The sequence below is a fragment of the Pontibacter arcticus genome (assembly GCF_003284895.1).
Taxonomy (GTDB): domain Bacteria; phylum Bacteroidota; class Bacteroidia; order Cytophagales; family Hymenobacteraceae; genus Pontibacter; species Pontibacter arcticus.
Window position 1 is genome coordinate 173,015 of record NZ_QMDV01000001.1, and the last position, 461,373, is coordinate 634,387.

Below are 461,373 nucleotides of genomic sequence, written 5' to 3' on the forward strand. Positions count from 1 at the left end.
CCCCAACAGGTTTAAACCGGAACAAGCCGCCGTAATAAGCTTCGCGCTGGCGCATGCCCCAAAAACCCGAAATAGCCGAAAGCAGCAGCAACACGTAGCCGTTTATGTAAAAGATATCAAACTCAACATAGCCCATGTGCCGCAGGTAAAGCAGCGCCAGGTTCAGCAAGTATAAAAAGCTGATAAGCAGGAATTGCCAGATACTGAAGCGTCGCTCTGCCGTTTTGGCTTGTGTGTTTATCCAGAGCAGCGCATTCACGTTTTCGTAGGCTACCCAAAGTATAAATAGCACGGTTGCCACCAGAAAACCGATGCTACTGTAATTAACAAGGTGCAGCGTTATAAGCGAAGCCGGGAATTCGGACTCGGTATAGATCAGCAGGCCAAGTAAAATCTCCACGCCAAGTATAGCTACCACACGCCACAGCAAACTGGTTGTTACCCAGAATGCCTGAAACCCGTAACTGGCTATCGCTAAAACGATGATGCTGATCACGAGCATGGTCTGGCCTGTTTCGCTGCCATAAACGCCCAGCGCATCCATGTTAAAGGTTGCCAGCAAAAGCATCAGCAGGGCCATCCCGCCAAAATAAGCAGACCGTTTCATGGCACTGATGGTGGCAATATAGAAAGCCAAACAGATAGCCAGAAACCCCAGCATAAAGGCGGCAGGCGTTGTTCTGAAAACGGGTTGGGCAATATCATACTGCTCCAGCAGCAGGTAGCCGTCGGCAGTCAGGGTGAAGGTTTCGAGGAGGTGTGTACTTTCGTGTACTGGCAATGGCACCACCTGCAGGTCCGAGATTTTATCCCAGGCAAAAGCCAGGTCGTTTCCGGTAATGTAATGATAGGCCCCCAGCAGCAATGCCGCTATACTCAGGCCCAGTATAAAAAGATAGGGATACTTCGTATGAGTATCCCAACTTTGCCAAAACTTAATTTTATTCATAAAGGGCTATAGATTACTCCAGCACTTTTGGCACCCGGAAGTAATCAGAGTCTTTTTTAGGTGCGTTTGCCAGTGCCTGTTCGTGTGATACGGTATTTTGCGCCATATCGTCGCGCAGCACGTTCACTTCTTCCGACATGTGTACCAGTGGCTCCACATTTTCGGTATCGAGTTCGCGCAGCTGGTCTACCCAGTTCAGGATCTTGTTCAGGTCCTGGAGCATGTCCTGCTCTTTTTCATCGTTAAACTCCAACCTGGCTAAGTGCGCTAATTTCCTGATAGTCTGAATATCTGTTGACATGGGTACTGGTATGTTTTGTTAATTCTGTTTGAATGATCTGAAATACTTTTTCTTTTAAAACCGGCAGGTCGTTTAGCGTCAGGCCGGTGGTGTCGATCGGCTCGTGCACGATCATCTTCAGCGGGTGCCAGCGTATCTTTAGTTTACCATCTAAGTCGGGCATAAAATGCTGGTTATACGGCATGGTAACAGGCACTAAAGGCAATTGCTTTTCGATGGCCAGTTTAAACGGACCATCCTTGAAAGGCAACATCTGTTCGCCGGCGGTAGTTGGTATGGTGCCCTCTGGAAAAATAACCAGGCTCCTGCCCTTCTCCAGCGACTGCACCGATTTTATGTAGCTTTTAGCACTGCTGATGGCACTTTTACGATCTACTGAAATATAGAGCTTATCGTATACTTTACCCCAGAGCGGAACTTTGGCCAGCGAGCTTTTGCCTACAAAGTTAAGAAACCCCGGGATAGCCCGCAGCATCATCGGGATATCGAGGTAAGAACTGTGGTTAGGTGTAAAAATATAGCGTTGCTTCGGGTTGAGTTTTGTACGCCACTCTACAATAAGCGGAGCCAGGAACATCCGCAGGAAAATATGTGACCACAACCGGTTTATGTTATGTACATGCTTGTACCACTGTGGCTTCCGGATTAAAAAAACCTGCAACGGATACGTTACAACAAACGGCACTACAAACCAGGTAATGCACCAGGTAGTATAAATGCGCTGCGACAGGTATTTTAAAATTTTCATTCGTTCAAATGTAATAATATTCGGGCATTGTTCAACTCTCCAAAAACCACCTGCGCTACAGGATAATTCAATTTAGAAAATGTTAGCCGGAAAATTTGCAGTCAGCCCGCTTAAACTGATTTTTTTCTGATGAATTATGAGATCGTTGCTAGTATAAGTTATACTTTCTGAAGTATGAATATTGATCAGATTTATACTTTGTTAACAGCAATGTAGCTACCGCAAGTATAGCTTACTTTACGCCCAATATAAAAGCGGCTTTCAGGATGCCGGCTACGCTGATGGCATCGGTTATTTTATTGGTGAGCGCCATTTCCAGCGCTTCTTTAAAAGGCAGCCGTTTAATGTGCAGTTCTTCGGTTTCTTCGAAAGCCGTTTCGCCGGCGGTCAGTTCCTCGGCCAGGAAAACAAAGCCTTCCTCGTCTGTTACCGAGTTGGAGGTATGTAGGCGGCAGATGTTGGTCCATTTGGCAGCGGTAAACCCGGTTTCTTCCTGCAACTCACGCTTCGCCGATTCCAGTATATCGTTCTCGATCAGGCCGCCGCCCATCGGTATTTCCCAGCTATATTCGTTTAACGCATAACGGTACTGGCCTACCAGGTAAGTATACCCTTCATCATCAATCGGGATAATGCCGATGGCCTTGTTTTTCATACTGACTACGCCGTAAATACCTTCGCCACCTTTGGGGTTCAGTACCTGGTCTTCGCGTACTGTTATCCACGGGTTCTGGTAAATCGCTTTTGTTGAAAGGGTGGTCCAGGGATTGTGCGTTTCGTCGATCATAGCCATACTTTGTTGCACTGCAAAGATAAAGAGATTGGCGGAAGCAAGACCGGTTTATACTTAGATTCCGTTTTGGAAAGTATACTTTATACTTGGTTTTGAGGATAAACTAAAGTATAAATCCTGGTTGTAAGTTAATTTCAGATACTGTCAAACCCACCCCTGCCCCTCCCAGGAGGGGAATTGTTCTGTAGGAGTAAATATACCCCTTCCCTCCTTCAAAGGTTAAGGTCGTTTCATTCTATAAAACAGAGCCTGAAAACTTTCTGTCATTCTGTTAAGAAACCTGCCAGAAATAGAGGGCCCCTTCCCCCGGGAGGTTAAACCATTGCTACTGGCTCACAAGATCCTTTAAGGATGACAAAAAAGGAGAATGAAACGATCCTAAACTTCAAAGGGGAGAATTTCAGGAGCAAGTATAAACTCCCCTCCCTGGAGGGGTTAGGGGTGGGTAAAATTTTTGAGCAGCGCCCAAGCGCAACGTAAAAACTAGCTTTTCCTGGCAATCAACTCCATTTCTACCTGCGCACCCAACGGCAGCGAAGCCACGCCAATGGTAGTACGTGCCGGGTATGGGGCCGTAAACTGAGTTTCATAGACGGCATTCATGGCAGCAAAATCGGCCATATCCGTCAGAAAAATATTTACTTTTACCACATCATCGGGCGTCAGGCCGGCTGCAGCGAGTACGGCAAACAGGTTCTTGAAACATTGCGCGGTCTGGGCGGTAATATCACCTTCCAGCAGTTTTCCGGTAGCAGCATCTATTGGCGTCTGGCCCGATAAGTACACCAACTCACCGGCCTCCACGGCATGCGAATAAGGACCAACAGCAACGGCATCCGGGGCAGTAAAAGCTTTTCTTCTGGACATAAGGTTTAGATTTTAATTAAGATTTAAGTGAAACACGTAATTCATTGTTCATTATCACTAATCTGGCTAAACTTTTCCTCGGTAACAGACTTTGTTTGTGCGAGTGCTGAAAATGAGGTTAAAACCAGATGATCAGCTTTATACTCCTAATGACCAGTTTTTTAGACCTGTCACCACACTATTGCATTATGTATATAGTAAATGTGCCATCAATTACATCCCTCAAAAGATTATTTTCATTTACTTTAGGTATTTCTCTCTCAAGAAAAACCTGCGAGGGAAAACACCTCCACAAACTAATATCCTGTTAAGTACTTGATAGCTGCCTCAACTTCCGAAGCTTTTCCAGATCTGATATCATGCAGGTTTGGCTCTACAAGTATTTCAGGCTTTATCCCAACTCCATGATAGGGGCTTCCGTCTCTTTTCATAACTTTCATACCTGTCCAGGTTGTCTGTTGCTTCCCAATACCCGAGAAGTTGATATTGCCGTTTGTAGAAGCGGTGTACCAGCCAATTGTTTTACCGAGTTTGTAGTGGTCAATTACTTCAGCACAGGTTTCGCCGTAGCTGAAAGTATGGTGCCCTATTAGAAAAACTTTGGCCGCATTTAAATATTTACCATTTGGTTTAATAACATATTTTCCGGTCGGCTTATACTTCACATTTACCTGGTCCGGGAACGTGTAATGCGGAATAAACCAGTTTCCTGTTTCTACTTCCGCTTTTATAAAGTATGGCAATACGCCTGTTAAAAAATTAGCAGAAGGCCGCGTTCTGAGATCTACAATAATACCTTTTGCCTGTTTCAACTCAGTTAGGTTTGTTTCTATTTCCTTTTCATTTAGAGTGGATGCATCAAGTAGGTAAATATTATTATCGAGCTTCCGGATGGTGGCAGGCTTTACCACTTTTTTTAACTTCGGATTCCTGCTCAGCATAGCATCTTTTCTGTTACCAGCACTGTCTGTAATCTTTAAACTAACTGTCTTCTGCCAACTCAAAACTCTTTCACCTGCTATCAAATCAAGATTATGCTCGTCGGCCGAAGAAGTATACTTTTTCAGATTCTCAACAGCTACATTCGCTTCGACTGAATCAATTTTTTCTAAAATATCTCCTTGTTGAATAGTGGTATCAGTCATATTTACTTTGGTAACAACTATTTGTCCTTCTATCCAGCCTGTTTCTATAGCTGGTAAAGTTGGTCTTTTATAGATACCGATGCTGTTTGAGTTTGCAATATTGGCATGTCCGTCTTTTAAGGAAGCGATAAGCGCATACTGTAGTTTTGCAAAGCTATTTTTGTCCATCGCAGGTGAGGCCTGCTTCATCGTCCGAAAGAAAACTTTATTCCAGCCTCCTGTATTTTCGAGATATGGATGAAAGTGTTGAAATATGTTCCAGAGAATAACCAAGTTGGCAATTCTGTCGTGGTGCAGGTTTAGGTTGGGCTTATACTTTTTGCGGTGGCGTTTGTAGGCTTGATTGTTTTCATAGTTCTTCTCCGTTAACACAAGTGGTAAAGAACAAAACAGATCTTCTCCGATCTGGGCAGAATAAAGGCTGTCTACAGGAAGGATAGTACCTGCTGTTACTAAATGAAAGTATGTCTGCTGGTCGGCTTCCAGCGTTTTGCTTTTATACAATGAGCTAGTTATAATTCTTGAAACAGGAGGCAAATCTTGTTTATCCTGCCCGAGCCCTTCATGATAATTGTAGTAATACCGACCGGAACTTTCTGTAGCATCCAATGTACTTTGCAAAGCTTTTTTACTTAATATTTCTGCTGCTTCCGGGTTGCTGCTGATTTTCAGCAACGGAGCAATAGGTCTGAAAAAGGCAGTTAGGGAATCTCGCAGTGCTACACTATTCTCTGCACTTATTATTTTCTGAGTACCGGCTGTGGCAACAAAATTCCAGTTTATATGCTCCTTGTCTTTTAATGGATAAAAGTATTTTACGTACCCATACACTTTGGCAAAAGCAAACAGGTTATCTACTTGCCTGTCTGTTAAGGTACTGTCTGGAGTATAATGATTTGAATTTTTAATTTTGGCAACGCGCTGTGCCAACGATGCAAAAGGACTATTGAGAAAGAAGATAAACAGAAGAACTGATACGAATGCAGATGTTAGTTTCATTTAGAATAAATTGTAACTGGAGGCTGGCTGTACTTTTCGTTCCTATACTTTCAGGTTGATAGTTGCTTTACTTAGGATTCCGGTTTACCCTGTCAGGTTGCAACAGGCATAAAATTAACTTCCTTTTTTTAATATGCTGTTCTATTCTTATTCTAATTACGTCCTAGTATAGTGCTGCCCCCTCAAAGAAAAAAACCCTGCCGCAAGGGCGGCAGGGTTTTCTAACAACTAAACTATATCTCTACAAAGCGCCTTCTTTAATTTCATCCACCACATCCGGATCGAGCAGCGTAGAAGTATCACCTAAATTAGAAGTATCGCCTTCGGCTATTTTGCGGAGGATGCGGCGCATGATCTTGCCGGAGCGGGTTTTGGGCAGGCCACTCACGATCTGAATCTTATCGGGCTTGGCAATTTTTCCGATCTTCTCCACAACCGTTTCGATGATTTCGGCGCGCAGCCAGTCTTCCCGCTCCGGTATGTCTTTACAAATCACGAAGGCGTAAATCCCCTGGCCTTTTACATCGTGCGGGTACCCCACCACAGCAGATTCTATCACGTGCTCGTTGTGGTTGATGGCCTCTTCAATTTCGGCGGTGCCGAAGCGGTGGCCGGATACGTTGATCACATCATCTACACGACCAATGATACGGTACAAACCATCCTTATCGCGCTTGGCACCATCGCCTGTAAAGTATAAATTTTTGTACGTGGAGAAGTAGCTGAGGCGCGCGCGCTCGTGGTCGCCATAGGTGGTGCGGATCATGCCCGGCCACGGAAATTTAATGCACAGGTGGCCTTCTACTTCGTTTTCGGTTATTTCGGAGCCGTCGCTGTTTACAAGTATGGGTTGTATGCCCGGAAGCGGCAGGGTGGCGTGGGCCGGTTTCATGGGTGTAACGCCCGCCAGCGTCGAGATCATGATGCCGCCGGTCTCAGTTTGCCACCAGGTATCTACCAGCGGACAGCGCTCCTTGCCTACGTGGGTGTGGTACCAATGCCAGGCTTCCTCGTTTATGGGTTCGCCCACCGAGCCCAGCACTTTCAATGAGTCTAAACTATACGAAAGTACATCGTCAATATCGCCGGCCATTAACGCCCGGATAGCCGTTGGCGCCGTGTAAAAAATTGTAACGCCAAACTTATCCACAACCTGCCAGAAACGCCCCATATCCGGGTACGTCGGCACACCCTCGAACATCAGCGTAGTAGCACCCGAAAGCAACGGACCATACAGCAAATACGTGTGGCCTGTTACCCAGCCAACATCGGCGGTACACCAGTAAATGTCGCTTTCCTGGTACTGGAACACGTTACTGAACGTGTACTGCGCCGATACCATATACCCGCCGCAGGTATGCACCACGCCCTTGGGTTTGCCTGTAGAGCCCGACGTATAGAGTATGAACAGCATGTCTTCGGCGTCCATTTCTTCGGCAGGACACTCTTTGGATACATCTTTTACTTCGTCGTGGTACCATACATCGCGGCCTTCCACCATGTTCACGGCCCAGCCCAGGCGCTCTACTACAATTACTTTTTCTACGGATGGGCAGTGCTCCAGCGCTTCGTCTACCACGCGTTTTACGGGTATCTGTTTCGAGCCACGGTTCAGGCCATCCGAGGTCAGGATCATTTTAGCGCCGGCATCGTTAATTCTATCGGCCATAGCAGAAGCAGAAAAGCCGGCAAAAATAACCGAGTGCACCGCTCCAATTCTAGCACAGGCCAGCACAGCAAATGCCAGCTCTGGAATCATTGGCATGTAAATACACACGCGGTCGCCTTTCTGTACGCCGTTCTTTTTAAGCACATTCGCAAACTGGCAAACGCGCTCGTATACTTCCTTGTAGGTAAACCGGATATACCGCTCTTTGGGGTCATTGGGCTCCCAGATAATGGCTAGTTTGTTACCACGCGTTTTCAGGTGGCGGTCCAGGCAGTTTTCTGTTATGTTAAGCTTTCCGCCCTGAAACCATTTTATACTTGGTTCTTCAAAATTCCACTCCAGTGTTTTGTCCCACTTTTTGCGCCAGGTAAAGGTATCGGCTATACTTTCCCAGAACGCTTCCGGGTTATCTACACTTTGCTGGTAGGCTTGCTGGTATTCTTCAAAGGTTTTGATCTGAAAGTTGTTGTCCATGCTGCTGTTGGTTTAGCTTAGAAAATGTCAGTTTATACTTTTGAGATGCTCTTTGGCGATAAGTTATTTTTATACTTTACAGGAAAGCGTTGCCGATCTTTCGTTCGCGCAGGCTGTCGTGTATTTCGGTCAGGATGGCCGGGTCGTCGATGGTAGACGGAATGGCGTAATGCTCGCCGTCGGCAATGTTGCGCATTATTTTCCGCAGGATCTTGCCGGAGCGTGTTTTGGGCAGCCGTTTAATAACCAGCGCACTTCTGAAGTAGGCCACCGCCCCTATTTTTTCGCGGATCAGCTGGATCAGTTCGCGTTCTATATCGCTTTCGCTGATGGTCTGGCCGTCTTTTAACACCACCAAACCGATAGGCCGCTGCCCGCGCAGTTCATCCGAAATGCCGATAACGGCACACTCGGCTACCGCCGGATGCGACGAAACCATTTCTTCCATCTCGCCGGTCGATAACCTGTGCCCCGATACGTTAATCACGTCATCGATCCGGCCCATGATGTACACATAGCCGTCTTCGTCAATGTACCCGCCATCGCCTGTCATGTAATACCCCGGAAAGCGCTCCAGGTACGATTTGCTGAACCGGTCATCGTCCTGCCAGAGCGTAGGCAAACAGCCCGGAGGCAGCGGCAGCTTAACAGCTACATAGCCTTCCTGCGCCGGAATAAGCGCCTGCCCTTCTTCGCCCAGAATCTCTACTTTATAGCCGCAAACCGGTTTTCCGGCAGAGCCCGGCCTTGGCTGTATCAACCCGTAGCCTACCATGTTCGCTACCATCGGCCACCCGGATTCTGTCTGCCACCAATGGTCTATTACGGGTACTTTCAGCATATCCTTGGCCCAGTAATAGGTAGCGCTGTCGCAGCGCTCGCCGGCCAGGAACAGGTACTTGAGCGAACTCAGGTTATACTTTGTTTTATACGTTCCTTCAGGGTCTTCTTTCTTGATGGCGCGGATGGCAGTGGGTGCAGTAAATAAAACCTTAACCTGGTGCTCCTGGATCACGCGCCAAAACGTACCAGCATCCGGCGTACGAACGGGTTTACCTTCAAATAAAACAGTGGTACACCCATGTATTAATGGCGCATACACCAGGTACGAGTGCCCTACGGCCCAGCCTACATCTGAAGCAGCCCAGAACACATCGCCGGGGTCAACGCCATACACGGCTTTCATGCTATACTTTAAAGCGACCGCGTGGCCGCCGTTATCGCGTACAATACCTTTGGGTTTGCCCGTAGTGCCGGACGTATAAAGTATGTAAAGCGGATCGTGGGCATCTACCGGAACGCAGTCTGCGGGCGTGGCATTTTGCAGCAGTTCGTTGTAATCGAGGTCGCGGCCCGGTTGCATGGTGGCTTCCACGTACGGGCGTTGCAGGATAATGGTATGGTTAGGTTTGTGGCGGCTTTTCTGAAGGGCTTCGTCGAGCAGCGGCTTGTACGGGATGTGCTTGTCAAACTCGATTCCGCAGGAAGCAGATATCACCACTTTCGGCTGCGCATCATCAATCCTGACGGTCAGTTCGTGTGGTGCAAACCCACCAAACACCACCGAGTGGATGGCTCCCAACCTAGCACAGGCCAGCATCGCGATCATTGCCTCCGGAATAACAGGCATGTAAATAACTACCGTATCGCCTTTGCCCACACCCAAACTGCTTAAACCGCCTGCAAATTTTGCGACCAGATCGCGTAGTTCTGTGTACGTATACTTCCGGATGGTATCGGTTACCGGGGAATCGTAAATGAGGGCAGTCTGGTTGGCGCGGCCGTTTTCCACGTGGTAATCCAGGGCAAGGTAAGCGGTGTTTAGCTGGCCGCCTTTAAACCAGCGGTAAAAGCCTTTTTCATCTTTGCTCAGGACCTGCTCGGGCTCCCGGAACCAGGCAATCTGCTTCGCTTGTTCTCCCCAGAAACCTTCGGGGTCGGTTATACTTTGCGCGTAAGCGGCGGCATACGTTTGGTGTATTTGCTTTTCTTTTTCCATCGCTCTGTTGCTTTAACTGTTCTCTTCGCTTTGCGTCAGCTCTTTTATTTTCTCCATCAGGAAGCGGGTAGAAAAAGGCTTTGGTATGTAGAGGTCTGCCCCTGCTTCGTAGCCTTTTTTAATGTCTGCTTCTTTTGTTTTGGCACTCAGGAAAATCACTTTAGCACCTTCCATTTTTGCTTGGCTCCGGATGTAGCGGCATACTTCATACCCATCCACATCAGGCATCATAATATCCAGCACAATTATCTGCGGCAGTTCGCGGTCCACGCTCTCGATCGCTTCGGTACCGTTGCGGGCAATGTATACTTGGTAGCCACTTTTGCGCATCAGAAACTCCAGCGGCATCAGTATACTGGGCTCATCATCCACTACCAGCACTTTCCATTTTTTGCCTTCCTTTTTCATGTTTATACTTTGGCTGCTTCTTCTTTTACGTGTACCGGTACTACAAAAGAGAACCTGGCGCCTTTGCCAACTTCACTCTCGACCCACATCTGCCCTTTATGCGATTCTATTATTTTTTTGCTGATGGCCAGGCCAAGCCCGCTGCCTTCGGGCTTGCGTATGTTCTGGTTCTGGGCCTGGTAAAACTTATCGAATACCTGTTTTTTAGCTTCTTCGTCGATGCCTTTTCCATTGTCTGATACATTGATCTTGATCATACCATCCAGGTAATACCCCGATACGGAAATCTGTCCGTTGTCCGGGTTGCAGAACTTGATAGCATTCGAAACCAGGTTTACCATTACCTGTATCAGGCGGTCGCGGTCGGCACGGATGGCAGGCATTTCGTGCTGCACATCTACCAGCAGTTCTATGTTTTTTTCCTGCACCAGGCTTTCCAGCGCGTCCAGCGATTCCTGCACGATTTCTTCGATCCGTACCTCCGACAGGTTTAATTCATACTTGCCGGATTCAAATTTTTCGAGGTCGAGCACGTGCGTGATCAGGCGGGTGAGGCGCTCGGATTCTTTTACAATAGTGTGCAGGAAATGCTCCTGGTCTTCTCTGTCCAGATCTGGGTTATCATATAGTATTTCGGACAAGGCGCGGATAGAGGTAAGCGGCGTGCGCAGCTCGTGCGTAACCGTAGACAGGAACTCGTCTTTCTGCTCATCCAGTAGCCTTAGTTGTTCGTTGGCACTGCTGAGTTGCTGGGTTGCTTTGCGCAGTTCCAGCGATTTGCGGCGCAGCTCGTTGTTAATAGAAATAAGCTGCTGCGACTCTCTGAGGATGTGCAGTACCTCGTCTATACTTATCTTTTCTTCTTTAGCCACGGATGCCACCATAATGCGCGCCGACGATGACCCGATCACACCGGCCAGCAACTTTTCGGCATACGTTACCAGTTTGGGATCTGCTTTGCCGGTTGCATCTTCGGGTTCGGGGTATTTTCGGCGGTATGTTTTAAGGGCACTCTCGGCTCTTTTCTCACCTAAAAAATTAACCAGCAACGATCTTATATCCGGGATGTAAGCAGTGCCTTTCCAGACGATGGACGTTTCGAAAACGGTGGAGTATTTAAAGATATCGACAAAAACTTCGGCCTGGTTACGCTCCTGGGAGGTTTGCCGGGTAAGTAACGACACCCCAATGTATAAACCGGTATTCAGGAACATGCTCCAGAACATAGCATGCGAAATGTAATCCATCCCTTCCAGTCCAAACAACTCAAAGGGTTTCAGCCACGAAATGCCCAAAGGCCCTTCGGCAAGTATAGTGGCAGGCAGTAAGCCCACCCCGACAATAGACGGAACCACCAAGGTATAAAACCAAAGTATGGCTCCAACCAATATCCCGGTCAGCGCTCCGTAGCGTGTGCCTTCTTTCCAGAAAATGCCTCCGATAATAGCCGGTGCAAACTGGGCCACTGCCGCAAACGAAACCAACCCGATCTCGAGCAGAGAATAATATTCGGCTACGCCCTTGTAGTATAAATAAGCGAGCAGCAACACCAACAAAATACAAAGCCGGCGGCTGTACAAAAGTATAACAGTCAGTTTGTGTTGATAGCGGTTTTTGAGCGCCGGAATGCCCACCAGCAGCGGCATGATCAGGTTGTTGCTCATCATCACACTTAAAGAGATAGTAGCGACAATAACCATACTGGTGGCTGCCGAATAACCGCCCAGGTATACCAGCAACGCCAGCAGGTCCTGGCCCTGGCTTAACGGAATGGCCAGCACAAACATATCCGCATCTACCGTACCGTTCCGGAAAAGCAGGTCGCCGCCAAAAGCAATCGGAAGCACGAAAATATTGATCGCAAATAAGTATAACGGAAAGAGCCACATGGCTTTATTCAGGTGTTCTTCGTTTACGTTCTCTACGACAGCCACCTGGAACTGGCGCGGCAGAAAAAGAATTGCCATCATAGACAATACGACCATCCAGAACCATTGTGCGTAGCCACCTTCGGTTTTAAACGACATCAATTGCTCAAAATCCGGGAGCGATCTTGCCTGCCGCATGATATCATCAAATCCTTTAAAAACGCCGTAGGTCACAAAAACGCCGGCCACCAGGAAAACCACCAGCTTTAATACCGATTCAAATGCAATGGCCGTCACCATCCCTTCGTGCCGCTCGGTTGCCTCTACATGCCGCGTACCATACACAATCGTAAAAAGGCCCAGCCCCAGCGTTATAAAAAAAGAAGTATCCGGAAACGCTTCTGTTGCGCCAGCCCTTCCGGTAAGTATAAACAAACTGCTGGCAATGGCTTTTAACTGGATAGAGATATAGGGCACAATACCCAGCACACAAATAATGGTAGCTATACTTCCCAATTTTACATCTTTGCCATACCGTGACGAAATAAAATCGGCGATGGTGGTGATGCGCTGTACTTTACAGATGCGGATGATCTTGCGTAGTACCACCCACCAGAGCGGCGCCATTAAGGTGGGGCCAACATAGATAGCCAGGTACTCCAGGCCACCCAATGCCGCCCGGCCTACGCTGCCGTAGTAGGTCCAGGCGGTGCAGTAAACGGCCAGCGAAAGGGCATAGATATACGGGTTCGCCACCAGGCTTCTGCCAGCTGCAGAGCGCCTTTCGGCCCACGAAGCCAGCCCGAAGAGCAGTGCCAGGTAACAAAACGAAACCGCAATAACCAGCCAGTAATTCATGTGTTATTTCTGTTTTGTTTTTTTGATGCGCTCCCTTTCCACGAACCACGCAATAGAACCAATACATGCCAGCCAGGCCAGCATCAGGTAGAAGTATAAAAGCGGCACGCCCATTATCACTTTACTCTTGTTAAAAATGGAAAGCACCGGATAATTGAGCAGCACCAGAAACAGCGCACTGATAAAGAATAATCGCCTGCCTTTCACTCTATCGCGCATAGGGTCGTTCTTTACTTAAAACAGAAATTAGTTGGGTTACTGCTGCTCACTTTGCTTAATAATTTTGCCTGAGTTTTATGTTGCTATTGTTAACTCACTCCTAACCCCTCTTCGGAAGTGATTTCTTGATAGAATCAGGATGCCAGCTCCTTATGGGGAGCAGTTATATGATGACTTAAGTTAGCGATACCAGGCGTAAATCACACCTGTTTTACAAGGAAATGGTTAACCGGCCATTTTTACCGATTAACCATTTTATACTTTTATCTGATCTATACTTCTGCTAATGATGCGATACGGCAGCGCCAGCACCACGCGGAACGCGGATGTCTTCGATCAGTTCCTGCACATGCAGTGGCGGTGGCGGCGTAAAGCGGGATATCACAAAAGATACAATAAAATTCAGGATCATCCCAACCGTACCAATCCCTTCCGGCGAAATACTAAAGAGCCAGTTATCCGGTGTGTTAAGCTCGGGGCTGATGAATTTAAAGTATGAAATGTAGGAGATCGTGAACACCAAACCTGTGATCATGCCCCAGATAGCGCCCTGTTTGTTCATGGTTTTAGAGAAGATGCCCATGATGATAACCGGGAAGAACGATGCCGCTGCCAGACCAAAGGCAAACGCCACTACTTCGGCTACAAAGCCCGGCGGGTTAATGCCAAAGTATCCGGCAATTACCACAGCTACGGCTGCTGCCACACGGGCTGCCAATAGCTCTTTCTTTTCGGTAATATCCGGCACAAACGATTTTTTGAGCAGGTCATGCGCAATGGATGTGGAAATTACCAGTAACAGACCAGCCGCCGTGGAAAGCGCTGCTGCCAGACCACCCGCCGCTACCAGTGCAATAACCCAGTTTGGCAGCTGAGCAATTTCCGGGTTGGCCAGCACCATGATATCCTTGTCAATGGTGAGCTCATTTACGGCAGGATCTTTTACATATTGCACCAGGCCATCGCCGTTTTTATCTTCGATGCCGATAAGCTTTGTTTTCTGCCAGTTGCCTACCCACTGCGGCATAGAATTGATCGGTTTATCGACAGTCGTGTTCAGCATATTATACATCCCAAAGGCGCCTACTGCAGGCGCAGCCGTGTAAAGTATGGCGATAAAAATCAAAGCATAACCAGCCGATAAACGTGCATCTTTTACTTTTGGTACGGTAAAAAAGCGCACGATTACGTGAGGCAAACCGGCCGTACCTACCATTAACGCGGCCGTGATAAAGAACACATCTATCGTAGATTTGCTGCCATCCGTGTAAGCCGTAAAGCCGAGTTCTGTGAGCATACCATCCAGTTTATCCAGCAGGTAGCCTCCTTCTTTCAGTTCGCTGCCTAAACCAAGTTGCGGAATAGGGTTGCCCGTTAAAAGGATGGAAATGAAAATAGCCGGCACCATGTATGCAAAGATCAGCACGCAGTATTGCGCTACCTGTGTATAAGTAATGCCTTTCATACCGCCTAGTACAGCATAAAAGAGTACGATGATCATCCCGATGATAACACCGGTCTCAATCTGTACTTCCAGGAAACGCGAGAACACAATACCCACGCCACGCATCTGCCCGGCCACATAGGTAAACGAGATAAAGATGGCGCACACAACAGCCACCAGGCGGGCAGTTTTGGAATAGTAACGGTCGCCTACAAAATCCGGAACGGTAAACTTACCGAACTTGCGCAGGTACGGTGCCAGCAACAAGGCCAGCAATACATACCCACCCGTCCAGCCCATCAGGTAAACAGAGCCGTCGTAGCCCATAAACGAGATCAGGCCGGCCATCGAAATAAAGGAAGCGGCACTCATCCAGTCGGCGGCGGTTGCCATACCATTGGCCAGCGGGCTTACGCCGCCACCGGCTACGTAGAATTCTTTTGTTGATCCGGCACGCGACCAGATCGCGATGCCAATGTAGAGGGCAAAACTAAGGCCCACAATCAAATATGTCCAGGCTAAAATGCTCATGGTTTTATACGTTTAAAGTGTGGATCAATTAGTCTTCGTGTACATCAAATTCCTGGTCGAGCCGGTTCATCATCCATACATAAATAAAGATAATGACCACGAAAAAGTAGATGGAACCCTGCTGTGCAAACCAGAAACCCAGTTTAAAACCACCCAGCCGGATCGTGTTCAGTTCATCGACGAAGACGATGCCGAACAAGTATGAAACCGCGAACCAAAGGCCCAGCAGCGTGAGCAGGATCCGGACGTTGCGTTGCCAGTATTCCTGCATTTTCTTTTTATGATTTTCCATATGTGTTAAGCGTTAAGTTCTGTGTGAGATGCTTATAAATAGATCATCGCCTGCAGGGTAATTTCGGGGCGGTACTTCAGGTTGTTGATATTGGTGTAATCGGGGCGGTTGCGGTAATTGAGCGTGAACTTGGCATGGTGCCCTTCCAGGTACACATTAGCACCTATATCCAGCACTTTGGCCGGTACTTTGTCGCCGCTGTTGTCGCGCAAGCCTTCAAAATTGTTGTAGCTGAAAGCGCCGTAAGGTTGCAGCCTGGCTTTCTCTCCGAGCAGATCTTTCGGAAGCAGGTAACCCACCTGGGTGTAGAGAATATTACCGGTACCAACAGTTGGGTAAGCATTGCCACGCAATGCGCCGCCCCCTGTAGCCGGATTCATAATCCCGATGCTGCGCACATAATCTCTTCCGAAATCATAGTTATAATACACGGTATAAGCTGTAAGTGCCGTACCCGATTCCTGGTTTAAAGGCAGATCCAGGAAGGCATCCACACCAAAAAGATCGATGTTGGTTTTAACGGTATCCTGGGTTAAACCGCGTTGCTCGGCGTGCCAGGCACCATCGCCGTGGTGCATAAAGCCAGCACCAATGTTAAACACTTTTTTAGTACCCAGGTAAGTGCCCACCATGTAAGGCAACAGGTTAGATTCCTGCTCCAGGAACTGGTAATTAAAATAGCCCTGGTATACTTTCTTATTGTTCTCAGGATTATAATTGGAGGCTGATGTTATCGTTCGGCCCAGCGTGGTAGAGAAGGCATCGTTTACCGCTACCCGGTAATCCAGCTTGCCCAGTTTACCTTTGGCATATACCCCGATCATGCGCGCAAACTGGTCGGTGGCATCGATGGTAGGCCAATTAAAGATAGGTGCATCGATGGCCATGAAATTAAGGGTACTGGTATTGGTCATACGGGAAATGCCGTTCCAGTAATGCAGCCCGGCCCCAACCGAGAGTGCGTTACCAAACACTTTATACTCGGTGTAGGCATCGTGCAGAAACAACTGGGGCTTTTTCCCGTCTGTAGCTGCCAGACCGCCGCTCACTGCATTCTGGTTGTTAATACCAAAGTGCGATACAATTAAAAAGCGTGGCGATATCTGGGCGTAAAGCAATACACGGGAACGGCGCAGGCCAAAGTCGAGGGTATTGTCCTGTTGCTCGTTGTTGCGGATAGAACCCGAGTTGTTTTCGTTGTACCGCGCCCAGACCTGGTGCCAGGTTATAAAACGGATATACTTGGAGCCATCATCGTTTAAAGGCACTTTTATACCTCCTCCGTAGAGCGTAGACCCCTGCGCTTTCGCGCTTCCACCTACACAGCAAAGCAATAGCCCTGCTGCTACCATTCGTAACAGTTTTTTCATTGGTATACAGGATGTTAAAAGGTGTAAGGAGAGGCAGCTGTTTCCCCGGTTAAGTAATCTATATTATGTAAAAAATTACAAGAAAGGTAAACGCGGGTATATATTTGGTAACTAACTATACTTTTTACCTAAAAGCGGATAGTCGCACCCCCCAGAAAAAAGAAGATTACCAGCGAAAGCTGAAAATTAAGAAGCGAAATAGTGGTTGTTGGTAATGTATAGAAACCGGTTACCTGAACCGCAAAGCAGGTTAATCCTTGAAACGTGTCCATTTGATCATCATGTATTTGTCGCCCAGCTCGGTTATCATCATGCCGGCTCCTTTCAGGTTGCTGCTGTTTTTGAGGTGCTCAACCAGCTCGGCGTGGTTCAGGATTTTGTAGGTTGGATGGTACTCGGTTTGCTCCGGCGCTTTGATTTTATACTTCTTCACCCAGTTCATGATCGATACATGGCTGATGCCGAGGATGCGTTCTATCTCGCGGTAACTGATGCCTTCGATGTAAAGCTGCAGGGCTTTGGTCACATAATAACTGTCGATGCCTTTGCCAATTTTATTTACCGTGAAGTAATAAGTGCACTTTTTACAACGATACCGCTGCCGATCATTGATGATACCACTTTTTACAACCTGAAGAGAATCGCATTTGGGACAGGCAGGATTTTTCATCTGTAACTGAAGTATAAACTAAATTGACACAATAGCTATATCAAATTAGCATAACTATAACAAATTAGCAAGAAAATAATCTATCTATATAATTGTAAATCAATGTATAAACACTGATAGCTATACTTTACACTTCTGCTACAGGAATTCGACTTTCTTCCAGAAATCAAAAAACCTGGCTGATACAGCCAGGTTTTTTGATTTTTATACTTTATAAGTTGAAGTTGTTCAGTGTTTTTTTTGATGAATCAATCTCCGCTTTCCTTACGGTGTGTTTTTACCAGCAAGCGCCTGCTGGTGAAAGTATAGTTGAGAGTAAAAACATCAGAATGGCAGGAAGTAAAAGGCCCAACTATTATAGCATTATAGTTGCGCAGGGAAAAGAATTCGTAATTCGTAATTCGTAATTCGTAATTCTATATCACATATCCCGTACAGAAAGCAACACCTCATTATACTTGTCTGTGTTTTGTAGAAAACGTGCGATCTTCTCTCCTACTTCGTCGGGGCTTGCCAGGTCGCCGTTGGCTTTGTATTCCCTGAACTTCTGCACCGTACTGAACTGGCCTGCATCGGCTTCCCGGATATTTTCCTGCATACCCGTATCTACCACACCCGGCGACAGAGAGAATATTTGCACATTGCTGCCACGCACCTCCTGCTCTTTCTGCATGGTCATGGACAACATATCCAGCGCCGCTTTAGAAGCGCAATAAGCTGCCCAGCCATCAATCGGGTATTTGCCGGCACCTGAGCTTATGTTAAGTATCACTTTTGGGCAATCCAGTACGCGGTATACTTCCAGGAAGGTGTTCATGAGCATGGCAGGCACGATCACGTTTACGTCAAACACAAACTCAAAACGCTCGTTCGCCATCCCCTCGCCTACATACCCGATGTCTCCGAGCACGCCGGCATTGTTTACCAGCACCAGTTTTTCAGCATCTTTGTAAGGCAGAAACACTTTTTGCAGGTTATGCTCCACTGCTGCAATATCCGAAAAATCGAGGGGCTGGTGGCGGTAGTTGGGGTGTTGTATGGTGCTGGTTCGGCAAACGCCCACCACATGGTTATTTTCGTCTTTCAGTAGTTCTTCGGCTAGTGCTTTGCCTATGCCTTTGCTGGCTCCGGTGATGATGTAGTAGTTCACAGTCTTATTAAGTTAGAAAGTTAGAAGGTCGAAAGTTAGAAAAGTATACATTCAGGAGTACGCAGGAAGGCTGGATCAGGGTTAAAAAGGGTTTGTGTTTTGATATGGAGTAAATGATTTTAGAAACTGCTGCAAGTATAAAAACTCACCAGTTAAACCCACTCCTAACCCCTCCCAGGAGGGGAATTTATACTTGTACTATCATTTACCTCATCTTAAGTAGATGGAGTAAAAGAGAAAGCCAAAAAAACACTAATTGTTGAAATGATTGCTGGTTCCCCTCCTCGGAGGGGTTAGGGGTGGGTTACTGCAACACACGATCAACCCTTAAAACAAAGCCAAAACAAAAGCCGGCACCTCTGCTTTCGCAAAAATGCCGGCTTTTATACTTTATTCGTAACTCGTAATTCTTAATTCGTAATTATAAAATATACTGGCTTAAATCCCTGTTTTTCACCATATCGGAGAGGCGTTCTTTTACCAGTTCGCGGGTGATCACGATTTTGGCATTGGCTCCGATGATGTCCGGCACATCAAAAAGTATGTCGTTCAGCAGGCGGCTCATGATGGTTTGCAAACGGCGTGCGCCAATATTTTCTACTTCGGCATTTACTTCGTAAGCCAGGCTTGCAATCTCGTCCAGCGCTTCGTCGTTAAAGGTAAGCTCCACATCCTCGGCAGCTAAAAGCGCTTCGTATTGCTTCGTTAGTGCGTTTTTCGGGAACTTCAGGATCTGGTAGAAATCGTCTTTTGTCAGGCTCTGCAACTCTACCCGGATCGGGAAGCGGCCCTGTAACTCCGGAATCAGATCTGATGGCTTGGCTACGTGGAACGCACCGGCTGCAATAAATAGAATATGGTCTGTATTGATAACGCCATACTTTGTATTGACAGAGCTTCCTTCCACAATCGGGAGCAGATCGCGCTGCACGCCTTCGCGGCTTACATCCGGGCCTCCGCCTTTCTTGCTCGAGCTGGCTACTTTATCAATCTCATCAATAAAAATAACGCCCGAATTTTCAGCTTTAAAGATCGCTTCTTCCTTTACTTCATCCATGTCGATGAGCTTGGCGGCTTCTTCATCTAAAAGTAATTTGCGGGCTTCCGCGATGGTTACTTTGCGCTTTTTGGTTTTCTTGGGCATCATGCCGCTGATCATCTCCTGGATGTTCATCATGGAAGCTTCATCCATGCCCGGCCCCATAATGCCTACGCCCGGCGCCCCGTTGTGCTGAATTCTGATTTCAATTTTGCGGTCTTCGAGTTCGCCGTTCTTTATCTTTTCCCGAAATTTATCGCGGGTGCGCTCGTTCAGTTCGTAATCAGAATCCGGAATGGCATCCGGGTGCGCAGCCATACTTATCGGTGTGGTAGAGCGGCCCTGAATGGGTGGAATCAACGCATCCAGTATAATTTCCTCTACCATTTCGGCGGCCTGCACTTTTACTTCTTCTTTTTTGCGCGTCTTTACCATGTTCACGGATTGCTCCACCAGGTCGCGTACCATACTTTCTACGTCGCGGCCTACGTAGCCAACTTCGGTAAATTTGGAGGCTTCTACTTTCGTGAAAGGTGCATCGGCAATTTTAGCCAGGCGGCGCGCAATTTCTGTTTTACCAACGCCGGTTGCCCCGATCATCAGAATGTTATTCGGAACAATTTCGCGGCGAATGTTTTCGTCTGCATTCATGCGGCGCCAGCGGTTACGGAGCGCGATGGCTACGTTGCGTTTGGCGTCTTTCTGCCCGATTATATATTTATCCAGCTCAGCTACAATCTGTGCCGGTGTCAGGTGTTCGATATTATCTAACATAGTTTAAGCTGTTACAAGTATAACGTTCCGTGCTTTTATACTTTTAACACGGAACGTTTCTAACTGTTTTCTATTGGCCTGGCCTATACTTTATTCTTTACTGCAAACCGTATTTTATACTTTACAAAGTATAGCCTGGGACCGAAACCATTATTCTGTTATTGCTGCTTTTGCATCTTCGGTTACCACCAGTTTTAGTGGGTTTTTCACCTGGTCTTTCAGCAACGCAATCTGCACTACTTCGTCTACGCGGTCCACGAAATGAATCTGGATGCCTTTGATGTAATGTGCCGGTATCTCGTTAATGTCTTTCCTGTTTTTCTGGCAAAGTATAACATCCGTAATGCCGGCGCGCTTGGCTGCCAGAATTTTTTCTTTGATGCCGCCTACAGGCAATACTTTTCCGCGCAGGGTAATTTCACCGGTCATGGCGAGGCGCGATTTAACTTTGCGCTGTGTAAACACGGATGCGATAGACGTAAAAATGGCAATACCCGCCGACGGGCCGTCTTTTGGAACAGCGCCCTCCGGGAAGTGAATATGCAGGTCATACTGGTCGAACAGGCGGTAATCAATATCCAGCAGTTCAGCATGCGCTTTCAGGTACGTGATTGCCGTCATAGCTGATTCTTTCATCACATCACCCAACTGCCCCGACAACGTTAATTTGCCTTTGCCTTTGCTCAGCAGCGATTCAATGAAAAGTATATCGCCACCTACCGAGGTCCAGGCAAGGCCGGTTACCACGCCTGCCGTATCAATATCCTGGTAAATTTCTTTGTCGAAGATCTCAGACCCCATGATCTTCACCACATCTTCGGGCTTAATGGTTTTGGCATACTCTTTATCCATTGCCTTTAGTTTGGCTGTGTTCCGGATGAGCTGGCCCAGCTTACGCTCCAGGTTACGCACACCCGACTCGCGGGTATAATCTTCGATCAGTTTCTGAATGGTGCCTTTCGCCAGTTTCACATCTTCATCCAGCAGGCCGTGGTCTGCTATCTGCTTGGGTAAAAGGTGGCGCTTGGCTATCTCCATTTTCTCTTCGATAGTATAACCTGTCAGTTCGATGATTTCCATACGGTCGCGGAGAGCAGGCTGTATGGTTTCGAGTGAGTTGGCTGTAGCAATGAACAAGACTTTGGAAAGGTCATACTCTACATCCAGGTAGTTATCCATAAACGTATGGTTCTGCTCCGGGTCCAGCACTTCGAGTAAGGCCGAAGACGGATCGCCGCGGAAATCAGAAGCCAGTTTATCGATCTCATCCAGTATGATTACGGGGTTAGATGAACCGGTCTTTTTTATCTGGCTGATGATCTTGCCGGGCATAGCGCCCACATACGTACGGCGGTGTCCGCGAATCTCTGCTTCGTCGCGCACGCCACCCAACGACATTCTGACATAAGTACGACCCAGCGCTTTGGCAACAGAGCGGCCCAATGATGTTTTACCAACGCCCGGAGGTCCGTACAAACAAAGTATAGGCGCTTTCATGTCGTTCTTCAGCTTCAGTACAGCCAAATATTCCAGGATGCGCTCCTTTACTTTCTCCAGGCCATAGTGGTCGGCATCCAGTATCTTTTTGGTCCGGTTCAGGTTGAAATTATCCTTGGTGTACTCGTTCCAGGGCAGATCCAGCAAAAACTCCAGGTAGTTGACAGACAGTGGATATTCGGCGGCCTGCGAGTTTAAGCGGGCCAGTTTTTCAATTTCTTTTTTGAAATGTTTCGCAACTGCTTCCGGCCATTTCTTTTTGGCAGCACGCTCCCGGAAACGCTCTATTTCCTGGTCCGGTCCTTCCTGGCCCAACTCATCCTGCAGCACTTTTATCTGCTGGCGCAGGAAATAGTCGCGTTGCTGCTGGTCGATGTCGGTGTGTACTTTGGTATGGATCTCCTGCTTCAGTTCGAGCAATTGTATCTCGCGTAACATCAGCTGCAGCAACATGGTACCGCGCTCTGTGCCGTCGTTTACTTCGAGGAGCTGCTGCTTCTGGGCAACTTCCACGTTCAGGTTACTCGATAAAAAGTGCATCAGGAAACTCGGGCTGTCGATGTTATCCAACGCTACCTGCGCCTCCTGCGGAATTTCAGGGTTCAGTTTCATCACTTTGGCCGCCGCATCTTTCAGCGATTGTACCAACGCTTTTACTTCTTTCACCTTTTTATCCATCGGTGTTTCCTTGCACAAACTCACTTTGGCAGCCAGGTAAGGATCTTCCTGGGTTACTTCTTCTACCTTAAAGCGATTCTGACCCTGAATGATAATCGTGGTATTGCCATCAGGCAGCACCAGCATTTTCAGGATCTTAGCAATTGTGCCAATTTCGTAGATATCTTCGGCAGTCGGGTCGTCGCTGTTGATGTTTTTCTGGGCAACTACGCCAATGATTTTATTTCCTTTATGGGCTTTGCGCACCAGCCTCACCGACTTTTTGCGGCTAACGGTAATGGGCAACACCACACCCGGAAATAAAACGGTATTACGAACCGCTAAGAGTGGCAGCTCGTCGGGCACATCTTCTGCCGCTATTTGTTCTTCCGCATCAGCCGTGATAATGGGAATCATGTCGTCTTCTTCTTCGTCGGCTATATTACTTAGTAGCAAATTATGCAAAAAATTCTTGAGTGTATAGTTCATATAGTAGTAGTGCCATTCTGGCAGAAAATTCAGCTGTGGTAAGCTGATTTCGATCGTGTGCTTATAATTTCAAGACTTGTGCCAAGCCTGTAAAATTGCCTGTTTTCTCTGACATACTTGTAACTTTTCTAGTTTAACTCACAAAAAGCGGCAGTACGCGGCAGGGGTATTGTGTAAATATAGCGTAAAATTTATATCTTTGATTTTCAGGTTGAAACTACTGAGGCTGATGAAACAATTATACCTGATAGCAATTTTTTGTTGCTTGTTTATACTTCCATTTCCGGGAAAAGGTCAGATTAACAAGCAAAAACAATCCGGCTTAACGGTGCAGAAAAAGGCACCTTCGCCCGAACTGCATCTCGACTTTCCGAATTTAAACAAATTAGCTTATTTCCGCGACGATAAAAAGCTTGCCGCCATCCGTAAGCTCGAAAAAAAGAAGCAATACGATAAAGTGCTTCCCATACTCGAAGCTTATGTAGGCCAGTTCGGGATCGAAAATTTTTACAAGGATACGTACCTGCTGTGGCGGTTGGGCCAGTTGTTAGAGAAACAGGGCAGCTCCGAAAAAGCAAAAGCGCTGTACCGGCTTGTACTAAAACACCACCGCACCGATGTACGCGAAGTAGCTTCTTATTACGACTCGCTCGAAGAAAATACCAAAGATTATTACGTGCCGCTCGATTATTACTACGAGCTGGTAGAGTACCGGAAATCGATCGCCACGTTTAAGCCGCCAAAAGGGGTATACTTAAACATGGGCAAGCCAATCAATTCGACCTATGCTGATTATGGCCCTACTATCCGGGGCGAAGACGATACTTTTATCTTTACATCAAAACGAAATACACTGGGCCTGAACGGGCGCGCTAACGAAGACCTTTTTTACTCGAGGCAGCACAACGGTTTCTGGGAAGAGGCAAAGTCTTTCGGTAAACCCATCAACAGCATTTACAACGAAGGATCAGCAACCCTGAGCCGCAACGGCAAGACGTTATACTTCGCCCGCTGCGAATCGCCGGACGGAATGGGTAACTGCGACTTATATGTGGCTACGTTGCAGGAAAACGGTTTGTGGGGCGATATCGAGAACCTGGGCAAAAATGTAAACTCGTCCGGCTGGGATTCGCAACCAACCCTTTCAGCTAAAGAAGACACCTTATACTTTGCCTCCGACAGGCTCGGCGGTTTTGGCCTTTCAGATATTTATTATACTTATAAAGATAAAAAAGGTGGCTGGGCTCCGGCCAAGAACATGGGCCCCGTCGTGAATACGCGCGAAAGCGAAGTGAGTCCGTTTTTCCATCCGCTTTACCAGGTTTTATACTTTAGCTCGCGGGGGCAGCTGTACAATTTCGGTGATTTCGATATCTACAAAACCTATAACGTGCAGGGCCACTGGCAGGAGCCGCGCAACATCGGCCCGCTGGTAAACGGCATGGGCAGCGAATATTATTTTGCGATTGATGCATCCTCTAAAAACCTGTACTACGCCCGCTCCGAAGCCAACGATATTCAGAACCTGGACCTGTACTCTTTCCCATTGCCGATGGAGGCGCACCCACTGGCTATTACCAAAGTAGAAGGCACACTTACTGATTCTGTAACGCTGCAACCGCTTTCAGGCATTGTGTCGGTGGTCGATCTGGAAAACGGTATTGAGATTTCGTCTAAGTATATCCGGCCGGATGGTTCTTTTGATTTTGAGCTGATCGATAATACCCGTTACATGCTGGTGATCCAGAGCCCGGACTTCTTCACGATTGAGCGCGAACTGGCCCTGAAAAATGATACGACCGTTAACATCATGACGCGCGTGATCGACTATAGTATACCTATGGTGTTCAGTAATATTGAGTTCGATCAGAACCAGTCCAACATTAAACCGGACATGCATGCCGTACTGAACCAGGTAGCGCTCTTCCTGTTAGACCACCCTTATTTCAGGCTCGAGATTGCAGGCCACACCGACGCTGCCGGCAACCCGGAATTCAACTTAAGCCTCTCCCAGGACCGCGCAGATGCTATCCGGAGTTACATCGAGAAAAAGATAAACATCCCGCAAGGCCGCATCGATGCCATGGGCTATGGCAGCTCCAAGCCTCTCCGCGAAGAAAAAACGCAGGAAGACCGCCAGGTTAACCGCCGCGTAGAGTTCAGGCTGATAAAGCCGGAAGATATGTAGGTTTATACTTTGGTGGTGGTGATTGGTGGATGTTTAGGTTTTATGTTAGTGAGGCTAATAATAGTATACAAGTGATCAAGATACTCATCAGATTTCTATTTCCTGTAGTGCTTTTTCTTACTGCTCACGTAGGCTTTGCTCAAAACTCAGGAGGCCCTAGAGCGCTAGCTGTTAAAGGGTCATATATCCATTCACAGACGAAAACGGAGTTCCCAAAAGACTTACTTGGTTATGAACGAAAAGGTATTTATTCCTTTAATAAAAAGAAATCTAATATAGGAGCCACTTATAAAAGTAAAAAGGGAGGTACCACTGTTTCAGTGTATCTCTACCCAAGTCGTGAAGCAAGTGAGGATCGGCTTAGAATTGAGTATGCATCCGCTTTAGGTGAGATTACAATGAATTCCAAAAAAGGTATTACTTCTAATCCAGGCCTTACATCATATGCCAGAGATGGATATAAAGTTAATGGAGTCAGAGCACAGGTTACCGATGTCAGAACAGGTTTAATGTCTCATTTATCAGTCTATGAATGTGGTAAGTGGTTTCTTAAACTCCGAATCTCCTCTAACTTGTTAGATTCTGTTGCTGTAAGTCACTTGGAATACAAAATTCTAGACCAATTTGTACCAACCGATCTCGTAAGACAAGACCCTTTTAAATCGGAATCTACAATTTATTTTGCTCCCGCTGCATTTGCAGATTCACTCCTATTGGTTTCAGCAATGGGTGGTGCGTTTAAAAAAGTGAAATGGGCGCTAGATAATGTTGATTCACTGGAAAGAGCAGCCGGCTTCCCTGGTTTGTATTTAGATCTTCATGCAGAATCGTTAACGGAACTTGCTCATCAAGGTCAAATTAAACAAGAGACAAAAAAGTGGACTAGACAACCAGAAACTTCAGCTTATTTGTCAGAATTGAATACGATCATTGAAAGTGGCTATCTAAGAGAATTTATAATGGATCAATACAATATGCTCTTAATTGTACCTAAAGATGTTAAGCTAGATTTTAAAGCTTATCAACAATGGAAACTGATACGCCCTACAAGGATCGACTTGAACGAGAGATTGTATGTCATATCTTACATAAATGAATGAAAGAATTATACATAGCAACGAAGCATATAAATTTGCCTTAGCAAAAACCACTAAACCTTCCTTCCTAAAACATATCCCATCTCTACGAGTTAAATAAACCTACAGAAAGGTTATTTATACTTAGGGTTACGCTATTGAAAATACTGCTTACAGGAGTTACCGGATACATTGCGCAGCGCTTGTTGCCAGCCTTGCTGCAAGAGGGCCACGAAGTGGTGTGTTGTGTGCGGGACAAAAGCAGGTACACAAACAAGTATGCTTCCGAAAATACCAGCGTCATAGAAGCCGATTTCCTGGATGAAGCCAGTTTACAGCAGATTCCGGATGACATTGACGTAGCGTATTACCTGATCCATTCAATGGCTACACAAGCGGGCAACTTCCAACGCATGGAAGAGATGTGTGCCATTAATTTCAAGAACAGAATAGAGCAGACGGCCGCCAGGCAGGTTATTTATTTAAGCGGCATTGTAAACGAAACAGCTTTATCCAAGCATCTGACGTCCCGGAAAAACGTAGAGGACATTTTAGCCAATGCTACGTTTGCCCTTACCACGTTAAGAGCCGGTATTATTGTAGGTTCGGGCAGCGCCTCGTTCGAGATCATCCGCGACCTGGTAGAAAAGCTGCCTGTGATGATAACGCCGCGTTGGCTCAAAACAAAGTGCCAGCCTATTGCCATCCGTAACGTGGTGCAGTTCCTGAGCGGCGTTATTGGCCGCGAAGAAACTTATCATAAAAGTTACGACATTGGCGGCCCCGACATTTTAACCTACAAAGAAATGCTGCTGCATTTTGCCCGGATCAGAGGACTTAACCGTCGCATCTTTGTCGTACCCGTCATGACGCCCAGGATCTCCTCTTACTGGTTATACTTTGTAACGGCTACCTCCTACCCGCTTGCCCGCAACCTGGTGAGCTCCATGAAAACCGAAGTGATCTGTAAGCCTAATAACCTGGCAGCCATGCTTGGTATTTCTTTACTTAACTACGATACCGCTATCAGGCTTGCCTTTGATAAGATCGAACAGAACCAGGTGTTATCAAGCTGGAAAGATGCGCAAACCAGCAGCATTTTCAGGAAAGGATTTTCGCATTACATCGAAGTGCCGGTAAACGGTTGTTTTAAAGATGTACGCACCCGGCAGATCAGTAACCCCGCTACTGCACTGGACAGAATCTGGCGGCTGGGCGGAAAAACGGGCTGGTATTACGGTAACTGGCTCTGGGAAATAAGAGGTTTCATGGATCAGTTGGTAGGTGGCGTAGGCATGCGGCGCGGCCGGCGAAGCGATTCTGAAATAGGACCAGGCGAAACGCTGGATTTCTGGCGGGTACTGATCGCGAACCGGGAAGAAAAGCGGTTGCTTTTGTATGCCGAAATGAAGTTACCCGGCGAGGCCTGGCTCGAATTCAAGATCGATGAAAATGATGTGCTCACACAAACTGCTACGTTCAGGCCTTTAGGTGTTTTAGGCCGGCTTTACTGGTATGCGGTACTGCCTTTCCACGGCTTCATTTTTAAGGGGATGATCGATAACATCAGCAAATCCTAGTTTTGAAAGTATAACCGGTATTGAGCTAAAAGATTTATACTTTCAAAATTGCATTGCTGATAATTCCGGAAAGTATAATCTACGCCTACCCCCATGCCGTCAATTTAAGAAAATTGGCTCATTCGGATTTGTAATCTGAATGTTGCTATAATCCGGATTTACAATCCGCTTTTGCGCCTCTACCCCTTTTACTGGAATTTGAAGTATAAAATCGGATTGCAAATCCGGAAGAGCAAAAGTAAGTTGTTGGTCAGAAGACACAACAACGGCGCATAAACTCTTAAATTGACACCATTGCCCCGAATTATCCAAGAAGGGAATTTTACAGTAGCATTAATTTATAATGATTCCCCTCCTTGGAGGAGCTAGGGGTGTGTTACCCAAGTATAAACAAGATATCATAATTGTTGGTGTTTTCATCAATAATCTATAAACGCAGAAGTAATAACCACCATCTCTGCAACTCTATACTTTGTTATAAGCCTAACCTACTTCATTCCTCCACCAGAAAAACACTTAAAACAAAGAAGCTGTTAGCAGATAAATCTGCTAACAGCTTCTTTAAATTTATACTTGCTCTTGCTGGTTTCTAAAAACTGATTTTCCTGGTTTCTTCGCCGCGCTGCAGCATCACGCTTTCGGTTTTGCTTTTGTAATTCACGTTCACAATGTTCATCTGGTCGCCGAATATCTCTGTAAAGATGGCGTTTTTTACGTACAGTTGCGCCAGTTGGGCTTGCTGAACAGGCACTTCCAGGTATATCCAGACGGCATCAGCTTCTTCTTCTGACCCTACAAATTTATACTTCAGCGGTTTTCCTTTGGTCAGTTCAAATGCCAGATTTGCCTGCAGGTAATTAGCTAAGTATAGGTTGGTCTTTTCTGAATTTGCCTGATACACTACCTTGCTTTTAGTACGCTGCGAAAGTGCATTTTCCAGGTCATCGGTAAACACCCGAACGGCAACTTCCAGGCTTTGGGTACGGCCGTTATACTTCACATCTGTTATGCTGGCGTGGTAATCGTGGGCAACCGCCGGAAAGCCAAGCAAGCAGCTAAAAAGCAATGCCAGCATTAAACCACTATACTTCATACTATCTTATTTACCGGCAGGCAGGTCAGCAAGTACGCGCTCGGCTACTTTGGGCATGTTCTCGCTTACAATGCGCTGCACATCGTTCATGTTAGAGTGATATGGCACTTTTACTTTGTTACCGGATATTAACTCACCTCGGCTGTCGTAGATCGAATAATGAACCAGAAAATTGCGTTCGTAGTTCATAGCGGCGCGGTCCAGGCAGTTTTCGTAATTCGTTTTTACTTCAAACTGATTTATAAAAACGTAATAGTCGATGTCGTACTGGTTGTTGAAATAACTGAAGAAATCGCCGTCTTTTACCTGCACGCCAAAATGCTTGGCGGGGTCTTTGGCAAGTGGCGTAACAGCAGGCGCATGCTGAATGTTGCGCTTTTCTTTCTGATCTTTCACCCAATTTAGTACGCCGCCTTTTTCATCGTTCTTCACAACAGGCTGTTGATTGTATCTGGATTGCTTATTATCCTGGTAAGTATAACTTAACGATCGGTACAGTTTACTCAGTTCATCTACACTATCGCGGTAAACGCCGCCCAATAAATGAATGGTTTCGTAGCCTTCCGGGGCCAGCAGCGCATTTAACCTTCCTCTGAAAACGTGGCGCACGTTCTGCCGAGGAATTTTAGACTGACGCGCAATTTCAAAATCAGCATCTGAAAAGTATAAATAGGGGTCAAAAGGAATAACCAGCAAACGTTGTTTGGCCTTCACTTTTGATACCTCTACACTCGAAGATTTTGCTGTGGTGCTGGGTGTGGTACGCACCGGATTAGTTGCTGTTGATGGCTTTGTAGCTGCCGGTATTGGAGTTGATGCTATGTTACGAACATCGGGTTGTTTGAGGTATAATACCTGGCCTATCTCCAGTTTAGGGCCGTTCCATTTCTGCAACGAATCGATGGGAAGGTTAAACCTGCGGCTGAGGCTGTAGTAAGTGTCGTTTTGCTTTACCTGGTACACACTATCGCCGGGAGCGGCGATAGTGGCAGAGGTTATGTTTAGGTGCGGTTCCGGCGAACCGGCAAACGCGTGAAAGGAGGCAAAAAATAAGAGGAAGGCTAACGTTGTTTTCAGGGCGTACATCACGGTGCTATCTTTTAGAACGCCCTTCTGTTAGAAGAACGTCTGGAATACATCGTTAAAGATAGCAAATCCCATTAAGCACAACAAAAGAACCATACCCACTTTTTGGGCATTCTCTAAAAAAGTATCGGAGGGCTTGCGTCCGCTGATCATCTCATACGTCAGGAACATCACGTGCCCGCCATCCAGCGCCGGGATCGGCAAAAAGTTCATAAAAGCCAGTACCATAGACAGCATACCGGTAAGCGACCAGAACTTGTACCAGTTAAACTCGCCACCGTAAATCTGTGCGATTTTGATAGGTCCGCCAATTGATTTGGTAGGGTCGGCCTCACCTCTGAAGATTTTTCCAAAACCTTTGATGTTTGCCGTAATCACACCAAACGCCTGCTCGGTACCCATCGGAATAGACTCCAGGAAAGTATAATCTTCGGTTGCAAAGTTAAGCAATGGCTTCGACTGGAAACCCAGCGTGCCATCTTCGCCAACCTGCGAACGCAGTTTGATTGGCGTACCTTCGCGCTCTACCTGCAACGTAATGGTTTTGCCGGCATTCTCTTTCAGAAGTTTCTGGAAAACATCAAAGAATTTAGCATCCTGTCCGTTTACAGTTAAAACAAAATCGCCTGCTTTTAAGCCAGCTTTTGCTGCATTGCTCCCTGCCATTACTTGGCCTATCTGGAAGGTCTGGCGCGGCTGCACAAACAGCATGCGGTCTTCTTTATCGGCCAGGCGGTCCATCAGGTCAACGGGCACTTTTACATCTACTGTTTTGCCCTCGCGTTCCACCGTATAATAAGCATTGCGGCCTAGTAAAGCATCCATCGAGTATACATCATCGAATTTCTCGAGTTTCTGACCATTTACCGCAATGATCTTGTCGCCGGTCTGGAAGCCGATTTCCTCACCAATTTCGTTTGCTACTACGCCATACTTTGCTTCGGATGCCGGTAAGTAACTTTCGCCATAATAAAAGGCCAGGGCTGCGTAAATCAGTATACCTGTAATCACGTTTACAATAATACCACCCATCATCACGATCAGGCGCTGCCAGGCTGGTTTAGAGCGGAACTCGTATGGCTTTGGCTCTTCTTTCATCGCTTCGGTATCCATGGATTCATCTACCATACCGGATATCTTTACAAAACCACCCAACGGAATCAGGCCCAGCATATATTCTGTTTCACCAAATTTCTTGCTTATCAGGGTTGGCGGAAAACCAATTGCATACTTCTCTACACGCATCCCAAACCACTTGGCAGTAAGCATGTGGCCGAGTTCGTGTAATCCAACTAAAATTGTAAGGCCCAGTATCAGCTGGCCTGCCATGATCAAAATATCCATCTAACTAAACTAAATTTAAAATCTGTTACAGTTGCCGAAGCCGCTGTATTTATACTTTGGATTGTATTTTATGTATTAATTCTGAGGCCTTTGCACGGGTTTCGCTGTCTGTAAGCACATAATCGTCGTACGAAGGATTGGCAATATACGTAACTTTTGCCATACAACTTTCGATGATCTCGGGCATCTGCAGGAAACCTACTTCGTCGCGCAGGAAAGCACTTACTGCTATTTCGTTGGCCGCATTTAAAATGCAGGGCATATTGCCGCCTTTGGCCATCGCATCAAAAGCCAGCTGCAAATTCCGGAACGTCTTCAGATCAGGTTGCTCGAAAGTCAGTTGCGGATAATCCATAAAATTAAATCGCGGGAAGTCGGACTTAAGCCTGTTCGGGTAGCCTAAGGCGTACTGTATCGGCAATTTCATATCGGGAAGCCCAAGCTGCGCTTTTAAAGAGCCATCTTCGAACTGCACCAGCGAATGGATGATAGATTGCGGGTGCACGACAACTTCAATCTGCTCGTTGGTTAATCCGAAAAGCCATTTTGCTTCAATCACTTCCAGGCCTTTGTTCATTAAAGAAGCAGAGTCGATTGTGATTTTAGCGCCCATGTCCCAGTTGGGGTGTTTAAGCGCCTGTGCTTTGGTAACAAGTATCAGTTCGTCTACAGTTCTTCCTCTGAACGGCCCACCGGAAGCGGTTAGTATAATTTTCTCGATCGGGTTATGGAACTCCCCAACCAGACACTGGAAAATAGCGCTGTGCTCCGAATCTACGGGGTAGATGTTGACGCCATACTCTTTTGCAAGCTCTGTGATAAGCTGACCGGCTACGACCAACGTTTCCTTGTTAGCCAGCGCGATCTGCTTTCCTGCTTTAATAGCCCGGATGGTGGGCTGCAAACCGGCATACCCCATCATGGCGGTCAGTACCATATCCACGGTTCCCATCTCCACTACAGCGCAAAGGGCGTTGGCTCCGGCGTATATTTTAATATCCTCCTGCTGAAGCGCCTCGCGCACCTGCTCATAATAAGCTTCGTTTGCAATAACAACAGCATTTGGCTTAAATTTCAGGGCCTGCGTAATCAACAGTTCAGCATTGTTATTGGCCGTGATCACTTCCAGCTCAAAACTTTCCGGGTTGGCTTCTATTACATCCAGGGCCTGCGTACCGATGGAACCAGTGGAACCAAGTATGGCGATTCTTTTCATATTGAGTTACGAGTTACGAGTATCGAATTCCGAGTTATTTTTACTCATTCCTTTACTCGTAAGTATTATGCTGTTCAAAATTTTTATTACCTCCTGGCAATCGGCGTGTATACTTTCGAAATGCTTTTTTTCCAGATACCCTGTATCATGCAATAATCTGAGCCAATATGAGGTTTCTCTAGCCTCTTTCCTGGCTATACTTAATTTATGTATAAAATCTGCCGTTGATTCGCCACCTATTGCTTCTTCAACATTTGCTCCAATGGAAGTACCACTCCTTAAAATCTGCTTTGACAAAACAAATTCTTTTTTCTCATTAGAAAGGTGCTGATACAGTTTAACTGCCCGAATCGCAAAAGCGTATGATTTTTCTGCTATTATGCTCTTGCTCATTTCCCTATCTATATTAACTCGTAACTCGAAACTAGGAACTCGTAATTGCCAACAGGCCATCGGCCAGTTGGCGGTCGTTGCTCAGGCGCGGTACTTTGTTTTGTCCGCCTAGTTTGCCCTGCGATTTCATGTAGCTCCGGAACGTACCCATAGGCAACACCGATATCTTCAGGTTCTGCAACACATTGCCGGTTATCAGGTCGTTGTAATAGGTATTGATCTGCTGCATCTGCATGTTCAGATCTTTTTCGAAATCACCTAAGTCGTGGGGTGGCCGCGAGAACTCTACCAGCCACTCGTGGTACGACTGGCCCTGGTCCTGGCTTACATAAGGTGCTACTGTAAACTCGATCAGTTCGGCAGACTGGTATTTGGCCATGGTTCTATCCATGGCTTGCTCTACTTCCTCCCCTATCACATGTTCGCCAAACGCTGAAATAAAATGCTTGATGCGCCCACTTACTAAAATTTTGTAAGGTTTGATAGACGTAAACCTGATCGTATCGCCGATAGAGTAAGCCCACAAACCTGCATTGCTGCTGATGATGAGCGCGTAATTTACGCCAATCTGTACTTCGCCAATTGTTAAGCGCGTCGGGTTTTCGTTAAAGTATTCGTCTACAGGTATAAATTCATAAAAAATACCGGTATCGAGTAAAAGGAGAAGACTTTTGTCCTGTTGTTCGTTCTGGTAAGCAAAGAAACCCTCAGAGGCCGGAAAAGTTTCGATGCTGGGTATACAACGCCCCATCGACTCGCGGAGACGCTTGCGGTACGGCTCAAAATTAACGCCTCCATACACAAACAGGGAGTAGTTCGGGAAAATATCCTTTATCGGTTTGCCCGTCTGCCGGATCAGTTTATCAAAATACATCTGCACCCACGGCGGTATGCCCGAAATGAGTGTCATGTTTTCGTCAATGGTTTCTTCGATGATCTGATCGAGCTTTACTTCCCAGTCTTCGATGCAGTTGGTTTCGTAGCTTGGCATCTGGTTGGTGCGCAGGTAACCCGGCACGTGGTGGTTCACGATTCCGGATAAACGCCCGGTTGGTATGCCACCCACTTCCTCCAGCTCCGGGCTCCCGGACAGGAAAATCAGTTTCCCATCCAGGAAACCAGCATTTCCCGTTTCGTGGATGTAGGCCAGAAGCGCATTTTTAGCGCCGTTTATATGGTTTGGGATAGAATCTTTTGTAATGGGAATATACTTGGCTCCTGAAGTTGTGCCAGACGTTTTTGCCAGGTAAATAGGCTTACCCGGCCATAAAACGTCTTTTACACCTTGCTGCACCAACTCAAAATAAGAGGCAAGCCCTTCGTAATCGCGTACGGGTACGGCTTTTACAAAATCAGCGTGTGTTTTTATTTTGTCGAAATGATGTTCGCGGCCAAATTTTGTACCTGCCGCTTTCCGTATAATTTTATCGAAGATTGCTTTTTGTGCTTCCACCGGATGCTGGATCCAGTGCTGTTGTTTTTTATGCACATATGCGGCGAGTGGTTTGCTCAACCATGCTTTTACACCCATACATTCTGTTTTGATGGCAAGGTAAATATAGCGAGATAAACCTGTTTTGCTATAATAGAGTAAAACTAAAATCTGGGCTGCTGCTGTATTTTATACTTCAGTAGTATCGGATTTCTCAATTTTTTCTGGAAAGTTACATTCATTTCAAGACAATAAAGTATAAATCCGGTTTAGTTATAGATAACGCCGCTTACTGGTTTTATACTTTGCATTTTATACTTTATAAATCAATTAACTACATAAAACATGAAACAACACACCGCACAGGCCCGATGGGAAAAAGGATTAAAAGACGGAAAAGGCAACTTAAGCACTGGCAACGGCCAGATAAAAGCCAGTTATAGTTTCGATACGCGTTTTGGCGAAGCAAAAGATGGCACCACACCCGAAGAACTGATCGGGGCAGCCCATGCCGGTTGCTTTTCGATGTTTCTGAGCGCTTTAGTTGGCAAACAGAACATTACACCGGCCTATATAGAAACAACTGCAAAAGTATACTTAGGCGAAAAAGATGGCGGCCCGCTTATTCAAAAAATAGAGCTTACCACCGAAGCAAGTATAGATGGCCTGGAGGATGCAGATTTTCAGAAACTTGTGCAGGAGGCAAAAGCTAATTGCCCTGTTTCGAAAGCGCTGGCTGCCGTACCTGAAGTTATGGTACAGGCTTCACTTAAAAAATAAAATTGCTATATTGCAGCAGTGCCGTATTTTTTGGCCGCGATGGTTCCATCTCAAAAGCCTTCTCTATGACAGCGACCGGAAGCAATGCCAGGTCTTCTTTAATTGTGCAGCTTAGCCCTACGCGCAGCGCGAAACTCTCTTTTGCCGTGCAACTCGGGCTTACCCTTTTATGGCTTGGCTGGGCTGTAATGCTCCTTGTGTTTAACAGAGAAGGAGAGCAGAACTTTTTATATTATATCTTTCTGGGGCTGGCAGTAGCTTTTCTGGGATATGTAGTGCTGCAGAACACATCCATTTTTGGCGTGCAGTCTTACATTGAGGTTACACCGCAGTACATTGTTTACAAGCGCGGCGTGTTCCGACCAAAGCATATTATTTCGATTCCTGAGATTGAGGCTTTACATATTTCTGCGCTGGCACTTCGTATTTCGGGAAGCAATGGCAGTAACACCTACCTCGACCTGAAGCAGGTACGCAAGAAAAAAGACCTCGAAAAGATCAAAAGCAAGATCCGGACAATTGCAACAGCCAATGCGCTGCCGCTAACCGAGCATCCAACTAAACGCTAAACAGCAAGTATAAAAAGAAAGAGGCCGCTATATGTAGATATATAGCGGCCTCTTTCTTTTTATACTTGCTGTACTTCTAAAGTATACTACTTACCCAGCTTTGGATTTAAACTTCTTCTGAAGCTCCTGAATGCTGGCTTTAAATTTCTTATCCGTATCGATCAGGTCTGAAACGGTTTGTACCGAGTGAATAACCGTACTGTGGTCGCGGCCGCCAAAATGGTAACCGATAGACTTAAGTGAATGGCTGGTAAACTCCTTGGCAAAGTACATCGCTACCTGGCGCGCTGTTACAATCTCCTTTTTACGGGTCTTGGCTTTCAGTGAGTCTAAACTTACCTGAAAATACTCGGCAACCGTTTTCTGAATAAAGTCCAGGTTTACTTCGGTTTCCACATCTTCGATAATGTGCTTGAGCGCCTGCTTTGCCAGTTCCAGATCAATTTCTTTTCTGTTCAGCGACGACTGTGCGATCAAAGAGATCAGTACGCCTTCCAGTTCACGCACGTTGGTATCTACGCTGTAAGCTAAATACTCTACCACGTTATCCGGAATATCAATGCCATCGCCCTGCATCTTTTTCTGGATGATGGCCATACGCGTTTCAAAATCCGGGCTTTGTAAGTCGGCAGTAAGGCCCCATTTAAAGCGGGAAAGCAAGCGCTCTTCCAGGCCTTTCAGGTCGCGGGGCGGGCAATCCGAGGTCATTACGATCTGCTTGCCGGATTGGTGCAGGTGGTTGAAGATATGGAAAAACATTTCCTGTGTCTTCTCTTTGCCGCTCAGAAACTGTACGTCATCAATAATGAGAATATCTACGAGCAGGTAAAAATTGGCAAAATCCTGTACGTTGTTGGTCTTAAGCGATTCTATGAACTGGTTCACGAACTTCTCAGACGAAACATAAAGTACAAACTTCTCAGGATAGCTGTTTTTAATGTGGTTACCAATGGCTTGCACCAGGTGCGTTTTGCCAAGCCCCACACCTCCGTATACCATCAGCGGGTTAAAAGAGGTAGTACCCGGTTTGTTGGCAACTGCATAACCAGCCGAGCGTGCCAGGCGGTTACAGTCTCCTTCAATGTAATTTTCAAAAGTATAGCTTCCGTTAAGCTGCGAGTTCAGGAAGTTGCGGTCGATTGTTTTCGACTCAAAAGGGCTTTTTATGAAATTCTGTTCCGGGCGGTACGAGTTAACTACTGCCTGCGGAATTTTTTTGGTCGGTATGTTAACCGTTTGCGGCTTATTCGACTCGTTTCCACGATCTACTATGATCGAATATTCGAGCCGGCCTTCACTTCCCAGTTCCTGGTAAATGACCTTTTTTAGCAGCTGCACATAGTGCTCCTCCAGCCATTCGTAAAAGAACTGGCTGGGCACTTGTATGGTCAGTACGCTATCACGCAGCGATATAGGTTTAATAGGCTCGAACCAGGTTTTAAAGCTCTGTTCGCCTATATTATCCTTAATCACCTGAAGACAGTTACTCCATACGGTTGAGCAGTCTTTGATCATCCAATTTTCCAAAACTTACACGATCCGTTTGGTGAAAAAAACCTCTCCTTATTTGGCAGGGGGGCACAAATTTGCTTAAATAATTCTAAACAAAAAATTATTTATTCACGAAGATAATACAGGGTTATCCACAGGCAGAACTGCTGCGGTTGTGGCTGCTTTTTCTTTTGTCTTTTTATTGAAGGTGAAGTCGATACGGCCCAGATTTATACCTGACCACCCTACCTGGTTCACTAATGTTTCGTGGCCGCTTTCGTGGATAACTTTTGTTGGCTCATCCAGGAAAGTATGGGTATGCCCACCAATAATCAGATCGATGCCAGCAACTTGTTTTGCCAGTTTCAGATCATCAATTTTAGCGGATTTATAGCTGTAGCCAAGGTGCGACAGACAAACGATTAAGTTACATTTCTGGTTATCGCGCAGCTCCTGCACCATATCGCGGGCTACCTGCACCGGGTCTAAGTATACGGTTCCGCCAAAATGATTTTTGCCAACTAAACCGGCCAGCTCGATACCTACACCAAACACGCCGATTTTAATGCCCTGCTTCTCGAATACCTTATAAGGCTGGAAGCGGTCTTTTAAAATCGTATTCTTGAAATCGTAGTTCGCCGTCAGGAACGGGAACTGGGCTATTGGCAATTGTTTCGCCAAACCTTCCAGGCCATTATCGAAATCGTGGTTACCAAGTGTGGCAGCATCATACTTCATCTGGCTCATCAACTTATACTCCAGCTCACCTTGGAAGAAGTTAAAGTAGGGTGTGCCCTGCCAGATATCGCCGGCATCAAAAAGCAACACGTTTTGCTCCTGCTTCCGGATCTGCTCTATGAAGCTGGCTCTGCGGGCCATGCCGCCCATGCCGCCGTTTCTGCGGCCGTCGTTTGGCAAAGGGTCTATGCGGGAATGCTGGTCGTTGGTGTGAAGTATGGTCAGTTTTATAGGCTGGCGTGCTGCCTCCGCTGAAAAGGGTAACCCTAACAGACTTACGCCTGCAGCGCCTACCACTGTCGTCTTCAGAAAATCTCTACGCTTCATGCTGTCGTCGGTTAGAATTAAGGAAGTATGGTTACGCGGGTCTTTGTATCCGGCTCGATTGGTTTACCGGCCGCCGTTAACTGGCGTATCTGCTGTAAAATGGCATCACGCAGTAAGAGTCCTACATTTTCGGTGCTGGTCGCTTTGCTCAGGAAACTGAGGTTATCGCCGCCGTTTGCCAGGTAATCGGAAGTAACCAGTGTATAGCTTTTTGCAGCATCGAATGGCTTCCCTCCAATGCTGATAGCTGTTGCCTGGCCATTTTTAACGGTATAAGTGGCGTTGCCAAGTATGGCAATTTTTGCTTTGGCAGCGAAATCAAACAACTCCTGTACCGTAGCGCCATCCAGTGTCAGCACAACTACCTCGTTTTCGAAAGGCATCAGCTCAAACACGTGGCCTACATTAATAGCGCCTTTCGGTAGCGGCGAGCGCATACCGCCGTTCGTCATCAAAGATAAATCGATTGGTTTGCCGTAAAGTGGCTGACTTTGCTCTTTCTGGAGGTCTACCATAAAGTTGCCGAGCGGCGACTGGTAATCCGCTTTGTTCAGTTCTATGGTGGCTGTGCCTACTACTTCAGACATTTTAGTAGTAACCTGCTGGCGGTAAGGTGCAACCAATGCTTCGGTTTGCGGACTCGGGGCAATGGTGCTGTCGATGGCTACATCGGTTTGAGTAAGTGTGGCCGAACTTTGCCAGGCGCGCGGCTGGCAGGCTGCTACTGCAAGCCCAAGCAGCAACAGGCATGTATTTTTAGAAAGTATGGTTGGCATTCGTCTGGCTTATGCTGAAAGTTATCCACAAAGGTAGCGAGTTAAATTCATCAGCACAACCAAAGAAGTTGATGCGCGGATTTAATTGATTTTATCACATCGAAATAACGTAGTCTATAACTTGATTTAATTCAACTACGCCGGGTTAATACAGGATATATATTTTTTCTATTCAAATTAACTCAAACCAGGCGAAAAATCATACTTTATGCATCCCGCCACTATCAATGCCAGGCAGCACCAAAAATAGAGACTCATTTTATTGTAACGAGCCGTATGAAATCAGTTATTCCAGTGAAGTATCTATCACTCAGGATGGAGATTCTAACTCAGCTATTCAATCACAGCAAAATGGCAGTTACAACATAGCAACCATCCAACAGCAAGGCAACTGCAACACAGCTACACAACACCAAACCGGAAATAACAATACAGCTACTGTAACGCAGGGAAATTAATTTATACTTTATTTATTAAATCAGTAACGGGCGGGCTGGTGCTATGATTACAACACCAGCCCGCCCGTTACTTTTCTGAAAAACAGTTCAGTTATTTACCCTTACTCTCCATGTAATTCAGGGTTAAATTTGTCAGTGCTTTTACGCCCAGCTTCAAGCCGGCCTCATCGATCCGGAAATCCGGGGTGTGGTGGGCTGGTGCGGTAGCCGGGTCCTGGCCTTTTTTCATGCCGCCTACAAACAGGAACAACCCCGGAATTTTTTCCTGATAGAAGGCAAAATCTTCGGCTCCGGTTACAGCTTTAGACAGTATAACATTATCGCGGCCAGCTAGAGTTTGTATTGTAGGCAGCATTTTAGCGGTTAAAGCTGGGTCGTTGTACGTAACCGGTGTTTGCGCCTGGAAGGTAACTTCGGCGGTGGCGCCTGCACTCTCAGCTATTTTAGTGGCGGTCAGTTTTATCTTTTCGTGTATCGTTTTCTGCATGTCGGTGTTCAGGGTGCGTATGGTTCCTTCCATCTTCACTTCTTCCGGAATGATATTGTTGCGCACGCCGCCGTGTATACTTCCAACTGTTACCACAGCCGCATCTTCGGCAAGCTCTGTCTGGCGGCTGATGATAGTTTGTAACCCATTTATGATCTGGGCAGAAACCACAATCGGGTCTACGCCTGCCCACGGGTACGCGCCGTGTACCTGCTTGCCCTTCACGGTTATCCTGAAAATATCGGCGCTGGCCATGGTACCGCCCGGCCTGTACTTTATTTGCCCTACTTCGGTTTGTGAGTTAATGTGTAAGCCGAAAATAACTTCTGGTTTTGGCCCTTTCGTCAGTACCCCTTCTTTCACCATCAGGTAAGCGCCGCCTTCCTCCCCTGCAGGAGCCCCTTCTTCGGCCGGCTGAAAAATAAACTTAACCGTACCCTTCAGATCCTTCTTCATACTTGATAAGATCTCAGCTGCACCCAATAACATGGCAATATGCGTATCGTGGCCACAGGCATGCATTACACCTACTTCCTGCCCGTTGTAAGTGCTTTTCTGCTTAGAGGCAAAGGCTATAGCAGCACGCTCGGTAACAGGCAGGCCATCTATATCGGCACGTAACGCAACCACGGGGCCGGGTTTTCCACCTTTCAAAATGCCCACCACGCCGGTATGAGCTACACCGGTTTCCACTTCAATGCCAAATTTCTTAAGCTGGGTAGCAATTTTTTCGGCTGTTTTTACCTCGCGGTTTCCAAGCTCCGGATACTGGTGAAAATCACGTCGCCATTCAATTACCTTTGGCTCAATTTTATCAGCCATGGTATTGGCTCTGGCTAATAATTTAGTGTCCTGAGCTGTAGCAGGGAGCGCCAGCAGGCCGGCGCCAAGTATGGTAAGTATAGTTTTAGCAGATCGCATGGTAAGGAGTTAATACTTCTGAAAATGATTGTAGGAATATAGTAATTTATACTTCAAAAAAAGCACGCTAACCTACTTCTGCAGTAAAAAAACAATTCTTACAGTTTATAACCCGTAAAAAGAAACCGCTTGCTGAGGTAAAAATGTAGGTTCGTAAAGTAAAAGAACACTTACTACCTCCTACCAGAATGCACGAGAATATATTCTGTCTCTAGTATAAGTTGTGTGAGTGCTTCAGCATCCTTCCTTCAAACCAATCATTCTTACTTATTTGTTAGTAAAGAACCAGTAAAAAGCGTGGCGAATATTTCAAAACCTATACCCGTTTCTTAGAGTTAAATTCTAACGTATAAAACTATATCTTTACAGGAAATTATACCTGAAAGCACGATGACAGACGAGCAGAAGTTATTTTCAGAATTCTCTCCCGCTACCAAAGCCGATTGGGAACAAAGAGCCCAGAAAGATTTGCGCGACACGCCACTCGATGACCTGAAGCAGCAAACCTATGAAGACATCCACATCAAGCCATACTTCGCCAAAGAAGATATCGCCGGCCTGGCGCAGGTAATCCAGCAGCCAGGACAGTTCCCCTACTTGCGTGGCTCTAAAATGGACAGCAATGCGTGGCAAAACATCCAGCAGATTTACGCAGACGGAAATGGCAAGCCAGCCATCGATAAAGCGGCAGATGCGTTGCAGCGCGGCGCAGACGGAATTCATTTTGTCATAGACCTGCCCGGCCTGTTCGATATCGTCTATTTGTTTGATAACATCGATCTGACAAAGTATACTATCAGCTATACTTTAAAAGAGAACCCGGCCGATTTCCTCGAGAAAATATATGCCCGGCTGGCCAAAAAACAGTTATCAGCGGGCAGCCTGAGAGGTTTCGTAGAGTTCGATAGCTATACAGCAACCGGTAAGCTGCAGCACAGCACCATCCGGGAGTTTGTACATATGGCCGAACTTACCAAAGAGAGCCCGGACTTTTATATCCTGCCCGTAAATGGTACCAGCTTCAGCAGCATCGGCGCATCGTTTACTCAGGAGATAGCTTATACTTTAAACGCAGCTGTCGGCTACCTGGATCAACTGACAGATGAAGGCATACCACTGGACTTATTGTTAAGCAAAACACAGTTTTATGTAGCATCCGGCACCAATTACTTTTTCGAGATCGCCAAGCTACGCGTGCTTCGTTTGTTGTGGGCAGCTGTTGTAGAAGCCTATGGGGCAAATCCTGAATTGGCTGCCAAACTGCGCATCCACAGCACAACCTCTACCTGGTTCCAGACCACGTTAGACCCTTATACCAATATGCTGCGCGTTACTACCGAGGCTATGTCTGCAGTTATAGCAGGCTGCGATTCGCTATCGGTAGCACCTTTCGATACCACTTTCAGGCAGTCTGATGAGTTTTCGGAACGGATTTCGCGCAACGTATCCATCATCCTGAAAGAAGAAGCTTACCTGGATAAAGCCATCGACCCGGCTGCCGGTTCTTATTACCTCGAAGCCTTAACAAACGAACTGGCCGACCACGCCTGGAAACTTTTTAAAGAAGTGGAAAGTGCAGGTGGCTTTGAGGCAGCCTACGAGGCCGGCTTTATACTTGGTTCGATCACGGAAATAAGCCGTCGTAAATTCAGGAATGTGGCAACGGGCAAAGATGTGATCGTGGGAACAAACAAATACCCGAACCCAACCGAGCAACTGGATTTTGACCCTGAACAACTCATCCAGAGTGCTGATTTTGATACCACACGTGCTGCATACCCAACTGAGGTAATGCGCATGGCTACAGAATTGCACCTCCGGAAACACAAACGCAAACCGAAAGCAGTTATAGCCACTGTAGGTTATGCCGATAAGCTGCATCTGAATGCGCTTATCGCGAAAGAGCTTTTTGCCTGCGCCGGCTTCGAGATCGAAACGCGCCAATTTGATAATGCTGAACAAGCCACCACCGAACTGCTGCAGGCTACTACTGTAGAAGTTGTAGTCGTGTCGGCTTTGGAGGCAACATTAGCGCGGGATTTCTGGCCGGTTTTAAGCAAGCATACTTCCAAGCCAACTATTATTATGGCCGAAGACCCGCAGCACATGAAAAATGAGATGATCGCACATGGATATGATGCATTTCTGTTTGATGGCTGCGATACTTCCGCTATTCTGGAGCTGGTACACAAGCGCCTGCACATGGATAACGAGGACTCGAACGGCGAAGTATAAAGCAGCAATCGTCCTTATGATGGGGACGCATCGTTGCAGCTCTGAAAAAAAGCAGAGGGACGTTGCATTATTACCTCAGAACACGCGAGTTAAATTAATGACTGAATTTTGAATAATTGAGTAACAGAATAAGAAACAACAATTCAGTTATTCAACCATTCAATAAATCAAAATTGAAAATGAAGCCGGATTTCTCTAAAACAAACATAAATAAATTAGCCTCCGCCACTCCTGCCGCTACTGCGCCAGCCGATGCCAACATATGGAAAACGGCAGAACGCATAAAAGTGAAAAGCTTTTATACTTCTGAGGATGTAGCCTCGTTCGAGCACATGGATTTTGCTGCCGGTTTGCCGCCATACTTGCGTGGCCCATACAGCACCATGTATGTACAAAAACCCTGGACTATCCGCCAGTACGCCGGGTTCTCTACAGCAGAAGAAAGTAACGCTTTTTACCGCCGTAACCTGGCTGGTGGCCAGAAAGGCCTTTCTGTAGCCTTCGATTTAGCAACCCACCGTGGTTACGACTCAGACCACCCGCGTGTGGTAGGTGATGTGGGTAAAGCCGGTGTAGCGATTGATTCGGTGGAGGATATGAAAATTCTCTTCGACCAGATTCCGCTGAACGAGATGTCGGTTTCCATGACGATGAACGGTGCGGTATTGCCGATCATGGCTTTTTATATTGTGGCAGCTGAAGAACAAGGCGTAAAACCGGAACTGCTGAGCGGCACGATTCAGAACGACATCCTGAAGGAGTTTATGGTGCGCAATACCTACATCTACCCACCAGAGCCAAGTATGAAAATCATTGCGGATATCTTTGATTATACTTCGAAGAACATGCCACGCTTCAACTCCATTTCCATTTCGGGTTACCACATGCAGGAAGCCGGCGCTACCGCAGACCTGGAACTGGCCTATACTTTAGCGGATGGCCTGGAATACGTGCGTACCGGCTTGAAAACCGGAATGGACATTGATGAGTTTGCGCCCCGCCTTTCTTTTTTCTGGGCGATCGGGATGAACCATTTCATGGAGATTGCCAAAATGCGCGCAGCCCGTATGCTATGGGCAAAACTGATCCAGCAATTCAACCCGAAAAACCCGAAATCGTTGGTACTGCGCACGCATTGCCAAACTTCCGGCTGGAGCTTAACCGAGCAAGACCCTTTTAATAACGTAACCCGCACCTGCGTAGAGGCACTTGCAGCTGTATTGGGCGGCACGCAAAGCCTGCACACCAACGCACTCGACGAAGCCATCGCCCTACCTACCGATTTTTCGGCCCGCATTGCGCGTAATACCCAGATCTACCTGCAGCAGGAAACAGCCGTTACCAAAGTGGTAGACCCGTGGGGAGGCTCTTATTACGTAGAAACCCTGACGCACGAACTGGCACACAAAGCCTGGGAACTGATACAGGAAGTAGAAGAACTGGGCGGCATGGCAAAAGCTATTGAAACCGGCCTGCCTAAAATGCGCATCGAAGAAGCCGCTGCCCGCAAGCAAGCCCGCATCGACTCCGGCAAAGATGTAATTGTAGGCGTTAACAAGTATAAACCAGACCAGATCCAGGAAATCGATATTCTGGATATTGATAACGCAACCGTACGCGAATCGCAGTTGCGCCGCTTAGCGCACGTAAAAGCTACCCGTAACAACGAAGCCGTACAAACTTCTCTGGTAGCGCTAACCAACGCAGCACAGACTGGCGAAGGTAATTTACTCGCTTTGGCCGTAGAAGCAGCCCGCCACCGTGCTACACTAGGCGAAATATCGGATGCATTAGAAAAAGTATTTGGCAGACATAAAGCTGTAATAAGAGCAATAGCAGGCGTGTACTCCGCAGAAATAACCGACGACGAAAACTTCGCGCAGGCAAAAGCCCTGGCCGATCAGTTTGAAACAATAGAAGGCCGCCGCCCCCGTATTATGGTAGCCAAAATGGGCCAGGACGGTCACGACCGTGGCTCTAAAGTAATTGCCACTTCCTTTGCCGATCTTGGTTTTGATGTGGACATAGGCCCGCTGTTCCAGACGCCGGCTGAAGTAGCCATGCAAGCCGCCGAAAATGATGTGCATATTGTGGGCGTATCTTCGCTGGCAGCTGGCCATAAAACACTGGTTCCGCAACTCATCGAAGAGCTCCGCAAGTTAGAGCGCGAGGATATTATGGTGATTGTGGGTGGCGTTATTCCGGCCCAGGATTACGATTTCCTGTTTAAAGCAGGCGCAGCAGGCGTGTTCGGACCAGGTACCATTATCGCGGTAGCTGCCCAAAACATCCTGCAGAAACTCCTGAAAGGATCGGTAAGCTAACATCTCAAAATTATACTTTCAATAAAAAGCCGCAGCTAGACTTCTAGCTGCGGCTTTTTGATTTATACTTGGTTTATACTTTACAGCAGTATAAGGTATAAGTATTATTTACACTCGTAAGTAAATCTGGTTTCTGTTTCATCGCCGTAGCTGTCTGTTTCCAGTACTTTTACAGGGAAGCCGTTGCTGTTATACTCATACTTGTATGTAACCTCATAAACGCTTTCCGGCTCCGGTACGCCATCCCCGTTTAAATCATACATGATATTTGTAATCATTTTGCCCGGGTTATTTTTGCTGACGGTTTCTTCTACCATAGGCTTTCCCTTTACAGCAACGTAAGGTGCAGGCTTATCATCGTAACCAGAATAAACTGTTCTGCTATCCAGATTGCCTTCATAAAAGCCTTCTTCCTTCTCAATGTTCCCGTTGCCATCATAGGTATACTTAGTCGTATACGTAATCCCATCCGATAACACACTTTTCTCTGCTATGCGTTTGTTGCCATCATACTTAAACGTAGTAACAGACTCGGAAACAGGCTGGCTGTACGTTCGCTTAACAGATTGTACATAGCCGTTCTGGTATGTATAAACTGCCGTATTAATCAGCTTGTCTTTTATGCGGAGCTCTGTTTTGGTTAACTGGTTTGCAGCGTTGTAAGTATAACTTTCGGTAGTTGTAACCGGGTTGCCGTCTTCATCTGTATCGGCAGCAGTTATTTTGGTGATAAAGCCATCTGCATTATACTCCAGCTTAGAGGCTTGCCCGTCTGCATTTATTTCGGTTACCTTACACGGAGCGTCCACTACGGCAGGCGCCGCTTCTTCGGAGTCATCTTTATCGCAGGCCGTTACAGCAAACGACATCGCAGCGATCACATAAAAAAAAGTTCTGTTTAAAAAGTTGCTCTTCATTTTGGCTGGAGAAATCATATACACGAATGCTTGGTTTAACACTTATTCATGGCGTTCCGAAACAGCTTTTGTTTTATAAACTGTTTCGCCGTTAACCGACCCTAATACGGAAACCAGATTTTAAAAGATGATTTCAGGTTAAAAATCGTTCTGACCCTGAATCTCCCGAAAGCATTTTAAATGCCGTACCTTTGCACCGGAAGTATACTTTCATCTTTAAAACTATTTTCTATGTCAGGCCAAAAACTGAAATATATACTAGCCGCCATTGCTGCGGTGCTCATCATCTGGTTTATCAGCGACTCGTTTTCGCAACCCGGCGTTAACGACCTGAACGGCGATTTTAAGGAAGTTGCCTTTTACCGTAACGAAAACAACACCGGTCCTATTATCCGGGTGTATGCCGTAACGGTAAACGATACCTTGTGGCAGGAGATGGAACAGTACGGAAATTTTATGCCGCACACCAAGTATGGCAACACGCAGGTATACTTTTTCTCGGATAAAAATCCGGCTCCAAAACAGGTAAACGGAACTGCCCCTTACTTCGAAGAGAGTTTTAAAACGCTTTGCCTGGCCAGGTACGAGAAAGACTCGATGGGTAAGATCTCATTTCTGAAAAAACCTTATTAAACAGCGCTAATACCCGAACTGCCGTATACGTACCCGTACAACAAACAAAATAAGCTATGAGAAAAAACAGCATCTCGATACTAGCGGCTGTACTGGTAAGTGCATCGCTTAGTTTAACGGCATGTGGTGGCAACAACGGCGATATGCCACCCGAAACAACAACCGGCGACACACAGGAAACCGGTGTGGAAGGCTCTGGCGATCTGCCTGGCACCGGCGCTGCAGACTCTGCCGAAGTAGACGAGACCGGAGCCGAAACAGGTGCACACGGCGCAACCACCGGTCAATAATTTTTTATACTTTGAAACTGATAAAAGACAGGCCCACGCTTGTCTTTTATTTTTTATAACCCATCCGGTAAATAATTATAGGTTGAACAAACAGAAAATGCCCCCGCACACGTTAAAAGCATAAAATCTAATTCTTAAAATAAACTGTTAAGTCTATTAGCTGGCATTCGATTTACAAATGCCACAAAAAGAGCCATCCCTTATGATCAGACTTAAAACTTTAGCAGCTGCCGTTACCCTACTTCTGGCCAGCCATACTTCTTTTGCACAAGGCGAAGCAGCCAACTGGTATTTCGGAAAAAATGCGGGCATCACGTTTAAAGCCGGAAAAGCCCACGCCCTGACCAATGGCCGCCTGATGACCGAAGAAGGCAGCGCCACTATTTCGGATGCGCAGGGCAACCTGCTTTTTTCTACAGATGGCATTACCGTCTGGAACCGCAACAACCGCGTAATGCCCAACGGCAATGGCCTGATGGGCATGAAATCTTCCACCCAATCGGCGCTTATACTTCCAAAGCCCGGCGCTGACAGTACGTATTATATTTTCACGACTGATATCCAGGCACAGGGCAACGGGCTGCGCTACAACGTGGTCGATCTTACCAAAGAGAAAGGGTTTGGCGATATCGTATCCAAGAATATTTTCATGATCGCGCCCTCCACTGAAAAACTGACAGCCGTACGCCACCAGAATGGCCGCGACTGGTGGGTAATTGCACACCGCTGGAACAGTGATGCGTACATTTCATATTTGGTTTCGGACGAAGGCGTTTCGGTGCAGCCGGTTATTAGTAACGTGGGCAGCGTGCATGGCGGCATGAACCGCAAAGCCATCGGTTACCTGGTACCTTCGCCGGATGGCAGAAGGCTGGCAGCGGCTTTGTTTGATGATAACGGCTCTTTTGAGTTGCTTTGGTTCAACCGGGCCACCGGCATAATTTCTGATCCAATTGTGCTGCAGGGCTACGAGGAAGCGTATGGCGTGGCTTTCTCGCCGGACGGCAGCAAATTGTATGGTACTACCAACGGCAAAGGCGGCAACAAAGCGCAAATCATTCAGTTCGATGTAGCCGGAGGTAGTGCCCAAGAAATAAAAGCATCCTCAGAAGTAATAGCCCAGTCCGGTAGCCCGCGTATTGGTGCGATGCAGCTTGGCCCGGACGGCAGAATATATGTGGCCCGCAAAGATAATGTTCATTTAGGCGTGATCAGCTTTCCAAATGCAAAAGGCAAGGCCTGTACCTATAACGATGATGGGTTCCATTTAGGAGGCCGTAAAAGTGATCTGGGCCTGCCAAATTTTCCGCAAGGCATAACCCAAGTGGCCATCAGAGCTACCACAGAACGTTAGCAGTTTTATACTTCAGGAACGGATGAGGGCAGTTTAATCTTAGCTGGCCTCGTCCGTTTTATACTTTATCAGCTTAAGAAAGTATGATTGTGCCTTTGAAACTGGCAGCGGTCGTAATTAATTTTAATTTTGTAAACAGACTCCACCTTTTATACTTCAATAGCCTTGGCCAAACGTTTCGCAGCAGATAAATATGTAGAGGGCATTTTAGCCGGAAACCGCGTACTGCTTAGTCAGGCCATCACGTTAGTGGAAAGCAGGCTGCCCTCGGACCAGGAACTGGCCCACGAAGTAATGGACAAAGTATTACCTCACACCGGCAACTCCATCCGGATCGGGATAACAGGTGTGCCAGGGGTTGGTAAAAGCACTTTCATCGAAACCTTCGGTACGTACCTCATTCAAGCTCAGCAAAAGAAACTGGCCGTACTTGCCATCGACCCAACCAGCCAGCGTTCCGGCGGAAGTATACTCGGCGATAAAACCCGCATGGAACTTCTCTCCATGAATCCACAGGCCTATATCCGGCCTTCTCCGGCAGGCAAATCGTTGGGTGGCGTTACGCGCAGTACCCGCGAAAGTATACTTTTATGCGAAGCAGCCGGCTTTGATGCCATCATTGTAGAAACAGTGGGCGTTGGGCAATCCGAAACGGCGGTGCACGAGATGGTAGATTTTTTCCTGTTGCTGATGCTGGCCGGTGCCGGCGATGAGCTACAGGGGATAAAACGCGGTATTATGGAGATGGCCGATGCCATTGCCATTACTAAAGCCGATGAACAGAATATCCTGAAAGCAAACGCTGCTAAAAGCGAATACCAGAATGCCCTGCATTTGTACCCGGTAGCCGCTTCGGGCTGGTTGCCAAAAGTGAGCGTTTGCTCTGCTTTGCAGAATACCGGCCTGGATCAGATCTGGGAAACGATCACAGAGTACTTACAGCTCACACAAAACAACGGCTTTTTCGAGAAGAAACGGCGCGACCAAAATTTACAGTGGATGTTTGAAGCGATCCGTCAGGGGCTGGAAGAAAAGTTTTACGCCAATCCGCAGGTTAAAATGCAGTTACCGGCTTTAAAGACCGTGGTGCAGGAAGGACAAAAATCAGCGTTTGCGGCAGCAGCAGAATTACTAAAGTTGCTTTAGAAACTCATTTCAAAGTATAAAAAAAAGCAGCTGGCTCTATTTAGGCCAGCTGCTTTTTTTTATACTTCAGTTTATACTTTATCTCGCTTCTTCGAGTGTAATTTTTGCCCATTTGCAGATGCCGCCTAACGGTGGGTTATACTTGCAAACGTTTACTTTTACGGATTGCACAAACGGGAAGTGCTCGTATACTTTGTCGATGATGCGGTGGCCGAGGTGTTCTAACAGGCGGGCCGGAATTTTCATTTCTTCCAGCGTCAGTTTGTACAGTACTTCGTAATTCACCGTTTCATGCAAATCATCGGATTCGGCGGCGCGGCGCAGGTCGGTTTCAATGTACAGGTCGATGCCATACTTGTTTCCGATCTTCTGTTCTTCGTCGTAGTACCCATGGAAGGCAAAAAACTCCATTCCTTCCAGTGCAATCTGCCCCATCTGCTAGCTTAAATCTCGTCGAAGAAAGAGCCTGCCGTTTGCTTTACGGGTGCCTGCGCAGCAAAACTATTGCGCGATGGCTCTGTCATAGGCGGTTGTATTTCCGGCTGGTCCGGCGTTACCGGCTGAATTTCAGGGACGGGCTGCTCGATGCTAGGCGCTGGAATGTGCCCCGGATAATCGGGTGCCGGCTGCTCAATTTCAGGAGATGGCACGTTTGGTACTGGCGTTGTCGGGCTCGGAATTTCAGGATGCGGCTGCGTTACGTCCGGTGCCGGATCGCCGAAAGGCTGAAACTGATCGTTACTGCTTACTGCCATCGGCGCGTTGGCCGCTGTAGAAGCTGGTAACTGAAATGTTTGTGTAGATGCTGTCATGTCGATGTCTTTCAGGGTTTGCAGCAGTTCCGCGTCCTGTACGTTTACACTTGCTGCTCTTGAAAGAATACTAGATGAAACACTTTTAGGTTTTGCTTTTGTCTTTTCTGCTTTCTCGAGCGCCTCATTTGCCAGGTTGCGCAGATCGCGCACCAGCGTATCGAGGTAACCTTCCAGGCGCAGGTGCTCCTGCTCCAGGCCACGTACTTCCTGTTGCATGGCAGCAATTACACTTTCAGCATCTTTCTTGGCTTCTTCCAGCATCTGGCGTGCCTGCGTGCGGGCATGCGAGATCAACTCATTTGCTTTCAGCTCCGATTCGCGGCCTTTTAGCTCTGCCGATTTGGTTGCCTGCTCCAGTATAGAGTTGCCGGTATCTTCCGCAGTCTTTAAAGTTTTGTAAAGTGATGACTCCACTTCACGCAGTTTCTGGGTTTCGCGGTGAGCGGTTTCCAGTTTCATGCGCAGGTCTTTGTTTTCATCCAGAAGTTTTTCCCATTGTTGCGAGAGCGTCAGCAAAAACGCGTTTACCTCATCCTTGTCTAATCCCCTGAACGCTTTCTCAAATGTTTTTTGCCTGATGTCTAATGGTGTAATCTTCATAACGCTAACCTAAAAATTTATATCCCAAACCGAAATGGTGCGGTCATCACTACACGAAACTAACTGATTATGATGACCCGACCAAAATAATTTATTAACCGATGTGCCGTGGCCGGCGCTTCGTACTTTGTCTATTACCTTCAATAATTTAAACGTGGCGGCATCCCATACCTTCACCGATTTATCCATACTGCAGGTAGCAAAATAATTTCCGTCGGGGCTGAAGGTGATGTGGTTGATGGTATACATGTGCGCAATGGTATAGCCGCGTTCTTTATACTCCTGCGTTGTTTCCCAAACCCGCAGGTGCGCATCGCGGCCACCTGTTAGCAGCAACTCGCCATCCGGGGTATATGCTACCGTAAAAACAGAATTGGTATGCGTGGTTAATTCATACTTTACTTCCATACTTTCGGCATCAAAAATCCGGACTACATTGTCGCTGTAGCCTGCTGCCAGTTCGTTGGTGTGTTTATTATAGGCCAGACAGCGCACGCTCTGGTCGGCTTTCCGGATCTGGGTCTGCAGCTCGAACGTGTCCAGCGCAAGTATGGCTATGCTGCCATTGCCCAGCGCTACGTATACTTTGTTCAGCTCCGGGATGGCCTGTATATCAAAAATGGCGGTTTTCGGCAGCGCGACCGATTTAAGAATACTTTTGTTTGCCAGATCGATTACCTGTATACCTTCCTGGTTCTGCCCGATCAGTAAAAGATTGCGCTCCTGCAAATAGTATAACGCGTAAACGGAGGTGGTTACTTTGGCTATCAGTTCGCCGTTTTCGGGGTTTGTAAGGTCCCAGGCGGCTACCATGCCATCGCCGGCAGCCGAAAAAATAATGTGCTCTTCCCCGGACTTTTCCAGGGCATAAACACAATCGCGGTGGCCGGTAAGGGTGGCCAGTTTTTGTACTTGTATTTTACTTGCCATAGCGGCTTTTGCTCTTACTTTTAAAATTTAGCTAAATTTACAATAATTCCGGCTAAACCGCAGGCCGTCCCTAGTTTACTAACCCTGATAAAGCGGCCTTATTGCCCATGCCCCTACTCCTCACCCGAAAAATAAACGACCATACCCTGCTCGGAATCTGGCAACTTTCTGAAACTGAAACCGAACTGCGCGCAGCTCTGCCCGCTTTTGTGGATATCAGTTACCTGAACGAACATGTGCACCAGCGCCGCGTATGCGAATGGCTGGCCAGCCGGGTGCTGCTTTATACTTTGTTAGCGGAGTTTACCGATGAGCAACTGCCGGTTTTACGGGCCGAAACAGGCCAGCCATACTTCAAAAATGCCAACTTCCATGTATCGATCACGCACTCGCCGGAACTGGCTGCGGTTATACTTTCAAGTAAGGCACAGGTTGGCATAGATATTGAATTGATCACTCCGAAAGCGCTGCGGGTAGCAGATAAGTTTTTAACTGAAAAAGAGAAGGTTTATACTTTAGCTTCAGAAAAAGAAACCTGCCTGTACTGGAGCGCCAAAGAGACGTTGTATAAGATGTATACCCGTAAAAAGTTGATTTTTAAAGATAATATTTTACTCTGCCCATCTTCGGAAAGTAATATTTTACAAGGCTGTGTGCAGACAGATAATTTTTATAAATTGTACCAGATTTACCACGAAACACTTTTAGGCCACATCCTTACGTATACTTCGGATAACGACGTGCAGCCTGTTTAAATAAACAAGAAACCATGAAACACTTTGCCTCACTTGCATTTGCACTTTTTTTATCGGCTCAGGTTTTTGGCCAAAGCTACAAGTTAGGCGATAAAGTTGCCGACTTCACTTTAAAAACCAGTACTGAACAAAGTGCTTCGCTCAGCGATTTTGCTAACGCCAAAGCGGTCGTGATCGTTTTTACAAACAACAACTGCCCTTACGCTAAACTATACGAAAACCGCCTGGTTGGCCTGGCCGGTAACTACAGCAGCAAAGGTGTCCAGTTTGTGTTCATCAACCCAAGTATAGGTTCTGGCGATGGCAGCGAAACATTGGCAGATATGGCTGTTAAAAAGTATAACTTCCCTTATCTGGCCGATGAAGGACAAAAGCTGAGCGGCAGATTTGGCGCTACCAAAACACCGGAAGCCTTCGTGCTCAAAAACAACAACGGCGAATTTATACTGAAGTACAAGGGAGCGGTGGATGATAACCCGCAACTGGAAAGCGGTGTAAAAAGCTTCTTCTTGAAAAATGTAATCGACGAAGTATTAAACGACAAAACCGTAACGGTACTGGATAAACGACCTACTGGTTGTTTGATAAAACGTTACTAACAAAGTATAACCTATAAAAAAGCGCCGCCCTGGATTTTCGGGGCGGCGCTTTTTTTATACTTGTTGGTTAAACTACCGGATCTTCGTCTGTGATGGCGGTAAGGAGTTTTGTTACTTCAGTGGCTTTTTCAGGATCGTTCATCTTTTCGAAAGAAAAAGCCAGGTTCCGTAAAGCGCGCCGAACGGTATCGAGGTTAGAGCAGGGCTCGTAAAAAATATCGATCGGGTTCAGGTTAAGCTGCAGAATGTAGTTATCGATATCGGCTTTGGAAAGTATAAGGCCTTTGTTGTACACGTTAATGTAAAACTGAATCCCCTCCATCTTATAAATAAGGATAAACAGGTTAGGCAGGTTAACGCCGTACACTGGCATGCCGAGGCGCTGCGCAATGGTCATATAAAGTACGCAAAGCGTAAGCGGGTTGCCGCGTTTAGTTTCGAGCACCAGGTGCAGCATCGAGTTGGCCGGCGAATGAAAGTTTTTGGTATTGGCAGCAAACTTCTTTTCCCGGAACATGACGTTGTTCAAGGCTTTTACCTGGTCGTAGGGGTGCATCTCGTCTTTCATGTGCGTCCAGGCATCAAAGTATAACTGGTCTACGGCTTTGTTGATAGCGCCCAGTTCTACATCCGGATACAAGTATGAATTAACGAGCCACATACCTTCCAGCAGGTTTTCGGCGCCGGCTTCTTTCCAGGCTTTCAGTCTGCGGAGCAAGCCATCGAACTGCAGGTTATGGATCAGGTCTTCGATTTTGGTTTGTAGGTCCGGGTTCAGCGATTCTTCCCATTCCTCCTCCAGAAAAGGAATTATGCCTTCTCCCAACGATACAATCTTTCTTTCTACATGCGCCATTACTTCGTGGTCGTTGTCATCGAGCAATGAGATGAGCGCTTTAATTTCCTTTTTCGTCACGGTATGTATAATTAGAAATTTAAAATCAGAAACCAGAAATTTTTAAGCCACCCTGGTTATTCTTTCCTATTACAGTAACCTTCATTTCTAATTTCTAATTCATAATTTTTAATTTTCTCACGTTTGTATAACACCTACGTTGTAAGGTTTTTCGATCGGCGCGTGGTTGGCCGCCTCAATTCCTACTGATATTACTTTGCGCGTTTCCAATGGGTCGATGATGCCATCTACCCATATTCTGGCCGCTGCATAGTATGGCGATAATTCTTCGTTATACTTGTCGGTGATGCGGTCCAGGAGTTCTTTTTCAGCTTCCGGCGTAATTTCTTCGCCTTTTGCCTTTAACGCTGATACCTGAATCTGCAGTAACGTTTTAGCTGCCGCAGCGCCGCTCATAACGGCCAGCTGCGCCGTTGGCCACGAGTAAATCAGGCGTGGGTCGTAAGCTTTTCCGCACATAGCATAATTGCCTGCGCCGTAGCTGTTCCCAATCAGGATGGTAAATTTAGGTACCACAGAATTAGCCATGGCACTTACCATTTTGGCGCCGTCTTTAATAATGCCGCCGTGTTCTGATTTGCTGCCTACCATAAACCCGGACACATCCTGCAGAAACACCAACGGAATTTTCTTCTGGTTGCAGTTCATGATAAAGCGGGCTGCCTTGTCAGCGGAGTCGGAGTAGATTACGCCACCCATCTGCATTTCGCCTTTTTTGCTTTTCACGATCTTGCGCTGGTTGGCCACAATACCAACTGCCCAGCCATCAATGCGGGCCAAACCGCAAATTAAAGACTGGCCGTACAATTCTTTGTAAGGCTCAAACTCCGAATTATCCACCATCCGAAGTATGATATCCATCATGTCGTAAGGCTTCACGCGGTCGGCTGGCAACAGGCCATAAATTTCTTTTTCGTCTAGTTTCGGAGCGGCAGGTGTTTCGCGGTTAAAGCCGGCTTTCGGGTTATCGCCCATCTTATCGAAGATGTTACGGATATGGTCGAGCGCCTCTTTATCGTCTTTGCACTTGTAATCGGTTACGCCGGAGATTTCGCAATGCGTAGTTGCACCGCCTAGCGTTTCGTTGTCTATACTTTCGCCGATAGCTGATTTTACCAGGTATGATCCTGCTAAAAAGACAGAACCGGTTCCTTCTACGATCAGGGCTTCGTCGCTCATGATAGGCAGGTAAGCACCACCGGCTACACAGCTTCCCATAATAGCGGCAATCTGCACAATGCCCATCGAGCTCATCACGGCGTTGTTGCGGAACATACGCCCGAAGTGTTCTTTATCCGGGAAAATCTCGTTCTGCATCGGCAGGAAAACGCCAGCGCTATCAACTAAGTAAACAATCGGCAATTTATTCTCCATCGAGATTTCCTGCGCGCGCATGTTTTTCTTGGCTGTAATCGGGAACCAGGCGCCAGCTTTAACAGTGGCATCGTTGGCAACGATTACGCACTGGCGACCTTTAATGTAGCCAATACCGGTTACTACGCCGCCGCTTGGGCAACCGCCTACCTCTGCATACATGCCTTCGCCGGCAAAAGCAGCTATTTCCAGGAACTCGCTTCCTTCATCGGTCAGGTAGGCAATGCGCTCACGGGCTGTCATTTTGCCCTTTTCATGCTCTTTCTGAATCCGCTTTTCGCCACCGCCTAAATATACTTTTGCAAGTTTGTTTTTTAGCTGGTAAACGAGCTGTTTCAGGGTGTCTTCGTTTTTGTTGAATTCGATATCCATCGGGGTTTTATAGATATAGGAGAAACGTGTAGGAATGAAAAATCCGCCCTAAACAGCGGATTCTACAAATATACAATTTTTATAAAGATGCCTTAATTAGATTTCACTCTGGAGGCTTCACCTACAGGTACATAAACCGTATCGGGCACGGCTTGTTTAAAAGCATCCGGATTTTCGTCCTGCATGTCTTTTACTTCGTCCAGGGTAATTACGCGGCCGGTTGCATCCACTTTATACTTGTCTTTGCGGCCCAGCACCGAGAAATGCACGTAGCGTTTCGGGTATGCCTGAATATCGCGCAGAAGCAGGTTAAGAGCTTCGGTAGAGCGGTTCATGTTTTGGTAGAGCCCATCATCGTTCATCAGTTTACCAATTGAGCTTTGATCTGAGTTGAGTTTTGTGATGGTGGTTTCGAGTTCTTTAACAGCGTTATTGGCATTGGAAACCAGGCTTTTAATTTCTACCTGCTTTAACGTATCTGTAATTTCGGTCATGTTAACAGCCAACTGGTGTATCTGGCCCTGCGTGTTTCGGAGTGAAGCCGTTAACAAACTGATGTTAGAGGTAATGTCGTTTATGTTCTTCTGATTAGCTCTTAGCAGTTCTGCCAGCGCAGCAGTGGTAGCCTGTGTATTGGCAAGTATAAGCTGTACATTACCTTTGGCTTCGCTATCGAGCAAGCGATTAACACGGGCAAGCGTAGTATCAACTTTATCAATGATCGGAACTGTTTTAGTCGAGATCAGGTCGGTAATGCTGCTTTCCTTGAATGCGATAAGGCGTTCGCCGCCATTATACTTTTTCACACTTTTACCCAGGTACAACACAACAGCTTTGCCTCCCAGGAAGTCGGAATTTGCTAAACTTGCGATGGTAGAGTCTCCTACCTGCAGGTCTTTGAGCACTTCAATATCAACTTTTATCTTATTTCCTTCTTTTGGCATCAGGTTAATAGCCTGCACCGAGCCTACCTGCACCCCGTTCAGCATAACCGGGTTAGAAACGCTAAGACCGTCTACATTATCGTAAATAATATGGTATTTCCTGCTGTCTGAGAAGAGGTTAGACCCCTTCAAAAACATGAACCCAAAGTACAGGAGTATTAATGCCACTACACCGAGCAGCGCAACTTTAATTTCTTTTGATATCTTCACGAAAGAGAGGTTTGACTTACAGAATTAATTCATTGCTTCCAGTTCTTGTTTGTATTCTTTGAAAGCACGATATATACCTGAAGCCATATACGTTTGGTTTGTCTTATCGTTAAGAAATTTTTCTTCTGTTGGGTTTGTCAGGAAGCCAGCCTCTATCAGCACACTTGGCATCGAAGATTTCCAGAGTACCAAAAAGCCGGCCTGCTTTACACCACGGCTGCTTCTGCCTACTTTATTTTTAAATTCACGCTCTACCTTTTCGGCAAAACGCAGGCTGTTGCCAATATATGCGCTCTGGTGAAGGGCAAATAAAATATGGCTCTGCGGTGAGTTGGGGTCAAAGCCGCCGTAGTTTTCCTTGTAGTTATCTTCCTGCAAAATTACAGCGTTCTCGCGCTTGGCCACTTTCAGGTTACCTTCCGAAGTATGAAGCCCCATGGTATAAGTTTCGGTACCGTGTGCGGCTGGCGGGCCTGCGTTCAGGTGGATGGAAATAAACAGATCGGCGTTGTTTTTATTAGCTATCCCTGCGCGGTCGATGAGCTCGACAAAGGTGTTTGTTTTGCGGGTATACACCACTTTCACATCAGGCAGGTTTTTCTCGATCAGGCTACCTACTTCCAGTGCCAGTTTAAGGGCTACATCAGCCTCTTTGGATACCTGGCCATTACAGCCCACATCTTTGCCGCCATGCCCGGCATCGATCACGATTGTTCTGATTTTATATTCTTTGTTATACTCTAACTTGCCTGAAGTAAGCAGGAAAAATACAAACGTAAGCAGGGTGACGGTAACAATATTTTTCACGTTGTTCGTTAGTTAAAAGTTAAAAAGAATAACTTTGTACAAAATAAATAAAACTTTAGGGAAGTCTGAAGAAGTTGCGCTACTATTTGATTTTTATGCTGCTACTGCAGCTTTTTATACTTTCTCTGCCCGGTGCCAACGCACAGGGCGTAACCAGGTTAAAACCTGTGGGCCAGCCGGATACCATCACCGGCGGCGCCCAGGATTCGCTGGCACTTTCTGCCCCTAAAGGCGACATCGAGACCACTATCAAATATTCCGCCAGAGATTCCATACTTTTTGAGGTTGGTTCCAAAATCGTACATCTTTACGGCGATGCCAAAATCAACTACGGCGAGATTACGCTGGAAGCTGCCTACATCCAGATCAACTACGAAACAGCCACGCTTAATGCTACCACCCTCCCCGACTCTACGGGCAAAGAAGTGGGAACCCCGATGTTTGTAAATGGCTCTGAAAAGTATGCTGCCAAGCGTATTGCCTACAATTACAAAACAAAAAAAGGCCATATTTCTGAAGTAGTAACGCAGCAAGGCGAAGGGTATATACACGGCGAAGTAGTAAAACGCAACAACGAGGAGCAAATTTCAGTGTACCATGCCCGTTATACAACCTGTAACCTGGAGCACCCGCACTTTTACATCAACGCCGACCGTATTATTGCGCAACCCGGCAAAAAAGTATTATCCGGGCCTTTTAACCTGGTAATTGGTGATATACCCACGCCGCTGGGCTTTTTATTTGGTTTGTTTCCACAGCCCAAAGCTAACCGGGCATCCGGTGTACTTATTCCTACTTTTGGAGAATCGCGGGCGCAGGGTTTTTACTTGCAGAACGGCGGCTACTACTTTGCCTGGAACGATTACATCGGTACCAGCTTAACAGGCGATATCTATTCGTTGGGCGGCTATAACATTCGTGCAAACAACTCCTACATTAAACGCTACGCTTACAGCGGCTCCCTAAGTATAGATTACCGTTATTTTAAGAACGATGAAGCTGATCTTTTTGGAGGTTCCCGCTCTACAAGCGATATCCGCAGGCAGTTGCCGCCAAGTTCGCGCTCTATCTGGTTTAACTGGGCACACTCACCTGTACAGAAACCCGGCCGTGGTCGCTTGTCGGCAAACGTGAATGCAGGTAGTACTATTCACCAACGCATAAACTATAACAGCTCGGCAAACTTTCTGGCACCTACGTTTAACTCTAACATCACCTACCAGAAAAATATCCAGAATACCCCCTTCAGTTATACAGCCAAGTTAAGCCAGGGGCAAACAAGCAGCCTGAGCGGCAAAGGCATTATGAACTTTGTATTGCCCGACCTTAACTTCAGTATGACGCCCATCAGCTTTTATGAGATCTTCTCTAAAAACACCCCAACCGGGCAATGGTACGAGAATTTCACGATCGGCTACAATGTAACAGCACGCAACGAGGTATCGAACCTGATACCTGCGACCGGCTCTATTAGTGGTGGTTTGGGCGGAAGTGTAGAAGTGCTGGGTGGCAACCGCCGTTCTGATACGCTGGACATCAGTACAAAAAATTTGGCTGCGCTCTGGAAAAACGGCCGTCGTTCGGCTAACCACAACTTCGCGCTGGGCTTAGGTAGCTTCAAAATTTTAAAGTATCTGAATCTTTCTCCTTCTGTAACTTACCAGGAAACATGGCTTGATAATAAATTTTCGTACACGTTCGATCCGGATTCGCAGAAGGTACGTGTAGATACAACCAACTTTGGCCGTGTATACGATTATAGTGCAGGCGCCTCGCTTAGTACCACTATCTACGGAACGGCTTATATCAAAGGGAAAAGGGTTGAGGCGATCCGCCACCTGATCCGGCCTAGTATTTCGTATAGCTACCGCCCGGATTTTGGGAACGAGCGCTATGGCTTTTACCAGAACACGCTGATCGGCGCCAATGAAACAACGCTGCGACCAGAATATGCTTTACTGCCCCGCTTTAACAGCAATGTGCCGGGTTATGGCCTGCAAAGTGCGCTTAGCTTTAATATAAACAACCAGATCGAAATGAAAGTGAAATCTAAAAGCGATTCTACTTCCAATAAATTCGAGAAAGTCAGTTTGATCGATAACCTGAGTCTGAACGGCTCTTACAACTTTGCAGCCGACTCTTTCCAGCTAAGCCAGATAAACGTGAACATGAGCACCCGTCTGTTCAAGATCATCAACCTGAGCTTTAACTCTACTTTTGATCCGTATAAGATCGGCTCCAGAGTAGTTACCAATAACGGTGTGGAAAGTATACTTTATACCCGCGTAAATGAGTATGAATTTGATTTCTCTAAACTCAAATTTGCCCGCCTTACCAACGCCAACCTGAACATCAGCGCCAACCTGAACCCGGCATCCAGAGAATCGAACCAGCGGACACCACCGCAAACAAATCTGCCTTCTATGCAGCCCGGCATGGACCCGCTTAACCCGTTGCAGCCAAGGTATGTAGACTTTAAAATTCCGTGGACGCTGAACCTGGACTTTACGCTATACTATGCAAAAGCCCTGAACCCGAACGACGAAGACAGGATCGATAAAACGCTTGGCGTAGATGGCTCCCTGAACCTAACTGACAAATGGAAATTTACCTACAATGCCAGTTACAATTTCCGGGATAATAATATTGCCAACGCCAACATCAACATACACCGGGATCTGCATTGCTGGGAAATGAGCATCGGTTGGGTGCCTTTCGGATTTATGCAAGGATACAATGTAACAATAAACGCACGCTCTGCCCTGCTCCGCGACTTACGCTTAACCAGAAACAGATCAGGATTTAACCGCTAACAAAAACAGCTACCGTAAAAGGTAGCTGTTTTTGTTAGCAAGTTTTATAGCTTTACAGCCTAAACCATCTACGCCTATGTCTATTCATAAAAGCGACCTTAAAAAAATAACCACGCACCAGTTACAGAACATGAAGGAGCGCGGCGAAAAAATATCCATGCTGACGGCCTACGATTATTCGATGGCTACTATTCTGGATGCTGCCGGCGTAGATGTGCTGCTGGTGGGCGATTCGGCTTCTAATGTAATGGCGGGCCACGAAACCACTTTGCCAATTACGTTAGATCAGATGATTTACCATGCGTCTTCGGTGATGCGTGGTGTGAACAGGGCGTTTGTGGTGGTGGATCTGCCGTTTGGTTCTTACCAGGGAAATTCGTCTGAAGCACTCCGTTCTACGATCCGCATCATGAAAGAATCGGGTGCGCATGGTATAAAACTGGAAGGCGGCGCCGAAATAAAGGATTCTATTGTTCGGATTTTGAGTGCTGGCGTACCTGTAATGGGCCATTTAGGTTTAACGCCGCAGTCCATCTATAAATTCGGGACTTATACGGTGCGCGCCAAAGAAGATGCCGAAGCTGAAAAGCTGGTTGAAGATGCGCTCTTGTTGCAGGAACTCGGCTGCTTTGCGATTGTGCTGGAGAAAATTCCGTCTGCGCTGGCTAAACGCGTTGCCGAAACTTTACATATCCCGATTATTGGCATTGGTGCCGGCCCTGATGTGGATGGGCAAGTATTGGTGGTGCATGATATGCTGGGCATCACCAAAGAATTTAAGCCGCGCTTTCTGCGCCGTTACGCCGAGCTGCACGATATTATGACCGATGCGGTACAAAACTATGTACAGGACGTCAAAAGCCGCAGTTTCCCGACAGATAAAGAAGCATATTAATTACGAATTTAGAATTACGAATTACGAATGGGTAGTTCGTAATTCTATTTTGAAAAGAGGAAGCTGTTTAGTGTTTTAAAATGAAATTGTTTTCGCTGCCCTTGCTGCGGGTTTTACCATTCCAAGGTAAAACGCTAAACAGCTTTTATACTTCCATTGCTTTGAAAGCATACTTCTAAGTGAATTCTCGTTTATACTTTCCGGAAGCAGTTTTACTCATTCGTAATTCTTAATTTGTAACTCGTAATTAAATGTTAGAGGTTCTGTTCGAAGATAACCACATACTGGCGGTAAATAAACCTGCGGGCTTGCTGGTACACGGCGACGAAACCGGCGACACCACACTGGCCGATCTGGCAAGGGAGTACATCCGTGAAAAGTATAACAAGCCCGGCAACGTGTTCGTCGGCGTAGTGCATCGCCTGGATAGGCCTGTGAGTGGCGTGGTGTTGCTGGCAAAAACATCTAAAGCACTTGCCCGCCTGAATGAGTTGTTCCGGAGCCGCAAAACACAAAAAACTTATTGGGCAGTGGTACAAAACAGGCCTCCTTCCGACCAACAAACGCTTGTGCACTGGCTCTTAAAAGACAGCTCCCGCAACGTAACCAAAGCTTTCAGCAAAGAAAACGCACAGGCACAGCGCTCCGAACTGAATTACAAACTGCTGCGCGAGCAACAAGGTAAATTTCTGCTGGAAGTAAACCCGATAACCGGCAGGCCCCACCAGATACGTGTACAGTTGGCCTCTATGCGTTGCCCTATTTTAGGAGATCTGAAGTATGGCGCACCCCAACCACTGCCGGATAAAAGTATAGCCCTGCACGCAAGGCAATTGCAATTCGAGCATCCTACGCTTAAAACACTCGTAACGATCAGTGCGCTTCCGCCTGCCACGCCGGCCTGGGCCCCGTTCAGGTAATTAACGCAACCCCTGCGTCTGGAAAGATGATTTTCGTCAGTTTCTGAACTTTTATAGTGTTACGGCTATTTAACATTCGATCTGTGTTGTAAATTTGCCAGGATAAAAGCCGGCCTTTTTATCAGCAGGCACTACCAAATTCAGCATTTATACTTTAAGTTGATGATTATTCTTATCTTTTTTGTGGTACACTGGTACCTGTCCCTGTTCGTTCAGACATTTTACCTGCACCGCTATGGCGCGCATAAGATGTTTACTATGAACCGCTTCTGGGAAAAAGCATTTTTCTTGTTAACCTATATGGCACAAGGCTCGTCGTTCCTGTCGCCGCGCGCTTATGCTGTTTTGCACCGCATGCACCACGCTTTTTCGGATACAGAGCGCGACCCGCATTCGCCGCATTTTTCGAGCAACGCCTTTACGATGATGTGGAAAACGAAAGAAATCTATAACAACGTATTGCATAACCGCACCGAAACCGAGCGCCGATTTGAAGGAAACTACCCGTTGTGGCCGGCTATCGAGAAGCTGGGCGACACGTATTATTCCCGTATTGGCTGGGGCGTAGTATATGCATTGTTCTACATCCAGTTTGCAACGTCGTGGTGGATGTATCTCTTGTTGCCCATTCACTTTTTAATGGGCCCGATACATGGCGCTATCGTTAACTGGAGCGGACACAAGTATGGCTACCAGAACTTTGATAACAACGATAAATCCAGAAACTCACTTTTCTTCGATTTCCTGACGGGTGGCGAGTTGTTCCAGAATAACCACCACAAACTGCCTAACCGCGTTAACTTTGGCGTAAAATGGTGGGAAGTTGATCCAACCTGGCCTGTTATCTGGACACTGAATAAACTCAACATCATCAAACTGAAAGAAGCTAAAGTAAAAGCATAAAACAAAAAAGCCTCCTGTATTTAGCAGGAGGCTTTTTTGTTTTATGCTAATTGCTGATTTATACTTTTAATAAGGCCAAGCTTAATGCTTCTTTCCTTTGCCATTATTTCCTTTACCCGGCATGCCTTTGCCTTTGTGCTTGGTGTGGCCCGGGTTGGTTGTGTGCAGGTGGTGCGGGTTATTGGGGTTCTTATACCAGCCTTTGTGGTTGCCGTTATCCTTTTTAATTACATTGTTTTTCTTGCTGATAACGATAACGCGTTCAGGTTTCTTTTTAGAAGTGGTGCATGCCGACACGCTGGTAATAACTGCCAGTACAAGCAAGAGGCGGGTAATCAGTAGTTTCATGAGTAATAAGTAAATTATAAACAAAGATAGCGCAATTAAAACCAGCAACCGGATTTATACTTTGCACCAAAATAAAACATTAAACAGCATCAGCTGAAATTTATTGTTTGTACTTATACTTTGCGCCGGGCTGCCTGCAAACAATCCAAAGAAAATCAGTTAGTTCAAGCGCTATATTTAAAATAATATTTCTCAATTCAAATCAAATTACTACCTTTGCGGTTCTAAAAAGACGGACGGGATCCGTCATAAAATTAAAAAAAATGGCAGTTAAAATCAGATTGGCCCGCAGAGGCCGCAAGAAGGCAGCTATCTATGATATCATAGTAGCTGATGCAAGAGCACCACGTGATGGTAAGTTCATTGAGAAATTAGGTGTTTACAACCCTAACACGAATCCTGCTACAATTAACTTCGACGAAGAAAAAGCTTTCCAGTGGATGATGAACGGTGCACAGCCGACTGACACTGTTAAAGCAATGCTTTCTTACAAAGGCATCCTTTACAGAAGACACCTTCAGATTGGTGTTATCAAAGGTGCTATCTCTCAGGAAACTGCTGACAGCCGTTTCACAGAGTGGAAAGAAACGAAAGAAGTGAAGATCGAAGAGAAACGCACAAGCTTAGGCAATGCGAAAGATGCTGCTAAGAAAGCTGCTTTCGATGCTGAAACTAAAGTTAAAGAGGCTCGCGCAGAAGCTATCCGTCAGCGTGAAGCTGATAAGTTAGCTGCAAACGCTCCGGCTCCTGCCGAAGAAGCTACTGAAGCTCCGGCTGAAGGTGGTGAGTCTACAGAAGAACAAGCATAATTTATTTACGCCATGAACATTGATGCCTGCTTTCTGCTGGGATATATTGTCAAAACACATGGCGTAAAAGGCCAGGTAGTTGCGTTTTTTGATGTAGACTATCCGGAAGATTATGAAGATCTGGAATCAGTTTTCCTTGAACAACAGGGAAGACTGGTTCCTTTTTTTATTGAGTCCATGGAACCGCAGCAGAAAGGCCGTTTTATTATTCGTTTTGAGGATATTAAAACAATTGAACAAGCCGAAAAACTGCGCAACACCAGCCTGTACCTTCCACTAAACGAGTTACCCGAACTGGAAGAAGATCAGTTTTACTTTCATGAAGTGATCGGGTACCAGGTAGTGGATGAGAACCACGGCAAACTTGGTTTGGTAAGAGAGTTTTACGACCTGCCACAACAGCAACTAATGGCCATGGATTATCAGGGCCAGGAAATGCTGATACCGGTAATGGACGAAATACTGCTCCGCGCTGACCATGACGCCAAAGTGCTGCATGTACGCCTGCCGGAAGGGTTGCTGGAAGTATACACAGAACCAGCCAGGCCAGACGAAGCCGACGACATGGACGACGAGCAGGAAGAAGAAAAAGCCTGATGCGTTTCGATATTATCAGTTGCCAGCCAGACCTGCTGGAAAGCCCTTTCAGCCATTCTATCTTGAAGCGGGCCCAGACCAAAGACCTCGTAGAAGTACATATCCACGACCTGCGCAAGTATGCCATTAACAAGCATGGCCAGATCGATGATTATGCTTTTGGAGGTGGTGCAGGCATGGTAATGATGATCGAACCCATTGACAAGTGCCTTTCCGAACTGAAAGCCCAGCGGGAATACGACGCCGTTATTTACATGACGCCGGACGGAGAAACGCTGAACCAGAACATTGCCAACCAGTTTTCGCTGCTGCAGAATGTAATTATACTTTGCGGCCATTACAAAGGCGTAGATGAGCGGGTAAGGCAGCAGTTTGTAACCCACGAGATCAGCATAGGTGACTATGTACTATCGGGTGGGGAGCTGGGTGCTGCAGTGCTGGCAGATGCTATTATCCGGATTATACCCGGTGTGTTGAATGATGAGTCTTCTGCGTTAACAGATTCTTTTCAGGATGGCTTACTGGCACCGCCGGTTTATACCCGCCCTGCCGAGTACAAAGGGCTTAAAGTACCAGACATTCTTTTATCCGGAGACGGACCTAAAATAGATGAATGGCGTTTTGAGCAGGCTATAGAGCGTACACGTTTGCGCAGACCTGACCTGCTGAAAGACACTGATTTTTAATAAAATTATACTTTGCAGTTGTTTTGCCAGTAAATAACTGGCTGACAAAGGCAAAAACCTATATTTTTTTTCTGCAAAGGTTACTATGTAATAAATATTTACATATCTTTGCAGTCCGAATTCTGAAGAAGATATTTTAAGAACATAGCCATTATCATGAGCGAACTAATTAAATTCATTGAGCAAGAATCTACCGAACAGCGCGCCTCTTTCCCAACTTTCGCGTCAGGTGATACTATAAACGTTCACGTTAAAATTCGTGAAGGTAACAAAGAGCGTGTACAGCAGTTTCAGGGTGTTGTTATTCAGCGCAAGAATGTAAATACAAACGGTGAAACTTTCACTGTAAGAAAAGTATCTAACCAGATCGGCCTGGAGCGTATTTTCCCTTTACTTTCTCCTTTCATCGAGAAAATCGAGCTTGTAAGAAGAGGTAAAGTAAGAAGAGCAAGACTGTACTACCTGAGAGGACTTCAGGGCAAAGCAGCTCGTATCAAAGAAAGAAGATAATATTACCTGTTTTCATACATTACTATTATCCCTTAAGAAGAGGAATTGCTACGGCGGTTCCTCTTTTTTTATGCCGGTTTCTGCAGCAATCGTCTGTCTTAAAAGTATCTTCATTTATACGTTGGTGTGCTTATCTTTACGTGTAACCTACAGCCACCCATGAACAAAATTTATACTTCCCTGCTTTTCGTTTTTACCTTGCTAACCTGCATGGGCTGCAAAACAGATTACGCCGGTTTGCCTACTTACAGCCCTGCCAAACAATTACAAGCGGTGATCGAAGTATCGGCTGGCAAAAGCCAGGTGCTCCATTACGACCATCAGACAAAAACTTTTGTACCAGACAAATTAGCAGGCCAGGACCGCGTTATCGAGTTTCTACCCTACCCTGCCAATTTTGGGTTTATACCTTCCACGGAAATAGACCATGCAGGCAAAGGGCTGGAGATACTTGTTATTTCTGAAAGTGCAGAGCCCGGTACGGTGATGGAGGTAATTCCGCTGGCAGTGCTGCAACTACAAACCAACGGCGAGTTGCAACATATTATCATAGCTATCCCTGCGCGGCCAAGCGAACAAACCGTTTCGGCTACGGATTATGCCAGCTTTTCAGAAAGATATCCGGCCATAAAAGAGATTCTTCAGAAATGGTTTACTAACAATACCCCTACTGCACGCACTACTTTTGTTGGCTGGAAAAACGAGCGGTTCGCAGACCAGGAAATACAGCGCTGGATGAAACTGTAAGCTAAGTATAAATATACTTTGGTATTCACTTAAAGTATAAAGCACAAGCCCGGTTACTGTACAGTAACCGGGCTTGTGCTTTATACTTTATACTTTTTATTTAATTGCCTGCAGCTTTATCCTGACAGCATCTACAGCCTTTTCCATTTCGGCAACCTGCTGCCTGCTGGCTTCCTGCTGTTTCAGGTTATTTTGTACGTTTTGCTCCAGTTGTTTCAGTTCTTCGGCATTACGCGCCAGTTCGGCTTGTAGCTCCTGCTTACGCTTTGCATTCTTCTCAATGGTTAATTGGATATCGTTTGCTTGTTTTACAACACGGTCCTGCTCCAGCTTGGTAGCTGCTAACACATCTTCTGCCTGGTTTATTTGCCGGAATACATCTTCCCGGTAAACTTTTTTAGCAAAATCGCGCATAAAATTCTCTGCTGCAGCATACTCTTTCGGGGTCGCATTTTTATCTACGTAGGCAGTACCCATATCCAGGTTCCACCAAACGTAGCTGCCCTGCGCATCGCTGCCTACCGTAGAAACCAGCCGCATCGGCGTTGCAGAAATTGTATCAAGTACAGCTTTTTCTGTGGTATACACTCCCTTGTTATACTTTAATTTGCCAGCTTTACTGGTCAGGTGTTCTTTCCAGGTCTTCTCTACTATTTTTGGGTCGAGTTGCACAGAAAGCTGCTGCCCACGTCTCAGAATGCCATTTATTGACTGTTCTTTCTCCTCTATCCGTACTGATTGGGCATGGCACAGGCCAGCCATCAGCAGAAACACACTAAGTAAAAATGCTTTCATGCAGCTGTTGTTTAATTGTACTCTTTAAATTTTGTTTGAAGCTACTAAAGTAGACAATCGACACGAAAAAGTATAAATAACAATTAATTTATTTCCCCTGAAATAGATTTGGCTTTCGGATAAGGTACCGTAACTTTACGGGCTTATACTAGTTATACCCTTGCCTTGTGTAACAAAAGCCTTTTAAAGCACGCAGGAGTTTGAGCTTATGAGAGTAACCGTTTGCCGGAAAGAGCATTTTAATGCGGCGCACCGCCTGTATAACCCAACCTGGAACGATGAGCAGAACGCTGAGATCTTTGGCCTTTGCAGTAACCCCAACTTCCATGGGCACAACTATGAGCTTATCGTAAAACTTACCGGTACTGTAGATCAGGAAACAGGGTATGTGTACGATATGAAAAAGCTGAGCGAGGTTATCAAAACAGAGATACTGAACAAGTTCGATCACAAAAACCTGAACCTTGATACCGAAGAATTCAGGTTGCTGAACCCGACAGCCGAAAACATTGCCATTGTTATCTGGCAAAAGCTACGCAGCAAGATAAGCACGGACTATACTATAGCCGTAACACTTTATGAAACTGAACGAAACTTTGTGGAATACAATGGATAACCACAACCTGCCCGACGAAGAGGAAACACTGCATGACCACATGCCGGGTTCCCTGGAAACACCTTTACGCCCGGATGCCTTTGCCATGCCAGACGAGGAGAAGATCAATATTATTGCCAGCCATTTCAGGGAAATAATGCATACGCTGGGCTTAGACCTGACCGACGACAGCCTGAAAGGTACGCCCAACCGCGTAGCCAAAATGTACGTGAAAGAAATTTTTCATGGGCTGAATCCTATACACAAACCGGTAGCGCGCCGCTTCGAAAACAAGTATAAGTATAACAAAATGCTGGTGGAGCGCGATATTACCCTTTACTCGTCGTGCGAGCATCATTTTGTACCGATCATCGGGAAAGCGCATGTAGCCTATATCCCGAACGAGCACGTGGTCGGTTTATCGAAGCTGAACCGGATTGTGCAGTATTATGCCCGCCGCCCGCAAGTGCAGGAGCGCATGACCATGCAGATTGCCAACGAACTGAAGGAAGCCCTTATGACCGATAATGTAGCCGTTGTAATCGAAGCAGACCATTTATGCGTGATGAGCCGTGGCGTGAACGATGTAAGCAGCAGCACCATTACAGCAGAATATTCCGGTTTATTTGAGCAGGACCAGTACCGTAACGAGTTCTTGAGCCATATCCGCAGCAAATAATACAGAGCCATTAAAGCGCTCGAAAACATACTTATTTGGTAATAAAGTAAATACAGGCAACTGTAACTTAAAGCGTATCCGTAGAACATTGTTATAAATTCTGATGCAAAAGAATTATGCCAGATAAGATACTTATTACAGGCGGTTCCGGGTTGGTTGGTACCCGGCTGTCCGAGATGCTGATCGATCAGGGTTACGAGGTGGCCCACCTTTCCCGGAAGGCGGACAAATTCTCAAAGTATAAAACATTTAAGTGGGACATAGAAAAGCAATACATTGACGATAACGCCATTAAGTATGCCGATTATGTGATACACCTGGCTGGCGCGGGCGTAGCCGAAGAAAAGTGGAGCGACGAACGCAAGCGCGAAATTTACAACAGCCGCATCGATAGCACCAACTTACTGCATCATTGCCTGGCACACACCAACCACCACGTAAAAGGTTTTATCTCCACATCAGCAATTGGTATTTACGGCAACTCCGGCGACCAATTGATGTCTGAAGAAAGTACCTATGCCAACGATTTCCTGGCGGAAGTAAGCAAAGCCTGGGAAGCAGCCGCCTGGAAAATGCGTGAGCTGGACATGCGCACCGTTATACTTCGCTTAGGCATCGTGTTAAGTGATAAGGGCGGTGCCTTGCCTCAGATTGCTAAACCGGTAAAGATGATGGCCGGTGCAGCCTTAGGTTCGGGCAAGCAATTTATGTCCTGGATACACATAGACGATGCCTGTCGCTTGTACATCAAAGCCATTGAAGATACCCAGTTTAAAGGGGTATACAATGCTGTAGCGCCGCACCCTGTTACCAACAAGGAGTTCACCATTGAGCTGGCCGAAACCATGAACAAGCCTTTAATGCTGCCTAATGTGCCGGCTTTTGCCATTAACCTGATGATGGGCGAAATGAGCGAAGTGGTATTGGGCGGCCAGCGCGTAAGTGCCAGTAAAGTGATGCGTACCGGCTTTACGTTTGAGTATACGTACCTGGAAGAAGCCCTCAGTTCTTTTTATGCCAAAGAAGTAGATTAAGACCCAATCCAAGTATAAAAGCAAAAGGCCAGCACTTACGTAGCTGGCCTTTTGCTTTTATACTTGCTTCTACTTTAAAGTATGCTGGTACCGTTCAGTTCTTCCAGAATGCTATCCGTATCGATGGCAGTTGAGTCGGCTTCCACCCTTCTAGGCATTACAGTAGTGCAGTTATACTTTTTGTTGATCTTAACAACCGGGCCAGGAAAACGGCCCATGGTATAACCAAGTTCTTTATCCTGGTAGATCTTCTCCATGTAGAGGCCAAATACAGGTAGTGCCGTTTTAGAACCCTCTCCCATACTCGAGGTCCGAAAGTGAATGCTGCGGTCTTCGCCACCTACCCAAACACCCGTTACCAGGTCTTTGGTAACGCCCATAAACCAGCCATCCGAGTGGTTAGAGGTGGTTCCGGTTTTGCCACCAATTTCATTTCCTTTCCAGAGGTCGTATTCCCAAAGCGCCTGCGATGTTCCGCCTGGCTCTTCTATCCCGCCTTTCAGCATGTGCATCATTAGGAAAGCCGTTTCTTCACTCAGCACTTTTTTCTGTTTCGGCACAAACTGGTGAATCAGGTTTCCGTTGCGGTCTTCGATGCGGGTAATAAACATCGGGTTGGTATGGAAACCCTGATTCGGGAATGTACTGTAAGCGCCTACCATTTCAAAAATTGAAACATCGCTTGGCCCTAAACCAATAGAAGGCACATTTTCAAGCGGACTCGTTATACCTAACCGATGCGCATACTTTACAACCGTTTCCCATCCGATTATTTCTGTTAACTGCGCTGTAACCGAGTTTACCGATTTACCCATGCCGCGTCGCAAGGTCATCGGGGCGCCTGTATATTGCCAGTCTGCATTCGTAGGCGACCACTCTTTACGTTCGCCTTTCTCTACATACTTTATTGTGATGCGCTTGTCTACAATTTTATCGCACGGCGAATACCCGTTATCAATAGCAGCCACATACACGAAAGGTTTAAAGGTAGAACCCGGCTGGCGGCGCGCCTGTTTCACGTGGTCATACTTAAAATACTTGAAGTTGATACCGCCCACCCACGCCTTGATCTGTCCGGAAAAAGGGTCCATGGTCATCATACCGCCATGCAGGAAATGCTTGTAATAAGCCAGCGAATCAAGGGGTGTCATGGTCACTTTTTTCTCCAGCGAGTCATTCTCCCAGGTAAACACCATCATTTCGCGTGGCGTGTTCAGCTCCCGGTTTATGGCAGCCATATCGTTGCCATGTTTCTTTTTAAGGCGCTTGTAAAAATCAGTACGCTTGATGGTCTCCTCAATAAAGCCAGGAATCTCGTTGTTCTGCTCATCTACCCACGGGTTCTTGCCTTTCCAGTGGTTATCGAAGCGGCGCTGCAGGGTGCGCATCTGGTTTTGCATGGCTTCTTCGGCGTGCCGCTGCATTCTGGAGTCGATTGTTGTATAGATTTTCAGGCCATCGCGGTACAGGTCGTAGCCGCTCTGCTTGCTCCACTCCTTCAGATAATCAGCCACGGCTCCTCTAAAGTAAGTAGCTGGTCCGTCGTAATGGCTTTCTACTTTATAATCCAGCACAATCGGCAGTTTACTCAGCGAGTCGGCAGTTGCTTTAGGCAGGTAATTATACTTTGCCATCTGGGCCAAAACCGTGTTGCGGCGGCGCGTGGAGTTCTGTGGGTTGGATTTCGGACTGTAATACGTCGGCGCTTTCAGCAAACCAACCAGCACGGCAGCTTCTTCTATTTTCAAACTATCCGGCGATACATTAAAAAATGTCTTAGCTGCCACTTTCACCCCAAACGAGTTCGAACCAAAATCTACTGTATTCAGGTACATGGCCAGAATTTCTTCTTTGGTATAGCGCTGTTCCAGTTTAATAGCCGTAAGCCACTCTTTGGTTTTGGAGATAACAATATTAGCTCCCGGAATATGCCCTAATACTCCTTTAGAGTCATCGGTACGGGTTTTATAGAGGTTCTTGGCTAACTGTTGCGTAATGGTACTGGCACCGCGGGCATCGCCTTTAAAAGCGCCATATACAGCAGACATGATCGCGGCCGGATCAATACCGGCGTGCTCGTAAAAGCGTACATCTTCCGTTGCAATCAGCGCTTCGATCAGTTTTGGAGAGATTTTTTTGTAAGGCACCGGGCTGCGGTTTTCCTGAAAATACTTCCCGATCAGTTTGCCATCGGCCGTGTAAAGTTCGGATGCCTGATCGGAACGCGGGTTTTCGAGTTTATCCAGGCTTGGCGAGGAGCCAAAAAGGTAAAGCAGATTGTTATCAACACTGAACAGGTAAAGCAGCACAGCAGCGAAACCCAGAAAGAAAAACTTCCAGATAAAGCCTGTAATACGCTTGTATATTGATTTTTTGGGTGCTTGTTCTATTTCTTGCTCTTGCAGCATTTTGCCTAAACAGAGGAGTCCTCTTTTAAATTCCGGTTTAACTTCTTTCAGAAGTAACTGCAAATATACCTTTTGTACTTCATTTCTTTATTTGATGGAGCATAAAACTTAACAGATAGAAAGACAAGACGCTATACTTTGGTTGCAGCTGCCTATATTTGCCTGCTAAACGCATTTTTCAGTTAGTTACGTATGCAAACTCCATCCGAACAGGCACTGTCGCACATCCTGAACCTGCCGCTTACCAAAACCACTCGAAACGAGCTGGTACAGTATTTCCATTTCGGCCATACCCATTACACCACGCCACAGGGTTTGATACTGGATGTAGGTGCTTATACATTGGCAGTGAATTGCCCGTGGCAACTGGCGCACCCGCAAGGTGATGCCATTAAGCACAGCGAAGTATTTATGCGGAAACGCGAAGCCGGCATGCCTGCTCTTAAATGGGACTGGAAAGTGCCCGGTGCCAACCTCCGCGATCAACGCCTGAAAGACCTTTTAAACGAAGGTGCAGCATTGGTGGTAGAGCGTGTGGAACAGACAGAAAATGGCGGATTTATACTTTATTTCGCCAACCATTACCAATTAGCCGTGTCCCCGGACCCCGAAAAAGCAGCTACAGAAGTATGGCAGCTATTCAGTAATCTAAACGATGGCTTCGCTTATAGTCCGACTCATTAATATTTTTTATTTGAAAACTGCTATATTGGCTTCATCAAAAGAACATATCCTTTATGAAGAAGTTAATAAGATCTGTAACCTTTACAGCTGCATTGTTGCTGTGTGCCACCCAGCTGGCATTTGCCCAGGCAACCGCTAAGCCTGCCCAGAAAGCCCCGGCACAACCCGCCCCTGCAAACACCGAACCTCCGCAGCAGCCTATCCAGACCAGAACATACTACATTGCTATCTTAAAAAACGGCCCTTACCAGCCTAAAGACGCAGCAGAAGAACAAACGATCCAGACTGCCCACATGAACCACATGCGTAAACTGGCAGAAACAGGCAAACTGGCTATGGCCGGTCAGATTCCGGAGAAAGACGGGTTGCACGCCATGTTTATTTTCAGCGTAGCAAGTATGGCCGAAGCTAAAGCCATTACTGATGCCGACCCGGCCATTAAAGCGGGAAGATTTACACTGGAACTGCACCCCTGGATCGGGCAGCGTGGTACAAGGTTGCCGTAACAAAACTTTTAAGGCGGTTGGCAAGTATGGAGTGGTAAACAACAACCCTTGAACTTCCGCCTCCACCTTTTCGAACTAGAAGACCAGCCTTGGTTTCCGCATGTGCTGCGCCAGGGAATGCTTGATTTTCTCCGGTTTATGATCAACAGGCTGCACGCCTACGAAGCTGCTATACCCTTACTTGCCAGCCTCCTCCGGAAAACCAATACCATCCATTTCACCGACCTGGGCTCGGGAGCAGGAGGCGGCATCGAAAGTATACAAAAGGCGCTCAGCCGGCAAGTGGGGCAACCTGTACAAGTCACGCTATCAGATCTGTACCCCAACCTGGCAGCTTATACTTACCTGAAGGAAAAATCAGGAGGTAAAATAGATTTTATACCTGCTTCGGTAAATGCAACTTCGGTACCCGAAAGTATAACCGGCGTGCGTACCATTTTTTCGTCTTTTCATCATTTCAGCCCAAAGCAAGCCAAAGCCATATTACAGGATGCAGCCGAAAAGAAACAAATAATTGGTGTGTTTGAAGGCGCATCAAAAAGCTGGCTGGAGTTACTGGTGTTGTGGTTTGGCTTTCCGATTGCTATATTTTTTATTACACCGTTCATCCGGCCCTTCAGATTCAGCAGATTGTTTTTCACGTATCTGGTTCCGCTTATTCCGTTGGGTATAATTTGGGATGGCACCGTATCGCTGTTCCGTATCTATACGCCTGCTATGCTACAGCAAATGGTAGCAAGTATACAGGTACCCGGTTATACCTGGCAAACCGGCAAAGTAGGCAACCGCTTCGGGAAGTATGTTATTTACGTGATCGGTTATCCGGATGAAACGATGGTTCAGGAATAAATACCTACATCTTTAATTAATAGTTTAATACCGTAATATTAAATCCAACAATACGTGGACAAAAGTTACCAGAACGCCCTGACATTAATGCGCATCCCATTTTCGGTGTACCTGATGCCGGTATTCTGGTTTGCATTAAGCGTCGTTTCGGGTTATGACGTATGGCGGGCAGTTGTTGTTTTTATTATTCTGCACTTATTGGTGTACCCGGCCAGCAACGGTTATAACTCTACGCAGGATAAAGATGAAGGCAGCATCGGCGGACTAAAAAAACCACCTAAAGTTACGCGGGAACTTACCCACCTAGTCTGGCTTTTTGATGTGCTGGCTGTTGTGGCAGGTTTTATACTTTCGACTTTATTTGCCGGTTTAGTAGCGCTTTACATGCTTATTTCCAAGGCATACAGTTACGAGGGCATCCGCATAAAAAAATACCCTATCCTGAGCACAGTGATTGTGACGATTTTCCAGGGGGCCTATACTTTTTTACTGGTGCAGGTTGGCTTAAATTATACTTTGCAGGAGCTTTTGCAGCTGCCCAATAGTGGTTTTGCGCTGGTGAGTACGCTGTTTCTATGTGGCTCCTATCCCCTCACCCAAATTTACCAGCACACCGAAGACAGCCGCCGTGGCGACAAAACCTTAAGCCTACTCCTGGGCATTAACGGTACGTTTATGTTTGCCGCTTTCAGTCTGTTGCTCGGAGCCGCCGTTTTGGTTTATTTATACTTTAGCTTAAATCAATGGCTGAACATTTTCCTTTTCCTAATCTGCACAGGGCCGGTTTTATACTTTTTTACAAACTGGGTTTTACGTGCCCAACGCGATCCGAAAGAAGTGAACTTTGAAAACACCATGCAAATGAACAAAATTTCCTCGCTTTGCATGAGTGCCGCCTTTATAAGTATGATCGTGGCAAAATCCTTTTTCTAAAGTATAAATGTCACCTCCCCCTGCCCCCTCCTAAAACAGGAGGGGGTTATTTAGATGAATTGTTTAATTGTCAAAGTGTTGCTCTCTCATTCCCATCATAATCCTTAGTTTGATAAACAGCAATTAACAAGTATATAACTTAAATCACCCCTCCTGTTTTAGGAGGGGGCAGGGGGAGGTAAAAACAAAGCGCCTGCCATACACGAAGTATAGCAGGCGCTTTTTATATAAAGCTAAAGTATAAAACTTAGCTGTTCATCGAAATCAGGAATTCTTCGTTGCTCTTCGTGCCAACCATTCTGTCTTTCAGGAACTCCATCGCTTCAATCGAATTCATATCAGACATAAACTTGCGCAGAATCCAGATACGGTTCAGTTCGTCTCTGTCCATTAACAGGTCTTCGCGGCGTGTACCGGAAGCAGGAACGTCGATAGCAGGGTAGGTTCTTCTGTTAGCCAGTTTACGATCCAGTTGAAGCTCCATGTTACCGGTACCTTTAAATTCTTCGAAGATAACCTCGTCCATTTTAGAACCAGTGTCGATCAGGGCAGTAGCGATGATAGTAAGCGAACCACCATTTTCAACGTTACGGGCAGCCCCGAAGAAACGCTTCGGTTTGTGCAACGCATTGGCATCCACACCACCCGATAAGATCTTACCCGACGACGGAACTACGGTGTTATAAGCACGCGCCAGACGCGTAATCGAATCTAAAAGTATAACCACATCGTGGCCACACTCTACCATGCGCTTGGCTTTATCCAGCACAATGCTCGATACTTTTACATGGCGCTCGGCGGTCTCATCAAACGTAGAGGCAATTACTTCTGCTTTTACGCTGCGGGCCATATCCGTAACTTCTTCCGGACGCTCATCAATCAGCAAAATCATCAGGTATACTTCCGGGTGGTTTTCAGAGATGGCGTTAGCAATCTCTTTCAGCAACACGGTTTTACCTGTTTTTGGCTGCGCCACAATCATACCACGCTGGCCTTTACCGATCGGGGCAAAAAGGTCTAATATACGCGTTGATAACTGGCTTGGCTTGGTCGTTAATTTAAGACGCTCTTCCGGGAAAAGCGGCGTTAAGTGCTGAAACGGGATACGGTCACGAATTTCTTCGGTAGTACGTCCGTTTATCAAATCTACTTTTAAAAGGGCAAAATACTTCTCGCCTTCTTTTGGCGGGCGGATCTGGCCTTTTACCGTGTCTCCTGTCTTCAAACCAAATAATTTGATCTGCGACGGAGAAACATAAATATCATCCGGGCTCGCTAAATAGTTATAGTGCGTGGAGCGCAGGAAGCCATACCCATCCTGCATTAGTTCCAGTACACCTTCATTTAGGATTATACCATCAAACTCTTTAAAGTTGTTGCTGCTTGCCGCATTCTGTTGTTGTGGGTTGTTACGGCGCTGGTTGTTATCGTTGTTCCGATTATCGTTGTTACGGTTATCGTTTCCGCGGTTTTCGTTATTTCCCCTGTTATCGTTGCCACGGTTGTCGTTGTTACGACCTTCCGGACGGTTTTCATTCCGGTTCTCGGTGCGCTCTGCAGGGCGGTTATTCTGTACTTCACGCTGCGGTTGCTCGCGCTCCGTTCTGTTCTCCGTTCTGTTCTCCGTTCGTTCTGGCTGGGCTTCTGAGCGTTCCGGGCGCGGCTCACGGTTTTCCGGTCTTGCCGGTCGGCTGTGGCCATTTTGTTCGCTTCTTACATCGGTCCGTTCGCGGCGTACACGGTCGCGTTGCGGGCCGTGGTCTTTTAAAGGAGCAGGTGCCGGCGCAATGGCAGCTGTTGACGCTTCGCCTCTTACGGCTTGTTCGCGTGCAGGCTTGGCTACAGGAGCGGCCGTTACCGGTGCTGGCTGTGGTGTTTGTACTTCAGTTATGTTTTCTATTAGTTCGGGTTCAGCAGGGGCGGCTGAGGTAGTGGTGGGGTTGTACTTTTTTGGCATTTTGCCGGGAGGAGTAACAGCTTGCTGATCAAGGATCTTGTAGATGATCTCTTGTTTGCTAAGCTTTTTAAAATTCTTAACACCCAGATCCTCAGCAATTTCCTTTAATTCTGAAAGAAGTCTATCCTTCAATTCATCAATAGTATACATAAATAATGGTATGGTAGTTTAGCTCGGCCTGACACATGCGGCAGCACGGACTTCAGCCAGAAGTTTTATTTTTTAATCAGGAAAAAAGAATAGGTCGTGATAGAGTTTGCGAGGCTCGGGAAAATGGCCTTCTGTAAATTGTATCGCAATGTTATCGCAATACCCGTTAATTAACAAATAATACGATACAATTTATCTAAAAAGTTTCAAAATTGAGTTAAAATATATTTGAAATGCCGCATACTACCCAAAAAACTCTATTTTTGTAGGTATATACCCTATAAACTATGCTACAGCTAACCGTTTTAAGAGAGCAGACCGACCACGTAATAGCTAGTCTCAACAAAAGAAACTACAAAAACGCCGCCGAAGAAGTGGCCACTCTGCTGGACCTGGACCAACAGCGCCGCCAGGTGCAGAGCGAGCACGACGAGTTACAGAGCCGCGCCAATTCCATTGCCAAAGAAATAGGCATGCTGATGAAAAGCGGCGAAAAAGAGAAAGCCGAATCACTGAAAGCAGAAACATCAGAACTGAAACAAAAAACAAAAGCGTTGCTGGAACAACTGGCCACGCTGGAAGATACCATCCAGAAAGCGCTGTATAAACTGCCTAACCTGCCGCACAGCAGCGTACCCGCAGGCCGCTCTGCTGAAGATAACGAAGTAGTGCTGGAACATGGCGAAATACCGCAACTGCACGAAGGCGCTCAACCGCATTGGGAGCTCATCCAGAAGTATGATATCATCGATTTTGAACTGGGCAACAAGATAACAGGCGCAGGTTTTCCGGTTTATAAAAAGCAGGGAGCCCGTTTGCAGCGTGCCTTGATCAACTTCTTTTTAGATGAAGCCATGAAAGCCGGTTACACGGAAGTGCAGCCACCTATCCTGGTAAACGAAGCTTCGGGTTACGGTACCGGCCAGCTACCGGATAAAGACGGCCAGATGTACCACGCCACCGCCGACGATCTATACTTGATACCAACGGCCGAAGTGCCGATTACGAACCTGTACCGCGATGTGATTGTGCCGGTAGCAGAGCTGCCTGTTAAGAATGCGGGCCATACGCCATGTTTCAGAAGAGAAGCTGGCTCGTGGGGAGCTGATGTACGCGGCCTGAACCGTTTACACCAGTTCGATAAAGTAGAGATCGTACAAATTACGCTTCCAGAAAAATCCTATGAAACGCTGGAGCAGATGAGCAGCTACATACAAGGTTTGTTACAGAAGCTGGAGTTGCCTTACCGCGTATTGCGCCTTTGCGGCGGCGATATGAGCTTTACCTCTGCCCTGACCTATGATATGGAAGTATACTCTGCCGCTCAAGGCCGCTGGTTAGAGGTTAGTTCTGCTTCCAACTTCGAAACGTACCAGGCCAACCGCCTGAAGCTGCGCTACAAGACAGAATCGGGTAAAACGCAGTTGCTGCATACGTTAAATGGTAGCGCCCTTGCCCTGCCCCGCATTGTAGCCGCCCTCCTCGAAAACAACCAGACACCGGATGGTATCAACATGCCAAAAGTGCTGCACCCTTACTTAGGGTTTGAGAAGATTGGGTAGAATTTGAAAAGTTGGAGATGTGGAGATTTGAAAATGATTCTCCGAAAGTATAAAACCAGAACAGCCGCTGAGAGTAATTTCGGCGGCTGTTCTGGTTTTATGAAATAGGTTATACTAGATTTTACTATTTGATCAACCCACCCCTAACCCCTCCGAAGAGGGGAATTGAATTTTATATTTTAGATTAATAAAGAGCATGAAAATGGTGAAGTTCATTCAGGACAGTTGGCTTCAAAACAGATTTGGAAAGAAAGCAAAATTCCCCTCCCCGGAGGGGTTAGGGGTGGGTTAAGTTGTCAGCTAATTATTTGCTAAGTCGACACACTAACTACCCATACTGCTCCATGTACTGCTGGTAATGGTTTTTGAGTTTATACTTTTTGAGGATATTCTCGCGTACGGCGGTTATACTTTCTTCGGTTAGCGTTTGCTGTTGCAGCAGCGTATCGAGTGGTTTTGTTTCTGAGTCTTCGCCTTCTGCTAAAGTTATTTCCTCATACTTTGTTAAAAAAGCAGCGGTGAGGCTAAACTTGTTTTTTTGCAGGCTGATAAAGCCAACGCTTAGCAGTTTTTCCAGCGCTTCTTCCAGCTCTTTCAGTTCGAAAACTTCGCCGTCCAGCGCATCGCCCATCAGCAGCACATCCTGCAGGGTTACGCCGCCTTCGCCGCCGGTTGCCAGCAGCAGCGCATCCAAAAACTTGGAATCCGTGGCTTGCCAGGTTAAATTATACTTGGGCATTTTAATTAAATTTCAGACTTTTACTTACGCATCTATACTTTACAAGCAGCAAATTCCTACTAATCACTTACAATAACAAGTCACCTACTTTTATTTTGATTTCCTTTCTTACCTCAACACCTTAAACATGACCTTTAAAAACAAATTTGCAGGGCTTTACCTGCTCCTGATCGCGTTCGTGCTGCAGCCTGCTTTAGTTGAAGCACAAAAAGTAAAAGAGCGTTCAGCCAAAAGTATAAAACCGAAAGCGGTAACAAAATCGCTGCTATGGGAAGTGAGCGGCAATGGCCTGAAAAATCCTTCTTACTTGTACGGCACCTACCATTTGCTGAATGACAGTTATCTGAACGATGTACCGGAAGTAAAACAGCGTTTTGAGGGCAGCAAAGGCGTGGTAGTGGAAACCGAATTAGACTCTGCTGTTATGATGCAAATGGGCGCTAAAATGATTATGCCGGATAAAAAAATATCGGGGTTGTTAAGTGCTGAAGATTATACATTGGTTAGCAAAGAAGTAAAGCAGACCATTGGTTACGACATGGCCATGCTCGACCAGATGAAACCGATGACCTTAATGGTAATGCTGTCCGTACTGGAATACCAGAAACTGGACGTGCTGAAACCTTACAAAGGAAAACCGCTGGATGCTTACTTTGCACAACAAGGCCGCTCAGATGGCAAAAAGATCACCAGCCTCGAAACAGTAGAGGAGCAAATCGATTTATTGTATAACCATTATCCTGTAGAGAAACAGGCAAAGCAACTGGTGGAGTATGTAAAGCAAAAAGAGGCTGCGCTTAAAGTGCAGGAACAACTCACTAATTTATACTTCGAAAAAGACCTGGCTGGCATGTGGGCCGCTTCCGAAACCTACAATAAACTCACAGGCGAGGAAGATATTTCGTACATGGTAGATGACCGCAACAAAAAATGGATGACCAAACTGCCAACGATCATGAAAGACCAACCCACTTTTGTAGCTGTTGGTGCCCTGCACCTGCCCGGCGAAAACGGCCTGATCAAGTTATTGCAAAAAGCTGGCTACACGGTTAAGCCGCTACAATAAACGTTATAAACAAAAAATGCCTGCACAGAAAGTATAAATCTGTGCAGGCATTTTTATTTTATAAATTATCATTTAATACAGTATGGCTAGTGCGAGCTTGCAGCTCGTACTTATTCCAAATGGCTACTGCAGCAAGTAATAGTTTTAATATACGGCACAAGCTACAAGCTCGCGCCAGCAATCAACCTTGTTGAAAATATCTCAAAAGATAAATGCAGCGTCAGCAACTGTATTAAAATCAATATCATTCATGCACTTGAAGTGACCTTTCGGGCATTTTTTGTAGCCGATCTTGGAGCAGGGGCGGCAGCTCAGTCCTTGTACTTCCAGCACCTTATACTTCGTCCGGAACGGATACATGCCAAATTCCGGAACCGTATTGCCCCACACGCTGATAATCTCTTTCTGGAAAGCGGCAGCAATATGCATCAGCCCTGTATCGTGACTCACCACTTGCGTTGCTTGCTTCACCAAAGATGCCGAACCGTTGAGGTTATACTTGCCGCAAGCGTTATAGATGATTGTTGATTGCTGATTGGTAATTGTTGTTCGTGATTCGAAAAAAGATGCTATTTCTTCTCCGGTAGCAGCATCCTCTTTTCCTCCTAAAAGTATAACGGGCTGGTTTAGCAAAGCGCAAAGCTCGATAATGCGTTCGGTGGGCAGGCGTTTGGTAAAGTGCTGCGCGCCAATGGCAAACGCTACGTAGCCATTCTGGAATCCGTCGGGCAATGTATCAACTTCCACCTCGTCCTGGGCAGGTATAAAATAATCTTGTCCAAGACCGTCGTCTTTTACGCCAAGCGGGGCAGCAGCATCCAGGTAACGGTTTACGATGTGGGTATCAGGCATGCGGTTGAGCTTAAAATTAACCAGCAGCCACTTTTCGTAGTTGAGTTTATTAAAGCTTTTGCCTGGTTTGCCCAATCGGGTTTTAATGATGCGCGTGCGCAAGTTGTTGTGCAGGTCTACTATAAAATCAAAGTTTTCGGCTTTCAGTTGCTGCACCAGTTCGCTTAAGCTATCGCCGAGCACATGCACCTTATCTACATAAGGGTTATTGGCAAGTATACTTCGGAAAGCAGGTTTGGTACAATAATGTACCTCCGCGCCCGGCACCTGCTGTTTTACGCAGCGGATAACCGGCGTTGTGAGTACGATATCGCCGATAGAGGAAAAACGAAGTATGAGAATTTTTGACATTTTATACTTTGATAATGGCGCGAAGGCCCACACTTATAGCTTGTAATAGCAAGGCCTTAGGTCTTCGTGGTACACTTACCCACCCCTAACCCCTCCGAGGAGGGGAGTCTTCGCAGGTGTAAACATCCCCCTACCCCCTTCAAAGGGGGACTTTTCGCAATTAACTAATTCCCCTCCTCGGAGGGGGCAGGGGTGGGTAAAATCGTTCAGGATTTCTACCCAATCTTCTCTTTCCGCTCCCTGAAATACTGCGCTACTTCCTCCATCGTTCTGGAGTTGAAAGTCATTTCTTTGGTGAGGCCCCCTTTACGGCCAACCAGCACGCCATACTTCATATCGTCGTAGCCACTGGTATGGTGCGCATCCGGGTTTATACTTAGCATCACGCCTTTTTCAAGCGCATACTGCACCCAGCGCCAGTCCAGATCCAAGCGCCACGGGTTTGAATTTATTTCGATGATCACGTTGTTAGCCGCGCAGGCATCAATTACAGCTTTGTGGTTGATCGGGTAACCTTCGCGGCGTAGCAGTAAACGGCCGGTCGGGTGGCCGAGCATGGTGGTATAAGGATTTTCGATAGCCGTGATTAACCTTGCAGTTGCTTTTTCCTCGCTCATGTTCAGGTTGCTGTGGATACTGGCCACTACAAAATCAAACGTCTTCAACATATCTTCTTCATAATCCAAGGAGCCATCCCCCAGAATATCAGACTCAATACCTTTAAATATTTTGAACGGAGCCAGTTTTTTGTTCAGTTCGTCGATCTCTTTTTGCTGGCGCAGCACATCGCCCTCACGGAGGCCGCCTGCATACGACGCTGTTTTGCTGTGATCCGAAATACCTAAATACCCGTAGCCCATGTCGCGGCAATAGGTAGCCATTTGCTCTAAGGTATGGGCGCCATCGGAGTAGGTACTATGGTTGTGCAGGATGCCTTTCAGGTCGGTGAGTTCGAGCAGTTTGGGCAGTTTGTTTTCCATGGCCAGTTGCAGCTCGTTGGTGCCTTCGCGCAGTTCAGGCGCTATATAGGCCATACCTGCCGAAGCATAGATTTCTTCTTCAGAAGTATGTTTTTCCTGGCGCGCGACAGAGAGCATACATTTGCCGGCTGCAAAAACCTGTGTTAAATGCGCCTCCGAAGAGGAACGGATAAACAGTTCGTTCGCAAAACAATCCGGCGCAACCAAACGGATTTCGGTAGCAAGTCCGCTTACCGTATGCCTTCCGCGCCATACATGCGGCCCCGATTTTTTTGTATCCTGCTCCAGTACTTCTAAGCCATCAAGTATAGTTTCTACTTCGGTTATTTTATCGGTGGAAAGTATAAACTCGAACTTCTCAACAATTTCTAAATAACGGCGCACTTCTCCGGCTATGGCAAGTTGTGCGTTGGGCAAAGCTTCCTGTAGTCTTTCTAACAGTTCGTTGGCAGCAGATTCGGCTTCGGCATACAATAATTTACCCCGGTTTTGCTGCGTGAACAGTAAAGCGTTTTTGATGTTTTCCTGCGTTTTGGCGCCAAAGCCTTTTACTTTGCTCAGTTTATCCTGCTCGCAGGCTTCCAGCAATTCTTCCACGGTTTCGGTGCCCAGTTCTTTCCAGATGGTGCGCACTTTTTTAGGGCCGATGCCTTTTATCTGCAGCATTTCTACTACGCCGGGCGGTGTGGCAGCCAGCATCTGGTCCAGTTCTGTAAACGAGCCAGTGGTATTGATCTCGATTATCTTAGCAGCAATGCCTTTGCCAACACCAGCTATACTTTCCAGGCTGGCCTGGTCTTTAGCGGCCAGCGGCTCCTCAATCAACTCCAGTGTACTTACTGCATTTACGTACGAGCGCACCTTAAACGGATTCTCGTCGTGCAGCTCCATCAGTTCGGCTGCCAGCTTAAATAGTTTGATGATCTTCTTATTTTCCACGGCTCAGGGTTGTATTGTACAAAGATAGAAAAACCCGCCAAACGAATTTTATATTCGGCAGCTTCTATACATAAGCAGAAATCCTTATCTTGTCTCTGCAAAAAATGCTGCCCGCGCAGCTATACTCTATGAAATACGCTTCACTTTTTGGCATACTCTGCCTTGTCCTGATGGCTGCCACCTGCAAACAACCCAGCAAACTAGAGGCACAGCTTACCGGTAAAACCTGGCTCCATTCTTTTGAGGACGACCAAAATGATCTTACTGTTTTCAGACCAAACACGTTTAATTTTCCGCCTTCGCGGGGCAGAACCGGTTTTGCGTTAGAGCCGGGTGGCGTTATTATCCGCTACGATATTGCCCCTACCGATGGCCTGGAAGAACATACCGGCAAATGGACCCTCAACGACGACAAAACCATACAGGTAACGCTGGACGAAGAAGATATAAACGACCGCCAGTACCGGCTCGAAATTGTTTCTCTGAAAGATGATGTGCTAAAAGTTCGTCAGCATTTCCAGAACAGGTAAACGTATGTTCAGTTACAGAAACCTGAGCAGCAGAACCCGCACTATTATACTTTTATCACTGCTGGGTTTGCTGATTATACTTATCGTAACCGACCCCAAAGGTGATTTCTTTAACTTCCTGAGAGGGTTTTTGAATGGAATGCTGATCGTGATGTTTTTAGGCGAAGTGGGTTTATACTTTATGAGCCGGAAAAAGTAACGTGGCGTTTTGATGGGCTTTTATTGTATCAGAACAAAGTATAACTAAGACAAAAGCACAAAGCGGCTAAGCACTTTTTATTTTTAACAAACAGAAATACACATGCATTATTGGTTGGTAAAATCAGAGCCGGAAACGTTTTCGTGGGCCGATTTAGTGAGAGACGGACACGTAGTATGGGATGGCGTGCGCAATTACCAGGCTCGAAATAATTTACAGCAAATGCTGCCCGGCGATATGGTATTGTTTTACCACAGCGTAACCGAAAAAGCCATTGTAGGCATTGCCAAAGTTACCAAAGCCGCTTACCCCGACCCTACCGATGATTCCGGCAAATGGGTTGTTGTGGACCTGGCCCCGTACCGCGATTTTAAAGACCCGGTTACGCTGGAGCAGATAAAGCAGGACGAACGCCTGGCACAAATTGCATTGCTGCGCCAGTCGCGGTTGTCTGTTATGCCACTTAAAGCCGAGGAGTTTGATGTGCTGTTAGCTTTAGGTAATTAGAGCGAAAGTGTACTTTCATACTCAGCCAACTAAACGTTAAAGCACTAAATCTTAAAAAGTTAATAGCCCTTACAACGAACACCAGGTAAAAACAGTAAACAGGTTACGCTTTATACTTTTCTTGTACTGAACTAGTATCCTCTCTTACTATGGGTAAAGTACGCTTTCTGTTCGCAGCTTTTCTGTTTTTTGTTGCCACCGTTCTGCAGGCTCAGATGCCAGCGCAGCCGGTGCGCCTAGAGTTGCCATTAAATGCAGCAGAAACGTGGGTAGAGGTAATTCCTGTACCGGACAGCAGCCTGCTTTTATATCACAAAACCAGCAACGCCTGGGGCTCAAAATCAACTTTCCATTTCACGAAGTATGACGCCAGGCTAGAGGAAACCTGGGCCGCCGTGGCAGACCTGCACGCCGATGCTGAATTTGTCCGCCACTACACCGAAGCACCTTATACGTACCTGGTATTCAGAGAAAACATCGAAAACGACTTCAGTTTTGTAAGGCTGCACCTTAAAACAGGCGACGTACAGCTACAAAAGTATAAACTAAGCGATATCAACGCCATTTATGAATTTAACGTACTGCAGGGCCGCTATTTCTTGATCGGGAGAAATCCTAAAAACGGCAAACCAATCCTGCTTTTCAAAAACCCGAACCAGGAAGAAACCAAGATCCTGCCTTCTGTTTACGGCGATGAATCCACTTTTTCTGACCTGCTGACGGACCACGCGAACGGACGCGTAGATGCGGTTATGTCAGAATCGAACGGGCGCGTATCGCGGTTGCAGCTCAAAAGTTTTGATGCCAATGGCAACCTGCTGCGGAGCAATTTTATACTTCCGCAAAATGAAAAAAGCCTGCTGAATGCTGAAGCTACTCCCGGCGACAGCACCACCCAATTATTACTAGGGAATTATGGCACCCGCGATATCCGGTACACGCAAGGTTTTTTTACAGCCGCCACTAACCTTACCAGCGAAGTATACTTTTACAACCTCCTGCAGCTAAAAAACTTTTTTAAATACCTGAAACCCCGCCGCGAAGAACGTACTCGGAAACGCGAAGCCGCCCGGTTAAAAGCCGGCCAGGAACCAACCAACAGATACCGCCTGCTGCTGCACGATTTGCTTATAACGCCAACCGGTTATGTACTGGCAGCCGAAGTATACTTTCCGAATTACTCGAATGGCAACAGCGGCCTTTCGCGCACCATTAATTACAAACGCGAAGCAAGTATTTACAAGCGCACACATGCTGTTGCTCTGGGCTTTGATAAAAACGGACTTCTGCTCTGGGATAACGCTTTCCCGATAAAAAATGTAGAGACAACAGAGCTGGTACACGCCGTGGAAGTAGGGTATAAGCCCGATGGAAAAGTCATTATCGCGTATCCGAAAGACAAAGTGATCCATTACCGCATTTTTGACCAGGACCAATATACCACCGAAGAAACTGAGGTCGAGCTTCTCCCCTACGCCAAAGACGAAAAAATAACCGAAACACAGGAATCCTACCTAGTAAACTGGTATGGCGGAAATTTTGCGGCTTACGGCTTCCAGCGCATCCGCACAGAAAACGGCCCGATGCGCAGCGTATTTTATATAAACAAACTGAACTTCTGAGCAAATAAAAGTATACTTTATACTTGCGCCAGCCATTACTCAAAACTCAAATTAAACCAGTAACAATTTAACAATTAACCTGAACTGTCTATATTTGCAGCACACACTTCAGGCCATGCAGAAAAGACTAATCGTAAACCACCAGCTGCTCGATATTATGGTGCTGCGCCTTTGCCACCAACTCATCGAAAATCACGGCGATTTTTCCGGTTCAGTTATACTTGGCTTGCAGCCGCGCGGTAAGTTTGTGGCCCAGCGCATCCAGCAAACGCTCGCTTCCATACTTGGCAAACAGGTACCCACCGGCTTCCTGGATACCACCTTTCACCGCGATGATTTCAGGCGACGCGAAGTTCCGTTGGCCGCCAACGCCACCAAAATAGATTTCCTGATCGAAGGCCGGAAAGTGATTCTGGTAGATGATGTGCTGTATACCGGCCGCTCGGTGCGGGCTGCACTGGATGCTATGATCTCGTTTGGCCGCCCGGCAAGCGTTGAGTTGCTTGTTCTGATCGATCGCCTGCACACCCGCCATTTGCCTGTGCAACCCAATTATGTGGGCTTAAGCGTGAACTCGCTGCAAAGCCAGCGGGTGCTGGTAGAATGGCAAAACGAGGAAACTGCACAAGATAATATCTGGCTAATTACCAAAACCGAAGTATAAACTATACCCATGCAAGAGCTCAGCGTACGGCACCTGTTAGGCATCAAAGATATTACCCCACAGGATATCCAGCTTATTTTCGAAACGGCGGATAACTTTAAAGATGTTCTGAACAGGCCGATCAAAAAAGTACCTTCGCTGCGCGATATTACCATTGCTAACGTTTTTTTCGAAAACTCTACCCGTACGCGCCTTTCGTTTGAGCTGGCCGAAAAACGCCTCTCCGCCGATGTCATTAACTTTAGCAGCAGCGGCAGTTCCGTTAAAAAAGGCGAATCCCTGCTCGATACGGTAAACAACATCCTGGCCATGAAGGTGGATATGATCGTGATGCGCCATGCCAGTCCCGGCGCGCCGCACTTCCTGAGCAGACACATTGAGGCCAACATCGTAAACGCCGGCGACGGCACACATGAGCACCCCACACAGGCGTTACTGGATGCATTCTCAATTCGGGAAAAGTATGGCGAAGTGGCTGGTAAAAAAGTCGTGATCATTGGGGATATACTGCACTCGCGGGTGGCGCTGTCCAATATTTTTGCCTTGCAGAAACTGGGTGCCAAAGTAATGGTGTGCGGACCTGTAACGCTGTTGCCCAAGCATATAAAAGAGCTGGGCGTTAAAGTGGAACTGAATGTACGCAAAGCGCTGGAATGGTGCGATGTGGCCAACGTGCTGCGCATTCAGCTGGAAAGGCAGCAAATGAAGTACTTCCCGTCGCTACGCGAGTATACGTTATACTATGGCATCGACAAGAAATTACTGGATAGCCTGAACAAGGAAATCACGATCATGCACCCGGGCCCGATTAACCGTGGCGTTGAGATCAGTTCGGATGCTGCAGACTCATCACAATCCATCATACTTAACCAGGTAGAAAATGGCGTTGCGATCCGGATGGCAGTGCTATACTTGCTGGCCTCCAAAAGATAATTCCCAAATTACTATATAGTATTTCCCATATTGGGATGATTTGATACCTGGCACACATACAAAACCGCTTTAAATGTATTTTAAAGCGGTTTTTGATTTTCTGGCACGTGGTTGGGAATAAGGTTTAGCACACAGACACAAACCAAGACCTAAAACTAAACCACGATATGAACCAGATCCTTACTTTCGTAGCTGCCCTTGCCCTGATCTTATCTGTAAACACTGCTTCTGCTGGAAGCAACACTAACAAAGCCGTAGCGCTTTTAAACAAGCAGGTAGACCGCGCCCTGATCAGCGAACTGAAGTTAAACGAGATGGAATACATCAAGTTAAAGGATCTGAATAAAAGCTACCAGCAGGAAGTAGAAGCATTGAGAGTGACTTGTGCCGGCAACACCGAGCTGACCGAGTCGAAACTGGAAGAAGTAAACACCCGTTTCCAGGCAGAACTTGCCAAAGTGCTTTCTGCTACCCAGATCAACAGTCTTAACCAGTACGGCACCATCGCCCTGAGCAAATAACACCAACACACTCCTATACAAAACAGGCCGCTTCCCCATAAAGGAAAGCGGCCTGTTTTCGTTTTATACTTCCCCTGCCTGTTTTTTATACTTTAGGATATGCTGCGGTCGGTTAAGCAACAATGTTTAACTTTATATTGTTGTCTATACAATAATAAGAACGAAGAAATGGCAGATAGAAAGATAAAACTAAGTGTGCTGGATCAATCGCCGGTACGGAAAAGCGGCAGTGCCATGCAGGCGCTGGAAGAAACGGTAACACTCGCTAAGAAAACAGACCAGCTGGGCTACACACGTTTCTGGGTATCCGAGCACCACAATACACGCGGGCTGGCTGGTTCGTCTCCGGAAGTGCTGATTGCGCACCTCGCCGGCGAAACATCCCGCATTCGGGTAGGTTCTGGCGGCGTTATGTTACCGCATTATAGTGCCCTGAAGGTAGCCGAAAACTTTAAACTACTGGAGAACCTTTTTCCTGGGCGCATAGACCTTGGTATTGGCCGCGCTCCCGGCTCCGACCGCTTAACAGCTGCTGCACTTAACCCTTTCAATAATTTTTCGGAGGAAGATTTTTTGCAACAGCTGCAAGAACTGGGGCACTACCTCCACGACACATTTGAGGGCGGTGACATCCCTGAAAAGGTGCGCGCCATACCAACTACCACCTCGGTGCCGCCCGTGTGGCTGTTAAGCTCCAGCGGACAAAGCGGTTTATTTGCGGCGCATTATGGCTTCGGGTTTTCGTTTGCACATTTTATAAACCCGGTGGGCGGCCCGCAAATGGTGCAGGCATACAGGCAGCAGTTTAAACCCTCTGAGTTCCTGAAGAAGCCAGAAGTAACGGTAGCTGTTTTTGTGATGTGTGCCGAAACAGAAGAAAAAGCGCAGGAACTACAGGAAACAATGGATTTGATGATGCTGCGGATTGAAAAGGGAATCAGCGCGGGTGTACCACCCTACGAAGATGTACAGCGAACCACATATTCAACTGCAGAACTGGAACGCATTGGCCTAAACCGCAACCGCATGATCAGTGGCACAGCGCCGCAGGTAAAAGAGAAACTCCAGAAACTGGCCGAGCTTTATGATACAGACGAACTAATACTTGTAACGATAACCCATCAATTTGAAGACCGGCTGCGCTCTTACGAGTTACTGGCAGAAGCATTTGAGTTAGACAAAGTATAAAGCATACCAAAAGAAAGTATAAACAAGCCATTTTAGACTAGGCCTAAAAGCAAAAAAGCGCCGCAGAAATCTGCGACGCTTTTTTTATGGTTACTTATCGTAAGTTATTCCATATTGAGTTTCATGTCCGGCGTGTTAAGCTCGAAACCAACTCGTCTGTTCTTAGATCGTGCAGTTGCAGTTCTTGATTTAGACTGACGCTCGTTCACTTTTACAAGTGGCTGCGTTTCGCCGTAACCTTTTACTACCAATCTGTTACCGTTCTGAATACCTCTTTCCAGTAAGTAATCTTTTACCGCCTGTGCTCTACGCTCAGATAGAATCTGGTTGTACTCAGCAGAACCGATGTGGTCAGCATGACCTTTGATCAATAATACGTGGTCAGGATATTTCTGCAGGGCTACTACGATGCTATCAAGTAATTGCTTGTAACCGTCCTGAACACGAGCCTGATCAAATTCGAAACGAACTTTTTCTTTCATCAACTCAAGTGTACGGGCATCCAGTTCAGGGCAACCACCTTTATCAGCTGGGCCGGCAGAGTTAGGGCAAAGGTCTTCGTTATCTGGAACACCATCACCATCAGAATCTACCGGGCAACCATCAGCACCAACCTGTACACCTGCTGGCGTATCCGGGCACTTATCAGCAGCATCTGCTACGCCATCACCGTCACCATCCGGGCAACCTTGTGTAGCTGCAGTACCAGCTTGGTCTGGGCACTGGTCATTTTTATCTGCTATACCATCACCGTCTTTATCAGGGCAACCACCTAAGTTAGCTACACCTGCTTCAGTAGGGCACTCATCCTGGTAGTCAGCAACACCATCGCCGTCAGTATCAACTGGGCAACCGTTTTTATCTACCGTTACACCAGTTGGAGTATCAGGGCATTTGTCTCTTCTATCCGGAACACCATCCATATCAGTATCTTTAGCTTTACCTAAGTTAAAGCCAAGGCCGATGTTGTGCTGCAGGAAGTTGTCGTTGTTACCAGTCTCATAGCCGTCAATTTTATCAGCACCAGAGATCAGGTAGTTTGTTTCTACGAAGGCACTAACGGCATCAGAGAAACGGAAACGAAGACCAGCACCACCTTTAGCGGCACCAGTAAAGAAGTTTTCATTATCTCCCATAGAGCCATCCTGACGCGTAGCATCAGTTTTACCCCACAAAGCACCACCTGCTATCTGCAGGTATGGTCCGATAAAGGCATCTTCTTTCAGGATTTTGCCGTTGTTAAGCTTTACACGCAGGGCCAGCATACCTGTACCTAACTGAGCATCAAACTTAGCACCTGCACGGTTGGCTTCTGCACTACCGTAAGTTAAGTGTAAACCACCATCAAACGACGGGCTGATATAGCGGTTCAGGTTTAAACCACCACCCCATTCCAGTTTTTCACTTTCCCAGAGCTGGTTTTCAACCTCGCCTCTATACTGTAAAGCACTTCCGTATATCTGAAGGTTTGTTTTTTGGTCAGCGCTTTGTGCTTGCGCAGTGTAACCTACTGTCAGCATGGCTGCCACGGTTAGCGCACTTGTACATAGTTTTGTTAGTTGTGTTCGCATGTTTCTTCGAAATATATTTTGATATGACAATACGTGCATGTTTGCAATCGGTTTTAAAATGCACGAAAATTAGATAAAGCAGTATGCCTGAAACAGGCCAAATGAGATCTCAAAAAGGCTAGGAAGTAAAGTTGCTGCATACATTACATTTTTTTAGTTTCGTTTATAAGAATCCCTAACTTTTTGATACTCATACCTTAGGAGATACTTAATTTGTATTTTAGCAAGTATGGATACTTATAACCCATACTTCTACTTACTTTCAAACTACTTACAGAAAACAAAGTTGTTTTCTGTAAAAAAAATTGTTGTAAGGTATAAAAATCACTTGTAAGCGCTATAAAAAGCAGGGCAAGCGGAACTTAAGCTATACTTTAACGAATAAAATAAAATACGCCTTAATTGCACTTTATTAATATATTTTATAATATAAAACCCTGCATTAAGTTAAATCCAAACCTGATTATTAAGCAAGCAATTGTAATCTGGTGAAAAGTAAGTAAACTGTTACTGCCATGTGGCTTCCTTTAGCACCGCCAGCAATTGCTCGTTCCGGATATCGTAGGCACATTTAAAGTGGCCTTCAGGACAGGCTCTGTGGCCGTGTAAGCCACATGGCCTGCAATGCAAGGGCTCTTCCCGCTCAACAACTCGTGCAAAATCTGCCAATGGTCCGAAACCGAACCCAGGAATTGTAGAGCAGTAAACCGCGCAAGTAGGCGCATTAAGGGCAGAAGCCAGGTGCATGGGCCCCGAATCGTTTACATAATTAAGCTCTGCATCACGCATCAGTGCCGCCGATTGCAGCAGACTCAGGTTACCGCACAGGTTGGTTACCTGCCTGTTTATACTTTGCGAAATGATTTCGTTGCAATATTCTTTATCGGCGGGCGAGCCCAGCAAGTATATTTTATACTTTGAATCTATAGTATTAATAAGTGTAACCCACTTTTCTTTCGGGAACTGCTTTGTAAACCATACCGAAGTAGGTGCCATACAAATAAAAGGCGCTTGTTTGTAAACCTCCACCTTAGCAAAATCAGCTTCGGAAGGGTACAGCTTTGGTTTGGCCGCAACAGCATCGGTTATACTTTGGATGAGCAGGTGGTTGCGTTCTACTTCGTGCGTACCCGAGTTAATATCGTGTTGGTAACGGCGCGTGAACAAGAGCGAGAAAGGATTTTTATCGAAACCCACCGTTTCTTTGGCCCCGGATAAAGCGGTAAGAATCCCTGTAGAGCCAAAGCGCTGTACATTTACTACCAGGTCATACTTTTGTTTGCGGATGTGCGCCAGTAACCGGAACAGGCTTTTATACTTACCTTGCTTTTTGTCCCAGATCAGGGTTTGGTTTAAAAGCGGATGATCTTTCAGTAATGATTCGTTGCCTTTCCGCACCAGGAAATCCAGCTGCGCCTGTGGGAAACGGGCGTGCAGTTTTTCGACCAGCCCAGTTGCCAGCACCACATCTCCTAAAAAAGCCGTCTGTATAATAAGAATCCGGTCCATACTTTATACTTGTGTGGCAAAGCTAGTGTTTATAGCGCTTAGTTAAAAATAACAGGCATTTACGCCCTCATTATACTTTAAAAAGGCTTTTGCCGCAGTATGATTCATACTTCAGAAACTACACTTCCGGACTGCAGCTCAATCCTTACTTTTAAATCAGAATCTCAAATAAAATATGGAAAATCCCTAATTGTGTCTTAATATTGATGCCCCATTGCAAAAGCTGTACGCCTGTTGCTCATACTTTTATATACTTAAAAGTATATATTAGCAGCTGAAGTTCTTGCAAAAAGAAGCTATCGTACCTTTAACCGTTTTCCAGCTGAGCGTAAGTATGATCCTCAGTGACTAATCGCTGCTTATGAAAAAGTCCGCTTTATTTTCTGCCCTATCGCTTGCCTTTTTGCTGTTGCTTTCGGGTTGCGTTTCTACGTATATGCCCAATGTGCCCAACGTACCCATGTTTACCCAGCAAGGCGAAATCAGCGCAGCCGCCCACATCACACCCAAAGGAAACATAACGTTTAACTCTGCCTATGCCGTTACCGATAAATTTGCCGTAATGCTGAACGGGTCTTACTTAAACAGCGAGCGTCGCAAGCGCGATTTCCAGCACCAGTTACTGGAAGCAGGCGGCGGTTACTTTACAACTTTTGGCCCTGGTGGCAACAGAGTGCTGGAAATATACGGCGGTATTGGCAGCGGCAGCAGCGAGCGTGTTGAAAAAGACGAAGACGAAAAAGGCCTGATGACCTACGACCGCCGCGAAGCCGATTTTATGAAATACTTTGTGCAGGTAAACTTCAGCTCGAAACGTAAAAAATCATTGCGCCTGTTAAAGCAGGAATTTCCGCTAAACTATGGCACAGCGCTGCGTGCCAGCTACGTAAACATGGGCGACCATTTTGTAAACGGTGCGGCCGGGCTCGAAGAAGACAACATTTTTCTGGAGCCTATTTTTTATACCCGCCTTGCCCTTTCGCCTACTGTGCAATTGCAGTATACCAGCGGCGCTAACGTAGGCCTCAGAAACCGCAAATATCTGACAGCCGGCTACTCGGTGTTTTCGCTGGGCTTTGTAGTAAATATAGGTGGCAAAAGATAACCTCCCCCTGCCCCCTCCTAAAAACAGGAGAGGGTAATTGTTCAATTGTTGAAACAATTAATCTTCACAATAGATTTTGATAAGGTTTACTAACAAAATAACAATTAATTAATTTTAATAACCCCCTCCTGTTTTTAGGAGGGGGCAGGGGGAGGTACTTTTAACTCCTAACTCTTTGGCGTACCTTTGCAGGCTAATTTAGACACTGAATGCTTGATTACCATATCCATACATTACCGAACGGTATCCGTATCGTTCATAAACAAGTAAGCCATACTAAAATTGCCCACAGCGGTTTTCTAATGGACATCGGCAGCCGCGACGAACTGCCACAACAACAAGGCCTTGCCCACTTCTGGGAGCACATGGCGTTTAAAGGCACCCAAAAACGTAAATCATTTCATATTATAAACAGCCTGGAGTCTGTAGGCGGCGAACTGAACGCGTACACAACCAAGGAGAAAGTATGTTTCTACAGCTCCGTGCTGGATAAGCATTTCGAGCGCTCGTTTGAGTTGCTAACCGATATTACATTTCGCTCTGTTTTTCCGGAGCGCGAAATAGAAAAAGAACGTGGCGTTATTCTGGAAGAAATGGCCATGTACCTGGATGCGCCCGAAGAAGCCATTGTAGACGAATTTGATGCTGTAGTATTTGAAGGGCATCCGCTTGGCAACAACATACTGGGCACCAAAGAAAGCGTATCCAGCTTCCTGAAGCCGGATTTCCAGGATTTCATCGGCCGCAACCTCAGCACCGATGCCCTCATCTTTTGCTCGGTTAGCAATCTGCCATTCGGGAAAGTAGTGAAGCTGGCCGAAAAATTTCTGAACGATATTCCGCGCATCTCAGCAAAACGGGATCGAGTTCCTTTTACAACTTATACCCCAAAACTGATCACGCTGGAGAAACCGATTTCGCAGGCGCACTGCGTACTGGGTTGCCCGGCTTACGCCCTGAACGACGACCGACGCATTCCACTTTTCATGCTGGTAAACATTTTAGGCGGCCCCGGCATGAACTCGCGCCTGAACCTGGCGGTGCGCGAAAAACATGGCCTGGTTTATACCATTGATGCCAATTATGCAACCTACGTAGACACCGGCATGCTGAACATCTACTTCGGCACAGAGAAAAAGCAACTGAAACGCACGACTTCGCTGGTATTAAAAGAACTAAAGAAGCTCCGCGAAAAACCGCTTGGCTCGTTGCAACTACATACGGCAAAAGAGCAGATGATGGGCCAGCTGGCTATGGCCGAAGAAAGCAACATGGGCCTGATGATGATGATGGGCAAAAGTATACTCGACCAGAACCACATCGATTCGCTGAACGAGATCTTCGACCAGATAAAGAAAATCACTTCGGGCGAACTGGTGGATATTGCCAACGATGTGTTGCGCGAAGACCAGCTTAGCTTCCTGAATTATGTACCGGCGTAGCGAAGCTATAATTACGAGTTACGAATTGTTGAGTTAGCACGTTATCACATTAAAAAATTAGCACATTAACCTATGGAATTTCTGGATGAGGACCTGCAACGTTACGCCGAAGACCATACATCTGCGGAAAGCGAGCTGCTGCACAAAGTAAACCGCCAAACTCATTTGCAGGTACTGAAGCCGCGCATGTTGTCGGGGCATTTGCAGGGGCGTTTGCTGGCTATGTTCTCGCAGATGATCCGCCCGAAACAGGTGCTGGAAGTAGGTACTTATACCGGCTACTCGGCTTTATGCCTGGCCGAAGGACTGCAACCCGGCGGCACCCTCCATACCATCGATAAGAACGACGAGCTCGAAAACCGGGTACGTGGCTATTTTGCTGATGCCGGCCTCACACAAAGTATAAAGTATTACCTCGGCAACGCACTGGATATAATCCCAAGTATAAACGCCACCTTTGACATCGTTTTCCTGGATGCCGATAAGATCAACTACCCTACTTACTATGATATGGTGTTTGACAAAGTAGCGCCGGGCGGTTATATTATTGCGGATAACGTGCTCTGGAGCGGCAAAGTACTGGAAAAGTATAGAAAGAAGCTCGACGAGGATACGCTGGCCGTTATCAACTTCAACAAAAAAATACACGAAGACTCCCGCGTAGAAAACATCCTGCTGCCCGTTCGGGATGGCTTACTGGTAGCACGGAAGTTGTAGCAAGTATAGATTTTATAAACCACTAGAGGAGCCTACGTACAGTAGGCTTTTTCTTTATGGCTGCTATGCCCCTGCCGGCTCCCAAAGCCTATCGCTGCAAATGTTGATAACTTGAGGATAACTACCTTCCCTAAAATTTCCTAGACAGCAGGTAATTAACTTAATTTTGCTTTCGTTAAAAAGGTGTCTGAACAGATTAGCTTTTAGCACTTTACCCGCTTCTTTTTCAACTGAAAGTAGAGGCTGCCCCTATTAAATTTTAGCTAAAGTATATTTTACAAGATTATCCATGAGAAAACAGCTTCCTCTTCTCGTTTTATTATTTCTACCGTTGCTGGCCTGGGCGCAGGCAGTAACTGTTCCTAAAAATGTTTATTTCGCTGATATCCATTTGAAAATTTCGGATGGCGCACAGCAGGAAATTCAGAAAAAAGTAGATGCCCTGCACCGCAACCAGACCTATTTCAGAATGAAAGTAGACCTGGCCGATGCTTACTTTCCGATCATCGAGCGCGTTTTTAAAGAAGAAGGCGTTCCGGATGATTATAAGTATCTGGCACTACAGGAAAGCGGTTTGGTAGGCGATGCTATTTCTACCTCGAATGCAGTAGGCTACTGGCAGTTCAAGAAAGAGGCCGCATCGGATTTTAACCTCCGGATGGATAATAAAGTTGACGAACGCCGCCATATTATTGAAGCCAGCCGCGGTGCTGCCAAATATTTTAAGCGTAGCAACGTGTACTACAACAACTGGTTCAACTCGTTGCTTTCATACTATTTAGGGCCAACAGGCGCAAAGTCTTACACCAACCTGGCAGACAAAGGCGCTAAAAAGATGGATGTAACGGAGAAGTCGCACCAGTATGTACTGACCTTTCTGGCGCACAAAATTGCCTATGATAACTTTGTTGGCAAAAACACCCCTCCTGCTATCTCACTCCGTGAAATGCGGGGCACACCCGGCCAGAGCCTGGGCGATATTGCCCTGGCTACCCGTACCGACTACGCCGAACTGGAACGCTACAACAAATGGCTTTTAGGCAATTCTATTCCTTCGGATAAGGATTATTATGTGATGGTGCCGATCAGAAGTGGTTCTACTACTCAGATCGTTGCTTCAAATACAACTACCCAACCAAGTGCTGTTGCCAAATCTGTTCCGGCAAGTATGGCTGCGGCTGCTATGGTAAAACGCAACAACCTGAACGCCCTGATTGCCCGCGAAGGCGATACCAAAGACAGACTGGCTTTACAGGCAGGCGTTTCGACACGCAAGTTTTTGAAGTATAACGACATGCGCAACTTCGATAAAATTGAAGCTGGTGCAGCGTATTATGTAGAACCTAAGCATAGCTCCGCGCAAACAGAGTTTCACGTGGTACAGCCCGGCGAAAACATGCAGCAGATATCACAGCATTATGGCATTAAACTGCAATACCTGCAGTTTAAGAACCGCATGGGGCGCAACGAGGTGCCGCTTCCGGGCCGTGTACTTTGGCTGCAGAAACGCAGGCCAGCCAGCACACCTGTTGAAGTACGCGACCTGAGCCAGAAACAAGCCGCATCCACCCAACCAACTACTACTACTGCCCCAACCACTGTAAAAAGCACACCGGCAAAAGTAGCAACCGCAAAGGCCGATGCCCCGAAAGAGAATTTCTTTACACGCTTTATCAATAGCTTTAAACGCAAAAAAGCAGCTCCTGCTGAGGCCGCTCCTGTACTGGAAACACCTGTTGCTGAAGCTCCGGTAACCGAAACGGAGCCGGTAGCACCGACAGAGGTTTTTGTTGAGCCTGCCATCGACCCGAATGCAAACAAATCGGCGATGTACCCGGGCCAGCGTACTTTGCCGGCCACTAACACAACGCCTGCTAACACTGCGTCAGCTCCAGTTGCATCAGGTGAAGCAGAAATTGAAGATATAACACCGGAAGATGAGGGTGCCTTTACAGAAACCGCAACTGCGCCAGCACCAAAGCCTGCCGTAGTACCTGTTAAAAAAGCAACTCCGGCTCCTGCTTCTAATAAAACAGTTGCTGTTACGCCAGCTAAAACAGACACAACGCCTGTAAGCAGGCCTGTTATGAAAGCGGCAAAACATGCAGTGCAAAAAGGCGAAACGCTATATGGCATTTCAAGAATTTATGCTGTAACAGTTGCTGATTTAGTTGCCTGGAATAACCTAACCGACCAGCCATTAAAACTTGGCCAGGAACTGATTATTGCAGAGCCATTAAATGTACCTGCGCAGCAACAGCAAACCACTTCAACTCCTGCTGCTGTAACCGGCACACACACTGTACTTGCAGGCGAAACGCTTTACCAGATTTCTAAAAAGTATAACGTATCGCTGCAGGACCTGAGTACCTGGAATAACCTGGTAGATAATGCCATAAAACCAGGTCAGGAATTACGTTTAACGGCACCTGCAGGCGAAGAAGAAGTTGAAGAAGAGACAAGTTCGCAGGCCGTAACTCCAATCCAAGGAGAAAGTATGTACCACACCGTGGCTTCCGGCGAAAGTATGTACCAGATATCGCGCAAGTATGGCGTAACGATTAAAGACCTGATGGAATGGAACAACAAGTCAGATTTTAATGTGAAGCCCGGCGACAAGTTATTGGTTAAACGTAAGTAGGACTAAGATTTTTTGGCTTAGAGGATTGTAAGATTCTTTCTACACCCAATGATAAACGCCTGCCGAAGTATATCCGGCAGGCGTTTTATTTATACTTTAAACTATCTCGAAATATTATTTGTCATAACTTCCTTTGTCGTTAAACTTATCTTTCTTCCGGTGGTGCTGTCAGGCTGGAAGCGGTTTGCAGGCCTGTTGCTATCTCGGGGAGGATACCCAGGCGCTGATAGATCGGATCAACTAATGCCCGGAGTTTGCTTAGGTTAAGCGCAAACGGAATGATACTGATCGCACATAAGAATCCGCAGCCGGCCAATGTATACGCTACGCCAATTTCTTCGGCAACCGTACCAGCCAGCATACTTCCGAAAGGCGCCATCCCCATAAAAGCCATACTATACAGGCTCATGACGCGGCCACGTTTGTTATCATCTACTATCGTTTGCAACAGTGTATTGCAGGAGGCCATGGTCACGATCATACCAAAACCACTGAACAGCATACACACCAAGGACACCAGTAAGATTTCTGAAAAGGAAAAAGCGATCAGCGCTACACCGAAAAGCGCCATGGTAAAAACCAGTACTTTACCCAGCCCGACTACCGTTTTACGTTGTGCCAGAAAAAGCGCACCTACCAACGCACCCACACCCGAGGCGCCCATCAGATAACCCAACGTGTTGGCACCGCCATGCAGAATATCGCGTGCAAAAACCGGCATCAGCACACTAAACGGCATCCCGAACAAACTAAGCAAGGCCACAATAAGTATGAGTGCACGGATCGGGGCAAAACCAAATGCGTAATTCACCCCTTCTTTTAAAGATTGCCATACTTTATGCTCCTGCTTTATACGCTCAAAAGGCTTCAGGCGCATCAGCAATAAAGAGCCCAGCACCGCCACGTAACTTACTGCGTTAATTAAAAAACACTGCCCCTCGCCTACCGTCGCAATTAAAACACCGGCCACCGATGGCCCAATCAAGCGCGCCATGTTAAACATCGAAGAATTAAGTGCAATAGCATTACTGACATCCTCACGCTTTTCGACCAGCTCAATTACAAATGCCTGACGCGTTGCAATATCGAAGGCATTAACTGTTCCTAAAAAAGCGCTTAAAGCCAGCACATGCCATACTTCCACGGTATTGGTCAGCACGAGTGTAGCCAGCAGCGAAGCCTGTAGCATAGACAGGAACTGGGTAAGCAAAAGTATGCGGTGGCGGTTAAACCTATCGGCGAGCACTCCTGCAAACGGCCCTAGTAAAAAAGAAGGTATCTGGCTGCAAAACGTAACGGCCCCTAACAGAAAAACAGAATCGGTGAGGCGGTACACGAGCCAGCTTAAAGCAATCTGCTGCATCCAGGTGCCGATAAGTGAGATGCCCTGCCCCATAAAAAAGAGCCGGTAGTTGCGGTATTTCAATGCCCTGAACATGCCACTTAATTTTCCCTCCGCCCCTATTGCCTGCGCCATATTAGTAAGTATTTCATTGTATGAAGTTCGCCTCTTGCTTACGTAGCAACCAGCTATACGTGTTATAACTAGCTGCCTGATACATTTACTTTTTGTACTTACTGCGTTACAAAAAGGCACCGAAAGAGTTTTTTAGCTAACTTGTTCGGGTCTCCATAAGGTTTTTTATACAAATTTAAAAGGTAACATTACCGGCAAGGCGGGGTATAAATAACCTGCTTTTTATTTATGATAGTATAACAGCATGAACGACCTACTTAACCGAATATACTTCCATAACACCATACAGGATTACCTGATCGCCCTGACCATCATCATTTTAGGCACCCTGATTATTAAGATTTTTAAGCGTTACGCCCTTACCAGATTAGAAAAATGGACAGAAAGCACCAAGACCAGCTTCGATAATTATATAGTAAAAAGTGTAGAGCGTTTTGGCATTCCGATTTTGTATGTTGGGGTTATTTATGCAGGTTTATTTTATTTAAACCTACCGGCCAGGTTAAATACGTTACTGGCATCTGCTACCACTGTTGCTGTTACAATACTGGTCATCCGGTTTATATCTTCTACTATTCTCCTGATCATACGGGCGTACCTGCGGCGAAAACATCCGGGTTCGGCTAATGTAAACGAGTTGGGCGCCATTCAGCTTGTGGTGAGTGGTGTTATCTGGTTTCTGGGGCTCGGCTTTTTGCTCGATAACCTGGGCTATGACCTTACAGCCATTATTGCTGGTTTAGGGATTGGCGGTATTGCCGTGGCGCTGGCTGCCCAGAATATCTTAGGCGACCTTTTCAATTACTTCGTTATCTTTTTAGATAAGCCATTTGAAGTTGGTGATTATATTGCAGTAGGGGATAAAAGCGGAACGATCGAGCACATCGGTGTAAAAACCACCCGCCTTAAAAGCCTGACCGGCGAGCAACTGATTATTGCCAACAGCGATCTAACCAGTTCACGCATCCATAACTTTAAGCGCATGGAAAAGCGGCGTATAGTTTTCAAAATCGGTGTCACTTACCAGACCTCACACGAGGATCTGCAGAAAATACCGGATCTCTTAAAATCTATTGTAGAATCTCAAAACCCGGTATTGTTCGATCGGGCGCACTTTGTTTCCTTCGGCGATTCCAGCCTTGATTTTGAAGTGGTGTATAATGTGCTCAGTTCAGAGTATAACAAGTACATGGATATTCAGCAAGCCATAAACCTAGGCATATTTAAAAAGTTTGAACAGCTGGGCATCGAAATGGCTTATCCTACCCGAACACTTTTTGTAGTTAACCAGGAGCAGGAAACAGAAGAAGCAACTAACCTCAGGTCTTTCGGATCCCGGACTATGTAAGTATAAAGTAAACGATCCGTTAAGTATGGCAGCTTTATAACAAAGGCTGCCATACTTATTTTAAGCCTAACCCTGCGACTAATTTCAAGTTGATTTTGTTCTCTCCGAAGCACTCGAATTGTTTGGGCAGCCGCCCGATTTTCCGTAATTTTAACATCCCGAAAACGACCGGCAAGTATAGATTTCAGCTAATACAAAGGTCATTCGTAATTCATACTTTTAAATACGTAATTCCTCCAGATGCCTGTATTTTCGCATTTACATACCCATACCCAGTATTCGCTTTTAGATGGCGCGGCCAGCATTGGTGCCCTCATGAAAAAAGCGCAGGCCGATGGCATGCCAGCCGTAGCCATGACCGACCACGGCAACATGTTCGGGGCGTTCAATTTTGTGGCCGAAGCAAACAAGTATAACATCAAACCGATTGTTGGCTGCGAGTTCTACCTGACTCTGGATCGCCACCAGAAAAACTTCACCAAAGAGCAGAAAGATGTGCGCCACCACCAGTTGCTGCTCGCCAAAGACCAGGACGGCTACAAAAACCTGTCGAAGCTTTGCTCGCTTTCTTACATTGAGGGCGTGTATAGTAAATGGCCCCGCATCGATAAAGAACTGCTGGTAAAGTATAGTAAAGGCTTAATTGCGACCAGTTGCTGTATTGGCGCCGAAGTGCCGCAAGCCATACTTTGGAAAACCGAGGAAGAAGCCGAAGAAATATTTAAGTGGTGGCTCGATCTTTTTGGCGAAGATTATTACATCGAAATACAGCGCCACGGGCTGCAGAACATAGATGGCACCGGCAAAAGCCAGGAGGACATCAACCAGGTTTTGCTGAAGTGGGCCAAAAAGTATAATGTAAAAGTTATCTGCACCAACGACTCGCACTACGTGAACCAGGACGACTGGAATGCGCATGACATTTTGCTGTGCGTAAACACTGGCGAAGATCAAAGCACACCAGTAGGAGATTTCCAGACGCGTTATTACCGTTTTTTGTCTGATGACCAAAAAGTAATCTATGATACGGTAGAGAATGTGCGGAACAAGTATGGCAACAGCCCAGGCATACGCCATATGCTGAACCGCATTGAGGAAGCAGGGCCACGGACACGCTTTGGTTTCCCGAACGACCAGTTCTACTTTAAAACACAGGCCGAAATGAACGTACTGTACAGCGATGTACCAGAGGCTGTAGACAATACAAACGAAATTGTAGATAAAATTACGCCTCCGGTGCTTAAGCGCGACATTCTACTGCCAAACTTCCCGATTCCGCCGGAGTTTGCCAATGCCGATGATTACCTGCGCCATTTAACGTTTAAGGGTGCTGCTAAGCGCTATTCGGAAGTAACCGCTGAGATTGAAGAACGCCTGGATTATGAGCTGCGCATTGTACAAACGATGGGCTTTGCCGGTTACTTCCTCATCGTGCAGGATTTTATCAACAAAGGCCGTGATATGGGTGTGGCTGTTGGTCCGGGCCGTGGTTCGGCGGCCGGTTCTGCAGTAGCGTATTGCATCGGTATTACTAACATCGACCCTATAAAGTATAGCCTGCTGTTCGAGCGATTCCTGAACCCGGAGCGTGTGTCTATGCCCGATATTGATATTGACTTTGACGACGTGAACCGGCAACGCGTGATCGATTACGTGGTAGATAAGTATGGCAAAAACCAGGTAGCGCAGATTATTACCTTCGGTACGATGGCTGCCAAATCATCTATCAAAGATGTGGCCCGCTCTACCTCATTGCCGCTTGCCGAGGCCAACGAACTGGCTAAAATGATACCAGACACCCCAGGCACGACGCTGGCGAAAGCCTTCATCGAAAACCTGGAACTGGCCGCCATCCGCGAAGGCGACGACCACCGCGGGCAAACCCTGCGCCTCGCCGAAAAACTGGAAGGTTCTATCCGCAACACAGGTATTCACGCGGCCGGCATCATCATCGCCCCGGACGATATCACCGAATACATTCCGGTTTCCACATCCAAAGAGTCTGAGTTGCTGATTACGCAGTTTGATGGGAAAGTAGTAGAAAGTGCCGGCATGCTGAAAATGGACTTTCTGGGCCTTAAAACCCTGACCATTATTAAAGATGCGATTGAGCTGATCGAAAAAAACCACGGTGTTAAGATAGACATTGATGAGATTCCGATAGACGACGAGAAAACGTACCAGCTTTACCAGCGCGGCGATACCATTGGCACGTTCCAGTTCGAGTCGGAAGGGATGCGCATGTACTTGAAAGACCTGCAGCCAACCAACATCGAAGATCTGATCGCCATGAACGCCTTGTACCGCCCGGGCCCGATGCAGTTCATCCCGAACTTTATCAACCGGAAGCATGGCAAAGAGGAAGTAGAATACCCGCATGAGCTGCTCGAACCTATCCTGAATTACTCGTACGGGATCATGGTGTACCAGGAGCAGATCATGCAGACGGCCCAGATTCTGGCCGGTTACTCGCTGGGTGGTGCCGATTTGCTGCGCCGCGCGATGGGTAAAAAGGACATGAAGAAGATGGCCGAAGAGCGCGAGAAGTTTATTGCCGGAGCCGCAGAAATGCATAAGATTCCCGCGAAAAAAGCCTCTGAGGTGTTTGACGTGATGGAGAAATTTGCCCAGTATGGCTTTAACCGCTCCCACTCTGCTGCTTACTCTGTTGTAGCCTACCAAACCGGTTACCTGAAAGCACATTACCCCGCTGAATACATGGCGGCGGTACTGACCAACAACATGAACGACATCAAGAAAGTAACCTTCTTTATTGAAGAAGCGCGCAAGCTTGGTGTTGCCGTTCTGGGTCCGGATGTAAACGAATCGTTGCTGAAATTTAATGTGAACGAACAAGGGCAGATCCGTTTCGGTCTGGCTGCCATAAAAGGAACCGGCGAAGCGGCTGTAGATGCCATTATTTCGGAGCGTGAAGCAAAAGGTCCTTACCAAGATCTGTTTGATTTCTCGAAGCGCATAAACCTGCGTGCTGTGAACAAGAAGACGTTTGAAAGTATGGCTTTGGCCGGTGCTTTTGATTCGTTTGGCTCGTACCACCGCGCGCAGTTTGTAGATATTCCGGTTGGCGAAAGTATAAGTTTACTGGAGAAAGCGGTGCGCTACGGCAACAGTTACCAGGCAGAGTTGCAGGCTGCGCAGCAATCGTTGTTCGGTGGCGGCGCTGCGGTGGCGGCACCATTGCCTAAAGTACCGGAAGTTGCGCCCTGGACGCAGGCCGAAATGCTTCGCCGAGAAAAAGAAGTGGTAGGCTTTTACATTTCCGGGCACCCGCTCGATCAGTTTAAGCTGGAGATAGACTCGTACTGTACCTGCGCTTTAAACAACCTCGAAGAGTATAAAAACCGCGATGTGAACGTGGCCGGTATGGTTGCCGAGGTCGTGATCAGAACAGCAAAAAATGGGAATCCATTCGCGCTTTTCTCGATAGAAGATTACGACACTACATTGCAAATGGCGCTTTTCGGTGAAGATTATGTAAAGTTCTCGCCTTACCTGAAACAGGGCTTATACTTGTTTATCCGGGGCAAAGTACAGCTGCGGTATAAAACCGAAGACCAATGGGAACTGAAACCTACCAACATCCAATTGTTAGGCGATGTGATGGATAAAATGGCACAGGGCGTTCATCTGCACATCAACATGAACACCTTTACACCGAACATGGCCGAAGCACTGGAAACCGCCATTGTCGCCAGCCCAGGCCAGAAACGCCTCGAAATGACACTGCACTTGCCCGAAGAAAAACTGGCCCTGCCTGCTTACTCCCGCAAGTATAGAATCGATCCGAAGTTATTTCTGGGTTCGATTAAAGAGATTGGTTTAGGCGAGTGTAAACTCATTTAAGTTGATTTGAAGATTTGAAGATGAGGAGATTTGAAGATAATTCTTCTCCTTGTAATAAGTATGAAAGAGGTATGCTGCTACGGCGGCGTGCTTCTTTTTAGTTTTCCCTCCTTTTTTCTTACTGCTCTTTCGGACATCCATGTCCGAAAGCACTCTGCTGGGGACATCCGTGTCCCCGTATTACAATAATCCTCATCACAGCGATTAATCCAGAAATTCTACTTGCAATTGCCCTCCCAAACCTGCATAGTTACCCGCAGAACTATAAAGGTAATGTTCAGGCTCTGCCACTATTTCGGTACGTACCGGGTTCTGATGGATATAATTTAGCTTTTGTTTTATAAACTCATTTGAAATTAGCTCTTTAGCTTCATTACCTTCCTGCCATAGTTTGTAATGTCTTACTTTTGAATTAAGCTTTGCATTGAACTCAAACCGGTGCAGCATCCACTGCTTACGACTCTCCGACTCAGCTTGTATGGCCTTTATAAGCTGGCGGCTCGTAAAACCTTTAAAGTCGCGGAGTATATCTGATAAGCTTTTACTTTCTTCTGCGGCGGCTATCCAATGAAGATGATTACTCATCAGGCACCATGCATATAGTTTCAGCCCTTTCTTTTCCTGACAGAATTTTAGTGCATCTACAATAATATGCTTGTACACAGGACGGATAAATACATCTACCCACTCTACCACCGTCATTGTCATAAAGTATAGGCCTCCGGGCACGATGCTATTTTTTATCCCCATATAATTTATACTTTGTTGCACTTGCTACTGTTACGGCTATTATACTGTTTGTGGTACGGGGACATGGATGTCCCAGACAGATTGCATCCGGACATGGATGTCCGAATGAGCGGTATTGTTTTGATCAACTAACAATCCCAAACATCAGTTGTAAACACTGCCAAACTTTTCCCGGATTCACTTGTTTATACAAATCAGATAGACATTCTATAATAGCGCTCGTAAGTATAACGTGTTGCACATGTAGCAACACATAACACGACAGCTTGTCAGATAGCCTGGATTTGGGTTAAAATTTGACAAGCTTATTATAGTTCTTATATTTATAACACAAAATCGAACACAACAAAACGTTAAAGTTATGGCTAACAAAGCATTAGAAATCACTGACGCTAATTTTGATGAAATCATCAATTCAGATAAACCAGTATTAGTAGACTTTTGGGCAGAATGGTGCGGACCTTGCCGCATGGTGGGCCCAATTGTAGAAGAGCTGGCCGGCGAGTACGAAGGCAAAGTAATTATTGGTAAAGTTGATGTAGATGCTAACCCGCAGGTTTCTGCTAAGTTTGGTATCCGCAGCATTCCAACTTTACTTGTTTTCAAGAACGGCGAAGTTGTAGACAAGCAGGTTGGTGCAGTTCCTAAAAACGCGCTGGCTTCTAAACTGGATGCGCAATTAGCATAAGTTAAAGTATAAATCATACTTAGAAAAAAGGCCTCTCCTGCTATTGCGGAAGAGGCCTTTTTATGTCTTTTAAAGTATACTTCTACTCTTTGCAGATAATACTGATATCGCCGTTACGCTCCAGGCAGGCGACAGCTATCGTACTAATATCGGGTTGATGACCAGCATGGCGCAAGGCTTCCAGTATGTCGTTTTCCGTTACGCTGTTGCTGCGCATAACATCCCATTGCAGTTGCCCGTCTTTTACCAGTTCCTGTGATTTGCCTTTGATCAGATTCCCAAAACCACTATTTGTTTTAAAAGCAAGTATGGCCAGCAGCTTATGCAACAAGACAAGGGTTAGTGCGGCAGCAATGGTAGGCCAGAAAGGAGAATTACCTGTAATAGCCCGGCTTAGTACAGAACCGTAAATAATACCAAGTACAATATCAAAAGCAGTATTCTTCCCAAAAATACGGTGGCTTCCCAGCCTTATCAAAGCAAGTGCAGCCATAAATACAACTACAGCCCGCATCGCCATATGCCACCAGGTAAGCGAATCCTGGCTTACTCCTATACCCAATAAGGAGTTGAATGTATCTACAACAGTCTCTACCATACTTTAACAAACGCACTGTTGGTAACAGAGTTTGCTTCAGCCTTCTTCCGGGCAATCGCAGAGGCTTTTATCCAGCGCTACAATCACCTGAAAATTGTCTTTTACTTCTTTTATCTGGTGTTGCAACCGGGCGTTGTATTCCTGCACAACTTGCGGGCCGGGGTTCTGTATCTCCAATTTGCTTAAATTATCGAGCGTTTTAATGGTATTGGCCAGGTCCTTGCTTTTTTCATGCAACCGGCTCAGGTACAGGTCTAGCCCTTCGTTAGCAGAGGCCACAGTCTGAAGGTTGCGCTCGATGCAACTTTGCTGTTTCAGGTGTTGCAGCACCGTTTTTTCGGCAGTTAGCTGCAGTTCTTCTTTCAGTTTAAGTGCCTGTTTCAGTTTATAACTTTCGTAACGTTTATTATAAGCTGTTACGGCCTCGCGCACATTATCCCGGCAGGTTTTACATTTACTGCTGTTGGCTTTATCCAGTAATTTGTTTCGCTGGTCTACTGTTTCGTCGGTGGCTGGCAGGTCTGATAGTTTCTTTACTTCCTGGTCAAACACATCTTTGTACTGCAGGTCTTCGAGCTTTGCGATCAGTTTCAGAACAGCTTCGCCTTCTACGGATGTAGCCAGAAACTCCTTTCGTGGTAACTCAATTGCATACAGTTTCGCTAAAGCTGCCTCGCGTTTATCCGGTGTGTTCCAGGTCTTGGGTTCGTTTTCCAGTTCGCGCATGGTGTTTACCAGTTCTTTTCCGCCTTTCAGGTTATGGTCCGCTTCCAGGTACAGATCGGCGTTGGCAAGTATGGCTTTGTACTCGTTCCGGAAGATATTCTGATACGTACTATTCTTACTGAACTCCGTTTCGCGGGCATCAAATGTAGCTTTCAGGCGCTTGTATTCCTGTACAATGCCGAACAGGTTTTTTGCGTTTATTTCGGAGCTGTTGTTGCGGTAGTTCAGGCGGTAGGTGTTCAGGTTCTGCTTCATTTCAGCAAAAACCCTTAAAAACTCCACGTATAACTTCTCCTGCCGAAACGTTTCGTCGTTTACCAGTTTCTGCTCGTAGGCGTTCTGTACTTTTTGCTTGCGTTTTTCGATCAGGTCCAGTGTTACTTCATCGCCGGTCAGCACATCCATCCTGTAAAGCGATTTGTAGTTGGCCACTACCATAAACGGATAATCTTTATACCCTGTCATTTCCTCAATCATCCGGCGGTCGAGTTTGTTCGGGTTTTTAGAGAGGTAATCTGTTAGTTTGATAGATTTGATGGTAACCGTTTTAACAGTGCCCGGCACAAACACATAAATGCGAACAGAGTGCAGGCGCGTATCAAAATCCTGGCCTTCGTAGAGGCGGATCGTGGAGTTGAATTTATACTCTTTCTTATTGTTGCGCGTGTTCAGCAGATTACCAAACTCACCCACCAAAGAGAGCATTGCCCCGGACGGGCTGGTCAGTTTCGAGATGTTTACAAGCTGGCTGGCCACCATCCCGAATATTTCGTCGCCCTGGCTATTGGTGATGGCTTTGGCATTTATAACAGCATCTATACTGCTTTGGGTAGAGGTAAGCGGCATTTTATCGATTACACGCACTACTTCCAAATGGTCGCTTACCTGGGTTTTATATTCTTTATTATCGGTGTTGATGTAGAAATTATAAAGCGGGTACACAATGCCATCGTTGCCGAACAGCTTCATGTTTTTGAGTTGCGCCGTTATAAAAAGATATTCCAGAGCGTTGCCATACTTTTTCTTGGGTTTTCGTACACCTTTTTCCAGCTCGTTGAGTACACGCGGAAAGCGGTTTCCATTAAAAAGGTAAATGTCCGTAGAAAGGTATTGCCATTCATCCGAAAACTTAAAATCGTCGTTATAACTATAGCCCAGGCGTGTTTCGATGTTGTTCTGGGCGCTAACCTGCTGGCCGAATAAAAGCAGCGAAAGTATAAAAACTATTTTTTTCATTATTTTGTTATAAACGCGAAATACCGGGCAAATAGGTTAAAGTCTGAACCTTAGCGCTTTCAGGCATACTGATTTAAATTACAAACTTAGTAAAACAACGGTTCATTTACAGTACCATTATATGTACAAGTTCTTATTATCCGTAATATTTCTGATGGCTGCGTTGCAACCAACCCAGGCCGTTACTACACTACCTTTTGCTGCAAATGCAGTTTATACTTTGCCGCTGGATGATAAAGCCGAGAGCGCAAAAATCATGCAACTTATCACTTACATTAAAACCCTGGAGGGTGCCTCGTTTATCCGGAATGGCAGCAAGTATAGCTGCGAAGAAGCCGCCAAGCACTTGCAATCGAAATGGGAGAAGCACAACGATAAAATAAAAACGGCAGAAGAATTTATTCAGAAACTGGCCTCACATTCAGGCATGTCCGGGGAAGAGTATCAGATACAGTTTGCTGATGGCACCACAAAACCTACTGCACAGGTTTTGCTGCAGGAACTGAATCGCTTGCAAGGCAAATAACATGTGCTATAACGCAGCAATTTTATACTTTGTAAGTATGGCCTGATGCCCGTTCGGAATAAATAAAAAGCCCTGTATCTTCTGATGCAGGGCTTTTTATTTAGCTACTCTCTATCTATACTTGCTTTGTAGTTTGCTTTCAGAAGTATAAAACTAGAATTAACATCTAAAAATAGAAATAACGCAATATAGCAGTTCATGTTTCGTTTAGGAGAAAGATGTTAACAGATCAGCGTTAATTTCTGATAGTTTGTAGGTAAAAGGCTAGTTATTTTATCATATTTGTAAATCTTAATCTATTTAATTTTTTAGTCCACAAATCAAGTAAAACATGAAATTCAACTTTGTTAAAGCCTCCTCTTCGTTGGTGCTGTGCGCTGCCCTGCTGGCATCTTGTGTATCTTCTAAAAAGTATGAAGATTTAAAAGCCAGTAAAGAAGCGCTGGAGCGCGAGCAGGCTGCATCCAAACAAAAAGCAGACGAACTGGCAACCAGCTTAAAAGACCGCGAGCAGAAACTGGCCGAAATGGAACGTGCCATGAACGAGCAGCAGAAAATACTGGATAACCTGCGCAACGAAGTAAACAATGCCCTGAAAGGCTTTAACCAAGGCGACCTGAGCGTATCTGTGCGCGATGGCAAAGTATATGTATCGTTATCTGACAAGCTGCTTTTTGCAACAGGCAGCACCAAGGTAAACACTGAAGGACAGCGCGCCCTGAACCAACTGGTAGATGTATTAAAGAAAAACCAGGAAGTTGGTATTATGGTAGAAGGCCACACAGATGATGTGCCGGTTGCCAAAGGTACAGCAGGCATGCAGGACAACTGGGACCTGAGCGTACTGCGCGCTACTGAAATTACACGTCTGATGGCTAACAAAGGTTTATCGCCGGACAGAGTTACTTCTGCAGGCCGTTCGTTCTATCAGCCAGTTGATACAGGCCGCACGGCAACTGCCAAAGCCAAGAACCGCCGTACCGAGATCATCCTGACACCGGATTTCTCTGAACTGTACAAGATCCTAGGTATCAAATCGTAAGTATAGTTTTTACATAAAACAAAAGCCGATGATCAGCAATGGTCATCGGCTTTTGTTTTATAGCTTGGGTAAACGGATTTTGTTTTAAGATAATAATTTTTTTAATGCATCATAGGTTTACTTGAAATTTTAAGAATTGTCTTATTTTTTTCTTTTGCAACTCTTCAGAATCAAATACATAACCAAAAAAATCCTGATAGCCATATCCTGTTGCATCTGCTATAATCACTGTCTTAATATTAAAGCTATTTAGATTTTTATCCCGTAATAACTTAGGATTCAGACTTTTGATAAAGTTATCAGCATTAAAACTTGTCATTTCTGCAGGAAGTTGTACCAGCCAATTACTATGAAGCACCTTCGCATCAGTTAATAAGTGCAAAGCATAATATGTAGGTTTTTCTTTTGAAAATTCGATTTTGAAGTTATTAAATGCTTTGCTTACTATATTATAGTTCGGTTTACTGATAAAGCTAAGATCTGCAGGAATGTTTTTGACAACGCTATAATAGGAATATGCATTTTTGTCTGCATCTCCAAGCGTTGTTAAGAGTTCATATTCTTCAAATATCTTTTCTGGATACATCAGGTGAGGAAGCGATGGTTTTTCAGCGGGTGGATAGAAAATATTAACCATTACTGTATGGTATATCTTTAAAGGATCCTGGTAAATGCCAGCTTTCTGATACCCGTCTAAATAAACCGAGTTAACTGTAAACTTCTCCGGCAAAATGAAATTATGCTTGGTGACATCCTTAGCTTCAGACTCCTCTACTCTCACATTGTCTGTAGTAACTTCTTTAAAAAAATATTTCCCTCGTTGAGGCAAAAGTAAATAGGTTAAGCTAGAAGGTAGCATTCTCTGATAGGTGATATCATAATTATCCGAGGAGTACGTTCCTCCAGAACCCGGATAATTAGTTGCTGAGAAGTAATGATCATAATAATTAAAATTCTTATTAAGCGTTGGAATATTATAGGTTATCTTACTTCTGGCTTGTGCAGTATGTGTGTAGGAAGCAGCACCATAAAAATTATCATAGGATTCGGTGATTTCCCATGTATCAGGATCAACCTGCATAAAAGTACTTATACCATAATAAGCTGGATCAATATCGGTGTACTTCGTTATTGTTGTGATGTTTAATTTAGCATCTTTAGAAGTTATTTTCAATGGGTGATCATACGCGGCATTTAAAAGCGTATCCAGTAATACCTTACCATCCTGCTGCGAGATAAGTACCTCAAATTCAGCAGTGGCCAAATACGGAGCTTTAAATGTGATGTTAAATTGATTAACCGGTTCAGGCGTAGGATCAGATTTTTTCTCGCAGCTAAATAAACAGAGAGTAGAAAGGGCTAATAGCAAAAGTTTGTGCTTCATTGCAATAACATAAAGGGTCCAGAATGAAACCTTAAGTTACCACGAATATTGAAATAACAGTATAAATTAATTTTCCTGGAGGCAGTAGGTGTTGTAAAATGTATCATACACGTACCGGAACCAGTAGGTATACTTTTCAGGATTTTCTTCTAAATCAGTTTTCAGGGAATCGAGGTTAACCCAAGCCCAGCTCTCTACTTCTTCGGGGTTTGGCGTTGGGTCTTGGTTATATCGGCCTACAAAAACGTGGTCCAGTTCGTGCTCGGTCAGGTTGTTATCGAAAGCGATTTTATACTTGAATTTAAACAACCAGATAAGCGGACAGGTAAAGCCCATTTCTTCCTGCAATCTTTTTTGTGCCGATGCCTGCAACTCTTCCCCGGGCGATGGGTGGCTGCAACAGGTATTGGTCCAGAGGCCCGGCGAATGGTACTTGCCGCTGGCACGCTGCTGCAACAGAAGTTCGCCTTTATCATTGAGAATAAAAACCGAAAAAGCCCGGTGCAACACCCCATCCAGGTGCGCTTTCAGCTTTTCTTCGCGCCCGATCTCGTTGTCCAGTTCATCTACCAATATAACTTCTTGTAAGGCCATGCAGGGGTAAAGGTGTTGATTTGTGAAATTAGCTTCGTCTTTTTGTTGCCGCATTTTTAACAGCCTGACGGTGCACAATGTTTTAGTAAAGTATCGCTATACTTGTTTCATACTTCTGGCTGCCCGTATCGCTTCAAATAATGCGTCTGGTTCCTGCGACCCGATGAGTAGCGCCGGGTGGTTGTAAAAGTATAGCAGCACGCCCTCGGTCCCAGACATGTTGTAGGCTTTGCCTTTAACGCCCCACCGGATGCCCCAGCCGCCATAATCCTGTATGGGGTTATACGTTTTGCGCTCAAAATCCCGTACCAGGTGCAAGGGTATTTTTACTGGCCGCCTATGGAAAGGGTAAAAACGCACCTGCAGCTCGCCGGGCCATACTTCCGTTCGCAGCGAAATATGGTAAAAAAAGTAGGGCAGCCCGATTCCTATTACTATTGTAATGATAGTCAGCATTACGTCTGGCACCGGTCTGTTCCCGAAGGTTTCGCCTAAAAGTACTTGGTATACAAACCCAACCCAGAAAAGTAAGGCCACACCAAGTATAACCGCCCAAAGCCATACTTGCGTAAAGTGCTGCTTCTCCCTGAAAAGGATATGTTGTTCGGCGGTCATGTGCTGCTTCTTGGTTTATACTTTAAAGTTAAACCTAATATAATACAAAAAGACCGTTTGCCCTAAAACAAACGGTCTTTAAAACTGATTTATACTTCGGAAAGCTTAGCCAATTGCCTGCTCCAGGTCAGCGATCAGGTCTTCCACGTCTTCAATGCCTACGCTTAAACGAATCAGCGAATCGCTGAGGCCGGCTTTCAGGCGTTCTGCACTTGGGATGCTGGCATGCGTCATGGTAGCCGGGTGGCCGCACAACGACTCTACTCCGCCCAACGACTCTGCCAAAGCAAAGTAATGCAGCTTTTCCAACACGGCTGTTGCATCTTCTATTTTATCGCCTTTCAGCACAAACGAAATCATGCCCCCGAAATCGCGCATCTGCTCTTTGGCAACCTGGTGGTTGTTGTGGTCTTCGAACCCAGGCCAGAATACTTTCTCTACTTTCGGATGATTTTTGAGGTACTCGGCTACTTTACGGCCGTTCTGGCAATGGCGCTCCATGCGAAGGTGCAATGTTTTTATGCCGCGCAACACCAAAAAGCAATCCTGTGGGCCAGGCGTGCCGCCACAAGCATTCTGGATAAAGCTCAGGCGCTCGTGCAGTTCATCGTCGTTTACAATAACAGCTCCCATCACCACATCCGAGTGGCCAGCCATATATTTAGTAAGCGAGTGCATCACAATATCAGCGCCCAGATCCAGCGGCGTTTGCAGGTATGGCGTTGCAAAGGTGTTATCGGCTACCAGCAGTACGTTGTGTTTTTTAGCAATAGCAGCGCAGCCTTTTATATCGATGATGTTCAGAAGCGGGTTTGTGGGCGTTTCTACCCAGATCATTTTGGTGTTTTCGTTTACCAGCGCTTCTACTTTACTCAGGTCGGCCATGTTGGTGAAATGGAACCGGATGCCGTAGTTCTGAAAGATCTTTGTAAAAATGCGGTAGCTTCCGCCGTACAGGTCGTTTGTTGAGATTACCTCATCGCCTGGCTTCAGCATTTTAATGATCGCATCGATAGCAGCCATTCCGGAAGCAAAGCAAAGGCCGTGCTTGCCGTTCTCTAAAGCAGCCAGCGAGTTTTGCAGGGCAGTGCGGGTTGGGTTGTGCGTACGCGAGTATTCGTAACCTTTGTGGTCGCCCGGCGATTTTTGTACGTAGGTGGATGTCTGGTAAATCGGCGTCATGATCGCGCCTGTGGTTGGGTCTGGTTCTACACCAGCATGTATAGCTTTTGTTCCGAATTTCATAGTGATGATTTAAAGTATAAACGAAGCGTGCAAGTTACTAAAAATACCTTTTACGAAAGCCCGCCTGCTGCGATGGAATAATACGGTTTTAAAAGCCGCTTAAATCTTTTGTACTTTGTACTTCGTCTATACGAGCTAACCTGTTATACTTTTTATGAAGCAAATTACCCTGCTGCGTAACCTCATCCGCGAAAATGCTTTTACGTTTGTATCGATGCTGCTGCTGGTAGTGGTACCGGTGGTGGTAAGTTCTACGCTGGCTTTTTTATTGTATGAGCACCAAGATCTGCTGCAGGACCTGAGCGCCGGGCAAATGTTTTTATACTTTGTGGTGGTCTCTTTTACCATGGCGCTGGCCCTTACGCCTACTACTTTTGTGGCGCTGGTAAGCGGTTTCTACCTGGGCTGGCCAGGTTTTCCGGGCGTGGTGGTTTCGTATGGCATTGCGGCGCTGGTTGGGTATACGTTGGCCAAGCTTGTAGACCACGGCAAAATGATGAGTTTCCTGAACCGCTTCGAAAAAGCCAGGAACCTGATGCAGGAATTGCGCAGCCAAAGCTGGAGCCTGATCTTTTTATGCCGCATCTCCCCTGTTCTGCCGTTCGCGCTCATGAACTTTGTACTGTCGTTGCTGCAGGTCACAAAGCAAAAATTCCTGATCGCAAGTGTGGTGGGCATGCTGCCCCGCACGCTTTTCTTCTTTTGGGTAGGCACACAGGCAAAAGATATCATTCAATTATTGCAGGACCCGGACAGCGGTAAAGGTGGGCAACTGCTCATGATCGCACTGATTATCATTTCGATAGGTGGTTTATACTTCGTTTTTGACCGTGCCCTGAAGAAAGCGCTCAAAAAATCGGTAGTAAAAAACAGTTAAAATTTTGCGCAGGCACTTGCGTATAATCAAAAAACGCCGTTACTTTGCATCACAATAACGGAAAACGGTCACGTAGCTCAACTGGATAGAGCATCTGACTACGAATCAGAAGGTTAGGGGTTCGACTCCCTTCGCGACCACTTGAAAATCAGCCACTTACAGATAAAACTGTTAAGTGGCTTTTTTTATTTGCATACATTTTGCATACAATGCAGCCAATAATGCCATTTCTCATTATTGGCTGCATTGTATATCATTCCATAGCCTCTCATTCTAATTACAGTAAAATTTAATTCAATCCAAGCATTAAACCTTCAAATTGATTAACTTGACTTTAGTATAATAGAGCTATACTTATTGATGTTTTTCTTCAGTCCAATTCCATCATATCTAAGCAAAATGTGGATAACTTATAATTGGCAAAAATAAGCATAGTGCAATTTAGTATAATTAGTTGATTATAAGATAGTTATACTAAAAAAAATGGCTACTTGAGAGCAACAAGATATTTTTTTAAGCAATATAAACAACTGATTATCAATAACTTATATTATGTCACCTTCATCCATGAGGGGAACATTTCAAGTTATCCACATAATTTTTCTTATGAGAGACTTAACTGTTTCAGCAATAGACCGTCAGAATATTCTTAATAATCTGAGTGCAGTCGCAGACATACAAGCCTATCTAGGCATAAGAGGTATGTTTTTTCAACATGAATATAGATTTACAAAAGCCCAAGTAGCTGAATTTTATGAGATAGATTATTCAACTATCGAAAGATATCTTTCACAGCATGAAGAAGAACTAAAACATAATGGATATGAGATTTTCAAAGGTAAAAGGCTAAAGGAGTTCAAAACTGAATTTGGCTGGTTATTAGGAGATGGTACAAAAGCTCCTCAACTAGGAGTTTTTAACTTTAGAGCATTTCTCAACTTAGGGATGGTTCTTTCTGAAAGCGAAAAAGCCAAAGCACTCCGTAGTGCTATGCTAAACATCGTAATCGATGGTTTAAATAAAAAACTTGGAGGAGCGACAAAATTTATCAATCAACGGGATGAAGAGTTTTTAGTATCTATAGCACGTGAACCTGTTTATAGGAAAGAGTTTACAAGTGCCCTAAATAATTATTTAGATATGGGCCTTTATAAATACTCAGTTTATACTGACGCTATATACAAAGCAATATTCAATGAGAACTCATCGGAGTATAAACAGATACTTCAGCTAGAGGATAAAGAGAACCCTCGCGATACTATGTATGCAGAAGTGTTAAAACTGATAGCTTCTTTTGAAATTGGCATTGCAGATGCGATGAAAGAGAAGTTTGAGGAACTAGGCAGAAAACTTACCCCCGGTGAACTTAACATATTAATAAAAAAATTCTCAGAACAACGTTTTTGGATTCCTCAGTTGGAGGATGCTAGAAGCAAAATGGCTAGTAGAGACTATGGGTTGAGAAACATTATTCATGATAGATTGAAACCTTATCTTAAATGCTTATCTGTTGAAGACTATCAAAGATTCTTGGGAGACAAAAGCAAAGGCCTGCAAGACCGAATAGATGAAAGCATAGAAGTATTCAAGAGACTAAAGGATAGATAGGTGGATTTGATTTATTTCGACATACAGCATGCCATCGAAGTACATGATGAAATAATCCGCAAATCAGGGGGAGTTATGGGCTTATTAAATATAGGTCTACTAGAGGCATCATTAGAGCACATTAAAAATGATGTTTACTACCCTACGATACAAGAAAAACTTACACACCTATTTTATTCAGTTAACAAGAATCACAGTTTCAATGATGGAAATAAAAGAGCATCTATTGCCCTTTCTGCATACTTTTTAGAAATCAATAATTTAGATTTTTTAGTCCTGAAGTTCATAAAGCGAATGGAAGATGTAACAGTTCATGTTGCTTCTAATCTTATATCTAAAGATTTACTATATGAGATCATTTCATCCATACTATATGAGGAAGACTATAACGAAGAGCTAAAACTTAAAATTTATTATGCTTTAAGTTGAAACCTATGTAATAATTAGTTTAAGGTAATGGCACCCTTAGATACCAGACAAAGAAGATTGCTTACTTTTCTTTACCTTCTCTTTCGCAAATAATCCGGTTGTGTAGCGCTCATATAGTTCAAATAAGTATTCTATGCGCTTTGCTTCGGAAATGAACGCCTGGGGTCTGTAACACAGGTCCACAGCTTTGTCTAGTTCTTGATGCGCTTTCACTAAAACTGAAGGCATCGTAAGCGGGTCGTAGAGATCAGCTAGTGAGCTTCCGGGATATTGTAGCCGTGCATCCAATACTTTTTGTGACGCTGTTTCTATAGCTTTTACCTGTTTATCTGTAGGGGCTTCCGGCCACGGGAAATTGTTATAAACAATAGTATTAGAGTAGCTATAACGACTTTCTAATCTACCACAAGTATACCGCATCCATGTCATATGCATTAATGATGTAAGAATGCCAAAATGAAACGGTGTAGTATTTGGGACTATAAATGTTTTATCTGATACGATATTATCTTTAGTTAAGTAGGCAATAGGAATATCCTATTCTTAAAAGCTTAAGCAGTTTGCAGGAAAGGTATCATAATAAGAAAAGTAGTGAGAGTAGTTGTAGTTACAGACTGATATGAACATCAATAACTTTGCTATTAGCATAATACACTTACTATAATTTAATTGCAGCTACCATAATTAGATGTAACACTTTTCCTGAATTATGTAACAAGATTAACTACTTACTTTATACTTTTGCCGTAGTATTACACAAGACATGAAATTTTTAAAGCAAATCATACTTCTTACCTTAACACTGCTGGTGCTTTTCTCTTCGACAGGCATTTCGGTAGGGATGCACTTGTGCGGAGGTGAGGTAGCAGATCTTGCTTTATTCGGTGAAGTGGCTGATTGCCCGATGGAGCAGCAGAAAGAACCACTACCTTCTTGCCACAAAGTTCCTGTTTCAGATAGTACAGCTGATTGCTGCGACGACCAGACCTTCGTTTTCGATCATTCGGATGCTACTTCAAGTTCTAAGGCACTTATACTTAGTAAAACTTCAGAAATCAAATTCATAGCTGCCATGAAGGTAGTTATACTTCAGCTTTTCGCTCCTGAGGCTGATCCTAAACCGACTTATGCTTTCTACGAGTCGCCTCCATTAGCACGAGACATTCCGGTGCTGGTGCAAGCCTTCCTGCTTTAACTTTACAGATTTCCTGATGCCTTTGGTTGGCTGGCGCAGCTGTGTCTTTATCTAAAGAGATCTGCTGCTCAGTTTTCCTTTTCATTTAGGCATCACCCCTGCTGGCCACTTTCCTGTGGCGCTTAAATTTCCTGTTAAGGTTAATCCTATACTTACATGATTGCGAAATTAATTTCTCTTTCGCTCCGTAACCGATACATCGTGCTGCTTATTGCGGCAGCGCTGTTTGGCTGGGGCTTATATGCTGTACAGACAAACAAGGTAGATGCCATCCCTGATCTGTCTGAAAACCAGGTTATCGTTTTTACTGAATGGATGGGACGCAGCCCCCAGATCATTGAAGACCAGGTGACCTACCCGCTTGTCACTAACCTGCAGGGCTTGCCTGAGGTGAAGTATGTACGCGGCAGCTCGATGTTTGGCATGAGCTTTATATACGTCATTTTCGAAGATCAAACGGATGTATACTGGGCCCGTGAGCGGGTGCTGGAACGCCTTAGCTCTGTTGGTAATATGTTACCCGAAGGCGTTACACCAACCCTTGGCCCGGACGGAACCGGTGTAGGCCATATCCTGTGGTATACTTTGGATGCACCCGGCATGGATCTGGGTGAGCAACGCGCGCTGCAGGACTGGTATGTAAAATTTGGCTTACAGAACGTGAAAGGCGTGAGCGAAGTAGCTTCTTTCGGCGGATTCCAGAAGCAATACCAGATCACGCTGGATCCTACCAAACTTACCTATTATAAGCTTTCTGTGCCGCAGGTTATCCAATCTATCCGGTCTAATAACAATGAAGCGGGCGGGCGCAAGTTCGAGCTTTCCGATATTGGCTATATCATCAAAACAACCGGCTACCTGCAATCAGCAGAAGAAATACAAAATATAGCCATTGCTACCAACAACAGCATTCCCGTGCGGGTGCGTGATGTAGGGTCCGTGCAGATGACGGGAGAAAGCCGCTTGGGTATATTTGATCTGAATGGAGAAGGTGAAGCGGTTGGAGGCATTGTAGTGATGCGCTATGGAGAAAATGCTGATGAGGTGATCGACAACGTGAAAGTAAAGATGGAAGAAGTTGCAAAGGGGCTTCCGAAAGGTGTGAAGTTCAACATCGTCTATGATCGCAGCGGTCTCATCAACGAGTCAGTAAATTCCATTAAATCCACGCTGATTGAAGAAATGCTCGTGGCTTCTGTAATCGTTTTCCTTTTCCTGTTTCACTGGCGCAGTGCTTTGGTGATCCTGATCCAACTGCCCCTTTCGATTGCCATCGGTTTTATCCTGCTCAACGCTTTTGGCATCTCTTCCAACATTATGTCCCTAACCGGTATTGCCCTTTCTATAGGCGTGATTGTGGATGATGCTATTGTGATGGTCGAGAACGCCTACCGTCATCTGGCAGATGCCACGAAAGGCAAACAGTGGATGGAGGAAGAATAGAGTTCTGAATAAACGGATTTTGAATAACTGAATAAGATGAACACAGAAAGAAAAGAATTTATTGAGCAGTTTCAGAATAGGACAAAAAAACTGGCTATTGATGTCATTCTCTTTTCAAAACTGCTCCCCAAAACGGAAGAAGCGACTATCATGAAGCGACAGTTGTTGCGCTCAGCTACTTCTGTCGCTGCCAACTATAGAGCAGCCTGCAGAGCCAGGTCATCTGCCGAGTTTCACTCCAAAATCAGCATTGTGATAGAGGAAGCCGACGAAACACTTTTTTGGCTGGAGCTGCTTGAAGAGTCAGGTACCACATCAAGAGAAACAGCAAGCCATCTGATGAAAGAAGCGACAGAAATACTATCTGTAATGGCAAAAGCCCGAAAGAATACGACCCGGTAGCACTCAGTTATTCAAAATTCAATTATTCAAAATTAGAATAGTATGAACTTATCACATGAAGATAGAATCCGGATCATCGAAAAGGCTGCCAAGCAGGTAGGCCCCAGCGTGTTCTGGAGTACCATAATCGTAATTACTTCCTTCCTTCCGGTGTTCCTACTTACAGGGCAGGAAGGAAAATTATTCGGTCCACTGGCCTGGACCAAGACGTTTATACTTATTGTAGATGCCATCGTGGCAATCACGCTGACACCTGTACTTATTTCTTTTTTACTTAAAGGCAAATTCAAAAATGAAAATGCCAACCCGATTAACCGGGCCTTGGAACGGGTTTACGGACCTGTATTACGTTGGTGCCTGAACTGGCGCAAAACTACGATTGGCGTAAACATCCTGGCTTTGCTGGTAGCTATACCTATGCTCTTTAGCTTGGGCACAGAGTTTATGCCGCCGCTTGATGAAGGCTCCATCCTGTTTATGCCGGTAACCTTGCCTGATATCTCCAATGCCGAAGCTAAGCGCATATTGCAGGTACAGGATAAAATCATCAAGTCGGTGCCCGAAGTAGAAAGTGTGTTGGGTAAAGCAGGCCGGGCTAGCACCGCCACTGACAACTCCCCTATCAGCATGATCGAGACCATTATCATGCTCAAGCCGCAGTCAGAGTGGCGGGAAGGTATAACCAAACAGGATATTATCCGGGAACTGGATACGAAGCTACAAATTCCAGGCGTAGTGAATGGCTGGACACAACCGATCATCAACCGGATTAATATGCTGGCCACCGGCATCCGAACTGATGTGGGCGTGAAAGTATACGGCCAGAATCTGGACTCTATCGCTTCTGTTTCTGAAAAAGTACGGACTGCCTTGCGCGATGTGCCAGGCGTGAATGATCTGTATGTAGAGCCGATAACAGGTGGTAAATACCTGGAGATAGACATTAACCGTGACGCGCTGAGCCGCTATGGTTTGACGGTAGATGATGTGAATCTGATTGTGGAGTCTGCCCTGGGCGGTACACCGATCGGTAATACCATTGAAGGCCGACAGCGCTTCTCTATCAACGTACGCCTGGCGCAGGAGTATCGCAATAGTGTAGAGCGAATACAGCGCATCCCGATTCAGACTGCTTCGGCAGGTACTATCCCGCTTTCTTCAGTTGCTGCTATACGCTTTACGGATGGCCCTCCTATGATCAACTCTGAAAATGCACAGCTGCGTGGTGCCGTGCTCTTTAACGTGCGCGACCGCGACCTGGGCAGTACCGTGGAGGAGGCGATGGAAAAGATTAACAGTGAAGTAACGGGCTTACCAAACGGCTATTACCTGGAATGGAGCGGGCAATGGGAAAACCAGGTACGTGCCACGCAAACCCTAAAGCTTATTATTCCGCTGGTAGTCCTCATTATTTTCCTGATTTTATACTTCTCTTTTAACTCTCTGAAAGAAGCATTCTTTAGTCTGATCACGATTCCATTTGCGCTGATTGGAGGAGTGTTTATCGTCTACTTCTATGGCGTGAACCTATCAGTGGCAGTGGCAGTGGGCTTTATTGCCTTGTTTGGTATGGCAGTAGAAACAGGCATGCTGATGGTTGTTTACCTGAATGAGGCTATGAAAGAACTGGTTGAACTGAAAGGGAATTCTTCTGAAACAATCACCAAGCAGGACATTCGTGACTTTGTATTTAAAGGAGCAGTAAAACGTCTGCGCCCTAAGATCATGACCGTATCGGTATCGCTGTTTGGCCTGATCCCGGTACTTTGGGCGACAGGAGTAGGTACAGATGTGATGCTACCTATCGTGCTTCCCTTGATAGGAGGCGTTTTTACTTCCTCTATCCACATCCTGCTGGTAACACCTGTTGTGTTTGAAATAATAAAAGAGTACGAACTTAAAAAACACGGTAAACTAGATCTATACCATGTCGAGCATTAAGAAAGTAAAGTGGTTGTTTGTATTTGTAATGTTACTGGCAGGCACTCCGGTACTGGCACAGCAGCAGCAAATTTTAACCCTGGATAGTGTACTGCAACGGATCAGTACCAGCAACCCCATGTTGCAAATGTATACTTCTAAGGCTGACGCAGCTAACACGTATGCGGAAGGCGCTAAAAGCTGGATGGCGCCTATGGTTGGTGGTGGCGTGTTTATGGCGCCCTATCCTGGAACTGAGGTAATGGAAGAGCGGGATAAAGGGGCCTGGATGATTTCTGCAGAGCAGGAGATTCCCAATCCCATCAAACTACGCACCCGCGAAAAATACATGAAATCAAGAGCAGGCATTGAGCAGGCTACCAAAGAGGTAACTTATAACCAGCTGCGTGCGCAGGCCAAAACTGCTTATTACAACTGGGTAGTGCTGGAGAAAAAACAGCAGGTACTCAAAGATAATGAGCGCATCATGGAGTTCATGCTCAAGCTGGCCCGTATCCGTTATCCCTATAGCCAGGGCAAACTAGGCAGTATTTATAAAGCAGAGGCGCGGCTGCATGAAGTAAAGAACATGCAGGAAATGACTGCCACACAGATCAGGCAGCAGAATGTGCAGCTTAACATCCTGATGAATATGCCCAAAGACTTGCAGTACCGAATTGATACTACTGTAGCCCTTATGGACCCAGCGCATCAGCACACAAACCTGGATACTACTTACCTTACCAGTGCCCGAAGCGACGTTCGCAGGCTTGACAAAACGATAGAATCCATGCGCCTGAACGTGGAATTGGAAAAACAGCAGCGTCTCCCGGATTTTAAATTGCGCTTTGACCATATGTACCCACGCGATAACATGATGCCGCAGCAGTTTACAGCAATGGGCATGGTTTCGATACCAATTGCTCCCTGGTCTTCCAGAATGTACAAAGCCAATACAAAGGCAATGAACCTGGAGATAGCGGCGATCCAGCAGGAACGGGAGGCTGTCCTGAACGAAGCCGAGGGCATGATGCAAAGTATGCTTCTTGAGCTAAGCGCCTTGCACCATCATGTAGAAAATTATAAAGCTAAAATTTTACCGGCCCTGCAAAAGAATTACGATGTAACCATGCTGTCTTATGAACAGAACAGCGCACAGCTTCCCGAGGTGATCGATGCATGGGAAGCGCTGAACATGGCGCAGATGGAATACCTGAATAACCTGCAGGAGCTTTACTTAATGGTGGTAAATTATGAGAAAGAAATTGAGAAATAATATCCTGCCGCTGTTGGCCTTGCTTATAATGATCACACTGGGGGCATGCAGGGATAATGAGCAAGAGCAGGCAGCAGGCAGCACCGCATATACCTGCCCTATGCACTCGCAAATTGTGCAGACCGAGCCAGGCTCCTGCCCTGTCTGCGGCATGGACCTGGTAGCCAAAGCTGCGCAAGGTAATGGCATTACTGTAACCGAAGATCTTGCTTTCCTGATAAGGCCGACAAATACTTCCGTTGTTGCTTCTATTGCCACTGTTTCCCCTATAAAGAAAAACGGGCAGGCAAGTATAAAAATGGATGGCATCATTACCTACGACCCGCGCCGTGTTTATGCCGTGCCTGCACGTGTGAGTGGGCGTATTGAGAAGCTGTTTGTGAAGTATAATTTCCAGCCGGTCCGAAAGGGTCAGAAACTGATGGAAGTATACAGCCCGGATCTGATCACCGCACAGAAAGAGCTTTTATACTTAGTAAAATCTGCTCCGGAAGATAAAAATCTGATCGCTGCTGCCAGGCAAAAGCTACAGTACCTGGGCGCAACAAGCGAGCAAATAAACCGCCTGCTCCGCAAGGGAGAAGAGACCTATACCTTCGCACTTTACAGTCCTTACAATGGTTATGTTATTGATTTAAACACTTCGGCACCGGCATCAACAGCAAGTATGGCTGCAGCTCCTATAGCAAGCGCAGGCACTATGGATGCCATGGGTAGCAGTAGTGCTACAACTACCCCAACTTCAGTACCAACAACCGCAACCGGGCAGCAGGGCATCCAACTCCGTGAAGGCATGTATCTGAATGCAGGGCAACAGCTTTTACGGGTAATTAATACAGCACAGCTTTGGGCCGAGTTTAACGCATCTGCTAGTGAAATTACTGCCCTTATTACCAAGGGTACTCCGTTGCAGATCACGTTTCCACAACTTCCTGAAGAAACACTGGCTGCAAAGATCGATTTCGTTCAGCCATACTTTGATGAAGGACAAAACTTCGCAAAAGTGCGGGCTTATATACCGGGTAGCCAGAAGCTAGCCATGATAGGGCAACTGGTAACAGCGGAAGCAACTTATAGCACTGCCCCTGCTCTCTGGGTACCAAAAGCTGCTGTACTAGATATTGGCAACAAATCAGTGGCCTTTAAAAAGATAAAAGGAGTTTTTGAGCCGGTTGCAGTTTCAACGGGTATAGTGTCAGGCAATATGATCGAGCTCGTAACGGGCCTGCAACAGGCTGATACAATTGCGGCCAACGCACAATTCTTGATCGACAGCGAAAGCTTTATTAAAGTTAAAAACTAGCAGGGCAGATTATGAAACGATACAAAAACATCCTTTTTCTGCTATTGGCCATACTTACAGTTGCCTGTTCCAGCGAAGAGAAAACACACGCAGCAGGAGAAACTACAAGCTATACGTGCCCGATGCACCCGCAAATAGTACAGGACAAGCCGGGCACCTGCCCCATCTGTTTTATGGATCTGGTATTGGTATCACAGTCAGGGAAAGAAAGCGGTGAACTTGTCCTTATGGAAAGCCAGGTAAAATTGGGCAACATCACCACAAAGCGAATCAAGTCTGGTTCTATTGGCAGCAACTCCATCCTGACGGGTAAGCTGGTACTGGATGAAACCCAGACGGACGTTGTGAGTAGCCGCGCTGCCGGACGTATCGAAAAACTGTACCTCAAAGAACCCGGACAAACAATACAGAAAGGCCAGCCACTTTATGAGCTATATTCCGAAGTGTTATTAACACTGCAGCGCGAATACCTGCTGGCTTTGGCGCAGCATAGGGAGTTAGGAAAGGAGAATCCACGTTTTGCATCCTTTCTGGAAGCAGCTGAAAAAAAGCTCCTGCTGTATGGCTTAACCCAGGGCCAGGTCCGCAACCTGGCTCTAAAGCAACAGTTAAGCTCCCGCATCACGTTTGTAGCGCCTGCCGGTGGTGTAGTAACTGAAGTTGCCGCAGTTGAAGGCCAGTATGTGGCGGAAGGCGCTGTATTGTACCGTTTAGGCAAGCTGGGCAAAATCTGGGTAGAAGCTGAGTTATACCCCCAGGAAGCAGCAAATGTTAAAGAAGGCGATGCCATCAATGTTTCGGTAGCAGGTTTTGGACAGGAGCTGGCTTCAGCAAAAGTTACTTTCATCAGCCCTGAGTTAAGAGCCGGTAGCCAGGTAGTAGTGCTGCGCGCTGAACTGCCAAACCCGAATGAGAAGTACCTGCCCGGCATGCAGGCCAATGTTATACTTCCCGGCTCAGGCAATGCGACTTTAACTTTACCCACAGATGCCGTGATACGTGATGAAAAAGGAAGCCATGTCTGGGTGCAGTCAGGGAAAGACACCTTTAAGGCGCAGATGGTTACGCTCGGCCCGGAAAGTGCTGAAAACGTGGCTATACTTTCCGGATTAAAAGAAAACGATAAAGTAGTGGTTACAGGTGCTTATCTACTTTATAGTGAATACATTCTTAAAAAAGGTTCTCATCCTGTGCCAGGCCATAACCATTAACTTATACTTTGCATGAAAGATTGTTGCAAAACCGGCGATGAAGAACCAGATACTAAATGGCGCAAATGGTTCATGCGGACTCTGGTTAGCATCTTAATAGTGCTGATTCTTTTAGTTCTTTATTTCCCAGTTGACTTTTAAATAAATCTTCTACACAATAACCTAATACCAATCATGAAAAAGACACTTCTAACCGCTGCCCTGGCAGTTTTCATTTTCACTTCCTGCTCAGAGAATAAGCAGGAAACAAGCACGACTGCTGAAACAGAAAACCACGAGCACCACGAAGGCATGGCACATGGCGATAACATGCCGGCAACAGGTAAAACTGTAGTCGAAACGCCTGATTATACTTCTGTGGAGGGTCCTGTGAAAGAACAATTAGCTGCTTTGCTGGATAGTTACCTCCAGCTAAAAGATGACCTGGTAGCCTCTGATGCCAAAAAAGTGCAAACTGATGCGCAGGCTGTTATGGCCACCGCAGATAAAATAGAATTTTCTGCTTTACAGGGAGAGCAAAAATCATTTGCTGAGGAAAAGCTTAACGAAGTAAAACAGAGCGCTGCTAACATGGGAGAGTCGGCAGATCTTGCTGCCCAGCGTGGCCAACTGGAATTGCTTTCTGAAGCAACATTTGCCTTATCAAAAGCCTTTGGCGCTGCCGGTCAGACGCTTTATTACCAGCACTGCCCTATGGCCAACAACGATAAGGGGGCTTACTGGCTGAGTTCGAATGAAGAGATCCGAAACCCATACTTTGGTGAAAAGATGCTTAAATGCGGCAGCAACGAAGAAGTACATAAAAACTAACAGTCCGCAGGTAATGTAGAAATAAGTACCCAGGGCTACCTACTTTAAAGTATCTCACAGGACAATAGTTTTATTATCCACAATCAAAGACTTAGTCAACCATCCGAACCCAGTTCTAATGATTAGCAAGGACTCATTACTGAGATTGGGGTAATGCCCTATCAGCCAAAAAAAAGCCTCTCATATTTCAAGGAGAGGCTTTTTTATTTTTAGCTTAATATGCTTCTACTTCTCTACGAATATCCAGGTGTCTGGTATAGTTACTTAGGGCATGGAGCATGGTTTCTGAAACACCAGCCTGCTGATGATCTTCTTCCAGTTCCTGCCACGAGAAAAACACTTTCCAGACAGGCGTTTTGCTGCCAGCAGTTAGTTCTGGTTCTGTTGCGTTGCGCTGGTAAAAACTTTCTAATTCGATGTCTTCTTCGCGGGTGGGTACCAGTATAAACCGTGACGGGTTGTTAATGATCATGATAATTTCAGCAGGCTTGCCCTGCCGCTCCGGCATAAAAAAGTAATCCACTTTTATGGATTGCGTTAATGAAAAGCTTTTCTTCATTGCACTAAGGGTGTGGTAGCCTGGGTAGCAATTCGCAAATGACGTGTTCAGCACAAGTTTGTTTGTAGGGATCATAGTGTCGTCATTGGGGCAAGTTAATGCACCGGCTAAGTAGGTATAAGTAGGTAGTAGTTTGCAGCGGTCCAATCAAAATAAAGGGGTTTAAAAAATTGTACCTTTTTTGTCTGACTTCAGAATTACGGTCTGGGAAAAAACTTCTTCCGGCATTGGCTGTTCTGTGCTACAAGCGGTGTTTACTGATTATGGAGTAACGGAGTTTTCCGAAATCAAAAGTTCATTAAACTGTACCACAAATTGTTTTTTAAGTCTACTTTGTGCGAAAAAGCAAAAACCAGAAGTATATTTTGACACCTTTTTATGCTATAATTTTGTTACTTTTGCAGCAACTAATTTTTTAATTTAAATTGATCTGTTATGGGAATGTATCCTGAATATATGGTAGCTCCGATTCGCGAAGATTTGACATCTGTCGGGTTTGAGCAACTGGCAACTGCCGAAGAAGTAGAGCAGGCGCTGAAAGGCGAAGGCACTGTGTTACTGGCTGTAAATTCTGTATGTGGTTGTGCGGCTTCTAAAGCGCGCCCTGCCCTTAAAATGGCGGTAGCCGCTTCTGATAAAAAGCCTGCAAAAATGGTAACCGTATTTGCTGGTATGGAGCAGGATGCTGTAGCCAAAGCCCGCGAGTTTATGCTGCCTTACCCGCCATCATCTCCATCTATCGCTTTATTTAAAGACGGTGAGCTGGTGCACATGATCGAGCGCTACCACATTGAAGGCAACGAACTGCAGCGCATTGTAGATAACCTGCAGGGTGCTTTCGAAGCTTATTGCTAGTACTTCATAAAGTATAAAACAGAAAAAGCCGGTACTGCTACCGGCTTTTTCTGTTTTATACTTTATATTATTTAACTGATACCTGTGTTAAATCGAAGCCTATGTCGTGGCGATAGTAGCGGCCTTTCCAGTTAATAGTTTCGGCGGCTTTATTAGCTTTAGCCAGTGCTTCTTCGATCGTATTGCCAAGTGCCGTAATGGCAATCACACGGCCTCCGTTATTTACTACTTTCCCGTTCAGTTCTTTTGTACCTGCATGGAAAACCAGCACATCACTTTCTACCTGGTCCAGGCCGGTAATTTCTTTGCCATTCTCATACCCTTCCGGATACCCGCCGGATACCAGGAAAATAGTAGTGGCTGCTCTCGGGTCAATTTCCAGTTTATAGTCGGCGAGCTTATGTTCGTGCAGTGCCCTGAATAACTCAAACAGGTCCGATGATATGCGTGGGATGATCGCTTCTGTTTCCGGATCGCCGAGGCGTACGTTATACTCTATTACATAAGGCTCACCGTTCACATTCATTAACCCGATAAACAGGAAGCCGCTGTAATCAAGGTTATCATTCTGCATGCCTTGCAGCGTAGGCATAATAACGCGTTCTTTCACTTTCTGCATAAATACGTCATCGGCAAAAGGCACCGGCGAAACCGCTCCCATACCGCCTGTATTTAAGCCAGTATCCCCTTCCCCGATGCGCTTGTAATCTTTCGCTTCGGGCAGCATCACGTATTCTTTGCTATCGGTAAGTATAAATACAGATACTTCGATGCCCTGCAAGAATTCTTCGATCACGACAGTACTGCCGGCATTTCCGAATTTCTTGTTACGCAGCATATCTTCCAGTGCATCCAATGCCTCTTCAAATGTCTGGGCTATGATTACGCCTTTCCCTGCTGCCAGCCCGTCGGCTTTCAGTACGGCAGGGTATGAATGCGTACGCAAGTAATCTACAGCTTCGCCATACTTAGCTTCTGTAAAAGTTTGGTAACGCGCCGTCGGGATGTTATTTTTCTGAAGGAAAGCTTTGCAGTATTCTTTGCTGCCTTCCAGCATAGCGCCGGCTTTTTTAGGACCAACTACCAGCACGTGCTTCAGAAACTCGGAGTTCTGGAAATAATCGTGGATGCCTTCCACCAACACGTTTTCCGGGCCTACCACTACCATCATAATATTAAAGTCGCAGACAAACTTGGCTACTTCCTCAAAGTTATAAATATCGATGGCTGCATTTGTATGGAACTCAGAAGTACCTGCATTGCCGGGCGCTACAAATACCTTGTCGCAATATTCACTTTGTTTCAGCTTCCAGGCGATGGCGTGCTCCCGGCCTCCGGATCCTATAATCAGTATATTCATAAGGTTAATGCTCTTACTGGTTGTTTGGTTGTGTTATACTTGGCTGTATGCCGCGAAGTTAAAAATTTATACTTGCGCTTGTGTCTTCCACTATAAATTATACGATTTTCTAAACTAGTAAAACAAAAAAAGCCGTCGCAATTCGGCAACGGCTTTTTATACTTTGGGTTTTATACTTGTACAGTGATCATCTGCTGCAGTTTATACTTAATTGGCATACTCCGATAAGAATTTGATACGCATCAGGCGCAGGTCTTCTTCGGTGTAGTTATCGGTTCCCAGTTCTTTTACAGCTTCGCCGATGTTATCGGTGCTGGCCTGCATAAAGTAATCGTAGATCTCGTCCTGCCGCTCATCATCCAAAATGCTATTGATGTAATAGTTCAGGTTAAGCTTGGTGCCGGAGTAGCAGATATGCTCGATCTCTTCGATCAGTTCGCGCATGGTCAGGTCTTTAGACGAGGCGATTTCTTCGAGGTCCACTTTTTTATCGATCTGCTGGATGATGTAGATCTTGATCTTTGATTTGTTGACCGTTGTTTTTACAACCACATCGGCTGCCGTTACAATATCATTCTCCTCAACATACTTTACGATCAGGTCCAGGAACGGCTTTCCGAACTTCTGTACTTTACCCATACCTACACCGCCAATGTGAGCCATGTCTTCTTTGGTGGTTGGGTAAACAGTAGCCATTTCTTTCAGAGACGGGTCCTGAAACAGCACGTAAGGCGGCAGGTTCTTTTCTTTGGCCAGTTTTTTACGCAAGTTCTTCAGTAGGTCGAACAGCACTTCATCGTGGCCAGCAGCAGCTTGCGTGCCTTCTTTCTCCTCGTCTTCTTTTACTTCCTGCTCAAAGTTATGATCCTTGGTGATTTTTATACTTTGCGGGTTCTGAATAAAATCAAGGCCCTTCTGTGTAAGCTTTACTACACCAAAGTTCTCGATATCTTTCTCTAAATACTCCGATAGTAATATCTGGCGCAGCAACGAGCTCCAGAACTGTACGTCGTGCTCTTTGCCTGCTCCAAATACTTCCAGCTTGTCGTGGTCGTAGCTGGTGGTGTACTGGTTTTTAAGGCCTGTAAGTACGGCTGTAATATGTTCTATGGTAAAGCGCTGGTTGGTTAGCTGCACTGCTCTCAGGCCAAGCTGTACTTCGTGCTGTGCTTCGAAACGCTCTTTCGGGTGCAGGCAGTTATCGCAGAAACCACAGTCTTTTTCGTAAGCCTCGCCAAAATAATGAAGTAATTGCTTCCGTCGGCATACAGCCGAATCAGCATAAGAGGCCATCTCCTGTAGCAACAGTTTGGAGTTATCGCGCTCTGTTACAGGTTTATCTTTGTTGAATTTCTCGAGCTTTACAATATCCTCGTAGCTATAAAACATCAGACAGTTGCCCTCCAGACCATCGCGGCCAGCACGACCGGTTTCCTGGTAATAGCCTTCAATGGATTTCGGCGTATCATAGTGGATAACGAAGCGCACATCCGGCTTATCAATTCCCATCCCGAAGGCAATGGTCGCCACAATCACATCCGCATCTTCGTTCAGGAACGCGTCCTGGTTTTTCATGCGTACGTTTGGCTCCAGACCTGCATGGTAAGGCAATGCTTTCACATCGTTTACCCGTAACAATTCGGCAATTTCTTCTACTTTTTTGCGGCTCAGGCAATATACAATACCGCTTTTGCCTTTGTGCTTTTTAACGTACTGGATCAGCTGCTTTTTGGTGTTATGCTTTGGCCGAACCTCATAGTATAAATTGGTGCGGTTAAACGATGATTTAAATACCGATGCTTCGTCCATCTGCAAATTTCGCTGGATATCGAGTTGTACTTTAGGCGTAGCTGTAGCGGTAAGCGCAATAATAGGCAGTTTCCCGATCTGGTCGATAATGCCCCGTATGCGGCGGTATTCTGGTCTGAAATCGTGGCCCCACTCCGAAATACAGTGTGCTTCATCTATGGCTACAAACGAGATATTAGCCCCGCGCAGAAATTCTACAGTTTCTTCTTTTGTAAGGGATTCCGGTGCTACATAAAGCAACTTTACTTCGCCAGCCATTATTTCCTTCTTCACTTTATTTATTTCTGATTTAGATAAAGTTGAGTTGAGGAAATGGGCATTCACGCCAAACGCATTCAGCTGGTCTACCTGGTTTTTCATCAGGGCGATGAGCGGCGAGATCACAATGGCGGTACCCGGTAATGATAAAGCAGGCAGTTGATAACACAACGACTTGCCCGCGCCTGTAGGCATAATCACAAAGGTGTTACGGTCGTTGATAATGTTATTTATTATCAGTTCCTGATTTCCTCTGAATTGATTATACCCAAAAACTTCCTTTAATTTGTTCTTGAGATTTATCTCTGGTTTGGCTGGCATGAAATTTTAAAGAAAAAGTAATCTTATTGTAACATATCCTTTTACGGGATGCTCTAACACAAATTTAATTTGAATATAGTTAATAATATAGTCCTTTCTGCAAAAAAAGTATTGCACGCGGAATCCGAAGCAATCGGCAGACTGGCAGATTTTATCGACGAAAGCTTTGTTGGCTGCGTCGAAGCCATTTTGAAGATTAAAGGTCGTGTAGTGGTAACCGGTATCGGCAAGAGCGCCAACATCGCCTCTAAAATTGTGGCTACGCTTAACTCGACCGGTACGCCTGCCTTGTTTATGCATGCCGCCGATGCCATCCATGGAGACCTGGGCATGATACAAGCCGAGGATTTTGTGATCTGTATTTCTAAAAGCGGCAATACTCCCGAAATAAAAGTGCTTGTACCATTGCTTAAGCGCAAAGGCTCTCAGTTAGCTGCCATGGTATCGAGCACGGATTCATATTTGGCTACCAGCGCCGATTTTATATTGAACGCCAACGTAGAGCGCGAAGCCTGCCCTAACAACCTTGCCCCTACTACCAGTACTACCGCAGCTTTAGCTTTAGGCGATGCGCTGGCCGTTTGTTTGTTGGAAGCACGTGGTTTCAGCAGCACTGATTTTGCCAAGCTGCACCCGGGTGGCTCTCTCGGAAAAAGACTATATTTGCAAGTGGGCGATATTTACCTCCAAAACCAGGCACCGGTTGTGGAAGAAAACGCCAGTTTAAAAGAAATTATTATAGAAATTTCCTCTAAACGCTTGGGCGCCACTGCCGTAGTAAAGGAAAATTCGAAAGAGCTGATAGGAATAATCACTGATGGCGACCTGCGCCGCATGCTTACTAATTTTGATTCTATTGAACGTATAAAGGCAGCCGATATCATGACTCCTTCCCCCCTGACGATAGAACCTGAGCAATATGCAGCCGAAGCACTCGCTATTATGCAGGAGAAAAGTATAACACAACTGATTGTAACTAAATCAGGAAACTTCGAAGGCTTTGTGCACCTTCACGATCTACTTAAGGAAGGATTAGTTTAATCACATGGAAAACAACACGTATGTGGTAATTATGGCAGGTGGCATCGGAAGCCGCTTCTGGCCTTTTAGCCGGACCAATTACCCAAAGCAGTTCCACGATGTGCTGGGCACAGGCGAAAGTATGCTACAAATGACCGTAAGGCGCTTTAAGGATATCTGTCCTCCTGAAAACATCTTTATTGTTACAAACAAGGATTACGAGCACCTGGTAAAAAAGCAACTTCCGCAGCTGAGCGATAACCAGATCCTGCTGGAGCCTGTTGGCCGTAATACGGCACCTTGTGTGGCTTATGCTTCCTACAAAATTGCACAGATCAACCCGAACGCTAACCTGGTAGTTACCCCATCAGACCACGTTGTTTTAAAAGAGCAGGTATTTACGGATGTGATAAAAGAAGCCGTAGCTGCTGCCGATAAAGATGATGTGCTGATAACACTGGGCATTACGCCCAGCCGCCCTGATACCGGTTATGGCTACATCCAGTACATCTCAGACGAGGCACAAAGTATAAAAAAGGTAAAAACCTTTACCGAGAAACCGAACCTGGAACTGGCCGAGATGTTCCTGAACAGCGGCGACTTTGTCTGGAACTCCGGCATCTTTATCTGGAATGTGAAAAGTATACTGAAGGCTTTCCGGCAGCATTTACCCGAGATCAGTGAGATCTTTGATGAAGGCACAACAGACTTTAACACCGAGACCGAAAAGAACTTTATCACGAGAGCCTACTCCCATTGCCGCAACGTATCCATCGATTATGGCATTATGGAGAAAGTGGACAACGTATTTGTATTACTCAGCGACATCGGCTGGTCGGACCTGGGCACCTGGAACTCGCTTTATACCATCGGCGAAAAAGACGAACATGACAACGTAGTAGACGGCGAAGTTATACTTTACGACACAAAAAACACGATCATCAAAACGCCGAAAGAGCGCTTGGTTGTAGTGCAGGGTCTGGAGGGCTACATTGTAGCAGAACACGACAATGTATTGATGATCTGCAAACTGGAAGAAGAGCAGAAAGTAAAAGAATTTATGGCCGACGCAAAAAACAGAAAAGGCCCAGACTTTATTTAAAGTATAAAATCCAAAGTATAAAAAGAAAAGGCGCCGTAGTTACAGCGCCTTTTCTTTTTATACTTTCTGAAATGATCTTCTTCCTGCAGAGTATAATACATCAGTTATACTTTGGCTTCGCGCAAACGCTGGCTCATGGCTTCGTAAAGTATGATACCGGTAGCTACCGAAACGTTTAAAGAACCAATCTGCCCCATTAACGGAATACGCAAACGGGCATCGGCACGCTTCAGGTACTCCGGTGAAATACCATCTTCTTCGCTACCCATTAAAATAGCGGTCGGCCCGGTCATGTCTACTTTGTTATCAGTTAGCGTATCGTCGGTTTTCTCGGTACAGGCCACGATCTGGAAGCCGTAATTTTGCAGGTAATCGATAGTTTCTTTCAGGTTCGCTTCGCGGCAAACAGGGACTAAGTGTAACGCACCGGCAGATGTTTTAATCGCATCCGGATTAATTTGCGCACCGCCACGGCTCGGAATTATAATGGCATCCACGCCCATACACTCTGCGTTACGGGCAATCGACCCGAAGTTACGCACATCGGTTATCCTATCCAGTATAAGTACGAGCGGGTTTTTCCCTTTTTCGAACAAAGACGTAATAATCTCATCTAAAGGCGAATAAGAGATAGCCGAAAGGTAAGCAACAGCGCCCTGGTGGTTTTTACGCGTCAGGTTATCGAGTTTCTCTACCGGCACCGTTGCGATAGGCACTTCGCGGTGGCGGGCCAGCGTTACTATTTCATCTACAGTCGGGTTTTTAGCTCCTTTTTGCAGAAATATTTTTTCCAATGTTTTTCCGGCCAGCATCGCTTCCAAGATGGGGCGCGACCCGAAAATCATTTCCATTCTATCTTCTTTTGGCTTTCTGGGGCTACCGTAGCGGTCGCCTACAAATTTGTTATTCCTGCTCTCCATTTTGCGACTGTGTTGTACCAACTCTCCTCGTATTCGCGGCGCCGTACCAACTCATAATTATTTTCGGTAAAGTTATCTTCTTTTTTGGTAAAAACGAACCGCATGTTTGGCGATGTCTCAGATTGGCGGTAGACCCACGTGGTGTTCGCGCCGGCGTAACTGATGTTGGCAGGCTTCCCGAAAATAATGTAGATCATGCCTTGGTCGGTGGCCCAGCCTGGCTTGTGCGAAGTATAAAGTCTGTTAGCAGCTTCTACGCGCAGATAAAACTCCCGGATCAGTTCACGTGCCTGTGCTTTATTTTCGCTTATCCCCAACCAGAATTCGTCTATCGCTTTTTTGGTATTGGTGGCTTGCAATAGTTTTTGCCGTTCTGCGCTGGTAGTTAAATAAATTAGCGGCTCCAGCATTTCTTTGGAGGTTGTTAATTGCGGGTAAGCAGCTGCTTTTACAAGTATGGCTTTTGAAAACCCGGAACCAGGTGCAAGCACGTATAAGCCTTCTTCCGAAAACTGGAGTGTGTCGTTTGTAGCTGCAAACAATGTATCCAAGGCGACTTTTTTAGGCAATGCTGCCGGCTGCTTTGCAGACATGGGTGGCAGGGCCGTGGCAAAATCAGAAGCAAACCGGTGTATCTGCATCGTATCCGTACTCTCTGAAAAACGTCGAACCTGTAATTTGTCTGTACTTCTGATGTAAGGCTTAAAAACCGGCTTGCCATCTTTTGCAAACGTGAGCAGGTAATTTTTCCGCAGCATAGCCACTTTTAACGCCACCTTCTGCTTCATGCCGAGTTGGTCTTGGGTGCCCTGCTTCTGCCAAAGCCTTACGTGCAATACGTTGGGCTCTTTTATATACTGTTTCTCTAAAGCAATTTGCACATAAAGCTGCCCTTCTGCGTCGGTAAGCTTTTTACCAAGTATAACCGAATCCTGAAACAAGAGCGGATCCCGTTCTGCCTGCCCGCTTCGCACATCAAACGTGAGCATCGCTGCTGATTTTGCTACCTCAACAGCCTGTTGTATATCCTCGAAACGAAGGAAGAAATGCAGACTATCCTGTGTGGCATAGAACTCGGGTTGCATCACAATCTCTGGTGTTCTTTGCTGTGCTGTGTAAGCAGTGGTTACGACCGGCTGTATCTGCCTCGAAGTGTTGTTTGGCTGCCCGCAAGCACTTACGAGCAACACAAGTATAAAGTACGCGATTGGGAATTGCCTCATCTGTAAAAAATTAAAGCTCATACAAAAAGTATAAAAGCCGGACTACATTCCTGATAGCCCGGCTTTTATTACTGTATACTATTGTTTTTTGTTTAGCGGCGCATGCGTTGCATGTACTGCATAAACTGTTCCTGCAGTTGGGCGGCACGCTGGTCTTTGCCTATTTGCTGTGCTACCCCGATCAGTTGCTGCAACATAACCATGTTCGTCTGGATCTCCATATCGAACAAAGGGCCTTTCGTAAAATAGTAATCCAGGGCCTCCTGCGAGTCTTTTGCCATTTTCTCGAGCATCTGATCTGCTTTCTGAGTTTCGCCCAGTTCAGCATAAATTGCTATAAAAGGAGGCGTAAAATAATCGTAAGGGATAGTAGACACAGGCATTACCTTAAAGCAATAATCTGCTATTTCCTTGGCGCGGGCTTTGTTGCCATCTTCTAAATAAGCTGCAGCCAGTATCGCATATTTTTCGCGCGCCTGGGCCGAGAAACGGTAATAATTCTCATCATAGAAGATGCCTTCTTTATCGAAGTTCCTGAATCTGAATTTCTTCATCAGGTTCTCATACATTACTTCTTTGTTGATGTTCTCGCTTTCCTCGCTCGCCTTAACAGGCACTATGCGGTAAGCCAGGCCTTCTAACTGGAAGTATTCTGATAAGCCCATAAAATCAGCTCTGTTTACCGTAGAGGCAAAGTATACCGGGCGCTCCCAATTATTCGTAGCCAGCAGATCAAGTATGATCAGGTGCTTTTTCTCGAGCATTGATTTATTAATCGTCCACTGCATGCGGTCTGTTATTTCCGTTTGCCTGTCTTTCGAAACGAAGCCCATATTCTGCACTTTCGCCTTATCCACATTCAGGAAATAATTTTTGGTTGGCATGGTAAGCAAGGTTGTTCCTGCACCATACTGTACCTTCAGTGCCGGATGGTCGTCTTTCACCAATTGTACAAACTGCTTCAGGTCGATGCCTGCCGTTACCTGTTCGCGCTCTACAAAAGGGAGGTAATCGTTTGTGCCCTGGCGGTAATCTTCGTTTTCAAGCGACAATGGCCACGGATCAGATTTATAGGCCTGGCGTTTCATCTGGTCGATGTACCAGTCGGTGTTCAGGTAACTCAACACAGATACACGCACATCGGTACGGTAACCTTCTACTTCCTGTGCATACCACAGCGGGAAAGTATCGTTATCGCCATTCGTGAAAAGTATACCATTCGGCGCAACAGAATCCAAGAGGTTTTTAGCGGAGTCTACAGACTGGTAACGCTCAGAGCGGTCATGGTCATCCCAACCTTCAGCAGCCATAATGCCTGGCACAGCCAAACATACAACAGTTGCGACAGCGGCTCTGGCTTGCTGGCTCTGGATAATTTTACCCAGCAACTCCGCAAGGCCGAGTACGCCCAATCCGATCCAGATACAGAACGAGTAGAACGAGCCTGCAAACGTATAATCGCGCTCGCGTGGTTCAATGGGTGGCTGGTTCAGGTAGAGTGCAATGGCAATACCTGTAAAGAAGAACAGCAACCCAATCACAAAAGCATCGCGCTCATTTTTACGCACCTGATAGATCAGGCCAAGTATACCCACCAGCAGCGGCAACAGGAAAAAAGAATTACGCGCTTTGCTGTTGGCAACACTTGGCGGTAAACTATCCTTGTTTCCGTCAAACCAAAGTACGCCGGATTGCTGCACATCGCTTTCGCGGCCTATAAAGTTCCAGCCGAAATAACGCCAGTACATATGGCCTAATTGGTAACGCAGCAAAAAGCTCATGTTCTGCCCAAAAGACGGTGTCTGGCCTTCTTTCAGATCAACCCACTTGCGGTACTCATCTAAATGCTGCGGTGCATCGCTGTAGATACGTGGCAGCAGCACTTTATCCTTGCTTTCGTAGATCGGCTCTATTTTAGGGCTGCTGGCTACATACTTGTCTTTACCTTTTACATAGCGCACTTCGCCTTCTTCCTGACCAATTGGTTGCGCGTTATACTGCGGACCATACAATAAAGGACGATCGCCGTACTGCTCACGTTTCAGGTAAGACACAAAGCTCAGGATATCGTCCGGGTCGTTTTCATCGATTGTAGGATCGTAAGAAGAGCGGATCGGAATCATCATATAAGAAGAATAACCAATCAGAACGAAGATAAAACTAAGTATAACGGTATTAAGAATGCGGTTATTTGTTTTGATAGAGTAGCGTAAACCGAACCCGATAGCTGCAATAACCAACGCTACAAAAACCAAGATACCCGAGCTGAATGGCAAACCGAGTGAGTTTACAAAGAACACCTCGAAGTTACCGGCAATGGTTGGCAAGCCCGGTATAACGCCCCAAAGTATGGAAACCACAATTACGGCACTGATCATAAACGCGATTACGCCACCCCAAAAACTTGGCTTGTATAAACGGAAATAATAGATAAACGCAATGGCCGGAATGGCAACCAGGTTCAGTAAGTGAGCACCGATGGAAAGGCCTACCAAATAAGCAATCAAAATGAGCCACTTATCAGAATACGCCTCGCCTGCTTTAGCTTCCCAGCGCAGTATAGCCCAGAAAACAATAGCGGTAAAGAAAGACGACATCGCGTATACTTCGGCTTCTACGGCAGAGAACCACGCAGAATCAGAGAAAGTATAAGCCAATGCACCAACCGCGCCACTGCCCATTATAAGCAAGGTATTTCCGGTTGTTGGAGCTTCGCCGGCTTTGGTCAGTAAACGGCGGGCAAGTATGGTGATCGTCCAGAAGAGGAATAACACGGTAAACGAGCTGCACAGCGCCGAAAGTAAGTTTACCCACCAGGCAACCTGCGTAGGGTCTGAGGCGAACATCGAGAACAGGCGGCCCATCAGCAAATAGAAAGGGGCCCCCGGCGGGTGCGGCACTAATAACTTATACGAACAGGCGATAAACTCTCCTGCATCCCAGAAACTGGCTGTTGGCTCTAAAGTAAGCACATAAACAATAGTCGCGATCAGGAACACGACCCAGCCAACGAGGTTATTGATCTTCCGATAATCTGTCATAGCGGTTGTTGATTCAGCCCCGAAAATACTAAATAATGTAAAGCGGCTGCTTAAAATTAGAACTTTATACTAAAAAAGCCGACCATTGGGCCGGCTTTATACTTTAGAACTGGTTTTAGCAGTTATTATTTCTGAAGAATCAGTCTTTTTGTTTCGATGGTCTTATCGTTTACCAACAGGCTGTAAAAGTAGATACCCGACGGCAAAGTGCTCAGGTCGAACTCATACATATTGGTAGCACCGGATGCCGGCAGATCAGCGCTTTGTACCACTTTACCGATCGTGTTTGAGATACGGATGCGGTAGTTATCCTGGCTGTTCTGGTTTAACGTAAAGCGCGTTACACCATGCGACGGATTTGGGTATGCATTGATCGTAGGGTTCTTAATATCACGGCCCGGCGCAAACGATGCCATTGCAACTGCTTTATACATGCTCTTATTGGCTTTCAGCTCCATCGTATGAAAGATATCGCTTACTGCTGATGCATAAATGGTAGAGCAGGTATGTTTCTCAGAAGTGAAAAAAGCATCTAGCTTCGCGTTGGTAGCCGACACGGTTAAGGTTGATTTTGGTTCCTGTTGCTGCAGTTTCCAGAGCGTAGCACCACCTTTGTAAGCGGGTGCAACCCCAGCAGCAGCTTCGTCTGCAATTGCATTGCAACGCGCATCCAGAGCAGTGCCCAGTAGTTGCGTGCTTAGCAGCGTGACCATTAAAAATATTTTTGTAGAAATTTTCATAGCATCTGGTTTCGGTTTCGAAGGCAATCCGCCTATATGGTAAACCTATTCAAAGGTAACCCAAAAAAGCAATTTTAAAATATAATTTTTAAAATATTTCGAAAGGATTTATACTTTTTGTCAGTATAGAAATTCAATATATACCTGTGCTGGCCTATTTCAACAACCGTGCCTGCAATTGTTACTTTTTAACCCGGTAGCAGCAAAGCAAGTATAAATTACAGTTCAAGGCTATCAGATAACAAACCCGATTTCCTTAAAAGCGAAATACTGCAGTTCATTTGCGATCTCTACGGCAAGGCGGCCATCTTCGTCCACTCCTACAATCTGGCCTTCTACCTGCTTGTTAGCTACCAAAAAATGGTGCGTTTCCTGGTAGCGGTACAATGCCTGCAGGTACTCATATTTCAGCCTGGCCGTTTTATTACTCCGGAGCTCCAAGTATCTTTTTTCAAGCAGTTCCAGCAGGCGGTTCTGCATTACTTCTACACTCATTTCCTGCCCAAGCAATAAGCTCACAGAAGTAGCCGTTGGAAACGTAAACTGTGTCTGGTTAATATTTAAACCAATTCCGATAATACTATGTTGAATAGCATAACTGTTTATCGTATTTTCTATTAGTATTCCGCCAAGTTTTTTATCTTTAAAGTATAAATCGTTTGGCCACTTTACCTGCGCCTCTGCCAAACCTTGCTCACGTAAGAGATCAAGCACTGCCAGCGATACGATGATATTCAGGTAAAACTGTTGCCTGACAGGCAGGAAAGTTGGTGAGAGCACAACAGACAAGGTTATATTACAGCCAGGCGCCGCCTCCCAAACATTGCCACGCTGGCCGCGGCCATGGGTTTGTTGGGCAGTGTAAACTACGCAGCCTTCTATGGCTTCATTTTTGATAAGAAGCTGTTGCGCCTCTGAGTTGGTAGATTCACAAACTGGCAGAAAAATCTGCTTTTGGCCAATAAACAGCGTATTAGGCAACATACTTTAACTCAGAATTTAATACTTTTGTACCTCAAATTTAAGTAGCACAAATGAAACAACCCAAGATTGAGGCTAATTCAGACAAATTGGCAGAACTGATCGTGCGAGGCATGCAGGAAAAGAAAGCCATAGATATTGTTGTAATTGACCTTAAATCACTCAAAAACGCCGTCTCTGATTACTTTGTAATAGCATCAGCAAGTTCCGACACCCAATTAGACGCCATCGCCACTTCTATTGAAGAAGAGGTTTTTAAGGCCGTTCGCCAAAACCCGTGGCAAAGCGAAGGCCGCCAAAACAAGGAGTGGGCCTTATTGGATTATGTAGATGTAGTAGCACACGTTTTCCTGAAAGATAAACGTGACTTCTACGCACTGGAAGAGCTCTGGGGCGATGCCGGCATTCAGCATATAGAATCTGTTTAAACAATTTAACACGGGTACCGTCTGTTTCTTAAACAAATAGCTGGCACCCGTGTTTTCCGTGTATCCGAAACAAACTATTCATGGCAGAAAATAATAATAAAGGGACTAAAAAGAAAAAACCCATCATCCCGACTACGCCTCCACGGCCTACAATGCAACTGTGGATGCTGGCCGCACTGATTCTTTTAATATTCGGACTTGCCTGGTTAAACAAAAGCAGTGCTTCCATCGAAACTACCCAACAGGATTTTGAAGAAATGCTGGTGAGTGGCGATGTAAACAAACTCGCTATTGTGAATGGCAAGGTGGTAGAAGTATACCTGAAAGAAGAAGCCCTGCAGAACGATAAGTATAAAGCAGAACTTCAGAACCGTGGCAACTGGGCAATGGATGCCGGGCCACAATACCATTTCCAGATCATCTCACCGGAGGTATTTAAAGAAGACCTGGAGAAATTACAGGCAAACGTGCCTAAAGAACAACAGATCGGCTACTCCTTGCAGGATAGAACCGGCCTGATGGACTTTTTTGCAACCTGGGGCTTTGTAATTCTGATGTTATTTGGTTTCTGGTTCCTGATGCGCCGCGTTACAGCTGGTGGTGCAGGTGGTCAGATCTTTAACATCGGCAAATCTAAGGCCGCTCTTTTTGATGCAGAGAACAAGGTAAAGATCACGTTTAAGGATGTGGCTGGCCTGGAAGAAGCCAAAGAAGAAGTACAGGAGATTGTAGAATTCCTGAAGACACCTTCTAAATTCACGATTTTAGGTGGTAAAATACCGAAAGGTGCGTTGTTGGTTGGCCCTCCGGGTACAGGTAAAACCTTATTGGCAAAAGCTGTTGCCGGCGAAGCAGATGTTCCGTTCTTCTCCCTTTCAGGTTCCGACTTTGTGGAGATGTTCGTGGGTGTGGGCGCTGCCCGTGTGCGCGACTTGTTTAAGCAGGCCAAAGCAAAAGCACCGTGTATTATCTTTATTGATGAGATTGATGCCATTGGCCGTCACCGTAGCCGTGGCACTTCTCCGGGCGGTAACGATGAGCGCGAAAACACACTGAACTCCCTGTTAGTGGAGATGGATGGTTTCGCTACCGATTCTGGTGTAATCATACTTGCAGCTACCAACCGACCTGATACTTTAGACTCCGCTTTACTTCGTCCGGGCCGTTTCGACCGCCAGATAAGTATAGATAAGCCGGATATCAACGGCCGTACCGAAATATTCCGCGTTCACCTGGGCCCTATTACCCTGGCACCAGATGTAGATGCCCGTAAACTTGCTGCTCAGACGCCAGGCTTTGCCGGTGCCGAGATTGCTAACGTTTGTAACGAAGCCGCCCTGATTGCTGCTCGCCGTAACAAGAAAGCAGTAGACCAGCAGGACTTTAACGATGCTGTTGACCGTGTGATTGGTGGCCTTGAAAAGAAAAACAAGATCATTTCTCCGGAAGAGAAAAAGATTGTTGCTTACCACGAAGCCGGCCACGCTATTGCAGGCTGGTTCCTGGAGCACGCTGACCCATTGGTAAAAGTAAGTATCGTGCCGCGTGGTGTTGCTGCGTTGGGTTATGCACAATATTTACCAAAAGAGCAGTTCCTCTATAATACAGAGCAGCTGATTGATGAAATGTGTATGGCGCTTGGTGGCCGTGCTGCAGAAGAGATCGTGTTTGGTAAGATATCAACAGGCGCTTTAAGCGATCTAGAACGCATCACTAAAATTGCTTACAGCATTGTAACCATGTATGGTATGAATGCCAAAATCGGTAATGTTTCGTTCTACGATTCGAAGCAGACAGAGATGACATTTAACAAACCATACTCGGAAGCAACTGCCGAAACAATCGATAACGAAGTAAGGGCTATCATTGACTCTGCTTACAGACGTACTATTCAGCTTTTAACCGATAAAGGCCGCGAACTGGAGTTGGTAGCACAAGAGTTGCTTGAGAAGGAGATACTGTTCCAGAATGATCTGGAGCGTATAGTGGGGCCACGCCCGTTTGATACACTGACTGCGTACCAGGCACACACTGCCGGTACAGACCGTAGCCAGACCAAAAGCGAAGTAGAAGGCTTGCATGTTCCGTTAGATCAGGAAAACTCAGAAGTTGCCGACCAGAACGGACAAGGCACTTTGCCGGGTATGCCGATTCAGAACAATGCCCCCGACCAACTGGACGACACCTTTAACTCGAGAACGGCTTGATCTTAAACAGGCATGTACGAAGCTAAAACAAAAGAAATAGTACTAAGAAGAGTAAGAGAGGCGCTGGCTATGTCGGCGCCTTTTCTGCCTCCTACCCCAGACTTCACCTCGCCGCTGCACGAACCCATTTCGGAAGACATGACGGTACAGTTTGCAGAAAACTTTATTCGCAACAGCGGCACCTTTGTGTATTGCGAAAACGAGGAGAGCTTCTTCGACCAGCTTTACGTTTTTAAGAAGGAACAGCAGATCGATCATCTTTTTGTCTGGAATAAAAACCTGCAGCACATCCTTTACCACGCCGGCATTGAGTACACCGGCGATGAAGAAAAATTCCTGACCAACGCGCAAGCTAGTCTTACTACCTGCGAATCTCTTGTAACACGTACTGGTAGTTTACTGGTTAGTTCTGCCAATGCAGGTGGCCGCCGCCTGAATATCTATCCGGAAGTAAGTCTGGTGGTTGCTAAAGCCAGTCAGTTGGTGCCCGATATTAAAGACGGATTACAAAAGCTGCGTGATAAGTATAAAACAGGGTTCCCGTCCATGGTTTCGTTGGTAAGCGGGCCAAGCCGTACAGCAGATATAGAAAAAACATTAGTAATGGGTGCCCACGGGCCTAAACAATTAGTTCTTTTTCTGATTGATGACCTTCCGCATTAACGAGCTACAGCCCGGCAAAAAAGTATACTTTGCTTCTGATTTCCATTTAGGTGTGCCCGATGCTGCCACCAGCCGTGCCCGCGAACAGAAAATTGTACGCTGGCTCGAAATGGCACAACAAGATGCAGCTGCCGTTTTTCTGGTAGGCGATATTTTCGATTTCTGGTTTGAGTACAAACACGCTATCCCCAAAGGTTTTATTCGCCTGCAAGGCAAACTTGCCGAACTGACAGATGCCGGCATTCCGGTTATGTTCTTCACCGGCAACCACGATATGTGGATGTTTGATTACTTTACCGAAGAACTTAATATCCCCATTTACCGCAAGCCAATTTCTACTTCCATCAATGGTCATACTTTTTACATTGGCCACGGCGATGGCTTAGGCCCCGGCGACCATACCTATAAACTGCTCAAAAAAGTATTCGATAATAAAGTATGCCAGTGGCTGTTTGCCAGGCTGCACCCTAATTTTGGTATAGGCATGGCTAATATGTGGTCGCGTAAAAGCCGCATCAGCAATGTTAAAAAAGACGAACAGTTTTTAGGCGACGACGAATGGCTGGTGCATTACAGCAAAGAAGTTGAAGCCAAACAACACCACGATTTTTACGTTTTCGGACACCGGCATTTGCCCCTCGATCTGCCCATCGGCGATAAAAGCCGTTATGTGAATTTAGGAGAATGGGTTAATTTTTGTACATATGCCGTATACGATGGCAAAACCCTTAACCTGGAAACTTTTGAAGGCTAATTTATACTTTATACTTGGCTTACTGCTGATTATAGTAACATTAACTGCAGCTGCACAGCCGCAGTTAACCTTCAGCCATAGTATACCTGTAAGCTCTGCCACTGCTATTTCAGAAGATCAGAACGGCAATATTTATTTGCTGGATACTAAACAAAACCTGCTCCGACTCGACTCGCTGGGCAAACCGCTCGATACCTTTTCGCCTCCTACCCGTGGCCGTATAACATCCATTTCGGCCTGGAACTCCATGAAGGTGCTGCTTTTTTACCAGGACCGGCAGGAGCTTTTATTACTTGACAGGTTTCTGCGACCCATCGGAACAACCCGCTTACTTGATCTGGATTACCTGAACACAGTACGTGCGGCAACGCTTGCTTCCGATGAAGGATTCTGGCTTTTTAACGAAACCAATTTTTCGCTTGATAAACTGGATTTGCGCTTAGGAAAGATCACATCAGAAACACCTTTAAATTTAATTTTAGAGCGCGAGCGATTTGATGTGCGTATGGTACGCGAGTATCAGAACATGATCTACCTGCTTGATTTCAACAATGGCATTTACGTGTTCGATAACCTGGGGAATTATAAAAGCAAGCTGCCTTTTACGGGGGTTAGTTACATAAACTTCCGGAAGAACGAGTTATACTTTGTAAAGCAGGACAAACTGATTTTCCATCAACTTTATACTTCGCAGCAAAGAGAAATACTGCTTCCAGCAGATAAAAAGTATACTTCCGGTTTGGTAAGCGATCGTAACATTTACCTCTTCTCGGCTAAAAAGCTGGACGTTTATACTTTGGAGTAAAGGTTTATACTTTGAAGCTGTTCAGCGTTTTTTAATAAATCAAAGGCCGCTGCCCTTGCTGTGTGTTTTCACCAGCAAGCTCCTATTGGTGAAAGTATAATTGTTGGTGGTTCCACCAACAACGGTGGGTTAAGGCGCTGTAATTGGAAACGCTAAACAGCTTCTTTGATTAAATAGTAATGCCAGCAAAAGTATAAATTTATACTTTGTAAGATGCGCTAAACAAGTGGCAGTAACATTTCATACTGGCTCAACACTTTCGAGAAATGCTTGCGCTCCAGAAACATCAGCATTTGTTCGGCTTTGGTATCAATATTAAGCAACATGAGCGCTTTATGGTCTGTATGTTCGCAAACCTGCCGCAGCAATGCCGTCCCGATTCCTTTGCAACGCGCATTGCTATCTACTGCCAGTTGCGCTATTGCCCCGTTATCCGGGAAAAAAACGGTGTACCCGATCAGATCCTGGTGTTCGTCATAAGCTTCAATAATTGTTTTCTTATTTGGGCTGCGCGTGATGGCCCACGAAGTATTCTGCCAGCCAGGCTTTACATCTCCAAAACAACCATACGATTTCCAATCCGGTTTAAGTACCGTTTTAAAACTAATAGCATACGGTGTCTTGCTTTGTACTAACAGCTCTTTCTTTAAACTCCTGAAGCAGTCGAACGTGCGGGTTATGCTAAAGCCGAGGCGTTTGTAAATTTTTATGGCGGCAGCGTTTTCAGTTATTACTTCCAGGAGGCATTGTTCAATTCCGGCTTCTTTAAATTTAGGCTGCATAAAGGTATAAAGCTGCTCTGTAATGCGGTTACCCCGGTACGTTGGTATTACGCCAGTTCCGGCATTGTATGCTGTTGGCTTGCCCTCCCACTCACCTAGGCCGGTTAGTATAAACCCTACCATCAGGTCGCCGCTGTAAGCTGCCGCGCTAAAACTAAGCTCCACTCCTTCCCGTTTCAGTTTGCTCCTGAACTGGTTTGTATCCAGTTGTATCGGCACCAGGTAATCCGAAAAAGCTTCCAGAAAGGTAGCATGCAGCTTCGGAATGTTTTTTTCAGTGAGAAAAGTGAAATGTAAATTTTCCATCTGTGCCGGGTAAGTATAAAGTATAACAATTGCGCCTTTTCTTATACGCCTGTTTCGTGTTTGTTTCTGTTGTAAATTAATACGTTGGATATTTTTCTACAACTCGTACTGCACTAAGCCGTTAGAGTTATGTACTATTCCGCTTCGGTTTCCGGAGCCACGATCATATTATATACCTACTAAAAACAAGCTATGAAAGCAGCAGTATTTCACAATCCAAAAGATATCCGAGTTGATACAGTTGAAGACCCGATAATTGAAGAATCGCGCGATGCCATACTTCGTGTAACTTCTACTGCTATTTGTGGGTCAGATCTTCACATATACAATGGTATGTTTCCGCAGCCCCGCAACATGGTATTAGGCCACGAGTTTATGGGCATTGTAGAAGAAGTAGGCAGAGGGGTTAAAAACCTGAAAGTAGGCGACCGCGTGGTAGTTCCGTTTCCGATTTCGTGCGGCACCTGCCACTTTTGCAACATGAGCCTGCCAACTCACTGCGAAAACTCCAATACCGAACATTATGGCCCGGAAGGCGGCTTATTAAAAGGTAAAGGGGCGGCCTTATTTGGTTATACTGATTTGTATGGTGGCTACAACGGCGGCCAGGCAGAACTAGTACGCGTACCTTATGCAGATTATGGCCCGCGCAAAGTGCCCGAAAATTTAACAGATGAACAGGTACTTTTTCTGACTGATATTTTCCCGACGGGCTGGGCCGGTATAGATTGGGCTGATATGAAAGGCGGTGAAACGGTTGTAGTATGGGGTTGCGGCCCGGTAGGTATTATGGCCATGAAATCGGCGTGGCTGCGTGGCGCAAAACGTGTCATTGGCGTTGATATCCAGCGTTACCGACTCGAAATAGCCCGCAAAAGTGCCAATGCAGAAACCATAAATGCCGGTGATGTGGATGCCGTAGAACTGATCAGGGAACTGACAGGCGGCTATGGTGCCGATGTTTGTGTGGATGCAGTAGGGATGGAAGCAGACCGAAATGCTTTGGAAAAAGCCATGAACGTGCTGCAAATGGAAAAAGGAAGTATGAAAGTGCTGGAGAAGTGCTTTGACTCGGTTCGTAGAGGCGGTACAGTGAGCGTATTAGGCGTTTATGGTACGCCTTATAACAACTTCCCGCTGCACCAGTGGTTCGATAAAGGCATTATCCTGAAAGGTGGCCAGGCTTGGGTACATAATTACATCGATCACCTGCTTGACCTTGTTAAAACCGGAAAAGTGGTGTTGGATGATATTATTACACACTCTGTTCCGTTAGCCGATGCAGCCAAGATGTATGATATCTTCAACAAAAAAGAAGACAACTGCCTGAAAGTAATTTTGAAACCGTAACCGTAACAGATTTATACTTTAAAAAGGAGGACTTTGGTTCTCCTTTTTTTATGCCTTCAACTTTTTATTGGCATACAGAAAACCCACTCCGGCTACCAAACCTATACCTGCCGTAAGCCATACTTTGCTACTAATCGCACTATCAGCCAGGCTGTAAACTAACAATAAACTTAGTACCGTTACCGATAGCCAGAACAATGGCCAGTAATTAACCTGCGTAATCTGCTTGTATTCTTTCAAAAGATAGCCCGAGTAGCCCATGTACATCAGTGCTGCAAATGTAGTAAACGCCGCCGCCTGAATCCCGAAAACAGGGACCAGCGCAAAATTAAGCACCAGATTCCCGACACCAGCCACGGTCGATACTTTCCAGAGCACTTTTGTATGTTCTTTGTAAACCAGTTGGTTAATAGCACCTAAATACATCGGCCTGAAGTTATACCCCATCAGCATAATAATCGCCAGCTGATAAGCTTGTTGCAGTTCATCGTTCCGGATCAGAAGTATAAATATCTCTTTCAGCCAAAGCCCGATCAGAAAAGTGATAACCAGGAAGAACGCCTGCATGGCAAAGGTCATGGCGCGGGCTTTAAGCGCTGCACTTCTATCAGCTGATTCCCTGGAATAATACTGCATGTAAAAAGGCGCAGAAGCTTGCACAACGGCATTGGAGGCTGCCATAAAATATAATCCAAAACTACTGGCCAGGTTGTAAAAACCAATGCGCGGCAGCGGCACATGCAGGATATCCAGCACCAGTTTATCAGAAGTATCCAGCAGAAAAAAAGAAAAATTATGCGGAACTACAGGCAAAGCCGTACGCAACGAACTTTTAATGCGGTGCCACTTAAACCGGAAAATCGGCCACATCTGCTCTTTCAGGAAATAGGAAGAGCCATAAAGTATAAACCCAAGCAAGGCACCGATAAAATTACTGTAGAACCAGCCCATATACCCCATTTTGAGGTAGGCGATGGTATAAATATTGAGCAACACGACAACGGTGCCAACTATAAACGAGCGTATGGCAATCCGGAATGGCTGTTGCTTCATTTGGTAAAAAAGCATGGCCTGCAGATCGGTGCTGTTAAAAAGTATGGCTGGCAATACGCAAAGCCAGATTATAGCCCAACGGTTTTGGGCAGCTTCTTGGGGTATGCCCAGGTATAAAGTTACGCCCAATATCAACCCGAACACCAACCCCCAGAGCAGTAAAAAACCATGCAGCTGCCGCCAGATCCACTTATAACGTGTTGGGAAGCGGGCAAAACTGTTTACCATAATGGTAGATAAGCCCAACGACTGCATAATGCCCAAACCCCAGGTATAAGCTCCCACAATGGCAGCAACTCCATAGTCGGCAGTGGTAACGTGCTGCGTTATAACAGGCAATGCCAACACACCCGCAAAACGGGGAATCTGGGCTGCCAATCCGTAAATGGCTGCATGAGAAAGTAATTTCCGGAGCATCACCCAAAATTATACTTTAATTTCCAGCAGATTGTCAGGTAACTAAATAATTCGTACACATGGCTTCGTGCACTAAAATGAGCAATGGCTTGTTAGGGAACAGGCACATTTCAGGGTTACAGCACAAAAAGCTCGAAAAATTAGTATATTTGTTACTGAGAGAATGTTGATAATTCATTTTTTTAGCTACAAATTGTTTAAAAGGCAACTTGGCTTCATACCGTTTTCGCTTGATTGTATTTGCTATTAAGCGTTAAAATTATTTTGTTAAGCTGCTTTATTCAGAACTTTTGCCTGCTAAAATGATACCTGACATGCTCAGATCATATTTTGAAAACAAGAATAGCCCAGGCTATATAAGGAGATATAAAAAGTGGGATGTAGTTCATGTTCTAGTGGCGGTTGCGGCACCAAAAAAACCAGTGCAGATGGCACAGAGGTGGTTGGTGGCTGCAAAAGCAACGGCGGTTGCAGCACGGGAGGCTGTAATCGTTTAAATGTATTTGATTGGCTTAGCGACATGGAAATTCCGGTGTCGTTTGAGGAATTTGATATTGTAGAAGTAAGATTTAAGGGTGGTCGTAAAGACTTTTTCCGAAACATAAACAGAATAGACCTGACTACGGGCGATGCCGTGGTGGTAGATGTGCCAAATGGCCATCACATCGGGTTTGTATCGCTTAAAGGTGAGCTGGTACGCTTGCAGATGCTGAAAAAGAAGGTGGATAACAACGAGGAGATCCGCACGATTTACCGTATCGCCAATGAGCGCGACATGGAGAAATTCAACGAAGTGCGCGACCTGGACAGCGGCACCATGTACCGTGGCCGTGAGATCATTCAGCAACTCGGCCTCCGTATGAAGCTTTCTGATGTGGAGTACCAGGCTGATAAATCGAAAGCTACGTTTTATTATTCTGCTGATGATCGCGTTGATTTTCGTGACCTGATCAAAAAACTGGCAGAAGAGTTTAAAGTACGCATTGAGATGCGCCAGATCAGCCTTCGCCACGAAGCAGGGCGTTTGGGTGGCATTGGCTCTTGCGGCCGTGAACTTTGCTGCTCTACCTGGCTCACCGATTTTAAAAGCGTATCTACTACAGCGGCCCGTTACCAGAATTTGTCGCTTAACCCAAGTAAACTTTCCGGACAGTGCGGCCGCTTAAAATGCTGCCTTAATTATGAGCTGGAAACTTACATGGATGCGCTCAAAGATATACCAACTGTAAACAGGCCATTACAGACCCGCCAAGGCGATGCCATACTTCAGAAAACGGATATCTTTAAGAAGATGATGTGGTTTGGCTACAAAGGCGATAATAACTGGTACCCGGTTCCGGTAGAGCGTGTGCACGAGATCATCCGTGAAAACCTGAAAGGTGTAGCGGTGGATAGCCTGATGCCGGTTGTGGTAGAAGAGCCGAAACAAAATGAGTTTGTAGCGCAGGTAGAGGGCAGTCTCGAACGCCTGGACGATAAATTCAAGAACAAGAAAAAGAAGAAAAAGAAGAAAAAGCCAGGCGAAGGCGGTACAGCAGCTCAATTTGAGCAGGCACTGGAAGCTGGTACGCAGGAAGCTGTAAGAACTACAGACGCACCTCGTACGGAACGGGAACAACGCCCGCGCAGGCCACGCCCTGAACGCAGCAATAACACGAACAATAACAGGAACAGAGAAGGCGCCGAACCAAGAGAACGCAGGCCGGACAGGCCACCGCGCGACCGACAGGAACGCCCGGAAAGAGTAGACAGGCCTGAAAGAGCTGAACGCACCGACCGTCCGGAAAGAGCGCCACGCCCTGAGCAAACTGCCAGACCGGAGCGCATTGAAAGACGTGAACGCCCGGAACGAAACGAGCGAAGAGAACGTGGTCCGCGCCCTGAAAGAGCCGATAATGCTGTACGTGCCGCCAATCCGCCGAAAGCTGCTGCGCCTGCAAACGGGCCGCAACCTACCGGCGACCAGCCTGCACAACCAGCCAACAGGCAGCGTTCCAGAAAACCGTTCAGAGGCAAAAAACCAGATCAGAATAAACCGCCACGTACCGATGCGTAAATCCGTTATTTTATTATCGGCTATACTTTTAATGCTGCTTACAGCCTGCGAGCCGGGCCGTATCTACGAGCAAAATGCAGACTTCGAATCTCAGAACTGGGAAATTGATAACGCCCCTGTTTTTAGCTTCGAAATTACGGATACTACCAAAGTATACGATGTATACTTTAATGTGCGTTACAACCTGCAGTATGAGTTTTATAACCTGTATGTGCGCCACCAGCTAACCGGCCCGGATAATACCATGCTATCTGCAGCACAACACGAATTGCTGCTGCTGGATGCCAAAACCGGGAAGCCCCTGGGCAAAGGCTCCAGCGATATTTATGATCTGCAGGTGCTGGCGTTAAAGGATGTAAAGTTCGAAAAAGTTGGAAAGCATACGTTAACATTAACGCAGTACATGCGCCGCGATCCGTTGCCTCATATACTGGCAGTAGGCATTAAAGTAACCGAAAAGTCTAATTAGCAGGCAGTCATACTTTTAATATTATAACCCCTCTTGCAGTAAATGCCTGCAAGAGGGGTTATTTTTTTGATATGCGAGCATCCCTATCTGCTTTACGTTAAATACGTAGTATAGCTATGTTTCCAGCTAACCGTATCGGAAATATTACGTTCCATACGTTCGCCCTTATTAAACTTATTCTTTTCTATGAAAGATACCTTATTAGTGCTGGGATGTATCCTGGCCCTTTTCTCTTTTTTGCCATTGATAAAAAGTCCGCTCTGGTGGATCAGAGTATTAGACTTTCCGAGGTTGCATGTGGCCATACTTCTTACAGCCGTACTCATTTTTTATGTAAGCAAGTATGATGTTACAAGCCTTTCAGAAATAAGTATGATCGTGCTGTGGGCAGCTGCTATTCTGAATGAGATAAGGTATATTATTCATTTTACGCCACTTGTAAAAGTAGAAGCACTCAAAACAGAAAAAGCCGTTCCGGAAAATGCTCTAACTGTCGTGATCTCTAATGTGCGCATGGTAAACCGTAAGTACCAGAAATTCCTGGATGTAGTGCTGGCCGAAGACCCGGACATTCTGATTATGAACGAACCCGACGAGAAATGGCATGAGCAGGTGCGCCCCAAACTGGAAAAGCGCTATCCTTATAGCATTAAAAAACCGCTTTCCAACACGTATGGCATGATGCTGTGGAGCAGGTTTAAACTACACGACAGCGAAGTGAGATACCTGGTGGAAGATGGAATTCCTTCTTTTTATACCTTGGTAGAGTTACCTAGCGGCCATAAGTTCAGCTTTTTTACGGTGCACCCGCAACCTCCGAGGTTACTTAAAAATACCGAAACCAGGGAGGCAGAACTACTATTGGTGGCAAAGATGGCAAAAGCATCACCTTACCCAAGTATAGTGGCCGGCGATATGAATGATGTGGCCTGGTCTAAAACTACGAAGTTGTTTAAGCAGATAAGCGGCCACATTGATCCGCGTGTGGGGCGTGGTTTTTACAACACGTACAATGCCTATATCCCTTTGTTCCGCTACCCCCTCGACCACGTTTTTTACGATCCCGTTTTCCGGTTGGTCGGCTTAAAGCGCCTTCCTAAATTTGGCTCTGACCACTTCCCTATTTCTATTACTTTAAACTACGAGCCGCAAAACCAACACGAGCAGGAACACCCGAAAGCCGACCAGGAAGACAAGCAGGAAGCAAACGAACTGATACAGGAAGGGCTGGAGAAAGGCGAAGAACGCAATAGCGAGAAGAAGCAGGAAAACACAAAAGAATAAAGTATAAAAAAACCCGCTCAGTTAAAACTGGACGGGTTTTTTTTAGACTAGTCTTGCCCGAAGGCATTATATGTCTACTTAGATTTTTTCTACGTTAATAGCGTTCAATCCTTTTTTGCCATCTTTCACTTCGAAAGATACACGGTCATTCTCACGAATTTCGTTGATCAAACCAGTCTGATGAACGAAGATGTCTTGGTTGGTATCATCAGCAACGATAAAACCGAAGCCTTTAGATACATTGTAAAACTTAACTTTACCTGTTTTCATTATAATAAATTTTAAATAATGGCTCAAAGTTAACTATTTCAACCGATATAACAGCAGGTAAGCTAAAATATTAGCAAAAATAGGAGTATCAGCTTCAGGCATCTGCAGTTAAATAAGTTACCGTTTATGGTTTTATACTTTTCTCCAATCTCCGAAATCCGAGCTGCAGCTTTTCATAAGCTTCAAAATCGGCCGGATCGTATATAAGTAAAGTCCTAAGGCAATAACCCTTGCACTTGCTGTTCGTATAGTTAAAGCGTTCTGTTACACTAAATAAAAAGGTGTGATCACCATTTCAAAAACAGTAACAGCAACAAAATACAAACCCCATTTGCTGCCTTCCTTATTTAAAAGCAGGTAGCTTTTGAAAACTAACTTATCTAAAATAACACAAGGAGAACAAACTATGAAAGACTCAGAAAAAAACCAGGATTCGAATCAGTCATCAAACTATTCGAGTGACAGTTCAAACAACGCATCTTCCTCATCAGGTAATACATCAGGTGGCCAGAGTTCATCAGGCTCTTCGTTAAGTTCAGGATCAGGCTCTACTTCTGCCTTATCAGGTTCGGGATCTTCCTCATCAGGTTCAGGCTCACAGGATAGCAACAGCTCATCTTCTATGTCTGGCTCAGGATCATCTATGTTATCATCCGGTTCCGGCTCCTCTACTTCGGGATCTGGTTCTAAATCATCAGGCACTAAAGCAAAATCGGACTCTTCTTCCTCAGCGAAAAAAATAACGAAAACACCTGATGCCAAAAGCTCAAAATCATCTGGTAGCTCAAGCAGTTCCTCTTCTAAGAAAAGTAGCAGCAATAGCAGTAACAGCAACAGTAACCAGGATTCTGACAATAGCTATGGCTCTATGAGCAGCAGCTCACAGCAAAACCAAGGCGATAACTATGGTAGCCAGGGTGGTTACGGTTCATCGTCTCAGGGTGGCAGCAATTCTGATTATTCGCAGGGTGGCTCTTCGCAAGGCTATGGCTCGCAGCAGCAAGGTAACCAAAGCGGATACGGCTCGCAGGGCGGCTATGGCTATGGTTCACAGAACAGCAACTACGGTGGCCAGAGTGGCTATGGTTATCAGGGCGATTATGGCTCATCACAACACCAGGGCGGCTACGGTTCGCAAGGCAGCAGCCAGCGCAGCTACGGAAGCCAGAGTGGCCAGAGCAGCAGCGGTTCTTCTAACTATGGCGGTAACCAGGGAGGCTATAATTATGGCAACCAGGGCGGCATGGAAGGAAACAGAATGCGTGCGCAGGATAACTATTCGCAAGGTTCTTACGGCGGCTATGGCGGCATGCAAGGCGGATACGCTGACAGAGAAGGCGATGAGCAAGGCAGCTACGGCGTAATGAACGACCAAGGCGGCATGGGCAGCTACAACCAGCAGAGTGGCTCACAAGGCAGCAATTATGGTAGCCAAGGTAATTATGGCTCACAAGGCAGTTCTGGCTCACAGTCTGGCTATAACTCCGGCAGAAGCAATTATGGCTCGCAAGGTGGTAACCAGGGTAATTATGGTTCTGGTTCGTCTTCACAAGGCAATTACCAGCAAAACTACGGACAAGGCGATTACGGCTCACGCAGTGGTAATTACCAGGGTGGCTACGAGCAAGGCAACTACGGCAGCCAGGGTTCGCAAGGCCGCTCTTCTTACGGATCATCTCAGCAGGGAGGTTACGGTTCTTCTTCGCAGGGTGGTTACGGATCGCAGTCTGGTTATGGCTCGCAAGGCACGCACAGCGGAAGCCACGGCGGTTATGGCTCTAATGTAAGCGGATCAGGAATGGGTAACTCCGGCAGATCATCTTCTAATTCTAACTATGGTGATTCTGATCGTTACAGTTCACAAGGTTCTTCATCCAGAGGCATGAGCGAATACGACAGAGATAACCGTGGTTCGCAGCGTGGCTGGGACTCTCAGAACTCGATGCAGGGCGGTTATGGCTCGCAAGGCGGATACGGCTCAAGAGGCGGTTCTTACAACGATGAGTACCGTTCGCAGAGCAGCAACAGAAACAGCAGCTACGGACAAGGCCAGGGTAACTATGGTTCCGGTTCGCAGGGTTCTGGCATGAGCGGTGGCTACAGCCAGGGCGGTTACGGCCAGGGTGGCCGGGGCGGCGACCAAAGCCAGTACGGTTCTATGGATAGCAGAACGTCTTTCTATAGCGATAATCAGGGCTCTAACTCCCGCGATAACTACCGTTACGGACAGGAAAACCAGGGTGGCCGTTCTTCATCATCACGTAACAACGATGATTACGAAACGCGCCGCAGCAACCGCTACCGCGATTTAGATAGCGAATAATTTAAAACAGACCTATAGCAAAAGCCACTCCCGCAAAGGAGTGGCTTTTCTTTTGGCAAAGCAGTAAGTTATACTTTAAAAGTACTTAGCAGAAAGCACTTTTGTGCGTTAAAGCAAAATCCCGGAAAGTGTTAGGTTTGTCGCCTGTTACTATTTCTATTGTATTATCTACAGTGCTTGCTTGTCCGGCTCTCTGCAAAGCATAAAGCTCGAGCATCGCATCAGCCATCCAGCCGGGCATTTGCTCCACCATAACCTGGCGTGCAGCATCTTCCGGTACATCAACAAAGCTCACTTCGTTGTTCGTTACCTCACTTAAGATCTGGGCAATTTCTGCGTTTGAGAGTGCTTCAGGGCCGGTTAAAGTATAAATTTTGTTTTCATGGCCTTCGGTTAACAGTACCTGCACAGCTACTTTGGCAATATCGTTCACATCGACATAACCAGCTTTGCCCTCGCCGGTGGGCTGGTAAAATTTGCCCTGCTGCTTTATACTTTCGCCACTGTAATTACTGAAATTCTGCATAAAAGAAGCTGGCCGCAGGAAAGTATACGGTATGCCGCTCTCCTCGATATATTGTTCCATTTCGCGGTGCCAGTTGCCTAATGTAATGCCTGGCTCCGATCCTGCACCCAACGCCGAAAGTTTCACGATGTGTTTTACGCCGGAGCTTTTGGCTTTATCTACCAGCGTTTTGCACCAGGCTACCTGGTTTTCGGTAAAGGGTGTTATCAGGAAAAGTTTATCGATGTGCGTAAAAGCGGCTTCAAGCGATTCGGGTTCGTCAAACTCCACCTCTACCAGTTCCACGCCCGGCAAGCGTTTCAGGTTTTCGCCTTTTACCACCGAGTGTACGCCTGCTCTTATTCTCACATCTTCGCCCAGCACCGAAAGTTCTTTTACCACTTCGCGGCCTACTGTACCTGTAGCTCCGGTAATTAATATAGTTGTCTGCATTTTAAGTCTGTTAAGTTTATACTTTTCTACGGTTTTAGCTCTGCCAAGGCTGATATGCTGTGTTGCTTTCTTTCCGTAGGTTGGAAGTATAAACCTTAATTTTTCGGCGAGATCGTTACCAAGTATAACTTGCCTCTTTCGTTTGTGATGAGCAGTGTGGTTGGGTTCAGGTAAAGCATGGCTTCGGCCTGACCGGTACGGCCAAGTGGCAGGCAATAGCGTTTGCCTGTTAAGTTTATGTTTTTAGCTTGATGATCGAAAATGTAAAGCCTGCCATAACCCAGCAAAGCAAACTGGTTTTGTGCCGGAGAGATAGCCGCCGCCGTGATCGGTGATTTTAAACGGAGACGATATTGGGGCGTTAACGTATAATTCCCTTGCCTTGCCGCCAATGTATAAAGTTGGGTTATAGGTTTGGCAGCGCGGCTTTTGGTAAAAAGGTAGAGACTATCGGCGTAGTAAAAAAATGCTTCCAGATCGTAATGGCGGTTACGGCGCGCCGGCGGAAATGCCAGCTGGTCAGCATAACGGAACCTGATCGTATCCTGTACCTGTGCCAAATTTTGCTGTAATTTGTAAATCCGGAGGTTTTGCCGTGTATTAAAGTTATTCCCAAAATCGCCAATAAAAAGCTGCCCGTTCTCGGCCTGAGCCAGGTCTTCCCAATCGTTATTTTTCAGGGGTAATTTTATTGTATGCAGGAGTCCGCCTCTCAGGTTAAACTCGTATAGTTCGTTCAGCGGCCCGCCGTCGGCATGTGTCCGGAAAGTTGTATCTGACGCAAAGGCCAGCCCCGAACTTTCGCTAATACGCTTGTCTAATTTTCCTATCCGTTCAATTTTTATGTTATACTCCGATCGCAGCGTTGCAAAATCGCTGTTGCGTTTATCCGGGCCACAGCCGCAAAGCAGGGTTTCGAGGTAGATATAAAGTGTGAAGAGTTTCAGCATAAAAGCAGCCGGATTTATACTTCGGATTTATACGTGGCAGCCATACGTTGCAAACTATCATAAAAAGCTTCCTTATCTTCCCAGAACTGGCGGCTGTATACTTTCCTGTAAGGCCAGTGGCGCTGCTGCAAGCGTACCGGCACATCGGCATGCGATTGGCGCACCGAAAGGTGGCTGTAGTACAGATCATCGTCCGTTAAAATCAGCCCGTTTATACTTTCACCCTGCGAAAGTGTAAGGTCTGCAAAAGGAACTTTCGGTGCAAAGTATGGCAACGCTTGTTCAATTTCGGATTTGAGCAAGGGCATGTGGCCGGGCAGTTGCGCTTGTTTAGGCATAAAACTGAAGTTGCCGGCACTAACCTGTTGCGCATATTGCAGATAGGCTTTTAATAGTTTAGGGCCTTCGTGCATCGTATTTTCTACCTGCAATAGTTCGGGGCGCAAACTGCAAAGTATAACAATCTCTTTTCGGGCGCGGGTAATGGCCACGTTCAGGCGGTTTTCGCCACCTGCCTGGTTCAGGCTGCCAAACTGCATGGCCAGTTTGCCCTTTGCATCCGGCGCATAGCCCACCGAAAGTATGATTACATCGCGTTCATCGCCCTGCATGTTCTCGATGTTCTTCACAAGTATGGCAGGCGGCAAAACTATACTTTGCTGTGCGGCTTTTTGCTCCAGTATATCCTGTACCAGTTGCTGCTGGTTATAGTTAAATGTGATGACGCCGATATCCTGCTGGCCTTTTTTTAGCAAGTCAAAAATTGTTTCAACTACTTTTTGGGCTTCTGTCGGGTTGGTGTTATCCTGCCAGGTGCCTTGTACGGGTATAAATCTGATGGCCGGTTTACGGTGTTGCAGGTGCTTGAGATCGGGAATTAACTCGAGTTTACCGTTGTAAAAATGTTTGTTCGAGAAATCGATCAGTTCCGGGTATAAGCTGCGGTAATGCTGCGTCAGCATGGTTTGCGGCAAGTATAACGTGCACAGCTGCAACAACGATTCTGCCAGTAACTCTTCGGCTTCGTCGTCTGCAGCGGTGCTCCAGCGGGTGCGGTACAAGTCGGATGGTTTTAGTTGCTGCGCATCGCCGGCTACTACTACCTGCTGCCCGCGCAAAATGCCGGGTATGCCCACTTCGGAAAAGCACTGCGATGCCTCATCAAAAATAACCAGGTCGAAGCATTGCTCGAGTGGCAGCACCGCCGAAACTGTTTCAGGAGAGGCCAGCCAGCACGGGATCAGGTCCAGCATCTCTTTCCGGAATAACGAGAACAATTTACGGATCGGATATAAACTGCGCTTTTTGCTGACCTGTGCCTGTAGTTTCCGGTAGGTAACGGGGTTGCCGAGGCGGTTGTGTTCCAGGTTCCGGTAGGTTTGCTCGCGCAGTTTAGATGTAACTATTTCCTGTGTCAGGATTTCTTTCTGAGCCAGCAACAGCTGCAATTCGCTTTCCAGCAGCTCCATTTCGCCGTTAGACGGGATGCGCAAAACCGGATGCTGGGCTTCCAGTTCGTGGAGCCAGGCCAGGTACAAACTGTTAATAAACAACTGCTCACTTTCTTCGGCTTTGATGCGTTGGTCAGCGAGTTGTGCAGCAATTTCCCGTTCCGGTTCGGTAAAGGAATTAGATAAGGTATCGAAAGCAACAAGCAACTCGAAGTGCTGGCGCAGGGCTGCTAACATTGCAGTAGCTTTTTCCTCTTCTTCCAGCAACTGCTGCATCTGCGGTTCAGTCAGCCACATTTCCCATTTGGCAGTGGCCGTAACGGCTGCATGTATACTTTGAATAAGCTCCTGTAACTGCTGCGTTAGGTCAGTGTTAAGCAGATGTTTTTCGTGGAACACTTGATTTCTATGCAGCTCTTTCAGCAACGTATAAGTAGCCATGGCCTGCTCGGTTACGGCCAGTTCGTGGGTTAACCTTTCCGGCGAAATGGTGTTATCTAGCTGTCTGTTTATACTTTTGCCGATACTTTGCAGCAGCTTTTCGGTTTCCTGTTGTTCTTTAAAATGTTGCCGCAGTTTCTGGATACCATCTTTGCTCAGCTCCAGCCCGTAGGTTTCTGCTACCAGCGTAAGCGCTTTCTTTTCTTCGGAAAAACTCCACTTCAGGCGTTTAAAAAAGTTGTTGTATTGCTGTTCGTAGTGTCTAACTGCTTTTTCTGCTTCCCGTATCTGATCTTCAGGTAACGTTATGGCAAAAGCTTGCCGGGCAAAGTATAAACTTCTTACTTTTCTGATGTTTTGCTGCAGCTCGCTGAGGTCTGTTTTCTGTTCAAAAAAGGCTTGTATCACGTTTAAAACTTCCTCCTCAGCTACTTCACTTTTCAGTTTCGCAAGATTCGGAATCGCAGCTTTATACTTTGCCAGCACATCGCGCGTAAATGTGAAGCCGCTAAGTTTATTTATACTTTGCTGCACCTGCCTGTACTGCTCCGGAAAATGCTGGATAGTACTTTCGAGTTCGTGGCGCTGCTGCCAGCTGAAGCCTTCCATACTTTTGCGGCCTGCCAACACCTGGTTTGCCTGCACCAACTTTTCGCTGAGCTGCAGATAATGCCGTAGGCGCGGCATAAAAGCGGCCACCGTATCAGCAGTTAAACTTTTAAAACTGGCCGGCAACATCACAAAAGGCTGTTTTAAACTGCTGCGCAAGTATAACTCCTTCGCCGACCACCCACACCGGCTGGTATCAAACAAGGCCTTTTTAAACGCTTCCAGCTTCTGAAGATGCTGGTTTATGCTTCGGCTTACCTCTAAAAAAGTACGGTCAGTGTAGATGCTGTTAAGCGCGAGGTTCTGTTTCTTATAAGCATCGAGGTGCGTGATCTGGTGCAATAACTGCGCGTAAACGGCTTTTTTATCTGTATTAAAATCATGCACCACGGCTGCAAAATGGCCAAGCCCTTTGGATGCCAAGCGTTGGTAAACCACATCCAGCGCTGCGCGTTTCTGGCTCACGACCAATACTTTTTTGCCACGCGCCGTGAAATCCGACACCAGGTTACAGATCAGCTGTGATTTGCCTGTACCGGGTGGCCCCTGCACCACAATCGACTTGCCTGCTTTTACTTCCTGCAAAGCCAGCTCCTGCGAGGCATCCAGCTCAAACATTGTAAACGTATGCTGCGCCTGTGTGGTGTTGGTTATACTTTGCTCCGGGGCCTGAAACAGTTCTTCCAGCTGCAGCAACTCGTCCTGAGCAAGCAACGCATCGTAATCTGCTACCAAAAAAGAAGATGCCTGCGGAAATAGACCTAGTACTGCTTCCTGCTCCAGGTATAGTTGCCCGGGTTTTACCAGCTCCTCGAAGTCAGCTTTTTTATAATCCCTGAATGATCTTAGCTTCTCTGCAAAAAAATCGGTACCGGCATTTATCGTAAGCTGATGCTCTTTTAACAGCTCATAAATCTGCGTCCGGAACTCCAGGGGATGATTGGAAAGTGTGCTTAGATCGAGTTCGGTGAGTGGCTCGGCCAGCGGCGTTTGCATGTAATGGGCATACGCCAGCAAAAAGCTTTGGTTAAACTGCGCTGTGCGGGCATCGTCTGGCCTTAATTCCCATTCCTGGGCTATGTTAATATGTAGCTGCACCGGGAAAAAAAGTAAAGGACAACGCACCGTGGTTCCATCCGGAAACTGCCCATGTACAAATGGCCACCCCACATACAACTCCTGGCTGCCGCGCTCTTCCAGCACCATTTCGGTTTTGCGCTTAATGGTACGCAGGCGCTGGCTCACAGGCGCAACGGGTGCAAAACGACTGTCGGCAAGCGGGCTGAGTACGATCTTTTTTTTGCCGATGATCAGTTTCTGAATTATAGAAAAAGCCGGCTCACTGATGAGATAATCCATCTCCTGCACATCCAGGTGCCACTCTTTAGAGAGGCGAAGCAACAGCAGCGCCCGGTTACTGGAGCTAAGGTTAAGAAGTCTGCGCTGGTAGTTTTTAAGGATATTTCTCATGAGGTAAAATAGATAAACGGGCTACCGCGTATCTTGTTGGGTTACCTGGCAGGCAAGTTAGCAGGTTTTATGTATACTTTTAAACTTACCGGAAAGGGCGCTGCAGGCAAACAATAAAGCAAAAGTAAGAAGCGTTCCTATAAAGGCAGCCCGCAGAAAATGTTTATTTTTCTTTGCTATCCGGTTCATCATCTCACTGCAAGTTCGCGTAGTATAATTCGTTCGGTTTCAGAAAAAGTATGGACGGAAATTCCCGTAAAAAAACTTTTCTTTCGGGAAGGTGTTTTGAAGCTATACAACTCCTGCGTAAGTTTAAACCCGATACCAGAATAATTATGCCCTATACGCTCAGACATACGAAAACAGGTACTTTCTTTTTCCTGGCGATGCTGTGTGTTTGGCTAACAGGCTGTACAAACCAGGAGGCAAACGGGCAAACCGAAACGTATCCGAAAACGGTGAGCCGCATGGACGAGTTCAGCACCACAAAGAAGTACACCAAATTCGGCGACGAAAGTATAAAAGTCTGGAACGAGAAAATCCCGGAAGTTGAACAGGTGGAGATCACCTCTACTTACGATGGCAAAAAAGAGCCTGCGCTTATTTACACTTCTAACACACCCAAAAAGAAGCCTTTACTTGTTATTTTACACAGCTGGAGCAGCGGGTATCTGCAGCAGGCCAGTATTCCGTATGCTTTGTGGGCCAAAAAGTATGACTGGGTTTTTCTGCAGCCAAACTATCGCGGCAAGTTCGATCATCCGGAGTCTACTGGTTCCGAAATGGCGATACAGGATATTGTGGATGCTGTAAATTTTGCCAAGGGAAATGCTGAAATAGATCCGTCACGCATTTACGTGGTTGGTTCGTCGGGAGGGGCTATGTCGGCTTTGCTGGTGGCGGCGCGGCACCCGAACATTTGGGCGGGCGTGGTGGCCTGGGTACCAATTTATGACTTAGCTGACTGGTATACTTTCAATAAACAATACCCGCACCGTAACTACAACAACCAATTGCTTTCGTCTATCTGCGGCGAACCCTTGCCGGGCACCAAAGCAGGCCGGGAAGCTATCCGCCGCAGCCCAAGCACCTATATGCATTTAGCTAAAGATGTACCGATATTTATAGCACAAGGCAACATCGATCCGTTGGTATCGCCGGCCCACGCGGTACGTGCCTACAACGCCCTGGCCGATACGGCAGACCAGATTTCCGGAGAGCAGATCATGCACCTGCTTGTGGAAAAAACAACTCCACCCGATTTGGTAACCGATAACCCGGACAGCACTTTTTTTGGCCCGAAAGACCCGAAGGTGATCTTTATGAAAGAATCCGGGAACGTACGGCTGGTGATGTTCGAAGGCGTACACGATATGGCCTATAACCCTACCTTGCTCTGGCTAAACCAGCAACGCAAAAAACTACAGGAAAATACGCAGTAAGTATAAATGCAGTAAAACAGCATAAACATAAATGCCCGGGGAACGCGAATTCTTCGGGCATTTATGTTTTCGGTAATATAGAGCAGCCTTTTAATTAACAATTTCATCTCATACAAAAGCCTGGTAAATTGCAAATTTTCAAGAGATTTGTTAAAACAGTTACCATACTAATACATATTCGAAACGCGTTATACTTCAAATTGCTAATGTATTGCTCAACACAAATGAGGTTTTTACAGCCTGCTACTAAAAATTCTAAGCAGCCTGTTCTCCTACCCGACTCCGCTTTATCCAAACTATGAAAACGATCATCTTCTTTATTTTATTGGTGATTTTGCTTTTTACAGCAGAAGCCATTTTATCTCTGGAAACCACCATACACCCAGAACAAGACAATGACAACCTGATACACGAGTTTATCGTGCTGGTGCTTTGCATGGGAGGCCTTCTTGTAACTGGCAAAAGTATATTCCGGAAGTATTCCCGGTAAAGGGTTTTATACTTTACAGCGCTAGGTAAGGCTCCAGTTTTGTGTACAATTCTGATGAGATCAGCTTTATGTTCCTGATTTCGGCCACCTGCTGATACGGGCCGTGCTGTTCGCGGTAAGCTACAATGGCGCGCGCCACATTAGACGAGATGTAAGGGTGCAGCCTGAGTTCTTCGGCTGTAGCTTTGTTCAGATCAATCTGAGTTACAGCATTTGCTTTTGGTACGAACGTATACTTTTGCAGGCTATCTACCACCTCCGGGCTAAGGCCGAAAACTTCCTGCACCTGTGCCATACTCCTGAAACCTCCTAAGCTATTGCGGTACTTAATAATGCGTGCCGAAAGTTTGCTACCGATGCCTCTTATCTGTTTTAGCTGTGTTGTATCGGCTGTATTAATGTTGAAAGGGGCCAGTACAAATCGTTCTTTTGGTTTGGATTCCCAGTTGGGTGTCGGCCTGGTGCGGGCATCATACTGGTTCCGGTTATACTTGCCGGGTCGCTCAACGGGTAGTTCTATATAAGGGTATAAGCGCTGAAAAACAGAATCGGGAAGGCCGTAGATCTTGCCCAGCTCTGCTTTATAGGTAAGGTCTCCTACTTTTTTGCGGTAGTTTAAGATACGTTGCGCCAGATATTTGGGCAACCCGAATGCCTGCCATTCTTCTGCACTCAGCTTATTGGGGTTAAATAGCCGCAGCGGTACAGTTGCCACGGCGTATCTGCTTTTGTAATCAGGTTTTTGTTTGGCTTCCAGCAAGGCAACCAGGCTATCCAGTTTTTGCTGGTCACTGGCACTTTTGGTGAAGCCGTTATCCGGTTTATAAAACAGGTTAAAAAGAAATGGTGCTGCCGTAAGCAGCACCATTAAGATGATCAGAAACAGAAAGGCGTTTACTTCGCGCTGCGAAAAGGCAAAATAACGTCTGATCCATTTCCTGAATTTATTCATACTTGCCTAGTGAGCTACATTCTGACGGGTTAGGTCATCATCGTTACCGAGGAAAGAATCCGGCTCAGGCTTAGGAGGCGTATTTAATACTCTGTAAAAAAAGTATAACATTAAGCCCGTTACCAGACTAAGCGTTGTAAGCATTACAACAAGTGCAGATGTATTCATAGCTTTTTATATTTTCCCTTCTCTAACTCTTTTTTTATACGCAATATATACCAGCAGGGCGATGCTCACGAACACACCAACCAGTAAAAGACGAGACGCATTCACGAAGAACAAGGTATCTTCCAGGTGCTTTATCTTTTCGGTATCCATAGCAGCTATGGCATTGGCCAGATCTTTTTTCAGGCTTACGTTTCTGATCTTGCTGATGATCGAACTATCGTCCAGTACCCAGTTGCCACTCAGGGCCGCTCCCCAGTCACCACCTTTTGGCGTAACCAACGAGCCGATAAATACCCAAAGTAAAAGTAACGGCGTTACAAACTTGATAATGAATTTGTAGATGCCCGGTACCTTGATATCGGCGCCGGACGTAATCTCGCGCCAGCCTTTTTTCATACCAAATACCCACGCAAACAGGATAGATTCGAAGAGTGCGAACACTACCAGCGATACGGTACCTGCCCAATAGTCATACTCATCAAATACACCGTAGTTAAAGAAGATTACGGTTGGCAAGCCCAGTACCAATACAATAAGGCCAAACGACCAGGCTGCTGATTTACGTTTCCAGTTAAATTCATCCTGCAGGAAGCCCATCCATGGTGTACCCATGGCAAGCGAAGACGTGATACCCGCAAAGAACAACAAGCCAAACCACATCATACCGGCAACAGCGCCCAATATTGGCCCCCACTGCAGGAACAGGTATGGCAATGTTTTAAAGCCAAGGCCCAGGCCACCAAACTGTACAAGTTCTGTTACACGATCGATGCCCAGGTATCCAATTGAGATCGGAATTAGGATAGCGCCACCCAGTACAACTTCCACAAACTCGTTCATCCAACCAGCCGACATGGCATTCAGGGCGATATCGTCTTTGCCACGCACATAAGAAGCGTAGCAATGCACCGTACCCATCCCTACCGAAAGTGTGAAGAAGATCTGACCGGCAGCTGCCAGCCATACAGAAGGAGACCATAGTTTGGTATAATCCGGTGTCCAGAGGAAGTTAAGGCCAACAGAGCTATCGTTGATAGCGCCATCTACACCAGCTGAAATTGTAAAGCCTTTGTAAGCCAGGAAAACACCGAAAAGAATAAGTAACGGCATACCGATTTTGGCAACACGCTCTACACCACCCGCTAAGCCTTTGGAAAGAATCCAGGTGTTCAGCAGCAAACAGATCAGGAAAAATACGATAGGCTCGTACGGAATTCCCATGGTAGAGGCGTCGAGGTTAACGTAATGGTTAAAGAACTCGGCTACACCGTTCTGGTCCATGCCATTAAAAGAGCCGAATGCAGAGTGCATCATGTAAGAAAGCGTCCAGGACTCGAGGTAGCAATAATAGGCTGCTACCGCAATGTTCGTCCAGATACCGAATACGCCAATGTATTTCCAGAAACGGCCTTTGTGCATCGTATCCAGGATAAACGGCGTTGAGTGGTGTCCGAATTTACCACCGAAACGGCCCATCGACCATTCGATCCACAGCAATGGGATACCCATTACTAAAAAGCAAACCAGATAAGGGATGATAAAGGCTCCGCCCCCGTTTTGTACTGCTTGCACCGGAAAACGGAGAAAGTTTCCGAGGCCCACTGCGTTTCCGGCCATAGCCAGAATCAGACCGACGCGCGAACCCCACGATTCTTTGTTAGCACTCATAAATAGAAGTAAAAGTGTTTAGTTTAGGTTGTAATTAAGGTGTCGTGAAATAGAATTAAAGGTACAATTTAGCCAATGGTTTTGATTAACCGAGTTAAAATTCAATATTTTTAATATCAGTTAATAAATGGATAAGAAAGTTGGCGAGGTGTTAGGGCCGTTTTTAAATCGATTAAAACCCTGAATTTATACTTTCATAAAAACCAAAAGCCTGAGCGGGTATGAATGTATACTTTGCTCAGGCTGAAGATGTAGGGGAAGTTAAGCTTCTGCCTGCTCGGCTACCATCCGGATACCTTCCGTGAACGTATGAGGCTTGTACCCCAGTTGGTTTTCTGCTTTGGTGATGATGAAACCGGTACGGGCGGGGCGTTTGGCAGGTTGTGTAAATGTAGAGCCGTCTGCTTCTTCGATCAGGGAGGTATCCAGTTTAAAATAATCCGCTACCAGCAGTGCCATATCATAAGGCGTCAGCATTTCTTTGCCGGATATGTTGTAAATGCCCTCCGCATCTTTTTCGGCGGCAAGCCAGCAGCCCATCGCTAAATCTTCGGCCAGCGTCGGCGTCCGGAACTGATCGGTTACGACTTTAATGGTTTTACCTGCACGCAGGCTGTCACGTACCCACAATACAATGTTGGAGCGGCCGTACTCGTGCGCTACGCCATATACCAGTACGGTTCTTAGTATGGCCCATTTGCAGGAAGCCTGTTTTACAATTTCCTCGGCCTGCAGTTTGGTTTTGCCATAAAAGTTAACCGGGTTTGCTTCGGCTTCTTCGGCGTAAGGGCCTGCTTCGCCATCAAAAATAAAGTCGGTGGATACGTGGATCAGGTGTACGTTATACTTTTCGCAGGCAGTTACCAGGTTTTGTACAGCATCGCGGTTTTGGGCTAAAGCGCCTTCGCGGTCCGTTTCGCATTGGTCTACGTTCGTCATAGCAGCCGTATGGATGATATGCGTCGGCTTGAAAGCGCTTACCACTTCATCAACCTGGGCTGGGTTGGTTACATCCATCGCCCTGAAAGCGAGGTTAGGGTATAAAGTTGCCAGTTTGTTTTCGCCTCGGCTGGTTGCCAGCAGCTCTACTTCTGTATTCGGTAATAATAATTTCGCTAGTTTTTGGCCCAGCAAGCCGTTAGAACCTGTAATTAATATCTTTTTCATACTTTCTATCGTGTCTGTGGCTGCTGGTTATAGTCGTATTTATACTTTTTGGCGATCTTCTTTTTCTTGACCTCCTCTACTTTTACCTTCATGGTGATGTTGGAAAGCGGGCGGTCGCGGCCATCTTTTGGTTGTTCTGCAATTTTATCTACCACATCCAGCCCATCCACTACCTGCCCGAAAACGGTATAAGCTTCATCGAGCATGGGGGTGCCGTCATGGTTCTCCACAATGTAAAACTGCGAACCGCTGGAGGCACGTGTCGGGTTCGCAAAATCACCCTGACGAGCGGCAGCCACAGCACCGCGCACGTGTTTGTGATACGGTTTTATTTCGGCCGGAACGGTATAACCCGGGTTTCCGGAACCATCGTTACGCGGGTCTTCGTCTTTGCTGTTAATGTCGCCGCCCTGTATCATAAAGCCATCTATCACGCGGTGAAACGTGGTGCCATCATAAAAGCCATCTTTCGCCAGTTTCAGAAAATTGTCTTTGTGCAGCGGGGTGTCGTCAAATAAAATCAGCTTTATCTCGCCCTGCGGCGTTTCGATTGTGACAAGTTTATCTTTTCCTTTCAGTTTCTGAGCGGAGGCAGCGATTGGCAAAAGTATGATGGCAACGAGCGCCAGCATTGTTCTGATAAGTGGTTTCATGGGTGCAAAAGTTTGTTTAATATTCAGGGTTATACCTGGCGCAGAAGGCCGGATGTTCAAATTTACTCTTTTTAGTTTTTGGTTTATACTTTCCGAGTGATTAACTGAATTTGCAATTACCCACCCCTTACCCCTCCAAGGAGGGGAATTATTCTGCACGAGTAATCCTACAGGTCTAAATATATAATAGATTCTTTATTCCCCTCCTTGGAGGGGTAAGGGGTGGGTTTATACTTTGAAGCTAATTAGGATTAACAACCAGCCATTGTTGGTGTTTTCACCGACAATCCAATCGCCAGCCTTTCTGCTTGCTGGTGAAAACACGCAGCAAGGGCGAAAGACATCTGCTTTTGGAATGAATGTAAAACAGATTGTTTACCGGTTAAACGAATCTCAACGTAGCATCAGCCTCTTCGCAGCACTTTTAAAAGTATAAATCCCTGCAACGTCCGGGTGAGAAGTTGCAGGGATTTATACTTTATCAGCGAATTTATACTTCGGTTCGTTGTGCTTTTATACTTCTGAGTATCTCATCGCCGCCTTGTGAAAGTATGGTTTTAGCCAGCTTTACACCAACTGCTTCGGCTTCTGTAACGGGTGCAGTAAAAGTTTCCTGCAGGTGTGTTTCGCCATCCAGACTTACAATACCGCCGGTTATACTTACGTTGCCATCTTCTGTTAGTGTAGCCAGGGCAAAAGACGGAATGCTGCAACCGCCTTCCATCGTCCTTAAAAATGCGCGTTCTGCTAAAAGGCGTGTGTGGGTTTCCGGGTGGTCGAGTGCTGCTTTCAGGCTTTGCTTGATTTCCGGGTCCAGATTGCGGGCACACTCTATGGCTACACTTCCCTGACCGGCGGCCGGTACAAACTCATCCAACGGAAAATGATGTACGATGAGGTTATCATACTCCATCCGGTATACGCCGGCATAAGCCAGCATCAGCACATCAAACTGGCCGTCTTCCAGCTTCTTCAGGCGTGTCTGCAGGTTACCTCTCGATTCGGCGGTGCTTACGTTTGGGTAATATTTCTTCAGCAAAGCGCGGCGGCGCGTAGACGAGCTTCCAATCAATACTTTGCTATCACGCTCCAGTTTAAAATCAGGGTTAAAAGAAAGGAGTACATCATGCGGTTGCTCGCGCTCCATAAACGCTACCAGTTCCAGATCATCCGGAATAGTAGATTGTACATCTTTAGCGCTATGCACGGCGATATCTATACTTCCTTCGCGCAGGCCAACTTCCAGTTCTTCCGTAAAAACACCCTTAGACCCCAGTTTAGCCAGCGATTTATCGAGAATTTGGTCGCCTTTGGTGCTGATGATCACGATCTCGGTTTTTAAGCCGGCAGCCTGCAGCTTTTCGGCTGTGTTTTCTGCCTGCCACAAGGCCAGCTTGCTACCGCGTGTGCCTATGCGGATCGTTTTAGTTTCTATATCGTTCTGCATGAAATCTCTCTTTAATGTGCTGATGTGTTAATGTATTAATGTGCTGATTATGGATTTGAGAAGCTGGAATTTTAAAGCTCTACCCTGTTCAGCAATCATTAATCTAACAAAGCAGCAATTTAACAATTAACAATCAATTTACCCTTTACGCAGGAAGCTGGCCAGTTGGATGGAGGTATCGACAAATACCATTTTTGGGTTGGCGTTCCGCTCGATGTGGTAATGTGCTTGGCTTAGTTCTTCGGTTAGCTGGCCTGCGTTAGCGCTGGTTATCACTTTCGAGAACTTCTGAACAAACTCCAGCTCGGCGGGCGGCAGGTAGGTAATCAGGCTACTATCCACGCCAAACAACATCACCTTCCGGAACAGGTTGAGTGCGTAGAGTAAAAAGTTTTTCTGGTTCTCGCGGCCTAATGTCTGGAATTTCTCACTCATCTCGATCACTTCCGCAAACTTATAACTGTAGCAGAAACGCATCCAATCTGTAAAAAAAGCAAAATAATCGCTGCTGATCTCGGTGGTTAGTTTTGCGGCTGCACTTAGATTCCCTTCTGACAGTTGCGCAATCTGGTAAGCCGTATTTTGGTCTACAGAAGTATAATGTTGCTGCAGGTAAGCGATCACTTCATCCTCAGTAAAATTACGGACCTGCACAATCTGCGTGCGCGACGTAATGGTAGCCAGCAACTTTTCCGGTGATTGTGCTACAAGTATAAACAGCGTTTTGGCAGGTGGCTCTTCCAGCAATTTCAGCAGGGCATTGGCGGCAGACGGGTGCATAAGTTCGGGCAGCCAGATCAGTACAATCTTATAATCGCCTTCAAAAGCTTTCAGCGAAACCAGTTTTACCAGTTGCCGGCTTTCTTCTTTTGTGATGAGGCCCTGCTTGTTTTCAGCACCGATAAACTGCATCCATTCGTTCAGGCTCTGGTACGGGCTGGCAAGTATAAACTCGCGCCACTCATTCAGGAACTTCTGGCTCAGGACATCCTTGGTAACAGATTTAGTACTGGTTACGGGCATCACAAAGTTAAAATCCGGATGCACCAGCTTGTTCATTTTTGTGCAGCTGCCACACGTTCCACATGAATCGTGGGGCAAACGGTTTTCGCAGTTAATGTAGGTGGCATACGCCAAAGCCAGCGCCAGATTCGCGCTCCCCTCCGGGCCCAGGAACAGCTGCGCATGCGCCACATGCTGCTGCTGCACCGAGTTTACCAGCAACTGCTTGGTTTCGTTATGGCCGATTATCTGTGAAAACTGCACTTTATTTAATTACGAATTAAGAATTACGAGTTAAGAATTGACTATTTGAAACAACAATCAACAATGTAACAATCAACAATTAAACTTTATCCCAGACCCTGTACTGCTGTGTCTGCTCGAACACGTAGGCAAGTATGGCCTGCTCTGTTTCGTCGAAGGGTTTGCTGCGGCGCTCCATTACTTTTTCGGCCACTTCGTAGGCTTTGCGCAACTGAAACGTCTCGAAACCCGAAGCACCGCCCCAGCTAAACGACGGCACAAAATTACGCGGGAAACCCGAGCCAAAAATATTCGCGCTTACACCTACTACCGTACCTGTATTAAACATGGTATTGATGCCGCACTTGCTGTGGTCGCCCATAATTAAGCCGCAAAACTGCAGACCGGTATTCTTGAAACCGCCTTTTGCGTAGTTCCAGAGCTTAACCGCTGCGTAGTTATTTTTCAGGTTGGAGTTGTTGGTATCGGCACCCAGGTTGCACCACTCGCCTATCACAGAGTTACCCAGGAAACCATCGTGCCCTTTGTTGGTATACCCGAAAATAACCGAATTGCTTATCTCACCGCCTACTTTGGAGTAGGGCCCCACGGTAATGTCGCCGCGCATTTTGGCACCCATGTTCACGTGGCTGCCTTCGCATAACGCAAACGGCCCTTTTATAAGAGAGCCTTCCTGCACCTGTGCGTTTTTGCCAATGTAAATTGGTCCGTCTTCGGCATTCAGTACAGCGGCTTTTATACTCGCACCTTCTTCTATAAAGATATTTTCTTCGCCGTAAACAGCCGTATACTTATCTGTGATGGGTTGGCTTGTGCGGCCATCGGTTATTAAGTTAAAGTCTGCGCGTATCTGTTTACCATTCAGGCTAAAGATTTCCCACACGTCTTTTATAAGCGTACAATTACTTGTTTCGCGGCTACCAACCGGGCTGTAATTCAACAACAACTCTACTTCATTCAGATTCAGGCTATCACCGTTCAAAGCGATCAGGGTGCCCTGCTGGTAAAGTGCCTCGCCTAGTTTCAGATCCAGAATCTCGTTTACAAGCGCATCATCCGGGCAAACAGCTCCATTTACATAGATGTTATTGGAGGCCATATGCAGGGTATACTTTTGCTGCAGATAAGGCTGCGTAAGGTACGATGCGGTTACGCCCATGTGCCTGCGCCATTTTTCTGCAATGGTCAGTATACCTATTCTGATTTCGGCCACCGGCCTTGTGAACGTGAGCGGCAACAGGTTTTGCCTGATCGTAGGGTCATCAAATAAGATAATGTTCATAGTTTGCCCGGGAGATTGGTGTTTACTGCACGAAAATAAAAAAGTCTTCCCGAATAATACGAGAAGACTTTCTTTTTAAAACGTTTTAACCGGTTATACCGCTTATTTTTTTGTATAACGTTTGTTGAATTTCTCAACACGACCGGCAGTATCAACGAAGATGTTTTTGCCTGTGTAGAATGGGTGTGAGGCAGAAGAAACTTCCACTTTAATTACAGGATACTCGTTTCCATCTTCCCAAGTTATTTTCTCATCCGAATTCATGGTTGAGCGAGTTAGGAATTTGAAATCACTTGTCATGTCCTGGAAAACAACCTTTCTGTATTCTGGGTGAATGCCTTTTCTCATTATTATAAACGTTAATTAACCTTAATTTCTATATCGGACTGCAAAATTAACAAGTTTTCCGGAAAGTAAAATGCTTATAGCTAAATTATTTTACACTTCCTTTAAAATATAGCCGCAGCAAAGAATATCTTCTTAAATTTGTTTACTGCCAAAGGCGCAGTATATCCTTTAAAAGCCTCTGAATCATGACACCAGCCACACTTCCCAACAATCTCATACTTGATAAGGCACAGATCGAGCAAAAGATCAAACGGATCGCCTACGAGATTTATGAGCGCAATTTTGAAGAAGAAGAACTGGTATTGGCCGGCATTTATCCAAACGGAAACACCCTTGCCGAAATGCTGGCAGCGCAACTACGTGCCATCTCGCCGTTAAAAGTACAGCTTTTAAAACTTACTTTAAATAAAACATCTCCTTTAGTTGATCCTGTTGAGATAGAGCCGCAATATTTCAGTTTAACTGATATGCCCGTTGTGCTGACGGATGATGTACTGAACACTGGCCGCACGCTGGCGTATGCACTCCATACTTTACTGCAGCATAATCCTAAGAAGATTGAAGTAGCCACGCTGGTAGACCGCCATCACCCGCAGTTTCCGGTGGCCGCGACCTATACCGGCTACTCGCTTGCTACCACGCTGCACGAGCATGTAGTAGTGGTTCTGAAAGAAAATGAAATAGCAGCTTACCTGCAGTAACAAGTTATACTTTAGATCATACTTATTTACCATGACCGAACTTTGCTTTGCCACCAATAACCGCAAGAAAACCGAAGAAGTAAGCCAGATGCTGGAAGGCAAGTATAAATTACTGACGCTGGAAGATATTGGCTGCCACGAAGAACTGGCCGAAGACCAGGATACCCTGGAAGGAAACTCGCGCCAGAAGGCAGAACAGGTATGGCAAAAGTATAACATCAGCTGCTTTGCCGATGATACCGGCCTGGAAGTGGAAGCTCTGAACGGAGCCCCCGGCGTGTACTCGGCGCGTTATGCCGGCCCACAGCGCCGCGACAGCGACAACATCCAACACCTGCTTAAAAATATGCAAGGCCAGCAAAACAGGAAAGCCCGCTTCCGTACCTCTATTACCTTGATTTTAAACGGAGAGCAGCAGCAATTCGAAGGCATCGTGAACGGGCATATTACAGAAGAGTTAAAAGGCGACAAAGGCTTTGGCTACGATCCGGTTTTTGTGCCCGAAGGATTCGATAAAACATTTGCCCAAATGAGCCCGGAAGAGAAAAATGCCATCAGCCACCGTGGCCGCGCCGTACAAAAACTGGTAGATTTTCTGAAGGCTGTTTAAATTTCCCCGGATTTATACTTTGCACTGCGTACCAGTAGGGTGCGAAGAAGAAAGAAGTATAAAAAAGTGGGAAAGTAGGCGGTTCGGATCAAATATTTATGGTCGGCTGCAGGCCTTTTCTGCTTAAAGTCTTACTTTTGTAACCTGAAACTAAAGCTTCCAATGCAAAAGCCATTTATCGTCGGGATTACGGGAGGTAGTGCTTCAGGCAAAACCACTTTCTTAAATAAATTACTTGCCTCATTTGCACCTGAGGATATCTGCCTGATATCGCAGGACAATTATTATAAATCACGGGAATTTCAGTTACAGGACCACAACGGCGTTACCAACTTCGATCTGCCTTCCTGCATAGACGACGAGGCCTACGCCCGCGACATTCTTAAAGTTAGCCAGGGCGAAACCGTACAGCGCACCGAGTATACCTTTAACAACCCCAATGTTATACCCAAGCAACTCGAATTTAAGCCTGCCCCGATCATTGTAGTAGAAGGCATCTTCGTTTTCTATTTCGAAGAGATTGCCCGCTTAATGGATCTCAAACTATACATCGACGCCAAAGAATACATTAAACTGCAGCGCCGCATTATCCGCGATAAAGTAGAGCGTGGCTATGACCTGGATGATGTACTTTACCGTTACACACACCATGTAGCCCCTACTTACGAAAAGTATATCAAGCCGTATAAAAACGATGCGGACATTATTATCCCGAACAATAACCATTTTGAAAAGGGCCTTGCCGTAGTTACCACTTTCCTGAATACGAAACTCAACGTATGAAACACAAATTCGCAGTAATCGGCCTTGGCATATTTGGTAATTCCATAGCCCGTACGCTGGCTGAGCGCGGCGCAGAAGTGCTAGCTATTGATAACTCGGAAGATCATGTGGAGGATATCAAGGACGACGTAGCCTATGCCGTTACCCTGGATGCCACCGACCTGCGTGCCCTGGAAGCTCAGAATATCCAGGATATGGATGCAGTGGTAGTGGCAATTGGAGAAGATTTCGAAGCCCTGCTTATTACGACAGCCAATCTCCAGGAGCTCAAAATAAAGCGTGTTATTACGCGGGCATCCAATAACCAGCAGCGCCGCATCCTCGAAAAAATGGGTGTGCAGGAAATCCTGTCACCGGAAGGTGAAGTAGGTAAAACAGTGGCAGAGCGCCTGCTGCAACCAAGCATGCGCACTTTTTTGCCCTTACCCGATAACTATGAGATCGTGGAGATCCATACGCCAAAAGGTGTGGCCAATAAAAGCCTGTCCCAGATATCGCTGCGCGAAAAGTATAACCTCAACCTGATCACGATCAAACGCTTTTTTGAGGAGATAAAAGACGGAAAACCAACGCAGGTCGAGCACATCATCGGTGTTCCGAAAGCTGACACCGTTATCTATCCTACTGATATCCTGCTCCTTATCGGAAAAAAACACGATATCAAGCGCTTTATCGAGATAAACAGCTAAGCCGTACTCTTTTTTAAGAAAAATAGTTACATTTGTAGCTATTCATGCTCAACACTAAAACCATAACCTCCCATTTCAGGCATCTTTTGATGTCAGTTACCTTGCTTTGGGCACTTGTGCTTAATGGGCAGGAAGTGGTGGCTTATGCCGGTTCGGTGCCTGGCACAACGCAGCAAACAAACTCAAAATTTGCTGTACCTTCCGAAGATTCCAAAACAGTTGTAAAACAGAAAGTATCGCTGGAGGCAACCACCTCTTTTGTGGCCCTCAACTTACAGCAAGCCTTAGAGCCGGTACCTTTTCCTGTTTTCGCTTCCACAGCTCATGACATTCTGCCTGCCCATACTTCGGTACCGCGTGGCGCCAGTTTTGTGCAGCAATTGTTTCCGGTTACCATACAACCAAACGCTCCCTAAACAGCTTTCGCAGCTTCTATTCTTTTCTTACTGCTAATGCCTCTCTTCTGAAACCGGCATTAGGGTAAGCATCCGCACAACTTATACTTTGTGCACCTTCAACTTTTTATCTTATTTATTATACTTTATCTATCTATCAACAATGCGGAATAAAACCTTTATTATTGTTCTGACAGTGATCGTATCGGTGCTTTGCCTGTACTACCTGTCGTTTTCGCTTATCTCGCGCAACGTGCAAAAGGACGCCGAAGCCTACGCGACGGATGCACAAGGCAATGTAGACATGGCCAGAAAGCAGACTTACCTGGATTCTATCTGGAAAGAGCCTGTGTTCATGAACTATACCTATCAGGAAATTAAAGACAACGAGCTTGGCCTGGGCCTTGACCTGAAAGGTGGTATGCACGTGGTACTGGAAGTTTCTCCGATCGAGATCATCAAATCACTTTCCAACAACAGCAAAGACCCTAACTTCCTGAAAGCGCTGGACCGCGCCAAAGAACTTCAGAAAAACAGCAACCAGAGCTTCACTACCCTTTTTGGCGAGGCTTACCGCGAAGTAGAACCAAACGGCCGCCTGAGCAGAATCTTCTCTACATCAGCTAACCGTGGCAAGATCAGCTTCGATTCTTCTAACGACGAAGTAATTAATGTGATCGACAAAGAAGTGGAAGATGCGATCGATCGCTCTTTTAACATCCTGCGTACCCGTATCGATAAATTTGGTGTAAACCAGCCAAACATCCAGCGCCTGAAAGGCAGTGGCCGTATCCAGATCGAGTTACCAGGTATTGACAACCCGGACCGTGTGCGTAACCTGTTACAAGGTATGGCTAACCTGGAGTTCTGGGAAGTATGGTCGCCGCAAGAGTATAGCCCATACTTTGCACAACTGAACGATTACTTAACAAAACAGCAGAGAGCCGGCAAAACAACTGCTGCTGCACCAAAAGCTGATGATGCGTTAGCCGCAGCCGCTGCTACAGATACTACCGCAGATGTACTGGCACAAGCTGCCGGCGACTCTACTGCCATTGCCAAAAATACGCCAGCTGCCAACGAAGCTTCTACGCTTGATTCGCTTGCTGACGCACAAGGTGGCGCTTTAGCTAATCTGTTCACACAGATGCCAGGTGGCTTAGGTGCCAACGTGCGCGATACTGCCCGAATCAACGAAATTTTCGCAAGACCGGAAGTACGCGCAATCTTCCCTCCTAACATGAAGTTCTTATGGGGTGTTAAGCCGGTTGAAGGTGATAACCGCCAGGCTTTTGTAGAGTTTTATGCCATCAAAAAAGGACGCGACGGCAAAGCACCAATGGGTGGCGACGGTATTAACGATGCCCGCCAGGATTTCGACCAGACAGGCCGTCCGGAAATTACCATGACCATGAACCCGACCGGCTCTAAGCGCTGGGCGCGTTTAACAGGCGAGAACGTAGGCCGCCAGGTTGCAATCGTGCTTGATAACTATGTATACTCTGCGCCGGTAGTGCAGGGCGAGATTACAGGTGGTAACTCTTCTATTTCTGGTAACTTCACCATCGAGGAAGCGCAGGATTTAGCAAACATCCTGAAAGCTGGTAAGATGCCGGCTCCAACCCGTATCGTGGAAGAAGCAGTTGTTGGTCCGTCATTGGGTCAGGAAGCTATCAACCAGGGCTTACTTTCTACTATCGCCGGTTTAATTGTAGTGGTTGTGTTTATGATCGCTTACTACCAGCGTGGTGGTTTTATTGCTGACTTAGCCCTTGTGTTCAACGTTTTCTTTATACTTGGTATCCTGGCACAGTTTAATGCTGCGCTAACATTGCCTGGTATTGCCGGTATCGTGCTCACGCTGGGTATGGCCGTAGATGCGAACGTACTTATTTTTGAGCGTATGCGCGAAGAGATGACCAAAGGGCTCGGTATCCGCAACGCAATTGATAAAGGATATGAAAAAGCATTCTCTACTATTTTGGATGCGAACGTTACTACCTTCCTGGTAGGTTTTATACTTTACTTCTTCGGCTCTGGTCCGGTAAAAGGCTTTGCCATTACGCTGATGTTAGGTATCGCTACTTCATTCTTCACATCAGTATTTATCTCCAGAATTCTTGTTGAGAATACATTCAGAAAAAGAGGAACGCTTAACTTCTCGTCTTCATTTGCAGACAAGCTTTTTAAGAACATTAAGTTTGATGCCATGAAGTTAAGCAGGCCTGCTTATATCCTATCGATTGGAGTTATTGCCTTTGGCTTTATTGCCATGTACATTAACGGTGGCCCTAACCTGGGTGTAGACTTTAAAGGTGGCCGTTCTTATGTGGTTAACTTCGATCAGGCTGTACCAGCTTCTGATGTGCGTACGGCGCTTTTAGATGAGTTTGGTGAAGCCGGCACAGAAGTTAAAACGTATGGCGCCTCTAACCGCCTGAAAATAACAACCAGCTTCCTGGCTGATAACGAAGATGTGCAAGCAGACAAGCAGGTAGAAACAGCCCTTCTGAAAGGTTTGGAGCAATACAGCAACCAGAACCCTGAAATCCTGAGCTCTGCTAAAGTTGGTGCTACGATGGCCGATGATATTCAGCGTACTTCGCTTATCTCTATGTTGCTTTCGCTGGTTGGTATCTTCCTTTATGTTATACTTCGTTTTGGTAAGTGGCAGTTCAGTTTGGGTGGTGTTGTAGCCTTGCTGCACGATGCACTCATGATCATTGCTGTATTCTCTATCCTTGATCTGTTCGGAATTTCTTATGAAATGGACCAGGTGTTTATTGCGGCCATCCTGACGATCATCGGTTTCTCTATTAACGATACGGTGGTAATCTTCGACCGTATCCGCGAAAACCTGAACGAGAACCCACGTGCTGCAGTAAAAGATATCATCAGCCCTGCCCTGATCTCTACGTTCAGCCGTACCATCATCACGTCTACTACCCTGTTATTCGTGGTGCTTGTGCTGTTCTTCTTCGGTGGCGAGGTGCTGCGTGGTTTCTCACTGGCCATGATCATCGGTATTATAGCAGGTACTTATTCTTCCCTGTTCATTGCAGCACCGCTTATCGTGGACACTACAAAAACATTGAAGCCGAATGCAGCTGTTACAGCTTAACATTCCCTGAAATACATGAAATAAAAAAGCGGCCGGAGTTTATACTTCGGCCGCTTTTTATTTTTTGTATAAAGTTTAAACCTACTGCCAGTTTATACTTCTATTAGTTGCTTTCTGGATTGCCTGTAAAACAAAACAGCCAGCCTATAAATAGGCTGGCTGTTTTGTTTTATACTTTATATACTTATACGGTTACGCCATCGGCAACAACTTCTGTTACTTCCGGTACCATACGCTTCAATAAGTTCTCGATGCCGGCTTTAAGCGTTACCGTAGCAGATGGGCAGCCGCTGCACGAGCCTTGCAAGTGTACCGTTACAACACCTTTATCATACGACTTAAACGATATGTTACCGCCATCCTGCTCTACCGCCGGGCGAACATAGTTGTTAAGCAGATCGATAATTTTCTTTGAGATCGCTTCGTCTTCTTCAGAAGCTACGCTGCCATCGGCGTTTGTAGTCTGAGGCCCTGCTTTAGCACTGAAACCTTCGTTAAAAACCGGTCCGCCTGCTTCTGTGTAAGATTTCAGGAACGTACGCAGTTCGGGGATCAGTTTTACCCACTCTATATCCGAGTTTTTGGTTACGGTTACAAAGTTGCTGGCAATAAATACACGCGATACATAATCAAAGTTGAAAAGCTCCTGCGCCAACGGCGATTCCATAGCGCTTTCAAGGTTTGGATAATCAACGCTCTGGCCTTCCGGCAACAAAACAGCGTTCATTACAAATTTCATCGATTCAGGGTTCGGGCTGGCTTCCGCGTAAACAGACACCATTTTTTCTTTATTATCTATCATGTTAATATCTCTTTAGATTAAAACTTTCGACTATGTCTTAAAGTTTCCAAAATTAAGTATTATTTCTGAGAAGTATATACGATCCCATACGTAAGCATCAATGTTGTAACGCGCAAAGCAGACCACTGCTAGCTATTTATACTCGAAAATGTATCTTTGCAGCGCGGTTAAATTTCTGACTTTCCTAACCCCACTCACTTAACATGCTAACTAATTTTATTTTACTGGCACAGGCTCAACATGAAGTTGCTGTTTACCTGATCATACCTTTCCTGCTGCTGATAGGCATGATCGCCAGTGGCCCTGTGTTGTTCGGCCATTTCTGGGAGCACAATTATAAGAAAGTTGCCGTAACGCTTGGCCTTACCGTGCTTGCCTATTACTTGTTCGTATTGCAGGACCAGCACATGCCGATTCATACTTTTTTTGAATATGCTTCCTTCGCTATACTTTTAAGTTCGCTATACATTGCAGCCGGCGGCATCTACATCAATATAAATGCCAGCGCTACACCTGCCATGAATGTGGCTTTAATGGCATTAGGCGCCGTGATGGCCAATATCATAGGCACGACCGGTGCTTCGCTGCTGCTGATCAGGCCTTTTATCCGGCTTAACATTCACCGTATCAAATCTTACCAGATCGTATTTTTTATCTTTATAGTAAGTAATGCCGGCGGCTTGCTGACACCACTCGGTGATCCTCCGCTTTTTATTGGCTTTCTGAAAGGCGTACCGTTTTTCTGGACATTGCAGCATTTGTTTGTCCCTTGGTTATTGGCCATTGCTGCCCTATGCCTGATCTTTTTTGTAGTGGATAGCCGCAATAAACTATCGAACTATGCACCACGCCCCGAAGTTATTGCGGCCAACGAAGCCAAAACAGAATTTTATATCAGTGGCAAGCGCAATCTGCTTTGGCTTGCCATTATTATTGGTGCCATTTTCCTGGACCCGAATGTGATCGATGGCCTGCCGCATATCTATTATGATGGCAATAAGTTCTCTTTTTTACGTGAGATCATTCAGCTAACAGCAGCTTTCCTGTGCTACCGCAATTCAGATAAAACAGCGCTTGCCGGTAACCATTTTACGTTCGGCCCTATTCTGGAAGTGGTGTTCCTGTTTTTTGGTATCTTCTTTACGATGATGCCGGCACTGCAACTATCAGCCAAAATCGCTTCGTCTCCTGAATATTCGCAGTATATCACGCCTAACTTTTTGTATTGGGCTACAGGCTCGCTTTCAGGCTTTTTAGATAACGCACCAACCTATGCCAACTTCTTGTCTTTAGCAATGGCAAAGTATGATATGGCACAGAACAATGTGATGGAAGTACGGCAGTTTGCCACTGGCACTGGTCTTGAACCGGGTACGATCATATTGCTGGAAGCCATCTCGCTGGCATCTGTTCTTTTCGGAGCGTTTACTTACATTGGTAACGGCCCTAACTTTATGGTGAAAGCCATTGCAGAAAGCGCTGGCATTAAGATGCCTTCTTTCTTTGCTTATGTATTTAAATACTCTATCCCGTTCCTGTTGCCTGTTCTTATCCTGATCTGGTACCTGGTAGTAGAGCTGAAGTTGTTTTAATAAAAGTATACGTATAGAAAAGCCGCTCCTGCTTACAGGGGCGGCTTTTTTTATTTAAACCGATTTCTGTTTATATTGAATAATACAAAGCTCCGCGATGCAATTACTCAGGTTACATTTTATGTTCTACAGAAGCCTCCTAAGCTTTATGCTTCCATTTACACTGTTGGTAAGTATACTAAGCCTGGCCTTTGCAGAGCATAGGATTATTGGTTTTATAAATGCTTTCAGTATCAGTCTGCTTACCGGTAGTTTTATACTTGCTTTATACTTTTACGAACAGCGTTACCAAAATCAATATTACTTTTATCATAACCAGGGCATCAGTAAGATGGGGCTTATAGTTGGTGCTTATCTTTTTAATGTAGCACTTGTGTTTGTGTTATTCATCCTCAAACTATACCTGTATGCCTGAAAACGAACTGCAGGCTGACAGCATTTTATACCGTATTAAAGAACGGCAGCTGCTTACGGATATTTACATTAGCTGCAAAACAGGGGAAATTGTAGGCTTATTGGGCCGGAACGGCTGTGGCAAATCGACATTGCTCAAAATCATTTTCGGAACATTACTCACAGATAACAAGCACATCCGAATAAACGGACAGGTATATCCAGCACCTTATAAACAGAAGAACCTGCTGGCGTATCTCCCCCAACAAGATTTCCTGCCTGCAACTATCAGGTTAAACAAAATTGTAGATCTATACTTTTATGAACCTGAAAAAAAGGAGGCGGTAAAACAAAACGAACGGGTACAAAAGCTCTTAAATAATTATCCAAACCAATTATCTAAAGGTGAGTTACGCTATTTTGAGTTACTCCTGTTACTGCAGCTGGATGTAAAATTCCTGTTATTGGATGAGCCTTTCTCTGGTGTAGAGCCGCTGTATGCCGAACGGATCGAAGAACTTTTAAATTCGCACCTCGGCACCAAAGGCTTTATTATTACAGACCATGATTACCGTTCTGTATGGCGTGTTAGCAACAGAATTATACTTTTAGCCAACGGCGCTTGCAGGCCAGTTACTCATGAGCAAGAACTGGCGGAATGGGGTTATATCCCGGCAAACGACTTCAGTTAAAATTCCGCATTTATACTTTACTCGCCTGCTGTCGCATTACGAAATCTGCCAGTACTAAAGCGGCCATGGCATCTACAATAGGCACGGCACGCGGCAGCACACAGGGGTCGTGGCGGCCTTTGCCAACCAGCATAATTTCTTCGCCGGCATCGTTAATGGTTTGCTGGGGCTGCAGAATGGTAGCTACAGATTTAAACGCGACATTAAAGTAAATATCCTGCCCGTTGCTGATGCCACCCTGTATGCCGCCGGAGTTATTGGTACGTGTTTTTATAGCGCCGTTTTCATCGGTAAAAAACTGATCGTTGTGCTCGGAACCGCGCATTTTTACGCCTTCAAAACCGCTGCCATATTCAAAGCCTTTCACGGCATTTATACTTAGCATCGCCTTGCCCAGTTCGGCGTGCAGCTTATCAAATACAGGTTCGCCTAAGCCGGCCGGCGTGCCGGTTATCACGCAGCTCACTACACCGCCTACCGTATCCAGGTTATCGCGCACTTCTTCGATCAGGCTGATCATACGGGCAGCTGTTTCGCTATCGGGGCAGCGCACGATGTTGCTGTCAATCTGATTCAGGTCGAGTTGGGTGTACGGTTTTTCCAGCTTTATACTTCCCACCTGCGCTACATACGACTTTATGCTGATGCCATACTTCTGCAACAACTTTGCAGCTAAAACACCCGCCGCTACCCGGGCAACGGTTTCGCGGGCAGAACTGCGGCCTCCTCCCCTGTAGTCGCGCAGGCCATACTTGGCGGTATAAGTATAATCGGCATGCGATGGCCGAAAAGCGTGCTCGATGTGGCTGTAATCGTGGCTTGCCTGGTCTTTATTATTTACAACAAGCGTAATAGGCGTGCCCAGCGTCTTTCCTTCAAAAATACCTGAAAGTATGGTGGCTTTATCTTCCTCTTTGCGCGGCGTAGTTATACTTGACTGGCCGGGCCTGCGACGATCCAGGGCGTGCTGTATTTCTTCCAGGCTGATGTCGAGGCCAGCCGGGCAACCATCTATAATAACACCAACTGCCGCCCCATGCGATTCGCCGAAGGTTGTGATCCGGAAAAGTTTTCCGTAGGAATTGCTCATACTTTATTTTTTTTCAGAAACACAAACGTACCTACCGCCAGCAACACTACCAACACGATGTTGGCATATCTTCTGATTTCGTTTGCCTGGTTAAGGCTTTGCAGTTTAGTGTCTTCGTTTTCGATGATGTTATAGAAATCTCCCAGGTCCCTGGAAAGCACCAGCGCGTCAGTATCCTGCAGGCCTGTTACCTGCACCTGCACCGTCGGCCGAAGTGTATCGTAGGCTGCCGTTTCCGGGTTAAAATAAATTAGTCCGAGGGCATCCGCCAGTTTAAAGGTACCCGGCTCGCGTGGCATAATGTTGTAAGCAAACGTTTTGGCACCTACTACTTGCCCGTTGCGCCGGGTAATATCCTGTCGCACATCCGGCGGGTAAAAGTCCAGCTCAATCGGGTTTGCTGGCACAGGTGGCATCAGGGCATCAAAATTACCTTCGCCTGTTACGGTAAACTGGTAATTAAAGCTTTTGCCAACCGGCACTTTGCGGGCAGATAATTTTTGCTGGATACTATACACGCCCACCGGCACTACGTCGCGCAATGGGTGCGGCGGCAACTGTTTTACGCCTACCACTTTTTCCCTCGAATAAAAGGTCTTAAAGCCTTCCTGCCGGTCTTCTTCCAGCAGATTCGGGTTTTTGGCCACTTTATACTTAATCATCCGCAGTTCTAAGGCCGGAAACCTAACAGGCTCCAGGTTAAGGGGGTATAATACGGCTTCGTAAAACTTAAACCGCAGGTAGGGTTCGCCTTTCACCAACACGTTTTCTGGCGTTATTTCCGTAAAATCAAAGGCTTCTTCCCAGGAATTAGGCTGCTTCAGTTGCCGGACGATGCCGGTTAATTGATTTGCAAAATCATGAAAATCGAGGAGTTGCTGGTCTTTTTCGGCCAGGTAAAAGTATAGCACCACATTTACACCTTCGCCTACAAATACCTCTTTTTTATTTGTATATATCGTCAGGAACGCATTGTCTTCTTTCGAGATAAATTCCGGTTCCTGTTCCACCACCGGGTCAGTGGTTTCGTTCAGCGCGTTCAGGTCGGGTAGATTTATACTTTGCGGGCCATTGGCAGGCGCAGGTACAATTTTTATACTTGCGCCGGGGCTTTGCACAGTTTGCCCGTTCACTTTCATGGTAAAGGGCCGAAGTGTAAAATCTCCTTCATCGAGGGCTGCGTAATTCTGCGTGATGGTCAGGATGGTAGTGGTTTCGCCGGCGGTGGTAATGGTTTTGGTAGTGCTGTAGCGGCTGCTTTTCTTAAAACCTTCTATCTCCGGAAACGGCGTATAGTCTTTTAAAGGCTGGTTCTGCAGCCTGATTGAGACGGTATAATACTGGTTAATGGGCAACGGGCTTTTGCCAAGTTCGATGCTGATCTGCTGCCCTTGCGCAGGTAGCACAAGCACTTGTACAAGTATAAACAGCAAAGTAAAAAAACGCATAAACGGGCTCCGGATTTGGTGCAACCTTCAACTAAGGTATAAAAAACTATTTTCGCAATTTTTCAGGCTGATTTATACTTCACATTTTCAGCAGCAGCAAGTATACCTGTCCGCTTTTATACTTTAGTGATCCCATTTATACTTCAAAAAACGCTTCCCAGCTTACTCTGTTTGGCTCATTTTTTCTTCTCAGACTGGCAGCAGTCAAATAAATTTAAAACTGCCTAAATCCGGTCTTTTAGCTGCAGCGTAGGTCAGCTACATTGCCAGTTATACAACAGCGGATTTTAAGCCCGATTCAGAACTGGTAAACGATACTATCCATCAACACTAAACTTTTACGATTATGGAGAAAATTAACCAGCCTGAAGAAAATGAAGGCGGCATTAGCAAAGCTTTAAAAGCCCAGATGCAACGACGTACCTTCTTCCGGTATGCAGGTGCTTCAGCTGCCGCTGCTACATTATTACTTACTACCTCTTGCGATGACGACGATGACCAGATAGATCCGCTGCCACCTGTTGGAGATGCCGTTGACCTGGGCTCCGGCGATGTGGGCATTCTGAACTACGCCTATGCGTTGGAACAACTCGAAGCGGCTTTCTACACGCAAGTTATCGCAACCAAGTATGCCGGCATGACGGCTGCAGAAACGCAGTTACTAACCGATATCCGCGACCATGAAATAGCCCACCGCGAGTTCTTTAAGGCCGCACTTGGAAACAATGCAATTCCGGGCCTGGAAGTAAACTTTACTAAGATCAATTTTAACGACAGAGCCAGCGTATTAGGCACCGCCAAAGCCTTTGAAGACCTGGGCGTATCGGCTTACAACGGCGCAGGCCAGTTATTTACAGATACCGGCGTTGGCTTAACTTACCTTACGCTGGCAGGTAAAATTGTATCTGTGGAAGCACGCCATGCAGCTGCCATCCGCGATCTGCTGAATCCATTATCGAAAGATTTTTCGGGTGATGATGTGGTAGATGCCAAAGGCCTGGACGTATCCCGGACGCCGATGGAAGTACTGACCATTGCCGCTGATTACATTAAAACAAAAATTAACGCGAACAACTTACCTAAATAACCGAACAGCACTATGAATATTCTTAAACTAATTCAGGACATTGAGAAAGCTGACCCGGAAGTATACGGTCGGTTGGATTCGCGCAGAGCGGCCTTTAAAAACATAAGTGGTTTCAGTAAAAAGATAGCTGTTGCTGCTGTGCCGTTGGCGCTAGGCTCCTTGTTTACAAAGGCTTACGGCCAATCGAACAACGCTATTGTGGATACGCTGCAATTTGCACTTACTTTAGAATACCTGGAAGATGAGTTTTACCGTTTAGGCCTGGCCTCTTCTACAGCAGTTGCTGCTGCCAACCGCCCAGTTATCGAGCAGATCAGCAAGCACGAAGCGGCACACGTAAAGTTTTTACAGGATACCCTCAGATCGCTTAACGCTACACCGGTACCTAAGCCTACTTTCGACTTCTCGGCCGGTGGCGCTTTTGCCGATTGGAACACAAACCCAGCTACTTTCCTGGCTCTAGCTCAGGCGTTTGAAGATACCGGCGTACGTGCTTATAAGGGGCAGGCTGGTAATTTAATAGCCAGCAGTGCGGTGTTAACAGCTGCCCTGCAAATACACTCCGTAGAAGCGCGCCACGCAGCTGAAATACGAAAAATACGTGGTTTAAAGAGCTGGATAACCGGGAATGAACGTGGAGCAGGAATGCCTGCTCCAACACAAGCAGTATATAATGGCGAAGAAGTAACTACCCAGGCTACGGTTAATATTGCTTCTGGCGGAATTTCTGTAGGAGCGGCCTCCGAAGCGTTTGATGAACCTTTGGAAAAACAAGCTGTTCTGGATATTGCCAACTTGTTTATTGTACAGCCACGCTAGTTATTGATACCTTATTTAGAAAAGAGGACCTGAAGATCAGGCCCTCTTTTCTGGTTTTGAGGGCTTGTATTATGGTAACAAAAAATATTTAATTTCTTTACCCGGAACCTGTCACTTTAGCGGATTATCTGCGTATTGCAAAGTATAATTTTTATTACTTAAACGAACCATGTTAGAATATATGAAGACCATTTTGCTGAAGGTTAGCTTCGACAAAATGCTGTTTGAAAAGGAACTTAGAAAATCTTTTAAATTTTTAGCGGCAGATGAGCTGACGCAATTTAAGCAGTGGTGTTATACCGAGTTCTCGGATGTATACCATCGCATTCTGAACAACGTATTTTCCAAGTGCCCAAGTATAGCTTAATCATTTTCAGGGGGTTGCTGCAAAAACTGAATGTTACGCAGCAGCCCTTTGTACCCTGTCCGCTTCACTGCTGATTTCTTGAAAAGCTGCGAAAACACTTCCTGCGTCAGCTCCTGCCAATCGTTTGTTTTCATGTTTTTAAGTTCGGGATGCGCGTTAAAGGCCGGCTCCTGGTGTGGCTTACTGAAACGGTTCCACGGACATACATCCTGGCAGATATCACAACCAAACACCCAGTTTCCGAATTTCCCGTTCATTTCCTGCGGCAGTTGGTCTTTCAGCTCGATGGTAAAGTATGAAATGCACTTGCTGCCATCCACCACATAAGGCGCTACTATCGCATCGGTCGGGCAGGCATCCAGGCAACGGGTACACGAGCCGCAATAATCTTTTATCGGCCCATCATATTCCAGTTCTAAATCAATAATCAGCTCCGCAATAAAGTAAAAGCTGCCTACTTGCGGTGTAATTAAGTTTGAGTTTTTGCCTATCCAACCCAGTCCGCTTTTTTTAGCCCAGGCCTTGTCCAGCACCGGCGCCGAATCCACGAAGCAGCGGCCACCCACCTCTCCTATTTCTTCATTGATAAGGTCCAGTAAGGTTTTCAGCTTGTCTTTTATCACAAAATGATAATCGGTGCCATACGCATACTTTGATATTTTAAGCGTATCGGTTTCGGGCTGCTTTTCTTCCGGATAGTAGTTGAGCAGCAAGGATACCACAGATTTGGCACCATCTACCAGCAGACGCGGATCCAGGCGCTTATCGAAATGGTTTTCCATGTAGTGCATCTGGCCGTGCATGTGCTGGTTCAGCCAGCTCTCCAGGCGCGGCGCTTCCTCCTCCAGAAAATCAGCCTTGGAAATGCCGCAATACATAAAGCCTAGCTCCTGTGCTTTTTGTTTGATGAAATGGGTGTATTGCGCTTTGTTCAAAATTTATACTTCAGAGCTCGGTTTATACTTTGAGGAAGAACAAAATTACAGAGAAATAAATCCGTTTCGTAGAATCACGCAGCAAAGGTTTATACTTACTAACTCAAGTTGCGATCTACTGTATTGTATAGGTGTAAACCCACCCCTGACCCCCAATGCCGTCAACTTAAGGTAAAGGATCTTCCGGACATCCATATCCCTGTATCAAAATTTTAACTATTAGGTATGAAACTGAAGCGGCCAGAGGCCGCAGGTAGCTCACACTCGCCAGAGGCGAGCGAGGGCAAAAATCTTAAGTTGACGACATTGCCCCTGACCGCTCCAAGGAGGGGAATTTTGATTTACGATTACAAAAAATAACTCAAAAATTACTCTTACAGAACAAATTCCCCTCCTCGGAGGGGTTGGGGTGGGTAAATCGCAACTAGAGTTTACTAGTAAAGTACTCAAATGCAAAAAGCAGGCTCCGGAAAGCCTGCTTTTATACGTTACTCCTCAGCAAACAAACCGCCGCCGGTAACATGCTGCGGCGGAATTTTACCTAAGTGACGGTAAGCAGCTTCGGTTGCTTCGCGGCCGCGGGCGGTGCGCTTAATATAACCTTCCTGAATCAGGAACGGCTCGTATACTTCTTCGATGGTTTCTGCTTCCTCGCCGCAGGCTGTTGCGATGGTTGAGATACCAACCGGGCCACCTTTATACTTATCGATGATGCAGGAGAGAATTCGTTTGTCCATATCATCCAAACCGTTGTGGTCTACATCCAGCGCATGCAGAGCAAACTTTGCAATTTCTACGGTGATGGTGCCATCGCCTTTTATCTGGGCAAAATCGCGGGTACGGCGCAGCAGGTTGTTCGCAATACGCGGTGTGCCACGGCTGCGGCGGGCAATCTCGAAAGCAGCATCATCGTGTATAGGTGCACCCAGCAGAGCCGACGAACGTTTTACAATGGAAGTTAACAACTCGGCATCGTAATACTCCAAACGGCTGTTAATACTGAAACGGGCACGCAACGGCGCTGTCAGCAAACCGGAACGTGTGGTTGCACCGATCAGGGTAAACGGATTCAAACTGATTTGTACAGAACGCGCATTAGGACCGGAATCGAGCATGATATCGATCTTGTAATCCTCCATCGCCGAGTACAGGTACTCTTCCACGATTGGGTTGAGGCGGTGGATCTCGTCAATGAACAGTACATCGTTTGCATCGAGGTTCGTGAGCAAACCCGCCAGGTCGCTGGGCTTATCCAGTACCGGCCCGGATGTCATTTTGATGCCTGCGTTCAGTTCAGAAGCAATAATATGCGATAGTGTGGTTTTACCCAGGCCCGGAGGTCCGTGCAATAATACGTGGTCCAGCGCTTCGCCACGGCGGCGGGCGGCGAGCACAAATATTTTCAGGTTCTCAACAATTTTGGCCTGCCCTGTAAAATCGCTGAAACTGAGCGGGCGCAGCGCTTTATCTATGTCCTTTTCGGCGGGCGACATGTAGTCGTTTTCGCCGGTCAGATAATCTTCTCTCATGGTATAAGTAATACTTTTTATAAACCGGAAGCGTGTGCAGGTATAATAGATTTATACTTTGTTTCGCTCCATTTACAGCTTCGAATTTACGTAATTTTGCTAATTATTTTATACTTTTATTATACAAATCTAACCTTATTAGCAAAGCATTTGCCATAGCTTTACTTTAAGAGAACCAAGAGTAACTTACGGCGGCTAAAATAAGAAATACATGCACCCAAGTCATCAAAAAATTACCAGTCATGCTTTTTTCAGTCCGGGAGATGCTTGCCTGAACGCTATCATCAGCGCTATCGAAGCAACCAGGAAAACGATGAAGATCTGTGTTTTTACGATCAGTGACGACCGTATTTCGGAAGCCATTGTGCTGGCTCACCGGCGCGGCGTACGTATCAAGATCATTACGGATAATACAAAACTGCATGATATGGGCTCCGATATAAGGGAATTAGCTGCAAAAGGCCTGCATGTGCGCATCGATAAAACACGCAGCCACATGCACCATAAGTTTGCCATTTTCGACGAAGCCAGCGTACTGACCGGCAGCTACAACTGGACCCGAAGCGCCGCCCTCTACAACCACGAAAATGTACTGATAACCGATAACATCAGTATTGTGCAGGACTACAGCCGGGAGTTTGACAGGCTTTGGGAAAGTATGATTTCCTACAAACCACAAGGAAAATTCAGAGACCAACCTGACGAAGAAATCAGCTAAAACGGCCTTGACCATTGTTACTTAAAGTATAAAAGGCAGCCACTTTCGTAGCTGCCTTTGTTGTAATAAGTCCTCCCCTGTTTTTAGGGGAGGATTGGGAGGGGTTATTTAAACGCCTGAATGCCGGTAATATCGGCACCTGTTATCAGCAAATGAATATCGTGCGTTCCTTCGTAAGTGATCACAGATTCCAGGTTCATCATGTGGCGCATGATCGGGTACTCGCCTGTAATGCCCATACCGCCGTGTATCTGACGAGCAATCTGGGTGATGCGCAGCGCCATGTCTACGTTATTGCGTTTGGCCATCGATATTTGCTGGGTAGTGGCTTTGCCTTCGTTCATGAGCATGCCTAAGCGCCAGGCCAAAAGCTGTGCTTTGGTAATTTCAGTCAGCATTTCGGCCAGTTTTTTCTGTGTCAGCTGGAATGCGCCAATTGGTTTATCGAATTGAATGCGCTCTTTGCTATACTTCAGAGCCGATTCGTAGCAATCGATGGCAGCACCAATTGCACCCCACGAAATGCCATAACGGGCAGAGTCCAGGCAACCAAGTGGTCCTTTTAAGCCATCTATGTTCGGTAACAGGTTTTCTTTGGGTACTTTCACGTTATCAAAAACCAGTTCGCCGGTACAGCTGGCGCGTAAGCTCCATTTGTTGTGTATCTCTGGCGTTGTAAAGCCTTCCATGCCGCGCTCCACAATTACGCCTTTAATGCGGCCTTCATCGTTCTTCGCCCATACTACCGCTACCTGGCACTCCGGCGAGTTAGAAATCCACATTTTAGCACCGTTCAGCAAATAATGGTCGCCCATGTCTTTGATGGTGGTCATCATGCCGCCTGGGTTTGAGCCGTGGTCCGGTTCTGTTAAACCAAAGCAGCCCAGCCACTCGCCGCTGGCCAGTTTCGGTAGGTATTTATTGCGTTGCTCCTCAGAGCCATACTTGTAGATGGGGTACATGACCAAAGAGCCCTGCACCGATGCCGTAGAACGCATACCGGAGTCGCCGCGCTCGATTTCCTGCATGATAATGCCATAGCTGATATAATCGAGGCCGCCCCCGCCATACTCGGTTGGTATAGTCGGGCCGAAAGCACCTACATCGCCAAACTTCTTTACAATTTCGGAAGGGAAATGTGCATCCTGCGCCCATTGTTCGATGTAAGGAGAAATTTCACGCTTCACAAAATCGCGCATTGTCTGGCGGATCAGTCTGTGTTCCTCGGTCAGGAGGTCGTCTATGTTATAATAATCAGGCGCGCCGGTAGATTCGTAAGCCATAGTTCTGTTTTAAGATGTTGGAATGAGTAGATGCAAAGTTAGAATTTTCGGGTAAAGTAGCTATTTATAACGCCACAAAAAGAAATCAGCACCCAGAAGTCTTCGGCAAAGTATAAACCGGACAGAATAGCTCCGACTGGAAAGCATTGTCTCTTCCAAAGTATAAATCATCCTCAAAACAAAAAGCCCCACCAGTGAGGCAGGGCTTTTTTACGTAATCAATAATTCTATCTAACATTAAAACTTTACTCCAAACGAAAGTAAAAAGTTGCGTGTAGCCTGCGGATAATAAAAATTATAATCGCTGCGGGCAGGCAGGTTGTCGAACCTGCTGCTGTACGTATACCCGTTAGCCTCATACTTGGTATTAAGTACGTTATTAACCAGCAGGGCAATTTCCATTTCGTTCACAAAAACCGGTTTTAAAGTATAGCGCAGGCGCAGGTCGGCTACCTGGTAACCGTTCAGTTTGCGGTTTTCGCTGCTGGTGTTATCTAAATATTGCTTGCTTACGGTTTTATAAATAAAGGCCGCTCTTAAGCCTGTCACCGGTTGTACTTCCAGTAAATGCGACGAGATGATTTCCGGAGAAAAAGCAATGTCTGCTTCTTTGTAAATAGTTACTTCCTCGCCGGACGGGTTGTAATCCTGGTCGTTGTCGTAGCTGTAAACTGTTTCCGAGTAATTTCTGATCTTGTTACGACTAACGGTCAGGTTGCTGCCCAGCGTTACCAGTTTGTGCAGTTGTACCTGGGCTGCCAGTTCGAGGCCGGTGCGGTAGCTGTTTTTGATGTTGGTACGCAATCCTGTTCCTACATCGTTCAGCTGGCCGGTTAGCACCAGTTGGTTTTTGTAATCCATGTAGTAAAAGTTGGCATCGAAGGTAAAAGGCATACTTCCGTTACGGCGCAAACGGTAACCGGCTTCCCAGTTGTAAAGCGTTTCCGGTTTTGGCGTGATGCCGTTCTGCTCATCGGATTGGGTACGGTCTGTAAAATCTGAGCGGACCGGCTCGCGGTTGCCTACGGCAAAGGAGGCATATATACTTTGGTTCTCATTTAAAGTATAAGTTGCGCCGGCTTTCGGGTTGATAAAGTTGTAACTCGCTTGCTGCGTTACGTCGCGGTTATCATCATCGGTGCCTTCGAGTTCGTAATTAACGGTGCGGTACTGCAAATCTCCGAATAAACTCAGGTCTTCGGTTAACTGGTACGTTGCTTTCCCGAAAATATTGAAATCGGTTTTAAGGGCGTTTCCAAAGTAATAACGCTGCCGTATCTGGCTGTTGGATGCGTAACGCGCCCAGATAATTTCGCCGTAATGGTCGCCATCATACTGGTTGACAGCGCCGCCGAGCGTTGCGTCCAGTTTGCCATTTTCCGAAGTATAATTTAACGCATACGTAGCGCCGTAAAAATAATTATCGAGCCACTTCTGCCGGATCAGGTCGGTGCGCGTTATACTTTCTGTACCTAGTACAACCGGTGCCAGGCCGTAATTAGCTAACCGCTGAGACTCTTTGTACTGCTCGTAATAGCCACGCCCACGGGTAAAATGGAACGCGCCGCCCAGGTTAAGCCGTGGTGCCAGATCTTTGGAGTAATGCAGTTGGTAATGGTCCTGCTGGTAGTTGTCGGTTTCGTTGTCGTAAAAGGCTTCGTTTCCGTTGGCATCGGTGTACAAACCAGTGGAGTTATAGGTGCGGTCGGTTTCCAGTTTGCTCTCCTCCAGTCCGTTCCAGGCCTGGTATGTTTTTTCCTGACCCGAGAAGGTAATGAATTTCAGCATACCGGTTTTGCCATGATAGCCCGCCGAGAAATAATAGGACTTCAGATCAGAGAAAGCGCGGTCGATGTAGCCATCCGAGGATACTTTAGACAGGCGGCCATCTACTGTAAATTTATCGTTCAGCAAGCCGGAGCCAAACGAAACGGTGTGTTTCCAGGTGTTGAAAGAGCCGTATGTGTTCTGCGTTTCGGCGTACGCTTCGCGGTTCAGGCCCATGGTCCGGATATTCATACTTGCTCCGAAAGCGCCGCCGCCGTTTGTAGATGTTCCTACGCCGCGCTGCACCTGTATATCCTGGATAGAAGACGCCAGATCAGGCATGTTCACGAAGAAAGCACCATGGCTCTCGGCATCGTTCACCGGAATACCGTTTACTGTCACATTGATGCGCGTAATATCGGACCCACGGATGCGAATGCCTGTATAGCCCACGCCAGCGCCTGCGTCAGAATTTACCACTACAGAAGGTGTTCGTTCCAATAAATAAGGCAGATCCTGCCCGAAATTCTGTTCTGCGATCTGCTCTTTAGTAACGTTGGTAAAAGTGGTTCCTGTTTTTTCGTTTGCCCGGATGGCTGATACTACTACCTCGCCTGCCTGCAGCGAGGCGCGCTGTAAATGTACTTCGAATAAGCCGGTTTGCGGCAGGGTAACTGTTACCTGTTTTTTATCGAACCCTACAAAACTGACCTGTAACGTATAAGTTCCGGCCTGCAGCTCCTGGAATTCGAAAAGGCCGTTGGCATCTGATACGGTGCCTTTGCCCGCACCTTGGAGTTGGATGGTAGCGCCTGCCAGCAGTTCGTTTTTAGCTGCATCGCGTACCTGGCCGCTCAGAGTATACTGGGCAAGCAACTGCAATGGAAACAGCAAAGTAGCCGCCATTACAAAAAGTAATTTTTTCATTTAAAAAAGTAAGAAAATTGAAACATACAGAACCACCAGGGGTCGGCATCCTGCTATAAAATGTTTCCCTCGTTTTCCCTTCGCCGGCATTACCCGGATCAGGTTCAATGGGTATGATCTCAGCCCGTTATTATAAGGCACCCCTAAACTGCTGCAAAGGTAGGGCGTTTTTTGGGAGAATAAAAAGGAGAAATTGTAGTAAGGCGAAATAACTCGTAACACCGGGCAAAAGGCGCCTGTATTTTTTCTGCTTTATAGGATAACCCCTTGCCCGCAACCTACGTTGAAATCTATAATAGGCATGATTTCCTGCAAGTATAAACTTCGCCTTGCCCCAAATCGCTGCCCGCCTAAACCTAATTTAGTTAAGTGTAAACGCAATGATGATCAGCATTTTATACACGTTGGCCTTACTTACGATACTGGCATATTATGCATTCTCGCCTCAAAAGCAGCTTAAACGTCCGCCTACCTCGGGCAACGACGATGACGGCGGCGAACCGCTTGGCGATGACCTGCCAGATCTTGACCTACCGCCCGGCATATCATTACCTATAAATGATTTCGAACCGGAATACGCCCCCTTGCGACTTACTTTTCTGCGGATGCCTGAGCCTTCGCTAAACTAATTTACCTGTAAGCAAAAAAATCCCTGCTACTTCTTAAAGTGTAGCAGGGATTTTTTTGTGTGCTTAGGGCACTGCGTTTATACTTTTAGAAAACGGTTATTGAGAAGGTCCGCTCAAAGGTTTCGGCAGGGCGCAGCGCGTTTATACCTTCTTTTTCCTGTAGCTCGCCGCTATCACCTACGCTGCTGGCAATACCGCACCATGGCTCGATGCACACGTAAGGCGACGGCCCCGGCTTAGCCCAGATACCTAAGTATGGAAAACCTTCAAAAGCCAGCTCAATGCGCCGCTGGTTGGTACGGTTGGCTAAGGTTACTTTTTCTGATTTCGGGTTTTTGAAGACAATCGCGTCTTTATCAAAGTATGAATGCTGTAAAGGCAGGATATTAGTTTGGTCCAGCAGCAACTCGGCTTCTCCGTTCAGTAAACCGTTTTCGTTTAACAAATAGCGACTCAGAGTTTCTTCGTGTTCAAACTCCAGGTAATAATCCTCATACTTTTCGTTGGGGTAAAGCGGGACGTTAAAACCCGGATGCGCGCCCAAACCAAAGTATAACATCTGCTTATCGGTATTTGTGAGCTGGTAGGTAACAAAAAGCTTATTCTCTTCGAGGCGGTACGCGATCAGGAAACGAAACTCGAATGGGTAAACAGCCAGTGTTTCGTCATCATACTTCAGCTGGAAAACGAGTTTGTTTTTAGACGAATCTATTAATTCGAACTCGCGGTGCCGCGCGAAACCGTGGCGCGGTAACTGGTACGTTTTCCCCTCAAAAGTATAGGCCTGGTTTGGAAGCTCGCCTACCACCGGAAACAGGTTGGGTGCATGTGCGGCCCATACAGCAGGATCGGCCTGCCAGATCAGTTCCAGGTTTTCGTCTGTTTTAATGAAGTGCTGCAATTCGGCTCCCAGGCTCTCGACTGCCACCTTAAAAGTATCGTTCTGAAGAAAGTATAACATAGTTGGTTTTACAAAAGATTGTGTTCTCGGAGCAGGGCATCCACGTGTTCCTGCGCCAGTTGTTCGCGGGCTTGCTCGTGGCCTGTTATCTCTACAAACCTAACGCCCAGTTGCTGTAATTCGCGTTTGTACCAGTCGTAAAAAAACTGGCGCAGGTGCGGGTGCTCGCGTTGCGGATCAGGCTCCCAGGGCAAATCAACGCCCATGAGCAGGTAAAGGTTATAGGCTTGCTGCTGTAATTTTTCTTCGATCCAGTCGGGGCAATGGCCAAAAGCGTGTTTGCTCCATATTTTAAGTACCAGCAGATCGGTATCGCAAAATAAAAGTTTGCGGGCCTGTTGGGCTGTTTCGGCTTCCAGGGCCAGTTGGCCGCGGGCAATGGCTTCGATGTCTTTTAAAGTATAAGCGCGGCCCAGATGCCCGATATACTGCCGTGCATACTCGGGCACCCAAGCGGTTTGATAGTGTGCGGCCAGCTTTTGAGACAACGTGGATTTACCTGTAGACTCCGGACCGGTAATGGCAATTTTCAACATAAAGTAACAATACTGCTGCGGTGCGCCTTAAAGGTAGGTATTTGAAATGTGATTCTGGCAGCCGGCGTACGCTCGAAAAGTATGGGCAAAAAAAAAGCTGCCCGTTCTGGGCAGCTGGTCTCTAACTTTCCGAAAAACTATATCCGAAAAAGTTATAGACTTTGATGATCTTAGGATTTTGATCGCCTTGTTGTGCAAAACAGACTTGTTTAGGATTTTCGTCCGGAGACTCGTATCCCCATTTCATCCGGTTTACATACTTTAATTCTTCAGGCAATTCGAGTTTACGTTTTTGCATGGTGCTACAGGGTTACACTGTTGAACATGTCAGCCTTATATCGGAGGCTTAGCCCGAAGTAAATCACATTAGAATTGTACGCAAACCTAAGCCCTCAGATTAGAACAAAACCAAGTATATACAGCACGCTAACAAGCATTTAATGGTGTAACAGCGTTTTGAGATTGTATATATTCTTTTTTCCAGTCGATATATCCTTTGGTAGCCAATATCAGGAAAACAAAGTATAGAAAGCTGGTTAGATAGAGATCTTTATAATAATAAATACCTACGTATACAGCATCCACGGCCAGCCAGAGTAACCAGTTTTCCAGTTTTTTGCGGGCCATCATCCAGTACCCGATAAGGCTAACTGCTGTTGTAGCCGAATCAATGTAAGATAGGTCGGCGTTCGTGAAATTCTCAAGAAAGTAGCCCAGTACTGCTGTAAACAAAACACCCAGTATAGCCGAAAGTATAAATTCCTGTTTGGTAATCCTGCTCACTTTTATTTCAGAATGGTTTTTGCCTCCGTAGCGCCAGCTGTACCACCCGTAAATGCTTGTAAAGAAATAAAAAATCTGCAGCCCCATATCAGCATACAGGCGCACGTCATAAAATATCCAGACATACATGGCCACACTTACTAAACCCAGCAGCCACGTACCAATGTGCTGTTTAGCTGCCAGCCACACGCCGGCTATACCTGTAATTACCCCAATTACTTCTACCAGGCTCATGGCCTGCAGTGCTTCTGTTAAATTATTCAGGATATCTGTTATCATACTTGCTTCTGCTTTCGTAGCAGACCATCTGATTTTGTAAGTTTGCAGCCTGATTGAATAATGGCCGGCTTCGTAAAAAGGCTGGTGTAAAGATAAAGAGTTATGAATGAGATTACCGTACAGGAACTGAAAGATATGCTGGCCCGCAACAACAAGCTGCAGCTACTGGATGTGCGCGAACCCTCCGAATTTGAAATATGTAACCTGGGCGGCGAGCTGATTCCGTTGGGCGATCTGCCAAAACAAACCAGCCGCATCCGACGGGATATACCTGTGGTAGTAGTATGCCATCATGGGTTCCGGAGCGCGCAGGCCATTCATTACCTTACCCAACGCCTGGGCTTCGAAAACCTGCTTAACCTAAAAGGCGGCATCCATGCGTGGGCTGTGCAGATAGACAAAACAATGGCACAATACTGAAGTATGAAGTAAGATGTTTGAAGTATGATGTAAAGACAGACCATTCATACTTTACAGATCATATTTATACTTTACAATTCATACTTCGTCCTTCATAAATCTTACTTATTTAAAATATTCTTTACTGTGTAACTACTTATTACAAAAAGTTTTCTTTAATTTTACGCTGCAAATAAGAACCCCTAATTTATTTGCCATGATCTCCGATCAGTCTAAAATAGTTTTTGAAGCCCTCACTTACGATGACGTGCTTCTGCTCCCGGCCTACTCCGAGGTGCTCCCCAATCAAACAGACACTTCTTCGCAGCTTACCCGCAACATCCGTTTAAATGTTCCGCTTGTTTCTGCGGCCATGGATACGGTTACAGAAGCTGATCTTGCCATTGCCATGGCGCAGGAAGGTGGTATCGGTATCATCCATAAAAACATGTCGATCAAGAAGCAGGCGAACCAGGTGCGTAAAGTAAAACGCTCGGAAAGCGGCATGATCATGGATCCGATTACTTTACCCGATACCGCTACACTGGGCGATGCCGTTCAGATCATGACCGACAATAAGATCGGTGGTATTCCGATTGTGAACCAGGAAGGCATCCTGACAGGTATCATTACCAACCGCGACCTGCGCTTCGAGAAAGACCTGACGCAACCCGTTTCTGCCATCATGACAACCAAAAACCTGATCACGGCCGCCAAAGGTACTGATCTGGCACAGGCAGAAGATATCCTTCAGAACTATAAGATCGAGAAATTACCTGTAGTGGATGAGACCGGCAAGCTGGTTGGTTTGATTACCTACAAAGATATCCTAAAGAAAAAAGACCGCCCGTTTGCCTGTAAAGATGAATTTGGCCGTTTGCGCGTAGGTGCAGCTGTAGGTGTAACGCCTGATGTGCTGGACCGTGTAAAAGCCCTGGTTGATGCCGGTGTAGATGTGATAAGTGTAGATACGGCACATGGCCACTCGAAAGGCGTGCTGGAAGCTGTACGAAAAATTAAAGACCTATTCCCTAACCTGGATCTGATTGCCGGAAACGTAGCAACAGCCGAAGGCGCTAAAGCACTGGCCGATGCCGGCGCTGATGCGGTAAAAGTGGGCGTTGGCCCGGGCAGTATCTGTACAACCCGTATTATTGCAGGCATTGGCGTACCACAACTTTCTGCTGTAATGGAAGCTGTAAGAGGACTGAAAGGCACAGGTGTTCCGGTAATTGCCGATGGTGGTATTAAATTTTCAGGTGATATTGTGAAGGCACTGGCTGGTGGTGCAGGCACTGCTATGATCGGCTCTTTGCTGGCTGGCACCGACGAAGCACCCGGCGAAATGCTGATCTATGAAGGCCGCAAGTATAAAACTTACCGGGGTATGGGCTCTGTGGAAGCGATGGAAGAAGGCTCGAAAGACCGTTACTTCCAGGGCAACGAAACAGATGCCAGAAAGCTGGTACCGGAAGGTATAGTGGGCCGTGTGGCATACAAAGGCTTTGTAAATGAGGTACTTTACCAATTGGTTGGCGGCATCAGAGCTGGTATGGGCTATTGTGGCACACCTACTATTGAGAAGTTGCAGGAAGCCAAAATGGTAAAAATAACAGGTGCCGGTTTGCGCGAAAGCCATCCGCATGATGTGCACATTACCCGCGAAGCGCCGAACTACAGCCGCTAAGCTTTAGCCTGATTTATACTTTGTTGTGCCATGTGTTTGTTCATACTTTATGAACAGACACATGGCACTTCCTTTTTAAAAGTCCGTGAGGCTATAGTCAACAATTTTTCAGGGTTTGGCGTAGGAGTATTTTTTTAGTACCTTTCAGCATATTTTATGCTTTAATAACCATATCCTTTCGCAGCAAAAACTACAAACGGGTATCCGTTTTATGTTATACAAAACAAACGCAAAATCACTTTCGATCTTAACGGCCATAATCAGCTGGGCGCTGTTATTAGCCAGCATTCTGCTTTCTGTTGAGAGCACGCGGCAGGCCGGTACCGTAAAACTGGTATTGCCTTATATAGATAACTTGCTGATTGTGGTATTTATAGTGGCCGTTTTTGTATCCCAGCGCCTCAGCACCGAATCTCTGAAAGGAATAGATTTTATAAGTTACCTCTGGAATTTATTTTCCAAAGCAGGCGTGGCCGCTTACCTGAGCGTTGCGTTATACCTGGGCTATCGTTTATCCACGAGTTATGCCAACCTGAGTTCCCCGTTGCTGCTCCATATCGTGTACCATATTAACTTCGGGATGCTGGTGCTGTTCCTGGCGAAGGCTTTTTACATCTGGCGGCAACTGTTGCTCTACCATAAAAGCCGTTTCCTGCAGATTGCCTGGGATTGGTTTGAGTTGTTGCTGGGCGCTACCCTCCTTCTTACGCTGCTCAACTTTAATTATACCAGCTTTATCTTTTTGCCGCTGCTGGCTTTACTGGGCATCTACATTCTGTTTTTATGCACCAATTTAAAGTGGGTTGCCTTTCTCAATTTCAATAACAAAAGCCGCTCGCTTATACTTTTAGGTGCCATCCTTTTGAGTTGCTACATTTTCGCGCGCTTCTTTTATCAATTATCCGGTAGCCCCGAACTTGTAATTGATTATACCGATGTCGGGTTTCTGCTGCTGGCTATGCTGTTTGTGGGTACCTATACCTTGGCGGCTTTCCTTGTATCGCTGTTCAGTTTGCCAACTTCCAGCGTTTTCGAGCAGAAGAGCGAAGACCTGCTTAATTTCCAGCGCCTCAGCCAGTCTATCCAGCAAGGGCAAAGCGAAGCGCAGGTGTATGATATGTTGTTCGAAAGTACCATAAAAGCTGCCGATGCCAGTGCTGCCTGGTTTGAAGTGATCAGGAACAGCGAGCCTGAAGTAACGCATCTGCTCAATATCAACAACGAGCAAACCGACCGCATCCGCCATCTGCTGCTGGCTTATAACATCCATAACATCGATTACATCAACAATAACCTGGACCGCAACCCTGGCTTCCGGGAATTGCTGCTGCCCTGGAAATCGCTGATCATACTTCCGATCAAATCCAAAAAGCATCTTTCCGGCGCTTTATACCTGCTGAAGGATATTGAGCAGGGTTTTGACCGTGAAACCGTAAACGTGCTCCGGACTTTTACGAGCCAGACCATACTTACTATCGAAAACCTGCGTTTAGTAACAGAATCGTTACAGAACGAGCGCTACAAAGAGGAACTCAAAATTGCTACCCAGGTACAGGAAAGCCTGATTCCGAAAACATTTCCGGCCGATAGCTGGTTTGAAATAAGTACGCATTCGGCGGCGGCAAAAGAAGTGGGCGGCGATTTTTACGACTTCCTGCAACTAAGCGAATCCCGGATCGCTATCATCATCGGCGATGTATCGGGTAAAGGTATTTCGGCGGCCTTCCATATGGCACAGATGAAAGGTATTTTTCATGGCCTTATGCAGCAGGACATGGCACCAAGCGAGTTTATGAAACAAGCCAACAGTGCTTTAAGCCGCTGCTTAGAGAAAACATCTTTTATCACTTCGGCCCTTTACATTATAGATTACCGCATGAAAGGCTTTGTGTTTGCACGCGCCGGCCATTGCCATACGTTATACTATAATGCCATGATGGATGATGTGTTCTATTTCCAGACGGAAGGGCTCGGACTGGGCATTATCCGGGATAAGAGCTATAATAACCACGTAAAAGAGATGTATTACGATTACAACCCCGGCGATGTAATGGTAATTTATACGGATGGTATTGTAGAGGCCCGGAATGCGAAAAACGATGAGTACGGCGAGGACAGGCTGAAGTATATGCTTTCGCAGACTTACCACCTCGAGGCAGAAGACATCAAATACGCGATCATAAACGACCTGCAGGATTTTACCGGCCCAGATAACCTGTATGATGACCAGACGTTACTCGTGATAAAATTCAAACTTACTCAACCTAACGAGTAGACAAACGTAACTTATGTCCATGAAAATAACCAACGAAATCAAAGACGCTACCATCATCATGACGCTTGATGGTGAACTCGATGCCAGCTCCTCTGTAGTGTTAGACGAAGAGCTTTCCGATCCGGAAATTATGAAATACCACAAGATTCTGGTTGATTGCAAAAACCTGCATTACATCTCCTCGGCCGGTCTGGGCGTATTTATTTCTCATTTGCAGCGCTTCGAAGATGCTCAGATCAAGCTCATCTTTTTTAACATGCAGGATAAAGTTCGTAACGTTTTCGAAATCTTAGGACTGGATCTGCTGATGACGATCGTGGGAGACTACGAGGAAGCCACTACTATTGCTAATGAATAACTCCATCCGGGTAGAATGTTCTAAGAAAAACCTGAAGCTTATACGTGATTTCGTGACGGATTACCTGCAAGCGCACAACTTGTCGGATATCCTGATGAACCAGATCGTATTAGCAGTGGATGAGATATGCGCCAACCTCATCATACACGCCAACCACGAAGACCCCAGTAAATACATTACCCTGGTAGTGGATAAGCAGAAAGACGGTGTTCGGTTTGAGATAACAGACAACGGAGCCGCCTTCCAGCGCACCAACTACAAAGAGCCGGACATAAACGAAAATATCCGTGTGGGCAAAAAAGGCGGCGTTGGCGTGGCGCTCGTAAACCGGATAATGGATAAAGTAGAATTCAAATCCAACGGCACCAAAAACACCTGCCTGCTTTACAAAAAAATAGCGTAACCCCTCCGCAGGCAATATTAAGTATCCCCTATACGTTTCGGGAACAATATCATTAACAATAGCATTATAGTTATGTTTTTTGACTCATCTGTCAGAAAAAATAATTAAAATTGCATGGCTCGCGTTGAGCCGGATAAACTTTAGGTTTGTTTTAAATTTACTTATGCGCAGCAACCACTTACTTGTTGCGGCAGCTGCCCTGCTTATAGCAGGCTGTACCGCAACCAAGAAGAACGACAAAAAAGAACCCGCTATTGCTACGCTGGGCACCCAGCCAATTTCTGCAACAGAGTTCCGGTATGTTTACGAAAAGAATAACGGCGACAACGAAGATGCCTATTCCAAACAAAGCATTACTGACTACCTGAACCTTTACACCAATTTTAAGCTGAAAGTACTTGAAGCCGAGAAAAACGGTTTAGATACCACGATGGCTTTTAAGCGTGAACTGGAAGGGTATAAAGAACAACTGGCACAGCCCTACCTAACAGATAAAAGCGTTACCGACCAATTAGTAAAAGAAGCTTACGAGCGCCTGAAGCAGGAAATCAACGCTTCGCATATCCTAATTGGTTTACCAAACGATGCTGCCCCGCAAGATACGCTGGCAGCCTATAACCAGGTACTGGCCCTGCGTGAACGAGCACTTGGCGGCGAAGATTTTGCAAAGCTGGCAAGAGAGTTTTCACAGGATCCGTCTGCCGCTGAGAACGGTGGCAACCTGGGTTATTTTACGTCTATGCAAATGGTGTATCCTTTCGAGGATGCTGCTTATAAACTAAACGAAGGCGATGTATCGATGCCGGTACGTACGCGTTTCGGCTATCACCTGATCAAAGTAAACGATAAACGAGCGGCGCTGGGCGAAGTAAAAGTAGCGCATATCATGGTACGCGCCATGCCCGGTATTCCAAAAGCAGACTCGTTAGCAGCTAAGCAGCGCGTAGATGCTATTTACAAGCGTGTACAACGCAAAGAAAGCTGGGAAAAACTGGTAGCAGAGTTTTCAGAAGATGCCAACTCGGCTTCGAATGGCGGCGACCTGCCCTGGTTCGGAACAGGCCGTATGATCCCTGCTTTTGAAGAAGCTGCGTTTGCCCTCGGTAAGGCCGGTGAAATATCAAAGCCTGTCTACACGCCTTATGGCTGGCATATTATAAAACTGGTGGATAAGCGCGGCCTCCCTCCTTACGAGGACATGGAGCAAAACCTGCGCAACAAAATAGCCAAAGACTCGCGCTCGGAACTAAATAAAACGGCCTTCCTGAAGCGTATCAAAACAGAAAATAACTTTACGGAAGTTGCCGCTACCAAAACCACAGCATTAAGCAAAGCTGATAAACAATTACTGGGAGCTAATTGGGATTTTGATCAGGAAGATAAAGCACTGAAGCAGACTTTGTTCACGATACAGGGCAAACCTTATACAATAAAAGACTTTTATACGTACGCAAAAACACAGCAACGCCCACGCACTACAGGCACACCGGAACATGCCATGACGTTGCTGTATGATGAATATGTAAACCAAAGCCTGCTGGAGTACGAGAAAGCTAACCTCGAAAACAAACATACTGACTACCGCATGCTGGTACAGGAATACCACGACGGTATCTTATTGTTTCAGTTGATGGATGAGAAAGTATGGTCTAAGGCTGTAGAAGATACGGTTGGCTTGAAAACTTATTTCGAGCAGAACCGTGAAAAGTATAAATGGACCGAACGTGCGCAAGCTATTGTGATCAGTGCGGCAAATAAAGACTTACTGACGCAGGCACAGAAACAACTGGCGCAACGCCGTTACCCGGTGCGTACTTCCAACATCACGGATATTCTTTTTGAAGCAGGCAAGACCGAACTTAGCAGAGAAGCAAGTGCCAAACTAAACGAACTGGCCGATTTACTGAGAAACAACCCATCGTTGTCGCTTACCATAAACGGCCATGGCGATGCACGCGAGCTGGCTGCAAACAAAGAAGTAGCCTGGCGCAGAGCTGCCGCAGCTAAAACTTATTTAATGGAGCAAAGCGTAGCAGCTGCCAGCCAGATCCTGACAAATGATGCGGGCAAAACCAAACAGGCTGGCCCGGATAATACTGAAACTGGCCGCCGCCGCAACCGCCGTGTATCCTTTACACTGTACTCTTCCGACCTGGGAGCCCTGGCTGATAACCTGAATGCGAGCAACCCGCTGGCTGTACAGATCTCAGAAAAGAAATTCCAGAAAGGCGAGAACAAAGCGCTGGATGCTGTAAACTGGCAGCCCGGCACCTATACTTTACAACAGAATGGCCGCGAGTACCTGATCATTATAGAGAATGTGCTAGCACCTGCTTATAAGCAACTGAACGAAGTACGTGGCCTGGCCATTTCGGATTACCAGAATTACCTGGAGCAGCAGTGGATAAACGAACTCCGCGAAAAGTACCCGGTTAAGATCAGGGAAGACGAAGTAGAGAAGCTCACTAAAAAATAAATTTACAGAAGGGCTGGCTTATTTTATTGCTGGCCCTTTTGTTGTTTCGCGGTTTTATACTTATAATGAGCTAATTACAGCTCAAAACACCGAACAAAAAATTTACCCAAGTATAGAATCAGAATAAAGCCGTAATTTGCGCGTTGTTTTAAAACGCTTGCTTGTAAAATGCCCATAACCTTGAAAAAGAACAAGATTTCCCTTCAACTAGTGTATACGGCCGTGTGCTTTATACTTACCTCGGCCACTGCTTTTGCCCAGGCACCCGTGCAGCGCAAGGTAGATGGTATCATTGCTAAAATAAACAACCACATTGTACTGCGTTCCGATCTGGAATTTGGCTACCAGCAATACCTTGCCCAAACCAAACAGCAGCCAAATAACAACCTTAAATGCGAGGTTTTAAAATCGTTGGTGCAGGATAAATTATTGCTTGCCCGTGCCGAAGTTGACTCTGTAACAGTAGAGGAAACGATGGTAACCAATGAGCTGGACCGCCGCGTGGAGTACCTGACAGCGCAAGCTGGCGGAGCAGAACGACTGGAGCAATACTACAACAAAAGTATAAAGCAACTGAAAGACGATCTGCGCCGCACGGTAAGAGAGCAAATGGTGATGCAGAAGATGCAGAGCGAGATAACGAGTAAGGTGACGGTAACACCAAAAGAGATCAAGCGTTATTTCAGCACGATTCCGGCAGATAGCCTGCCATACTTTTCAAGTGAGGTGGAGCTTGGCCAGATCGTGAAGTTTGCACAAATCAGCAAAACACAAAAGCAGAAAGCACGCCAGCAGTTAGAAGACCTGAAGAAACGTATACTTGCCGGTGAAGATTTTGCGACGCTGGCAAAACAATATTCACAAGACCCGGGATCGGCAGCGGCAGGCGGCGAGCTTGGATTTTTCAAGAAAAAAGAACTGGTACCAGAGTACGAAGCAGCCGCCTTACGCCTGGAGCCGGGCCAGATGTCTAATGTGATCGAATCTCAGTTTGGTTTCCACTTAATACAATTGATCGAGCGCAAAGGCCAGGAATTTAACACCCGCCATATCCTTTTAAAGCCGGAAACAGCCACCGTAGATATGGAAGAAGCCATTGTGGCCCTCGACAGCATCCGCACTTTAATTAAAAGTGACAGCATTACGTTTGCAAAAGCTGCCAAAGACAACTCAGACGATAAGGCTACAAAAGATAACGGCGGCATACTGCAGAACAGAAACGATGGCAGCACCTACATATCCATGGAGCAAGTTGATCCTTCTATTTTCTTTGTGATCGATACGATGGAAGTTGGTGATATTACAAAGCCCTTGCCTTATGTAACCGAAGATGGCAAACAAGCCGTTCGCATTCTTTACCTGAAAGCGAAATCTACACCGCACCAGGCAAATCTAACTGACGATTACCAGCGTATTGCTACAGCAGCCATTAACCAGAAACGCGAAAAAGCGGTAGACGATTGGTTCAAGAAGAACTTTGATACCGTGTTTATCGAGATCGATCCGGAGTTTGACAGCTGTAAAGTACTGCAGCTAACCCAATAACCTACTTTATGAAGCAATTTTCCTCTGACAAAGAAGCAGCAGATGCCTTGCATCAGGCGTACCATACCCTTACATCCGAGATCTCTAAAGTTATTATAGGGCAGGAAGATGTGGTCAGGTTAGTTTTAACAGCTGTTTTTTGTCAGGGGCATTGCTTGTTAGTGGGCGTTCCGGGCCTCGCCAAAACCCTGCTTATCCAAACCATTGCTTCATCTTTGGATATGAGCTTTAACCGGGTGCAGTTTACTCCGGACCTGATGCCATCCGATATTGTTGGAGCCGAAACACTGGACAAGGACCGTAACTTTAACTTTGTGACAGGCCCGATCTTCGCTAATATTATCTTAGCTGACGAGATTAACCGAACACCCCCTAAAACTCAGGCAGCGCTACTCGAGGCCATGCAGGAACACGCCGTTACGGTAGCAGGCCACCGGTATACCTTGCCAAAACCGTTTTTTGTACTGGCAACCCAAAACCCGATCGAGCAGGAAGGCACGTATCCCCTACCCGAAGCCCAACTCGATCGCTTTATGTTCAACATCATGCTGGGCTATCCGAGCTACGAATCGGAACTCCAGATCGTAAAAAATACAACCGGCGCCTTACAGCAATCCCTGAACAAAATTTTACACGCAGATGATATTCTGGCATTCCAGCAATTGGTGCGCCGCGTGCCTGTAGTAGATAATGTAGTGGAGTATGCCGTTAAACTGGTTCATAAAACACGCCCCGACCAACCACACGGTTCTACACTTGCAAACCAGTATTTAGAGTGGGGAGCGGGCCCGCGCGCTTCACAACACCTTATTATAGGGGCCAAGTGCAACGCCATTCTTAACGGCAAGTATAGCCCGGATATTGAAGATGTGCAGGCCGTAGCACTTCCTATATTGCGCCACCGCATTGTGCGCAACTTCAAAGCCGAAGCAGAAGGCATCACCGTAGAAAAGATTATCCAGGATCTGCTGTAACGTATACATCAGTTCAGCTCTTTTCTTTTACGCATGTTATCAGGCACGCCAGTAATTGGATGTAAGCCAAATTGGTGTAATTTTGCAACGATCTATTTTTTATCTAACCCTCATACTTATGGAAGCGGCTGCTTTATACTTTCGCTTTAAAGATAACCTGGCTACAATTATTGGTGCGCTCAACAGCCCATTAGAAGTACGCTCGATGCCCTACAATATTTCTATCCCCCTGGAAGTAGAGTTGTTTGCTGATATCATGCGCCTGCACGGCCTGCAATTTAATTCTGATAAGCAGGCCGCAGCCCGTTTACAGGATTTGCAGCAGTGGTACGCCCAGCACGAGGAAAGTATAAACCAGATAATGCACCGCGTGCTCGAAGATAAAAAGGCGATGATGAAAACCGCCACCGGCGTTGTATTGCAAAAAGAGATGCTGATCAGGAGACTGGAGTATTTTAACGAAACAGCCCATACGCTGCAAGTAATGATGACCCAGCAGCAACTGCACAGCCCGAAACATTTTGTATATCCTTTCTTAAATTAATAAGTAAAGTATAAAAAGAGAAAAGCCAGCTTAACAGCTGGCTTTTCTCTTTTTATACTTTAGGCCATCCTTTTATTTCCGAATGGAAGTATGGCCGTCTTTGGAGTGCTTTAATTCCAGTTCACCGTCAGGTTGCTTTTTCATGGATGCATCTGCTTCGGTGCCCACGCCGCCTTTTGCTACCGTAATGCCGCCATCTACCATATAAAGCGCGCCCGTTACATAAGATGCTTCCTCCGAAGCCAGGAACAAGTATACATTCGCTACTTCTTCGGGTGTACCTCTACGGCCCATCGGCGTGGCTTCTTTCATGGTCTTCACCATCTTGCTATCCATTGGGCCGGTGCTGTCATGGGTCCAGGCAGTATCAATCGGGCCAGGGCCTACAATATTGCAGCGTACCCCAAACTGCGCCTGCTCTACGGCCAGGCCTTTCATAAAAGCATGTATAAATCCTTTGGTGCCGCCATAAGGAGAATTTTGCGCAATCCCGATCATGCCAGCTTCCGAGCCTGCCGATACAATATTTCCTTTCGTTTTATGCAGCTCTGGCAACGCCGCTTTCGACATCTGGAAAGCTGAGTGGATGTTGTTCTTGAGCATGTACTCAAACCCTTCAGTCGTATAATCCTGCAGCAAGTTCACTTCCGGGAAAACGCCTGCGTTGTTGATCAGGATATCCAATTTACCAAATTGTTTTACGGCCAGTTCCACACAGCTTTTCGCGTTTGCCTCCGAAGAAATATCGCGACTAAAGGCAATAGCTGCGCCGCCTTGTTCCATGATATCTTTTGCTACCTGCTCCACCGGATCTTCCGGAAAACCGGCTACTACTACACTTGCTCCTTCGGCAGCAAATTTCTTGGCAATGGCCTCGCCAATACCTGTTCCGCCACCGGTTACAATGGCTACTTTACCTTCTAATCTGTTTCCCATAGTTGTGTTATATTTTTAGATGATGATGCGGCACGTATACTTTACCAAAGTATGGAATTGTAAAAAACACAGATAACACACGTTATCAGCTTTTTAACGTATACTTGATTTTGCACTCATACTTATACCTATAACTTTAAAGAAGCGTTTCATGAGCTTTTTATATAATACCCTCGCTACTTCTTTTGAAGATCGCATCGAAACTCCGCATCTTATTTTAAGACCTTATGAAGAAGGCGATGAAGTAGATTTTATACAGCTGATGCAGGAAAATACCTCAGAGCTTGGCCCTGTCTTTAAAGGGCGCGCCGCCCGTGTGCATATCCTGGAAGATGCCCGCATGCAGGTAAAACAGTTGCGAACCGATTGGGACAACCGGAAAACATTTGAGTTTGGCGTATGGCAGAAAGAAACCAGTAAATATATAGGAGCCATCGCCCTGAATAACCTGGACAGAAGTATACCCAAAGCGGAGCTCGGTTTATACTTTACACGGCCTTCGGAGATGCAGCCATTTATACAGGAAGCGATTACAGAAGTGATCCGGTTTGGTTTTGATAAGCTTGGCCTGAATAAAATATTTTTGCGTTGCACCGCCTTCAATGATTATTATGGAGCACTGGCAACAGACAGCGGCTTTGTGAAAGAAGGTATTTTGCGCTGCGATTTCAGGGGGGCCGATACAACCGAACTGCTCGATTTAAATTACTACGGTCTTACCCGCCCTGATTATGAAGAAGCTTTTAATACGAAGGATTTAGAGCACCACAAACCAAGTATAAATTAGCGCTTCGGTTTCGCCACAAAGAAGCCGGTATCAAAAGTAAGGTAGATAGAATTAGCAAATTCGAGTTGCGGGTTGTTAAAGTCATATACAGGTTCCAGGCGCAGCGTCAGGTCCAGGCCCTCCATTAACCGGATATCCTTCATTAACCGAAGTATAAGCAGGCGGCGTTTTTCTTCCACATAACCCGCATTTTTGTACGTCGTAGATACAGCCTGGTAAAGTTGCCCACCCCGGTTTGCCATATACCGGTTGCCCTCCCAGTAGCTCAGCATCACATCCTGGTATTTTGTATCGATGCCGGCATTCAGGTAATAGCCGTATCCATCCTGGTAAATGTACCGATACTCATTCGAGAAATCTTTGTACCCCACCAGATAGTTTTTAGTATAGATGCGGTGCACGATACCTTTACTATACTCTTTTTCAATTTCGAGGCCTAATGCTCCGTTTGCTACTGTCAGCAAAGGCAACTCGGACGCATCGATCTGGCCGCCCCGGTGCTGCGCCGTAAACTGAACCGGGAGTGTAATGCGTATGCTATCGCCGCCGCCTTTCTTATCATCCATCTCCAGCAACTTTAATCCTATGCTTGCTCCGCCAAATACATCTTCCTGGTCATCTTCTGCCCTGTACAGCATATTGCTCCACTCCAGCCAGGCATCCAGTTTTACCCGGTCGCTTTGCAGCAAATACTGAATACCGTTTTCGATTCGGTTAGTAAATACGCGTTCGAAATCGTATAAAGGTTCGATGTAGCCATGGTTGAGATTGCCTTCAAGTGTTCCGAAAAGAAAGGCGTGGTTCTGTTTCTGTATTTTAATGGTGAAGGTGGGCTGAATATTTTCGTAGCCGCTGCTGCCAAAGTCTTTTTGCAACAGTGCACCCGCCTCTATGCGTACAAACTCCGACGGAAAATAAGTTAGGCGAGGGTTTAAATGGTAGCCAAACAAAGTATAACCATCGGCTATGTTATTGAAATATTCGTTATTTTTTGAGAAGCCCAGGACGTGCAAATTAAACCTAAGCTCATTAGCATTTTTAGGATTGACAGGTAGCTTTTGTTCAAGCGCCGAATTATTAAGCTGGCCGATACACAACGAGCTGTTGAGTAAAATAAAAAAAGTGAAAATAATCTTAGATACACGCATAAATAATGATAAATAAAGGCACAAATTAGCAATTCGGTTTGTTGTAATCAGACAGCAGAAAGCAGCTAAAATAATTAGCAAAATAGACGTACGCTTTTTTGCATATTGCTGCCGGAAGTTGTAATTTCACCTTAATATAAAGAAGCAAATTAATTAACACACACATGAGCGTAAGCAACGAAAAACTTAAGGCCCTGCAGCTAACCATAGACAAGCTTGACAAGACCTACGGTAAAGGTACTGTAATGAAGTTAAGCGATAACCGCGTAGAAGATGTACCGGCTATTTCTACAGGTTCGCTAGGGCTTGATATAGCTTTGGGTATTGGTGGTTTACCACGTGGCCGTGTCATCGAAATATATGGCCCGGAATCATCTGGTAAAACTACGCTTACTATGCACGCCATTGCCGAAGCACAAAGAAAAGGTGGCCTGGCTGCATTTATTGATGCGGAGCACGCATTCGATCAGGCTTACGCCAAAAAGCTTGGGATTGATACAGAAAATCTTTTGATCTCTCAGCCAGATAATGGCGAGCAGGCACTTGAAATTGCAGATCACCTGATCCGTTCCGGCGCTATTGATATTATTGTAATTGACTCTGTTGCTGCACTGGTTCCGAAAAGCGAACTCGAAGGCGATATGGGTGATAGCAAAATGGGCCTTCAGGCGCGTTTAATGTCGCAGGCATTACGTAAACTGACCGGTACTATCAACAAAACAGGATGCTGCTGTATTTTCATCAACCAGCTTCGCGAGAAGATCGGGGTGATGTTCGGTAATCCGGAAACAACTACGGGTGGTAATGCCCTTAAATTCTACGCTTCCGTTCGTCTGGATATCCGTCGTATCGGCCAGATCAAAGAAAGCGCAGATAACATTACCGGTAACCGCACCCGCGTTAAGGTGGTAAAAAATAAAGTAGCGCCTCCGTTTAAAGTGGTTGAGTTTGATATCATGTACGGCGAAGGTATTTCTAAGGTAGGCGAGATTCTGGACCTTGGTGTTGAATTCGGCATCATTCAGAAATCAGGCTCTTGGTTCTCTTACAACGGAAGCAAGTTAGGCCAGGGCCGTGATGGCGTAAAACAACTGTTGCTGGATAACCCGGAACTACAGGAAGAATTGGAAGAAAAAGTAAGAGCGTTTGTGAAAGGCGATCCGGATGCAGCCGCTGCTGCGCTGGAGGATGCTGCCGCCGCAACTGCAGAATGAACTCTTTTTAATCAGGATAAGTAATAAAAAAGGTGCTACCGAAATTGTAGCACCTTTTTTATTGTTACTGAGTTGAATAGATTTATTTATCTACCTAACTTAGTTAAAAGATAGGTGCTTGGTATAAAACTTGTAATACAAAAAGCATCACCTGTCTAATTTGCGAGATCATATGAAAAGGATATTCCCTGTTCTGTTAATAGCTCTGTTAATTTCTGTCGGTTTTGTAACCAAAGACAGAATGCGCAGCGTGCCTAACGAGAGTTTTTCGAATGGCGAGGTACTGAAGTATAAAGTACACTATGGCCTTATTACCGCTGCCGAAGCTGTGATTGATACATCGCCTGAATTACATTACGTGAACGGCCGTGCCTGCTACCGCGCTACGGTGAATGGCAAAACCACGAGTTCTTTTGACCTGTTTATACGCATCCGCGATACGTGGCAATCTTACATTGATACGGCAGCCATACTTCCGCAACGCTCTTACCGGAACATACAGGAAGGCAGTTACAGAAAACGCGAAACTGTTGATTTCGACCATTACAAGAATACAGCTTTTGTAGCTTACAAGAAGAAGAAAGAAGAAAAATCCGGCAGCTACAAAACAGCTGATAATGTGCAGGATATTGTAAGTGGTATTTATTACCTCCGCACGCTCAACTTCGATAAAATGAAAGCAGGCGAAAAAGTAAACGTAAGAGGCTTTTTTGATGAAGAGAACTTCGATATGGAAGTAACTTTTAAAGGCCGCGAAACGGTTAGCACCAAAGCGGGTAATATCCGGGCGTTAAAGCTTGTACCTACCATGCCTGATAATAAAATGTTTAAAGGCGAGAACGCAATCACCTTATACTTGTCTGATGATAAAAACAAGATACCGGTGCTGATACAGGCCGAGATGTTGGTTGGCTCTGTTAAAGTGAACCTGTACGAGTATAAAAACCTGAAACACAAAACATTATTAGCCAATAAATAAAAAAAGGCCGGTTGCACAACCGGCCTTTTTTTATTTATACTTCAGCCAGCAACAACCTGGTATGTTAACAAACTATTAAGCTTTTGTTACAACAAATTATATTGCCACGAATGCTATTACCTTTGAAGTATAAATAAGGCTGATAAAGCGACGTAAGTATAAAATATAAGCTTGAAGTTGGCCTGATGAACATACCTTAACTCTTTAATTTCCTACAGCATGCAACCTACATCACACTACAAAGTACTGGTAGTAGACGACGACCCGGACATCGTTGAAATGCTGCAATACAACCTTACCCGCGAAGGATACGACGTAGCACAGGCCGAAAATGGTTTAAAAGCAATTGCCGAAGCACAAACGTTTAAGCCGGATATTATTCTGATGGATGTGATGATGCCGCAACTCGATGGTATTGCCGCCTGTCGCCAGCTGAGGGAGTTTAGTCATTTCCGGAACACGCATATCATCTTTTTAACTGCGCGCTCCGAAGAGTTTTCGGAGGTGGCCGCTTTCGATGCCGGTGCCGATGATTTTATAACCAAGCCTATCAAGCCGCGTGCTTTGCTTAGCCGCCTGGCCGCATTTACCCGCCGCGAAACTGCCCAGGAAGAACAGGATAAAGTAATTGACATAGCTGGTATGCGCATCGATCGTGTTAGCTTTGCAGTGTATAAAGGCGAAGAAAAGATAACGCTTCCGAAAAAAGAATTTGAGCTACTTGCTTTTCTGGCTGCTACGCCCAACAAGGTATTTACCCGCGAAGAACTGCTGCACAATGTATGGGGAAGCGATGTATATGTAATTGCCCGTACCGTGGATGTGCACATCCGGAAAGTGCGCGAAAAAATAGGCGAAGACAATATTAAAACAATTAAAGGTGTAGGCTACAAGTTTAACACCGATTAGCAAATGAACTTAAACTCCCGTACGCTTGCTTTTTTAACTTCATTGGCGGTGGCTTTGGTGCTTACCGCCTTTCTTGCTTTTGCTGATCGCTTTTCGTCGCAGGGCTGGCTGGCCGCTTTGGTCGTGGTTTTTATAAGTAGCTTTTTGCTGGTGCGCTATTCTTACGAGTCGCTGGTGTTCCGGGAGATAAAAAATGTATACTCCAGCATCGAAAAAATCAGAAAGCAGGATTTCCGGAAAACAGAATCCCGCTCCTCATTCACCACCAATCCGCTCGAAAAAATAAAAGATGAGATCTATCTGATCACGGAGCAGAAACAACAGGAGATTGATGAACTGAAACGCTTGCAACTATTGCGGAGCGATTTTCTGGCAGATGTATCGCACGAGCTGAAAACACCCATATTTGCTGCCCAGGGCTTTATTCATACGTTGTTGGATGGCGCCATGGACGACATAAACGTACGGGATAAGTTTTTGCTGAAAGCCGCTAAAAGCCTGGACAACCTGGATGCACTAGTACTTGACCTGATCAATATTGCGCAACTGGAACGCGGTGTGGTCAAAATGCAGAAACAGAATTTTGATGCCGTACCGCTTGTGCGCGAAATTTTCGAACAACTGGAACAGAAAGCCACCGAAAGCCAGATAAAACTGCACCTGGAAGCAGCGCCACAAGAACAGATCATACTTTACGCAGACCGCAACCGCATCCGGCAGGTACTCATTAACCTGATTGATAATGCCATCAAGTATGGAAAAAAAGGCGGAAACATCTGGGTGCTGTTTGATGAAGGCAAGAAAAAGTATACGATCACGGTAAAAGACGATGGCAAAGGCATTGCCCAGGAACACATCAACCGTATTTTCGAACGCTTCTACCGCATCGATAAAAGCCGCGCCCGCGATACCACCAGCACCGGTCTTGGCCTGGCCATCTGCAAACATATCATAGAAGCACACAAATCGTTTATAGCCGTAAAAAGTGAGGTTGGCAAAGGCTCTACTATGGCCTTTAAGTTGCAGCGCGAAAAGAAGGTTTAGTTGCTAAGTTGATCCTTGAGAGCTTAAAAAAGCCACGCTAAGATGTTACCGCGCTCAGCAATTCAACCATCCAACAATTATTATCAGTATCTTTGCAGTATGTGGAGCAACGTTTACCCACACCTGAACAAAGTATAGTAGCGCAAAAGATGAAATACCCGGTTTTTGAAGACCTGATTATATTTGAGAACGACGATTATCTGATCGTGAATAAGCCTCCTTACCTGGCCACGCTTGAAGACCGTACCCCTAATACCACCAACTTATTGAAGTTAGCACGCCAGTATAACCCTGATTTGCAGGCTGCCCACCGCCTCGATAAAGATACATCCGGTTGCCTGGCTTTTGCCAAAAACGCCGAAGCGTACCGCCACCTTTCGATGCAGTTCGAGCACCGCCAGGTTTATAAAGTGTACCATGCCGTGGCTTGGGGTATTCATAAATTTGAGGATGAACTGGTGAGCCGTGCCATTTTACCAAGTGCCAAAGGCGTAGCCAAACTTACACCAAAAGGCAAACCCGCCGAAACATACTTTACTACCCTCGAAAATTTTAACCGCCACACCCTGCTGGAATGCATGCCCGTAACCGGCCGACTGCACCAGATACGTGTGCACCTGGCGTACAAAGGCGCTCCTATTGTAGGCGATGAGTTGTACGGTGGCGAAAACGTATACTTAAGCACGCTGAAAAGAGGCTTTAACCTGAAGCAGCAAACTGAAGAGCAACCGCTCATTAAACGCTTTGCGCTGCACTCGTTTACGCTTGGGTTTACTTTATTAAATGGCGAACCGATCAAGATCGAAGCGCCTTATCCAAAAGATTTTGCTGTGCTTGTAAAGCAGCTGCGCCAATATTCAAGGTAGATTTATACTTAAATTTAAAGTATAATAGAAAGCCCCGGTTTAGTGCCGGGGCTTTTTGTTTTAAGCGGATACTTTGAGAACGATTTTTCCGATATTTTTATTTGCTTCCATGTAGCGGTGTGCTTCGGCTGCTTCTTCCCAATCAAAAACAGAATCCACGACCGGTTTTATTTCCCCGCTTTCGAAGTAAGGCATCGTAAACTGGCTCATCTCCTGCGTTAGTTTTGCCTGGTAGGCCGGTGTACGCGAACGTAACGTAGAACCTATCACCTGAAGCCTTTTTACTAATATTTGTCGCAGATCGAACTCCTGTACTTTACCGCCACCCATGCTGGCAAGTATAACCAATCGTCCGTCGGTTCGCAGGCAGTTGATGTTCTGCTGAAAGTATGGCCCGGAAATAAAATCGATGATCACGTCTACGCCTTCGTTGTTGGTATGTGTTAATACTTCTGTTTCGAAAGATGTCTTTGTATAATCAATGGCTTTGTTCGCGCCCAGCTCTAAACAGGCCTGTATTTTTTGTGATGATGCCGTAACGAGCACCTCTGCTCCTATGGCCCGCGCTAATTGAATGGCTGCTGTGCCTACGCCGCTTGCGCCGGCATGTACCAGTACACGTTCGCCGGCCTGTAACTTGCCCAGCCAAACCAGCGCCTGGTAAGCAGTTAAAAACACTTCAGGTATAGCAGTGGCTTCTTCCATACTTAAGTTTTCGGGAACAGGCATGGCCATGGCTTCGTTTATCACAGCAAATTCTGCATAACCGCCGCCCGGTAATAAACCGAATACCTTATCGCCTTTTTTATACTTCGTACAAGCTGCGCCAGTTTCTACTACTTCGCCTGCAATCTCTAACCCCAACAACGGACTAGCACCTTTCGGAGCCGGGTACTTGCCTTGGCGCTGTAAGGTATCGGCACGGTTAAGCGCGGTAGCGTGTACTTTTACCAGCAACTCATCTGGCTTTGGCTGCGGTTTTTCATATTCCCCAGGTATGAGTTCTTCCGGCCCGCCGGGTTGTTTTACAAGTATGGCTTTCATCGTTTTTTGTTGGTTTCTTACTTTATACTTGATTTTATTCTCTTCGGATAGCTTCTACAGGGTTTAGCCTGGCAGCGCGCATAGCAGGATACGTCCCGAACAAAATTTCAATCAGAATGGCGACGATGGTTATAAGTATAAAAGTGTCGGAAGTATAAGCTGCCTGAAAAGGGACAGCTAAGGAATATTCCATAATATGCATCATACTTCCAAATACAGCAAACTCAGAAAATAATGGTATAGCTTTACTATAATAGAAATCCCTTGCCTGTTGACTATATGTATTCTAAAACGGCAGTAAAGTACAGAATGTGAACGTGCTATTTAACTGATTCACGGTAATTTACAAGACATAGTTGCATAAGAAATAAAATGCGGTTATCTTTGTGTCCATTTTAGAGAACCGAAATAACAATTTTCATTAAATAAATCGCTTACAACCACCAAAAATGGATCATTTAAGTTATAAAACCCTGTACGTTAACAAAGCTTCAGCCAACAAAGGCTGGGTGATTGTTGATGCCGGGCAAGGAAACTTGGGTCGTGTGGCATCGGAAGTTGCCAAGATCCTGAAGGGCAAACACAAGCCTTCATACACTCCTAACGCTGACTGCGGCGACAACGTGATCATTATCAATTCTGATAATGTACGTTTCTCAGGCCGTAAGTGGGATCAGAAGTATTATTTGACACACACGGGTTACCCAGGTGGTCAGAGAAAAACTTCTCCACGTGAGCTAAAGGCTAAATCTTCTACACTGCTTGTAGAGCGCGCTGTTCGTGGCATGTTGCCTAAAAACAGACTTGGCGCCGAGCTGTTTAGAAATCTTCATGTTTTTACAGGAAGCGAGCATCCATTTGCAGCTCAGCAGCCTAAAGAATTAACCCTCAACATCTAATTTTAATGGAAATTATCAATACATCTGGTAGAAGAAAAACCTCGGTGGCTCGTATCTATGTGACGGCCGGGCAAGGGAATATCACTATTAACGGTAAAGATATCAAGGCATACTTCCCTAACGAAGTACTGCAGACTATAGTTAATCAGCCGTTTCAAACCTTGGATCTGATTGGCAAGTACGATGTTACTGCTAATTTAAAAGGTGGTGGTGTAAGCGGCCAGGCTGAAGCACTAAGACTTGCTATCGCAAAAGCACTGGTAGTAGAAAACGCCGAGTCTAAATCAGCTCTTCGTAAGGAAGGCTTCATTACGCGTGACCCACGTATGGTTGAGCGTAAGAAATTCGGTAGACGTAAAGCACGTCGTTCATTCCAGTTCAGTAAACGTTAATATTTTAGGTGTATCAACAACATGGCAAGCACTAATTATAAAGAATTATTGGAGGCAGGTGTTCACTTTGGCCACCTTACCCGTAAATGGGATCCGAAAATGGCTCCGTACATCTTCATGGAGAAGAACGGAATTCACATTATCGACCTGAACAAGACGCTGGTTGCAATTGATGAAGCTACGGCTGCTATCAGAAACATTGCAAAATCCGGCCGCAAAATTTTATTCGTTGCTACTAAAAAGCAAGCACAGGATATCGTTGCGGAAGAAGCAAAGCGTCTTAAAATGCCTTATGTTACCGATCGTTGGTTAGGCGGTATGCTTACTAACTTCGCTACTGTGCGTAAGTCTCTTAAGAAAATGTCTACTATCGATAAGATGGTAAAAGACAACACAGCGTATGCAGCGATTGCAAAGCGTGAAAGATTAATGCTTTCCCGTGAGCGTGAGAAACTGGAAAGAGTATTAGGCGGTATCGCTGATCTTTCAAGGCTGCCAGCAGCTCTTTTCATCGTTGACGTGAAGCGTGAGCACATCGCTGTTAAAGAAGCGCACAAATTGAATTTGCCAGTTTTCGCTATCTGCGATACAAACTCTAACCCAGAGACTGTAGACTTCCCTATCCCGGCGAACGATGATGCTTCAAAATCAATTTCTCTTATCGTGTCTCTGATCGGTAAGGCTATTGAGGATGGCTTATCTGAGCGTAAAGTGGACAAAGAAGAAACTGAGCGTAAGCGTTCTGAAGAAGAAGGCATCAAAGCTAAGCAAGAAGCAGACGAACAATAAGACGTTGTTCCCATTGCTATAATACCAAACTGAACATTGGGCAACACTGCTTCAATGTTCAGTTTGTTTTAGGGAAGTAGTAACTACTTAATACAAGCTTAACAGCCTAATTAGGTATACCTTAACAGGAATCAGTTAATTTCCCTCCCTAGTGGAATTCTTAATTATTAATTCGTAATTCTTAATTATAAAAATCATGGCTATTACAGCACAAGACGTTAATAAACTACGCCAGGAAACAGGCGCTGGTATGATGGATTGCAAGAAAGCGCTTACTGAAGCTAACGGCGACTTTGAAGCAGCAAAAGATATTCTGCGTAAAGCAGGTCAGAAAATTGCAAGCAAGCGTGCCGATAACGTTACTTCAGAAGGTATTGTACTGACGCAAGTGAGCGAAGATGGCAAATCTGGTAAAGTAGTTGCTATTGCCTGCGAAACTGAGCCGGTATCTAAAGTTGAAGACTTTAAGACACTTGCACAAGCCGTATTAAATGCTGCCGTTTCTACGAACGCTGCTTCTAAAGAAGAATTATTAGCTACACCACAAGCGGATGGCCGTGCGTTGGAAGACCACATCACTGACCTGATGGGTAAAATCGGTGAGAAGATCGATGTTGTTTCTTACCAGACGGTTACAGCTGACCAGGTAGTTGCTTACAATCACTCTAATGGTAAATTAGGTGTATTGGTAGCGCTTAACAACACAAACGGTACAGATGTAACTGAAGTTGGTAAAGACGTAGCAATGCAAATTGCTGCCATGAAGCCAATTGCTTTGGATAAAGACGGTGTTGATTCTGCTACCATCGAGCGTGAAATCGAGATTGGTAAAGAGCAAGCGCGTGCGGAAGGCAAACCAGAGAACATGCTGGAAAAAATTGCGCAAGGCAAACTGAACAAATTCTACAAAGAAAGCACGTTGTTAAACCAGGAGTTCGTAAAGGATTCTTCGTTAACCATCGCGCAGCTGCTTGAAAAAACAAGCAAAGGCTTAACTGTATCTGAGTTCAAGCGTGTAGCGATCGGTTAATTCAACCCATATTCATAACAAAAAAGCCCGCTCTTGAGTGGGCTTTTTTGTTTAATAGCTTTACTGATACTTAATCCAAGTATGGATTCTTAGCTGTTGTTTCAAATAGAGTTGAATCCAGTACTAAAAACAACTATGCGTTATTCCGCCGCATCGTACTTACAAATGCGTCGCGCATATCTACAAAACGGTTTACAACGGCTTCAATAAATTCTTCGTCCAGCAACGCTTTCGCGCCTTCATCACCCATTACTTCGGTTTCTTCTATTTTATAGATCTGCTCAAAATTGGCTTTCTCCAGCTTCAGAATATACTTGCCGTTATAAGAGTGCAAGGTAATTTTAACGTGTGGATTCGAAATATCGGCTACTACTCTCATAAATTTAATGTGCTAGTGAGTTAATTTGTTGATACGCTAAAGTATAGAATAGAGTCTTTTGTCCTAAGTCAAAAAAATCTTTTGTCAGAATTTATACTTGCTCTTCGATGGCAATGCCCATTAATTGCATCAGTTTGCTTGCATTAAAGCTTCGACAAATGCCAGGCGTTAACTTATAATCAAAGTTGATCTCGTTGCCGGTAATGGTGCTGTTGAAGCTGTAATTTTTCACGCTGTCGGGTAGCTCCTCCTCCATCGCGCCCAGTTCAAGGTCGTGGGTGGAGATGAGGCCCGAAGTATGGCGCTGGTGTAATTGCCGGATCAGGGTCATGGCACCTAAGTGGCGGTCGCGGGAGTTGGTGCCTTTCAATATTTCATCGAGCAGATAAAAGACCGGTTGCCCCAGTTCTGTTAGCTCCAATAGCATACGCAGTCGCTTCAGTTCGGCATAGAAAGACGATGTATTCTCGGCGAGGTTATCTACAGTGCGCATGGCCGTATATACCTGTGCAGGTGCTACTTTCAGACGTGTGGCACAGGCAGGCGCGCCTGTAAAAGCCAGTACCATGTTTATGCCAATGGTACGCAGGAAAGTAGTTTTCCCTGACATATTAGAACCTGTTACTACCATCGTTTTACCGGCACCTTGCATCTCAAAATCATTGGCTACCGCAGAAACCGAGAAAATAAGCGGATGCGCCAGCTGCTGCGCCCGAAACTCGAAAGGCTGCTCGCTTAACTCCGGAATGGCATACTGCGGATGGGCATGCTGAAAGGCGGCTATACTTGCCAAAGCTTCAAACTCGGCTAGCACCACAAGCGCACTTTCGACCTGCTCCAGGTGCTTTGCTTTCCAGGTTTCGAGGCGATAGATCCAGTAGAAATCCCACATCAGAATCGAGTTCAGGAAAAAAGCCATCAACGTACTCAATCGCCACGAAAAGAAATCGATGATATTAGCCAGTTTGTTGATGGCAACGGAAGCTTTTATACGTTGGTGTTGGTGCAAATCTGCCTGCAGCTGCTGTAATCTTGGGGAAGTAAAAGTATGGTGTTCGATCTGTTTCAGCTGCAACGTATAACTACGCATCGCTTCGTAAATGCTGATGCTGTTTTCGTAATACTCATCGCGCTGGACAGCAAACCGGTAAGCAAGTATAAACTGAACCAAAATAAAAGCTGTCGGGATGTACCCGCTAAACCCGTACGCCCACAGTATAATAGCACCTATCGTTAGTACCGGAAGTATAAATAACAGCACTTTCAGCCAGCCATATTTCGGGTAAAACGAGTGGTTCCGGAACCAGTTTATAAACGTGTCTGCGGGCTTCAGGGTGTGTTTGTAATGCCTGGGCAGAGCCAGAAAATACTGCAGCCAATCCAGTTTGCTTTCGGTTGCCAGCTCTGCTACGGCTTCCTGGCGCTGTTTTATTTCTATTGCGGGGGCAGCCTGTTGCAACCAGCCGGCCAGTTTATACTTTCCTATACTTGTAACTGACCTGTTCACTAACTGGAAAAGCGAGTTCTGTCCGAAAATATCAAGATCCGAAGTATAAGCATGCTGGGCATTAATAAAGTCATCGCCACCATCGAAAGCTGTTAGTTTGCCTTGCAGGCGGGCGTTCTCTTCTTCGTTTAATTTCCGGGTTAGTTGCAGTTGCTTATACTTAAAATCGAGGCGTGCATGCCAGCGCAGCACAACGGTAAACAAAATATAAAATCCAAGTATAGAAAGTATACCGTACGCATTTTGCCCGGAATTAAAGAAATGATAGGCTACTGCAACACCCGCCATAAACACGCCCAGGCGCAGCCACGATACTGTACTCGATTTGCCCGATGCTTTTTTCTCCTGTTGCCCGAACTGCAGGGCCCGGTCTGTAAATAATTGTTTTCTGCTTTCGCTCACGTTGTAATGGGTATTAGCTTTTTGTTAGATAGTTGCGATGCACTTTAACTCTATCGCAATAGGTGTGGGTAGTTTATTGATTTCTACTGTAGTACGGCAAGGCTGGTTTTCTTTAAAATAGTCGGCGTAAATGCGGTTATAGGTGGCAAAATCGTCCTTCATGTTCGTTAGATAAACGGTAACATCTATCAGTTGGTCCCAGCCAGAACCCGCTTCCTCTAAAATATAACGCACATTCCGGAATACAGAATGGCACTGCGCCTCGATGTCATAAGAAAGTATAGTACCCGCTTCATCTAACTCAACGCCAGGTATCTTTTTACTTCCGCGCTCGCGGGGCCCTACGCCAGACAAAAAAAGCAAATTGCCTACTTTGCGGGCATGTGGGTAAAGCCCGACTGGCTCAGGCGCTTTAGAAGAATTCAGGATTTCTTTTTCGTTAGCCATTGTGGTTTACGTTTGTTCTATCCTTAAAATTAAACAATAAACCCGAACTTCATTTAAAACAAAAAGACCGACTTTAGAGCCGGCCTTTTGTTACATTAAACACAAACACGTTTTATAAACACACCATATATTATTCCGAAAACTGTACATCACCAAACTTGGAGTTGATACTGATCAGCCCTTTGGAGGAAGTGCCGCCGAACCGGCCTTTGTACTCTGCTGAAGTATGATCTTTGACAAGTGACGTTATATTCACTAAAGATTTATCGTAGTTAAAGCTACCGAACTTCACATTTACATCGAAGTTAAAAGCGGCCTTGTTCTCGAAGTTTAACACTACTGGCGTAAAACCAATATCCAGGTTGATCTTGCGGATATCTTTGTTGATGTTATCTACCCGGAATGTGCCATACTTCACTTCCATGTTCAGTTCATCGCTTAACTTACCCAGTTTAAAATCGCTGAACTTTGAGAAGCCCTGCAGGCCGTTGGTGCCCTCGATCTGCATATTACCATACGATACTTCTACATTGCCCTGGTTTATAAAACCGCAGTTGCCAGCGCCATACGCTACTTTCACAGAGTTCCCGACATTACTTAAGTTACCTGTCTTAAGCGAGCCATACTTCACGTTCAGGTCTGCTTTTCCTTTCAGCGCGGATACGTACGCATCGCCAAATGTCTGTTTCAGTTTCAGTGCGTTTTCGGCTGGCATGTGTACCGTATAATTTATCTCGAAGCTCTTGTTGTTGCTTTGCACAATTTTCATAGGCGCAATATCCGTTTTAATGGCGATGCTCTTGCCTTCGCGGGTATCTTTAACAGAGATCAGATCCAGTATTTCCTGGGCTTTGCTGTCGGTGCTGGCGCGAGTAATAATTTCTACCTTCACCTGTATTTCGTTGCGTGGCCAGGTATTTACGTGTATTCTTCCAAATCTATTATCGAGACTTAATAGGTCTGCGGTTGTTACTTTGTAGGTTTTATCAAAGGTTTTGCGCTTCTCCGCAGCAAACATAACAGCCTCTTCCTCGCTTGGCGCCGGCTGATCCTGCGTACTTCTGGCTGGCTGTGTTTGGTTAGGACCGCTAACACGGTATCTGGTTATCTTAGGCTGATGTTGTGCTTCTACGAACTTTGCAAGGGCAACAAGTTCGGTGAGCTGCTGTCCGTTTATATTTACCACAACAGGGCAAGGAGGCGCTGGCGCTGGCTGCTGGCCAACTGTAACCAGTGGCAGAAACAGCCCGGCTAAGAGCAGGTAGCATATAGATCTATACATTCGTTTTTTCATTGGTTTGGGTTTCTGAAGTAGGCTGTAGCGTTTCTTTGTTGATGTTCTGAAGTATTTCCAGTTGGTGGTTTAGCACTTGCGTCCGGATTCGCAGGTTTTGAATCATCGCTTCTACCACTCGTTCGGTATTCGGGGTTGATAGTAATTGTTTTTTCAGCTGGTTATAGCTGCTGTCCAGACGGGCGAGTTCACGATCTATTTCGTTTGTACCGTCGAGGCCGAGTACTTTTAAATCATAGGCACTTAATCTTTTCTCTTTTTCTTCTATCTGATTGATATAGTATACTTCAGCATCTGCCAGTTCAGGGGCAATGTTCCGGATAGTGGCAGGCTGCACAGTAGCCAGGTTATTGGCAGTTTCAGGTACGTTAAGCTTTGCTAAGTATAAAGTCAGTCCGCAGCCCAGCAGCAACAAGATGGCAGCTGCCACGCGCATCAGCATCATATCAGCAGTAAGGCTGCCGTGCCCGCCAAAATTAAACTTGATAACTTTTGTAGTTTCTTTCTGCGGAGGCGGAATCTGCTGACAGATCTGCTGCCATAATTCCGGCCGAGGCTCGAAAACATCGAATTCCTCCCGGTTCTCGCTCACAAATTTCTTTAATCTATCTTCCATGGTATTCGTTCTCGGTTTATACTTTTAAGCTACTAACTGTGGCTCCCGCATAATATCTATTAACTTTTTCCGGGCCCTGCTGTACTGCGATTTAGACGTTGACTCCGATATTTTGAGAATCTCCCCTATTTCTGCATGGTCGTATCCTTCCAGCAAGTATAAAGTCAGCACAATCCGGTAGCCTTCCGGCAGTTTCTGGATGGCGGCACGCACTTTTTCTACCTGCCACTCCATATCATCTTCATCTACCTGGTCCGGTATTTCGCCGGCTTCCCGCTCATCCAGCGCAACAACTTCTTCGCGGCGCTTGCGGATGGCGTTGATCGAGGCATTTACAACAATCCGTTTCAGCCAGCTGCCAAAAGATGCTTCGCCTTTGTAGCTATGCATGTTTTTAAAAGCGCTGATAAAGGCTTCCTGCAGCACATCTTCGGCTTCGGCATAATCGTTGGTGATGCGCATGCACACGTTAAACATAGCTTTGGAGTATAGCTTATACAGCTCGTACTGTGCACGATTTTCGCCATTCCTGCACCGCTCGATCACGTGCTGGTTAACGTCCTGATAGCTGATTTTCTCCAATGTGTTTGTGTTTGCGTAATTCTAAAACTAAACCTCCGATCTCTGCCTTCTGCTCATCTTCCTCTCTTTTTCAACTTCTGCATTAAAGACACGCGCAATTGCATTTGGTTGCACCTAATTGCAAAAATTCTTTTTCTTTTCAACTATACTTTCATTCCATCGACCAAACCAGCCAGCATATCTGCCAGTTTTTATTTTATTGTTGTGATCCGACCTACTCCAAATCAGAAATTTCATTTCAGAAATCATACTTCATAAAAAAAGCCGGTCCTCTACAGAACCGGCTTTTTATACTTTTATACTTTAAAAAAACGGATAATTAGTCCATTATTTTAAAGGTGATACCTTGTGCCAATGGCAGCTCACGGCCATAGTTGATCGTGTTTGTCTGGCGGCGCATGTAAATTCTCCAGGCATCAGATCCCGACTCACGGCCACCGCCGGTATCTTTCTCACCACCAAATGCACCGCCTATTTCAGCACCGGATGTACCAATGTTCACGTTGGCAATTCCGCAATCCGATCCCCAATGCGTCAGGAAAGCCTCTGTCTCCAATAAATTGGTAGAGAAAATAGAAGACGAAAGGCCTTGCTTCACACCATTCTGTAGCTCGATGGCGTTTTCTACATCGCCGCTATACTTCAGCAAGTATAAAATCGGTGCAAATGTTTCTTCCTGAACCATTTCGTAATGGTTTTCGGCTTCCACGATAGCTGGCGTTACGTACGTACCAGTCTGGTATTTAGCACCGCTCAGCACTTCGCCGCCAATAATCAGCTTGCCACCTTCGGCCTGTACTTTTTCCAGTGCACCTAAAAATGTTGTAACTGCCTCTTTATCGATCAGCGGACCAACCAATGTGGTAGCATCCAGCGGGTGACCGATTGGTAAGCCCGGGTATATTTTAGTTAGTCTTTCTTTAACCTGCTCGTACACATTTTCGTGGATGATGAGGCGGCGCGTAGAGGTACAACGCTGCCCACACGTACCAACTGCACCAAATACAACCGCCATCAGCGCCATTTCAATATTAGCATTTTCAGTGATGATGATTGCGTTGTTGCCGCCAAGTTCCAGTAATGATTTGCCCAGACGTGCGCCTACAGCTTCGCCTACTTTTTTGCCCATACGCGTAGAGCCCGTTGCAGAAACCAACGGAACGCGTGTATCATGCGCCATCAGGCTACCAATTTCAGCATCCCCGATGATCACGTTAAAGATACCTTCCGGCAACTCATTCTCGGTCAGTACATCCCGGATAATATGCTGACAGGCAATGGCAGTAAGCGGTGTTTTTTCGGATGGCTTCCAGATGGTAACATCGCCACAAACAGCGGCCAGCATGGCGTTCCAGCTCCACACAGCAACCGGGAAGTTAAAGGCTGATATAACGCCTACTATGCCCAGCGGGTGGTATTGTTCATACATGCGGTGCTCCGGCCGCTCTGAGTGCATGGTATAGCCGTGTAACTGGCGCGACAGCCCTACAGCAAAATCACAGATATCGATCATTTCCTGTACTTCGCCCAAGCCTTCCTGCAGAATTTTGCCCATCTCGTAGCTTACCAGTTTGCCCAGCGCTTCTTTGTGCTGGCGCAGCTTATCACCTATCTGGCGTACAATTTCGCCGCGCTTGGGTGCCGGTACTTTGCGCCATACTTTAAAAGCTGCTGCTGCGGTGGTTACTACTTTTTCATAGTCTTCCGGGGTAGCCATACTTACCGCAGCAATCTTGTTTCCGTCTGCCGGCGAAAGTATGGTACGCGTTGTTCTGCCTTCTCCTTCTGCCCACTGCAGACCGGTACTGTACGCCGGGTTCAGCTCTTTTATGCCCAATTGCTGCAGTACGTCCTGAATAGCTTTGGTTATGGGAAGTTCTTCTATGGTCTGTTTCATTTATTTATACTTGAATCAATGATGTCTTTTACAAAGCTAAAAAATAAAAAAGCTCCTGCAAGGTTGCAGAAGCTTTCTATGGTATGGTAACAGGTTAATTTTATCCTTTACCGATAGGGTAATAGGCTTTCAAGCCATCCGGATAAACACCTTCAATGTAAATAACGCCACCGGAAGTATCTTTCAGGTATTTTTCAATGTCCTTCGGCTCGTTTACCGGGTACTTATCAATACGGGTGATGATAAAACCATCTTTCATACCTGTTTCCCGGAACTGGCTGTCTTTTATACCAGTGATCTTAGCGCCGCCATCAATACCGAGCTTGCTCATTTCCTGCTTGGTTACAGGTGTAAAGGTAGCTCCTTCGTAAGTGATGGTTTTGGCCACGCTGCGCTTAGTAAGCGTTGTGCTGTTCTCCAGGCTCTTTAAAGTTACATTAGTAGTTTTCTCTTTGCCATCGCGCAGGTAAGCTACTTTTACTTTATCGCCAGGGCGGTAACGGGCCACCTGCTCCAATAACTGGGAAGATTTGCTTACAGCTACACCATTGATGGCCGTAATAACGTCACCGGCCTCAATGCCCGCTTCTTTAGCACCACTCTTTTCTTCTACGCCGGCAATGTAAACGCCACTTAAAGTTTTAAGGCCTTTCTCTTTTGCGAAAGCTGCATCAATCTCCTGGATAGATGCTCCTAAAAGCGCACGCTGTACTTCACCATACTTTAAAAGGTCATCAACCACTTTACTTACAATAGAAGACGGCACTGCAAACGAATAACCGGCAAATGTACCTGTCTGCGATGCGATGGCAGTATTTATACCTACCAGGTCGCCGTTCAGGTTTACAAGGGCGCCACCGCTGTTACCAGGGTTTACGGCTGCATCTGTCTGTATAAAAGATTCGATGCTCATGTCGCCGCGCTGGTTTGCGTTACGCTGGCTGGTACGTAAAATATCAATGTTACGGCCTTTTGCACTTACAATACCTGCTGTTACAGTAGAGGTCAGGTTCATGGGGTTACCAACGGCCAGCACCCATTCGCCTACGCGCAGGTCATCGGAGTTACCGTACCGGATGGCAGGCAGTTTATCGGCATTAATCTTTAGCAGGGCAATGTCGGTTGTCGGGTCTGTACCAACTACCGTAGCTTCAAACTTACGCTTGTCATCAAAAACAACTTCGATCTTATCTGCTTTATCGATAACGTGGTTGTTTGTAACGATGTAGCCATTCGAGGCAATTACAACTCCGGAGCCGGAGCCCAGTTGAGGCCCGCGCGGTACACGCTCGCCGAAACCATCACCAAAGAACTCGCGCAGGAACGGGTCCATCGGGCTGCCACTGTACCGCTGCGAAGAACGGACACTGTATTCCGTCATAACGTGCACAACAGCAGGCGTGGAAACCTCTGCGGCTTTTACAAAATTAAGGCCTTCCGGCACAACAGCATTGCTGCTTCGCATAGAACTGGTGTAGCGCACCGTCGGAAATTCTTCTTTTTCCTGGGAGCTTGCGGAGGCGGCAGCGTCGTTTTCGAGCAGCTTATAGCTACCCACAGCAACACCACCACCTAACATGGCTGAAAGCGTTAAGCCTACGATAAACTGTTTGGTCTTCATGTATGTATAACGTTTATATTTTCTGAATATGTATGATCTTCTATATAACTAACCCCTAACGTTTAGCTTGTATACGATAGTATAAGGAAGTAATACATCGCTTGTAACTGCTTATTAATTTAACAAAAAAGAGGCCAGAAATATATGGCCTCTTCAATTAATTTGTTTCTGAATGTTAGTTCTTACTTTTAACTTCCTTCCTACCGTTTTCAGATGACGCTGCGCTGCTTTCCGACGAATCTGAAATGCTGATCTGGCGCTTCTTGGTTTTATGTTCGTCTTTCGGAACAAACACTTCCAGTATACCATCGTTTAACCGGGCTTCTATTTTATCCGGATTTACTCTGTCTGGCAAGTATAATGTTCTGCTGAAAGCGCCGTACTGTGTTTCGAGCAGGTGGTAGCGTTTGTTTTCTTCTTTGCTCTCCATGCGTCGCTCACCTGAAATGGTTAAGGCTCCTTCCTGGAAATCAATCATAATATCTTCTTTCTTTACACCCGGCAATGCCAGCGAAAGTTCGTAGCCTTGTTCTGTTTCGCAAGCATCTAGCTGCGGTGCAAAACCAGTAAAGGTTCTGTTATTGACAGACTCGTTAAAAAATCTGTCTAACATCGAGCTGAAAGTGCTAGGCATGCTTTCCTGCATCCCATTGCGTCTGTTGAGTAACATAGCTTTTACCTCCTATACTTTGTTTAACATCTTTTCAGATAGCTACTCATAAAAAGTATACCAAGGGGTAAATTCTATTTAATCCTGAAAAATTGTCATATTCAACATACTAGAAACCAGGCTTTTACTGAAAATTTTTCAGTTTATACTTTCTTAATAAGTAAAACTGGCAGTTTGAGGAGCAGCGTTAAAAGTATACTTCAGCTCCAGGCCGAAAACAGGTGATACACGGTTGCGCTTGGCAGTATAGCCATCTTCTACCAGCACATTATTGTCGTTATAAACCGGCGGAATAAGCACATAATAATAATCTGTTTGCCGCATAAAGTATGGTGTTAATCTAACCTTATCTGAAAGCTCGTACGTCAGGTTAACGCGCAGGCGGGTGCGGTCTATGGTGCGTTCTTCGCCTTGCCCTTCATACTTTTGCCCGAGTTTAGAAATAACCATGGCCTCGTAACTAACAGAAGGCGTCAGGAATTTTGAGCCTGCGGCAAACTGTTTTCCCAGTTCTGCCATCAATCTGAAACGGCCGCGCGCATCGTAATCTTGCTGGTCTGCGTACTCGAATTGCAGCTGCTTGTTAAAGTATAAACTTTTGATTTGTCCGTTGTGGCGCAGAAACAAAGTATAAAACATGGTTTTGGGATAATCTTCGGCGGCATATCGCAGCAACGCCCCTCCGCGCCAATGGTCGGTAAAAGTATGTTCGTAGCCAAGCGTGAGTTCGATGCGCTCAAAGTTGCTCAGGATTCCGCTTTCTTTCAGGTCGTTAAAATTCTCGTCTGTATTGATGCGGTACTGGTTCCTGAAAAACAACATGCCTGCGTCATTAACGGCATAGTTAAGTTGCAGTTCGGGCCAGATGGCTGTGGGCGCACTTATCTTACTTTGCGCTTCGGAGAGTAACGGATAAAGTATAAGCAGCAGGAAGAGTAATCGCTTTTTCATAAACTGGTTTTTAGAGAGTCTGCCGATATCGGTATAAAGTATAAACTACGCCTGGAGTTCCTGCACAGCCAGCCAGGCCATTAACCCTATACTTGTTTCCAGCGCTTTTTCTTCGATATCGAATGTGGGCGTGTGTACCGATGAGGTAATGCCGCGCGCTTCGTTGCGGGTGCCAAGCCGGTAAAAGCAAGCCGGCACCTGCTGCGAATAATAGGCAAAGTCCTCGGCTCCCATCCACAAATCCAGGTTTACTACGTTGTCTGTACCTAAGTATACTTCGGCTGCGGCTTTGGCCCGGCCCGTTAAACCAGGGTCGTTTTGCAGGAACGGGTAGCCATTTTTTATATCGATCTCGCAGCTGCCGCCCATACTTTCGCAGAGGCTTTCGGCTAGTTTTTTGATGCGTTTGTGCGCTTCGCGGCGCCATACTTCGTCCATCGTCCGGAAGGTACCTTCTATTTTTACTTCGTTCGGGATAATGTTGGTTGCGCCTTTCGCTTCTACTTTACCAAACGACAACACCGTCGGGATTTTAGGGCTGGCATGGCGGCTAACAATCTGCTGCAAAGCCACAATCAAATGCGCCGAAATCAGAACAGGGTCTACGTTCATTTCGGGGATGGCTGCGTGGCCGCCTTTACCGGTTACGGTAATGTAAATTTCGTCGGCGCTGGCCATGTACATCCCGGACCGGAAACCAACTTTGCCTGCCTCCAGCGGCGGAAACACATGCTGCCCGATTATACTTTCCGGCTCCGGGTTTTGCAGCACGCCCTCCCCGATCATCACCGAAGCCCCACCCGGAAATTTCTCTTCGCCCGGCTGAAATATCAGTTTTATACTTCCTTCAAACTCATCGCGCAGCTCCTGCAAAATACGGGCTGCTCCCAGCAAAGAGGCCGTATGCACATCGTGTCCGCAGGCATGCATCACGCCTTCATTCTTCGATTTATAAGGCACCTCATTCTGCTCCAGTATCGGCAACGCATCCAAGTCGGCACGTAAAGCCAGTATTTTTTTAGTCGGATTCCTGCCTTCGATAATGGCAACCAAACCTGTTGTAGCCATTGGCGTTGCTTCTATGCCGTAAGTTGCGAGCGTTGCCTTTACGTAAGCGGCTGTGTTATACTCTTCAAAAGACAGCTCGGGGTTGGCATGCAGGTGCCTCCTGATTTCTATGGTATCAGAAGTATAGGCTTGGGCTAACTGCCGGATTTTATCTGGAATATTCATGCTGAGAAGTTACTGCCGGTGTACGGTTTATACTTTAGAAATGGCTTGTATACCGGCTGTTAAAGATAGTAAAATAAAAAAACGCTGCGACCACGGCGGGCCACAACGTTTTATACTTTGTAAGTATACTTTTGCTGTTAGTTTTTGATGATGTTGATCTGGTCCTGCACGATCTGGGCATTCGGCATCAGATCGGTGATCTGGTTAAGGACTTGCTGGGCTTCTATGCGGGTAAAAAAATCGCCTACCTTCAGCCTGAAATTGGGTTGGGTATAGGTCAGGTAATCTTTTACTTCGGGCACGCGGTACAGCACTGCTTTGCGCAGCTTCATAACGGTTTCGCGCTCTGAGCCGTTGTAAGCCAGAATTCTGTAGCCCTGCGCATAACGGATGGTTTTGTTTGAGGCACTAACTGCCGTCATCAGCTCCGCTACCTGATCGTTTACATGGTTGGTGGGCGTAACAACTGCAGTTGCAGTGCTGGCTTCTGCTACCGGGTATTTCGGGCGATACGCGCTCAGGTCTTCTTTTATACTTGCTTTGCCAGCTGCTTTATCAGTAGCCGTTATTGTACCACCCGAAGAGGAGGCACAGGCTGTTGTAAGTATAAAGCTGAAGGAAAGTAAAAGGCTTGTCAGTTTATTCATGATCTACAATTTGTATACTAGCCGAACAGCCTAAACGGTCTGCACCTGCTCTGATTAACGCTTCTGCATCGGCAAATGTTTTTATGCCACCGGCGGCCTTGATTTTCATAGTTGCAGGCAACACCCGGCGCATTAACCGTACATTTTCTAAAGTGGCTCCGGCACTGGCAAAACCTGTTGAGGTCTTTACATAATCTACACCGGCAGCGGCACAGATTGCACAGGCTTTTTCGATTTCCTCAGAAGTAAGCAGCGCTGTTTCAATGATAACTTTTAACTCTGCGTTGTTCAGGTGGCAGAAGTTGGCCAGGTCGCTTAGCTCGCTTTCTACTTCTTTATACTTCCCGGATTTGAATGCAGAGATGTTCATCACCACATCAATTTCACTGGCTCCGTCTGCAATGGCCTGGTGCGTTTCCAGAAGCTTAACCTTGGCGTGCTGATAGCCTAACGGAAACCCAACTACCGTGGCAACTTTTACCATTGTACCCGGCCCCAGCCTTTCAACTGCCAGCTGCACATAACACGGTGCTATGCAAACTGCTGCAAACCCATACTGACGCGCTTCGTCGCAGAGCAGTTGTACTTGCTCGGCGGTGGCCTCGGGGCGTAACTGGGTGTGGTCTATGTAAGAAGCAAGATCTGCTATGGCCATTTGTCAAGTATAAATTCGATCTGTATACGTCCGGAAATTTCTGCAAAGATAGCTAACCAAACACCACAGCGCTACTACGTACTGCCATTAAAAACAACAGCCATTAACTTTTGGCTAATGGCTGTTGTTTTTTGTTTTACTCTTCTATCAGAACGCAGCGGTTGTTCAGCAGATCGTCTTCTACTGTTTTATACTTTACGTCCTTCAAAACGCGGCCATCACTGTACTGCACGTTTACGCGGTCGTTACGGCCGGCAATTCTTTCTGCATGTACCGGCATCATGCGCGATGGCTCAGGAGCCTGCATGGAAGTCTGCCCGTCTTCATTTTCCAGTGACGAATGTATTTCTGCTTTCTGCTCCTGCAACACAGGCGCTTTTGGTGCCATCGGCGGTCGAACCGGCTCCTGTACCTGCTCTGGTGCCTGAATCGGAATATAAGCGTGGAACAGGAAGTTGATCGTTTCTTCGTTTACTTTTCCGATCATGCGCTTGAACAACTCAAACGATTCGAATTTGTAAATCAGTAACGGATCTTTCTGCTCGTACACCGCATTCTGTACCGATTGCTTCAGGTCGTCCATCTGGCGCAGGTGGTCTGTCCAGGCCTGGTCGATGGTGCCTAAGGTGATGATCTTCTCCATTGCCCGGATCAGCTCAGCACCATGCGATTCGTACGTCTTTGTCAGGTTGGCAACAGCCGTAAGCTGGCGCTTTCCATCTGTAAATGGTACGGCAATGTTCTCGATCATCGGCCCACGGTTCTGGTGGATATCGGCAATAATCGGGAAGGCATGCTCGCCGGTTTGCTTGTTTCTGGTCAGGTAATAGGTAAGCGCTTCGTTGTAAAGGTTCTCTGCCAGTTTATTGGCCGGCAACGATTTAAACTCCTGCTCGGTTATCTTCGGCTCCATGCCGAACACACGGATGCTGTGCAGCTGGAAGTTATCGTAGTCATTGCTGTTTTTATAGTTCAGCACCATGTCTTCGCTGATATCGTAGATCATGTTCCAGATGTCCAGTTCCAAGCGCTCGCCATACAGGGCGTTACGGCGGCGTTTGTACACCACTTCACGCTGTGCGTTCATCACGTCATCATACTCCAGCAAACGCTTACGCTGCCCAAAGTTGTTTTCTTCTACTTTCTTCTGAGCACGCTCGATAGAATTCGTGATCATGGAGTGCTGAATCACTTCGCCTTCTTCCAGACCCATGCGGTCCATCAGTCGGGCAATTCTATCCGATCCGAACAAGCGCATCAGGTTATCTTCCAGCGAGATGAAGAACTGCGAAGAACCTACATCCCCCTGACGACCGGAACGACCACGCAACTGGCGATCTACACGGCGGGACTCGTGGCGCTCTGTACCAACAATGGCCAGACCACCTGCCGCTTTCGACTCTGGTGTAAGCTTAATATCCGTACCACGACCGGCCATGTTGGTGGCAATGGTTACAGTACCCGGCTTACCAGCTTCAGCCACAATTTCGGCTTCTTTCTGGTGCATTTTGGCGTTCAGTACCTGGTGCTTTATCTTACGCAGGGTAAGCATACGGCTCAGGAGCTCCGAAATCTCAACCGACGTGGTACCAACCAGCACAGGCCGGCCGGCTTCCGTTAAGGCTACAATTTCGTCTGCTACGGCGTTATACTTCTCGCGGGTGGTTTTGTATACTTTGTCGTGCTCGTCTTTTCTTTGGATCGGGCGGTTGGTAGGTATAACCACTACATCCAGTTTGTAGATATCCCAGAACTCGCCTGCTTCTGTTTCGGCAGTACCCGTCATACCAGCCAGTTTGTGGTACATACGGAAGTAGTTCTGCAGCGTAACGGTAGCGTAAGTTTGTGTGGCGTCTTCTACCTTCACGTTCTCTTTCGCTTCAATCGCCTGGTGCAAACCATCCGAATAACGGCGGCCTTCCATCACACGGCCCGTCTGCTCATCTACAATCTTCACTTTATTATCCGGGGTAACGATGTACTCGGTATCCTTCTCAAATAAAGTATAAGCTTTTAATAATTGGTTGATAGTATGGATACGCTTCGATTTCTCCTGGAAATCTGCAATAAGGGTTTCTTTGGCGTGCAGTTTATCTTCTGCGGCAAGTACTTTATCGTTTTCGATGTTAGCGATCTCCGTTCCGATATCTGGCATGATAAAGAAAGTCGGGTCTTCGCCCTGGCCTGTAATCAGGTCGATGCCTTTCTCGGTCAGTTCGATCTGGTTATGCTTTTCGTCGATGGTGAAGTATAACGGTTCATCGGCTTCCGGCATCTGGCGGGAGTTATCCTGCAGGTAGAAGTTTTCGGTTTTCTGAAGGATGGCGCGGTTACCCTGCTCACTCAGGAACTTGATTAGCGGCTTGCTTTTTGGTAAACCACGGTACGCTCTGAACAATGATACACCACCTTCCTGAGTATTACCTTCTTTGATGAGGCGCTTGGCTTCTGTCAGGAAGTTGTTTACTACTTTACGCTGCGCCTCCACCAGCATCGAAATGCGTGGCTTCAGTTGGTAAAATTCATGCTCATCGCCACGCGGGACCGGACCGGAAATGATCAGTGGCGTACGGGCATCATCAATTAAAACGGAGTCAACCTCATCGACCATAGCATAGTGGTGCTTGCGCTGCACTAAATCCTGCGGCTCGCGGCTCATGTTATCGCGGAGGTAATCGAAACCGAACTCGTTGTTGGTACCATAAGTAACATCGGCGCGGTATGCGTTACGGCGGGCTTCCGAGTTTGGCTGGTGCTTGTCAATACAATCGATCGTCAGGCCATGGAACTCAAATAAAGGAGCCATCCATTCCGAGTCACGCTTGGCCAGGTAGTCGTTTACAGTTACAACGTGCACGCCACGGCCAGACAAAGCGTTCAGGAACGACGGTAGTGTCGCCACCAATGTTTTACCTTCACCTGTGGCCATCTCAGCAATTTTACCCTGGTGCAGCACAACGCCACCTATCAACTGTACATCGTAATGCAGCATATCCCAGGTAATTTCGGTGCCGGCAGCTTCCCATTTGTTCAGCCAGATGGCTTTGTCGCCTTCTATCCTTACATTGCTTTTATGGGATGCCAGTTCGCGGTCTCTTTCATTGGCTGTAACAACAAGCTGTCCGTTCTCTTTCCAGCGGCGGGAGGTTTCTTTTACAATGGCAAATGTTACCGGCATTACGTCCATCAGCACTTTTTCAAGGCTTTTGTTACGCTCTTTTTCCAGGTTATCTATCTGCGTAAAGATGGCTTCTTTCTGCACAATATCCAGCTGCGTTTCGTCGGCTACACGCTTGTGCAAAGCGGCTATCTGCTCATCGATCGGCTTTAAGAAAGCATCTATGGTGCCTTTTACCTCAATGGTTTTCTGGCGGAGCTCATCATCTGAAAGCGTGCTTAACCGCGCATATTCTGCATTTATAATAGATACATAAGGTAAAACTTCCTTTATATCTCTGTCGGATTTGGTTCCGAATAGTTTCGCAACGGTTTTACCGAAAAAATCAAACATCTGTATGTGGTGCTTAAAATGAAATCCTTAGTTCGCAATATCATCAAAAATAAGGTGTTTTTCTGATATTTCTAATCTCTTGCACTAAAACAATACCATAATAACACCTTCGCGTAGTTACTGCCAAATTTACAGGCAAAGTATAGCTGGTTTGCTATTTACTGGTTTTGCCTGCAAGGCGCTGTGCCAGAACAGGTAAGTTTGGGGTGAGTTTATACTTTGCGCGTAGCTTATGTCTTTTTAACTTTTAAAGTATAAGTTGTATGGTTGGATTTTTCGCTCCAAGTCCGCTGGGACTCGTTCTCGGGCTTCGCGCTGTTTACTTGAAGCTTGCCGGGGGTAGGGGCCCTCTATTCGCTCCGCTGCGGGCTGCCACTGGCGTGGCACCGCAACAAGTAAAAGGCGCTCAACCCAAGAACTGGGATAAGTTTTTTTTCTTAGATCAGCTTAAATTTTTATTCTCAATAAAGTATGAATTATACTTCTGTTTAAAGCAAATGTCTTTGACGGAGCTAACTCCCCTCCTTTTTTCAAGGAGGGGTGCCGCAGGCGGGGTGGTTAACTAGATCAAAAAACACGCTGCATTTCCACTACATCGTCCCACCCATCGGGTGTGCGCAACCATTGTTTCCGGATGCCTACCTGCTCGAAAGCTGCTTTGGTGAACAGGTTTATACTTGCCAGGTTGTTGGTGGTAACCGAACAATAAACCTGGTGCAGTTGCAACGTTTGCTGGCAGTATTGCAGTAATAGTTTAAGGGCATCAGAAGCATGGCCGTTGCTGCGGTGTTCTGCCAGTATCATTACGCCAATGCCGGCACGGCGGTGGAGCGGGTCAAAATCGAAAAGGTCGATGGCACCTACGGCTTCGTGGTTCTGGTTGCAGATAACGAGGCGCAACTGCTTGATGGTATAAAGATCGAGGGCTGCGTTTTCGAGGTATTGCTCCAGCACAAATTTAGAGTAGGGCATCAAGGTGTTGCCAATATGCCAGACCGTCACATCGTTTTCCAGGGCGTACAGGAAATCGATGTCGCCGGGCTCTAAGGCCCGCAGAAAAGTATGGTCTGTTTTCAGGAACACGTGCGTCTGGGTTTAATTTATATTTTATAAATACCTTTTTCAAAAAGAGGCTAAAACTTAGAACACAATCATTAAATAATATCTGCCGCGAGTTTTCAACTCGTGGTTTCTCATAACAGCAAGCTTTCAGCTTGCGTGAACCAATAGCAATTTCAATTTATACCTGGCCATACTTACGCAAGTTGGAAACTTGCTCCATAAATAACCACAAGATAAAATCTTGCGGCAGGCAATATATTTATACAGCACCCACAAGAGGCCATACATTTATACCTGGCTATACCGGAACGGTGCCGCTAAACACCAGTTTGGCCGGCCCGATGAGGTAAATGGTTTTAAAACCGGCTTCGTTTTCTACAAAGGTTACCTGCAAATCGCCGCCAGGTGTTTTTACTTTAATGGGGCTACTGAAACCGTTGCGGCTGGCAACCAGTGCGCAGGCCGTTACGCCTGTCCCGCAAGATAAGGTTTCGTCTTCCACGCCACGCTCGTACGTGCGCACATAGATCTCATCTTCGGCTAGTTTCTGAACAAAGTTAACATTGGTGCCTACAGCGTTAAAGCGTTCGTTGTAGCGTATAGCGCGGCCTTCCGCAAATACATCCAGCGCCTGCACATCGTCTACAAAGCGTACATAATGCGGTGAGCCGGTGTTTAAGTAATAATCCTCCCCTACTTGCTCTATTTCTTTCACATCGTTCATGTGCAGCAGGATCAGGTCGCGTTCTATACTTGCCTGGTGCTCGCCGTCGGCTGCCAGAAAGCAGGCTACATCTTCTATCACGCCCAGTTGCTTGGCAAAACGTACGGTGCAGCGCGCACCGTTTCCGCACATAGAACCCAGTCGGCCGTCGGCGTTAAAGTATACCATCTCGAAATCGTAGTCCGGGTGGTCCTGCAAAAGTATAAGGCCGTCGGCACCAATGCCTGTGCGGCGGTCGCAGAGGCTTTTTACAAGCGCTTCGTCTTCGGATGGAAAACTAAGTTTACGGTTATCGACCATCACAAAGTCGTTCCCCGTGCCCTGGTATTTATAAAAGCTTAATGGCATAATATCTAACGTATAAAACAGCAAGTGCGCGCCTTTTTCAGGTTAGCCGGATTAGTCGTACTTTTGCCTGACGGGGCACGCAGCCTCTTTTAAACCACAAAGATATGTATTCCTTTCTTACAACAGAAAACTGGCCTGATTACGAACTGGTAGACAGCGGAAATTTTGAGAAACTGGAGCGTTTTGGCCCCTATTACATTGCCCGCCCTGAGCCGCAGGCCATCTGGGACAAGCACCTGCCCGCAACAGAGTGGCAGCGTATGGCCCAGGCCACCTTTACCCGCGACAAAGGCAGCCAGGAAAAAGGCCAGTGGAAACTGAAGAAGGAAATGCCCGAGCAATGGTACATCAATTACCAGTACAACGACCTGAAGCTGCGTTTCCGGTTGGGTTTATCGTCTTTTAAGCACGTGGGCCTGTTTCCGGAGCAGGACAGCAACTGGAAGTATATTTACGACACCACCCGCCAACTCAAGACAAAACAACCCAAAGTACTGAACATGTTTGCCTATACCGGCGCTGCCACATTGGCTGCCAAAGCCGCCGGCGCGGATGTAACGCACTTAGATTCTATCAAACAGGTAAACTTCTGGGCCCGCGACAACATGGAAGCCAGCAACCTGGACAACGTGCGCTGGATTGTGGAAGATGCCATGAAGTATGCCCGCCGCGAAGTAAAGCGTGGCAACAAGTATAACGGCATCATCCTGGACCCACCCAGCTATGGTCGCGGCCCTAACGGCGAAAAATGGCAACTGGAAGAAGAACTGAATGAGATGATCAAGCTTTGCCGCGACATGCTGGATGGCACTGATTATTTCCTGCTGATTAATTTATACTCAATCGGCTTTTCGGCGATGGTGCTCGATAACCTGATGCGCCTGACTTTTGGGGAACAAGTAAAGAACGAAGAGCTCGGCGAGTTATACTTGCACGATAGCGGCGACCGTAAGTTGCCGCTGGGGACTTTCTTCAGGTTTAGTTCTGTAGGGAAATAGTCCGTTGCAGAAGTATACTCGCCCGAACGATTACGTTGTCGGTCGTTTTCTACAAAAAGCGTTTGTTTATTACTTATATCCCGGAGTTGGCAGTTAATTTATTAATATATGCAACCAAATGGCTAAATAAAGAATCCTAAATAAACCGGTTAATAAATATACCTTTCGCCATCTTGAAATTATGAAAAAAGAAATTCTGACGTTGCTTTTTGCTATTTCATTTTTAACTGGTTGCGAGGACTTAGATATTGCTCCAGGAGTTCCTAACTGTCTTGAAGATAAAATAAAAACACTTAAAAAAATGTCCCCCTGTGATACTGGCAATTCTGTCAGAGAGTTTAGTTTCCAAGACGAAACAGTCTATGTTCTCAGTCCTGGAAATTGCCTTCGTGACGGCAGTGCCGAAGTTATAGATTCTGACTGCAACACTTTAGGAAAATTAGGAGGTCTTGCTGGAAATGACGAAATTAATGGAGTAGTTTTTCATACGAATGCAACCTTTGTTAGAACAGTCTGGGAGGATTGAAGGGTAAAACATCTCCTAACCACACCTTTACCGTAGCTACGCCACGGCAAAGTCGAGCCCGTTGAGCCGTTACTTTCATGAATAAAGAATTTATTGCTCTCTTTTTACTATTGTTTCTATTAGCTGGAGTATGCGCAGGGCAATCTTTGGCAGAGTTCAATAAACTTCCACAGCCAGACTCTCTGACCAATAGGGATTTTGAAGCTATTGCTCCGTTCTTTGGGAATAAGCGAGTTGTAATGGTAGGTGAGGCAAGTCATGGAGGGAGCGAGTTCTTTACTGTGAAGACAGCTCTCTTAAAATATTTAGTTGAAGAGAGAGACTTCAGGCACTTTGTATTGGAAGAGAACCTGGCCGTGTGCGAGAAGTTCAATGCCTTCATAGTAGGTGATCTGCAAACAGACTCCAAGAGTTTGGCTAAGGAAGCATACTACACATGGCCCTATCACACAGAAGAGTTTAGCCGGCTCCTGGAGTGGATGAAGGACTATAATGCCACTAAGACATCAGATAAAAAGATCAAGTTCTGGGGGATAGACATACAGTTTGCCTACCAGTCACTTCAGTTTCTTACCGAAAAGTTAAATAAGATTACAAGTACCAGTAAATTCACCATATCTGAAGTTCCCCGTCAGGAGCACTATACGCACCGAGTGGACGATTCAATGCTTGCTCATATTAAAACTATGGTTAACAAACTGGAGAGCAACCACCCAGACAAGGCAAATCTACAGCGGCATCTGGAAGCGGTGGAAATGAAGAACATTTATAGTAGTAAGCAGCGCGAAGGACTCTATCCGACCGAAGCCTCTAGTAGGTATCGTGACAGTTGCATGGCAGCAAACGTTGTACGAATTTATGATAGTGTCGGCAGCAGAGATAAGCTTATGGTATGGGCGCACAATGCACATGTTGTCAAGTCATTCAATACAACATACTATAAGGCTCCGATGGGAGCTTTCTTAAAGGAACTCATACCAAAAGAAGTTAAAATCATTGGCTTTGATTTTAGTCAAGGAGAGCTGCTTATGCATGTGCCTAATCAAGGGTTTAAGCCTGTTAGTATTAAACCTAGGGATGATCATCATTTGGCAAGGCTGCTGGATAAGGAGCGCTATGAGCTCATGTTTATTGCAAACTCAGAACGCAACAAACCTTTGTTCTCACGCCCGCTCTTCATGCGAAATAATCATGTCTTGGTAGAAGGAACTTATGGGGAGCTTTATGACGCCTTGTTTTTTGTAAATAGAGTGGGCGCCACTACTCCTCTTAAATAAAAGCCGTGGCTAACAAAGCACAAACGTCATGCTCGGCTGACGCCTCACCCATATTATGCACAAGCATGTTAGTGGTTATTGTAAAGACTATTCCATGCCATATCAACAAAAGGAACTTAAATTGATAATTAGCTAATATAAGTAGAATATGGAATTCTCGCCCTTCAACAATGTGGTAAAACTCTGTCTTCAAGGTATGGATATGGAAGAAAATGGTAAACCTGAAGAGGCAATCAAGCTATTTCAGAAGGGTTGGAACGAAGCGTCTAACAATTTTGAAAAATTTCTTGCAGCCCATTATATAGCCCGAATGCAAACAACTGCTGCCGAAAAATTAAAGTGGCTTGAATCAACTTTGCAGTTTGCTTTATCAACAAATAATGACTCCGTTAAAAGTGCTCTACCTGCTCTCTATTTGAATATTGCGAAATGCTATGAAGATTTACATGACACAAAGAAAGCAAAAGAGAATTCTGAATTGGCAATTTCATTTCAAAATAATCCTTCTGACAAAGGTCCCTTTTACCATGGCACGAAAGCAGATTTGAAGGTAGGCGATTATTTAAAGACAGGTGGTAATTCTAATTATAAATCTGAAATTAAAATGAACCATATTTACTTCACAGCCCTGGTTAACGGAGCAGGACTTGCTGCTGCATTAGCAAAGGGTGATGGGGTTGAACGAGTGTATATGGTTGAACCAACTGGCATTTACGAAAATGATCCCAACCTTACAGATAAAAAATTCCCAGGCAACCCGACTCGTTCATACCGTTCCGAGTCCCCATTGAAAATTGTAGGAGAAGTAACAGATTGGGTCCGGCAAACTCCCGAAGAACTTCAAAAATTTCGTGAAAAATTGGCGAATAATAAAGGAGAAATAATTAATTAAGCTGTGAAACAACCAACCGCTAACAATGTACAAACGGCAGACGGCCTCCGCCGCCATTTACTTAAGTCCGATATATAACAAAAACCCTCCCTATGAAAAAACGCCTCGCCCTCATCGATATGGGAACCAACACCTTTCACCTGCTTATAACCGAAGTAGATGAAAACGGCCAGCGCCACGATTTTGTAAAAACCAAAGTGCCGGTGCGTTTGGGGCAAGGTGGCATCAGCAACGGTGCTATTGCGCCGGAAGCCTACGAACGCGCACTGCAAACCCTGCAGGATTTTAAGCGCCAGATTGATGCCCACCAGGTACAAACTGTCAGGGCAATGGCGACCAGCATGGTACGCAATGCAGCGAACGGCGAAGCCTTTGTGCAGGATATTCTGGAACAGACAAGTATAAAAGTAGAAGTAATAGACGGCGCCCGCGAAGCCGAACTGATCTACTACGGTGTGCGCTCGGCTGGCGTGCTGGATGCACAAACGGCTTTGATCATGGATATTGGCGGCGGAAGCGTGGAATTTATACTTGCTAACAACCAGGAAATCTACTGGAAACAAAGCTTCGAAATTGGAGCCCAGCGCCTGATGGACCAGTTCTTTACCCAGGATCCGATCCCTGCAGAAAGTATAGCCGCCGAGAAAGCCTACTTAGCAGAGAGATTACAACCACTTACCGAGGCTATCGCGAAGTATAAACCCACTGTATTGGTAGGCTCGTCGGGTACGTTTGATACGCTCTGCGATATAGAGGCGCTGCGCAAAGGCGATACCTCGCGCCAGCAACATATACCGGCCGCTTCTGAACTCAGCCTAGAAGCTTATTACGCTATCCACGAAGAACTGCTCCGCAAAAACCACGACGAACGGCTGGCAATACCCGGTATGCTGGAAATGCGCGTAGATATGATCGTGCTGGCAAGTATACTGGTAGATTTTATACTTCAGACTTACAACTTAGATCAGATACGGGTATCGGCGTATGCACTAAAAGAAGGTGTGCTCCAAACTGTACTGCACGAAGTATAATCCGGGAATGTGTTCTATCTTTGCGCCTGTAATAATAGATCCAATGAAAATTAACAGAATTTTATTTTTCAGCCTGGCTGTTTCTTTTCTCGCTTTCACTACCGCCTGTGATAATGAGGAAGATACAAACCCTTTAGCCAACAAAACCCTGTATGGTAAAAGCGTGGCGATGGGAGACGGCACAGGCCGCACCTGGGCAACTTTTGATGTAAACGGCAAACCCCTGGAGGTAGGCGTAAGTATATCGGAAGAAGCCGTAAAAAGCCTGCCACAGGACGACCACTCCAATTATGAAGGCCACATTATCTATTATGAAATGGAGCTGCCTGCGGAAGTAAAGCAGCATACTCCTTTTAACCATGTAGTGGTAGACTGGAACCCGATGGGCCATCCGCCGGAAATTTACCAGGTGCCGCACTTTGATGCCCACTTTTACATGATCACGAGCGAGGACCGTAAGAAGATAGGCCCTGATAACCTGGACCCTAAAATAAAAGAGATTCCGGATGCCAAATACCTGCCAGCAGATTACATTGATATAAATGTAAATGTGCCGGAGATGGGCAAACACTGGCTTGATAAGTTTACGCCCGAATTTAATGGCCATCTGTTCAATCAGACCTTTATTTATGGCTCCTATGCCGGTAAAGTAAGTTTTTATGAGCCGATGTTTACGTTGGAATACCTGCAGACTTTACCAAACGATACGTATACATTAAAGCAGCCTGCCGATTTCCTGAAGCGAGGCCTTTACTACCCAACCAAGTATAGCATCCGCTACAACAAAGAGAAAAAAGAATACAACATCTCGATTGGTGAGATGCAGCTGAAATAAAAAAAGGCGCTTTAGAGAAATTCTAAAGCGCCTTTTTTTCTGAAGTTATACTTTGTGGGCTTTTAAGATTTCATCAATTTCCTGCGTTCTTTCTGGTAGGCCTTGCCCAGATTTTTAAGGTCTTTGCTGTTTTGCGTGTGCTGGGCTGCCAGCGTTTCTATACTTCCGGTTGCGGCACGCGCTACATCTTCGGTTGCAAGTTGCTTGCCAAGTTGCTCCTGTACTTTTTTGGTTTTGCGTTTGGCATAGCCTTTCACCAGCAAACTGTTTAAGAGTTGTATGGCTACCTGCTCCTCTCCTAGGGCTGCAAAATGATCTACTACCGCTGCTGTAAACGGCTGCTTCTGGTGTTCTTTCGAAAAGTTGAAAAGCGAGATATGGTCCAGGCCAAACCGATTCACTTTATCAGCCAGGTATACTTTCTCGGCTTCGGAATATAACGTAATAGCTTCAAGATAACGGTTTTTAGCGACCTGTCTGTTTATATCTTCCAGTTTCTGCTGATACGCTACGGCTGGCGCAATGGCTGCCCGGGCATCAGTTGCCGTAAACGAGGCAATAGTACAAACCGTATTTGCTTCTGCTATTTTGATGGCTGCACGATACGCCTGGTCGGCGGCGATGAATTGCTTTTGCTGCGCTAACGCCTTACCATTCTGGAAATGTTTGTCGTAAAGCGCCTGTGCATTCAGGCATTCCTGGGTAAAAATCCGTTCGCGTAGCAGTGCATTTTGTATCTGCACATCTTTGTCCTGTTGCAGGGCATAACGGTTTTGCAGCGCCGTTGCCTCAGCAGAAGCATTACGCGCATCAGCCAGTTTGTTGCCTTGTGCCAGTTGGTAGCCTTCGGTTAATTTCAAAAGTATAACGGGTTTAGCTGCTTTTTTAGCCAGTTGCTGTAGTTCGGGTATAGGCTTGAACGTATACTGTTGCTCCAGTTCCAAGGCTTCTTCAAACTGCTCCAGGGCTTCGGTGTTGTTTTGCTGGCTCAAACTGCGTTTACCCCCATCAATGTACTGCAAGTAAAACTGAAACTTTACCTGGTTCTGCAACTCATCTGCTCCGCGTTCATCCTGCAAAATAATAGCATACTGCTCCTGAAACTGAAAAGCATCCGCCACTACACGCTCGGCACCGGCCAAATCATTTTTAGCTAGCAACTGTTTGCCTTCCCTTAACATGTTCCGGTAAGCGCCGGTTGCAGCACGGGCTTCGCCATCATTTATAGCAGGCAGGTTGCAGCGTAAACCGCCAATAGTGCTGCAGAAAGCGCGTGCATCGTTATAAGCAATTAAGGCTGTACGGTAATCGCCACGGCTGTTCAGGCTATTGCCCTCACTGATAAACAACGTATAAATATCGTGTGCCAGGCCCATTGCCATTTCTTCTGTCTGGCGGTCGGTGCGCATTTTGGTAAGTATGTCGCGGGTGCGGCCTGCTGCTTCACGTACGCTACCAGCGGTAAAATCGATGCGGGCCAGTTGCAGGTGTGCCGGTGCAAAGGCAGAGTTTACTTCCACTGCTTTTACAAAGTAAGTATGTGCCAACGTATGGTTTCCCCTGCCTAAGAGTGCATAACCTTTGTTGTAAAACTGCTGATCTAAAGTTGCCAGTGCATAGTTTATGGCTTTGCGTTTTTCTTCCAGCAGTTCGTTTACCTGGCGTAGGTTTGCCAGCATTTGCTTCGGGTCGTGCTTCTGCAGGTTCAGTTTTTCTCTGAGTGGCGCTACTTTTATACTTTCTGCTTTCTCTTCCAGCGCACGCAGTTCGCGGTCCTGTGCCCGCAATATGTCCACATCGCCGGGCTGTATGCGCTGGCCTTCTTTAAACAAGGTTTGCACAGTTGCATGCGCAGCATAATATTCTTTTATCAGATCGAGCCGGGCCTGCACACGGGCGCTGTTGCTATACACCAGCTCTTTCTCCACTATTTGCAACGTATAATTTTGCGCTTTTGCTGAATCGGGCACGAGCACATCCAGCAACACCACTTCATTTTTAGCAAGGGCTATACTTTCAGAAAAGGTTTTCAGGACACGGCCACCACTTAACAGGTTAATTTTATAAGTGATCTTATCCGGATAAAGCGCATCGGCCAACTCAAAATCCCGGAAGGTAACATCGCCTGCAGTTTCCAGTTTAGTGAGTTTTACGTTAAGCTGTAATTCGTTTCCCTGGTTGGCAATGCGGGCCTGCTGCTCAAAACGAAGTATAAATTCGGGCATCCGGTTTGGTCGGCCACCCCCTTTTGCAACTACCTGGTTTGTCTTCAGTAAATTGATAATGTTATTTACAGCCGCCTGGCTGTTGCCACCTCCGTTGTATTTCAGGAGGTAAGCTTCTGGTTTTGTTTCTTCGAAAACCAGTTTGGTTTGCGCCTGCGCCATCAGCACCAGGGCAAAACACCACAAAGAAAGTATAGTTCTTTTCATAGGTAAAGTATGAGTTGCGTCCATTTTAGCTTTTACCAAATTCTGAGCCACATTTCGGATGCAAGTCCTAAAGTATAGAAAAAGAAGAATATTTCTGAATGGCCTGCGTTATATCAGATCCCAGTAAGTAAAGTCGATGTTTTGGAAAGTGATGCTAACTGCGGCTTTGCTGTGATAATTTATTTAATTTGCCGCTCTAACTTAGATTTATACTATGTATTCATATCAACAGCTTTTCCAGTTTACCCAGGAGGTTTTTTTAAATATGGGTTGCCCGCCCGAAGATGCGCAGCTTGCTACCGAAGTGTTGCTTGAAGCAGATCTGCGCGGCGTAGACTCGCATGGCGTTGCCCGTTTAAGCGGGTATGTGCGCCTTTGGGAAGCCGGCCGGATCAACGTAAAACCAGCCATCAAAATAATACACGAGCGCCCTGGCACTGCCACCGTGGACGGCGACGGCGGTTTAGGTTTGGTAGTAGCGCCGCGCGCTATGGATATTGCTATTGCTAAAGCTGGCAATGTAGGCACGGGCTGGGTATCGGTTTGCAACTCGAACCACTTTGGCATTGCCGGTTACCACGCCATGAAAGCTTTGGTGCACGATATGATCGGGATGGCCATGACGAACGCTTCGCCGCTGGTAGCACCTACTTTTTCGACGCAACGTATGCTGGGCACCAACCCGATTGCCGTAGCGGTGCCAGCCAATCGCCAGCCACCGTTTGTTGCCGACTTGGCCACAGCTGCCGCCGCAAACGGGAAACTGGAAATCCTGCAACGCAAAAATAAGAAAGCACCTATCGGCTGGATACAAACTGCTTCCGGCGGACGAACCTCTAACCCACACGAATTAAAAGATGGTGGCGCTTTGCTTCCGCTGGGCAGTAACAAAACAATGGGCAGCCACAAAGGCTATGCGTTATCGGCGGTTGTAGATATTTTTTCGGCGGTGTTATCCGGTGCCAATTATGGGCCGTGGGTCCCGCCGTTTGTTAGCTTTTTGCCGGTAGCCGAGAACCTGGTAGGCAAAGGAATCGGGCACTTTTTTGGAGCGATGAGCGTGGATGCTTTCCGGCCTGCCGAAGACTTTAAAGCGCACATGGATAACTGGATCGAAACTTTCCGGAATGCAGATGTAGTAAAAGGGAAAAAAGCTGTACTTATTCCCGGCGATCCGGAACGTATAATGACCGCCAAGCGCCTGAAAGCCGGAATTCCGTTACTGGAGCCTGTAGAGCGTGACCTCGAAAGCTTAGGCAAAAAGTTTGGCGTGCAGCTATAAACTGAAAGTATAAAGCCGGCTTTTAAAGTATACATCTAACCTGAACCCGTCGTGAAAAGAATTATAAAAGCTGCTGATACAACAGACTGGGAGTGGATAGATTTGCTGAACCCAAGCAAAGAAGAACTACAGGAAGTTGCTGCAAAGTATGGCCTGCACCCGGCTTCTGTAATAGACTCGCTGCAGCCGGAGCATTTGCCCAAGTATGAGGAGATCGGGAACGATGTGTTTATGATCGTTCGTATTTACGACCCAACTGCGCACGAAGAAGCCGATACCATTCAGGAACTCACCAATAAACTGGCCATCTTCTTTTCAGATAAGTATATCATCACCATCCACAGGCACGAACTGGCTTTTATTGATGAAGTGAATGAAAAGTATGTGCAGGCGAACCTGGGCCGAAATTCTTCGGGTTTGCTGATAAAACTGTTGAAAGCGGCTTTTAAAACATTTGAGCCCCCTACCCGCTTTCTCGCTGAAGAGCTGGATAACTACGAAGCGGAGATTTTTCTGACGAGCCGGATGCCAGCGCTTACAAAAGGGCTTTATCACCTGAAACGCAAAGCAAGTGTCTGCAAACGTTTGTTTCGGCTTTCCGAAGTAATTCTGAGCAATCTACAGCTAAACAGTACCCTTGCTCCCGAAGTACAGGATCTGAAAGACCTTTACGTGCACCTGGAAACGCTTTTTGATGAGATCAATGAAAGTACAAATAACCTGATCAATATTTACTTGTCGCTGTCTTCGCAGAAAACGAATGAGGTGATGCGCGTACTCACTATTTTCTCGGCTTTCTTTCTGCCGCTTACCTTTATAGCTGGCGTTTACGGTATGAATTTCGAGTTTATGCCTGAGCTGGATGAGCGGATCGGCTACCCGGCCGTGATGGGTCTTATGGCAATCGTTACAGTTTGTATTTACCTTTGGTTTAAGAAAAAGCATTGGTTGTAAGTATACTTCATTAAAAAGAAGAGGCCGTTATAAAGTATAACGGCCTCTTCTTTTTAATGAAGTATAACTAAGCGAGGTTACTCGATTTTCTTGCCTGCCATTGCCTGCTTAATGGAAATCTGCATCACGCGCTCCGCAAACGGGCTCGTTTGCTCTTCCAGTATATCTACCGCTTTCAGGATCTCATCTTTGCTGCCATTATTAGCTAGTACACTGCGTAAGTTCTGCAGATTCTGGTTTGTCAGTTGTATTTCTGCTTCGGTTAAGTGCTGTCCGTTTTTCTGAACGAAACGCTCTACCTGGTACAGCATCTGGTCTGCTGTGGTACGGGCCTCAATCACCATACGGGCTGCTACGTCTTCACGCGCATGCGTAATCGAATCCATCAGCATCTGCTCCACTTCTGCATCGGTCAGGCCATACTGCGGTTTTATCTCTACTTCCTGCCTTACACCCGAGCGCAGTTCTATGGCTTCCACTTTCAGGATGCCGTCTGCGTTCAGTATAAAGTTTACATCTACTTTCGGGAAGCCGGCCGGCATGGCGGGTATACCTTTCAAGTCGAATTCGGCCAGCTTTCTGTTTTCTTTTACAAGATCGCGCTCTCCCTGGTACACGGCTATTTTCATGTTCACCTGCCCATCAATAGATGTGGTGTACTGTCGGCCGGCCTTGGTTGGTATTTTGGAGTTACGCGGGATGATCGAATCCATCAGGCCGCCCATTGTTTCGAGACCCAGCGTAAGCGGCGTAATATCGAGCAGTAAAATATCCTTGCGGTTACCTGCCAGAATATCAGCCTGAATAGCAGCACCAAGCGCTACTACTTCATCAGGGTTAAGCGAATTGTTTGCCTGCTTTCCAAAGAAAGTAGACACTGCTTCGTACACCATCGGCACGCGTGTAGAGCCACCCACCATAATAACCGCATCTATCTGCTCCGGCGATAACTTTGCATCAGCCATTGCCATGCGGCAGCTTTCTACGGTACGGGCTACTATCGGGGCTATTAGTTCTTCGAACTTGTGCCGCGTAATACCGCATTCTATACTTTCGCCAATCTTACCCAGGTATATCTGCTGTTGGCTAAGCGCTTTTTTCGCTTCTTCGGCTTTCAGGCGCAACTCCTGCGAGAGGTTTTTATCCTGGTTCACAGTATTAGCTGACAGTTTATTCTGCTCGATCCAGTAATTAATGATCTCACGGTCAAAATCATCGCCGCCTAAATAGGTATCGCCGTTTGTGGAAAGTACTTCGAAAATGCCCTGGTGTATACTTAAGATCGAAATATCAAACGTACCGCCACCCAGATCATAGACCGCTATGGTTTTCTCTTCTGTTTGGTCCAGGCCAATGCCATAGGCTAAAGCTGCGGCTGTTGGCTCGTTTACAATGCGCATGACTTCCAAGCCTGCCAGTTTGCCGGCATCGCGTGTTGCTTGCCGCTGCGAATCGTTAAAGTAAGCGGGTACAGTAATAACAGCGCGGTTTACCGGCGTTTTAAGGGCGTGTTCGGCGCGGGCACGCAGTTCTTTCAGTATTTCTGCGGAAAGCTCGATCGGAGAATAAAATTTATCCTGTACACGTACTTTTACCAGGCCTTCGCTGTCATCGTCGATGATCTTGTAGCCGAAATAATCCTGGTGCGTGCCAACGTCCTGATAAGATTTGCCCAGTAGCCTTTTAACTGAATAAATGGTATTAGCCGGGTCAGAAATAAGAAAGTCTTTAGCCTCAGTACCTATAATTGTTTCGCCGTTGGCTGTAAAGTGCACAACAGACGGGACAATGGTACCACGACCTAAATCATTAATTGCAGTTGGTGTTTTTGTATCAGGATGGATGTAAGCAACCAGGCTGTTTGTGGTGCCTAAGTCAATGCCTACTATAACTTCTTCCTGCTGAAGGGACCCTGTGGAGAGATTTATTGCAACTTTTGCCATCGTATCTATACTTTAGTGAGGCCGCTACTTTATAGTTGCAGCACAATAGAGCAAAGTTACGAATATTTGGGGAGGGATTAAGTATGGGTTTGGCTTATACTTGTATACACATAAGTATAACGCAAGCCGCTGAATTTACTGCTCCGAAATTACTCTTCTTCTTTCGGCACAATGATGAAGACATCCTCATTCGGCCGCTTCATCAAATACTTTTCGCGGGCAAATTTTTCTAAAAGCTCTGAATTACTCATCAGCTCTTTTCTGTCTTTCTCTACTTCAATGATCTTCTCAACATAATATTCCTTGTCCTCTTCCAGATCGCTCAGCTTTTTGCTCATCTGGTACTGGGTTATAAAATCATTGGAATCGAAGAAAAGCATCCAGGCCAGAAAAAGCACGGTAGAGATTAAATAGAAATTGCGGAAAATCTGAGGGATGCGTTTTAACATAATGCGTAATCTTGGGTACTAATATACAAAAATAAGGCTGTGCATTTTATAACGCACAGCCTTATCTCAAATTATTTTAACCTGAAGATCCTTAGAACTTTCTGCCAGGGTAGTAAGCTATTTCTCCCAGCTCTTCTTCAATGCGAAGCAACTGGTTATACTTTGCCATACGATCTGAACGCGAAGCAGAACCTGTCTTGATCTGCCCTGTGTTAAGCGCAACGGCCAGGTCAGCAATGGTGTTATCTTCTGTTTCGCCGGAACGGTGGCTCATTACGCTCTTATAGCCGTGGCGCAGGCCAAGGTTAATGGCGTTAATCGTTTCAGTAAGAGTACCGATCTGGTTTACTTTGATCAGGATGGAGTTAGCTACACCCTGATCGATGCCTTGCTGCAGACGTTTTACGTTTGTTACAAAAAGGTCATCACCTACCAGCTGCACGTTTTTGCCTATACTTTCTGTTAGTTGTTTCCAGCCTGCCCAGTCGTCTTCAGCCATACCATCTTCAATCGAAATGATCGGGTATTTCTCTGTCCACTCTTTCCAGTAGCTCACCATTTCAGAAGACGTTAATTTATCTCCTGTAGATTTTTTGAAAGTATAAAGTCCGGTAGATGCATCATAGAACTCAGAGCTGGCAGCATCCATCGCGATCATCATATCATCGCCCGGCTTGAAGCCTGCGGCCTCGATTGCCTGCAACACCACCTCAATTGCCTCTACGTTAGATGCGATGTTCGGCGCAAAACCACCTTCATCCCCAACATTAGTAGAAAGTCCTTTTTTCTTTAATACATTCTTCAGGTGATGGAACACTTCGGAACCCATACGCAGGGCTTCAGAGAACGAAGGCGCACCAACCGGCATGATCATAAACTCCTGGAAGTCGATGGCGTTATCTGCATGGCTACCACCGTTCAGGATATTCATCATCGGTACCGGAAGTGTATTGGCATTTACGCCACCTACGTAACGGTAAAGTGGCATGTTAAGCTCTTGTGCAGCAGCGCGGGCTATAGCCAGCGATACACCAAGTATGGCATTTGCTCCTAAGTTACCTTTGTTATCAGAGCCATCCAGCTCCACCATAATTTTATCGAGCAGGTTTTGCTCATATACCGGAAAGCCTACCAGCTCTTCAGCAATTTTCTCATTAACGTTGTTAACTGCCTGCGATACGCCTTTGCCCATGTACTTGCTCTTATCGCCATCACGCAGCTCTACAGCTTCATGAATACCGGTAGAAGCACCGGAAGGAACAGCAGCACGCCCCAGAACGCCACTTTCAGTTATAACATCTACCTCAACAGTTGGATTACCTCTTGAGTCAAAAATTTGTCTTGCTTTGATGTCTGTAATTAAGCTCATCGGTTTGTTTTAACTATAGTTTTACTTTGATTTATATTGCTCTAATAAGGCAACGAAGTCATCGAACAAGTACTCGGAATCGTGAGGCCCTGGTGATGACTCGGGATGGTACTGAACCGAAAAAGCAGGTTTCGACTTCATCCGAATGCCTTCAATGGTATTATCATTCAGGTTAATGTGCGTAACTTCTACTTCCGGATGATTTTGTAGCTGTTCTGCATCTACTACAAAACCGTGGTTCTGACTGGTAATTTCACAAAGCCCGGTCTTTAAGTTCTTAACCGGATGATTAAGCCCTCTGTGGCCGTTATGCATTTTATAGGTAGCAATCCCGTTGGCTTGTGCAAGTACCTGGTGGCCCATGCAAATACCAAATAGCGGCCGTTCTACTTGCAATATCTTCTTCACGTTATTAACCGCATCTACTGTTGCAGCCGGATCGCCAGGGCCATTCGAAATAAAATAGCCATCAGGATTCCATTTCTCCATTTCTTCAAAAGACGTGTTATAAGGGAATACCTTTACCTCACATCCTCTGTTTACTAAATTATGAAGGCTGTTTTGTTTTACACCTAAGTCTAAAACGGCTACTTTATACTTTACTTCTTCCGGCTTGAACTCATACGTTGATGTTGTACTCACGCGCGAAGATAACTCGAGACCAGCCATCGATGGTACATCTGCCAACCTCTTACGCAATTCTTCCACATCAGTTATCTCTGAAGACACAATTGCATTCATGGCACCTTTATCGCGAATGTAGCGCACCAGTGCTCTTGTATCGATCTCGCAAATACCAACAATTCCCGCTTTCTCGAAATATTCCTGTAAAGAACCCTCAGCGGTTTTTCTGGAGAAATGGTGCGAGAAATCTTTACATACCAAACCGCTGATCTGTATTTTATCAGATTCAACTTCTTCGGGTTGTACACCATAATTACCAACATGTGAAACAGTGGTAACAACCATTTGTCCGTAATAAGATGGATCAGTGAAAATTTCCTGATAGCCGGTCATGCCTGTATTAAAGCAAAGTTCGCCGCCAGATGTTCCGATACGTCCCAGGCTCTTACCTTTAAAGATAGTTCCGTCTTCTAGAAGAAGTATAGCCTCAGTTGAAGTTATTTTTTTCATGGTAAAAATTTATACAAAAATAAAAAAGGGATACGACTTACGTCATATCCCTTTTAAAATATTCATTAATAAAACTTACTCAGCATCTTTCGCTTCATCAGTTTTAGCTTCTGCAGCCGGAGCTGGAGCAGCAGTTTCTGTAGTTGCAGCAGCTTCAGTAGCTTCAGATTTCTTGCCGCTTGAACGACGACGAGTTTTCTTAGCACCTGCAGCAGCTGTTGCAGAAGAAGATACCATATCCTCGTTGTAGTCAACAAGCTCGATCACACACATTTCAGCGTTGTCACCAAGTCTGTAACCAGTTTTCAGGATACGCGTGTAACCACCTGGGCGATTAGCAATCTTAACTGATACTTCATCAAAAAGCTCTTTGATAGACTCTTTGTTCTGAAGATAAGAGAAAACTGTTCTTCTTGAGTGAGTTGAATCGTTCTTAGATTTAGTAAGAAGAGGCTCAACATACTTACGAAGGGCTTTAGCTTTAGCAACAGTAGTAGATACGCGCTTGTGCAGAATCAAAGACGATGCTAAGTTTGATAGCATTGCCTTACGATGTGAAGCTGTTCTTCCTAAGTGATTTATTTTTTTACCGTGTCTCATTATTGTAAATTGTGCACGTGCATACCGTCGATCAACCTAAATGGGATCGGGAATTATGCCGCTGATTATTAATCTTCTTCTAATTTATACTTGGAAAGGTCCATACCGAAGGTAAGGCCTTTTTCCTGCACTAAGTTTTCAAGCTCTGTCAGAGACTTCTTACCAAAGTTTCTGAACTTCATCATATCAGAGATATCAAGCTGAACTAAATCACCAAGTGTTCTGATATCGGCGGCTTTAAGACAGTTATAAGCTCTAACTGATAAGTCCATATCCTGTAGCGAAGTTTTCAGAACTTTGCGCATATGCAACAGTTCCTCATCAACAGCTTCCTCTTCTTCGGGCTTAGCAGTCTCGAACGTCATCGTGTTGTCAGAGAATAGCATGAAGTGTTGGATAAGAATATTCGCAGCACCTTTCAAAGCATCTTCCGGATGGATAGAACCATCTGTCTGAATATCCAGTACTAGCTTTTCATAGTCAGTCTTTTGTTCAACACGAGTATTTTCTACGCTAAACTTAACGTTCTTAATAGGAGTATAAATCGCATCAATCGCAATAAGACCAAAAACCTGATCAGCTGGCTTGTTCTCTTCAGCAGGAACATAACCACGACCTTTTTGTACAGTTAGTTCTACTTCAAGCGACATGTTCTTATCTAAATGGCAGATAACCAGATCAGGATTAAGAACTTCGAAAGAAGAAGAGAACTTGCTTATATCACCAGCAGTAAAAGTATCCTGACCGCTGATATTAACTGTAATTCTGTCATCGATTAAATCGCTTATTTTTTTGAAGCGAACCATCTTTAAGTTAAGAATGATATCAGAAATATCTTCTACAACTCCTTCAACAGCAGAAAACTCATGCAGTACACCAGGAATGCGCACGCTTGTAATTGCAAAGCCTTCTAAAGAAGAAAGCAGAATCCTGCGTAGAGCGTTTCCGATGGTTACACCGTAACCTTTTTCAAGCGGCTTGAATTCAAATAATCCATGAAAGTCGTCGGCTTTTTCCATGACAACCTTTTCTGGCATTTGAAATGCTAATATTGACATACTTGCAGTGTTAAAGGTTAAAAATTGATTATGCAGCTTACTTAGAGTAAAGCTCGACGATTAATTGCTCCTGAATTTTCTCAGGGATTTGATCGCGCTGCGGAGCAGACATAAATTTACCAGCCATCTGTGCAGCATCCCACTCTAACCATACAAATGCACGCGCATTACGTACAGAAAGGCTAGTAGAAATAGCTTCTAGTGACTTCGATTTTTCTCTAACAGCAACTACATCACCAACCTTCAAGCTGAAAGAAGGAATATTAACAACTTCACCATTTACAGTGATATGCTTGTGCAATACAAGCTGACGAGCAGCTCTTCTTGTAGGAGCGATACCTAATCTGTAAACTGTATTATCTAATCTGGATTCAAGAAGCGCTAAAAGGTTTTCACCTGTGATACCACCTTTGCGGTGAGCTTTCTCAAATAGATTAGCAAACTGCTTCTCCAGGATACCGTAAATATATTTTGCTTTTTGCTTTTCAGCTAATTGAATAGCATACTCAGAAAGTTTCTTACGACGGCCACGGCCGTGCATTCCCGGAGGGTAAGCTTTCTTCTTTAATGCTTTGCTTGGGCCAAAAATCTCTTCGTTAAATTTTCTGGAGATTTTGCTTTTGGGACCAGTATATCTTGCCATGTTATTTAATCTTCTTTAGTAATTAAACTCTTCTGCGTTTAGGAGGACGACAGCCGTTGTGAGGTAATGGTGTAACGTCTCTTATAGCAGTTACTTCAATACCTGAATTTTGCACAGTACGGATGGCGGACTCTCTACCTGCACCTGGGCCTTTTACAAAAACTTCTGCTTTACGCATCCCTAAGTCGTGAGCAACTTTAGCGCAATCAGAAGCTGCCATTTGTGCAGCGTAAGGAGTGTTCTTTTTAGAACCTTTGAATCCCATTTTACCAGCAGAAGCCCAAGAAATAACTTGACCTGTATTGTTGGTTATGGAGATAATGATGTTGTTAAAAGAAGCTTTAATATGTACTTGACCTACTGCTTCTACAACTACAACACGCTTTTTAGCTTTATCTTTTCTTTTTTGAGCCATGATCAAATATTATTTAGAAGCCTTCTTCTTATTAGCAACTGTCTTACGCTTGCCTTTTCTTGTTCTTGAGTTGTTTTTAGTACGCTGTCCACGAACCGGAAGACCCTTACGGTGTCTTAATCCACGGTAGCAACCAATATCAAGAAGACGCTTAATGTGTAACTGAACCTCAGATCTTAAAACACCTTCAGTCTTATGTTCAGCTGCAATAATATTTCTGATCTCACTAGACTCTTCTTCAGTCCAGTCTTTTACTTTCTTGTCAAGATCCACCCCGGCTTTACTTAAGATAGATTTTGAAAGATTACGACCTATACCGAAAATATAGGTTAAAGCAATCTCACCTCTTTTGTTATCCGGAATATCAACTCCTGCTATTCTAGCCATACTTAATTAATTAACCTTGTCTTTGTTTATATCTTGGATTTTTTTTGTTGATAACATAAAGCTTCCCCTTACGGCGAATAACTTTACATTCAGCACTTCTCTTTTTTACTGATGCTTTGACTTTCATTGTATTTATTTATAACGATAAACAATTCTGCCTTTGGTGAGGTCATAAGGAGACATTTCTAACTTTACTCTATCTCCCGGTAATATTTTAATGTAATTCATTCTCATTTTACCTGAGATATGAGAAACTACCTGATGACCATTTTCTAACTCTACCAGGAACATTGCATTAGATAATGCTTCAATGATAGTTCCATCTTGTTCGATAGAGGACTGCTTCGCCATGAATTAATTTTTAGCTTGTTCTATATAATCAAAAGTTGTTAAAATTTCGGCCTGTCCTTGGCGAACAACAACTGTATGTTCAAAATGAGCAGATGGTTTGTTATCTCTTGTTCTAATTGTCCAGCCATCTTCTTCCTGAACAATGTATCTTGATCCTAAATTAATCATTGGTTCAATTGCAAGGACTAAACCCTCCTGCAATTTAAGCCCTTGTCCACGCTTACCATAATTAGGTACTTCAGGAGACTCGTGCAAATTTTGACCTATGCCATGTCCTACAAGTTCACGAACAACACCAAATTTCTTAGCTTCGGCATGTTGTTGAATAGCGTAAGCAATATCACCTATCCTTAACCCAACTATCGCCTTTTCAATTCCCTTGTAAAGAGAATCTTTGGTAACATCAAGCAATTCCTGAACTTCTGGAGATATATTACCAACAGCATGCGTATAAGCGCTATCGCTATGGTAACCTTTGAAATATACTCCGCAATCAATAGAGATTATATCACCATCTCTTAATGTATAATCACTAGGCATCCCATGCACAACTGTTGAATTAACCGAGATACATAAACTAAAAGGAAAGCCATTATAATTTTTAAAAGAAGGAATCCCACCATTGTCTTTGATAAAATCTTCAGCGATCTTATCAAGCTTTTTTGTAGTGATCCCTTCTTTTACAAATTTAGTTATTTCGCCGTGTGCTTTACCTAAAATTAAAGCACTTTCACGAATTAAAGCAATTTCATCTTCTGATTTATAAACAATCATTAATTATGATGCTATAACAACATTATCAGTTCTACCTCTAAGTTTGCCAGTTTTCATCATGCCATCATAATGTTTCATTAGCAAGTAACTTTCAATTTGCTGAAGAGTATCAAGTACAACGCCTACCATGATAATCAAAGATGTACCACCAAAGAATTGAGAGAACTCACGTGTAACACCTAACATCATTGCGATAGATGGGAAAATAGCTACAAGAGCTAAATATATTGCACCAGGCAAAGTAATTCTAGTCAGAATAGCATCAATATATTCAGAAGTGGTTCTTCCTGGTTTAACACCTGGTATAAAACCACCACTTCTTTTTAAATCATCAGCGATCTGATTAGGATTTACACTGATAGCAGTGTAAAAATATGTGAAGATCAAAATCATTAATCCGAAAACCACATTGTACTGCCAAGAGGTAAAATCAGAGAAAGTTGATCCAATATAATTAGCTGTTTCATTTGTATCAGCCCAAATAGAAGCTATCATTGAAGGTAAAAACATCAATGATTGTGCAAATATAATAGGCATTACCCCTGCAGCATTAACTTTAAGTGGAATAAACTGACGTTGTCCACTATATAACGAGCTACCACCAACTTGTTTTGCATATTGTACTGGAATCCGTCGGATAGCTTGAGTTAACATTACTACAGACATTACAACGAAGAAAAGTACGATAAGCTCAAACAAGAACACTAAGGCTCCACTAAGTTGTTTAGAAAGAAATTCAGCTACAATAGCACCAGGGAAGCGAGAAACAATACCTATCATAATAAGCATAGAAATACCATTCCCAATTCCTTTATCAGTAATTTTCTCACCTAACCACATACAAAAGACTGTACCCGTTGTAAGTACAATCATAGAAGTGATAGTAAATAATGTGGTATTAATTGCAATGGCCTCGCTATTTATAGTTGCAACGAAGCCAATGGCTTGAGCCATAGCAATGATAATTGTCAGAACGCGGGTGATTTGGTTGATTTTTTTTCTTCCAGACTCACCCTCCTTCTGCATTTTTTGAAAATAAGGAACAGCTATAGTTAACAACTGTAAAACAATCGAAGCCGAAATGTAGGGCATTATACCTAAACCAAAGATAGATGCATTGCTAAATGCACCTCCTAAGAAAGTATCCAATAATCCAAACAGTCCAGATGTATTAGCTTGTAACTGGTTAGGATCAATACCCGGTAAAACAACAAAGGAACCTAATCTAAAAATAGCTATGAATCCTATCGTATTTAAAATACGAATACGTAAATCATCAATAGCAAAAATGTTCTTAATTGTTGTTATAAACTTCTTCATATTCGATTATAGCGTAACTGTTTTACCACCTGCTTTTTCAATAGATGATATAGCTGATTGAGAGAAAGCATGTGCGTGTACTTCAACAGTTTTGCTAACTTCACCTCTACCTAAAATTTTCACTTTATCGTTTTTAGAAACTAAACCATGAGATTTGAAGAATTCAAAATTGAAAACTGTCTCATTAGTTGATTCAGCTAAAGCTTGTAGTACATCTATGTTGATAGCTTTAAATTCAACACGGTTGATGTTTTTAAAGCCATACTTAGGTACACGACGCTGTAGTGGCATCTGACCACCTTCAAAACCTGATTTCTGTGAATAGCCAGAACGTGATTTAGCACCTTTATGACCTCTAGTAGAAGTACCACCTCTACCTGAACCAGTACCTCTACCTATTCTCTTTCTGTTCTTAACAGAGCCTTCTGCAGGTTGTAATGCGTTCAAATACATTTAAATATCCTCCTTTACTACTACTAGATTATGAACCTTATTAACCATACCAGCAATCTGAGGAGTAAATTCAACAGTTACTGATTTACTGATCTTACCTAAACCTAAAGCTTGAATTGTAAGCTTTTGAGACTTTGGTCTATCAATAATGCTTTTTACCTGGGTGATTGTTACTTTAGCCATCTTGATTAACCGTTAAATACTTTCTGAAGATTAACACCACGTTGCTGAGCAACAGCTAAAGGATCACGCATTTTAGAAAGCGCATCAAAGGTTGCTTTCACAACGTTATGTGGATTTGATGAGCCTTTAGATTTGCATAGTACATCCTTAATACCTGCACTTTCTAAAACTGCACGCATTGCACCACCAGCTATTACACCAGTACCAGCAGCAGCAGGCTTAACTAATACAAAACCACCAGAGTATTTACCTTCCATTGCATGAGGTACAGTATTATGATAAAGAGGAACTTTAACTAAGTTCTTCTTAGCATCATCAATACCCTTTGCAATTGCATCAGTTACTTCATTTGCTTTACCAAGGCCGTATCCAACTACTCCATTACCATCGCCAACAACGACAATAGCAGCAAAGCTAAATCTTCTACCACCTTTTACAACTTTAGCAACACGATTGATAGCAACAACTTTTTCTTTAAGCTCGATATCGCTTGCCTTTACACTACGTATATTGTTCTTCAACATAACTAATTAGAATTTAAGGCCTGCTTCACGGGCACCTTCTGCTAATGATTTTACTTTGCCATGATACAAATAGCCAGAACGGTCAAACACAACCTGTGTAATACCTTTTTCTATCGCTTTTGCAGCAATCTCTTTACCTACAGTATTGGCAGTTTCAATATTAGCTTTTGCTTGCTCAAGGTTAGCTGAAGAAGCTGCTGCTAATGTTACTCCAGTAGCATCATCAATGATTTGCGCATAGATAGAACGGTTGCTTCTGAATACAGATAACCTTGGTCTATCAGAAGTACCAGAAATTTTATTTCTGATACTTCTTTTAATTCTTAATCTTCTTTTTGATTTATTATCAGACATGATGATGATTATTTAGATGCTGTCTTACCAGCTTTTCTTCTTACAACTTCACCAACAAATCGAATACCTTTTCCTTTGTAAGGCTCAACTTTGCGTAGTGATCTGATTTTAGCAGCAACCTGACCTATTAATTGCTTGTCATTACTTTCAAGCGTAACAATTGGTGCTTTACCTTTATCAGTTACTGCAGTAGCTGTAACTTCATCTGGCATTCTTAAGAAGATGTTATGAGAGTAGCCTAAAGCAAGTTCAAGAATTTTTCCCTGAACAGTAGCTTTATAACCTACACCAACAAGTTCTAATTGCTCTTTATAGCCTTCACTAACACCAACGATCATGTTGTTAATAAGGGATCTGTAAAGACCATGCATTGCTTTATGACGCTTTTGCTCAGTAGGCCGCTCAACAACCAGTTGGTTGTCTTCTTGCTTTATGATCATATCTTTATCAACAGGAGTTGACAAAGTACCTTTAGGGCCTTTAACGATAACAACATTATCATTACCAATGGTAACTTCAATATTATTAGGTAGCGCAATCGGCAGTTTTCCTATACGTGACATTGTCTATTCTCCTATTAGTAAACGTAACATAAAACTTCACCACCAACGTTAAGTGATTTGGCTTCCTTTTCTGTCATTACTCCTTTAGAAGTTGAAAGAATTGCTACACCTAAACCATTTAAAACACGTGGTAGATTTTCGCTTCCTGCATATTTTCTAAGCCCTGGCTTACTAATTCGCTCTAACTTAACAATAGAAGGCTGTTTAGTAGTAGGATTATACTTCAATGCAATTTTGATAGTCCCTTGCACAGCAGCGTCATCAAATTTGTAACTTTGAATATAGCCTTTGTCGTAGAGAACCTTAGTAATCTCTTTTTTAATTTTGCTAGATGGTATTTCAACTATTCTGTGGTTAGCTTTAATTGCATTACGCACACGAGTTAAAAAATCTGCTATTGGATCTGAGTTCATTATGAATCACTTAAATAATGATTGCTTATTATAAGCGAGGGGCAAAGATAGTAATATCTTTTGCTTTTTCTTAATATGATAAGAAAAATTTACCAGCTCGACTTTGTTACACCAGGAATTTTACCCATAACAGCAAGTTCTCTGAAAACAACACGAGAAATTCCGAATTTACTCATGTAACCTCTTGGTCTTCCAGACAATTTGCAACGGCTATGTAATCTAACAGGAGATGCATTGCGGGGTAATTTATCTAAACCCTCATAATCTCCTTTAGCTTTTAGTTCAGCTCTTTTAGTTGCATATTTAGCAACTAGCTTTTGTCTTTTAAGCTCTCTGGCTTTTACTGATTCTTTTGCCATTATATTATTTCTTAATATTACTAAAAGGCATACCAAAGGCTCTAAGCAACTCATAACTTTCTTCGTCAGTGTTAGCTGTCGTTACGAAAGTTATATCCATACCAGAAATAGCCTTAATCTTATCGATGCTAATTTCAGGAAAAATGATCTGCTCTTTTACACCTAAAGTATAATTGCCGCGACCATCAAAACCTTTTTCATTAACACCTCTGAAGTCACGCACACGTGGGAGTGCTACAGTTAAAAGACGATCTAGAAATTCGTACATTTTCTCGCCTCTTAAAGTAACCCTGGCACCAATCGGCATCCCTTCACGAAGTTTGAAGTTAGATACAGATTTCTTTGCTATAGTAGCAACAGCCTTCTGACCAGAAATTATAGTTAATTCTTCAACACCGATATCAACCAGTTTTTTATCAGATACGGCAGTTCCGATACCTTTATTGATAGAGATCTTAGTGATCTTAGGTACCTGCATAATATTCTTATACTGGAACTTTTCTCTCAAGGCAGGTACTACCTCATTCTGATATTTCTCTTTAAATCTTGTAGTAGCCATCTTAGATTACTTCTCCTGTCTTTTTAGAATAACGCTCTGATTTACCTTCGCTGTTTGTTCTTCTACCAACTTTTACTGTTTCACCTGACTTTGGATCAAATAAAGCAACATTGCTAGCATGGATTGGAGCTTCTACTTTAGAGATACCACCTTGAGGATTCTTAGCACTTGGCTTAGAATGTTTCGTTACAAGATTTAAGCCCTCGATAGTTACTCTTTGTTTTTGAATATCTACAGCAGCTATGCGGCCTGTCTTACCGCGCTCATTACCGGCTAAAACTTTAACTGTATCGCCAGTTTTAACATGAAGTTTTTTCTTATTCATTTTCTCGTGAATTAATGATTAAAGAACTTCAGGTGCTAACGAAACAATCTTCATGAATTGTTTTTCTCTTAACTCACGAGCAACTGGTCCGAAAATACGTGTACCACGTGGCTCATTGTTAGCATTAAGAAGAACAGCCGCGTTGTCATCAAATCTGATGTATGAACCGTCTTTTCTTCTTATTTCCTTTTTCGTTCTTACAATTACAGCTTTAGAAACTGTACCTTTTTTAACGTTACCAGAAGAAAGAGCTGATTTAACCGTTACCACAATTCTATCACCGATAGAAGCGTATTTTTTACCTGTACCTCCTAAAACACGGATGCAAAGTACTTCTTTAGCTCCACTATTATCAGCAACAGTAAGTCTTGATTCTTGCTGTATCATGTTATTTAGCCCTTTCTAAAATTTCTACTAAACGCCAGTTCTTGTTCTTGCTAAGCGGACGAGTTTCCTGAATTCTAACAGTGTCGCCAATGTTGCACTCATTCTTCTCATCGTGCGCCATGAATTTAGTGGATTTGCTAACGAATTTCCCGTACATAGGGTGTTTCATTTTGCTTTCCACTAAAACAGTGATAGACTTGTCCATTTTGTTGCTAACAACCTTACCACTTCTTTCTTTTCTTAAATTTCTTTCGTTCATGATTTAACTAAGTATTAAGAGTTAGCCTCAATTTCACGACGACGAATTTCAGTATTCAGACGTGCAATAGTTTGCTTAGCCTCACGTATTTTCATCGGGTTCTCCAAAGGAGATATAGCATGTGCAAAACGCATGTTCTGCAGGTTGGCACTCTCTGTGTTAAGCTTTTCTTTAATCTCTTCTAAAGACAAAGCTGTTATCTCAGAATTTTTCATATTCTATTTCTCAACGTAATCTCTACGTACTACAAATTTTGTTTTTACAGGTAACTTTTGAGCCGCAAGTCGTAAAGACTCTTTTGCAACATCAAGTGTTACTCCATCAGATTCGAACATGATCGTACCAGGCTTAACAACTGCTACCCAATACTCAGGAGAACCTTTACCTTTACCCATACGCACTTCTGCAGGCTTCTTGGTAATAGGCTTGTCAGGGAAGATACGGATCCAAACTTGTCCCTCACGTTTCATTGCTCTTGTCATCGCAATACGAGCTGCCTCAATCTGGCGGCTGGTAATCCACGATGCTTCAAGAGATTTTATAGCAAAAGAGCCAAATGAAATGGTACTGCCTCTATGAGCCAGTCCTTTCACGCGACCTTTCTGCATTTTTCTATATTTAGTCCTTTTCGGCTGTAACATTTTCTAAAACTTAATAATGTTAACTAACAATTATTGACGACGCTTGGTGTTGCGTTTTGGAGCACCGGCATCCGACTTTTTATTTCGGTTATTACCAGCATTATTTCCTCTTCTATCACCACCCTGAGATGCGCCTGGCCCTTTGCTTTCTAAACCTGCATTAGGAGTTAGATCTTTCTTGCCATAAACTTCGCCTTTAAAGATCCATACTTTGATTCCGATCTTTCCATACACAGTCTGTGCTTCAGACAATGCATAATCAATATCAGCTCTTAAAGTATGAAGAGGTGTTCTGCCTTCTTTATAATGCTCGGTTCTTGCCATTTCAGCACCACCAAGACGACCTGAAACCTGTACTTTAATACCTTCAGCACCTACACGAAGAGCACCAGCAATTGCTTGTTTCATTGCACGTCTGAAAGATATACGTGCTTGTAACTGCTGTGCAATTGACTCCCCAACAAGCTTTGCATCTAACTCAGGACGTTTAATTTCAAAGATGTTAATCTGAACATCTTTGTTAGTTAACTTCTTAAGTTCTTCTTTGATCTTGTCTACTTCCTGACCACCTTTACCGATAACAACACCTGGACGAGCAGTGTTAATTGTTACAGTGATACGCTTAAGGGTTCTCTCAATGATGATTTTAGAGATACCACCTTTAGGAATACGAATCAGGATATATTTTCTGATTTTTTCATCTTCAACCAGCTTCTCAGCAAAATCTTTACCGCCATACCAGTTAGAATCCCATCCCTTGATAACTCCGAGGCGAAAACCTATTGGATTTACTTTTTGTCCCATATTCTTAACTATTTGGCGCTTTTAGATTTTTTTGTATTTACCGCTAGTTGCTCTTCTGTCATGCTGTCAATAACAACAGTTACATGGTTAGATCTTTTTCTGATTCGGTATCCTCTTCCCTGAGGAGCAGGACGAAGACGTTTTAACATCTTACCTTCATCAACAAAAATTTCTTTAATATAAAGGTTCGCATCTTCAATACGACCTTCCTCGTTACCCTGCTGCCAGTTAGACAAAGCAGATAAAAGAAGTTTTTCTATTCGCTCAGCTCCAGAATTCGCTTCGAATTTTAGAAGAGCAAGTGCTCTTGATACACTTTTTCCGCGTATCAATCCTGCTACTAACCTCATTTTACGAGGTGAAGTAGGCACATTTTTTAGTTTTGCTACTGCTTGCATCTTAGCGCTTACCTTTATCTTTTTTCGCAACGTGACCTCTGAAATTTCTGGTTGGTGCAAACTCTCCAAGTTTGTGACCTACCATGTTCTCAGTTACATAAACCGGAATAAATTTATTTCCATTATGTACTGCAAATGTATGACCTACGAAATCCGGAGAAATCATTGATCTTCTTGACCAAGTCTTGATAACTGATTTTTTACCAGACTCGTTCATTACATTAACTTTATTCTCAAGCCTATAGTCAATATAAGGCCCTTTTTTTAATGATCTAGCCATTTATTATTTCTTTCCTCTATTAACAATAAGCTTTTCAGAATATTTATTCTTGTTTCTAGTCTTAAGACCTTTAGAATACAAGCCTTTACGTGAACGTGGGTGACCACCTGATGATTTACCTTCACCACCACCCATAGGGTGATCCACTGGGTTCATCGCTACACCTCTTACTCTTGGTCTCTTGCCCATCCATCTGCTACGTCCTGCTTTACCAAGCTTAACGTTCATATGATCTGAGTTTGAAACTGTACCTACTGTTGCATAGCAATTCACAAGTACCATTCTTAATTCACCTGATGGCAACTTAATCGTTGCATATCTTCCTTCTCTTGCTACTAACTGAGCATATGAGCCTGCACTTCTTGCAAGTGTAGCACCATTCCCTGGTTGTAACTCAATATTGTGGATGATTGTACCTAGAGGAATATCAGATAATGGTAAACAGTTACCAACTTCAGGAGCAATACCAGGACCAGATAATATTACTGTCCCTACCTGTAAACCAGCTGGAGCAATAATATAGCTTTTCTCGCCGTCTGCATAAAATACTAAAGCAATACGAGCAGTCCTGTTTGGATCGTACTCAATTGTTTTAACAGTTGCAGGTACTCCGTACTTTGTACGCTTGAAGTCAATTACTCTGTACTTTTTCTTATGTCCACCGCCAATATAGCGCATGGTCATTTTTCCTGAGTTATTGCGTCCACCAGATTTTTTGATAGGTGCCAACAAAGATTTTTCAGGCGTATTGCTTGTGATCTCGTCAAAAGCAGGCGCTATTCTAAATCTTTGACCTGGTGTTATTGGTCTTAACTTTTTTAAAGCCATTTTGAATTAATTATATGCCGCTGTAAAAGTCTATTACTTCACCCTCTTTCAGGGTTACAATTGCTTTTTTAATCATTGAGGTTTGGCCAGTTACAGCACCAGACTTTGTATGTCTGCTCTTCATTTTGCCTAAAGCTCTCATTGTAGCTACTTGTGTTACTGTAACACCATAAGCTTTTTCCACTGCCTTTCTAATTTCTACTTTATTAGCCTTAATATTGACTTCAAAAGCATATTTACCAACTTCGTTGATAGCAGCGTACTTTTCAGTGATTATTGGTCTCTTTAAGATATTCATTACCGTTCGCTATAGAGAGTTTCTAAAACATTTACAGACTCTTCTGAAATTAGAAGTTTCTCTGTGTTTAGCAGATCATATGTGTTCAGATCTGAAGCTACAGAAACTTTAAATTTTGGAAGGTTTCTGCTAGATAAAATAATGTTCTTATCTAAAGCAGGTAATACCATTAATGTCTTTCCTGTAATATTCAGATTAGACAAGATGCTTTTAAATTCTTTTGTTTTAGGTGCTTCTAAAGAAAATGATTCTAATAGAGCAACTTTATTATCACGCGCTAATAAAGAAAGCGCTGAAAGTCTTGCTAAGAATTTTAATTTCTTGTTTAACTTAAAAGTATAGTTTCTTGGTCTTGGACCAAATACTCTACCTCCACCAACAAAAACTGGTGATTTTAAGCTACCTGCGCGAGCGCCACCAGTACCTTTTTGCTTCTTGATCTTCTTGGTAGATCCAGCTACTTCATTACGCTCTTTCGACTTATGCGTACCTTGTCTCTGGTTTGCCAAGTACTGCTTTACGTCAAGATACATTGCATGCCCATTTGGCTCAATACCAAATATAGCATCAGAAAGTGTTACCTTTCTGCCTGTATCCTCACCTTTAATATTCAATACAGAAAGCTCCATTTTATTTCTCAATTAACACGTAAGAATTTTTGGCACCCGGTATAGAGCCACTAACAACTATAAGGTTTTTTTCTGTGATCACTCTAACCACTGTCAGGTTTTGAATTTTCACTCTGTTACCGCCCATTCTACCAGCCATGCGCATACCTTTGAATACTCTTGAAGGCCAAGAGCATGCACCAATAGAACCAGGGTGTCTTGCTCTGTTGTGCTGACCGTGTGTCTGTCCACCAACACCAGCAAAGTTATGTCGCTTAACTACGCCTTGGAATCCTTTACCTTTTGATGTGCCAACCACATCTACAAATTCACCCACTAGGAATAAATTTGCATCAACGATATCCCCCAGGTTAAAATTAGCTCCTTCAACATCGAACTCAGCGATTTTCTTTTTTGGAGTTGTGTTTGCTTTTTGAAAGTGACCAGCTTGTGCTTTCGTTACTCTTTTCAGCTTTTTGTCGCCATAGCCTAACTGAACAGCTGCATAGCCATCTGTTTCGACTGTCTTCACCTGAGTAACTACACATGGTCCTGCTTGAATAAGCGTAACTGGTGTGTATTTACCATCTGCTGTGAAGAGGCTTGTCATTCCGATTTTTTTACCGATAATTCCAGGCATTCAACTTGTTTTTAAAAGATGGAAATTATATTTTCTTCGCCCTCAGTTTTGCTAAGGGAGTGCAAAGTTAAAAAATATTTGTGCTTTTCCGCAACTTTTCTCTAAAATATTTATTATCAATACACTATTATAAAAAAAGGAGAGCTTTTGGCTCTCCTTTTTTTATAATAGTGTTGTTCATCAAACTTTTATTTCAACATCAACACCACTTGGTAATTCAAGCTTCATTAATGCGTCAACGGTTTTTGAACTTGTAGAATAGATATCAACTAATCTTTTGTAAGTACATAGTTGAAACTGCTCACGTGCTTTTTTGTTCACGTGTGGTGAACGTAATACTGTGAACTTATCTTTTTCAGTTGGAAGTGGAATTGGCCCGCTTACTATAGCACCGGTAGCCTTTACAGCCTTCACAATTTTTTCTGCTGATTTATCAACCAGATTATGATCGTAAGACTTCAGTTTAATTCTGATTTTCTGATTCATTATTTATACAACTATTTAGCTGAAGTTCCTTTCAATTTCGCAATAATGCCATCGGCCAAGTTCTGCGGTACTTGCTCATAATGAGAGAAAGTAAGGGATGCTGTTGCTCTACCTGACGTGATCGTACGTAGATCGGTTACATAACCGAACAGTTCTGATAATGGTACATTGGCTTTAACAACAGTTGCTGTTCCTTTTGTATCCATACCTTTCATCAAACCTCTTCTTCTGTTCAAGTCACCTGTTACCGGACCAGTATACTCATCAGGAGTAACTACATCTACAGCCATGATTGGCTCAAGAAGTTTTGGTGCACATTGCTTACCTGCTTCTTTGAAACCTTGGCGAGCTGCCAATTCAAATGAGAGTGCATCAGAGTCAACATCGTGGAATGATCCGTGGAATAAACGCACTTTCATCGAATCAATAGGGAAGCCTGCAAGAATACCATTTTTCATAGCTTCTTCGAAGCCTTTCTGAATAGCTGGTATAAATTCTTTTGGAATAACACCGCCTACAATGGCATTCTCAAACTGAAGACCTTGTTTGTCATCATCACGCGGCCCTAAGTTAAATACGATATCGGCAAACTTACCACGACCACCTGATTGCTTTTTGAACACTTCACGGTGCTCTACAGTCTTGGTAATTGTTTCTTTGTATGCCACTTGTGGCGCACCTTGGTTCAATTCTACTTTGAACTCACGCTTCATACGATCAATGATGATCTCCAGGTGAAGTTCACCCATTCCTCTCAGAATAGTCTGACCTGTTTCCTCATCCGTATTAACTTGAAGTGTAGGATCTTCTTCGATCAGTTTAGCAATAGCCATACCCATCTTATCTGCATCGGACTGTGTTTTAGGTTCGATAGCATAGCCAATTACTGGCTCAGGGAATTCCATTGACTCCAGAACTATCTTCGCATTTTGATCACAAAGCGTATCTCCAGTCTTTATATCTTTAAATCCAACTACTGCACCAATATCACCTGCCTCTAATCTATCAATCTGATTCTGCTTATTAGCATGCATCTGGAAGATACGAGAGATACGCTCTTTATTATTAGATCTGGTGTTATATACATAAGAACCTGATTCTAAAACACCTGAGTATGCTCTTACAAAGCAAAGGCGACCTACATATGGATCTGTTGCAATTTTAAATCCTAGTCCAGCAAATGGCTCCGTAACACTTGGCTTACGGGATACTTCATTTCCAGTATCTGGATCTGTACCTGTAATGCTTTCTTTATCCATTGGTGATGGACAAAGCGCCATTACATAGTCAAGCATTGTTTGAACACCTTTGTTTTTGAAAGACGAACCACAAAGCATTGGAACAATAGCTAAGTCGATTGTAGCAGCACGAAGAGCAGCAAGAATTTCATCTTCAGTAATTGATGCAGGATCTTCGAAGTATTTCTCCATTAATCTCTCATCATAATCAGCTACTGCTTCAAGAAGTTTTTCTCTGTATTCCAGAGCTTCTTCCATCATATCGTCTGGAATTGGAACTTCAGTAAAGGTCATACCTTTATCTTGCTCATTCCAAACAATCCCTCTGAAGTTAACTAAATCAACTACACCTTTGAAGTTATCCTCAGAACCAATTGGTAACTGAAGCGCTACAGCATTGCTTCCAAGCATTTCTTTCACTTGCTTACATACAGCAAGGAAATCAGCTCCTGAACGGTCCATTTTATTAACGAAACCGATACGAGCTACTTTATAGTTATCTGCTAAACGCCAGTTAGTTTCTGACTGAGGCTCAACCCCATCAACTGCACTGAAAAGGAATACTAAGCCATCAAGTACACGTAATGAACGGTTAACTTCTACTGTAAAGTCAACGTGACCCGGTGTATCTATAATGTTGATATGATATTGCTGACCTCTGTAATCCCAGTTTACAGTAACAGCAGCTGAAGTAATTGTAATACCTCTTTCCTGCTCTTGCTCCATCCAGTCAGTAGTAGCACCACCTTCGTGAACTTCACCTAACTTGTGAGATTTACCTGTATAATAAAGTATACGCTCAGTCGTAGTGGTTTTACCAGCATCAATGTGCGCAGCAATACCAATATTTCTTGTGTATTTTAAATCGCGAGCCATTAATTAGAATCTAAAATGTGAGAATGCTTTGTTGGCTTCTGCCATTCTGTGTGTGTCGTCTTTCTTCTTAACGCCTGCACCTTCACCTTTAGCAGCTGCAATAATTTCGCCTGCTAATTTGTCCTTCATTGTTTTCTCACCTCTCTTGCGTGAGTAGGAAATCATCCATTTGATTCCTAGAGATACTCTGCGGTCCGGACGAACCTCAGTCGGCACTTGAAACGTAGCACCCCCAACCCTGCGGCTTTTAACTTCTACACTTGGCATGATGTTATTCAATGCTTTCTTAAAAGTCTCAAGTCCGTTTTCTTTTGTTCTTTGCTCTACTAGATCTACAGCATCATAGAAGATACCATAAGCAACGCTTTTTTTGCCATCTACCATCAGGTAGTTCACAAAACGAGTTACTAATGTTTCTTTGTATTTCGGATCAGGAAGGAGAATTCTACTTTTAGGCTTTGCTTTTCTCATTTTATTAAAATTCTATCTACTATTTTTTCTTACCACCTTTACCTTTTGCTGCTACAGGAGCTTGCCCTGGCTTAGGTCTTTTGGCACCATACTTTGAACGGCTCTGAAGGCGACCACTTACACCTGCAGTATCTAACGCTCCACGAACTATGTGATAACGAACTCCTGGAAGGTCTTTTACTCTACCACCTCTGATAAGCACAATAGAGTGCTCCTGCAGGTTGTGTCCTTCACCTGGTATGTAGGCATTCACCTCTTTACCGTTTGTTAATCTTACTCTGGCCACTTTACGCATGGCGGAGTTTGGCTTCTTAGGCGTTGTAGTGTATACTCTCGTACAAACTCCACGACGCTGTGGGCATGAATCTAAGGCAGGAGATTTTGATTTTGATGTTAATTTTTCTCGTCCCTTTCTTACTAGTTGCTGTATAGTAGGCATTTACAATCTGTTAATTATAGATTTTTCCATTGTAAAATTTAGTCTGCAAAGGTATACAAATCACCTCGCAAATTCAAAATTTTAATTCACTTATTATTAGCATCTTAAGCTTCGCCCATCGTTCCACCAAAATTAATTGGAAACGATGGCGTATCCTTCGCATACTTTATTTCACCAAAACTGCTTTCATACTTTTGAATATTATCCGCCAGAGCAGATGCCAATCGTTTAGCATGCTCTGGCGTAATAATAATTCTTGATTTGACTTTCGCTTTTGGTAAACCAGGCATCAACCGGATAAAATCAATTACAAATTCACTGCTCGAATGGGCTATCATGGCAAGATTTGAATACTCACCTTCTGCAATTTCCTCGGTTAGCTCAATATTAATTTGATTCTGCTGGTCCTCTGCCATTGTTATTTATTTTGAAATTCCTGTTGCTTAGATCGTACGCCCTGTTTTTTAGATTCTACTAATGAATCATATTCTTCCTGGCTTCCAACTATCTGCTTCTGGTATTCTCTAAGACCAGTACCTGCCGGAATCAGGTGTCCTACAATCACGTTTTCTTTCAGGCCTAACAGCTCATCAGCTTTACCTTTAATAGCTGCTTCACTCAGTACTTTAGTAGTTTCCTGGAATGAGGCTGCTGAAATAAAGCTTTGAGTTCCTAATGACGCCTGCGTTATACCTTGCAAGGTTGGTCTCGAAACGGATGGTTGTGCATCACGAACAGTCGCCAATTTAAGATCTCTACGCTTTAAGCTTGAGTTCTCATCTCTCAATCTGCGCGCTGTTACAATCTGACCTGGTTTCAGATTTGCTGAATCTCCGGCATCTTCAACTACTTTCATGTCAATGATTCTGTCATTTTCTTCCATGAAGGTAATTTTATCTACCACTTGGTGCTCAAGGAAGCTTGTATCACCCGGATCAACAACAATAACCTTTTGCATCATCTGGCGAACTACCACTTCAATGTGCTTATCGTTGATCTTCACACCTTGTAAACGGTATACTTCCTGTATCTCATTTACTAAGTATTCCTGCACTGCACCCGGACCTTGTATGTTCAGAATATCGGATGGCGTGATTGCACCATCTGATAATGGCATACCTGCACGGATAAAGTCGTTATCCTGAACAAGAATGTGCTTGGAAAGCGGAACCATGTATTTCTTCTTCACCCCATCTTTCGATTCGATGAAGATTTCACGGTTACCTCTCTTCACATTACCATAAGATACAACGCCGTCAATTTCAGAAACTACAGCTGGGTTTGATGGATTACGCGCTTCGAATAGCTCCGTTACACGTGGCAGACCACCTGTGATGTCTCTTGTTTTACCGATTGCACGAGGAATCTTAACCAGAATTTGTCCGGCTTTGATCTTCTCTCCATCATCCACTGTTAAGTGGGCACCTACCGGAATGTTATAACCTTTCGGCTCGCCATTCTTCGGCTTCACGATAATGGCAGGGTTTTGTGTTTTATCTTTTGTATCAACAATAACCTTTTCACGGTATCCTGTTTGCTCATCAGACTCTTCACGGAACGTGATACCCTCAATAATGGACTCATAAGCAATCTCACCATCAAATTCTGAAAGTATAACTGCGTTATATGGATCCCAATTACAAAGCTTATCTCCTTTTTCTACCAGCTGACCATCATTCACAGTAATAAATGAACCGTAAGGAACGTGGTTACTTATGAATAACTTACCTGTATTTGGATCAACGATCTTAACTTCACCAGAACGGCCCATTACCACTTTTACAGGCTCGCCTTCGTTGTTAATCGTATCGATTGTTCTTACATCTTCATACTCGATCTTACCATTGAATTTAGCGAAGATCGTTGCGTCTACAGCAATGTTAGATGCCGTACCACCTACGTGGAATGTACGAAGCGTTAACTGTGTTCCTGGCTCACCAATAGATTGAGCTGCAATAACACCAACGGCTTCCCCTTTTTGCACCATAAAGCCTGTTGCCAGGTTACGGCCGTAGCACTTAGCGCAGATACCACGCTTAGACTCACATGTAAGTACCGAACGGATCTCTACGAACTCAATAGCTGTGTTTTCAATTACACGGGTAACCTCTTCAGTTAGCTCTGAGCCAGATTCTATGATAAGCTCATTCGTGATTGGATCATACACATCATGTACAACCACACGGCCAAGTATACGCTCGGAAAGTGATTCTACGATATCTTCATTATCCTTCAATGCGCTTACTTCCAGACCACGTAAAGTACCGCAGTCTTCTTCGTTCACGATCACATCCTGCGAAACGTCTACTAAACGACGGGTTAGGTATCCAGCATCCGCTGTTTTAAGCGCTGTATCGGCAAGACCTTTACGTGCACCGTGAGTAGAAATAAAGTACTCGATTACATCCAGACCTTCTTTGAAGTTAGATAGAATTGGGTTTTCAATGATTTCTCCAACCGAGCCTTGCAATGATTTCTGAGGCTTAGCCATCAGACCTCTCATACCACCTAACTGACGGATCTGCTCTCTTGAACCACGGGCTCCTGAGTGCATCATCATAAAGATAGAGTTGAAGCCTTGGTCATCATTCTCCAGACGACGCATCAATGTTTCAGTAATCTGATTGTTAATACGGGTCCAGATATCAATTACCTGGTTGTAACGCTCGTTATCCGTGATCAGACCCATAGAGTAGTTTTGCCATACAGCATCCACATCTTTTTTAGCCTGACCAACTAATATATCTTTCTCTGCTGGGATTGAGATATCGCCCAGACCCATTGACAGACCACCTTTGTAAGCCGACTGGAATCCAAGTGTTTTAATATCATCCAAGAAGTGAGCAGTACGCGCCATACCTGTCTCCTTAAATACGCGGGAGATGATCTGCTGTAGCTTCTTCTTCGTTAATAACTCATCAATGTAACCTACTTCTTCCGGTACAAACTGGTTGAAGATTACACGACCTGCTACAGTTTCAATTAACTTATACTCCAGTTCGTCTTTTTCATTTCTGATCTTAGTCCGTACTTTGATATAAGCGTGCTTCGAAATTCTACCTTCGTTGATAGCAATGATAACTTCTTCCGCAGAATAGAAGCTCATTCCTTCACCAGCAATTGTTTCTGTTTCTGTCGTGCGCTTTCCTTTAGATACATAGTATAAACCAAGTACCATGTCCTGAGAAGGTACCGTAATTGGAGCACCGTTTGCAGGGTTAAGGATGTTATGCGACGCAAGCATTAGCATAGAGGCTTCCAACACGGCAGCAGGCCCCAGAGGAACGTGCACAGCCATCTGGTCACCGTCAAAGTCAGCGTTGAATGCTGTACATACCAATGGGTGTAACTGGATTGCTTTACCTTCGATCAGTTTTGGCTGGAAGGCTTGTATACCTAATCTGTGAAGCGTAGGAGCACGGTTAAGAAGTACCGGATGGCCTTTCAGAACGTTCTCTAAAATATCCCATACTACAGGATCTTTACGATCAACTATCTTTTTCGCAGATTTTACTGTCTTAACAATACCTCTTTCGATCAGCTTACGGATGATGAACGGCTTGAAAAGCTCAGCTGCCATATTCTTAGGCAAACCGCACTCATGAAGCTTCAATTCAGGACCAACTACAATTACCGAACGGCCAGAGTAGTCAACACGCTTACCAAGTAAGTTCTGACGGAAACGTCCTTGCTTACCTTTCAGCATATCAGAAAGTGATTTCAGGGCACGGTTACCTTCTGCACGAACTGCATTCACTTTACGTGAGTTGTCGAACAGGGAATCCACAGCTTCCTGAAGCATACGCTTCTCATTACGAAGTATAACTTCTGGTGCTTTGATCTCAATCAAACGCTTTAGACGGTTGTTACGAATAATAACACGTCTGTAAAGGTCATTTAAGTCAGATGTCGCAAAACGACCACCATCCAATGGAACAAGCGGACGAAGTTCTGGTGGAATAACAGGCACCATGCGGATAATCATCCACTCAGGTCTGTTTTCTATACGCGTAGCAGCATCACGGAATGCTTCTACCACACGCAGACGCTTTAAGGCATCAGCCTTACGTTGCTGTGAGGTTTCATGCGCAGCTGCGTGACGTAGCTCATAAGATAAGTTATCCAGGTCAGTGCGCTCCAGAAGCATCTGAAGTGACTCAGCACCCATCTTAGCAATAAACTTATTTGGATCATTATTATCCAACGCTTGGTTTTCGCGCGGAAGTTTATCAATCATATCCAGGTACTCATCCTCTGTCAGGAAGTCCAGCGTATTAACGCCATCTTCTGCCAGAATACCTGGTTGGATAACTACATATCTTTCATAATAGATAATCTGATCAAGCTTCTTAGTAGGTAAGCCTAATAGATAACCAATTTTATTTGGAAGAGATTTGAAGTACCAGATATGGGCAACAGGAACTACAAGCTCAATATGGCCCATACGCTCGCGACGCACTTTTTTCTCGGTAACTTCTACACCACAACGGTCGCAGATGATACCTTTATATCTGATTCTTTTATACTTCCCACAGTGGCATTCCCAGTCCTTTACCGGTCCGAATATTCTCTCGCAGAATAATCCGCCCATCTCAGGCTTATAGGTCCTATAGTTAATTGTCTCAGGCTTTGTTACCTCTCCGTTAGACCGCTCCAGTATAGACTCTGGAGATGCTAAACTGATTGTTACTTTTGAAAAGTCCTGAGTTAGCTTTTTATTTTTTGCAAATGCCATATTATCACAATAATGTCAATACAATGAATATGCCTTTCAGCTACATCTGGTAAAGTGCGTTAAGCGCCCGGTAATTTCCTAAGCGCTTAACGTATACTTTACTATTCTAATGTTATTTCTAGAGCCAGACCTCTTAACTCATGAATCAATACATTGAATGATTCAGGGATATTTGGTTTAGGCAATACATCACCTTTCACAATTGCCTCATAGGCTTTTGCACGGCCGATAACGTCATCTGATTTAATTGTAAGAATCTCCTGCAGAACATTAGATGCACCAAAGGCTTCCAGAGCCCATACTTCCATCTCACCAAAACGCTGACCACCGAACTGTGCTTTACCACCCAATGGCTGTTGTGTAATAAGAGAGTATGGTCCGATAGAACGTGCGTGCATTTTATCATCTACCAAGTGACCCAGTTTCAGCATGTAGATAATACCTACAGTAACCGGCTGGTCAAAGCGTTCCCCACTTAAGCCATCGTATAAGTATGAACGGCCATAGGTTGGAAGTCCTGCTTCAGCAAGTTCAGCCTGAACCTGCGCATCAGTAGCACCATCGAAAATTGGAGTAGCATACGTTCTGCCTAATTTTCTACCAGCCCATCCAAGTACAGTCTCATAGATCTGACCAATGTTCATCCTTGAAGGTACACCAAGCGGATTCAGTACGATATCCATTGGCTGTCCGTCTTCCAGGAACGGCATATCTTCTTCACGCACGATACGGGCTACAACACCTTTGTTACCGTGACGACCTGCCATCTTATCCCCTACTTTAAGCTTACGCTTTTTAGCAATGTATACTTTAGCAAGCTGAACGATACCAGCTGGTAACTCATCTCCTACCTCAAGTGTGAAACGCTCACGCTTAAAGTGTGCAGAAACGATATTACGACGCTTGTTATAGTTTTTGATCAACTCAATAAGCATCGAGTTAGCCTTCTCGTCTGTAGTCCAGTTTTCCAGAATCAGATCTTTGAACATGTTTACCTCTTCCGGAACCGCATAGTTACTTTCGTCCTTATATGGGTTCTTCTCAGGGAACAATACTTCAATGATATTTTTTCTACTGAACTTAACTCCTTTAGAAAGAATCTCATCACCGAATTTGTGTTTGATACCTTGTGATGATTTGCCTTCCAGCAAAGCAACCAGTTTATCAACCATTACATTCTTGATCGCATTCAGATCTTTAGAGTATTTAACTTTTAGCTCTTCAACCTCTTTCTTAGACTTAGCACGAAGGTTTTTGTCTTTCTTAGGTCTTGAGAAAAGTTTAGTATCTATTACTACACCATTCAATGATGGCGGTGCCTTAAGCGATGCATCTTTCACATCACCAGCCTTATCTCCAAAGATAGCGCGCAGTAATTTCTCTTCCGGTGTTGGGTCGGTTTCTCCTTTTGGAGTGATCTTACCAATCAGGATGTCACCTTCTTTTACCTCTGCACCAGTTCTGATAATACCGTTCTCATCCAGGTGTTTAACAGCTTCTTCGCTAACGTTCGGGATTTCAGAAGTTAATTCTTCTTCACCACGCTTCGTTTCACGTACTTCCAATTCAAACTCCTCAATGTGGATAGATGTAAATACATCATCCCGAACAACCTTTTCAGATATTACAATAGCATCTTCAAAGTTATAACCTTGCCAAGGCATGAACGCTACCTGAAGGTTTCTGCCTAAAGCAAGCTCGCCTTCGTTTGTAGCATAACCTTCGCACATTGGCTGGCCCTTTATTACCCGCTGACCTGTTTTCACAAGCGGCGTTAAGTTAATGCATGTATCCTGGTTTGTTCTTCTATACTTAATCAGGTTATAAGTCACATACTCAGCATCAAATGAAACTAACTTTTCATCTTCCGTTAAGTCGTATCTTATAACAATTTTATTTGCATCAACAAAATCAACCTCGCCATCACCTTCAGCAATTACTAATGCTCTGGAGTCAATAGCTGCTCTTCTTTCTAAGCCTGTTCCTACAATAGGAGCTTCTGCCTTAAGAAGTGGAACTGCCTGACGCTGCATGTTCGATCCCATCAGGGCACGGTTAGCATCATCATGTTCCAGGAAAGGAATAAGGGAAGCTGCAACAGATACGATCTGGTTTGGAGCAACGTCCATATAAGAATATGTACCTGGGTCTTCAACCGGGAAGTCACCTTCAAAACGGCCTTTTACCTTTTCGCTTATAAAGTTACCATCATCATCGATCAAAGCGTTTGCCTGAGCAATGTGGTGTGTATCTTCTTCCTCAGCTGTTAAATACTCTACTGAACCCGTTACATTTACTTTACCTTCTTCTACTCTTCTGTAAGGAGTTTCAATAAAGCCCATGTGGTTAACACGTGCGTGTACACATAAAGAAGAGATCAGACCGATGTTTGGTCCCTCTGGTGTTTCAATTGTACAAAGACGGCCGTAGTGAGTATAGTGAACATCACGTACTTCGAAACCAGCACGCTCTCTTGATAGACCTCCTGGCCCTAGTGCAGATACACGACGTTTGTGTGTAACCTCTGCTAACGGGTTTGTCTGGTCCATAAACTGAGACAACTGGTTCGTACCAAAGAACGAGTTAATAACAGAAGACAATGTACGCGCGTTGATCAGATCAACTGGCTTAAAGTCTTCATTGTCACGCACGTTCATACGCTCTTTGATAGTTCTGGCCATACGAGCCAGACCAACACCAAACTGTGCGTAAAGTTGCTCACCAACCGTTCTTACACGGCGATTGCTCAAGTGGTCAATATCATCAACTACAGCTCTTGAGTTAATCAGACCGATCAGGTATTTAACTATAAGAACAATGTCTTCATTTGTTAATACTTTCGCGTCCCAGTTTTTATCAAGGCCTAATTTCTTATTTATTCTATAGCGTCCTACTTCCCCTAAGTCATAACGCTTATCGGAGAAGAATAACTTTTGAATAATATCTCTTGCAGTTTCTACGTCTGGAGCTTCGGTATTTCTAAGCTGACGATAGATCTGCTCAACAGCTTCCTGCTCTGAGTTTGAGTTATCTTTCTGAAGTGTGTTATAGATAATTGCATAATCTGCAATATTTACATTCTCACGGTGAAGAATGATAGATTGCACACCAGAGTCAATAATAACACTTATATCTTCAGCCTGAATTTCAGAGTCACGCTCTAAAAGCACCTCATTACGGTCGATAGACACAACTTCACCTGTATCTTCATCCACGAAATCCTCTGTCCATGTTCTAAGAACACGTGCAGCTAATTTTCTACCAACCGCATTTTTAAGATTTGCTTTATTTGCCGGCAACTCTTCAGATAATCCGAATAAATCCAGAATGTCTTTATCTGTGCCATAACCTATTGCACGCAGAAGCGTTGTAACAGGAAATTTTTTCTTACGGTCGATGTAAGCATACATCACGTTATTTACGTCTGTTGCAAACTCAACCCAAGAACCTTTAAATGGAATTATTCTGGCAGAATATAATTTGGTACCGTTTGTATGCTTACTTTGCGCAAAGAATACACCCGGTGATCTATGAAGCTGTGATACAATAACACGCTCTGCACCATTGATTACGAAAGAACCTTTTTCAGTCATGTATGGGATATTACCCAAGAACACTTCCTGTTCGATAGTTTCGAAATCTTCGTTATCTTCATCATTACAGATAAGCCGAAGTTTAGCTTTAAGTGGAACAGAGTATGTTAAACCTCTGTCAATACACTCATCAACTGAGTACTTTGGCGGATCTATATGATAATCTATAAATTCCAGTACAAAGTTTTCTCTTGAATCTGAAATTGGGAAGTTCTCGGCAAATACCTTGAACAAACCTTCCTGAGCTCTATTTTCAGCAGGGGTTTCCAGCTGAAAAAAGTCCTGGAACGACTGAAGTTGAACATCTAAGAAGTCTGGGTAGTCAATTACCGCCTTTATAGAAGCAAAACTGATTCGCTGTGTCGTTTTATTCTTAGCCAAAGCTTTGGAATTTTACGTTTACAATAAATTACAAGCACACAGAGTCCAAAACAACTGTGGGCAAAAAAAAGATTCAATTATATTGAATCCTTATACAAACAGGAAAAGACCTGACTAAATCGCCAGGTCTACCTGTTCTCGGTATGTTGGTAAAGTGAGATTATTTAACCTCCACTTCAGCACCAGCTTCTTCTAAAGATTTTTTCAGAGAATCTGCTTCATCTTTAGCTACACCTTCTTTTAGAGCTTTTGGAGCGCTGTCAACTAGTTCTTTAGCCTCTTTCAGACCAAGACCAGTAAGCTCTTTTACAAGCTTAACTACTGCTAGTTTCTGAGCACCTGCTGCCTTAAGGATTACGTCAAAAGAAGTTTTTTCTTCTGCAGCAGCTCCTCCTTCAGATGCACCACCAGCAACCATAACTGGGGCTGCAGCAGCTGGCTCGATGCCATACTCATCCTTCAGAATAGTAGCTAGTTCATTAACTTCTTTAACAGTTAAGTTAACTAACTGCTCAGCGAATGCTTTCAAATCTGCCATTTTTATTGAAATTAAAAGTTACTTATTGATTACGTTTTTTAAATTATTCTTTTTCTGATAATGTTTTCAGGATACCGGCAAGCTTGTTACCACTGCTCTGTAGTGCAGACACCACATTCTTAGCAGGAGATTGAAGTAAACCAATGATATCACCGATAAGTTCATTCTTAGACTTGATGTTTGCAAGTGCTTCCAATTGGTCATCACCAATAAAAATACCGCTGTCTATGAATGCCCCTTTAATAAGTGGAAGGGGATTGCCCTTCTTTCTGAATTCTTTAATAAGTTTAGCTGGCGCATTTCCTGACTCAGCAGAGAAAAGAATACCAGATGAACCTTTTAATACTCCTTCTAAAACAGAAGTGTCAGCTTCTAAAGTATCCAAAGCCTTTTTGATCAAGGTGTTTTTGTATACTTTATACTCTAATCCTCTGTCGTAGCACAGTCTTCTGAATGAGTTGATGCTGGCTACAGTCATTGTAGAAGCATCTGTGATATAGAAGTAGTTCGTATTAGAAAACTTCTCACTCAATTCGTTTACAATTATCTCTTTTTCTTCCCTGGTCATATTCTTAGATAGTTGCGTTCTTATCAACGATTACAGCAGGGCTCATTGTGCTTGACAATGTTATACTTCTGATATATGTACCCTTAGCAGATGAAGGCTTCAGTTTGTTTAATGTCTGAATTACTTCAGCAGCATTTGCAGCTAGCTGTTCAGCAGAAAACGATACCTTTCCAACACTTGTATGAATGATACCAGTTTTATCAACTTTAAAGTCAATTTTACCAGCTTTCACTTCTTTAACTGCTTTACCTACTTCAGCAGTTACTGTTCCAGACTTAGGATTTGGCATTAAGTTACGAGGACCTAATATTCTACCTAAACGACCAACTTTAGCCATTACTGCTGGCATCGTGATGATTACGTCAACATCTGTCCATCCTTTTTCGATCTTTTGGATATAATCATCCAGACCTACGAAGTCAGCACCTGCATCTCTTGCTTCCTGCTCTTTATCAGGCGTAACAAGCGCAAGAACTTTAACGTCTTTACCTGTACCGTGTGGTAATGTAACAATACCTCTCACCATCTGATCAGCCTTACGTGGGTCTACTCCTAGACGCACATCAATATCAACTGAAGCATCGAATTTGGTGAACGTAATATCCTTTACTACTGAAGCGGCATCTGTTAAAGAATACTCTTTTGTCAAGTCAGCTTTAGCTAAAACTGCTTTTCTGTTTTTTGAAATCTTCGCCATTATCCTTTAACTATTATTCGTTCCACGGAGCATTTCCAGACACTGTAATACCCATGCTTCTGGCTGTACCAGCTACCATTCTCATAGCTGAATCCAGTTTCGGAGCATTTAAATCAGGCATTTTCAGCTCTGCAATCTCTCTGATCTGATCCCATGTAACTGAACCTACTTTGTTACGGTTCGGCTCTTTAGAACCGGCCTTAATCTTAGCAGCATCCATTAACAATATTGGAGCAGGAGGCGTTTTAATAACGAAGTCAAAAGACTTATCTGCATATATTGTAATCAATACTGGTAACACTTGACCAGGCTTATCCTGTGTTCTGGCGTTGAACTGCTTACAGAACTCCATGATGTTAAGACCTTTAGAACCAAGTGCAGGTCCAATCGGCGGCGATGGGTTCGCGGCGCCTCCCTTTACCTGAATTTTCAGGTAACCTTTAATTTCCTTTGCCATTATTTGTATTTACTACGATTCTTTTTCTACCTGTATGTAATTCAGCTCAACTGGCGTATTTCTTCCAAATATTTTCACCATTACGTTAAGCTTTTTACGCTCTTCAAACACCTCTTCTACCGTTCCGGAGAAGCCACTAAACGGACCATCCATCACTTTTACCATCTCACCTACGATGAATGGTGTATCCAGCACTTCAGCTTGCTCTTCTGCCTCATCAACAGTACCTAAGATTCTATTGATTTCAGATTGACGAAGTGGAACAGGCTTTTTACCAGCTACACCTTCATTTGAACCTAGAAAACCAATAACTCCTGGTGTGCTAATAATTATGTGCTCAGCTTCTCCATGAGAAAGGTCTGCATTTACTAATACATACCCCGGGAAGAAGTTACGCTCTCTGATTCTTTTTTTCCCGGCACGCATTTCGTAAACTTTTTCAGCTGGAATAAGTACTTGTGGTACATATTCATCTAGTTGCTGTCTTACGATTTCGTTTTCCAGATAAGCTTTTACTTTTTTTTCCTGCCCACTAACTGCGCGAACCACATACCATTTTAACTCTGCCATCGCGTATGCTTAAAATTGGTTGTAAAACCATGTCAGCACCGAGTCAAATGCAAAGTCCATTGCACCTACTACTAGAGCAAAAGCAAGTGAACCTATTAACACTAACACAGAACTATTCTGTAGCTCTGCATAAGAAGGCCATGAGACTTTCGTCTTCATCTCTTCTACTGTTTCGTTTATATAGTTGGATACTTTGCTCATGGTTATACGTTACCAGAAAATTTGTTTGCACGGGTGGAGAGACTCGAACTCCCAGCCAATGGTTTTGGAGACCACTACTCTACCAATTGAGCTACACCCGTAAAAAAATGCACACCATTTTTTCTAATGGAGTGCAAATTTATACATTATTTAAATGAAAACAAACCCGTTCTGAAAAAACTTCTTCAGTAACGGGTTTGCAACATTATAATTAGTCAAGGATCTCAGTTACCTGACCGGCACCTACTGTTCTACCACCTTCACGGATAGCGAAACGAAGACCTTTTTCCATTGCTACTTTGTTGATCAACTTCACAGTAATTGTGATGTTATCACCAGGCATAACCATTTCTACGCCTTCTGGAAGCATGATCTCACCAGTTACGTCTGTAGTTCTTAAGTAGAACTGTGGACGGTATCTGTTAAAGAATGGCGTGTGACGTCCACCTTCTTCTTTAGAAAGAACGTAAACTTCAGCCTTAAACTCTTGGTGCGGCTTAACTGAACCTGGCTTGCAGATAACCATACCACGACGGATATCAGTTTTCTCAATACCACGAAGTAAAAGACCTACGTTATCACCAGCTTCACCTCTGTCTAGGATCTTGCGGAACATTTCAACACCAGTTACTACTGATTTCATGTTCTCAGCACCCATACCCAGGATGTCAACTTGCTCACCAGAGTTGATTACACCACGCTCGATACGGCCTGTCGCAACAGTACCACGACCAGTGATTGAGAACACGTCCTCAACTGGCATCAAGAATGGAAGATCAGTTAAACGAGCTGGAATCGGAATGAAGCTATCTACTGCTTCCATTAATTCCTCGATAGTTTTAACCCATTTCTCATCACCGTTCAAGCCACCAAGAGCTGAACCCTGAATTACTGGAATGTTATCGCCATCGAAATCATAGAAAGAAAGAAGTTCACGGATTTCCATCTCAACAAGCTCAAGAAGCTCTGGATCGTCTACCATGTCTACTTTGTTCATGAATACTACTAGCTGAGGTACACCTACCTGACGAGCAAGAAGGATGTGCTCACGCGTTTGTGGCATTGGTCCGTCAGTTGCAGCAACTACCAGGATAGCACCGTCCATCTGAGCAGCACCAGTAACCATGTTCTTCACATAGTCAGCGTGACCAGGACAGTCAACGTGTGCATAGTGACGGTTTTCAGTTGCGTATTCTACGTGTGAAGTATTGATTGTAATACCTCTTTCTTTTTCTTCAGGAGCGTTATCAATTGAAGAGAAGTCGCGAAGTTGAGCAAGACCTTTTTTAGCCAATACTGTAGTAATGGCAGCAGTCAAAGTTGTTTTGCCGTGGTCAACGTGACCGATTGTACCGATGTTTACGTGCGGTTTGGAGCGGTCAAATGTTTCTTTAGCCATTGTATGATATTAAATTAAGGTTAAAACGTTTAAGTTTATGCGCGCTTTTAAAGGACACGTACCGGAACTTAGAGCCAACGATGGGAATTGAACCCACGACCTCTTCCTTACCAAGGAAGCACTCTACCCCTGAGCTACGTCGGCTTCTTATCTCCGAAAATCAAAACCTCTATTTACAGTAATAAGGAAATCCATCTACACAGAATTCCTTCTTTTAATAACCCGTAAGAGATTAAATTTATTCTTTAGAGAGAGCGGGAGACGAGGTTCGAACTCGCGACCTATAGCTTGGAAGGCTATCGCTCTACCAACTGAGCTACTCCCGCTTTTAAAATTTTGAATGACTGAACCCCGAATTCATTGTCTTGCCTTAAGCAAAACGCAATTCAAAATTCAGTCATTCTTTTGTGGGGAGAGCAGGATTCGAACCTGCGAAAGTTTACACTAACGGAGTTACAGTCCGTTCCATTTGGCCGCTCTGGAATCTCCCCGATTGCTAATCTTACATTAAATCAGCAGAACTTTTTCCTTTAACCTTTTCGCTTTGCAGCGCTTCTTCGTTCTAAGGAGATGCAAAATTAAGCGCATTTTGTTTTAAGTCAAATATTCTTGCAACTATTTTCAAATATTTTCTGCCGGGCTACTGCATCTGGTTATACATTTCCAGTACGCGTTCGTCTTTTTCAGCTTTCTTGATTTCTTCGAGCAGAGCCTTAACTTCTGATTTATTGGACATTACAGTTAAAGCCTGGTAAGCCGAAGCCCGGACATAGTACTGATTGTGATTCTGAGCCAGGTCAGAAAGAATTTTTATGGCTTCGGGTGTATTTGCTTCTTCGTTGCCGGCTAAGTAAGCTCCGAAGCTTTGTAACAGGTAATACAAGCTGCTGTTTTTTCCTTGTTTCAGTTTATCTAAAAACCATTTATACTTTGCTTCCCCGCCCTGCATGGCATACAGGTTTGCAAGCGCCAGTACTATTTCTTCATTTTTTTCATCATCAAACCTTGCTAATTTCTGCATGGTATCAGTTGCGCCGCTACCTGCATAAGCAAGTATAGCTGCTGCTGTAACCTGGTACGAACTATCGTTTAAGGCTTTCTCAAATAAAGTTCTATACTTGTCTCCGTTCCAAGCAGCCAATGTTAGTATGGCATCAGCCCGCACAGCGCCTCGCTTGTCTTTTTGCGCCATTTGCGCTATTGTGGGTTCAAGTGTTGTGGCTTGTTCTTTTGACAGGTTACTTAAAAGGTTAATAGCTGTACTTCTGACAACCCAATAGTCATCTTTCAAGGCTGTTTCTAACAGCTTTCTTACTTCTGGTTCAGCTACTTTTTCTTTTAACTTTACTATTGCCTCCATTTTAGGAGCAAACTGTTTGGCGTTATAGAACTGGTAAGTTAATTCAGCGCCTGTTTTCGCATGTGCTATTGTTCCGAGCAACTGGTTTTCTGCATCAAATAAAACGGATTGCGGCTGTGTACTTACCGGAAATGTAAACGTCTGCTCTGCTTTTGTGATCTCAATCGGGTACAGGCTTTTCTTTCCTTCGTTCCAGATGGCTATTTGTAGTGGCAGCCTGTAAACCGGGGTATAGGTGGTATCCTGAAGTTGTTTTACACGAATAGCAAGTTGCCCATTGGCATAGGTATGATTCACTTCCAGTTCAGGGTGGCCAGGCTTCATAAACCACTGGTCGAAAAACCACATCAGGTCTTTGCCGGTTATGTCTTCAAAGGCCATGCGCAGTTCAGCTACCTCCACTGCACTAAATTTATTTCTGGTTAAGTATAAATTCAGCGAAGCCCAGAAAGCCTCATCGCCTACATACTTGCGCAGCATGTGCAGCACACGACCACCCTTTGCATACGAGTGGCTGTCAAACATATCATCCTGGTTTTTATAATGATACCGGATGAGCGGTTCGCGTTTCGTTTCTGCCTCATCCAGGTACTGGTTTAATTCATCCAGCTGGCTGTAAGCTGCTTCATCAGGGCCATACTTGTGTTCTGCCCACAGGTATTCTGAATAGTTGGCGAACGCTTCGTTCAGTGGCAGATTAGCCCATGATTCCGTGGTTACATAATCACCGAACCATTGGTGGAAAAGTTCGTGCGCTATAATGCCATCCCAGTTCTTATCCAGCAGTTCGCGCTCGTTTAGTTGCAGGTCTTCCATAAAGGTAGAAGCTGATGTATTCTCCATCGCACCAGATACAAAATCGCGCACAACAACCTGCGAATACTTCGCCCACGGATACGCCACGCCAAGCTTTTTAGAGAAGAACTCCATCATTTCCGGCGTATTGCCAAAGATTTTCTTTGCAGTGCCTTTGTAAGCCGGTTCTACATAATAATTTACTTCCTTGTCGCGCCATTTATCTTTTACTACAGCATACTCTCCTATAGCCAGCATGGCTAAGTATGGTGCGTGCGGTAATTCCTGTTTCCAGTAATCTGTTTTGGTACCGTCGGCGTTCTGGCGCGAGTAAATAAAAGCCCCGTTAGACAGCGTGGTATACTTTGGATCTACCGTAATATAGATCTCCTGCGTCATGCGCTCGTTGGGTGTATCTATTGTAGGGAACCAAGCGGAGTTAGCTTGGGTTTCGCCCTGCGTCCAGATCTGCTTTGGCTTATCTGGCTCCTGCCCTAACGGATTTATAAAGTATAAACCTTTGTCTTCCGTAATGGCATCGCTCCCGCCTTTGGCTAGTTCGTTTGGTTTGGCTGTGTACTCTATCTCGATTATGTATTGCTCGGTGCGGGTATAGGTCTTATTTAACTGTATGGTCAGCTTGCGGCCATCGTACTCATATTTTAGGGGCGTTCCGTCGTTATCTTTCAGCAGGTTTATACTATGTACATCGAAACCCTGTGCATCCAGTACCAGTTTATTCTGCGGATAAAAGTATGGCTTTAAGGTAAGCTCGGCTAAGCCGTTGAGTTGCTGTTTTTCCCAGTTAAAACTAATGCGCAGCTTGGTGTGCAGCAGGTCATGCTCCAGCGTGCGCGATGGGTTGAACGTATGCTTTTGAGGCGCTATTGTAAGTATGGAATCTGTTGGCGCTACTTGCGGTTTTGGGGTTGCAGCAGCTGTAGTGCCGCCGGCCGTTACGCCTTTATTTGTGTTACAGCCAGTAGTAAAGGCCAGCGTGGCAGCCATACTTATAACACTCAAAAACCTATAATTCATGATGGATTGTTTAATTTTGGGGACAAGTTCTAAAAATACTGTAAGAAATCAATTAACTTTAAGGTCGGAAACCACACATACTTCAGAAAGATGCTCCAGATAAAAACCGCTGAAAACAAAGCATGGCAGGTTGATATTCAGAAAGACGCCATACTTCTCAATGGAACACCTTTTGATTGGGACATATCTCCGATCGGCCCTTCTACTTATCACATCATAAAAGGAAACAAGTCGTATACGGCAGAGCTGGTTCAGGCAGATTATCAGTCAAAATCATTCATTTTTAAAATTAACGGCGCCAAGCTGGAAGTTAGTGTAAAAGATCGTTTCGATTTGTTACTCGACAAGCTGGGTATGAGCAATGCCAACGCCAGCAAGGTAAACGACATTAAAGCGCCAATGCCCGGTCTTATACTTGATATTAAAGTAGAGATTGGCCAGGAAGTAAAAAAAGGCGATACCATTATGATACTCGAAGCCATGAAAATGGAAAACATCCTCAAGTCTCCGGGCGATGGTGTTGTACGCGATATCAAGGTTTCTGTAAAACAAAATGTCGAAAAAAATCAGGTCCTGATTTTATTTTAATTCGTAAGGCAGCTTACAGCAGTTAACTTCTGTTGTTTACCAGATCACCATTCACAGTTATTTAAATTCTAAAAGTATAGATCGTGAAGTATAAAAGAATATTGCTGAAACTTAGCGGCGAATCGCTTATGGGAGAACAGCAGTACGGGATAGACTCGGGCATGCTGTTAAAATACGCCCAGGAAATTAAAGAAGTATCAGCGATGGGTGTAGAGGTAGCTGTAGTTATTGGCGGTGGTAACATCTTTAGAGGTGTGCAGGCCGATGAGTTTGGCCTCGACCGCGTACAAGGCGACTACATGGGCATGCTGGCAACCGTAATTAATAGTATGGCATTGCAAAGCGCCCTGGAGAAAGCCGGCGTTTATACACGTTTACTTTCCGGTATCAACATCCAGCAGGTTTGTGAGCCTTATATCCGCCGCAGAGCTGTTCGCCACCTGGAAAAAGGACGTGTGGTTATTTTTGGTGCCGGCATCGGTAGCCCATACTTTACAACAGATTCGGCTGCCTCTTTGCGTGCGATAGAGATCGAAGCCGATGTTGTGTTGAAAGGCACACGCGTAGATGGCATTTACTCCGCAGATCCGGAGAAAGATCCGAATGCAGAATTCTACTCTAATATTTCTTTTAAGGATGTGTTTGAGAAAGGCCTGAACGTAATGGACATGACCGCTTTCACCCTTTGCAAAGAAAACAATCTTCCTATCATTGTATTTAACATGAACAAAGCCGGTAACCTGAAGCGCCTGGTAGATGGCGAATCGGTTGGTACGCTTGTATCGATGACGGATATGGAAGAAACCCTTACACAGTAGAGAAAAGCGGCAAAGCTTAATCTGATAAAAAATAATAATTTTGCCAAAAAGGAAGGCAAGTATACTTTCAACAGAACTTAAGTTACAATTGATATGACGGAAGAAATTCAGTTCTACCTCAGCGACGCCGAGGAATCGATGCAAAAGGCGGTAAATCATACAAACGCCGAACTAACTAAAATCCGTGCCGGCAAAGCTTCTCCGTCTATGGTAGAAGATTTACGTGTTGATTACTATGGCACAGCTACCCCAATTTCGCAGGTTGCTAACATTATAGCCGTTGATGCCCGCACGCTGATGATCAAGCCCTGGGAAAAGAACATGCTGGGCGAGATCAACAAAGCCATCAAAAACAGCGACCTGGGTCTTAATCCGCAGCAGGAAGCAGATGGCGTACGCCTGAACATTCCGGCATTAACGCAAGAGCGCCGCCGTGAGCTTGTAAAGCAGGTAAAGAACGAAACTGAAAGCGGTAAGATCAGCATCCGTAACATCCGTAAAGATGTAAACGAAGCCCTGAGAAAACTGCAGAAAGAAGGCACTGCCGAAGACGCCGTGCGCGATGCCGAAGCCAAAGTACAGAAAATGACAGATGCGAACATCGTAAAAATTGACGAGTTGCTTTCTAAGAAAGAAGCTGAAATTATGACTGTATAAGTATACTTCATACTTTTTGTTAAAAGAGAAAGGGCTTATGGTTTAACCATAAGCCCTTTCTCTTTTAACAAAAATTTCTATTTTCTGCTAATATCCCGGCATGAAGACCTTGTTTATACTTTTAAAGCCTTATCTGTAAAGCTTGTGTACTTTTATGTAGTCTGCTACTTCATCCGGTACCAGGTATTTTATACTTTTCTCTTCGCGTATACACTGCCGGATAAAAGTGGCAGAAATATCCAGCATCGGCGCTTTCACAAACGAGACATTAGGCAGATTCGTAATTTCTGTTGTATCTGAACCGGAACGCGGGTAAACGTATACTTTGTAGTATTTCAGCAGGCTTTCGGCATTCTTCCATTTAGGCAACAGCGCCAGGTTATCTTCCCCAATGATCAGCACAAACTCGTAGCTCGGATATTTTTCCTGCAGGTATGTAAGCGTATCAATGGTATAACTTGGCTTGGGCATACTGAACTCGATATTGGATACTCCCAGGTTTGGATTATCCGCGATGGCCAATGTAGCCATCTGCAACCTGTCGAATTCATGGGCCAGCGTGTTGCTTGGTTTAAAAGGATTCTGCGGCGATACAATTAACCAAACCGTATCCAGATCAGTGTTAGTGGCCATAAAATTAGCCAATATCAGGTGCCCGGTATGGATGGGGTTAAAGGAGCCGAAGAGCAGCCCTACTTTCATACGATGGCAGGTTCTGACCGTAAGAACTCATCTACAAGCTTGGTGGCTTCTGCAAAAGCTTTTTCGAGGTTATCGTTCACGATCACTTCATCAAACTGATCTTCGAACTCCATCTCGAATTTAGCTTTAAATACCCGGCTGCTTATACTCGACGAAGAGTCGGTGTTGCGGGCGGTAAGGCGGTTAGCCAGCTCTTCGATGGAAGGTGGCTTTACGAATATGGCTAATGCTCTTTCTTTGTAAAAATGCTTTATACTTAATCCTCCTTTAACGTCTACATCCAGTATCACATGCTTGCCGCTGTTCCAGATGCGTTCTATTTCTGATTTTAATGTGCCGTAAAAGGCACCTTCGTATACTTCCTCCCACTCCACAAACTCATCATGAGAGATTTTCTCGGTAAATTCTTCGGGAGTCATGAAGTAATAATCTTTTCCGTTTTCTTCGGAGCGGCCGCGCTTATCGCGTGTGCAGGCCGAAATAGAAAAGCTGAGGCTTGGGTTTACCTGCAGCAAATGTTTTACGATGGTCGTTTTGCCGGCACCGGAAGGAGCCGAAAAGATAATGATTTTGCCTTGCATCAGGGGCTATACGGTTTCTTGAATCTTCGCTTTGATGGAAAGCGCCAGGCTTTCTGGTACAATAATACGCTTTAAATGCCCACTTACCAGCCCTTTTAGAAGTTTTTGCTTGTCATGGCTCTCGAAACAACTGATACAATCCTCAATATGAGCGTTAAAAAACTCTTGTTCTTCGGCTGTTACTTCGCCATCCACTACGGCATTTAGAAGGTCAGCAACCTTCTCGCAATCCGTGTCATTACATCTTTCCGACTTACCGGAAACTGCTTCTTTAAATTTAGATTCCATCTTAATTCAATCGCTTGAAATTTTCTTTATTAACTATTATAACCCATGCTTTTTGCATACTTCTCCAACTTCTCCTTTAAAGAATTTCGCGCGCGGTGCAACCTGGAACGTACTGTACCAATTGGTATATCCAGGATTTTGGCCATTTCCTCGTAAGTAAAGCCTTCCAGGTCACAAAGTATAATTACGGTTCTAAAATCGACAGGCAAGGCATTCAGGGCACCGGCAACCTCATCTCCAATCAGATCCTGCACACTTTGGGTGCGCATATCGCTGGTAGTGGCCACGCCGGACTCGCCTTCTACATCATCAGTATTATAATATCCTTCTACTTCGCTATAGTCAACTTTAGCCGGCTGCTTGCTTTTTTTGCGAAATTCGTTGATAAACGAGTTCTTCAGGATGCGGAACAGCCATGCTTTTGCATTAGTTCCTTGCTCAAAATAATCAAAAAAGCGGTACGCCTTCAGGTATGTTTCCTGAACAAGGTCATTTGCATCATCTTCGTCTAAGGTTAACCTGTAGGCAAAATTGTACAGGGGGTCGAGCACGGGTAATAATTCTGCCTCGAAGCGGGCGTCCTTTTCCTCTTTGCTCATTTGTTTACCTGTTTGATCGCTCATCTATATTGGGTTTTTGTACTTTACAAAAGATTTCAAAGATGCCTATTACGCAAATATAGAAACTTTACTTACATACCTTACATGCACCGTTTGGGTTGCAGCATACACCTTCTGTATCAAATTTTATAGGAACAGACTTACATCTGATGCGGCAGCTAAAAGTTTTTAAACTCTAAACCGGTTCTTTTATAAACGTTTTAGAGTTTAAAAACTAATTTTGACCTTTTAGAGGATTACCATGCATCTTCGATAAATATGAATCAGCTTATAGCAGTAACCATACTTACCAAAAATAGCCAGAAGTATCTTCCTGCATGTCTTGGAGCGCTTCAGGCTTTTAAAGAAGTAATCATACTAGACAACGGTTCCACAGATGATACGGTAAAAATTGCAGCAGCATTTGCTAATACCAAAATAGTAAATTCTCCTTTTATTGGTTTCGGACCGTTAAAAAACCTGGCTGCCCAACATGCTATAAGCCCCTGGATATTATCTATCGACAGTGACGAGGTACTTTCAGAAGAATTGGCCCGCGAGATATTACAACTCGATTTGAGTAATCCGCTTCTGGTTTACTCTTTTCTGCGGCACAATTATTACGGCACTAAACTGATAAAAGCCTGCGGCTGGGACAACGATTATGTACTTCGCCTGTACCATAAAAGCACTACCCGCTTTACAGACCTCCCCGTGCATGAGTATATCCAGACGGATGGACTGATAACACAGCGGCTTAACGGTACCCTGAACCATTACTCTTTTGATAACATTTCGCAGTTGCTCCACAAGATGGACCATTACACCACATTGTTTGCAAAAGAGAACAGATTCCGGAAAGCATCATCTCCAGCCAGGAGTTTTTTTAAGTGGAGCTTCTCATTCTTCCGGAACTATATGCTGCAACGCGGCTTTTTGTATGGGTACGAAGGATTAGCAATCGCTTTTTCTAACGCTAACGGCACTTTTTATAAGTATATGAAACTGCACGAAGAGAACCAGCACCTCAGCATCAGCCTGATCGTGACTACTTATAACTGGAAAGAGGCGCTGGCTGCTGTCCTGAAAAGTGCCTTTAACCAATCTGAACTGCCAAAAGAAATTATTGTAGCCGACGATGGATCCAGAGATGATACCCGTATGCTGATCGAAGAACTGGCAAAGATATCGCCGGTGCCACTGCTGCACAGTTGGCAGGAAGACAGGGGTTTTCGGGCGGCTGAAAGCAGAAACAGAGCAATGGCATTGGCAACAGGCGAGTACCTTGTTATCATAGACGGAGATATGGTGCTCCACCCTGATTTTCTAAAATCACATAGGCAAGCGGCAAAAAAAGGCTGGTTTATACAAGGCAAACGGGTGTTGCTAAACCCTAAAACTACCAGTGCTGTAATTGCCGGCACAAAGCAACACATACACCCTCTTTCAAAAGGGATTAAGAACAGGCTGAACGCTATAAGCTCCGGCTTTCTGGCTGGCATATTCCATCAGGAGCAAAAAAACCTGAAAGGCATTCGTAGCTGCAACATGGGTTTTTGGCAACAGGATGTGCTGCACATCAACGGTTTTAACGAAGACTTTGTAGGTTGGGGCCGCGAAGACAGCGAGTTTGCTGTACGTTTGCATAATAGTGGGCTGAAACGAAGGAATCTAAAGTTCGGCGGAGTTGCTTATCATCTTTTCCATAACGAGTTTTCACGCAAAAGCCTGCCTGAAAACGACCTCATTCTCAACACTTCTATTAACGAAAAAATAGTTTTCTGCCCGAACGGCATTAACAAACATTTACCTGCCTCATCTTAATAGTCAGGTGGTATTTTCTGTTCTGTTGAATATTGAATGAGCTATTATAGTTTCTACATTGACTTCTATTATATAAATTACCCTTTAAAAGCTTTAAACCCAACGATTGCTCTCTTTTGGGCAAGTATAGATTCTCTAAAGGCTGGTACTGACTTTTAAAATTTGCTACGCCTTTGTTTACCTACGGAAAAACCTGCTTTCTACTTCTGCGAATCTTAGCACTCATCATTTTTTATCTTTGTTTAGCTCCTATAATGTAACTAAAACAATATTATTTTTTGTTTTGGCACCATTTATAAGAAATCAACGTAGAAACAAATGCTATGCTAAAACCAAAGATTCTTATTTCGGAAGACGAAGTTATAATCGCGGAAAATCTTATTAATTGCCTGGAAGGCCTTGGTTACGAAACCTGTACCATAAAACCCGGCGAAGACGCCCTAACGATTATCAGAGAGAAAAGCCCGGATCTGGTTTTGCTTACTATCTGCGCGCATAGTACAAAGGATGGCATAGAAACCGGTATGCATATAAAGCAGGAATTCAGTATCCCCGTTATTTACCTTACCACCCACGCCGATACAGCTACTTTAGAAAGGGCAAAAAAAACAGAGCCTGCCGGCCTTCTCTTAAAGCCTTACAACGAAAACAGCCTGCGCTGCGCCATAGAAATAGCCTTGTATAACCATGGCCATCAGCATAAAGATGGTAAGTTAAACGGCCACCCTTACGCACACAAAGGCTATGAGGTAGCTGCCGATTATATTTTTGTGAAGGTAAAGCACCGCATCATTAAAGTGCTTTACAAGCACATACTTTGGGTGGAGGCTTATGATAACTACTCTTTTATTGTTACAGCTGATCAGAAGTACCTGGTAAGCTCTACTTTAAAGGATATGGAAGGGAAACTGCCGCCTCATACTTTTGTACGCGTACACCGCTCTTATATAGCCAACCTGGATATGATCGAAGCCCTAGAGGAAAATTCCGTTGTTTTTGCGAAAGGCGATATTCCGATTGGCAAGTCTTATAAGAAAACTCTGATGTCGCGGTTCAATATTATTTAAAACACTAACACTTATAAACAGAAAGGCCGGTACAACTTGCACCGGCCTTTCTGTTTATAATAAGGGAAATATCCCCAAATTAATATCTGTAGTATTCCGGCTTAAACGGACCTTCTACTTCTACGCCAATGTAAGATGCCTGGTCAGGAGAAAGCTCATCCAGCTCAACACCAATTTTGCTCAGGTGCAGGCGGGCAACTTTCTCATCCAAATGCTTTGGTAAAGTATAAACCTGGTTTTCGTAAGCAGCTGCATTTGTCCAAAGTTCGATCTGGGCAAGCGTCTGGTTAGAGAACGAGTTAGACATTACAAACGACGGGTGGCCAGTTGCACAACCAAGGTTTACCAGACGGCCTTCAGCTAATACAATCACATCTTTTCCGTCAATGTTGTAAAGGTCAACCTGTGGCTTAACGGTATCTTTTGTATGGCCGTAGTTGTCGTTTAACCAAGCCATATCAATCTCGTTGTCGAAGTGGCCAATGTTACAAACAATCGCTTTATCTTTCATGCTGCGGAAATGTTTTTCCGAGATGATATCTTTGTTACCGGTTGCTGTTACTACGATATCTGCTTCTTTAACGGCATCTACCATTTTCTTAACGGCATAACCATCCATTGCAGCCTGCAGCGCACAGATCGGGTCAATTTCAGTAACGATGACACGGGCACCGGCTCCACTTAACGAAGCGGCAGAACCTTTTCCAACATCACCATAACCAGCCACAACCGCTACTTTACCAGCCATCATCACGTCTGTAGCACGACGAATAGAATCTACTAAAGACTCTTTGCAGCCATACTTGTTATCAAACTTGGATTTTGTAACAGAGTCGTTTACGTTGATAGCAGGCATTGGAAGTGTGCCGTTTTTCATACGCTCGTACAGGCGGTGTACACCTGTTGTAGTTTCTTCGGAAAGGCCTTTGATGCCAGCAGCCATTTCAGGGTATTTATCTAATACCATGTTAGTCAGGTCACCACCATCATCCAGGATCATGTTCAGTGGCTGGCGATCTTCACCAAAAAATAAAGTTTGCTCGATGCACCAGTCAAATTCTTCTGCAGTCATACCTTTCCAGGCGTAAACCGAGATGCCGGCAGCAGCAATGGCAGCGGCAGCATGATCTTGTGTAGAGAAAATATTGCAGGAAGACCAGGTAACTTCAGCACCCAGCTCAACCAGTGTTTCAATCAGAACTGCCGTCTGAATCGTCATGTGAAGGCAACCGGCAATGCGGGCTCCGGCAAGTGGCTTGCTTGGGCCATACTCTGCCCGGATAGCCATTAAACCTGGCATTTCTGCTTCAGCAAGTTTAATTTCTTTGCGGCCCCACTCAGCCAGCGAAATATCTTTTACTTTGTAATTAAGCTGTGTATCAATCATTATATCTGTTATTTATTCTCAAGAACAACAAAATTACACAAATTGTTGCGGAACATCAACTTTTGGTATTAACGGCCTGGGCCTGCCGCCTATAAAAAAGCACAGCCAATTTAAAACGGCTGTGCTTTTGGTTTTATACGTAGCGTTCAGGTTATTATTTATTTACAATAATCTCCGCACCGAGCGTGTTTGTATTGCCGCTGGGAGGAGTAAGAAAGCCTTTCGCAAATACAGTGTAGATCTTACCGTTCTGTAACTGTACGTTAGGCACTGTTAATACAACTGTGGTTGTGCCGGCCGGGCGGACTTCTAAAGTATACGTTCCGGCAGCTACCGGCGTGAATGCTGTAGCGGATTCCAAGCTTCTGTTGGAAAATACAACCGGGCCTCCTTGAACTGCAATATCAACTGCTGGCGCATCTGGTGCCAGGTGTACAAAACGTAAGTGCGCCTGGCCTGATGCCGGAGCTGTCAGGTTATCTTCTAATACAATAGGTTTAATACCCGAAAGCCTTCCGGCTGCGAAGACAGTATAGTTTGCGCCTGCTTTCAGGTCAAGGTTTGCATCAATAACGGAAGTAGAAGTACCAGCCGCGTTAATTTTAATGTTACGTCTGCCTTGTTCTACAGTCAGGTAACCGGTGTTGTTAGGGTACATCAGTGCTGCTGAGTTAACCTTTTTATTATCTACCAGCAGGTCAACGCCAGGGGCATCCGGAGAGGCGTGTACCGCCATTACCTGAGCATTACTCACCATAGGTAATTCATCATCGTCGTCGTCGCAGGCCGTAAAAGCCAAACTAGGGACAACTAAAAGCATTAAGAGTTTCATCCAGTTTTTCATAGAGGTAATTTTTAAATTGTTTGTGGATTAGTAAGGATTAGTGTAATAATCAATAAACTAGCCGTTAATTATTTTGTTTAACATTTTTTGAAAAAATTTAAACAAAATATTCTTTTCAACTACTTCTCCAAAACCAATACCTTTGCCGGGCATACCAGTTTATACTTTGATGCGAAGATTTACTGCAGAAGAAATAACGTTTATACAAGCACATTTGCACCAGGATGCAGCCACACTGATGTTGCAGGCCAGCCGCTATCCGGGTTTGCCCGTGCTTGAGTTGGTGCAGCAAATTAAGGCCCGCCAGAAAGCCACTACAAAACTCCCGACCTGGGCTGAAAATCCGGAAACCGTTTTCCCGGTCACGTTATCTGTAGAGCAAAGTTCCTCTGAAGCCACAGCGGCCTTTAAAGCTTTTTTGGTTAAAGGAAAACTGCTGATAGACCTGACAGGTGGCTTTGGGGTGGATAGTTTATACTTTGCCAGGAGCTTTGAACAGGTCATCCACGTGGAACAGAACCACGAACTTCAGGAAATTGCTGCTTATAACTTTAACCTGCTGGGCGCAACCAACATCCAAAGTATAGCTACTACTGCCGAAGCTTTTCTGAACAGCTTTACACAAAAGGCGGATGTTATTTACCTGGACCCGGCCCGACGCGGCAACCGCGAAGAAAAACTGCATTTGCTTCAGGATTGCGAACCAGACATCCTGGGCCTGTTGCCTGTACTTTTAGCCAAATCAGATGCTATTCTTCTGAAAACTTCGCCAATGCTGGATATAGAACTGGCGCTGGAGCAACTACTGCAGGTAGCTAAAGTGTGGGTAATAGCTGTACACAACGAAGTGAAAGAGGTTTTATACTTGCTGCAACCCCACACAACAGCACCCGAGCTGGCAGAACGAAAAGCTGTGAATCTACTCGCTAGCGGGCAGCAACAGACACTAACGTTTACCAAAGCCACGGAAGAAGCAGCCATACCGGTTTATACTTTGCCGCAGGCATTTGTATACGAACCCAATGCAGCCATTTTAAAAGCCGGCGCTTACCGGTACCTGGGCGCACAACTGGGCTTAAATAAATTGCACCCCAACAGCCATCTTTATACTTCCGAACAACTGGTCCCTGACTTTCCGGGGCGCTCTTTCAGGTGCGTGCACGTAAGCAGCTACAACAAAAAAGAATTATTACGGCTGGTGCCGGGCAAGCAAGCCAATATCACGGTTCGTAATTTTCCTGAATCGGTAGCTGAAATCCGTAAGCGCACCGGTATAAAAGAAGGTGGCCGTTTATACTTGTTTTTCACTACAGATATGCAGCAGAAACCTACGGTCCTGATCTGCGAGAAAGTATAAACTGCCATCCTTTTGCAGTAACCAAACAGGTAAGATTATACTTTCCGCTTCCCTCTCCTACTTATTTATACTTGTAACTGCTACTGCTACGCAGGATTGGCTACTTGCTGCACTTTAAACTTTAGCAGATAGAAAAACAGGTTTTGCACAGTTTTTCGTGGCATTACATGAACCCATCCTGGCACAAAGCGTAAACTATTAGATAATCAACTAGTTAAGTTTACATGCTTTGTATTAAAAGTTCTTGTTCTATTTAACCTATTAAAGTTATGAAAGACAGCAAAGACAAAAAGCAACCGAATATCAGCCCACCAATTTCTAAGGCGAATCCGAATACTGCAGCAAAAGGCAGCGCTTCGGGTGCACGTAGCAACAGTGCTTCCTCTAACGAAGGCCGCGGCTGGCACGGCGACCCGGAAGGCCACGCCAGAGCAGGTAGTCAGAGCCATAAAAACTCTGACTCAAACAAACGAAGTTCTTAAGTATAGACGTTACGTAAAAAGCTTTGGCTATAATGGCTTTTTTAATGGTGATGTACTGCAAATACCTTAAACAGAAGTAACCATGCAGCAGGATAAAGGGAAGATAAACCAACCCGGGAGCAACCCGGAAAAAAGCTTTGAAACAGGCAGGAAAGGTGGCAGTTCTCCTATTGATGCCGCCAATAAATCATCAAACCAAGTCAACAACTCGAAGCCGACCGGCCAGCAAAACATCAGAAGTAAGCAAAATAACCAGGACAAAGACCAATCATTAAACTTTATAGATTAACCTTCAAAACTAAAACTATGGATAAGAACAAAAATAAAAACCAGCAATCTGAGTTAAGCGACAAAAGCAAAGGCAACAAAAAAGATATTAGCAATAGCCTAAACCGCGATGCGGTGGGCAAAACAGGATCGAATAATCCTACGCCTCAAGCCCGCACCGATAACGAACAAGACAACGAAAAAAGAAAACATACTTTATAAAGTATAAACCAGGTAAAAAGAGCAGCGCAAATCATAACCTTGCGCTGCTTTTTTTTAACCCTACTTTTTCCTGCTTACCCACTTATTTTCTTTTAGCCAGAAGCGCCACGGCAAGTTTGCATCTTCGCCGGCATAATCAATACCTATCCTCGGGCCGGCAGCTATACTTGCTGCAGGTACTATATTACCCTTGTCTTCTATCCAGATAACATTACCAGTCAGGTCGGCGCCGTAGAGGTTGCGGTTTATGCCCAACGCTATACTTAGCACGCCCGGCCCTGCGGTTAAGTTAGGTTTTATACTTGCCATGTTGCGCCGCAGCAGCATTTCTTCGATACCTTCTTCCGGCTCAATAGCCCGGATAAGCACGGCATCGGCTTTGCCTGCCACATTTGTGATAATGTTGAAGAGGTTATACATGCCGTAAACAAGATACACATAAGCCACGCCGCCTTGCTGGTACATAATTTCGGTGCGTTGGGTGCGGCGGCCGAGGTGCGCATGGCAGGCTTTGTCGTTCTCTCCGGAGTAAGCTTCTGTTTCTACAATTTTGCCGCCGGTAAGTACGCCATCTATGTTCGTGTACAGGTATTTGCCAACCAGTTCCTGCGCCAGTTGCACTACATCGGGGCGGGTATAAAAGGAAGCAGGTAATTTCATACTTTGTAGTTGTAAGAAAAGATCGCAAAAGCAAAGCCTGCCTTCCGGTTCAGAAAGCAGGCTTTGCCATACTTGATTTTATGTTTATTGCTTTTGGTTGGTACCGTTGCCCTGGCCATCGCCGGCATGTACAGCGCTGCCAGAATCGTTTCCGTCGTAGTATTTACTTTCCAGCGTATCCTGTGTTACATCTGTGTTATTATTCGTAGCCGGGTCATCAACTGTCATGGAGCCTTCTTCTTCCAGGTCGCTGCGCTCTGTGTTTGTTTCGCCGGGCTCGGTGCCGGTGTTGCACGAAGTTAGGCCAGTAAAAGCAACAAAGGTTACAGCAAGTAAAGCAGCTTTTATTTTGATCGTATTCATAGTGTTTCTGGTTCAGGTTATACATAAGGCTGTATACTCGATAGCAGCCTGCACTTGCATGTACGACCTTCGGGCAAATAGAGTTAAGCAACAGCCAGCGCATTGCCACGTAAACCAATCAGACTATCATACTTTAAAAACCTGCTTATGCATCCGGATAAAGCAACTACCTCAACAGAAAAAGAACAGAACCAAAGAAATGAGCCCGCTCAGGAAAGCCAGCCACAACAGCCTCATCCCGAACAAGAGATTACACAGCAGCAGGAAGAAGCGGAAATAGAAAAAGGGCACTCCTGATAGGGGAAAACTGTAAAATGTTGCTGTAATTTGCACCCTAGATTACAGCCTGATGAAAAAGCCATCACTTACCAAAAAGAATAAAGTAAAGTTATTTGTTGTTGCCCTGATCAGTTTGTTACTGGCCCTGGCCCTGGAGCTTTATACGTTTGGCGTGGCTTCGGATTTTATACTTCGCTGGCTGCGCGCTTTCTTCGTTTTCTTTGTGATGATCGGCAGTACAGTATTTGTTATTGTTCCGCTGGTAGCGTATGGTGTGGCAAAAGCAGGTCGCAGCTAAACTGTATTTATACTTAATAGAGCGTAACCCGCAGTATTTTATCTACGGGTTGCTGCGTTTGTATCAAATCTTTTCCCGGACTCCAGGGAATGTATAGCAGGTTTTCCGGCTAGCGCAACGCGCGCGCTAACCGACTGCATTGCTTTTGCAAGGCTGTCAAAACCGATCATATCCAGTGATAAGAAATCCTGATCGGTTATCTTTTTGGTTTCAGCTTTCGATAATTCTTCTGAAGTAGCGCTTAACGTATGTTGATCAGGCAATTGGTGAGGAGTAGTTGCTGGCGGGTCGAGAGACAGCGTGAAAAGATAAGGTACACGAATATCTTTTTCGAATAACGGACAGGCGGCTGCAAGGAGCAACAACACAGTCGTTACGACCATCTGAGTATTTTTCCAGAAGTTCATGGCTAAAAAGTAAATCTGTTTTCTAAGGGGTAAGCAGGCGCGAGTTCGTAATATTATTCAATCCGTTCTTTTGATTGAACAATACAAAATTAAGCAAACTTCTCAGTATATAAAATATTTTAGAATAAATATTCTGATTAATTTATATAAAAGGTTACCTATGTTGTTAAATAATTTCTTATCCCTGAACCCCTTTCTGTAGCCGGCTGTTTAAAAAAGGCTGGCTTTTTCTTAAATAGTGCCGGAAGCCGTACTTTTGTTTTAAGCCCGATTGCCCTTTTATACTTTAGATTTATACTTTGGAGAAGCCCCATATTTTAATCATTACCCCGCCGCTCACACAACTTAACACGCCTTACCCGGCCACAGCCTACATTAAAGGCTTTTTAACCGGGCAAGGCTACCAAGTAACGCAAGCCGATTTTGGCATCGAACTGGTGCTGCGTATGTTCTCCAAAGCCGGACTGACACGTATATTTTCAGCTATAGAAACCGGCAATTTTGAGCTTTCTGATAACAGCCTGCGCATGCTTCGTTTAAAGCGCGAATATCTGCAAACCGTTGAGCCTGTTATCCGGTTTCTGCAAAACAAAGACCTGACGCTGGCACAGCAGATCAGTTACAGCCGCTACCTGCCCGAAGCCGCGCGTTTCGACCAGGTGGAAGACATCGACTGGGCTTTCGGAAGTATGGGCATTACCGACAGGGCACGCTACCTGGCAACTTTATACCTGGAAGACCTCGGCGACCTGATTAAGGAAACCGTTTGCCCGCACTTTGGCTTTAGTCGCTACGCCGAAAAACTGGCGCTTTCCGCTATATCGTTTGATCCCTTAGAAGATGCCTTGCAGCAGGAACCCGGTGTAGTAGACCAAATGCTGCTGGAATTGTTCGAAGAACGATTACAGGCAGTAAACCCAGCTATTGTTGGCTTCTCGATTCCGTTTCCGGGCAATTTGTATGGTGGCCTGCGACTGGCGCAATACATCAAACAAAAGTACCCGGGTATAAAAACCATTATGGGCGGCGGCTACCCCAATACAGAACTCCGCAGCTTACGCGAGCCCCGCCTGTTTAAGTACATTGATTTTGTAACGCTGGATGATGGCGAAGGCCCGTGGCTGAAACTGCTGGAATACCTGCAAGGCAACCGGCAAGTAGATTTTCTGCAGCGCACCTTTATACTTTTGAATGGCAAAGTTGAGTACATTAACGGTTGCCTTGATAAAGATATTCCGCACACCGAAGTAGGCACGCCTGATTACAGCGACTTGCCGCTGCGCGATTACCTTTCCGTAATTGACGTGATAAACCCGATGCACCGCCTTTGGAGCGATGGCCGCTGGAACAAACTAACCGTAGCCCACGGCTGCTACTGGAAACGCTGCTCTTTCTGCGATATCACTTTAGATTATATTAACCGCTACGATGTGGCCCCGGCCTCGCTGCTGGTAGACCGCATCGAACAGATCATTGCTCAGACCGGCCAAACAGGTTTTCATTTTGTAGACGAAGCTGCCCCTCCTGCCCCACTCCGCGACATGGCCATCGAGCTTATCCGGCGCGGCGTTAAAATTTCGTGGTGGGGAAATATCCGCTTCGAGAAAACCTTTACCCCTGATCTTTGCCGCTTGCTGGCTGCTTCAGGTTGTATTGCCGTTTCGGGCGGCCTGGAGGTAGCCTCGGACAGGTTACTGACCTTGATGGAGAAAGGCGTAAGTATAGAGCAGGTGGCCCGTGTTACCGACAGCTTTACCCAGGCCGGCATTATGGTGCACGCGTACCTGATGTATGGCTTCCCGACACAAACTGCCCAGGAAACGATAGATTCTTTAGAAGTAGTGCGCCAGCTTTTCCTGAACAATGTGATACAATCCGGTTACTGGCACCGCTTTAGTATGACCGCCCACAGCCCGATCGGTAAGAACCCGGCGAAGTATAAAGTTGTAAAAGTTGGCCCTGAAGAAGGCGACTTTGCAAACAACGACCTTTGGCACGACGACCCAACTGGCACCGACCATACGTTATTTGGCGCCGGCCTGGCAAAAGCCTTGTATAATTACATGCACGGTATTGCCCTGGAAGAGCCGCTTTCGTTCTGGTTTGATTTTAAAGTGCCGCGCGTTACCGTAAAGCCTAACTTAATTGGCAATGCCATCGCGCAGCCGCACCGCCCGGATAGTATGAAACTATCAGCCCGTGTACTGTGGCTCGGCAACCTCCCGGAAATAGAGTTCACCATGCTCGCTAAAAAAGGCCAGACCATTGAGCGTTGCGTGCTCACGTTTTACGAAAAAGCCGAAGACTTCGAAATTAAGACCACCGCAAGTATAGGCCAGTGGCTGTTTGATGTAGTGCAGAAAGCTACTCCGGATAACCCGGAAGCAGTTACGTTGAGACAACTGGAAGAAACTTACCCGGCCGAAGCTCACTTAAATTTTGCAGAGTTCCTTGCCTCGCCAAGCTGGTTTGATTTGCGGGAAAAAGGATTGCTGCTACTGTAAGTACAGAGTTCCTTGCCTCGCCAAGCTGGTTTGATTTGCGGGAAAAAGGATTGCTGCTACTGTAAGTATAAAGTGATATTACTCTAAACAAAAACTCCCCTGCAGGTTTATACTTGCAGGGGAGTTTTTGTTTGTATAATTTATACTTAGTAGGTAGCCATGATGTACTTATCTTTCCGGAGTTTACTGAAAAGTGAGCGCGCCAAGTGATTGTTGAGTGTATCGTACCCGGCAGAAATGCCATACACCTGCGAATCGGCATACCAGACAGGCTGCAATGTGTTTGTATCAACCAGGTAGGTATGGAAAGCAGCATTGGGTTCTGAATCGGCAAAGGTGTTACTTACGTTTGTCTGATGTATAGTAGTATAATCTGTGGTATACCAGTAATTACTTTGCTTCACAAAAAGTATTCCGTCAACGCCTGTTCTCCTTACTTTCTCCAGAAACTGGCTGTAGCTTAAATCAGTGTTCAGGTCAAATACATCCGAAGATTTAACCAGCCTGGTTTGGGCACCGGGTCTGTCGAAGTTGCGGGCAAGTGTTTTCTCGAGTTGCTTGCGGTAAGTTAAGTTCTCCAGGTTGTTAAATTTCCCTCTGATGTGCTCTTCATACGTCAGCGAGTCCAGTCCCTTAAAATCTATCTGTGTGTTTACCACCAATGTCATCAGGCCATTATAGTATTTATCAGTTTTCCTAACCTTTGCTGTTGAGGTAGAGGTAGTTGCGCACCCCGAAAAGAGTAGCAGAACAGAAAGCAGAACAGGAAGTATAGTTTTCATAGCTGAAGCTTAAAGGTATATTTTATTCACCTAATATATAAAAATTATCAAAACCAAGCAAACTTTGTATCTGAGCATTTATAGCATTAAGCGCTATTTATAGCCTGACGATGTCGAGGTTAAGGTTAATAGTATAGTTATTACATGCTTTACTCTTGCGTTACAGTTTTGGTGCAATCTTCCGTTGTACCACAGGGCGTGCAGCTTTGGCCATCTGCCTGAGGTATGCAGCCATCACCATTACCACAGTTCTTTGATGTACAGGAAATTCCTGCACTAACCAAGGTGTTGCCTTCTCCCTTTTTCAACAAAGTAGTAGACACATATTCGTCATTCTTAGCAACTAAATAATAGGCACCGTCAATTTTTTTGAGCTCTGAGGTACTGAAAGTTATCACCGAATCCGGGTTTCCGGCCGATAAACTCGCTTCTAAACCCTTTAGTATTGCTTTGGAGTCTGCTGCTTCAAGCTTTAAGTTGCCTACAGTAAGCTGATCATCTAACCCATCAGAGCAGGACGCAGCTACAATCAGAAAGAACATAAATGTTACTTTTTTCATAAAATAAACATTTAGGGAATAATAATTTCATTAGTAAGTATACTAATGAAAATAACACAAGTTCCTAAAAAGTACAATTTATACTTACTATTTTTATTATTAATTTAATAACCTTATTATTCATTAATTATAAAAAGGCATTGATAATATTAAGGCTATTAGCAAAGTATACTTTCGTTGTTTTCAATTAATTACACTGGGGCAGACCTATTAACCATACTTCGCTGTAAGAAAAAGTACATTTTGCCCATTTCAATTTAAACCAAAACACCCCGGCAAGTATAAACCTGCCGGGGTGTTTCCAATTCATACTTTATACTTCTAATCCCGCTTCGTTTTCAGCAATTTGCGGAGTTCGGCTAGTTCGTCTCTGTACTTGGCGGCTTGCAGGAAGTCGAGGTCTTTGGCAGCGGCTTCCATTTGCTTCTCAGTTTTCTTGATAAGCTTTTCGAGGTCGTCGCGCTTCATGGTCTGGATGATCGGCTCGGCTGCCAGCGATACTTCTTCCGGACCGGCATACATGTGCACTTCGCGCTTGCGCATATCGGCTACAGAAGTCTGCTCAAAAATCTCACCTTTCGATTTAAGGATAGTGCGTGGCGTAATGCCGTGTTCCTCGTTATAAGCTATCTGGGTAGCACGGCGACGGTTGGTCTCGTCTATCGCGCGTTGCATAGAACCCGTAATCCGGTCGGCGTACATAATTACTTTACCCTGGTCGTTACGGGCGGCGCGGCCTATGGTTTGTATGAGCGAGCGCTGGTCGCGTAGGAAGCCTTCTTTGTCGGCATCAAGTATGGCTACCAAACTAACTTCCGGTAAGTCAAGGCCTTCGCGCAACAGGTTTACACCAATCAAAACATCAATAGTACCTAAACGCAACTCACGTAAAATCTCTACACGGTCCAGGGTTTTTACTTCGGAGTGCAGGTATTTTACTTTGATGTTGAGCTTTTCCATGTACTTGGTCAACTCCTCAGACATGCGTTTGGTAAGCGTGGTTACCAGTACACGGGCACCGGTTTTTATACGTTCATCTATTTCGTCCAACAGGTCATCAACCTGGTTGGTGCTTGGTCTTATTTCGATCTCAGGGTCCAGCAAACCAGTTGGCCTGATGATCTGCTCCACAATAACGCCTTCTGCTTTCTGCATTTCATAGTCGCCGGGCGTTGCGCTTACAAACACTACTTGTCGCATCATACTTTCGAACTCGTTAAAGGTAAGTGGGCGGTTATCCATAGCAGCCGGTAACCGGAAGCCATACTCTACCAGCGCCACTTTACGCGAGCGGTCGCCGCCCCACATGGCACGCACCTGGGGTATGGTGGCATGGCTTTCATCAATCACCATCAGGAAATCCTTCGGGAAATAATCGAGCAAACAGAACGGGCGCGCACCTGGCTCCCGCCGGTCGAAGTAACGGGAATAGTTCTCGATGCCGGAGCAATAGCCCAGTTCGCGTATCATCTCCAGGTCAAATTCAGTGCGTTCTTTAATGCGTTTTGCTTCGGCTGGCCGGTCTTCTTTCAGGAAGTACTCGTTTTGCGCCACCATATCAAACTGAATTTCCTGGATGGCCTGGTGCAGCGTGTCTTTTCCGGTTACGAATAGGTTGGCCGGATACAAGGTAACTTCCTTCTCATCCGACAGCTTTTTGCCCGACTCCGGATCGATGCGGTGAATCTGCTCCAGTTCGTCTCCGAAAAAGTATAAACGGTAAGCAAAATCAGCGTAGGCCGGAAAAATATCGACGGTATCGCCTTTTACTCTAAATGTTCCACGTGTGAACTCGGCTTCGGTGCGGCTGTAAAGTATCTGTACAAACGTATAAAGCAGGTTATTGCGGGTATATTTTTGCCCGGGCGCCAAGTAGATCACGTTCTTGCCAAACTCCTCAGGGTTACCAATACCGTAGATACACGAAACCGAAGCAATTACGATAACATCGCGCCTGCCCGAAAGCAGTGCCGATGTAGTATGCAGACGCAGTTTCTCAATCTCCTCGTTTATCTGAAGGTCTTTTTCTATAAACACATCCGATGAAGCGATATAGGCCTCTGGTTGGTAGTAATCATAGTATGAAATAAAATACTCGACGGCATTATCTGGGAAAAACTGCTTAAACTCACCGTATAGCTGGGCGGCCAGTGTTTTGTTATGGCAAAGTACCAGCGTAGGCTTTCCTGTGTTTTTGATGACGTTGGCCATGGTAAAGGTTTTACCAGTACCGGTTGCGCCCAGCAGTACTTGTGCAGGCTCACCATTTTTTACGCCTTCGGTGAGTTTGGCTATGGCCTTGGGCTGATCGCCGGTCGGCTTGAATTCTGATGTTAGTTTAAAATCCATTCGGTTATATACGGATAGTAAAGATAAACTTTATCCTTTAAAACACGCCGGAAGTTTTCAGGGTTTCGGATGCACTCTAAAAGTATAAGTTTATACTTTGAAGTATAAAAAAAAGCCTGCCGAAAGATCCGGCAGGCTTTTTAGGAATCGTCTCGTTCCTAATTAAAAACAACATTAATTCAATTGTAAAACCTTAAATTCTTATCACTCATTTTTGCAGATGCGTTTCACTTTTACAGCCGGGTACATGGTATGGATGGCGACACAAACCGGGCCATCCTCGCCATTTAATTCCAGTCCAAGCGATACTATTTTGCCTTCCTGCTGATAGGCTGCAGGCAGATTATCCGTCGTTACCAAACCGGATTCTAACTGGCCTTTAAAATTGCCTCCAGCGTTTCTGTTCGGCATATCGTCTTCCAGCACTTTCAAAATAAACCAGCCGCTTTCGCAGGGGTCCGGGCCTACTACTTCGGCTGTGATGCAGGCAGGTTCGGGCTCATTTTTAGTGCAACCTATACTTAACCAGGCAAGCATTACGTATACCAGCGAACTATATAAAAGGCTTTTCATAGTTTGTAAAGTATGGCAGCCTGAATTACTCCTGTGGCAGTAAAACAGAAAAGAGAAGAAGGGCCAGTAACACATACCAGCCCGAAAGGTTGCATTTTGTAACAACCTGTATTGTAGTGAGCGCGTCTGACATTGTTTTCATAGTTTTATCCGGCTTTTGTGCTTGCGCTGGCTCCTTCTTTTATTTCTTGTCTTTATGATTCCAAATGGGCACTTAAGGTTGCATGGGTATGTACAAAAAGTAAATTATTTTTTACCGCCCAGGTCGTAGCTCACGGCCATGTTAAGGCCAACCGTGTAAGGCCTACCCTGTGGGGCCAGCGCTTTTTCAGAATCTGATAGCATGGTATCAAAAAAACCACGCAGCTCCGGCCCAGCCGACACACTGATGTTATTTGAGATGCGCTTGGCCACACCTACCGATACGTTACCTGAAAACTGCATTTTGCGGAAAGGCGAATGGTCGGTGCGGGAATAATGCACGTCTTCAACTTCATTGTTCGATGCCATCACAGATGTTTCCAGGAGGAGGTTGGCCGCTATACTTCCGGCTGCGTACCATTGCCACGATTTACTGATGTTACTTTCGAACTGCATCCCAACCGGAATGGTCAGGTGGCGGTAGCGGTAGTTCACATAAAAAGCATCGGTCTTGGCTACACTAACCGAGTCGGTGAAAACGCTGCTGCCTAATGATGGTAGAAAAACAGTAGTAGTGTTTAGTTGCTCCTGCTCTTTTGTATTGGGTTTAAGCCAGAACTGTTTGATGATGTAGCTAGATTTAGTACGTGCGGTGTTCTGTGTAAACCCTAACCCTGAAAATATTTTCCATTTTTTACCGATCCGGTAGCCGGCCTTGGCCTCTACAGCAAACGAAAAGGCCGGATCTGTATTTTGCTCAAACTCGCTTCGGGCCTCCTGCATGTTCTGCTCCATTTCAGCCTCAGCAGTTGTCGCGCTCATTCTAAAGCCCATGATATTTGCTGGCAATACACTGCCCATCTGCTGGGGTATGCCAATGTTCTGATCAAAATAGCTGGGCACATAAGCCATCCCGATGCTCCAGCGCCCTTGTTCTTTTGGTTCGTCTTCTTTTAGTGCTTTACTTTTCTGATCTGCATTCACTATATCCAAAGAGAGTAGCTTTACAGGTTCAGTTTGTGCGCTGGCTGCCTGGGTTGTAAAACTGTTATTCAGCTGCCTGAAAGTTCCAGGAAGTTCAGCAGGTGCCGCTGCCTGTTGCTGCAGTAATTGGTTTGCTGCGATCGGATAGCGTCTCATTTCGTCTGCAGTTGGCATGGCTGTCAGCATTTGGCGGGCAGTGGTGTAGGCGTTAAAACGTACCTGCGGCTCCGGAGTGATTACTGAAGTTCGGGAAAAATTATTCCCGCTTGCAAAGTAACTGCTTGTGTTGCCCGTGTTGCTTTGCACTCTAACTTCCGTCTTATCTACTGTTAATACTGAAGTATAATTTTCCGCATTCTCCTTATTTGCCTGCGTTACTTCAGCCAGCATACTTTCTTTCTCAATAACTGAAGCAGGCGCTGCATCCTTTTCAGCAAGTATAAAGTTATCTGTGGATGGTTGCTGTATGGTTTCCGCTGAATTCCCGGTTCCGGAAGTAGCAGCTATACTTGCAGCAGGCAGTTGTTTTGTCTCCTGCACGGCTGGTTGCGCTATATGGTTGGCCTCCTCAGCTACAGGTATATGTTGCTGCTGATCCGGAGCCGTTCTGGCAAGCGGTTGAGCCGCCTGTTGATTATCTTTGCTGATTTGGTAGAAAAATATGCTGCTCGCTGCTACAAGTAATACCAGGCAGGCGGCTGCCAGCTGGCGGTACCAAACCATACTACTTTTATAGCGAGCACTTTCCTGCACGGTCAGGTCGTGGTCTATGCGTGCCCACAGGTCCGGAGACGGCTTCGCCTCAGCGTCGTGCATCCGGCCCCGGAAAGCATCTTCCAGGTTGTCGTGCTTATTGTTTGCTGCTGATGACATGCTCTTTATATAAATTGTCCTGCCGAGAAATCATACTTTGAAGTATGGCTCTCGCTCTTGAATACTGTGATTTTGATGTTCCTTCCGAGATATCCAGCATCTCTGCTATTTCTTTGTGGTTGTATCCCTCAATGGCATATAAGTTAAATACCATGCGGTAACGGGGGGCCAGGCTCTGGATCATAGTTACCAGCTCATCCATAGTATAACCAGTCAGGTTTACAGATTCGGAAGGCAGGTTGGTTATTTCTTCGCCCTCGTAAGAAACGGTAAGCAGTTGTTTGTTTCGGATGTGTTTAAGGGCCGTATTCACCATGATCCTGCGAATCCAGAACTCCAGCGGGCAATCCTTTTTAAAGGTGTGTATGTTGTTAAAAACCTTTACAAAAGCATCCTGCATCATATCTTCGGCTTCGAAGGTGGTAGGTGCATAGCGCAGGCAAACCAGCATCATTTTACTGGCATACTGCTCATACAAAAGCCGCTGCATCTCACGCTTACCCGCAAGGCATCCTTCTAAGAGTTTATCTTCGTCTGATTTTGACTTTGTAAAAAGCTTCAATGCCTTGCGTTTTATGCCTTACATACCACTAAGAGCACTGCAACGCCAAAAGGGTTGCAAGCATGCTATAATATTTATCTGATACAGATTTACTACCTGATGAATAACTCTTAAAGATAAAGAAAACGAGATATAAAGAAATTTAAGAAGAGGTATACTTTAAGGAATTGCAGTTGCAGCTGCTAAAGTATAAACACAGTAGTAATGGCTCTAAATAGCGAAAGCCTCCCAAAGGAGGCTTTCTACAGTTAAAGTAAGTTTAATTAGTTGTAAATCATCTTAAACCATACTCAACTATCTTTCATATTACAGAAGTTGTATAAACATAAATTTATAGCAGAACATAAAAAGCAATGTGAGGGCAAGTATCCAGAAATAACCAATTATTCTGTACGCCAACTGGTTATTACCTATCTCTTCGTATGCCTTTAATCTCGTTTCGTTTAATATGGTCTTATCTATCAGATGATATGAGATACTAAAGCCCAGTGCTACAATAATTACATCATCCAGAAAACCAAATACGGCTACCAAATCCGGAATAAAATCGATCGGGCTAAGCGCATAGCCAATAACAAATGCCAGTAACACAGGGATATACCACTTAACGCGGCTATCTTTGTAAGCTAAATAAGACGCGTAAATCTCCGTGTTAAGTGCGTGCGTTTTTTGTTTAAGAGTATGTAATTGGGCCATAGCAGGTTTGGTTCGGTATAGCCTCTTATACGATGCAAATATAGTTGAAAGTTGCACATAATCATGGCATTAACCCATGAACTTAATTGTACTATTTTCTTATTCCTGCCAGATTGCCCACGCTTCCTTTGCCTGCCGGTATAACATAGGCAGGCCGCTCAGCACTTTTGCGCCCTTGTCTAGTCCTTTTTGCATGAGTAAGGTAGTTTCCGGATTGTACACCAGATCGTAAATATAGTGCTGCGGTGTTATACTTTGGAAAGGCAGCAATGGTACTGTATCCTGATCGGGAAACATACCCAGTGGTGTTGTATTAATGATCAGATCATACTTTTGTAACACTCCCTGGTCTATTTGCTCATAAGTAAGTGCGTTGTTACCACCCTGCCTGCTAACAGAAGTATATAGTATTCCCAAATCCTGCAGCGCTACGCAAACTGCTTTGGCTGCGCCACCTGTACCTAGCACCAAGGCCTTACCCGCACCAGTATAAAACTCCGAAAGGGTCGCGCTGAAGCCAATGTAATCGGTATTAAAGCCTTTGGTTTTTCCATTGGATATCCTGATCGTATTTACTGCGCCAATGCGTGCAGCTGCTTCGTCCAGTTCATCCAGGAAAGGAATAACAGCTTCTTTGTAAGGAATAGTTACGTTGAGGCCGACAAGTTCCGGCTCCTTTGCAAGCAGGCCGGGCAGCTCATTTATACTTTCCAGTTCGTATAGATCATATGCGGCATCATGTATACTTTCATTTTTAAATTTTTCGGTGAAATAGCGTTTAGAGAACGAATGCCCCAGCTTTTTACCGATCAGACCATACTTGCGCATAAGCTACAATTCCGTTAAAAGATGTTAGAAAGTATAAACCTGTTAAAACAAAATTGCCCGTTCGGTAGCTCCGACGGGCAATTTACTATTTCTATATTTTTGATTTAGCAATCTTTCAGGTTACCAGTTTCCTGGTTCAGGAAATGAAAGAACGTATCGCCGCGTAAGCCAAGACGTACAGTTTCGAGTGGTACGATTTCGCTTGGCGCAATATTTCCCAGATTTACGTTAGCGCCCAGCAGTTTCACAAACCATACTTGCTGTGCTTTTATAGGAGCTTCCCAGATTATCTTTTCAAACGGAATTTTGGTCAGGATCTCTTCTACCAGGCCGCTTCTTACCTCGCCCGTAGACCGGAATAAACCAACATTACCACCTTCGCGGGCTTCCCCGATCACTTTCCAGGCGCCTGCATCCAGTTCGGCCTGCATCAGGTTTATCCACTTATAAGGCGGAATAATCTTCTCTGCATCTTTCGACCCCACCTCAGATAATACAGTTACCTGCTCTGCCAGGGTTTTAATATAGCCGCACTTCAGATCATGGTCCAGTTCAATCGAGCCATCCGATACTTCAGCGAACGTCATTTTATACTTGTCCAGCACGCGGCGGTAATCATCAAACTGATTGCGCACGATAAATGCTTCGAAAAGTGTGCCTCCAAAATAAGTTGGAATGCCGGCTGCGCGGTAAACATCCAGCTTTTTCTCCAGGTTTGGCACAACATACGATGTACCCCAACCCAACTTCACGATATCAACATACTCTCCGGCTACTTCCAGAAAATCTTCTACTTCCCGGATGCTCAGGCCTTTGTCCATGGCCATCGTGAAACCTCTTTCACGTGGTTTAACTTCACGTGCAGGCAGACTGTTCAAACTATAGTTCATGTAATTTTATTTGCGGTACTGGTCAATTAATCGGGCTAAGGCACGCTGCGATTCCAGTTCAGGAAAGAACTCGAACAGCAGCTTGTGCTTATCGAAGTCCAAAATTAATGCATTTTCCAGATAATTGTATGCTTCGCGGTATTTTCCTGCAGAAAGCATGTACGCGCACGCTCTGTAGTATAACTCAGCCTCGTTGGGCTGCAGTTCTATGGCGTTCAGTATAATATCGATCGCTTCCTCAAAATTGCCCTGCTCATATAAGATAATAGACCAGTTGAGATAAATGTTCTTATCATCCGGCTGAATCTCGGCGGCTTTTGCATAGCTTTCCAGTGCAGAAACCACATGCCCCACATGATACTCGGCGGCGGCCAGCGCTACCCAGTATTCCGGACTATCATCGTACAGGTCTACTGCTTTTTTAAAGAAATGTATAGCTTCGTACCACTTACCCTGCGCATCCAGAATAACACCGATCCCAAACCAGGCTTCGTCCATTTCCTGGTCCAGGTCGATGGCTTTCTGATAGTAGCGCCGCGAAAGGTCCCATTGCAGCAGCTTTTCGTAGCACTCCCCGATGTTGCAGAACGCCTCAGCTGATGGCCCGCCATGCTCTACAATGGCATTGAAGCCTTCGATCGCTTTGGTGTATTGCCCCAGAAAAACATAGGCATTTGCCATGTTGTTGTAAGCCGTAATAAAATCGGGTTTGATGATGGTAGCATAATCGTAAGCGGCAATGGCTTTGTCGTAAATACCCATCTTGTTGTACACATTCCCTAAGTTAAACCAGGCTACATACGAGTAAGGATCTTTATCAACAAACTCCTGAAAGAAACCGACGTGCTCTTTAATGGTGCCGGTTAGCTCCATGCAGTAAATTACTTCCTGCATCGCTGCCTCGTTCTCAATATTAAGGGCAATGCACTTTTTGTAATACTTGATGGCCGATTCGAATTTAGCCCAGCTCTGGTAAGCCAATGCAATGTTAAAGTATATATCATCGCGGTCGTCGGCGTAGGCAAGGGCTTTCTTAAAATGATCTATGGCATCGCGGTAATCGCCCCGCTGCGTAAAAATAATACCCAGCGTTAAGTATACATCCGGATTGGCGGGCTCTACCTGCGCTACTTCGTTAATTACTGTAAGGGCATCATCAAAATTACCGGACATAGCCAGCAACTGCGCCTTGTCTATCTGCAGCTCCCACGAAAAAGGATATTGCATGATAGCAGAGTTGCAGGCTGCCAAGGCTTTGGTGTAATCAAAGTTTATGGTATAATGATCTATGATAAATTCATAATCGCTTAAATCGAAAAAAACGGTTTCATTTGTTCCGAGCATCTGCTCAAACCGTTGTATCAGTTCCAGCTCTTCGCTGTTGTCGTCAAAGTTGTCTTTCATCTCCAATATCCAACAGGCTGCAAAAACAGCCTTTCCTAACTACATTTTAAGAAGGCAAATAGTTTAATGGTTATACTACCTGCCAGGTGCGGCTGCTGCTGTCCTGAAATTTTCCAGAAGCTGCGCGCAGCACCATGCAACAGAGGCACTCACAGGCCTGAATTGTATGTTTGTTACTTTTGAAACTTTCCGGTTGCTGAACACATGGTTTTTGGATGCAACCCGAGCCGTTTCTTTTGTGATAAGTGGCCGGCTGCCGGTTAATAAAGATCTGAGGTGTTCGGCGCGCCATATTATTTCAGAAATGGCCGACGGCACTTTAATGGAAGGCGCTTTCTTGCCAAAACACGCTGCCATTTGCCCGAAAAATTCTTTATAAGTTACTTTTTCCGAAGTCAGGATAAACCGTTCTGCCGTTGTTTCCGAAAAAGTAAGCTTTAGCATGGCTTCCACCACATCGCGTACATCTACAAAGTTGGCAGCGCCATCGGTATAAAACGTATTCTCGTTGTACACATATTTAAACAACTGTGTGCTGCTTCTGTTCCAGTCTGCGGGCCCTAAAACCACCGATGGGTTTACGATTACAGCATTTAATCCTTCGGATATGCCCCGCCATACTTCCAGCTCGCCAAAGTATTTAGAACTTGCATAAGCAGAGTGTTCGTCTGCAGCATCCCATTTATTTTTTTCGGTGAGCACGTCTGCGGTTCTGGAGTGACCAATAGCAGCGATAGAGCTTACATGGCAGAGTTTTATACTTTCGTGGGCAAGACACGCATTTACGATGTTGGCCGTACCCTCTATGTTCACCTGCTTCAGAAGTTCTTTATCCTGCGGCGCATAAGATACAAGTCCAGCGCAATGGAAAACATACTGAACACCTTCCAAAGCATCTCTCAAAAACAAAGGATCCAGGATATCGCCTTCGGCCCATTGTGCTTTTTCTGCCTGCGGGAATTGCGGGATTTGATTGCGGTAAATAGCCCTTACCTCGTGCCCACGCGCGATAAGTGTTTCGATCAGGAAACTTCCTATTAAGCCACTGCCTCCTGTTACCAGAACCATTGTTACGGATTTTTAAAAGTAGGAAGCTTCATTTATAATTGCTGGTTACGCAGTGGTAAAGCCAGTATTTTAGCGTAATATTTGCTGTTGAGCACCTTCCAGAGTGTGTTGGTATGCTTATGCCCATGTGTATCGGAACCAACAAAATCTACTAAACCTTCATCTATCAATAACTCTGCCTGTGTTTTGGCGTTGGGCGTATAATAGCCGGTTAGCGAGTTTAAGTTTGGTTGAAACAGAACACCCAGTTCGCGCAGCGAGGCAAGCTCATTAAATTTACCATAAAAGTATGAATACCGCTCCGGATGAGCCAGCACCGGATTGTAACCGTTCGAGCGCATCTTAAAAATAGCTTCGCGCAGGTTTAGCGGCTCGTTCAGGAAAGATGTCTCGAATAGCAGATAGTTATTTCCGAACGTCAATAACTCTTCGCCGGCATCCAGTTTCTGCAAAAGGCCTTCGTCCAGGTAATATTCGGCAGCACAGCCCAACTCCATCTCAATGCCGGCCTGCGTTACTGCGGATTGCAGTAATTGCAATTTTTCGCGGATGCCCTGCGGCGTATTTTTGTAGAAGTCGTTCATGATGTGCGGCGTCATGATCAGCTTTCTATAGCCCAAAGCCTTCATGGCCTGTACCAACTCTAAAGACTGTTCCAGGTTCTCTGATCCGTCATCGAGGCCCGGCAGAATATGGGAATGCATATCCACACCAATAGCGCTGAAGGATTCCTCCTGCGCCACGTTCCCATTAAACAGACTCTTTAGGTAATGTATCATCTTTTGGCCTCCTGCGCCTTTGGCATTTTAGCCTTAGAGGTGCAAACTAACTTCAAAATAAAGCAAATTTAAGGCGGCATCAAAATACATGCCTTTTATGCCTTAAACAAGTATAATTATACCTTCGCTTACGTCAATTTATACCTGGCAGATTGGCTCTTTGGCTGTAATTGCCTAACTTTGTAAACGATGGCATGTGTAGGCCTTGTAAATACACAACAAAACACTACAAAAAACTACGAATGGATTTTAAAGCTACTGAAAACCAGCGCATGATCGCGGACATGATCCGTGAATTTGGCGCCAAACAAATCAAGCCAAAAATGCGCGAGTGGGACGACAGCCAGGAATTTCCGGTGGAAATATTTAAGCAGTTAGGCGAGCTTGGCCTGATGGGCGTGCTGGTACCAACGGAGTATGGCGGGTCTGGTTTCGGATACCTGGAGTATGTTACAGCCATTGCAGAACTTTCTAAGATTGATGGCTCTATCGGACTTTCGATGGCAGCGCACAACTCGCTTTGCACCGGCCATATCCTGCAGTTCGGAAACGAAGCGCAAAAGCAAAAATACTTACCAAAGCTGGCAACTGCCGAGTGGATTGGCGCATGGGGCTTAACAGAGCCGAATACTGGTTCTGATGCCGGTAACATGCGTACGGTTGCTGTGCAGGATGGCGATTATTGGGTAATTAACGGAGCCAAAAACTTTATTACACACGGCAAAAGCGGTAACGTGGCTGTTGTAATTGTACGTACCGGCGAAGTAGGCGATTCGCATGGCATGACTGCTTTTGTAATCGAAAAAGGTACTCCAGGTTTCAGTGCAGGCCGCAAAGAAGATAAAATGGGCATGCGTGCTTCTGAAACAACAGAGCTTATCTTCCAGGATTGCCGCATACACAAAGACCAGATTCTGGGCAATGTAGGTGAAGGCTTTATTCAGTCGATGAAAGTGCTGGATGGTGGCCGTATTTCTATTGCAGCTTTATCATTGGGTATTGCGCAAGGTGCTTTTGAGGCTGCTTTAGCGTATTCACAGGAGCGCCACCAGTTCGATAAGCCGATCTCATCTTTCCAGGGCATCGCTTTTAAACTGGCTGATATGGCAACCGAGATCGAAGCTGCGTCTTTGTTAACCTACCAGGCTGCTGATATGAAGAACCGAGGCTTAAACGTGAACAAAGAATCGGCTATGGCAAAACTGTACGCATCTGAAGTTGCTGTAAGAACAGCGAACGAAGGTGTTCAGATTTTCGGTGGCTACGGCTTCACGAAAGATTACCCGGCAGAGAAGTATTACCGCGATTCTAAACTTTGCACGATTGGCGAAGGAACCAGTGAGATACAGAAACTGGTTATATCAAGAGCTATACTTAAGTAATACCGCTGAAATGTGCCTCTAAAGTATAAACCAGCGGTACTTTTGAGAATATTTTATACTTCGAAATAAAAAAACATTCAAACTGTTGATTTTTAAGTAAAAGCTTGCTTAAATTTGCATCCCTAATTCTAAGAGACGAGAACTAAAAAATGATTATTGTAAACGTAAAAGATAACGAGTCAGTAGACCGCGCATTAAAGAGATTTAAGAAAAAATTCGAAAGAACTGGTGTTCTTAAAGAGCTTAGAGCAAGAACTTTTTTCTTGAAACCATCTATTTCTAAAAGAAAGCAGAAGGAAAGAGCTAAGTATAAGCAAACGCTTTTCGCAAAGGAAAACTACTAGTCTTTCGTAGCTACATATTTTATTTTTCCATAACTTAGTATACCTGCTGTTTAAGTAGGGTATACTAAGTTATGGAATTATTTTTTAAGTACCTGCAATACGAAAAGCGGTATAGCCCGCACACCCTTACCTCCTATCATACCGATCTGGGACAGTTTGCGCTGTACCTGGAGCAAGTATACCAGATTACTGATGCTGCCGAGGCAGATCATACAATCATTCGTTCCTGGCTCCTGACGCTTGTTCAAAACAACATCCAGCCCAGATCAATCAACCGCAAGATAGCCTGCCTCCGGTCTTACTACCGCTTTCTGCTTGCCCAGCAACGGATTCCGGCAAACCCCATGCTTCGTATTAAAGCACCAAAAGCTTCTAAAAAGCTGCCTGCTTTTGTAGCCGAAGAGCCTTTCAATAATTTCCTGGATAGCTTTACTTTTGAAGATTCTTTCGAAGGGCAACGCGACAGACTTATACTTGAGTTTCTGTACGGAACGGGTATGCGATTAGCAGAACTTATAAATGTGACAGAGGCTGATGTAAACTTTTCGGCTAAAACAGTGCGTGTGCTGGGCAAAGGGAACAAAGAAAGAATACTGCCCCTGAACGAGTCTTTGGTACAAAGTATAAGCAGTTATTTGAAGTATAAGAAAAGCCTGCAGGCAGATAACAATTCTGAAAAGCTCCTCGTTACTACTAAAGCACTTCCACTATATCCGAAGTTTGTTTATCGTGTTGTAAAAAAACATATTAGCTTGGTAACCACATCCGAACATAATAGCCCGCACGTGCTGCGCCATTCTTTTGCTACACACTTATTAAACAAAGGCGCAGACCTGAATGCTATAAAGGAATTACTTGGCCATGCCAGCCTTGCTGCCACGCAGGTTTATACCCATAATTCGATTGAGCGGCTTAAATCAATTTTTGAGAAAGCTCACCCAAAAGCATAAGTTTAATCTTTTAATTTTAATGATTATGAAGCTACAGATGCATTCAATCCACTTCGAAGCTGATAAACAGCTGAACGATTTTATCCAGGCTAAAGTAGATAAGTTATCAACTTTTTATGATCGGATTGTGGAAGGGGAAGTTTTCCTGAAACATAATAACAGCGACGGAAACGATACCAAAACTGTGGAAATAAAACTTTATGTACCGGGCTCAACGCTGTTCTCTGAGGAAGATGCCCCCTCTTTTGAAGCGGCTGCCGACGCTGCTGTTAATGCGATGCGCCGCCAGCTAAAAAGGTTTAAGGAAAAGCAACTTGCCCATTAACCTGTCATGGAATTTATACTTAGTATATAGCTATAAACAAAAAGGCCTGCTTTAAGAAGCAGGCCTTTTTGTTTATAAAAATTAGTCTGATTACAAATTAAATTCAGCTTTGATCTGATCAACAAAATCAAGTTTCTCCCAGGTAAAGGTTTCAAACTCTTTTGTTGTCTTTTTGCCATCTACCAGTACTTCTACCATCTTCGTACCAGGCGTTCTGCCCATGTGGCCGTAAGCTGCAGTCTCAGAGAAGATAGGATTTTGCAATCCAAAACGCTGCACAATTGCATATGGGCGCAGATCGAACAACTTGTTTACTTTGTCAGCAATCTCTCCATCGCTTATTAAGTTACCGTTTGCATCTTTTACTTTAGTAGAGCCATACGTGGTAACATACACACCTACCGGGTTTGCAACTCCAATAGCATACGCTACCTGTACCAGCACCTGATCTGCAACGCCTGCTGCTACTAAGTTTTTAGCAATGTGGCGCGTGGCATAAGCTGCTGATCGGTCTACTTTAGAAGAATCTTTACCAGAGAAAGCGCCTCCGCCGTGTGCGCCTTTGCCGCCGTACGTATCTACAATAATTTTACGACCGGTTAAGCCTGTATCGCCGTGCGGGCCACCAATTACGAACTTGCCGGTTGGGTTGATATGATGAACGATATCGTTATCAAATAACTTCTGGGTGCGCTCAGGCAATAGCTTCAGTACACGTGGTATAAGTATGGATTCGATGTCTTTCTCGATCTGCTGGAGCATTTCTACTTCAGCTGTGTTCTTCGCCTCATCCGAATCGCCCTCAGGGAGAACAAACTCATCATGCTGCGTGGAAATTACGATCGTATCGATTCTCTGAGGTACGTGGTTGTCGCTATACTTAATTGTTACCTGCGATTTTGCATCCGGGCGCAAATAGGTCATCTCTTTGCCTTCCTTACGGATAGCAGACAGCTCCTGCAGCAGCAAATGCGAGATGCTAAGTGCCAACGGCATATAGTTATCTGTTTCGTTTGTTGCATACCCGAACATCATGCCCTGGTCGCCAGCGCCTTGTTCTTCCGGGTTGGCACGCTCAACGCCCTGGTTTATATCACTTGATTGCTCATGTATGGCTGAAATAACACCACAGGCATCTGCATCAAACTTATATTCTGATTTTGTATAACCAATTCGCTTGATAACATCGCGTGCTACTTTCTGCACATCAACGTAAGCTTCTGTTTTAACTTCACCGCTAAGTACCACTAAACCAGTAGTTACAAGCGTTTCGCAGGCAACTTTGGATTGTGGGTCCTGCTTTAAAAATTCATCTAATAATGCATCCGAGATTTGATCGGCAACTTTATCCGGGTGCCCTTCTGACACAGACTCAGATGTAAATAAATATGGCATTTTACAATTGTGTTATAGGTACAAAGTATAAAAGCATCTGCCTACGCGGCAGCGGGTACAAATGTACGGGTTATTAAACACTTTAAAAATGAATGTTTGCATAACCTTATTTCATACTTGTACCTCGTTTAAAAAATTAAAAATTCAGGTTTGTAAAAAGTAAAGCATTCGGAAGTCTAAATGTTTACATAACAACCCGCCTGAGTGCATAACTTTTTAAACATTGACTCGTTCCTTACCTTATCCAATTTATACTATAGGCATACAATACTTATGAAGCGATTAATAACCCTACTCTCACTTATCACTATTTTTACACAACATACTTTTGCTCAGGATGATTCTCCATATAAAACAAGCGTAAAAGTTGATTTACCGATTATAGCAGCCGGCATGGGTCTTAGCTACTATGGCTTAACATTGATGCAGGATAAAGATGGCCTCTCAGAAGTTGAAGCGGCTAACCTGAATAAAAATGATGTAAATGGTTTTGACAGGTTCTCTGCCGGTTACCATTCTGAGCGTGCAAATACAATCAGTGATTATCCTTTTTACGGTTCTTTTGTAGCCGTGCCGGTTCTTACCTTACTTAATGAGAACATGCGTGGCAAGGCAGGCCAGATCTTTGGTTTATATGTAGAAACGATGGCCATAACAGGTGCCTTGTTCACTATGACCAATGGTAACGTAGTACGTAACCGCCCTTTAACGTACAGCCCCGAGGTTGATTATTCTGAGAAGAATTCTTCTAATGCACAAAACTCTTTTTATGCAGGCCATACAGCTGCGGCTGCTACAGCATCTTTCTTCGCTGCAAAAGTGTTCCATGATTTTAACCCGGATTCGCCGATGCGCCCCTTCGTTTGGGCTGCCGCCGCTACAGTTCCTGCTGTGGTAGGTTATGCCAGACTAAAGGCCGGTAAACACTTTTTAAGTGATAACTTATTAGGATACGGCATCGGTGCAGCGGTAGGTATACTTGTACCACAGTTGCACAAAAAATCAAACAAGACGAACTTAAGCTTATTCCCTGTTTCGGGCGGCGATTACAATGGCGCCATGATGACCTATTCTTTCTAAAAGTATAGCCTAAACAAAAAAGGCCACCCTATATAGAGTGGCCTTTTTTGTTTGAATTAAGCTGAATTAACTCATTAGTTATTCAGTACCGGGTTGTTGAGTATTTCTGCTTGCGGGATAGGGAAAGTCAATTCGTCAGAATCCCAGGCAAAAGATTTACCAGCTTCAAACAAGTGGTTTTCGCCTCTTGTAACAGTAGCTTTATTTCTCTTCATGGCCAAGTAGGCTTTACCTTCACCCCATAGCTCAATACGAGTTTGCAGGTAAATTTCATCTTGCAAAGCTTTACCGCTCAAAGCATCTAAGTAGCTAAGATTTGGAATTCTGCTGGCTAATACTTCCTTCAGTCTGTCTCTTGCAGGGCCATCCTGACCAAGCTTTGCTTTCGCTTCTGCATTAAGCAGATACATTTCTTCAATACGCATGTATACGTAATCAGTTATTACAGTGCGTTGGCCGCCGGGTATTCTGGATGGATCGAAAAACTTATTTACAGGCATCAGGTCAAAGCTACCTTCCGTGTATCCGTCTCCTTTATAAAACTTCTCGATTCCACCACCAATCGGATCAAACTGCCTTTTTCTGATATCATCCGTTCTAATAGCATCATACAGGCTTTTGTCAATTACTTTCGGGTCGCCGGCCCAGGTATAACTGTAAGTAAAAATATCCATTTGCCCCCACCACGAAACAATATCCAACTCATTAGCGATAGTTAAATCCACGCCCCACATCCAGCTCGGATTTGCAACATTGTTAAAACCTGCCTGTGAGTTTGTTACAGTTCCGGTTTCCGGATCCACATTAGCGACTAGTTCAGTAGAGGTCATTAATCTGTAGCCACCAGTTGCAATAACTTCGTCTGTTAATGTTACTACACGATTCAGATCTGGGGTAGCCCCCCTCGCAGCTAAAGCATAAGCTAAAAGCCCTTTCACTACTGATTGATCTATCTGATCTTTAGACTTCCGTTTAAACCCTTGCAAATTTACCAAAGCATCATCCAGATCACTAATAATCAGATTGTATACTTCGGCTGAGGTACTTTTAGGCTGATTAGGAACTTTGGTCGAAGTATAAATCGGCAATATTTTCTCAGAGCCTGTTCCATATCCAGTTGCATAAAACTGCGCTAAGTAAAAATAAGCATATGCTCTCACTGCTTTTGCCTGGCCCATAATCAAACGATTTATAGGTTCTATCTGCTTTGCATCTGTTCCTCCCAAAGCATCTATTACAGTGTTTGCTCCCAGGATCAAACGGTAGTAGTAACGCCAGGGCTTATACGCATCAATTCTGGTAAAATCTTTGGTAGACTGATGCCTTACTAAGGTCTCATACCATCCGTAATTCAATCCAGCTACTGCTACATCAGATGCAAGCATATCGCTGTAAATGTCATATCCTTTCTGTCCGAAATCATCATGATCAAGGTTATCATCACTAATACCACCTGTGCCTGTATCATACATAGTGGCATACAACCCGGCTATACTTCCCATCAACAATGAAGGGTCTTTTGCTGCTGCTGCTGCTACTTGTTCTGGTGATAGTTCTTCGTTGGGCTGCTTTTCCAGAAATTCATTTTCACAACTTGTTAATGTAAAAGACAGCATTGCTGCTGTAAGTATGTAAAAGATTTTTTTCATATTGCTTAATTAAATCTTAATTTTTAAACCTGCCGTTACAGTTGATAAAGGAGAATAGCGGTAAGAACTTGATCCTCCTGCTTCTGAAGTAGTAGGGTTAAAGCCCTTCCGTGCCGAGTTGATCCATAAATTATCTCCTGAAACCCATACAGAAAGGCCCCCTATACCAAATTTGTTTGTATAAGATGCGGGCAGCGCATATCCTAGCCTGATATTATTAAGAATCAGATAATTTGCTTTGGTTAAGAAGCGGGTTGATGCCGAACTAGCATTTGGATCATAGTTATTGGAAAGTCTTGGCACGCCATTTCCTGGGTTTTCTTCACTTTGCCATCTGCCTAATATGTCTGTATGCCAGTTATTTCTGCCTACTATCCCATTGTCCATTAACAGAGCATAAGCACCATCATAAGCATATCCGCCAACACTATATAACATTTGCGCGCTGAACTCAAAGCCTTTGTAACCTGCTACTAGATTAAACGCTCCCCGGATTTTAGGAATAGAAGATTTGCCAACAAATCTGGTGGTAGCTAAAGAATATATTTTAGTTGTAGTTGATTTCAAACTCCCCTCTTTAACATCAGGATTGTTTGCTAAATAATCGGCTAAACTCTGAATACCTTCTCCTTCATCAAGTATATCGTTGCTATTTGCATCAGCATAATACCTGTTCCAGGTTCCTACGCCTTCTATAGGGTCTACGCCAGCCCACTCACGTAAATAATAATCGTATACCGAATGTCCTTTTGCCCAGGCAACAGTACCTTGCACATCAAGAAATTCTTGCTGGCCTTTAGTAGGATCGATTGGCATAGAAGTGATCTCGTTATCGAACATCTCACCGTTTACACCCAAGTCAATAAAGAGATCCTTTTTCTTTATAAGATGCCCGGTCAAATCAAACTCTACTCCCCTGTTTCTAAGTTTACCATCATTTACTTTTATTGTAGCATAGCCAAGGGAAGGTCCAACTCCTCTATCAAAGATAAGGTCTTCGGTATTTTTAATATAATAGTCCACGGACCCTGACAGGTAGTTACCAAGGCCGAACTCTATACCTGTCTGGAACATTTTAGATGTTTCCCAGGTCAGATCCGGATTACCTTTTGTACCGTTAGATAAAGCAGGTTCATCATTCAGGTTACCTACTTTAAGCAGATCATATCCTGGGTAATAGCCTACGCCAGCCTGATCACCGATAAGGCCGTAACTAGCTTTCAGTTTCAAGGAGTTGAATATATTCTGATTGGCCATAAAGCCTTCGTTTGAAAGAAGCCATGCTGCACCAACTGAGCCGAAATTGCCCCATTTATCATTCCTGAATTTAGAGGATCCATCCCTGCGGAGGGTAGCCGATACAAAATATTTCTGGTCGAAGCTGTAATTGATCTGCCCAAAATAACTTTCTAAAGCATACTCTTGTGTAAAAGACTTTGAGGGCTGAGAAACGACTGCATTGTTTAATTCTTCAATATTCGGATCAACTAAGTTAAAACCGGATGCAGTTAAGGTATTAAGATTCCAGTCAGTTGCTTCGTGGGCGCCCAGTACTTCGAGATTATGCTGGCCGAAGGTCTTGTTATACCTTAGTAGATTTAAAAGATTGTAAGTAAACAGCTCCCTTCTTTGATGCGTTAAACTGCCATTCTGCGAAGCTGAATTGCCGTAGTATTTATTTCCTCTGTTGATGAATTTATTGTGATAGTACTGTACGCCTATGCGGTTCTCCAGTGTTAAGCCATCCAGAATAGTAACGTTCAAACTTGCGCTGCCATTTAGCTCGTTACGGTTGTTTCTGTTCGTATTGTATGTTGCATCTGCAATAGCATTTGTAAAACCTCCAAAACCACGTGGTGTAACTGTACCATAATCAAACTGGTTGCCGCCAAAGATCGGGTCAGTAACAAACTGACCGGCAGCATCCCGCATAAACAAAGGATAAATAGATGGAATGTTATCTACAAACCAGAATATACTTCCTGCATCTGCAGTCTGGCCTCCGTTATTGGTTTCGGTTCTGGCATATCCAATATTTACCGATCCATTCAACCATTTATTTATCTCCTGATTAACATTTAAACGTGCCGAAGTACGCTCGAAATCAGATTTAAGCAAGTATCCCTTATCCTTTAGGTAGCCGAACGAAGAAAAGTAACACGTCTTGTTAGACGACCCGCCAAACTTAACATTAACTTCTTGCCGTGCAGAGTTCTGAAAGCCGTAGTCTTCCCAGTTTTCAGGCGTATACTTTCTCGTTATACCTTCTCTTACATTTCTTGTAACAGGGTCAATCAGTTGAGCGCCGTTGGCTGCATTCCACATATTATACCCCGGGCTTATTCCATTAGCAGAAAACAAAACTGAATTTGCATAGTTAGTAGGGTTTGCCAGGTTATAAGCTGCACCTTGGTTATATAAGCTTTCCCATGCTAAACCGATATATTGCTCTGGTGATTTAATAGTGCTGTATCGGGGTAATAAATTCATGTTTGTACCTACATTTACATCAGCTTCAATGTAAGACTTTTGCCCTTTACCAGTTTTGGTAGTAATAAGAACTACACCGTTGGCACCTCGTGCGCCATATATAGCAGTCGCAGCCGCATCTTTCAAAACAGTAGTAGACGCAATATCAGCAGGGTTGATTGAATTAAGGCTACCAGAAAAAGGAATACCATCCACTACATACAAAGGATCACGGTTACCGTTCACAGAACCCAGACCACGGATTCGGATTGTTGCTACTGTACCAGGCTGGCCACTGGTATTTACAACACGTACACCTGCCACTTCTCCGGCTAACGCCTGTGAAACGTTAGAAACACTCTTGCTTTCTAATTTAGCTGCGCTAATTACTTTTGCAGTACCGGTAAAAGATTCTTGTGTACTGGTAGAATAACCAACTACTACAACTTCGTTGAGTGCTCTGGTATCTTCAGCCAGTTGCACATTTAAAGTATTTCTACCATCTAATGCAATTTCCTGGGTTTGATATCCTAAGAATTTAAAGAGCATAGTAACATCTCCTGATGGTGCATTTATGGTATAGGCTCCATTAGCACTAGTATAAGTACCAACAGAAGAGCCGTTAACAGTTACTCCCACACCGGGCAAGCCCTGCCCGGTAGTAGCATCCGTTACCGTTCCTGAAACAGTGTGACTTTGCGCCCATGCCTGATTAATCAGACAAAGCAACAGAGCCAAATTCAATAGTAGAATTTTTCTCATATAACTCTAATAACAAAAATTGATTTAATTAGAATAGTGTAACAAATTGTATTTAGTCCTAACTTCAAAGATATATTATTCTAATAACATTAAATAAACTAAGAAACAGAACATGTTTTCATACAACTTTATGTCTTATCCAAGATTCAATCTAGCTATATCAAGCCACAAGGATTTTCATATTTTTTCATTAAGACACATCGACTAGTATTTACTTTAGCAAGTATAGAAGCGATTAAAACTTGATTTTTTTACCTGCCATAAGTTCACAGAACCTCCTTTTTTAGCTTTTATAACTCTACAAATAAAGCATAATAAGAATTAAAAAATACAATTTAATAATCTTAAAATTTATAAAATAAAGAGATAGCTCACGAAGGAAACCACCTCTCTATTTTGCAAATAAACTTCTAATCTCAGCTATATCTTCCTGAGACTTTCTTTAAAGATTTTATAAATTATCTTACAAAGTCTAAGTAAGTATACCATACGATATTAGCATATATGTAAAACAAAAAGGCCACTCATGTGAGTGGCCTTTTTGTTTTACATACCAATAATGGTTATGGGTTTTGCTGCCCTTTCAATTTTGGATTGTTATCTATCTCTACCTGAGGTATCTGATGGATAAACATATCTGAATTGGCTTTCGTCTCACCTAATACTGCCGTGTGGTTACCCGTACGGATCAGAGGCTTTTGCAGACGTTTGATGTCAAGTAAGCCAAAGCCTTCGCCATAAAGTTCTTTTCTTCTCTCTACAAAGATCTCTTCCAGCAGAGCATCTCCTACAGCCAGTGTTGGCAACACAAGCATTGCATCTGTATAACGCTGCTTACGCAGCTCTAACAGCAGCAGCTGGGCAGCCGCTGGGTTGTCTAGTCTTGCCTGAGCTTCTGCCTCTATGAGGAGCATTTCAGCAGAGCGCATCAATGGTATATGCCCCCCGAGTGTAGTAAGATCTTTGAACTTGGTGATGGTATAACGGTCAGAAGTCCACACTTTATTGCCATTGCTGGTTACAAATGCTTTCTCATCTTCCTGGAACTCACGACGCGCATCGTTTGCATCAAATAACGCAACGAAGGTATCATTCGCACGCAGGTTGTTATAACCTACACGTGTATAGGCGCGGCTTCCGCTGGCAGACAGAGTATAGCGGCCATCTATGAAAGAGTAAAAGGAAGCAAAGGCGTTGTTCTGGTCAGCTGACTGTGGCAATCCCCAGATCCACTCACCATTGCTATAACTATTGAATCCGCTTTTATAAGTTGCAGCAGTCATCAGAGGATAACCTGTACGTGCCTTCTGGGCAAATTCAACAGCTTTAGTCCACTCTCCCATCTCCAGGTAAACGCGTGCCAGCATACCTTGCGCTACGTTCTTGTTGATACGGCTCTTGCTTGGACGGGCATCTGTAAGAGTTCCTTCCGCAGTAGTCAGATCCAGCAGGATTTGTGCGTATACCTGCTCCAATGTTGCTCTTTCCTTGCCCTCTGTCTGAGGAGTAGCAGGTTCCAGCATAAGCGGAACAGCCAGCGCATTTTTATCTTTCAGGTACGTGTGCTGATACGCACGAGCCAGGTTAAAGTAAGAGAAAGCTCTGATTACTCTTGCTTCAGCTTCCAGAGACTTTATCTCAGCTTCTGTAGCATCCGGCAACTTGGACGAAAATGCAATGATGTTGTTTGCATTCGTAATCAGGTTATAGGCATGGCCCCAGAGAATACGCGTACCACGGTATGTGGCAAGCTTATTCGCATGTTCGTACTGGAAGACAAACCAGTTCGTGTTTGCCATAACATCCTGTCCCATCACGTCGAATGTCATCATATAGGAAGGAACCCCGTAGCTATCATGGCTTATAGCTCCTTGATTAACAGGTGCCTGGCGCATCAAACGTATGGTGCCTTCCAATGCTGCCTCAGCACCAGCTTTATTGCTGAAAGCCTGATCATAAGACACCTTGTTGGACGGTACTGTCTCAAGGTAATCTTTTTCACAAGCAGTTAAGCTCAGCGTAGCGCCAAGTATAACTGCTAAAAATTTTATATTCTTGATTCTCATTTTATCTTAGACTAAAAAATTGTTCTTATAACGTCACACGCAGGCCAACAGAATATGTCTTCTGTGTAGGGAAACGGCTATTTGTAAGACCATCTATACTTTGCTCTGGATCTAACCCATCTGTTTTGAAAGCTGTCCATAGGTTGTCGCCTTGCACAAACACACGTGCATTCTTCAACCCAACACGCTCCTGCAGAGACTGTGGCAACGTGTAACCAAGCGTTACGTTACGCAGGCGTAGATAAGAAGCATCAACCAGAAATCTGGAAGATTGGCCGTTCGTATTCAAATCCTGCGATGTACCTAGTCTTGGCACATTAGTTACGTCGCCTGGCTGCTGCCATCTGTTCAAGATGTCTGCATTCCAGCTTGTACCGGCTCTGTCGCCACCATGCATCAGACCGCTGTAATCCGTGTTCAGGATTTCGCCACCAAGGCTATAAGTGAAGAATACGCTTAGGTCAAAGCCTTTGTAAGCAAAGTTATTGGTAACACCGCCCGTTACATCCGGAAGCGCATTGCCTACATAATAACGGCCAGCCTCGTTGTAATTAGAAGTAGTTACTCTCTCAGTCACATTGCCATTAGTGTCCTTTACATCTTTGTACCACAAACTCAAACCTGTTTGTGGATCCACCCCAGCAAACTCCTGGATAAAGAAATCATAGATAGAATGACCAACTTTCAGCTGCTTGGTTCCCTGAAGAATAGTCTCCTGCGGAAGCTTGGTCAGTTCATTTCTGTTGTGGGCCGCATTGAAGTTTGCATTCCAAACAAAGTCACTTCCATTGATGATGTCGGCGTTCAGGTTAAACTCAACACCTCTGTTTCTAATAGCTCCTAGGTTATCAAACACGGTAGAAAAACCAGTAGAAGGAGACAATGGCTTGTTAAACAACAGGTCTTCAGATCTTCTATCGTAGTAGTCTAAGGAAACATCAAATCTGTCGAATATTGTTGCGTCTATACCTACGTTGAAAGCCGCCTGCTTTTCCCAGCTCAGGTTACGGTTTTCCATTTTCTCCAGAATAATACCAGGAGCAGAAAGATTGCTGTAACCAGTCTGGTATAAACCTCTGAACGAATAGTAGTCAGCGCTGCCTCCTGAAGTCAACAACCCTTCGTTACCGGAAGTACCATAGCTTGCGCGGATTTTAGCATCTCCTATCCAGGATAGGTCGCTCATAAAGTCTTCCTGAGAGATTCTGTAAGAACCGCCAATAGAGAAGAAGTTACCCCAACGTTTTTCATCAGCAAAGCGAGAAGAACCATCACGTCGGAATGAGCCGGACAGGTAGTACTTGTCCATAAAGTTATAGTTAACCTGACCCAGGTAGCTCATAAGTGAACGTCTGTCGTTTTGGCTATCTAGTGAGGTTAGCGTAGAAGCGTTGTCAAGCTCAGTTAAGCCAGGTAGTGGCAGGAAATTGGTCTTCTGGCCATAGATGTAATCATACTTGTTGTTGAATGCCTCAAAACCACCCAACGCGTCGATTTGGTGTTGACCAAAAGATTTGCTATAGCTTAATATGTGGTTGATGGTGTATTCTACAAAGGAACTTCTCCACTGTGTTCCACGACCACCAACACCAGCTCCGTCACCGTAAAGTGGGTTATAGAAAGTAAAGTCTTTCGTGTTGTCGCCGGTTAGCGCAAAAGTAGTCTTATACTTCAAATCAAAAGGAAGTGCAACTTCTCCGAATGTGTTTAAGCTCCAGGTAAGTACATTGCGCTTTAACATGTCCAGTTCAGTAGTACCTACTGGGTTACCATTACCACCGTAAGGTCGGGAGGTATTGAAGTCGTAAATAGATGGGTTAGCGATGAAAGAGCCATCAGCATTTCTTCTATTCTGAATCGGGTATACCGGCGCAATATTTCTACCCCAGGATACTACGTTACGGAAAGATGTACCGCTTGAAGTTGGAGAGTTCTGGTCTGTATTCGAGATCAAGGCGTTTACACCAAACTTAATCCTATCAGTAACTTGTGACGTTACACGCAGACGGGAAGTATAACGCTCAAAACCAGAAGTAATGAAAGCACCTTCCTGATTTAAGTAGTTTCCAGAGAAGTAGTAGTTGGTTTTATCATTACCGCCTTGAATGCCGAAGTCATACTCCTGGCGAACAGCTTTTCTGAAAAGAGCATCTCTCCAGTCATCTTCCCAGGCTGGCGTAAGACCTGCTTTCAATTTACCATCAAGTCCAATCGGTTCATTGTCGTTGTATGGGTTGTATTGTTGGCCATTGGCACCTCCACCCGCAATGCGGCTTACAACGTTTTTAGCAGCATACTCCTCAGGCGAAGCAAATTTACCTTGCCACAAAGATGAAGTTGCTCTTGCATCGTTTCTTAAAGCTTCCCAGGTAAGCTCATAATACTCATTTGAGTTTACGTTCTTATAATCTTTTACAGCGAAGTCAGAAACACCATAAGTAGCACCAAATGTAATGGTTGGACTCTTAGGAGCGCTTCCACCTTTAGTTGTGATCACGATTACACCGTTCGCAGCGCGGGATCCGTAAAGGGCAGCGGCACTGGCATCTTTCAATACAGTCATCGACTCGATGTCGTTCGGGTTGATGGCATTCAGATCACCTGAATAAGGAGCACCATCCACAACATACAATGGAGTTGAGGAGGAAGCAACTGAGCCTACCCCACGGATACGAACCTGGCCGGTTGAACCAGGCTGGCCGCTTGTCTGAACAACCTGTACACCCGGTGTTAAACCACCCAGCGCTTTGGTCACATCATTCACCTGAAGCTTCTCAATTGATTCTGACTTGATAGCAGATGCAGAACCTGTAAATGATTTTTGGTCTGCTGTACCATAAGCCACAACTAATACTTCCGCTAATTGCTTGTTATCAATCGGAAGTGCCACATTTACTACATTTCCCGCTATCGGGCGTTCTGTAGTTATATAACCTACAAAACGAAATGTAAGCGTGTTACCTTCAGCAGGTAAATTCAGCGAGTACGTACCATCATAATTGGTAGCAGTACCTACTGTTGTACCTTTAACAATTACTGCAACACCTGGCAATGGCTGTCCATTGGAGGCATCTGTAACTGTTCCGGAAATGGTTCGATTCTGCGCCCACGCCTGAGTTACCAGCGCAAGGAACATAACCAAACCAAATAATAGAACTTTTCTCATAAAGTTAGATTAGAATAATTGGTTAATTTGTTAATTGTTTGTTTCCAAATATAACTCAATGTTACAACAATCATAAGCAGAAGCTTATTTTTTTAACTCTACCCTAACTTTGTGTTTACACTTTAATGTCAAAACATTAATATCACTTTCTTAAATATCTGTTATTTAGAGCATTACAAGCCATTTTTTTTGAAAAATGTTATTCCCAACAAAATGGACTTTGATACACTTAAATCACATTTATAAAGCAAAAGCAAAAACTGGATTAGTTAAATAAAGTATAAACCAGGACTCAAACACAATCACATGAACAATATAACATTATCACTATTTTTAGACCACCTCTAACCTGTGTTAAGAAACTCTAACACTTTTATTTACTTCAATGTTTATCTTAGATGTAAAACAGAAAAACGCAGAGCACTCTTGGCACCCTGCGTTTTTTCAAATTGAAGAATGTTTTTCTACTTTTTCTTCAGATTCTCTTCGAAGAGTTTATAGATCCGCTTATACTCGTCTGTCCAGCTGGATGGTTCTACAAAGCCATGGTCCTCGACAGGGTAAACTGCCAGTTCCCAGTTATCTTTACCAAGCTCAATCAAACGTTGCGATAACCTGACAATATCCTGGAAGTGCACATTGGTATCGATCATCCCGTGGCACATAAGCAATGCTCCTTTTAAACCATCGGCATAATAGATAGGTGAGCTTTTAGCATAAGCTGTGCTGTCTGTGTAAGGAGTATTCAGGATATTGGAAGTATAACCATGGTTGTAATGTGCCCAATCCGTTACAGAACGCAGAGCTGCTCCTGCTGCAAATACATCCGGCTCAGTAAACATAGCCATCAACGTAATAAAACCGCCATACGATCCGCCGTATATACCGATGCGTTTCGGATCTACGTTATACTTATCTGCTAAAAGCTTTGCCCCATCTACATGGTCGCTTAAGTCTTTGCCACCCATAAACTGGTATATACCGGTGCGCACATCACGGCCATAACCAGCACTGCCCCTGTAGTCAATATCCAGCACAGTATAGCCTTGCTCAGCCAGCAAGTTATGGAACATGTACTCTCTGAAGTATGAGCTCCACCATTTATGCGCATTCTGAAGGTAACCTGCACCATGCACAAAAATTACTGCGGGGCCATTCTGAACAGCATTGGCAGGGCGGTAAACACGTGCATACACATCCACGCCATCCTGTGCTTTATAGGAAATAACTTCCGGCTCACGCCATTTGTAGCTCTTAAATTCTGGAGTAAGGGAGTTTGTTACCTGCTTAGGTTTTGCCCCTTTCTGGTTGTCCATTAAGTATAACTCCCAGGGTTTATTGCTATAAGAGTAACGGATGGCCAGCTTTTTCTCGTCCGGCGACATAGTTACTTCCGAAGCGCCCGGCATTGTTGTAAGTTGCACCATTTCGCCACCTCTTACAGGCATCCTGTAGAAATGCTTCTCACCCGGGTGTACTTTATTTGCCGTGAAATACCAGTTCTTTTTGTCTTTAGATAAGTACACATCAGACACTTCATACTTACCGGACGTTAATGCCTTCTTAGCGCCTGAATTAACATCTACTGTATAAAGGTGCGAGTAGCCACTCTCTTCGGATTGGAACCATACTTTATTATCAGGTAGCCATCCCATTTCTCCGGTGCCATACCCAATACCAGGTCCAGCAATCCAGGCATCATCATGTTGTCTGTCTAATAAAGATACAGTGCCTGCGGCTGGATCCAGTTTCATTATCCAACGGTCTTTATTGTCTGCAGCACGCGCAACTACTACGGCATGCTTGCCATCTTCTGACCATACAGGGCCAAACATGGATGTTGCTCTTAAATCAGCTGCTCCGTTCGGTTTGCCGGCTTGCTTGGCATCTGTACTTTTTATGTAATGCGGTTTGTCTGTAATGCCAGCTATCCCTTTCATCGTTACCTGGTAGGCTGTGTCGCGTCGGGCATCATATAGAAAGAATTCTGAGGTCGTTTGCGCATCTCCTACTTTGGTGCGTGTGTTCAGATCTTCTGTATAACCACTTGCTGTTACAAAATCCGGAACGATCGTAATTTTAGCGTTTTTCGGACGGCTGATCAATTGATAGGATATGTAGCGCTCATCTGGACTCAGAGTGACATTACTTACAATTTTATCATCCAGGTAAATTTCAGCCGGGCGGGCTGGTGCATCTATTTCCTGTTGCTTTTTAGTAGCTTCCTTTGCAGCTTCTCTTTCCTTGATAACGTCAAAAAGGCCTAGCTGCTGTTTTTTTAACCAGGCGCGCTGCGGGTCTTTGTCGTCAGTGGCAGCTGGCTTCCTTCCTTTACGGAAATCTGTTAACTGGTTTAGTTGGCTCGTAGCTGTATTAAAAGCATACAAGTTGCTATCTCTCAGATAAAGTACTTTCTTTTCATCAAAACTGAAAGACGGGCTGCTTTCACGTTCTACTGTGTTGGTAAGCTTTTGCGTTTTCCCTGATTTAATATCCAACAAAAAGATATCTCCGTTTTTTTCGTACACTTTTTTTGTTCTGGCCTTGTTGTAACTGCCAGCCATGGAAGGCAAGTTGCGGCGCTCACTTGCAGCAACCTTTTTTATATCTTTCCCGCTTGTTGATACACTGTAGAGCGAATCAAACTTTGTCGCATCCGGGTTCCAGTTAAAGTATACTTTCTTTCCATCTTCCGACCAGAAGACGTTACTTGGCGAAGTTCCGATCCATTTAGGATCCCGCATAATCTTTTCAACTGTTAATCCTGGTGTTTGCGCTTGTACAAATACTGTCAGCAGCAATAACCACGAAAACATTAACCCTTGTTTTTTTGATAGCATATTCAGATTAGATAAGAAATGATATGTATACTTTAATATCCAAATAAAAGCAATAACTATAAGTTTGACAAACTGAAGTATATAAGATGCTTTTATTGGCTTTTGCATTTACCGTATGTAAAGCATTTTACTGTGCTGACTAAAAAACAAAAGGTGATGCTAGATCTAGCATCACCTTTTGTTTAATTGTATTACTATTATATCAAATCAAGTATTAACCCTTATTGATAAGTATGCCTACACGCTTATCAGTTGGATTAGGACTATACTTTGCATTTCCCTGAATTTCTAACACGATCAGCTTTTCAGTAGCTAAAGGCTCAACAGAATTCAGAATTTCTAACTCGATATAACCAAAGCTTGAGTTAGCAGGAATAGTAAACTTACCAGATGTTTTAAAATGAGTACCCTGTACAGCAGCTTCACCGTTAATAGTTGCTGTAGTATATGTTTCGTTAGGAACAACAACATAAGTAAACTCCTGGGCTACATCAGATTGTCTGGCTACTAAGTTCACCCTTAACTTAATTATCCCGGTAGATTTTGAAATCAATGGATCTGCTGTAGTCCCTTGCGTAAGTACTTGTCTGCCTTCTCCTGGTTTTCTATTCAGAACTGGATAGTCTTTTCCTAAAGCATTTGAATTGTAAGTAGCAGCATCTATTTCAATGAACTCCTTGGTTGGAGTTATTTCATCGTTCTCTATGCAGGATGTAGCTGCTAAAGAGACAAATGCTAATAGAGCAAATAATATTTTTTTCATGATGTAAATTCTAAAAAATTAATAACCTGTGTTATTCACTAAATTCGGATTACCATCTAACTCTCTAACTGGCAGAGAAGGAAGAATTTTATAATCAGAGAATGGAAGAGTTGCAGGAGATTTTACGATGTCTCTACCTAATCTCTTAAGATCGAAGAAGCGATGACCTTCGAAAGCGAACTCAATTCTTCTTTGACGAATGATTTCGTTTAATAAGTCCTGCCCGCTAAGTAACAGATCCGAAACTGCAGCTGTAGAAGCCCCATAATCTGTATATCTGTTCTCTTTGATCTTTTTCAGATCTAAACGTGCTGCAGCTTCATCCAATACTGGAGACCCAGGTGTTGAAAGCGCTTCAGCTCTGATCAGGAACATATCCGAGATTCTCAAAACAGGTACGTTGTCTAAGTTGATAGAACCGTTCTTACCTAAGAATTTGGTAGTTTCTACAAAAGCAGCACCACGACCAGCAGTACCTATTTCATATAATAAATTTCTTACGTCTGTAGAACGGGAAGCTATTGCAACTGCTGCAGTACCACTTGTGCTAGCACCAGTTGCTGTTTTGGTCATTACAATACCTAAATCAGTAAGTAGAGCTTCTGTTGGAACTAGATCACCGAAGCCACCTGTCTGAGATCTATTGCCTGCTATTACTATAGTTGTAAATGAAGTCTGTAATGATTCGTTTACACCAATGTTTTCAGCATTAATTGTAAAAGCAACTTCGAATAAAGATTCTGGGTTAACTCTATTTCTCCAGCCATTTACATAGCCACCTGCCGTTAATAAACGGCTGCCGTGTGTAGCTATTACTTTATCAGCATATTCTTTAGCTGTTGCATAATCCTTATTATACAAAGCTACACGTGCTAATAAACCTTGAGCAGCTTGCTTAGAAGCTATAGAAGGAGTTGTAGTTAAATTACCTAATTTAGCTTCTGCTGCTTGAAGATCTGCATAAACCTGCTTATAAACATCAGCTACAGATGAACGGGCTGGCAATCTTAAAACAGCATCCTCTAAGGTTTTAACACCATTCAATAACAAAGGCACACCGCCTTTATCCTGGCTCGAAATTGCAGTACCCGGATCATATGCATAACTGCGTACCAGATCAAAGTAGCATAATGCTCTCAAAAACTGCAACTGGCCTTCCCAAGTTGCTTTTTCTGCATCTGTTACAGCAGGAGTAACATTAAGATTAGGGATTGCCTCCAGTGCCAGGTTTATATCATTAATCGCATAATAGTAATTCTGCCAGTGAATGAAATGAGCATTCGGCTGATTATTGCTTTCGTTAACAAATCGACCTGATCTATTTGTTGCACGACCGTTATCTGAAAGAGCTTCCGGTAATGCAATCATATCTCTGCCGTAAACACGGGCAGATTTTAAGCGTGAGTAAACCCCTGTTATAGCTGCGTTCACGTTTTCTCGTGAATTTAAAGCGGTGGCAATATCAACAGATTGCCTTGGGTCTACCTCTAGTGCTTTCTCACAAGAAGAGAAAGTTAAAGCAGCAGCTAAAAGCGCTATTGACGATAATTTATATTTGATATTCATTTTCATTTTTCTAAAAAATTAAAAACCTAACTGGATACCTACAGTGTAATTTTTGCCTTGTGGTATGATACCAGTTGCTGAACCAAAGAACTCTGGGTCATAACCTTTGAAATCATCATATGTGAATAGGTTAGAGCCCTGAGCATACACTTTAGCGCTGCTTAATCTAGCAAACTGCAGGAATGGAGTTGGGACATTATAAGCGAAAGTGATTGATTTCAGACGGATATAATCTACTTTATTGTAAATGCGGCTTGAAGCTGATACATGGTTCACGCCACCTGGTTCAATACCATTATTGTATGGTCTTGGTACGCTGGTGATCTGGCCTGGAGTTGTCCAACGGTTATCAAAGAAATATTGCAATGTATTGAACTGACGGTTACCATTTTCTGATAAGAAGTTTAACTGTCCGTCCGACTGAATTCTACCATACTCATACTGGAACATGAAGTCTAATTCAAAACCTTTGAATGCAAAAGTGTTTGTTAAACCACCATACCACTCAGGCTGTGTATCACCAATGATTCTTCTGTCAGCAAGCACAGGAGTATATGTAATGTTATCGTTGATATCATAAAACATCGGACGACCAGTTGCAGGGTTTACACCAGCATACTTTTGCGTAAAGATCGTTCCTACAGGATATCCAACACGAATTGTGTTATCAGAAGGAAGTACATCTAAGCCACCATAAAGCTCCATTACTTCGTTTTCGTTACGAGCAATGTTGAAGTTGGTATTCCAGGTAAATCCACCAGCACTCTGAATGTTTGCAGTTCTGATTTCCAGTTCGATACCACGGTTGCGTAACTCACCCACGTTTGAAGTGAAGGCACCATAACCTGCAGTCCATGAAACTGGCTGATCTAATAATAGATCTCTGCTCATTCTATTGTATACTTCAATAGTACCAGCGATACGATCGTTAAAGAATCCGAAGTCTAAACCTAAGTTAACCGTTTCGTTTCTCTCCCATTTCAGGTCTGGGTTAGGCAACTGTGATGGGTTGATACCGGCAGAACCATTGTAAAGAGCACCTGAACCATATAAACCTCTGGAAGCAAAGTTTGAAATCTGGTCGTTACCAGTTGTTCCGTAAGATGCACGCAGTTTCAGGAATGAAAGAAAGTCAACTGATTTCAAGAATTCCTCTTCTGAAACATTCCAACCTAACTGAACTGATGGGAATAAACCAAACTGGTTGTTTGTACCAAATCTAGATGAACCATCGTATCGCGCTGTAACAGCAACCAGATATTTACCACCAAAGCTATAGTTTACACGGCCGAAACCAGAAATACGCTTGAAGTTTGTAAAGAACTCACTTGCAGAAAGTGGATTAGCAGCAGAGTTCAGGTATCTGAATTCCGGAGACGGGAAACCATCTGCTGACGTGAAAATACCTTCCTGTTGCTCAGTTTTGTATTCGAAACCAGCTAATGCTGTAACAGTGTGCTGATCATTAAACGTCTGATTGTAATTTAAAGTCTGGGAAGTGATGAAGTTAGTATTCCAGGTACTTTCTACTTGGCCTAAACCTTTTCTTGCGTATGCATCAGATGTACGAGGGTCACGGTAAGATCTACCCTGAACTATTCGATAATCAAGACCATAGAATGACTTGAACGATAAAGAAGGGATGATCTGATATGTTGCAGAAATATTACCTACAACAAAATTATTCCGCTGACTTGCATCATTATAATCATTTACAGCAACGATGTTCTGGTTCAGAATTCCAGGGAATGTTTGACCACTACCTAACATACCAAAGTAAGAACCATCTTCATTATAGATTCTATTGCTTGGAATTATCAGAGAGGAAGAGAACGCTGGATTTCCTAAAGAAGAACCATCTGTAGCAAATGGAGCTTTCTGACTGAAAGAAGAAAGGTTCACAGAAGAGGCAAGCGTTAACTTGTCAGTAGCTTTGTGCGTAAGATCCATTTTAGCTGTACCTCTTCTAAAGTCTACTTTCTTAAACATTGCTTCGTTCAGGTTATAAGAACCAGCTATATAGAAAGTGGTTTTATCATTACCACCGCTTGCAGATAATTCATAATTCTGAATTTTACCAGTCTGCATTACTGCATCCTGCCAATCATAAGTAGGAAGCGCAGCAATTTGCTCCGGAGTTAAGGTAGCCCCATCAGGAATTCTCATTTCTGTACCAATAACAGCTTGACGGTTTGCATCCAAACCATTCCTGTTAGCGTTATTAGTTGCCTCTGTACGCATCTGGATGTAATCCTGCGTGTTAAGCACATCAAGTTTCTTAAGTGGAGCAGAAACACCACCGTAAGCATTTGCAGTAAATACTGTTTTTCCGGCTTTACCTTTCTTAGTGGTAATAAGAACTACACCGTTTGCAGCCTGAGCACCATAAATGGCAGCCGTTGCTGCATCTTTCAACACTTCAATAGAAAGAATGTCATTCGGGTTTAAGAATGCAAGTGGGTTTGATTGCGTAAATGAAGCATCGCTACGAACGTTTAACTGCACTCCATCTACAACGTAAAGTGGTTGCGTACCAGCCTGAATTGAACCTACACCTCTGATTCGCACGTTAATAGCACCACCAGGGATACCATTGTTAGCTTGTACTAATACACCTGCAGCCTGGCCTTGCAATGCTTTATCAAGTGAAGGCATTGGCTTGTTCTCGATGTTTTTGGCAGCTACCTGAGAGATAGCACCTACAGCATCGCGTTTTGTCTGTACTGTACCGTAACCTGTAACAATAACTTCAGAAAGTTGCTTGTTATCAAGCGCTAAAGTAGTGTTAATAGAAGTTTGCGAACCTATAGCTACTTCTTTCGCTACATATCCGATAAACCTGAATACAAGTGTATTCGCATCAGCTGGCACACTTAATGTGTAAGAGCCATCTGTGTTGGTAGCCGTACCAATAGTGGTACCTTTAACAAGAACAGCTACACCTGGTAGTCCCTGACCATTCTCCTGATCAGTTACTTTCCCGGAGACTGTCCGATTTTGCTGAGCATACGTTTGTACGACAAACGCAAGCAAAAACAAGAAAGTGAGTAGTAAACTCTTTCTCATACTAGACATTGTTTAATTAGAAAATTAGTGGATTTGTTTGATTGTGTTTCCAAATATAAGTACAAATTTAGAAATGCAAAATTATTATTCATCCCTAAAGCCGCAATCTACTTTAATATTCATAAATTTATATCTATTATATCAAAAGTTATAAATTTGAAGTTTAAACATCAAATATTATTTTATTTTATCCTTGTTTAAACATTAATTAACCTTCTTTAAAAGTTTCTTTAAATAGTCATATTCTTAAATTAATACCACAAATACCAATACCAGTAAATTTTTCATGATTATAAAGAAAACCTCTGCAAGCATTAAGAAAAAATGTGAAAATAATTATACTTTGTAAAGGATCTATATTTTATCAGACTATTATACTGCTGCTTTTAAATATATTGTAATTCTATCATATCATTACTAATAGCTTATATAGTATTTGTGCACTCTAATATAATATAGCACACCCAGGAAGTGAATCATATGCTCACAATTCCATATTACTTCAATAAGTAATTGTTAAAAATCAGTACAATTATTACCTACAACACAAAGAATTTTATGGCGCAATTTAAGTTACTTATCTACCTGATATACTTCATGTTTCCTGTGTTATCAGCAGCGCAACCTCAGCAGGTGAGCAGGATAAATACACACCGCCTGGCAGTTGCCAGCCCTGAGCATAAGCACCTGATGGACCAGTATGACGTCACGTTTTACAAGCTGGATCTTAACCTGGAGCGCAACACTACTTACATAGAAGGAAGCGTAACCATAGAGGCTAACGTAAAAGCAGCACCGTTAACAGCTTTCGGGTTCGAGCTTGCTTCTGATTTTGTAATTGAAAGTATAACAGTAAACGGCGTACCGCAACCAAGTATAAACCGCACAGGCAGCGACGTTACAGTGCAGTTAACCTCCGCTATTGCCACACTTGGAAAAGTAAGCACTGTGATCAAGTATAAAGGTACTGCCCCATCCGGAAACAGCGCAGCTATTGGGAATGGATTTAATACAGCTACCGAAGGCACCTGGAAAAACCAGGTAACCTGGAGCCTGAGTGAGCCTTATGCAGCCTACGAGTGGTGGCCCACCAAACAAGTGTTAACCGATAAAGCAGATTCGGTGCATGTGTTTGTTACCACCAGCCCGGAAAATAAAGTAGGATCTAATGGGTTACTGAAGCAGGTAGTTACCTTACCAAACGGCAAACGCCGCCACGAATGGAAATCCGGTTACCCAATTGCTTATTACCTGATCTCGGTTGCTGTTTCTGATTACGAAGAGTACACCACCTTTGCACAACCAGCCGGCGCTCCAAAACCTATTCCGATCGTGAATTATGTATACAAAGGAGGCGCAGCCAATTATTTTAAACCGCAACTGGACGCTGTAGCACCAATGGTGGAGTATTTTTCTGAGATCTTTACGCTTTACCCTTTCGCTAAAGAAAAGTATGGCCACAGCATGGCTCCCATTGGCGGCGGCATGGAACACCAGACCATGACCACCCAAAGCACCTTCGATTTTACGCTTACGGCGCACGAACTGGCACACCAGTGGTTTGGCGATAATGTAACCTGCGCATCTTGGGAAGATATCTGGCTGAACGAAGGCTTTGCTTCTTACGCCGAATACCTGGCCTTGCACAAACTGCAATCACCTCAGCAGGCCACACAATGGATGCAGAATGCCCACAACAATGTTTTGAGTCGCTTGAATGGAACATTGCGTGTACCCGACACAACCAACGTAGGCCGCATTTTCGATTACCGTTTAACTTATAAGAAAGGAGCCGCTGTTGCGCACATGCTGCGGTTTACGGTAAATAACGATGTTTTATACTTTAAAGCCCTCCAGAACTATCAGCAAAAGTATAGTGGCAAAACGGCTACCACATCAGACCTGAAACAGGCTTTTGAAGAAACTACCGGACTGGAACTGGATTACTTTTTCGAGCAGTGGTACAATGGCGAAGGCTATCCGGATTTTGAGGTGGAATGGGAACAAAAAGATGGCCAGCTACATATCACCTCAAAACAAAAAGGAAGCGGCGCTACACCCTTCTTTAAAACGGATATGGAATACCGTCTTACCACCGCTTCCGGCGATACCACCATCCGTGTAACGCAAAACCTGCCGGAAGAAAAATATAGCATCAAAACAAAACGACAGGTACAAGCCATGACCCTTGACCCTGACAATTGGGTACTGAACACCAACTCGTCGCTCATCCAACTTGGTGTACCGCTTGGCTTGCCCAACGAACTGCCATCTGATAAAATAACGCTGTACCCCAACCCTGCTTTCGATAAGCTATACTTTGCAGACGTACCATTTTCGCCTCTGGAAGCCCGCATTTACGACACCACCGGCCGAACTGTAAAGCAGCTTATACTTTTACGGCAAGGCCAAGCCATACTTCAGATAGCAGACCTTCCGGCCGGGTTGTACCATGTCGTGCTTAGTGATGAGCAAAACAGCATCCGGAAAACTTTCGTGAAAGTAACTGAGCCTATTAAATAATATCGGTCTGGCATTTTATACTTTAAAAGGACACCTCCAACCTGTAACCCCTTTGCTTATACTTTGTTAGCCTATCAATTTATCTGGATACAGTTCTAAGTTATACTTTGCAGCGCATCACGTTGTGAAAAGTGCTTAATTCTATAGTAATTGCAGAACAGCTAAATTCTGCTTTAAACGTATTGCTAAAACAGGCCTGTAATTCAGGCTTTGCTGCAACAGCCAACCATGGAAATACTCGTAATTTTTATACTTACACTTTTAAACGGATTTTTTGCGCTCTCCGAAATTGCGCTTGTATCAGTTAAAAAAAGCCGCATCGAGCAACTCGCTTCTGAAGGAAGCAAAAAGGCAAAAACCGTTTTAAAACTCCTCAATAACCCCGAAAATTTCCTTTCATCGGTGCAGGTGGGCATTACCCTGATCGGGATTGTGGCAGGTGCCTATGGCGGGGCGGCTTTGTCCGATGACCTGACCCCGTATATTGCCTCCATCGAACCACTGGCCCGGTACGCTTCCCAGATTGCGATCACAATTATCATCGGCCTGATTACGTATTTTACCATTGTTATTGGCGAGCTTATCCCTAAAACCATCGCCATGAAAAACCCGGAAAGTATAGCCCTGAGTGTAGCGCCGGTTATCAGAATTTTTACAGCCGTTACGTTTCCGCTGGTTAAACTTCTCTCGGGCTCTACGAGCTTATTATTACGGATTTTCGGTTTTAAAAAAGATGCTGATGGGGCGTCGCTAACAGAAGACGAACTGCGCCATTTGATAAAAGTAGCCGGAAAAGAAGGCGTGCTGGAAGCTGAGGAAGAACGCCTGCACGACAACCTTTTTTACCTCTACGACCTGCGCAACCGCAGTCTGATGACTTACCGCACCGAAGTAGAATGGCTGGATGTAACCTGGCCCCAGGAAAAAATCCGCGAAGTAATCACCTCGAGTGCACATACCCGCTTCCCGGTGTGCGAAGGCGATATTGATAAGGTTATTGGCGTGCTGTCGGTAAAAGATTATTACCAGTGCCCGGAAGGTACACCGCTCAAAAGTATACTGAGTAAGCCTATTTTTTTATCGGAGCACATGCTGGTCATGAGTACGCTGAAAGTTTTCCAGAAGAAGCGTAAGTATATGGCCTTTGTTGTGAACGAGTTTGGTACGGTAGAAGGTATTTTAACGCTGCACGACATTATGGAGGCCATCGTAGGCGACCTGCCGGATGTTGATGAATCGATGGAACCGGATGTTTTTGAGCGCGAAGACGGCTCTTATCTTGTAAACGGCGCTGTTATTATCCGCCACCTTAACCAGGCCCTGAATACCAACCTTATTCCGGATATACCCGAACGCTATGCCACCCTGGCCGGATTTATACTTTACGAGCTATCCAACATCCCCCGGATCGGTACTAAGCTCACCATCGAAAATTTTGAACTGGAAGTGATTGACCTGGATGGCAGCCGAATAGACAAAGTGCTGCTGACGCGCTTGCCTGAACCTGTATTGGATGAAGACGAAGACAGCATTTTCTAACGTATAAATTACCTACTTTTGCTGTGTTTTACCTACTCTTTATACTTTGGAGAACAAAATCAAAAATCAACTGAAGGCGCTGGCAATTTACCAGGTAGCAGGTGGTATTTTAGGAATTGGCTTGCTTGTATGGGTACTGTTTAGTGGCAGCGTGCCTGTTACCATTCAAACGCTTCGTATTAGCTTGTTCGGAACGGCACTATTTGTGTTTTCTATACTTTGCGGCCGCATGCTTTTCCGGAACGCCCGCCGCGGGCTTATACTTTCATTGGTAAACCAATTGCTGCAGGTCGTGTATTTTGCCTTCGGGTCGTACGGCTTTTTGTATGTAGCCGGCGTGCGCATCGGCCTTGGTTTAGACCTGGTTGGCTCCTGGACCTTTAAATTCAGGTTAGCAATTTCGTCGTTTGAGGTTTACTTTAATACCGATACCGGCCAGAAGCTAATTGGTGTTAACCTTGTTGCTCTGGCTCTTATTTTCTGGATTGAGAGTTTGTTACAGAAGGTAAAGGCGTAGGATGAGCTTATACTTTGCTGGCGTAGCTTCCGTATTCTTGATTGTAAGTTTTTTGTTGTATAGTTCGCTTTTCCGCTCCAAGTCCGCTGGGCCATACTTTTTTGTTTGATGAGTTTAACCACCCCGCCTGCGGCACCCCTCCTTGAAAAAAGGAGGGGAGTTAGCTCAACCAAAGCCACCTGCTTTGAACAGAAGTATACTTTATACTTTCTGTAAAGTATAAATCGGCTGATCGAAGAAAAAAAATTATCCCAGTTCTTGGGTTGAGCGCCTTTTAATTGTTGCGGTGCCACGTGAGTGGCAGTCCGCAGCGGAGCGAGGACAGCTTCAAGTAAACAGCGCGATGCCCGAGAACGAGTCCCAGCGGACTTGGAGCGAAAAAGCCAGCTATACAATAGGACCTTCCTAACTAACCAAAGCAGCCAGTCACGCTAGCAAAAAAATATATACTCTCATATTCAAATCCTTAACACGCCAGCAAAAACCCCAACCTACTTCTTCTTTTTCTTCGCTTTCTGCTTTGCCTTCTTGCTTTTCATCGCTTTATCCTGTTCCTCCTGCTGTTCGGCTTCTTTCATCAGGGTTTTCCAGTCATAGGTAGCGGCGGCGCTGAAATCGATGGTGGCCTCGTAATCCTCTTTATCAACTTCCAGCACTTTAATTTCTTTCGTCAGATAGGTTTGAATCTCCTGTAATATTGGTTTTTCTTCAGGGGCACAGAACGAAACAGCAATTCCTTTCTCATTCCCGCGACCGGTACGGCCCACACGGTGTACATAATTTTCGGGCTGTTCTGGCAGGTCGTAATTCACCACATACTCCACGCCCGAAATATCAATACCACGCGCACTTACATCGGTAGCAATCAGCAATTTAACATCACCTCTCCGAAACCTATCCATGGCTACGTTACGGTCTTTCTGGTCTTTGCCGCCGTGCATACTTACCGCTTCTATTTCTACGCGCTCCATAGCAGCTACCACACGCTCTGCCCGCACTTTGGTGCGCACAAAAGCCAGTATTTTCTTATCCGGGTTCTCTTTTACCACACGCTCCAGGAAAAAGCGCTTGTCATCCATGCTTACATACATCACCGAGTGGTCTACGTTTTTAGCAACAGGGTCTTTTGGCGAGATCTGGATGCGAACCGGCTTGTTTACAAGCGAATAGGCCAGGTCTTTGATCTTTTCGTTAATGGTAGCCGAGAAAAACAAGGTCTGCCGCTGGCGCGGTAGCTTTGTGATCAGCTGCTTGATATCATGTATAAAACCGAGGTCCAGCATGTGGTCCGCCTCATCCAGTACCAATACTTCAACAGTACTCAAATCAATATAGCCCTGACTGGTAAGGTCGAATAAACGGCCTGGTGTAGCTACCAGTATATCAATTCCAGCTTCGAGTTTAGCAATCTGCGGCCCTTGCTCCACTCCTCCGAAAACGCAGAAGGTCTCGACGTTGGTATAGCGGCCAATCTCTTTAAAAACCTCGGTTATCTGTACGGCAAGTTCGCGTGTGGGCACCATAACCACGCACTTAATGCCGGCGTTATGACGCTTGAATTTAATGTACTGCAGCTTATCTAAAACCGGAATAGCAAAAGCGGCTGTCTTGCCTGTACCTGTTTGGGCAATGGCTAGTACGTCCTCTCCTTTAAGGATCGGTGGGATGGCTTTATATTGAATATCCGTAGGCTTTCTGAAATCGAGCTTATGCAGGCTTTTCTTTATTTCGTCGGAGATGCGGTAATCTTCAAACTTCATGGTGCTGGTGTTTATACTTGGTGGCTGCCTGTGTTTTACGGCAACAGTAGGCCACAAAGGTAAAGCTAATTGTTGATTGTTGAATTGTTAGATTATTAAAAGGACCTGGTAGGGCTTTCATACTGCTGTTATACCAGCTGCCTGCTCTATACTTTTAAAATAATCAAAAAAATTTAAACTAAACACTATACTTCTTTGTATGATAGCAATACTATTATTCAAGAAAGTTTAAGTATTATTGCATTACTAACTATACTTCCAGAGTAAAACGCAGCTTAAACCCTTTCGTAATTTTATTTAGTAACCAGACCAATGGCCGCCAATATCCACATCAGCCTTAAACACCAGTCTTACCTGCGCGATCCGGAGAGTACAGAACTAGGTAAAACCATTATTGCCCAAAGTATAAACCTGCTGGATGAACTGGGTTTTGAGGATTTTACATTCAGGAAACTGGCCGCTGCCATAGGCTCCACGGAAGCATCTGTATACCGGTATTTTGAGAACAAGCACAAACTGCTGGCCTATCTGGTATCGTGGTACTGGGCATGGCTGGATTATCTTGTCACGTTTCAGACACATAATATACCAGACCCGCGCGAACGCATGAGCCGCGCCATTGAGGTAATTGTGAAAGCAGGCCAAAACGATGATCCAACCATCGTATACATAGATGAGCGTGTGCTGCACCGGGTAGTGGTAGCCGAATCTGCCAAGGTACACCACACCAAGGAAGTAGATGCCGAAAACAAAGCAGGCTATTTTTTAGAGCTGAAACATTTCTGCCACTCGCTGGCGCTGCTTATACTGGAAATAAACCCTGCTTACTCCTACCCGCACGCGCTTGTAAGTACGATGCTGGAGGCAGCGCATCAGCAATTATTTTATGCACAGCACCTGCCTTCCCTTACCGATGTTAAAGCAGACCGTTATAACGAGACAGCAGATTTTCTCAAACATATCGTATTTGCTGTAGTTGATAGTAAAAAACACGCTAATCCTGAGCAGAATGGGTAATAAATCAGATAAGAAGGCCACGCCTGTACAACGCTTCCTGCAATTACTGTCGTTGGAGCGGCGCGAGATTGTGTACCTGTATGTTTACGCAATTGCGGCCGGAATCATCAGTTTGGTGCTTCCGTTGGGTATCCAGAGCATCATCGGGTTTGTATCCAGCGGGCAGGTAACGGTATCGGTTGTAGTACTGATCAGCCTGATCGTGCTGGCGCTTTTAATAGTGGGAGGCCTGCAGGTAATGCAACTTTGGCTAGTGGAGTATATGCAGCAACGCCTGTTTGCGCGCACCGCTTCCGATTTTGCGTACCGTGTACCACGCCTGCAACCCGAAGCGCTGCGCAAGCACTATCCTCCCGAGCTGATGAACCGCTTTTTTGATGTTGTTACGGTGCAAAAGGGCCTTGCTAAAATTCTGATAGACTTTTCGACGGCAGTCATACAGATCGTTTTCGGGTTGATCCTGCTTTCTTTTTATCATCCATACTTCATCGTTTTCGGTTTTATTTTAATCCTGACGCTAGGGCTTATTATCTGGCTGACAGGCGGCAAAGGCATCGAGACAAGTATAAAAGAGTCTACTTACAAGTATAAACTGGTTGCCTGGCTCCAGGAAATGGCTCGCTCGCTCAGCACGTTTAAGCTGGTAGGACACACCAACCTGCCCATGGACCGCACCAATAATTATGTACAAAGCTACCTGAATGTCCGGAAGAAACATTTCAGTATTCTAATGACGCAGTATTTCAGCTTTGTAGGGTTTAAGACGTTTATCACAGGCGGCTTGCTGGTGCTGGGTTGTGTGCTGGTGGTGCAGCAGGAAATAAATATCGGGCAGTTTGTAGCTTCCGAGATCATTATCATCCTTATCATGACCGCTGTCGAAAAGATCATCATCAAATTGGATACAGTATATGATGTATTAACCAGCCTCGACAAAATAGGGCATGTAACAGATTTACCTCTTGAACCAGAAGGCGGCTTCAACCTGGACGAATTAGCTTTGAATGGCGGGCTAAGTATAACAGCCAGGAACCTGAGCTATAAATTTGAAAACGCTAAAAAAATGGCTTTGCAGGATATTAGCTTTACTATAAATCCTGCTGATCGTATCTGTCTATCAGGGTTTGATAGCTCGGGCAAAAGCACACTCATTAGCCTGATGCTTGGGTTATTCCCGTCTTATGAAGGCAGCCTGGTATACAACGGCATTTCGCTGCACGATCTGCATAAAGGCAACCTGCGCAGCCTGATTGGTGATAACATTTCGAATGAACAGGTTTTTGACGGCACATTGCTGGATAATATAACGCTTGGCGCCGATTTACCTATACAGGATGTGTTATGGGCCATTGAACTGACGGGCTTATCAGAATTTGTACATACCCTGCCGGATGGCTTGCACGCTTACCTGACCGGCGGCAGTATGCGGTTGCCAGGCAGCGTAGCCCGTAAAATAGTACTGGCCCGTAGCCTGGTGAAGCGCCCGAAACTCCTCATCATCGAAAACCTGTGGGCAGGCATGACCAAAAAGGAAAAGATAAATTTCTTCCGGCTGCTTGCAAGCCCGCAATTCGACTGGACCATTATTATTGTATCCAACGACAGGGAAGTAATGCAGTTGTGTACCCAGACCCTGGTGCTACAAGACGGCAATCAGGTAGCTTTTGGCCCGTACGAAGAACTAAAGCACCTTGCCATTTTACAAGAGTTAACCGATATAACAGCTTAACCTATGGCACCCGAATTAAAAGGAACCGAACATATAAGCACGTCCCGTCCGGACATCATGCAGCAGGTGCAAACCCCGCGCTTCGGCCACAGAGTAACCTACTGGATCGGTGGTATATTTCTGGTCATTTTTCTTTGCCTGTTTCTGCCCTGGACGCAAAACATCCGGTCGCAGGGGGTGCTAACGGCACTTTCGCCAGAGGACAGGCCCCAGACATTGCAGGCCACTATTGCAGGCCGCATTGAACGCTGGCATGTGATGGAAGGCGCTTTCGTGAAAAAAGGAGATACCATTGCCAGCATTTCAGAGATCAAGGAAAAGTACATGGACCCCGATTTTCTGGCCCGTTTAGGCGAACAGGTAGATGCCAAGAAAGGAGCGGCACAGGCCACACAGAATAAAGCGGAAGCGATGCAGGAACAGATAAAAGCATTACAATCCGGCCTGGGTTTCAGCCTGCAGAAAGCACGCAATAAAATAGAGCAAACCCGCCTTAAACTGCAAAGCGACAGCATAGATGTCGTGGCTCAGCGTACAGAATTGGCTATTGCCGAATCTCAGTTAGCCCGCCAAGAAAACCTGTACAAACAAGGCCTGAAATCCCTGACAGAGTTGGAGCAGCGGCGCTTGAAACTGCAGGAAGCACAGGCAAAACTGTTATCGCTCACAAATAAGTATGATGCCACGCGCGCCGAGCTTCAGAACACCCAAACTGAGCTCAGCTCTCTACGTGCAGAATATGCCGATAAAATTGCTAAGGCAGAAGCAGAGTTAAGTTCTACCCGTTCCTACATTTATGGCACCGAAGCCGAAGTAGCCAAACTGGAAAACGAGTACAGCAGCACCCAGATCCGCAGCCAGTATTACCAGATCGTAGCGCCGCAGGATGGCTTTGTCGTACAAACGCTTAAAGCAGGTATCGGCGAAACGATCAAAGAAGGCGAAGCGCTGGCTACTATAATGCCCGGCAACCCGCAACTGGCCGCCGAGTTATACATTGATGCCCTCGATTTGCCGCTTATAGAGCGCGGCGATAAAGTCCGGCTCCAGTTTGAAGGATGGCCGGCGCTTGTATTTTCAGGATGGCCGGGCACCAGTTTCGGTACTTTTGGCGGCACAGTGGCCGTAATCGATAACACGGGCACCAACGGCAAATACCGCATGCTGGTTATACCTGATAAGAGCAGCACTGCGTGGCCTTCAGCTTTGCGTGTTGGTTCGGGAGTGTATGGTTGGGCGATGCTAAGAACCGTGCCTATCTGGTATGAGATCTGGCGACAGCTCAATAACTTCCCAGCAGATTATGTGGCCCCGGCAGAGAAAGGAAAAGGTGCAGCAAAACCACAGGAGGAGCAAAAGTGATACGTTATTTCCATACTTTTTTCAGCTTGTTTATACTTTTGCTGGCCTGGCAGCCGCAGCTGCATGCCCAGGATACAGCACAGGTACTTACACTACAGGAGTTTCATAAAATCATACTGGCACACCACCCGGTTGCTTCGCAGGCACAGTTGCTTACAGAGCAAGCCCGGCAGGAATTACGAATGGCCCGCGGCGCTTTTGACCCTGAGCTTAGCAGCAAACTCTACCGAAAAGAATTTGGCGGCAAAGAGTATTTTACAACCTGGGATAATACCCTGCGTGTGCCGCTTTGGTTTGGCCCGGTGTTAAAAGCCGGTTTCGAAAAAAACCAGGGCGAGTATCTCAACCCCGAAAACAGTATGCCCGCCGAAGGTCTGAGTTATGCCGGTATTTCGGTGCCGCTGGGCCAGGGGTTGTTTATTGATGAACGCAGAGCTACCGTACGGCAAGGACGGCTGTTGCAGGATGTTGCCGAAGTAGAACGCATAAAGCTTATAAACAAACTATTGCTCGAAGCGACCAAGGCTTACTGGGAATGGTGGGAGCAACACGCGACTGTAAAATTATACCAGGAATCCCTTGCGTTAGCTGATATCAGGCTGAAAGGTATAAACATGCGGGCCCGCGAAGGAGACCTTGCCGCCATTGATACACTGGAAGCACTAATGGCTGTGCAGGAACGCCAGCTGCAATTGCAACAGGCACAGCTTAACAATACCAACAGCCGCCTGAAAGTAGCAGTATACTTGTGGACCGATAATGAAGTGCCCTTAGAGCTGCAGGATACCACCATTCCTGCTTCGCCAACCAATGTGCCTGTTGCTTTACAGCCTGATTCCTTAAACCAGCTACTGCAATTTGCCCGTAATAACCACCCCGAGCTCCGCAAACTAAACTTAAAGACAAGCCAGCTGGCACTGGAGCAACGCTTTGCCGCAGATAAACTAAAACCCAAACTCAACATTGATTATAATGTATTGCAGCGCGATTTTGATGTAAATTCTGAGATAATAAATGAGCAATACCTCCGCAATAATTATAAGTTAGGGATGAGCTTTAGTCTGCCTTTGTTTCTGCGCGAGGAACGTGGCAAGCTACAACTTACTAAAGCTAAGCGGCAAGCTAACTTCTTAGAGTTAACACAAACAACCCGCGAGGTAGAGAATGCCATACAGGCCGCTTACAACGATTGGCTTACCCTGGAAGAGCAGATAAAACTACAGCAGCAACTCGTAGCCAATGCACTTATACTTCGCAATGGCGAGGTAACCCGCTTCGAAAATGGTGAAAGCTCAGTATTTTTAATCAACTCCCGGGAGGTGAAGCACCTGGAGGCGCAGGTAAAGCTTTACGAGTTACAAACAAAATATGCCAAAGCGAAAACATACTTGTACTGGTCGGCTGGCGAGGTACCGATCAGGTAATTACCCTAATTTACTAGCCCAATTCTGGATGGCGGTGCTTAGCTTCACAAAATCGCTGCCACCGGTGCCGTAGGTATCATAGGCAAACTTAAGAATGATGCCTGTTACCACCACCAGAAAAAGGGCCCGGACAAAACCTGTTCCTTTTTTTAGTGCCGTACGTGTTCCTAACTGCGAGCCGATAACGCTGCAGATGGCCATCGGAATAGCTACTTCATAAAGTATAAATCCTTTGTAACCAAAGTATAAAAGTGCCGATAAATTGGTCGCCACATTCACTACTTTAGCCGCCGCCGAAGCTGCCAGGAAGTTAAACCCGAAAATCCCGATAAAGATAAAGATCAGGAAACTGCCTGTTCCGGGACCGAAAAAACCGTCGTAAAAGCCAATGGCAGCTCCAATCAGCAAACCATATAATTTTTCCTGAGAGTCGGATAGCTTAGGCGCATGCAACGACCCAAAATCTTTCCGGATAAACGTATAAATGGCTACCAGAATCAGCAGTACCAGGATAAGCGGTTTCAGGAGGCTGGCATCGAGGTGGCTGAGGGCGCGCGCGCCTAAAAACGAACAGATAAAAGCAGCCGCTGCAGCCGGAAGTATGGCCAGGTAATTTATTTTAACATTCCGGACATAGCGCACCATCGCTGAAGTTGTACCGGCAATGGAGGCCAGTTTACCTGTACCAAACACAGTAGCGACCGGCACACCCGGCAGAAAAATAAGCAAAGCAGGCAACTGAATCAGGCCACCGCCCCCCACTACCGCATCAATAAAACCAGCCAGAAAAGCGAACAGGCACAAATACAGGATATTCTCCACTTCCAAAGTATAGCTAAAAGTATAAACAGGCTAAAAAAGCGGCGCAAGTTAAGTGATTGTACTCGAAGTATGGCACACTAACTAGCTGTTATTTTGAAGGATAGTATACTTGGAAGCTGAAAGAACATGATCTGTAATTCTTTAAAGCTTATATTTCGTTCGTGTCCATTCCATTTCCAAATACTCGCCTCCAGAGGGATTAATTCATTACTACCTCTGGAGGCGATCTTGTATTCAAACTTTGATAAATTTAATTTTTCTTATAGAATATCATTGTAATACTATAGACGAATATATATATTTGCCACTTTAACCTTATAACTATTTATGAAAACATCCTTACTTATCTTTTTAGCTTGCCTGTGTACTGCTTATACATCTGATGCGCAGATGTTGCCTTCTGATTCAACTGCTGTCACTGCTTTAAAGGCGCAGGCTAAGCACGTTGCTACAGAACTTAATGTAAACCCTTTTAATGGTACTTTAAGCTTAAACAACTCTATTAATCAACTTAAATTCAGGTATTTCACGACTCCCAATTTAGCTATACGATTAGGCTTTAACGGAAACCGGGTTAATGATTTTTCTGAAAATTCAACCCCTTATGGGACTAATCCTTCTATCTATAAAAACGAGCGGAGCAGTACAACACTTGGTGTAAATTTAGGTATTGAGAAACACTTTGCCGGAACCAGAAGGCTTTCACCATATGTGGGTGCCGACCTCATTATTGAAAACAAGACTTCCGAAAACGAAATTACCAACGGGCAGACAGTTAGAACTATAACAGGCGGCTGGCAGACATCTACATTCTATCCGGCAAACACTTCTTACCCTTATAACAATCCTTCTTACACGGTATACAGTTATGATGAGCGCGGTTTTTTCCGATATGGAATTAACCTCGTATCAGGCTTTGATTTTTATATGGCCAAGAACTTCTTTTTCGGATATGAAGTGAATTTTGGTTTCAGCCAGAAAACATTACAGGATTTGGAAATAAAAACAAGTAACTCTGATAACTCCCCTATTGAAAACAGAGAAGTAAAGGACACTTCCTTTTCTTTCGGGCCAAGCCTGATGAATGGCGTGCGGGTTGGTTATGTATTCTAAGGATTCTGTTATTGTAACTTACATGAAACTATACATATTCCGCTCTCCATTCCTATTAATAATCTTTTCTTTTCTGCTGCTACAAGGTTGTGAAAAAGAGGATGAACAAATACACCCCGAGATAAAGACAATGCAGATTACTGCACTTTCGCCCTCCAGCGCTACGCTGGAGGGGAATATTATTCATACGGGTAAATTTCCTGTATTGGATTTTGGCTTTGTTTATGGCTTAACGCCGGAACTTGGTGAAACGATGGGCACAAGGCTTTCTTTAGGAAAAGATGCAAAACCAGGTACGTATAAGCAAGATGTAAAAAACCTGAAAATTGCTTCCGGCTATTATACCTCTAATCATAATTTTTATGCCAGAGCGTATCTGACAAATGAAAAAGGAACTGTATTTGGGCAGGTAGCCAGCGTTACATTGCCATCGCCAAATATACAGTCTATAGTACCTAACACCGGAAAAGCAGGTGATAAGATAACTATCAGTGGAAGCTTTTTTACAAGTGATGCAACTGAAGTAGAAGTTTTGTTTGCTAATGTTGCCGGTAAAGTTATTGAGGTTAGCCCTTCTAAAGTTGTGGTCGAAGTACCATCCGGAATCACATCTTCCAGTTACTATGATTACAGACAGGTTGGTGTGGTTCTTAAAATGGCAGGACAAACCTACAATGTTACTTCTACTTTTAAGGTAAACCCTTCAGTAACTGATTTCTCACCCAAGTCTGCTACACTAGGCACCGTAATTACTATTAAAGGAAATAACCTGCCTGGTTATTATTACTACAGTAATCTTAGAGTTTCTTTTGGGGAGGTAGATGTTCCGATTACAAGTTATAGTTCAACAGGGATACAGGTACAGGTACCACATCATATTGGAGCAAAAAAAGTACCTCTATCTGTAATAATAGATGGTGTTAAGACCACCCTGCCAGGTGATTTTACGGTAATCCCGCATACTGTAACTTCCATAGCGCCAACTTCGGGGCTGTCTGGAAGCTACTTCTCTCTTACCGGTGATAATTTCCCAAGCGACTTCTATTACAACTATAATCAGGCTGTCGTTACGGTAGGAGATATTCCTACTACTATATCATATGTATCTTCTGGTGAGATGCTGGTACTTGTTCCATTCAATCTGAAGGAAGGAAACCACAAGATAAAGGTAGCTTTCGGACCCACTGTAATAGAAGCCACACAACAGTTTAGTGTTGTAGCGTCATCTATTACCAGCTTTTCCCCTACTTCAGGAGGAATCGGCAGAGAGGTTATCCTGAAAGGAAATTTCCTTCCTGACACCTATTATATTGTCAACTTCGGATCTGTCAGGATAGGTGGCTATAGCACTTCCTCCAGCACAATTCAAACTTCTGTTCCGCAAGGAGCAACACTTGGTGCAGTAAAAATTTCTGTGGAAAACGACTATACCAAAATAGAAGCAAAAGATGAGTTTACTGTATTAGCACCAACATTCACGGCCTTTTCGCCAAGTTCTGGTGTGGCAGGTTCAGTAGTCACTATTACAGGTTCCGGCTTTTCAGCAAATGCTTATACTGTGGTAAGATTCGGGACAGTTTCAACTAACATCCTTAGTATAACTGATACAACAATCAAGGCTGTAGTCCCATCCAATGTTACAGGAGCGATGAAAATCACTGTCCTGCAAAATGGCCAAACAATGATTAGTAAAGATAATTTTACAGTAACAAATTAAAATCAGATTACTTCATTGAAAAAAAATAAAGGCTGCTCTAAACTGAGCAGCCTTTATTTTTTTTCAATGAAGTAATCTTTCTCTATGTAATGAATAAGAGAATACTAATTCAAATTAATACTCTCTTAAGTAGTTAAAAGTGTAGCCGACTTAAGTATCTACAGCCTGCCGCCTATTACCACCTTCTCTTTAAATTCGCTTTTCTCGCCGTTCAGGGTAAAGAGTTCGATGTAGAGCAGGTAATACCCAATGCCAGCTTTAGCACCATCATCATGCAGGCCATCCCACCTAAAAAAGCCGTTGGCAGCCAGCAGCTCGTTCCGGGCCAGTTTCCTGACCTTCCGTCCCTGGCTATCAAAAACCGTGATATTGGCAACGAAACCTGTTTTATCAGTGCGGTAATTAATGGTCGCAAAATCTTCGAAGCCATCGTTATCAGGGGAGAAAACTTTGGGTGTAATTTCGAAGATACGTTGCACCAGAGTGCTTGCCTGCGTTTGTGAATTCTGGTAACCGGGCGTGGCCAAAACGGCATTGCCCGCCGAGTGGAAGTTGCTTGATACAGTAGGCGCACCTAATTGTAGCCGTTCCAGCGAAACACCGTTTACATCATCGAGCAGCCCGAAATGCATCTCAGAAGTATAACTAAACCGGTCTGCTACGCGCTTGTCTGGTTGCAGCACCATAACCGTTCCTTCGCTATCGGGATAGCTGGGCAGCGAGGCCATTTGCAGAAACGTTTCCTGGCGTGCTGCCGGGTAGTTTGCTTTTATATTGGCTGCGTTTGTGGTCAGGACTACATATTGTTTCGGGGCCAATACATAATTTGCCATTGTAATAGTCCGGAAATTAGCAATACTATCGTTGCTGAGGTTGGCGAGCTGCCAGTTTTGGATGTTGATGTATTTATCGCTGCGGTTCACGAGCTCAACAAAATCTACCCCACCGGGCCGCGGGTTAAACAAAATTTCGTTGATCACCACATCGCCGGGTTCAGGATCCGAGGGCAGCGCAAACGTGGCTTGTTGCTGTTGACTTAAATTGCCGGTGCAATCTGTAATTTTGTTGGCCGTTAAAGTATAAACCTGGCGTTCCTGTAAGGGTGTTATTAATTGAAGTATAACTTCCGTAAACAAAGGCCCCTGCACTTGCACTCGCTGCACATTTATACCTGGGCTGATCGTATAGTTAACAACTTGAGCTGCCTGCAAACTATCCAACCGCTCGTTAAAGCGCAGCAAAATCCGGTCCGGGGTTAAAGCAATGGCTTCTGTAAGTATGGCTGGGGTATTATCCGGGTTGGGAGTTGCTACCGAATTGGGTTGCACCGGTGTGCCGCCTCTCGGGTTTTCGGAAGCTATCCAGTTTTCTATTGCGCCGCACGGGTTACCGACATCGATCATCTCTAAACTCCAGCCACCGCTGCGTTTGCTGTTATTTTTGTACCAGGTATCAGCATAATTTACTGCATAAATAAGTCTGCCATTGGGCTGGCGCAGTTGCAGCAATTCGCCGGCATTGTTCAGCCCCGGGAAATTCGAAATACCGATCACTTTGCCAAACTGGCTGAAATTCGAAACCTGAGTATTGGGTACCACAACGGCATACTCTCCCGGTTCCAGTTGCACATTCGGAAAAGTGGTAGTGGTGGTAGCATCCGAAAACCGGATTCCCTGCAGCGTAAGCAGCTTATCAGTTGGGTTATAAAGTTCAACATATTCCTGTTGCGGTAACCCAACACTCGGGTCTTCATCAGCCATAATTTCGGTGATGAGTAATTCGTTGTAACCGGGCAGCACGGCAGGCAAAACAAACGAAAAGTTAACCTCCAGCGGCGCAGCAAGTATGCTTCCGGCCAGGTCCGCAAGGTTAGCAATACTAAGCATGTTATTCCCGTTCCGGAAGGTTTGGCTGAACACCAATCTTACTGCTGTACCTTCCTGCGTAAGTTCGGCTAACGCCGGTTTTATATTTCCGTTCAAAGTATAATTTGCTACATTTCGGGCTTCGGTAGTGCGGAGTGGCTCGTTAAAGTATAACATGAGTTCCTGCAGGCTTTGGGTTTGCACATCTTCCAGGGCAGGAGGCTGAGTATCTACAACTCTAAAATCATCAAAGAAAAACTTCTTGCTGTTTGCCGAACTATACCTTGCCAGCACTCCAAAAAACGCGGAACGCTTGTAAACGGCATCGGTGGCAATGCCCTGCCTTACAAAATTTTCGCCGGAGCCGGTGGCATCCAACAGCAGTTCCCATTCGTGGTTTATACTTCGGTTTACGCGCACGCGCACTACGTTATTGCTGGTTGCTACTGTTTTGTCGGGGCCATTTATAACTGTAATAGGTGTTTTGCCGGCATCTTTCCGGAACAGGCTTACCTCGTCTGTTGTGCCACCAATGCGCACATAATACCCGCTGGTAGATGTGTTTTTCAGGTCTTCGGAACTGGCCATCAGGTAAACATCGGTATAATTGCTGGCAGATGTAGCGAACTGCAGGTTAGCCCAGAACTCCCAGGTCGTGCCTACCGCGGCCTGCGAGGGCGTGACTAACTGTAGTATTGTTCCTGTTACAGCTGGCCCATTGCTTTGTAGTTGGTTTTGTGCGTTGATAATAAAGCTGGTCTGGTCGCCGCGCCAGGTTGGGTTTTGGGTAAAGTCGCCGTCCGAGAAATCGTCTTGCAGTTGTGCCTGCACCAGCAGCGGGAGAAGTAGTAGACCTCCCCCCAGCCCCCTCCTGAAAACAGGAGAAGGAGTACAAAGAGCCAGCAGTCTCTTGGTCAAAAGGCTCAGATGCAGCGCACTGCTTATATACAAAACTGCATGAGCTAGTATGCTAAATATTTGTACAAAAGCTTTTGGTAAAGTTTGTTTCATGTATAAGATTTTGCCTAAAACTTACGAACTTGCAGCTGCTTTGCGTGCCGAATAGAGCCCGCACCCCGTAGCGCAGCGAGGAGTACAGGCGAAAGTCGATGATCCTGTACACTTTCGGGGCCCGGCCTGCTTGCGCAGCAAAAGGACACGCCCATACTGCTTTTTACCTTGTAGCATTTACGGGAACCCGGCCGGTTTTGGCGAACAGATAGCACACTTAAAGCTTTAGGGCTCATATATTTGGCATTTTTTAACACCCTGATACCTTAAAAATTTACCCGAATAACGAAATGAAAGTAGCAGTTGTAGGCGCCACCGGACTGGTAGGCGGCGAAATTTTGAAAGTACTGGCGGAGCGTAACTTCCCGGTAACAGAATTATTGTTGGTTGCTTCTGAGAGGTCTGTTGGTAAACAGATAGCGTTTAAGGGTAAACAGCTAACAGTGATCGGGATGCAGGATGCCATTGCAGCGGCTCCGCAAATCGCTATTTTCTCGGCGGGTGGCGGCACTTCTACGGAGTGGGCCCCTAAGTTTGCCGAAGCGGGCATTGTGGTAATCGATAACTCCTCGGCGTGGCGCATGGACCCGACCAAAAAGCTGGTTGTACCGGAGATTAATGCCAAAGAGCTAACAAAAGAAGACAAGATCATCGCTAACCCGAACTGCTCTACCATCCAAATGGTGGTAGCGCTAAACAAGCTGCACGAAGAACTGAAAGCGACGCGCATTGTAGTGAGCACCTACCAATCGGTAACCGGAACGGGCGTGAAAGCGGTGGAGCAAATGATGAACGAGCGCGCCGGCAAAACAGGCGAGATGGCCTACCCCTACCCAATTGACCTGAATGTGCTGCCGCATATTGACGTGTTTACGGACAACGGTTATACCAAAGAAGAGATGAAAATGATCCTTGAAACCAAGAAGATCATGAGCGACGACTCTATCCGGGTAACAGCTACAGCAGTGCGTATACCTGTAATGGGTGGCCACTCGGAATCTGTGAACGTGGAGTTTGAAAAAGACTTTACGCTGGATGAAGTATACCGCATCCTCAACGAGACCGAAGGCGTGAAAGTGGTGGATGATGTAAAAAACTTAGTTTACCCAATGCCGAAAGATGCGCATGGGAAAGACGAGGTACTGGTTGGCCGAGTTCGTTTAGATGAGACGCAGCCGCGTACGGTAAATATGTGGATCGTGGCTGATAACCTCCGCAAAGGTGCTGCTACCAATGCTGTGCAAATTGCAGAGTATCTGATGAAGCACGAGTTGGTGTAGGTTCAAGTATAATCAATAAAAAAGCTCTTTCGGAATATAGGTTCTGAAAGAGCTTTTTTATTGACTCGTAGGCAAATATACTTTTGAAAGCTTACTTCTCAACAAGGGCAGCTGCACTTCTTTTTCCATCAAACAGCTCTCACCAAAGCAAAGTATAAATACATCAAAGAAAGCCGGCGTTAACCGGCTTTCCCTACTTCTTCGCAACTTTCTCCTCGTTACACTTCTGCCCCATCAGTTGTTGTATGTTTTCTACACAAGGTTCAGGGATGAAAGTATAAACTGTTTTCTGGTCTTCGCCGGTGGTGCAGTATTTAAAGCTGGCGAACGTGGCGCGGCTACGCGGATAGATCCAGCGATCCTGGTTGCAGCCGTAAACCGAAAGCAGAAATTCTTCTTTAAAGTTATAATCTACAAAACCCACTACTTTACCTTTTCCCACAAACAAGAACCGGTGGTGAAAATTAGGTACAGCTGTGCCATCCCACATAAATCCGATCTCGTTACGGATATCCAGTACGGGCGTTGCCTCCTGGAAAAAATAAGCCGTATCCCATTCAAAATCAGTGATATTTGCCAAGTTGATGACGTTGTACCCTTTCGGCCCGACATTTTCACTTTCTACAGCAGCCTGTAGTTTTTTTAACGTTGTATTATCGCTGCCAGAACAACCCAATAAGCCGATCAGCAAGCCTAAAAACCAAAAATTCTTCTTCATTTTATTAAATTTAACAGCAGTTTATACTTTAAGCTTATCCGCTGAAAAGTGTTTAGATTAATTTAAATGAAACAGCCGCTTTATTAAAAGTCGACTTTAAAAATGTATTCCATCTGCCGTTTTGTGGCGAATGCAGGCGTTGTGCGCAAAAGCATGTTCCGGGCTTTGGTTAATACCGGATGCTGCCATTGCGCTACCCAACCCAACAGCCGCGACAGCCGGATAATTTTGGTGGTTCGGGCAATCCGGCGTTTTTCATATTTCCTAAGGGCTGCCTTTAAGTCTTTATGATTTTGCAGGCACTGGCCCAGCACAACCGCATCTTCTATGGCCTGGCAAGCGCCTTGCCCTAAATTTGGTGTGGTAGCATGGGCAGCATCCCCCAACAAAACTACACGGCCATACACAAACTGCTTTAACGGCGCCAGGTCCGCGATATCCCCCCAGATTAGTTGTTCGGGTTTGGTAGCGGCAAGTATGGCCTGCACAGGTCCGTGAGCCCCTGAAAAGTGCGCTGAAAGTTGGGCTGGAGTCATTTGCTGCATTCTTGGGTCGCGTTCAGGAGCGTTCAGGCAGACATACCAATATACCAGATTTCCGGGTAAAGGTGCCATGCCGATCCGGCCTTGCGGTGCCCACGTTTCAGCGGAAACCATTTTATTGATGGGCAAGCCGGGGTTTTCGATAACGGCGCGCCAGCACGTATAACCGGCATAACGGGGCTTGCTATCTGGTAGTAATTTTTGGCGAATGACAGAGTTAATGCCATCGGCTGCAATCAGCAGATCAGCGGAAGTATGGCTGCCATCGGTAAAAGTAACTTCAACTGTATCGCCTTGCTGGTTTATACTTTCGCAGCGCTTATTCAGGAAAAGCGAGCCGGGTTTTAAATGATTTTGCAGTACCTGGTGCAGCGCAGCCCGGTGTACGACGAAGTTGTTAACGCCATACTTTTCGCTCAGGCTACGCGTATCCTGGTTACTGATCACGTCGCCGTTTTCGTCTAACATGACCAGGGCGGTCAGCTGTTTTCCCAGTGCTATTACTTCCTGCGCCACGCCCAACCGTTCCAGGCCTTGAATGGCGTTGGCTGCTAAACCTACGCCGGCGCCTACGGGTTTCAGTTCCGGAGCGGCTTCGTATACTTCGGCTTCAATTCCTGCTTTCTGCAAAGCAATCGCTGCACATAACCCACCAATACCGCCACCAATAATGATCGTTTTCATAGGTCTGTTTTCAGAAAGGGAAGGCTGCACACGTCATTTCGGCAAATAACAACTAAACAGCTTCTTCGGCCTCCAGTAATTGTAATACCTGCGTGGTTGCGCCATCTGCAGTTGTAATCGCGAAATCGTTGAAATCTTCGCCGATCTCGATGCCGATCATGTTCAGTTGCAACATATCCAGTATCGCCAGGAAATTGAAGATCATCCCTATTTTATCCGGAAAGGCAAGTATAAGCTCCGAAAAATCGATGCGGCTTTGCTCCTGCACGCGCTGCATAATGTAGTCGCGCTGGCCATCTAAGGTATAAGGATAAGTAAGTACGGTGTGTTGCGGGCGGTTCTGTTCTTCTTCAAAGCGCGTCATCACTTTCTCGAACACGCGCATGATTTTGTACAGGCTCAGGTCCTGCAGTTCGTACTCGAAGTGGTTAGCGGTGGCTATCTGCTGCAGTTCGTGGTGCAGGTTGCCACGGCTTTCCTGGGCCAGGCGCTGGTCTTCCATTGCCTGCATATCCGGAATTATACTTTTAAACTTTTTATATTCCAGCAGGTGCTGCACCAGTTCCTTGCGCGGGTCAATCTCGTTGCCTTCGTCGTCTTTTTCGGTGCGGGGCAGTAGCATTTTAACTTTTATGCGCATCAGGGTGGCCGCGGTAAGTATAAAATCGCTGGCTACTTCCATGTTCAGCTGCTCCATTTGCTGGATGTAGCCCATAAATTCGTTTGTGATCTGGAAGATCGGAATATCATGGATATCCAGCTCATCGCGCTCAATAAAGAAAAGCAACAGGTCGAACGGCCCCTCAAACAACGCTAATTTTATCTCGAAACTCATACTTTATACTTTGCTATGCTGCACGTGGCTATAACTGAAAATCAAAAATAAACATTTTAACCTGAAGCCCGAAATTAAGAAACTGCCTGCAGATAATCTGCTATCTTAAAACAAGTTGCCGGTATTAGTGGTATAATTGTTCAGGTAAAATAAAAATTCCCTTTTTCTACTTCGCCCGAGCTCAAATTAAAGTAATTTTCAGTTTACAGAGGGCTTTTTTTATACTTTCTGATCTGCAAGTTTCGTTTACAGCCGGGTTTGTACATTTGTAAAGAAGGCGCTTTTCTTATTAATTTATTACCTTTGTGTTTTGTCCGGTCTGGTGCGTTTGCCGCATTTAAACTTTGGCAACTAAATTTTGTTAGAGGTCTATAAAGACGATTCTATGATCATTCAACCGGGAGAGCTCCTAGCTTCCATCCATACCCCTGCCGACCTGAGGAAACTCAAGCCAACCCAATTACTGCAGGTTAGTCAGGAGCTGAGACAGTATATAATTGATGTGGTATCCATACATGGCGGTCATTTTGGGGCTAGCCTGGGTGTTGTAGAACTTACTACGGCGCTGCATTACGTCTTTAATACACCTTACGACCAGCTGGTCTGGGATGTGGGCCACCAGGCGTACGGCCACAAAATACTGACAGGCCGCCGCGAAAATTTCCATACCAACCGCAAGTATAAAGGCCTGTCCGGTTTCCCGAAACGCAAAGAAAGCGAATACGATACCTTTGGCGTAGGCCACTCCAGCACGTCTATTTCGGCAGCGCTGGGTATGGCTGTTGCCTCCAAGTATAAACACGAAGAAGACCGCCAGCACATTGCCGTTATCGGAGATGGCGCCATGACGGGCGGTATGGCTTTTGAGGCTATGAACCACGCCGGTGTTGCCAATGCCAACTTATTGGTGGTGCTGAACGATAACTGCATGAGCATTGACCCGAATGTGGGCGCTCTGAAAGAATATTTAACCGATATCACCACATCCCGCACTTACAATAAAGTACGCGACGAGATCTGGAACATACTAGGCAAGATCAGCAAATTCGGGCCAAATGCACAGCATATCGCTTCAAAAATAGAAAGCGGAATCAAGGCTACTGTACTTAAGCAAAGCAATTTATTTGAAGGGCTTAACTTCCGCTACTTCGGCCCAATCGACGGACACGATATCAACCACCTGGCTTCGGTACTGGAAGATCTGAAACATATACCGGGTCCTAAAATACTGCATTGCCTTACCACCAAAGGCAAAGGCTTTGAACTGGCCGAGAAAGACCAGACCAAATGGCACGCGCCCGGCCTGTTCGATAAAATAACCGGCGAAATCTATAAAACTACTTACGATACCCCACAACCGCCTAAGTACCAGGATGTGTTTGGCCATACGATGGTAGAGCTTGCCGAGCAGAACCCTAAAATAATGGGCGTTACGCCTGCTATGCCATCGGGCTGCTCGCTTAACATTATGATGGCAGCCATGCCGGATCGTGCGTTTGATGTAGGCATTGCCGAGCAACATGCCGTTACGTTCTCGGCTGGCCTGGCCACACAAGGTATGATTCCGTTCTGCAACATTTACAGTACGTTTATGCAGCGCGGCTACGACCAGGTGGTACACGATGTATGCTTACAGAACCTGAACGTAGTTTTCTGCCTGGATAGAGCCGGTTTTGCCGGTGCCGACGGCCCAACACACCACGGCGCTTACGATATTGCCTACATGCGCTGCATCCCGAACATGATTGTGGCTGCCCCCATGAACGAGCAGGAACTGCGCAACATGATGTACTCCGCTTCGCAGGATAATGTAGGACCGTTCACGATCCGTTACCCACGCGGCGAAGGTGTTATGCCGCACTGGCGCACACCATTAGAGTTGCAACCAATTGGCAAAGGCCGCACCATACAGGAAGGCGAAGAAGTTGCTATACTTACCTTTGGCCACATTGGTAACTATGCGGTGGATGTTTGCAAAAAACTTGCTTACGACGGCATTAACCCGGGCCATTACGATATGCGCTACTGCAAGCCACTAGATGCCGAACTGCTGCACCACATTTTTACAAAGTATGATAAAGTAATTACCGTAGAAGATGGCTGCCTGCAGGGTGGTTTCGGAAGTGCGGTGCTGGAGTTTATGGTAGATAACGGGTATACTTCTCAGGTGAAACGCCTGGGCATGGCCGATGTTATTTACGAACATGGCTCGCAAATGGAACTTCACCGCGAAGCAGGCTTTGCACCGGAAGACATCGAGCGTACCGTTCGCGAACTGATCGGTGTAACTGTTAAAGTATAAGTTTTCCAGACAAAGGAGTTTTTGACAAAGGACATAAGACAACCCTCACAGTTTCCTCAGAGATTGTGAGGGTTTTTGTTTGAGCTGTGAATTTATCAGCATCAAAATTTACAGGATTAAAGGATTTCCAGGATATTGTAGGGACAAGTCGCGACCTGTCCGAATCGTGCACAGTATTTATCTGAAACAGGATTCTGAGGATTAAAAAAGGATGAACAGGACGAGGCATTTGAGTATTAACAATTCTTGCTGCATAAACCTGTCCTCGCGCGGACAGGTCGCGACCTGTGCCTACAACTGAACAAATACGACTAAACTATGACAAAGCAACACCCTATCGATACCATCGTTTTTCTGCACGGCTTCTGCGAAAGCAAGCAAGTATGGCATGAGTTTGTAAAGCTGCTTCAAAACAAATTCAATGTTATACTTTTAGACCTGCCCGGCCACGGCGAGCATACCGAAAACATCTCTGATTTTTCGATGGAAAGTATGGCCGAGGATGTGAAAGCACAATTAGATGCGTTGGATGTAAAGAAATTGTTGCTGGTGGGCCACTCGATGGGCGGCTATGTAAGTATGGCTTTTGCCGAGAAGTATGGCAGTATGCTCAAAGGCCTGTGCATGTTCCACTCCTCTGCCCTCCCCGATACCGAAGAAAAGAAAGAAGCCCGCGACAAAAGCATCGCCTACATCGAAAAACATGGCGTAGACAACTTCATCAATCCGTTTATTGAGCCACTCTTTTATGGTGCGAACCGCGCCAAACTGAAAGCTGAGATCGAGATGATGAAAGACATTGGCAAAGCTACACCCAAAGAAAGTATAACCGGCTGCCTGGCTGCCATGCGCGACCGAAAGGACAGAACAGGTGTACTGGAGAAAGTAAAGTTTCCGGTATTGTTTATTTTTGGAAAGGAGGATGGTGCCGTGCCAATGGAAAAAGCACTGGAGCAATGCCACCTGCCACCCAATAGTATGGTTAATTTTCTAGGCAAAACCGGCCACATGGGCATGTTCGAGCGGCCTTACGAAACCCGCAAAGCCATCGAAAAATTTGCCGAAACGATCTTTTAAATTAAAATTTAAAACGTCAGCAGGTTAGAAAGTGGTTTCAATTTACTTTAAACTCCTATCTTTCTAACCTGCTGACTTCCACACTTTCTAACTCCGCACATGCCTCCTGCCCGGATTCTGCCTGTTATCGTGTTTTCGCAGTTTGCGGGCACCTCGTTGTGGTTTGCCGGTAATGCCGTGCTTCCCGAACTACAAAGCACCCTGAAACTGCAAAACGATGCTTTGCCCCTGCTTACTTCTGCCGTGCAGTTGGGCTTTATATTGGGCACCTTCTGTTTTGCCGCCCTTTCGCTTGCCGACAGGTATTCTCCGCGAATGTTGTTTTTGTTTTGCGCCGTGGCAGGTGGCTTAGCGAATGCAGCTATTCTGCTGGCTCCTGAAAGTATAAGTGCCGTTTTAAGTTTGCGTGCAGTAACCGGTTTTTTACTGGCAGGTATTTACCCGGTGGGCATGAAAATAGCGGCAAGCTGGTACCAGGGCAAGCTTGGCAAAGCAATCGGCTACCTGGTGGGTGCGCTGGTTCTGGGTACGGCTTTTCCGCACTTGCTGCGTGGGTTTGGCACCAGTTTATCATGGCAAACCATGCTGATCAGTATAAGTATATTAGCTGCGCTGGGAGGGCTCATGATGTACCTGCTGGTTCCGGATGGCCCTTTATCCGGTAGAGGAGCTGTGTTGAGGCTCGGTAATATGCTGGATGTTTTCAAGCTGAAAGATTTCAGGGCAGCGGCTTTCGGGTACTTTGGCCACATGTGGGAGCTGTATACGTTCTGGGCTTTTGTTCCTTTTATACTTGCCTATTCCTTACCAACCTTATCAGCCCAACAAACTTCGCTTTATAGTTTCGCCATTATTGCGGCGGGCGCATTGGGTTGCATCGGCGGCGGATATCTGTCGCAGTGGTGGGGCAGCGAGCGGGTGGCTTTTATGCAATTGCTTTTATCCGGTGTTTGCTGTGTCCTCAGTTTCTGGGTATTTAACATGCCTGGCCTGGTTTTGCCATTGCTCTTGTGCTGGGGTGTGGTGGTAGCCGGCGATTCGCCTCAGTTTTCGGCGCTTACAGCACGTACGGCTCCGCCGCAGTTGGTTGGTACGGCACTTACCGTGGTGGTTTCCATCGGGTTTGCTATTACCATTTTCAGTATTCAGTTAATAGGGTATCTGCTCTCTCTTTTTCAGCCACAGCACGTGTTTATATTTTTAGGCATTGGTCCGCTATTGGGCCTGCTAACCATGCGACGGCTTCTGAAACGGGCATAAAAAAAGCCGGTTTCTAGCCGGCTCTCTGTTAATGTATGCTTATTTTATTTGGATGATAAAACCATTTCAGAACCATCCGGTGCTTTCAGTCTCATCTCATCTTCTGTTAGTTTGGTAACATTAAATACCTCTTGTGTGGCGGCACCTTCAAACTGAAGCGATAATGTTTTAGCTGCCTGATCAAACGTCCAGGTTCCGGTTTGCAAAGCTGCCCCACCGCTGGTAGAGAAACGGCCGTCTGCAAAAAACTGCAAAGCTTCGTTTTCTTCCTGGTCTGTCAGTTTTTCTTTATCGCCGGTTGCATCAATAGACTTATCTGTTTTCCAGGTTTTACTGGAGGCTCCTGTTATCAGACTTGTAGAACCTACTTCTTCTTTGCCCGAGCAGCTTACCAGCACAACCATTACCAAAGCTGCAAGCGTATACTGTATTTGCTTTAACCAATCTTTAGAATTTCTCATTTTCATAGTTTTAAAGTTATATAGTCATCTCCTGTTATTCTCTCAGAAGTTGCCTGATGTCCTTACGGGTATATGCCCTTATGGGTTGATACAAAAAGCATTGCTCCGGCAGCACCACAACTAAGTATAAAAACGGGCGTATTTAATCTGAACGGAGTTACGATACCAGACTCCAGTAAAATACAATTTTAAACCAGCATAAAAAGACTTAAAATATGGGACTGTTTGATTTTTTAAAAAAAGGAAAAGAAGAACCGGCTAAGCCTGTCGCTAAACCAAAAATTACACAAATGCCCGGCCAACAGGCTGCACCAGCTCCAAACGCTGCCGCTTCGCCACAACCGGCTGCTATCAACCAGGATACTTATACTGTACAATCCGGCGATTCGCTTTCTAAGATAGCCCAGAAACAGTATGGCAATGCCAGCGCATGGACGAAGATTTACAACGCGAACAAAACAACCATCGGCGATAACCCGGACCTGATCAAACCGGGCCAGAAACTGACCATCCCGAGAGACTAAAAAGCTTAAAGTATAAAACAAAGAAGGCCACTCTTTAAGTAGGGTGGCCTTCTTTGCTATATAGAAAGTATAAAAAGGCGGCCATACTTTTAAAGTATGGCCGCCTTTCCGTAATCAATAAGTATACTTTACGGGTGCTTAGAAACGCTCGTCAGCAGCGAAAAAGAAATCACCTTCGATCTGTGCGTTCTCATCAGAATCAGAACCGTGTACAGCATTCGATTCGATTGATTTAGCATAGGCCTTACGGATTGTACCTTCAGCAGCCTGCTCCGGGTTGGTAGCGCCAATCAGGGTACGGAAATCTTCTACAGCATTGTCTTTCTCCAGGATCATCGCCACGATCGGGCCTTTAGACATGTACTTCACCAGGTCGTTGTAAAAAGGACGCTCTTTGTGAACTGCATAAAACTGACCGGCACGCTCTTCTGATAAGGCCGTCTTTTTCATCGCTACAATACGGAATCCACCCTCTTCGATCATCTTTGTGATGCCACCAATATGATTATCTGCAACCGCATCGGGCTTAATCATGGTAAATGTTCTGTTCTCGGCCATGTTGTCTTTAGTTTATAGTGTGTTATTTCTTATTTCCGGAGTTGCAAAAGTAGCGCATTTAAAGGAAAAACTGCACATTATCCTTCACTCTTTCAGCAAATCTCCTGCTTAAAGTATGGCCTGCGTGTGCCGGCAAAAAAGTAATTTAATTGCTTTAGAAGATAATTCTTCAGAAATTGGCGCCTTATATCCTTATTAATCAGAGGAGTTTAGCAAGAGTATGCACGATATTAATGCGCTGAAAGAGCTTCTGCAGGAGCCTAAAGAAGTGATGATCACCACGCACCATAAGCCCGATGCCGATGCATTAGGCTCATCGTTAGGGTTGGCGGGGTATCTGAAAAAGAAAGGCCACCGCGTTACTGTGATCACCCCTTCCGATTATCCATCGTTCCTGAACTGGATGACAGGCAACAGCGACGTACTGGTTTATTCCGAAAAAAGCGATGCCCTGGTGCAACGTATTATAAAGGAGTCGCAGGTTATTTTCTGTCTTGATTTTTCTGCCTTGTCCCGCATCAACGAGATGGGCGAATATATCCGCGAAGCACCCGGCACCAAAGTACTCATCGACCACCACCTGCACCCCGAAGATTTTGCCCAGCTTACCTTCTCGGATACAAATGCCGCCGCAACAGCCGAGCTGGTATACGATATCATAAAAGAGCTAGGCGACGGCGACATGATCGATACGGCTATCGGCGAATGCCTGTATGCTGGTATCATGACGGATACAGGGTCGTTCCGGCACCCGAGCACTTCTAAAAACGTGCACCTCATTATTGCCGATCTGCTGCAGGTTGGAGTAAATACATCCAACATCCACCGCCTTATTTATGATAGCTCCACGGAACTACGCCTGCGTTTTCTGGGGTTTGCTTTAAAAGATAAGCTGGTTGTAAAGTATGAATATAAAACTGCTTATATTGCCATTACAGCCGATGAGCTGAAAGCGTACGACTCTAAAACCGGCGATACGGAAGGGCTTGTAAACTATGCTTTATCGATTGAAGGCATTGTATTTGCCGTGCTGATCATCGACCGTACCCAGGCCGTAAAAATGTCGTTCCGGTCGGTGGGCAATTTTTCGGCGAACGAGTTTGCACGCACCCATTTTAACGGTGGTGGCCACAAAAATGCAGCCGGCGGTATTTCGATGGAGCCCCTGGAAGCTACCATCGCTAAATTTGAAAGTCTGCTGCCGCTTTACAAAGAGCAACTCGAGCAGGCTGTTTCAACGAATTCCTAATCACAACATATAAAACGAATGTTATCTAAATCTAAATTTTTACTGCCGGTTTTAGCTGGCGCGCTTCTGCTGCAAGGCTGCAAAGGAAACAAAGACGAATTTCATACGACAGACGGATTGACGTATAAAATCTATTCTCAGAACGATAAAGGCGTTTACGAGAACAAAGGCGAAGTAAACCTGGCAGACTCTACAGGCGCTAAAATAGGCCAGGTAGTTACGCTGCAAATGTCTTATAAAAATGCGGAAGACTCTCTGTTGTTCAACTCCCGCGAAAACAGAACACCAATTATGCTACCTGTTATGAAGTCGCCTTTTAAAGGTAGCTTAGAGCAGGCGTTAATGTCTATGCAGGCAGGCGATAGCGGTGTGTTCAAGATCAATGCTGATTCACTTTTCGCAAAGTCTTTCGGCGGACAGCCACTTCCTCCTTTCATCAAAAAAGGATCTGACCTTACATTCTTCATCAAAGTGGATAAAATCCAGTCTGAGCAGGATGCGATGGCATCTCAGCAGAAAATGATGGAAGAGCAAATGAAAGGCGCTGCTGAGCGTGCTGAAAAGCAAACAGTAGTGGATGATGCTAAAATCCAGGAGTACATCAAGGCGAACAACCTGCAGAATGTTCAGAAAACAGAATCAGGCGTTTATTATGTGATCACGCAGCCAGGCAAAGGTCCTAAAGCAGCAGCCGGTAATCTCGTGTCTGTGCATTACAAAGGCATGTTCCTGGATGGCAAAGAGTTCGATTCTTCTTACAACAACCCAATGTCTGGTGGCAAGCCGTTCGAGTTTCCGTTAGGCCAGGGCCAGGTAATACCAGGTTGGGATGATGGTATTAAAATGCTGAACAAAGGCAGCAAAGCAATTTTACTTATTCCTTCGCCTTTAGCTTACGGCGAGCAGGAGCGTGGCCCGGATATGCCGGCAAACTCTATTCTGCGCTTCGATGTGGAGCTGGTTGACGTGAAGAATTAATTTTAGCATACCGTTTTTATTTTAACATGAGCTTACCAATCCTTACCCGATCTTTAGCCAAAGCAGGCCGTGCTTTTATGATCTGTGGCCTGTTGGCTGGCGCTGTTGCCTGTAAAAAGGACGACGTATCGCTGAACGGCCCTTGCTATCCGACGCAGTCCCAGAAAATGGAACAGAAAGTGAAGGATATCGAGGTCATCCAGAAATACCTGACCGATAACAAGGTAGATGCGAACCTGGTAAAAAGCACAGAATCTGGTTTGCATTATATGAACCTGCAGCCAGGCACAGGCCGCCAGATAAAAGTGGGCGATAACGTGCAGGTGCATTACATTGGCAAAACACTTTCCGGCAGCACGTTCGATTCTTCTTACGACCGCAGCCAGACTTTCCCGGTGATGGTTGGCTACTCGCAGGTAATTGCGGGGTGGCAGGAAGCATTGCCATTGATGAGCGTAGGGGAAGAAACTCGTTTCTATATACCTTCTTACCTAGCGTATGGCCCATGCGGAAGTCAATCGCTCGGCCCGAATGCAGTGCTTATTTTCGATATAAAAGTGGTAAGCGTTCAGTAGAACAGCCTCATTACAAGTATAAAAAAGCCGTTGCAACAAAAATTGCAACGGCTTTTTTATACTTTATACTTTGCAAATGCTTATCCCAGCACTTCCGAAAGTATGGCCAGGGATTTTATTTCGCCTAGTTTATCTACGTGCAGTTGGTAATAGCGCACCAGCACATCCAGCAGTTCTCTTCTCACTTTTCCGTTCGGAATGTTGGCATGGCCGGCATCCTGCAGCAATTGATCAAAGTAGGTTTCATAGGCCTGCAGATCCAGTACGGATGGCGCAGAAGTAGCACTTTGGGCGTTAGCGGAGAAGGCAACCTGCTCTACTATCTCGGTGCCGGAACTTGGCCCGAAACCCAAATGGTGGCTTAACTCCAGCAAAAAAATAAGATGGAAATTCTCGAAGTGCTGCGTCTGCTGATCAAAGTATAAAATGGAGTTGAACAGAAACTGGAAGAGTGGCTGGTTTTCTTCTTCTTCTTTAATGGTGCGGCCCACTACTTCCGATAAAAAAAGAAGGATGCTGCTTTTCCGGATATCAAACGGAATAGAAACAAAGGGCGCCGCAGTTTTATACTCTGAGATCCGGGTAAGGCCACCTCTGTGCGAGGTATAAACCACCATATCGAGCAACGTAAACGGCTGGAAAAGCGCGATGCGTGAGCCACTGCCTTTCCTGCGCACGCCGTTTACAATATAAGATTGCATGCCCAGCGCCTCGGTGTATACTTTCGCGATAATCGAGGTTTCCCTGAATTTGATGGTGCTGAGTACGAGGCCTCTTGTTTTAACTAACATGTGCTGGCATACGGCTTTTAACAGGTTCTGGTCTGCATTTAGTAAGGCTAGCAAAGTATAAATTATACTTTACGGGTGGCAGCAGCAGTTATTTTTTGGCTTTCTGCCCTTCCAGGAAACAATGGCGGCAACGCGCCTCATACGACTCTGTCTCGCCGAGCAGCACCTGCGACTCTGCGGTTACACTCCGAAAAGAGTAGGTGGCAATATCGCCGCACACCACGCAAATAGCATGTACTTTGGTTACGTATTCGGCTACGGACATTAGCGCTGGCATCGGCCCGAACGGTTTGCCGAGGTAATCCATATCCAGGCCGGCAGCAATTACGCGAACGCCACTGTTAGCCAGCTTTACGCATACTTCGGCCAGGCCTTCGTCAAAAAACTGTGCTTCATCAATCCCTACCACATCGCAACTGCCACCCAGCAACAACATATCCTGTGCAAAATCGATGGGTGTGGAGCGGATGGAGTTCTCGTTATGCGATACCACATCGATCTCGTGGTAACGTTTATCAATGCCTGGCTTAAATATCTCGATCTTCTGGCGCGCAATTTTTGCCCGGTTCAGGCGGCGAATAAGCTCCTCGGTTTTGCCCGAAAACATAGATCCGCAAATAACTTCTATCCATCCCCGCCGGTGCCCATGGCTTTCCCGGCTTACACGTGGCTCTATAAACATTTATTTACTATAATTTTGAATCTTGAATAACTGAATTTTGAATGAGTGATTGCGTAAATGGATAATTAAATATTCAATTTTTAGATATCGAAGTTCGAACAGCTTATTTATAATTCTGTTATTCAAAATTCAGTTATTCAAAATTCAAATTTTCTAACTACTATAGGTCATGTGCGGCAATTTGGTTTGCTCCGGCACTTTTCCGGTTGCATTTCCGTGCGCCAGCATACACTGGCAGGTTAAACGCTCGTTAACTTTAAGGCGCCCACTTTCGCGGTAACGTAGTTCTGCTGCCGTAAGCGGTCCAAAATTATCCAGGCCCTGCAGCACAATTACCCGGCACGAGGTGCAGCGGCCTTTGCCTCCGCAGGCGTGCATCCAGTCAATGCCGGCAGCCTGAAGCGCTTTTAGCAGTGTTTGGTCCTGCGCTACTTTCACCTCGCGGCCGGCAAGGTTTTGGACAATCAACTCAGGCATGTTAACTTTATACTTTAGAGAAGAAAATACTCCCAATGGAAAGCAAATATAATCAATTACAGTTAGAGCGCTACAGCAAAGAGCTGGCAAACGTACTCTGCGACCGCTATTTCGCTACTCAGCATACCCTGAACGGCCCTCAACTGATCAGCTTTACGCCTGTAAAACAGGTAAACCTTTTCGTGATAAAAGAATTGCTGCTGAAGTGGCACGCCGAAATGGCAAACCTGCGCAGCCCATACTTTGATTTTGAGCACGAGGAAGTAAAAGAAGCGCTGATCCAGTTCATGAATGTGCTTTCCCGGAAAATTAAACTGAAACGCGAAGCTTTTGAGCCCTTGCTGCAGAAAGCTATACAGGATACGCTCTTGGTTTCGCTGGCGCCGCTTGCCGTATTCGAAGAAAAATTTCTGAGAGTACAGGAAGAAGTACAATTACCGAAACTGCAGGAAAATCTAAAGTATATCGATATCGACAAAGCGCTTTTCGCCGGCTTCCTGGAAACCCTTACACCTACTGATAACGACAGAGGCGATATCCGGAACCGCTTTAAGGTATACCTGCACGCCCACGACGAGCAGCGCCGCCCGCTACAGGACCTGATCGATCAGTTTAACAGTTTGTTGCCTGTAACACTAACCGAACTTACCGAAACAGCAGCACCTGCCGCGCCTGTTTATGCCAAGCCAACACCACCGGCCCCCGAAGAGGAAGTTGATATTGTAGCGCCTATCCATATGGCTCAGCGCGAAGCTTCTGTGCCTGCACCTGCTATCAGGAAGCCGTTAACCATTGCTGACGAGGAAGAAGAACATGTGGCGCCTGCCCGCCCAACCCTGAACGATAATTTCCGGAAAGCACCCCAGGCATCTTTAGCCGATACGCACAGCAACCAGCGCATCGACTCGCTTAAGAATTCTATTTCCATTAACCAGCGTTTCAGTTTTATAAACGAGTTGTTTGATGGCGATAACATGCATTACTACCAAACCATACAAGCTCTGGACACGATGCCAGATGAGACAACAGCCAAACAATATGTTACCGCAGAGCTGGCCACCAAGTATGACTGGACCAAAAAACAGGACCATGTAAATAAATTACTTCGCCTGATCGAAAGAAAATTCGGAAATTAACCCCTCTCTGATTTTATACTTCAGGCTTAAAGTCAGACAAATAACCGCAGGCGGCAAAAGCATGCGGTTATTTTTTTGCCTCTTGCTGCCATCCCCTGCTTTTAATCATTGCAAATAAGTAACCGAAATATTAATTATGCACTTGGATTATACTTGCACACCCAGCTGGCGAAGTTGAATAGGTTCGATTAAAAAATTTAAAAAATCGAAACTTTTACGACACAAACAGCATTTTTAGCCCGTACCTATATTACTTTAATCAACTTTATTAGCAGCAGCCATGAGAGACGAATTTGACTACGACGAGGACTTGAGCTTTAGCAATTTTGACGATGATGAAGAGGATGAAGACCTCGGTATTACGTTTGAAGAAGATTTGTACCTGATGATTCGCGAGAAGCTTCGCGATACGCTACAGGAGTTTAAGGGGCAGTATCCGATGTTAAAAAAACTGGAGAATGCTGTTAGCTCATTTAAGGTAAACGCAAAAAATACCGACGATTCTAAGTTCTACCCGATGGCGGCCAAGTTGCTGAGCGAGCACATCAAACCATTAACCGCAGAATCTGAAGAGATAGAAGAGATTTACGATAACATGCAGGCCGATATAGCACGTTTTAAAAACCAGCGCGCACACGGTTTCGAAGGTGATTTATACTTATCGAAATAAATAAAAATAGCCTTTACAAAAAAAGCCTTTCCTGGTAATCCGGGAAAGGCTTTTTTTGTAAACATTATCATCACTTCCTAAGTATAAATAAACCGCTGTATAACAGCAACTTACGTTATAATGGAGCAAATTTATATTTGTTTTAATTATTCTACGTTAGGATGACATAAAATAACTTTACCTTTACGGTTATTTTATAATGCAACCCTTTTACAACTACTAGGGTCTTAATAAAAAAGATAACTGTGCTATTGACATTACAACGCCGCCTAACACTACACAAACTTAATATTTCAGTCCCTATGGTTCAGACAAAACTGTTTGACGGAGAGCAGTACCTGATGCAGACGGTAGACGAAAAGCTTGCCTTTACAACGCACCGGCTTATACAAAACCCTACGCCCTGGTCTTTCAGAAAGAGCAAACATATTTTGCTGGAAGATATACAAGATTGCGAAGTAAAAGTTACAGGGAAACCCATTTATTTAATTTTGGGTAGTATTGCAGCTTTGTTTATTTACTATGATAACTCGTTTGTACTGCTGGGCAGCTTCTTTCTGATGCTGTATATCATGACCCGCGGTCAGCGCATTCATATCACAGCAACTGATACTTCGATGGTATTGCCGTTGCAGGTAGAAGAGCAGCATTTTAATAATTTGCTGGCCATGGTACGCCAGGCCAGAAAGGCAGGGAAATCTAAAATAAACTTTTCTGCAGAAGAGTTAAGCCTGGCATCCGCTTATCACCTGAAGCAAACGGCTTAACCGGCCTCCTATCTTATTTAAAGCGCTTTATAAGCGCTTTTTTTATTTTCGCTTGCACAAGCATACAGGCCAGGCAATAGCCAATGGCTTGGCTCTAATGGGGTATTATTGTTATATTTAGGAGTTTTACAGAACCCCGGATAGTTTATGCCAGCAGAAGATTTCATACAACAGGACAGGATAAAAGCCAATCAGCAGAAAATACGGCAGGTTTTTAGTGAAGTAGGCAATGTGGTGGTAGGGCAATCCTATATGATCAACCGCCTGCTGATCGGGTTATTTACCGGCGGCCATATTTTGCTGGAAGGTGTGCCCGGGCTGGCTAAAACACTTACGATCAACTCGCTCTCCAAGGCGCTCCGCCTCGATTTCCAACGGATACAGTTTACCCCGGATCTGCTCCCCTCCGACCTCATCGGGACGATGATCTATAACCAGAACGCCTCGGTATTTGAGGTTAAAAAAGGCCCTATCTTCTCTAACCTGATTCTGGCTGATGAAGTAAACCGCTCTCCGGCCAAAGTACAGTCGGCGCTGCTGGAGGCGATGCAGGAAAAACAGGTAACGATCGGCGAAACAACTTTTCAGCTCGACCTGCCTTTCCTGGTGCTGGCTACGCAAAACCCCGTAGAGCACGAAGGCACCTACCCTTTGCCTGAAGCGCAGGTAGACCGCTTTATGATGAAAGTATACATTGATTACCCAAAGAAAACAGACGAGTTGGAGATTATGCGTCGTATGGCCAATATGTCTTTCAACGACTCTATTTCGAAGGTTTTATCAAAAGAAGATATCTTTAACATCCGGAGCGAAATAAACCAGGTACAGATTTCCGAAACACTGGAACGCTACATTATAGAGTTGGTTTTTGCTACCCGCCGTCCTGCCGAATATGACCTGGCCGAGTTTGCGCCTTACATCCAGTTCGGGGTTTCGCCGAGGGCCAGCATTGCCCTGCACCGTGCCGCCAAAGCCATTGCCTACTTTGATGACCGCGATTATGTGCTGCCCGAAGACATTAAAGAAGTGGCCCACGATGTTATGAACCACCGCATCATACTTAACTACGAAGCGGAAGCCGACGGCATCCGGACAAAAGACTTTATTGAAGCCATACTTCGCAAAGTGCCAATCAGTTAAGCATACCTGCATTTTATACTTTAAACAGCCCGTTTATACTTGCGTAAAGTATAAACAGGCTGTTGCATTTATGGCTTGTATCAAATTATACTTTGGAAAATCGTTATGCTGAAAGGTATACTTAAGCTATTGCTGCTTCATAAGTTTATGGGCGGTGCCGGGCGCACGCCAGAGTCTAACCGGGGCTGTTTAAACCTCTTCGGCATAAGTATACTTGTATTGGTGATGATTGTCGTTTTTTCGGCGGTCAGAAGTTGTACCTGATAAAGTATAAAAAAAGAAACCCGCTATGGTAGCGGGTTTCAAGCAGCGGGGGAGACTAAGCCACGCTGCAACTGATCGCACTTATGTTACTCACCTAACACACACAATCAAATTCTAGTAATCCGTGTTCTGCGGATCGAAGTTAGTCCACTTTTCGGTCCAGTCTGTTGTACCGAAGGCACCTTTGTAAGTAACCGTTTCGAAACCGCTTATACCTTCAAAGCTGGCACCTGACAGTAAAGCCGAGCCCGAACCTGGCAGAAGCGTTGGCTTGCCTGTTTGCGTAAAGGAGCCCTCAATTTTAAGATCAGCGTTTGCAGCCAGTTGCGTGTTGCCATTGCTGGTAAACCAGGTAGCGGCATTGTAAGTACTTCCTTCTTTAAGAGCAATCTGGGTAGTATTACCTGCCAGCACGTTGTTCTTAAACTGAAGTTCACCTGAGGTTGCGTTTGCTTCCATCTTCGCATCGTTCAGTAAAATACCTTTTGGCCAGCCTGCTATAACAGAGTTGTAAACTGATATTCTGGTGTTGTTCTTAAAATGCATCCCGCTTCCGAAGTTAGCATCTGCGGCGGTTGTGGCTGTTGCCAGCGGGCCAAACAAACTCACATTCGAGAACCTTGCTTTAGTAAACGGATTGGTATCGTCGCCGGCTTTATTGTTATCCGACTCAAACCCATTAGATTTTGACGAATCGGCTACTTTCGGGTCTGCGATGCCCAGCATAAACTGCACATTTCCTGAGAAACCGTTATCGGTATCAAACATATCATCCACGGTTTTGTAAGCTACCAGGTGCTTTGCATTGGCTGTGCCGCCAAACCACTCAAAGGCATCATCCCCGCTATAAGAAACCTGCACAAAATCAACTTCGGTGCCGCTGCCTACGCCTGCCAGTGTAAGGCCGTTAATCTCGTTGCCCGGCGTAAAGGCAATACCGGCAAATTCGATACGCACATACTTCAGTACACCCGAGTTATCTGCTGGCTTGTCGCCGCCGTACTGTCGGTCTATACTTCCTTCCACTACCGCGTTGCTGCCCAGGTTGCCAGGCGCATTGCCAAGTATAACCAGGCCACCCCAGTCGCCGGCTCTGCGTGTGCCTTTTGCCATGTTAGAGGTAAATACGATCGGCTTATCCACAGTACCACGCGCGATGATCTGGGCGCCGCGCTCTATAATTAAAGAGCCTTTGGATGGTGCATCACCTTTAATGACAGTACCTGCCTCGATGGTTAATTTGGCTGGTGCCTGCACATATACAAAGCCCTGCAGTAAATACTGCTTATCGGCTTTCAGGGTCATGTCTGCGGTGATGTTACCTTTTAACGTAACAACTTCGGTTGGTTTCTCAACAGGCGTTATTGGGTCTTCTTTATCATCGCAGGAAATAGTGCCTACTCCTAATAAGGCCAGCAATAACAGAGTGCTTACTTTTGTGGTTACTTTTTTCATGTCTTTGTTTAAAGTTGATTGTTCAAGTATGATTGGCTAAAGTATGGCCTGGTTAAAATTTGTAGTTGATGCCCAGCGTGGAGTAACTCCCTCTCCTGAAAACAGTGTAATCCTTATCAGTGCTGTTTATTTTGGCGTCCTCGTTTAGGTCTTGTTTAAGCAGCACTTTCTGGTTTAAGATATCCTGGATGCCGGCTTTCAGTTCGAGGTGTTTGCCGATGCCTTTTGTAACGGCAAGGTCGATTACGTTGCGGGGCATTTCGTAAATGGTAGGCTCCTGCACGTTACCGGCTGCAAAAATGCGCTTCCCGATCACGTTGTAAAGCAGATTTACCTGGAGGGCTTTTTTATCATCCTGGAAGTATAAACCGGCGTTCACGATGTAAGGCGATTGCCCGTACATGGCCCTGTTCCGGCTCTGCCCTTCTGCTTTCACGCCATCGCCTAAATCCACTTTACTTTTGATCAGGGCTGCGTTCAGCACCAGACTCAGGTTCTGGATAAAGCTTCTGTCAGAGAGGTTCAGGAACGACTTTCTGATCTCCGTTTCGATGCCATAACTCTGTGCCGTTTCCGCGTTGCCGGGCGCATAGATCGGGTTGCCCGAAGAAGGACGGTTGTATAATTCGATCGGGTTGATGAAGTGTTTGTAGAAGGCCCCGAAGGAAATCATTTCGGTGGGGTTCGGGTAGAATTCGTAGCGCAGATCGGCGTTGTGGATGGTAGCTGTAGTCGTATTTTCATCCCCTAAGATATCGGCGTTCTGCTGGAAATCGTAATAGGCAAACGGTGCAAGCTCCCTGAATTCGGGGCGGTTTACGCTTATACTGTACCCGCCGCGCAGCACCGATTTCTGGCTCAGTGTATATATGGCATTTAAAGATGGAAGTATACTTACAACCGGGTTATCTACATCGATGGCTTCGCCGCTGGCGCGTTCTGTTTGTAGTTGCTGTCTGTTATACTCTACCCGTACGCCACCCGATAAATTTAGCTTATGAAGCGGTAACGTTCCGCCCACAAACCCGGCTACCAGCGTATTGGCAGCATCGTAATGGTCTGTTGGGTTGGTACCTTCCGATAATGTAAAGCCTGTGGTGCCGTTAATATTTTCTGGTGCAAACAGTTGCTCTATCGGGGTCTCTAACAGTGCATCGTTAAAATCTGCGCCACGGTTATACGACATCCAGCGGGCATCAAATACACGATCTTTTCGTTCGGCATAAAAGCCTGCGCGTATTTTCGGCTGATTTTCTGCCAGGGTATCTTTGCCAGTGAACTTGTGCTCGATCTGTGCATTTGCGATAACGGTGTTTTCATTCAGATCAGAGTAAAAGCGGCCGGCATCAAAGGTACTGGCTCGTGGCGCGAACTGCCATATAAAAGGGTCATCCGTGTTCAGGTTACGCTGCGACCTGATGCGTTTGTAATCCGGTTCGTTGCGCTTAGAGTAGTTGTAGCCTGCTGTCCAGGTAAAGGTTGTCTTCTCGTTGTTGCGGTCATGTGTGCCTTGCAGCTGTCCGGAATAGATTGTGCGGCTTTCGTAGCGCATGGCGGCATTGTTCACGTCCACGTTGGCGCTGTTGGCCTCGTAACCAGTTCGGCCAATGTACTGGTTCTGGCCCATCTGGTTAAACATGTTCCGGAACTCAAGCTTGTTATTATTATTGAGCCTGAAAGCAAAGTTACTTAGAGCGCTTACCCGTACGTTGCTGCTGTATTCCTTGTCGTTATACTTATATTCTTCCTGATCGAAGTTTACATAATTGTAGCGCGTTACTTCGTTAAACTGGCTGGTGTTGCTGTAAGAAAGTGCCGAAATATTGCTGCCCTGTATACTTCCTAAATTAAAGCGGCGGGTAAGGCCAGCCGAAAGGCGCAGGTCCGGTAAGGCTGTTTTTGTATCGGAGCCCCAGGTGTTCGGCAGTTTTCGTATTTCATTCAGCTTGGCATCACCGGAAAGATTTTCGAGGTTAGCTGGCAACGAGCCTGGCAATGCTCTGTAACCGTTATCGAACCCAAGCAAATCTGTCTTGCTGCCTTTCGGTTGAATAAAATCATTGAACGTAGTTCCGGCACGTACGCCACCTGTTATACTTAGCGCAAAGGTATTTTCGTCTGCAAAGTTTTTTGTGTATACTTTAATTACACCACCGCCAAACTCGCCCGGCAACTCTGGTGCTCCGGATTTGTAAACCAGGATACGATCAAGCACGCTGGTTGGCAGCACATCAAAAGAGAAAGCACGGGAATCGGTTTCGGTGCTGGGTGCCAGCGCATCGTTTAGCAACACGGTGTTATAGCGCTGGCTCAGGCCGCGTATCATAATGTAGCGGTCGTTCATCACAGTTACGCCCGGAATACGCTTTACCACAGCTGCCGCATCACGGTCCAGGGATTTGGCAATTTGCTCGCCTGATACCCCGCTTACCACTATTTCGCTTTGCCTCAAATCCTGCATCAGCGCCATTTCGGTATTTGTTTGCCGGGTGGCTACAATTTCTACAGCTTCTAACTGGGTATTATTTTCTTCCAGCTGCACATCAACTACTGTCGTTTGGCCGGGCTTGATGGTGATATTGGGCGTTTCGGAGGGCTTGTAGGAAATAAAAGTGACGGAGAGCGGATAGGTGCCTTGTTCCAGTGTGAGTGTGAAGCTTCCTTCGTAATCTGTGGCGGTGCCTTTGTTTGTGCCTTTTACAAAAACAACTGCTCCTATTATACTTTCGCCGGTGGCTTTATCTGTTACTCTGCCTTTTAAGATGCCTTGCTGGGCAAAACCTGCTGTTGTAATAGCTACTAGCAGGAGCACTGTAAGTATAAGTCTCATGTGGTTGTGGTGATAATTAGTCTCGCCACAAAAGTAGAACACGCACTTTACCCCAATTTTATCCCGTTGTTATGCTATCGTTAAAGTTCCGCAAGCAGTATTATGCCTGTATTACGTACACATTATCTATACTTTAACGTAAGGTTAGGTTTGTGTTAAACAGACCTTTAGTTTATACTTTCCAGAAAAGTCAAATGAAGTCACCATATCAGCATTGCGTTCATTATCAATCAATTACACTTTATACTTAACTAATAACCTGTTAACATACAGTTTACAATGATAATATTAAGATAACTTTGGAATAACAGTTTTGTAATGCCTGTCCCTTAATTTTGCATCGTAGTAAAGAACAAACTGCCGGTAGCCTGACTAACTCCGGCAGAAAAGACTACGATTGCCGTACCTATATTATTAAGAAGTAGTGATGCGGCAGATTATGATTAATTCTCACCCTTAATCAACAGAAGTGAAACGTATTTTTTCCTGTAATTTCGCGCTGCTGCTAACAGCCGTCTTTCTCTCCTATAATGCTTCGGCGCAACAAATCAGTAATACTGCTATTCCTGCATCGGATACAACGGCACAAGTAACAGCCGTTCAGAAAGAGGCTCCGACAGAAAAGAAATCGAAATGGTACGATAAAATATCATTGCGCGGCTATGCCCAGATCCGCTACAACCGCCTCCTCGAAACAAACGACCAGCTTAAGGCAGAGCAGGCCGACCGGTCTTTAGGTAATAACAACACTTTATTTATACGCCGGGCACGCCTTGTTATAAGCGGCGATGTAAGCGAAAGACTATCTATTTATATACAGCCGGATTTTGCTGTTTCGTCGGGAAGTTCCTTAAACTTTTTACAGCTGCGCGATGCCTACTTCGACCTGGCGCTCGACAAACAAAAAGCGTTCAGGCTGCGTTTTGGCCAAAGCAAAATTCCTTATGGTTTCGAAAACCTGCAATCGAGCAGCAACCGCCTTACCCTGGATAGAAACGATGCTTTAAACAGTGCCCTGGCCAACGAGCGCGATCTGGCAATTATGTTTTACTGGGCGCCACCTAAGATACGCGAACGCTTTAAAGAGTTAACAGATTCGGGTCTGAAAGGTAGCGGCGACTATGGCATGTTCGGGTTAGGCTTATTTACCGGGCAAACTGCCAATAAAGCTGAGGCAAATGATGATATGCACACCGTTGCCCGTTTCTCATACCCTATGCAATTGCCAAACGGGCAGTTTATAGAGGCAGGCATACAGGGTTATACCGGCAAGTATGTGGTAACACCAGACCAGCTTTCTACAGGAGTAACAGCTACGCCAGAGCAGCTTTCGGATGGTTTTAAAGACCAGCGTGTTGCAGCCTCGCTTATCATATACCCACAGCCTTTTGGTTTCCAGACAGAGTATAACATAGGCGAAGGCCCGGAATTTGACCTTGCTACTTCCTCAATCAAAGTAAAATCGTTGCACGGTGGTTATGCCCAGGCCATGTATATGTTACAGCTCGGCGATCATTTTATAATTCCTTTTGCCAAGATACAGTATTATGATGGGGGCAAAAAACACGAGCGCGACGCTACCAGCCACCTGGTATATGAAACAGAGATTGGCGCAGAATGGCAGCCGTTCAAGAATTTTGAGCTGGTAGCCCAATATACCATCTCTGACCGCACAACCCGCAACATAACTGACCTGAATAACCGCCAGCACGGAAACAGGTTAAGGCTGCAAGCCCAGTTTAATTTCTAAACTTCTTTCTGAACAGCCCAGCCACCACAGAGCTAGGTTATTTAGATAAAGCTTAACAATAACATAATACAACATAATAGAACGGTAATCTGCATTGTACCAACTTTGCATCCGGAACGGCTGCTTATAACAAAGCTTATCCGGCCAAGGTATAAACAGGTAGTAAAGGATTTTACAGAACGCTAACACTCTTGACAGCAGAGCATACGCACTTTTATTAAATTAATCCACTTTAATTTTATGCAGACTTTCAGTTTTAAAAACTACAGTGCTATTATACTTAGCTGCGCGGCGCTGCTAACGGCTTGTAATGGCGGCAACCAGGATAGCAACAACCCTGACATGGCAGGTAATATCCACATCGACGGGTCTTCTACTGTTTACCCGATTACCGAAGCAGTGGCCGAAGAGTTCAGGCTGGAAGCAGGCAATGTGAAAGTAACAGTGGGTGTATCCGGCACAGGGGGCGGGATGAAGAAGTTTACCCGTGGCGAAATTGATATTGTAAATGCATCGCGCAGCATGAACGAAGCCGAAGCCAGCCTGGCCAAAGAAAATAACATCACTTACATAGAGCTACCGGTTGCCTATGATGGCCTTACGGTTGTGGTAAATCCTGAAAACAACTGGGTAAAAGATATTACTGTAGCAGAACTAAAAAAAATCTGGGAACCTGAAGCGCAGGGCAAGATCAAAAAATGGAACCAGATCAGACCGGAATGGCCTGACAAGGAGATTCACTTGTATGGTGCTGGCGTTGAGTCCGGCACTTACGATTATTTTACCGAAGCTATTGTAGGCAAAAGCCACTCGAGCCGTGGCGATTATACAGCCAGCGAAGACGACAACGTACTGGTACAAGGCGTATCTACCGACCCGAATGCGCTTGGCTTTTTTGGCTATGCGTATTACGAAGAAAACAAAGCCAAATTAAAAGTAGTACCGGTTGATGACGAGAACGACGCCAATGGCAAAGGCGCCATACTTCCTTCTCTGGAGAATGTAAAGAACGGTTCGTATGCGCCGCTTTCGCGCCCGCTGTTTATTTATGTAAACTCTAAAGCAGCTGTGCGCCCCGAAGTTGATTCTTTTGTAAACTTTTACCTGGAAGCCGCAGCCGAACTAAGCGAAGAAGTAGGGTATATACCAATGCCTGCAGCCTTGTACAAAGAGCAACTGCAAAAGTATAAAGCATTCAGCGAGGGAGCTGCTAAGAAATAAGCACGCACTAACTACATGTTTTTGTTTCTAATATCTTTCTGTCTATCAGTTTAACAAATAACATCTTGAAAGTATCAGAACGAATAATCGAGGGCTTGCTGTGGTTATCTGCCGTTATCACCATACTGGTAACCATCGGCATTATCTGGGTGTTGCTATCCCAGTCCATCGGGTTTTTCCAGGTAGTTTCGCTTACCGAATTCCTGACTGAAAAAGAGTGGACTCCCCTGTTTGCCGATAAAAAGTTTGGCATCATGCCCCTGGTGGCTGGTACGCTGCTTACCACCTTTATTGCCATAGCAGTTGCGCTTCCGCTGGGGTTAACCATAGCAGTATACCTGAATGAGTATGCACCTGCCCGGATGCGCCAGATCGTGAAGCCTCTGCTCGAGATTCTGGCCACCATCCCGACAGTAGTATATGGTTTCTTTGCGCTTACCGTTGTTACGCCATTTCTGCAGCAGTTTATTCCGGGGCTTGCAGGCTTTAATGCCCTGTCGGCGGGTATGGTGATGGGAATTATGATTGTGCCGATGATCTCTTCGCTGAGTGAAGATGCCATAAGTGCCGTACCGCGCTCTTTACGCGAGGCTGCTTACGGCATGGGCTCTACCCGTTTGCAAACCGCCTTTGGCGTGATGGTGCCGGCAGCTTCGTCGGGTATTGTCGTATCGGTTATATTGGCTATTTCCAGGGCGGTAGGCGAAACCATGATCGTGGCCATTGCCGCAGGCCAGCAGCCGCGCCTCACCATGAACCCGCTTGTACCCATCGAAACCATTACCACCTACATCGTACAGGTAAGCTTAGGCGATGTACCACACGGCTCACTAGAGTACAAAACGATCTTTGCGGCTGGTATAACCCTGTTCGTTTTCACGTTTGCCCTCAACAATATCAGCTTCTGGATCAAAAAGAAATACCAGGAAAAGTATGACTAATTCTGATAAAAACAGGCTCAAAGACAAAGCATTCCAGGTATTTGGTATTTTCTGCACCCTGATCGGGCTCGTAGTTTTAGCTGTATTCCTGATTGATATCCTGATCAAAGGGCTTGGCCGCATCGACTGGGAGTTCCTGACCAGCTTGCCATCGCGCCGTGCTGCCCGCGCCGGTATACTTACTGCCTGGGCCGGTACCCTCTGGATACTGGTGCTGACAACGATCATCGCATTCCCATTGGGTGTTTCGGCGGGTGTGTACCTGGAAGAATATGCCCGTAAAAATCGTCTTTCCAACTTCCTGGAGATCAACATTTCGAACCTGGCCGGTGTGCCATCCATTATTTATGGTTTGCTGGGCATGGAGATATTTGTGCGCCAGATGGGCTTGGGTGGCAGTTTACTTTCGGGTGCGCTTACGTTATCGCTGCTTATACTTCCGATCATCATTGTAACTACCCGCGAAGCCATAAAAGCAGTACCGGGTTCTATCCGGGATGGCTCTTATGCCCTGGGCGCATCTAAGTGGCAAACCGTCTGGAACCAGGTGTTACCGGCCTCTTTTGGCGGTATCCTTACCGGTATTATCCTGGCCTTATCCAGAGCCGTTGGTGAGGCAGCACCACTGATCGTGATTGGTGCGCTGGCGTATGTACCATTTATACCTTCCTCGCCATTAGATGAATTTACGGTTTTGCCAATCCAGATATTTAACTGGACCTCAAGGCCGCAGGAGGCTTTTTTAATTAATGCCGCCGCTGCTATTATCATGTTATTATTCATTACCTTTTTGCTGAATGGCATTGCCGTATACCTGCGCAACAAGCAGCAAAAGAAAATTAAGTGGTAACCCCGACCCATGGCTAAAAATAATATAAAGCTGGAAGCAAAAAACCTGAACGCTTATTACGGAGATTTTAAAGCGCTTAAGGATATCACTATTTCGATGGAAGAAAAGGCTGTTACTGCTTTTATCGGCCCGTCCGGCTGCGGTAAGTCTACTTTTCTGCGCACCCTGAACCGCATGAACGATTACATTGATGGCTTTAGAACGGAAGGCGATATCCTGCTGGATGGCAAAGATATTTATGATAAAAACATCCGTGTAGATGAGTTGCGCAAAGAAGTAGGTATGGTGTTTCAGAAGCCGAACCCTTTCCCGAAAACCATTTTCGAAAACGTAGTATACGGCCTTAAAATTCAGGGCATCAAAAACAAAGCACACTTAGAGGAAGCCGCAGAAAAATCTTTACGCCAGACTGCCCTGTGGGAAGAGGTAAAAGATAAAATGCATAAGTCGGCGCTGGCACTTTCGGGTGGGCAGCAGCAAAGGCTTTGCATTGCACGGGCACTGGCTATTTCGCCTTCTGTTATCCTGATGGATGAGCCAACCTCTGCCCTTGACCCTATTTCTACGGCTAAAATCGAAGAACTGATTTATGAGCTCAAGAACGACTATACGATTGTAATTGTGACGCATAACATGCAGCAGGCTGGCCGCGTGAGCGATAACACTGCTTTCTTTTATATGGGAGAACTCATAGAATTTGGGAAAACAAAAACTATCTTCACAAGCCCGAGCAACGACCGTACCCAGAATTACATTACTGGCCGTTTCGGTTGATCGGTGTTATACTTCAAACACATATTAGCAGCCAGGTAAAATAATATGCACCCCTTTAAGTTATACTTGTAAGATGTCTCATATAGATAAAGAATTAAAACAGATACAGGAAAAGCTGCTGGAAATGTGGGATCTGGTGGAGTATCAGTTGATAAGCAGCCGCGAAGCACTTTTGCACCACGACCTTGTACTGGCTGAGCGCGTAGTAAAACTGGGCAAAAAAGTAAACCGTTACGATACCAAGATAGACCGACAGTGTGAGAATTTTTTTGCGCTGTTTACACCAGTTGCAGTTGACCTGCGCCAGATACTGGCCACTATAAAAATAAATGCTAACCTGGAGCGGATTGGTGATACAGCAGAAGGCATCTGTCGCATAGTAAAGAAACTGAACGGCCCTCTTTCCGAGCCTCTGGCACAGGAAAGCCGCCTGCTCGAAATGTATGACATCACATTGGTAATGCTGGCTGATGCGCGCAAGGTCTTGACAAACTATGATGCAGACACAGCGCACGCCATTCTGAAACAGGACAAAGTGATCAACAAGATCTACCGCAAATCAGATAAAACCCTCGTTGATTTTATGCACCAGAACCCGGCCAATGTAGCGACTGGCCTGCAACTTTACACGCTTATCAAAAAAATGGAACGTGTCGGCGATCAGATCACAAACATCACCGAAGAAATAATTTTTTACCATGATGCCAAAATGATCAAGCACCGGTCAGACAAAAAAAAGAAAAACAGAAATAAAGACGATAATTAGTTTGGGTGATGCCCTGCAAAGTATAAAGCACAAGCCATAGCGGTTTGTGCTTTTTTTATGGCCGGCAAAGTATACACGCTTACCAAGGCACACGCCAGCCAATGTGAATAAAATGCTTTTCTCAGAAAATTGTGTTGTAAATTGCAGCAAAATTAAAAAACAGTGCTGTTTAAAGAGATTTTATACCTGATCCGGAAAGACCTGGTGCTGGAATGGCGGCAGAAGTATGCCTTTAATGGCATGTTGCTGTATGTGGGCAGTACCGTATTTGTATGCTACCTCAGCTTTGGGTTGCGCTCCAATGTGCTTACCGTACCTGTCTGGAATGCGGTACTCTGGATCATACTTTTGTTTACATCGGTTAACGCCATTGCCAAAAGTTTTATGCAGGAAAACCGGGGGCGGCTTTTATACTTTTATTCTATCGTGAGTCCGCAGGGCGTTATACTGGCCAAGATCGTTTATAACACCTTGCTGATGCTGGTGCTGGCGCTCGTCTGCTTTGTGTTTTATGCGGTGGTGCTGGGCAACCCGGTACAGGATGTGCCGATGTTTCTGCTTTCTATTTTGCTGGGTGCAGTTGGTTTCTCCACGTCACTTACCATGATCTCGGGCATTGCCTCCAAAGCTTCTAACAACGGAACGCTGATGGCTGTGCTTAGTTTCCCGGTTATCATTCCGATGTTGCTGATGCTGATCAAAATGTCTAAAAACGCGATTGACGGCCTTGACCGCAGCACCAGCTTCGACGAACTGCTTACTTTGCTTGCCATAAACATGATCGTTATCACTGTTTCTTACATCTTATTCCCGTACCTTTGGCGTTCGTAAAAGAGACCAGAGACACAGGATTTAAGGTTTTAGATATAAAATCTGGAAAGTGTAAAATGGAATCATGAAAACAGCGCACAAGAAGTTGATCATTCTAAATGAAGTCTAACATCTTATGTCTAACACTACTATCGAAGTATGAAAAACTGGTGGAAAATACTGACTGTGCTCCTGCTGGTATTTACAGTGGCGGCCGGTATGTTATCGGATGTTCCCAGGCTTGCTATTCTGAACGAAACCATCCGTAATTTATACTTCCACGTGCCCATGTGGTTTGGCATGATCCTGATCCTGCTGATCTCTGTTGTCTACTCCATCAAATACCTGCGCAAGCCAAGTATAGAAAGCGATATTATTGCCCACGAAGCTGCCCGGGTTGGTATTCTGTTTGGCGTATTAGGCATTGTTACCGGCATGGAGTGGGCTAAATTTACTTGGGGCGAATACTGGAGCAACGATCCGAAACAGAACGCTTCGGCCATCGGGTTACTGATCTATTTTGCTTACCTGGTGCTGCGCAGTTCCTTTGCCGAACAGCAGCAGCGCGCCCGCATCAGTGCCGTGTATAATATCTTTGCCTTTGCAGCGCTCATCCCATTGCTATTTATACTTCCGCGCCTGACCGATTCGCTGCACCCCGGCAACGGCGGCAACCCAGGCTTTAACGCCTACGACATGGACAGCAGCCTGCGCCTTGTGTTTTATCCGGCCGTTCTGGGCTGGACGCTGCTCGGCATCTGGATCGTGAACATCAAATCAAGATTAGAAATTCTCAGACAACGCTTATATGAAAATGCTTAGAATACTTGCCCTTTGCTGCTTTATACTTTGTGGCGCACTTGGCATCCATACAACTCCTGTACAGGCACAACCTGAGCAAACTACTGTAGAGTTCTCGGCAGCACAACCCGAAGTAGAAATGGCAGACCAGATGCGCCAGGATGGCAAAATCTATATTGTAGTAACCGTGCTACTTACTGTGCTGGGCGGTTTATTATTTTATGTGATAACAGTAGACCGTAAAGTAAGTAAGCTGGAAAAAGAACTGAAAGAAGGCCTGGGCAGGTAATTTTATACTTGCCCGTACGCCTTTGTAAAGTATAAAAAAGCCCAGGTTCATGGATTTAATCTTTTGTTCCGGGTGTTAGGCTTAAAGTAAACAATTATCCAAATTAAAGTATAAATGAAAAAGTCACATATCATCGGAATAGTTGTAATAGCCGTTGCCATCATGATCATCATGTCTACGGCTGGCGATGCAAGTACCTATGTTTCTTTTGGCGAAGCGATTGAGCGTGCCGAAGACGGCGACATGACCAAAGTACACGTGGTAGGCCGCCTCAAAAAAGACCAGCAGGACCACATCGTTGGCATGCAGTACGACCCGATCAAAGACCCGAATTACTTTACGTTTATGCTCGTGGATACCAACCGCGTAGAGCAGCAGGTAGTGTATTATAATCCAAAGCCACAGGATTTTGAACGCTCGGAACAAGTAGTGATAACAGGAAATATGCAGCAGAACGTGTTTGTAGCTGATAAGATCCTGCTGAAGTGCCCTTCCAAGTACGTAGAAAAAGACGTAGCAAAAACAGCCAGTCTATAAGCCAATTAGAAAGTTAGAGAGTCTGAAAAGATAGCTCTTTAACATTTTAACTTTCTAACTTTTTAATCTTTAACTTTTTAACTTCCAAAAATGATAAATACGCTGATCGGGGATATTGGGCATGCCAGTGTGATCGTAGCTTTTGTAGCCGCCGTCGTATCCTCTTACGCTTATTTCATGGCTGCCCGTAACCGTACGGAAGCCTCCGGCGATACCAGCTGGCGCAACTTTGCACGCATTGCCTTTTATGTGCACAGTGCAGCCGTACTCCTGATAATTTTCAGCTTGTTCAATATCATCTACGAGCACCGTTACGAGTATTATTACGCCTGGAGCCACTCATCCAATCATTTACCGCTTCATTTCATGATCTCCTGCTTCTGGGAAGGCCAGGAAGGCTCTTTCCTTCTCTGGATTTTCTGGCATGTAGTATTGGGTATTGCCCTGATCGGGTTTGGAAGAAAAAACAAAGTATGGGAAGCGCCGGTAATGGCGATGTTCTCTTTTGTACAGCTTTTCCTGACATCCATGATTTTGGGTGTGGTGATCGGTGATCTGAAGATTGGTTCTTCGCCGTTTATTCTGATGCGTGATTTCATGTCGGATGCACCGGTGTTTGCCATGGACCCGAACTTTGTGCCGCAGGATGGCACCGGCCTTAACCCGCTGTTGCAGAATTATTGGATGGTGATTCACCCTCCTACCCTGTTCCTGGGTTTTGCGGCTACACTGGTTCCGTTTGCTTTTGCGATGGCTGGTCTTTGGAAAGGTAAGTTTACCGAGTGGGTAAAACCTGCATTGCCCTGGACGCATTTTGCTGCCGTTACACTGGGGGTAGGTACTATTATGGGTGCTTACTGGGCTTACGAAACACTGAACTTTGGTGGTTACTGGAACTGGGACCCGGTTGAAAACGCTGTTTACATTCCGTGGCTGGTACTGGTTGGTGCTATTCATACAATGGTGGCCTACCGCCGCAGCAAGCAAGGTTTGCGTGCCAGCTTTATACTTGTCATCGCTACTTTCATACTTATACTTTATGCTACCTTCCTTACCCGAAGCGGTATTTTAGGGAACGCATCGGTACACTCTTTCACTGACTTAGGTTTATCCGGTCAGTTGTTTACGTACCTGGCTGCTTTTGCAGTAATGGCCGTTGCTTTGCTGATCTACAGATGGAAGAAGATTCCGGCTACGCAGAAAGAGCTTTCTACTTACAACGCTGAGTTCTGGGTATTTATAGGTGCCGCTGTGCTTTGCCTGGCAGGTTTCCAGGTATTCGCAACCACATCTATCCCGGTGTATAACTCTTTTATGGGCTTTATCGGTTTCGAAACCAACATTGCCCTGCCAGCCGACCAGATTGAGCACTACACGAAATTCCAGTTATGGGCTGGTGTAGCCATTGCCGTACTTACCGGTATAGGGCAGCTGCTCTGGTGGAAAAAAGCAGATAAACAAAGCTTTAAAGATGCGATCACGATGCCTTTAATGCTGACGTTGTTGTTCTCAAGCTTGATTATCATCTTATCCAACAGGTTCGATATTTTTGACTTTAAGCTGGATAACCCGGTCTATATTACACTATTTGTAACGTCTTTATTTGCGGTGTTTGCTAACCTGAGCATCATACTTGGGTTACTGCACAAAAAGATCACCTTATCCGGTGGCGCTGTATCGCATATTGGTGTTGCCTTGATGTTGCTGGGTATTTTATTCTCGTCTGGTTACTCTAACATCATCTCTCAGAACAACTCCGGTTTGCTTTACTCGCGTGAGTTTTCGGATGAATTGAACCGCGATAACGTGTTACTGTGGCGCAACGAGGCTATCGACATGGACAAGTACAGTGTGAGCTACCGTGGCCAGTTTTTCGAAGTGAGCGATGTACCGGAATATGTGAGCAAAGAACTTATTTTCCGGACTGCGGATGAGTATATGGCTATTGCCCGCGGCGATATTAAAGTAGGCGATAAAGTATACTTTAAGACCGGCGATACCATCGAACTTCCTTCCCCGGAAAACACGTATTACCAACTTGAGTACAAAGAGCGCGAAGGCAACAACAGCTTTGTACTTTATCCGCGTGCGCAGGTAAACGAAAGTATGGGATTGCTGGCTTCTCCGGATATCAAGAGTTTTGCTACCAAAGACCTTTACACACACGTAAGCTCTATACCAGATCCGAACGAAGAAAAAGACTGGGGCGAACTGAAGGAGTATGACGTAGCCGCTGGCGATACCCTGATCATCAACGATTACATTGCCATCATCAATGGTATCGAGCCTATCAAGCAGGTACCGGGTGTGCAAATGGCAGCCGGAGATGTAGCCGTACAGGCAGATATTAAAGTGATGGGCGAAAAGAAAACATACCATGCCCACCCGATTTTCCTGATCAAAGACCAGATGGTTGGGCGATTGCCAGAAGAAGTAGAAGACCTTGGTCTGCGTATCACCTTCATGAATATTGACCCTGAAAACAACCGTTTCAAGATTGGTGTTAACGCCACGCAAAAGGATTACGTGATTCTGAAAGCGATGGAAAAACCATTTGTAAACGTACTTTGGATCGGTTCTATCATCATGTCAATTGGTTTTATTATGGCCATCTTCAGACGCAACGAAGAAGGAAATCCTAAACCTAAAAAAACCAGTAAGCCGCAAAGCAAACGCGAAGTACAGGCGGTTTAATCTTCCGGAAAATATACTGTGAAAAAAGGCAGGCTTGTAAAAGGCCTGCCTTTTTTGTTTTTAATTGTAACGTTAAAATTTTGTAAACTGCGGAATGCTAGCAAGACTAAAGCGTGTATATAACAAGCTAAAAGATTACAGGTATACTAGAATATCGTATGCCCAGGAAGGAGAAGACCTCCTGCTGGCACGCATCTTTGAGTCTGATACAATAGGATATTACATTGATGTTGGGGCACACCACCCAAAGCGTTTTTCGAACACATACCTCTTCTACCAAAAAGGATGGCGGGGCATCAACATAGATGCATTGCCAGGAAGCATGGTACACTTTCATAAAAGCAGGCCGGCAGATATTAACCTGGAAGCAGGTATATCCGAGGTTCCGCAAACATTAACCTATTATATGTTTGCGGAACCTGCTTATAACAGCTTTGATAAAGAAATATCAGAGAGCAGACCATTTGCAATAACAGGCCAGAAGCAAATAACAACCTACCCGCTCCGTATATTGCTGGATAAATACCTGCCGGCAAACCAGGAAATATCTTTTTTATCGGTAGATGTGGAAGGGTTTGACCTAGAAGTCTTAAGATCAAATAACTGGGAGAAATACAGGCCAAAAATCATACTTGTAGAAATACTGGAAGCACTGGAGAAAGATGTTTTCGAAACAGAAATTCACCGCTACATCCTTTCCCAGGGTTATACCTTCTATTGCAAATCCCCTAATACCGTTTTTTATAAAAAAGTACAATAACTATACAGGCTATACTTCAAAGCAACAGTTGCGCCTGACGAGTATAGGAGAAGTAATCGTATATTAGCCCCAAGCATGGCAGCCTCCTTTATAAAAATACTGAAACGAAAACTAAACAGCGCCTTTTATGTAGCGCTTAGATGGGTTAATTATTACCCTTATTATGATTATTTGCATGGCCGGGGACAGAAAATAAACCTTACTCCGGAATATGAGATCGAGTTAACTGCAGAAGAGAAAGCGTTTTTAAAACTATGTGCGGCATCCTATAATTATTTCGAATCTGATTATGCTTTAGGCCACCGGCAAAAAGAACTTTCCCTGTATAAATTACAAGATGTAACCTTCTTTAGCCATACAGGTGTGATCATGATTAACCAGAAGCTAATCGTAGAATCTGGTTTAAGCGTAGATAGATTAACACGGTCAAAAGCGTTCCGGGATTTTACCCTTATGCTGCCCAGCCGTCTTAAAAAGGGAATCTACACCACCATACAACACAGCCATTGGGCCGATAATAATATATCGCTTTGGTTTATCGATAGCCTTCCCCGCGCTTACATTCTGGCTAATACTGTTCAGGAGCCAGTTACCCTTTTAATGTGGAAGGGAGCGCATGCATACCAAAAACATACGTTAGAATTTTTACTGAAGGATTATCCGCACATAAAGATCAAGTACATTAGTAAACACCATAAGATCCGTATCTCAAACTTCTACCTGCCCTCTTTTGTAACAGCATCATTCAGCGGATATCTTCCTCCGGATGTAAGTAATTGGCTGCGAGAAAAAGTATGGCAGAGTTACGCAATCAAACGGGATAACCCAAAACAACGAATTTATATCAGCCGGTCTAAAGCCAGATTCCGGCGTGTGTTAAATGAGACAGACCTCTATCCTGTTCTCAAAAAATTCGGTTTTAAGATAGTGTGGCCCGAAGACTTAGATTATGGCCAGCAGATACAGCTGTTCTTCGACGCTGAAGCTATCATCTCACCACATGGAGCGGGCTTAACAAACATCCTGTTCGCTGAAAAATGTAAGGTTGTAGAATTTCATCCTGCCAAGATCGTAAAAGGACGTTACATGCTTTTGTGTAAAGGCTTAGGCTTTGATTATACGCCAATAATAGGTTCTAAAGGAGATGAAATCGAAGACTTTACTATCCCGGTTACTGAAGTAGAAAACTGGTTGACTTCACAGTATAACCTGATCCCATCATGAACATAGCCCTCATCGGAGCAGGTAACGTGGCGTGGCATCTGGCGCAGGCTTTCACAAAAGCAGGTCATAAAGTAGTAACTGTGTATAGCCGCACAGCTACGCAACGCGACGAATTATTGCAATTGCTTCCAAATGCACGCGCTACCGAAAAAACGGACTTCACGAATTTAGCTGTTGATGTTGTTGTGCTGGCTGTGCCGGATGCAGCTATTGCTGGTGTTGCAGCGCAACTACAGGTAAAACCCGGCACCGTGGTAGTTCATACTTCGGGTTCACAGCCATTAGCTTTACTACAAAGTATAACCGGCGCTAAGATTGGTGTTTTTTACCCGCTGCAAACATTTTCTAAGCAAAAGGCTCTAGATCTGAAGCTTGTACCCTTTTTAGTTGAAGCCGAAGACGAAGCCACATTAGATCAACTTACACAACTGGCCCAAAGTATAAGCAACCAGGTACAACAGGTTAACTCAGAGGCACGAAAGCAACTGCACCTGGCGGCGGTTTTTGCCTGCAACTTTACCAACCATTTATTGGGCATCAGCCACCAGTTGCTGCAAAACGCCGGATTACCGCATACGCTGCTGCAGCCCCTTATTCAGGAAACTATTGCCAAAGCCGCGCTCTATCCTCCTTTCGAAGTTCAGACAGGCCCCGCCAGCCGCCACGATGCAACAACCATACAGGCGCACCTGCAAATGCTGGAGCAACAACCCGTTTTTCAGGAGCTATACTTAAAGCTAACTCAAAGTATACAGGCACAATCTTTAGCGAAGTAACAGGCAACAGCTTTACTTGTCCGTATATATCAGCCATCAACCTGCGCTATACTTTGATTCGGAAGGCAGGCTTTGTAACTTTGCACTTTAAAAGTACCTTACCAAGAAAATGAAAGTTGTTAATATAACCTTTAAGTTTGCCGATGGCACCCCGGATAAGATCCATACAGCCGTAGAAGGCGAATCTGTGCTGGATGTTGCCCTGGACAATAACATACAATTACAACATAACTGTGGCGGCGTGTGTGGCTGCAGTACCTGCCATGTATATGTAGAAGCAGGCATGGATGACCTTCCGGAGATCTCTGATAAAGAAGAAGACTTCATCGACCGTGCCGTAGACCCTCGCCTGAACTCCCGCTTAGGTTGCCAGTGCGTGATACAAGGCAACGAAGACATCGTTGTAACTATTCCGGAGCAGGATTTCCTGGGCCATTAATATAACCTGTTGTATGCTTTAATTACTGAATGGCTAAGCCAGCGTTTTATACTTTGAAACCGACAATTCAGCAAGCAACAATTAAACTCATTTAAAGTATGGATAAGAATTACGAACCGCCTATTACCTGGCGCGACTACGAAGATATTGCCATGGCGCTTTACGAAAAGTTTGGCGACGATTTCACAGAATCAAAGATCTATCGCATCCGTTTCACGGAGTTACTGGATTGGATCCTGACACTGCCTAACTTTGAGGGCACCCGCGAAGAAGCCAACGAAGGCCACCTGGAGCAAATACAGGCAGCCTGGGTATATGAGTGGCGTGATAACCAGGATTAAAAACATCCGGAGCGAAGTATAAATTAAACTTCCTGTATATTTAAAGGTTCTTTCTAATCGAAGAACCTTTACTATTTTAGAACTATGCCAACCACACAACCAGACCTTTCGCAGATCAATACATTTATTTTTGATGTTGATGGTGTTTTAACCGACGGCCTGTTATATGCTTTTGCCGATGGCGAACAAGTACGGGCTTTCAATATAAAAGACGGCTTTGCTATAAAACATGCCATCCGCCAGGGATACCGCGTGGCCATCATCTCAGGCAAAAACGAACCGGGAGTGCGCAGGCGTCTGGAGCAGCTCGATATTGAAGATATTTTTCTGGGTATTGAAGATAAAGTTGAAACGCTGGAAAATTACCTGTACATGCAAGGCGTGAGTGCTGCTACTGCCGTTTACATGGGCGATGATATGCCTGACCTGGAAGCGATGCAGCTTTGCGGTATAGCTGCCTGCCCCGCGGATGCCGCCGAAGATGTAAGAGCCGTCAGTGCTTTTGTAACTACCCGGGGTGGAGGAAAAGGTGCAGTGCGTGAGTTAATTGAAACAACCATGAAACTGCAGGATACCTGGTAGTCCTACTTAACTCCAACTAAATACCAAATTAATTTTAATATAATCTTGCATATATAGAACTGGTTTTTTATTTTACAGAGGAATTAGTTAGTATTATTTTTTTTAAGATTGTATGAAAACAGGAAAAGTAAAGTTCTTTATCGAGTCTAAGGGGTTTGGTTTTATAACAGAAGATGAAACCAACGAAGATTTTTTTGTGCACGTAACAGGCCTTAACGGCGTTGAAATTCAGCAGCACGACCGCGTTGAGTTTGATACCCAGGACGGAAAAAAAGGCGTTAATGCAGTTAATGTGAAACGTATCTAATACACTTATACGGATCTTTAAAAAGCCCTGCTCGTCAGGGCTTTTTTTATGCTTTGCCATTTAGCTTTCCTCGTGTAACTTTACCCGCAGCACCTCCTGCCAACCCATGAAAGCTTTTTTAAGCCTTATTCGTTTTCCCAACCTCCTCCTGATCATACTTAGCCAGGCATTGGTGCAGGCATGCCTGCTGGCGAAAGGTATAAACTGGGGCCTGGTGCTCACCTCTGAGTTTCTGTTGCTTACTTTATCTACTGTTTGCATTGCGGCAGCCGGCTATATCATCAACGATTATTACGATGTGAAGATCGATGCCATTAACCGCCCCGACCGGATGTTGGTTGGCAAAGAAATCAGGCGGCGAAGGGCTATGTTTGCACATCTTATACTTTCGGCAGTTGGCGTAGCCATTGGTTTCAGGCTGCTACTGCCGGTCGGCCTGATAAACCTGGGAGCTGTGTTGCTGCTTTGGGGCTACTCGGCCAGGCTGAAAAAGATGCTGCTGGTTGGCAATGTTTCTATTGCGATACTATCTGCCTCCATGTTGCTGGTAGTGGCGGTTTATGCCGATAAAGTGAACATGATCACGCTGGGATATGCTGCTTTTGCCTTCCTGATCTCGCTTATCCGGGAAATCATCAAAGACATGGAAGATGTAAAAGGTGATGCCTCTTTTGATTGCCGCACGCTCCCGATTGTGGCTGGTTTGCGCACCACCAAATTCGTACTTTATCCGCTTATTGCTTTGTTTCAGGTGTTTTTGCTGGTTGTCATACTTCATCCGAGGTCGGAGGCAGTGTTCGATAGTTACATGGTCTTGCTGGTGTTGCTGCCCAGTGTGTGGCTGGTTATCAAACTGGCTACCGCCGACCGTAAACGCGATTTCACATTCCTGAGCAACTTAAACAAACTGATTATGCTGACGGGTATTTTATCGATGCTGTTGATGGGTTAAGTTTATACTTGGTATAAAACGAAAGTATAAATCTGATTTGCTGGTTTGATAGTGTGCCGGGTAAATCGTACCTTAAGTATAATTGCCTGATTTAATAAGGCAACCCGTATTTATACATGGCTACTTCTTCTGCAAATTTCCTACAGTTAGTTTCTTCGCCGGCCAAGTTCCGGCTGTTTATGCTGGCCAAACTGCCCATGGCTTACCTGGCCGGGCTCCGCATAAAAGCTGTTTCCCCGGACCACGCAGCAGTTACCATTTCTTACAAATACCTCAACAAAAACCCGTTCAATTCTATTTATTTTGCCTGCTTAAGTATGGCCGCTGAGTTATCGACTGGGGTGCTGTGCATGATGCATGTGTACAAATCAAATCCGTCCGTATCCATGCTGGTGGTAAACCTGGAGGCTGATTTTACTAAAAAAGCGGTTGGTAAAATTACCTTCTCCTGCCACGACGGGCAGATGATACAGGAGGCAGCCGATCGTACCAAACAAACCGGCGAAGGTGTAACGTTTACTGCAACCAGTATTGGCATAGATGAAAAAGGCGATCAGGTGGCAGCTTTCAGGTTTACCTGGTCGATGAAGGCTAAAAATAAGCGGCAAGTATAATCAGCAAGAGAAAATGCCCGTAACATTTGTTATCTGAAACAGTTACTAGCTAAACCAGAACAAATGACGAAAATAGACTTCTCCCCGCTTAGTGCTACTTTTATAAACTGTACTTTAAAGAAATCACCTGAAAAAAGCCACACGCAAGGCTTAGTGGATGTCGCCATCGGCATCATGGAAAAAGAGAAGGTGAAGGTGAACCAGATCCGGCTTGTGGACCACGAAGTACCGCCCGGCGTGTACCCGGATATGACCGAACATGGCTGGGACAAAGATGAATTTCCGGAATTGCTTAAAACCATACTCAGCTCGGATATTCTGGTAATAGGTACCCCGATCTGGCTGGGCGAAAAATCATCTGTAGCGCATAAACTGATCGAGCGGTTGTATGGCATGAGCGGCGAACTGAACGAGAAAGGGCAATATTTATACTATGGCAAAGTGGGTGGCTGTATTATTACCGGCAACGAAGATGGCGTAAAGCACTGCGCGATGGGCATTTTATACTCCTTGCAGCACATCGGGTACTCCGTGCCGCCCCAAGCCGATACTGGCTGGGTTGGCGAAGTTGGCCCCGGCCCAAGCTACCTGGATAAAGAAGCCAATGCTGCCGAAAACGACTTTACCAACCGCAATACCACCTTTATGACTTACAACCTGCTGCACCTGGCGCTCATGCTGAAAAATGCAAACGGCTACCCAACCTACGGCAACTCAAGCAAAGACTGGAAGAAAGGCGAACGCTGGAATTTTGAAAACCCGGAATACAGGCAGAGCTAAGTAATATCTGTCACACACATTTACCTTTTTATACTTTAAATTCTGGCTTCTGTGCCCAAACCCGCTATATTTGCAGCTTCATTTCAAGCTTATACTTTTGGCACAGCCTGATAAAAAAAATATAGTCATATTCGCTTCGGGATCGGGTAGCAACGCGCAACGCCTGCTGGAGCACTTCGAGCACCACCCTGGCATACGTGTGGCAGCGCTTTTCTCGAACAACCCGAATGCCTATGCCCTTAAAAGAGCCGAGACCTACCAGGTCCCGGCTCTTTTGTTTAACCGCGACACGTTCTATAACTCCGATAAAGTACTGGAACAGGTAAAATCGTTTAACCCTGACCTGATCGTGCTGGCTGGTTTTCTGTGGCTGGTGCCGGCATACTTGCTGCAGGCTTTCCCGAACAAGATCATCAACATACACCCTGCCCTGCTGCCCAAGTATGGCGGCAAAGGCATGCACGGCCAGCACGTACACGCAGCCGTACTCGCAGCCGGCGAGCCAGAATCCGGCATCACCATCCATAGTATAGATGAGGAGTACGACAAAGGCGAATTTATACTTCAGAAGCGCTGCCCGGTGCTGCCAACCGATACACCCGAAGACCTGGCCGCCCGCGTGCTGCAACTCGAGCACAAATACCTGCCGCTGGTCGTAGAACGCCTCCTTTCAGAACAAGAGCATCCAAAAAATTTACGTTAACCATACCTGCCATTCTCATGCAATCTGTTAAAATTAAATCCGCACTTATCTCTGTTTACTACAAAGACCGCCTCGAGCCGTTGGTAGAACTTCTGAAACAACATAATGTAACCATCTATTCGACGGGTGGCACGCAAACGTTTTTAGAAGAGCAAGGCGCTGAAGTGGTAGCCGTAGAAGACCTGACCGCTTATCCGTCTATTTTTGGTGGCCGTGTAAAAACGCTGCACCCGAAAGTATTTGGTGGCATCCTGCACCGCCGCGACAACGACAGCGACCTGAACGAGCGCGAGAAGTATGAAATTCCGCCGATTGACCTGGTAGTAGTAGACTTATATCCTTTTGAGGAAACGGTAGCATCGGGTGCTTCGGAAGCAGACGTGATAGAGAAGATTGACATTGGTGGTATTTCGCTTATCCGTGCGGCAGCCAAAAATTTTAAAGATGTGCTGATCGTATCGTCGCGCAACCAGTACGATGAAGTGGTAGAACTTCTGAAAGCAAAAGATGGCGCCACGGATCTGGAAGACCGCAAGCAGTTTGCAGCCAAAGCCTTTAATGTGTCGTCGCATTACGATACCCACATTTTCAATTACATGAACGGCGATGAGAACGCTGGCTTCAAACAAAGTATACTCGAAAGTACACCGTTGCGCTACGGCGAAAACCCGCATCAGAAAGGTACTTTCTATGGTAAACTGGATGAGTTGTTCGAGCAACTGAACGGCAAGCAGCTTTCTTACAACAACCTGGTAGATGTGGACGCAGCCGTTGCCCTGGGCGCTGAGTTTGAAGAACCTGCCGTAGCTATACTTAAACATACCAATGCCTGCGGTTGCGCCACCGGCGAAAGTATAAAAGAGGCCTATTTGAATGCACTATCTTCTGACCCGGTTTCGGCATTTGGCGGCGTTATCATCGCCAACAGAAGTATAGATTTAGGTACAGCCGAAGAACTGAACAAACTTTTCTTTGAAGTACTGATCGCCCCTGAATTTGATGCCGATGCGCTGGAATTATTGAAGTCTAAAAAGAACCGCATCCTGTTAAAGCAAAAGCCGGTTGAGCTAAGCAAAAAGCAATTTAAAACCTTGCTGAACGGCGTAATAGAGCAGGACAAAGACTTGCTAACTGAAACAGAAGCCGACTTTAAAACCGTAACCAAACGCGAGCCAACTGCTGAAGAACGCAAAGCGCTTGTATTTGCCGCTAAAGTTTGCAAGCACACCAAATCGAATACAATTATACTTGCAACCGATAAGATGATGTTCTCGAGCGGTGTAGGCCAGACCTCACGTGTGGATGCGTTGCGCCAAGCCATCGAAAAAGCGAAAAACTTCGGATTTGATATCAGCAAAACTGTGATGGCTTCGGATGCTTTCTTCCCGTTCCCGGATTGTGTGGAAATTGCCGACCAGGCAGGTATAAAAGCAGTGGTGCAGCCAGGCGGCTCTATTAAAGACCAGGACTCAATTAACTACTGCGATGCGCACAACATGGCGATGGTCATGACGGGCGTTCGCCATTTCAAACATTAATAAACAAGCCAGGCATTACATTGATTTTTAAGATGATGCACCGCTTTGCAAGTATAATTTAATTAAGCTTTAAAGCAGTCTCTACCTGCAGTTTATAAAAAAACCTGACTCCATACGATGTCAGGTTTTTTTATACTTTTGATTTACCCTATTTACTCACCTCAAAAGTACAAATTAGCTGTACATGCGGCTCCCTATCCAATTTTATACTTCAAAGTTGCGTTATAAAAGGGGCCAACGCCAGGTATAACCGTAACAACAGAAGAAATAAACTTTAAATGTTTAATACAGCCACGAACAACAGTATTATTTCCGCTGAATTTAACTAATTTTACCGTTAGCTTTTAGTTAGAAATATTATATATTTAAATATAAAGAGGCTTTACAGGCCTCATCCACTACAAAATGGGACTATTTAATTTTTTCACAAGTGATATAGCCATTGATTTGGGTACCGCCAATACCCTGATCATACATAACGATAAAATTGTGGTAGACGAGCCTTCTATTATCGCCGTTGACCGTACCACAGGCAAAGTGCTTGCTATTGGCCGCCAGGCCATGCAGATGCACGAAAAAACCCACGAAAACATCAAAACCATACGCCCGCTGAAAGATGGCGTAATTGCCGATTTCCACGCTGCTGAAGAAATGATCCGTGGCATGATCCGCATGATTGATACGGGTCGCCGCTTGTTTCAGCCTTCGCACCGCATGGTTATCTGTATTCCTTCGGGCATTACGGAGGTAGAGAAACGTGCCGTACGCGACTCTGCCCAGCACGCCGGCGCCAAAGAAGTATGGATGATACAGGAGCCGATGGCTGCTGCCATTGGTATTGGCATAGACGTAGAACAGCCGATTGGCTCTATGATTGTGGATATCGGGGGCGGTACAACTGAGATTGCCGTTGTGGCCCTTTCAGGTATTGTCTGCGACCAGTCTATCCGTATTGCCGGCGATGTGTTTACCAAAGATATCCTGGATTACATGCGCCGCCAGCACAACCTGCTGATCGGGGAACGCTCCGCAGAAAAGATCAAAATTGAAGTGGGCGCTGCCCTTCCGGAACTGGAAAACCCGCCAGCTGATTACGAAATCCGTGGTCGCGACCTGATGACCGGTATTCCGAAAGTTATAAAAGTAACCTACCAGGAAATCGCGATCGCACTGGATAAATCAGTTTCTAAAATTGAAGAAGCCGTTCTGAAAGCGCTGGAAATAGCGCCACCGGAACTGTCTGCTGATATTTACGACAACGGTATTCACCTGACGGGTGGCGGTGCATTGCTGCGTGGCTTTGATAAGCGCCTGGCTGCTAAAACCAAGCTTCCGATCCATATTGCAGAAGATCCGTTGCGTGCCGTGGTACGTGGTACTGGGGCTGCCATTAAAAACATCGAAGGCTTTAAAAACGTCCTTCTGACGTAATACAGGCACATGCGGAATCTTTTTGCATTTATTTACCGGTTCCGTGCGTTCCTGCTGTTCGTTCTGCTAGAGGTGCTGTGCGTTTTCCTGATTGTGCGCTACAACACGTACCAGGGCGCAGCTTTCTTTAACTCAGCTACAAAGTATGCAGGGCAGGTACTCGAGTTTCAGAGTGGTGTTACGGATTATTTCCGGTTGGCTTCCATTAACAATACGCTGGCGCGCGAAAATGCATTGCTACGCGAAGAACTGCTGGATTTCAGGAAACAAAGTATAACAGACAGTACGCAAAGCCTGGATACAACCTATTATGCGTCTGCCGACACCCTGAAACAGTACCCATATCTGCTGCATGCTGGCCGTGTGATCAACAACTCGGTGCGCCGGACAAACAACTACCTGACGCTCTCGATCGGGGCGGCAGATGGCGTAAAGCCGGGCATGGGTGTAATTGCCTCTAACGGTACTGTAGGCCGCATCAAAACCGTTTCGGAAAAGTATGCAACTGTTACTTCTTTGCTACACTCGCAGTTACTGATCTCGGCTAAAATTAAAAAGAGCAACACCTTCGGCACCATTAAATGGACGGGTGGCAATTATCGCCTTGCCAACCTGGAGTACATTCCGCTACACGTAAAACCCGCTAAAGGCGATACCATTGTAACAAGCGGCTTCAATACGGTATTCCCGGAGGGCATTATGGTAGGCACGATCAGCTCTGTAGAAAAGGAAATGGACAAAAGCTTTTATACCATAAAGGTGAAGCTGGCCGTTGATTTTGCACAGCTCTCCTACGTGTATGTAGTGGAAAACCCCTATAAAGCAGAACGGGATACGTTAGAACAAAACGCAGGTATACTTCCAGATGAACAGTAGTTTCGGCATAAAATACATTGTACAGTTTATACTGTTTGTAGCGCTTCAGATTCTGCTGATGGATAATCTGGTGCTTTTCAGTACGGGTTTCTGCTTTATTTATGTGGCTTTTCTGTTGTTTCTGCCAATTGGTATAAACAAAGTATGGCTATTGTTTCTAGGGTTTCTGGTTGGGTTTACGGTGGATATTTTTTACGATACCATGGGCATTCATGCAGCTGCCAGTGTGCTGCTTGCTTATCTCAGAACACATCTTTTGAACCTTCTGACGCCACGTGATGGTTACGATACAAACGATGCAGCTAACATACACATAATGGGTTGGCGCTGGTACCTGGTTTATACGTTTACACTGCTGCTTTTTCATCATCTGGCGGTCTTCTTCCTGGAAACAATCAGCTTTGGAACCGTCTGGTATACGCTGTTAAAAGTTGTAGCAAGTACCTTGTTTACCGGCATCGTCCTGATTATTGTGCAACTGCTGTTCTTTTCATCCAAAAGGGCGAGTAGAACTTAAATGAATTATTTAGAGAACCGAAAATATATTATTCAGGGCATTTTTCTGATCGTAGGAATCGTGTTTGCCCTGCGCCTGTTTCACATTCAGGTAATTGATAGCAGTTACAAGCAAGCCGCTGAGACAAACGCGATCAAGTCCATTATCCAATATCCTTTCCGGGGTTTGATTTACGACCGCAACGGCCAGTTGATGGTGCAGAATACGCCCGTTTACGACCTGATGGTGATTCCGAAAGAAGTAAAGCAACTGGATACTTTACACCTGAGCCAGGTACTTCAGCTACCCCCCCTCGAAATCCGCGAGCGCCTGAAAAAAGCCCGTACTTTTTCGTATGTGCAGCCTTCCGCTTTTTACCAGAAACTAAGCACCGAAGAATTTGCACAGATACAAGGCAGCCTAATCGACTTTCCGGGGTTTTACATCAACGCCCGTACGGCACGTGGTTATCCGCACCAGAGTTTATCGCACGCCTTGGGTTATATTGCTGAGATCAGCCCGAGGCAGCTCGAAGATTCCAGTTACGCGGGTTACCGCCCTGGCGATTATATCGGAAAAAGCGGCATCGAGCTGGAGTACGAGAAATTTCTGATGGGCAAGCGTGGCGTAAAGTATAAGATGGTGAACGTGCGCGGCATCGAGAAAGGCCCTTTTAAAGGAGGAGCTTTTGATACGCTTTCGGTAGCCGGACAAAACCTGATCAGTACCATTGACCTGGATCTGCAAGCGTATGGAGAATACCTGATGAACGGCGCAAAAGGCAGCATAGTAGCCATAGAGCCTGCTACCGGCGAAGTACTGGCCTATATCTCTGCCCCTTTCTACGACCCGAACCTGTTTACTGGCAAAGATTACGGCAAGAACTACATGAAGCTGCTGACTGACCCGGATAAGACCATGTTTAACCGCCCGATTATGGCGAGCAGCAACCCGCCCGGCTCTATCTTTAAAATGGCCCAGGCACTTGCTGCCTTACAGGAAGGCATTATTACGCCTGGCACTGGCTACCCTTGTAACCAGCGCCTTGTAAAATGTTCGCACGCACATACCCCGCCTTCCACACTAGCTATTGCCATCGAAGAGTCCTGTAATCCATACTTTTACCAGGTAATGCGGTCTATGGTTAACCAGGGTAAATCCAAGAATATCTTTACAGATACTTCCATCGGCCTGAAAGAATGGCGGAAACATATTACCAGCTTTGGCTTTGGCACAAAACTAGGCATCGATCTTCCGAACGAGAAGCAGGGTATCATAGCTTCTCCTGAGATGTATGATAAGATCTATGGCAAAAACCGCTGGAAATTCTCTACTATTTATTCGCTGAGTATAGGCCAGGGCGAACTAGGCGTTACGCCTCTGCAGATGGCCAATTTTATGGCCATTATTGCTAACCGGGGCTATTATGTGGCTCCGCATATTATCCGATCGGTTGGTGAAAACGGAAAGCCGCTGCCTGAGTATCTGAAAAAGAATTACACAACAGTAGACGCCAAACATTTTGCGCCTGTAGTAGATGGCATGGCTGCCGTAATAACATCGGGTACAGGCAGAAACTCATCTTTAGCGCATATCGGCATTCAGGTATGTGGCAAAACCGGAACAGCGGAAAACCCACAGGGAAAAGACCACGCCGTATTTGTAGCTTTCGCACCAAAGGATAATCCAAAAATTGCCATTGCAGTGTATGTAGAAAACGCTGGTTTCGGAGCGCAGTCTGCTGCCCCGATTGCCGGCCTGATGATGGAAAAATACCTTACTGATTCTATCTCTGCTAAAGTACAGTGGAAAGAAAAATGGGTATTAAGCCGCCAGTATTTGAATATTAAGTAAGGATGCCAGCAGAACCAACCATACCAAAGTATAAAATAGCGACGCGCAGCAGTAACCGCACATCGCGCAGTTTCCCCGTTCACATAGATTGGGTAACAATACTGCTATACTTCCTGTTAGTTGGCCTGGGCTGGATGAATATTTATGCCGCCGTTTACAGCCCCGATAATGTAGTAAACATCCTGAGTTTTGATATTAACTCCGGTAAGCAGCTTGTCTGGATCTCGGCAGCGGTGGTGCTCATTATTATACTTCTGGTGGTTGATTACAAAGTATACGAACACCTCGCCTACCCCATTTACGGCACCATTATTTTACTATTGCTGGTCACGCTGGTGGTTGCAAAACCGATTGCAGGTTCCAGGTCTTGGCTCGATCTGGGTGGCGGAATCAGGTTACAACCCGCCGAACTGGCTAAATTTGCGACAGCTTTAGCGCTTTCCAAATACCTGAGCAGCGTGAGCCTGCGCCAGCAAAAGTTAATGGACCAGGTTAAACTGGCTGCTATTACCCTGTTGCCGCCTGCTATTATCATACTTCAAAACGAAACAGGATCGGCGCTGGTGTTTGCCTCGTTCATACTTGCTTTCTTTAGAGAGGGTATGTCGCCGCTTATACTTATTATCGGCGGAACGGCTGCGGCTATTTTTATACTTACGTTGCTGGTGCCCAAGCTCTACCTGATCATCGGTATTATACTTTTGATGGGCGCTGCCGTGTGGCTGGATTACCGCCTGATGCGACGCATTAAAACCATGATCGCCATGCTGGGCGTTGTAATTGCGATGATCTTTAGTGTGGATTACTTTGTAAACAGCATTCTGCAGCCACACCAGCAAAACCGTATCAAAGCACTTATAAACCCCGAAGCCGACCCGCTTGGCTATGGCTGGAACGTAACACAATCCAAGATTGCAATTGGCTCCGGTGGCTTAATCGGGAAAGGCTTCCTGGAAGGTACACAAACCAAATTCGATTTCGTGCCCGAGCAAAGTACCGACTTTATTTTTTGTACCATCGGCGAAGAACATGGCTGGGTGGGCAGCACCATCCTGATCGGTCTATTTCTGTTTCTGCTGATCCGGATTGTAAGTATAGCCGAGCGCCAGAAATCCGTTTTCGGCCGGACGTATGGCTATTGTGTAGCGTCTATTATCTTCTTCCATTTTGTAATTAATGTAGGCATGACAATCGGGCTGGCACCTGTGGTGGGTATTCCGCTGCCATTCTTTAGTTACGGGGGCTCGTCGTTGTGGTCGTTTACCATCCTGCTTTTTATCCTGATCGCTATCGATGCCAACCGCAGCCAGGACCTGTCACGCTAACGTATAAATTTATACTTTACTTTTTATACCTGATAATAGAAGTATAGGTTAAGGCGCTGATAGTTTGCCCTGTTTTGGGATTCACAAAAATTACTTTGCCCTGCTGTTTTAGTATCTGGTAAGCAACTTTGTAATTATCACGGCTGTAGTTTGTGCCAACATTGTCTTTTTCGTAGATGCTTTGCAAGGTCTTGTTGTTATAAACACTTGCTTTCTGCAAAATGGTATCTACCAGGTTTACAACCGAATACATATAATACTCCTGAAAAAGCCCCATTTGATTTTGCTGTAGGTTTGCTCCAAATAATGGCACAGCATCCTCCTGAAACTCAGTATACCCTAACATCAGCTCTTTCAGACTTGTATAAGCGGCATCTGTTTTCACAGCAAGGAGTAGGTATTGGTTGGTCTGCTTTTTATCAAATGCGTTAATCCTGAACTCAAATAAAGTATAGCCTTTGGCTGCGAATACTGTTTTAAACGTAGCCAATGCAAAAGCTTCTCTTTTTGCAGCATCTCGTACCGTTTTATAATACGCTTTGATATCGGTTAGTTTTTCGCTGAATAACTCCTGTAGCTGGGGACTTGGTTTTTTGGTTTTAACAGCGGCATTTATACTTTCAAAATCGAAAAGCATGACCAGGTCAGCGTTCCATCGCTGACCCAGCCCAAGTATAAATTCCTGCGCCACCACATCCTGAAAAGGGTTCAGGAAAGCTAAAGCAGGCAAACCAGTACCTATTTGCTCTGGCAACAACTCCTCATTTTCTGCTGCCGGAAAGCGGATAGGCTTATGAACCAGTGCATCATAATAAGGCAGGTTATTTATACTTTCTTCCAATTCGGCTAATGTTGTTTCTGCCGGATCATGAAATATAACCTGTACTGCCTTATTCAGATCGAAGTTGGTGCCGGAGCTCCTGAAAATGGTATCCAGAATTTTGAAAAGGGCAGCCGGTCCCTGCCCTGCACTCAAATCAAAGTATAAAATGGCTGGGCTTAACCTTTCTCTCTGGTTCGATAATATGACTTTGCACCAAACCACAAAATACTGGCTCAAGATCTCTGTTTTTATGGCAGATAAGCTTCTTTCTTTTTTGAAAAAGTCATTGGGTTTAATGTCGGCCATGCAATTTAAAAGTATACGCTCTTGCTTCCGGTACAAAATTAAGGATATAAATTTTATAGCCTTTTGGTTACACCGAAGCCTGTTTTTACTGCGCTGCCAACTAAATAGTTTATGCTAAACTAATAAACCGGTGCTGCCCAACAACCTGCCATCGTTACCCGTACTGAAACTGCATGTTGCAACCTCATAAACAGGAAGCTTTATAATTAAGCTAAAGGCTAAATTTACATTAGATTTTAGTTCAATAAAGCAGCTGTACTTTCATCGTTGCTTCACCCAATTTTACTTAAAACATAGTGGATAAAAGAGATTTTGATGCGGTTGTGGTGGGCTCTGGCCCTAATGGTTTGGCAGCTGCCATTGCCATGCAACAGGCCGGCCTTTCGGTGCTCCTCCTCGAAAGTAAAGATACCATTGGCGGTGGCCTGCGCTCAGCAGAACTAACGCAACCCGGTTTTGTACACGATATCTGTTCGGCTATACACCCACTTGCTGCTGATTCTCCATACTTTAAAACACTGCCCTTACACGCGCACGGCCTCGAGTTTATTACGCCGCCAATAGCAGCTGCGCACCCGTTTGATAATGGAACAGCTGCTGCGTTGGGTCTTTCGCTGGATGAAACTGCCCGCCAATTAGGCAAAGATGCAACTTCATACTTGCGCCTGATAAAACCTTTGGTCCATAATTGGGCAAAACTTGCTCCCGACACACTGGGCCCCTTAACTATCCCGAGTCACCCGGTTGCCATGGCACGATTTGGATTAAGTGCCCTGATGCCTGCCACCGAGTTAGCAGCTATGCATTTTAAAACTACTGAAGCCCGTGGGTTATGGGCAGGTATGGCAGCGCATTCCATTCAGCCGCTCTCTAACCTGGCTACTTCGGCTATTGGTTTGGTTTTGATGGCGATGGGGCACATTAATGGCTGGCCTATTCCGAAAGGCGGATCACATAGCATCGCAAAAGCCCTTTCCTCCTACTTTGTTATGCTGGGCGGAAAGATCGAAACTAATTTCCATGTCAGTTCGCTTAAACAATTGCCTTCTGCACATGCTGTGTTACTGGACGTAACACCCAAGCAGCTTCTGCAAATTGCCGGGCACACGTTCTCGCCGCTTTACAAGTGGCAACTGGAGCGGTATCGTTATGGGATGGGCGTTTTTAAAATAGACTGGGCGCTGGATGGGCCTATTCCGTTTACTGCGCCAGCATGCAGGCAAGCCGGCACCATACACCTGGGCAATACACTGGAAGAAATTACCCAAAACGAAGAATTAACATCTAAAGGCAGGCATCCGGAAAAACCTTTTGTACTGCTGGCGCAGCAAAGTTTATTTGATGCTACGCGCGCTCCTGCGGGCAAACATACAGCCTGGGCGTATTGCCATGTACCAAACGGTTCCGAAACAGACATGACCGAAGCCATCGAAAAACAAGTAGAGCGCTTTGCCCCTGGCTTCCGGGATCTTATATTAGCCAGGCATACCATGCATACTTCCCAGATGGAAGCCTACAATCCCAACTACATCGGCGGAGATATTAACGGTGGCATAATCGACATTGGCCAGCTTTTCACGAGACCGGCCCTGCGTCTCTCTCCTTACCGAACCTCCACAAAAGGCATTTACATCTGCTCGTCCTCCACGCCTCCCGGTGGTGGTGTACACGGCATGTGCGGTTACCATGCTGCCAAGCGTGCTTTAAAGGATATCTTTAAGTTAAAGATTGCGCCGCTGGGGTGATTAGTCTATTCCTACGCTGATTGCCAGAATCTTTTATAACATTAACTATCGTTTATAATACCATGCTATAAATTCAATTTTAATCGAGGCTTTACTTTTGTTTTGAACTAAGTTTATACCTGCCCACGCTGCTTAGGCAGTATTTATTTATCTTTAAAGTCTCATTTAAAGATATGCACCAAAACCTAAAACAGCCCAACCATTATTATTTTGAATTAATAATTACGATAGGGCTTTACACCATAATTCCGTTCCTGCTGCTTTGTGCATTTAACCAGCCTACAGTTGATGATTTTGACTATGCCTTCAGGGATAACCAGAATGACTTTTTAGCCACACAAGCAGAAACTTATTATAACTGGTCGGGCAGGTACTTTTCCACAGCTATTTCAAGAATAAATCCTATTAGGTTTGGATCTTGGGTTGGGTATAAAATAGGTTCGTTGTTAATAATAGCAAGTATTGTTCTATCAATATATGCGCTGATCTCTACCCTATCCAGGAAATCAAAACTTAAAGTAAAGCTTTCACTTACAGCTCTTTTTACAATATTATACTTCAGTCTGCTGCCAGACATTTCCCGCGGCTTTTATTACATGACACATTATTTTGTCTATCAGCTTCCGAATATCCTGACTATAGTATTTCTGATTCTGCTACTAAACTTTATTAAGCTAAGTAACCGATCAACTAAACTTATTTACCTGGGAGGTATGATTGCAGTATGTGTTGCTATTGTTGGCATCAATGAACTATCACTCATTTATTTGATGACGACTTTAGCATTTATCGTATTTAACGCATGGCGCAGTTCACATCCGGCATTTAAATATATGCTCTTCGTTTTTACCTGCAGCCTGATAGCGTGCCTGGCTATGATATTAGCACCAGGCAATTACGTTCGGATGGGCCTTCAGTCAGGAGACACAGGCAATTTTCTTTGGTCAGTTTTAGCTTCTATTATACTTATACCAACCTACTTTTATAAATGGGGTTTGTCTTTGGCGATAGTTTCTATCCTTTACTTAATGCTTTGGAGAAAGGTAATTACATTTAAGGCAGGTTATAACGCGCTATTCAAGGCTCCCTTAAGTTTATCGGTTTCGGTTTTTCTGATAACACTTTTCTTAATGAACTTTGCCTATACCTGGTCAGTGGGAGGGGTTCCGATGGATAATGTTGAAAATGTGATTTACTTCTATTTTGTATTAGGCTGGTTTTACAATTTACACATCCTGATGGAGAAGTTTTCTTTGCAGTTCAGGCAAATACGATACTCGCCTGTTCTTGCTTCTTTTGTTATGTTTACTTTTTTGCTGCTTGTATTCAATGTAGATAATAACATCAGCACAGCTTATCTTGATCTATTATCAGGGAAAGCTGAGAGGCATAACAGAGAACTTAATGACCGTTATGCCTTCCTAAAAACTTCCGGTTGCCAAAACTGTATTGTTAAGCCGCTAACCGAAATGCCTAAAAGCTTGTACATTTATGACTTAACGCCATACATTGAAGGGACAGAATCTCCGGTAAATGCTGCTATGAGAAAGTACTTTAAAAAGGAAAGTATTTATTTATCATCCCCAGGACCTACTGGCTATCCCACAGGAGAGGATAATTTAACAACTCTACATGCTATCGGAAGAAAATTAAAGCATAAAGTTTTAGGGGATGGGCATTAACATTTCCACTTACTAAATCCAAGTAGTAGCGTTACACAAGTTGTAATTGAAGCTTGTACAAGCTAACAATAAGTGAGACGTGCCGAGTAAATCAAAACAATAAACCTTTTAAGTAAATGGTTTATTGAATTATACAGCTTCTCATGCTAATATAATTTATAAAGCTGGAGCATATATAATGCGCTTTAATTTTTGTCAATGCTTTAATACTACATAAGAAAGTATCAATTTTGCACTTGCTAAATTGTACGATTTTATGTTATTCAACTCTTTTGAGTTCCTCGTCTTTTTCCCGACAGTCGTTCTGCTGTATTTTCTATTGCCTTACCGCTTCAGGTGGGTGTTGCTGCTGATTGCCAGTTATACCTTTTACATGTTCTGGCGTGTGGATTATGCAGTCATTCTGGTTATCTCAACCGTCATTGATTATGTCTGTAGCAGGATGATGGACAAATATCCAATAGAGCGGAGCAGAAAACGTAAGCCCTGGTTGTGGCTTAGCTTGCTTTCTAACCTGGGTATTCTGTTTACCTTTAAGTATTATAACTTCTTTAATACTGCTGCCAGGGATCTGGCTCAGGTGCTGGATGTGCCTTATGCGGCCCCTGCCTTTGAACTGCTTTTGCCGATGGGTATCTCTTTCTATACCTTCCAGACCATGAGCTACACGATTGATGTATACTATGGCCATATAAAAGCGGAAAAGCATTTTGGCATTTTTGCCCTCTTTGTAACCTTCTTTCCCCAACTGGTAGCAGGCCCGATTGAACGGGCTGGCAACCTGCTGGACCAACTCAAACAGAAGCACGACTTCAATTACCAGCGCGTAACAGACGGTCTGAAGCTGATGGCCTGGGGCTTGTTTAAAAAAGTAGTCATTGCTGACCGTTTGGCTGTTATGGTAAACCAGGTCTATAACAACCCGACAGAGTATGAAGGCATACCCTTAATTATAGCCACTGTTTTCTTTGCCTTCCAAATATATTGCGATTTCTCCGGTTACTCTGATATTGCCATTGGCTCGGCTCAGGTAATGGGTTTTAAACTGATGGAAAACTTCAGGAGGCCTTACTTCTCTAAATCGATCAGGGAGTTTTGGGGCCGCTGGCATATTTCCCTTTCTACCTGGTTCAGGGATTACCTGTATATTCCCTTAGGGGGTAACCGAGTAGTGAAATGGCGCTGGTATTATAATCTCTTTATAGTTTTCCTGGTAAGCGGGCTCTGGCACGGGGCCAACTGGACTTTTATCGTATGGGGTGCTTTACACGGCTTCTATCAAATATTTGGAAGTATAACGGCTGACAACAGAAATGCTATTATAGAAAACAGTGGCCTCACCAAATACCCGGCCTTGTATAATGTCATACAAGTAGGGACTACCTTTGCCCTTGTTTGCTTTGCCTGGATCTTCTTTAGAGCCAATAATATCACAGATGCCTGGTATATTGTCACTCACATGTTCACTGGCCTTGCTGAGAGTGCTAAAGCTATTGTTTCTAATCACGACTTTGCCAGGGAACAGTTCCTTTATTTAGGACAAGCAAAGGAGGTCTTTTTCTTTACTGTATTGTTCATGCTGATACTCTTAACCGCAGAGCTGGCGAAGAGGAAACAGAGTTTAAGAATCGCGCTTAGCGCATCACCTTTTTATATTAGATGGGCTCTTACTTATGCATTATTATTAACAATACTTTTATTCGGGTTTTACCAAAGAAATGAATTTATATACTTCCAATTCTAGTAAAACAAACAGACGTCTGCTTATAAGGTGTGTTGTTTTTTATTGCGGCTTTCTGTTATTAGGCACCCTAATCGAGAAGTATATATTTTCGGTAGCACGCAAAGCGACTATAGGTCCATCCGGCAAAATAGCCATGATCATGAATCATAGTATTGATGCTGACATTCCAATATTTGGTTCATCGGTTGCGCTTGAGCATTTTAATCCTGCTTTACTAACTAAAGCAACAGGCCATAGTGCTTATAACTTTGGATTTGAGGGAACCAAATTAAACCAATATGGGGGATTACTCGAAGAGTTTAACACATACTCAAATGCAGAGTTTGTAGTGATTGCAGGAACAGTTAATGAATTTTCAGAAAGCAACTTCGCAACCTATAAATCAAACTACATTCCATTTTTAAAGAATGGCAAAATCTATACTTTTCTAAGTAACCTTGAGCCAAGAACATTTTTCCTACTCCGTTATGTGCCCTTCTATTCTTTTACTTTCTTTAACAACAACTATTACAAAGAGATTTTTGATAGTAATAATGTAAAAGGAGATCCACTAAAAGGTTTTTACCCTGAAAATAACGTATGGGAAGCAGGTGATTCGAAATCGGCTATTAAGTATAAAATTGATTTGGAATCAATAGAAAGATTCAGGCGTGTAGTACAGAAAATAAATTTAAAGGAGAGAAAAGTAATCCTTATTCTTGCTCCCATTTACATTGAAGGACAAAAACAAATTACTAATTTAAATCAGATAAGAGAAATCTATAAAAGCCTAGCAGGAGCCGAAAATATATTTATGGATTTCACAGAAAGTAATATCTGTAACAGGAAAGAGCTTTTTTATAATAACACCCATTTAAATATTGCTGGAGCAGATTTATTTTCAAAAGAATTTTCGGAGAAATTCTCAGCGCTTTAAACAAGTATCTTAACTGACTTATTGTTTAATAGTAAATACTATCACAGTAAAAGCTTTATACTAAGCATGTTCCAGTAACAAAACGCGCTAGAAGAAGTACTAAACAAAGAAAAGCAGAAAACCCCTTAAACATGAAAAACCCGCTTAAACAGTGTTTAAAGCGGGTTTTTCTGATTTTGTGATCTTCTAAAAATACTAAAAATGTACCAGGAGCGGGAATCGAACCCGCACGAGCTTGCGCTCACAAGATTTTAAGTCTTGCGTGTCTACCAGTTCCACCATCCCGGCATCACCCGAGCGTTATCGGAGTGATTTCATTAAAAAACAAAGACGTTGTTTTTAGTACAACGTCTTTGTTAAAATGGAGCGGGAGACGGGGTTCGAACCCGCGACCTCGACCTTGGCAAGGTCGCGCTCTACCAACTGAGCTACTCTCGCATTTTGCCGTTTACCAAACCGTTTCAGCGATTTAGTGATACAAAGATATGGACTAAATTTTAGAAGTCAAGAGCCGGCACCAAAAATATTTTCATCAAAAGTGCTTTTACCTGATTTTCAGCCACAAAAATTTAAAATTATTTTCAATGGGCTTCAGATTTATACTTCTAGCTCTATCTCAGAGCTGGTTTTTGCTTGTCATTTAAGAGTAATTTCAGCTCGTTGAGCTTCAAAAGTGCTTCTACCGGTGTAATGGTATTAATGTCAAGTTGCTCCATCAGCTCTTTTATGCGCAACAGTTGCGGGTCGTTGAGCTCGAACATACTAAGCTGGTAATTATTTTTGGGCGCAGACTTCAGGCGCTGCTGCGGAGCCTGCTCGGCTACTTTCTCTTTTTCTAGGTGATGCATGATCTCATCGGCGCGCAAAACCACACTGTTCGGCATACCGGCCATCTGGGCCACGTGTATCCCGAAGCTATGCTCGCTACCGCCTTCCACCAGTTTGCGCATAAACAGGATCTTTCCTCCTGCTTCACGTACCGATACATTGTAATTCTTTACGCGTGGCAGTTCTTCGGCTAGTTGGTTCAGTTCGTGGTAATGCGTTGCGAAAAGTGTTTTGCCTTTATACTTCGGGTGGTTGTGCAAATGCTCCACAATGGCCCAGGCAATCGAAATACCATCATAGGTACTGGTACCGCGGCCAATCTCATCCATTAGCACCAGGCTCCTATCTGATAAATTATTTAATATACTGGCTGTTTCAGTCATCTCCACCATAAACGTGGATTCGCCTTTGGATAAATTATCCGAAGCACCTACCCGGGTAAAGATTTTATCGATGATGCCGATACTTGCCGCCTCAGCCGGAACGAAAGAACCGATCTGCGCCATCAAGACAATAAGAGCCGTCTGGCGAAGCAGGGCACTTTTACCGGCCATATTGGGGCCTGTAATGATGATGATCTGCTGCGTTTCGTTATCTAAAAATATATCGTTCGGGATATACGTTTCACCTAAGGGCAGTTGTTTTTCGATAACCGGGTGGCGGCCCTTCTTAATATCCAGCACGTGGCTGTCGCTCACTTCGGGCTTAACATAGTGATGGCTCAGCGCTATGCCTGCAAACGAACTGAGGCAGTCGATTACGCCGATTACTTTGGCGTTTTGCTGTACCTGGGCTACATAATCCAGGGCGTGCAACACCAGCTCATTAAACAAGCCAAATTCTATCGTATAAATGCGGTCTTCTGCATTCAGAATTTTTTCTTCATAAGTCTTCAGTTCTTCCGTGATGTAGCGCTCGGCATTTACCAGCGTCTGTTTGCGTATCCAGGTTTGCGGCACTTTATCCTTGTGGGCGTTACTTACTTCCAGGTAATAACCGAACACCTTGTTATAAGCAATTTTCAGGGAACTGATGCCGGTATTCTGTGCTTCGCGGCGTTGCAACTGTGCCAGGTAATCTTTGCCCGAAAAAGCTATACTTCGGAGTTCATCCAGCTCGGCATGTACGCCTTCGTTTATCATATTGCCCTGGTTGGCCAGCATCGGTACTTCTGGCTTCAGGATGTTTTTGATCTCTTCGCGCAGACCGTCGCAGGGTGCCAGTTGGGCCGCCAGTTTTTGTAGTGCCGGAATATAGCTTAAGGCCAGTTGGTTCTGAATCGGGACAATCGCATCGAGGGCTTTTGCCAGTTGTACCAGCTCCCGCGGGTTTACACGCCGCACGGCCACTTTCGAGATCAGGCGCTCCAGGTCGTTTATACTTTTGAGGTGTTTGGTGAGATCAGCCAGTAAACTTTCATTCCTAGTCAGCGCTTCTACCGTATCCAGTCTTTTCTGTATCTGCACAGCATCTTTCAGCGGCAGCACGACCCATTTCTTAAGCAAACGCGCTCCCATTGGCGTTACGGTATGGTCGAGTACCTGAATCAGGGGCACACCTTCCTGATGCTGCGGGTAAAGCAGTTCGAGATTACGTACCGTAAACCGATCGAGCCATACATACTTGTCTTCTTCGAGGCGCGAGATGGTAGCAATGTGGCTGATCTCGTTGTGCTGTGTTTCGGAGAGATAATGCAGTATAACGCCCGCCGAAATGATGCCTTCGGTCATACCTTCGATACCAAACCCTTTAAGCGAGGCCGTACCAAACTGGCGGGTTAAAGACTCATAAGCGAAGTCATAGTTGAAAACCCATTCTTCCGGGGCAAAGTATCGGAAATCCGGTCCGTAGCTCTCAAAAAAGGTTTCTTTCTCGCGTTTACAGAACAGCACTTCGGCCGGAGCCAGGCTTTGTAGGAGTTTACCAATATAATTCTTATCGCCCTGCGCCGTTATAAATTCTCCTGTGGATATATCCAGAAAAGAAATACCGGTCTCGGATTTGCCAAAATGAACGGCCGCCAAATAGTTATTGCTGCGGCGCTCCAGCACCTGGTCGTTAAACGATACGCCCGGCGTTACGAGTTCGGTTACGCCACGCTTCACAATGCCTTTCACCGATTTCGGGTCTTCGAGCTGGTCGCAGATGGCCACGCGCTCGCCGGCACGCACCAGTTTTGGCAAATAGGTATCAAGGGAGTGGTGCGGAAAACCGGCCAGCGCAATTTCGGAAGGCGATCCGGCACCGCGTTTGGTAAGTACAATGTCCAGAATCTTACTTGCCTTTACCGCATCTTCGCCAAAGGTTTCGTAAAAATCCCCTACCCTGAAAAGCAGCAAAGCCCCCGGATGCTTCGCCTTGATGGCGTTGTACTGCTTCATAAGTGGGGTTACGGTGCTTTCTGCTTTCATACTTTATGTACTGATTATGAATTCTGAATTTGAAATCAGGATGGTTTACCCACCCCTAACCCCTCCAAGGAGGGGAATTTATACTTTATACTTTCTCAACAACGTCTCGCTGTTTCGGATCTGTGATCCGGAACCCACGCAAAAGCAGATTTGCAATCCGCATACACTGCCTGTAGCAACAACCTTAGCAATTGTGGATCACAGATCCGGGTTTGCCATACTTTCGGATTGCAAATCCGAAAGAGTTTTTAACTTCAATTAGGTTATACTTTCTTAACAATTTAGCCCGCCAACTATTTAACCATGCAGCTATAATTTGATTTCTGCCTTATCTGCCTGACCTTTGCAGCAATGCAGACAACGTTAAATCTAACATCTATTGTCTAGCGTCTAAAATCTAACTTAGAATGCGTAAACTATCCATGGACGACCTGAACCGGGATTCGGTTGAGGACTTCAAAAATAAGAAAAAAATACCGTTAGTCTTGGTGCTTGATAACGTGCGAAGCCTGAACAATGTAGGTTCTGTTTTCCGGACGGCCGATGCGTTTATGGTGGAGAAAATTTATCTCTGCGGCATTACCGGCACTCCTCCGCACCGCGATATTGAGAAAACTGCGTTGGGCGCAACCGAATCTGTGGCATGGCAGCATGTGCCCGATACTTTGGAACTGGTAAAAGAATTAAAAGCTCAGAGTTATAAAATCGGTTCGGTGGAGCAGGCCGAGCAAAGTATAAAACTGAATGCTTTTCAGCCGGAGACGGGACATGCTTATGCGCTGGTGCTAGGCAACGAGGTTTTTGGCGTGGAGCAGGACGTAATTAACCATTCGGATTTTGTGCTGGAGATTCCGCAGTTCGGCACCAAACATTCGCTTAATATTTCGGTAGCGACAGGTGTAGTAGTCTGGGATTTCCTGAGTAAAGTAATGTCCCAGGAAGTATAAATCTATACTTTTAAAGTATAAAGTAAGCACAGGCAAAGTTCCCTTATTGCGAGGAGGCTTTGCCTGTTTTTGTTTTATCCAGAAGCACATCTTTTCCATCCGGTTTCTAAAATAAGTATAAAAAATTAAACTAAAGTGCTCAGTGGCTGTCTTATACTTCAGGTAATCGCGTTAGTATTTTAGAGCATTCTACGCCACTAACAAAAACCTGCATCTGGCAAGCCCAGCATTTTCGCGCCTTTTTACACGATTAAAACTATGAAACCGATGAGCAAATTATACTTTTTTATACTTCTGTTTTTAGCATCCCCGGCTATACTTCTGGCGCAGCAGCCAACAGGTTCTGGCAAGGTAAGCGGCAAATTAACCGATGCTGCCACCAACGCGCCGCTCGGGTTTGCCAATGTGGTATTGCTTTCAGCTGCGGATTCGAGTTTGGTAACGGGCGCTACTTCGGATATAGAAGGTACATTTTTACTGGACCGGGTGCCGATGGGCCGGTTTATACTTCGGATTTCGATGGTAGGCTACCCAAGCCGGTTTATACCCAATGTTATACTTTCGGCAAGCGCGCCGCAGGCTGCGGTGGGCACCATCGCGTTAAAAGGAACAGCCACGCGCCTTAACGAAGTAGAAATTACAGCCCAACGCCCGTTGGTGCAGTATGATCTCGATAAAAAAGTAGTGGATGTAAGCCAGGATATTGCCGCAGAAAGTGGAACCGTAGCTGAAGTTTTGCAGAACGTACCCGCCGTAACCGTAGATGTGGATGGCAACGTAAGCCTGCGCGGCAACACCAACGTAACAGTGCTGATAGATGGAAAACGCTCATCGCTGGCTAACCTGACGCTGGATCAGATTCCGGCCAACCTGATTGAAAGTATAGAACTGATCACGAACCCTTCTTCTAAGTTTGACCCGGAAGGCTCATCGGGCGTCATCAACCTCATCCTGAAAAAAGAGAAAAAACCCGGTTTTAACGGCTCTGCTACCGTAAACGCCGGCACTTACGATAACTATAACACCTCGCTCAACCTGAATTACCGCTACAACAAATGGCAGCTAAACAGTGGCTACGATTTCAGGTACCGTACCAGGCCCGGCAACAGCAATAGCTTCACTACTTACACACCCGAAAACGGCCCGGTTACATTTCAGGACAGGCAAAGCGACCAGGATAGCCGCGACGTATCGCATAACTTCCGTTTTGGAGCTGATTATTACCTGACGCCCCGGCAAACCATATCGGCTTCGGCGCTGTACCGCTTTGGCAAAGACACTGGTAGAAACAATGTAACCACCCGTTTCCTAGACCAGAACAGGTTACTGAACAGCACCGAAATACGCAACACCAACGAGCAGGAAAACGAAAATGCCATCGATCTGACATTGGGTTATCGCCTGACATTTGATAAAAAAGGACAGGAACTGACAGCGGATGTTTTGTACAACACCAACGTAGATGATGAAAACACGGATTATTTCGAATCTATACTTGGTGCCGAAACACTGCCCGAACTACAGAACACACTAACCGATGATGCCAATACCCGCTTTACGGCGCAGGCCGATTATGTGCATCCATTGGCTGAAAACAGCCGCTTAGAGGCCGGTTTCCGCAGTTCTATTCAGCAGCTCGATACAGATGCGCGCTTTTTCGATTTTAATTATGAAACCAACACCTGGCAGTTCAACAACCTCATCAGTAACCATTTTGTGTATGATGAACAAGTGCACGCTGCCTACGGAAACTACAGCAACAAGTACAAAAGTATAAGCTACCAACTAGGGCTTCGTGCCGAGCAAACGATTACCACCGCCAACCAGATTACACAGGAACTGCCGCCCTTCGAGAACAACTATTTCAGTCTTTTCCCGAGTGTGTTTGTTACCAAAGATTTTAACACGGATAACAAGCTACAGTTCAGTTACAGCCGCCGCATTAACAGGCCGCGCAGCCGCTTCCTGGACCCGTTCGTGGACCTCAGCGATAAGTATAATGTGGATTACGGAAACCCGGAACTGAAACCCGAATTTATTAACTCGCTGGAGTTGGGCTACCTGAAATACTGGGGAAATTCTTCGTTCAATATCACGACATTTTACCGCCACACCACCGACCAGATTCAGCGCTTCCGGACGGTGCAGCCTTTGTTGGGCGAGAATGGCTTACCGGAACTGGATGAGCAGGGCAACCCGGTTAACCGCACCGAAACTACCTTCCTGAATTTATCAAGCGGCACCTCTTACGGCGTAGAATTATCTGCTACGCACAGCCTGACCAACTGGTGGAAACTGAACGGTGGTGTCACCGGCTTCCAGACAGAGCTGAACGATGCAGGGGGCGACACGGAACTTAGTAATAGCCAGCTCAGCTGGAACGCTAAACTAAACTCTACGGCCACCATCCTAAAGAACCTCGACATACAACTTTCCGGGAGTTACCGCGCGCCGATGGTGACGATACAAGGCCGCATGGAAGAAATGTTCAGCGCTGACCTGGGCCTGAAAAAAGATGTGCTCAAGAAAAGAGGTACCATTAACCTGCGCCTGACCGATATTTTTAATACCCGCGAATTTAATTTTGTGAGTTTCAACGATAATTTCCGGTCGGAGAGCAATAATAAACGGCAGTCGCGCATTTTATACTTGGGCTTTACCTATCGCCTGAATTCTGATGGTAACAATCAGCGCAACCGTCCGCAACGCGAAGAACAAGGCGGTGACCTGGACGAGGATATGAACTAAGAAATTGATTCCAAAAAAATAAGCCTAAAGTTTTATACCTTAGCCAACTGTAAAGAAATTAACTATTTATGACGCAAACACCTGCCACACGCCTCCCGATCATTGATACGCACTGCGACCTGCTGGTATATTTAACCGACGTACCCGGCGCAGCCACCGACAAAGCTGAAGACATTGGCTGTTCGATGCCCCGCTTATCAGAAGGAAACGTGAAGTTGCAGGTAATGGCCATTTACTGCCCCACCGAAGCTGGCAGCACACAATACGCAGGTCTGCAAAGTAAAATGTTTAAGCAACTAGCCGAAGCGGAAAACTGCCTTACTGCCATAAAAGATGCGGCCGGCCTTAACCAGATATTACAAACCACCGACCAACGTGTGGGCATGGTAGCCGCCATCGAAAACGCTTCGGGCTTTTGCGAAGAAGACGAACCGCTGGAAGATGGCTTCAAGAAGCTGGAAAAAATAATTGATGAATGCGGCACTATACTTTACATCAGCTTTACCCACCATGCGGCCAACCGCTTTGGCGGCGGAAACAACACCACGCAAGGCATTACCACCGACGGCCGCATGCTGCTCGATTACCTGCACGGTCGCCGGATAGCCGTGGATTTGTCGCATACCAGCGATGCATTGGCGCATGATATATTGCGGCACATAGATGTGGAGCGACTGGATATTCCGCTGCTGGCCAGCCACTCTAACTTCAGGCCGGTTTGGCACCACAACCGCAACTTACCTGATGAACTGACACAGGAACTTATCCGCCGCAACGGCCTGATCGGCATGAATTTCCTGAGAGCTTTTGTAAACGACGACGACCCGGAAGCACTGGTGCAGCACATCTTATATGGTATAAACAACGGAGCCGAAGACGCTATCTGCTTTGGGGCCGATTATTTTTATACGCTTGGCAGCACCGATATTTCCCGGGACCCGTATTATTTTAAAGAGCACGATCAGGCATCCAGCAGTTATCATTATATCCTAAACCGCCTGAAAGACTTGTTGCCCGAGCAACAAGTACACAAGCTTGCTTACCAGAATGCCGCCCGCTTTATAGAACGCATCTGGTCTTAAAAAAACTACATTACTTAACACTACCCGTGGAGTTGGCAACAGGTAACAAAAATTTATATATAGATTGTCTGCCATGTTTTGAAAAATTGCGTATACGCTGAAACAGTTTCTGTACCACCACTTGTATAGCCACTGTTCTATGTTAGAATTAAGCTAAATAGCCTATGGATGCTCTGGACTATACACCGCACTACGTTCAAATAAATGAGCTTTACATCGATTCTGTTGTAATAGACGATACCGAGTTTATTACACTCTGGTGCTTTTCGGTGCTGGATGATGAGTACAAGTTCATTTACCTGGGCTGTGATTTCACGCAGTTTAACCAGATCCTGATCGCGGCCGGTGAAAAAGGCAACGAGATTGCGTTGCACATGGCAGGCATCCTGAACAAGCCTTACGACACGCCCACTGTTATCCCGATAAAAGAGCAGTTTAACGAATACCTGGAGCTTACCGGCCACGACATTATTGTATATGAGCCCCTAGCTGTAGAGGACGATGAGGAAGAGTTTGAGGAGGACGATGATGACATTCCGATCGAACAGCTTTTTGGTGGTAAGCAAAACAAGACGCAACAGAAATACCTGATCTATCAATTAGATAAACTATACCCTTCCAAAATTTTTGACCCTGAAAAGAAGCCAACCAGAAGTATAACCGGCTGCTTTGAAGATGATTCGCTGGAACTGGCCCAACTCTACTACGATTACCTGAATGCGGTAGAAAACGGTTATTCTGAAACCGAAGCACGGCAAGTTGCCGGTTTAGAGCGTGAGCTTTTCTTTCGGATGGCGCGTAAGGCGTCTGAGTTATGGAAGTAGATGGTTTTATACTTTGCTGGCGTAAGTACTGCCTTTCCAACTTTTAAAGTATAAGTCGTATGGTTGGCTTTTACGCTCCAAGTCCGCTGGGACTCGTTCTCGGGCATCGCGCTGTGTTCATTCCCTGCCGGGGGTAGGGGCCCTCTATAAAACGGCTGCTGCGCACCGGAAATTCACAAGGCGCTCAACCCAAGAACTGGGATAAGTTTTTCTCTTCAATCAGCCGATTTATACTTTACACAAGTATAAAGTATACTTCTGTTCAAAGCAGACGGCTTCAGCGGTTCTAACTCCCCTCCTTTTTTCAAGGAGGGGTGCCGCAGGCGGGGTGGTTAATCCATCAAGCAAAAAAGTAAGGCCTAGCCGGCGAGGCGAAAAGCTAACAATGAAATTTATACTTTAAAAGTTGAAAGCATCTTCAACGCCAGCAAAAACTTAAACTCAAAGTATAACTCCCCCTAACCTTTAGAAAACATACGTTTTCTGGACAACCGTTAAATTACTATCGCGGCCCTGCTCAGCAATAACATGCGGAGGCTTTGGCGTTTTAACCAGCGTTTGTGGCAACCCTATACTTTGGTCGTAAAGCAGCAATTTAACTTTAGCGCCTGCCGCAAGTTTTATTTCCAGCATCGCTTCTTTAGAAACAGGCAATCCATAATATCTGAAGTATAAATAGGCGCCTTCTTTTGTAACGATTGGTTGCAAGCGGAGCGGTTCGCTGTCAATTTTCAACTCCTGAATACCTGCTTTTTCATCGGACTGTAATAACACTTCCAGGTGTGCTGCATTACGTTTCGTAGCTAATTTTAATGTCAGAAACCTTTCCCCTCCTGAAGTGGAGTCTGTTAGCACTTCTGCTGTTGGTGCTGGCATAGCAAGCAGGTCAGCAGCGTTTTTCAGGTATACTTTTTCGGCCATGGGGTATACTTCTGAGAGCGGTGCTGTTGTGGAGGATGTAAAGAATTGTGCGTTCCAGCTGTCGGTGCGCTGGAAGTTTGATACCCAGAATGCTTTGTTGGTATCGGCATTTTGGTAATAGCTAACGTGGCTGTGGAGCGGCTGCCTTTCGGAGGGTTGCTCGGCTTGTACGGCACGCATTATTTCGAGGGCACCAGCCAGCAACAACACCAATGGCAACAACGGAATAGTATGCCAGCTAAAGCTCCGCTCAATAACAAGCAACATTGGTAAAAGCAGGCCAAGCAAAAGCACAAAAAGCGTCAGCGGCCCAACAGGCAACTGCAGCTCAAAAGCGGTAAACACAATCACGACCAGCGGCATCAACAAAAGTATGCCGGGCACCGAAGCAGCCAGCAAGATCAAACTATACTTCAGATCAATCTTTGTTTGACGGTGCATTTCCTGGAGCAGCACAATCAGCATCCCGCCCAGGCTAAACAGCAACGGAAAAAGCAGCACGTAGGTAGCCGATGGCACGGTGATAAAAACCATGCTCATCAGGATAAACCAAAGTATAAATACGCCCATCAGCAACGCATAAACCCGAATCCATTTAAGCACAACCCAGGTCAGGAGCAGGAAAAGGCCAAGCGCGAGCAGCAGGTACGCCAGCAGAAACAGATCTGCGTTATACAATCCGTTGTACCCATGCGCGTAGGGCAGCAGGCTCTTTACAAACGTATTGATCGGCATAAAAAGCCCCAGTATACTTACCAGCAAAAGCACGTATAAACCAAAGCCAAGTATAACCTGCTTCATGGTAAAGGCACTTTTGCGGATGCCCACCCGAAACGTAACAAACAACAGCAGCGTAGCCAAAGACACCCAAAGTATGTTCAGGCCGACGGAGTAAATAACGGCCCAGTTGCCAATTACATTGAAAAATACGGCATCAGGTGCTTTTGTTTTATTGAGTGGGATGCTCGCAAAATGGCTGGTTAATGCCAACAGGTTACTGCCGTGGTGCTGCAGGCTGTTTTGGTTCAGGTTTTCAGGCGAGTCGGTGGCTTTGTGGTAATGCACGAAGCCATCTATAAAGGCGGAATTTAAACCCGAAACACCTGCTTCTTTAAAAACAGTGAAATCGGTATCGTTGGGCATGCGGCTATAGATCTCATATGCCAGCGAGCTGGCATACGGGTAAGGCGCTGCTTTTAAGAACTGGCGGGCCACCCAGCCGTTTCCGGGGCTCATCTCAAAAGTCATACTTGGGCCGGTGTTGCCGCGCGCCTCTACGTTCAGCACCAGCGCTACTACCTTTGCCCATGGGTGCTTTTCCCGGAAGGCTTTTGCCCCGAACAGGCCATACTCTTCTCCATCGGTTAATAGAAAAATAACATCGTGCTGTAAGGGGCTGCTCTGTTGTAGTGCGCGTGCTGTTTCGAGCAAAGCTGCCACGCCTGCACCATCATCGCCGGCGCCAAGCGCGTTTGGCTGCGAGTCGTAATGGGCCATTAGCAAAACAGCTTTCCCGGATTTACCTGTACCTTTTAAGCGACCCACCACATTATACACCTGTCCTACCGATGCGCTGCTGCCCATTTCGTTTACAACGGTTGCCTGCTGCACCTGCGGGTTCAGGTTAAGCTGCTGCATTTGTGCTACCAGGTAATCGCGTACTTTGGCGTGTTCGGCGGTGCCCATGGCATGGGGGGCTCGGGCAATCTGTTGCACATGCTGCATCGCTCTTTCCGCTGAAAAATCGGTTGCAGGGGCACTTGCCGGTACAACAGCCGGAGGCGTTAAGGCATAAATACTTAGCAAGGCCAGGGCCGTGAGTGCCATCAGCAAAAAAGCTGCTATGCCATAATTCCGAAGCTGCATCGTTTTAATCTGGGTCCCCATTTATCAATGTACTATAAAAATAGCATTTTATACTTGGCTTGTATACTTCCGGGGCTACTCTTTAAAAAGAAAAAGCGCTGCCCGTTGCTGGCAGCGCTTTTTATGCGTCAGGCGTTTATGGCCTGCTTTATTCTGTGTCTATGATCTCGCTTTGGCGCAGGTGCACCGGCTCGGTTTTCTTGCGGAGTTTCGAGTTAAGCATTTCCACCATCAGCGAGAAGAACATGGCAAAGTAAATATAGCCTTTCGGAATCTCTACATGGAAGGCCTCAGCCACCAGCATTACGCCTATCAGGAGCAGGAACGACAAAGCCAGCATTTTTACAGTTGGGCGGTTGTTCACAAAATCACTGATCGTTTTAGCGAATATCAGCATGATCACCATCGAGATAATAACAGCAATAATCATAATACTGACATGGTCTACCAGCCCGACAGCCGTTAAAATAGAGTCGAAGGAGAACACGATATCAATCAGGATGATCTGGATCAGGATTTTGCCCAGCGTAGTGGTTGCTTTGCCGGTTGTATGATGCTCTTCTTCGCCTTCCAGCTTATTATGTATCTCGGTGGTACTTTTAGCAAGCAGGAACAAACCACCGGCAAACAAGATAATATCGCGCCACGAAACGGCCAGTTCGCCATCGGTAAACGGCAGATCGAGTGTAAACAGCGGCTCTTTGGCCTGTACTATGGTGCTGATGAAAAGTAACAGGATCACCCTGAAAACAAGTGCCAGTAACAACCCGATGGTACGCCCTTTTGCTTGCTGCTCTTTTGGCAACCTGGCCACAATAATGGAGATAAACACGATGTTATCAATACCAAGTACCACTTCCATAAAGGTAAGTGTCAGTAAACTGATCCAGGTATCCGGATTAGCGAAAATTTCCATATAGCTTAATTGTTAATTGTTTATTGCTGATTGTTAAATGATAATTCAACCTTCGGATATTCAGCAAAATAACTGTGATAAATAATAAGTTTCAGACTATTGTTGAGCGGGATTTTTAACATTATACTTTCCAACAATCAACAATTAGCAACTAACAATCCAGACCTTAGCTTTTCATGTTCACGAACTGCAGCGGCATGCCGATCATTTCGGCGTTGGCGCGCATCAGCCCGATGGCTTCCTGCAGGTCGTCGATCTTTTTGCCGGTTACCCGGATGGTCTCATCCATGATAGCAGCCGATACTTTGAGCTTGCCGTCTTTGATGAGCTTCATGATCTTCTTGGAAGTTTCCTTATCGATGCCGGCTTTTACCTTGATGTCTTTTTTCACCATCGGGCCAGACTGGTAATGGTCTTTTGAGAAATCGAGGGCGGTGGCATCCAGGCCCTGCTTCACCATTTTGCCGATCAGTACATCTTCGGTATGCTGCAGGCGCATTTCGTTTTCCATGCTGATGTGTACTTCACTTGATTTCTTATCGTATTCGAGTGTGCCTTTGGTATCACGGAAATCGTAACGGTTCATGATCTCTTTACGTGCTGTGTTTACGGCGTTATCCATGATCTGCGGATCAACTTTACTTACAATATCGAAAGATGCCATAGTTCTTGTTTTGGTTTTAGATTTAAGTTAAGACGCGTGAAAGGCAACAAAGTTATTCTAAATTGTTAATTATTGAATAGCTATATGTTGCCGTTATACTTTCCGGAAGTATAAATTTATACTTGCGCCTTGTGCGGTGTGCTTAGCCACGTTTCTGTTGCACCAGCTTCACGAGGCGGCGCAGCAAGGGCCGTGGCGTCAGGTTTACGATGTAAGGCAGCAGGTTACTTTTCACATCCGAAAACGCGACCACTTTACCGGCCATCATACTTGTATAGCCGGCTTCGGCCACACTGCGGGCATCGGTCATGCCTTTTTCGTTGAAAGGAGCTGAGCCATCGAGGTTGGCGCGGTCCTTAAAATCGGTGTTGGTGGCGCCGGGGCAAAGTACGGTTACGGTTATATTTTCATCTGCCAACTCGGCTGCCAGCGCTTCCGAAAACGACAGTACATATGCTTTGCTGGCATAGTATACCGCCATCATCGGGCCCGGCAAAAACGACGCTACCGACGCTATGTTCAGGATTTTGCCTGCACGGCCTTTAGGTAACTGCGCCAGAAAAAGCTTGCTCAGCTGCGTGAGCGCCACAATGTTCAGTTCGAGCATGGCGTGTTCTTTAGGCCAGCCCGTTTCCCGGAAATAGCCGTAATTCCCGAAGCCTGCATTGTTTACAAGCACATCCACCGTTATGCTTTCCTGTTGCAAAGCGGCAAAAACCTGCGCTGCTGCATCCGGCGCAGCCAGATCCTGTACCAGCACTTTGGTGTATACTTTATACTTGATGGCAAACTGCATTGCCATTTTTTCGAGTTTGTCTCCGGAGCGTGCCACCAATATTAAGTTGTGGCCGTCGCGTGCAAAAAGTTCTGCCAGTTCGTAGCCTATTCCGCCCGATGCGCCCGTAATCAGGGCTGTATAGTGGTGTGTTTGGTTTGCCATTTCTTTTGTGTTATTGCTGAATTTATACTTCCCCCACTCTTTACGTAACTTTTGATTTTCTGCAGAGAGGTTTGCTGTATCTTATACTTTGATTTTATACTTTGTCTTTTGCTGTCTTACTTTATACTGTACCTCTGTAGTTATACTTCGTATGCAGGTTAAATAACGATCCTCATGAAAAAAAGAACCTATTCTATACTTGCTTTTATACTTTGCCTGAGTGCCTGCACCAGCGAAGCCCCAACGGAAACCGGCGCTGCCGCCAACCCAACCGAAGAACCGACCGACACAACCCCGGCGGCGCCAACCCAAACCGATAACACCATTAGTTACCAGGAGCAGCTTGAAAGTGGTGGTATGCGCTTCGATATCCGGACGACCGGCGAAGGCACCATGCGCAGCCTGGCCATTAGCGTAGAGCGCCCCGGCCTCGACCCGGTCCGGATTGATGAGCAGTTGGAAGGAACCGTAGAAAGCACCGTAACCACCGACCTCAACAATAATAAAAAGCCGGAGCTGCTAGTGTTTGTAACCGGTGCCGGCACCGGAAGCTACGGCAAATTATACGGCTACGAGTTCGATAACCAGTATTGGGGCGCTTTGCAATTACCTGAACTGACAGAGGCGCAAAGTAAAGGCTACATGGGCCACGATGAATTTGAAATAAAAGAAGGACGCCTTACCCGCACCTTTCCTGTATACCTGGATTCTGACCCCAACAGCACGCCGTCAGGCGGATTCCGGAGCATCGTGTATAGCCTCGGCAACGACCTGCATTTTAAAGTTATCGCCACCAACCAGGCTGCCGAATAACGTATCAGTTGCTGCTTCAGAAACGGCTTAAAACGCAAGAAGGCCATACTATTAAAGTATGGCCTTCTTGCGTTTTATGGGTAGCTGTTAGCTTATTTTTTAGCTGTGATCGCCACAGGTATTTCCATGTTCTCCCACTTCAGCACAATGCCCTGGCCTGTTACATCATACTTCAGGCTTTCGTTAAGTGCGGCGGCTTTACGAGGTTTTACGGTAACACGCAGCGCATCCTGTTTTTCGTCGTAATTGGTGCCCCATTGCTTGGCCGTTTTGTTAAAGATCATGGTCCAGTCTTTTTCTGTTGGGATGGCATATACGCTGTAGGTACCGGCCGGCAACGCTTTGCCCTCAACCATCACATCTTTATCCACTGTTAGCGTTGTTGCTTCGTTTGCGCCGGCTCTCCATACTTTGTTGTAGGGTACCAGATCGCCCCAAATTGTACGGCCTTTAACCGACGGGCTGCTGTAATTAATGGTAACAGTAGCATCTCCTATTTTGCCCGTAGCTGTTGTAGCCGGACTTGCTTTTGGCTTGGCAGTTTGTGCCCAAACAGTAGTGCTCATCAGCAGACAAGCCATAAGGAGCATCATCACCGGAAATATGCGTTTGTTTTTCATACCTTTTAATTTATTTATATTCTTATATAAAACTAAATTTTAGCTAGAATGTTGTCTCTGCCCGGTATTTTTATTTAAAACTATACTTTCGTTGAGACTAGATCATACCGGCACAATACTTATCCCAGTAGGCTTCGTATTTTTTGCTTGCATTGGTGGTATAGCCATAGCCCATAGTAGGCGTAGGTGTAAATTCCCCGAAAACAGCGCCTTTGTCAGTTGCATAAAAGTCTATTCTAACAAAAATGCCATATGCTTTGCTTAACCTTTTAGCACATGCCACCATTTCTTCCAGGCAGGCAGGAGGCTCCTGGTAACTGCCGGCCGGGTAACTTGTATTATCAATTTCTATCTCGTTCCAGTCTGCATCATATGTACCGAAAAAGCCTTTGCGCACCCCTACCCTGTTTATAAGCCGGATAGAGGCGATCTCGCCGTTAAAAGTATAGATTTTGTAATCATCGGGCAGGTTGTATTCTCCTTTCTCGGTGCGCACAAACTCCTCTACCAGAAACTCTAAATAGGGATTCTCTTCTACTGCACGGCTCATTTCTGCCTGCAGCTCTTGGATGCCATATGGCTTTTTATCCAGTAGGTTTACGCCTTTCTGCATCACAAACACCATTCCGCACGAGTACCCAATGGTTGGCCTGATTACGTAATGCTCTGGTAACTTATCAAAAGGAATATCTTTTACGTTACGGCCACGCCAGTACAGTTCTGCCACGCGGCAACCATGCATTTTTGCAAACTCTCTGGAGTTGTGCTTATTGCTTAATTTACGCTGCCAGTTCTCAACATCCATCCACTTTTCGATCGGGTCGCTGGCACTCATGTGGGTATTACGAATAACTTCCGCATTAGGCGCTTCCCAGAATATTTTGTGTCTGCGTCTGATGCGTTTGGTAAATTCGCTTTCTTTCCGGTTTGGAAATGAGCTAATTACAGAGCGAATTTTTTTACCTATGAAGGATTTCATAGTGATAAAGTTTGTATTAAATATTTTATTAAAATCAATCGTGCTAAAGCCTGTTGTCTCTGATATGGTATATAGCCATTTTCTAAAACCGATACCTATTCTGGGCTTTAACATACGTGCGAACAGTGCTTATAACTTCACTTTACTACTTGTATTGTCTGAACGTCTTATATTCCTTCACCGATACAATCACATAAAAGCTACTACATGTTATAAATGCGCTTATACCTTACGTCATATAATTTGCTTAGAATCCCTCTCTAAAACTTGAATAATTTTCATCCGACGTTGATTTTAAGAAATATCCGGATATACAAGAATAGACTTAAATTTATATAAAAGATTATTACTATACAAAGCCAGACCTTTTATTAAACGGCGTACGGCAATCTAAAATTGAATAAACGCTGCCTGGAATCGTTATTTTACACAACAATACACAGCCCTTATTTATTTGTAATACGCTATATTTAAAAAAACATCTATATCAATATTAAAAATTTTAACCTGATTGCCTAATTATTTACAGCTACAAAGGTAATAGGCTTTAATCTGTTGTTGCGATGAGGTGTTAACTTTGTACACAAATGCTTTATGGCTACGTTTTATACTTTTAATTACTTTCTTACCAATATTTTCCCCTATGCCAAAAGCTACTGCACCCGCTCGCATATTTTTACCTCAGATAAGTGCACCGGACCAGCAGGAGCTTACTAACTTACAAACTGCCTTTAACCGCAAAATCCAGCAAATAGATGCGCTGAAGCAGGATTTGATTGCGCGTGAAGTAAGTATAGCCCTGGCACGCCACCGCATCCAAAACGAACTGCAACCCCTGACCGACCAACTGATAGCAAAACGGCTGGAACTTTTATACTTGCTTGATGCGGCGTATGAGCAGCCCGTATTCGGGAAACGGGAAAAAGTAAAACTCGCCAGTTTAATCGAATCCCTTGCCGCTTCACTGATCAGGAATTACGGAAAAACCGAACTGTTGCCGCTGCACGATAAATATGCCAGGCACCCCTATGCTGAAAGTATAACCGAACAGGAACAGCCACAAGGCAAACCCGAACCTGCAGCACCAGAAATAGACTGGGAAAACTTATCGCCTGAAGAAATGCAGGCACACCTGGATAACGAAACAGCGCAACGCGACCAGGAGAAACGAAACCGGCAGGCCAACCGCAAAACCAAAGCACAGCAGGTAAAAGAAAAGCAGGTGAAGGAAGCGCTCAGCAACATCAGCAAAGCCAGCCGCCGCGTGTACACCGACCTGGCCAAGCAACTGCATCCCGATACAGAACAGAACCCGGAAGCGCGCGCCTGGAAAGAGGAAGCCATGAAACAGGTAACCAACGCCTACCACAACGACGATTTTTTTGAACTGCTGCGGTTGCAGATGGAGTTTATGCAGCGCCAGAATAATCCTTTAGCTAAACTCCCAGAGGAACAACTGGGCTTTTACCTTAACATTCTGGACGAGCAGATAAAAGAACTGCAGGAAAAACTACACGAATTTAAGTATGGCACCGACCCCGACCACTTTGACCTTTACAGCGGCACCCCAAAACAAATGGACCAACGGTTTAAACAAACAAAAGAAAGCTTACTGCAAACCTTGGCTCAGCTTAAACAGGAACTGAAAGAACTCCACGACCCACAGCAGGTGAAAGTGCTGCTGAAGAACATGCGTTAAGCTTAACCTGCCTTTTTTCTGAATGAACGAGGATCATTTCAGGTAGCGCACACGTAGGCGTAGGTGTAGCAACTTATTACATAAAATTATGAAGATATACCACACATATGCCATTATTGCTTCTCTCGGTTTGTTAGGCCTCTCTGGCTGCAACTCCGACTCGGCTGATGGCAACTACAATAGCCCTGCCAGCGATGAACTGATAGAAACGCAAATAGATTCTGCCACCAAAGCCTCCGTTGATAGTGTAGCACAAGCTACAAATGAAGGGAATATTATGTTTCCTGTACCTGATACACTCACCAACTTGCTGAAGCGGTACCAGCCGCAGGCCCGCCTGGCAAACCTAACCGATCAGGCCTTATCAAACAAAACAACCCAAACAGGCAACCCGGTATACTTGTATGGCAACTTTAATGGCAAAGGCTCTCAGGATTATGCCGTACAGGTGCAACAAGGCGACTCGATCCATATACTTGCCTACCTGGATTACAGGAACCAGCCCCGCGAAATGAAAGTGGCTGCTTATCCGGCAACGAAACTAAATAACGCCTGGTACAGCACCTATCAATTAAAACTTGCCCCTCAGGATTCGCTGGTACGCGACAACCGCAGCCGTAAACAAGTGCCGCTGCAAACCGATGGCATCTCGATAATGGAAGAAAACCGCACCACGCTGTATGTACTGCAGAAAGGCCGGTTTATACCTTTTGATGCTACCCGCTAGGCAACATCACTTTTGCTTACACAGCTATACTGCCGCCTGAAGTATGATGCAGGCAGCAGGTATAGCTGTGTAAGCAAAAGCAACTATTTTTTAACGGAGCAGGCTTTAACGCAGGTACGTTAGCCTAAGCATGCAGGTAATTTTCCATCACCTCAATAATTTCTAAAGGTGAGCTGAGGTTGGGGCAATGGCCGGTAGCTTTTAACTCTACGAAAGTTGATTTTTTTATGGCCTTGTGCATGTAGTTTCCAACTTCGGTAGGCGCAATAATATCTTTGGAACACTGCATGATCAGTGATTCTGTTTCCAGTTTAAGCAAGTCTGGGCGGTTATCAGAAAGGAAAGCAACTTTAGCGAAGTGCTTTGTGATTTCAGTATCTGTGTTACAAAAGCTTTGTATAAGTTCTTCGCCTAACGATGGGTTATCGGGGTTGCCCATAATAAGCGGCGCAAACGAACTGGCCCAGGAAAAATAATCGTTTTCCATGTAATCCAGCATCGATAAAACATCTGCCCGCTCGAATCCGCCAAAATAATCCGCATCGTTTATGTAGCAAGGCGATGGCCCGATCAGAATCAGTTTCTTAAAAAGCTCCGGCTCCTGCAAAGCACCCAGTACACCTATCATGCTGCCAACCGAATGCCCTACAAAGATAACTTCTTCCAGATCAAGGGCAGCGCATATTTCTACTACATCGGCGGCATAGCCTCTAAGCGAATTATACTTATTTTTATCGTAGGCCGCTGTATCGGAGTCGCCGGAACCTACATGGTCGAAAAGCAGGATTTTATATTGCTGCTGAAATGCAGGCGTTACAAAGCGCCACATATTCTGGTCGCAGCCAAACCCATGCCCAAACATGATCGTTTGTTCCCCACGCCCAAATAACTTCACATTATTTCTTTTGATCACATCCATTGCTTCAAACTCTTATCGCTATATGAAATATACAAATATTAAAATATAGCTTTCAACCCCAAAATGCATTTGCTAATATAATACGAAAAGGTTGAATATTAAGAATTTGCAAGATCAATTTTTGGGATTAAAAAGAGCTTGATTATAACAGATAATCATACTTGTAAAAGTATAAAGTCTGATGAAAGTGATGTTGATGGATGATACAGGGCCCGAAATTACAAGCAAATTATTTCAGAATGCCGTGTAATACCTCCCGGTAGGTTCTGCCCACTGGCAGCTCTGTACCTGCCACTTTTACCTGGTAGCTTTCGATCACCTCGATGTGGGCAAGCGCTACTACAAAGGATTTATGGATCCGGAGGAACTTGCCGGGCGGCAACAGTTTCAGCGTTTCGCAGAGGCTGTTCAGGGTAATTACTTTTTTCTCGCGCGTCACGAATGTTACATAATTGCCTGCTGCTTCCAAGTATAAAATATCGCTTAGTTTGAGCTGGTACGTCTGGATGCCGCTTTTTACAAGTATGGTTCCGTCTGTAGCGCGTGTAGCTGCATGCTCTGGCTGCCTGCTTTTTAACCGGAAGAGGGTTTCGGCTTTACTAACTGCTTTTATAAACTTCTGAAAATCGATGGGCTTCAGCAAATACCCTACAGCCTCCCATTCGTACCCTTCCACGGCATACTCCGAATAAGCCGTTGTAAAAATGATCATAGGCGGGTTAGGCAGCGCTCTCAGAAACTCTATCCCGGTCAGGTCGGGCATGTTAATATCCAGGAAGATAAGATCGACAGGCTCGTTGTTTACAAAATGCAGCGCATCAATGCTGCTCCGGAAAGTTTTCACCAGCTCCAGGGAAGGCACTTTGGCAGCGTAATGGGCTACAACTGCCAGCGCTTTGGGCTCATCGTCTATGGCAATGCATTTCATGGTTATTGCAGAGCGGTTATTTCGACTTTCGTTTTCTGCAGATCAAGGCGCAGCTCAGACTTGTACACATTATCCTGCTCGGTTATGGTTAACATATGGCGGTCCGGGTACTGCAGTTGCAGCAACTTTTTTACGTGCTCCAGACCAAACCCGGCATGTTTTACCGATGATGTGGTGTTTTGCCTGTAAATAGAATTCTCAACTGTAAAGTATAAATTATTTTCTGTAGTGCGGAGCTCGATCAAAATAAAAGATTCCTGTTTCAAGCTGATGCCGTGTTTGAAAGCGTTTTCCACAAAATTAATGAGGAGCATCGGTGAGATCCGCACATGCTGCAGGTCGCCGTCCACTTCAAACTTAATCGTGATAGATTCGTCGCCGGTAAAGCGCAATTTCTGTAGTTTTATGTAGTTTTCGATGTATTCTACTTCGCGGTAAAGCTCTATGAAGGGCGTGTTGCTTTCGTAAATAGAGTAGCGCATCAGGTGTGTAAGCTGAGCTATACTTTGGGCAAGCTCGTCAGCGTTTTTCTCGATCGCCATCGAGAACAGGTTGTTTAGGGTGTTGAACAGGAAGTGCGGGTTAACCTGATTTTTGAGCAACGCCAGTTCCGCTACTGTTACATCCAGTTTCTCTAACCCCTCCTTCTGCCGCAGCCATTGCTTGCTGGCCCAGTACCCGAAAGCAAGTATAAATACAGCTACAAAGGGAAGCAAACCGTTGTTTATAATCTCATACTGCAAGTTAAAAGAATATTCGTCGTTTGTATTTAACCGGAGGATATCATATTCCACTAAGTAAAAGATTAGCACTTCAGCGGTAAAACACCATCCAAAACATACCAGCAGCGGCAGTATAATTTTCCACTTACTATCGGCTTCTTTATACCTCGGAAAAATCAGGAAGACGGTAACATAAAAGAACACGATTTTAAAGAAAGCCAGAAACACCAGGTTCCAGATTGCTTCATGGGAGGCATACGTTTCCATCAGCCTCATTTCCTCCAGTTCCTCTCCCGAAAATTCATCACCTGAGAAGGTGGAGGGTTGATTTTGAAGTATAACTACAGCTACCACTACAATCCAGAAAGTCAGGTGCAGCAGTAGTTCGCGGTGTTTGTTCAGAAAAGATAACTTGTTCATCGGCTTTTATTTTGATCTAAAGCTACCAGTCTCTTCAAATATTACCTCATCCGGTGTACGAACGTCTTCTTTTTATATATGAACGGTTGTTATATTTACCATCTGTAGCCAAAGTATGTTTATCCTCTAAAGCCCTTGTGATTTTTTACAAAAGGGCTGCCGGTTTACATTTGCTGATACAGCACATCCTCCCTCCATTTTTGCGGGTTACTCAGAATGTAATTTTTAATCAGAAAATAGGCTCTGTCGTGACGGATAATATGGTCATGAAAAGACCGCTGCCAAGCGAATTCCGGTAAACCAGCTGCCCGAATCTGTTTGGATGTAGTAGTTTTATAAACACCCATCAACTCAGAAAGGGATTTTATTTTGTTTATTCTGGAAGTATAAATTGTTTCATCATCAGGCCGTTGCGCGGACAGGTCGCGATCAATTTCAAGAATACCATGCACGTGATTCGGCATCACCACAAAAGCGTGTAACAGCACATAAGGATATTGTTCTGCCAGCCAATCCCATTGCCGCGCTGCTATGCGGCCGTAGGCATTCAGCTGCATTTCTTCGTTTACTACGCCACCAAAAACACAAGTTTTGTCTTTTACACAGGATGTTACAAAGTATAAAGCATCGCGGTTGTAGTCAAAATCACCCAACCTGTTCAGTTTTCGATCCGGCCATTTCATAAAAAAGTGTACGTGTATTAAACGCATTTGTAGGGACAGGTCGCGACCTGTCCGCGCGATAAGCTGATCGATGAAACAAAGGTTAAGACTACAACAGCCCATCCTGTGTATCTTTTCATCCTGTAAATCGTGATTCAGACAAATTTGGGGGAATGACTGTCGGTGCACGATTCGGACAGGTCGCGACCTGTCCCTACGAAGGCCGTGGCGAATAATTTAAAAAGTTAAATCTTTAACTTCCGTTTTAAGGTCTTGGGCAATCTTACCTAATTCTTTTAACGCTTGTGATTTTTGTCTCCTTTGAACCACTAAAATTTTTGTCCCATCACAAAGGTTTATATAGCCATCAAAAAAGATATGCTGTGAAACGATTTTGGCAACTTCACCATGAGTAATGTGCGTTGATCTGTTTTTCTTAAGAAAGAGAAATTCTACCCCAGGATAAGGCCTTTCTTGCCCAAACGTTTTACCAGCAATACAATACCCTTCACTATAAACTCCTTCATATAGTTTAAAATCAACATAATTGTACATAACAAATGGTAGTAAACCCAAAACAATAAAAAGTATACTTACTAGAGGAATACTAAAGCTAACATAAATTCCTCCTAACAGCATTAAACTAGCACATGTCTTAATTGCTAATGATGGTTTCTCAGTTATATAATGTAGCTTCTTATCGATCAAATCAATCATCTTATTGCCCCACAATTTAAGCGTAATATATTCTAATGCGATTAATTTTATACCACTAAGTTTTATCTCAATTCATATCTGCCCGCAACCTTCTACCCCTCCTCACAGTTCTCTAAAAACTGTATCTTTGTTAATGATTTACAGCAGAACACGGCTACACGATAAGCCTTGTGTTCTGCCTTTGCTGTTTTGTAATAAAACTGAATGAAAGTATCTGATTTTTTAGAGCTGTACCGCCTCGATAGCGTGGTGCAAACCATAGCCAAGCGCCTGGCAACCGACGCACCGTACCGCCTGCAGTTAAAGGGCCTTACCGGTAGCCTGGATGCCGTGCTGGCTTCTGCTATTTATACTATAAACCACCAGCACCAGCTTTTTGTATTGCACGACAAAGAGGAAGCTGCTTACTTTTATACCGACCTCCGCAACCTGCTCGGCGATACCCAGGAAGTATTACTTTTCCCGACATCGTACAAGCGCCCGTATAGCTTCGATGATACCGAGAATGCCAACATTTTAATGCGCGCCGAAGTGCTGAACCGCCTGAATCAGAAAACCGGCAAAGGCGAACTGATTATAACCTATCCTGAGGCACTGACCGAAAAAGTTATCAATAAAAAATCGTTGGTGGCCAATACACTGGGCGCAAAAGTAGGCGAAAAACTGGACGTAAATTTCCTGAGCGAAATGCTGGCAGAGTATGGTTTCGAGCGCACCGAATTTGTGTATGAAGCCGGACAATACGCTGTGCGTGGTGGTATTGTGGATGTGTACTCTTACGCCAATGATCTGCCCTACCGCATCGAGCTTTTCGGCGACGAGATTGAAAGTATACGCTCTTTCGATCCGGATACACAGCTGAGTGTGGAGACGAAGAAAAGCATCTCCATCATACCCAACGTGCAAACCAAACTGCTCCAGGAAACCCGCGAAGCTTTCCTGGACTTTCTGCCGCAAAACACCACGCTCTGGTTTAAGGACGTGCGCCAGACGCTGGATGTAATCGACGAATATTTTGAGAAGGCCTCTTTTGCTTTCGAGAAACTGATGGCAGGCAGCGGTGGCACCCAGATTGTGTCGGACCCGGAACAGCTTTTCCAGACGCAGAAACAGTTTAAAAAGCTACTCGATAATTTTAATATAGTAGAGATCGGCAAACGCTTCCATTTTAAAAGTGCCGAAGTTGTACCCTTCCAATCCAAACCGCAGCCTTCGTTTAACAAAGATTTTACACGCTTGGTAAAAGACCTGCACGAGCAGCAGGGAGCCGGTTTTACGAACATCATCGCCACGGATTCGCCGCGCCAGATCAACCGGCTCACCATGATCTTTGATGAGCTGGACCATGACGTACGTTTTCAGCACCTGGGCATTTCGTTGCGCGAAGGTTTCATCGATTCCACCTTAAAAATAACCTGCTACACCGACCACCAGTTATTCGACCGCTTTTACCAGCACAAAGCCAAAACAGGACATTCCAAGTCTAAGGCCATGACGCTGAAAGAACTGCGCTCGCTGCAGCCCGGCGATTTTGTAACGCACGTGGATTATGGCATCGGGCGCTTTGCTGGCCTCGAGAAAGTAGAAGTGGGAGGCCGTTTGCAGGAAGCCATCCGGTTAGTATACCGCGACGATGATCTGCTTTACACCAGCATTCACTCGCTGCACAAGATAAGCAAGTATAGCGGCAAAGAAGGCGGTCCGCCAAGTATGAGCAAACTGGGCTCGCCGGAATGGGAAAACAAGAAGAAGAAAGTTAAGAGCAAGGTAAAGGATATTGCTGCCGAACTCATTAAACTTTATGCGCAGCGCAAAGCGGCACCGGGTTACGCTTATTCCAAAGAAGGCTTTTTACAGGCCGAACTCGAATCATCGTTTATTTATGAGGACACCCCCGACCAGGGAAAAGCCACCGAAGATGTTAAAAACGACATGGAGCAACCGCACCCCATGGACCGCCTGGTGTGTGGCGATGTGGGCTTCGGTAAAACGGAGATTGCGATCCGGGCAGCCTTTAAAGCAGCCTGCGACGGCAAGCAGGTCGCTGTGCTGGTACCTACCACTGTATTGGCGATGCAGCACTTCAAAACCTTCCGAGACCGTTTGTCAAATTTCCCGGTTACGGTTGATTATGTAAACCGTTTTAAAACAGCCAAAGACACCAAAGACACCCTGAAGCGTGTAGCCGAAGGTAAAGTAGATATCCTGATTGGTACGCACCGCATCGCAAGTAAAGACATTAAGTTTAAAGACCTGGGCCTGCTGATTATTGACGAGGAACAGAAATTTGGTGTAAAGACCAAGGATAAGCTGAAGGAAATGCGCGTGAACGTAGATACGCTTACGCTTACGGCCACGCCAATTCCGCGCACGCTGCACTTCTCGCTAATGGGTGCCCGCGATCTTTCGGTTATTGCCACCCCGCCGCCCAACCGCCAGCCGGTACAAACGGAACTGCATGTGTTTGATGAGATCCTGATACGGGATGCGATAGCGGCAGAACTGAAACGTGGTGGTCAGGTGTTTTTTGTGCACAACCGCGTGAAGGATATCGACGAGATCGCGAACATGATCCTGAAACTGGTGCCGGATGCGCGCATCACTTTTGCGCATGGCCAGATGGACGGCGAACTGCTGGAAAAGCGCATGATGAAATTTGTGGAAGGCGAGTATGATGTCCTGGTTTCGACCAACATCATCGAGTCTGGTCTGGATATTCCGAATGCCAACACCATCATCATCAACCGCGCACACATGTTTGGTTTATCGGACCTGCACCAGATGCGTGGCCGTGTGGGCCGGTCAAACAAAAAAGCGTATTGTTATTTGTTAACACCACCGGTTTCTGGCTTGCCAAGCGATGCGCGTAAACGTTTAAGTACACTCGAAGAATTCTCTGATCTGGGCGAAGGCTTTAAAATTGCGATGCGCGATCTGGATATCCGGGGAGCAGGTAATTTACTGGGCGGTGAGCAAAGCGGCTTTATTACAGACTTAGGTTTTGAGATGTATCACCAGATTCTGGATGATGCCGTGAAAGAGTTAAAAGAGACCGAATTCCGTGACCTGTTCCTGGGTGATAACCTGGAGCAATTTATAGAACCGGTACGCGATTGTAACATCGAAACGGATATGGAAGTGCTGATACCCGACTGGTATGTTGGCAACATTTCGGAGCGCTTAAACCTATACAGTAAACTCGACAGCACCAAAGACCTGCAGGACCTCGAAAAACTGCGTGTTAATATGGTAGACCGTTTCGGGCCGCTGCCGGAAGAAGTTCAGAAACTGATCGAGATCGTGCAGCTACGCTGGCAGGCGCAACAGCTGGGATTCGAGAAACTCACCATCAAAAAGGAAACCCTGAAAGGTTACCTGCCGGCTGTAAACAACGAGCCATACTTTCAATCAGAAACATTCGGGCACATACTTTCTTACGTACAGCAGCACCCGCGTAAATCGAGGTTAAAAGAAGCTAAAGATAAACTGATCGTAATTGTGGAAGATATCCGAAGTGTAGCCGATGCAAAAAAGGTATTCGAGGCGTTTGGTGTGTTACAACTGATGGCGGCCAAATAAAGTCTGCTTCACAATTGTTCAGAAAGAACATCATGGCTGAACAACTAAAAACAGCCCTCGTAATTTGCTTCGGCGCAGGTTATGAGGGCTGTTCTTTTTAAAGCATAAGCTACTCATGTACAGGTAAAAGCCAACCAGATGATTCGTGCTGTATTTTTTACTCGTACCGAGATACAGCTTATACTTGGCAAACTGGTTAAGCCCCGCACAGCCTGTTTCCTGTTCACAAAATTTTTCAGCTGTTTCACACTTATACATTAGTTTTAACAGTGTACAGCTAGCTGAATTTCAGGCTTATTTTATAACTTACGGCGGAAAGGGTTAACATTCCTTCTGATCCATGGAACATAATATTCCGCTGCACATACCTGCGTTCGAACTCCTGTTTCAGGCGTTGCCTTCCAGCTACCTGATCCTATCTCCTGACCTGCATATTCTGGCTGCGAACGACAGTTACCTGCAGGCTGCAGGTAAAACACGCGACGCTATACTGGGCAGATATATCGGGGATATTTTTCCGGAAAACCCGCAGCCTGGCGAGACGGCATCTATAAAAATCATGCTCGATTCTGTGCAGCATGTGCTCCAGCATAAGACAGCGCACCATATCCCCTCTATCCGGTATAATATTCCGTCTCCGCAAAGCGAAAAAGGTGATGTTGAAAGCCGCTACTGGGCTATTACAAATACGCCGATACTGGCAGCAGATGGTACTGTTACCTTTATAATTCAGGAAGCCCGTAACATAACAGAGCAGGTAAAGTCGGAACAGGAGTTTATTGTTAACCACCACAACCTCGAACTGCTTTCCAAAGCATCGGGCGGTACCGTTTGGGAAGTAGATTTAAAGCAAAACAAATTAAAGTGGAGCGAATCTATCAGGACTGCTTTCGGGTATGAGGAAGCAGCTTTATCATCCGATATATCTTTCTGGGTAAACTATATTTACCCGCCAGACCTTGGGTTTATAAAACAATATTTCAGTAAAACCTTTAAAACCAGAGACCGGGTTTTCTCGATAGCTTTCCGTTTTAAAAAGGCAGCTGGCAACTATACCAATGTCCTCTCGCATGGCTATGTGCTGTATGATAAAGCCGGTGTTCCGCTGCGCCTTATTGGCTCGTCGCTGGATACGGATACACACCAGCAGCAGCAACAGCAGCTTGCTATCAGCAACCAGCGCTTTGAGTATGTTGCTAAAACTACCAGCGACGTAATCTGGGATATGAACCTGCAGGATGATACCATCTGGTGGAACGAAGGAATGGAAACCTTATATGGTTACCGAAAAGATGAAATAATCCCTGACAGCTCGTTTTGGTCGAGCCGCGTACACCCGGATGATGTGGATCGCGTAACGCAATCGTTAAACAACGTTATTAAGAGCACACATACAGCCTGGCAGGAGGAATACCGTTTCCGGAAAGCAGATGGTACTTATCTGCTCGTTAAAGACATCGGGCATATACTACGGGATGCTTCCGGCAAACCGATCCGGATGGTGGGCGCACTGCGCGATGTAACCGAAAAAAGAAGGTATCAGCAGGAGGTGCAGGACAACCTGAACTGGACCAGGGATTTATTAAACTCTTTGCCGCTGCTGATCTGGACCGCCACCCCGGAAGGGAACATCGATTTTTACACGAACCGCAGCTCTGAGTATACCGGCGCCAACTTGCATGAACTCAAAATGAAAGGTTGGGCAGACTTTATTCATCCTGATGATAAAGAAGAGTCGATGACCTTATGGGAAACATCACTTAAAACAGGCAAAGCGTATACTGTCGAGAACAGGTTCCGGTCTAAGTACGGGGAGTATCGCTGGTTTATGGTTAACAGTGTTCCTATACATGATGAAGGCGGCCATATCATCAAATGGGTTGGCTCTTGCATCGATATCGAACCTCAGAAACAGGCGCAGCTGGCCCTTGAAAAAAGTAACCGCAAGTTTAAAATGCTGGCAGAGTCTATCCCACATATTATCTGGAGTGCAACACCTGCCGGTGAGATAGATTACTTTAATAAGCGCTACTACGATTACACTAAAATGACAGCGGAAGCTTCGCTTGGCTCAGGCTGGCTGCTTTCTCTTCACCCTGATGATCGTGCACGCGCCATCAAAGCCTGGAAGCTAAGCATTGCCACCGGCCAGCACTTTTACATAGAAACCCGCTTCCAGAATATAAATACAGGTGATTACCGCTGGTTCCTGACGCGCGCTGTACCTATCCGGGATGAAGCAGGTACTATCGTTAAATGGTTTGGCACTACTACAGATATCGAGGACCATAAGAAAGCAGAAGAAGAGCTGTTGGAGAAAAACATGGAACTGGAGCGTGTAAACAAAGACCTGGATAGCTTTGTATATGCTGCCTCTCATGATCTGAAAGCGCCTATTGCCAATATGGCCGGCCTGTTCAGAGAACTGACGCGCCGCACTGAGTTTAAAGACATTGCCACTGCCAAAGTAGTTGAGATGTTTAACAGGTCGCTGGAACAGATCCACAGCACCATTCAGGATCTATCAGAAGTGGTACGGGTACAGAAATCTAAAGACCAACCCCTGGAACTGATAGACCTGGCCAGGGTAACCGACGACGTAATGTTGAGCATACAGGATATGATCACAAAATCGCGCGCCGTCATCACAACTGATTTTTCAGAAATACCTGCTATTCCTTTTACCAAGTCCGGCCTTACCAGTATCCTTTTTAATTTGATCAGTAACGCCATAAAATACAAATCACCTGACCGTAACCCTGAAATAAATATCACTACCAAAGTAAAAGGTGACTATATTGAGCTGAAAATACAGGATAACGGTTTAGGAATAGATATAAACAAACACCAAAACAAACTGTTCCAGATGTTTAAGCGTTTCCATAACCATGTGCCCGGTTCAGGGCTGGGGTTATATATAGTAAACAGACTTCTGACAAACCAGGATGGCTACATTACTATAGAAAGCACGTTAAATAAAGGAACTGCTTTTTATTTATACTTTAAACAACTAAGATAGCAAACACAGCAGGAGTTATATGAGACAGCTCAACACGATTTTATTAATAGACGACGACGATACTACTAATTATTTAAACCAGCGTTTACTATCGCGTGCCGTGACAGATGCCACCATACGTGTTGTAAAGAATGGGGAAGAAGCGCTCCAGTATTTAAGAAGCGCCGCTAGCCAAACCCCGGATTTCCCGCGCCCCGACCTGATACTTGTTGATATAAAAATGTCGGTAATGGATGGCTTCGAGTTTTTGGAAGAGTATGAAAAACTCGAAAACAACCTGAAAGATAACATTGTACTGTTGATGCTTACGTCTTCGGCCAGCTTCTACGACCTCGAGAAATTAAAGCAGTTCCCATCTGTACTGAAACACTACGCAAAGCCACTGGCTGATGCAGATGTGCGCGAGATCGTACAGAAATATTTCAGCTGATTTATACTTTATTTTAGTTCTTACAACAGGCAGTTTCTGATACGGAAGCTGCCTGTTGCATTTACACCCTGCCCAACTATAGCTACCCGATGTGCGTAGAAATAAGGCCGCTAAGGCAAAGATACAAACCTACACACGTTCAAAAAACAAAGCTATGGCAGACAACACAGATAGAAACTTTACAGACCGCGGAGAACACAATCAACGCAAAGGCCAGCAACTCCATAAACAAGATCAGCAGCAACGTTACGGGTACAGAGGCGCACCGGAAACCAGGCAATGGGGCGAAAACAATTTTTTCCATACAGGCCCCAGCCCGAGAGGTGCGCAGGACAGAGACCCAGGCAGAAGCCAGAACCCATCCGGGTATAACAACCGCCCGGCCTCGTACGAGCAGCAAAACCAAAGCAACCATTATGGCACCAGCCAGAACAGCCCGTACCGCAACGAGCGTAGCCATATAAATCATGGCGATAATTACGGCAGCAGCAATTACCAGAGCAACCAAAACAACCAGGGCAGTGCCAATGCCGGAGGTTCGCGCCATGGTAATTTTTCTGATCAGAGCGATCAACGGAATAACCTATACCGTGAAGGACCGGGCAGCAGCAGCCGTTACAAGGAAACCGATTTCAGGTATGGCAGTGGCTCTCATAACTGGTACCAGGAAGGCCGCTATACCGCAGATAACGAAGATGAGCGTAACCGCGACGGCCGCGGCTTTATGGACCGCGTAAAAGATACCTGGAACGATATTTGGCATTCCGATGATCCGGATTACAGAACAAACAATACAAACAATCGCCAGGATTATTACGACAACCAGCGCCACGTACCACAAAATACCAGCCGCAACTTTAACAGAGGCTACGAAAGCGGACCGCGCTGGGCTGATGAAACCGACTCAGGAAACGACAGCTATTATCAGAACAACGACCCGAGCAGACGTTAGAAACTTGATTTAACCTGTTCCCTACATTCTTAACTGAAACAGCCGGCTACCAAAGCTGGCTGTTCTGTTTTTAGCCCGGCTCAGCCAACATCCTGATTAACAAACCGTAAACTTAGTACAAGCACCTTATCTATACTTCCGACTTAACAAACTATAAACGTATGCGTTACCCAGAACATCACTCCGAACATCAGCAACACAGATATGCTGAGCAGCACAACCAGCAGCGTTCGCAAAACCGGCCAGAGCATTACAATGATGCCGGCAGCCGCTGGGAAGAACCCGCTCCTTTTAACCTGCATCAGAACCGCCAGATGCAGCACGAAGGGCAATACAGAAGAGAAGAACAATATCAGCAACAATACAACGCACCACATTACAGACAGGAACACGAGCATTATAACCAGAACCAAGGCAACTTTAACAGAGCCCCAAATTACAGAAGGCCGGATTGGGAAAGATACCAGCACCAGTCAAATTCGCAGCAGGCACCAGACCGCTGGCGCGAACATAACTGGCAACCAAAAGTAAGAAACGAACATCGCCGCCCTTACATGGATGACCAGTATTGGAACGAGCAGAGCATTTAAATAAATTTGCTTTATAAAACATCTCACAGCCTTCGTTGCTTTAACAAAGTAGCGAAGGCTGTGCTGTTATCTAAGCTTGCCTATACTTTTATTATTATATTTATACTTGATGGAGGCACTGGAAAGTTTATTGGAACAGGTAAGAGCATGCCGTATCTGCGAAGCACATTTACCACTTGGCCCAAATCCTGTTTTACGCGCGCAAGCCTCTGCCCGGCTTTTAATTGTAGGCCAGGCACCCGGCACCAAAGTACACGCCAGCGGCATTCCGTGGCACGACCAGAGCGGCAAAAAACTCCGTACCTGGCTGGGCCTGAGCCCTGAACAATTTTACGACGAAAGCAAAGTAGCCATTATCCCGATGGGGTTCTGTTACCCGGGCAAAGGCAAAAGCGGCGACCTGCCACCGCGCCCCGAATGCACCCGGCATTGGCACCAGTTATTGCTGGCACAGTTACCTAACATCGAGCTTACTTTACTGATCGGGAAGTATGCGCAGGACCATTTTCTGGGAGCAGCTGCCAAAGCTAACCTTACAGAAACGGTTGCTGCCTGGCCGGAGTATTTGCCAACGTATATGCCGTTGCCGCACCCATCGCCGCGCAACATGTTCTGGTTGCGCCGCAACGCGTGGTTCGAGCAGGATGCCGTGCCAGTTTTACAGCAACTCGTACAACCACTTTTTACCTGATTTTAATACGCATAAACTCAACACAACTTATTACATTCGCATACAAGCAGTAGCCATAAACGATGAAAACATATCCTGAAAGTAAACTTCCTGACGTTGGTACCAGTATTTTTGCCGTGATGTCGGGTTTAGCCAACGAGCAGCAAGCCATCAACCTTTCGCAGGGTTTCCCGGATTTTAACTGCCCGGAACCGCTGATGCAGCTCGTTACCAAATACATGCACGAAGGCCATAACCAGTATGCGCCCATGCCCGGCGTACTGAAACTCCGCGAAAAGATCAGCCTGAAAACAGATTTATTGTATGGCTACCTGCCTAACCCGGATACCGAAATAACAGTTACGTCCGGTGCTACGGAAGCTTTGTTTGCAGCGATTATGGCCGTAGTTACGCCCGGCGATGAAGTGATTGTGCTGGAGCCTTGCTACGATTCGTATGCGCCTGCTATCCGGTTAAGTGGTGGTACGCCTGTGTATGTTCCGCTTTCGCTACCTGATTTTAGCGTGGACTGGGATCTGGTTAAAAGTCGGATTTCATCACGTACGCGTCTGCTCATCATCAACACGCCGCACAACCCAACCGGCGCCGTCATGACGAAGCAGGACATGGATACGCTGGCCAACTTACTGGACGGAACAGATATTTTGCTAATAAGCGACGAAGTATACGAGCACATGGTATTTGACGGGCAGCAACACCACAGTGCCTTGCAACACCCCGGCCTGCGCGAGCGAAGCTTTGTTATCTCCTCTTTCGGGAAAACCTACCATACTACCGGCTGGAAAATTGGCTATGCCATTGCGCCCCCAATACTGACGGCCGAGCTCCGCAAAATGCACCAATTCCTGACGTTTTGTTCGGTTACGCCTTTGCAGCTGGCCATCGCTGATTTTATGGATGACCAGCAACACTACCTCACGCTTCCGGATTTTTACCAGGCCAAACGCGACTACTTTTGCGAACAGTTGAAAGGATCAAATTTGGAGATTATTCCGTCGGCGGGCACTTATTTCCAGCTGGCAAAGTATGACCGTATCTCGGATAAGTATGACCTGGAATACGCCAAGCAACTGGTACATGAAATTGGCGTGGCAGCAGTACCCGTATCGGCTTTCTATCATGATAAAACAGACCACAAGCTGCTGCGTTTCTGCTTTGCCAAAAGTGAAAACACCTTAAAAGCCGCCGCCGATCAATTAAAAAAGCTGTAATGGTTGGGTTGCTGAATTATCATCAGAATCATTTGTCAATTCGTAATTCTTAACTCGTAATTCTTAATTCTCAACGTGGACCTTCGCATAACGCTTGTACAAACCGAACTGCACTGGCAGGATGCCGCTGCTAACCGCCAACTGCTGGCCGAAAAACTGGCGGAAGCAGCGCCCAAAACAGAACTGATCATACTTCCGGAGATGTTCACGACCGGCTTTAGTATGAATGCTTCTGCATTAGCCGAAGAAACAGCAGGAACTACCCTTAGCTGGATGCGGAAACAAGCGGGAACCTACCAGGCTGTAGTAACCGGAAGTATAATTGTGCAGGAAAACGGCCACTTTTATAACCGCCTGCTATGGGTACGCCCGGATGGCAGCTACGACAAGTATGACAAACGGCACCTCTTCCGGATGGCGAGAGAGCAGGAAGTATACCGGGCCGGCTCGGAGCGATTAGTGGTTGAGCTGAAAGGCTGGAAAGTTTGCCCGATGGTATGTTACGATCTGCGCTTTCCGGTCTGGAGTCGAAACTCGGGTAATGCTTACGATTTATTGTTGTACGTAGCCAACTGGCCTAAAGCACGCAGCCTGGCCTGGAGTACGTTATTGCAGGCCCGCGCCATCGAAAACATTGCTTACGTGGCAGGTGTAAACCGCATCGGAACAGACGGCAACAACCACGCTTATTCCGGCGACTCAGCCATTATCCACCCGAAAGGCCACAAACTTTTAGAAACCTCCGAAGCGGCTGGCATCCATACTATCACACTCAGCAAAAAAGAGCTGACAGAGTTCAGAGAAGTGTTTCCGGCGCACCTAGATGCAGATGCTTTTGAGCTTAGTTAAAGTATACGCTGTTTAATAACAGCAGTCCAACCACCCCCGGCCCCTCCTTTTCTAAGGCGGGGAGTTTTACCCCTCCCCAACCCTCCCCTAAAAGCAAGGGAGGGAGTTACTACTTCATTAAGTATAGTTAAAGTTTCTCTATTTACTTAAAAGCATAGAAACAGTGACTATAAAACTTATACTTTGCTAAACTATAAGCAGACTCCCCGCCTTAGAAAAGGAGGGGCCGGGGGTGGTTGGGCCCGGCACTGAAAACATACAAGCACTTTTGCCACGAAGCATTTCTAAAGATCAGAAGTAAATTTTAATCTAATTCTCCAAAAAACACTGCTGCTTGCTGCACTATTTCTGTCTCCGACTGCACCTGCTTAACAAGTAACTGCGGCCTTGCCTGTAGCATGCGTAGTAGCCGGGCGGGTTGGCCAAGTATAAGCAGTAGCCGGTTTTGATGCGGCGTTAGCAACGCTTCAAACAAAGGAAGTATACTTCCGAAACCGGCTTGCTCCTGCTCACCTTTTATACATACAACAGCCTGCGTTGCTTCTTCCAGCAACCGCGTAGCCATCTGCAATGTCAGTTTATCTGTGTCGAGGTCTATGTCTAAAACCGTTACATCGGGCAGGGCTTCTTTAACCGCTGACAGTATGGGTTGCTGGTAAGGCAGGTCTTTTCCGGCTGATAGTTGTATGTATAAAAAGGCTTTCATCTAGTAAATAAGCACTTTGGTAATAACCTGCCTGTCTGCAGCAGTCGTTCCCCGGATCAGGTACAGGCCTTTGCCGGTTGGCGTGGGCAGTCTGTGCGTACGGCTGATAGCTGGCGAGGCATATACTTTTTTGCCGGTTACATCATACATATTAATACTTACCTCCTCGGATGCCTGTACGGTTAATTGTTGATTTTTTGATGTATGCAATGGGTTCGGAAAAGCTTGTAACGTCAGCGCCTCCGTGCCCAGGCTCCCGTTAAAACCAGCGGTTTGTTCCAGCAGGTAAATGCCACCGTTTATACTTCCGATGGTCAGGTACAGCTTCCCTGCTCCGCCCAGTTCTGCTGCGGTTATACTTAGCCCTTTTCCGAAACGGGTGGCTTGCGGAGCATCAAACAATGCATTTTCCAGCAGCTGGTTTTGTGCTGTAAATTTACCGGTCAGGTTGGTGGTGATGTTCAGGTATACCTGCAACTGGCCGGTATCATCCACGATCAGTAAATCAGCGCGCTCGTTCCCATCCAGGTCGGTTATAGCCGGGTAGCGGTTGCTTTGCGCGGAGGTTGTTTCCAGCTTCCCGAAATCAGTTTCGGACAAAGTATAAACCGGGTTTACTTTGTTGCCTGTATTCAGGTATAGCTGCAGACTGCCTGCTTTCCGGCCTAACACATAATCCAGGTCGCCGTCGCCGTCAGCATCAAAAAAAGCAATTCCGGCTGCATCGGGGTGCGTAATGGCAGTTGGTTTCAGGTAGCCAGGCTCATACTTTACGGGTGCATTTTTAGCAGCGCCGTTCGGGTAGTAGGAAGTATAATGGCTGCCACTTTTGCCTTCTTTCTGAAAGTAGGTAACCACAAAATCCTGTGCGCCGTCGCTGTTCATATCAGCAAACGCAGGGCGTATATTCAGCCAGTTTTTCGCACTTAAATTGAGATAATCTTTCGTGATGAGTTTGAAAGCGGGCGCTGTTCCCGTGCCTGTGTTTTCGTAGTGGCTCACAGATGAAGTATAAATTCCATTCCGGAACGACACATTGTTCCCAACCAGCATATCCAGATCGCCGTCGCCATCCAGATCAGCAAAAGCGGGGTACGCACCTTCGCTTTCGTCGAGCATCAGTTGTTGCAGAAAATCATCCTGCACAAACTCAAAAACAGGCTTATCAGCTGTGCCGATATTCTTGTAAAGCCACACCGATTGCTCGAAATTGATGTTATTAAGATCATGGGTAGAAGTGGGTGCAACCAGCAGGTCCGGGATGCCATCAAAAGTAACGTCTTCGTAGTACGCCGATGGGAAAACTGGGAAACTGGCAGGCTTGGTTGCGTTAGGAAAAAAGGCTTCAAAATCTGTCATTTTCGCATTGTCCTTGTCGCCTCGGTTCTGCATAAAAACCAGGTTCTCGCATTCCAGGCCGCCCATTACTAGGTCTTTGTCGCCATCGCCGTCCGTATCCAGCAATAGTATAGATGAGCCGCTATGGCCGGTATGCAACGGTGCCGCAATAGCTTTCTGGGTTATACTTGCGCTATGCGGTGTTGTGCCCCGGCATTCTTCTCCGAACCTGAAGTTTGTGCAACCTTCGCACTCTGTAATGCCACCCCACCAGTTGCTCTGCTGGATAAAAGTTAAAGCGCCGCAGCCCAGGTTTTGCTCAGTTTGCATGTTGCGGTAATGCTCCAGGCGGTAGCCATCCGAAAACTCAGCCATTACAATATCCAAATCACCATCGCCATCCATGTCTGTAATGGCGGGCACATCGGAGCTGTTGAGTTGCATGTTGATGTTGTTACCGCTGCTGCTTTTATAAGATAAGAAATCAGCAGCCAGCGCAAATTTAAGCTGCCCGGCTGGGGCTGTTTCCTGTTTGTATACCCGTATGCCAAGCGCGGTACTGGTAAAAATATCGGCTAGGCCATCGCAGTTATAATCGCGCAGCAAAACCCAGGCATTTAGCTCCTCCGGGAAAAAAACCTCATACTCGGGTGCGTAGCTATACTTCCAGGTGCCGTTTTGCTGCACGGCCAGCCAGGTGTATACTTTGCGTGCTGTTCTGTCGAAAATAAAAAGGTCTGGCTGCCCGTCTTTGTTCAGGTCGATGGAAGAGAATTGCGGCGTGTTCAGGCCACCGCTCCACGGGTAAGCCAGTTGGTTTGCAGTGGTTGTAACCGGCACATCAGGCTTCAGTTTGAACTGTACCTGCGTGTGGCCCAGCAAAGGCAGGCAAAGTATAAAAAGCAGCAGAAAATATCTTTTCATCATTTTAAGGGAACTTTGCGGTGCAGGCTTTCGGGTTTTGCATGTATATTGCCATCGGTTTGCGTACTTTTTATACAACGATCAGCAGGCCGGTTATCACATCAGCATACGATAAAATTAAGCAATTCATGCAGAACAGCATCGAACTTTTATACCAGAAATTCAAGGAATGCCACCACGTGAGCACCGACTCGCGCGCCAGCCAGGACCAAAGTATGTTTTTTGCCCTGAACGGACCGAATTTTAAAGGCGCAGGCTTTGCCAAAACCGCTTTAGAGAAAGGTGCCAGGTATGCTGTAGTAGATGACCCAAGTATGGCTGCGGATAATGTATTTGTTGTAGACGATACGTTAGTGGCTTTGCAGGAACTGGCGCGTTACCATCGCAAACAACTGGCTATTCCGGTTATTGGTATTACGGGTTCTAATGGCAAAACTACTACCAAAGAGCTTATCTATGCTGTGCTTAGCCAGAAATTTAACACGCTCTACACACAGGGCAACCTGAACAACCACATCGGCGTGCCGCTTACGCTGTTGCGCATCAAGCCGGAACACGAAATGGCGATCATCGAAATGGGCGCTAACCACATCGGCGAGATCGAACTGCTTTGCACAATTGCGCTACCCACTCACGGCCTTATCACAAACATCGGGAAAGCGCACCTGGAAGGTTTTGGAAGCCTGGAAGGCGTGGCTCGTGGCAAAAGTGAATTGTATGTGCATTTGCATAAAACCGGTGGTACGGTATTCATCAATACTAAAAACGAGCATCTGGTACGCATGAGCCGCCTGATCGAAAGCAAAGTTACTTACCCTGCCCCTTCCGATTTTTACCACAGCGAATTACTGGAAGCTTCGCCTTACGTGGTGTACCGCGACGAAGAAAATAATAAAGTAGAGACACAACTGGTAGGCAGCTATAATTACGAAAACATGGCCGCCGCTGCCTGCATCGGGAAATATTTTGGCGTACCGTTAGCTAAAGCCAATGCGGCCATTGCCGGTTATGCGCCGGTCAACAACCGCTCGCAGGTACTTACTAAAGGCAGTAACACCATTATTCTGGATGCCTACAATGCCAACCCAACTTCGATGGCCGCTGCCGTTCGCAATTTCGGAAGTATGGCTGCTCCCAAAAAAGTGGTGATACTGGGCGATATGTTTGAGATGGGAACTGAGAGCGCTTCCGAACATAAACTGCTGGGCGAAGTAGTGGCTGAACAGAATTTTGACTACGTACTGCTCTGCGGCAAGGATATGAAGTATGGCGCGAAAGTAAACAAAGACTTTTTATACTTTGAAACGAAACCCGAGCTGCAAGTATGGCTTCAGGAAAATAAGATTTCGGAGAGCTATATCCTGATCAAAGGTTCGCGCGGCATGGGCCTGGAAACGCTGGTGGAAGTGTTTTAGGTTAACTTGTTAATTTGAAGCTTCTTTCTATACTTCCATGCTGATAACCCACCCCTAACCCCTCCGAGGAGGGGAACCCGGAAGTATGAATTACTCATTTTTGAGATGCTGAAATTTATAAAATCTGCAAGTATAATTCCCATCCTCGGAGGGGTTAGGGGTGGGTAAATTGTAAATAAGTTCAGCTATAAAAACAGGAAAGCCGGCAATTTATACTTGCCGGCTTTCCTGTTTTTATACTTTGCGCTCCTTAAAACGGAGAATCGAAATCCTGTAATAGCGGCAATATTTCATCTTTCGGCGATACGAGCGGATCGGTAAGTCCCCAGTCAATGTTCAAAGCCGGGTCGCTCCAAAGCAGGCCGCCTTCTGTAGCAGACGCGTAAAAGTTAGTGCATTTGTACAGAAAAGTGGTTCCTTCTTCCAGCGCTACAAAACCGTGCGCAAAGCCTTCGGGTATGTAAAATACGTTCTGCTTTTCCGAGTCCAGCAGGCAGGTTACGTGCTGCCCGTAGGTCGGCGAATTTTTACGGATATCTACGGCTACATCTAAGGCTTTGCCGGTTGCAACGCGCACCAGTTTGCCCTGCGCGAACGGCGGTTTCTGGAAGTGCAAACCACGCAAAACACCCTTTTTAGAAACAGATTGGTTGTCCTGCACGAAGTTGGGTTGTATGCCAACGGCCTCAAACCACTTCATGCTGAATGTTTCCAGGAAATAACCGCGGTCGTCGGCAAATACGCGTGGCGTAAACTCAACCAAGCCTTCAATATCAAAAAGTTTGTGGTCCATGGTGGTAATTTATACTTTATACTTTCTTTTTATACTTGCCGGCTGCCGTTACTTCTTCTATCGCCCGGAAATATTGCTGTATCACAAAGGTATCATCAAAACGCGAAACGGCCAGTTCGCGGCTGTTTATTCCCATCTCCTCCAGCTTACTATCCGGTAGTTCGAGTAGCTTCATCATCTTAGTTGCCAGATCTGTAGGGTTACGTACTTCGCACAAAAAACCGTTTACGCCTAGCTGTACCACCTCGCGGCAGCCCGGCACATCGGTTGCGATAATGGGTTTGCCCATAGCGGCGGCTTCTAATAAGGTACGCGGCGTGCCTTCGCGGTAAGAGGGCAAAACCACACAATCGGCATGGGTTATGATACTGGCTACTTCGTCGGTAGTGCCCAGGTATTCTACGGTGCCGGTGGCCAGCCATTCGTACAGTTTTTCGCGGGCTATACCGGAACGGCTGCGCTCATCTATCTGCCCCAGCAACTGGCATTTCACATGCGGGAATTTTTGCTGCACCAACTTACTGGCCTGCACAAATTCCACGATGCCTTTATCATACAACACACGCGCCACCATCAGGAAAACAAACTGTTCGTTTCGCTTAAAGACAGGTGCGGGCACAAACTTTCTGGTATCGATTCCGGAGCCGGGTAACACGGCGGTTATACTTTCGCGCACGAGGTTGTGCTGCAAAAAAAGCTGCTTATCGTCGTGGTTCTGGAAAAAGACTTTAGCCGGATACCGGAAAGCGAGTTTATACAGCCGAAGCGCTATCTCTGAAATATAATCTTTGGTGATGAAAACGGTGCCCAGCCCGGATACATTATTTATACTTGGGATGCCTGCCCAGTGTGCTGCAATGGCCCCGTAAATATTGGGTTTGATAGTATATTGCAGCACCACATCCGGTTTAATCTGTTTGTAAGCGCGGTAAAGCCGCCAGATAAGTTGCAGATCGGTGAGCGGATTTATACTTCGGTCCATCTCTACGGGTACAAACGTACAGCCGGCTTCAATCAGTTTATCAGAATACGCATCCTGCGGCGCCACTGCTATTACCTCATGCCCTTCGGCCAGCAGCGCCCTGATCAGGCTCAGCCGGAAATTGTAAATGTTCCAGGAGGTGTTAATAACAAGGGCAATGCGCATACGTGCTCAAAAGAGAGATCTGATACTCTATAAAAAGCCGCAAGTTAGCCATTTTGCCGTACCATCAGAAAATTAAAGTAAATTGCCCCGTTTATACTTGCCGGCTACTGTTATATATACAGGCAAATGCGCTCCGCGGAACAAGGAAATCACAAGTATAACTGTATACTTATATAGCGCAACTTTAGCCTGCACACACGTATAAACGTACTCCAAAAATAAACGCGGCTATACTCCTGCTTTCAGAAGTATAAAGCTGACCACACAACGACGCTAAAAGATTACTAAATGGCCAAAAAGCAATTCTACGAAACAGCTAAACCACAGGAAACTGCGGTGCTGGTAGCCGTACCAAGCTACAAGCAGACAGATGCCCAGACAAAAGAATACCTCGACGAACTTACTTTCCTGACCGAAACAGCGGGCGCTACTACCCTGCACCGTTTTGTGCAGAAGCTCGACAAGCCGGACCGGGCAACTTTTGTAGGCAGTGGCAAGCTGGAAGAAATAAAAGCCTACGTACTGGAGCACAGCGTGGATATGGTGATCTTTGATGATGACCTGAGCCCCTCGCAAGTACGTAACATCGAGCGCGAACTACAGGTTAAAATTGTAGACCGCAGCTTACTGATACTTGATATTTTTGCCATGCGCGCCAAAACTGCGCAGGCACACACGCAGGTGGAAATGGCGCAGTACCAGTATCTGCTCCCACGCCTCACTAACCTCTGGACCCACCTTTCCAAACAAAAAGGGGGTATCGGTATGAAGGGCCCTGGTGAGACCGAAATTGAAACGGACAGACGTATTGTGCGCGAAAAAATATCGCTCCTGAAAGAGCGCCTGAAAAAGTTCGAAAAGCAGAATTTTGAACAGCGCAAATCAAGAGCCGGCATTGTGCGCGTGGCGCTGGTGGGGTATACCAACGTAGGTAAATCCACGATCATGAATTTGCTTTCGAAAGCCGATGTGTTTGCCGAAAACAAATTGTTTGCAACCGTAGATGCAACCGTTCGCAAGATCGTGATCGACAACATTCCGTTCCTGCTTTCGGATACGGTTGGGTTTATCCGGAAGCTGCCTACCAAACTGATCGAGTCGTTTAAATCTACGCTGGATGAAATTCGGGAAGCCGATCTGCTGCTGCATGTAGTGGATATTTCGCACCCTTCTTTTGAAGACCAGATCGAAGTAGTAAAAAATACGCTGACCGATATCAATGCTTCCGATAAACCGGTACTTCTTATCTTTAACAAAATGGACCAGTACCTGCAACAGCGCGAAAAAGAGCTGCAGGAGTTTGGCGAAGAACAGCAAGTACGTCCGTCTCTGGATGACCTGAAAGCTACGTATATGGCCAAAGAGCATGCGCCGGCCCTGTTTATTTCGGCTACCGATAAGCTGAACATAGACCAGTTGCGCGAAGAGCTGTTCAGAAGAGTGGCAGAACTGCATTACGAACGCTACCCCAACAACGTGTAAAGGCGCATCAGCGCTATTCGGCAAGCTGTTTCTGCCTGCTACACAACTATTTTAGAAGTCTATCAGTAAAATCACGAAATCAAGAGCTGGATAACCGGCCCTTGTTTTCGTGATTTTATACTATGAAGACGCTATACATTCTTAGACACGCCAAATCGAGCTGGGACTTTAACGAACTAAGTGACCACGACAGGCCGCTTAACAAACGAGGCCGCACCGATGCCGCTATCATGGGCCAGGAACTGGCCTCACGGGATGTTAACCCCGAAATTATTATATCCAGCACCGCGGTACGCGCCCTTTCTACAGCCACCCTTATCAGTAAAGAACTAGGCTTTAACCCACAGGATATCTTGTTGCGCGAGCGCGTGTACGGTGCCTCCAAAGAAGACTTACTGGAAGTGGTGCAGGAAGTAGCTACCGAAGTACAGACGGTAATGCTGGTGGGCCACAACGAAACCATTTCCGAGTTTGCCAATTCGCTTTCGCCGGAGCCTTTGGCAGCTATGCCCACCGCCGGCGTTATTGCGCTGGAATTTAACTGCGACAGCTGGTACGAGATCAGCCGCGACAATGCCCGCTTACTTTTCTTCGACTTCCCTAAAAACTACGAATAAGCTTATTTGCCCGCCGCAAGTATACTTTAACCCTTTTTATTGCCCGATTTTATGATGCAAAAACATACCGATACAACTGCTTCTGAGCAACAGCAGGCACCTTTTATAAACCGTGAGCTTAGCTGGCTGGCTTTTAATTACCGCGTACTGCAGGAAGCCAAAGACAAGACTGTTCCGTTGCTGGAGCGCATTAAGTTTATGGCTATTTTCTCTTCTAACCTCGATGAGTATTTTAAAGTACGCGTAGCCACGCTCAAGCGCCTCATCAACCTTAAAAAGAAAACACTCCAGAAGCTAGGCGATGACCCGACCGATACATTCGGGCAGGTGATAGCAGAAGTAAAAAGGCAGCAGGAAGAGTTTGGACTTGTGTAC

General features: G+C 45.3%; 424 protein-coding genes, 7 tRNA genes and 1 riboswitch (2 of these 432 only partly in view). Of the genes, 207 read left to right on the forward strand and 224 right to left on the reverse strand.

Annotation, left to right across the window (positions count from 1 at the left end; genetic code table 11):
- From DP923_RS00760 to DP923_RS00775, 4 genes are all read right to left on the reverse strand, one after another.
- Nucleotides 1-949: the start of a tetratricopeptide repeat protein gene (locus tag DP923_RS00760; protein WP_112303678.1), read on the reverse strand. The gene continues 2,090 nt to the left of window position 1, outside the view; the window shows 949 of its 3,039 coding nt (coding positions 1-949); the start codon lies at nt 947-949; the stop codon falls past the left edge of the window.
- A 13-nt stretch (nt 950-962) separates the two neighbouring features.
- On the reverse strand, nt 963-1,250 hold the full coding sequence (gene gatC / locus DP923_RS00765) for an Asp-tRNA(Asn)/Glu-tRNA(Gln) amidotransferase subunit GatC (protein ID WP_112303679.1): 288 nt from the start codon (nt 1,248-1,250) through the stop codon (nt 963-965).
- Nucleotides 1,192-1,998 (reverse strand): lysophospholipid acyltransferase family protein, encoded by an 807-nt coding sequence (locus tag DP923_RS00770; protein ID WP_239020892.1) that lies wholly within the window; start codon nt 1,996-1,998, stop codon nt 1,192-1,194. The genes gatC and DP923_RS00770 overlap by 59 nt, the downstream gene beginning before the upstream one ends.
- Nucleotides 1,999-2,230: 232 nt before the next feature.
- The gene (locus DP923_RS00775) at nt 2,231-2,785 is read right to left on the reverse strand and encodes an NUDIX domain-containing protein (protein WP_112304750.1); all 555 of its coding nucleotides are present in this window, start codon (nt 2,783-2,785) and stop codon (nt 2,231-2,233) included.
- Nucleotides 2,786-3,142: 357 nt separating this feature from the next.
- Here DP923_RS00775 and DP923_RS16855 point away from each other — a divergent pair, with 357 nt between their 5' ends.
- Complete coding sequence (locus DP923_RS16855; RefSeq protein ID WP_262510376.1) at nt 3,143-3,271, forward strand: hypothetical protein; 129 nt, start codon at nt 3,143-3,145, stop codon at nt 3,269-3,271.
- 3 nt (nt 3,272-3,274) lie between these two features.
- On the opposite strand, the gene DP923_RS00780 is transcribed toward DP923_RS16855, so the two are convergent.
- From DP923_RS00780 to lon, 14 genes are all read right to left on the reverse strand, one after another.
- Nucleotides 3,275-3,658, reverse strand: a complete 384-nt coding sequence (locus tag DP923_RS00780; RefSeq protein WP_112303680.1) for a RidA family protein — start codon at nt 3,656-3,658, stop codon at nt 3,275-3,277.
- Nucleotides 3,659-3,954: 296 nt separating this feature from the next.
- On the reverse strand, nt 3,955-5,802 hold the full coding sequence (locus DP923_RS00785) for a S41 family peptidase (protein WP_125047602.1): 1,848 nt from the start codon (nt 5,800-5,802) through the stop codon (nt 3,955-3,957).
- 241 nt (nt 5,803-6,043) lie between these two features.
- Nucleotides 6,044-7,945, reverse strand: coding sequence for an acetate--CoA ligase (gene acs / locus DP923_RS00790; protein ID WP_112303682.1), 1,902 nt, complete (start codon nt 7,943-7,945; stop codon nt 6,044-6,046).
- 76 nt (nt 7,946-8,021) lie between these two features.
- On the reverse strand, nt 8,022-9,944 hold the full coding sequence (locus DP923_RS00795) for a propionyl-CoA synthetase (RefSeq protein ID WP_112303683.1): 1,923 nt from the start codon (nt 9,942-9,944) through the stop codon (nt 8,022-8,024).
- Nucleotides 9,945-9,956: 12 nt separating this feature from the next.
- Nucleotides 9,957-10,352 (reverse strand): response regulator transcription factor, encoded by a 396-nt coding sequence (locus DP923_RS00800; RefSeq protein WP_112303684.1) that lies wholly within the window; start codon nt 10,350-10,352, stop codon nt 9,957-9,959.
- A gap of 2 nt (nt 10,353-10,354) precedes the next feature.
- Entirely contained in the window at nt 10,355-13,078 is a 2,724-nt protein-coding gene (locus DP923_RS00805) for a sensor histidine kinase (protein WP_112303685.1), read from the reverse strand.
- A gap of 3 nt (nt 13,079-13,081) precedes the next feature.
- The gene (locus DP923_RS00810) at nt 13,082-13,297 is read right to left on the reverse strand and encodes a hypothetical protein (RefSeq protein WP_112303686.1); all 216 of its coding nucleotides are present in this window, start codon (nt 13,295-13,297) and stop codon (nt 13,082-13,084) included.
- Nucleotides 13,298-13,580: 283 nt separating this feature from the next.
- On the reverse strand, nt 13,581-15,272 hold the full coding sequence (locus DP923_RS00815) for a sodium:solute symporter family protein (protein WP_112303687.1): 1,692 nt from the start codon (nt 15,270-15,272) through the stop codon (nt 13,581-13,583).
- Between the two features lie 28 nt (nt 15,273-15,300).
- Nucleotides 15,301-15,564 (reverse strand): DUF4212 domain-containing protein, encoded by a 264-nt coding sequence (locus tag DP923_RS00820; protein WP_112303688.1) that lies wholly within the window; start codon nt 15,562-15,564, stop codon nt 15,301-15,303.
- 32 nt (nt 15,565-15,596) lie between these two features.
- The gene (locus tag DP923_RS00825) at nt 15,597-16,934 is read right to left on the reverse strand and encodes a hypothetical protein (protein WP_207801919.1); all 1,338 of its coding nucleotides are present in this window, start codon (nt 16,932-16,934) and stop codon (nt 15,597-15,599) included.
- Between the two features lie 250 nt (nt 16,935-17,184).
- Nucleotides 17,185-17,604: an IS1/IS1595 family N-terminal zinc-binding domain-containing protein gene (locus tag DP923_RS00830; protein WP_112303689.1), complete on the reverse strand. Its 420-nt coding sequence runs from the start codon at nt 17,602-17,604 to the stop codon at nt 17,185-17,187.
- Between the two features lie 421 nt (nt 17,605-18,025).
- A complete protein-coding gene (locus DP923_RS00840; RefSeq protein ID WP_112303691.1) occupies nt 18,026-18,754 on the reverse strand; it encodes an SDR family NAD(P)-dependent oxidoreductase in 729 nt (242 codons plus the stop codon).
- 421 nt (nt 18,755-19,175) lie between these two features.
- Nucleotides 19,176-20,567 carry an ATP-dependent protease ATPase subunit HslU gene (gene hslU / locus DP923_RS00845; protein WP_112303692.1) on the reverse strand — a complete coding sequence of 464 codons (1,392 nt, stop codon included), beginning with the start codon at nt 20,565-20,567 and terminating at the stop codon, nt 19,176-19,178.
- A 150-nt stretch (nt 20,568-20,717) separates the two neighbouring features.
- Nucleotides 20,718-23,210: an endopeptidase La gene (gene lon, locus DP923_RS00850; RefSeq protein ID WP_112303693.1), complete on the reverse strand. Its 2,493-nt coding sequence runs from the start codon at nt 23,208-23,210 to the stop codon at nt 20,718-20,720.
- Between the two features lie 229 nt (nt 23,211-23,439).
- On the opposite strand from lon, the gene DP923_RS00855 reads away from it, so the two are divergent.
- The 3 genes from DP923_RS00855 to DP923_RS00865 all read left to right on the forward strand — a co-directional run bounded on the left by DP923_RS00855 (nt 23,440) and on the right by DP923_RS00865 (nt 28,054).
- Nucleotides 23,440-25,398 carry an OmpA family protein gene (locus DP923_RS00855; protein WP_112303694.1) on the forward strand — a complete coding sequence of 653 codons (1,959 nt, stop codon included), beginning with the start codon at nt 23,440-23,442 and terminating at the stop codon, nt 25,396-25,398.
- A 71-nt stretch (nt 25,399-25,469) separates the two neighbouring features.
- Nucleotides 25,470-26,498, forward strand: coding sequence for a hypothetical protein (locus DP923_RS00860; protein WP_125047604.1), 1,029 nt, complete (start codon nt 25,470-25,472; stop codon nt 26,496-26,498).
- Between the two features lie 134 nt (nt 26,499-26,632).
- Entirely contained in the window at nt 26,633-28,054 is a 1,422-nt protein-coding gene (locus DP923_RS00865) for an SDR family oxidoreductase (protein ID WP_112303696.1), read from the forward strand.
- A gap of 589 nt (nt 28,055-28,643) precedes the next feature.
- Here the strand turns inward: DP923_RS00865 and DP923_RS00875 are convergent.
- From DP923_RS00875 to DP923_RS00900, 6 genes are read right to left on the reverse strand one after another with little or no spacing between them, the layout of a single operon-like run.
- Complete coding sequence (locus DP923_RS00875; RefSeq protein WP_239020893.1) at nt 28,644-29,147, reverse strand: DUF6702 family protein; 504 nt, start codon at nt 29,145-29,147, stop codon at nt 28,644-28,646.
- Nucleotides 29,148-29,153: 6 nt separating this feature from the next.
- A complete protein-coding gene (locus DP923_RS00880; protein ID WP_112303699.1) occupies nt 29,154-30,233 on the reverse strand; it encodes a LysM peptidoglycan-binding domain-containing protein in 1,080 nt (359 codons plus the stop codon).
- Nucleotides 30,234-30,263: 30 nt separating this feature from the next.
- On the reverse strand, nt 30,264-31,577 hold the full coding sequence (rseP, locus tag DP923_RS00885; RefSeq protein ID WP_112303700.1) for an RIP metalloprotease RseP: 1,314 nt from the start codon (nt 31,575-31,577) through the stop codon (nt 30,264-30,266).
- Between the two features lie 49 nt (nt 31,578-31,626).
- Nucleotides 31,627-32,793 carry a 1-deoxy-D-xylulose-5-phosphate reductoisomerase gene (locus DP923_RS00890; RefSeq protein WP_112303701.1) on the reverse strand — a complete coding sequence of 389 codons (1,167 nt, stop codon included), beginning with the start codon at nt 32,791-32,793 and terminating at the stop codon, nt 31,627-31,629.
- Between the two features lie 6 nt (nt 32,794-32,799).
- Nucleotides 32,800-33,186 (reverse strand): four helix bundle protein, encoded by a 387-nt coding sequence (locus DP923_RS00895; RefSeq protein WP_112303702.1) that lies wholly within the window; start codon nt 33,184-33,186, stop codon nt 32,800-32,802.
- A 31-nt stretch (nt 33,187-33,217) separates the two neighbouring features.
- Nucleotides 33,218-34,717 carry a GH3 auxin-responsive promoter family protein gene (locus DP923_RS00900; RefSeq protein ID WP_112303703.1) on the reverse strand — a complete coding sequence of 500 codons (1,500 nt, stop codon included), beginning with the start codon at nt 34,715-34,717 and terminating at the stop codon, nt 33,218-33,220.
- A gap of 246 nt (nt 34,718-34,963) precedes the next feature.
- On the opposite strand from DP923_RS00900, the gene DP923_RS00905 reads away from it, so the two are divergent.
- Together DP923_RS00905 and DP923_RS00910 are read left to right on the forward strand one after the other, a co-directional pair.
- Nucleotides 34,964-35,398, forward strand: coding sequence for an OsmC family peroxiredoxin (locus DP923_RS00905; protein ID WP_112303704.1), 435 nt, complete (start codon nt 34,964-34,966; stop codon nt 35,396-35,398).
- A 65-nt stretch (nt 35,399-35,463) separates the two neighbouring features.
- Nucleotides 35,464-35,967 (forward strand): hypothetical protein, encoded by a 504-nt coding sequence (locus DP923_RS00910; RefSeq protein ID WP_112304752.1) that lies wholly within the window; start codon nt 35,464-35,466, stop codon nt 35,965-35,967.
- Between the two features lie 90 nt (nt 35,968-36,057).
- Here the strand turns inward: DP923_RS00910 and dnaA are convergent, their stop codons facing one another.
- The 3 genes from dnaA to DP923_RS00925 all read right to left on the reverse strand — a co-directional run bounded on the left by dnaA (nt 36,058) and on the right by DP923_RS00925 (nt 39,299).
- Complete coding sequence (dnaA, locus tag DP923_RS00915) at nt 36,058-37,482, reverse strand: chromosomal replication initiator protein DnaA (protein WP_112303705.1); 1,425 nt, start codon at nt 37,480-37,482, stop codon at nt 36,058-36,060.
- Between the two features lie 105 nt (nt 37,483-37,587).
- Nucleotides 37,588-38,523: a bifunctional metallophosphatase/5'-nucleotidase gene (locus DP923_RS00920; protein ID WP_112303706.1), complete on the reverse strand. Its 936-nt coding sequence runs from the start codon at nt 38,521-38,523 to the stop codon at nt 37,588-37,590.
- Between the two features lie 17 nt (nt 38,524-38,540).
- Complete coding sequence (locus DP923_RS00925) at nt 38,541-39,299, reverse strand: 5'-nucleotidase C-terminal domain-containing protein (RefSeq protein WP_239020894.1); 759 nt, start codon at nt 39,297-39,299, stop codon at nt 38,541-38,543.
- Nucleotides 39,300-39,526: 227 nt separating this feature from the next.
- Here DP923_RS00925 and DP923_RS16915 point away from each other — a divergent pair, with 227 nt between their 5' ends.
- The gene (locus DP923_RS16915) at nt 39,527-39,757 is read left to right on the forward strand and encodes a hypothetical protein (RefSeq protein WP_112303707.1); all 231 of its coding nucleotides are present in this window, start codon (nt 39,527-39,529) and stop codon (nt 39,755-39,757) included.
- Between the two features lie 91 nt (nt 39,758-39,848).
- Here the strand turns inward: DP923_RS16915 and DP923_RS00935 are convergent, their stop codons facing one another.
- Complete coding sequence (locus DP923_RS00935) at nt 39,849-41,165, reverse strand: amidohydrolase (protein WP_112303708.1); 1,317 nt, start codon at nt 41,163-41,165, stop codon at nt 39,849-39,851.
- Between the two features lie 390 nt (nt 41,166-41,555).
- Here DP923_RS00935 and DP923_RS00940 point away from each other — a divergent pair, with 390 nt between their 5' ends.
- Both DP923_RS00940 and scpA read left to right on the forward strand, forming a co-directional pair.
- Nucleotides 41,556-43,400, forward strand: a complete 1,845-nt coding sequence (locus DP923_RS00940) for a methylmalonyl-CoA mutase family protein (protein ID WP_112303709.1) — start codon at nt 41,556-41,558, stop codon at nt 43,398-43,400.
- A gap of 179 nt (nt 43,401-43,579) precedes the next feature.
- Nucleotides 43,580-45,724, forward strand: a complete 2,145-nt coding sequence (gene scpA, locus DP923_RS00945) for a methylmalonyl-CoA mutase (RefSeq protein WP_112303710.1) — start codon at nt 43,580-43,582, stop codon at nt 45,722-45,724.
- Between the two features lie 104 nt (nt 45,725-45,828).
- Here the strand turns inward: scpA and DP923_RS00950 are convergent, their stop codons facing one another.
- Entirely contained in the window at nt 45,829-46,665 is an 837-nt protein-coding gene (locus DP923_RS00950) for a hypothetical protein (RefSeq protein WP_165838123.1), read from the reverse strand.
- Nucleotides 46,666-46,872: 207 nt separating this feature from the next.
- On the opposite strand from DP923_RS00950, the gene DP923_RS00955 reads away from it, so the two are divergent.
- The 4 genes from DP923_RS00955 (at nt 46,873) to meaB (ending at nt 50,064) form a co-directional block, all read left to right on the forward strand.
- Nucleotides 46,873-47,274: a hypothetical protein gene (locus DP923_RS00955; RefSeq protein ID WP_112303712.1), complete on the forward strand. Its 402-nt coding sequence runs from the start codon at nt 46,873-46,875 to the stop codon at nt 47,272-47,274.
- 56 nt (nt 47,275-47,330) lie between these two features.
- A complete protein-coding gene (locus DP923_RS00960) occupies nt 47,331-47,564 on the forward strand; it encodes a hypothetical protein (RefSeq protein WP_112303713.1) in 234 nt (77 codons plus the stop codon).
- 202 nt (nt 47,565-47,766) lie between these two features.
- Complete coding sequence (locus DP923_RS00965) at nt 47,767-48,918, forward strand: TolB-like translocation protein (protein WP_112303714.1); 1,152 nt, start codon at nt 47,767-47,769, stop codon at nt 48,916-48,918.
- Nucleotides 48,919-49,083: 165 nt separating this feature from the next.
- Nucleotides 49,084-50,064, forward strand: coding sequence for a methylmalonyl Co-A mutase-associated GTPase MeaB (gene meaB / locus DP923_RS00970; RefSeq protein WP_112303715.1), 981 nt, complete (start codon nt 49,084-49,086; stop codon nt 50,062-50,064).
- A gap of 78 nt (nt 50,065-50,142) precedes the next feature.
- Here meaB and folB read toward each other — a convergent pair whose 3' ends face one another.
- From folB to DP923_RS00985, 3 genes are read right to left on the reverse strand one after another with little or no spacing between them, the layout of a single operon-like run.
- Entirely contained in the window at nt 50,143-50,499 is a 357-nt protein-coding gene (folB, locus tag DP923_RS00975) for a dihydroneopterin aldolase (protein ID WP_112303716.1), read from the reverse strand.
- Between the two features lie 8 nt (nt 50,500-50,507).
- Entirely contained in the window at nt 50,508-51,479 is a 972-nt protein-coding gene (locus DP923_RS00980; protein ID WP_112303717.1) for a DivIVA domain-containing protein, read from the reverse strand.
- A gap of 9 nt (nt 51,480-51,488) precedes the next feature.
- Nucleotides 51,489-52,409 carry a WD40 repeat domain-containing protein gene (locus DP923_RS00985; protein ID WP_112303718.1) on the reverse strand — a complete coding sequence of 307 codons (921 nt, stop codon included), beginning with the start codon at nt 52,407-52,409 and terminating at the stop codon, nt 51,489-51,491.
- 107 nt (nt 52,410-52,516) lie between these two features.
- Here DP923_RS00985 and DP923_RS00990 point away from each other — a divergent pair, with 107 nt between their 5' ends.
- Both DP923_RS00990 and DP923_RS00995 read left to right on the forward strand, forming a co-directional pair.
- On the forward strand, nt 52,517-53,164 hold the full coding sequence (locus DP923_RS00990; protein WP_112303719.1) for a 4'-phosphopantetheinyl transferase family protein: 648 nt from the start codon (nt 52,517-52,519) through the stop codon (nt 53,162-53,164).
- Nucleotides 53,165-53,178: 14 nt separating this feature from the next.
- On the forward strand, nt 53,179-53,763 hold the full coding sequence (locus tag DP923_RS00995; protein ID WP_112303720.1) for a thioredoxin family protein: 585 nt from the start codon (nt 53,179-53,181) through the stop codon (nt 53,761-53,763).
- A 67-nt stretch (nt 53,764-53,830) separates the two neighbouring features.
- On the opposite strand, the gene DP923_RS01000 is transcribed toward DP923_RS00995, so the two are convergent.
- From DP923_RS01000 to DP923_RS01015, 4 genes are all read right to left on the reverse strand, one after another.
- Nucleotides 53,831-54,679 (reverse strand): transglutaminase-like domain-containing protein, encoded by an 849-nt coding sequence (locus tag DP923_RS01000; protein WP_112303721.1) that lies wholly within the window; start codon nt 54,677-54,679, stop codon nt 53,831-53,833.
- A 117-nt stretch (nt 54,680-54,796) separates the two neighbouring features.
- On the reverse strand, nt 54,797-56,425 hold the full coding sequence (locus DP923_RS01005; protein ID WP_112303722.1) for an acyl-CoA carboxylase subunit beta: 1,629 nt from the start codon (nt 56,423-56,425) through the stop codon (nt 54,797-54,799).
- Between the two features lie 92 nt (nt 56,426-56,517).
- Entirely contained in the window at nt 56,518-57,579 is a 1,062-nt protein-coding gene (locus DP923_RS01010; protein ID WP_112303723.1) for an MlaD family protein, read from the reverse strand.
- A 24-nt stretch (nt 57,580-57,603) separates the two neighbouring features.
- Nucleotides 57,604-58,386: an N-acetylmuramoyl-L-alanine amidase family protein gene (locus DP923_RS01015; RefSeq protein ID WP_112303724.1), complete on the reverse strand. Its 783-nt coding sequence runs from the start codon at nt 58,384-58,386 to the stop codon at nt 57,604-57,606.
- A 95-nt stretch (nt 58,387-58,481) separates the two neighbouring features.
- On the opposite strand from DP923_RS01015, the gene DP923_RS01020 reads away from it, so the two are divergent.
- From DP923_RS01020 to DP923_RS01035, 4 genes are all read left to right on the forward strand, one after another.
- The gene (locus DP923_RS01020; RefSeq protein WP_125047606.1) at nt 58,482-61,199 is read left to right on the forward strand and encodes a putative LPS assembly protein LptD; all 2,718 of its coding nucleotides are present in this window, start codon (nt 58,482-58,484) and stop codon (nt 61,197-61,199) included.
- A 76-nt stretch (nt 61,200-61,275) separates the two neighbouring features.
- Nucleotides 61,276-62,094, forward strand: coding sequence for a 3-methyl-2-oxobutanoate hydroxymethyltransferase (panB, locus tag DP923_RS01025; RefSeq protein ID WP_112303726.1), 819 nt, complete (start codon nt 61,276-61,278; stop codon nt 62,092-62,094).
- A 251-nt stretch (nt 62,095-62,345) separates the two neighbouring features.
- Nucleotides 62,346-63,014 (forward strand): RluA family pseudouridine synthase, encoded by a 669-nt coding sequence (locus DP923_RS01030; protein ID WP_112303727.1) that lies wholly within the window; start codon nt 62,346-62,348, stop codon nt 63,012-63,014.
- Between the two features lie 162 nt (nt 63,015-63,176).
- Nucleotides 63,177-63,917 (forward strand): acyl-CoA desaturase, encoded by a 741-nt coding sequence (locus tag DP923_RS01035; RefSeq protein ID WP_112303728.1) that lies wholly within the window; start codon nt 63,177-63,179, stop codon nt 63,915-63,917.
- A gap of 81 nt (nt 63,918-63,998) precedes the next feature.
- On the opposite strand, the gene DP923_RS01040 is transcribed toward DP923_RS01035, so the two are convergent.
- Nucleotides 63,999-64,265, reverse strand: coding sequence for a hypothetical protein (locus DP923_RS01040; protein WP_165838124.1), 267 nt, complete (start codon nt 64,263-64,265; stop codon nt 63,999-64,001).
- Between the two features lie 263 nt (nt 64,266-64,528).
- On the opposite strand from DP923_RS01040, the gene DP923_RS01045 reads away from it, so the two are divergent.
- The 5 genes from DP923_RS01045 (at nt 64,529) to DP923_RS01065 (ending at nt 67,614) form a co-directional block, all read left to right on the forward strand.
- Nucleotides 64,529-65,074, forward strand: coding sequence for a 30S ribosomal protein S16 (locus DP923_RS01045; protein ID WP_112303729.1), 546 nt, complete (start codon nt 64,529-64,531; stop codon nt 65,072-65,074).
- Between the two features lie 12 nt (nt 65,075-65,086).
- Nucleotides 65,087-65,671 carry a ribosome maturation factor RimM gene (gene rimM, locus DP923_RS01050; RefSeq protein ID WP_112303730.1) on the forward strand — a complete coding sequence of 195 codons (585 nt, stop codon included), beginning with the start codon at nt 65,087-65,089 and terminating at the stop codon, nt 65,669-65,671.
- Complete coding sequence (gene trmD, locus DP923_RS01055) at nt 65,671-66,357, forward strand: tRNA (guanosine(37)-N1)-methyltransferase TrmD (protein WP_112303731.1); 687 nt, start codon at nt 65,671-65,673, stop codon at nt 66,355-66,357. Before rimM ends, trmD begins: the two co-directional genes overlap by 1 nt.
- Before the next feature lie 156 nt (nt 66,358-66,513).
- Complete coding sequence (rplS, locus tag DP923_RS01060) at nt 66,514-66,867, forward strand: 50S ribosomal protein L19 (protein ID WP_112303732.1); 354 nt, start codon at nt 66,514-66,516, stop codon at nt 66,865-66,867.
- A gap of 159 nt (nt 66,868-67,026) precedes the next feature.
- Complete coding sequence (locus DP923_RS01065) at nt 67,027-67,614, forward strand: inorganic diphosphatase (RefSeq protein ID WP_112303733.1); 588 nt, start codon at nt 67,027-67,029, stop codon at nt 67,612-67,614.
- A 96-nt stretch (nt 67,615-67,710) separates the two neighbouring features.
- Here DP923_RS01065 and DP923_RS01070 read toward each other — a convergent pair whose 3' ends face one another.
- Complete coding sequence (locus DP923_RS01070; RefSeq protein ID WP_112303734.1) at nt 67,711-68,409, reverse strand: coiled-coil domain-containing protein; 699 nt, start codon at nt 68,407-68,409, stop codon at nt 67,711-67,713.
- A gap of 208 nt (nt 68,410-68,617) precedes the next feature.
- On the opposite strand from DP923_RS01070, the gene DP923_RS01075 reads away from it, so the two are divergent.
- The 3 genes from DP923_RS01075 (at nt 68,618) to DP923_RS01085 (ending at nt 70,717) form a co-directional block, all read left to right on the forward strand.
- Nucleotides 68,618-69,025 (forward strand): 6-pyruvoyl trahydropterin synthase family protein, encoded by a 408-nt coding sequence (locus DP923_RS01075; protein WP_112303735.1) that lies wholly within the window; start codon nt 68,618-68,620, stop codon nt 69,023-69,025.
- Nucleotides 68,988-69,683: a GTP cyclohydrolase I FolE gene (gene folE, locus DP923_RS01080; RefSeq protein ID WP_394341167.1), complete on the forward strand. Its 696-nt coding sequence runs from the start codon at nt 68,988-68,990 to the stop codon at nt 69,681-69,683. The genes DP923_RS01075 and folE overlap by 38 nt, the downstream gene beginning before the upstream one ends.
- A 116-nt stretch (nt 69,684-69,799) precedes the next feature.
- On the forward strand, nt 69,800-70,717 hold the full coding sequence (locus DP923_RS01085) for a TIGR01777 family oxidoreductase (protein WP_112303736.1): 918 nt from the start codon (nt 69,800-69,802) through the stop codon (nt 70,715-70,717).
- A 74-nt stretch (nt 70,718-70,791) separates the two neighbouring features.
- Here the strand turns inward: DP923_RS01085 and DP923_RS01090 are convergent, their stop codons facing one another.
- Nucleotides 70,792-73,125 carry a penicillin-binding protein 1A gene (locus DP923_RS01090; RefSeq protein ID WP_112303737.1) on the reverse strand — a complete coding sequence of 778 codons (2,334 nt, stop codon included), beginning with the start codon at nt 73,123-73,125 and terminating at the stop codon, nt 70,792-70,794.
- A gap of 192 nt (nt 73,126-73,317) precedes the next feature.
- Between DP923_RS01090 and DP923_RS01095 the strand changes: the two genes are divergently transcribed.
- The 4 genes from DP923_RS01095 to DP923_RS01110 are packed head-to-tail and all read left to right on the forward strand — an operon-like array spanning nt 73,318 to nt 76,097.
- Nucleotides 73,318-73,809, forward strand: a complete 492-nt coding sequence (locus DP923_RS01095; RefSeq protein WP_112303738.1) for a hypothetical protein — start codon at nt 73,318-73,320, stop codon at nt 73,807-73,809.
- Between the two features lie 53 nt (nt 73,810-73,862).
- On the forward strand, nt 73,863-74,315 hold the full coding sequence (locus tag DP923_RS01100; RefSeq protein WP_112303739.1) for a YciI family protein: 453 nt from the start codon (nt 73,863-73,865) through the stop codon (nt 74,313-74,315).
- Nucleotides 74,316-74,363: 48 nt separating this feature from the next.
- Nucleotides 74,364-75,164 carry a class I SAM-dependent methyltransferase gene (locus tag DP923_RS01105; protein ID WP_112303740.1) on the forward strand — a complete coding sequence of 267 codons (801 nt, stop codon included), beginning with the start codon at nt 74,364-74,366 and terminating at the stop codon, nt 75,162-75,164.
- 54 nt (nt 75,165-75,218) lie between these two features.
- Nucleotides 75,219-76,097, forward strand: a complete 879-nt coding sequence (locus DP923_RS01110; RefSeq protein WP_239020895.1) for a UbiA family prenyltransferase — start codon at nt 75,219-75,221, stop codon at nt 76,095-76,097.
- A 247-nt stretch (nt 76,098-76,344) separates the two neighbouring features.
- Here the strand turns inward: DP923_RS01110 and rho are convergent, their stop codons facing one another.
- Nucleotides 76,345-78,204 (reverse strand): transcription termination factor Rho, encoded by a 1,860-nt coding sequence (rho, locus tag DP923_RS01115; RefSeq protein ID WP_112303741.1) that lies wholly within the window; start codon nt 78,202-78,204, stop codon nt 76,345-76,347.
- A gap of 287 nt (nt 78,205-78,491) precedes the next feature.
- On the opposite strand from rho, the gene serS reads away from it, so the two are divergent.
- Nucleotides 78,492-79,766 (forward strand): serine--tRNA ligase, encoded by a 1,275-nt coding sequence (gene serS, locus DP923_RS01120; RefSeq protein WP_112303742.1) that lies wholly within the window; start codon nt 78,492-78,494, stop codon nt 79,764-79,766.
- A gap of 328 nt (nt 79,767-80,094) precedes the next feature.
- Here serS and DP923_RS01125 read toward each other — a convergent pair whose 3' ends face one another.
- Nucleotides 80,095-80,505, reverse strand: coding sequence for a hypothetical protein (locus DP923_RS01125; protein ID WP_112303743.1), 411 nt, complete (start codon nt 80,503-80,505; stop codon nt 80,095-80,097).
- A gap of 127 nt (nt 80,506-80,632) precedes the next feature.
- Between DP923_RS01125 and DP923_RS01130 the strand changes: the two genes are divergently transcribed.
- The gene (locus DP923_RS01130; RefSeq protein ID WP_112303744.1) at nt 80,633-81,571 is read left to right on the forward strand and encodes a TraB/GumN family protein; all 939 of its coding nucleotides are present in this window, start codon (nt 80,633-80,635) and stop codon (nt 81,569-81,571) included.
- A gap of 201 nt (nt 81,572-81,772) precedes the next feature.
- Here the strand turns inward: DP923_RS01130 and DP923_RS01135 are convergent, their stop codons facing one another.
- Complete coding sequence (locus tag DP923_RS01135) at nt 81,773-82,774, reverse strand: glycosyltransferase family 9 protein (RefSeq protein WP_112303745.1); 1,002 nt, start codon at nt 82,772-82,774, stop codon at nt 81,773-81,775.
- A 215-nt stretch (nt 82,775-82,989) separates the two neighbouring features.
- Nucleotides 82,990-84,693, reverse strand: a complete 1,704-nt coding sequence (gene polX, locus DP923_RS01140; protein ID WP_112303746.1) for a DNA polymerase/3'-5' exonuclease PolX — start codon at nt 84,691-84,693, stop codon at nt 82,990-82,992.
- Nucleotides 84,694-84,821: 128 nt separating this feature from the next.
- Here polX and DP923_RS01145 point away from each other — a divergent pair, with 128 nt between their 5' ends.
- The 8 genes from DP923_RS01145 (at nt 84,822) to DP923_RS01180 (ending at nt 90,857) form a co-directional block, all read left to right on the forward strand.
- Nucleotides 84,822-85,223 (forward strand): hypothetical protein, encoded by a 402-nt coding sequence (locus DP923_RS01145; protein WP_112304757.1) that lies wholly within the window; start codon nt 84,822-84,824, stop codon nt 85,221-85,223.
- A 4-nt stretch (nt 85,224-85,227) separates the two neighbouring features.
- Entirely contained in the window at nt 85,228-85,422 is a 195-nt protein-coding gene (locus DP923_RS01150) for a hypothetical protein (protein WP_112303747.1), read from the forward strand.
- A gap of 102 nt (nt 85,423-85,524) precedes the next feature.
- Nucleotides 85,525-85,929, forward strand: a complete 405-nt coding sequence (locus tag DP923_RS01155) for an EVE domain-containing protein (protein WP_112303748.1) — start codon at nt 85,525-85,527, stop codon at nt 85,927-85,929.
- Between the two features lie 149 nt (nt 85,930-86,078).
- Nucleotides 86,079-87,551, forward strand: a complete 1,473-nt coding sequence (locus DP923_RS01160) for a hypothetical protein (protein ID WP_112303749.1) — start codon at nt 86,079-86,081, stop codon at nt 87,549-87,551.
- A gap of 115 nt (nt 87,552-87,666) precedes the next feature.
- Entirely contained in the window at nt 87,667-88,215 is a 549-nt protein-coding gene (pyrR, locus tag DP923_RS01165; protein ID WP_112304758.1) for a bifunctional pyr operon transcriptional regulator/uracil phosphoribosyltransferase PyrR, read from the forward strand.
- A gap of 9 nt (nt 88,216-88,224) precedes the next feature.
- The gene (locus DP923_RS01170) at nt 88,225-89,148 is read left to right on the forward strand and encodes an aspartate carbamoyltransferase catalytic subunit (protein ID WP_112303750.1); all 924 of its coding nucleotides are present in this window, start codon (nt 88,225-88,227) and stop codon (nt 89,146-89,148) included.
- Nucleotides 89,149-89,315: 167 nt separating this feature from the next.
- Complete coding sequence (locus tag DP923_RS01175) at nt 89,316-89,669, forward strand: hypothetical protein (protein WP_112303751.1); 354 nt, start codon at nt 89,316-89,318, stop codon at nt 89,667-89,669.
- Nucleotides 89,670-89,837: 168 nt separating this feature from the next.
- Nucleotides 89,838-90,857 (forward strand): LLM class flavin-dependent oxidoreductase, encoded by a 1,020-nt coding sequence (locus tag DP923_RS01180; RefSeq protein ID WP_112303752.1) that lies wholly within the window; start codon nt 89,838-89,840, stop codon nt 90,855-90,857.
- 104 nt (nt 90,858-90,961) lie between these two features.
- On the opposite strand, the gene DP923_RS16895 is transcribed toward DP923_RS01180, so the two are convergent.
- Nucleotides 90,962-92,428, reverse strand: coding sequence for an OmpA family protein (locus DP923_RS16895; RefSeq protein ID WP_165838125.1), 1,467 nt, complete (start codon nt 92,426-92,428; stop codon nt 90,962-90,964).
- Between the two features lie 507 nt (nt 92,429-92,935).
- Complete coding sequence (locus tag DP923_RS01190) at nt 92,936-93,937, reverse strand: glycosyltransferase family 9 protein (protein ID WP_112303754.1); 1,002 nt, start codon at nt 93,935-93,937, stop codon at nt 92,936-92,938.
- Between the two features lie 361 nt (nt 93,938-94,298).
- On the opposite strand from DP923_RS01190, the gene DP923_RS01195 reads away from it, so the two are divergent.
- The 4 genes from DP923_RS01195 (at nt 94,299) to DP923_RS01210 (ending at nt 99,842) form a co-directional block, all read left to right on the forward strand.
- Nucleotides 94,299-95,042 (forward strand): hypothetical protein, encoded by a 744-nt coding sequence (locus tag DP923_RS01195; protein ID WP_112303755.1) that lies wholly within the window; start codon nt 94,299-94,301, stop codon nt 95,040-95,042.
- A 209-nt stretch (nt 95,043-95,251) separates the two neighbouring features.
- Complete coding sequence (locus tag DP923_RS01200) at nt 95,252-96,484, forward strand: M16 family metallopeptidase (RefSeq protein WP_112303756.1); 1,233 nt, start codon at nt 95,252-95,254, stop codon at nt 96,482-96,484.
- 72 nt (nt 96,485-96,556) lie between these two features.
- Nucleotides 96,557-97,201, forward strand: a complete 645-nt coding sequence (locus DP923_RS01205) for an O-methyltransferase (protein ID WP_112303757.1) — start codon at nt 96,557-96,559, stop codon at nt 97,199-97,201.
- A gap of 289 nt (nt 97,202-97,490) precedes the next feature.
- Nucleotides 97,491-99,842: a LysM peptidoglycan-binding domain-containing protein gene (locus DP923_RS01210; protein WP_112303758.1), complete on the forward strand. Its 2,352-nt coding sequence runs from the start codon at nt 97,491-97,493 to the stop codon at nt 99,840-99,842.
- A gap of 145 nt (nt 99,843-99,987) precedes the next feature.
- Here the strand turns inward: DP923_RS01210 and DP923_RS01215 are convergent, their stop codons facing one another.
- Nucleotides 99,988-101,319 carry an MFS transporter gene (locus DP923_RS01215; RefSeq protein ID WP_165838126.1) on the reverse strand — a complete coding sequence of 444 codons (1,332 nt, stop codon included), beginning with the start codon at nt 101,317-101,319 and terminating at the stop codon, nt 99,988-99,990.
- 244 nt (nt 101,320-101,563) lie between these two features.
- Between DP923_RS01215 and DP923_RS01220 the strand changes: the two genes are divergently transcribed.
- Together DP923_RS01220 and dnaE are read left to right on the forward strand one after the other, a co-directional pair.
- A complete protein-coding gene (locus tag DP923_RS01220) occupies nt 101,564-102,667 on the forward strand; it encodes a mechanosensitive ion channel family protein (RefSeq protein ID WP_112303759.1) in 1,104 nt (367 codons plus the stop codon).
- A gap of 240 nt (nt 102,668-102,907) precedes the next feature.
- Nucleotides 102,908-106,531, forward strand: coding sequence for a DNA polymerase III subunit alpha (gene dnaE, locus DP923_RS01225; protein ID WP_112303760.1), 3,624 nt, complete (start codon nt 102,908-102,910; stop codon nt 106,529-106,531).
- Between the two features lie 204 nt (nt 106,532-106,735).
- On the opposite strand, the gene DP923_RS01230 is transcribed toward dnaE, so the two are convergent.
- Nucleotides 106,736-107,281, reverse strand: a complete 546-nt coding sequence (locus tag DP923_RS01230; RefSeq protein ID WP_112303761.1) for an REP-associated tyrosine transposase — start codon at nt 107,279-107,281, stop codon at nt 106,736-106,738.
- 361 nt (nt 107,282-107,642) lie between these two features.
- Here DP923_RS01230 and trxA point away from each other — a divergent pair, with 361 nt between their 5' ends.
- Nucleotides 107,643-107,969, forward strand: coding sequence for a thioredoxin (gene trxA, locus DP923_RS01235; RefSeq protein WP_112303762.1), 327 nt, complete (start codon nt 107,643-107,645; stop codon nt 107,967-107,969).
- A gap of 82 nt (nt 107,970-108,051) precedes the next feature.
- Here trxA and DP923_RS01240 read toward each other — a convergent pair whose 3' ends face one another.
- Nucleotides 108,052-108,567 (reverse strand): DUF421 domain-containing protein, encoded by a 516-nt coding sequence (locus tag DP923_RS01240; protein WP_239020896.1) that lies wholly within the window; start codon nt 108,565-108,567, stop codon nt 108,052-108,054.
- Between the two features lie 36 nt (nt 108,568-108,603).
- The gene (locus DP923_RS01245; RefSeq protein WP_112303763.1) at nt 108,604-110,529 is read right to left on the reverse strand and encodes a hypothetical protein; all 1,926 of its coding nucleotides are present in this window, start codon (nt 110,527-110,529) and stop codon (nt 108,604-108,606) included.
- A gap of 121 nt (nt 110,530-110,650) precedes the next feature.
- On the opposite strand from DP923_RS01245, the gene DP923_RS01250 reads away from it, so the two are divergent.
- Together DP923_RS01250 and DP923_RS01255 are read left to right on the forward strand one after the other, a co-directional pair.
- Entirely contained in the window at nt 110,651-111,055 is a 405-nt protein-coding gene (locus DP923_RS01250) for a DUF5329 family protein (RefSeq protein ID WP_112303764.1), read from the forward strand.
- 331 nt (nt 111,056-111,386) lie between these two features.
- Nucleotides 111,387-112,097, forward strand: coding sequence for an OmpA family protein (locus DP923_RS01255; RefSeq protein ID WP_112303765.1), 711 nt, complete (start codon nt 111,387-111,389; stop codon nt 112,095-112,097).
- A 109-nt stretch (nt 112,098-112,206) separates the two neighbouring features.
- On the opposite strand, the gene DP923_RS01260 is transcribed toward DP923_RS01255, so the two are convergent.
- The 4 genes from DP923_RS01260 to DP923_RS01275 all read right to left on the reverse strand — a co-directional run bounded on the left by DP923_RS01260 (nt 112,207) and on the right by DP923_RS01275 (nt 115,935).
- Entirely contained in the window at nt 112,207-113,481 is a 1,275-nt protein-coding gene (locus DP923_RS01260; RefSeq protein ID WP_112303766.1) for a hypothetical protein, read from the reverse strand.
- Nucleotides 113,482-113,547: 66 nt separating this feature from the next.
- Nucleotides 113,548-114,075, reverse strand: coding sequence for an isopentenyl-diphosphate Delta-isomerase (idi, locus tag DP923_RS01265; RefSeq protein WP_112304761.1), 528 nt, complete (start codon nt 114,073-114,075; stop codon nt 113,548-113,550).
- Between the two features lie 96 nt (nt 114,076-114,171).
- The gene (locus DP923_RS01270; protein ID WP_112303767.1) at nt 114,172-114,690 is read right to left on the reverse strand and encodes a DUF6141 family protein; all 519 of its coding nucleotides are present in this window, start codon (nt 114,688-114,690) and stop codon (nt 114,172-114,174) included.
- 105 nt (nt 114,691-114,795) lie between these two features.
- Nucleotides 114,796-115,935 (reverse strand): cystathionine gamma-synthase, encoded by a 1,140-nt coding sequence (locus DP923_RS01275; RefSeq protein ID WP_112303768.1) that lies wholly within the window; start codon nt 115,933-115,935, stop codon nt 114,796-114,798.
- A gap of 154 nt (nt 115,936-116,089) precedes the next feature.
- On the opposite strand from DP923_RS01275, the gene DP923_RS01280 reads away from it, so the two are divergent.
- The 4 genes from DP923_RS01280 to DP923_RS01295 all read left to right on the forward strand — a co-directional run bounded on the left by DP923_RS01280 (nt 116,090) and on the right by DP923_RS01295 (nt 118,849).
- The gene (locus tag DP923_RS01280) at nt 116,090-116,812 is read left to right on the forward strand and encodes a TVP38/TMEM64 family protein (protein WP_112303769.1); all 723 of its coding nucleotides are present in this window, start codon (nt 116,090-116,092) and stop codon (nt 116,810-116,812) included.
- A 66-nt stretch (nt 116,813-116,878) separates the two neighbouring features.
- Nucleotides 116,879-116,952 (forward strand) — tRNA-Arg (locus tag DP923_RS01285).
- Nucleotides 116,953-117,418: 466 nt separating this feature from the next.
- A complete protein-coding gene (locus DP923_RS01290; protein WP_112304762.1) occupies nt 117,419-118,420 on the forward strand; it encodes a DNA-binding protein in 1,002 nt (333 codons plus the stop codon).
- On the forward strand, nt 118,421-118,849 hold the full coding sequence (locus DP923_RS01295; protein WP_112303770.1) for a type II toxin-antitoxin system death-on-curing family toxin: 429 nt from the start codon (nt 118,421-118,423) through the stop codon (nt 118,847-118,849).
- 36 nt (nt 118,850-118,885) lie between these two features.
- On the opposite strand, the gene DP923_RS16605 is transcribed toward DP923_RS01295, so the two are convergent.
- Nucleotides 118,886-119,383, reverse strand: a complete 498-nt coding sequence (locus DP923_RS16605; RefSeq protein WP_317047269.1) for a type IIL restriction-modification enzyme MmeI — start codon at nt 119,381-119,383, stop codon at nt 118,886-118,888.
- 229 nt (nt 119,384-119,612) lie between these two features.
- Here DP923_RS16605 and DP923_RS01305 point away from each other — a divergent pair, with 229 nt between their 5' ends.
- The 8 genes from DP923_RS01305 (at nt 119,613) to DP923_RS01340 (ending at nt 128,409) form a co-directional block, all read left to right on the forward strand.
- Nucleotides 119,613-120,044, forward strand: coding sequence for an HYC_CC_PP family protein (locus DP923_RS01305; RefSeq protein WP_112303772.1), 432 nt, complete (start codon nt 119,613-119,615; stop codon nt 120,042-120,044).
- A gap of 156 nt (nt 120,045-120,200) precedes the next feature.
- Nucleotides 120,201-121,487, forward strand: a complete 1,287-nt coding sequence (locus DP923_RS01310; protein WP_112303773.1) for an efflux RND transporter permease subunit — start codon at nt 120,201-120,203, stop codon at nt 121,485-121,487.
- Nucleotides 121,488-121,523: 36 nt separating this feature from the next.
- A complete protein-coding gene (locus DP923_RS01315) occupies nt 121,524-121,889 on the forward strand; it encodes a four helix bundle protein (protein WP_112303774.1) in 366 nt (121 codons plus the stop codon).
- A gap of 42 nt (nt 121,890-121,931) precedes the next feature.
- A complete protein-coding gene (locus tag DP923_RS01320) occupies nt 121,932-123,830 on the forward strand; it encodes an efflux RND transporter permease subunit (protein WP_112303775.1) in 1,899 nt (632 codons plus the stop codon).
- Nucleotides 123,817-125,085 carry a TolC family protein gene (locus DP923_RS01325; RefSeq protein WP_112303776.1) on the forward strand — a complete coding sequence of 423 codons (1,269 nt, stop codon included), beginning with the start codon at nt 123,817-123,819 and terminating at the stop codon, nt 125,083-125,085. The genes DP923_RS01320 and DP923_RS01325 overlap by 14 nt, the downstream gene beginning before the upstream one ends.
- Nucleotides 125,063-126,388, forward strand: a complete 1,326-nt coding sequence (locus DP923_RS01330) for an efflux RND transporter periplasmic adaptor subunit (RefSeq protein ID WP_112303777.1) — start codon at nt 125,063-125,065, stop codon at nt 126,386-126,388. Before DP923_RS01325 ends, DP923_RS01330 begins: the two co-directional genes overlap by 23 nt.
- Before the next feature lie 11 nt (nt 126,389-126,399).
- The gene (locus tag DP923_RS01335; RefSeq protein ID WP_165838127.1) at nt 126,400-127,599 is read left to right on the forward strand and encodes an efflux RND transporter periplasmic adaptor subunit; all 1,200 of its coding nucleotides are present in this window, start codon (nt 126,400-126,402) and stop codon (nt 127,597-127,599) included.
- A 174-nt stretch (nt 127,600-127,773) separates the two neighbouring features.
- Nucleotides 127,774-128,409: a DUF3347 domain-containing protein gene (locus DP923_RS01340; protein WP_165838128.1), complete on the forward strand. Its 636-nt coding sequence runs from the start codon at nt 127,774-127,776 to the stop codon at nt 128,407-128,409.
- Nucleotides 128,410-128,623: 214 nt separating this feature from the next.
- On the opposite strand, the gene DP923_RS01345 is transcribed toward DP923_RS01340, so the two are convergent.
- Nucleotides 128,624-129,043 (reverse strand): hypothetical protein, encoded by a 420-nt coding sequence (locus tag DP923_RS01345; protein WP_112303779.1) that lies wholly within the window; start codon nt 129,041-129,043, stop codon nt 128,624-128,626.
- Between the two features lie 366 nt (nt 129,044-129,409).
- Between DP923_RS01345 and DP923_RS01350 the strand changes: the two genes are divergently transcribed.
- The gene (locus DP923_RS01350) at nt 129,410-129,823 is read left to right on the forward strand and encodes a BrxA/BrxB family bacilliredoxin (RefSeq protein WP_112303780.1); all 414 of its coding nucleotides are present in this window, start codon (nt 129,410-129,412) and stop codon (nt 129,821-129,823) included.
- Between the two features lie 67 nt (nt 129,824-129,890).
- Here the strand turns inward: DP923_RS01350 and purD are convergent, their stop codons facing one another.
- Entirely contained in the window at nt 129,891-131,183 is a 1,293-nt protein-coding gene (gene purD, locus DP923_RS01355; protein ID WP_112303781.1) for a phosphoribosylamine--glycine ligase, read from the reverse strand.
- 207 nt (nt 131,184-131,390) lie between these two features.
- Nucleotides 131,391-133,571, reverse strand: a complete 2,181-nt coding sequence (recQ, locus tag DP923_RS01360) for a DNA helicase RecQ (protein ID WP_112303782.1) — start codon at nt 133,569-133,571, stop codon at nt 131,391-131,393.
- A 69-nt stretch (nt 133,572-133,640) separates the two neighbouring features.
- On the opposite strand from recQ, the gene DP923_RS01365 reads away from it, so the two are divergent.
- Nucleotides 133,641-134,612, forward strand: a complete 972-nt coding sequence (locus DP923_RS01365; RefSeq protein ID WP_112303783.1) for a KpsF/GutQ family sugar-phosphate isomerase — start codon at nt 133,641-133,643, stop codon at nt 134,610-134,612.
- 4 nt (nt 134,613-134,616) lie between these two features.
- The gene (locus tag DP923_RS01370; protein WP_112303784.1) at nt 134,617-135,693 is read left to right on the forward strand and encodes a mannose-1-phosphate guanylyltransferase; all 1,077 of its coding nucleotides are present in this window, start codon (nt 134,617-134,619) and stop codon (nt 135,691-135,693) included.
- Nucleotides 135,694-135,797: 104 nt separating this feature from the next.
- Here the strand turns inward: DP923_RS01370 and rlmB are convergent, their stop codons facing one another.
- The 5 genes from rlmB to DP923_RS01395 form a co-directional block, all read right to left on the reverse strand.
- Nucleotides 135,798-136,613, reverse strand: a complete 816-nt coding sequence (rlmB, locus tag DP923_RS01375; protein ID WP_112303785.1) for a 23S rRNA (guanosine(2251)-2'-O)-methyltransferase RlmB — start codon at nt 136,611-136,613, stop codon at nt 135,798-135,800.
- The gene (locus tag DP923_RS01380; protein WP_165838129.1) at nt 136,586-137,836 is read right to left on the reverse strand and encodes a GWxTD domain-containing protein; all 1,251 of its coding nucleotides are present in this window, start codon (nt 137,834-137,836) and stop codon (nt 136,586-136,588) included. The genes rlmB and DP923_RS01380 overlap by 28 nt, the downstream gene beginning before the upstream one ends.
- A 92-nt stretch (nt 137,837-137,928) precedes the next feature.
- Nucleotides 137,929-140,877, reverse strand: coding sequence for a protein O-mannosyl-transferase family (locus DP923_RS01385; protein WP_112303787.1), 2,949 nt, complete (start codon nt 140,875-140,877; stop codon nt 137,929-137,931).
- 125 nt (nt 140,878-141,002) lie between these two features.
- Nucleotides 141,003-141,617, reverse strand: coding sequence for a T9SS type A sorting domain-containing protein (locus DP923_RS01390; protein WP_125047610.1), 615 nt, complete (start codon nt 141,615-141,617; stop codon nt 141,003-141,005).
- Between the two features lie 234 nt (nt 141,618-141,851).
- The gene (locus DP923_RS01395) at nt 141,852-142,601 is read right to left on the reverse strand and encodes a biotin--[acetyl-CoA-carboxylase] ligase (RefSeq protein ID WP_112303789.1); all 750 of its coding nucleotides are present in this window, start codon (nt 142,599-142,601) and stop codon (nt 141,852-141,854) included.
- Nucleotides 142,602-142,651: 50 nt separating this feature from the next.
- Here DP923_RS01395 and rsfS point away from each other — a divergent pair, with 50 nt between their 5' ends.
- From rsfS to DP923_RS01420, 5 genes are all read left to right on the forward strand, one after another.
- Nucleotides 142,652-143,026: a ribosome silencing factor gene (gene rsfS, locus DP923_RS01400; RefSeq protein ID WP_112303790.1), complete on the forward strand. Its 375-nt coding sequence runs from the start codon at nt 142,652-142,654 to the stop codon at nt 143,024-143,026.
- 80 nt (nt 143,027-143,106) lie between these two features.
- Entirely contained in the window at nt 143,107-145,233 is a 2,127-nt protein-coding gene (gene ftsH / locus DP923_RS01405; protein ID WP_112303791.1) for an ATP-dependent zinc metalloprotease FtsH, read from the forward strand.
- Nucleotides 145,234-145,245: 12 nt separating this feature from the next.
- Nucleotides 145,246-145,896 (forward strand): LutC/YkgG family protein, encoded by a 651-nt coding sequence (locus DP923_RS01410; RefSeq protein WP_112303792.1) that lies wholly within the window; start codon nt 145,246-145,248, stop codon nt 145,894-145,896.
- The gene (locus DP923_RS01415) at nt 145,880-146,650 is read left to right on the forward strand and encodes a UDP-2,3-diacylglucosamine diphosphatase (RefSeq protein ID WP_112303793.1); all 771 of its coding nucleotides are present in this window, start codon (nt 145,880-145,882) and stop codon (nt 146,648-146,650) included. The genes DP923_RS01410 and DP923_RS01415 overlap by 17 nt, the downstream gene beginning before the upstream one ends.
- Nucleotides 146,613-147,455, forward strand: coding sequence for a hypothetical protein (locus tag DP923_RS01420; protein WP_239020897.1), 843 nt, complete (start codon nt 146,613-146,615; stop codon nt 147,453-147,455). Before DP923_RS01415 ends, DP923_RS01420 begins: the two co-directional genes overlap by 38 nt.
- A 218-nt stretch (nt 147,456-147,673) precedes the next feature.
- Here DP923_RS01420 and DP923_RS01425 read toward each other — a convergent pair whose 3' ends face one another.
- Complete coding sequence (locus DP923_RS01425) at nt 147,674-148,543, reverse strand: GNAT family N-acetyltransferase (protein WP_112303794.1); 870 nt, start codon at nt 148,541-148,543, stop codon at nt 147,674-147,676.
- 192 nt (nt 148,544-148,735) lie between these two features.
- Between DP923_RS01425 and DP923_RS01430 the strand changes: the two genes are divergently transcribed.
- Entirely contained in the window at nt 148,736-149,893 is a 1,158-nt protein-coding gene (locus DP923_RS01430) for a zinc-dependent alcohol dehydrogenase (protein ID WP_112303795.1), read from the forward strand.
- A 48-nt stretch (nt 149,894-149,941) separates the two neighbouring features.
- Here DP923_RS01430 and DP923_RS01435 read toward each other — a convergent pair whose 3' ends face one another.
- Nucleotides 149,942-151,363 (reverse strand): lipopolysaccharide biosynthesis protein, encoded by a 1,422-nt coding sequence (locus DP923_RS01435; protein ID WP_112303796.1) that lies wholly within the window; start codon nt 151,361-151,363, stop codon nt 149,942-149,944.
- Nucleotides 151,364-151,736: 373 nt separating this feature from the next.
- Between DP923_RS01435 and DP923_RS01445 the strand changes: the two genes are divergently transcribed.
- From DP923_RS01445 to DP923_RS01455, 3 genes are all read left to right on the forward strand, one after another.
- Nucleotides 151,737-153,419 (forward strand): PSP1 domain-containing protein, encoded by a 1,683-nt coding sequence (locus DP923_RS01445; protein ID WP_317047264.1) that lies wholly within the window; start codon nt 151,737-151,739, stop codon nt 153,417-153,419.
- Nucleotides 153,412-153,888, forward strand: coding sequence for a gliding motility lipoprotein GldH (locus DP923_RS01450; protein ID WP_112303799.1), 477 nt, complete (start codon nt 153,412-153,414; stop codon nt 153,886-153,888). Before DP923_RS01445 ends, DP923_RS01450 begins: the two co-directional genes overlap by 8 nt.
- 186 nt (nt 153,889-154,074) lie before the next feature.
- Entirely contained in the window at nt 154,075-155,172 is a 1,098-nt protein-coding gene (locus DP923_RS01455) for an endonuclease/exonuclease/phosphatase family protein (RefSeq protein ID WP_112303800.1), read from the forward strand.
- A 78-nt stretch (nt 155,173-155,250) separates the two neighbouring features.
- Here DP923_RS01455 and DP923_RS01460 read toward each other — a convergent pair whose 3' ends face one another.
- On the reverse strand, nt 155,251-155,442 hold the full coding sequence (locus DP923_RS01460; RefSeq protein WP_112303801.1) for a cold-shock protein: 192 nt from the start codon (nt 155,440-155,442) through the stop codon (nt 155,251-155,253).
- A gap of 450 nt (nt 155,443-155,892) precedes the next feature.
- Nucleotides 155,893-156,297: a hypothetical protein gene (locus DP923_RS01465; RefSeq protein WP_112303802.1), complete on the reverse strand. Its 405-nt coding sequence runs from the start codon at nt 156,295-156,297 to the stop codon at nt 155,893-155,895.
- Between the two features lie 13 nt (nt 156,298-156,310).
- On the opposite strand from DP923_RS01465, the gene DP923_RS01470 reads away from it, so the two are divergent.
- Nucleotides 156,311-157,765, forward strand: coding sequence for a hypothetical protein (locus DP923_RS01470; protein WP_207801921.1), 1,455 nt, complete (start codon nt 156,311-156,313; stop codon nt 157,763-157,765).
- 85 nt (nt 157,766-157,850) lie between these two features.
- On the opposite strand, the gene DP923_RS01475 is transcribed toward DP923_RS01470, so the two are convergent.
- The 3 genes from DP923_RS01475 to DP923_RS01485 form a co-directional block, all read right to left on the reverse strand.
- Nucleotides 157,851-158,723, reverse strand: coding sequence for an SDR family oxidoreductase (locus tag DP923_RS01475; protein ID WP_112303803.1), 873 nt, complete (start codon nt 158,721-158,723; stop codon nt 157,851-157,853).
- Nucleotides 158,724-158,818: 95 nt separating this feature from the next.
- Nucleotides 158,819-159,673 (reverse strand): hypothetical protein, encoded by an 855-nt coding sequence (locus tag DP923_RS01480; RefSeq protein ID WP_112303804.1) that lies wholly within the window; start codon nt 159,671-159,673, stop codon nt 158,819-158,821.
- A gap of 14 nt (nt 159,674-159,687) precedes the next feature.
- On the reverse strand, nt 159,688-163,644 hold the full coding sequence (locus DP923_RS01485; protein ID WP_112303805.1) for an AAA domain-containing protein: 3,957 nt from the start codon (nt 163,642-163,644) through the stop codon (nt 159,688-159,690).
- 335 nt (nt 163,645-163,979) lie between these two features.
- Here DP923_RS01485 and DP923_RS01490 point away from each other — a divergent pair, with 335 nt between their 5' ends.
- A complete protein-coding gene (locus DP923_RS01490) occupies nt 163,980-165,086 on the forward strand; it encodes an alpha/beta hydrolase family protein (RefSeq protein WP_239020898.1) in 1,107 nt (368 codons plus the stop codon).
- Nucleotides 165,087-165,384: 298 nt separating this feature from the next.
- On the forward strand, nt 165,385-165,576 hold the full coding sequence (locus tag DP923_RS01495; RefSeq protein WP_112303806.1) for a hypothetical protein: 192 nt from the start codon (nt 165,385-165,387) through the stop codon (nt 165,574-165,576).
- Between the two features lie 13 nt (nt 165,577-165,589).
- Here DP923_RS01495 and DP923_RS01500 read toward each other — a convergent pair whose 3' ends face one another.
- The 9 genes from DP923_RS01500 to DP923_RS01535 form a co-directional block, all read right to left on the reverse strand.
- Nucleotides 165,590-166,528, reverse strand: a complete 939-nt coding sequence (locus DP923_RS01500) for a ComEA family DNA-binding protein (RefSeq protein WP_112303807.1) — start codon at nt 166,526-166,528, stop codon at nt 165,590-165,592.
- A 6-nt stretch (nt 166,529-166,534) separates the two neighbouring features.
- Nucleotides 166,535-166,696 (reverse strand): hypothetical protein, encoded by a 162-nt coding sequence (locus DP923_RS16610; protein WP_165838130.1) that lies wholly within the window; start codon nt 166,694-166,696, stop codon nt 166,535-166,537.
- A 6-nt stretch (nt 166,697-166,702) separates the two neighbouring features.
- A complete protein-coding gene (locus DP923_RS01505) occupies nt 166,703-168,364 on the reverse strand; it encodes a sodium-dependent transporter (RefSeq protein WP_112303808.1) in 1,662 nt (553 codons plus the stop codon).
- A 261-nt stretch (nt 168,365-168,625) separates the two neighbouring features.
- Nucleotides 168,626-169,531 (reverse strand): SDR family oxidoreductase, encoded by a 906-nt coding sequence (locus tag DP923_RS01510; protein ID WP_112303809.1) that lies wholly within the window; start codon nt 169,529-169,531, stop codon nt 168,626-168,628.
- A 5-nt stretch (nt 169,532-169,536) separates the two neighbouring features.
- Nucleotides 169,537-170,184 carry a peptidylprolyl isomerase gene (locus DP923_RS01515; protein ID WP_112304766.1) on the reverse strand — a complete coding sequence of 216 codons (648 nt, stop codon included), beginning with the start codon at nt 170,182-170,184 and terminating at the stop codon, nt 169,537-169,539.
- 490 nt (nt 170,185-170,674) lie between these two features.
- Nucleotides 170,675-171,631, reverse strand: coding sequence for a hydroxymethylbilane synthase (gene hemC, locus DP923_RS01520; RefSeq protein WP_112303810.1), 957 nt, complete (start codon nt 171,629-171,631; stop codon nt 170,675-170,677).
- Nucleotides 171,632-171,769: 138 nt separating this feature from the next.
- The gene (locus tag DP923_RS01525) at nt 171,770-172,897 is read right to left on the reverse strand and encodes a DNA polymerase III subunit (RefSeq protein ID WP_112303811.1); all 1,128 of its coding nucleotides are present in this window, start codon (nt 172,895-172,897) and stop codon (nt 171,770-171,772) included.
- A gap of 79 nt (nt 172,898-172,976) precedes the next feature.
- Nucleotides 172,977-174,179 carry a GlmU family protein gene (locus DP923_RS01530; protein ID WP_112303812.1) on the reverse strand — a complete coding sequence of 401 codons (1,203 nt, stop codon included), beginning with the start codon at nt 174,177-174,179 and terminating at the stop codon, nt 172,977-172,979.
- Between the two features lie 102 nt (nt 174,180-174,281).
- Nucleotides 174,282-174,527 (reverse strand): type B 50S ribosomal protein L31, encoded by a 246-nt coding sequence (locus DP923_RS01535; RefSeq protein WP_112303813.1) that lies wholly within the window; start codon nt 174,525-174,527, stop codon nt 174,282-174,284.
- 185 nt (nt 174,528-174,712) lie between these two features.
- Between DP923_RS01535 and DP923_RS01540 the strand changes: the two genes are divergently transcribed.
- The 6 genes from DP923_RS01540 (at nt 174,713) to secDF (ending at nt 180,826) form a co-directional block, all read left to right on the forward strand.
- A complete protein-coding gene (locus DP923_RS01540) occupies nt 174,713-175,228 on the forward strand; it encodes a phosphoribosyltransferase family protein (RefSeq protein ID WP_112303814.1) in 516 nt (171 codons plus the stop codon).
- Nucleotides 175,229-175,259: 31 nt separating this feature from the next.
- Nucleotides 175,260-175,838, forward strand: a complete 579-nt coding sequence (locus tag DP923_RS01545; RefSeq protein ID WP_112303815.1) for a non-canonical purine NTP diphosphatase — start codon at nt 175,260-175,262, stop codon at nt 175,836-175,838.
- Nucleotides 175,839-176,000: 162 nt separating this feature from the next.
- Nucleotides 176,001-176,621: a uridine kinase family protein gene (locus DP923_RS01550; RefSeq protein ID WP_112303816.1), complete on the forward strand. Its 621-nt coding sequence runs from the start codon at nt 176,001-176,003 to the stop codon at nt 176,619-176,621.
- Nucleotides 176,618-177,310 (forward strand): potassium channel family protein, encoded by a 693-nt coding sequence (locus tag DP923_RS01555; RefSeq protein ID WP_112303817.1) that lies wholly within the window; start codon nt 176,618-176,620, stop codon nt 177,308-177,310. The genes DP923_RS01550 and DP923_RS01555 overlap by 4 nt, the downstream gene beginning before the upstream one ends.
- 44 nt (nt 177,311-177,354) lie before the next feature.
- A complete protein-coding gene (locus tag DP923_RS01560) occupies nt 177,355-177,726 on the forward strand; it encodes an RNA methyltransferase (protein WP_239020899.1) in 372 nt (123 codons plus the stop codon).
- A gap of 142 nt (nt 177,727-177,868) precedes the next feature.
- Entirely contained in the window at nt 177,869-180,826 is a 2,958-nt protein-coding gene (secDF, locus tag DP923_RS01565; protein WP_112303819.1) for a protein translocase subunit SecDF, read from the forward strand.
- Nucleotides 180,827-181,010: 184 nt separating this feature from the next.
- On the opposite strand, the gene DP923_RS01570 is transcribed toward secDF, so the two are convergent.
- A complete protein-coding gene (locus DP923_RS01570; RefSeq protein WP_112303820.1) occupies nt 181,011-181,628 on the reverse strand; it encodes a NifU family protein in 618 nt (205 codons plus the stop codon).
- A gap of 203 nt (nt 181,629-181,831) precedes the next feature.
- On the opposite strand from DP923_RS01570, the gene DP923_RS01575 reads away from it, so the two are divergent.
- The 3 genes from DP923_RS01575 to DP923_RS01585 all read left to right on the forward strand — a co-directional run bounded on the left by DP923_RS01575 (nt 181,832) and on the right by DP923_RS01585 (nt 184,305).
- Nucleotides 181,832-183,220, forward strand: a complete 1,389-nt coding sequence (locus DP923_RS01575; RefSeq protein WP_112303821.1) for a sodium:proton antiporter — start codon at nt 181,832-181,834, stop codon at nt 183,218-183,220.
- A 148-nt stretch (nt 183,221-183,368) separates the two neighbouring features.
- Nucleotides 183,369-183,635: a hypothetical protein gene (locus DP923_RS01580; RefSeq protein ID WP_112303822.1), complete on the forward strand. Its 267-nt coding sequence runs from the start codon at nt 183,369-183,371 to the stop codon at nt 183,633-183,635.
- On the forward strand, nt 183,628-184,305 hold the full coding sequence (locus tag DP923_RS01585) for an ATP-binding cassette domain-containing protein (RefSeq protein WP_112303823.1): 678 nt from the start codon (nt 183,628-183,630) through the stop codon (nt 184,303-184,305). Before DP923_RS01580 ends, DP923_RS01585 begins: the two co-directional genes overlap by 8 nt.
- Nucleotides 184,306-184,315: 10 nt before the next feature.
- Here the strand turns inward: DP923_RS01585 and aroC are convergent, their stop codons facing one another.
- Nucleotides 184,316-185,395 carry a chorismate synthase gene (aroC, locus tag DP923_RS01590; protein WP_112303824.1) on the reverse strand — a complete coding sequence of 360 codons (1,080 nt, stop codon included), beginning with the start codon at nt 185,393-185,395 and terminating at the stop codon, nt 184,316-184,318.
- Nucleotides 185,392-186,843 (reverse strand): BatD family protein, encoded by a 1,452-nt coding sequence (locus tag DP923_RS01595; RefSeq protein ID WP_125047612.1) that lies wholly within the window; start codon nt 186,841-186,843, stop codon nt 185,392-185,394. The genes aroC and DP923_RS01595 overlap by 4 nt, the downstream gene beginning before the upstream one ends.
- A gap of 346 nt (nt 186,844-187,189) precedes the next feature.
- Between DP923_RS01595 and DP923_RS01600 the strand changes: the two genes are divergently transcribed.
- The 3 genes from DP923_RS01600 to DP923_RS01610 all read left to right on the forward strand — a co-directional run bounded on the left by DP923_RS01600 (nt 187,190) and on the right by DP923_RS01610 (nt 189,116).
- Nucleotides 187,190-187,930 (forward strand): ferritin-like domain-containing protein, encoded by a 741-nt coding sequence (locus DP923_RS01600; protein WP_112303826.1) that lies wholly within the window; start codon nt 187,190-187,192, stop codon nt 187,928-187,930.
- Nucleotides 187,931-187,942: 12 nt separating this feature from the next.
- Nucleotides 187,943-188,749, forward strand: a complete 807-nt coding sequence (locus tag DP923_RS01605; RefSeq protein WP_112303827.1) for a ferritin-like domain-containing protein — start codon at nt 187,943-187,945, stop codon at nt 188,747-188,749.
- Between the two features lie 169 nt (nt 188,750-188,918).
- The gene (locus DP923_RS01610; RefSeq protein ID WP_112303828.1) at nt 188,919-189,116 is read left to right on the forward strand and encodes a hypothetical protein; all 198 of its coding nucleotides are present in this window, start codon (nt 188,919-188,921) and stop codon (nt 189,114-189,116) included.
- Here DP923_RS01610 and queG read toward each other — a convergent pair.
- Nucleotides 189,113-190,051: a tRNA epoxyqueuosine(34) reductase QueG gene (gene queG, locus DP923_RS01615; protein ID WP_207801922.1), complete on the reverse strand. Its 939-nt coding sequence runs from the start codon at nt 190,049-190,051 to the stop codon at nt 189,113-189,115. The two genes, DP923_RS01610 and queG, sit on opposite strands and share 4 nt — an antisense overlap.
- 488 nt (nt 190,052-190,539) lie before the next feature.
- Nucleotides 190,540-191,580, reverse strand: a complete 1,041-nt coding sequence (ruvB, locus tag DP923_RS01620; protein WP_112303830.1) for a Holliday junction branch migration DNA helicase RuvB — start codon at nt 191,578-191,580, stop codon at nt 190,540-190,542.
- Nucleotides 191,581-191,791: 211 nt separating this feature from the next.
- On the opposite strand from ruvB, the gene DP923_RS01625 reads away from it, so the two are divergent.
- Nucleotides 191,792-192,298 (forward strand): phospholipase D-like domain-containing protein, encoded by a 507-nt coding sequence (locus tag DP923_RS01625; protein WP_112303831.1) that lies wholly within the window; start codon nt 191,792-191,794, stop codon nt 192,296-192,298.
- Nucleotides 192,299-192,402: 104 nt separating this feature from the next.
- Here the strand turns inward: DP923_RS01625 and DP923_RS01630 are convergent, their stop codons facing one another.
- Both DP923_RS01630 and DP923_RS01635 read right to left on the reverse strand, forming a co-directional pair.
- Nucleotides 192,403-193,581 carry an acyl-CoA dehydrogenase family protein gene (locus tag DP923_RS01630; protein ID WP_112303832.1) on the reverse strand — a complete coding sequence of 393 codons (1,179 nt, stop codon included), beginning with the start codon at nt 193,579-193,581 and terminating at the stop codon, nt 192,403-192,405.
- A gap of 237 nt (nt 193,582-193,818) precedes the next feature.
- Entirely contained in the window at nt 193,819-196,275 is a 2,457-nt protein-coding gene (locus DP923_RS01635; RefSeq protein WP_112303833.1) for a TonB-dependent receptor, read from the reverse strand.
- A gap of 58 nt (nt 196,276-196,333) precedes the next feature.
- Nucleotides 196,334-196,430, reverse strand: a riboswitch (TPP riboswitch).
- A 225-nt stretch (nt 196,431-196,655) separates the two neighbouring features.
- Between DP923_RS01635 and DP923_RS01640 the strand changes: the two genes are divergently transcribed.
- Entirely contained in the window at nt 196,656-196,904 is a 249-nt protein-coding gene (locus DP923_RS01640; protein ID WP_112303834.1) for a hypothetical protein, read from the forward strand.
- 85 nt (nt 196,905-196,989) lie between these two features.
- Here DP923_RS01640 and DP923_RS01645 read toward each other — a convergent pair whose 3' ends face one another.
- The 4 genes from DP923_RS01645 to pnuC form a co-directional block, all read right to left on the reverse strand.
- Entirely contained in the window at nt 196,990-197,865 is an 876-nt protein-coding gene (locus tag DP923_RS01645) for an aldose 1-epimerase family protein (protein WP_112303835.1), read from the reverse strand.
- A gap of 8 nt (nt 197,866-197,873) precedes the next feature.
- Nucleotides 197,874-198,401, reverse strand: coding sequence for an AAA family ATPase (locus DP923_RS01650; RefSeq protein WP_112303836.1), 528 nt, complete (start codon nt 198,399-198,401; stop codon nt 197,874-197,876).
- A 121-nt stretch (nt 198,402-198,522) separates the two neighbouring features.
- On the reverse strand, nt 198,523-198,699 hold the full coding sequence (locus tag DP923_RS16615; protein ID WP_165838131.1) for a hypothetical protein: 177 nt from the start codon (nt 198,697-198,699) through the stop codon (nt 198,523-198,525).
- Between the two features lie 128 nt (nt 198,700-198,827).
- Nucleotides 198,828-199,463: a nicotinamide riboside transporter PnuC gene (gene pnuC / locus DP923_RS01655; RefSeq protein ID WP_239020900.1), complete on the reverse strand. Its 636-nt coding sequence runs from the start codon at nt 199,461-199,463 to the stop codon at nt 198,828-198,830.
- A 102-nt stretch (nt 199,464-199,565) separates the two neighbouring features.
- Here pnuC and DP923_RS01660 point away from each other — a divergent pair, with 102 nt between their 5' ends.
- From DP923_RS01660 to DP923_RS01700, 9 genes are all read left to right on the forward strand, one after another.
- Entirely contained in the window at nt 199,566-199,883 is a 318-nt protein-coding gene (locus DP923_RS01660; protein WP_112303837.1) for a rhodanese-like domain-containing protein, read from the forward strand.
- A gap of 196 nt (nt 199,884-200,079) precedes the next feature.
- Complete coding sequence (guaB, locus tag DP923_RS01665) at nt 200,080-201,549, forward strand: IMP dehydrogenase (protein WP_112303838.1); 1,470 nt, start codon at nt 200,080-200,082, stop codon at nt 201,547-201,549.
- 211 nt (nt 201,550-201,760) lie between these two features.
- On the forward strand, nt 201,761-203,824 hold the full coding sequence (locus DP923_RS01670) for a GAF domain-containing SpoIIE family protein phosphatase (protein ID WP_239020901.1): 2,064 nt from the start codon (nt 201,761-201,763) through the stop codon (nt 203,822-203,824).
- A gap of 19 nt (nt 203,825-203,843) precedes the next feature.
- On the forward strand, nt 203,844-204,182 hold the full coding sequence (locus DP923_RS01675; protein ID WP_112304768.1) for an STAS domain-containing protein: 339 nt from the start codon (nt 203,844-203,846) through the stop codon (nt 204,180-204,182).
- Nucleotides 204,175-204,585, forward strand: a complete 411-nt coding sequence (locus DP923_RS01680; RefSeq protein ID WP_112303839.1) for an ATP-binding protein — start codon at nt 204,175-204,177, stop codon at nt 204,583-204,585. The genes DP923_RS01675 and DP923_RS01680 overlap by 8 nt, the downstream gene beginning before the upstream one ends.
- A 163-nt stretch (nt 204,586-204,748) precedes the next feature.
- Nucleotides 204,749-207,061, forward strand: a complete 2,313-nt coding sequence (locus tag DP923_RS01685; protein ID WP_112303840.1) for a peptidylprolyl isomerase — start codon at nt 204,749-204,751, stop codon at nt 207,059-207,061.
- Between the two features lie 180 nt (nt 207,062-207,241).
- Nucleotides 207,242-208,606 carry a peptidylprolyl isomerase gene (locus DP923_RS01690; protein WP_239020902.1) on the forward strand — a complete coding sequence of 455 codons (1,365 nt, stop codon included), beginning with the start codon at nt 207,242-207,244 and terminating at the stop codon, nt 208,604-208,606.
- Nucleotides 208,607-208,614: 8 nt separating this feature from the next.
- Nucleotides 208,615-209,580: an AAA family ATPase gene (locus tag DP923_RS01695; protein ID WP_112303842.1), complete on the forward strand. Its 966-nt coding sequence runs from the start codon at nt 208,615-208,617 to the stop codon at nt 209,578-209,580.
- 118 nt (nt 209,581-209,698) lie between these two features.
- Entirely contained in the window at nt 209,699-210,124 is a 426-nt protein-coding gene (locus DP923_RS01700; protein ID WP_112303843.1) for a hypothetical protein, read from the forward strand.
- A 72-nt stretch (nt 210,125-210,196) separates the two neighbouring features.
- Here the strand turns inward: DP923_RS01700 and DP923_RS01705 are convergent, their stop codons facing one another.
- A complete protein-coding gene (locus DP923_RS01705) occupies nt 210,197-211,060 on the reverse strand; it encodes an SDR family NAD(P)-dependent oxidoreductase (RefSeq protein ID WP_112303844.1) in 864 nt (287 codons plus the stop codon).
- A 151-nt stretch (nt 211,061-211,211) separates the two neighbouring features.
- Here DP923_RS01705 and DP923_RS01710 point away from each other — a divergent pair, with 151 nt between their 5' ends.
- Nucleotides 211,212-211,847: a GNAT family N-acetyltransferase gene (locus DP923_RS01710; protein ID WP_112303845.1), complete on the forward strand. Its 636-nt coding sequence runs from the start codon at nt 211,212-211,214 to the stop codon at nt 211,845-211,847.
- Here DP923_RS01710 and DP923_RS01715 read toward each other — a convergent pair.
- Nucleotides 211,844-212,995: a hypothetical protein gene (locus DP923_RS01715; RefSeq protein WP_239020903.1), complete on the reverse strand. Its 1,152-nt coding sequence runs from the start codon at nt 212,993-212,995 to the stop codon at nt 211,844-211,846. The two genes, DP923_RS01710 and DP923_RS01715, sit on opposite strands and share 4 nt — an antisense overlap.
- A 164-nt stretch (nt 212,996-213,159) precedes the next feature.
- Here DP923_RS01715 and recA point away from each other — a divergent pair, with 164 nt between their 5' ends.
- From recA to DP923_RS01740, 5 genes are all read left to right on the forward strand, one after another.
- Nucleotides 213,160-214,209 carry a recombinase RecA gene (gene recA, locus DP923_RS01720; RefSeq protein WP_112303846.1) on the forward strand — a complete coding sequence of 350 codons (1,050 nt, stop codon included), beginning with the start codon at nt 213,160-213,162 and terminating at the stop codon, nt 214,207-214,209.
- Between the two features lie 172 nt (nt 214,210-214,381).
- A complete protein-coding gene (locus DP923_RS01725) occupies nt 214,382-215,188 on the forward strand; it encodes a DUF3108 domain-containing protein (protein ID WP_112303847.1) in 807 nt (268 codons plus the stop codon).
- Nucleotides 215,189-215,407: 219 nt separating this feature from the next.
- A complete protein-coding gene (locus DP923_RS01730; protein ID WP_112303848.1) occupies nt 215,408-216,097 on the forward strand; it encodes a response regulator transcription factor in 690 nt (229 codons plus the stop codon).
- A gap of 3 nt (nt 216,098-216,100) precedes the next feature.
- Nucleotides 216,101-217,141, forward strand: coding sequence for a sensor histidine kinase (locus tag DP923_RS01735; RefSeq protein ID WP_112303849.1), 1,041 nt, complete (start codon nt 216,101-216,103; stop codon nt 217,139-217,141).
- A gap of 149 nt (nt 217,142-217,290) precedes the next feature.
- Nucleotides 217,291-218,007, forward strand: coding sequence for an RluA family pseudouridine synthase (locus DP923_RS01740; protein ID WP_112303850.1), 717 nt, complete (start codon nt 217,291-217,293; stop codon nt 218,005-218,007).
- 60 nt (nt 218,008-218,067) lie between these two features.
- Here DP923_RS01740 and DP923_RS01745 read toward each other — a convergent pair whose 3' ends face one another.
- Both DP923_RS01745 and DP923_RS01750 read right to left on the reverse strand, forming a co-directional pair.
- Nucleotides 218,068-219,051: an NAD(P)H-quinone oxidoreductase gene (locus DP923_RS01745; RefSeq protein WP_112303851.1), complete on the reverse strand. Its 984-nt coding sequence runs from the start codon at nt 219,049-219,051 to the stop codon at nt 218,068-218,070.
- Nucleotides 219,052-219,085: 34 nt separating this feature from the next.
- Nucleotides 219,086-219,244 carry a hypothetical protein gene (locus tag DP923_RS01750; RefSeq protein WP_239020904.1) on the reverse strand — a complete coding sequence of 53 codons (159 nt, stop codon included), beginning with the start codon at nt 219,242-219,244 and terminating at the stop codon, nt 219,086-219,088.
- Nucleotides 219,245-219,500: 256 nt separating this feature from the next.
- On the opposite strand from DP923_RS01750, the gene rplM reads away from it, so the two are divergent.
- The 4 genes from rplM (at nt 219,501) to tsf (ending at nt 222,161) form a co-directional block, all read left to right on the forward strand.
- The gene (gene rplM, locus DP923_RS01755; RefSeq protein ID WP_112303852.1) at nt 219,501-219,950 is read left to right on the forward strand and encodes a 50S ribosomal protein L13; all 450 of its coding nucleotides are present in this window, start codon (nt 219,501-219,503) and stop codon (nt 219,948-219,950) included.
- A gap of 5 nt (nt 219,951-219,955) precedes the next feature.
- Nucleotides 219,956-220,342 carry a 30S ribosomal protein S9 gene (gene rpsI, locus DP923_RS01760; protein WP_112303853.1) on the forward strand — a complete coding sequence of 129 codons (387 nt, stop codon included), beginning with the start codon at nt 219,956-219,958 and terminating at the stop codon, nt 220,340-220,342.
- Nucleotides 220,343-220,363: 21 nt separating this feature from the next.
- On the forward strand, nt 220,364-221,131 hold the full coding sequence (gene rpsB / locus DP923_RS01765; RefSeq protein WP_112303854.1) for a 30S ribosomal protein S2: 768 nt from the start codon (nt 220,364-220,366) through the stop codon (nt 221,129-221,131).
- Between the two features lie 196 nt (nt 221,132-221,327).
- Nucleotides 221,328-222,161: a translation elongation factor Ts gene (tsf, locus tag DP923_RS01770; protein WP_112303855.1), complete on the forward strand. Its 834-nt coding sequence runs from the start codon at nt 221,328-221,330 to the stop codon at nt 222,159-222,161.
- Between the two features lie 133 nt (nt 222,162-222,294).
- Here tsf and DP923_RS01775 read toward each other — a convergent pair whose 3' ends face one another.
- The 16 genes from DP923_RS01775 to dapF all read right to left on the reverse strand — a co-directional run bounded on the left by DP923_RS01775 (nt 222,295) and on the right by dapF (nt 240,707).
- Nucleotides 222,295-222,540 carry a hypothetical protein gene (locus DP923_RS01775; protein ID WP_112303856.1) on the reverse strand — a complete coding sequence of 82 codons (246 nt, stop codon included), beginning with the start codon at nt 222,538-222,540 and terminating at the stop codon, nt 222,295-222,297.
- Nucleotides 222,541-222,631: 91 nt separating this feature from the next.
- Entirely contained in the window at nt 222,632-224,449 is a 1,818-nt protein-coding gene (locus DP923_RS01780) for a MutS-related protein (RefSeq protein WP_112303857.1), read from the reverse strand.
- Between the two features lie 24 nt (nt 224,450-224,473).
- Nucleotides 224,474-224,896, reverse strand: a complete 423-nt coding sequence (locus DP923_RS01785) for a RidA family protein (protein WP_112303858.1) — start codon at nt 224,894-224,896, stop codon at nt 224,474-224,476.
- A gap of 130 nt (nt 224,897-225,026) precedes the next feature.
- A complete protein-coding gene (locus DP923_RS01790) occupies nt 225,027-226,178 on the reverse strand; it encodes a DUF4097 family beta strand repeat-containing protein (RefSeq protein WP_112303859.1) in 1,152 nt (383 codons plus the stop codon).
- Entirely contained in the window at nt 226,171-226,806 is a 636-nt protein-coding gene (locus DP923_RS01795) for a hypothetical protein (protein WP_112303860.1), read from the reverse strand. The genes DP923_RS01790 and DP923_RS01795 overlap by 8 nt, the downstream gene beginning before the upstream one ends.
- A 24-nt stretch (nt 226,807-226,830) precedes the next feature.
- Complete coding sequence (locus DP923_RS01800) at nt 226,831-227,388, reverse strand: RNA polymerase sigma factor (protein ID WP_112303861.1); 558 nt, start codon at nt 227,386-227,388, stop codon at nt 226,831-226,833.
- 319 nt (nt 227,389-227,707) lie between these two features.
- On the reverse strand, nt 227,708-229,285 hold the full coding sequence (gene amaB, locus DP923_RS01805; protein WP_112303862.1) for an L-piperidine-6-carboxylate dehydrogenase: 1,578 nt from the start codon (nt 229,283-229,285) through the stop codon (nt 227,708-227,710).
- Between the two features lie 100 nt (nt 229,286-229,385).
- Complete coding sequence (locus DP923_RS01810) at nt 229,386-230,906, reverse strand: Do family serine endopeptidase (RefSeq protein WP_112303863.1); 1,521 nt, start codon at nt 230,904-230,906, stop codon at nt 229,386-229,388.
- A 175-nt stretch (nt 230,907-231,081) separates the two neighbouring features.
- Complete coding sequence (locus tag DP923_RS01815; protein WP_112303864.1) at nt 231,082-231,576, reverse strand: Hsp20/alpha crystallin family protein; 495 nt, start codon at nt 231,574-231,576, stop codon at nt 231,082-231,084.
- Between the two features lie 153 nt (nt 231,577-231,729).
- Nucleotides 231,730-232,527, reverse strand: a complete 798-nt coding sequence (locus DP923_RS01820) for a DUF2490 domain-containing protein (protein ID WP_112303865.1) — start codon at nt 232,525-232,527, stop codon at nt 231,730-231,732.
- Nucleotides 232,528-232,572: 45 nt separating this feature from the next.
- Entirely contained in the window at nt 232,573-233,760 is a 1,188-nt protein-coding gene (locus DP923_RS01825) for a M20 metallopeptidase family protein (protein ID WP_112303866.1), read from the reverse strand.
- A gap of 137 nt (nt 233,761-233,897) precedes the next feature.
- A complete protein-coding gene (locus DP923_RS01830; protein ID WP_112303867.1) occupies nt 233,898-234,407 on the reverse strand; it encodes a sporulation protein in 510 nt (169 codons plus the stop codon).
- Nucleotides 234,400-235,062 (reverse strand): deoxyribose-phosphate aldolase, encoded by a 663-nt coding sequence (gene deoC, locus DP923_RS01835; protein WP_112303868.1) that lies wholly within the window; start codon nt 235,060-235,062, stop codon nt 234,400-234,402. Before deoC ends, DP923_RS01830 begins: the two co-directional genes overlap by 8 nt.
- Nucleotides 235,063-235,198: 136 nt before the next feature.
- Nucleotides 235,199-238,573: a preprotein translocase subunit SecA gene (secA, locus tag DP923_RS01840; RefSeq protein ID WP_112303869.1), complete on the reverse strand. Its 3,375-nt coding sequence runs from the start codon at nt 238,571-238,573 to the stop codon at nt 235,199-235,201.
- A 567-nt stretch (nt 238,574-239,140) separates the two neighbouring features.
- Nucleotides 239,141-239,656: a GNAT family N-acetyltransferase gene (locus DP923_RS01850; RefSeq protein ID WP_112303871.1), complete on the reverse strand. Its 516-nt coding sequence runs from the start codon at nt 239,654-239,656 to the stop codon at nt 239,141-239,143.
- A gap of 277 nt (nt 239,657-239,933) precedes the next feature.
- On the reverse strand, nt 239,934-240,707 hold the full coding sequence (gene dapF / locus DP923_RS01855; protein WP_112303872.1) for a diaminopimelate epimerase: 774 nt from the start codon (nt 240,705-240,707) through the stop codon (nt 239,934-239,936).
- A 104-nt stretch (nt 240,708-240,811) separates the two neighbouring features.
- Between dapF and DP923_RS01860 the strand changes: the two genes are divergently transcribed.
- From DP923_RS01860 to DP923_RS01885, 6 genes are all read left to right on the forward strand, one after another.
- Nucleotides 240,812-241,705 (forward strand): class I SAM-dependent methyltransferase, encoded by an 894-nt coding sequence (locus DP923_RS01860; protein WP_112303873.1) that lies wholly within the window; start codon nt 240,812-240,814, stop codon nt 241,703-241,705.
- Nucleotides 241,706-241,886: 181 nt separating this feature from the next.
- The gene (locus DP923_RS01865; protein WP_112303874.1) at nt 241,887-242,231 is read left to right on the forward strand and encodes a DUF6970 domain-containing protein; all 345 of its coding nucleotides are present in this window, start codon (nt 241,887-241,889) and stop codon (nt 242,229-242,231) included.
- A gap of 77 nt (nt 242,232-242,308) precedes the next feature.
- Entirely contained in the window at nt 242,309-243,508 is a 1,200-nt protein-coding gene (locus DP923_RS01870) for an erythromycin esterase family protein (RefSeq protein ID WP_112303875.1), read from the forward strand.
- Between the two features lie 478 nt (nt 243,509-243,986).
- On the forward strand, nt 243,987-244,400 hold the full coding sequence (gene arr, locus DP923_RS16920; RefSeq protein ID WP_394341171.1) for an NAD(+)--rifampin ADP-ribosyltransferase: 414 nt from the start codon (nt 243,987-243,989) through the stop codon (nt 244,398-244,400).
- A gap of 92 nt (nt 244,401-244,492) precedes the next feature.
- The gene (locus DP923_RS01880; protein ID WP_112303877.1) at nt 244,493-245,431 is read left to right on the forward strand and encodes a Ppx/GppA phosphatase family protein; all 939 of its coding nucleotides are present in this window, start codon (nt 244,493-244,495) and stop codon (nt 245,429-245,431) included.
- 43 nt (nt 245,432-245,474) lie between these two features.
- Entirely contained in the window at nt 245,475-246,266 is a 792-nt protein-coding gene (locus DP923_RS01885; protein WP_112303878.1) for a DUF5602 domain-containing protein, read from the forward strand.
- A 62-nt stretch (nt 246,267-246,328) separates the two neighbouring features.
- Here DP923_RS01885 and DP923_RS01890 read toward each other — a convergent pair whose 3' ends face one another.
- Nucleotides 246,329-248,698: a tetratricopeptide repeat protein gene (locus DP923_RS01890; RefSeq protein ID WP_239020905.1), complete on the reverse strand. Its 2,370-nt coding sequence runs from the start codon at nt 248,696-248,698 to the stop codon at nt 246,329-246,331.
- Between the two features lie 214 nt (nt 248,699-248,912).
- On the opposite strand from DP923_RS01890, the gene DP923_RS01895 reads away from it, so the two are divergent.
- Both DP923_RS01895 and DP923_RS01900 read left to right on the forward strand, forming a co-directional pair.
- The gene (locus DP923_RS01895; protein ID WP_112303879.1) at nt 248,913-249,980 is read left to right on the forward strand and encodes an Ldh family oxidoreductase; all 1,068 of its coding nucleotides are present in this window, start codon (nt 248,913-248,915) and stop codon (nt 249,978-249,980) included.
- A gap of 51 nt (nt 249,981-250,031) precedes the next feature.
- Nucleotides 250,032-250,934, forward strand: a complete 903-nt coding sequence (locus tag DP923_RS01900) for a magnesium transporter CorA family protein (protein ID WP_112303880.1) — start codon at nt 250,032-250,034, stop codon at nt 250,932-250,934.
- Nucleotides 250,935-251,011: 77 nt separating this feature from the next.
- On the opposite strand, the gene dnaK is transcribed toward DP923_RS01900, so the two are convergent.
- The 52 genes from dnaK to DP923_RS02160 form a co-directional block, all read right to left on the reverse strand.
- The gene (dnaK, locus tag DP923_RS01905) at nt 251,012-252,877 is read right to left on the reverse strand and encodes a molecular chaperone DnaK (RefSeq protein WP_112303881.1); all 1,866 of its coding nucleotides are present in this window, start codon (nt 252,875-252,877) and stop codon (nt 251,012-251,014) included.
- A 149-nt stretch (nt 252,878-253,026) separates the two neighbouring features.
- Nucleotides 253,027-253,326, reverse strand: a complete 300-nt coding sequence (locus DP923_RS01910) for an FtsB family cell division protein (RefSeq protein ID WP_112303882.1) — start codon at nt 253,324-253,326, stop codon at nt 253,027-253,029.
- A 91-nt stretch (nt 253,327-253,417) separates the two neighbouring features.
- A complete protein-coding gene (gene eno, locus DP923_RS01915) occupies nt 253,418-254,695 on the reverse strand; it encodes a phosphopyruvate hydratase (RefSeq protein ID WP_112303883.1) in 1,278 nt (425 codons plus the stop codon).
- Between the two features lie 21 nt (nt 254,696-254,716).
- Nucleotides 254,717-255,829, reverse strand: coding sequence for a glutamine-hydrolyzing carbamoyl-phosphate synthase small subunit (gene carA / locus DP923_RS01920; RefSeq protein ID WP_112303884.1), 1,113 nt, complete (start codon nt 255,827-255,829; stop codon nt 254,717-254,719).
- Nucleotides 255,830-255,904: 75 nt separating this feature from the next.
- On the reverse strand, nt 255,905-256,429 hold the full coding sequence (gene rplQ / locus DP923_RS01925) for a 50S ribosomal protein L17 (protein WP_112303885.1): 525 nt from the start codon (nt 256,427-256,429) through the stop codon (nt 255,905-255,907).
- Between the two features lie 68 nt (nt 256,430-256,497).
- A complete protein-coding gene (locus tag DP923_RS01930; RefSeq protein WP_112303886.1) occupies nt 256,498-257,487 on the reverse strand; it encodes a DNA-directed RNA polymerase subunit alpha in 990 nt (329 codons plus the stop codon).
- A 37-nt stretch (nt 257,488-257,524) separates the two neighbouring features.
- Complete coding sequence (gene rpsD / locus DP923_RS01935; RefSeq protein WP_112303887.1) at nt 257,525-258,130, reverse strand: 30S ribosomal protein S4; 606 nt, start codon at nt 258,128-258,130, stop codon at nt 257,525-257,527.
- 22 nt (nt 258,131-258,152) lie between these two features.
- Nucleotides 258,153-258,545 carry a 30S ribosomal protein S11 gene (rpsK, locus tag DP923_RS01940; protein ID WP_112303888.1) on the reverse strand — a complete coding sequence of 131 codons (393 nt, stop codon included), beginning with the start codon at nt 258,543-258,545 and terminating at the stop codon, nt 258,153-258,155.
- Between the two features lie 9 nt (nt 258,546-258,554).
- Nucleotides 258,555-258,932 carry a 30S ribosomal protein S13 gene (gene rpsM / locus DP923_RS01945; RefSeq protein ID WP_112303889.1) on the reverse strand — a complete coding sequence of 126 codons (378 nt, stop codon included), beginning with the start codon at nt 258,930-258,932 and terminating at the stop codon, nt 258,555-258,557.
- A 10-nt stretch (nt 258,933-258,942) separates the two neighbouring features.
- Nucleotides 258,943-259,059 (reverse strand): 50S ribosomal protein L36, encoded by a 117-nt coding sequence (gene rpmJ, locus DP923_RS01950; RefSeq protein ID WP_007654264.1) that lies wholly within the window; start codon nt 259,057-259,059, stop codon nt 258,943-258,945.
- Nucleotides 259,060-259,064: 5 nt separating this feature from the next.
- The gene (infA, locus tag DP923_RS01955) at nt 259,065-259,283 is read right to left on the reverse strand and encodes a translation initiation factor IF-1 (RefSeq protein WP_112303890.1); all 219 of its coding nucleotides are present in this window, start codon (nt 259,281-259,283) and stop codon (nt 259,065-259,067) included.
- A gap of 3 nt (nt 259,284-259,286) precedes the next feature.
- Complete coding sequence (gene map / locus DP923_RS01960) at nt 259,287-260,057, reverse strand: type I methionyl aminopeptidase (RefSeq protein WP_112303891.1); 771 nt, start codon at nt 260,055-260,057, stop codon at nt 259,287-259,289.
- A 3-nt stretch (nt 260,058-260,060) separates the two neighbouring features.
- Nucleotides 260,061-261,377 (reverse strand): preprotein translocase subunit SecY, encoded by a 1,317-nt coding sequence (gene secY / locus DP923_RS01965; RefSeq protein WP_112303892.1) that lies wholly within the window; start codon nt 261,375-261,377, stop codon nt 260,061-260,063.
- 6 nt (nt 261,378-261,383) lie between these two features.
- Nucleotides 261,384-261,830 carry a 50S ribosomal protein L15 gene (gene rplO / locus DP923_RS01970; RefSeq protein ID WP_112303893.1) on the reverse strand — a complete coding sequence of 149 codons (447 nt, stop codon included), beginning with the start codon at nt 261,828-261,830 and terminating at the stop codon, nt 261,384-261,386.
- Nucleotides 261,831-262,013 (reverse strand): 50S ribosomal protein L30, encoded by a 183-nt coding sequence (gene rpmD, locus DP923_RS01975; protein ID WP_112303894.1) that lies wholly within the window; start codon nt 262,011-262,013, stop codon nt 261,831-261,833.
- A gap of 5 nt (nt 262,014-262,018) precedes the next feature.
- A complete protein-coding gene (gene rpsE, locus DP923_RS01980; protein WP_112303895.1) occupies nt 262,019-262,537 on the reverse strand; it encodes a 30S ribosomal protein S5 in 519 nt (172 codons plus the stop codon).
- A gap of 6 nt (nt 262,538-262,543) precedes the next feature.
- Entirely contained in the window at nt 262,544-262,891 is a 348-nt protein-coding gene (gene rplR, locus DP923_RS01985; protein WP_112303896.1) for a 50S ribosomal protein L18, read from the reverse strand.
- An 8-nt stretch (nt 262,892-262,899) separates the two neighbouring features.
- Complete coding sequence (gene rplF, locus DP923_RS01990) at nt 262,900-263,454, reverse strand: 50S ribosomal protein L6 (RefSeq protein WP_112303897.1); 555 nt, start codon at nt 263,452-263,454, stop codon at nt 262,900-262,902.
- A gap of 14 nt (nt 263,455-263,468) precedes the next feature.
- Entirely contained in the window at nt 263,469-263,867 is a 399-nt protein-coding gene (gene rpsH, locus DP923_RS01995; RefSeq protein WP_112303898.1) for a 30S ribosomal protein S8, read from the reverse strand.
- An 89-nt stretch (nt 263,868-263,956) separates the two neighbouring features.
- Nucleotides 263,957-264,226, reverse strand: coding sequence for a 30S ribosomal protein S14 (rpsN, locus tag DP923_RS02000; RefSeq protein ID WP_112303899.1), 270 nt, complete (start codon nt 264,224-264,226; stop codon nt 263,957-263,959).
- Between the two features lie 4 nt (nt 264,227-264,230).
- Nucleotides 264,231-264,785 (reverse strand): 50S ribosomal protein L5, encoded by a 555-nt coding sequence (rplE, locus tag DP923_RS02005; protein ID WP_112303900.1) that lies wholly within the window; start codon nt 264,783-264,785, stop codon nt 264,231-264,233.
- A 1-nt stretch (nt 264,786) separates the two neighbouring features.
- Entirely contained in the window at nt 264,787-265,110 is a 324-nt protein-coding gene (gene rplX, locus DP923_RS02010; protein WP_112303901.1) for a 50S ribosomal protein L24, read from the reverse strand.
- Between the two features lie 18 nt (nt 265,111-265,128).
- Nucleotides 265,129-265,497: a 50S ribosomal protein L14 gene (rplN, locus tag DP923_RS02015; RefSeq protein ID WP_018476849.1), complete on the reverse strand. Its 369-nt coding sequence runs from the start codon at nt 265,495-265,497 to the stop codon at nt 265,129-265,131.
- A 1-nt stretch (nt 265,498) separates the two neighbouring features.
- A complete protein-coding gene (gene rpsQ, locus DP923_RS02020; protein ID WP_112303902.1) occupies nt 265,499-265,756 on the reverse strand; it encodes a 30S ribosomal protein S17 in 258 nt (85 codons plus the stop codon).
- Nucleotides 265,757-265,770: 14 nt separating this feature from the next.
- Nucleotides 265,771-265,971, reverse strand: a complete 201-nt coding sequence (rpmC, locus tag DP923_RS02025) for a 50S ribosomal protein L29 (RefSeq protein WP_112303903.1) — start codon at nt 265,969-265,971, stop codon at nt 265,771-265,773.
- A gap of 3 nt (nt 265,972-265,974) precedes the next feature.
- Nucleotides 265,975-266,397, reverse strand: a complete 423-nt coding sequence (rplP, locus tag DP923_RS02030) for a 50S ribosomal protein L16 (RefSeq protein ID WP_112303904.1) — start codon at nt 266,395-266,397, stop codon at nt 265,975-265,977.
- A gap of 30 nt (nt 266,398-266,427) precedes the next feature.
- Nucleotides 266,428-267,201, reverse strand: a complete 774-nt coding sequence (gene rpsC, locus DP923_RS02035; RefSeq protein ID WP_112303905.1) for a 30S ribosomal protein S3 — start codon at nt 267,199-267,201, stop codon at nt 266,428-266,430.
- 8 nt (nt 267,202-267,209) lie between these two features.
- Complete coding sequence (rplV, locus tag DP923_RS02040; RefSeq protein ID WP_112303906.1) at nt 267,210-267,599, reverse strand: 50S ribosomal protein L22; 390 nt, start codon at nt 267,597-267,599, stop codon at nt 267,210-267,212.
- A gap of 1 nt (nt 267,600) precedes the next feature.
- A complete protein-coding gene (rpsS, locus tag DP923_RS02045) occupies nt 267,601-267,879 on the reverse strand; it encodes a 30S ribosomal protein S19 (RefSeq protein WP_112303907.1) in 279 nt (92 codons plus the stop codon).
- Nucleotides 267,880-267,882: 3 nt separating this feature from the next.
- Complete coding sequence (rplB, locus tag DP923_RS02050) at nt 267,883-268,707, reverse strand: 50S ribosomal protein L2 (RefSeq protein ID WP_112303908.1); 825 nt, start codon at nt 268,705-268,707, stop codon at nt 267,883-267,885.
- Between the two features lie 10 nt (nt 268,708-268,717).
- Entirely contained in the window at nt 268,718-269,005 is a 288-nt protein-coding gene (rplW, locus tag DP923_RS02055; RefSeq protein ID WP_112303909.1) for a 50S ribosomal protein L23, read from the reverse strand.
- On the reverse strand, nt 269,005-269,634 hold the full coding sequence (gene rplD / locus DP923_RS02060; RefSeq protein WP_112303910.1) for a 50S ribosomal protein L4: 630 nt from the start codon (nt 269,632-269,634) through the stop codon (nt 269,005-269,007). Before rplD ends, rplW begins: the two co-directional genes overlap by 1 nt.
- A gap of 1 nt (nt 269,635) precedes the next feature.
- Entirely contained in the window at nt 269,636-270,253 is a 618-nt protein-coding gene (gene rplC / locus DP923_RS02065) for a 50S ribosomal protein L3 (protein ID WP_112303911.1), read from the reverse strand.
- 180 nt (nt 270,254-270,433) lie between these two features.
- Nucleotides 270,434-270,739, reverse strand: a complete 306-nt coding sequence (gene rpsJ / locus DP923_RS02070) for a 30S ribosomal protein S10 (RefSeq protein WP_112303912.1) — start codon at nt 270,737-270,739, stop codon at nt 270,434-270,436.
- A gap of 11 nt (nt 270,740-270,750) precedes the next feature.
- A complete protein-coding gene (fusA, locus tag DP923_RS02075) occupies nt 270,751-272,853 on the reverse strand; it encodes an elongation factor G (protein ID WP_112303913.1) in 2,103 nt (700 codons plus the stop codon).
- Nucleotides 272,854-272,856: 3 nt separating this feature from the next.
- The gene (gene rpsG, locus DP923_RS02080; RefSeq protein WP_112303914.1) at nt 272,857-273,324 is read right to left on the reverse strand and encodes a 30S ribosomal protein S7; all 468 of its coding nucleotides are present in this window, start codon (nt 273,322-273,324) and stop codon (nt 272,857-272,859) included.
- Nucleotides 273,325-273,343: 19 nt separating this feature from the next.
- The gene (rpsL, locus tag DP923_RS02085; protein WP_112303915.1) at nt 273,344-273,763 is read right to left on the reverse strand and encodes a 30S ribosomal protein S12; all 420 of its coding nucleotides are present in this window, start codon (nt 273,761-273,763) and stop codon (nt 273,344-273,346) included.
- A gap of 104 nt (nt 273,764-273,867) precedes the next feature.
- The gene (locus DP923_RS02090; RefSeq protein ID WP_112303916.1) at nt 273,868-274,179 is read right to left on the reverse strand and encodes a DUF3467 domain-containing protein; all 312 of its coding nucleotides are present in this window, start codon (nt 274,177-274,179) and stop codon (nt 273,868-273,870) included.
- Between the two features lie 2 nt (nt 274,180-274,181).
- Entirely contained in the window at nt 274,182-278,498 is a 4,317-nt protein-coding gene (gene rpoC, locus DP923_RS02095; RefSeq protein WP_112303917.1) for a DNA-directed RNA polymerase subunit beta', read from the reverse strand.
- 101 nt (nt 278,499-278,599) lie between these two features.
- A complete protein-coding gene (gene rpoB / locus DP923_RS02100) occupies nt 278,600-282,472 on the reverse strand; it encodes a DNA-directed RNA polymerase subunit beta (protein WP_112303918.1) in 3,873 nt (1,290 codons plus the stop codon).
- Nucleotides 282,473-282,632: 160 nt separating this feature from the next.
- Complete coding sequence (rplL, locus tag DP923_RS02105) at nt 282,633-283,010, reverse strand: 50S ribosomal protein L7/L12 (RefSeq protein ID WP_112303919.1); 378 nt, start codon at nt 283,008-283,010, stop codon at nt 282,633-282,635.
- A gap of 43 nt (nt 283,011-283,053) precedes the next feature.
- Entirely contained in the window at nt 283,054-283,578 is a 525-nt protein-coding gene (gene rplJ, locus DP923_RS02110) for a 50S ribosomal protein L10 (protein ID WP_112303920.1), read from the reverse strand.
- Nucleotides 283,579-283,582: 4 nt separating this feature from the next.
- Nucleotides 283,583-284,275 carry a 50S ribosomal protein L1 gene (rplA, locus tag DP923_RS02115; RefSeq protein WP_112303921.1) on the reverse strand — a complete coding sequence of 231 codons (693 nt, stop codon included), beginning with the start codon at nt 284,273-284,275 and terminating at the stop codon, nt 283,583-283,585.
- 13 nt (nt 284,276-284,288) lie between these two features.
- On the reverse strand, nt 284,289-284,732 hold the full coding sequence (gene rplK, locus DP923_RS02120; protein WP_112303922.1) for a 50S ribosomal protein L11: 444 nt from the start codon (nt 284,730-284,732) through the stop codon (nt 284,289-284,291).
- Nucleotides 284,733-284,744: 12 nt separating this feature from the next.
- On the reverse strand, nt 284,745-285,302 hold the full coding sequence (gene nusG / locus DP923_RS02125) for a transcription termination/antitermination protein NusG (protein ID WP_112303923.1): 558 nt from the start codon (nt 285,300-285,302) through the stop codon (nt 284,745-284,747).
- Between the two features lie 9 nt (nt 285,303-285,311).
- Entirely contained in the window at nt 285,312-285,503 is a 192-nt protein-coding gene (gene secE, locus DP923_RS02130; protein WP_112303924.1) for a preprotein translocase subunit SecE, read from the reverse strand.
- A 28-nt stretch (nt 285,504-285,531) separates the two neighbouring features.
- Nucleotides 285,532-285,604 (reverse strand) — tRNA-Trp (locus DP923_RS02135).
- 110 nt (nt 285,605-285,714) lie between these two features.
- On the reverse strand, nt 285,715-286,902 hold the full coding sequence (gene tuf, locus DP923_RS02140; protein ID WP_112303925.1) for an elongation factor Tu: 1,188 nt from the start codon (nt 286,900-286,902) through the stop codon (nt 285,715-285,717).
- A 72-nt stretch (nt 286,903-286,974) separates the two neighbouring features.
- Nucleotides 286,975-287,046, reverse strand: a tRNA-Thr gene (locus tag DP923_RS02145).
- Between the two features lie 109 nt (nt 287,047-287,155).
- A tRNA-Gly gene (locus DP923_RS02150) sits at nt 287,156-287,228 on the reverse strand.
- 82 nt (nt 287,229-287,310) lie between these two features.
- A tRNA-Tyr gene (locus tag DP923_RS02155) sits at nt 287,311-287,393 on the reverse strand.
- A 149-nt stretch (nt 287,394-287,542) separates the two neighbouring features.
- A complete protein-coding gene (locus tag DP923_RS02160) occupies nt 287,543-290,095 on the reverse strand; it encodes a M1 family aminopeptidase (RefSeq protein ID WP_112303926.1) in 2,553 nt (850 codons plus the stop codon).
- A 90-nt stretch (nt 290,096-290,185) separates the two neighbouring features.
- On the opposite strand from DP923_RS02160, the gene DP923_RS02165 reads away from it, so the two are divergent.
- The 3 genes from DP923_RS02165 (at nt 290,186) to frr (ending at nt 292,158) form a co-directional block, all read left to right on the forward strand.
- Complete coding sequence (locus DP923_RS02165; RefSeq protein ID WP_112303927.1) at nt 290,186-290,683, forward strand: acetyl-CoA carboxylase biotin carboxyl carrier protein subunit; 498 nt, start codon at nt 290,186-290,188, stop codon at nt 290,681-290,683.
- An 83-nt stretch (nt 290,684-290,766) separates the two neighbouring features.
- Nucleotides 290,767-291,501, forward strand: a complete 735-nt coding sequence (gene pyrH / locus DP923_RS02170; protein WP_112303928.1) for a UMP kinase — start codon at nt 290,767-290,769, stop codon at nt 291,499-291,501.
- Nucleotides 291,502-291,594: 93 nt separating this feature from the next.
- Nucleotides 291,595-292,158 (forward strand): ribosome recycling factor, encoded by a 564-nt coding sequence (gene frr / locus DP923_RS02175; protein ID WP_112303929.1) that lies wholly within the window; start codon nt 291,595-291,597, stop codon nt 292,156-292,158.
- A 129-nt stretch (nt 292,159-292,287) separates the two neighbouring features.
- Here the strand turns inward: frr and nadD are convergent, their stop codons facing one another.
- From nadD to DP923_RS02195, 4 genes are read right to left on the reverse strand one after another with little or no spacing between them, the layout of a single operon-like run.
- Nucleotides 292,288-292,860 carry a nicotinate (nicotinamide) nucleotide adenylyltransferase gene (nadD, locus tag DP923_RS02180; RefSeq protein ID WP_112303930.1) on the reverse strand — a complete coding sequence of 191 codons (573 nt, stop codon included), beginning with the start codon at nt 292,858-292,860 and terminating at the stop codon, nt 292,288-292,290.
- On the reverse strand, nt 292,857-293,441 hold the full coding sequence (gene gmk / locus DP923_RS02185; RefSeq protein WP_112303931.1) for a guanylate kinase: 585 nt from the start codon (nt 293,439-293,441) through the stop codon (nt 292,857-292,859). The genes nadD and gmk overlap by 4 nt, the downstream gene beginning before the upstream one ends.
- Before the next feature lie 6 nt (nt 293,442-293,447).
- Nucleotides 293,448-293,729, reverse strand: a complete 282-nt coding sequence (locus DP923_RS02190) for an anti-sigma factor family protein (RefSeq protein ID WP_112303932.1) — start codon at nt 293,727-293,729, stop codon at nt 293,448-293,450.
- 29 nt (nt 293,730-293,758) lie between these two features.
- Nucleotides 293,759-294,352 carry a sigma-70 family RNA polymerase sigma factor gene (locus tag DP923_RS02195; RefSeq protein ID WP_112303933.1) on the reverse strand — a complete coding sequence of 198 codons (594 nt, stop codon included), beginning with the start codon at nt 294,350-294,352 and terminating at the stop codon, nt 293,759-293,761.
- Nucleotides 294,353-294,607: 255 nt separating this feature from the next.
- On the opposite strand from DP923_RS02195, the gene DP923_RS02200 reads away from it, so the two are divergent.
- Together DP923_RS02200 and DP923_RS02205 are read left to right on the forward strand one after the other, a co-directional pair.
- A complete protein-coding gene (locus DP923_RS02200) occupies nt 294,608-296,152 on the forward strand; it encodes a glycosyltransferase family 2 protein (RefSeq protein ID WP_112303934.1) in 1,545 nt (514 codons plus the stop codon).
- Nucleotides 296,153-296,475: 323 nt separating this feature from the next.
- Nucleotides 296,476-297,219, forward strand: coding sequence for a LytR/AlgR family response regulator transcription factor (locus DP923_RS02205; protein ID WP_112303935.1), 744 nt, complete (start codon nt 296,476-296,478; stop codon nt 297,217-297,219).
- 79 nt (nt 297,220-297,298) lie between these two features.
- On the opposite strand, the gene ahcY is transcribed toward DP923_RS02205, so the two are convergent.
- Nucleotides 297,299-298,606, reverse strand: coding sequence for an adenosylhomocysteinase (gene ahcY / locus DP923_RS02210; RefSeq protein ID WP_207801923.1), 1,308 nt, complete (start codon nt 298,604-298,606; stop codon nt 297,299-297,301).
- A 154-nt stretch (nt 298,607-298,760) separates the two neighbouring features.
- Nucleotides 298,761-299,450: a DUF4397 domain-containing protein gene (locus tag DP923_RS02215; protein WP_112303937.1), complete on the reverse strand. Its 690-nt coding sequence runs from the start codon at nt 299,448-299,450 to the stop codon at nt 298,761-298,763.
- 169 nt (nt 299,451-299,619) lie between these two features.
- Here DP923_RS02215 and DP923_RS02220 point away from each other — a divergent pair, with 169 nt between their 5' ends.
- The 4 genes from DP923_RS02220 (at nt 299,620) to DP923_RS02235 (ending at nt 301,778) form a co-directional block, all read left to right on the forward strand.
- A complete protein-coding gene (locus DP923_RS02220) occupies nt 299,620-300,807 on the forward strand; it encodes a THUMP-like domain-containing protein (protein WP_112303938.1) in 1,188 nt (395 codons plus the stop codon).
- A 269-nt stretch (nt 300,808-301,076) separates the two neighbouring features.
- A complete protein-coding gene (locus tag DP923_RS02225; protein WP_207801924.1) occupies nt 301,077-301,289 on the forward strand; it encodes a hypothetical protein in 213 nt (70 codons plus the stop codon).
- Between the two features lie 82 nt (nt 301,290-301,371).
- Nucleotides 301,372-301,578 carry a hypothetical protein gene (locus DP923_RS02230; RefSeq protein ID WP_112303939.1) on the forward strand — a complete coding sequence of 69 codons (207 nt, stop codon included), beginning with the start codon at nt 301,372-301,374 and terminating at the stop codon, nt 301,576-301,578.
- A gap of 17 nt (nt 301,579-301,595) precedes the next feature.
- Nucleotides 301,596-301,778, forward strand: a complete 183-nt coding sequence (locus tag DP923_RS02235; RefSeq protein ID WP_112303940.1) for a hypothetical protein — start codon at nt 301,596-301,598, stop codon at nt 301,776-301,778.
- A 60-nt stretch (nt 301,779-301,838) separates the two neighbouring features.
- On the opposite strand, the gene DP923_RS02240 is transcribed toward DP923_RS02235, so the two are convergent.
- Together DP923_RS02240 and DP923_RS02245 are read right to left on the reverse strand one after the other, a co-directional pair.
- A complete protein-coding gene (locus tag DP923_RS02240; RefSeq protein WP_112303941.1) occupies nt 301,839-302,438 on the reverse strand; it encodes a DNA-3-methyladenine glycosylase in 600 nt (199 codons plus the stop codon).
- A gap of 84 nt (nt 302,439-302,522) precedes the next feature.
- Nucleotides 302,523-302,801, reverse strand: a complete 279-nt coding sequence (locus tag DP923_RS02245; RefSeq protein WP_112303942.1) for a hypothetical protein — start codon at nt 302,799-302,801, stop codon at nt 302,523-302,525.
- Between the two features lie 147 nt (nt 302,802-302,948).
- On the opposite strand from DP923_RS02245, the gene DP923_RS16620 reads away from it, so the two are divergent.
- Both DP923_RS16620 and DP923_RS02250 read left to right on the forward strand, forming a co-directional pair.
- Complete coding sequence (locus DP923_RS16620) at nt 302,949-303,098, forward strand: hypothetical protein (protein WP_165838132.1); 150 nt, start codon at nt 302,949-302,951, stop codon at nt 303,096-303,098.
- A 52-nt stretch (nt 303,099-303,150) separates the two neighbouring features.
- Nucleotides 303,151-303,378 carry a DUF2798 domain-containing protein gene (locus DP923_RS02250; protein ID WP_112303943.1) on the forward strand — a complete coding sequence of 76 codons (228 nt, stop codon included), beginning with the start codon at nt 303,151-303,153 and terminating at the stop codon, nt 303,376-303,378.
- 38 nt (nt 303,379-303,416) lie between these two features.
- On the opposite strand, the gene DP923_RS02255 is transcribed toward DP923_RS02250, so the two are convergent.
- Complete coding sequence (locus tag DP923_RS02255) at nt 303,417-303,785, reverse strand: hypothetical protein (protein WP_112303944.1); 369 nt, start codon at nt 303,783-303,785, stop codon at nt 303,417-303,419.
- A 299-nt stretch (nt 303,786-304,084) separates the two neighbouring features.
- Between DP923_RS02255 and DP923_RS02260 the strand changes: the two genes are divergently transcribed.
- Complete coding sequence (locus tag DP923_RS02260; protein ID WP_112303945.1) at nt 304,085-306,289, forward strand: B12-binding domain-containing radical SAM protein; 2,205 nt, start codon at nt 304,085-304,087, stop codon at nt 306,287-306,289.
- Between the two features lie 146 nt (nt 306,290-306,435).
- On the opposite strand, the gene DP923_RS02265 is transcribed toward DP923_RS02260, so the two are convergent.
- From DP923_RS02265 to DP923_RS02320, 12 genes are all read right to left on the reverse strand, one after another.
- A complete protein-coding gene (locus DP923_RS02265; protein WP_112303946.1) occupies nt 306,436-307,071 on the reverse strand; it encodes a hypothetical protein in 636 nt (211 codons plus the stop codon).
- Between the two features lie 149 nt (nt 307,072-307,220).
- On the reverse strand, nt 307,221-307,631 hold the full coding sequence (locus tag DP923_RS02270) for a hypothetical protein (RefSeq protein WP_112303948.1): 411 nt from the start codon (nt 307,629-307,631) through the stop codon (nt 307,221-307,223).
- Between the two features lie 321 nt (nt 307,632-307,952).
- Complete coding sequence (gene uvrB, locus DP923_RS02275) at nt 307,953-309,980, reverse strand: excinuclease ABC subunit UvrB (RefSeq protein ID WP_112303950.1); 2,028 nt, start codon at nt 309,978-309,980, stop codon at nt 307,953-307,955.
- Between the two features lie 204 nt (nt 309,981-310,184).
- Nucleotides 310,185-310,553: a hypothetical protein gene (locus DP923_RS02280; RefSeq protein ID WP_112303952.1), complete on the reverse strand. Its 369-nt coding sequence runs from the start codon at nt 310,551-310,553 to the stop codon at nt 310,185-310,187.
- A 246-nt stretch (nt 310,554-310,799) separates the two neighbouring features.
- Complete coding sequence (locus tag DP923_RS02285; RefSeq protein ID WP_112303954.1) at nt 310,800-312,551, reverse strand: outer membrane beta-barrel protein; 1,752 nt, start codon at nt 312,549-312,551, stop codon at nt 310,800-310,802.
- The gene (locus DP923_RS02290) at nt 312,529-313,113 is read right to left on the reverse strand and encodes an RNA polymerase sigma factor (protein ID WP_112303956.1); all 585 of its coding nucleotides are present in this window, start codon (nt 313,111-313,113) and stop codon (nt 312,529-312,531) included. The genes DP923_RS02285 and DP923_RS02290 overlap by 23 nt, the downstream gene beginning before the upstream one ends.
- Nucleotides 313,114-313,419: 306 nt before the next feature.
- Nucleotides 313,420-313,809, reverse strand: coding sequence for a YkvA family protein (locus DP923_RS02295; protein WP_112303958.1), 390 nt, complete (start codon nt 313,807-313,809; stop codon nt 313,420-313,422).
- Between the two features lie 99 nt (nt 313,810-313,908).
- Nucleotides 313,909-314,637, reverse strand: a complete 729-nt coding sequence (locus DP923_RS02300; protein ID WP_112303960.1) for a shikimate dehydrogenase family protein — start codon at nt 314,635-314,637, stop codon at nt 313,909-313,911.
- 104 nt (nt 314,638-314,741) lie between these two features.
- The gene (locus tag DP923_RS02305) at nt 314,742-315,527 is read right to left on the reverse strand and encodes a phosphosulfolactate synthase (RefSeq protein ID WP_112303962.1); all 786 of its coding nucleotides are present in this window, start codon (nt 315,525-315,527) and stop codon (nt 314,742-314,744) included.
- A 6-nt stretch (nt 315,528-315,533) separates the two neighbouring features.
- Nucleotides 315,534-316,931 (reverse strand): tetratricopeptide repeat protein, encoded by a 1,398-nt coding sequence (locus tag DP923_RS02310; protein WP_112303964.1) that lies wholly within the window; start codon nt 316,929-316,931, stop codon nt 315,534-315,536.
- A 75-nt stretch (nt 316,932-317,006) separates the two neighbouring features.
- Nucleotides 317,007-317,999, reverse strand: a complete 993-nt coding sequence (locus tag DP923_RS02315) for an NAD-dependent epimerase/dehydratase family protein (protein ID WP_112303966.1) — start codon at nt 317,997-317,999, stop codon at nt 317,007-317,009.
- A 32-nt stretch (nt 318,000-318,031) separates the two neighbouring features.
- Nucleotides 318,032-318,778 (reverse strand): tyrosine-protein phosphatase, encoded by a 747-nt coding sequence (locus tag DP923_RS02320; RefSeq protein WP_112303969.1) that lies wholly within the window; start codon nt 318,776-318,778, stop codon nt 318,032-318,034.
- 242 nt (nt 318,779-319,020) lie between these two features.
- Here DP923_RS02320 and DP923_RS02325 point away from each other — a divergent pair, with 242 nt between their 5' ends.
- The 4 genes from DP923_RS02325 (at nt 319,021) to hpf (ending at nt 321,779) form a co-directional block, all read left to right on the forward strand.
- Nucleotides 319,021-320,160 carry an acyl-CoA dehydrogenase family protein gene (locus DP923_RS02325; RefSeq protein ID WP_112303971.1) on the forward strand — a complete coding sequence of 380 codons (1,140 nt, stop codon included), beginning with the start codon at nt 319,021-319,023 and terminating at the stop codon, nt 320,158-320,160.
- 149 nt (nt 320,161-320,309) lie between these two features.
- Nucleotides 320,310-320,504: a 30S ribosomal protein S21 gene (rpsU, locus tag DP923_RS02330; RefSeq protein WP_112303973.1), complete on the forward strand. Its 195-nt coding sequence runs from the start codon at nt 320,310-320,312 to the stop codon at nt 320,502-320,504.
- Nucleotides 320,505-320,575: 71 nt separating this feature from the next.
- The gene (locus DP923_RS02335) at nt 320,576-321,454 is read left to right on the forward strand and encodes a tyrosine-type recombinase/integrase (protein WP_112303975.1); all 879 of its coding nucleotides are present in this window, start codon (nt 320,576-320,578) and stop codon (nt 321,452-321,454) included.
- Nucleotides 321,455-321,479: 25 nt separating this feature from the next.
- On the forward strand, nt 321,480-321,779 hold the full coding sequence (gene hpf, locus DP923_RS02340; protein WP_112303977.1) for a ribosome hibernation-promoting factor, HPF/YfiA family: 300 nt from the start codon (nt 321,480-321,482) through the stop codon (nt 321,777-321,779).
- 90 nt (nt 321,780-321,869) lie between these two features.
- Here the strand turns inward: hpf and metK are convergent, their stop codons facing one another.
- Nucleotides 321,870-323,174, reverse strand: coding sequence for a methionine adenosyltransferase (gene metK, locus DP923_RS02345; protein WP_112303979.1), 1,305 nt, complete (start codon nt 323,172-323,174; stop codon nt 321,870-321,872).
- 273 nt (nt 323,175-323,447) lie between these two features.
- On the opposite strand from metK, the gene DP923_RS02350 reads away from it, so the two are divergent.
- On the forward strand, nt 323,448-324,254 hold the full coding sequence (locus DP923_RS02350) for a phosphatase PAP2 family protein (RefSeq protein ID WP_112303981.1): 807 nt from the start codon (nt 323,448-323,450) through the stop codon (nt 324,252-324,254).
- Nucleotides 324,255-324,328: 74 nt separating this feature from the next.
- Here the strand turns inward: DP923_RS02350 and DP923_RS02355 are convergent, their stop codons facing one another.
- From DP923_RS02355 to DP923_RS02390, 8 genes are all read right to left on the reverse strand, one after another.
- On the reverse strand, nt 324,329-325,903 hold the full coding sequence (locus tag DP923_RS02355; protein ID WP_112303983.1) for a RagB/SusD family nutrient uptake outer membrane protein: 1,575 nt from the start codon (nt 325,901-325,903) through the stop codon (nt 324,329-324,331).
- 9 nt (nt 325,904-325,912) lie between these two features.
- Nucleotides 325,913-329,134, reverse strand: a complete 3,222-nt coding sequence (locus DP923_RS02360) for a SusC/RagA family TonB-linked outer membrane protein (protein WP_112303985.1) — start codon at nt 329,132-329,134, stop codon at nt 325,913-325,915.
- 563 nt (nt 329,135-329,697) lie between these two features.
- The gene (locus DP923_RS02365) at nt 329,698-331,200 is read right to left on the reverse strand and encodes a RagB/SusD family nutrient uptake outer membrane protein (RefSeq protein WP_112303986.1); all 1,503 of its coding nucleotides are present in this window, start codon (nt 331,198-331,200) and stop codon (nt 329,698-329,700) included.
- Nucleotides 331,201-331,225: 25 nt separating this feature from the next.
- The gene (locus DP923_RS02370) at nt 331,226-334,366 is read right to left on the reverse strand and encodes a SusC/RagA family TonB-linked outer membrane protein (RefSeq protein ID WP_112303988.1); all 3,141 of its coding nucleotides are present in this window, start codon (nt 334,364-334,366) and stop codon (nt 331,226-331,228) included.
- Nucleotides 334,367-334,830: 464 nt separating this feature from the next.
- On the reverse strand, nt 334,831-337,182 hold the full coding sequence (locus DP923_RS02375; RefSeq protein ID WP_239020945.1) for a prolyl oligopeptidase family serine peptidase: 2,352 nt from the start codon (nt 337,180-337,182) through the stop codon (nt 334,831-334,833).
- 238 nt (nt 337,183-337,420) lie between these two features.
- On the reverse strand, nt 337,421-337,969 hold the full coding sequence (locus DP923_RS02380) for a hypothetical protein (protein ID WP_112303990.1): 549 nt from the start codon (nt 337,967-337,969) through the stop codon (nt 337,421-337,423).
- Between the two features lie 18 nt (nt 337,970-337,987).
- Nucleotides 337,988-339,541, reverse strand: coding sequence for a RagB/SusD family nutrient uptake outer membrane protein (locus DP923_RS02385; protein WP_239020906.1), 1,554 nt, complete (start codon nt 339,539-339,541; stop codon nt 337,988-337,990).
- 12 nt (nt 339,542-339,553) lie between these two features.
- Complete coding sequence (locus DP923_RS02390) at nt 339,554-342,601, reverse strand: SusC/RagA family TonB-linked outer membrane protein (RefSeq protein WP_112303992.1); 3,048 nt, start codon at nt 342,599-342,601, stop codon at nt 339,554-339,556.
- A 558-nt stretch (nt 342,602-343,159) separates the two neighbouring features.
- Here DP923_RS02390 and DP923_RS02395 point away from each other — a divergent pair.
- The 3 genes from DP923_RS02395 to DP923_RS02405 all read left to right on the forward strand — a co-directional run bounded on the left by DP923_RS02395 (nt 343,160) and on the right by DP923_RS02405 (nt 347,180).
- Nucleotides 343,160-345,124, forward strand: coding sequence for a M1 family aminopeptidase (locus DP923_RS02395; RefSeq protein WP_125047615.1), 1,965 nt, complete (start codon nt 343,160-343,162; stop codon nt 345,122-345,124).
- Between the two features lie 228 nt (nt 345,125-345,352).
- Nucleotides 345,353-346,663 (forward strand): hemolysin family protein, encoded by a 1,311-nt coding sequence (locus DP923_RS02400; RefSeq protein WP_112304774.1) that lies wholly within the window; start codon nt 345,353-345,355, stop codon nt 346,661-346,663.
- 46 nt (nt 346,664-346,709) lie between these two features.
- The gene (locus DP923_RS02405; RefSeq protein WP_112303996.1) at nt 346,710-347,180 is read left to right on the forward strand and encodes a hypothetical protein; all 471 of its coding nucleotides are present in this window, start codon (nt 346,710-346,712) and stop codon (nt 347,178-347,180) included.
- Between the two features lie 491 nt (nt 347,181-347,671).
- On the opposite strand, the gene DP923_RS02410 is transcribed toward DP923_RS02405, so the two are convergent.
- Nucleotides 347,672-348,940, reverse strand: coding sequence for a DEAD/DEAH box helicase (locus DP923_RS02410; protein WP_112303998.1), 1,269 nt, complete (start codon nt 348,938-348,940; stop codon nt 347,672-347,674).
- Nucleotides 348,941-349,252: 312 nt separating this feature from the next.
- Here DP923_RS02410 and DP923_RS02415 point away from each other — a divergent pair, with 312 nt between their 5' ends.
- From DP923_RS02415 to DP923_RS02430, 4 genes are read left to right on the forward strand one after another with little or no spacing between them, the layout of a single operon-like run.
- On the forward strand, nt 349,253-349,957 hold the full coding sequence (locus tag DP923_RS02415; RefSeq protein WP_112304000.1) for a TetR/AcrR family transcriptional regulator: 705 nt from the start codon (nt 349,253-349,255) through the stop codon (nt 349,955-349,957).
- Nucleotides 349,950-351,686, forward strand: coding sequence for a peptidase domain-containing ABC transporter (locus DP923_RS02420; protein ID WP_112304002.1), 1,737 nt, complete (start codon nt 349,950-349,952; stop codon nt 351,684-351,686). The genes DP923_RS02415 and DP923_RS02420 overlap by 8 nt, the downstream gene beginning before the upstream one ends.
- A 3-nt stretch (nt 351,687-351,689) precedes the next feature.
- Nucleotides 351,690-353,048 carry an HlyD family secretion protein gene (locus DP923_RS02425; protein WP_112304005.1) on the forward strand — a complete coding sequence of 453 codons (1,359 nt, stop codon included), beginning with the start codon at nt 351,690-351,692 and terminating at the stop codon, nt 353,046-353,048.
- Nucleotides 353,045-354,472, forward strand: a complete 1,428-nt coding sequence (locus DP923_RS02430; protein WP_112304006.1) for a TolC family protein — start codon at nt 353,045-353,047, stop codon at nt 354,470-354,472. Before DP923_RS02425 ends, DP923_RS02430 begins: the two co-directional genes overlap by 4 nt.
- Here the strand turns inward: DP923_RS02430 and DP923_RS02435 are convergent, their stop codons facing one another.
- Nucleotides 354,473-355,294 carry a sulfite exporter TauE/SafE family protein gene (locus DP923_RS02435; RefSeq protein WP_112304775.1) on the reverse strand — a complete coding sequence of 274 codons (822 nt, stop codon included), beginning with the start codon at nt 355,292-355,294 and terminating at the stop codon, nt 354,473-354,475.
- Nucleotides 355,295-355,621: 327 nt separating this feature from the next.
- Here DP923_RS02435 and DP923_RS02440 point away from each other — a divergent pair, with 327 nt between their 5' ends.
- Together DP923_RS02440 and DP923_RS02445 are read left to right on the forward strand one after the other, a co-directional pair.
- Nucleotides 355,622-356,407 carry a hypothetical protein gene (locus tag DP923_RS02440; RefSeq protein ID WP_112304009.1) on the forward strand — a complete coding sequence of 262 codons (786 nt, stop codon included), beginning with the start codon at nt 355,622-355,624 and terminating at the stop codon, nt 356,405-356,407.
- A 22-nt stretch (nt 356,408-356,429) separates the two neighbouring features.
- The gene (locus DP923_RS02445) at nt 356,430-358,124 is read left to right on the forward strand and encodes an IPT/TIG domain-containing protein (RefSeq protein WP_165838133.1); all 1,695 of its coding nucleotides are present in this window, start codon (nt 356,430-356,432) and stop codon (nt 358,122-358,124) included.
- 158 nt (nt 358,125-358,282) lie between these two features.
- Here the strand turns inward: DP923_RS02445 and DP923_RS02450 are convergent, their stop codons facing one another.
- On the reverse strand, nt 358,283-360,907 hold the full coding sequence (locus DP923_RS02450; RefSeq protein ID WP_239020907.1) for a lamin tail domain-containing protein: 2,625 nt from the start codon (nt 360,905-360,907) through the stop codon (nt 358,283-358,285).
- 383 nt (nt 360,908-361,290) lie between these two features.
- Here DP923_RS02450 and DP923_RS02455 point away from each other — a divergent pair, with 383 nt between their 5' ends.
- On the forward strand, nt 361,291-362,280 hold the full coding sequence (locus DP923_RS02455) for an aspartate-semialdehyde dehydrogenase (RefSeq protein ID WP_112304015.1): 990 nt from the start codon (nt 361,291-361,293) through the stop codon (nt 362,278-362,280).
- Nucleotides 362,281-362,473: 193 nt separating this feature from the next.
- Here DP923_RS02455 and DP923_RS02460 read toward each other — a convergent pair whose 3' ends face one another.
- The 3 genes from DP923_RS02460 to DP923_RS02470 form a co-directional block, all read right to left on the reverse strand.
- Nucleotides 362,474-362,998 (reverse strand): hypothetical protein, encoded by a 525-nt coding sequence (locus DP923_RS02460; RefSeq protein ID WP_112304017.1) that lies wholly within the window; start codon nt 362,996-362,998, stop codon nt 362,474-362,476.
- An 83-nt stretch (nt 362,999-363,081) separates the two neighbouring features.
- Nucleotides 363,082-364,224 (reverse strand): FAD-dependent monooxygenase, encoded by a 1,143-nt coding sequence (locus DP923_RS02465; protein ID WP_112304019.1) that lies wholly within the window; start codon nt 364,222-364,224, stop codon nt 363,082-363,084.
- A gap of 52 nt (nt 364,225-364,276) precedes the next feature.
- Nucleotides 364,277-365,059 (reverse strand): segregation and condensation protein A, encoded by a 783-nt coding sequence (locus DP923_RS02470; RefSeq protein WP_207801925.1) that lies wholly within the window; start codon nt 365,057-365,059, stop codon nt 364,277-364,279.
- Between the two features lie 385 nt (nt 365,060-365,444).
- Here DP923_RS02470 and dxs point away from each other — a divergent pair, with 385 nt between their 5' ends.
- The 3 genes from dxs to DP923_RS02485 all read left to right on the forward strand — a co-directional run bounded on the left by dxs (nt 365,445) and on the right by DP923_RS02485 (nt 369,698).
- Entirely contained in the window at nt 365,445-367,361 is a 1,917-nt protein-coding gene (dxs, locus tag DP923_RS02475) for a 1-deoxy-D-xylulose-5-phosphate synthase (RefSeq protein WP_112304021.1), read from the forward strand.
- A gap of 318 nt (nt 367,362-367,679) precedes the next feature.
- Nucleotides 367,680-368,438, forward strand: a complete 759-nt coding sequence (locus tag DP923_RS02480; RefSeq protein ID WP_112304023.1) for an alpha/beta fold hydrolase — start codon at nt 367,680-367,682, stop codon at nt 368,436-368,438.
- A gap of 99 nt (nt 368,439-368,537) precedes the next feature.
- Nucleotides 368,538-369,698 (forward strand): MFS transporter, encoded by a 1,161-nt coding sequence (locus tag DP923_RS02485; RefSeq protein WP_112304025.1) that lies wholly within the window; start codon nt 368,538-368,540, stop codon nt 369,696-369,698.
- A gap of 44 nt (nt 369,699-369,742) precedes the next feature.
- Here the strand turns inward: DP923_RS02485 and DP923_RS02490 are convergent, their stop codons facing one another.
- The gene (locus tag DP923_RS02490) at nt 369,743-370,159 is read right to left on the reverse strand and encodes a lipocalin family protein (protein ID WP_239020908.1); all 417 of its coding nucleotides are present in this window, start codon (nt 370,157-370,159) and stop codon (nt 369,743-369,745) included.
- 215 nt (nt 370,160-370,374) lie between these two features.
- Between DP923_RS02490 and DP923_RS02495 the strand changes: the two genes are divergently transcribed.
- The gene (locus DP923_RS02495) at nt 370,375-370,683 is read left to right on the forward strand and encodes a LysM peptidoglycan-binding domain-containing protein (protein ID WP_112304029.1); all 309 of its coding nucleotides are present in this window, start codon (nt 370,375-370,377) and stop codon (nt 370,681-370,683) included.
- A 138-nt stretch (nt 370,684-370,821) separates the two neighbouring features.
- Here DP923_RS02495 and DP923_RS02500 read toward each other — a convergent pair whose 3' ends face one another.
- Complete coding sequence (locus tag DP923_RS02500) at nt 370,822-371,241, reverse strand: nucleoside-diphosphate kinase (protein WP_112304030.1); 420 nt, start codon at nt 371,239-371,241, stop codon at nt 370,822-370,824.
- 220 nt (nt 371,242-371,461) lie between these two features.
- Between DP923_RS02500 and DP923_RS02505 the strand changes: the two genes are divergently transcribed.
- Genes DP923_RS02505 through DP923_RS02515 form a run of 3 tightly spaced genes read left to right on the forward strand, consistent with a single transcriptional unit; the run spans nt 371,462 to nt 374,043 of the window.
- Complete coding sequence (locus tag DP923_RS02505) at nt 371,462-372,490, forward strand: DHH family phosphoesterase (RefSeq protein ID WP_112304032.1); 1,029 nt, start codon at nt 371,462-371,464, stop codon at nt 372,488-372,490.
- 18 nt (nt 372,491-372,508) lie between these two features.
- Nucleotides 372,509-373,468: an FKBP-type peptidyl-prolyl cis-trans isomerase gene (locus DP923_RS02510; RefSeq protein WP_112304035.1), complete on the forward strand. Its 960-nt coding sequence runs from the start codon at nt 372,509-372,511 to the stop codon at nt 373,466-373,468.
- A gap of 26 nt (nt 373,469-373,494) precedes the next feature.
- Nucleotides 373,495-374,043 (forward strand): FKBP-type peptidyl-prolyl cis-trans isomerase, encoded by a 549-nt coding sequence (locus DP923_RS02515; RefSeq protein ID WP_112304037.1) that lies wholly within the window; start codon nt 373,495-373,497, stop codon nt 374,041-374,043.
- An 80-nt stretch (nt 374,044-374,123) separates the two neighbouring features.
- Here the strand turns inward: DP923_RS02515 and recO are convergent, their stop codons facing one another.
- The 3 genes from recO to DP923_RS02530 form a co-directional block, all read right to left on the reverse strand.
- Entirely contained in the window at nt 374,124-374,888 is a 765-nt protein-coding gene (gene recO / locus DP923_RS02520; protein WP_317047265.1) for a DNA repair protein RecO, read from the reverse strand.
- A 34-nt stretch (nt 374,889-374,922) separates the two neighbouring features.
- Nucleotides 374,923-375,516: a thymidine kinase gene (locus DP923_RS02525; protein ID WP_112304039.1), complete on the reverse strand. Its 594-nt coding sequence runs from the start codon at nt 375,514-375,516 to the stop codon at nt 374,923-374,925.
- Between the two features lie 153 nt (nt 375,517-375,669).
- Nucleotides 375,670-375,993, reverse strand: coding sequence for a 2Fe-2S iron-sulfur cluster-binding protein (locus tag DP923_RS02530; RefSeq protein ID WP_112304041.1), 324 nt, complete (start codon nt 375,991-375,993; stop codon nt 375,670-375,672).
- 35 nt (nt 375,994-376,028) lie between these two features.
- Between DP923_RS02530 and DP923_RS02535 the strand changes: the two genes are divergently transcribed.
- The 4 genes from DP923_RS02535 to DP923_RS02550 all read left to right on the forward strand — a co-directional run bounded on the left by DP923_RS02535 (nt 376,029) and on the right by DP923_RS02550 (nt 379,706).
- Nucleotides 376,029-377,129 (forward strand): hypothetical protein, encoded by a 1,101-nt coding sequence (locus DP923_RS02535; RefSeq protein ID WP_112304043.1) that lies wholly within the window; start codon nt 376,029-376,031, stop codon nt 377,127-377,129.
- 280 nt (nt 377,130-377,409) lie between these two features.
- A complete protein-coding gene (locus tag DP923_RS02540; protein ID WP_112304045.1) occupies nt 377,410-377,799 on the forward strand; it encodes a hypothetical protein in 390 nt (129 codons plus the stop codon).
- 302 nt (nt 377,800-378,101) lie between these two features.
- Nucleotides 378,102-378,566, forward strand: coding sequence for a hypothetical protein (locus tag DP923_RS02545; RefSeq protein WP_112304047.1), 465 nt, complete (start codon nt 378,102-378,104; stop codon nt 378,564-378,566).
- Nucleotides 378,567-378,713: 147 nt separating this feature from the next.
- Nucleotides 378,714-379,706 carry an AAA family ATPase gene (locus DP923_RS02550; RefSeq protein ID WP_112304049.1) on the forward strand — a complete coding sequence of 331 codons (993 nt, stop codon included), beginning with the start codon at nt 378,714-378,716 and terminating at the stop codon, nt 379,704-379,706.
- A gap of 378 nt (nt 379,707-380,084) precedes the next feature.
- Here the strand turns inward: DP923_RS02550 and DP923_RS02555 are convergent, their stop codons facing one another.
- Both DP923_RS02555 and DP923_RS02560 read right to left on the reverse strand, forming a co-directional pair.
- Nucleotides 380,085-381,425: a T9SS C-terminal target domain-containing protein gene (locus tag DP923_RS02555; RefSeq protein ID WP_112304050.1), complete on the reverse strand. Its 1,341-nt coding sequence runs from the start codon at nt 381,423-381,425 to the stop codon at nt 380,085-380,087.
- A gap of 52 nt (nt 381,426-381,477) precedes the next feature.
- Nucleotides 381,478-384,255 (reverse strand): TonB-dependent receptor, encoded by a 2,778-nt coding sequence (locus DP923_RS02560; protein ID WP_112304052.1) that lies wholly within the window; start codon nt 384,253-384,255, stop codon nt 381,478-381,480.
- 469 nt (nt 384,256-384,724) lie between these two features.
- On the opposite strand from DP923_RS02560, the gene DP923_RS02565 reads away from it, so the two are divergent.
- The 28 genes from DP923_RS02565 to rodA all read left to right on the forward strand — a co-directional run bounded on the left by DP923_RS02565 (nt 384,725) and on the right by rodA (nt 410,686).
- Nucleotides 384,725-386,005, forward strand: coding sequence for a porin (locus DP923_RS02565; protein WP_239020909.1), 1,281 nt, complete (start codon nt 384,725-384,727; stop codon nt 386,003-386,005).
- 240 nt (nt 386,006-386,245) lie between these two features.
- The gene (locus tag DP923_RS02570; RefSeq protein ID WP_112304054.1) at nt 386,246-387,226 is read left to right on the forward strand and encodes a PstS family phosphate ABC transporter substrate-binding protein; all 981 of its coding nucleotides are present in this window, start codon (nt 386,246-386,248) and stop codon (nt 387,224-387,226) included.
- 65 nt (nt 387,227-387,291) lie between these two features.
- Nucleotides 387,292-388,167 (forward strand): phosphate ABC transporter permease subunit PstC, encoded by an 876-nt coding sequence (gene pstC, locus DP923_RS02575; RefSeq protein ID WP_112304056.1) that lies wholly within the window; start codon nt 387,292-387,294, stop codon nt 388,165-388,167.
- A complete protein-coding gene (gene pstA, locus DP923_RS02580) occupies nt 388,160-389,017 on the forward strand; it encodes a phosphate ABC transporter permease PstA (protein WP_112304058.1) in 858 nt (285 codons plus the stop codon). Before pstC ends, pstA begins: the two co-directional genes overlap by 8 nt.
- Before the next feature lie 24 nt (nt 389,018-389,041).
- Complete coding sequence (pstB, locus tag DP923_RS02585; RefSeq protein WP_239020946.1) at nt 389,042-389,791, forward strand: phosphate ABC transporter ATP-binding protein PstB; 750 nt, start codon at nt 389,042-389,044, stop codon at nt 389,789-389,791.
- Nucleotides 389,792-389,864: 73 nt separating this feature from the next.
- The gene (gene phoU / locus DP923_RS02590; RefSeq protein ID WP_112304062.1) at nt 389,865-390,557 is read left to right on the forward strand and encodes a phosphate signaling complex protein PhoU; all 693 of its coding nucleotides are present in this window, start codon (nt 389,865-389,867) and stop codon (nt 390,555-390,557) included.
- A gap of 162 nt (nt 390,558-390,719) precedes the next feature.
- Nucleotides 390,720-391,388: a heme exporter protein CcmB gene (locus tag DP923_RS02595; RefSeq protein WP_239020910.1), complete on the forward strand. Its 669-nt coding sequence runs from the start codon at nt 390,720-390,722 to the stop codon at nt 391,386-391,388.
- Between the two features lie 138 nt (nt 391,389-391,526).
- Nucleotides 391,527-392,189, forward strand: coding sequence for a cytochrome c biogenesis protein CcsA (gene ccsA / locus DP923_RS02600; RefSeq protein WP_112304064.1), 663 nt, complete (start codon nt 391,527-391,529; stop codon nt 392,187-392,189).
- Complete coding sequence (locus tag DP923_RS02605) at nt 392,176-392,457, forward strand: CcmD family protein (protein WP_239020911.1); 282 nt, start codon at nt 392,176-392,178, stop codon at nt 392,455-392,457. The genes ccsA (DP923_RS02600) and DP923_RS02605 overlap by 14 nt, the downstream gene beginning before the upstream one ends.
- A gap of 114 nt (nt 392,458-392,571) precedes the next feature.
- The gene (locus DP923_RS02610) at nt 392,572-392,994 is read left to right on the forward strand and encodes a cytochrome c maturation protein CcmE domain-containing protein (RefSeq protein WP_112304068.1); all 423 of its coding nucleotides are present in this window, start codon (nt 392,572-392,574) and stop codon (nt 392,992-392,994) included.
- A 90-nt stretch (nt 392,995-393,084) separates the two neighbouring features.
- A complete protein-coding gene (gene ccsA / locus DP923_RS02615; RefSeq protein ID WP_112304070.1) occupies nt 393,085-395,688 on the forward strand; it encodes a cytochrome c biogenesis protein CcsA in 2,604 nt (867 codons plus the stop codon).
- A gap of 94 nt (nt 395,689-395,782) precedes the next feature.
- Complete coding sequence (locus DP923_RS02620) at nt 395,783-396,448, forward strand: FkbM family methyltransferase (protein ID WP_112304072.1); 666 nt, start codon at nt 395,783-395,785, stop codon at nt 396,446-396,448.
- Between the two features lie 75 nt (nt 396,449-396,523).
- Nucleotides 396,524-397,672 carry a glycosyltransferase family 61 protein gene (locus DP923_RS02625; RefSeq protein ID WP_112304074.1) on the forward strand — a complete coding sequence of 383 codons (1,149 nt, stop codon included), beginning with the start codon at nt 396,524-396,526 and terminating at the stop codon, nt 397,670-397,672.
- Nucleotides 397,669-398,448 carry a Rossmann-like and DUF2520 domain-containing protein gene (locus DP923_RS02630; RefSeq protein ID WP_112304076.1) on the forward strand — a complete coding sequence of 260 codons (780 nt, stop codon included), beginning with the start codon at nt 397,669-397,671 and terminating at the stop codon, nt 398,446-398,448. The genes DP923_RS02625 and DP923_RS02630 overlap by 4 nt, the downstream gene beginning before the upstream one ends.
- A gap of 109 nt (nt 398,449-398,557) precedes the next feature.
- Nucleotides 398,558-398,887 carry a 2Fe-2S iron-sulfur cluster-binding protein gene (locus tag DP923_RS02635; RefSeq protein WP_112304079.1) on the forward strand — a complete coding sequence of 110 codons (330 nt, stop codon included), beginning with the start codon at nt 398,558-398,560 and terminating at the stop codon, nt 398,885-398,887.
- 98 nt (nt 398,888-398,985) lie between these two features.
- Entirely contained in the window at nt 398,986-399,228 is a 243-nt protein-coding gene (gene iscX / locus DP923_RS02640) for a Fe-S cluster assembly protein IscX (RefSeq protein WP_112304081.1), read from the forward strand.
- A gap of 84 nt (nt 399,229-399,312) precedes the next feature.
- Nucleotides 399,313-399,810: a KdsC family phosphatase gene (locus DP923_RS02645; RefSeq protein WP_112304082.1), complete on the forward strand. Its 498-nt coding sequence runs from the start codon at nt 399,313-399,315 to the stop codon at nt 399,808-399,810.
- A gap of 112 nt (nt 399,811-399,922) precedes the next feature.
- Nucleotides 399,923-400,117: a cold-shock protein gene (locus tag DP923_RS02650; protein ID WP_112304084.1), complete on the forward strand. Its 195-nt coding sequence runs from the start codon at nt 399,923-399,925 to the stop codon at nt 400,115-400,117.
- A 106-nt stretch (nt 400,118-400,223) separates the two neighbouring features.
- The gene (locus tag DP923_RS02655; protein ID WP_112304086.1) at nt 400,224-401,069 is read left to right on the forward strand and encodes a geranylgeranylglycerol-phosphate geranylgeranyltransferase; all 846 of its coding nucleotides are present in this window, start codon (nt 400,224-400,226) and stop codon (nt 401,067-401,069) included.
- Between the two features lie 116 nt (nt 401,070-401,185).
- Nucleotides 401,186-401,683 (forward strand): PaaI family thioesterase, encoded by a 498-nt coding sequence (locus DP923_RS02660; protein WP_239020912.1) that lies wholly within the window; start codon nt 401,186-401,188, stop codon nt 401,681-401,683.
- A gap of 63 nt (nt 401,684-401,746) precedes the next feature.
- Nucleotides 401,747-402,463: a flavodoxin family protein gene (locus DP923_RS02665; RefSeq protein WP_112304088.1), complete on the forward strand. Its 717-nt coding sequence runs from the start codon at nt 401,747-401,749 to the stop codon at nt 402,461-402,463.
- Nucleotides 402,464-402,533: 70 nt separating this feature from the next.
- A complete protein-coding gene (gene purN, locus DP923_RS02670; RefSeq protein ID WP_239020913.1) occupies nt 402,534-403,166 on the forward strand; it encodes a phosphoribosylglycinamide formyltransferase in 633 nt (210 codons plus the stop codon).
- A 17-nt stretch (nt 403,167-403,183) separates the two neighbouring features.
- On the forward strand, nt 403,184-404,704 hold the full coding sequence (gene purH / locus DP923_RS02675; protein ID WP_112304090.1) for a bifunctional phosphoribosylaminoimidazolecarboxamide formyltransferase/IMP cyclohydrolase: 1,521 nt from the start codon (nt 403,184-403,186) through the stop codon (nt 404,702-404,704).
- A gap of 405 nt (nt 404,705-405,109) precedes the next feature.
- Complete coding sequence (locus tag DP923_RS02680) at nt 405,110-406,135, forward strand: rod shape-determining protein (protein WP_112304092.1); 1,026 nt, start codon at nt 405,110-405,112, stop codon at nt 406,133-406,135.
- A gap of 9 nt (nt 406,136-406,144) precedes the next feature.
- Nucleotides 406,145-407,011, forward strand: a complete 867-nt coding sequence (gene mreC, locus DP923_RS02685) for a rod shape-determining protein MreC (protein WP_112304094.1) — start codon at nt 406,145-406,147, stop codon at nt 407,009-407,011.
- A complete protein-coding gene (locus DP923_RS02690; RefSeq protein WP_112304096.1) occupies nt 407,001-407,528 on the forward strand; it encodes a hypothetical protein in 528 nt (175 codons plus the stop codon). Before mreC ends, DP923_RS02690 begins: the two co-directional genes overlap by 11 nt.
- Nucleotides 407,529-409,361, forward strand: coding sequence for a penicillin-binding protein 2 (gene mrdA / locus DP923_RS02695; RefSeq protein WP_112304097.1), 1,833 nt, complete (start codon nt 407,529-407,531; stop codon nt 409,359-409,361).
- Between the two features lie 2 nt (nt 409,362-409,363).
- Nucleotides 409,364-410,686, forward strand: coding sequence for a rod shape-determining protein RodA (gene rodA, locus DP923_RS02700; protein ID WP_112304099.1), 1,323 nt, complete (start codon nt 409,364-409,366; stop codon nt 410,684-410,686).
- Nucleotides 410,687-410,702: 16 nt separating this feature from the next.
- On the opposite strand, the gene tcmP is transcribed toward rodA, so the two are convergent.
- On the reverse strand, nt 410,703-411,815 hold the full coding sequence (gene tcmP, locus DP923_RS02705; RefSeq protein ID WP_112304101.1) for a three-Cys-motif partner protein TcmP: 1,113 nt from the start codon (nt 411,813-411,815) through the stop codon (nt 410,703-410,705).
- Nucleotides 411,816-412,111: 296 nt separating this feature from the next.
- Between tcmP and DP923_RS02710 the strand changes: the two genes are divergently transcribed.
- The 4 genes from DP923_RS02710 to DP923_RS02730 all read left to right on the forward strand — a co-directional run bounded on the left by DP923_RS02710 (nt 412,112) and on the right by DP923_RS02730 (nt 417,902).
- Nucleotides 412,112-413,560, forward strand: coding sequence for a phytoene desaturase family protein (locus DP923_RS02710; protein WP_112304103.1), 1,449 nt, complete (start codon nt 412,112-412,114; stop codon nt 413,558-413,560).
- 173 nt (nt 413,561-413,733) lie between these two features.
- The gene (locus DP923_RS02720; RefSeq protein ID WP_125047618.1) at nt 413,734-415,242 is read left to right on the forward strand and encodes a DUF6056 family protein; all 1,509 of its coding nucleotides are present in this window, start codon (nt 413,734-413,736) and stop codon (nt 415,240-415,242) included.
- Between the two features lie 256 nt (nt 415,243-415,498).
- Nucleotides 415,499-416,986, forward strand: coding sequence for an MBOAT family O-acyltransferase (locus tag DP923_RS02725; RefSeq protein ID WP_112304110.1), 1,488 nt, complete (start codon nt 415,499-415,501; stop codon nt 416,984-416,986).
- Nucleotides 416,987-417,119: 133 nt separating this feature from the next.
- Nucleotides 417,120-417,902 carry a hypothetical protein gene (locus DP923_RS02730; RefSeq protein WP_125047620.1) on the forward strand — a complete coding sequence of 261 codons (783 nt, stop codon included), beginning with the start codon at nt 417,120-417,122 and terminating at the stop codon, nt 417,900-417,902.
- Between the two features lie 204 nt (nt 417,903-418,106).
- Here the strand turns inward: DP923_RS02730 and DP923_RS02735 are convergent.
- The 3 genes from DP923_RS02735 to mutS all read right to left on the reverse strand — a co-directional run bounded on the left by DP923_RS02735 (nt 418,107) and on the right by mutS (nt 421,141).
- A tRNA-Leu gene (locus DP923_RS02735) sits at nt 418,107-418,190 on the reverse strand.
- Nucleotides 418,191-418,264: 74 nt separating this feature from the next.
- Nucleotides 418,265-418,340: transfer RNA gene (locus DP923_RS02740), tRNA-Gly, on the reverse strand.
- Nucleotides 418,341-418,513: 173 nt separating this feature from the next.
- Nucleotides 418,514-421,141, reverse strand: a complete 2,628-nt coding sequence (gene mutS, locus DP923_RS02745) for a DNA mismatch repair protein MutS (RefSeq protein ID WP_207801926.1) — start codon at nt 421,139-421,141, stop codon at nt 418,514-418,516.
- A 407-nt stretch (nt 421,142-421,548) separates the two neighbouring features.
- On the opposite strand from mutS, the gene DP923_RS02750 reads away from it, so the two are divergent.
- From DP923_RS02750 to DP923_RS02765, 4 genes are all read left to right on the forward strand, one after another.
- Nucleotides 421,549-422,088: an RNA methyltransferase gene (locus DP923_RS02750; RefSeq protein ID WP_112304114.1), complete on the forward strand. Its 540-nt coding sequence runs from the start codon at nt 421,549-421,551 to the stop codon at nt 422,086-422,088.
- 258 nt (nt 422,089-422,346) lie between these two features.
- Nucleotides 422,347-424,836, forward strand: a complete 2,490-nt coding sequence (locus DP923_RS02755; protein WP_112304116.1) for an outer membrane beta-barrel family protein — start codon at nt 422,347-422,349, stop codon at nt 424,834-424,836.
- Nucleotides 424,837-424,904: 68 nt separating this feature from the next.
- Entirely contained in the window at nt 424,905-425,918 is a 1,014-nt protein-coding gene (locus DP923_RS02760; protein ID WP_112304118.1) for a dipeptidase, read from the forward strand.
- 164 nt (nt 425,919-426,082) lie between these two features.
- Complete coding sequence (locus DP923_RS02765; protein WP_112304120.1) at nt 426,083-426,742, forward strand: hypothetical protein; 660 nt, start codon at nt 426,083-426,085, stop codon at nt 426,740-426,742.
- Between the two features lie 465 nt (nt 426,743-427,207).
- Here the strand turns inward: DP923_RS02765 and DP923_RS02770 are convergent, their stop codons facing one another.
- The 4 genes from DP923_RS02770 to DP923_RS02785 all read right to left on the reverse strand — a co-directional run bounded on the left by DP923_RS02770 (nt 427,208) and on the right by DP923_RS02785 (nt 432,049).
- Nucleotides 427,208-429,550: a M20/M25/M40 family metallo-hydrolase gene (locus tag DP923_RS02770; RefSeq protein WP_239020914.1), complete on the reverse strand. Its 2,343-nt coding sequence runs from the start codon at nt 429,548-429,550 to the stop codon at nt 427,208-427,210.
- A 127-nt stretch (nt 429,551-429,677) separates the two neighbouring features.
- Nucleotides 429,678-430,445, reverse strand: a complete 768-nt coding sequence (locus DP923_RS02775; protein WP_112304122.1) for a TerC family protein — start codon at nt 430,443-430,445, stop codon at nt 429,678-429,680.
- A gap of 166 nt (nt 430,446-430,611) precedes the next feature.
- Nucleotides 430,612-431,109 (reverse strand): YajQ family cyclic di-GMP-binding protein, encoded by a 498-nt coding sequence (locus DP923_RS02780; RefSeq protein ID WP_112304124.1) that lies wholly within the window; start codon nt 431,107-431,109, stop codon nt 430,612-430,614.
- A gap of 142 nt (nt 431,110-431,251) precedes the next feature.
- Nucleotides 431,252-432,049, reverse strand: a complete 798-nt coding sequence (locus DP923_RS02785; RefSeq protein ID WP_112304126.1) for an SDR family NAD(P)-dependent oxidoreductase — start codon at nt 432,047-432,049, stop codon at nt 431,252-431,254.
- Nucleotides 432,050-432,223: 174 nt separating this feature from the next.
- On the opposite strand from DP923_RS02785, the gene DP923_RS02790 reads away from it, so the two are divergent.
- Nucleotides 432,224-432,862, forward strand: a complete 639-nt coding sequence (locus DP923_RS02790; RefSeq protein WP_112304128.1) for a hypothetical protein — start codon at nt 432,224-432,226, stop codon at nt 432,860-432,862.
- 92 nt (nt 432,863-432,954) lie between these two features.
- Here DP923_RS02790 and DP923_RS02795 read toward each other — a convergent pair whose 3' ends face one another.
- Nucleotides 432,955-433,482 (reverse strand): DUF2911 domain-containing protein, encoded by a 528-nt coding sequence (locus tag DP923_RS02795; protein ID WP_112304131.1) that lies wholly within the window; start codon nt 433,480-433,482, stop codon nt 432,955-432,957.
- Nucleotides 433,483-433,579: 97 nt separating this feature from the next.
- Nucleotides 433,580-434,461 carry an ATP-grasp fold amidoligase family protein gene (locus tag DP923_RS02800; RefSeq protein WP_165838134.1) on the reverse strand — a complete coding sequence of 294 codons (882 nt, stop codon included), beginning with the start codon at nt 434,459-434,461 and terminating at the stop codon, nt 433,580-433,582.
- A gap of 643 nt (nt 434,462-435,104) precedes the next feature.
- Between DP923_RS02800 and DP923_RS02805 the strand changes: the two genes are divergently transcribed.
- Nucleotides 435,105-436,160, forward strand: a complete 1,056-nt coding sequence (locus DP923_RS02805; RefSeq protein ID WP_112304135.1) for a J domain-containing protein — start codon at nt 435,105-435,107, stop codon at nt 436,158-436,160.
- An 88-nt stretch (nt 436,161-436,248) separates the two neighbouring features.
- Nucleotides 436,249-436,887 carry a hypothetical protein gene (locus tag DP923_RS02810; RefSeq protein ID WP_112304137.1) on the forward strand — a complete coding sequence of 213 codons (639 nt, stop codon included), beginning with the start codon at nt 436,249-436,251 and terminating at the stop codon, nt 436,885-436,887.
- A 124-nt stretch (nt 436,888-437,011) separates the two neighbouring features.
- Here DP923_RS02810 and DP923_RS02815 read toward each other — a convergent pair whose 3' ends face one another.
- From DP923_RS02815 to DP923_RS02835, 5 genes are all read right to left on the reverse strand, one after another.
- Nucleotides 437,012-437,806 carry an alpha/beta fold hydrolase gene (locus DP923_RS02815; protein ID WP_112304139.1) on the reverse strand — a complete coding sequence of 265 codons (795 nt, stop codon included), beginning with the start codon at nt 437,804-437,806 and terminating at the stop codon, nt 437,012-437,014.
- A gap of 229 nt (nt 437,807-438,035) precedes the next feature.
- Nucleotides 438,036-438,734, reverse strand: coding sequence for a LytR/AlgR family response regulator transcription factor (locus tag DP923_RS02820; protein ID WP_112304141.1), 699 nt, complete (start codon nt 438,732-438,734; stop codon nt 438,036-438,038).
- Between the two features lie 2 nt (nt 438,735-438,736).
- Nucleotides 438,737-439,876 carry a sensor histidine kinase gene (locus tag DP923_RS02825; protein ID WP_112304143.1) on the reverse strand — a complete coding sequence of 380 codons (1,140 nt, stop codon included), beginning with the start codon at nt 439,874-439,876 and terminating at the stop codon, nt 438,737-438,739.
- Nucleotides 439,877-440,040: 164 nt separating this feature from the next.
- On the reverse strand, nt 440,041-440,559 hold the full coding sequence (locus tag DP923_RS02830) for a transposase (protein WP_112304145.1): 519 nt from the start codon (nt 440,557-440,559) through the stop codon (nt 440,041-440,043).
- Nucleotides 440,560-440,775: 216 nt separating this feature from the next.
- Complete coding sequence (locus tag DP923_RS02835) at nt 440,776-441,255, reverse strand: hypothetical protein (protein ID WP_125047622.1); 480 nt, start codon at nt 441,253-441,255, stop codon at nt 440,776-440,778.
- 204 nt (nt 441,256-441,459) lie between these two features.
- On the opposite strand from DP923_RS02835, the gene mfd reads away from it, so the two are divergent.
- The 8 genes from mfd (at nt 441,460) to DP923_RS02880 (ending at nt 452,576) form a co-directional block, all read left to right on the forward strand.
- Complete coding sequence (gene mfd, locus DP923_RS02840; protein WP_112304149.1) at nt 441,460-444,834, forward strand: transcription-repair coupling factor; 3,375 nt, start codon at nt 441,460-441,462, stop codon at nt 444,832-444,834.
- A gap of 340 nt (nt 444,835-445,174) precedes the next feature.
- Nucleotides 445,175-447,853: a PAS domain-containing sensor histidine kinase gene (locus DP923_RS02850; RefSeq protein ID WP_112304153.1), complete on the forward strand. Its 2,679-nt coding sequence runs from the start codon at nt 445,175-445,177 to the stop codon at nt 447,851-447,853.
- A gap of 19 nt (nt 447,854-447,872) precedes the next feature.
- A complete protein-coding gene (locus DP923_RS02855; protein ID WP_112304155.1) occupies nt 447,873-448,283 on the forward strand; it encodes a response regulator in 411 nt (136 codons plus the stop codon).
- 154 nt (nt 448,284-448,437) lie between these two features.
- A complete protein-coding gene (locus DP923_RS02860) occupies nt 448,438-449,235 on the forward strand; it encodes a hypothetical protein (protein ID WP_112304157.1) in 798 nt (265 codons plus the stop codon).
- 161 nt (nt 449,236-449,396) lie between these two features.
- On the forward strand, nt 449,397-449,825 hold the full coding sequence (locus DP923_RS02865; RefSeq protein WP_112304159.1) for a hypothetical protein: 429 nt from the start codon (nt 449,397-449,399) through the stop codon (nt 449,823-449,825).
- Nucleotides 449,826-449,934: 109 nt separating this feature from the next.
- Entirely contained in the window at nt 449,935-450,516 is a 582-nt protein-coding gene (locus DP923_RS02870; RefSeq protein WP_112304161.1) for a uracil-DNA glycosylase family protein, read from the forward strand.
- Nucleotides 450,517-450,578: 62 nt separating this feature from the next.
- The gene (locus tag DP923_RS02875) at nt 450,579-451,727 is read left to right on the forward strand and encodes a methionine aminotransferase (protein ID WP_112304163.1); all 1,149 of its coding nucleotides are present in this window, start codon (nt 450,579-450,581) and stop codon (nt 451,725-451,727) included.
- A gap of 75 nt (nt 451,728-451,802) precedes the next feature.
- Nucleotides 451,803-452,576 (forward strand): amidohydrolase, encoded by a 774-nt coding sequence (locus tag DP923_RS02880; protein WP_112304165.1) that lies wholly within the window; start codon nt 451,803-451,805, stop codon nt 452,574-452,576.
- Between the two features lie 304 nt (nt 452,577-452,880).
- Here the strand turns inward: DP923_RS02880 and DP923_RS02885 are convergent, their stop codons facing one another.
- Nucleotides 452,881-453,282, reverse strand: a complete 402-nt coding sequence (locus DP923_RS02885) for a hypothetical protein (RefSeq protein ID WP_112304167.1) — start codon at nt 453,280-453,282, stop codon at nt 452,881-452,883.
- A complete protein-coding gene (locus tag DP923_RS02890) occupies nt 453,283-455,547 on the reverse strand; it encodes a T9SS type A sorting domain-containing protein (RefSeq protein WP_112304169.1) in 2,265 nt (754 codons plus the stop codon).
- A gap of 125 nt (nt 455,548-455,672) precedes the next feature.
- On the opposite strand from DP923_RS02890, the gene DP923_RS02895 reads away from it, so the two are divergent.
- Complete coding sequence (locus DP923_RS02895) at nt 455,673-456,959, forward strand: UDP-N-acetylmuramoyl-tripeptide--D-alanyl-D-alanine ligase (RefSeq protein ID WP_112304784.1); 1,287 nt, start codon at nt 455,673-455,675, stop codon at nt 456,957-456,959.
- 250 nt (nt 456,960-457,209) lie between these two features.
- On the opposite strand, the gene rfbC is transcribed toward DP923_RS02895, so the two are convergent.
- Both rfbC and DP923_RS02905 read right to left on the reverse strand, forming a co-directional pair.
- Nucleotides 457,210-457,752 carry a dTDP-4-dehydrorhamnose 3,5-epimerase gene (gene rfbC / locus DP923_RS02900; RefSeq protein WP_112304171.1) on the reverse strand — a complete coding sequence of 181 codons (543 nt, stop codon included), beginning with the start codon at nt 457,750-457,752 and terminating at the stop codon, nt 457,210-457,212.
- Nucleotides 457,753-457,768: 16 nt separating this feature from the next.
- Nucleotides 457,769-458,899 (reverse strand): glycosyltransferase family 4 protein, encoded by a 1,131-nt coding sequence (locus DP923_RS02905; RefSeq protein WP_112304173.1) that lies wholly within the window; start codon nt 458,897-458,899, stop codon nt 457,769-457,771.
- Between the two features lie 288 nt (nt 458,900-459,187).
- Between DP923_RS02905 and hflX the strand changes: the two genes are divergently transcribed.
- From hflX to ppk1, 3 genes are all read left to right on the forward strand, one after another.
- On the forward strand, nt 459,188-460,381 hold the full coding sequence (gene hflX / locus DP923_RS02910) for a GTPase HflX (protein WP_112304175.1): 1,194 nt from the start codon (nt 459,188-459,190) through the stop codon (nt 460,379-460,381).
- A 122-nt stretch (nt 460,382-460,503) separates the two neighbouring features.
- Entirely contained in the window at nt 460,504-460,998 is a 495-nt protein-coding gene (locus DP923_RS02915; RefSeq protein WP_112304177.1) for a SixA phosphatase family protein, read from the forward strand.
- 51 nt (nt 460,999-461,049) lie between these two features.
- Nucleotides 461,050-461,373 carry the start of a polyphosphate kinase 1 gene (gene ppk1 / locus DP923_RS02920; protein ID WP_112304179.1) on the forward strand. 1,773 nt of this gene lie beyond the right edge of the window, so the window shows 324 of its 2,097 coding nt (coding positions 1-324); its start codon is at nt 461,050-461,052; the stop codon falls past the right edge of the window.

What these genes read in the sequence shown, in the direction of transcription:
- gatC (WP_112303679.1), bottom strand. Translation starts at nt 1,250, where the DNA reads ATGTCAACAGATATTCAGACTATCAGGAAATTAGCGCACTTAGCCAGG.
- DP923_RS00770 (WP_239020892.1), bottom strand. Translation starts at nt 1,998, where the DNA reads ATGAAAATTTTAAAATACCTGTCGCAGCGCATTTATACTACCTGGTGC.
- DP923_RS00775 (WP_112304750.1), bottom strand. Translation starts at nt 2,785, where the DNA reads ATGATCGACGAAACGCACAATCCCTGGACCACCCTTTCAACAAAAGCG.
- DP923_RS16855 (WP_262510376.1), top strand. Translation starts at nt 3,143, where the DNA reads ATGACAAAAAAGGAGAATGAAACGATCCTAAACTTCAAAGGGGAGAAT.
- DP923_RS00780 (WP_112303680.1), bottom strand. Translation starts at nt 3,658, where the DNA reads ATGTCCAGAAGAAAAGCTTTTACTGCCCCGGATGCCGTTGCTGTTGGT.
- DP923_RS00785 (WP_125047602.1), bottom strand. Translation starts at nt 5,802, where the DNA reads ATGAAACTAACATCTGCATTCGTATCAGTTCTTCTGTTTATCTTCTTT.
- acs (WP_112303682.1), bottom strand. Translation starts at nt 7,945, where the DNA reads ATGGACAACAACTTTCAGATCAAAACCTTTGAAGAATACCAGCAAGCC.
- DP923_RS00795 (WP_112303683.1), bottom strand. Translation starts at nt 9,944, where the DNA reads ATGGAAAAAGAAAAGCAAATACACCAAACGTATGCCGCCGCTTACGCG.
- DP923_RS00800 (WP_112303684.1), bottom strand. Translation starts at nt 10,352, where the DNA reads ATGAAAAAGGAAGGCAAAAAATGGAAAGTGCTGGTAGTGGATGATGAG.
- DP923_RS00805 (WP_112303685.1), bottom strand. Translation starts at nt 13,078, where the DNA reads ATGAATTACTGGCTGGTTATTGCGGTTTCGTTTTGTTACCTGGCACTG.
- DP923_RS00810 (WP_112303686.1), bottom strand. Translation starts at nt 13,297, where the DNA reads ATGCGCGATAGAGTGAAAGGCAGGCGATTATTCTTTATCAGTGCGCTG.
- DP923_RS00815 (WP_112303687.1), bottom strand. Translation starts at nt 15,272, where the DNA reads ATGAGCATTTTAGCCTGGACATATTTGATTGTGGGCCTTAGTTTTGCC.
- DP923_RS00820 (WP_112303688.1), bottom strand. Translation starts at nt 15,564, where the DNA reads ATGGAAAATCATAAAAAGAAAATGCAGGAATACTGGCAACGCAACGTC.
- DP923_RS00825 (WP_207801919.1), bottom strand. Translation starts at nt 16,934, where the DNA reads ATGAAAAAACTGTTACGAATGGTAGCAGCAGGGCTATTGCTTTGCTGT.
- DP923_RS00830 (WP_112303689.1), bottom strand. Translation starts at nt 17,604, where the DNA reads ATGAAAAATCCTGCCTGTCCCAAATGCGATTCTCTTCAGGTTGTAAAA.
- hslU (WP_112303692.1), bottom strand. Translation starts at nt 20,567, where the DNA reads ATGTTAGATAATATCGAACACCTGACACCGGCACAGATTGTAGCTGAG.
- lon (WP_112303693.1), bottom strand. Translation starts at nt 23,210, where the DNA reads ATGAACTATACACTCAAGAATTTTTTGCATAATTTGCTACTAAGTAAT.
- DP923_RS00855 (WP_112303694.1), top strand. Translation starts at nt 23,440, where the DNA reads ATGAAACAATTATACCTGATAGCAATTTTTTGTTGCTTGTTTATACTT.
- DP923_RS00875 (WP_239020893.1), bottom strand. Translation starts at nt 29,147, where the DNA reads ATGAAGTATAGTGGTTTAATGCTGGCATTGCTTTTTAGCTGCTTGCTT.
- DP923_RS00880 (WP_112303699.1), bottom strand. Translation starts at nt 30,233, where the DNA reads ATGTACGCCCTGAAAACAACGTTAGCCTTCCTCTTATTTTTTGCCTCC.
- rseP (WP_112303700.1), bottom strand. Translation starts at nt 31,577, where the DNA reads ATGGATATTTTGATCATGGCAGGCCAGCTGATACTGGGCCTTACAATT.
- DP923_RS00890 (WP_112303701.1), bottom strand. Translation starts at nt 32,793, where the DNA reads ATGAAAAGAATCGCCATACTTGGTTCCACTGGTTCCATCGGTACGCAG.
- DP923_RS00895 (WP_112303702.1), bottom strand. Translation starts at nt 33,186, where the DNA reads ATGAGCAAGAGCATAATAGCAGAAAAATCATACGCTTTTGCGATTCGG.
- DP923_RS00900 (WP_112303703.1), bottom strand. Translation starts at nt 34,717, where the DNA reads ATGGGTGTAAAAGCATGGTTGAGCAAACCACTCGCCGCATATGTGCAT.
- DP923_RS00905 (WP_112303704.1), top strand. Translation starts at nt 34,964, where the DNA reads ATGAAACAACACACCGCACAGGCCCGATGGGAAAAAGGATTAAAAGAC.
- DP923_RS00910 (WP_112304752.1), top strand. Translation starts at nt 35,464, where the DNA reads ATGACAGCGACCGGAAGCAATGCCAGGTCTTCTTTAATTGTGCAGCTT.
- dnaA (WP_112303705.1), bottom strand. Translation starts at nt 37,482, where the DNA reads ATGATCAAAGACTGCTCAACCGTATGGAGTAACTGTCTTCAGGTGATT.
- DP923_RS00920 (WP_112303706.1), bottom strand. Translation starts at nt 38,523, where the DNA reads ATGAAGCGTAGAGATTTTCTGAAGACGACAGTGGTAGGCGCTGCAGGC.
- DP923_RS00925 (WP_239020894.1), bottom strand. Translation starts at nt 39,299, where the DNA reads ATGCCAACCATACTTTCTAAAAATACATGCCTGTTGCTGCTTGGGCTT.
- DP923_RS16915 (WP_112303707.1), top strand. Translation starts at nt 39,527, where the DNA reads ATGCCAGGCAGCACCAAAAATAGAGACTCATTTTATTGTAACGAGCCG.
- DP923_RS00935 (WP_112303708.1), bottom strand. Translation starts at nt 41,165, where the DNA reads ATGCGATCTGCTAAAACTATACTTACCATACTTGGCGCCGGCCTGCTG.
- DP923_RS00940 (WP_112303709.1), top strand. Translation starts at nt 41,556, where the DNA reads ATGACAGACGAGCAGAAGTTATTTTCAGAATTCTCTCCCGCTACCAAA.
- scpA (WP_112303710.1), top strand. Translation starts at nt 43,580, where the DNA reads ATGAAGCCGGATTTCTCTAAAACAAACATAAATAAATTAGCCTCCGCC.
- DP923_RS00955 (WP_112303712.1), top strand. Translation starts at nt 46,873, where the DNA reads ATGTCAGGCCAAAAACTGAAATATATACTAGCCGCCATTGCTGCGGTG.
- DP923_RS00960 (WP_112303713.1), top strand. Translation starts at nt 47,331, where the DNA reads ATGAGAAAAAACAGCATCTCGATACTAGCGGCTGTACTGGTAAGTGCA.
- DP923_RS00965 (WP_112303714.1), top strand. Translation starts at nt 47,767, where the DNA reads ATGATCAGACTTAAAACTTTAGCAGCTGCCGTTACCCTACTTCTGGCC.
- folB (WP_112303716.1), bottom strand. Translation starts at nt 50,499, where the DNA reads ATGGGGCAGATTGCACTGGAAGGAATGGAGTTTTTTGCCTTCCATGGG.
- DP923_RS00980 (WP_112303717.1), bottom strand. Translation starts at nt 51,479, where the DNA reads ATGAAGATTACACCATTAGACATCAGGCAAAAAACATTTGAGAAAGCG.
- DP923_RS00985 (WP_112303718.1), bottom strand. Translation starts at nt 52,409, where the DNA reads ATGGCAAGTAAAATACAAGTACAAAAACTGGCCACCCTTACCGGCCAC.
- DP923_RS00990 (WP_112303719.1), top strand. Translation starts at nt 52,517, where the DNA reads ATGCCCCTACTCCTCACCCGAAAAATAAACGACCATACCCTGCTCGGA.
- DP923_RS00995 (WP_112303720.1), top strand. Translation starts at nt 53,179, where the DNA reads ATGAAACACTTTGCCTCACTTGCATTTGCACTTTTTTTATCGGCTCAG.
- DP923_RS01005 (WP_112303722.1), bottom strand. Translation starts at nt 56,425, where the DNA reads ATGGATATCGAATTCAACAAAAACGAAGACACCCTGAAACAGCTCGTT.
- DP923_RS01020 (WP_125047606.1), top strand. Translation starts at nt 58,482, where the DNA reads ATGCTGCTACTGCAGCTTTTTATACTTTCTCTGCCCGGTGCCAACGCA.
- panB (WP_112303726.1), top strand. Translation starts at nt 61,276, where the DNA reads ATGTCTATTCATAAAAGCGACCTTAAAAAAATAACCACGCACCAGTTA.
- DP923_RS01030 (WP_112303727.1), top strand. Translation starts at nt 62,346, where the DNA reads ATGTTAGAGGTTCTGTTCGAAGATAACCACATACTGGCGGTAAATAAA.
- DP923_RS01035 (WP_112303728.1), top strand. Translation starts at nt 63,177, where the DNA reads ATGATTATTCTTATCTTTTTTGTGGTACACTGGTACCTGTCCCTGTTC.
- DP923_RS01040 (WP_165838124.1), bottom strand. Translation starts at nt 64,265, where the DNA reads ATGAAACTACTGATTACCCGCCTCTTGCTTGTACTGGCAGTTATTACC.
- DP923_RS01045 (WP_112303729.1), top strand. Translation starts at nt 64,529, where the DNA reads ATGGCAGTTAAAATCAGATTGGCCCGCAGAGGCCGCAAGAAGGCAGCT.
- rimM (WP_112303730.1), top strand. Translation starts at nt 65,087, where the DNA reads ATGAACATTGATGCCTGCTTTCTGCTGGGATATATTGTCAAAACACAT.
- trmD (WP_112303731.1), top strand. Translation starts at nt 65,671, where the DNA reads ATGCGTTTCGATATTATCAGTTGCCAGCCAGACCTGCTGGAAAGCCCT.
- rplS (WP_112303732.1), top strand. Translation starts at nt 66,514, where the DNA reads ATGAGCGAACTAATTAAATTCATTGAGCAAGAATCTACCGAACAGCGC.
- DP923_RS01065 (WP_112303733.1), top strand. Translation starts at nt 67,027, where the DNA reads ATGAACAAAATTTATACTTCCCTGCTTTTCGTTTTTACCTTGCTAACC.
- DP923_RS01070 (WP_112303734.1), bottom strand. Translation starts at nt 68,409, where the DNA reads ATGAAAGCATTTTTACTTAGTGTGTTTCTGCTGATGGCTGGCCTGTGC.
- DP923_RS01075 (WP_112303735.1), top strand. Translation starts at nt 68,618, where the DNA reads ATGAGAGTAACCGTTTGCCGGAAAGAGCATTTTAATGCGGCGCACCGC.
- folE (WP_394341167.1), top strand. Translation starts at nt 68,988, where the DNA reads ATGAAACTGAACGAAACTTTGTGGAATACAATGGATAACCACAACCTG.
- DP923_RS01085 (WP_112303736.1), top strand. Translation starts at nt 69,800, where the DNA reads ATGCCAGATAAGATACTTATTACAGGCGGTTCCGGGTTGGTTGGTACC.
- DP923_RS01090 (WP_112303737.1), bottom strand. Translation starts at nt 73,125, where the DNA reads ATGCTGCAAGAGCAAGAAATAGAACAAGCACCCAAAAAATCAATATAC.
- DP923_RS01095 (WP_112303738.1), top strand. Translation starts at nt 73,318, where the DNA reads ATGCAAACTCCATCCGAACAGGCACTGTCGCACATCCTGAACCTGCCG.
- DP923_RS01100 (WP_112303739.1), top strand. Translation starts at nt 73,863, where the DNA reads ATGAAGAAGTTAATAAGATCTGTAACCTTTACAGCTGCATTGTTGCTG.
- rho (WP_112303741.1), bottom strand. Translation starts at nt 78,204, where the DNA reads ATGTATACTATTGATGAATTGAAGGATAGACTTCTTTCAGAATTAAAG.
- serS (WP_112303742.1), top strand. Translation starts at nt 78,492, where the DNA reads ATGCTACAGCTAACCGTTTTAAGAGAGCAGACCGACCACGTAATAGCT.
- DP923_RS01125 (WP_112303743.1), bottom strand. Translation starts at nt 80,505, where the DNA reads ATGCCCAAGTATAATTTAACCTGGCAAGCCACGGATTCCAAGTTTTTG.
- DP923_RS01130 (WP_112303744.1), top strand. Translation starts at nt 80,633, where the DNA reads ATGACCTTTAAAAACAAATTTGCAGGGCTTTACCTGCTCCTGATCGCG.
- DP923_RS01135 (WP_112303745.1), bottom strand. Translation starts at nt 82,774, where the DNA reads ATGTCAAAAATTCTCATACTTCGTTTTTCCTCTATCGGCGATATCGTA.
- DP923_RS01145 (WP_112304757.1), top strand. Translation starts at nt 84,822, where the DNA reads ATGAAATACGCTTCACTTTTTGGCATACTCTGCCTTGTCCTGATGGCT.
- DP923_RS01150 (WP_112303747.1), top strand. Translation starts at nt 85,228, where the DNA reads ATGTTCAGTTACAGAAACCTGAGCAGCAGAACCCGCACTATTATACTT.
- DP923_RS01155 (WP_112303748.1), top strand. Translation starts at nt 85,525, where the DNA reads ATGCATTATTGGTTGGTAAAATCAGAGCCGGAAACGTTTTCGTGGGCC.
- DP923_RS01160 (WP_112303749.1), top strand. Translation starts at nt 86,079, where the DNA reads ATGGGTAAAGTACGCTTTCTGTTCGCAGCTTTTCTGTTTTTTGTTGCC.
- pyrR (WP_112304758.1), top strand. Translation starts at nt 87,667, where the DNA reads ATGCAGAAAAGACTAATCGTAAACCACCAGCTGCTCGATATTATGGTG.
- DP923_RS01170 (WP_112303750.1), top strand. Translation starts at nt 88,225, where the DNA reads ATGCAAGAGCTCAGCGTACGGCACCTGTTAGGCATCAAAGATATTACC.
- DP923_RS01175 (WP_112303751.1), top strand. Translation starts at nt 89,316, where the DNA reads ATGAACCAGATCCTTACTTTCGTAGCTGCCCTTGCCCTGATCTTATCT.
- DP923_RS01180 (WP_112303752.1), top strand. Translation starts at nt 89,838, where the DNA reads ATGGCAGATAGAAAGATAAAACTAAGTGTGCTGGATCAATCGCCGGTA.
- DP923_RS16895 (WP_165838125.1), bottom strand. Translation starts at nt 92,428, where the DNA reads ATGCGAACACAACTAACAAAACTATGTACAAGTGCGCTAACCGTGGCA.
- DP923_RS01190 (WP_112303754.1), bottom strand. Translation starts at nt 93,937, where the DNA reads ATGGACCGGATTCTTATTATACAGACGGCTTTTTTAGGAGATGTGGTG.
- DP923_RS01195 (WP_112303755.1), top strand. Translation starts at nt 94,299, where the DNA reads ATGAAAAAGTCCGCTTTATTTTCTGCCCTATCGCTTGCCTTTTTGCTG.
- DP923_RS01200 (WP_112303756.1), top strand. Translation starts at nt 95,252, where the DNA reads ATGCTTGATTACCATATCCATACATTACCGAACGGTATCCGTATCGTT.
- DP923_RS01205 (WP_112303757.1), top strand. Translation starts at nt 96,557, where the DNA reads ATGGAATTTCTGGATGAGGACCTGCAACGTTACGCCGAAGACCATACA.
- DP923_RS01210 (WP_112303758.1), top strand. Translation starts at nt 97,491, where the DNA reads ATGAGAAAACAGCTTCCTCTTCTCGTTTTATTATTTCTACCGTTGCTG.
- DP923_RS01215 (WP_165838126.1), bottom strand. Translation starts at nt 101,319, where the DNA reads ATGGCGCAGGCAATAGGGGCGGAGGGAAAATTAAGTGGCATGTTCAGG.
- DP923_RS01220 (WP_112303759.1), top strand. Translation starts at nt 101,564, where the DNA reads ATGAACGACCTACTTAACCGAATATACTTCCATAACACCATACAGGAT.
- dnaE (WP_112303760.1), top strand. Translation starts at nt 102,908, where the DNA reads ATGCCTGTATTTTCGCATTTACATACCCATACCCAGTATTCGCTTTTA.
- DP923_RS01230 (WP_112303761.1), bottom strand. Translation starts at nt 107,281, where the DNA reads ATGGGGATAAAAAATAGCATCGTGCCCGGAGGCCTATACTTTATGACA.
- trxA (WP_112303762.1), top strand. Translation starts at nt 107,643, where the DNA reads ATGGCTAACAAAGCATTAGAAATCACTGACGCTAATTTTGATGAAATC.
- DP923_RS01240 (WP_239020896.1), bottom strand. Translation starts at nt 108,567, where the DNA reads ATGGTAGAGACTGTTGTAGATACATTCAACTCCTTATTGGGTATAGGA.
- DP923_RS01245 (WP_112303763.1), bottom strand. Translation starts at nt 110,529, where the DNA reads ATGAAAAAAATAGTTTTTATACTTTCGCTGCTTTTATTCGGCCAGCAG.
- DP923_RS01250 (WP_112303764.1), top strand. Translation starts at nt 110,651, where the DNA reads ATGTACAAGTTCTTATTATCCGTAATATTTCTGATGGCTGCGTTGCAA.
- DP923_RS01255 (WP_112303765.1), top strand. Translation starts at nt 111,387, where the DNA reads ATGAAATTCAACTTTGTTAAAGCCTCCTCTTCGTTGGTGCTGTGCGCT.
- DP923_RS01260 (WP_112303766.1), bottom strand. Translation starts at nt 113,481, where the DNA reads ATGAAGCACAAACTTTTGCTATTAGCCCTTTCTACTCTCTGTTTATTT.
- idi (WP_112304761.1), bottom strand. Translation starts at nt 114,075, where the DNA reads ATGGCCTTACAAGAAGTTATATTGGTAGATGAACTGGACAACGAGATC.
- DP923_RS01270 (WP_112303767.1), bottom strand. Translation starts at nt 114,690, where the DNA reads ATGACCGCCGAACAACATATCCTTTTCAGGGAGAAGCAGCACTTTACG.
- DP923_RS01275 (WP_112303768.1), bottom strand. Translation starts at nt 115,935, where the DNA reads ATGAAATTCGGAACAAAAGCTATACATGCTGGTGTAGAACCAGACCCA.
- DP923_RS01280 (WP_112303769.1), top strand. Translation starts at nt 116,090, where the DNA reads ATGAAGCAAATTACCCTGCTGCGTAACCTCATCCGCGAAAATGCTTTT.
- DP923_RS01290 (WP_112304762.1), top strand. Translation starts at nt 117,419, where the DNA reads ATGAGAGACTTAACTGTTTCAGCAATAGACCGTCAGAATATTCTTAAT.
- DP923_RS01305 (WP_112303772.1), top strand. Translation starts at nt 119,613, where the DNA reads ATGAAATTTTTAAAGCAAATCATACTTCTTACCTTAACACTGCTGGTG.
- DP923_RS01310 (WP_112303773.1), top strand. Translation starts at nt 120,201, where the DNA reads ATGATTGCGAAATTAATTTCTCTTTCGCTCCGTAACCGATACATCGTG.
- DP923_RS01315 (WP_112303774.1), top strand. Translation starts at nt 121,524, where the DNA reads ATGAACACAGAAAGAAAAGAATTTATTGAGCAGTTTCAGAATAGGACA.
- DP923_RS01320 (WP_112303775.1), top strand. Translation starts at nt 121,932, where the DNA reads ATGAACTTATCACATGAAGATAGAATCCGGATCATCGAAAAGGCTGCC.
- DP923_RS01325 (WP_112303776.1), top strand. Translation starts at nt 123,817, where the DNA reads ATGTCGAGCATTAAGAAAGTAAAGTGGTTGTTTGTATTTGTAATGTTA.
- DP923_RS01330 (WP_112303777.1), top strand. Translation starts at nt 125,063, where the DNA reads ATGAGAAAGAAATTGAGAAATAATATCCTGCCGCTGTTGGCCTTGCTT.
- DP923_RS01335 (WP_165838127.1), top strand. Translation starts at nt 126,400, where the DNA reads ATGAAACGATACAAAAACATCCTTTTTCTGCTATTGGCCATACTTACA.
- DP923_RS01340 (WP_165838128.1), top strand. Translation starts at nt 127,774, where the DNA reads ATGAAAAAGACACTTCTAACCGCTGCCCTGGCAGTTTTCATTTTCACT.
- DP923_RS01345 (WP_112303779.1), bottom strand. Translation starts at nt 129,043, where the DNA reads ATGATCCCTACAAACAAACTTGTGCTGAACACGTCATTTGCGAATTGC.
- DP923_RS01350 (WP_112303780.1), top strand. Translation starts at nt 129,410, where the DNA reads ATGTATCCTGAATATATGGTAGCTCCGATTCGCGAAGATTTGACATCT.
- purD (WP_112303781.1), bottom strand. Translation starts at nt 131,183, where the DNA reads ATGAATATACTGATTATAGGATCCGGAGGCCGGGAGCACGCCATCGCC.
- recQ (WP_112303782.1), bottom strand. Translation starts at nt 133,571, where the DNA reads ATGCCAGCCAAACCAGAGATAAATCTCAAGAACAAATTAAAGGAAGTT.
- DP923_RS01370 (WP_112303784.1), top strand. Translation starts at nt 134,617, where the DNA reads ATGGAAAACAACACGTATGTGGTAATTATGGCAGGTGGCATCGGAAGC.
- rlmB (WP_112303785.1), bottom strand. Translation starts at nt 136,613, where the DNA reads ATGGAGAGCAGGAATAACAAATTTGTAGGCGACCGCTACGGTAGCCCC.
- DP923_RS01380 (WP_165838129.1), bottom strand. Translation starts at nt 137,836, where the DNA reads ATGAGGCAATTCCCAATCGCGTACTTTATACTTGTGTTGCTCGTAAGT.
- DP923_RS01385 (WP_112303787.1), bottom strand. Translation starts at nt 140,877, where the DNA reads ATGACAGATTATCGGAAGATCAATAACCTCGTTGGCTGGGTCGTGTTC.
- DP923_RS01390 (WP_125047610.1), bottom strand. Translation starts at nt 141,617, where the DNA reads ATGAAAATTTCTACAAAAATATTTTTAATGGTCACGCTGCTAAGCACG.
- DP923_RS01395 (WP_112303789.1), bottom strand. Translation starts at nt 142,601, where the DNA reads ATGTTGCCTAATACGCTGTTTATTGGCCAAAAGCAGATTTTTCTGCCA.
- rsfS (WP_112303790.1), top strand. Translation starts at nt 142,652, where the DNA reads ATGAAACAACCCAAGATTGAGGCTAATTCAGACAAATTGGCAGAACTG.
- ftsH (WP_112303791.1), top strand. Translation starts at nt 143,107, where the DNA reads ATGGCAGAAAATAATAATAAAGGGACTAAAAAGAAAAAACCCATCATC.
- DP923_RS01410 (WP_112303792.1), top strand. Translation starts at nt 145,246, where the DNA reads ATGTACGAAGCTAAAACAAAAGAAATAGTACTAAGAAGAGTAAGAGAG.
- DP923_RS01415 (WP_112303793.1), top strand. Translation starts at nt 145,880, where the DNA reads ATGACCTTCCGCATTAACGAGCTACAGCCCGGCAAAAAAGTATACTTT.
- DP923_RS01420 (WP_239020897.1), top strand. Translation starts at nt 146,613, where the DNA reads ATGGCAAAACCCTTAACCTGGAAACTTTTGAAGGCTAATTTATACTTT.
- DP923_RS01425 (WP_112303794.1), bottom strand. Translation starts at nt 148,543, where the DNA reads ATGGAAAATTTACATTTCACTTTTCTCACTGAAAAAAACATTCCGAAG.
- DP923_RS01430 (WP_112303795.1), top strand. Translation starts at nt 148,736, where the DNA reads ATGAAAGCAGCAGTATTTCACAATCCAAAAGATATCCGAGTTGATACA.
- DP923_RS01435 (WP_112303796.1), bottom strand. Translation starts at nt 151,363, where the DNA reads ATGCTCCGGAAATTACTTTCTCATGCAGCCATTTACGGATTGGCAGCC.
- DP923_RS01450 (WP_112303799.1), top strand. Translation starts at nt 153,412, where the DNA reads ATGCGTAAATCCGTTATTTTATTATCGGCTATACTTTTAATGCTGCTT.
- DP923_RS01455 (WP_112303800.1), top strand. Translation starts at nt 154,075, where the DNA reads ATGAAAGATACCTTATTAGTGCTGGGATGTATCCTGGCCCTTTTCTCT.
- DP923_RS01460 (WP_112303801.1), bottom strand. Translation starts at nt 155,442, where the DNA reads ATGAAAACAGGTAAAGTTAAGTTTTACAATGTATCTAAAGGCTTCGGT.
- DP923_RS01470 (WP_207801921.1), top strand. Translation starts at nt 156,311, where the DNA reads ATGAGCAGCAGCTCACAGCAAAACCAAGGCGATAACTATGGTAGCCAG.
- DP923_RS01475 (WP_112303803.1), bottom strand. Translation starts at nt 158,723, where the DNA reads ATGCAGACAACTATATTAATTACCGGAGCTACAGGTACAGTAGGCCGC.
- DP923_RS01480 (WP_112303804.1), bottom strand. Translation starts at nt 159,673, where the DNA reads ATGCTGAAACTCTTCACACTTTATATCTACCTCGAAACCCTGCTTTGC.
- DP923_RS01485 (WP_112303805.1), bottom strand. Translation starts at nt 163,644, where the DNA reads ATGAGAAATATCCTTAAAAACTACCAGCGCAGACTTCTTAACCTTAGC.
- DP923_RS01490 (WP_239020898.1), top strand. Translation starts at nt 163,980, where the DNA reads ATGCCCTATACGCTCAGACATACGAAAACAGGTACTTTCTTTTTCCTG.
- DP923_RS01495 (WP_112303806.1), top strand. Translation starts at nt 165,385, where the DNA reads ATGAAAACGATCATCTTCTTTATTTTATTGGTGATTTTGCTTTTTACA.
- DP923_RS01500 (WP_112303807.1), bottom strand. Translation starts at nt 166,528, where the DNA reads ATGAATAAATTCAGGAAATGGATCAGACGTTATTTTGCCTTTTCGCAG.
- DP923_RS16610 (WP_165838130.1), bottom strand. Translation starts at nt 166,696, where the DNA reads ATGAATACATCTGCACTTGTTGTAATGCTTACAACGCTTAGTCTGGTA.
- DP923_RS01505 (WP_112303808.1), bottom strand. Translation starts at nt 168,364, where the DNA reads ATGAGTGCTAACAAAGAATCGTGGGGTTCGCGCGTCGGTCTGATTCTG.
- DP923_RS01510 (WP_112303809.1), bottom strand. Translation starts at nt 169,531, where the DNA reads ATGAAAAAGATATTAATTACAGGTTCTAACGGCTTGCTGGGCCAAAAA.
- DP923_RS01515 (WP_112304766.1), bottom strand. Translation starts at nt 170,184, where the DNA reads ATGAAACCACTTATCAGAACAATGCTGGCGCTCGTTGCCATCATACTT.
- hemC (WP_112303810.1), bottom strand. Translation starts at nt 171,631, where the DNA reads ATGCAGAACGATATAGAAACTAAAACGATCCGCATAGGCACACGCGGT.
- DP923_RS01530 (WP_112303812.1), bottom strand. Translation starts at nt 174,179, where the DNA reads ATGAACATTATCTTATTTGATGACCCTACGATCAGGCAAAACCTGTTG.
- DP923_RS01535 (WP_112303813.1), bottom strand. Translation starts at nt 174,527, where the DNA reads ATGAGAAAAGGCATTCACCCAGAATACAGAAAGGTTGTTTTCCAGGAC.
- DP923_RS01540 (WP_112303814.1), top strand. Translation starts at nt 174,713, where the DNA reads ATGACACCAGCCACACTTCCCAACAATCTCATACTTGATAAGGCACAG.
- DP923_RS01545 (WP_112303815.1), top strand. Translation starts at nt 175,260, where the DNA reads ATGACCGAACTTTGCTTTGCCACCAATAACCGCAAGAAAACCGAAGAA.
- DP923_RS01550 (WP_112303816.1), top strand. Translation starts at nt 176,001, where the DNA reads ATGCAAAAGCCATTTATCGTCGGGATTACGGGAGGTAGTGCTTCAGGC.
- DP923_RS01555 (WP_112303817.1), top strand. Translation starts at nt 176,618, where the DNA reads ATGAAACACAAATTCGCAGTAATCGGCCTTGGCATATTTGGTAATTCC.
- DP923_RS01560 (WP_239020899.1), top strand. Translation starts at nt 177,355, where the DNA reads ATGCTCAACACTAAAACCATAACCTCCCATTTCAGGCATCTTTTGATG.
- secDF (WP_112303819.1), top strand. Translation starts at nt 177,869, where the DNA reads ATGCGGAATAAAACCTTTATTATTGTTCTGACAGTGATCGTATCGGTG.
- DP923_RS01570 (WP_112303820.1), bottom strand. Translation starts at nt 181,628, where the DNA reads ATGATAGATAATAAAGAAAAAATGGTGTCTGTTTACGCGGAAGCCAGC.
- DP923_RS01575 (WP_112303821.1), top strand. Translation starts at nt 181,832, where the DNA reads ATGCTAACTAATTTTATTTTACTGGCACAGGCTCAACATGAAGTTGCT.
- DP923_RS01580 (WP_112303822.1), top strand. Translation starts at nt 183,369, where the DNA reads ATGCTTCCATTTACACTGTTGGTAAGTATACTAAGCCTGGCCTTTGCA.
- DP923_RS01585 (WP_112303823.1), top strand. Translation starts at nt 183,628, where the DNA reads ATGCCTGAAAACGAACTGCAGGCTGACAGCATTTTATACCGTATTAAA.
- aroC (WP_112303824.1), bottom strand. Translation starts at nt 185,395, where the DNA reads ATGAGCAATTCCTACGGAAAACTTTTCCGGATCACAACCTTCGGCGAA.
- DP923_RS01595 (WP_125047612.1), bottom strand. Translation starts at nt 186,843, where the DNA reads ATGCGTTTTTTTACTTTGCTGTTTATACTTGTACAAGTGCTTGTGCTA.
- DP923_RS01600 (WP_112303826.1), top strand. Translation starts at nt 187,190, where the DNA reads ATGGAGAAAATTAACCAGCCTGAAGAAAATGAAGGCGGCATTAGCAAA.
- DP923_RS01605 (WP_112303827.1), top strand. Translation starts at nt 187,943, where the DNA reads ATGAATATTCTTAAACTAATTCAGGACATTGAGAAAGCTGACCCGGAA.
- DP923_RS01610 (WP_112303828.1), top strand. Translation starts at nt 188,919, where the DNA reads ATGTTAGAATATATGAAGACCATTTTGCTGAAGGTTAGCTTCGACAAA.
- ruvB (WP_112303830.1), bottom strand. Translation starts at nt 191,580, where the DNA reads ATGAGAGAAGATTATCTGACCGGCGAAAACGACTACATGTCGCCCGCC.
- DP923_RS01625 (WP_112303831.1), top strand. Translation starts at nt 191,792, where the DNA reads ATGCACCCAAGTCATCAAAAAATTACCAGTCATGCTTTTTTCAGTCCG.
- DP923_RS01630 (WP_112303832.1), bottom strand. Translation starts at nt 193,581, where the DNA reads ATGGCTTACGAATCTACCGGCGCGCCTGATTATTATAACATAGACGAC.
- DP923_RS01635 (WP_112303833.1), bottom strand. Translation starts at nt 196,275, where the DNA reads ATGAAAAAATTACTTTTTGTAATGGCGGCTACTTTGCTGTTTCCATTG.
- DP923_RS01640 (WP_112303834.1), top strand. Translation starts at nt 196,656, where the DNA reads ATGATGATCAGCATTTTATACACGTTGGCCTTACTTACGATACTGGCA.
- DP923_RS01645 (WP_112303835.1), bottom strand. Translation starts at nt 197,865, where the DNA reads ATGTTATACTTTCTTCAGAACGATACTTTTAAGGTGGCAGTCGAGAGC.
- DP923_RS01650 (WP_112303836.1), bottom strand. Translation starts at nt 198,401, where the DNA reads ATGTTGAAAATTGCCATTACCGGTCCGGAGTCTACAGGTAAATCCACG.
- DP923_RS16615 (WP_165838131.1), bottom strand. Translation starts at nt 198,699, where the DNA reads ATGCAAAAACGTAAACTCGAATTGCCTGAAGAATTAAAGTATGTAAAC.
- pnuC (WP_239020900.1), bottom strand. Translation starts at nt 199,463, where the DNA reads ATGATAACAGATATCCTGAATAATTTAACAGAAGCACTGCAGGCCATG.
- DP923_RS01660 (WP_112303837.1), top strand. Translation starts at nt 199,566, where the DNA reads ATGAATGAGATTACCGTACAGGAACTGAAAGATATGCTGGCCCGCAAC.
- guaB (WP_112303838.1), top strand. Translation starts at nt 200,080, where the DNA reads ATGATCTCCGATCAGTCTAAAATAGTTTTTGAAGCCCTCACTTACGAT.
- DP923_RS01670 (WP_239020901.1), top strand. Translation starts at nt 201,761, where the DNA reads ATGTTATACAAAACAAACGCAAAATCACTTTCGATCTTAACGGCCATA.
- DP923_RS01675 (WP_112304768.1), top strand. Translation starts at nt 203,844, where the DNA reads ATGAAAATAACCAACGAAATCAAAGACGCTACCATCATCATGACGCTT.
- DP923_RS01680 (WP_112303839.1), top strand. Translation starts at nt 204,175, where the DNA reads ATGAATAACTCCATCCGGGTAGAATGTTCTAAGAAAAACCTGAAGCTT.
- DP923_RS01685 (WP_112303840.1), top strand. Translation starts at nt 204,749, where the DNA reads ATGCGCAGCAACCACTTACTTGTTGCGGCAGCTGCCCTGCTTATAGCA.
- DP923_RS01695 (WP_112303842.1), top strand. Translation starts at nt 208,615, where the DNA reads ATGAAGCAATTTTCCTCTGACAAAGAAGCAGCAGATGCCTTGCATCAG.
- DP923_RS01700 (WP_112303843.1), top strand. Translation starts at nt 209,699, where the DNA reads ATGGAAGCGGCTGCTTTATACTTTCGCTTTAAAGATAACCTGGCTACA.
- DP923_RS01705 (WP_112303844.1), bottom strand. Translation starts at nt 211,060, where the DNA reads ATGGGAAACAGATTAGAAGGTAAAGTAGCCATTGTAACCGGTGGCGGA.
- DP923_RS01710 (WP_112303845.1), top strand. Translation starts at nt 211,212, where the DNA reads ATGAGCTTTTTATATAATACCCTCGCTACTTCTTTTGAAGATCGCATC.
- DP923_RS01715 (WP_239020903.1), bottom strand. Translation starts at nt 212,995, where the DNA reads ATGCGTGTATCTAAGATTATTTTCACTTTTTTTATTTTACTCAACAGC.
- recA (WP_112303846.1), top strand. Translation starts at nt 213,160, where the DNA reads ATGAGCGTAAGCAACGAAAAACTTAAGGCCCTGCAGCTAACCATAGAC.
- DP923_RS01725 (WP_112303847.1), top strand. Translation starts at nt 214,382, where the DNA reads ATGAAAAGGATATTCCCTGTTCTGTTAATAGCTCTGTTAATTTCTGTC.
- DP923_RS01730 (WP_112303848.1), top strand. Translation starts at nt 215,408, where the DNA reads ATGCAACCTACATCACACTACAAAGTACTGGTAGTAGACGACGACCCG.
- DP923_RS01735 (WP_112303849.1), top strand. Translation starts at nt 216,101, where the DNA reads ATGAACTTAAACTCCCGTACGCTTGCTTTTTTAACTTCATTGGCGGTG.
- DP923_RS01740 (WP_112303850.1), top strand. Translation starts at nt 217,291, where the DNA reads ATGAAATACCCGGTTTTTGAAGACCTGATTATATTTGAGAACGACGAT.
- DP923_RS01745 (WP_112303851.1), bottom strand. Translation starts at nt 219,051, where the DNA reads ATGAAAGCCATACTTGTAAAACAACCCGGCGGGCCGGAAGAACTCATA.
- DP923_RS01750 (WP_239020904.1), bottom strand. Translation starts at nt 219,244, where the DNA reads ATGGAATATTCCTTAGCTGTCCCTTTTCAGGCAGCTTATACTTCCGAC.
- rplM (WP_112303852.1), top strand. Translation starts at nt 219,501, where the DNA reads ATGGATCATTTAAGTTATAAAACCCTGTACGTTAACAAAGCTTCAGCC.
- rpsI (WP_112303853.1), top strand. Translation starts at nt 219,956, where the DNA reads ATGGAAATTATCAATACATCTGGTAGAAGAAAAACCTCGGTGGCTCGT.
- rpsB (WP_112303854.1), top strand. Translation starts at nt 220,364, where the DNA reads ATGGCAAGCACTAATTATAAAGAATTATTGGAGGCAGGTGTTCACTTT.
- tsf (WP_112303855.1), top strand. Translation starts at nt 221,328, where the DNA reads ATGGCTATTACAGCACAAGACGTTAATAAACTACGCCAGGAAACAGGC.
- DP923_RS01775 (WP_112303856.1), bottom strand. Translation starts at nt 222,540, where the DNA reads ATGAGAGTAGTAGCCGATATTTCGAATCCACACGTTAAAATTACCTTG.
- DP923_RS01785 (WP_112303858.1), bottom strand. Translation starts at nt 224,896, where the DNA reads ATGGCTAACGAAAAAGAAATCCTGAATTCTTCTAAAGCGCCTGAGCCA.
- DP923_RS01790 (WP_112303859.1), bottom strand. Translation starts at nt 226,178, where the DNA reads ATGTATAGATCTATATGCTACCTGCTCTTAGCCGGGCTGTTTCTGCCA.
- DP923_RS01795 (WP_112303860.1), bottom strand. Translation starts at nt 226,806, where the DNA reads ATGGAAGATAGATTAAAGAAATTTGTGAGCGAGAACCGGGAGGAATTC.
- amaB (WP_112303862.1), bottom strand. Translation starts at nt 229,285, where the DNA reads ATGAAACAGACCATAGAAGAACTTCCCATAACCAAAGCTATTCAGGAC.
- DP923_RS01810 (WP_112303863.1), bottom strand. Translation starts at nt 230,906, where the DNA reads ATGAAGACCAAACAGTTTATCGTAGGCTTAACGCTTTCAGCCATGTTA.
- DP923_RS01815 (WP_112303864.1), bottom strand. Translation starts at nt 231,576, where the DNA reads ATGTTACTCAACAGACGCAATGGGATGCAGGAAAGCATGCCTAGCACT.
- DP923_RS01820 (WP_112303865.1), bottom strand. Translation starts at nt 232,527, where the DNA reads ATGAAAAAGCGATTACTCTTCCTGCTGCTTATACTTTATCCGTTACTC.
- DP923_RS01825 (WP_112303866.1), bottom strand. Translation starts at nt 233,760, where the DNA reads ATGAATATTCCAGATAAAATCCGGCAGTTAGCCCAAGCCTATACTTCT.
- DP923_RS01830 (WP_112303867.1), bottom strand. Translation starts at nt 234,407, where the DNA reads ATGAATAAACTGACAAGCCTTTTACTTTCCTTCAGCTTTATACTTACA.
- deoC (WP_112303868.1), bottom strand. Translation starts at nt 235,062, where the DNA reads ATGGCCATAGCAGATCTTGCTTCTTACATAGACCACACCCAGTTACGC.
- secA (WP_112303869.1), bottom strand. Translation starts at nt 238,573, where the DNA reads ATGTTTGATTTTTTCGGTAAAACCGTTGCGAAACTATTCGGAACCAAA.
- dapF (WP_112303872.1), bottom strand. Translation starts at nt 240,707, where the DNA reads ATGCCATTAAGCTTTTATAAATACCAGGGCACGGGGAACGACTTTGTG.
- DP923_RS01860 (WP_112303873.1), top strand. Translation starts at nt 240,812, where the DNA reads ATGTATTCCTTTCTTACAACAGAAAACTGGCCTGATTACGAACTGGTA.
- DP923_RS01865 (WP_112303874.1), top strand. Translation starts at nt 241,887, where the DNA reads ATGAAAAAAGAAATTCTGACGTTGCTTTTTGCTATTTCATTTTTAACT.
- DP923_RS01870 (WP_112303875.1), top strand. Translation starts at nt 242,309, where the DNA reads ATGAATAAAGAATTTATTGCTCTCTTTTTACTATTGTTTCTATTAGCT.
- DP923_RS01880 (WP_112303877.1), top strand. Translation starts at nt 244,493, where the DNA reads ATGAAAAAACGCCTCGCCCTCATCGATATGGGAACCAACACCTTTCAC.
- DP923_RS01885 (WP_112303878.1), top strand. Translation starts at nt 245,475, where the DNA reads ATGAAAATTAACAGAATTTTATTTTTCAGCCTGGCTGTTTCTTTTCTC.
- DP923_RS01890 (WP_239020905.1), bottom strand. Translation starts at nt 248,698, where the DNA reads ATGAAAAGAACTATACTTTCTTTGTGGTGTTTTGCCCTGGTGCTGATG.
- DP923_RS01895 (WP_112303879.1), top strand. Translation starts at nt 248,913, where the DNA reads ATGTATTCATATCAACAGCTTTTCCAGTTTACCCAGGAGGTTTTTTTA.
- dnaK (WP_112303881.1), bottom strand. Translation starts at nt 252,877, where the DNA reads ATGGCAAAAGTTGCAATAAATCTCTCCACAGGGTCCCTTCAGCAGGAA.
- DP923_RS01910 (WP_112303882.1), bottom strand. Translation starts at nt 253,326, where the DNA reads ATGTTAAAACGCATCCCTCAGATTTTCCGCAATTTCTATTTAATCTCT.
- eno (WP_112303883.1), bottom strand. Translation starts at nt 254,695, where the DNA reads ATGAGCTTAATTACAGACATCAAAGCAAGACAAATTTTTGACTCAAGA.
- carA (WP_112303884.1), bottom strand. Translation starts at nt 255,829, where the DNA reads ATGAAAAAAATAACTTCAACTGAGGCTATACTTCTTCTAGAAGACGGA.
- rplQ (WP_112303885.1), bottom strand. Translation starts at nt 256,429, where the DNA reads ATGAGACACGGTAAAAAAATAAATCACTTAGGAAGAACAGCTTCACAT.
- DP923_RS01930 (WP_112303886.1), bottom strand. Translation starts at nt 257,487, where the DNA reads ATGTCAATATTAGCATTTCAAATGCCAGAAAAGGTTGTCATGGAAAAA.
- rpsD (WP_112303887.1), bottom strand. Translation starts at nt 258,130, where the DNA reads ATGGCAAGATATACTGGTCCCAAAAGCAAAATCTCCAGAAAATTTAAC.
- rpsK (WP_112303888.1), bottom strand. Translation starts at nt 258,545, where the DNA reads ATGGCTCAAAAAAGAAAAGATAAAGCTAAAAAGCGTGTTGTAGTTGTA.
- rpsM (WP_112303889.1), bottom strand. Translation starts at nt 258,932, where the DNA reads ATGGCTAGAATAGCAGGAGTTGATATTCCGGATAACAAAAGAGGTGAG.
- rpmJ (WP_007654264.1), bottom strand. Translation starts at nt 259,059, where the DNA reads ATGAAAGTCAAAGCATCAGTAAAAAAGAGAAGTGCTGAATGTAAAGTT.
- infA (WP_112303890.1), bottom strand. Translation starts at nt 259,283, where the DNA reads ATGGCGAAGCAGTCCTCTATCGAACAAGATGGAACTATCATTGAAGCA.
- map (WP_112303891.1), bottom strand. Translation starts at nt 260,057, where the DNA reads ATGATTGTTTATAAATCAGAAGATGAAATTGCTTTAATTCGTGAAAGT.
- secY (WP_112303892.1), bottom strand. Translation starts at nt 261,377, where the DNA reads ATGAAGAAGTTTATAACAACAATTAAGAACATTTTTGCTATTGATGAT.
- rplO (WP_112303893.1), bottom strand. Translation starts at nt 261,830, where the DNA reads ATGTATTTGAACGCATTACAACCTGCAGAAGGCTCTGTTAAGAACAGA.
- rpmD (WP_112303894.1), bottom strand. Translation starts at nt 262,013, where the DNA reads ATGGCTAAAGTAACAATCACCCAGGTAAAAAGCATTATTGATAGACCA.
- rpsE (WP_112303895.1), bottom strand. Translation starts at nt 262,537, where the DNA reads ATGTTGAAGAACAATATACGTAGTGTAAAGGCAAGCGATATCGAGCTT.
- rplR (WP_112303896.1), bottom strand. Translation starts at nt 262,891, where the DNA reads ATGTCTGATAATAAATCAAAAAGAAGATTAAGAATTAAAAGAAGTATC.
- rplF (WP_112303897.1), bottom strand. Translation starts at nt 263,454, where the DNA reads ATGTCACGTATAGGAAAACTGCCGATTGCGCTACCTAATAATATTGAA.
- rpsH (WP_112303898.1), bottom strand. Translation starts at nt 263,867, where the DNA reads ATGAACTCAGATCCAATAGCAGATTTTTTAACTCGTGTGCGTAATGCA.
- rpsN (WP_112303899.1), bottom strand. Translation starts at nt 264,226, where the DNA reads ATGGCAAAAGAATCAGTAAAAGCCAGAGAGCTTAAAAGACAAAAGCTA.
- rplE (WP_112303900.1), bottom strand. Translation starts at nt 264,785, where the DNA reads ATGGCTACTACAAGATTTAAAGAGAAATATCAGAATGAGGTAGTACCT.
- rplX (WP_112303901.1), bottom strand. Translation starts at nt 265,110, where the DNA reads ATGAATAAGAAAAAACTTCATGTTAAAACTGGCGATACAGTTAAAGTT.
- rplN (WP_018476849.1), bottom strand. Translation starts at nt 265,497, where the DNA reads ATGATACAGCAAGAATCAAGACTTACTGTTGCTGATAATAGTGGAGCT.
- rpsQ (WP_112303902.1), bottom strand. Translation starts at nt 265,756, where the DNA reads ATGAACGAAAGAAATTTAAGAAAAGAAAGAAGTGGTAAGGTTGTTAGC.
- rpmC (WP_112303903.1), bottom strand. Translation starts at nt 265,971, where the DNA reads ATGAAAAATTCTGAGATAACAGCTTTGTCTTTAGAAGAGATTAAAGAA.
- rplP (WP_112303904.1), bottom strand. Translation starts at nt 266,397, where the DNA reads ATGTTACAGCCGAAAAGGACTAAATATAGAAAAATGCAGAAAGGTCGC.
- rpsC (WP_112303905.1), bottom strand. Translation starts at nt 267,201, where the DNA reads ATGGGACAAAAAGTAAATCCAATAGGTTTTCGCCTCGGAGTTATCAAG.
- rplV (WP_112303906.1), bottom strand. Translation starts at nt 267,599, where the DNA reads ATGCAAGCAGTAGCAAAACTAAAAAATGTGCCTACTTCACCTCGTAAA.
- rpsS (WP_112303907.1), bottom strand. Translation starts at nt 267,879, where the DNA reads ATGGCTAGATCATTAAAAAAAGGGCCTTATATTGACTATAGGCTTGAG.
- rplB (WP_112303908.1), bottom strand. Translation starts at nt 268,707, where the DNA reads ATGGCTTTAAAAAAGTTAAGACCAATAACACCAGGTCAAAGATTTAGA.
- rplW (WP_112303909.1), bottom strand. Translation starts at nt 269,005, where the DNA reads ATGAATATCTTAAAGAGACCAATAATCACTGAAAAGTACGCTGCTATC.
- rplD (WP_112303910.1), bottom strand. Translation starts at nt 269,634, where the DNA reads ATGGAGCTTTCTGTATTGAATATTAAAGGTGAGGATACAGGCAGAAAG.
- rplC (WP_112303911.1), bottom strand. Translation starts at nt 270,253, where the DNA reads ATGCCTGGAATTATCGGTAAAAAAATCGGAATGACAAGCCTCTTCACA.
- rpsJ (WP_112303912.1), bottom strand. Translation starts at nt 270,739, where the DNA reads ATGAATCAGAAAATCAGAATTAAACTGAAGTCTTACGATCATAATCTG.
- fusA (WP_112303913.1), bottom strand. Translation starts at nt 272,853, where the DNA reads ATGGCTCGCGATTTAAAATACACAAGAAATATTGGTATTGCTGCGCAC.
- rpsG (WP_112303914.1), bottom strand. Translation starts at nt 273,324, where the DNA reads ATGAGAAAAGCAAAGCCTAAAAGTAGAATTCTCCTTCCTGATCCGAAA.
- rpsL (WP_112303915.1), bottom strand. Translation starts at nt 273,763, where the DNA reads ATGCCTACTATACAGCAACTAGTAAGAAAGGGACGAGAAAAATTAACA.
- DP923_RS02090 (WP_112303916.1), bottom strand. Translation starts at nt 274,179, where the DNA reads ATGGCAGAGGACCAGCAGAATCAAATTAATATTGAGCTAACCGAGGAA.
- rpoC (WP_112303917.1), bottom strand. Translation starts at nt 278,498, where the DNA reads ATGGCATTTGCAAAAAATAAAAAGCTAACTCAGGACTTTTCAAAAGTA.
- rplL (WP_112303919.1), bottom strand. Translation starts at nt 283,010, where the DNA reads ATGGCAGATTTGAAAGCATTCGCTGAGCAGTTAGTTAACTTAACTGTT.
- rplJ (WP_112303920.1), bottom strand. Translation starts at nt 283,578, where the DNA reads ATGACCAGGGAAGAAAAAGAGATAATTGTAAACGAATTGAGTGAGAAG.
- rplA (WP_112303921.1), bottom strand. Translation starts at nt 284,275, where the DNA reads ATGGCGAAGATTTCAAAAAACAGAAAAGCAGTTTTAGCTAAAGCTGAC.
- rplK (WP_112303922.1), bottom strand. Translation starts at nt 284,732, where the DNA reads ATGGCAAAGGAAATTAAAGGTTACCTGAAAATTCAGGTAAAGGGAGGC.
- nusG (WP_112303923.1), bottom strand. Translation starts at nt 285,302, where the DNA reads ATGGCAGAGTTAAAATGGTATGTGGTTCGCGCAGTTAGTGGGCAGGAA.
- secE (WP_112303924.1), bottom strand. Translation starts at nt 285,503, where the DNA reads ATGAGCAAAGTATCCAACTATATAAACGAAACAGTAGAAGAGATGAAG.
- tuf (WP_112303925.1), bottom strand. Translation starts at nt 286,902, where the DNA reads ATGGCTAAAGAAACATTTGACCGCTCCAAACCGCACGTAAACATCGGT.
- DP923_RS02160 (WP_112303926.1), bottom strand. Translation starts at nt 290,095, where the DNA reads ATGAATTATAGGTTTTTGAGTGTTATAAGTATGGCTGCCACGCTGGCC.
- DP923_RS02165 (WP_112303927.1), top strand. Translation starts at nt 290,186, where the DNA reads ATGCTCCAGATAAAAACCGCTGAAAACAAAGCATGGCAGGTTGATATT.
- frr (WP_112303929.1), top strand. Translation starts at nt 291,595, where the DNA reads ATGACGGAAGAAATTCAGTTCTACCTCAGCGACGCCGAGGAATCGATG.
- nadD (WP_112303930.1), bottom strand. Translation starts at nt 292,860, where the DNA reads ATGAAAGTAGGGCTGCTCTTCGGCTCCTTTAACCCCATCCATACCGGG.
- gmk (WP_112303931.1), bottom strand. Translation starts at nt 293,441, where the DNA reads ATGCAAGGCAAAATCATTATCTTTTCGGCTCCTTCCGGTGCCGGCAAA.
- DP923_RS02190 (WP_112303932.1), bottom strand. Translation starts at nt 293,729, where the DNA reads ATGGAATCTAAATTTAAAGAAGCAGTTTCCGGTAAGTCGGAAAGATGT.
- DP923_RS02195 (WP_112303933.1), bottom strand. Translation starts at nt 294,352, where the DNA reads ATGAGCGATCAAACAGGTAAACAAATGAGCAAAGAGGAAAAGGACGCC.
- DP923_RS02200 (WP_112303934.1), top strand. Translation starts at nt 294,608, where the DNA reads ATGAATCAGCTTATAGCAGTAACCATACTTACCAAAAATAGCCAGAAG.
- DP923_RS02205 (WP_112303935.1), top strand. Translation starts at nt 296,476, where the DNA reads ATGCTAAAACCAAAGATTCTTATTTCGGAAGACGAAGTTATAATCGCG.
- ahcY (WP_207801923.1), bottom strand. Translation starts at nt 298,606, where the DNA reads ATGATTGATACACAGCTTAATTACAAAGTAAAAGATATTTCGCTGGCT.
- DP923_RS02215 (WP_112303937.1), bottom strand. Translation starts at nt 299,450, where the DNA reads ATGAAAAACTGGATGAAACTCTTAATGCTTTTAGTTGTCCCTAGTTTG.
- DP923_RS02220 (WP_112303938.1), top strand. Translation starts at nt 299,620, where the DNA reads ATGCGAAGATTTACTGCAGAAGAAATAACGTTTATACAAGCACATTTG.
- DP923_RS02225 (WP_207801924.1), top strand. Translation starts at nt 301,077, where the DNA reads ATGAAAGACAGCAAAGACAAAAAGCAACCGAATATCAGCCCACCAATT.
- DP923_RS02230 (WP_112303939.1), top strand. Translation starts at nt 301,372, where the DNA reads ATGCAGCAGGATAAAGGGAAGATAAACCAACCCGGGAGCAACCCGGAA.
- DP923_RS02235 (WP_112303940.1), top strand. Translation starts at nt 301,596, where the DNA reads ATGGATAAGAACAAAAATAAAAACCAGCAATCTGAGTTAAGCGACAAA.
- DP923_RS02240 (WP_112303941.1), bottom strand. Translation starts at nt 302,438, where the DNA reads ATGAAATTACCTGCTTCCTTTTATACCCGCCCCGATGTAGTGCAACTG.
- DP923_RS02245 (WP_112303942.1), bottom strand. Translation starts at nt 302,801, where the DNA reads ATGAATACGATCAAAATAAAAGCTGCTTTACTTGCTGTAACCTTTGTT.
- DP923_RS16620 (WP_165838132.1), top strand. Translation starts at nt 302,949, where the DNA reads ATGCATCCGGATAAAGCAACTACCTCAACAGAAAAAGAACAGAACCAA.
- DP923_RS02250 (WP_112303943.1), top strand. Translation starts at nt 303,151, where the DNA reads ATGAAAAAGCCATCACTTACCAAAAAGAATAAAGTAAAGTTATTTGTT.
- DP923_RS02255 (WP_112303944.1), bottom strand. Translation starts at nt 303,785, where the DNA reads ATGAACTTCTGGAAAAATACTCAGATGGTCGTAACGACTGTGTTGTTG.
- DP923_RS02265 (WP_112303946.1), bottom strand. Translation starts at nt 307,071, where the DNA reads ATGAAAACTATACTTCCTGTTCTGCTTTCTGTTCTGCTACTCTTTTCG.
- DP923_RS02270 (WP_112303948.1), bottom strand. Translation starts at nt 307,631, where the DNA reads ATGAAAAAAGTAACATTTATGTTCTTTCTGATTGTAGCTGCGTCCTGC.
- uvrB (WP_112303950.1), bottom strand. Translation starts at nt 309,980, where the DNA reads ATGGATTTTAAACTAACATCAGAATTCAAGCCGACCGGCGATCAGCCC.
- DP923_RS02280 (WP_112303952.1), bottom strand. Translation starts at nt 310,553, where the DNA reads ATGAAAAGCCTTTTATATAGTTCGCTGGTATACGTAATGCTTGCCTGG.
- DP923_RS02285 (WP_112303954.1), bottom strand. Translation starts at nt 312,551, where the DNA reads ATGTCATCAGCAGCAAACAATAAGCACGACAACCTGGAAGATGCTTTC.
- DP923_RS02295 (WP_112303958.1), bottom strand. Translation starts at nt 313,809, where the DNA reads ATGGCCCAATTACATACTCTTAAACAAAAAACGCACGCACTTAACACG.
- DP923_RS02300 (WP_112303960.1), bottom strand. Translation starts at nt 314,637, where the DNA reads ATGCGCAAGTATGGTCTGATCGGTAAAAAGCTGGGGCATTCGTTCTCT.
- DP923_RS02305 (WP_112303962.1), bottom strand. Translation starts at nt 315,527, where the DNA reads ATGAACTATAGTTTGAACAGTCTGCCTGCACGTGAAGTTAAACCACGT.
- DP923_RS02310 (WP_112303964.1), bottom strand. Translation starts at nt 316,931, where the DNA reads ATGAAAGACAACTTTGACGACAACAGCGAAGAGCTGGAACTGATACAA.
- DP923_RS02315 (WP_112303966.1), bottom strand. Translation starts at nt 317,999, where the DNA reads ATGGTTCTGGTAACAGGAGGCAGTGGCTTAATAGGAAGTTTCCTGATC.
- DP923_RS02320 (WP_112303969.1), bottom strand. Translation starts at nt 318,778, where the DNA reads ATGATACATTACCTAAAGAGTCTGTTTAATGGGAACGTGGCGCAGGAG.
- DP923_RS02325 (WP_112303971.1), top strand. Translation starts at nt 319,021, where the DNA reads ATGGATTTTAAAGCTACTGAAAACCAGCGCATGATCGCGGACATGATC.
- rpsU (WP_112303973.1), top strand. Translation starts at nt 320,310, where the DNA reads ATGATTATTGTAAACGTAAAAGATAACGAGTCAGTAGACCGCGCATTA.
- DP923_RS02335 (WP_112303975.1), top strand. Translation starts at nt 320,576, where the DNA reads ATGGAATTATTTTTTAAGTACCTGCAATACGAAAAGCGGTATAGCCCG.
- hpf (WP_112303977.1), top strand. Translation starts at nt 321,480, where the DNA reads ATGAAGCTACAGATGCATTCAATCCACTTCGAAGCTGATAAACAGCTG.
- metK (WP_112303979.1), bottom strand. Translation starts at nt 323,174, where the DNA reads ATGCCATATTTATTTACATCTGAGTCTGTGTCAGAAGGGCACCCGGAT.
- DP923_RS02350 (WP_112303981.1), top strand. Translation starts at nt 323,448, where the DNA reads ATGAAGCGATTAATAACCCTACTCTCACTTATCACTATTTTTACACAA.
- DP923_RS02355 (WP_112303983.1), bottom strand. Translation starts at nt 325,903, where the DNA reads ATGAAAAAAATCTTTTACATACTTACAGCAGCAATGCTGTCTTTTACA.
- DP923_RS02360 (WP_112303985.1), bottom strand. Translation starts at nt 329,134, where the DNA reads ATGAGAAAAATTCTACTATTGAATTTGGCTCTGTTGCTTTGTCTGATT.
- DP923_RS02365 (WP_112303986.1), bottom strand. Translation starts at nt 331,200, where the DNA reads ATGAGAATCAAGAATATAAAATTTTTAGCAGTTATACTTGGCGCTACG.
- DP923_RS02370 (WP_112303988.1), bottom strand. Translation starts at nt 334,366, where the DNA reads ATGAGAAAAGTTCTATTATTTGGTTTGGTTATGTTCCTTGCGCTGGTA.
- DP923_RS02375 (WP_239020945.1), bottom strand. Translation starts at nt 337,182, where the DNA reads ATGTTTTCGTGGTTATTGCTGCTGACAGTATTTGTACAAGCGCAAACA.
- DP923_RS02380 (WP_112303990.1), bottom strand. Translation starts at nt 337,969, where the DNA reads ATGAAAAAAATATTATTTGCTCTATTAGCATTTGTCTCTTTAGCAGCT.
- DP923_RS02385 (WP_239020906.1), bottom strand. Translation starts at nt 339,541, where the DNA reads ATGAAAATGAATATCAAATATAAATTATCGTCAATAGCGCTTTTAGCT.
- DP923_RS02390 (WP_112303992.1), bottom strand. Translation starts at nt 342,601, where the DNA reads ATGAGAAAGAGTTTACTACTCACTTTCTTGTTTTTGCTTGCGTTTGTC.
- DP923_RS02395 (WP_125047615.1), top strand. Translation starts at nt 343,160, where the DNA reads ATGGCGCAATTTAAGTTACTTATCTACCTGATATACTTCATGTTTCCT.
- DP923_RS02400 (WP_112304774.1), top strand. Translation starts at nt 345,353, where the DNA reads ATGGAAATACTCGTAATTTTTATACTTACACTTTTAAACGGATTTTTT.
- DP923_RS02410 (WP_112303998.1), bottom strand. Translation starts at nt 348,940, where the DNA reads ATGAAGTTTGAAGATTACCGCATCTCCGACGAAATAAAGAAAAGCCTG.
- DP923_RS02415 (WP_112304000.1), top strand. Translation starts at nt 349,253, where the DNA reads ATGGCCGCCAATATCCACATCAGCCTTAAACACCAGTCTTACCTGCGC.
- DP923_RS02420 (WP_112304002.1), top strand. Translation starts at nt 349,950, where the DNA reads ATGGGTAATAAATCAGATAAGAAGGCCACGCCTGTACAACGCTTCCTG.
- DP923_RS02425 (WP_112304005.1), top strand. Translation starts at nt 351,690, where the DNA reads ATGGCACCCGAATTAAAAGGAACCGAACATATAAGCACGTCCCGTCCG.
- DP923_RS02440 (WP_112304009.1), top strand. Translation starts at nt 355,622, where the DNA reads ATGAAAACATCCTTACTTATCTTTTTAGCTTGCCTGTGTACTGCTTAT.
- DP923_RS02445 (WP_165838133.1), top strand. Translation starts at nt 356,430, where the DNA reads ATGAAACTATACATATTCCGCTCTCCATTCCTATTAATAATCTTTTCT.
- DP923_RS02455 (WP_112304015.1), top strand. Translation starts at nt 361,291, where the DNA reads ATGAAAGTAGCAGTTGTAGGCGCCACCGGACTGGTAGGCGGCGAAATT.
- DP923_RS02460 (WP_112304017.1), bottom strand. Translation starts at nt 362,998, where the DNA reads ATGAAGAAGAATTTTTGGTTTTTAGGCTTGCTGATCGGCTTATTGGGT.
- DP923_RS02465 (WP_112304019.1), bottom strand. Translation starts at nt 364,224, where the DNA reads ATGAAAACGATCATTATTGGTGGCGGTATTGGTGGGTTATGTGCAGCG.
- DP923_RS02470 (WP_207801925.1), bottom strand. Translation starts at nt 365,059, where the DNA reads ATGAGTTTCGAGATAAAATTAGCGTTGTTTGAGGGGCCGTTCGACCTG.
- dxs (WP_112304021.1), top strand. Translation starts at nt 365,445, where the DNA reads ATGATCATTCAACCGGGAGAGCTCCTAGCTTCCATCCATACCCCTGCC.
- DP923_RS02480 (WP_112304023.1), top strand. Translation starts at nt 367,680, where the DNA reads ATGACAAAGCAACACCCTATCGATACCATCGTTTTTCTGCACGGCTTC.
- DP923_RS02485 (WP_112304025.1), top strand. Translation starts at nt 368,538, where the DNA reads ATGCCTCCTGCCCGGATTCTGCCTGTTATCGTGTTTTCGCAGTTTGCG.
- DP923_RS02490 (WP_239020908.1), bottom strand. Translation starts at nt 370,159, where the DNA reads ATGAGAAATTCTAAAGATTGGTTAAAGCAAATACAGTATACGCTTGCA.
- DP923_RS02495 (WP_112304029.1), top strand. Translation starts at nt 370,375, where the DNA reads ATGGGACTGTTTGATTTTTTAAAAAAAGGAAAAGAAGAACCGGCTAAG.
- DP923_RS02500 (WP_112304030.1), bottom strand. Translation starts at nt 371,241, where the DNA reads ATGGCCGAGAACAGAACATTTACCATGATTAAGCCCGATGCGGTTGCA.
- DP923_RS02505 (WP_112304032.1), top strand. Translation starts at nt 371,462, where the DNA reads ATGCACGATATTAATGCGCTGAAAGAGCTTCTGCAGGAGCCTAAAGAA.
- DP923_RS02510 (WP_112304035.1), top strand. Translation starts at nt 372,509, where the DNA reads ATGTTATCTAAATCTAAATTTTTACTGCCGGTTTTAGCTGGCGCGCTT.
- DP923_RS02515 (WP_112304037.1), top strand. Translation starts at nt 373,495, where the DNA reads ATGAGCTTACCAATCCTTACCCGATCTTTAGCCAAAGCAGGCCGTGCT.
- DP923_RS02525 (WP_112304039.1), bottom strand. Translation starts at nt 375,516, where the DNA reads ATGTTTATAGAGCCACGTGTAAGCCGGGAAAGCCATGGGCACCGGCGG.
- DP923_RS02530 (WP_112304041.1), bottom strand. Translation starts at nt 375,993, where the DNA reads ATGCCTGAGTTGATTGTCCAAAACCTTGCCGGCCGCGAGGTGAAAGTA.
- DP923_RS02535 (WP_112304043.1), top strand. Translation starts at nt 376,029, where the DNA reads ATGGAAAGCAAATATAATCAATTACAGTTAGAGCGCTACAGCAAAGAG.
- DP923_RS02540 (WP_112304045.1), top strand. Translation starts at nt 377,410, where the DNA reads ATGAGAGACGAATTTGACTACGACGAGGACTTGAGCTTTAGCAATTTT.
- DP923_RS02545 (WP_112304047.1), top strand. Translation starts at nt 378,102, where the DNA reads ATGGTTCAGACAAAACTGTTTGACGGAGAGCAGTACCTGATGCAGACG.
- DP923_RS02550 (WP_112304049.1), top strand. Translation starts at nt 378,714, where the DNA reads ATGCCAGCAGAAGATTTCATACAACAGGACAGGATAAAAGCCAATCAG.
- DP923_RS02555 (WP_112304050.1), bottom strand. Translation starts at nt 381,425, where the DNA reads ATGAAAAAAGTAACCACAAAAGTAAGCACTCTGTTATTGCTGGCCTTA.
- DP923_RS02560 (WP_112304052.1), bottom strand. Translation starts at nt 384,255, where the DNA reads ATGAGACTTATACTTACAGTGCTCCTGCTAGTAGCTATTACAACAGCA.
- DP923_RS02570 (WP_112304054.1), top strand. Translation starts at nt 386,246, where the DNA reads ATGCAGACTTTCAGTTTTAAAAACTACAGTGCTATTATACTTAGCTGC.
- pstA (WP_112304058.1), top strand. Translation starts at nt 388,160, where the DNA reads ATGACTAATTCTGATAAAAACAGGCTCAAAGACAAAGCATTCCAGGTA.
- phoU (WP_112304062.1), top strand. Translation starts at nt 389,865, where the DNA reads ATGTCTCATATAGATAAAGAATTAAAACAGATACAGGAAAAGCTGCTG.
- ccsA (WP_112304064.1), top strand. Translation starts at nt 391,527, where the DNA reads ATGAAAAACTGGTGGAAAATACTGACTGTGCTCCTGCTGGTATTTACA.
- DP923_RS02605 (WP_239020911.1), top strand. Translation starts at nt 392,176, where the DNA reads ATGAAAATGCTTAGAATACTTGCCCTTTGCTGCTTTATACTTTGTGGC.
- DP923_RS02610 (WP_112304068.1), top strand. Translation starts at nt 392,572, where the DNA reads ATGAAAAAGTCACATATCATCGGAATAGTTGTAATAGCCGTTGCCATC.
- ccsA (WP_112304070.1), top strand. Translation starts at nt 393,085, where the DNA reads ATGATAAATACGCTGATCGGGGATATTGGGCATGCCAGTGTGATCGTA.
- DP923_RS02620 (WP_112304072.1), top strand. Translation starts at nt 395,783, where the DNA reads ATGCTAGCAAGACTAAAGCGTGTATATAACAAGCTAAAAGATTACAGG.
- DP923_RS02625 (WP_112304074.1), top strand. Translation starts at nt 396,524, where the DNA reads ATGGCAGCCTCCTTTATAAAAATACTGAAACGAAAACTAAACAGCGCC.
- DP923_RS02630 (WP_112304076.1), top strand. Translation starts at nt 397,669, where the DNA reads ATGAACATAGCCCTCATCGGAGCAGGTAACGTGGCGTGGCATCTGGCG.
- DP923_RS02635 (WP_112304079.1), top strand. Translation starts at nt 398,558, where the DNA reads ATGAAAGTTGTTAATATAACCTTTAAGTTTGCCGATGGCACCCCGGAT.
- iscX (WP_112304081.1), top strand. Translation starts at nt 398,986, where the DNA reads ATGGATAAGAATTACGAACCGCCTATTACCTGGCGCGACTACGAAGAT.
- DP923_RS02645 (WP_112304082.1), top strand. Translation starts at nt 399,313, where the DNA reads ATGCCAACCACACAACCAGACCTTTCGCAGATCAATACATTTATTTTT.
- DP923_RS02650 (WP_112304084.1), top strand. Translation starts at nt 399,923, where the DNA reads ATGAAAACAGGAAAAGTAAAGTTCTTTATCGAGTCTAAGGGGTTTGGT.
- DP923_RS02655 (WP_112304086.1), top strand. Translation starts at nt 400,224, where the DNA reads ATGAAAGCTTTTTTAAGCCTTATTCGTTTTCCCAACCTCCTCCTGATC.
- DP923_RS02660 (WP_239020912.1), top strand. Translation starts at nt 401,186, where the DNA reads ATGGCTACTTCTTCTGCAAATTTCCTACAGTTAGTTTCTTCGCCGGCC.
- DP923_RS02665 (WP_112304088.1), top strand. Translation starts at nt 401,747, where the DNA reads ATGACGAAAATAGACTTCTCCCCGCTTAGTGCTACTTTTATAAACTGT.
- purH (WP_112304090.1), top strand. Translation starts at nt 403,184, where the DNA reads ATGCAATCTGTTAAAATTAAATCCGCACTTATCTCTGTTTACTACAAA.
- DP923_RS02680 (WP_112304092.1), top strand. Translation starts at nt 405,110, where the DNA reads ATGGGACTATTTAATTTTTTCACAAGTGATATAGCCATTGATTTGGGT.
- mreC (WP_112304094.1), top strand. Translation starts at nt 406,145, where the DNA reads ATGCGGAATCTTTTTGCATTTATTTACCGGTTCCGTGCGTTCCTGCTG.
- DP923_RS02690 (WP_112304096.1), top strand. Translation starts at nt 407,001, where the DNA reads ATGAACAGTAGTTTCGGCATAAAATACATTGTACAGTTTATACTGTTT.
- mrdA (WP_112304097.1), top strand. Translation starts at nt 407,529, where the DNA reads ATGAATTATTTAGAGAACCGAAAATATATTATTCAGGGCATTTTTCTG.
- rodA (WP_112304099.1), top strand. Translation starts at nt 409,364, where the DNA reads ATGCCAGCAGAACCAACCATACCAAAGTATAAAATAGCGACGCGCAGC.
- tcmP (WP_112304101.1), bottom strand. Translation starts at nt 411,815, where the DNA reads ATGGCCGACATTAAACCCAATGACTTTTTCAAAAAAGAAAGAAGCTTA.
- DP923_RS02720 (WP_125047618.1), top strand. Translation starts at nt 413,734, where the DNA reads ATGCACCAAAACCTAAAACAGCCCAACCATTATTATTTTGAATTAATA.
- DP923_RS02725 (WP_112304110.1), top strand. Translation starts at nt 415,499, where the DNA reads ATGTTATTCAACTCTTTTGAGTTCCTCGTCTTTTTCCCGACAGTCGTT.
- DP923_RS02730 (WP_125047620.1), top strand. Translation starts at nt 417,120, where the DNA reads ATGATCATGAATCATAGTATTGATGCTGACATTCCAATATTTGGTTCA.
- mutS (WP_207801926.1), bottom strand. Translation starts at nt 421,141, where the DNA reads ATGAAAGCAGAAAGCACCGTAACCCCACTTATGAAGCAGTACAACGCC.
- DP923_RS02750 (WP_112304114.1), top strand. Translation starts at nt 421,549, where the DNA reads ATGCGTAAACTATCCATGGACGACCTGAACCGGGATTCGGTTGAGGAC.
- DP923_RS02755 (WP_112304116.1), top strand. Translation starts at nt 422,347, where the DNA reads ATGAAACCGATGAGCAAATTATACTTTTTTATACTTCTGTTTTTAGCA.
- DP923_RS02760 (WP_112304118.1), top strand. Translation starts at nt 424,905, where the DNA reads ATGACGCAAACACCTGCCACACGCCTCCCGATCATTGATACGCACTGC.
- DP923_RS02765 (WP_112304120.1), top strand. Translation starts at nt 426,083, where the DNA reads ATGGATGCTCTGGACTATACACCGCACTACGTTCAAATAAATGAGCTT.
- DP923_RS02770 (WP_239020914.1), bottom strand. Translation starts at nt 429,550, where the DNA reads ATGGGGACCCAGATTAAAACGATGCAGCTTCGGAATTATGGCATAGCA.
- DP923_RS02775 (WP_112304122.1), bottom strand. Translation starts at nt 430,445, where the DNA reads ATGGAAATTTTCGCTAATCCGGATACCTGGATCAGTTTACTGACACTT.
- DP923_RS02780 (WP_112304124.1), bottom strand. Translation starts at nt 431,109, where the DNA reads ATGGCATCTTTCGATATTGTAAGTAAAGTTGATCCGCAGATCATGGAT.
- DP923_RS02785 (WP_112304126.1), bottom strand. Translation starts at nt 432,049, where the DNA reads ATGGCAAACCAAACACACCACTATACAGCCCTGATTACGGGCGCATCG.
- DP923_RS02790 (WP_112304128.1), top strand. Translation starts at nt 432,224, where the DNA reads ATGAAAAAAAGAACCTATTCTATACTTGCTTTTATACTTTGCCTGAGT.
- DP923_RS02795 (WP_112304131.1), bottom strand. Translation starts at nt 433,482, where the DNA reads ATGAAAAACAAACGCATATTTCCGGTGATGATGCTCCTTATGGCTTGT.
- DP923_RS02800 (WP_165838134.1), bottom strand. Translation starts at nt 434,461, where the DNA reads ATGAAATCCTTCATAGGTAAAAAAATTCGCTCTGTAATTAGCTCATTT.
- DP923_RS02805 (WP_112304135.1), top strand. Translation starts at nt 435,105, where the DNA reads ATGCCAAAAGCTACTGCACCCGCTCGCATATTTTTACCTCAGATAAGT.
- DP923_RS02810 (WP_112304137.1), top strand. Translation starts at nt 436,249, where the DNA reads ATGAAGATATACCACACATATGCCATTATTGCTTCTCTCGGTTTGTTA.
- DP923_RS02815 (WP_112304139.1), bottom strand. Translation starts at nt 437,806, where the DNA reads ATGGATGTGATCAAAAGAAATAATGTGAAGTTATTTGGGCGTGGGGAA.
- DP923_RS02820 (WP_112304141.1), bottom strand. Translation starts at nt 438,734, where the DNA reads ATGAAATGCATTGCCATAGACGATGAGCCCAAAGCGCTGGCAGTTGTA.
- DP923_RS02825 (WP_112304143.1), bottom strand. Translation starts at nt 439,876, where the DNA reads ATGAACAAGTTATCTTTTCTGAACAAACACCGCGAACTACTGCTGCAC.
- DP923_RS02830 (WP_112304145.1), bottom strand. Translation starts at nt 440,559, where the DNA reads ATGAAATGGCCGGATCGAAAACTGAACAGGTTGGGTGATTTTGACTAC.
- DP923_RS02835 (WP_125047622.1), bottom strand. Translation starts at nt 441,255, where the DNA reads ATGATTGATTTGATCGATAAGAAGCTACATTATATAACTGAGAAACCA.
- mfd (WP_112304149.1), top strand. Translation starts at nt 441,460, where the DNA reads ATGAAAGTATCTGATTTTTTAGAGCTGTACCGCCTCGATAGCGTGGTG.
- DP923_RS02850 (WP_112304153.1), top strand. Translation starts at nt 445,175, where the DNA reads ATGGAACATAATATTCCGCTGCACATACCTGCGTTCGAACTCCTGTTT.
- DP923_RS02855 (WP_112304155.1), top strand. Translation starts at nt 447,873, where the DNA reads ATGAGACAGCTCAACACGATTTTATTAATAGACGACGACGATACTACT.
- DP923_RS02860 (WP_112304157.1), top strand. Translation starts at nt 448,438, where the DNA reads ATGGCAGACAACACAGATAGAAACTTTACAGACCGCGGAGAACACAAT.
- DP923_RS02865 (WP_112304159.1), top strand. Translation starts at nt 449,397, where the DNA reads ATGCGTTACCCAGAACATCACTCCGAACATCAGCAACACAGATATGCT.
- DP923_RS02870 (WP_112304161.1), top strand. Translation starts at nt 449,935, where the DNA reads ATGGAGGCACTGGAAAGTTTATTGGAACAGGTAAGAGCATGCCGTATC.
- DP923_RS02875 (WP_112304163.1), top strand. Translation starts at nt 450,579, where the DNA reads ATGAAAACATATCCTGAAAGTAAACTTCCTGACGTTGGTACCAGTATT.
- DP923_RS02885 (WP_112304167.1), bottom strand. Translation starts at nt 453,282, where the DNA reads ATGAAAGCCTTTTTATACATACAACTATCAGCCGGAAAAGACCTGCCT.
- DP923_RS02890 (WP_112304169.1), bottom strand. Translation starts at nt 455,547, where the DNA reads ATGATGAAAAGATATTTTCTGCTGCTTTTTATACTTTGCCTGCCTTTG.
- DP923_RS02895 (WP_112304784.1), top strand. Translation starts at nt 455,673, where the DNA reads ATGCAGAACAGCATCGAACTTTTATACCAGAAATTCAAGGAATGCCAC.
- rfbC (WP_112304171.1), bottom strand. Translation starts at nt 457,752, where the DNA reads ATGGACCACAAACTTTTTGATATTGAAGGCTTGGTTGAGTTTACGCCA.
- DP923_RS02905 (WP_112304173.1), bottom strand. Translation starts at nt 458,899, where the DNA reads ATGCGCATTGCCCTTGTTATTAACACCTCCTGGAACATTTACAATTTC.
- hflX (WP_112304175.1), top strand. Translation starts at nt 459,188, where the DNA reads ATGGCCAAAAAGCAATTCTACGAAACAGCTAAACCACAGGAAACTGCG.
- DP923_RS02915 (WP_112304177.1), top strand. Translation starts at nt 460,504, where the DNA reads ATGAAGACGCTATACATTCTTAGACACGCCAAATCGAGCTGGGACTTT.